Below are 461,373 nucleotides of genomic sequence, written 5' to 3' on the forward strand. Positions count from 1 at the left end.
AGCACTCAAAGGTTCTTCAAAGTGCCCACACAGTTTGTCTTCTATCTTCTTAATGAACCTGCCCCGAAGGCGTGCTGCGTATTCTACTGATTTCACTCTCAGTGTCAAACACTTTTTTCATTTTTTTTTAATTGTTTTCTTTTATTTATCTATAGTAGTCCATATAGATCTTTGCACGTCCATTTTGGACATTTATTGGCTTAATGGAGTGTACTTTAGTTTAGTTTTAAAAAGAGTTTGCGATAGAAAACATAGAGGATGTCACTGAGTTCTTAGATACTTCCTAAGTTCTGGATGAAACTAAATATAGGATTTTGCAAAGAGGTCGAAGCTACTTCTCAAATATATATTCTGCTATTTGGCACGCTCATAAGTGCAGAATGTCAGATCATATTTGTTTTTTTCATCACATGGTCTAAATTGTTCATTACAACAATGCCATATTGCTGCATCAATTTCTGGAAAAAAAACATCCGCCGTAAATTGATGATGGATATGTGTTATATATAGACGGGTTGCTTTTTCCATTGCTTCCGTAAAAAGTTCTGCTCCACCTAGTATCATTATTTCAGGAAACTCGTCTGTTTGCTGGATAGCTTTTTCTAAAGAATCAACAACAGTCACTCCTTCAATTCTGGGTACATTACGACTGAGCACAATATTTAATCGCCCGGGCAATGGTTTTCCTATAGAAGCAAATGTTTTTCTTCCCATAATAATAGGTTTACCCATAGTGGTAGATTTAAAATGTTGTAAATCGGCAGGTAAATGGCAAAGTAATTGGTTATTGAGTCCTAACCCCCCAGTTTCATCAATTGCAGCTATTAAACTAATCATGAGTTCATCCTAGATAAAGCCATAGCTTTCGCCATATCGACAGCGGCAAACATTGATCCCGGGTCGAGTTTATTTTTGCCTGCCAACTCTAAAGCCGTTCCATGGTCTACTGAGGTACGTATTATTGGTAAGCCTAATGTTACATTCACCGCATTATGAAAATCAGCATGTTTAATTACGGGTAAACCTTGATCATGATACATAGCAACATAAGCATCACAATTTTTTAGATGACTGTTAATGAACATCGTATCTGCCGGCATAGGACCTTCAACATTCATACCTCGTTCTTTTAATACAGTTAGCGCAGGAGAGATTATCTCAATTTCTTCCCTTCCCAAATATCCCGACTCGCCCGCATGTGGATTTAAACCGGCCACTTTAATGCAGGGGTTTTTAATATTGAAATCTTGGATTAAGGATTGATGTACCTGAGTAATCACTTTTATAATAAGTTCTGATGTAATGGCATCAGATACCCTACGTAATGGAAGATGGGTAGTCACTAAAGCAACTTTCATCGCTGTACTCGCTAACATCATTACTACATCTACTTTGTAGTATTGTGCAAAAAATTCAGTATGACCCGTAAATGAGATGCCCGCTTCGTTAATATTTGCCTTGTGGACTGGCGCCGTAATTAATCCAGAAAAATCACCTTGTCCACATAATCTGGCGGCTTGATTTAACAACTCTATAACATAACTGGCATTTTTAGGGTTTAGATGCCCACTTTGCACTTTCTCAGGACAAGTCACCGAACATACGGTCAAATGACCAGGTTTAGTTTCAACAACTTGTCCAGTTTTATAAGGGGTAAAACAAACTTCGAAATTTAGTTCTTTAGCTCGAGCTTCTAATACGGCCTGATCTCCTAAAATTACCAAAGGAAAATTATACCCCGCAAGTGCCAGACATAAATCTGGACCAACTCCAGCTGGTTCCCCGCTGCTTATAAGCAAAGGCCTCACGCCAGCTCCTTTTCAATGATATTCACATAAGCATCCGAACGTATGTGTTGTTGCCAATTTTGAACTGCTTCTGCAAACTTTCGTTGTTGTAAAAATTGTCGTACTTGTTGCTTTTTAAAAGCTTCGGAATCATCTTCTTGTTTACGGCCAAGCACTTGAATAAGATGCCAACCAAATTGTGATTTGACAGGTGGACTTATCTCGTTAACAGCTAGCTTATCCATGGCTTTCTCAAACTCAGGGACTAACACTCCTGGCGAAACCCAACCTAAATCACCACCTTTTACCGCACTCGATGAATCCAGGGAGTATTGTTTTGCCATCAGTGCAAAATCTTTACCTGATTTTAGTTGCTGATAAATATTATTCACTTGTTTTTTGGAATCTTCAGGAAGCATGCTTGGATCAGGCTTTAAAAGAATATGACGAACATGAGTTTTGGTAATGACATGATGTTGATTGTCACCACCAATAGAAACCAGTTTAATTAATTGAAAACCATTACCTGCACGTAAGGGACCTGATACTTGTCCCACTTTCATATTTACTACTTCCTTAGCAAACAATTCGGGTAATTCAGCTAAATGACGCTCACCTAAATCACCTCCTTCCAATGCAAATTCACCACTGGAATTTTCTATAGCCAAGCGACTAAAATCCCCACCTTTTTTTATCTGCACCAGCAACGAATCTGCTTTGGCCTTGGCTTTTTTTAATTCTTCTGATGTAGGCTCTTCATTTAAGGGAATAACTATATTCTGAAGATGATAGGTCAGTGCCGAACGGTTGATTATTCCCCCTTCTGTTTTAAGATATTGCTCAACTTGTTCATTTGAAACTGCAGCGTCCCGCCCAACCGCCTTTTGTTGCAAGTTAGAAAGAAGAATTTCTTTTCGAATATTTTCTCTGTATTCATTCCAAGTCATTCCTTGTCTAGTAATTTCCTCCCGCAATTGAGTTACAGTGGCATGATTCGCAGTAGCTATTTTTTCAATGGCCTGGTTTAACTCTGTATCATCTACCGTGAGGCCGTGTTGCTTTGCCATCTGCAACTGCACATTCACATCAATTAAATGTTGAAGTACTTGCTTACGTAACACTGAATCTTCTGGAACTTGCATTCTTTGAGCAATAATTTGTTTCTTTGTCAATTCAACTTGTTTGTTTAGTTCACTTGCAGTGATTACTCCGTTATTAACAACTGCAACCACCTTATCCAATAATTGTTTTGCTTCGGTCATGCCAACGACAGCAAACAATAGGCATGCAAGGGTTATTTTTTTATACATGTTAATCCTTATTACTTTTTTTCGAGCAATTTAGGTTATTTTTATTCAAAACACAAGCGACTCTGTTTTAATTTATACCAATGTTCGATCTAACTATGAAATGGATCACTATATCCAGGAATATAAGTACGCAATACACTCCCAGGATCACTATTTGCTACTGATCCTAAGCCTTTTAATAAAATTTGCAAATAGATGTTGTTATTATATTGGGGCATATATTCTGCATTTAAACTCTTAAACGTTCTTCCTCCCAAAATTCTCACAGCCCAACAGCAACTATCATATTGCATCCCTAATAAAGACATCATACTGTAATCTTTACTAATATTATGACTATATGCGCCAATAGCGCTCCATCGATCACTGACTGGCCAAGCAGCAGAAACCATTCCCTGATGTAATGCATTATCTACCCCTGCATTATTCCTAACTTTGGTCACATCTCCATTAACTAAATAGCTGTAGCCTAAATTAATGACTGCATTTAATTTAGGTTGATAATGTAAGTTTAAATCCCCATTGTTTGTCCCGGAAGTTGCAGGATCCCATACATAATCACCGAGAATTTTTAAAGATCGGTTAAAGTGATAAACTGCCCGAGAAGCTATAGGGGATGTTTCAGAAAAGGGAGATAAGTGGCCAATCTCAAGAGGATTTGCGGTGCAAATTCCGGTAGGACTACGACATAGCTGTACTTGTCTATCCGAAAAATATTTAATTTGACCCACCGAAAAACTGGCTAATTCAGTACCCGTACTTCCTGAAAGCCAACGAGTGGTTACTGCATAGGATAATTGATTAGCATCACCAATTCGGTCGAATCCGGAAAAGCGATTGGTTCTAAATAGTTGATCAAAATTAAAAATCATGTTCCCCGTATCATATATCGGAAGCTGACTTTGATTATAAAAAGGAACATACAAATAATATAAACTTGGCTCTAAAGTTTGGGTGTATGACTTACCCCTCCAATTAAAGTTCCTATCAAAAAATAAACCACCATGGGTACTAAAACGAGGAATAAAACGGTTATCTTCAGTGTTCGTATCAATCCAATTATTCTGGACCTGATAGTAGTTTTCTACAAACTCAGCTGATGGTGTTATAAATCCCCAACTCGTTCGCTGTGGCACAGAAAGAATTGGGTTTAGGTGAAACCTTGGACCCTGAGGCATTTTTCGTAAAAATTGAGGTGATGTCGGCCAAATAAACTGATCATATTGCCCTGTTATATTTAAATTGGCCTGTGCGGGCAAGTCATAATAATAACCACGAGCATTTATTTGCGGTAAACGTTCATATTGATCAAGAATAGGAGTCTCATTGATCGGGTGTAACGTTTGAAAACTTTGAACCATACTTCTAAAAGTCCAATGTTCTGTCGAATAGGTTAAATCGGCTTGGCGCAATAATTGTCGCTGAGTAATCCGTGCCAAATTGGTACTAAAATCCTGGAAGTAATAATCATCAGAAACTTGTTGCACATTTACATTTAAACGCAAATTAGAGCTCAATTGCGTGGTATCACGAACCCCAAATGACCATCGATTTGTTGACTTATCTCTAAAAAAGGGAAATTCTTCTACATTATTGTCCAAAAAATTCCGGTATGCAGCATCGTTCGGTAAAAAACTCCCAGTAAGAAAGCCCACGCTGTGTGGCGTTAAATAACGGAAATCTCCGCTTAACATAACATTCCGCTCAGTATAAAGATGCGGTGTTACAGTCAAATCATAGTTTGGAGCAATATTCCAATAATAAGGAAGTCCTAGATCAAAACCCCCTACATTCGAATATCCCACTATAGGCATTAAAAAACCTGATTTACGTTCTTTAGTTGTAGGAAAACTCAGGTAAGGAACATAAAGTAGCGGCCAGTCATGAATACGTAACTTCACATTCCTAGCGACACCCATCTTTTTCTTGTTATCAATGACAATTGATTTAGCCTCTATATCCCAAGCTTTATCTTGTGGGGCACAAGTAGTGTATGTCGCCCGCCGTAATAAGTAATCTGAATTTGGAAAGCGCTGCATTAAACTGGCTCTTCCCCATGCAGGCAAGATTGCCGAATTTTTGTTGGTATTAAAACGATAGAGTACATCTTCAGTTTGACCTGATTTATCTTGAGGATTGATTGTTGCTTTACGAGCAATCAATAATTTATCAGGTTCCAGGTAATGAACATTACCCAAAAATTCTATTTTCGTGACCTCTTTACTTTTTGGATCACGATAAACATGTGCTGTTTGTGCATTGACTATTCTTTGACCTTGCTGTACTTCAACATGGCCCGATAAGGTGGATGGCTTATCTTGATAAAAAGAAACTTGATCGGCCATAATCCTGATTTCATCAGGTGAGGCAAGCGGCGTCACCGTGAGCGGTTGATATGAACCAAGGCAAATCGGGGAACTTTGATCTGCGTACCAACCCAAGCATTGAGCAAATTTCGACCTCACTGAATCAGTTAAATCCACATCGCGAGCGATGACACAGGCTTGAACGGGTTCATTAATTATAGAAGCAGAATGGGCTAACGCATGATAAATTACCATGAGCAAAATAAGTAAGGTCATACAGATGCTCATCAAGAACCATTTAAATGAAATCTTGTTCACGGGTAATAAAATGCCTTATCATGCACACAAAAAATATGTAACTGTTTACTTTAAGATCGTCGCGTTCACGCTAAAGGTATTGCGGTATAATTCATACCACAGCCTACCTCTTTATTCTCTCTATTCATGAGAGAGGAGATCTTGGTTATAAGTTACAACCAGAAATAATGATGGGAAAGTATACCATGCATGCTAGAGAAAACGCACTTAAAGAATGGTTAATTGATACGCTAAAACTAGAAGATTTCCAATTAACTCCTTTGGCTGGAGATGCCAGTTTTAGACGATATTTTCGTCTAAAATATAATGGAATCACCCAAGTTGTCATGGATGCGCCTCCAGGAAAAGAGGATCTTAAACCTTTTATATATATTGCACAAACCCTTGAGAAAGTGGAAGTTCAAACGCCGAAAATTCTAGCAACTAATTTAGCCGATGGATTCTTATTATTAAGTGATTTAGGAGATCAACTTCTCTTGAATGCCCTTCACTCCGAAAACGTGGATGAACATTATTATCATGCAATAAACACTTTATTTAAAATTCAAAACTGTTCCAGTTACAATCCGACTCTTGCACAGTTTGATAAAGCACATATGCTCAAAGAAATGAGTTTATGCTCTGAATGGTTTTTTAAAGCATATCTCGATTTACAACTAACACAAGATGAACATTCTTTAGTACAACAAACCATGGATTGGATCGCCACAGAAGTAGCCCTTCAACCGTTGACTTTTATTCATCGTGATTACCACTCTCGCAATCTGATGCTATTACAAAATGAGGTGGAATCAACCTTGGGAGTTATTGACTTTCAAGATGCAATGATTGGCCCATTTACTTATGATTTGGTTTCTTTGCTCAAAGATTGTTATATTTCCTGGCCAAGAAGTAAAGTCCTGGAATGGGTTGAATTTTTTTACGCTCAAAGTACTTTAACTAAAGATTATTCCTTGCCTGAATTTATCCGTGCATTTGATCTTTGTGGTTTACAAAGACATTTAAAAGTTTTAGGAATCTTTTCTCGCTTGCATTTACGCGATAACAAACCTGGATATCTTAAAGACTTACCTTTAACTTTTAAATATGTACTTGAATGTACAGAAATTTATAAGGAATTACATTCATTCTTTCAATTTATGCAAATGAGAGTTTATCTACCATGAAAACTGCGATGATATTAGCTGCTGGACGTGGCGATCGTTTAAAACCGCTTACTGATATCACCCCCAAAGCCCTTTGCATTGTTAAAGAAAAGCCTTTAATAGAGCACCATGTAAGCAATTTAGCAAAAGCAGGTTTTGAACGATTAGTCATAAACCATGCCTATCTTGGGGGAAAAATCCGTCAGTATTTAGGTGATGGAGCTCGTTGGGGAATTGAAATTTGTTATTCACCAGAACCGCCCGGAGGCTTAGAAACAGGTGGAGGTATTGTAAATGCATTGCCACTGCTTGGTGATAAACCTTTTATCACTGTCAATGCGGATATCTATACGGATTTTGACTTCTCTCAATTACAACCCGAAAATATTCATACCATTCATGTAATTTTAGTAAATAAAAATCCAGCCCTTAATCATCTTGGAGATTTCGGATTAATCAATCAAACTCAACTATGTAATGCAGATCGAAAATACACCTTTGCAGGTATCTGCTGTTATCATCCAGATATATTTTCTAATTACAAACTCGGTCGCTATTCGGTTGCACCTATAATCCGTCAATACGCTGGAGAAAATAAAGTAACAGCCAGCCTTTATAGTGGCCTTTGGTTTGATATAGGAACTTTAGAAAGATTACATGCAGTGAATATGATCTAAAATCAGCATTCACTACATGTATAAATAACTTAGACCCCTTGCACTGTTTTTTAAACAGTAAAAAAGCCCCGTTTAGGTTGGGCTAATGTTTTGGGGTTGAACTTCGGCCTCGACTTTTTCCGCTTCTTCTTCTTCTATTACACGCTCTACAGCTTTTTGAGCTGCGGCCTTCTTGGCTTCTTCCAATCGCTGTTCACCTGGGTATTCTCGTTGGCGAGCCACCAGTGGGGTTTCAGCATGATTGCTTTGTAAATAATCCTTAAAGCCCTGTGCTGAATCAGCCATGATCTCTTCTACTTCATCTGCAGTCAACTGCCTTGTTTTATTCCCTTCTGCGTCCGTTTTAAAGAAAAAACCATTCTCAGTTAGAACTTGATGTTCATTTGCTAACCATGCATTAAACAAACGATCTAAAGCATCTACTGTTTCTCCATCCAATGGAGGAGCTCCTTTCTCTATAGACGCATATCCGCGAACAAAATGTCCTTTCTCATCTCCAGTCTGCTTGATAGCATAATCGAATCGGATTCCCGCAAAACCTTTTTTCTCTAATAATTCTACCGCTTCCTGGGTGATTCCACGGTGTATATTTTCAAACCTTGAATTCGGCGGTATACCAGCCCAGATTTTCTTTTCTTGTTCAGAAAATTTATATTCCACAAGTTGCGTAAATTCGTCAACCGCTTTTATTATTTGTTGTGCCACTTGCATTTTTTCGGGCGATTTTTTAAAAGCTCTGGAAGTATCAACTATCTCATGGACTTGTTTTTTTAAATACTGAGCTAGCTCTGCTGAGGTTCCTGCAAGTTGCATTGCTTTTAGAAGATCTTCTCTAACGAAGGTTTTATCATTACCCGATGATATTACAGGTGAAGTTGAGGACATACATTTCTCACAAGAATTCTATTTTGTATTGACTTATTATAGCAAACTAACGTTATTTATAAGATAACTGCTTTTTCAGCTTGCTTGTTAAAAACGCGTAAATATAGGTTGTATAGCCTATTACTTATTCTTTATTCCTGAAAAACTTATAGATTACATAACTAAAACCCGCGGTTTCCCGCGGGAAATCCTTCTTTAAGAAGAAACATCTTCCTGCATAAAGGGTGATTTAATCTCATCAATAACTGAGTTAAATAATGGGTTTTTCATGGAATCAAAAGTGAACTCATCAACTAAAATAGCATCCCATCGCGCCGCTTCCGTTGCAAGTAACGCATCCATTTCCTGTTGTGTGAGCTCATTAAGCACCACTTTTTCTTTTAATTTATCTCTTAACTTACCGAATTTAACTCGTCTTAAGTCGCCCATTTTTTTGGCTAGATCATCAGTTTTAATGATTTGCTGTAAAGCTTGCTCTACTTTGTCGATTGGTTGCTTTGCATCCCCACTTAAATAAACAATCTTTTTCAACCGATCGCGGTACTGATTATTCTTGGTCATCAATCGTGCTAATTGCTGATCCAGCTTATCCGTTGGATAACGCATCGTTTGTCCTAAAGGGAAGGCCAAAACACGAGCGAAAGCGCCTAAAAATCGGGACGGAAAATTGTTGCATAATGCGATCATTGCACGTTGCGCATGATAAAAACAATAGGAAACAGCCCATTGAGCATGCAATACATCATCTGGATTTTCATTATTTAATTGTACATTACGTAAAACAGCCATGGCCATATAAAGATAGGACATACCATCAGCAAGACGCGCAGAGAGTCGCTCTTTACGTTTTAAATCTCCCCCCAAGACTATTAGAGACAAATCCGCCAACCATGCATAAGCGTGGCTAAGGCGTGCCAACCGCTGATATTCACGTTTCATTTTTTGTTTAGGAGCACTAATAAATATTCCACCCGTCCATCCAGAACAAATAGTTTTGGCAAAATTTTGCATGAAATATTGAATATGTTTCCAAATTATTTCTCTAAAAGCTTCTTTATCTTGGTTGGATATTGCGTAAAACTCTTGGCGAATATAAGGATGGCATGCCATCGAGCCTTGTCCAAAAATCAATAAGTTACGTGACATCACATTAGCCCCTTCCACCGTAATAGAAATAGGCACTCCATTATAAAAATTGGTGAGATAATTACGTGGCCCCACCACTACAGCTCTTCCTGCATGCACATCCATTGAGGCATTAACCACTGATCGCGCCAATTCTGTATTAAAATATTTCGCAATTGCAGAGGCTACAGAAGGTTTTTTATGCTCGTTCACCGCGGCTACAGTCATTAATCGGTTTGAATTAATCAAATAATTTAAACCTGCGATTTCTGCAAGTTTTTCTTCAATTCCTTCAAATTGGCCAATTTCCACACCAAATTGACAACGTATGCGCGCAAATGCACTCGTTGCCAAATAACAAGTAGAGGAAGAACCCGCTCCAAGCGCCGGTAAAGAAATGGAGCGACCAATTGATAAGCATTCGACCAACATCTGCCATCCATTACCTATCCGTTGCTGACCGCCAATCACTGTGGTTATGGGCACAAAAATATCTTTTCCACGAATTGTGCCATTCATAAAGGGTTGATCCGAAGGTAAGTGACGATTGCCAATTTCCAGATTCTTAGTGTCACGTGGGATCAACACGCATGTAATACCTTCTTGTCCTTCACCCTGCAATAAACCATCGGGATCTTTCACGTTTACTGCAAGGCCAATTAGGGTTGCTACGGGTGCTAAAGTAATCCAGCGTTTATCTAAAGTAATATTTAATCCGAGTACCATTTTGCCATCTACTTTTTTCTTCATGACGATAGCAGTGGATTGAATGGAGGTTGCATCACTACCAGCCCCGGGTTCTGTTAGTGCAAAACAAGGAATATCAATACCTTTTGCAAGACGCGGTAAGTAATGATTCTTTTGTTCCTCGGTACCATAGTAATTAATTAATTCGCCAGGGCCTAAAGAGTTAGGAACCATTACCGTTACCGCAGCAACTCCAGAACGACTGGATATTTTCATTACTACATCAGAATGACCACGCGCCGAAAATCCTTTGCCACCATATTCTTTGGGAATGACCAAACCAAAAAATCCATTTTCCTTCATATAGGACCAAACTTTTTCGGGTAAATCACGTGTTTGGCTAATTTCCCACTCATCGATCATGCTGCATAAAGTGTTCGTTTCATTCTCAAGAAAGGCTTGTTCTTCTGCAGAGAGTTCTGTAGCTACATTTGCCAGTCGGTTCCAATTAGGAGTTCCAGTAAAGATATCTTGTTCTAACCAAGTATCCCCTGCATTGAGAGCCTCTTCCTCTGTTTTGGATAACTTAGGAATCGATTTGCCAGCTCTCTTATAAAGGTGGTCCGCAATCGAGGCGCGTAACGGCTCAAGATAGACTACGAGTAATGCGACAATAATCACAAGCCAGAGCAGAAAACCAATAATCCAAGGCAAACCAATAGCAAAAGTGGCAACAATTAAGTAAAAAACGCTACCCAACTCCCAAACTAATGGATTCATTGCTCGGTAAAGAACAATCAAAGTAAATATTAGGTACACTAAAAAAAATAGAATGGCCATAATATCAATACCTTCCCTTGCTTTGCATAATAAAGGTGTAGTATATACTCTTTATTTTACGAGTAGCAATTGAGCATGAACCAACGTTTGGTTTGGAATTTCGAGTTTACTCCCAAAACTGGCTTTTCTTTGCCCACTTTAGTAGATAAAAAAGACGAGCAGATAAAATGGGAAAAGCGTTTCTTTTGGCCGGATAATAAAATAATTATCTTAAATATCATTGATGACTCAATACTCGATTTAGCTCAATACAAGCAAAAACATAGAGAAGATTACTATTATTTGCTACCTGGAACAAATTACAACATTAAGAAACGCAGGGAACAATTGCTTTACAAGCCTCTACTCAAACAATCAAACCATACAGCAGGTTATGGAGCAAAAATAATTCTTAGCGATTCTTATGATCAACCTCTTCCTCCAGATTTACAAGAAATAGCACAGCAAGTTGAACAGAAAGGAATTGAGGTTTGTGTCAAAAAAGAAGCACTTATCTATAAATTGCCAACGAAACCCAGCATAAAAATTGAACTCGCTCGTGTCGAGGTATGCAACCAAATTTATTTTAGCTTATGTATCGAAGGAAAATCGCTGCATTTGGTAGAGACTATCTCCAAACACTTGCTGGATGAACCTGTTTCCTGCGAATATGTAACTTTCCTGAAAAATTTAATGAAATTATGATAAATACCTTAGTCGCGATCATCCTAAGCTTCGGAAAAATTGGTCTTATTTCCTTAGGTGGTGGGAATTCCATGTTAAAGCTGTTGGAGTATGAAGCTGTTGATTATCGACATTGGATAGGACAAGAAGAATTTATCGCCATGGTGGGTTCAAGTTTTATTTTTCCAGGATTGACCGGGGTTAAATTATCGGCCCTTATTGGATATAAAGCTGCCGGAATCACTGGTTTAATCCTTGCTGTTCTAAGTCTTAATTTACCGGGACTACTGATGGCGATAGCAGGCTATCATTGGCTCACAAGCCATAATGGGCCGGGAATGCGAAAAATAATGATAGGCGTACAATATGGTGCATTGGCCTTACTTGCAGCTGCCAGTTACTCAGTTGGGCAGGGCGTTGTAGGTATGTATTTTTCAATCCCTATTGTGTTGTGTTGTTTGGTTTTTTTTATTGCGTTAACCTTCTGGAACTTATCACCTTTTTATGGGTTTATAGGATTTATAGTGGTATGTTTTTTTCTGGTCCGTTAAGACCTAAAATAATAACATAGCCAAGCCTTATTACTTTTTGTAAGAAAAATGGAGTTACACTTGGACACTGTGTTGGACAACCCCGAATACTACATCAATAGAGAATTCTCAATTATCGCATTTAATCAGCGTGTACTGATGCTGGCTAATGACGAACGGGTGCCTTTGCTGGAAAGAATGCGTTTTTTAAGTATTTGTAGCAGTAACCTTGATGAGTTTTTTGAAATACGTGTAGCAGGCCTTAAAGAAAAAATTGCAATGTCTTCAGGAAAATTGACTATTGATGGTTTACGATCTGATGAAGCATTTAGCCAAATCAGTCAAAAAACACATAAACTTATCGATCAGCTTTACTCGATCTTTAATAAACAACTCCTTCCAGCCCTAGCTAAGGAAAATATTTATTTTCTGGATACCGAACAATGGACTGATGATATTCACTTGTGGGCAAAACACTATTTTAAGCACGAGATTCAACCGGTAATTAGTCCTATTGCGCTCGATCTAGCACATCCCTTGCCACAACTAATTAACAAAAGCCTAAACTTCATTATTTCTTTAAGTGGTAAAGATGCTTTTGATCGTAACATTAATTATGCAGTGGTACATGCCCCGAGATCACTTCCTCGAGTCATTCATTTGCCTTCGGAGTTATGTGGAGATGCTCATTATTTTGTTCATCTCTCCTCTATTATTACTACCCACGTCAATAGTTTATTCCCAGGAATGGAAATAAGTGGTTGTTATTCTTTTCGTCTTACTCGAAATAGTGATCTTTTTTTACGAGAAGAAGAAATTGATGATTTGGCGAAGGCTGTGCAACGAGAAATTTTTTCTCGTCATTATGGTCATGTGGTTCGATTAGAAATTGAAAAAAATTGTCCCGAGAAAATTGTGGATTTTTTATTACAAAAATATCATCTTCGCCATGAAGATACTTATTATTGTGATGGGCCCGTTAATATACAACGTCATTTAACTGCAATTAACAGCATTGAAAGACCTGACTTGAATTACCCCCCTTTCTCAGCACAATATCCTCAATTTCCTAGATCAGAACGAAATCTATTCAATGTGATCGATGAACAAGACATTCTCCTTCATCATCCCTATCAAAGCTTTGAACTCGTTATTGATTTTGTAAGACAGGCAGCAAGCGATCCCAATGTGTTGGCAATAAGCCAAACATTATATCGTACCCGATCAGAATCTGTAATGGTCGATGCTTTGGTTGATGCAGCTCATTCTGGCAAGGAAGTGACCGCAGTAATCGAATTACGGGCTCGTTTTGATGAGGAATCCAATCTAAAACTAGCAAACCGATTACATGCCGCAGGAATTCTGGTGCTTTATGGAGTCGTAGGCTATAAAACCCATGCTAAAATGACCCTAGTTGTTCGTCGAGCTCATGGAAAACTAAAGCGTTACGTCCATTTAAGCACCGGCAACTACCATGAGTACACAGCAAAACGATACACTGACTTAGGTTTATTAACTTGCGAACCAACGATTACCTCAGATATTCAAATTATTTTCCAACAGTTAACTGGGCTGGGTAAAGTTGTCAAACTTAAAGCACTAAGCCATTCACCATTTACCTTACAAAAAACCCTATTGCAATATATTGAACAATGTACTGCAGCTGGATTAAAAAATGAAGACACCGAGATCCTTTTAAAAGTAAATGGATTAGCCGATAAAACGATAATTCAGGCCTTATATAAGGCATCACAAGCGGGAGTGAAAATAAATTTGCTTGTGCGGGGAGTCTGTTGTTTAAAACCCGGAATACCCGGTATTTCGGAAAATATACGAGTACTTTCCTATATTGGACGCTTCTTGGAACATCATCGAGTATTTTATTTTCGGATTCAAGAAGAAGAACATTACTTTTGTTCAAGCGCCGATCTAATGGAAAGAAATTTATACCATCGCATTGAAATTATGTTTCCAATCCTGGATGAGCAATGTAAAAAGCGGATCAAGCAAGAAATTATCAAAAACTACCTCAAGGACAACAGCAATACGTGGGAAATGCAAAGTGATGGAAGTTATAAACCAGTAACGCAAGGAACGAGTTGCGCTCAAGAAAAGTTAATTAAGCTGTATCAAGAGGAAGGAAGTACGATTTAAAAAACGGGGGCAGCAAGTACTGATTTTGCTGCTCCCAAGTTAGCGAAAGCACGTTAATTGGGCATGTTCGCCAAGTTGCAAATGTGCTTCTGTTCCCAGAGGGATAGGAAAATTGATTGTACCATGCCCTATCCCTGCAATTCTTAGTACTGGAATAGCACTACGTTCAGCAAAACGTTGTAAGACGGGTTCAATTAAAGAAGAACCATTTGGTTCATCCCCGTTGAGAAAATCGCCCAATAGAATTGCTGCCGCATTTGTAAAGATATCCGCTTGTTTTAAATGCTCCAGCATTCGATCCACACGATATCCTCGTTCACCTACTTCTTCGAGCAAAATAATTTTATCTCGACCATCCATTTGCCAACATGTGCCAATACCAGATTGAATGATTGCTAAATTGCCCCCAGTAACCGGAGACTTAATAATCTCCTCTTTTTGTGCAGCCTTGTTCAATGGAATAAGCCCCGTGAACTTAGCCGGGGTCTCCCTCAATAAAATAGACTTCACGGCTGCAATTGAGTCTTTGGAAAATTTATCAGGCGCAGCAGCCCCATGAATTGTGGGCCAACCCCAATGTTGTTGCAAATAAAGATGCAGACAGGTGATGTCACTGATGCCAATGAATAGTTTAACCGATTCAGGAGGTTCAAGTTCTGCTAATCGGGGAATTAAACGCGTCGAACCGTAACCACCACGCACACAAATTACTGCTTTTGTTTCGGGATTGTGTAAGGCGTTTTTCAAATGTTTAAATCGCATCTCATCTGTATTAGCGCATAAGAAATCCTGAGCAAAAATGTCATGTTGCACGATACATTTCAACTCCCAAGACTCTAATAATTCTTTTAACTCGAGCAATTGACTGTCCGTACTTCGAGATGAAGGTGCAATAATTTCAATCGCATCTCCGGGATTTAATACAGGTAATTTTTTCATTCTTTATCTCTTAAAACTTTTGCATGGGGATCACCCGTTAGCTTATTGAAATTTTGTTAGAAAAAGCAAAGTATCAGGCTCCAGTATACCCTAAATTAATAGAGTTTTACTTAATTTTCCGGGCTCTTCGCAAACCAAACGCGGTAAAAGGTATCCTGGCAAAAGATTTTGTAATTGGTGATAAATAGCTTGTACTTTCTCAAACGGCAAATCAAAGTGAGCAGCTCCTTTTACTTTATCCAATCGGTGTAAATAATAAGGTAAAACTCCATATGCAAATAAAGTTTGACTTAAATTAGCCAAAATATGAGCCTCATCATTTATTCCTGCGAGTAAAACAGTTTGATTCAAAAGATGACATCCTATTTGTTGTAACTCACGAAGGACTTGACCTACCGAATCATCCAGTTCCTGAGCATGGTTACAATGCAACACAATTACCTTCTTGAATCGCGTTGTTTGTAATAGTGCAAGTAAGCTCTGCTCCATCCGTTCGGGAAATACTACAGGAATCCGTGTATGAATGCGTAAGGTATGTAAATGAGGAATTTCTTCCAATTGTTTTATTAACTCGGCCAGTACCAAATCAGAGGCCAACAAGGGATCACCGCCACTTAAAATTACCTCGGTAATACTTGCATCTTGGGCTATATAGTCACAAATGGCTTTAAATCCATTGCGTCCAGGATTATTGTCTTGATAGGGAAAATGTCGGCGAAAGCAATAACGGCAATTCACTGCGCAGACCCCGGTCAAAGTTAACAACACTCGACCGTAATATTTATGCATTAATCCTCGAATTGGATTACTACTGCGCTCCTCTAAAGGATCGTCACTGTATTCTTCATTACTTTGTAATTCATCTTCAGTCGCTAAAACTTGGAGCAATAAAGGATCACGAGGATTACCTTTTTGCATACGTTTAGCAAATCCTAAAGGAACACGACTAGAAAATTGCTTTTCAGCGTGCACGTTTCCAGTAGATAAAGGCAGCTCCAGAAAATTTAATAATTCAGTGACTGAAGCAAAACCTTGTGCCAAATTTTTTTGCCAACTTAAAGAGGAATCTCGCATTAATTACACAGACTTGATAAACTGTGCGAACTTTAACTAAAACGAAGCAAAATCTCAACTGTGGAGCACTAATGGCAATTTATAGCACCAATGAATTTAAAAATGGCTTGAAAGTAATGGTTGATGACGCCCCATGTACCATTCTCGATTGTGAATTTGTAAAACCAGGAAAAGGACAAGCTTTTACCCGCATTAAAATTCGTAACTTGAAAACAGGTCGAGTTGTGGAGCGCACATTTAAATCAAATGAATCGTTACCTTCTGCTGACGTTGCCGATGTAGAAATGCAATATCTTTATAACGATGGTGAACAATGGCATTTCATGGTTCCTGATAATTTTGAACAATATGCCTTAAGTAAAGAAGTACTTGCTGATGCGGCACAATGGTTAAAAGAACAAGATATTTGTATCGTAACCCTTTGGAATAATGAACCCATACAAGTGACACCACCTAATTTTGTAATTTTAGAAATTACCGAGACAGATCCTGGATTAAAAGGCGATACCTCTGGAGGTGGTGGAAAGCCCGCCATTTTAGAAACCGGAGCGGTAGTGCGCGTTCCCTTATTTGTGCAAACTGGAGAGTTAATTAAAGTAGATACTCGCAAAGGTGAGTACGTTTCTCGCGCCAAAGAATAATAAAAATGCACGCCCCAAAATTCAATTTCATTTATTAATTAAAGATTGCTGGAAGTTCTTAGATCCTCGCACTTAACTACGAGGATCTATCTCAACCAGATAAAACCATAATTAATAAACCTGATAAGTATTGTACATACCCCAATACCCCACATCACCTAAATCGTTATACCCATAATAATATGCATCGCTATCATTATAATAATCTATATCCCAATAGGGGCTCGTATGATAACCGGCCGAATAAGTGTAAGCTGGAGTCGTATGAGCTGGGGTATAATAAGTTTTAGTATAAGATTGATTATAAACACGCTCCGTAACACACCCTGTGACTAAAAATGTCATTCCTGATACCATTAACGCAAGTATTAATTTATTCATAATCTCTTCCTCAATAGTGAACCCTAAGAGACATAACTAAAAATTTACCAAAGGTTCCAATGATGCCATCGATACCAATGGGTATAATTGGTTGCTTTGGGTAAATTATTGTTAACTGCAGCATCGGTCCTTAGTGCTGGATTCTCAAGCGCAGAGGGTAGAGCCGAAAAAGCAGGCAGAGCAGTTAAGAAAAGGGGGGTACTTAATACTACGGAAATCATTAGTATTTTCATAATAGCCTCCTGGCCTTTATTGCAACTCTAATTTCTGTAGGTTAAGTATACGATATGTATACAGTTTAATCAAAATGATTATTTTTAAATAATTTACGGGGATTAGTGCTCAAAAAATACAGGCGACGACTTCCTGTATACTGAGCCTCTTACGTGGTTCACTATGGAGGTTTACGGAGCGCTTTAGGCTTCCTACTAGGTACATAGGCTTGCACACCACGCTCCAACACAACCCCCTAATCTGGCACTATTAAATGGTTCAGCCAGGATTAGCCATCACCTATATATATAAATAATAGACCATTGAAGGTAGAGCCCGAGCAATTTTGCGCAAACTTTACTTATTTCTTATCTCTCGCTAAATGATTAGCTGATGCTTGTACTGTGGGCATAATCGTCATTTCTTCGATATCTACATGTTTTGGGCGAGTTATACAATAAACTATCGCATCTGCTATATCATCTGCTAATAAAGGCTGAAAATCTTGATAAAACTCTTTTGCCTTTTGTTTATCATTCCATCGCACCTCACTAAACTCAGTTTCAACCGCACCCGGTGCAATTTCAGTAACTCGAACAGGTTTACCTAACATATCCAATCTCATTGATTTTGAAAGAGCATGGACCGCATGTTTGGTTGCACAATAAACATTACCATTGGGATAACATTCGTGACCTGCCACAGAACTGATATTGACTACATGACCACGACCTCGCTCCAACATACCTGGTATCAAAGTACGACTGACATAGAGTAATCCTTTGATATTGGTATCAATCATGATATCCCAATGTTCTTCAATTCCCTTTTGCAAAGGCAAACTATCTAAAGCCAATCCCGCATTGTTAATTAATACATCCACGGATTGCCATTGGCCAGGTAAGGAACCTAGTTGCTTTTTAACTTGTTCAGGATCACATACATCTAAAGGTAAAACGTAATGCTCCTCTCCATAAAGTTGAGTCAACTCTTTGGCTAAGGCTTCAAGTCGTTCGACTCGGCGAGCACACAGTATTAATCGAGCTCCTTGCTGTGCGCACAAACGAGCACAAGCCTGACCAATTCCACTGGAAGCTCCTGTCACTAAAATAATTTTATTGGTTAAATTGTTCATCTCATGCCTCATCGCTACATGGTTAATGCGAGGAGGATAAGTTTGAGTGATACTTAGCTTTTTTGCAATAATTGCATCACTTCATCGTCGGTTGTTTGTGAAAAATCACTGTACCACAAGCCTACGGCATAAAAATTATCCGGGCGCATGGGACAAATAATTTCGTCAACTAGAGGAGCGATTTCATCACAGGTCGAGCGGGCGGCCACAGGAACTGAGACTATAATTTTAGCTGGATTTTTCTGTTTTAATGCGGCAATTGCCGCTCGCATAGTATAACCTGTCGCGATACCATCATCTACCAGGATTACTGTTTTTCCTGCTAAGTTAGGGAATGGTTTTTTTCCTCGATAAACCAACTCACGACGTAATAATTCGTCTTGTTCTGATTTTTGGATCGTATTAATCGCCTCTTTCGATATGAGCATGGCATTGACTATCTCATCGTTCAAAACAATTATTCCTCCCGACGCAATGGCTCCCATAGCTAATTCTGCATGTCCAGGAACGCCAAGCTTACGAACAATGAAAATATCAAATGGAAGCGAAAGTTTATTCGCAATTTCATAGGCAACAGGGACACCACCTCGTGGTAACGCCAATATGAGTACATCTGTTCGTTTCGCGTACTTCTTTAATAAATCAGCTAGAACGCGCCCTGCATGAAAGCGATCCTCATAATTCATTGCCCTAATCTCCAAACGTTCCATCAATTTGAAGTCTAGCCCATACTTCGTAATGTAACAAAGTAGATTAGGGGCCTCATTTCAACTAAAACTTCTATTGGTTATCGAAAGTGTATTTAGTGCATTGTGCTATATTTTAACAATCAGCTGTTTTCAAGGAGGAAGCGATGAATGTAACGGAAAAGATCATCAAAGCACATCTTCTAGAAGGCAAAATGGAGCCTGGTAAAGAAATTGCCTTAAAAATGGATCAAACTTTGTGTCAAGATGCTACAGGAACACTAGTCATGCTTGAATTGGAAGCCATTGGACTTGAACGTACCCACGCTGAACTATCAGTTCAATACGTAGATCACAATTTAATTCAAGAAGACAATAAAAATCCTGACGATCATCTTTTTCTTGCAAGCGCAGCCAGAAGATTTGGGTTTTACTTTAGCCGTCCCGGAAATGGAATTAGTCATGCCGTACACATGCAAAATTTTGGAAAGCCGGGTAAAACACTCACCGGTTCAGACAGTCACACCTGTGCTGCAGGTTCTATGGGAATGGTTGCAATTGGTTCAGGTGGGTTGGAAGTCGCACTCGCCATTGCCGGTTATCCCCTGTATATCAAAATGCCTAAGGTTATGGGTATTCATTTAACAGGTGCCTTACCCCCCTGGGTTAGTGCAAAAGATGTCATTTTAGAAATGCTCCGTCGTTATAATGTTAAAGGGGGAGTTGGGTACATATTGGAATATTATGGAGAAGGATTAAAACATTTAAGTGCCATGGATCGACATGTAATTGCTAATATGGGGGCCGAGTTAGGAGCCACGACTACCGTTTTTCCATCAGACGAGATCACTAAGGAATTCTTAGAAAGTCAAGGTCGTAAAAACGACTGGATAGAACTAATCGCAGATCCCAAGGCTTCCTATGACGAACATACAGAAATCAATTTATCGAAATTAATCCCCCTCATCGCAAAACCAACCAGCCCAGGTAATGTAGTACCCGTCGCTGAAATAGCAGGGGAAGAGGTCTATCAAACCTATATTGGTTCTTCTGCCAATCCTGGATATCGAGATTTTGCAATTGCAGCTGAAATCGTCAAAGGCCGGACAATCCATCCAAATGTATCTTTTGATATCAATCCAAGTTCGCGAACAATTTTAGAGGAATTGGTCCGAGATGGATATTTAGGAACTCTTATTCATTCTGGAGCCCGCATCCATCAGGCAGGCTGCAATGGGTGTATTGGGATGGGACAAGCTCCTGCAACCGAAAAAAATAGCTTACGAACGGTACCGCGAAATTTTCCGGGACGTTCGGGAACAGAAGAAGATAAAGTATTCCTTTGTAGCCCTGAAACTGCCGCTGCTTCCGCTTTGACAGGAGTAATTACCGATCCAACTACTTTGGACATACCTTACCCAGAAATAAAAATCCCTCAGAAAAGAATATTAAATCCAGCATGTTTCGAAGCACCCTTGCCTTTAGAGGAAGCAAAAAAAGTAGAACTCGTGAAAGGTCCGAATATAGTAACGTTGCCAGAGCTAGCACCCTTGCCAAATTCATTTAGAATACCCGTACTTCTTAAGGTAGGAGATAATATTTCTACGGACGAAATCTCTCCTGCAGGAGCAAAATTTCTTCCTTTCAGAAGTAATATTCCTAAAATAAGTGAATTTATCTTTATTCGGGTCGACCCAACTTATGCAAAACGTACTCGAAAACATCAAGAGGGGCATGTAATTATAGGAGGAGACAATTACGGTCAAGGCTCGAGCCGTGAACATGCGGCTTTAGCTCCTCGCTATTTAGGTTTGCGAGTCGTCATTGCAAAAAGTTTTGCACGCATCCATTGGCAAAATCTGATTAATTTCGGCATTCTACCTTTGGTTTTTAAAAATCCTAACGATTATGATGAAATCCATTTAGAAGATATTGTTGCGATCAATAACTTACCCCATATCTTAGACAAAACATTATTCACAATAACCGTTAATGATAGAGAAATAGAAGTAAAACAAACTCTGTCCAAACGTCAAATCGAACTGCTTATTGAGGGTGGATTAATTAATTGGGTGAGAAAGGATCTAAAGAATAGAGTATAGATTAATACTTTTTAAATGTATTGAGTAATGACTGGATTCCTGTCTACGTCAGAAAGACAGGAATCAGGGGCTATTAAAAATCAAAGTTAAGTTTCGGTCCTAAGGGTATAATTTGTGTTGGATTTATGTTCTTGTGACTAAAATAATAGTGTTGCTTGATATGTAAAAAGTTTACGGTGTCTCGCACTCCAGGATGATTGTAGAGTCTTTCTAAATAGGGCTGTATCCCTTGATAATCACTAATTCGCTGCTGATTGGTCTTGAAATGACTGTAATACACTGCATCAAAACGAATTAAGGTGGTAAAAAAGCGCCAATCAGCCTCAGTTACCTGTGGACCCAGTAAGTATTTTTGGTGACGTAGTCGTTCATCCAGTTCATCCAGTAAAAGAAATAATTGGATGTATGCCTCTTCATAGGCCTTTTGGGTTGTTGCAAATCCACAACGATAAACTCCATTGTTAATGGCATGATAAATTCGGTCATTCAATGCATCTATTTCCGTTCGAAGTGATTCTGGGTAAAAGTCCTGATTATCACCTGTCAAATGGTTAAACTCTTGATTGAATTGACGAATAATTTCTGCTGATTCATTACTAACGATTGTTTGTTCCTTTTTATCCCATAAAACAGGAACAGTAACTCGGCCAGTGTAATTTTGGTTTGCTTTCACATAAAGTTCATATAAATAGTTCAATCCATAAAGAGTATCTCCAGTAGCTCCCATTTCTTGTTTAAACGTCCATCCCTTTTCAAGCATGTGCGGATGCACTATGGAAACATCAATATAATCTTCAAGTTTTTTGAGTTTTCTGAAAATTAAAGTCCGGTGCGCCCATGGACAAGCAAGCGATACATATAAATGATAACGGTTTTTTTCAGCTGGAAAGCGAGAATTGGGCTCATTACTTATCCCCGAATGAAATTGGCTCGGTTCTCGTTTGAATGCCCCTCCTGTTTTAGACGTATCGTACCAGACATCATGCCACTGACCATCAATGAGAAGTCCCATGATTTTCCTTATAAGTCCTCAAAAGTATCTGTAAACAATTTATATCAGATAATCACTATACTTCACAAACTATGAATGGTCTAAAAACAGCAATAAAGAGTGGCGGGTAGGAAGTTGAATAATCAATTTCGTTCAACGGTCATAAAAAAAGAATAGCACAGAAGGATTCATTCTTATCCAGCAGGAAACTCCGCTGTTCTCATGCTATGATGCTTGACTCAAAAAATTTTTTTGATCCATTAATGAATAAACAAATAATATGCATTGGCGGCATAACCATTGATCGCAAATTAACATCCACCCATCAACTGCAATTAGGGACATCCAATCCCGTTTCATCCATTTCAAGCTTTGGTGGTGTTGCTCATAATGTTGCAAAAAATCTTTCATTATTGACTAACAATGTTCATATCTACGGCGTAGTAGGCCAAGATAATGATGGACTACACGCCATTGCCCATTTAAAAAGTATGGGCGTGGGAATCCAAAATATTCTTACTATTCATAATAAATCTACAGCTCACTATGATGTTATTCTCGATAAAGAAGGAGAATTAGTTCTTGCTTTAGCCGACATGGAAATTTTTGATCATGTTCCCTTCGATCAATTTACGTCTTCTTGGTGTGAATGGAATAATGAAGAGATTGTATTTCTGGATACTAATTTACCTCATGTTATTATTGAATATGCCATTCAAATAGCGCGCACCCAAAATATTAAGCTATGCATTGATCCGGTTTCTGTGAGCAAAGCCCGAAAATTACCGCCTTTATTAGAGAATATTTTTCTGTTGAAACCGGACCGTTTTGAGGCAGAAGCTTTAACACAAACTCATATTCATTCAGTGTCTGACTGCATCAAAGCAGGCCAGATATTGTTGGATAAAGGCGTTAGGAATTGCATTATCAGTTTGGGAAAATCAGGTTATGTGATTGTTAATGAAACCGTTAAAAAACATGTTCCAGCATTTTTTATTGATCCAATAGTCGATGTCAGTGGAGCAGGAGATGCTTTCATTGCAGGAATTCTTTATGAATTAAAAAAGAACACACCCATAATTGATGCCTGTCATACAGGGGCAGCAATGGCTGCTTTAACCGTGCAATCATGTCACACCGTCAATGAACAAATAAATTTTGAAGCATTAAAAAATATTCAACTAAACCATTCAGTACGAGAAATTCATCATGAACCAATTTTTTGATTACTCCCCCGAAGTAAAAGCAGCGCTTGAGCATAACAAACCGATACTGGCATTAGAATCCACAATTATTTCTCATGGCATGCCTTATCCTGATAATTATGAAACCGCACTAGCAGTGGAGCAAATTGTACGGGAACTGGATGTGACACCCGCAACCATTGCTGTGATTGATGGAACAATTAAAATTGGTTTAACAACAAATGAATTGCAGCAATTTGCAAACAATAAAGAGGCTTTGAAAGCAAGCCGACGCGATTTACCCTATATGTTAGCCAATCGGCACTCTGCAGGAACTACAGTCGCTGCAACCCTATTTTGTGCTGCTAAAGCAGGTCTTAAATTATTCGCTACTGGAGGAATTGGCGGGGTTCATCGAGGCGATGCACAAGATATTTCAGCAGATCTTATTGAAATATCCAGAACTCCCATTGCGGTAATTTGTGCAGGGGCCAAAGCCATACTCGACCTGCCGCGTACCTTAGAATTTTTAGAAATGATGAGTGTGCCTGTAGTAGGTTATCGCACGCAAGTACTGCCCGCGTTTTATACCGATGCAACCCATCATCCGTTATCAACCTGGGTTGAGGATGTATCAACCCTTGCAGATATATTAACAGCACATTGGGGTTTAGGCATGACATCAGGTGTCTTGGTCACCAACCCGATTCCTGCAGAATTTAATATTCCAGTTCAGATCATCGAACCTGTTATTATGAATGCCATACAAAAAGCGGAACAAAATAATATCACAGGAAAGGAATTAACTCCCTTTCTCTTAGCCGAAGTTGCCCAACTCACGCAAGGAAAAAGTTTGCTGGCCAACATTGCTTTAATTAAAAACAATGCACGCCTAGGGGCTGAACTAGCACGTATTATTTATTCCTGACTGTAACATAAGAATTGTAGCCTGGAGCACGACTTCAGGTTACTCGTTTAATTCATAGTACCTTTTACCATACATGCGCCAATGGTATTGCTAGTACTCTCTTTAGCCACTAGAAATCCTGTCTCGGATGAATAATTCATAGCTAGGGGATTACAAATCATGGCCCGGATTAATCTAGGCCCCATTCCAGGCATACCGGCATGCATAACTTTTTTATTATCAATAAGCAATACATCCCCTTTTTTCCACAAACAAGATGAATAATAACTTCGCATGAGTTGAGCGAGTTCTTTTATCTCTTTGTCGTTAAAACAACTCCCCACTTTTACTGTTTTCGCTGATAACCTTTTATTTTTTCTACTCGCTTTATAATTGGATAGTTTTGTGCGTACAATTTTATATGCATTTTGAGGTGAATTAAAAAAAGAAATACACACCATAGCGAGTAATTCTACTAAATTGAACATTGAGGTAGGTAAACGCCAAAAAAATCGATGCCAAAACCAAATCTTCCCTTTATAGTCGTTCATAAAACACTTTCTCAGTTCATAATTAAGTGTAGGCAGCTCAAACATATTGATTTGCAGGGCTTTTTCTTGAGTAAGAGGATGTTCCCAAACACTGGGCTTATACATCAAAACAAACTCATTTTCTCCATCGCCTTCAATTGGAAAATTGAATTTCTGGCATACTTTTTTTACCGCATCCTGAGAAATTTGATATCGTTCTGCAATTTCGGCAACCGACCATTTACAAACAAAAAAAGAATTATTTTCTAATTTTTGTTTTAGCTCATCTTGCAGATGGCTGTAAATTTTTTGCGTATTAATTAAACCGGTCTCCCCCCCTAACTCTGAGGGTTGGAAACAACAAAAACAAAGATAACTAGGAACATCAGCAGAATAATAATTTTCCGAATGGAAGCCCCCTAGATAGAGTGTTCCGCCCGTTTTATAGACGGAATTAGTATGTAGCACAAATTGCAGATTATCCACGCGATCGCGACCATTTTCAGACATAAATGCTTCACTAATACCGCGAAATTCTGGGATACTCAAAACAATCCTCTCGAACTCCTCATCAGTATTGATAGCAAAACCTCTTAAAAGAACTGCTCCATACTGAGCCATATCTGCAATAATTTGTTGCGAGTTAGATTTAAGGAACTGTTGCAAAAACTTTAGATCTGTTGCATCAGTTGCCTCAATAACCAGTGGCATTTCATATTCTTCGGATAATATGAGTCGCTCCTCTTGACGCAGAAATCGCGTCACCACTCCTTGGTATTTCGTGTACATATCCTTAAAACGTCCTTATAAAATCGCTCATAAAAACTATAACAAAAAAAATGCACGAAGATAAACCATCTTATTTAATTCATACGAAATCATTTGTTTCGAATAAAAATTAGTAAGCGCCCAATGGATACTCCCGCATTGCAAGAAAAATAAATACTATGTTTGAGTAGGTGTGGAGATTTTTATTGCCAATTTAAACTCTTGGTCTTCATAAAAAGCGGGCCAAGCTTGAATAAATTGCATCAAGTTTTTATTTGGGACAAGAGTCTTACCTCTTATGTTCTCCTGCGTCATTGGATCAGGGATTGGAAGTGTATTACTCACTGTTGGCAACCCAACTTGTTTCTTTTTTATCCATTGCTCAATGGATTTTTTCTCATAAGAATGTCCACTAGGACTTAACACAGGTTCGGTCATTGTTTCAGAAAATATAGGATCCTTAATATCTTCATCAATTTTTTGTAATTTGCTCCAATACTCTTCTGGCATTAAAATAGTTGCTGAAATGTAGTTGATAATGTTCTTTAGCTTAATATTGGGATAAAAATCTGCTCCTTCTTGCAGATAAGGATATTTTTCCAATAAATAGCTGCGCTCATAGCTAATTCCATCATCAACGCGTGTCACTGGATCTTTCATTACCTTCATCTGCCCTGTTTTTAATACTGAAATTGGACAACAAAGGGCCATGCTGATCCCTTCGGGCAAAAAAACTTCTGTTGATTGCACGGTGGATTTGGGTGACAAATCGATAATGTAAGTTGAATAACCTGTTAATTTTGATTGCTGTCCTGCCTTCGGGTTAATCCTATTTTCTATATAATATCCATTCTCGGCTAGAGTTTTTAATAACCCCGGAAGATGAGGCTTGGCCTTATCGGCCGTCATATCGATAAACCCCCCCACTGAATCCACTACTGCAAGAAAGATATCACTGCCAGGAATTGAATTATTTAAAATCCATCCGTGATAATTCGATAACATGTAACGCTGAGGCCCATTGAGTACCCATTGGGTTAACTCTTTATCCCAGCTAACCGATTGAACTGTAAGTAAGCCAGCCACTCGGCTATCGCGGATTAACCATAGCTTTTCGCTACTGTGTTGTAACTTAGCAATCTTTGAACAACCATCAGGCTGAATAAGTAACTGCTCCAGTTTAGTAAAGAGCATTCTGTCCGTTTCATCGGGTTCCATTTTACCGTAGATAAAAATATCCGCATCATTAATTTCTTCTATCTTAAGCTCCATTTTTTCTCCTTGTTATTCAGTAAAGGATAAATGTATCCTCGAATCAAAAACACGCTTTTAGCGCAATAGCACAGCTTTTTGATCAAAATTAAAAATTTAATAAGATAGACAAATAAAAATGGAAACTCATTCTCTGTCGTAAAGATAAAAGCGCTACTTATATTAACCCAGTTATTCCCCTAAATTACTTAGGGGAATTACATACAATCTACTTGTTAGAAAAAGTACTAGGTACTTGCGAAACAGACGCCTCTTCCTTCTCTGATGAATGATTCTTCTCTTGCCACCAGTAGTGGAGTTTTTGACAACCGTGAAGGGCAGCTTTATATAAATCGGGAAGTATAGATACAATAGCATCAAGAAAATCAGTAAAGCCACCTTTGTTGTAACCGTAAATGCAACGGCTAAATTCCGCACCTTTTTTACTGAGTGCAATCGTATCGTCTGTTTTAGAAAAGAATTGATTAGGATTGAAGCCTAATTTAAATCTTTTTTCATACTCATTTAATTCTTCAGCAAATTTACCCTCAATATCATCCGCAATGAGATGTTTTACTTGTTTTTCCGTAAGAACAGGATAAAGCACAGCCATCATATCACGTATCGATTCGTGGGTAGTCAAAAGACTGATACTGCTATTGCGTGTTTCCTCACCTTCACCCAGACTCCAATTGCATACACCTACTAAAAGAGCCAATGATTCTTGATATTCTTTATATGCAATAGCACGTTGTTGAATAAAATAAGCGGTAGCCCCCCAACCTATCCAACCTAAAAGGCCAACCACAGGCAGAAACGATAATGCAGTTGCAGCTACCCCAAAAACCACACTGCCTATGATTTTTTGATCGATATTCTTGAGTTGCGTGGATTTTTCTCTCACCAGCGCAGTACATCTCTTTAAAAATTCAACATGTTCACTATTTTTTATTCCGAAGTGTTGTCCTTCATTAATCGCAACACCGAGTTGGTTGCCATCAGCAGCATAAACTCCTTTTGCAATAGTAAAATAATTTTGGGACTGCGATTGAAGTTTACTGAGATCACTGCTGATCCCTAATTCCGTCATGGAGGTATATTCAAGTTTGTCTTTTAGTCCTAAGAGCGCAAATACTGATGACATTTTGTTCTACTCATAAATAAAAAAGGCATTCTAAATTTAATTTAGAACAATGACAATGAGTAAATGTACAAAATAAGACTTAAGTGCATAACTACCTGATTTATTATTTTTTATTGGGGAAGAGATCAATTTTCTTTCTAAAATTTTGACGAAATAGTCATCATTTGTTTAACAACAAGAAGACAATTTACACTTAGTTTTTTTTCGCAATTAATTGTTTAATATCGAGAGCTATTTCACGGATTGTTTTTTCTTTATGGATGTCATTACGAATATCAAGATCAAACTCATCCTCTAGATCGAAGAATAAATTAACTAAATCCAGGGAACGAGGAACAATTTGGTCAATCGACTGATCCAAATCAATATCTTCAGGTGGGATCTCTTGAGTTCTTGCAATTAAATTGATAACACGATGTTCTACTGTTTGCGCCATAAAAAATCCTTCTTTTATTCACTAATATATAATGTTCCTTCTATTTGAGTATACAGTCAGCTCTGGTTCAACTCCATTAATATTTATTATAAAGTCTCAACCCATATATCTTGGTAGTCTTAGTCATTTAAAAACCGAATTTCTTAAAGCACTGAGTCCCTAATGATTTCATCGCACTACATTGAATTATTGTTTTTGTCGCGGCGGCGTCGTTGGCAATTTGAATGACAAAGGACTTACCATTAGAACAAGCGATATTCCAATAGGCCGCATCATTCAGATCTACACCCTGATAAAAAGCTTCGGTAGGAATACATGGCTCGCCTGCTGAGTTGATAATCCCACTTAGAATTTGTGCTTTCTGCTCTGAGGTTCTACTTAATAAAATATTATTAGCAATGTTGGCATAATCGCAAGAAGAAACTACCAAGAGGAGCATCATCATAGACTTACTCATAAATGCATCCCTTAAAGTTGAATTGCAGCGCTTTAGCAAGATTTAGGTCTATATGATGTTATTGTAGAATATGTAATGGATTTCTCCATTTAATTCATAAATTGCTCATCAAATGGAAGAATTAACTAAGGTGTTCAGGAGAAAAAGCATCGTAACATTTTTTCTCCTGCAATCTGTGAATTCTAGCGTTCATCACAGACGGTGTAATATCCATGGCGAAAAGGATTACTGCGTGATCTAAACTTATAATCACGACAACGTTGTCCATGATCATCGGTATACCGTTTATCTAATCGAAATGAAAAATCACCAAAATTCATATCTTGTTGCCATTCTCGTTCTTGCCGTACCCTGTCTTCCTCATCCATTTGTTTTAAAAATTTACTAAGCTTACTGGTATGTCCAACTGAAACAAAAGAAGTAATGATTAGAAGTAAGATTATTTTTTTCATAACTAGACCCAAATGAATACAAACAGCTCGTTATTAAACCACAATTTATCTCAATAAACAAAAACTTATAAGGGCAAAGAAAGACGTTGTATACTATAAGGAACTAAAGAGCACTGAAAAATAAGGACTTTTAGATGCGAGCCCAGCCTTTTAAAATAACAATAATTTTTATTTTACTGAGTATGCTCCTTTATCTTTTGTTACTCTCTGTTATTCAATATCCTTTGACCACCTTATTTAAAATACTTCCCATTGCCATACTGATGGTATTTGTTGTTCAAACCAACCCTCCGAGACACCTCAAAATTTTATTACTTTGTGCCTTAGGCTTTTCCTTAATTGGTGATGTCTTTCTAACTCTTCCTACGAAGGTTGCATTGCAACTAGGAATCTTGATGTTTATGGGTGCACATTGCATGTACATTAGTATCTTTTTAATCAACATGCGATTTCAAAGAAAAAATTTGTTTTTCTTTTTACCCGTTTTAGTCTTTGTCCTAATAAGCTTTTACTTTTTATCCCCCTATTTAGGCGACTTAAAAAAACCAGTAGCCATTTATCTATGCCTGTTGACCTTCATGGTATTTTGCTCTTTTCAAGTGAAACAACCATCACTGTTGATACAGACTGGAGCTTGTCTTTTCTTATTGTCTGATTTTGTTTTGTCATTAAACTTATTTGTTCTATCGGATAACAAACTCACAACGATTTTGATTATGCTTCTCTATTATGCCGCCCAGTTTTTATTAGTAATAGGCATCACCAAGAGTTCAGAGTTAGTGGTTTTTGAGTTACGTGATATGGTACGCAGTTTAAAAAGGACCTAGGTCAAGAGATGCACTAACCCCGTAAAGGGTTCTTCAACGGTATCATCGTTGATATCTCCATACAAAGATTTGTTTTAATGTAGATCGGTTCTGAATGCCGCGAACCGGTCCCGGGACCTAGCGTGGGATAAATTGTTACATTCCCTAAAGGCTAAGTAACAAAATCATCCCAAGCCCAATATACTACTCAGTAATTACCCTATTTTTTTATAAGAGTCGTGGCCAATAAAACGAGCCCCAGGTCCTTCGTGAATAATGTCGGTAGCTTGTTTGCTGAGTATGGATAGGGTGTCAATGGCTTGCTGGTTTTTATCAAAATGGCCACTAACACTCAATATTGAGTCACACATCGGATAAACCACACTGAAGGATATAGCATTACCAACCATATAACCGGTAATAGGTCTTTTTTGATTAATTGCTTGTGGGCATGTTTTAGAAGCAACTGCTGTGGTGAAATAACCTTCAATTTTATGATCTGCTAAGATATTGAGTTCTAAAATTGATCCTCGTTCATTCTTATAAGCAATTGTTTTTTGCTCTGCATAAACAGACTGGGTCAATAAAGAAGAGACAGCGATTGTTAGACTACAAAAAAATTTATAATTCATCAGATACTCCTTTGTGATTTTGACTACTTAGTGACTTAATTCTGGGTTGGGGTGTAACATGTTACTATGCCTAGGTCAATAGCTGCCGTTCGTGGAATAAAGTCGGGAATCTGTCTCTAAATTGAGACCTTCCTTAAAAGATCAACTCTTTTTGACACATAGAATTCTTGAGCTTAATATACATAAATTAAATACCCCAAGATTGCATAGCTGCTAAAATTTGAGCAGTTCGTAATAAAGCTCAGGATGGGTTTGAAATGCAGAAACTGTTGCTCGTTGTTTTGACTCTCTTATTGCTCACAGCCTGTGAAAAAGAAAATAAGATATTTAGTGGATATATTGATACCGACCTGGTTTATTTGTCAGCTGATTTTGGCGGCCGGCTGACTGATTTAGCTGTATTAAGAGGACAGTTAGTCAAAACGAATCAATTTTTATTTAAGCTTGAGCAAACCAGCGAATTGTATAATGTCAAAATGAGTAAATTAACTAACAAAGATTTACTTGCTCAACGTCAACAAATTGTGACCCAACTCAATTACAATGAGATTAACTACCGTCGTACTTTGGAGATGCGCAAGCAAAATGCAGCAAGTCAAAATGATCTTGATGCAGCCAAAAGAGATCTAAACATTTCAAAAGAGCAACTTAATGATATTGATTTTAGAATCAAAAACAATCAAGTTGATACCGCCGATAAAAAATGGCAGATGACCCGCAAGGAAAACTTTGCACCTGATTCAGGAATTGTGTTTGATACATATTATACCCAAGGTGAGTTTGTCCAAGCAGGTGCGCCTGTGCTTTCCTTGATTATCAAAAATAATATTAAGGCTATATTTTTTGTTCCTGAAGAACGACTTGCTGAATTACGTCTTAATGAGCACGTTAAGATTAAGACTGACCACAATGAACATTTTGCGGAAGGACATATTTTCTTTATTTCAAATATTGCTGAATACACTCCCCCTATTATTTATTCCCGTGAGGAACGTCAACGTCTTGTGTTCCGAATCGAAGCAAAAATTGATAGCCCTGATCTTGAAAAAATTCATCTCGGGCAACCTGTTACCTTGGAATTAGCTTGATGAGTGATTTTGTAATTGATGTAAAACAATTAACAAAAAAATTCGATAAGAAAATCGCGGTCGATCATATTAATCTACAAGTAGAAAGAGGCTCCATATTTGGTTTTCTTGGCTCAAATGGTAGTGGCAAGACGACGACTATTCGAATGATCTGTGGTCTTTTAACACCTACCGATGGAGAAGGATGTTGTCTTGGATATGATATTAAAACTCAAAGCGATGAAATAAAAAAGCGTACCGGCTATATGCCTCAAAAATTCAGCTTTTACACGGGATTAACTGTTCATGAAAACCTTCGCTTTATTGCAGATATTTTTCAAATAAAAAATTCGGCTCAGACAATAGAAGAGATGATCCGCGAACTTGGGCTCGGAGACTATCAAAACGTAAAAGCAGGTAATTTATCGGGAGGATGGAAACAGCGCTTAGCCTTAGCATGCAGTTTATTGCATAAACCTCAATTATTATTCTTGGATGAACCGACAGCCGGTGTCGATCCCAAAGCGCGTAAAGAATTTTGGGATTATTTACATAAAATTTCCTCGCGAGATAACACCACTATTTTGGTAACGACCCATTATATGGATGAAGCGGAAAAGTGCACCGATCTGGCCTATATTAATTTAGGAAAATTATTATATACCGGCCGCACCAAAGATTTAATTCCACAATCAAAAGTCAAAACCTATGTCGTAGAAGTAAATCGGAAAGAACAAAATAAAGTAATGGAGCAATTACTTGCTTCGCAGCCAAAACTATTAGCATCCATTGTAAATAATGAATTGCGAATTTCATCCCGAGATCATAACTTATTAGACCAGGCCATTCAGGAAAACAATCATCTTTCATTTAAAGAGATCACACCATCTTTTGAAGAGGTTTTTATCGGATTAATGCGATGAACTATAAGGGTATATTACAAGGAATATCTCTAAAACGCCTCGGGGGTTTAATACGTAAAGAATTTATTCTTGTCACTCGCGATCGGGGCACTATTGCGATGCTCGTTATTTTACCGATTATGCTGTTAATTCTTTTTGGATTTGCAATTCAATTCGATCCAAAACATTTACCCACTACCATCATCAGTTATGATAATACCCCGTTAACGAGAAGCTATGTCAGCGCACTTGAGGCTTCAGGCTATTTTAAAGTAAAGAATGAACTATTAAATGAAGACAAGAAAAATCAAGATTTCGCGAATGGAAAAATAAGCCTCGCTTTTACTATCCCTCCCAATTTTACTCGGAAGTACATTCGCAAAGAAAATCCCCAATTATTGGTTGAAATCGATGGGAGCGATCCTGGAAGCAGCGCCAGTGCTCTTAGTAATGCGCTTCCCATATTGAATCAAACTCTGAATAGGTTCAATCAACAAGGTTTAGGCTCACCCTCTCCAAGCCATTTGGATAGAAGCGTCAATCTCAACATTCACCGGCTTTATAACGAATCAAACACCAGTTCTTATAATATTGTTCCTGGTTTAATTGGTGTGTTGCTTACCCTCACCATGGTAATGCTAACTTCAACCGCTATTACCTCAGAAAAAGAATCCGGCACGATGGAAATGCTCTTAAGTACTCCATTAAAACCTTTGGAGATCATTCTGGGTAAGGTTATCCCTTATATTGTTTTAGGATATTTACAACTCACTAGTATTCTCATTTTTGGTAAGTTATTAATTCATATTCCTACGGAAGGCAGCATTCTTTTGCTGTATATTGCTGTGGCGCCATTTATTATCGCCAGTTTAATGGTAGGAATGATATTTTCTACTCTCGCACACATGCCGATGCAAGCAATGCAACTGAGTGTCTTTTATCAATTACCCTCAATGTTTTTATCCGGTTATATTTTCTCGTTCTATGGTATGCCTACGTGGGCACAACTTATTGGATATTGTCTTCCCATGACCTACTTTGTCCGAATTACGCGTGGGATTTTACTGAAAGGCAATACACTCGTGCAAATTATCCCTAATATTTTACCTATTTTATTGATCGCTTTTATTCTGATTCTTTTAACAGGAAAAATATTTAGAACGAAGCTCGATTAATAAATTTATTGAATTGGCCAAATTATGAAACTAAAAATTATCTTGCTCAATCTATTTGCCCTGTTACTTGGAGGATGTTGTAAAAACTGCATTCTTCATGAAAAGGTAAGTTATCCTGAAAGTACCCGAAGTGGAATCAAATATCTCAATAACCACGCCGATTTAAGTCATTTTGCATGGTGGAAAAAACTGCACGATCCAGAGCTTAATCAGCTTATGGCCCAAGCCCTAGCCTGTAATGATTCGATTAGAAGTTCTTATGCGACAATTGAACAAGCAAAAGCACAACTTAAAGCGGCTCAATATGCCTGGATCCCAACTCTTGATGCCAGCGCTACCGGTTTTACTGGGGGAACGTGGAATACCCATATTACTCCCAGAGGCCAATTGACAAATAATCCTTTTTTTGGAAACCTCTCCAGCCTGAGGTTTAGGGGATACAACGCCGGGTTTGTTCCAGGATACACTTTAAATATCTTAAATAATATCAGCAACATTAAATCAGCAAAAGCTTCCCTTGCAATGGAAGAAGCTCAATCCCAGTCAATAAAATTAGGTATCATGAGCCAAATGAGCGGGGCATACTTTATGCTCTTGAGTCAACGAGAACAATTGGCAGTAGAGATCCGTCTGAGTACAGACTTAAAAAAACTACGTCAACTCGAACAAATACGATTCAAAAAAGGCGCCAGTACTATCGAGACAATTACTAATTTAGATCAACAAATTGCCCAAGAAGAAGCAAATATTCCCCAAATTGAAAATATCGTGGCACAAAGTGAGAATACGATTCGCCTCTTATTGAATCAAAACCCCGGTCCTATTGCTACTCATCGTAGTTTATTTTCTTTAAATGTTAATCAATTGATTCCTAAATCTTTACCCTCAGCAGTTTTAAAAAATCGTCCTGACATTATGATCGCCTTAAATAACTTAAAAATAGCACAAGCGCAAATTGGCGTGGCATATTCTGCATTTTTCCCAACAATTGCGCTCACAAGTTTAATTGGCGGAGCATCAGTTGATTTAACCCATCTTTTAAAATTGAGTACGAACATTTGGATTGCTGAAGCGGTTGCATCAACAAAAATTTTCAATGCCAGTTCCTATCAAAATATCAAATCAGCCAAAGCTGGATTCAAAGCCATTTATTATGATTACCTAGGAACCCTTCATTCAGCATTCGCAGATGTAGATGATGCGCTTACCAATCAGCAAAAGAACAATTTATCATACCTACAAACCTACAAAGGATATTTAGCAGCTAAAAAATCATTTGCTATTGCACAAGCCCAATATAAATCTGGAGCAAGGGATTATCGCAATGTAATTAATGCAAGAATAAATCTTGACCGCAGTAAATTAACTTTAATTCAAGAAAAAGCTCAATTACTCGATGGTATCGTACAAGTATATAACGCTGTTGCGGGCGGATATGATGCGGGGTAATTTATTAAATAAGTTTTCTGATTCAATCGATTGGAACCTCGGGAACTACATTGGTTTGAATCCCCAGGTTCCATTTCGTCCTTTTAAATCATGCTTTCTCATCCAGTGCTTTCTCAACAACTTTGATAAATCTTCCTGATTCTGGAGAAGTAGTTGAATAGAAATAATCAATAAGTTCTCCGTTACGGTTAATGAGATATTTATGAAAATTCCATTTTGGTGCGGTACCAAACCCTAATTTCTGTCGAGCCCAAAGATAAAAAGGATGCGCATCTTTTCCTGAAACTACTTCCTTGGCGGCCATCGGAAAAGTTACACCATAATTAACTTGGCAAAAACTAGCAATTTCTTCCTCAGTCCCCGGCTCTTGGCCACCAAAATCGTTTGAAGGAATTCCGAGTATAACTAAGCCCTTATCTTTATAGGTTTCATACAGTTTTTCTAAACGTGCGTATTGTGGGGTAAAACCACATTTTGACGCGGTATTTACTACAATCAACACCTTTCCCTTAAAAGAGGACAAAGGTAGTTTTTCATGTCCGCGTAATGTATGGAATGAATAATCATATGCATTATCATGATGTTGGGTATCAGCTGCTGATAAATTAGAAGTCATTGTAAACCATCCTAGTAGTATAAATGAGAGAAAATACATGATTATCCCGGTTATTATTAAATTCAAACTGAATCAGTTTTGGGACTAAAATCAATAATATACTATTGACCTTGTAAAGCAAGAATGGAAAAATCCGCAACTGTTTTTTCCTTAGATACACTAAGGACTATATGTTTGCAATCTAGCCCAAAGGAATAAGAGGTACGTTGTATGTTGTTTTACCCTAAACTCCATGAAGAGTTTTTTTCTGTAGCACCTGATTTCTCCAATTGTTTTCATTTAATTAATAAAGTTCATCACGAAGAATGTACTTATTTCATTGAGTCTTTATCCACTTTGGAAAAATTACTTGAAGAAAAGCGTTCAAAAAGGGAAGATCCTACTCTCCGTTTTTTAGTTGATATGGACGGACGTGTATGGTTCGCCAGGGAAACCAGACCCAATATAAATGCTCCTAAACATTTTCAAATGACTGGGAAACCCCAGAATAAAGCGCAATGCCAAACTGCTGGCAATATAAAATTTACCAACACCAAATGCACTACTTTAAAAAATATTAACCATCGAAGTGGTGACTTTCATCCCTCTTTTTATTCATTACGCATCTTTTTAGCTATTCTCATTTTGAATGAGGATGCGTTACCGTTTAAGTTACCCAGAATACTTGTTGTCAAAGAATTGGATAGTCATGGTGAGGTCATTTATAAGCACAGATGGCCTCTGTCAAAGATTAAAAAATGGGTGGAAACTTTTAATAATAAATCATTGATAATGCAATTAAAAAAACAGGGCGCCAAAACCAAGCAAGTGCATTACAAAGCAACCAATGAGTTTTGTTATGAACTTTGAATAGGTTCTTTAGGCTTGTGTTTTCAACTGCTTACAAATTTTTTCTTGCACTTCATGCATCTCGGCTTCGTTCTTATAATGAGTTCGCGGCCAGAAAAAACCTTTAAGTCCATCGTGTTTATTTCTAGGAACAATATGTATATGGAGATGAGGTATGCTTTGGCTGATTGTATTATTCATTGCAATGAAACTTCCTGCCGCATCCATTGCTTTCTCAACCGCAGTCCCCAGTTTTTGCGTGAGTAAAAAAAGAGGAGCGATCATAGGCTCAGGAACCTCATACATTGTTTTAATATGCATTTTAGGAGCTAACAGAGTATGGCCTGGAAAAAGAGGTCGAGAGTCCAAAAAGGCTATAAAATGCTTGTCTTCAAAAACAATAAACGATTTTTCTTTTTTTGCCACGATTAAATCAATAACACATTCACTTGTCATTTCATATCCTATTTATATCTTGGACAACGGATTAAAAAGCAACTCGATACGATGAAAACACTACTTGAAAAAACCATTATACTCTAGGAATAACGTCTCTTTTAGATTAAAAAATTCTCCTCGGTATTTGTTTTTTCTTTTCTAGGTAATTTCCGTGCCATACTTTATTATCTAATCTTTTATTAGATGAGTCGGAGTAAAATATTATGAAAAAATATTCTCTTCTTCTGTTCTTAGTACTTTCTATGTTTCAATACAATAGTGCTTATTCTCTCACCTTAAAAAGCCCAGACATTAAAATGAATTCACTAATTCCAGATTCTTATACGTGTACTGGAGCAGATCAATCCCCTCCTTTAACGTGGAGTAATATTCCCCCTAAAACACAATCGTTTGCCTTGATTGTAGACGATCCCGATTCTCCTGATGGCGTCTGGACGCATTGGATTTTGTTTAATATACCTTCCGACGTGCACCAATTAGATGCAGGAAGCCCAGTACCTACAGGAGCCGCAAATGCAAAAAACAGTTGGGATGGGTTAGGATATCGAGGCCCTTGCCCCCCTTTTGGAATTGCTCATAGTTATCATTTTAAATTATATGCTTTAGATACCGTCTTAAATTTAGGTGATGGTACAACGCGAGATTTAGTTTTGAATGCCATGACTGGACATGTTATCGGCGAAGCTGATTTAATCGGACTGTATCAAAGATTTAAACAATAAACCTGTTTTGTATGTTCCAGATATAGCCTGGTCGCAGCGGGTGGGGTCCGAGTTTCGCTTCGCTGCACCCTGGCTCCTATTGCTATTCTTCTCTTTTTTGACAAAAATAAATTCAGAATAGATAATTAATAATCAATTTAAAAATCATTTCACTAGTTTTTGGAGATCCTGACATGCATGCTGAGCTTTTTTATACAATCAATCGTGTCAACTCCATTCCGCTTTATTTAATTTCTCCAAAGCAATTCCAAGAACAAAATACGACATTAAGCCCTAAAGAACGTAATTATTTTGTTCAAACTCATTTTAATGGTGCAATTGGTGAATATTGCTTATTTCACGATACCGAGGGTTTATTAGAGAAAGTCTATGTAGGAACTGGTAATGAATCTCAGATATTAGCAATGGCTCATGCTGCTCTATTATTGCCAGCAAACCATTACCAACTGCAAGAACCTTGCTCTCAGGAAGCCGCCTTATATTGGGCTTTAGCGCAATACCGTTTTGAGCGATACAAAAAAGATTTTCCTTCTCCTAGGGTCTTAGTCATTGAGGAAGAAATATTCTCAAATTTGATCGATTCAGTCCAAGCCCATTTTTTGGTACGTCATCTAATCAATCAGCCCGCGAGTGAAATGGGGCCTAAAGAAATGGCAAATACAGTTGAAGCTTTAGCCGCAGAACATAACGCACAGTTCAAACAATGGATTGGCGATGAATTGTTGCAGGCAAATTTTCCTGCCATTCATGCTGTGGGCCGTGCCTCCCAATCAGAGCCACGCCTGCTTTCCTTAATCTGGGGTGATGAAAAAAATCCTCGGATTACCTTAGTGGGCAAAGGGGTTTGTTTTGATACGGGGGGATTGAATCTTAAATCCTCCTACGGGATGCGAATAATGAAAAAAGACATGGGTGGTGCGGCCCATGCGATAGGTCTTGCTCACTGGATTATGAAAAAGAACTTACCTATTCGTTTACATTTACTTATTCCCGCCGTAGAAAATGCTATTGGACCCCGTTCTTTTAGGCCTGGTGATGTTCTAACTATGCGTAATGGTTTAACTGTAGAAATTGATAATACAGATGCGGAAGGACGTCTGATTTTAGCCGATGTTTTTGTAAGGGCTTGTGAAGAAGAACCTGAATTATTGATTGACTTTGCTACCTTGTCCTCAGCAGCTCGTGTTTCTGTAGGAACGGAAATAGCAGCATTTTTTACTAATGATGATTTTTTAGCATCAGGTCTCATCGAGGCCTCACATAAAGCAGTTGATCCTGTATGGAGACTCCCTTTATTTGAACCTTATGAAAAATTTTTGCGCTCATCTGTTGCTGATATGAGCAATTGCACTGACTATCCCTATGGGGGAGCGATTATTGCGGCATTATTTCTACAACGATACATTACTAAACACACCCCTTGGATACATTTTGACATTATGGCATGGAGTGAGCAAAGTAAACCCGGGAAACCCGAAGGCGGGGAAGCCATGGGATTACGTGCAATCATGGAGTATTTGTTGCGTGTTTATGGTTGAGATGAACGAAGCCAGAAAACCGTCTAAGCGGAGGCTAATCTGAACTCTGCTAATGGATAGTAATTTTGCCTACCTTTATCGGCTTTGCTTTCTATAAGATGAATTTTATTAACAATGATTGCAGGGATAGTTGGTTTCTTTATAGTCTCCAATAGTTCATAGGGCACTCCTCTTCGAATTAATCTTCCCATTGTCATGTGCCCACGAAATGGGCGTTTTTCAATTGGAATATTTAAAGCAGTTAGGGCGCTCCCAATTGTATCGGCCAATATCGCTAAAGTTACTTGAGGTTGAACGGATAGCGAAAGAATCTTAGGATGTCGTAAGGTGGGAAACCATTCAAAAGGACCGAATTCGAGTCGAAATGCGGGTAGGGTTTTTATTGCACTGCGCGCGCTTTCAACCACAGCCATCAACTTCTCTTGTGGTAAGTTTCCGAGAAACTGTAATGTGATGTGCATTTTTTCTATAGGTATCCAGCGAATGTATTCAGAGGACATGATGGGTTGTAATGTCTTTAAGCTATCAGAAAGAGGAACTTGCGTTTCCTTTGGGAGAAGAATGGCAAAAAACGTTCGTAAGGTATCCATCATTTCCTCATAAATTCGAACTATCGATTATAATAGTATCGCTCAAATAAAACGGGTTGTCCTATAAACCAGACACCTCATTGTTTAAAAATAACGTATTTATTAAATAGATAAATTTTAATCAAGGTGATAGCATTGGGACTTTTTGTTTGAACGTGAATGAAATACCGTCCCGATATTGATGGACTTAGAGCCATTGCGATTATATTGGTTTTAATTTATCACGCAGGACTCTCTTTTTTTCCTTCCGGATTTATAGGAGTCGATGTATTTTTTGTCATCTCCGGTTTTCTCATTACGCGGATTATTCATGAATCCCTCCAAAATAATTCCTTTTCATTTTTAGATTTTTATAATCGGAGACTCTGGCGGTTACAACCTGTTTTTATTTGTTTGCTTTTTTTGGCAACCACCTCGACTTTGTTGTTTTTTTTACCTGATGATTTAATGCAATACAGCAGAAGTGCTCGCAAAACGTCTTTATTTTTGTCCAATTTATTCTTTGATAAAACGACAACGGGTTATTTTTCACCGGATACGCATCAACTTCCTTTATTGCATACCTGGTCTCTTTCAATAGAATGGCAATGCTATTTACTTTTACCTCTCTTTATCTATTGTTTATATCGTTTCTCCCCTAAGAGATATTTGCTTCCTATTCTAATTGGGTTGACCTTTTTTACTTTATTAGTATCTTTATACAATGCCCGAACATTCCCTGCACATACGTATTACTTGCTCTCCAGTAGAGTCTTTGAATTCTTAACCGGCTCTTGTGTTGCATTTATTCCGATGACAGTCGGCTCTATCAATAAATATCTTTTAAACCTTATTGGCGGTTTGGCATTTATAACCTTGATCTATATTGCTCGACTTAATCCCGAGTTAGCAGGATATCCGGATGTAGATGCATTTGTTGTTTGTAGTGCAACTGGACTCCTTATTGCCTTAGGAACGTGTTCTCCTAAAAACCTTTTGAGCCAAATACTTTCGAGCAAACCTCTAGTATTTATTGGTCTGTTGTCTTATTCACTCTATATTTGGCATTGGGTTGTGTTCTCAGTGCTAAGATATCAAAGCATTATAGAAACCCCTCGTGTTTTGTGCGCTGCTTTTGGGCTTATTTTTGTTTTAGCCTATCTCTCTTGGCATTTTATTGAAAAACCTTCTAAACGCTGGAAGAACATGCCATTTCGTTATACCGTTGTGCTTCTATTATTAGTCCCCATACTGCTGGTTCACCTGACTGACTACGTAATAAAAAAAAACCATGGGTTTCCACAGCGGTTTGACGGCGAACTATTAGCCGTATATCAACAATTAGATCAATACAGCAGTCAACTGAGGGATTTGTGTATTACCGACCACAAGCATGAAATTAATATGCAATGCCTCGCTGGCTCAAAGAAATTGAATAGTAAGCGTGCCTTGATGATCGGGGATTCCTTTTCCAATCATTATTGGGGCTTTATCGATGTATTAGGACAAGCAGCAAATGTCTCCATTTTAATGCAAACTGTATCCTCTTGCTTAACCTTACCTGATATTTATCTCTATGATTGGTGGCACTTTAAAAAGCAAGTTTATACCCTCTGCCATGAACTTACCCAAAAATATTATCAGATGATCCAAAGTAACCATTATGATTATGTCATCATTGGACAATTATGGGCTGATTATTTGTCAGAAAACATCATAAATAACGTGGATGATCAACGCTCTTTACCCTTGACCCAAAAAAGATTGGAAGAAGCCTTGGATAAAGCACTCTCAATCATCACCCAATCTGGAGCAAAGCCCGTATTGATGCACTCCACCGCTTTAATGCAAAATAATTTTCATGATTGCTTTTTTAAGCATATTAAATTAAGAACATCCTACACCCCCCATGAATGTGATTTTACTTTTAATGAGGATCAGTGGTTTAAACAACTATTTATCATAATGAAAAATAAATATCCTCAATTGATTATAATAGATCCAAAGGAGGTACAATGTGAGCAAAATATTTGTAAAGCGGAAATCAATGGTATCCCGGTATATCGGGATGTAGGCCATATTACAGATTATGCTTCCTATCAATTTGGTATGCTTTATTTACAAAAATTTCCTAAACCTTTGGGATAATTTATTCTCTGCGACGTTGTGAAATCTTGTCGTTATAATTTAAGATTGAAGTTCTTCTTCGCATCAGAAATGTTGTTCTATTCTTTGATAGTACATAAATATGATGTCTTGTTATAACTGCGAGTTATTATGGATACTACGACTACACACTCTTCTGATATCCTTTTGGAGATTGCCAACCACAAGGATTTAAAGGGCGAATTAACCTATCAAGAAATTTTACAAATTCTAGGAGAGCGTGCGTTTGGCATTGTGTTGTTGTTTTTTGCTTTACCCAGTGCTTTACCTTTCTCTACAATCCCCGGCGTTTCGGTGGTATTTAGCGTACCAATAGCACTTTTTGCCTGCCAAATGGTATTTGCCAGAAAGACATTGTGGTTACCCCAAGTTATAGCCAAACGTACGATTCATCAAAAAACTATTTCTAAAGTGATTTATGCCACCGTACCTTATTTGACTAAAATCGAATACTTTTTGAAACCACGCTGGGAATTCATGACTTCTCGGTGTATGGAAATAATCAATGGAATACTTATTTTTTGTTTAGCCATTTTTTTAATGCTACCTATCCCATTGAGTAACTTTATCTTTGCGGCACTTCTTATTATTTTTAGTTTGGGATTAATAGAACGTGACGGTGTACTCCTTGTTTTAGGGTATATTGGGATTCTTTTTTATGCCAGCTTCGTCTATCTTTTTATCGAAACAATCATAAAACATTTATTTCATTAGATAGCACATCTTTGTTGATGATCTTAATGGATTGATTAATTATTCTCTCCAGTTTAAACATCCCCTACTTCATAAATATTCTAAAAATTGAGTGAAGTCCGAGTAATATGACTACTACTCCTGCCAACAACATGATGATTCTGGGTTGAATATAACGAACGAGGTAAGCGGCAAAAGGGGAAGCAATTGCGCCCCCAACAATCAATCCTATAATTATTAACCAATGAGTGATCCCAATTGTGAAAAAGAAGGTAGCAGAAGTAGTAAGAGTAATTAAAAATTCAGTTAAATTAACTGAACCTATAGTGTAATGAGGCGTCGTGCCTTGCACCAGTAATGTGGAATTAACTATGGATCCCCACCCACCGCCCCCTGTGGCATCAAAGAAACCACCAAAAAATCCAAGAGGAATTAACCCGCGGGCATGATTTGAAGGCAATGCACGCCGGGTAACTCGTTTTACCATAAAATTTTTTATGAGCTTGATGATTTTACCACCTTGGCAGGCTCGGTATAAGATAAATACGCCCGTGATGACTAGATAAACTGCAATAAAAGGCCTTGTCACCTTTTCTGAAACTTTTGTTAAAACATAAGCACCCAGGATACTCCCTAAAACACCGGGGATAGCTAAACGTCTAAATAAAGCATAATCAATGTTTTTAAACATTGCATGGGAAAAACCTGAAATACCTGTTGTAACAATCTCAGAGGTATGCACTGTAGCACTTGCTACCGCAGGGGAAATACCATAAGTGACTAATACCCCGGTAATAATCACACCATAAGCCATACCCATTGCACCATCAACTATTTGTGCAATAACGCCAACCAGTACGAAAATAAAGAATTGCTCCATGAATATCCTTTGATTGTTAATCCCACGAGCGTTTTAATCGACTTTATTATGCCACAATTTACTCGCTACAATTGAGCCACCGAGTATGAGTACAATCATTGCAAGTGTTATTACTACAGGAATATCAATGATGTCATGCACAATCATTTTTATCCCCACAAAGCCTAAGATTAAACCCAATCCATAATTAAGATAATAAAATTTATTTTGGATGTGCGCCAAAATAAAATAGAAGGATCGCAATCCCAGTATGGCAAAAGCATTCGAGGAACAAGCAATAAATGGATCTTGGGTAATACCTAATACTGCAGGAATGCTGTCAATAGCAAAAATTAAATCGCTTACTTCGATAAAAATAAGAACCACAAATAAAGGAGTCATAAAATACGACTTATTCTTCTTAATAATAAAACGTTCGTCTGAAATTGTTTTTGTTATTGGAAAAAATTTTCTTAATGTTCTTAGAATAAAATTATTCGCAATAAATTGCTCATCTTTAAATAAAGTAAAAAATTTTGACGCGGAATAAAGAAGCAATAAGCCAAATAGATAAAAAATCCAATGAAATTTATTGATCAACCATATACCTAAGACAATGAGTATGATTCTCATAAAAATTGCGCCTAATACACCAAACAATAAAAGTCGACGCTGATATTTCATGGGTACAGAAAAATATTTAAATATCATGACAAATACAAATATATTGTCGATCGATAATGATTCTTCAATTAAATAAGCTGTAAAAAATTCCAGTGCTTTTTGGTTGGCTATATGGGTTGTTTCGTTTTGCATTAGATACACCCATAAAAATGTGTTAAAAAGTAAAGCTAAGACAATCCAAACCGTGACCCACATTATAGATAACTTTAATGAAGCCGGGCCTTCTTTTTTTCGGGTCAAAAAAATAAGGTCAATACTCAAGACAATGAGTATTAAAACAATAAAAAACAACCATAACCACCAGGTTCCTATAGAATGCATTTTGATCTGCCTGACCTTTTAAACACCTGTTACTTATCCATTTTTAGGTTCATTTTTTTTATTATTACCAACATATTCATCATCTAACAATACATTTCACTCTAAATATCAACGTTCTTTATAAAATAAAGGGCAGGTATAAATTTGGCTTAAATAATCATAGCAAGCGTTGCGCAGATTCCGCTTCTGGGAAAAAATGAGATTGATAAAATGTCATTCTTGCATCTAATGCAACCCTGGGATGGTTCTAAAATTTAGGGACCGTAATCTAACTTTTCGCAATTTTATAATTTAGGAATGGATTCCTCATTGTGTGTTAATACATATCCCGTAAATGCTTTTTCAGCAAACCACTGAGCATAGTCATCGATATTCGGAGTTAGGAAGGCTTTAAAATCCCAACCTAACTCATTGTGATTAAAGGGTCCTAATTCAATATTTTTTTCATGGGCAAGGCCTCTGACCATCCATTCAACAATAGCAGAGTTTCCTCGGCCAACGGGTTGTAATCGAGCAAGACTATAAGCAAGTTTTCCTGCACTTTTAAGAAATTCCTTTATATCTTGATCAGGAGTCCACTCCATACAATCCTGAAAATAAGGTTGAATTAATTCAAATTGCACCTGAAAATAGCTTGAGCGATCACGATAATCCTGATGAAAAGGAGTAGGACAATGATCAATAACTATCCCTGTTTTACTATCATTCTTCCCATAATCTTCGAAGGTAATTGTAAGAACTACATCATCCTCAATAAAGGGAAATTGTGATGTGGTATTTTTCTTATGTAATAAATCAAACTCCTCTGGGGTTAATTTAATTTTAATCGTGTATTTTGCCCCTTCTTCTGATTTATGTTCTTGTCGATTTACCTCTACATGTTCATTCTTTTGTTCAATCAAATTCTTCAAATGTTCATAAATCTTATCCTTTTGGGTAGGCAGATGTTTTGATAGATTAAACTCATCTGTGGACATAAAACCTGGTTTATTAATTAATCCAAATTGATGTCTAAGCGGGCCTTGTTTCAACATTTTTGCTACTTCACGGCGTTTATCCGCTAACCAAGCATAAGTACAGCCTACCTGGGAGCTCAACATATCAGGAGGACAATTAATATCTTTATGAACGATTGGCGGTTCTTTTGGAAAAGAGGATACTTTTGAGCCCAATTCATGAATCACTTTTTTACTGTATTCGAGCCATTGCTCTTGTTTTGAAGCATCAAAATCTTTCAGGCGGTCTTTAGAGGAGACCGTATTCGCTGGGGTAGCATCGTCTGACGAAAATAAGGTATTGCGATTTGTTCCTACCCGTTGCTCTGTTTTCTCATCTTTCATAATCAACTCCACCGGCTGGATTATTTTTAATTATAGATGGGAAATATAACTCTGAGATAACTGGTAGCCACCAGTCCTATTTGAAAATATTGGATCCCACTTCTATATTTATTTTTTATCCCTCTTTTTCCAAAACGAATATTTGGACAGAACTTGATCGGTTTGCATTTTGACATGCTAGGTCATTATGTTAACGGACTCAGAAGTTCATTGATTTTTAAAGCGTAATAAAAATAAAAATGGGAGCTTGCTTATGAACACCAATGAACACACGGAACTGGGTGATGCGTTACGATTTCAAGATTGGGAGAGCTTAGAGGGCAATCCCTACGTGACCATCGATGAGAAGGGAGGCTTGCGCTTGCAAGTACAAGGGTTTAATGAATTTGGTCTTCCTGAACCCATTGGTTTAAATGTATCTGCAGGCGTCATTATCGCTATGTCTGGCGACTATTTCGGTGGAAAAGAGGTCTCTCTTGATTTACCAAGCGTTGGTGAGTTTAAGAAGAAACGAAAAACTTTAGATCGCACAGGGGCTGGTGAGACCTTAGGTAAATATTTAATTAAAAAGCCAGTTACGCAGGATGAGGAATTAAAATTAATCAACTCTTATAAAAGGTTGGCCAATAACCAGGTCCACCAAAGTGATATCGATACGATTTATACTATTAATAATGGAAACTACATCCCCTTTTCGAGTACTTTGAATTTTTATGTACAACAACTCATGTTTGCTCTGAGGGTAAAAAATTACAGCGACATTTTGAACAGAAATTTATCACATTTTACTCCATGGTCCGTTCGGGTATATACGATAGGCCATCATATAGCTCTCAAATATGCGCGTATTTACTATGAGTTAAAACAATATATTACTCACCCAGATTATCAATCAAAAAATAAGGACTTTAGTGCCCTCCTTGAGCTTCTAAAACTGACGCCTAATGGATTGGATAAAGACAAATTGCACGATCTAGCCCATCGATATCAGGCTTTGGCACTAGGCATGGAGTTTTTTTGTTTCCATTACTATACCGATCATTTTGCTGCCGGACATATTTCATTTATGGGGGATCTACGTGCCCTGCTTCCACAGCATTTTGGAATTTGGGGGAGTATTTTAGTCAACAATTTACATGATGAATTAAACAAAGTGACTGTTTATACCAAACGCATTTACGATCCATCACCCGATAATAGTGAGCCCCCAGTTACAACAAGTGGAGATAATGATTTTAATATTGCCAATAATTATTTTAATAAACAAGCTTGTTTGGCAGGAATGACCTGTTCCTTACAAGATTTAAATTTTGTATTTAACGGGAGTAAATTGCCTGAACAGACTCAATATGGGGGTCTGGAGCAAATGCCGGATATTGATGATGCATATCGCCAACCCCAGCCTTTAATTTTACTAGGAGATGATAATAAGATTTATTACCGTACTGATCTCAATCACATTGAGATCTTATCACCTTCTCAATTACAGGCCACATATGCAGCACCATCACAATATGGATACACTGAGTTAAGTAGTAAATTCGAGGCATTCTTGTTGGTTTTCAAGCTTCGTATGTTACCTTTTATTTATTCCAGTCAAGTCGAAACACTTACTTCCGAGCAACTTAAATTACTGGAGACCGAGGAAAATGAACTTAATCCTGGTAGAAAACCAATTCCGCAACCTCCCACCGCTCTTGGGCAAATACCGGTTACAATACCCATCTGGCAACAACCTGCGACCCAGAACCGATTAATACAGGGGCTTATGAAGAATGGTTTCTTAGCTACTTCGGGAAAAAAGGGCAGTTTATTGGAACAGGATATCACGTTAGACAGCGAATCAACTTTAACGCCCTTATTATAAAAAATAAACAGTTGCGAGCCTGTATTAACTAAACTAATACAGGCCGCTAAATCCACTTAGGTGTTGTATTCTCTTTTCGTGCTAAATGAAGGAGATTTCCAGTAGATGCTGATTTTTTCATACCAAAAAAAGAATGACCAGCAGCTGAGGATCCGTAAATTTGGAATGAGTCAGTGGGATCTGATGGAGCCATTGGAGCATCTACAGAACCAGCATTTGCAGGTTCAGATTCCATTACTGGTCTTTCTTTGAGCTGTTTCGTTAATTGATCTATTGTTTGTTCTGCTCCCGCTACTTTTGAATTTAACTCGCTGTTCTCCTGCTTCAAACGATCTATTTCTTTTTTCATCTTCTCGATTTGTGCTTTATCTGCAGCCGTTTCATCTACACGTTTAATTTGAGAATCAAGATCCTTAATTAAGTCATTGAGTTTCCCTGCCTCTTTATCCACAAGATCAATTTTACATAATTCATCTATTTTCTCTTTATCCAATCCCTTCCATCGACTGATCAGATTTTCAATTCCTGGGCGTTCTACAAACCAGTACACAGCAAGTGCTGCTAAACCCACAACGACGGCTGCAACAACAATGGGCCATGCGGTTGCAGACATGGTCGTCACAAATAAGCTTGCAATCGCTAAAGATACGGTCTGCCCTGCAAAAAAACCACCACTGAAAAAGATCATCCCTGCAACCCCCGCAGTAAGAAATTTTGCAGCAGTTAAGTACATACTCTCAGAGGCTAAGGTTAAATCCATGCGAATTTCATCAAGCTCTTTGTGCCTTTGCAGTAAAATTTTTGCGAGCTTGAGGTATTTATCGAGCTCATCTCTGGTTACTGTCTCCTCTTTGGCAAGACGTATAAGTCGTGCACGCATTGCTTTTATTTGTTTAAATTCGTCGAGTGCCGCATCAATTAATTGGGGAGTTTCTGAAGATTTGACTCCCAGATTTTTTGAGATTTCAACTAAATCAAAACTGCAAAATACAATCATGGAAATAATTGAAAATGCTAGCCCCGTCGCAAAAATAGCAAGTGACGGTATAGAAGAAAAAATTCCCATAAATGCGGTGATACCATCAAACCCTTCACAACCAAAAAAAGTAATACCCGCAAGGGCAAGTAAGGCATATTTAGCTTTTGCAGACATTGGGGTTTTTGTAGTATCTTCTTCCCGTTTTCCGGAATTTAATGACTTATTAAGTTCTCTTAATAAATTAGCGCGTAAGGAGGTAACCAAAAAAAAAGCTTCCTCATTACTCTTAATTTTCGGACATGTTTGATACCAAGTAATTATAGTGTCTATATCAGTGGTCGTTTGGTGTTCAAATAGTTTAACGAGACTTGGATCTATTAAGCCTAATTTGTGAATTAAATCTTGAATATTTTGATTCAGTGTCACCGAATGTGGCATATCGCCTCCCCCTAATTATGGGTTTATTTGGTTTCCCAGCGCGATAAGGGAATAGCTTATATAATACTGATTATTTATTAACCAAATATTAAATCATCCCATAAACCGCCCACAAATGGTTAATTTTTGTAACAAAAGAGCAAAATAATTACAATTTATGCGATCCTAAAGAAAAAAGGTGTAATTATTTATATTCGCTGATGGGGCTGTTTGTGAGAACATATAAACTTAATGGACCTTCTTAGCTCTCGATCGGTTTAGTAGTTAAGAGGAAGATAATCTACAGACGTTAAAGGAATAATCATGCCCAAAAAGGTAATCGAAGTTCCCGAATTACTTTCTTATGAAAAGTATGGGTTTACACAGTGCATTCAATATAATGATTTGATTTTCGTCACTGGCCAAGCAGGACAAGATAAAGAAGGGAAAATAGTCGGTTTGGATATTGAATCTCAAACTCGCCAACTATTTCAAAATATTGAATACGCTCTGCATGCTGCTCACTCAAGCTTAGAGCACATTCTTTCAATGACCTCGTACATTGTTAATATTGAGAAAAATGGCCAGGCTTATTTTGCCACCCGAAAAAATTGTATCCCCGTTTCTTCTTATACAAGTGCTTCTATTGGAGTAGCCGCATTAGCACTGCCTGATTTACTTGTGGAAGTCACTTGTATTGCGGCACCTAAAAATAAATAGAGAAAGCGAGCTTTGCTCGAGAGCTTATTAAAAATTATTATATTGGTAATGCGCAAATCACAGGAGGTTTTTGATGATAATTTTGTATTCTTATCCCGAGCTTTTTGGCCTGCCGGATAATAATCCTTTTGGACTAAAAGTGGAGACTTTTCTTCGGTTAACCAAAATTGATTACCAACATATGCATATTATTAATACCCAAAATGCACCTCGCGGGCAGTTACCTTACCTGATTGATGAAGAGCAGGTTATTACAGATAGTAATACAATTCTGCACCATCTTTCACAAAAATATGTGAATTTAGATCATGACCTAACCGCGGAACAAAAAAATATCCATTTTTTGATGAATCGAATGCTAGATAATCATTTATATTGGATTATGTCCTATTCGCGTTGGCAAGATGAACAATTCTGGCCGTTGTTCAAAGCTGAATTCTTAAAACAACTTTCTGAATTATCAGAAACCTCTCTTGAGCAGGTACGAAAATATAATCTTGAAAAATATCATTACCAGGGTATTGGTAGGTACTCCTCCAAGGATATATATCAATCTGGGATCGACGATTTGCAAGCGATTCTTTATGTTTTAGGAGATAAAGATTATCTATTTGGCAATAAAGTCCATTCACTGGATGCCTGTTGTTATGGTTTTTTAGCCAATATCTTGTATTTTGAGATTGAAACACCTTTAAAAGATTTTATGATGCAAACTCCATTAAGTGATTACACCAATCGGATCAGAGCCTTACTTGGATATTGAATATATAAATTCAACGTCCGATCTAATTAAAAGGATATAGGATTATTTTGGCTTAATAGCGTGGGACATAAGGGTTTATTTTCTGAGCGTAAGATATGGGTTGACGATAGGTTAGGGTATGATCACTCAAACAAGGCGGGGTAGATTGACGCCGAGAGCAATTCCTTCTATCAAAAGAAAATAAAATTAATTTTTATTCCAAATAACGTCAAGAGCCCGTAACTCGCTCTCCGTCAAAAGTTCATATTGATCAATTGCGCGTGTAACATGATCGGGGTAGTGCTCCAGGCATTTTTTAATTAACTTCAATAAATCCTGCTCATTGATAGGTTTGGTAATGAAATCTATAGCTCCTGCTTTTATCGCTCTTACGGCCATGGGGATGTCGCCGTACGCTGTAATAATAATCACTTTGAGTAAGCTATTTTGTCTTTTTAATTTTTCGAGGAGCTCAAGACCATCCATATCAGGCATACGCACATCGGAAATTAAACAGCCCATATGTTTTGAATTATATTGTTCGAGAAAACTTGTCGCATCCAAGTAAGTTTTTACTTCAAAACTCATTGAATCAAAAAGCCATTTCAAAGCACGTAATACATTCTCATCATCGTCAACAATATAAATTGTCTTATTCATTATATGATTCCAAAATATGGTTAGGTAATCTAAAAGAACTTATAGTTCCCTCCCCAGCAGTATTTGATTCTATTTTAATGCGCCCGCCATGAGCCTCAATAATTTTTTTACAAATACTTAGCCCCAGACCCAAGCCATACTCTTTGGTGCTATAGCACGAAGTAAATAAATTATTGAGGACCCCTTGAGGCACTCCAGGCCCATTATCAACAATAGATACCAGTACCTCCGTACCCAGCTTTTTTATCTTAAGTAGTAACGAAGGATTTTTGGTTTGAGCATCGAACATTGCTTCAAAAGCGTTATTAATAAGGTTTAGAAATACCTGGCGCATTTGATTGCGATCCAAATAGACTTCGGCCAAATACTCATCGAATTCATAGTGAACTGTTCCTGAAAAATTCGAATAAAATTTTGACAAGATAACAGACTGTTTCGCTAATGAAACTAAATTTACTCGCTCAAAATGCAATTCTCCATGGGTCACGAAACGTTTCATTCGCTTAATAATAGTACTTATTAGGTCAACTTGTTCCAATGCTTTTTGGAGCACGACGATGAACTCCTTTGAACTGGACCCCTCTTGCTGTAAACGTAAAATACTACCTAATAGATAGGAATTCAGTGCCGATAACGGTTGGGAAATTTCATGAGACAATGAGGAGGCTGCTTCTCCGGAAAAATAACATCTTGATATTCGATCAAGAGTCGTTTGTTGCTGCTTAATTAACTCCTGATTTTGTTTTTGTTCGGTAATAAAATGCCAGGTACCAATCATTTTAATCGGATTATTTTCTGCATCACGAATATAACGTCCACGAGCCGATACCCATTCATAATGTCCTTTAGTGGATTGAATACGAAAATCTGAGTAATGGTCCTCATAATGGGTCAGAGAATTAACTAAGGCATTGGCAATTTCTTCACGATCTTCTGGATGAAGTCGTGTTATAAAATGATCGATATGCCCCACTTTGCTGTCTGCATTTAAAATGGATAGTGATTCAGAGTAGCCAAAATCAATTATTTCATTGGTGCCTAAATCCCATTGCCACACATTTAATTTGCCGACATCCAATAACTCCATTAAGTAATCATGAGAAATTTCGTAGGTGAGATTATTTGAAAATAGATCTTCGGAATATTCCTTTTTTAAATCCAAAGACAACTTGGAGTTCCTCATGATATATCCCCCATGAAATTGAATCCAGCCTAGCTTTATTTGTGTTTCAAATAAGGAAACTATTCTTCATTTTTAAAATCATACCACAGTATTTTTATCACAGAGTTGCATTAATTTGAATTAATATTTAACATAATGATTTTTATCTAAATTATACGTCAACGCACACCAAAGTGGTTCAATGATGATTAGGCTATCCCAACCATCATTGAGAATCTACTTAATGGTCAATGTGGTAAGGCTGATAAACTGGTTCCCATACATTGTCTGCAAGCTCCTCCTCAAATCCTGCTTCATTAACCCCAGCAAGCCCTTCCAATATTGCCTGCTTTCCGACTGCTTTGGCTACAGCAAGACTAATTGAGCGGAGGTTTGCCAATGGGGGTAATAGATTAGCCGATTTATTTTCTCGGGCTGGAGAGCATTCGGCAAGCGCTAGGGCGGCCGCTTTGATCATTCCATCGGAAACCAGTTTTGCCTTGGAAGAGATAATTCCTAAAGCTAAACCGGGAAAAATGTATGAATTATTTGTTTGATCAATATGATATTCTTTCCCTTTGTACTGTACAGGCTCGAAAGGACTTCCTGTTCCAATTAAAGCACGACCTTCCGTCCAATTAAACAGATCTTGGGGTATTGCTTCACTATGAGAAGTTGGATTAGAAAGCGGGAAAATAACGGGGCGATCGGTATACTTTGCCATCGTACGGACCACTTCTTCAGTAAATGCACCTTGTTGGGCTGAAACGCCAATAAGCACCGTCGGCTTAACATTGCGAACCACATCGAGCAATCCGATTTCTTCTGAATTGCTAAGCTGCCATCCAGATACTTCGGAGCGTTTACGCGCAAAAGTAGCCTGATCCGCAGTCAATCCTTTACCCCCTTCAACAAGAAGTCCGTATCTATCCACCGCATAGATACGATCGCCGGCTTCTTGATCGCTTAATCCTGCATCTTTAAGAGCCCCTCGTATCAATTCAGCAATTCCATGTCCCGTGCCACCAAAACCTACAAATACGATTTTTTGTTCTTTCAGTGGAATTCCAGTGACATTAATAGCAGAAAGTAAGGTCCCTGTCGCCATCGCTGCAGTTCCTTGGATGTCATCATTGAATGTGCACAGTTGATCTCGATAACGGGCCAATAACCGTGTTGCATTTACGCCTGCAAAATCTTCCCATTGTAGAAGAACATGCGGCCAACGACGTTTCACTGCAGATACAAAAGTATCCACAAATGCATCATACTCTTCCCCACGAATACGATGATGTCGCCAACCAACATAAAGAGGATCTGCCAATCGTTCTTCATTATCAGTTCCCACATCCAGTAAAATAGGCAAGCAATATTGTGGGGGAATGCCAGCCAAAGCAGTATAAAGTGCCATTTTACCAATAGGGATTCCCATGCCTCCCGCGCCTTGGTCACCCAGACCGAGAATACGCTCACCATCACTTACAACGATACACTTGATTAGATCATAGCGGGGATGAGAAAAAATTTGATCAATCAAATGCTTATTAGGATAACTAAGAAATAGACCTCGTGGTTTGCGAAATATTTCACTGAATTTCTGACATCCCTCACCAACTACGGGGGTATAAACGATAGGAAGCATTTCCTCAATATTATTAATAATCAACGAGTAAAACAGTGTTTCATTATTATCTTGGAGACCCCGTAGGAAACTGTACTTTTCTAATGGAGTAGACAATTCAGTCAATCCATCGTAGCGACGTTTTTGCTGCTCTTGCAAAGTACTCACTTGAGGAGGCAATAAACCGTGAAGAGAAAAGTCATCCCGTTCATGATCAGTAAATGCGGTCCCTTTATTTAATCTGGAATTATTCAACAGATTATAACCGGTCAATTTGGTTTTAATGGTTCCTTCTTTGAGATATTGAGTTTCCTGAGCTGATTTTTTCATTTTTCAAGGTCCTTTTAAATGAAGTATTTTAAACTGCACAACTGTTTATTCGGGTAAAGGGATCCATTCTTTATCATCGCCAGGTATGGTCCCAAACCGCCCTTCGTTCCAATCCAATTTTGCCTGCTCAATTCGTTCCTTAGAACTGGCTACAAAATTCCACCAAAGATATCGTCGTTGTTCAAGTGGGGGCCCACCTAAGATAATCATATGGACCTCAGAAGTAGCCGTTATTTTGACTTCAACTCCTGTTTTAAGGATAAGCATGCTAGTTGCGTTATACGGAATGTTCTCAATAGTTATCTTACCACTTAAAAGATAAATTGCTCGCTCTTCTACTGTGGATGGAATACTAAATTGAATGTGAGGTTTTAATTTACATTCGACAAAAAGTGCACCATTTGGAGCAATAACCGATGATTTAGAGCCCATCCATTCGCCAGTAACAATTCGCAAACTCATATTTTTATCATCATTATATATAGGAATGGCACTTTTATCATAATGGGTGAATGAAGGATTGGTTTCTTCTTTGTTAATAGCTAATGCGAGCCAGCATTGAATGCCAAAGAAGTGATGTGGATATAAACGAGCTTCATATGGCGTACGCTCTGAATGAGCAATCCCTCGACCCGCTGTCATTAAATTCACTTCGCCAGGAACAATAATTTGACAACTGCCAAGTGTATCTCGATGTTCCAATTTTCCAGAAAATAGATACGTCATGGTTGATAAACCAATATGTGGATGCGGAAGTATATCGATTCCTCCTCCCGTTAGCAGTTCGCTTGGTCCTGCTTGATCCCAAAAAACAAAAGGGCCTACAGTTTTTTTCTCCTTAGAGGGGATTATACGCTCTACTTGAAATCCACCCAGATCAACTGCCCGAGGGAGCAACACTACACTAACTTGTTCCGGACATCTTTGAGTCTTACATATTGGGTCCTTCGCATTAAAGTAACTCATTCTTGATCTTCTCCCTTAGACCACAATATCCTGCTCTGACTATTGAAATAAGCATAGCTCAAATTAAGAATTAAGCAGAGTATCGGAAATCAAAGCGCTTACAGCGAGTACCCGTATCAGTAAAAAAACATCATGCTTTTTTGTCCACAAGATAAGAGATAAAAGCACAGTGATAAAAATTTTCTACCTGGTTTTAATTCAATTTTGTACATGTTTGCTTAAATTTTGCAGCAAACTCATTTAAGGTATTTTGTGTTAGCTTGGAATTACCTGCCGCAACATAAGAAATGAATAATTGATTGAAGCAGGACTGGAGTGAACCTTGATTAGGCATTTCTTTGGTATCTGCGATAGTTCCTAGATCAACATAATCAAATTTCAATTGTGCATTGGAATCGACTTTATAATATGCTTTAGCAACACAACAAATAGCGCAAGCAGCCAAATCATCATATGCTTTAACCCTAGGATCAGGCTCTTTGGATAATGCAATAAGATCATAGGCGGTAAGATTTTGACTAAAGATTAAGTGATGGTTGCTTTCGGACACGTTTTGTAAACCCCCATTACAACGATCCCCCCCTGCTAAAGTTTCAAGATTCAAAATATCCGCCTTATTTCTCTTTACAAGATGGATGGCAGTAAAAACTCCAGTGCCACCACCACTATTAAGAGTGTAAAGCCAATATAATTTTTCTCCTGCATTAAAGAACTTATAATAGCTATATCCTTGGGCTGAATCTGAAAATTCGGGATCTTGCCAATTATAACCTATAAAACCTTCGGCAATAAGCTTCGAGTTTTGCCCTTTCATGACGTAATTTTCTTTTGCTAACCCGCATTGATTCAAATCAATTTCATTTCCTTCCATATTAAAGAAACACAACGCATCCACTGGTTTATCATGAAATATAAAATCAGCAGGAATAGCCGCCCTTATTTCTCCAGCAAAAAGATATGAAAAGAAACAAAAACAAACGGTTCTAACCCACATGCTAAAATATCCTTAAATTGCTAGATTACAAGCGACACATACCGACATCATATGTGGATTCTAAAATTTTATTCTACAGAATAGACCATTCCGGTTTGCGCACCTTCGACACTTTTGCTAAATGCCAGGGCAACTCGACTCGCCGGCACCGATTCAAAACCACGAAAAAAAGGAGCATAACGATTCATTGATTCCGATATGACCGTAGGACTTACTGAATTAATACGAAGATGATGAGGCATTTCGATCGCAGCACTTTTGACAAAAGAATCGATCGCGCCATTGACCATAGCGGCAGATGTTCCCATCGGAATGGGATCATGGCTTAAAATACCGCTGGTTAAAGTAAATGAACCGCACTTATTAATGTATTTAAGGCCTGCCAATACTAATCTGATTTGTCCCATTAATTTACTATTCAAGCCCATGGTATATTGTTCTTCAGTGAAGTTCGTTAATGCTTCAAAATACACTTCCCCAGTGACCGAAACAACCGCATCGAATGAACCCACCGATTGGTAAAGCTTTTCAATTGAATGTGCATCCCTAATGTCTGCTTGAAAATCACCCGTTGTATGCCCTACGGTAATCACTGTATGACGTTGCGAAAGTTCTTTACAGACTGCTTCACCTATTATTCCAGTTCCTCCGACTACAATAATTTTCATTTGCGTTTCCTTTTGCTAAAGATCGAGCCCTCAAAACGTATAATAGACACCCTTTCCAATTTTGGCTTATTCCAACCCGTATAATTGTTCTAAAATGTCATCAATCTCTTTTTGTGTAGTGGAAATTTCTGTGCCTGATTTACAATTCATTTTATTCGCATCCGTTAATAATCTATAGGAACGATGCAAATCAGTCCGTGCGTTAAACCAATACTCTTTTAATATGAACTGTCCACTACGGTCTACTAATTTCGCAGATTCTTGAATTATGGATGAGCAGGAATTTGTTTGATCAACGTTTAATGCTTCAATTTTTAGCGACACTTCATGACATTGATTTGCAAGAAAGGTTTTTTCTTCCTCGGGCATACCGTATGCTGAGCATGATAATAAGAAAAAAGCAGCAACGGATAGAAGATTTTTTAACATGTGATGATCCTTTATCTATTTAAGTCCAATTTTCACATGGAATTCTTACATGGGATGTTCCACTTTTCAATCCTATTCATTTATTAATTCACGCACTTAGGTAAAAATACAAATCGACTAACAGGATCAATTGATGTACAATAATTCTCATTATTGATCAGTTCAAATTCAATTATGTTCAACTTAATTTATGAATTAGCACTACAAGCAACATCCAAAGAAGACTTACGCTCGAGATTAAAAGGATTACATATTGATGAGAAAAGAGGCGATAATCCATTAATTACTCCAGCAGGTCTTTTAGTATTAAAAGGAAAATTTCAACAAGTTGAGTGGTTGCGGGAACTAGGAGCAAGCGTTGATCACATTGCCTATGCCCATGCATTAGCTGGAAATCATACTCAAGTTGGAGAATATCGCACAAGACATAACGCAAGCGTTGATCTAATTGCTCAAGGTTATGCTTCTGCGGGAGATATATATTTTCTGAAAGTTGAAGAATATCGAGAAACACATAAAGCCAGTGTCCATGCAATTGCAAAAGGTTATGCTTTTTCAGGAAAATATAAAAGAGTAGAAGATTATCGCACAAAATATAATGCAAGCGTTCATGAGATTGCGGAAGCATATGCTTCTGCAGGAAAACATGAAAAGGTTGAATATTATCTAGAAGAACACAATGCCAATATTGATAGCATAGTTAAAGGTTATGCTTTAACTGGAATTCACCCAAGGGTTGAATACTATCGGGAAGCAAGTCAGAAGAAATCATGTGTTGACGCAATTGCGCAAAGTTACGCCAGAGCCGGAAATCATCTTAAAGTTGAACGATATCGTAAGGAGCATGACGCAAGTGTTGATGCCATTGCTCAAGGCTATGCGAGAACGGGCAATCATATTAAAGTAGAAGAATATCGGACGAAATATAACGCAAGCGCAAATGCAATTGCCGAAGGCTACGCGATTGCTAATTGTCATGAGAAAGTTGAAGAGTATCGGATGCAACATTCAGCATCTCCCAGTTCAATTGTTAAAGGTTATGCGCTCGCCGGTAATCATCAAAAAGTTGAAGAATATCGTAAAGAACATCGCGTAAGTGTTCATGCAATTGCTAAATATTATGTTTTAGCAGGAAATGATAAGAAAGTTGACGAGTATCGTATCCGGCACAATGCAAGCGCTTACGGGATTGCTCAAAGCTATGCAATAATTGGGAATCATAATAAGGTCGAGGAATATTTACTTTTACCTAACGTAAGTACTCATATAGTTGATTTAATTGCTCAAGGCTATGCTATAGCTGGTAATCATGACAAAGTTCAAGAATTTCGGAAGCGGTTCAATGCGAGCTTAACGGCGATTGCCCAAGGTTATGCTTTGGCTGGGGATCACAAGAAAGTTGAAGAATACCGTACAAAAAATAATACTGATGACATTGTCAAAAGTTATATTTTAGCTGGAAATCATGAGAAGGTAGAAGAATACCGCGTGAAACATGGTGCAAGCATTGAGAAAATTATCCAAGAGTATACTTCACTTGGAAATAAGAAAAAAGTCAGGGAATATGACATCAGTGCACTCCTTACCGGCTATCTTGAGGATAGAAAAAAAGTAGTGGATTCTGAAGGGAATACTAAAGAGTATTTTCATAATTTTTTTACCCGCTTTCAGAAAAGTTTTAAACAAAAAAGTGAAGCCGTTGATGCCGTACGCAAAGCCTTAAAGGGAGAGCGCGTTGATTTAACCCCGCATATAGCGACTTTGGAAAACGGTAATTTAGGTAAAGAATTAAGCGCCTTTATTAAGGCAGGTAAAGCCGACTGCCTTTTGGGTCAGGAGGTGCGTACAATCAGAAATTTTGTGAGTGCATTGCAACAGAAAAAACAGCCTCAACCTACAGTCCATTGAAATTTATTATAAGGCTCAAATCAGATTTGATAACAGAATAACTTCGAAGTATCGAGTCTGATTCATTGGTTGAGTAACCTCTGTTAGACTCATTTTTAAATTTTAATTTTGTCTAATTTAAAATTGCGGTATATTCTAGATTTTCATCATAGTTCTGGCATATTTTGTAGATTTTGCTTTAACTCGGCCTTTTTATTTCAAGAGGCTGTAGTAAATGAACAGCACATCAACAGAGATAGGTAGCAACAAAAAAGCAGATTATGCAAAAGCTCTTTTATCGATAAGTTATAAGGACAATTATGCACCGGTTTATGAATAGAGTTTTATATAACATCCTTTTTTTAGTGAGCACTTCTGTTCTTGCTTCTCCTGTTGAAATTAATCTTGAGCCTAATAAATCAGTGGTTTTAACGAACACCAATAAACAGAAAATATCTATGCTTTGTGAAGTGCATGCCGTTTCAAGCGTAAAAAGCCAGATTTCTATTCAGATAATTCGTGGGAGAGGGACATTTAATGGAACTACATTTAAACAAGGTGATTTTTTAGTATCAACCGTGTCCAACATGCAACAGATTCCTGTGTTGGCAGAGTCTGGAACTCAAGCGCAAGTTAATAATTTAGGAACTTATCCGATAAGAGCAATCTGTAATTAAATATCCAGTTTGTAGGGCTGGTAGCCCTACATCCGATCTCTTATTCCCTATTTAATCCATCTTCCCGACTCTGTTTTTCCTGCGAGATCATTATCCAAGATATCCTCTCCTGTAAATCCTTTATTCGAGCCCCGTGTTCTTCCGTTTTTATTATGACTATTGTTTTTTATTTAAAAAATTTATTCGATTTAGAAGAATAAAAAATTAAATTTTTAAAAATTCTATAGCTTACCGGTAATACATTGGCTATCCTCAGTGAGGAAGTAATCCATTTACCATCACAAGGAGTGACCGACTATGAATCGTTTCTTTTTAAAAGGAATCGGTATAGCTATTCTTGCAATGTTATGTTCCTTAGCTACTTATGCTGATACGCCGGACGATTTTCAATCTCGTTGTACTAATGCCTGGATGAAAAAAGCAGATGATGTAAAAGACAAAGTAGATTTTAAGAATTTTGGGGAAAAATATTGTGCCTGTGCAGCTAAACAACAATTAGATAGTGAAGCAGCCGTTCAAAAAGCAGCTCAGATGTGTATCTCAAGAACCTTGCTCCATGATGCGATGGATTCCATAGAAGCTGATGTTGGTTTAGATAAAGCCAAAGATAGTGATGTAACTGATTATTGTCAGGATCGCTGGGCCCTGGTTATTCCCAAACAATCTGATGAAGATAAAAAATTAATCACTACTTTCTGCGATTGTGCCAAACCCAAATTAGTGGATTTGCTCAAAAAATCCAATGATATGACGGACAAACAATATGACGCAGAAATTGATACTATTGCTGATGCTTGTGCCGAAAGTACTGCTGCTTCTTCCAAATCTGAGGCTGCACCAGCCACTACATCAGCTCCAACTTCTACACCAGAACCTGCATCTAAACCTGCACATTAAGTAGTTTGAACCGTTGAAACCGTAACCCAGGTTGATTTGATAAATAGATCATCATGGGGTACGGTTCACAACATCACGCTTGATTTTCGCTGCTTTTGCCTTATATCTTATACAATCACGTAGGGTCCGACATATTAATGGAAACGTTCTCTAAGAATAAATACGGTCTTTTTAAGGAGTTAGCCCACCCTCTCCCCCAACAGGTTTGACAAGGTATAAACCGCTTGATACAGGCAATTTTTTCTTTGGTGATATAAATCATGCAGGTTCGAAACGCAATATGATATTCCAAACCCGCGCCAATTTTTTTTGCTATAGCATCACAATCCGGCTCTACCACCTGTGTTGCTAATGCTTCTGTTGCAGCAATTGATGCAACAGGGGTTAAATTACTATAGAGCTGGCTAAATTTATTGTCATAAAAGACCATCTCTTTTTCCAAACAATAAGCATATCTATCGCGAGTCAATGTAAACTGACATCTACCACTATAGTTAAGATAAGTTGCATGTACATGAGCCGAAAATAAAAAAAGACCTGAAAAAACGATATGTGATGTTTTTTTCACAAATATACTCCCTGTTTCGATAGAGTACTTCATACTTCTATCGAGTTAATAGAGCTCCCTTAAAATTACTATAAATGTTAATGCAACATTAATTCAACTAATCCATATGTTATGATAACAACCTGATAAAAGAGATAATAAAAAGCATGCACTACTCTAAATTTGGTTATAGGATAAAACAACAGAAGAAAGGTTTTGGCTATTCCTGGCTATTCTTACCTGCTGGTCCAGGTTTAGGATCGGAATATCTCACTGATTTATGTAACACATTACATTTGCCTGGCTCTTCTTTTCTTTTAGACTTCCCTAAAGATGGCACCAATACTCAAGGTGAACTGGGTATTCAATATTGGCAAGATGGTTTAATTGATTTATTAAAATCATTTCCTAAACCGATATTGGTCACGCACAGTTTTTCAGGAATGTTCGCTTTAAATCTACCCGAATTAAAACACCATCTGGCCGGTTTAGTATTAATGAATACTACTCTGGAAAACAGTTTCTTCCAACATGTACATGCCATGCAGCAACTGCACCATTTACCCGATCTGGTTCCTGCTGCCGGTCAATATCATTTGAATCCATCAAATGATACCTATAAAGAATTTTGGAACACTTATAAATATTATTGCTTTACATCCGATGAATTGGAGGCAGGAGAGAAAGTTATCGCTCTTTTTGCGTTTAATAATGCAGCTTATTATCATGCTATTGAACATTTTTATCCAAATTATTCCTGTAAATGGATTCCAAAATCCATACCTACAATGACAATTGCGAGCGAACATGACTTTATTTGTCCGCCCAAAATCTTTGTCGAAAACCAAAGCTTTCAAGAAAAAAACATTATCAATAAAATAATCACTAAAGCAGGGCATCTACCATGGTTAGTTGCTTTCGAGCAAGTTCAACAGTGCTTTTCGGATTTTATAGATTCATTTTTAGAGGAGGAATAAATGTATCCGGTAACAACCATCAGCAGTTCCTTATTGGCTCTAGCTTATGTTTATCTCTCAATTTATGTTGTGACCTTGCGGCGAAAATATAAAGTGACTATTGGCTGTAACGAATGTGTTGATCTGGAAAAGGCAATAAGAGCTCATGGCAATTTTAACGAATATGTTCCGCTCACATTGATATTGCTTTTTTGTGCGGAAGCAAATAAGGCTAGCTGGATAACTCTGTCTATCTTGGTATTTTTCTTTTTCCTGGGGCGATTTTTCCATGCATATGCATTTCTTAGGAAACAACATCATTTAAAATTTCGTGTCCAGGGAATGATTTTGACCTTTCTCGTAATTGCGTGCCTTTCATTTTTAAATTTGGCATTAATTCTTCTAAAATAATAAGCATACTTCTTATTTGATATTTTTGAGCCGATCCATTATTTTCTTTTAATAAAGATCATAAGCCTAGGTTATGGATGACCAATCACCTTATCAATAAAAATATTGATATTTATAAATTTCCAAATGAGTTGCAATACAATTTAGGCTCTATCACTCTCGGAGATTTACATGGCAATCCAATCAACCTCATACATTTCCTTTTTCGGCATCAAATCATTCGATTTAAAGATTCCGTTAAAAATGCTGAAACAGCCTATCAACAATTTGTAACACTCTATGAAGAATATGGTGGGATCCTTGAAGAGTACCTGGAAGCTCGTACTCTTTTGCAATTAACTCAAATCAAAATAGATAATGCAAAAGAACGCATTGCCCATCTTGATAAATTATTATCCGTTGAAGGCAACAATGAAACTCAACAGTATCAAGCCCTGCGGCAACAAACACTAGAAAAGTTACAAACAGCTGAAAAGGAACACCTAAAATTAAACAACAAGTTAACTGAACCTAAAGATAAGCTGTCTCATTATGTTGCCCAATTTAATCACTTCTTGGAACAGATAGAAGTCCATGATAATCAAACCATGATTCGCCTTCTTGGTGATGAAATTGCGGATCGTGGAAATTGTGATTTCTTCACACTCAAAATTCTCAACTTACTTCAACAAAATCGTTGTCCCTTAAATATTCTTATCTCTAATCATGGCAGTGAGTTCCTCTACGCGTTCGAGCAGTTGATGGCAGGGAAACCCTTTTTGCCTGCAGGTTATATAGGCGATTTCCAAATCCCTTCATTTTGGGGACTTAAGCTCTTACTTGAAAACGATATAATTTCCCATGAAGAGCTAAGGCGTTTAGTCAATGAATGCTATAAACCCACTTTAAAAGTACTGGACTACACAATAAGTGAGCAGGGAATTACTTTATTTAGTCATGCCCCCATCCGTTTTGATGCCATTCAATTGATGGCTAAAAGTTTGGGGGTAAACTATGACGACTCCACCGCTGAAGCTTTAGCAGCAACTATTGAACGAATAAATCATCAATTTCAATTCTATCTTGACAGTAATAGTGTTCACACTCTTTTTCATACGGATGCAATCCACGACAGAACCAATATGTCAGAACAAGAAAGAGCAGCATGGCCTTTAGTTTATCTTTTCTGGAACCGCTGGGATGCAACAAAAGAAACCGAAACAGCAAGACCAGTAATACACAATAACTACCATATTACTTATGTTCACGGACATGATGGTTTTCAAAGTCTCCTAGCACATATTTTCAATTTAGATACACTTTGTGGAAAGGAAGCACGCAAAACTGAAGAGAAACAAATCGAGCAGGTATTTCGCTATATTTTGGAGAATCGTGATAAAGCAGTGGATAAAACAACTGCAGAATTTTACCTGCGCAATGTTTTAAGATGTAAAGTGCTTAATTCAGATGAAGGCCCGTTAGCATATAAAGAACGAAACAAAGCAAGGAGCCAAAAAATTCTTCCGGATAATGAATTAAATAGCAGTATACAAAAACTAAGTCTCCTTGGTAGACCTGTAGTACCATCCCCAATATCATTCATGGAGTTAAACACCTCAAACAAAATCAATCCCAAAGAATTGATCCTTGCATCGAAGGAGGAAGAAATCGTCCTTCCCCCGGTGCGTTTAGTGAACTAAAGATTAAATGAATAATAAATCATGTAGCCTATGCTGCAATCAACTGGGGCTTGATATAAAGATGGCGCCCCTGAGCTTAGGCTACGATTGATGGATTATCTTTGATGCTGAAAGAATAGTTTTTTGTCACCATAATTTGAAGCCAATAAAGGACTTTCCAAGACTAAGGTGCCAATATGGTACTCTGTGCCTTGATATTCTCCATAGACTTCATATAGAGGTCCCATAGGTACTTGCAAGAACGAAACTCTAAAATCCTCTCGAGAGGTTTCCGGAATCAAATCTTTGACAAAGCTAGTGGGTCTAAAATAAAGTCGTTCAGGAAACACAGGTATCCCATTATATTTCCCTTCATTTGACCAGGCGGCTAAATGCCATAGAGGTAGATTATTCGCTGGGTCACGAGTAAATTCGAATATTTTCTCAATGGCAATCAAGGTCCAACTGGTAGGATGGGGGATTTGATTGGAAAAATCTTTTGCAAAATAATTCCAATTCTCTTTTTGTCCCTCAAGCAAATTCATGACGTGTAAATTTAAAGAAGAGTGATTCGAGATTAAAATTTTAATTGCCATTCCCGGAATATAAGTATCATCTGCAGGTGGCGTGGCCAGAGAAAGACGTACAAGCCCAACTCCACCGGATTGATAAATACCCGTGAACGGATGACCCTCTGCAGGAATCCAAGCGATTTTTCCTACCGAACCATTCGCATGAATAATTTTTACCCGCCCCTCGGGCAGTTCATCACTGGCATAATCAAATGTAGGTTTTAAGTTAAAAAGACCTTTTAATTTATCGAGTACTTCGTTAAAACTACTACCCGTTAATGGAGGTAATTGATCTTCTGAATTACTTAAGATGATTTCATTCCATAATAAATTTTGCTTTTCTGCAGCAGATAATTCCTGATAATCACAGGGTAACTGAGCATATAAACCAAAACTCAGGAACAAATAAACGAGTCCATGAATAACCAAAGTCAAACAACGGCGCATCCCAACCTCCTTGTCAAAGTTTAATTTTGTGACAGAGTATACGAAATAAGAGAGCTTTTCTAACATTTTTTTGAAAAATCCGTCGTATTTGGTGCAGCGCAGCAAAACCCGGGTTTATGTGATAGATACCGGGGTTAAATGAATAGGATGACCATTATGACTTCATAAAATGATCATAAATAGCGCGACTGGCAAGTGCAATAGCGCGGCTGCGAGGATAATCACTCGCTGATTTAGATTTAACATATACTGCAATTGCAATGTGTCCCTTATTCTTGGGTAAAGTAATAATCCCAACATCACTGACAAAACGATACAGTTTTTTGGAACCGGGATATCGTAAATAATCTCGTTCATAAATTGACCAAGTCCCCGTTTTATGAGCTACCTTCACATTGGGTGGTAGTAACCCTTTTATTCTACTTCGACCCGTTCGGCATTGCTCCATAATATTCATCAGAAGATCAGTACTCGATTCCGAGAGTGCTTCCTTTTTGTATAATTTAACGAGTAATTTTGCCATATCATCAGGCGTTGTGGTGTCGCGAATATCTTTTTCAAAACGTTGCCATGCTTGCTGCTTTTCTTTGAGAGGCACACGATTGGATATTTTTTGCCAGGAAGAGATAGGTTGACGTTTTCTTAAAAATGAATGGTCTACATGGTTTGTATCCAAAAACATTTCCATAATAGATCGATTAATAAAAATATTTTTAAATCCCAGTACGCTCATCCGTTTTGCTACATATTTAGGCCCATTAGCCGCTTGTAATAACGCATCACTCGCACTGTTATCACTATTTTTGAGTGTATGCATCAATATCTGCTTTAATGAAATGCTGAGTTTTTTCTTTTCAAATAGATAGTGCAATGCTCCAGAACCTGGAACAGAATCACTCGAGTCCATTTTAATCACGCGATCTAAGGAGTCTTTTTTTTCATCGACACGGTGCAGAAATGCCATTGCGATGGGTAACTTGATAGTACTTGCCATGAAAAAACGCTGGTTACTATTGTGTGTAATTGTTTTATTTTTCTCTATGTAGATAGCAGTAATCCCCATTACTGTATTCGAATTCTTTTCGATAGCTTGTAATTTTTTAATGAGTTCAGCCTCGCTAGGAGCCGTAAAACCATTCACTGAAAACACAAAACAAAAAAGCCAACATAGTAAGGTACTTTTTATCCTTAAAATATTGACGCATTGCGCCAGTAATTTTATTTTCATAAAGTATTAATCCATTTCTCATTATTTTTATTCAATATTTTTTAGCGTACCTATTTTATAAATAGGTCCATTTCTGGGTAGTTCAACTCATGTGATCCATATAATTAGACATTTCCCTATCAGCATGTAACAGTCCATAGTTTTATGAAGGTGTGGCCTGAATAAGGGTGTACTTTGTATCAATGAGACGGTACAGATTACTATGCAATTTTTTATTCTATTTTTAGGTTGATTACAACCTATTTTACATTTCAACCCGACAATCTGTTTATTATTTTTTTGAAAATAAATCACTCATGCTTGAGATGATATAATTTTTACGCATGGAACAAAAGATGACACTTCAAAATGTCTTCGATGAAGTTCATATGAGCCCGATAAAGGATATGCCGTTTTGGAACGCTTAATGTATAATCCTGAATCAAATTTGAGCTTCCACCTGAAAATAAGTATGTTCCATATATTCCAGTAATGCTTCCTTATTCACTGGCATTTGAGTTAAACCAATATATTTATCCGGACGAATCAAGACGGCAGTGGCTTGATTGAGTTTAAAGAACTGATGCATTTTTTGATTCTCGTCAATTAATAGCGACATCTCTTCAACAGGTAATGTTATTTCAGAATTAGAACATATTATGTGTGTTTGGATTAACCCTTTAAATCGCTCCTCCATAGCGGCTAATATTTTAAATAAAAGAGCGGATTGATTCGATGCAAGACCAGTAAATAATAATAAATGATGTCGTATCCCTTGGGTTATTTGGTGTAACCCCTTTTTCTCTTTACTGTGGGCATCAATCAAAGGAAAATCAAGAAGAAATCCACCTGTTTTGAACTGCGTCTTTTGACCCAGAACTCTTACGATGGGGCTCTTAGCATAATTCACGGACAATTCAGCCAGATCATTAAGGATGAAATTTTTCATCGCATCAAACGACATGGCAGTATGTAAAATAAAATTGCGTAACCTAATTAGCAATGGATTGCTTATCATAATTAAATGGGTCATTACCCCGGTTTTTTTCAAAACTCCTGCTGCAATGGGGTGACGTTCACTGTGGTAACTATCCAGTAAGGCATCATGTGCCAATCCTTTATGTACGAGCGCTAATTTCCAAGCCAAATTATAGATATCTTGTAAGCCAGTGTTTAAACCTTGTCCCCCCATAGGACTATGAACATGCGCTGCATCACCTGCAAAAAATACCCGACCATAACGATAATTTTGTATCTGTTTGTGATCGATACCGAATTGGCTGATCCAAACAGGATCATGAAGTGTGGCTGGATCCGTACATCGCAATTTAAAAGCCTGGACTATATCCTCCATTGTGGGCTCCTGGCTCATAATTTTTTCGGGGGCGGTCATAACGATACGATACCGTTTTTCTCCCATGGGAAAGCATGCGGCTGGGCCTTTGTCACTGACATAAAGAATAAATTTATCTTCAGGTAATTTCCAATCAATCAATACATCAGCCAACCACCATGTTTGCTTATACGAAGAACCTATAAATTCGGCATTAACTTGCTTTCTTAAGGTGCTGTGTGAACCATCACACGCAATAACCCAACTCACCTGAACTACTTCGATACGGCCATCAACATGTTTTAGGGTAGATACGACATGATTGGAGCCTTGTTCTATTTGTGTAAGTTCCGTTTGCCACTCAACATGCAATCCTCTATCAATCAACCCTTGATGGAGAATTTGTTCTGTTTTACTTTGTGGAAGATCAATAACAAAATGGTAATTTGCTTCTACGTTTGCATAGGTTGCATGAATTAACTCTTGACCTTTAGATTTAAACAAGACGCCATCAACTTTATGTCCTTGAATCAGAATTTCTTCGATAAAACCACAATCCCTAAGAAGATCAAGTGTTCGAATATGAATCGCTAATGCTTTGGATTTATCACTAGTTGTTAACTTTTTATCAATTATCCGACAATTCAAACCCTGACGAGTTAGTTCGTTTGCACAAAATAAACCCACAGGTCCAGCCCCAACAACCAGGACATCTAGTAATTCGTCCGACATTGTCAGTCTCTCATAAGCACACTTATTTATTGTAGCAATTTTATTTCTACAAGTTCGAAGCTCTAAATTTTTCCCTTATAACTATCATTAAAAAGTTGAGTTAATCCTTCTCTATAAGAAGGATAAAGCAGGTCTATCTTTAATTCTTCTTTAATCTTAGCATTAGAAACCCGACGATTACTTGCATAAAATTGTTGTTCCATTGGAGATAGGGTTGCTGTTTCCCATGAGAGAAGTGGTAAAGGCGGCCGATTGAGTAATGATGCAGCGTAGGCATCCACAATATGCGCCGGGGTAGGTTCATCGTCCGCAACATTATAAATTGAATAAGGCTGCGAATTCATTATGGAGGCCTTAATGACTGCAGCAATATCCGCAACATGGATTCTGGAGAAAACTTGTCCCTCTTTGTAAATACTGACTTTTTTTCCGCCGATGATTCGTTCTATTGCATTACGATGTGGTCCATAGATTCCTGCCAATCTAAAAATATGAAATGGAATTCCTTGTGCTCTGGCGAAAATCATCCATTTATTTTCGGCAACTAATCTTAACTTACCTTGACTTCCTGCTGCTTTAGAGTCCGATTCCTCCGTTACCCAAGCCCCCTGATGATCCCCATAAACACTTGTAGAAGAAAGATATCCCATCCATTGAATATGTGTTTTGTTTTGCATGATTAAATCACTAAAACATGAAAGGACAGGATCACCTTGTCCTGAAGGAGGGATACTGATTAAAATGTGAGTTGCCTTATTTAAGAAATAGGTTATTTCCTCCCCATTAAAATCAATGAGTTTGTAATCTTTTTGAACATTATTTAGAATTTTATCTTTATCTCGAGTTGTACCAACCACTCTAAAATTCAATTGAGAAAGTTCTCTTGCTAAAAATTCGGCCGTATAACCAAAGCCAAAGATAAAAAAGTATGGGAATTCAGGAAAATGTTCCATGACTGTAAACCTATAAATTTATAGTAATAGTTGATCTTATTCTTTGACCACCAGGTCCGCTAAACTAAATCCCACCACATTTTAATTCTGTTACTAACCGTGAACTAATTTCATGACACGCTTTCGAAAATTTGGACCGGGATCCTCTTTATCGGTTTGATAATTCGGATCGCGTTCAAGCCAAAGTGAGGTGTTTTTAAAATTCAAATATTCATTATGTCCAATAACATATTCTATTTCAGGATATTTCTTTTTGAGATAACACACTAAAAATGCATTGGCTTTAGTTTGGGCCTCAGTTAGATCATCCTTACCATCTATTCCGCCTATATTTTCAATGCCGATCGCATAATGGTTCAATCCAATAACATGTCTTGCCATCCAGTGTTCTGGCATGAGCTGATAAATACTTCCATCACGATCAACTAAAAAATGACTTGAGACATTCAAGGTACCCGGCAATTCTTTAATACGGGGTGAGTTCTGTGGGAACGTAGGCGAATCAAAAACACGAAAAGTCGCCTTGAGCGTAGAAATACATGTCCAATGCAAGACGATCATTTTCGGTTCAATTTCAATTGAATTAGAGTCAATCCCATAATGAGCTAATTGATATTGGCGTGTTAAAGCAATTCGTTGTTTATTAAATTGGATAGGTTTCTGATGGATAACTTGCGGATCATAACACGAAAATGCATGGGCCAAAGAGTTTAAAAACAATGAGCAGAATATGAAAGTTTTCATTTTTTCAACACCATAAAGTAGGCAGCCACATAATCGGGCAAATGACGAGCTGCTTGGGTGAACTCCTCTCTCCCCGCATAACTCCCTGCTAGAAAATCAACTTGGTATAAATTGTTTTGGAATGCACCACCTGTATCTGCAAAAATACCAGCTCGGGTCACCACTTTACCTGTTCGATCGGGGTATTGTATCAACAACAGTTTCCCTAAACCAAAATGTTCAAGATCTGCGGCAAAAGTGACCTCTGGATTTACTGTAATTTTATGATCTGCGTCTTTTCCATACCCTTTAATTCCTGCTACCCCTTTAAAATACCAGTAACGTTCTTGTTGATAGGGGTTTTTAGCTTTGTCGTATGCAATATTATTGCAACGATGAACATTAAAGATTTTTGTCTGGTTCTTGCCAAAATCTGCGACCAGAGTGCCCTGCATTAATGCCGCTTCTAGATCATCTCGGTTAAAATAAGCCAAAACAGGAACATTCTTATTCGTCAATGCACCTTTTAATATAGCTTGCTTCCCATAGTGGAAACGTGTCAATTCGGGTTTTGCATCGGCCTCTTCAACTGTTAATGATTCCTCATCTCGAGGAAGTCCGTACAGAGCAAATGGATAGGCTGCGCTAGGCTGGGTTGATGCCTTTGCACGGTGTACATAATATTTGGTCATTAAAATTTTATCTTGGGGCAAATGAGCAAGAAGTGATTTTTTTCTCTTCAAAGGTTTCGCTTGTTCCAGATCAGGATACCAGCGAACGAAATCAAAATGTTTTTTTATAAACGCAGGATTGTTCAATTCGTTTTGGTGTTGGCAAATGAATATTAAAGTGGCTTTGACTCGTGCTACGGGTACAGGGAAAACAGTACCCTCATGAATAACACGTGAATCATAATGGTTGCCCTTATTTAAATAAGCCAGGGTTTCTTTAGCAGTTGAACATAATGCAGCTCCGTTGATCTCATACTGACTGGCCGAAGATGGTTCCGCCGGTACAAAATGAGGAGCAGCAAAAACTTGAAGATTTACTAATAATCCATAAAAGAAAATTTTAATTTTCATTCTTTACAATAAGTACGTGTGAAAACAAAATGATACCACATGCACCTCTTGAAATTCTAAGAATTACATAAGAAGAACTTTATACATCCTGGATTATGAATTTAATCAGAGTCTTCCTTGGGTAAATAACGTGCAGACTAGGCAGCTTCTGCCTCACGCAATCCTGAGTCATCCGATTCGGCTGTTAGACGATTAAAATGCCAAGAACTATAAAGCGCACCAAGTCCACAAACAATTAAACCTAAAGGCAAGGCATTTAGCGTTTGCATTAGCAAATAGGCACTTATGATTGTTAAAACCGATGAGCCAAACATACGCACGGTATGGATTATAGCCAGTGCAAGTCCGGTATTTTCTTTATAATCTGCGAGCATGATGGACATGGTAGCAGGAGCAGCTAAGCTAATTCCTAAATTACAAATTAATGCAAAAGATAGAGCATACAAATTGAATTCATAAAAAGCTGCGCACACTAACATCGCAAACCCACCAATAATAATAAACCAAGCTCCAAGATAAATAGTCGATGCCATGCTGAAATATTTACGAAGCCAAATACCTAAATAGTTGCCCACAATTATATTTAAGCCATTAATAATAAAAATAATACCGTATACCAAAGGGGAAAACCCAAATTGATCAATAATAATATAGGACGAATTAATCACCGAAAGCATTACGGCTGCGAAACTAAACATCATAATAAAAGAACCACTCCAAAGAGTGGGAGATGGAATGATCTCTTGGTAGGCTTTAATTACTTTATTAACCATAAAAGATTCTTGAGGTTGTTTCCAAAAAGGAGACTCAAACAATCCTTTACGCGATTGCAGTAATAGTGTTATTCCAATTACCGCCATTAATATGAAATTAGCCTGCCAACCATAATAGGTAAAAATCAGTGAACCCAATACCGGAGCAAGAATAGGTGATATTGAAACAATCATCGAAACATAGGACAGAACCTTAGCTCGCTCTATGGTATCCTCAAAATCCCGAGATATTGAAAAAGCAATCAAATTCGCACAACACAAAGCAAATCCTTGTAAGGCGCGTCCCAGAATGAGTACATAGATATTCGTTGCAAAAGCACAGATTAAACTGGCAAGAACAGCAAGGAACAAGCTGCCTGGTAACAAACGGCGTCGTCCAAAATGATCGATTAATGGTCCCCAGATCAATTGGGTCACACCAAACACAAGCAAATAAATACTTAAGGTTAATTGACTTAAGCTATGAGTGGTACCAAAAACATTAGTGATATAAGGCAGCGAAGGTTGATAAAGGTCAAAGGTAAGTAAGGAAAAGGCTGATAATAATCCAATTAGCAAAATCGAAGTTCGTGGTTGGGACATAATATTCATTTTAAAAAAGAAAGCGGGCCATTATAGTAAAATCTCGCTATTTTTGCTCTAAGTTTAAGAAAAAATTTGGGACCTTCGGCCATGATTTCTTGAGGCTTTGATAAGCGCAGCAAGACCTAAGACATCCCGAATGTTACGGGAGATGGTAGCAAAATTCCCAAGGGTATGCTGCGCCTCCTAGCGCTATTTCCAATTAACCTTTACGAATCAAATAATTACTCCCAGCATGAATTACTTTTTTCATCCGATTATCTTCTTCTGGGTTAGGTTGACATGCTTTAAAGGAGTCTTTTAGTGAGGCTACACTAATAGGTAAGACAGGACGACTATCGGTTTCTAAATAACCTTCTTTATTCTTAAAAATAGTAAAATGGTCCGAGGCAAATTCTTCACATTCGCTTAACGTTTCATCCTGACAAATCGAAAATTTAATCGATCGTTCCACACGGTAAGACTCACCTACTTCATCCGCAAACACCATATCACCATATACTATGCTATGCCGGGTTCCACAAAAATAATAGCCATATTTATATTGACCATTCTCTGTAACATCAGTTCGAATATATCGTCCATCTCCTTGAGTAAGCCCATTGAGTGTCACAATATGGCGGACTTCCTCTTTGGGACCACTTTCCGCAATGGCTCCACCCGTTAGGGCCAATCCCATGATTAACAATGTAATTCTTTTCATTTTTATTCCTTATCTGAAAAAACATCCTCAAGGAACCAGTCTTTAAGGATCAATGATCTACTCTAATATCAATTTGGAGGAAAAAATTTTTACCAAACTGACATCGTGGTCTCATTATCCTAAGAAAAAATCACTTTGAACAGATAAAAAAATATTGCTTTTTGATTAAACGAAAGTCAAGTTGAGCACAATAGTACGAAATCAAAACCTTTTGCACAAAGAGTCTCGGTGTATACCTACAACGAAAACGCACGTATTCTAAATAGACCTTCAGCATTCGCATGATTCATGTTAGAATGATTTTTGTACATTGGGGGTGCCCGTTAATGGCTGAGAGGAATTAAACCAACCCTTTGAACCTGATCTCATTCGTCTGAGCGGAGGAAAATGTGTCTATTGTTATGCTCTCAGGTATGATTGCTTTTATTACTTCCTTTATTGGTTTATTACCCCAAATTATCAAATCGTTAAAAACCCGATCAACCCAAGATCTCTCCATGATTATGCTGATTAATTACCTCATTTGTTCAGTAGCTTGGATCATATATGGAAGTAGCACCGACTCATTTTTTGTAACCAGCTCTAATGTAGTGGGTTTAATTGTCAGTTTGCTCCTTATTTTATTAAAAAGACATTATGATACACGATGTAATTAATTTAACTGGGTATCAATCCATTTTATGCCTCAATGGAAATTTACCTGATTCATCTTTTTTCATTGCGATGAATTTGCCAATTATTGCAGCTGATGGCGCGGCAAATAGTTTATTTGAACAGGGAATTCGTCCTCAATTAATCACTGGGGACTTAGATTCAGTCCATCCAGCTCTTCTGAAAAACCACCCTTTTCTTCATATCCCGGATCAAAGCAGGAGTGATTATCAAAAAGCCCTGGGTTATTTAAAAGACCAGGATTTATTACCCGCTATTGTGGTTGGGGTAAATGGGGGACATTTGGATCATGTACTAAATAACATGAATATCTTTATGGGGACCAACTGTCTTTTATATGCACCACCGATAAGGGGATTTGTGCTGAATGCACAATCCAAGATTAATCTTTCCTTGCCAGTCCATACAAAAATTTCATTAATGGGAATACCAGAAGCAATCCTCTCTTCAATTGGTCTGCGATGGGAGCTCAATAATACTCATCTTTCATTTCCAGGACAAACCTCATGTTTTAATCGAGCTCAAACACCTGATATTGTTTTGGAGGTTCATCATGGTTCAGTTTTAGTTTTGGTTTATGAACAAATGATCGAGGATGCAGCACTATCATTCCGATAGACTCCATCTCGATGATGTTTCATTGAATACATCATAAAGCATGAACTAATTCTACAGTTCCTATTTAATTAACTACAATTGAGCAACTATCACCTTTAGTAATTAAAGTGACAATACTATCTTTAGTTAGAACTTGGGATCCGCATAGCACGTCGGGACCAAAGGCCGAATTTTTCCTAAATCCAAACACATATTCTCTATTTGCCGGCCCTTTTCCTTCATAATACTTTCCTCGAGCTCCTACTTTTTTACCATCTACAGTATATCCTAATGCAGCAGCTGTCTTTTCATTCGTTTTGACATGCACTCGAATCGTATCATGGGCAAGGGCTTGAATTGAAAAAGAAAGAATGACAAGACCACTCAAATTTTTTATGGAATTTCTTATCATAATAAACACTCCTTGTTTATGAACTTTTAATATACCTCATTTAATGAATTAAATTATAGATAAAAATATTATGGCCTCTCTTCAGCTTTTTTTCTAATAAAACGACGAAGCTCAAGAAAAACAAATATTCTTATCTTTCAACGAATACTAGTGAAAACTTAGAAGATCTTCTTGAATTCCAAACTAGATACACTATGATAAATATATGCTCTTATTGATTATTTTATTGCCCGCATAACCAAAGGAAAACTGGAGTCCATTGCGATATATGCACAAAAGTTAAGGATCTAGATTATGTTAGGTCGGTTGAGATTTTTCAGAGGTCGTGTATCTGCAAATGACATTTATTCTACCATTCATGAGGTTCACTCCTCACATAGACCCAACCTTCTGACAGGAAGCTTATCTGGTAATCTTTGGCGCCATGATAGTATCCACGAAACAATAATTAAAGTAACTACTCCCAAGGAATATCTAGATTTACAGAAAACGGCAATTAGTAATTTCGAACGTTGGAAAAAATTAAAACCTGTGGCTTCTTCGGTTGACCCGAAAGTTGAAGTCCAATATCAGGATTGGGGAAGTGCCACGTTAACAGCAACCAAAAAAAATGCGGTAATTTACACCGTATTGAATATGGCAAATTCTCGATATCCCGGAGGTGCTGTCCTAGAAGGTGGGAGTGCTCAAGAAGAAAATATGTGGCACCGAAGTTCATGTTTACTTTCATTGATGGATAAAATCGTCAAACTCGATAAGACTTCAAACCTGTTTATATATACTGAAGAAGGAGCCTCATTAGTAGAAGCTAGAAAAAGGATGACCCAACTCGAGTACGATATTGTAAAAGCACGTTGTCCTACATTAGATACTGCAGATATTTATAAAACCCTCCATAGTGCAGAACCTAGAATATGTTTTAGAGGTCCGGAAGTATTGCTGCCTTCGACGGTAGATGACTATGGAGGATCTGGACTTACATCCAGTCCAGAATTAAGTTATGCGTTTCTCCCTTCAGAGAGTATTTTTTCTTTTTATGAATTAAGATCCGCTGCGCCCGAGCACTTTGCTGAATCGCAATCACAAGAGCCTAGTGTATTAAAAGAACATAGAGAAGATTTACGCCGACGAATTGCGGCTCAACTGGATACCTTAATCCTTGTGGGACAAACCCATGCAGTTCTGGGTGCCTGGGGTTGTGGCGCTTTTAAAAATGAGCCTGAACTTGTAGCAGAGACCTATGCCGAAGAAATCGAAAAAAGAGCCGATTTTTTTCAACATCTACTTTTTCCCATAATTAATACCAATTCCCATTCCAATAATTATGAGGTATTCGAAAAAATACTTAATGGGATGAAGCTTAGCCCCTCAGCCAATAATAGTTTTAAAATGTAAGATGGATACAACTATTCTTTGATTACTTTTTAGCCCAAGAGTTTCCGCTCAGTAACGCTCAGTAAATAATTGTTCTTAAAATACTTTTTTATTAAATATGTGATTTAAATATTGTTTAATTTATAATGTGGCGCGAGGAATAATTTTTTTGGATCACGAATTAGGAGTACTAATAATGTCTTATGAAAAGCAACAACAAACCCCCTCACAATCTGTATCTACGTACAACCTTTTGAACTGGCTCACTGTCTATCGTGGCTACAATGCCATCATTGCAACTTTAGTTATGGTTCAGTATCTTACTAATCCAGATGCCTCAGCAATTGAATATCTTCCCGACGTGGCAATTCACGCATTAGAAGCAATCGCCCCTAACTCATATAACAATTTGGGTATAGGTGGTAATGTTGGCCGAGGAATACAAGCAGGAATCGCCTTTTTTTCAGGTAACTCTACAATTCCCAGGATTGCAAACGCTGTTGATGTCTTTAACCATGGAGTGAATGTTTATCATCGTTTGTCATGATATGCAAAATAAATCCTATGGCATCACTGAAAGTTCCTCATTGGAACTAATCGATTAAATTATTTGTTTCATCTCACTTCATTCATCGTTTACATGCTACTTCATGTGCATGTAAACGTTAGTATTTGCAATTATTATGCTTCCAGTTTTATGGTTCTATGTCTTACTCAAAACTTGATTCTCAATGAAGGGGTGGATACCGTATGAGTCTTGCCTCATGAGTCACTCCTGTTAAAGCTTAGCCCATGGGTTCTTATGAATAGCCCGGGAGTTTTGTCTCCCGGGCTAGGTTAATGTGACTAATGAGTGGTTTCTTTGGTTTTTCCAAACAACCAATCCATACTGACCTCGAGCTCATTAGCAACTTTTTGCATGGAGGTAGAGTCCAAAGCGATGACTCCATGTAAAAGAGCTTCAATTTTAAATTTAGGTAATTGGAACAACTTAGAGCACACTTGTACGCGTTCTGTCATTAAGGCAGGAACTCCAAGCTCATCAAGTTCCCGATTTAAACGTTCAGTTAGTTTCTTGTTTGACATGGTAGTCTCCTCTTGACTTTTTATCAGTGTAAAACACATAAGCTTAAGGATTGATTAACACGGAAAACTTTATATAAAAAAATTAAATTAAATGAAATCCAAAAATTTTAAGGCCTATAGATCTCTCTTTAAACGCCTTGCCCTAAGTTTATTCTTTGAGATGGGATTGAATTGCCAGCTAATTTTTATCTCAAGATGCCTTATGTTTTTTTACACTTACATATAAACGGAGTACGTAGAGCAAATTTTGTTTTTTTGCGGTTCAATCTCAAGTTTGAGAAATTTCTTACACGAATATGAGATAAAAAGGCAATGCTAATTTAAAACATTTTGTTATGCTTACTACAACGAGGAATGACAGTGGATGTCTTAAAAGGAATTTATAGCATCATGGAAGACGCTATACCACAAGGATGTGGTTACTCTCCTCGTTGTAGTCTGCATGTAAGTCTGGTTATGCGCCCATTAATCAGACTTACTCCCATTTCTTTACCTCCTATTTCAATGTATTTCTCATGGATCAAGCTAGAATATTTTTTGCAACTCCCACTAACAACTAAATCCACAAACCTACTGTTTTTTTAATGCATACCATGCTCTATTTTTAGAGTGGTTAATATTTTTTTTCATTACCGATCTTCCAATATCACTGAGCTCAAATTTGACTCTGAAAGCACAAATAATATCTTGACTCAAGATCATTTGTAGTACATCTTATGCTTACGTTACCCTTTCGAGCCAAAAGATGATCACAAAGCTTTTTAACTGGCTTCAAAGTGATGAAAAAATTTTTCATCTATCTAATCAACACCTATCTCGAGAACTTCTCGAACTGGAAGAACTTCAAGCACGTCACACTAACCGTGTGCTTCTGAGAAATGCCCGTCTTGGAAAGCTACAAGGTCTTGATACTCAGGAAGACATTAAGAAGGTAGAGCAACACATTTTATTCATGGATTATCTTCAATTTTGCAGAAAAACATTCGAAGAAAATCCGCAGGATTCTTTATTTTTAATTACCCTTAAATATCTACTACCTAAAGTGGATAAAGAAAATTCGTTGCTCCATGCTAAATTGTTCGAATTGTTTCGGGCTTTATTGCAGGAAGACAGCGGCCATACACTTAATTTTTATCAACAAAATGATGCATTGTTTAAAAATCTTCCTGAAATCCAAAAATGTGTTGATTCTGAGTTGCATAACCAGAAATTTATTGACGACATTCAACAGGTTGAACACCATCTAAGCCTGTTTAACAAAAAGCTATCCCAGCAAAAAAATCCGTTAGGGATCATAGGATTATGTAGAGATTGGATCTCTGATACACAGAAGTTCGCGGCATTTATACTCTGGTTAGTTCAGCGCAATACTAGCCCGGAACAGATTTTGCAAACCTATTTACTTCATGATTTTTTGAAATACAATTTATTTACATTACACTCCGAAGACAACGAAGTGTTTCTCTTATATGCTTTACTTAATCATTTTCCGGAAGCCAAGCCCCTTGTGGAAGCGGTTAAAAAAACAAGTAGTGATGAACGAGGATTTCAAAGCTACTCACTCCAGGGAGTGTTTAGTGAGCACGAACTTCAGAATATTCCTCAAAAAGAAGAACCCCTACAATTTACCTTAACCGCAACGAATTTTTCAGCCCTATATGAACTATTTGGAACAACATTTTTACACGCAGCACTATTAACTTGTGAAGAAGATACCGATTCGAAATGGGTGGAAGCCTTACGAAATACTCTGAATGAGGCTGAGACGCTCACCAAAGTACTACCTGGCCTCATTAATGTAATTGCCCGCGAGTCTTCCCCTGCTATCCTAGAACATTTAGCGCGTTTAATTGACGATCAACATGCACAAGAATTATTATCCAACAATGAAGGCGCCATATTTTACCTATTACCTTATAAACCAAAACTTTCTGAATACATCAATGAAAAAAATATCAGTGAATTTATTCAGCAAATCACGCTAAAACATACTTCTGATCCCGAACTCATTTTCCAATTAATGGCATTATTTTTGATACTTTCAAAGAAAAAAGGGCCCGTGACGCAACTCGTATTCCAAGCAATTATTGATAATCTTGTTCAACATCCATTCCTATTAGAAGATGAAAAATTATTACGCCAACTCAAAAGATACCCAGATTGCGAAGCCATACTTTCCCAACGAAGTGAACAAATAAAACAACGTGTCATCGAATGTATTGTTGAACAAACTAAAGATTGTGAATTTAGTAGTCGTAATTATCAAATTATCGAAGATATTTGGCTTGAAGCGTCTCGCAAACTTAATGTATTTAAACTCATCCAACCGCAAGCAAAATACACCCTCAATAACAAATATGCATTGCAGGCAAAAATCGCTCAAACTGCCTTTCTTTGTCATGGAAATGAATTTAACCTGGATGCCTTTATTGAGGCTCTATCTTTACCCCTTGTAATTCCAGAAGATGGGGTCAGTGAATACGAGCGTGTTCTTATTGAAATTCTAGCGGCCATTGATAACGAATTAATCAGAAAAAAAATCATTAAACAATTAGAAAGTCCCCCAATACAACGGCTTAACTGGACAGAGAAAGAATATGAAGGTAAAAACGTTATTCTTAAGGCTGCAAAATATGGCAATCTTGGTTTAATTACTCTGTTGGAAGAACAAATCCCATTGGAAGATTGTAACCAAGCGATAATTATTGCTGCCAAAGCAAATCAATGGGATGTTGTATCTCACCTCTGTCACCTTGATAGGGTGACCTTAAATGAAGATGAACTGGAACAAATCATTCTCGGGGCAGCAGCAGAAGGTGAATTAAAGATCATCCAGGACCTCTTCGATCTTTACGATTACGAATCCTCCGCTATCAAGATTAAAATCCTTAATCAAGCCATTAGCCGTGGCAAGTTGAACATAGTTCAATATTTTTATAATTCTGGTGTCACTCTCGCAAATCAATCAGCAATCAATAAATGGTTTCATTCGGCAAGCGAATTAGGATATTGGGATATTGCTCTATTTATGGCAGATGCAGAAGAACATCCGCCCTCTCTTTGTGCAATTGAAAAAGCATTCAACCATGCCGTAGCTGGTTTGGATCTAGAAGCAATTCAAGGGCTTTGTAATTTATCAACAAATCCCCCCCGAGGCTCCATCATTCAAAGAGCTTTTGTAAAAGCCTGTCAGTCCGGTTGTTTACCCTTGGTTCGATGTTTTCATGACCTACCGAGAAAAATAGTTCGGGCAGAATTTGAAGAAGCAGTGGATCATGCCATTATGAATGGGCATTTGGAAATTGTTACCTACCTATACAATTCTCCTACTTATTCATCGGATCAGGGTTTGATCAATCATGGCCTGATAACTGCAGCAAAAAAAGGAAAATCAGAACTCGTTGAATTTTTTTGCTCAATGACAACCAAGACAAAACCAACCCAACATAGTTTAAATCAAGCCCTAAATTGGGCGGTGAAAGGCAATCATACGGAGACATTTATTACTTTATGTCGCTCTCCACTGAATCCGCCAAGTAAATCTGCTGTTAAAGCGGCTTTTCTGCTCGCGGTTAAAGAAGGCAGGCAGAGTATTGTTACCTATTTATGCAGTCAGGAAATTAATTCACTCACCCAACGTACTATCGAGGACGCGTTAAAATTAGCAGTTAAATTTAAACATCCTGGAATTGTTCGGTATTTATGTGAACTTTCTAGTAATTCACCGCAAAAAAAATCACTAAGCATTGCTTATAAGAAGGCCGTTGCCAGTATTCAAAATGAAATTGCAGACTATTTAAGAGAGCAACTCAATAAAGTTAACCATAAAAAAATTGATCTTGAAATTGATGAGAGTTCAGGAACTGATCACGATTCGGATGTCAATTCAGAAACCGATGTCCTTTCCGAAATGGACGTAGAAACCGATTATAAGCCAACGCTCGCTCATGACCACAGTTTTGATGTGGAACTAAACTCGGATATTGACGTCGGAATCTCATTAAAAACCTTTGGTTTTTTTAAAAATACCACCTCCAAAGACCTTCCTGTATCAGTCCGGACATCTAAACCAGGCGTTCCCATTAATTAAACGGGAAGCCTAAATACATCCCGGCGCCTATACTAAAAATGAGATAAAGTGAACAGGGAATGGAGATTTAGGTAAGGCTCAAATACAGAATCGAATGAAGGACGCTGTTTACTGGGAGATTTTTATGCAAGGATATTGTATTCAAGCAGCCATGTTTCGGCTGCCAATCCCTTTCTTTAAGCGTGTTGTTCATGATTTTTGGATTTTAAGGGAGATTGAAAGTAATAATGTAGTCGCCCAATTACATGGGCTAGCTACCTCGAGAAAAAGGGGTTGTGTCGTTCCTATTGGATACAATAAAGATCATAGTTTAAGAGCGTACTGTATTGCATATGATCCTCAATTTGCGAATCAATATGGTTTGCAGACCGGTACTTTTGCATTACCTATTCATGCATATTGCACGGTGTACCAAAAAGAAGATTCTGTACAACACTGGTTACAAGGTGTGAAAGCAGTTAAAACCATTAATGCCTTAGATCTTAATTATCCACCCTTCGGATTCCAAATACCTTTATCAGCAACCATCAATAGTAATTCCATTTATCATACTTTTGCTCATGTAATGGATATCCCTTTACATACTTTTGCGGGCTTTTATCATATAGGGATTAAAACTTCTTTGTACGAGAAAATTAAACAAAATTTATAACTAAAGTTCAGTAACTTAATAGTAAAATACCTTTCTCTAATTTGGCTATAATTATCGGCTTTTTTTATAAATAAGGCTTTACCACCCTTAGTATTTTGGGTAGGCTTCGTTTTTTAATGATGAATAAGGATCTTTCATGCCAAACTTCTCTACGTTCAGCATCTATGAAAAAGAAATGCGCGAATTCATAAAAAAGGTTGTTAAAACGACTTCTTTAGACCCAGATGAATTGACTACCTGGCTTTATAGTGACGGAATAATGCAATTTCGTGGCGGCCAACGTGCAGATTATTATCCTTACGTTAATGAAAACCTAAAACAATTTGGTCATCGGCCATTAATCTCCAAACAACATTCCATGGGACAAATATTAACTGGTTTCATCACCCTAAAAAATGCATTTCTCAATCAGTTTGCAAAAGATGAGTCTGAGCTAAAAGCTCATTTAGAACAACTATTTACTCTCAATCTTTATACGGCTATAGAAAATCATTTACCTTTTATTGCCATTCAAAGTGAAATTTCTTCTGAATTGAGTGCTTATCAAGATAAAAATGGCCCGCTAGAACCTGCTGAGGCACTTAAGCTTTCAATTAAGATGTTTGAAGAAAAACGCTTGGTTAATTCTCATCTGAAGGAAGATTTTAAAAATCAATTAACATTAATGGATGAGTTCTTGAAGCATTTAAATCAGTTTACAGCTTCTTCTGGACCACAGTTCTTTAAAACAACTGACAAGAATTCTGATAGCACCCCATCCCAACTATCCTTATTAAAAAATAGTTAATAAGCTTTATTAATTGGTGGTTCACTACTCTGGGTAGGGGTAACCTGGGAAAGGGTGTCCGGGACATAGAGGAAATCATACAAGTATCGCTGGATCCCGTGGAGAAGCCACGGGAATAGCCACAACACATAACTATCCCATATCAGGTTGCAATCACATCGGTTTGTGAGGGGATGGAATAAATCCCTGTTGTGTTCGTATCATTTGAGAAAGTTTCAGTCATACCCAGATTATTTGCAGGTAAGCCATCTAAAAGTACATTAAATGCACCCGTTAAGGGTGTGACTATTAGCATGAACGTTCCAGAAATCACTCCCCCCATAGTTCCTGCCTGATCCCCGTTTGATTCGGGAATAATCGTTCCTGTATTACAGCTTGGTGATGAATTGATTAATACTGCAGGAACGAAATCCACGCTCATGAGCCAAGTACCGATATTCATAAAAGGATTAGGAACACCCCTTGGAGGCATTTTGCAGATATCTATGGGACCGGGAGTCAATACTTCACCACCTAGCATACACGCCATTGTCATTTCATCATCCTAACTGAATTTGTTTCGCAGCAATTTTGGTATCACCCTCAGCATGAATTTCCATTTCATCACAATCAATCCGGTAATTGTGTTTTACAATAGTTCGTATTCGCCCTAAAAATTGATGTTCCAGTTCCTTTACCCAGTGATAAACCCGTAATGCTTGAGTATTAACCGTGTCACTGATGGTATGGATATACTGACAAATCATCTTGAGCGATTGATATGAAAAGTTTAACTCTTGTCCTCGGAAGTGAGCGTGTTGTATCGAAAATTTTCCCGTATCACATTCCATATTTTGTGAGGATGCACTTAAATTAATTGTATCATTTGCCATTAGGCTGATTGTTGGTGCATTAATTTTTAAATGGTTATTTTCACCAACCAGACTTAAATGATTTCCCAATTTTATCGATAAAGCAGCGGTTTGTAGACGATGAATAATCGATAAAATATGATAGTTAGTTCCGTCTTTAAACAGTAATACTTCGTCATCAACTAAAGGCGTAATTAAACAGGAGAATGCTGGCTGAGCACGAACTAATTGTCCCTGGAGAAGGATATGGTAGATATCATCTGAAAAGAATTTGATTTTTCCCTTCAACAATTCGCCTTTGTTATTTAAGTTGGCTACATCCGATTCAAGCATGATGAATTCCTTAATTTTATGTCCATTGTTCTGCTTCCAATAATTCTGGATTGGTTTTCAATACGTTATCAAGATTTGCATCCTCCCAATTAACCCTGACTTCGCTAATATGATGTAATGTGGCTAAATTTAGATTTGCCTTGGAAAAATTGCAAGCAGTTATAACACTGTTATTGAATCGCGCATAACTTAATTCGGCATGGATAAATGAGCTATCGCTTATTTCGGATTCTTCAAATAATGATTGAGTTAAATTAGCAGAATCAAAAAGACAATTTATTATCCTGGACTGATTAAAATTACTTGGATTTAATAGGCATTCAGAAAAATTTACCCCCTCTAATTGGGCCTCCTGGAGACATGCTGCTTCCAAATTCATTCCTTTAAACGTCGTTTGTTTTATGGTCGTTTTAAATAAATTAATGTGTTTTGTTTCCGATGCGTTTGAAAAATCGGTGTCTTGGATTTTCGCCTGAATGAATAAACTTCTATGAAGATTACAGCCGTTAAAATGAATGTCATTAAACTCACTTGCTTCAAAATTTGCCGCAACTAAATTGGCATTTTCAAAAAGTACGCCAGAAAATTTTGCATTTTTGGCAGTTACTCGTTCCATATTGCAATCGATAAATTTACCCTGAGATAGATCACATTTTGAAAGATTGATTTTAGTAAGAGTACAGTTTATGAACTCACAATTTTTAAGGTCCTGTCCACGAAATTTAGTATTAGAGAAATCGGATTCTGTAGCCCCAATATCGATAGAACCTTCATTAGAGTTAAAATCCACACCCAGCCAATTGGACTTGTGACTTTTGAGTTGATTTATTGTAGAAGAAATTATTGTACCTAATTGAATCGTGCATGCTTCCAAGGTGACCTGTTCAAATCGACATTTTTCAAAAACAGATGCAACCAATAAGACGTTTTTAAACATCACATTTTTAAATGTCACATTCAAAAATACTGCACGTCGCGCCTCAATGTTTTCAATGGTTATGAACTCTAGTGATACGTTTTGAATTATTTCTCTTTTGGATAGTTTAATTGCCAATTCTTCAGCATTCATAAGGATTCATCTTCCTTTAACGAAATGGTTCTCATCAAGCAATCCTGTAGTTTTACATTGTTTTTTCGACAGTTTATAAACGGAATGCTGTATAAATTACAATGATTAAATTCAGTATTTTCAAATGTTGAACTGTGAAAAATACCTTGAAAAAAATTAATGTCCTGAAAAAAGCAAGAGTCCACTGTACAATTAACAAATCTAAATTTTTTCGCCTTACATTGACTGAATTTTGATTTAGTAAGGGTACTATTCATAAACTGAGAAGCATTCATTTCACACTGAGCAATAGAGATCTGTTCGTAATGGCCACCCAGAATGGCCCCTTTGCTTAAATCACAATGTTCAAAATTACTTGTTGATATATGAGTTTGATCGTTACACCGTAAATTGGTTATTCCACATTTTATAAAATCACCGCGAATTAATTGAGCATTCATCAGGTTTAAAGAAGACAAGGAGCAGTTGGAGAAACGACATTCAGAAATTTGTGATCCCTTACAGCTTAAATGCTCAAAATTACTATCTTCCATCACCAGATTATCGATAGCACATTTAGTTAGTGAGAGTTTAGGTGCAATGACCTTATTCCCGCTCACTTTAGACAATTTTGTGTCATTAAAATGAGCATGTGATAAATCAGCCTTAATAAAATTGGAATCTATCCAAACACATTTATTAATAGTAGCAAATTGCAGTCGTGACTCAGAAAAATTACAGGAGTCAAAGCTGCAGTCCGAAATATCGAGAAAATTGGCTTTAAGACTGACAAATAAGCTTTCATTAAGCTGACAGTTTTTAAGTTTGGCGTAATTTAAAAAAGCTGCGGAAAAATTGCATTCTTTTGCTGAACACCCTTGAATCTGGGTTCTAAGCATATCGCATTCTTTAAAATCAGTTCGATTTAAATCCGAGTTTTTTATTAAAGCCTGAGTTAAATTGGCCCGAGCCAATATTGCTTCAGATAAATTGGTATTAATCAACGTGGTGGTCGATAAATTTGCATTGTTCAGGCGAGTACGTGCTAAATTACATTCGCTTAAATTACAGCCTGATAAGTTAATGCCTGATAAATCTAAGTCCGATAAATCGATACCCGCCAAATTCTCACTGGAAAATTCCTTTCCTTGTTGAAAAGCATGAATAATCTCTTCTCGTGAATAAGGTGATTTCCCCGCTTTCCCGGTTCGAAATTGTGTAAAGGAGCTGATTTTATCTATACGGTTTAAGGGTTCTTTATATTGTTCCAGGGTTTTTAATAGCTCAGATTGTTTTTCTTCCGGAACTTCTTTTTGGATGATGTGTTTTTTAAGATACTCAAAAAAATTTATATTTTGTGGAGGGATATTTTTTTGAGCCCTTTCAAATGAAAATTTATCAAAAACTGGGACTGTTTGATTTTGATTTTTATAAAACTGCGCTACTTCTTGTAGTATTGCTTCGGGTGTTTTTCCTTTAAAAAACTTGGCTTCTTCAATTTCTTCCAAGGTCTTGCCCGGATGAAAAATTTTAGCAATCTCTTGAAATTCTTTATCGAAATCCAAATCAAGACCAACGCGGCGACTCGCTCGAGCCTTGGTTCTTGACTCATTTAGCTTGGTTTGTACAACTCTTTCTTTGGATGGGTTGCGAAGCTTAATGTAATATTCAATATCCTTTTTCGGTTCATTTAAGGATTCACTTACGCTGTAGATAAAATCAATATCATTGGCAGCTATATCCTGGGTATCGAGTACCCCATGCCAAATGAGAATTCCTTTTTCTTCTTCAGGCAATAACCAAAGTGTATCCAGATTTAGGTTTAATTCACTTAAACTCTCAGTGCTGTCAATACGTTTATAAAAACACCGAACACGTACGCCGGGAAGCTGACTTGTGATCAATGGTTTTTCAGGATGCATGTTGGCACAAGTAAATACTTCATCCCCATTAAAATAATGTTCACTTTGCTGATCCGCTTCTGCAAGATTGAAATAGAGCCAATCAATGTCAGATGGATAATAAGGGCTTTGATTTATTAGCCAATCGTCGTTAAATGTTCCTAATTTATCAAGTTGATATTTGCATGTAGGTGAATGAGGTAACAATAAAGCAGGCTGCGGAGCATCGGATGGGGATCTTATAAGGTGTGTCGGAATTTCAACATTTGGAACCTTCAATTCATTGAAAGAGTCCGTTTTTGCCCATCCTTTACCCTCCGGATTTATTTCATGTTCCTTACCACCATACGCGTTCGTTAACGTTATCGGCATACGGCGGAAGCAAACCGGTTTGGATAAATGGTAATTTGATTCTACTTTTACCCATTGCCTATCGCCAAAAACATTTAATTGTTTTTGCATGTCGCCCAGCGTTACTTTTACAAAACTTGAACTGGTATTGTCGTCATAAGCAAAACAGCACCCTTTAACAAAAAATTCCGCCCTTTTTTTGGGCATGTATAAATCAATAAATTCACCTTGGTTGGAATTAAATGATTTTTTTGCAAGCTTCCAAAAATCCGCATAACTTAAAAATTCGCCTTTTTTGAAAAAAGAAAACAGAGCCATAATAGTAATAGCGAGCTGGGGTTTACCTTGGTGGCGGAAGTTGAATGTAATAATACTGTGTGGTTTATCTCTTAATATCTTCATCTTTGAAGAATAGTCCTGGTGCTGTGGATAACAGCTAAAATTTGTTGACAATATGATTGATGAGAAAATCATTGTCAATCTCGTAAAATAAAAAGTTTTGTTAATTAGTCCCCAAGATAAGCATAAGAATGCTATCTTGACAGAGACAAGAGTACTTCGTTATTGTCATTCTCAATTCGATAGCCCTAACCAATTCAAGGCACAGGAGTGTTAATGAAAACCCAAATAGTGATGCCTCAATTAGAAATTCCAGGAGTTAACGCGTCCGAAATTATTGTTTTAGAGTTCGAAGGTAGGCAGGCTATTTCTGAGTTATATCAGTTTGATATAGAATTTGTGAGTAAGAGCGTAATCCGGGCAAAGCAAGTAATCAACCAGAAAGCACACTTACTATTTGCAAAAAAAATAAGTGGTACCACCCCCTTGAATGGAGAAATTGTATCGTTTTCTCACCTCGATGCGATTGATCAGTACCAAAGATATAAAATTAAATTAATGCCGAAAGTACATCGTCTCCAACATATAAAACAAAATGAAATTTTTCTACAGCAATCGATACCTCAAATTATAAAAAGCATCCTCGATAAAAATGGAATTACGCAAGTTGAACTCGACATAATGATGGAACACCAACCTAAAGCATTTATTTTTCAGTATAATGAAACAGACTGGAATTTCATTTCGCGGTGGATGGAGCGGGAGGGTTTAATTTACTACTTTAGCCAAGACAAAAGTGGCGAAAAACTGGTCATTACAGACAGCAATTCCACGCTAAAAAACAATCAGGATATCAGTATCCTTTATTATCAAGCCTATACCCCACTCAGTGAAAAAAATCCCACCTGCAATCTAGTCTACAATATTCAACTTACCACCCAAGTTCTTCCACAGAAAGTCACCGTAAAATCATACAATCACGCACAATCATCGAAACCCTACACCTCGAAAGCCATGATTGATGAACTGGGTTATGGTGAGGTTGTTTTTTGGGCAGAAAACGTCAAAAGTAATAAAGAAAATCAGCGGATAGCCAATTTTATTAGTGAAAGTTATAAATGTAAAAAGGAAATTTTAACAGGAGTTTCTTCGGGATCACTTATTATTCCGGGAACAATCATCCAACACCAGAATTTCCGAATCCACCCTTTAAATATCCCCATGTTAATTATTGAAAGTACCTATAGGGGTTCTCAAAAAAAATCCTTCTTATCCCTGCATTCAGGGGAAGTGCATTCACCCGAGGATTATTTTAAATGTGAATATCGAGCGATTGATAAATCGGTTGCTTACAGGAGCACAATTCAAGATTATATTCCTCGTATTAATGGCCTATTTCCTGCATTTATTGATCATGAAGGAAATGATGATACCGTACAAATAAATAAAAAAGGAATGTACAAATTTCGCTTTGCAATGAGAGATGACAATCCTGGGAAAGGCTCAGCATGGGTGCGAAAAATGGAGTCATACCTTGGGGATCAATACGCCTTTAATTTACCCCTTCGCAAAGGAAACGAGGTGGTAATCGGTTTCCAATTTGGTAACCCAGACTTACCCATAATACTCGGGACAATAAGTAACTCCACGCATCGAAATATCATTACGGCAAATAGCCAAAATTATATGGGGCTCTATACTAAAGAAAACAATGTGTTCATTATTAATGAGCGGGATGGGAAAACAAAAGGGATGCAATTCTCTACAACGAATAACAATACCACTATGGTATTAGGCACAGATAATATCTTTAATTCACAATTAGATGCAGGATATTGTCTTAGAACAGATAATAGCGTATGCCAGACAGTGGGCAAAAATGCGATTACCGACATTGCTGATCATAGCGCACTAACCGTTGGAGGAAATCATCTGGTGACCGTTAAGGGTACTTCTTCAAACACCATTTATGGAGCCGATTATTACTCTTGCTTTGGCGCTCGCTCGTCTTCTGTGCTCGGACTTGATTTTATTTCAAGAGCTGGCGCAATGATTGATACTACCTCTGGTTTTCAAGTTAAATTAGGTAGCGGTTGGCGATATGAACAAGACTCATCGACGAATTTGAAAACAGCGCCTGTTATTATGCAGGAAGCAGAGGTCTCGATTTCACTAACTGTGGGCGAATCTTCTATTACCATAACTGAAGAGGGAATTACTATTACCGCCCCCACTATTGATCTTGTCTCCGAGGCCGCTATAACTTTGACTACTGATGCAACAATTAATCTAGCAAGTACTGACGTCAATATAATGGGCACTATATCGGGAGGGCCTATGGCGGAGTTAGGGGTCGGCGGGGGAGAACTTGCAGTACCCGCGCAGCTTGCTGCACTGGCCCAAGCGCTAGAAGAAGCAGGTTTAAATACTGCACAAAGTGTACCGTTGATAGGGGGAGCAATGGCTGCATGGGGAAGTGCAAAACATGCGTTTACTGTCGCAACGGACACACTTGTCGACTTAGGTAGTGCGTTAAAATCAGAAGTGGAACCACTTATTGGTAAAGCATCCGCCTTGGTCGAGAAACTGGAGCCTGTAACAGAGAAAATCGAAACCGGGGTAGAGAAAGTAAAGGGTGGTATCGCAACAGTAAAAAAAGCGGCAATATACCCGGCACTGAGTTATGGAGGTTATTTCACCTCCTTGGCGACCAAGTCCCAGCTCTTAAGCCAAGGGCTGGAAGTCCCAAAATACGAAGCAGAGTTTGATGAGGATTAATCGTGTTGAAGGGCTTAACCGATTAGTAAAAAGAATCATTGCAAATAATACATCAAGAAGTAATTCGTAATGACATAAATTAGATTTATCTTCAATTTCATTCACTTAATTAATTGTAGATTAGGAGAATAATTTTGCAAATTTGAAGATTTATGCTAGTTTAATTTATATAAGAAGATTTTTTTATTTTATCATTGCCTACCTTATTCATAAGGAAAAAAAAATGACTAATAAGGATCAATCTGTCGCTCCAAAGGAACGGATTAATATTGTTTATAAAGCGCTCATTGAAGGAGTTGAGGAAGAAATTGAGCTCCCTTTGCGTCAACTGGTTCTAGGTGAGTTTTATCCTCAGGGAATAAATGCTCCTTTAGAAAAACGTCCCACCGTAAATATTAATAAAGATAATTTTAATGATGTGCTCAAAGAACATGACATCAAATTATCTGTTCGCGTACCCAACCGGTTTAGTAAAAACAAAGATGATACCGTCAGTGTTGATTTAAAGTTTGAATCGATCAGAGACTTTGATCCTGATGGGATTCTTCATCAAGTTCCTCAGTTACAAAAACTGTTTGAGTTACGTGAAGCGTTAAAATCGCTTAAGGGACCTCTTGGTAATATTCCAGAATTTCGACGCAAATTGGATGCAATCATCAAAGATTCTGCGGCGCGCGAGGAACTGGTCAAAGAAATTAAAGACAAAAAATAAGCAGTATCGAGTCGCTGAATCAAGGAGACAGCCATGGCTGATGCACAAGATAACGCTAAGAAAAAAGAAGAAAAATCTCTGCAAAAATTATTTGCTGGCACTAATATTACTGAGGATGAGGAACAGTATGCCCTCACCCAGAAAGGATTACTCGCCTTTATCGATAATGTTGTTGAAAGTAAGCTTACTGATGAAACAGTAACTCCTGCTTTAGTGGATGACATTATCGCTCACTTAGATAAACAATTATCTGCCCAAATGGATGAAATACTCCATAACCCTGAATTTCAAAAACTTGAGTCAGCATGGCGCAGCTTAAAGTATTTGGTGGATCGCACAGATTTTCGCGAAAATAGCCTTGTTGAGTTCATCCATGTATCTAAAGACGAGCTTTTTGATGATTTTATTGATGCACCTGAAATTCCAAAATCGGGTTTATATAAACAAGTGTACACAAAAGAATATGGACAATTTGGTGGTAGACCCTATGGTGCAATAATCGGAAACTATTCATTTGGTCCAAGTCATAAAGATGTTACCTTACTCAGAAATATTGCTGCAGTCTGTTCCATGGCCCATACGCCTTTTATTGCCGCTGCGGGCCCTGAGTTTTTTAACATCAAATCAATGTCGGAGTTGCCTCATTTAAATGACATTGAAGCCATATTTGAAAGTCCTGTCTATGTTGCCTGGCGTAGCCTACGTGAATCGGAAGATGCGCGTTATGTAGGTCTGGTTTTACCTCGATTTATGTTACGTATGCCTTATGGCAAAGAATCTTATGGTGTCCGTTCGTTTAATTACGAAGAAAATGTTCGCAAAAGTGAAGAATCCTTCTGTTGGGGAAATAGTGCTTTTGCTTTTGCAGGCTGCTTATCTCAGAGTTTTGCTAAATACCGTTGGTGTGTCAATATTATAGGTCCCCAAGGTGGGGGTGCTGTTGAGAATTTACCTTCCTACTTTTTTGAAGCCATGGGTGAAATTCAAACAAAAATCCCAACGGAATTACTCATTTCAGAACGACGGGAATATGAATTGTCCGAACAAGGATTTATTCCCCTCACCATGCGTAAGGGAGCAGATAATGCTGCTTTTTTCTCTGCGAACTCAATTCAAAAAGCCAAACATTTTCCAGATACTCCTGAAGGTAAAACAGCACAAACCAATTATAGTTTAGGGACTCAGTTTCCTTACATGTTTATTATTTGCAGGCTTGCTCATTACTTAAAAGTAATACAACGTGAAAAAATTGGTCTAGCAAAGGAACGTGATGATATAGAACGTGAATTAAATACTTGGATTGGTGCTTATGTTGTTGATATGGACAATCCAGTTCCCGAAGTGAGAGCAAAAAAACCATTGAGACTGGCCAAAGTAAGTGTAGAGGATGTTCCTGGCGAACCTGGATGGTATAAGTGTGTATTAATTGTTCGTCCTCACTTCAAATTCATGGGTGCGTATATAACACTACAATTAACGGGTAGTCTCGATCTTACACAAGGAGAATAAAAGTGGCTTCAAGAGAAAGCGATGGGAATGAAACAGCCATGCTACCTATGCTCCCAAATAGTGAAGTAGCAAGAACCCAGTATAAGTTAATGGCAAAAATAACTACTCAAGCTTCAGGGGTTGTTAAAGGAAGCAGTACTGTAAAAGGATATGAGGGGTGGGTTGCTCTTCTGGACTTTAAACAGCGGATTACTCGGGCATTTGATGCACAAAATCAACTGATTGGTGTTCCCGATTGCCAATATTTTCGCCTTACCGGGTTATGGGATCAAGCAGGTGTGGTTCCTCATACTCAAAGTATTTTTACAGGTGAAAATATCAATACAGCTCTTATCCATTGCTTGCGCTCCAGTGCTTCTGGCGAAGTTGAAGTGGCGGTCGAAATCACCTTAGAAAATGCTAAGGTATTAGAAGTAGACTATGCCTATTCGCATCCGGCAGGACCATTATTCATCGTGGATATGCGTCCCACAGTTTATAAAGTAATGGATAAAAAGAATAACCAGGAATTTGGCTGGGATTTAACTAAATTAATGCGAGTTGGTTAATGAGAGCAGAGCGTTTAACTGAACGAGTACGGCGCTATGCTCGTCAAGGCACCCTTTTGTCAGCCAAATTGGATTCATCGATATTAATTGAATCGATACGTGACCATCTTGAAAAAATATTATCTACAAGACAAGGTAGCGCATTAATTGACAGAGAATACGGGTTATCTGAATTACCCACTCTAGTTGAGGATTATTCGTTTGCATACCAAGAGGAACTGAGGACTCATTTGGAGAGCACCATTCTTCGCTATGAGCCACGGCTTTCCTCTGTAGAAGTGTCTAAAATCTTAATAGACTCAGGAAAGCAAACCATTACCTGTAATATTTTAGCGCATTTAAATCAATCCTTTGATGGCCTCAAAGTTTATTTTACTACGATTCTAACAAGTAAAGGTCGAGTACTTGTTACGTTGTAACTCAAGGTAGAGACATGATAATCGATTACTACCAGAATGAATTAAACAAAATAAGAAAGCTCGCCAGAGAATATGCCGAGCATTACCCCGCGATTGCTCCTTTGCTCAGAGAACAAAGCACCGATCCCGATGTGGAACGCATCCTGGAAGGGGTCGCTTTTCTTACGAGCCAAGTACGGATGGTAATTGATGAAAAGCTACCTGGAATGGTTGATGATTTAACCCAATTATTTTTCTCTCAATACTCAAAACCTGTACCGAGCACCTCAGTGATCCAGTTTATTCCTAAGGCTAATTTAGGCGAATCGCTTGAAGTGGCTAAAGGTACCGAGTTAGCCTCACTCCCGATAAATGACGTAAAGTGCATCTTTCGCACTACTGTACCTCTCACCGTGGAACCCGTTATAATTACAGATATTAATTTTCAAGACACTATGAGTGGAATAAGTCAGATTGAAATTAATTGTCACCTTTGCGGGATTACCTTAAAAAATTGGCAAGCCTCTTCCCTACGCTTTTTTATTAATCAAAATTGGCATGATGCCAGTAATACCTTTTTTTTACTCCAGCGATATGTGCGTAGAATTACTATTGAAGCACCAGGAGAAGATAAACTGATTTTATCGCCGGATTATTTACAACCTTGTGCATTCGAAAATGAAGAAACTTTATACCCTGCCCCACCAAATATTCACCACCCCCATCGAGTTTTATATGAATATCTTCATCAACCGTATAAATTTTTATTCCTTCGGTTAGTTGGCTTGGAGAATTGGCAAACAAGAACGGATGAGTTCGATTTTAAAATTAATATTGAATTAGAAGAAGTACCCCCATGGGCAGCTAATTTAGATAATTTCCCACTGATCTTGCATGCTGTACCTATAATTAATTTGTTTACTCATCATGCAGAACCTATTGCTTTGGATCATAAACAACCTGATTACCAAATTATCCCTAATAATGATTTTAATGAAAACTACATTGTATATGATGTAAAGAAGGTTACCGGTTATCGCCAACAAGAAAAGCAAAAGATCGCATATGATCACTTATTAAATTTCAATCCGGAGCTCAATCTAAATTATAAGTATATTTATCATCACAGGCCTTCTGTAACGGGACCGGGTCGAAACACCTATATTAGTTTTTTTTATGATTTTGAAAAGGAATTCCCTGTTGATGAAACTTTGTCTATTGAACTCGTATGTAGCAATGGTGCTTTAACCAGGCTCTTAGATAAAGGAGACATTATTTTACCTACGGATAGCTCACCCGAGAATCTAACTTACACAAATCTTATTCCGCCCTCATCGTTCTTAGTCCCAACTTACGATCGCGGTTTAATCTGGAATTTTCAGTCCTTATTAGCGTTAAATTTACTTCAACTCTTAGATAAAAATCACCTGAAGCATATTTTTAATTTATATATCTATGAAAAAGGTGAGAATTATCAACTCAATATGAGCAGGATAAAAGGAATCGAAAATATAATTGTTGATAAAGCACGACGTCTTTATTACGGGGAAATGATCCCAGGATCCCATATTACTTTAATCTGTGATCCTGATTGCTTTAGATGCATTGGAGATATGTATGTATTTGGTTGCATTATGGATGCTTTTTTTGGATCCAACGCGCCATTTAATACGTTTACTCTATTACATTTGCAAAACGCGAGAACTAAAGAGGTATGGAAATGGCAACCGAGGTTGAACAACCCGAGCTTAATATCTTAGATAAACTACTTACTGATCCTAAAAGTTTTAATTTTTACCAAGCAATTCGCTTGATCAGTCATCTCTTGGCTTATGAAGCGAAAAATGGGCTTAAAGGTACCTTAGAGATCATTCCTTTATTGAGCTTGGCCTTTCCAAAAACGGATATTCATCAAATTCAAAAAAATCAGGAGCAGAATCAATTTACCCTAACGGCGACTTTTTTTAGTCTTTATGGGACGACCTCTCCCCTACCTACATTTTATACGGAACAGTTAATCCAAGATGATGATCTGGATTCTAATGAAATGAAATGTTTACTTGATATTTTACATAAGAGGCTTTACAAACTGCTTTTTGAGGCATGGTCAAAAAATAGAATATTCGAACAATTTGCAGAACAAAACGATGAACTTTATAAAAAAGCATTATATGGATTTATTGGATTAGCGGTCAAAGATGTTCGCGAAAAAATACCTGATTACAATTATCTTTTGCGATATGCCAGTCATTGGGTTTCTGATACTAAGTCCATTTGGAGTTTACAGAGTTTCTTAAATGATTACTTTAAAGTACCATTCAAAGTTTATTCGTTTTACCGATCCATGCAAGATATCCCTAGAGAACAATATTGTCTGGTGGGGAAAGAAAATCATTGCTTAAGCAAAACTGCATATTTGGGTAGTCAGTTTAAATCAAACAGCAACAGTTTACTCATTTCTATAGGCCCTTTAAAAGCGGATATTTTTCCTACATTCTTAGCAAATACCGAAAATATAAATCGCCTGAAATTACTCCTTCAACTCTATGTGAGAGAACCATTCTCCTATTTTATTGAAGTCATCTTAGATAAGGGTTGCTTCAAACCCATACGATTGACCTGTGAAACCACAAGTATTTTGGGTGTGGTCAGTTGGCTGTCACCACAAAAAGAGATTGACCTGTTTAAGGTACGCTACTGGCTGAAATGAGTACATAATATACAGCTCTGCTCGCATGAATGTCACTTAACATTAGAGCACGTTGGAATCAGAACATTTAACCACAGTTAGAATTTGAATTTTAGGAGTTGTTAAACGTCGGCTTGACCTCTCATGTGCTTTAATGTCCTTGATAGAATTGTAATTTTAGTTTGGATGAAGGCTATAGGTGGGATCTATTGTTTCCCTAAGAGTTCTGATAATATGGAACTATTCAGCTTGTTACTAATTAACGCTCATCTCATGTTAAGGATAATAAAATTAACATCATGCTAAGAATAATATTTTGTATTTTATTTCTAATGCTCGGTGGATGCACGACAGGTGGAAAAGAAAAAGAGCCGCAGTTAGCCAGCAGCTACCAAGATAATGCTATTCTTATTCGAGCAGTAGCCAGTAAGGATTTGAATCAATATGATCATCGAAAACATACTTTAAAGTTTGCTGTAGTTCAGGTTGAAAAAATAGAAGATGTACAAAATCAAATAGTAACTGCAGAAGGCATTAGTCAATTACTCAATGGTGATACTGAAGCCGATAACATCACGCAAACGAACAAGAAAGTCCATATTCAAACCTTTTTTATCGCGCCGGGGATGACCCAAACCTTTACGCTTGCGCGTTTTGCAGCGGTAAAGAAAATCGTGGTTGTTGCAGGATACTTTAATCTAACCCCTGCGGGTGCTGTACGCGTCTATGAAATCCCAGTATTTAAGAAATGGAGTCCACTGACATTTTGGAAAAAAACAAAAGAGATGGGACGAATTGCCATTTATCTTGAATTTGGGTCACGAGGAATTAACTATACTGAAAGTTCTTCGAAAGCGACAAAAATCACGAAACAGAAAAATCGTGAGTCCTTAAAAAAATATTGGGATAAATAAATATGATTTGGAATACACCAATTGATTGGGAACATGGACTTTTTTTACAGCCACAACATTTCCAATATACTGAACTCAATCAGCATTATATCCACTCTCAATTTTTACGTTATATAACCCCCTTCTTTTGGGGATTTACTGATTTGGTAGTGAATGAAAAATCATTAAAGAGCGGCATTTTTGATGTGGAAAAAATGGCTTTTTTTTTACCCACTGGCGAGTTTGTTGAGATCGATGTTAATGCCAAATTTTTACCTCGTTCCTTTATCTCGGATTGGCCCGCGAATACAAACTCATTAAAAGTATATATCGGTGTCAAAGAACTTTCGAAAAACATAGGCAACGTAACTGCTGTAGAGAGTCTAGATAATTTGAGTAACGTGAATACTCGTTTTATTAGTTGGAATGCGGGCGATGAACTTCCTGACTACTATCATCAAGGAGCACAAGCTCATCTTAGATCTTTATTCTATGTAGTCAAATTATTTTGGGAATTCGAAATTGAAAATACCCATAATTACTCGATCATCCAAGTAGCAGAATTGAGAAGAACAACAAAAGATGAAGTGCTCTATGATCCTAATTTTTATCCATCTTGTGTCAGCCTCTCCGCACACCATAATCTCAGTTCATTAATGAATCAGCTTCTAAGTGATTTGGTTAAAACCACAAGTAAGTTAGAAAAATTCAAACAACCTCTTGATTCGTATAGCACCCAAGTGGATAAAAGTAACTTCGGACGTTTATTTTCCTTACGCTCCTTATTACGAAATGTTCCGGTTATGGAACATTATCTCAATGCCAAAACAGTTCACCCCTGGCAAGTCTATGGCCTTCTCCAACATATGATTGGCGAACTAAGTTTTTATTCTACTGAGATTAACTTTTTCGAAAGCGGAAGTGGTAACGTGTCGGCAATACCGGTCTATGATCACACCAATTTGAGTAAAAGCTTTAATCTGATTGTCGCGTTGTTGAATAAGTTATTAATCGCCATTACGGCAGACCCCGATCGTATTCGACGCATGGTTAAAGAGAAAACCCATTATTGGGCCGATTTGGGTCATAACTTCATCCAAAAAAACAGAAATTATTTCTTAGTCATGTATGCACAAAATGATTTAGAAGAAATTGCTGAAATGATACAAGATTTTGGTAAGTTATGTGCTTATTCAGAAATAGAAAATTATATAGATTTTGCTTTACCCGGAGCTCCAATTTCCCGACTTATTTCCGCTCCAGAAGGAGTACCCAAAGGCGCGAATTGTCTTTATTATCATATTGATCATAAATCGGTGATGTGGTCTAAGATCGAAATGGAACAAAAAGTCGCCTTCTATCTTGGTAAAACACCTGTAGACATAGTGATTGACATTGTCGCGGTAGGAGGGTAAATGAATCTGCAAGCCATTTTTTATGATTTATTTAAATACGTGTGGGATTTAAATAAAAATCAGTTCGCGACGGTTAGTTATGATGAATTCAGAGGGAAGGTCACTTCTTTAATCGCTGAAATTAAAATGAAAGAAAATGAAGTGGATAAGCATAATCTAAATTCCGCTTTATTCGCGGTTTGTGCATGGATTGATGAAGTGGTCCAAAAAACCAGTTGGGCAGGTGTGAGACAGTGGCAAGATAAGTTATTGCAAGCTGAATATTTTAATACAACTAGTGCTGGGGAAGAATTTTTTGTTCGCTTAAGTAAAATTCCAAGCAAACAAGAAGATCTCGTAAGAATTTATTATCGATGTTTGGTTTTGGGATTTGAAGGGGTTTATCATAAACCCTTAGATAAACCTGACTTATTAAAATATAAGAATTTTGCATTAGAACAATTAAGTCAGGGATTTGACATGACAAATTATCCCTCTGAATTTGTTGCATTTCCGTTAGCTTATAAGAATGATAATTTACAAATTATCCCTCCAAAATTAGATCAGTATCGAAGCGTTCTTTGGTGGTTGCTACCTATTCCGGTGATTTTAATTATTTATTTCTTTTTTTATTTTGTAATTAATAATACAGTTACTAATTATTTACATTTAATTAAGTAAGCAAGAGAGTCAAATGGGACGATTAGGACATATCATTTTTTGGATCTTGCTTGTGGTTATTTTGGGGGCGTATGCCACCTTTATAACATTTCATCTAGATTATCCAATATGGGTAGGAATACTCATTTTCTTAGCAATGCTATTGGGATTCTTAATACTCGATAGCATCACGTGGGCAATTCGGAGATGGTATAAAAATAGAAAAGCTGAAAAAGCAAAAGAAACCGGCAAAAAAATAGAGACGGAAGGATTGCGCTTAACTCTAGAAAATGCCCTGAATTATATAGAAACCAATCATATCGCCGGTGGGGCAAAACGTTTTTGGCAAATGCCCTGGATTATTTTTTTTGGTAAAACAACAATTCTTCTTTCTAATGGATTGAAACTACATACCCATTTTATGGTTGGCGATGCTGAGGATGAAGCCCTGCAACGAAATCAAGTCTATGTACTCGACCATTTTGCCATATGGTGCGTTGATGCGGAACTACTAGAATCCAACCCATCAAAAAACGTAGAGAAACAATGGCTTGATTTTCTGAAGTACATTAAGAGTCAAAAAAAAGCAATTACCCCTATTGATCAAATTGTTATCGAACTACCATCCTCCACGCTTTTAAATGGTGATAAATCAAATATAGCCCACTTAGCTCGAACATTGAAAGATAGAGTGGATCAAGTGAGTCTTATGACGGGTTACCGCCAACAAGTACTTTTTTTGATTACTCAATGCAATGAATTGAGTGGTTTTGATGAATACGTAGCCCTTATGCCTGATAACTTATGGAGTCAGGCCATGGGATATATCGTAACCAATCCATTAAAAGATTCAACTTCTACAGCCCCACTGAAATACATCAGCAATCGTGCAGATGAAGTAATTGATATTGTTTTGTTTGATACTCAAAAGCCCATCGATGTCACTGTATTCAACTTTCCTTCAACCGTGAAAAAACTTGAAGAAAACTATTCAAGGTTTACAAGTTTATTTTTTGCTTCCTCGCCTTATACCGAACCCGCAGTACTCCATGGGGTTTATTTGCTGGGTGAATATCAGCATAACGGTAAAAATGAGAGTGTTTTTTATTATGATTTTATTGATCAGATTCAGCTCTCTCTCATCCGTCCTATGTCTTTATTAAACTCTGAAATAAAGCAACGTAATAAACGGCGATGGGAATATCTAGGCGTTTGGTATTTTGCGAGTGCTCTGGCTGCGGGTTATCTAATTTATGTCTATAACGCAACATCAAATCGTTTAGTTGAATTAATCAAACCTTTACCCAAAAAAGAATCGTTCTCGGATCAATTAGAACCAAATTTACTACAATTTGGCGATTATCATGTTTTGATGGGGCAACTTGATCTTTTTAGGAATCAATTGCAAATTAAAATATTGCCTTACCGAGGGGGTTTAAATCGGTTATATACTTATTACAGCGAGCAATATGTAAAGCATTTTAAACAATACATTTTAGTACTTCTTGATAATCGAATGGAGCAAATGCTTACTCAGGGAGGTCTTACGGACACCCAAAAAGCCTATTTGGTCCAGAATATGGTGAGTCGTATTAATTTAATCCAAGCCAAAATAATTAGCGGTGTAAGCCCTGCTACGCTAATGCAAATGCCTAATCCACAAATAAAATACTTAGGATACAATCGATTACCGGAACGTTTTCTCAATACCTTTGGTCCCTTATACAAAGATTATGTAATTTGGAATCCAAATTCCGAAAAACTGCGTAGTGAGGCTGGTAAATTGACCCTCTGGCTTGATCAATCTCATCTCTTGGCGTCCGATTTGCGTTGGCTTCTTGCCTGGGCTAATACTCAAGATAATGTATCTGAGCTTGGATTAAACAGCTTCTGGATAGGGTCCAATATTATCAGAGATTACCTCATAGACCCTGCATACACCAAAGCAGGATTTGCAGCCATTCAATCGTTACTGATACAAATTAATCATGCTTTACCGCTCTACATGGATATGAGCAGATCAAAAAGTAGCTTTGATGTATGGTATTCCGAAACACGTCTTAATGTATGGAAAAATTTTGCCCTTAATTTCTACAAAGGAACTAAAACCCTAGCCTTTCAATACGAATGGGATCAAACCTTCAATGATATGTTGCAAACCACCAGCCCTTATAATGGCTTCTTGCAAGATTTAGCCTCAGAATTCCAAGGCAGCCTTCCCTTCGCTAAGCCTCATTGGATTCAACTCGTTTTGCAATTTTCTGATCTCATGGTGTACAGTCATAGCAGTGAGAAGGGAATAGAGTTTAAGCAGCTTTCCGATTTGATTTCAGATTGGATGAAAAAGCTCCAAGAAAAGCCTTCCCAATGGAACAGCGATAGTCCGAGTAATGTATACAACAGACCGCCCAGTGTTGCCAATAAATTAAATTTCAACACTCAAGTAAACGCAGCCAAGTCGTACATGAAATATCGTGATTTATTAAAGCAACTTTATAAAGAACCCTATGTACAATCAGTGAAAGCGTATACGAACTCCCGAGAGTTATATTTAAGCCAAATTGAAGTAGACAGACAATCTACATTAGTTATGCAGGCCTATCAGTCTTTAGTTGATATGAGACGCGCACTCGAACATTTTGACCAACTCGACGCTTCTAATCCTTTTTGGACCCTCATGCGTGGTCCATTGGATTACTACATTGACTATACAAATCGTTTTGCATCGTGCTATATCCAACAGAAGTGGCTCGATGAGGTGTACCTCCGAACAATTGCTTTAAGTGGTGAAGAATTGAATCAAACTTTATTTGCTAAAGGGGGGCTTGTCTGGATTTTTAATGACAAATATGCGCTTCCCTTCATGAAGCAAATAGGAACCCATTTCCTACCCAGGTATATTCTTGGGCATGAGTTTCCCTTTAAAGAGCAGTATTACCAGTTGTTAACCTTTGGAATGAGAATTAATGAAGATCTGGAAGCGTTAGGCCATTTAAAACAAAAACCTGAAGAGCGCTCTCCCGTGAATTTAATGATTTATGCTCAGCCTACCAATCTTGATGTGAATGCTACGGTACTGCCTTATAAGACAATATTGCATGTTGAATGTAAGGAAAAAGAATATTCCTTAGAAAATTATAATTATCCGTCAAAACAAAAAATTTCTCATTGGCAATTAGAAAGTTGTGGTCCAACTGAGATTACTTTGTTTTTTCCAGGGACTAAATTGGTAATTCCTTATCCAGGGGATGAAGGTTTTTTACACTTCTTACAGGACTTTGATACTGGAGTTAAAGATTTTTATCCGCATAACTTTCCAGAACATGCGAAATTTTTAAAAACACACAAAATTGATAAAATTCGCGTGAGTTACTACATAAAGGGTGGCCATGACATCATGTGGCAAATTGAAAAATACTTTGCCGCGCAAAAAGATTACAAAGTAGCACAAAAGAACCTTACTCATGTCTCTAAGCTTCCAAGGACCATCACGGATTGCTGGGCTCAGGGCGAATACGATGTTTAATATTGACTCAATTAACAAATTAGGAACCCAACCTATTCCTGGGACCAACAAAGCTGGGGAACAATGTTATGAGTTTACTCAATACGCCTTAATTCGCAATGAAGTGCAAAAATTATCGCGAATCGGGCAATCCTCGGATGTGCATTGGCTAAGTATTATTGATAATTCGATTGAGCTTCTCACCTATTACACGAAAGACATTCAAATCGCTGCTTATTTGGCTTATGGTTTATTTCATCAATATCAATTTAAAGGACTGGCTGCGGGGTTAAATTTTCTTTTAGATTTTATTGTAAATTTCTGGGAGGATGCCTATCCCCAAGGACGAATGAAAGCCAAAATTGAGACGCTAAACTGGTATGCAACTCAATCGCTGAATCATTTAAAACAAGTTAAATTAAGTACGGACGACGAAGACCTTCTACATCCAATTATTAACACCTTAAAAAATCTCGAGCGGGAATTACTCACTCGAGGGGTACACATTGATCTTTTTTCAAGTTTACAAAAAAAAATAGAAGCAACCGAGGTAATCACCGTCCACACACCTGTACAAGATAAATCGAGTACAGAATTGCCGAGCTCAAATCTACAGAATCAATCAAGTGTTAATTTAGAACCCGCCCTTATTCTATGTACTCAATTCGCTCGAGAACTTATGGAGAAGGATCGAGCAAATCCTTATGCTTATTATTTAAATCGTGTTGCAGCCTGGGGTGGAATAACCGGAATACCTGTTAACGACAATGGAGTTACCCTTGTAAAGGCTCCTGAATATTTCAATCAAGAACGGATTAAAAAAGTCCAAGATACCGGGGATTGGGCTGAAATAGTAGCTACAGCAGAAGAAATAATCCCTCAAGAACCTTTTTGGCTGGATTTAAATTTAATAAGTCTTAATGCCTTGCAAAAGTTAGATGGGGTATTTAATGCTGCTTATGAAACTGCTAAACAAGAATTGGCTCATTTTATCCAAAGAATTTCTGGAATTGAGAAATTAAGATTTAACGACAAGACTCCTTTTGTAAGTGACCACTATGTAGGGCAACTAAGTCAGATTATTGCTAAAAAAAGCGCCCAAATTTCGAATAGTGAAAAAAATTTATCTGCAATCGAACAAAACCAGCTGCGAGAAATAAAAGAGGTAATTGCTCAATTTAACACGAAAAAGCCAGATATCTCGCGACAACAACTTGAATTGCTCCATAAAGAGTCCATCAGCAACAAAGTAAAATTATTCTCTTATATGGCCCTGTGTGAATCATTGCTTGAAGCAAATGAACAATCTATTTTAAAACCCTATTTGAGGTTGATCCTAGAAATAATCGAGCAACACCATTTGACAACTTGGGAACCTGGCTTGGCATTAGAAGCACTTATTTTGACTTATCGCTCTATGAAATTTTTAAAGAATTCTTTTTCGACCCAGGAAATGGATCACGTATTTTACTTGATCACAAAACTGGATCTGAGTGCAGCAACAGAGCTTGCTCATCTTTAAGAAAAACCTTCTTTAAAATTTTTTATCAAACAATTAAAATTCTTTTAATTTTTAAATGATTCATTACTTTCAATGGATGGTAATGATGGAGGACAGGTAACTTAACAATCTTAATCAAAATTCGATTTTGGCTCTTGAGAAAAGATTATAAGTTAACTATCCTCATGGTTCTCGATGATTATTCCTTCACGTTTTTATCTAGGAATTTAAATCCTGTCCAATCTTATTTTTTCTCATTCGCTTTGTCGCTGGTAACACAGGTTTTGTATGTGCATAACAGAGCGATATTGCTTATTCAAAATCCCCTTGACTGTCTTTATGAAATGGAATTACATCATGAAAAAATTAAATGAATATCAAATTAAAAAAATCTATCCTGAGATGTCAGGTCTTGGAGGTTTAATTAATACAGCGGATCGATTGATTCCCGAACTGCGTAAATTGCATGACTTTTGTGATACTTATGGGGTTCCAAACGATTTATTCAATGAAGATAATGAACTGTTTTCATCTGCAATGATTCACATCCTATTGTCCTTAAAAAAAAGGATAAATCACTTCAATAACTGGATGACCTTCATTGATACAATCTATAAAATTGATAATCTCATCTGCATAATTGTTACACAAAATGAACTTAATGAAATACACTTTCGAAATCATTGGGCGGGCTTTTTTTTAGTGTGCGATGAGCTTACCAAAAATATTGATGACCTTTTTAATAAAAGGCTATCGGGTAATCGTTGTACAAAAGACATTGATGAACTATGCCAAATGATGAGCCATGTATATGCACAGATTAGGGAGCTTAAGAAGAACACTGGGGAACTCATTATTCTTTTGAACGATTCCGAATTCAGTAAACAACAGGACTCTATTGCTCCCAATATACCAACCAACGAGCACCCTTTTTTTTCATTACCGGAAGAAGTAAAAAATAGTATTTTGAGTCATTTGGATATAGAAGATTTAATATCAGTGCAACTTACAGCGAGAAATTTATCGAAAACTGTAGCGACATCTATGGTTCAACGCTTTAACAAAACCCCTTCCCAGGTTATCGCCCATTTAACTCAAATTCCTCCTGAAAAAGCCTACACCTTTGTTGAGGGCTACCGACGTACATGTGAATATAAGGCTTTAATGAGTCTGGTTAAACATAAAATGCCGATGTCTGATCAGGAAGTGGTCTGTTACATGCTGACTCGACACCATTCAAATCTTCCTGACATCGCCCAATTCCGGTCTATTTGTAACGCTTCCAATATAGATGAAAAAACAAGAAGACACCTCCGTATTCTACTCCAAAATGCTGTGGAAGTTGATATAGCAAGGCGAGCTGATTTTTCAGCAAAAAATCCGCTAAAAGCAAATGAATTGTTCGCTTTATTTTTGGAAAATTATAAGAAAGTCTACCTTAATGTTTTACCCTCCATCGCACTGGAAGAAGTTAACCTTGCAGGTACTGATGTATCTTATGCACCGCTATCCCACGGGCAGATGCCTAGGATGGATTTATCCGCAACAAAATTGTGTGGAGCAAACTTAAGTTATACAAATTTGGCTTCCAGCACGCTAATGAAGGCAAATTTGTGGCAGGCAAATTTATGCCATGCCAGCCTTTTAGAAGTTTGTTTGGACAATGCTGTACTTGAGGATGCCAATTTAAGTCATGCAGATTTGAGATACAGCACTCTTCGTAAAGCATGTTTGAAACAGGCAAATTTGCGATGGGCAGATTTGAGTGGGGCAACACTTGATCATTGCATCATTGATGCAGCAGATTTTACAGGCACAAACTTGGCCTATGCTCAACTTACTAACCTGGATATGCGTACCATCGATGTGAGTCAATTTAACGTGGAATGGACCTATTTGAAAAACCTGCGTCTGGTTCCCGATGCAGCTCTAGAACATCCCCATGCATTAGAAAATTTCTTTAGCTCCTTTGAAAAAAATCTTGAGAGTCATACGCCTGGGAGCCAAATGAAATGGCGAACCCAGATGTTAAAGGATCTCAAACGATTAATGAGCGCAGCATCACTTAGCCCTGAAATCCAAAAGCTCTTTTTAAGTAAAATACTCACTTATTACCCTCCCCACCTATTATCAAGCACTATTTTTAGCAACAAACACCCATTTAAAAAATTATTTGAACAATACAAACTCATTACTGTAGATGACTCAGGAGACAAAGTAGAGCACCCTCTACAAGCTGAGGTGATTTCCATATTAGACAGGTTGCAGGATCGTATTGATAATACCATCCCTGACATGCACATTCGGTTCAAGAAACTAAGATTCAAATTCAACGAATGTGTTGTCAAGGCTCCAGGTATCACTAACGTCAATCAAATTTGTCAGCTCTCCCACCACCATTTTTTCCTTCTGCAATTATTCTATTTCATAGGCACGAATGAAAACGCACTCTTTAAGCCATATTTAGTGGGGTACCCCCAAAATAATTTGCTGACATTGAAACATTCACAGCGGTATGCGAGTCAAATATTTGATGGTGAGCTCTTTCATCTGGAGATGTTACAAAAAATTCCTCCCGAACAATTAAATAACTATCTTTATGGCGATGAAGATTTTTTTATCAAGCAAAGCGACCGCACCTTAAACCAAGTTAAATTGGGAGGATTACTCATCAGCTTCACACCGGGAGGTAAAGGCTCCTGTTTTTCTAAAGTTGAGATTATTGATTTTGCAAACAGGCGATTGACCTTTGGTTTTACCATAGATGCCGACCGGTATCCCTCCTTAAAAACAGAATTGTATCTTCCGATCCAAATACTCGATGATTCGATGACCCATGTTGAATGTAATTTATATGCTGATGATATTCCCGCCATCCGAGCGGCTCTTGAATTGAGAACCAACCTGACTCATTATATTTTTACGACACAAAAAGGACCTGTCCCTGAGTTGAACGAAAAAATTAAAGCCTTGGCTTTAAATGCTAAAGTTGAACAGCCCTTACAAGGAGAAAACCGCTTTGGCCTATATCGCCAAAAATCCCCAAAAAATCATTTGGAGGTCTCTAAAAAAAGGACTTGTGTGTTGATCTAAGTAAATTGAGATTTTTTATATCGTTGAGAAAACTGAAGTATAGGGGTCTATGACACTTAATCTAAAAATCTGTTTAAAATTAGCAATTAAGCAATTACAATTCGCTTAATTTTTTAACTTATTTCATTACTCACATAGAGCTCAGTAATGATGGAGGACAGGTAACTTAGCAATCTTGATCAGAATACAGCTTTGGCTGTTGAGAAAGATTATAAGTTAACTGTACTCGGGTTCTCGGTGATCCGTTTCACCTTTATTCAGGAATCTAAAAAAACCGTTCACTTGTATTTTTCTCAGTTAATTTGTCAATTGATTTAACCCATAAACCCTTAAGTTCAAACTAAGAAAACATTGTCTACGAAATGTATTACAAGCCATATGCTTCGAAAAGGAATTACATAATGAAAAATTTAAAATCTCAAATCCTAAAGATGTCTCGACATCTCCATTATTTAAAGGTAAAAGAGTTGCTATATCAAGTAGAGCGATTTATTCCCCAACTCAAAGAATTACAAAACTTCTTTGAGGTTTATAGCGTTCTAAGTGATGAAATACTCAAAAGTACCCACCCTTTTTCCTATAACATGATTCATATTCTTTTATCATTAAAGAAAAGAATAGTAAATCTAGAGGAATTTTATAAAGAAAATGATCTCATCTTGATGATTACTCTCGGTAATGAACTAGATGAAGTACAACTTCGCAACCATTGGACTGCTTTTTTTTCAACCTGTGAAGAACTGCAAACCAATATGGTCAACGCCTTTGCTAAAAGGCTTCCAAATACGGACAACAATCATCACGCTGAAGCTATACCCCATTATGAGATTGATGATGAACTGCGACAATTGCTAAATCAGCTTCGTGCACGGATTAGTGATTTACAGTTAAAAACTCAACAATTATTTGAACTTGTAAAGGATTCTGAAATTAGTGCACCCCAGAGTGCAATTTCTTCCATCCCTCCAACTAATGAGGAACATCTTTTTTTTTCGCTGCCTGAAGAGGTAAAGGTCAGTATTTTCACTCACTTGGATGTAGAAGATTTAATCTCAGCCCAACTTGCATCAACAAATTTATCAAATACGGCAGCCACAGCCTTTGCAGTACGCTTTAAAAAAAATCCATCGCAAGTCCTAGCACATTTGAATGAAATCAGTCCTGAAGAAGCCTATAAATTTGTCGAAGGATACCAACACACTGCTGAATACAAGGCTCTAAAAAGTCTGGTTGAGCATAAAATGCCTATGAGTGATCATGAGGTGGCCTGTTATATGTTGACTCGGCATCATCAACAGCTCCCGGATATTGAACAATTAAAAAGAATTTGCGCCAGCCAACATATCGATGAAAAGACGAGAGACCAGCTTCTAATTATCCAAAATATTTTAGAGAGTATTCCAGAAAATCAATCGGATTATTCATCTACTGCAGCGGTTGAAGCAACAGCATTATTCGATTTATTTCTAAAAACTTTTCCCCAAAGCTATCTCAATCTTTTACCCTTCATCCATCTTTCACATGTCAAATGGGCAAATGCTGATTTATCTAAAGCCCCCTTGCCCCATATTGATCTCAGCTATGCGGATATGTCTGGAATCAACTTATTTCAAACGGACTTAAGGTATACAAATTTAAGTAAAAGCTCATTGAAGGCAGCCAATATGCAGCATGCAAATTTACATCATGCCGACCTGGCTCAAGTCTGTTTGGATAATGCACTGCTTGAACAAGCCAACTTAAGCCATGCGGATTTGGGGAATGCAACATTGAGACAAAGCAATTTGCAGCAAGCAAATTTGAGATGGGCTAATTTAAGTGGAGCTATCCTGGATGGCACCATCATTGATGGAGCTGATTTTAGCGGCACTAGGCTTCCCTATGCTCAGCTTATTAACCTCGATATGCGCACCATCGATTTGAGTCAACTCCATGTTGAATGGAGTTATTTAAAAAAATTGCGTCTGGTTCCTGATACAGCTTTGAAAGATGCGGAAGCATTAGAAGATTTTTTCAACTCCTTTGAAAAAAGTCTAGGGAGTCATATGCAGGAAAGTCAAATAAAATGGCGGATCCAGATGTTAAAAGATCTAAAACGCTTAATAAATTCATCCGAAGATGCTCCTGAAACGAAGGTACTATTTTTAAAAAAAATACTCGCGCATTATCCTTCGCAAACATTATCAAGCACCATTTTTACCCAGAAACATCCATTGAAACATCTATTTGAACAGTTTCAATTAATTGAAGTTGATAATCCAATGGACGAGATAGATCCTTCTCTTCAAAAAGAAGTAATATCCATACTGGATGAGTGGCAACATCACCTTGATCCTACGACTTATGCTGACTGCCGGGTTACAGTTCAGAACTTAGATACAAGATTCGAGAATTGTTTCGCCAAAGTGCCTGGGTTAACTAACGTCAATCAAATTTGTCAGCTGTCCAGCAACCATTTTTTTCTTTTGCAACTGTTTTATTTAGACTGCAAATACTCAAAGTTAAGACCCTATTTAATAAATTATCCGCATCGTTATCTGAGGGTGGGGGAAGATTACTCACGGTATGCCAGCCAAATATTTAATGGCGATGTGTTTCACATTGAGCAATTACAAAAAATCCAGCCAGATGAATTGGAGACTTATCTTTATGGCGACGAAGATTTTTTGATCAAGCACTGCGATCACGACTTAAACAAAGTGAAATTGGGCGGCTTGTTGATAACCTTTGCCCCGGGAAGGAAAGGCATTTGCCCAGCAAAGGTTGAAATGATTGATTTTCAGAACAAGCGCTTAAAATTTTGTTTCGAAATTGGACATAGTCCTTCAATAGGATCAGAAATCTACCTTCCTATAGACTTAGTCAATTATCAGTCAACTCGATATGGATTTTATTTATATCCCAAAAATGTGGCCGCGATCAGAGCAGCGCTCGCATTAAGAGCAAGCGTCACTCATTATATTTTTTCGACTCAAAAGGGCCCCATACCCGAGTTAGCGCCAATTACCAAAATCGCGCCGCCCCTCCCCAAAAATGAAAAGACCGAAGTCAAAACTCTAAATGATGAAGCTAAAAGTCCATTACTGGGAAATAATCATTATGGCTTATATCATCGAAGAACCAAAAAGCCATGCTTGATGGCGTCTGAAAAAATGCTTTGCACATTGACGTAAAGTTTGGGGTCACATTTTGTGACTCCATCAAACTGTTAATACATAGATAAGTCATGATAATTATTATTAGCACCGAAGTAGCCTAATTAACTCATTTAATTCATGAGCAATTTCAGATAGATGACCTAGACAAGAAATGAACTCATTTTTTTAAATGGATTCAGCATAAAGCGTGATGAATTGGCTATTATTCCCTTTTATTTCTGTGTATTATCCCCAGCAAATTGTGTTTATTTTAATAAAAGGGGAGTTTTATGAAGCATCTTGCTAATAATATGCTGCGCACAAAAAATATGTTGGAATTGTTGCACGCGATGGGTGTCCATTTGGACAATACCAAAGTCGTTTGTCATGATGAACGGGTGGTTTTTCATCCCCCATCAACAAAGGATAATGAAAGTCTGGCCGCTGAATTGCAAGAACTTTTACAACAAAATACTGTAAAACCTCCCCTAAAAAAAGTAACCCTGACTGAACTTCTGACTGATGAGATAAATCAAGCAACCTGTGTTGATAGTATAACAGCGGATACCCACAAAAAATCCTGCCTTGCGGTATTGAATGTTTTACAGCTCAGCGGACTCGATTTTAACATCGATGAACAACAGGAATTCTTGAATATACCTTTACCGTCTGCCGCTTTCGCCCCCTTATTTAATTCATTGAATTATAAATTCATTCATATTGAAGACGAAAAAATTAAATTTAATTTGAAAGAGTTTCTTAGAAGTCACAAACAAGAACTCATTTTAATTGATGGTAAAAAGCCTTTACTATTAGCGCACTCAAATTCATTTGAAGAAAAAAAGGTTTTTTATGCAGAAAAACGGGTTAGCGAGGACACGCTTGAAGTAACTCCTTACTTTTTTGTTCCTGAAGCGCTGACACCCCCAACCTATCATTTTGTTTTAGATACCAGCAGCAGTATGGAAGGTGAACGCTTAACCAAGTTGCAAAAGAGTGTGATTGAATTTGCCGACGCCCTGTTCAAATTCCAACCTGATGCCGTCATTAATATTACCGAATTTAACGATGAGACGAAAAAGGTGGGCATGGGCAGTTATCAAAGAAAGGACCTTGTTCAATTGTCCGAAGATATCAATGGTTTAAGAGCCACAGGTCTAACTCGTCTTTTTGCTACAGTTTCCGAGCAACTATCCATGCTTAGAAAATCATCGCTACACAATAATGTTTTATTATTTACCGATGGCGAAAATACTATAGGCCACAATCAAAAACTAAGTACTGATATAGAAGAATCTATCGATGCCTTAAAAAAAGACTCATTTCTGGTTTCAGTGCGTAATAAATTTTTCATTTTGAGTTATGGTAGAACTCAACCGGAGGTTTTGCATAAAGTCGCTGAGCTATTTGCATCACTCGTCCTTACGACGGATACTGTCGATTTTGTGGAGGCTTTAGATAAAAAAGATAAGCTGCAGGAATGGGCTGCTGCACGGGAGTTATTTAACTGTCGTATGGAAGTGATTGATAATACCACTCTTGATGCGAAATCAGAGGAGTATGTTTGTTCCTTTGACATGTCGGGTCAATTTGTGGCACTTAAGCCAAAACAATACCAAAACAATGAAACCCTGCATTTAACGATCAATGACAGTAATGGTAAAGTACTACTGGATGATAAAAAGCTGCTTGCTAAAAAATCAATGGAGACATCTGTGATGCCGGGTAGTGCAAAAACAGCAACCCAACTCGGTGTTTTTGCCGTTCAAGGAAATAAATCCAAAGAAGAAGAAGGGACTCTTACAACGACATACTCATCTAATTTATAATTTATAAACGGGTGGCTTATAGATAACTCTTGCTCCCCTCTTCGAGCCTTTCCCAAAGGCAGGTCGAAGGGGGGGATGTTGAGTAGTGGGCAACATAGAGGATCAAGGATATATAATTGAGTGCAACCGATGAGGATTTTTTTGGTAGAACAATAATTTATCAGACCTATGATTCTTGGGGCAATATTTTTGTTCTTGATAGAGGAAATATTAGGGCGCTAAACTTCGATCCAGTTTATGATCAGACGGGTATTTATATTCAATACCCCCATATCCCTGTACATGAATACACACGTGCCATGCTGTTAGTCCTTGCATTTATAGATCCTGAGCATATTACTTTATTAGGTTTAGGAGGCGGAAGTTTGATTCATTGCCTTCATTTTCTTTTCCCCCAGTGCTCGCTTTTCTGTATTGAATTACGTGAGAAGGTTTATGAAGTAGCACTGGATTTTTTTCAATTACCACAAAACCCAAATATCGAAATATTAATTGCAGACGCCCACGTTGCCATGAAATTTCAAAAAAATAAGACAACGCAAGTCATTTTCGCTGATATGTATCACGAATATGGAATGGACGGATTTCAAATTCAACAAAAGTTTATCGAACAAGCTTATCGTGTTTTGGACGATTCAGGTTGGTTGGTTATTAATTTTCATGAACTTCCTGAGTTACACTCTACCTTCATCCAATACATGCGCGATTATTTTGCTGAACTATTCATTTGCCCTACTATAAGTGATAATTATATTTTATTTGCAAGTAAGGCTACTGTCTCTGACGTGCATGCAGATCACTATCAAAATGTCCTTTCTGAATTTGAAAATAAACTCAACATTAAATTAATACGTTTACTAAAAAAAGTGAGACGCTATAGCGAATAGAAAAAATCAATTGTGATTCTGATTACTCCATTACCAAACTGCTTTACAATATAAAGAAATCAACTATGAGTTTCTTACTACTCAAACTATAGAATACAACTATGAAAAAAATATTCTTACCATTCATTATACTCATCTCTGCTTTTTTATTAACGGGATGCTGGTCCGTACAAAAAGGACAAAAATCTGGGGTTATTGTCAAGGTTGCCAAAGAAGGTAGATTTTGGGGAACCTATGAAGGAGAAATGATTCTTGGCGGTTTGGAAAATGCGAGTGGAGCAAGTGGGCGTGCTTTTCATTTCACCCTTGGACAATTCAAATCCAAACTGGTAGAACAAGCTGACTTTGCCATGCAAAATAATAAACATGTGGTTATCAGCTATCATTGTGATGCATTTACTCTTCCCTGGAGTGGCGAAACCAAATGCTTTGTAAACAAAATTGATGTATTACCGGATAAATAGAATTGGCTTCTTAAATTGCTCTTATAGAAAAAACCAATTATGCATGTCCATTTTAAGAAATCTCTTACAAACCTTTAAGCATTGCGGATTATGAGCTTTAGAGGATTTTTGCTATGCTTTACATAACGAGGAAATAACAGTGGATGTTTGAAACGGAATTGAAGGCGTCATGGATGATGCAAAACCACAGGGAAGTGGTAGCTCCTCCTCGTATAACTTCTCCACAATTGAACCGACTTAATTATCATCTTCCTTTCTCAAAAAATCTTTATGAAGCCTTAGTTTGTCATCCTAAATTGCACAGGGTCAAACCCCTGAGTAATGCAATAAATGAGCAAAAGCAGACTTCACCCTTTAGGATTTACTTTATTTGAATCCTCAATTATTTTGAGAGCATCCTTAACAATATCATTAATAGCGTCGACTGAAGATGTAGTAATCAAACTACTAAGAGCAACTTTATGAGCTCCTCGAGTAAACGCCCCTTGCCCAGTCGCAAGAGTTTGATATTCCGGGCTTAGTTTATAAGCTTCCAAAAACTCTTTAATATCTTGTTTCGTGGTAAATTGTTCAATCTGTGATTTAAAATCTTTTAAGATACTAATTTTTAATCCATCGCCTTTAAGCGCTTGATATTTTTGTTTAAATTCATCTGTTGTATTATTGGCAGTATCTGTGGTCACTTCATATTGCGCATGATCTCTTGGCTGTTCTAGGTTAGCAGGACTATATACCGTTTTAATATAAAGCGCTCTGAATGTCTCTTTTAATTCTGTAAGCGTTTGGACGGATGCTTTGGACAGATAAACTGCAACAGGATCGTTTTCACTCTTAAGCACCTTATGGAAATTAGTAACTGCTGTTTTATGCGGCCCTCTCCATTCCTCGATGTCTTTGGCACTCGCTTCCTTTACCGTAATTCCAAACTTGTCTTTCAACAGCATTTCATATTGTTTTCTTAAATCGGATAGTTCTTTTTTTATGATCTCAACATTTTTTAAAAAATCAGGATGGCTTATTTTATCTAGTTCCTCTTTAATCCCCATAATACTATTGGTTTTTGATTGTGCTGACATATAAAATTCTGCGGTGCTTAGAGCTTTCCCAAAACTATTTTCCTCTTTAATTGCAGTCTGAATATCATCCAGTTTTTGTAAATTTACCACGGCAGTTTTATGCGGCTCCGGTAATTGGCCCTTTTCCTTGTAACTCATCTTGACGGCACGATCCGGAGGTATGCCAAGCTCCTGAATTGTAAGTTCCAATTGACTTCTTATCGTGGCTATTTCATCATTTATTTTGATGAGTTTAAGCTCCACTTCTTCAAAAGACATTATTCTGCCTTTTGATACCACGAAACGATTTGGTTTCTTCTCAAGTCCTTCGAGTTCCTGTAGATTTAAATAATTGTCATCAAAATAGTCTTCTTCCAATTCTGAACCATCTTGAGTCAAGGTTTCGCGCAAATTTATTAGTTGTTGTTCCTTGTTCACAGGATATCCATCTACGTCCGTAGTTTTATATTCTTCATGCGTAGATTGATATCCAGCGACGACTTTTTTTTCCTCACTAATTTCATTTTCTAATTGATTTTTTAATTTCTTTATTTCTGCTAACTCATTATCCGTGAGTAAACGTTGTCTGATGACTTCTATTTCTTTTAATTTATCACGTTGAGATTCTGCCTCTCTGCCCAGTTCCTCTATTTTTTTTAAGTCTGCTTGATGGGAACGAAATTTGGCTAAATCACTTGTATTCTTGAGAATGAGTTCTTCAGTAGTTTTTAATTGATCAAAATAAGTAAACGGTCCATCAAACATAAAATCTACAGAAGTAGATACCTTAACAGGCTTTCCTAGTGCATCTGACAGGTGTGAAACGGCATCATTCGTGGTTTTAATTTCATCTTCTGAGAGTTGTCTCGGTAGACTTAATGACTGAACAAATTTACTTCTCTGGGTAAATAAAATGATTTCATCGTACCCCCCCTGACGAAGTCGCTCTACCAGATCAGTATTAAGCTTACCCTCTATAATAAGACATCCATCAATATCAACGAGCGCTACTTTTTTTTTATTATGGACTTTAACTTGTTCCAGAGTTTCAAGTTTGCCATCACTCATATTTTTTACCTTATAACAGCGTTTGCATGATGTGCGATTGATCTTTACTATTATTCTATAATTGTATATTAAACGACCCCTGTGTTCAATTTTTATAATCAATCCTTTTGTCATTACAGTAGCTTCCCAGAGTATCTTTCCGCAATATTAAAAAATATGATCCAGTTTGGTTTATAATATGGGGAGAAGAACATTTTGAACTCTATGAGGGAATATTATGATCAAAGGTTCCGAGCTCTTAGTTGCAGCCCTTGAGAATGAGGGCGTCCAACACATTTTTGGTATTCCTGGCGAAGAAAATCTCGATGTTGTCGAGGCCCTTCGCAACTCATCAATCGAACTGGTGCTTACTCGACACGAACAAGCAGCCGCATTTATGGCAGCGACCTATGGGCGACTAACCGGAAAGCCCGGCGTATGTATGACCACTCTTGGCCCTGGAGCACTAAATCTCACTACTGGAGCTGCCTATGCGCTTTTGGGTGAGATGCCTATGATCATGATAACGGGACAAAAGGGAATATTATCCTCCCATCAGGCGCGATTTCAAATGGTGAATACCGTAGCTACCATGCAACCTTTAACAAAGATGTCGCGCCAAATTATATCACCGTCGATGATCCCCACTATTGTGCGCGAAGCGTTTCATCTTGCTCAAGCAGAAACACCAGGACCTGTGCATTTAGAACTTCCTGAAGACATTGCCGCAGAACGAATCAAGAACGTTCCTCTCATTCCACCACACACTATTGAATATCCTGTAGCAAGTGAAGCGGCTATAAAACGCGCTGCAGAAATGATTATACAAGCCAAGCGACCACTGGTGATGCTCGGTGCAGCAGCATCTCGTCCACGAGCGACTAATGCGCTTGCCCAATTTATTTTGCGAACAAAAATTCCTTATTTCACCACCCAGATGGGGAAAGGGACTGTTTCGGGAGCAACCGAGCTTTACATGGGAACCGCAGCCCTTTCAGAACGAGACTACGTACATGAAGCGATAGAACAAGCGGATCTAATTATAACTATTGGTCATAGTACTGTAGAAAAACCCCCCTTTATCATGTGCAGTCATCTTAAGGTCATTCATGTTGGGTATCAATCTGCTACAGTGGAACAAATTTATTTTCCACAAGCCGAAGTTATAGGTGATATGGGGCCTTCATTAAATTTGCTTGCGGACAAACTCGAAGGCAAGCTTCCCCATGCAAACGCACTGTTACATTTACGTGAAGATATTTTGAACAAAATCGCTGCGCGAGCAACTGAAGATCGCTTTACCCCGCAACGCATGGTCTATGACGTACGGCAAGTCATGCCACATGATGGAATTCTCGCATTGGATAATGGTATGTATAAAATCTGGTTTGCCCGCAATTATCGGACGCAAATGGCAAACACCCTCCTTCTTGACAATGCTCTGGCAACAATGGGAGCTGGCCTTCCATCAGCAATCATGGCCTCACTTTTATATCCTAATCGCCGGGTAATGGCGGTATGTGGCGATGGAGGGTTTATGATGAACAGCCAAGAGTTAGAAACCGCGGTTCGGCTGAAATTAAACCTGGTAGTCCTAGTGATTGAAGATCATGCATTTGGAATGATTCGCTGGAAGCAGGCGGTGGATCATTTCCCTGATTTCGGCATGACATTTACAAATCCTGATTTAATAAAATATGCTGAGGCATATGGAGCACATGGAACCCGAGTGGAAAAAATAGAGGATTTTCGATCCATTCTGGAGAACGCATTTACTGCTGGGGGAGTTCAGCTTGTTATTTTCCCAATTGATTATTCAGAAAATAAACGTGTCCTGGTCGATGAGTTACAAAAACGTCTACCCCCAGCATCAATGAAAAAGGGAACTTCATGAAAAAAATACTGCAAGTGGTTCAAGCATTTGATCGGGTCTTAATTAAAGAAATTCCTGTCGATGATGAGCACACGCTTAAATTAAAGCTGGATACCGCTGCATCAACACTAAAAAATCGCAAAAATTGGCTCAAGCCCTATGAGCGCATGGACATTTTAAAACGCGCAGCCCAATTATTAACCTCTAAGCAGGATCATTTTGCCAAACTCATTGCGCAAGAAGGTGGAAAACCATTAACTGACGCAGCAATTGAAGTAACACGGGCCATAGATGGCTTAAACGATGCCGCAGAAGAATTGCGACATTTCGCGGGCCAAGAAATTCCTATGGGGCTTACTCCTGCAAGCGAGCATCGCTGGGCGTTTACGATTAAAGAACCTATTGGCGTTGTAGCAGCTATTTCTGCATTTAACCATCCTTTAAATCTCATTGTACATCAAGTTGCTCCAGCAATCGCAGTGGGATGCCCGGTCATCATTAAGCCTGCTTCCACCACTCCTTTATGTTGCATTGAACTCATCAACTTAGTCCGCGATGCCGGACTTCCCGAAGGATGGTGTCAAACCTTGATTACGGAAGATAATACCCTGGCGGAACAACTTGCAACCGATGAACGAATAGCTTTCTTAAGCTTTATTGGCTCTGCTAAAGTGGGATGGAGTTTACGAAGCAAGCTGTCCCCTGGCACCCGTTGTGCCTTAGAGCATGGGGGTGCAGCACCCGTAATTGTAGATCGCAGCGCGAACATTCAGAAAACCACGCAATCGCTTGTCAAAGGTGGGTATTACCATGCCGGCCAAGTGTGTGTTTCCGTACAGCGTATTTTTGTGCATAAAGATATTATCACCCCTTTTATGGATGAATTCGTGAAACGAGTCACATCATTAAAGGTCGGGGATCCACTCTTTAAAGAAACCGAAGTAGGTCCATTGATTCTCCCACGTGAAACAGAACGTGTCATCTCTTGGATTGATGAAGCAGTTGCCAAAGGCGCAAAATTATTTGGTGGAGGCCGTCTTTCTGAGACAACCTTGCTTCCAGCCGTATTACTCAATCCACCTGCTGATGCTAAAGTGTCTCAATTGGAAATTTTTGGTCCTGTAACCTGTGTTTATGAATATGAACAACTCGATGAGGCAATTCGTATTGCGAACTCCCTACCGGTTGCTTTTCAATCCAGCGTATTTTCTGAGGATATAGAACCTGCACTAAAAGCAGCAGAATACCTAGAGGCTTCTACCGTACTGATTAATGATCATACTGCCTTTCGTGCGGATTGGATGCCCTTTGCAGGATTAAAACAATCAGGTTACGGCATCGGAGGGATCCCATGGACAATGCACGATATGTCCAAGGAAAAAATGATTGTTTTGAAAAAGAATTAAATATTGTGCATCAAGGATATTTGAGAGCTTAACTAGGAATTTATCATACAACTCGATTCTTTTGGGTAAAATTTAAATTATCGTTATCAGCCGACTATACTTAACATAACGTGTTGAAAAAATTTGATGATGGCACCCATTCTAGTTTTACAACATTCTCCTTATGAACCCTTAGGTATAATTATTAATACCTTAAAGAGTACGAATTTGCGTATTCGCTATGTCAATTTTGCTAAAGAACCCCATCGACGATTAGATATGAATTGTTATCATGGTATTGTTGTACTGGGAGGAATGATGCATCCTAGTGAGATTGATCTATACCCGCACTTAACTCATGAAATAGAATTATTGCAAGTAGCAATTGCTAAGGAAATACCCATATTGGGGATTTGTTTAGGCTCTCAACTATTGAATTTAGCTCTGGGCGGGAACTGTTATGCCTTAGAAAGGCCTGAATTTGGATGGGTAAGTGTCAACAGACGTGGGGAACATGATCTATTTGGAGCTTTTGCACAGCCAATACATGTTTTTCAATGGCATCAATTTGCAAGTGAGACAGCTCCAGGTGTGGAAGTTCTTTTAGAAAACTCTCAATGTGTGCAAGCCTTTTGTTATCATCAAAATAGCATAGGGATACAATTTCATTTGGAAGTCGATCCTCATCTGATTCAGCGCTGGCTAGAGCATCCCGACTATTTAGAGCATTTGCTTCGTCATCTACAACCAGAAGATATTAGTGCCATTCGCGCTGAGACCCAACTGCATTTACCTCAATCAATGACTATAGCACAACATTTTTTTACTAACTTTTGCAATTTATTTCACAGGGAAACCTCATTGCCACAAAGAACCCGGAGAGAGCTATTTTGATTGTCAAATCACAAGTAAGCGAATCTCAAAGGATGCAGCATAAGTTTATGCAAAACCTATCACCAAGACCCCGATAAAAATTAAAAAACCTCCAAGAATGACGGAAAAATTCACATGAACTTGATTAAATAAAAACCAAGTAAAAATAATGGTAAATATAGGGTAGGTTAATTCAACGATTCCCGCAATTGTAGCGTTTTTAAGTGTAATGGAGGTCGCAATAAAATAACTGGCGATGAGAACAATTGCAATCTCAGCTCCAGTTAACAAAAGAAGACCTGAGTCTGTTGTTAGTATTTGAATGTCTCTTTTCATCGTTGTAAAAAAAGAAATTACTGTAAACAATATCGCTCCAATGGTCATTTCCAATGCCAATAAGGTGATCGGTGAAATGCTATTTAATATTTTTTCCGCTAATGCGTAATTAAATCCCCATAAGATAGCGGCAAAGAGAGCGAAAGTGAACCACATGATGTACTCCATGGACAAACGAATTTCTTTTTTGATTTATTCTTATTTGTAATACGAGATCGAGTCTAAAGCTGATCTGGACTCAACAACGAATGCCTATTATAACAACAAATAGATAAAAAATCAATCACCTGTTGCGTGAGCAAATACCCCAACCGGTGTTAGACCTCAAATAGTTCGCCGGATTTATGGATGATAATTTCTTGTTGGCCTATTTTTGAATAAACAAAAACGATTTGTTTAAACCTACTCGTACATTTCAAAAAGTTCGAGCATACTCTATATTAAGTGCTGTATTTATTACTCAAGTGCGTTATCGCAAAAGAGAAGAAAATGGACAATAGGAAATTTAATTTAATCTTTGATTTTGATGGAACATTAGCGGATAGTTTTCCCGTTGCCATTGAAAAATTAACGCTCTTGGCTGATGAGCTTAATCTACGCAAAATCGATCCCTCAGAATTAGAAACATTAAGGAATCTGACCTCCAAAGAACTCATCCATTATCTAAAAATTCCATTTTATAAACTACCTCATATAATGCATCGAGCTAGAGAGCATATGAAAAAGGAAATTCCTATCTTGTCTACGTTTATCGATCTACCTGAAGTACTTACTGAATTAAAAAATTTAGATTGTATCTTAGGGATTGTAACCTCAAATTCATTAGCAAATGTCTCAACCTGGCTTGAACAACATCAAATGCAGAATATATTTAATTTTATTCACGCAGAATCAAGTTATTTTGGTAAACGATATTTATTAAAAAAAGCAATTAAATCGTACACCATGAACTTACAGGATACTTTTTATATAGGAGATGAAACACGAGACATTGAAGCGGCTAAAAAATGTCATATTCTATCCATAGCGGTCACCTGGGGATTTAATTCAGAATCATTGCTAACCCGTTATAATCCAACCCATATTGCTAGAAGCCCCCAAAATATATTAACTATTGTGAAAGATCTACTTTAATTTTATGTCAACCCATTACAAACGAGAACTTGTTTACACAGTCAAATCACAACATTTTTTATGTTTAAATAAAAGTGAGCCACTTTGTAACAACTCAGAGGATATTCTTTTTTCAACACGTAAATGTCTAATTACCTTCGAAAATATAAGGCGCACCCATACTCATGAATTCCTAAATGCAGCGGAAAGTAACGGTACTTTAAAATCATTTTGCAAGTTATTGATTTCTAAAAAAGCATCAGAGAACTGATGAGCAATCACATGATGAGGACACAGGTTCACACAAAACTGGACTTGTTTAAACCAGGATGATTGGGTAAATTTTTGGATTTCCCTGCGAGTTGATTCAAGAATTTGATGCAATTGGCTGTTTTGTGGACCCGAAAAAAAAGAAACCATCGTACTGGTCCCATACTCACGCGCTATAGCTCTTTGAACTTCTTCCAATCTTTTTTCGCATCGAAATAATTTTGCAAGCGGCAATTTCAAGGAACTAACTTCTTTCTTTAAATTCTTTATCTCCTCCACCTGATCTGGCCGCCTTCGAGTTTTTTGGGAGTAACTCTCAACATTCTTTATCAAACTGTTCAACATTGCCTCAAATTTCTCAATTGAAATTACCGTGGGTTTGTCACGCGCAACATCATTAAGAAAGAGTTCTGCCGCAGATACTCCTAATTTCTGCCACTCTTTGCTTACCTTAAATAATGAAATCCAATCCCGAATAGGGAGAAAAGTAAGGAGCTCGCATTTTACTTCTGCAGGTAGGAGACCGATAAAAGGAGTAATTTTTTTCAGCACTTCTGAGATATGAGTATCCGCATAACTTTTATTTCGAATTAACTCAATACTTAAGAACGGATCTTGAGCCACTCGAGCAAGTATCATATCTTGCAAGCTGTTTGGAGAGGTTGTTATTCCGTCTTCGGATGGCTCTGCTGAGGCATCCATCGCTTCGGACAACTTCTTTTCTTCATAGTTCTTATCGTAATTTGTTGAATCCCGAGAATTATCATGCATTTTATTTAACCACTCACTCAATAAGAAACACAGTGTACAACAATTTATAAAAACACAAAACTTGGTTGTTTTGTGGTGAATTGCTCTGTCACTAACAATCACCAAGTTGGACTCTGCTTACAATACTCGCGTGGATAATTACATTATGACCCTGCCGCAAAATGTATTATATTTAAGCCAACAATTAATTTATTAGGTATTTAGAAAAAAATATGAACTCACGCATATCCTACTTTCAAGAACAAATTAATCTTATTCAAGCTGTTTATGTGCGATTAGCACAATCGTATGACTATTTAAAACGATTTGACCTACAAGGCATTAATCAGTTTCATGGGGTGAGTCAATTATTCAAAATTAAACTGGCTCTGGAGCACTATACGGAACGTGTGAGCAAGGTACAGGAGATGCTCCATGAGCTAAAACAAAAAAAAGACGACAAATCAGCATTTAATTCTCTGGGCGCTGAGCTAGGGATGCGAGTAGAGCAACTACTCACTGAACTCATTGATCTGAGCTGCCCTTCTTCATCCCAAACAGCTCTCAAAAAACAATATAGTATGCTTCTTGCTAAAACCTTTAGCGCACTTCAGTCTCAAGAAAAATCTTTATTAACTCAATTTACCTCAACTTTTACAGGTTTTCCTGCTATCAAACAATTTAAAGATGGAGTAAAAAAATATATTGCTGAATTAGCTGTAGCAATGCAACAACAACAAAAATCCATGGAACGTGAATTACCTCAAGAAATGCAAAACCAATTAATTACTATAAGAGCGGGTAGTTTTGCTAAATTACCTCGGGAAATATCAGCCTATATGACTTCTTTTCTCAACCCACATGACGTATGCAGACTTTCAGAAACGGGGCAGTTTTTTAGAAAGATGACCGAGATTACCCGGGCAAATTATAAAACCTTTTTTGAAAAAAATGTCCCCAGAATTATGATTAATTTGATTGGCGATACAGGAATTGGTATTAGAAGCCTGATCTGTCAACTCACCGAAAACGAATTCATTGATTCGAATATCATACAGATTGAGAAAAGTCAGATTCAGCATCATAAGAAATATGGAACATTGTTGTTGTGTTATGAAAGCCCTTTGGTTCAAGGACGCGATTATCCAATGACACATAATGCAACTGCTTATTATAGAAGGCAATATTTGGGGGATAAAATTCATCTTCTTTGCTTTGATATAAGTTCTCGCGAGAGTTTTAATAATTTAAAATTCTGGTCTCAGGATGTTTTTCACTACAATGAACATAATCCGCATTTCAGATTTTTATTCGTGGGATTAAAAAGCGATACGGCGGAGCGTCTGGTAAGTAAACATGAAGCCACCGAATTTGCGGAAACGTTTTCTACAGTTTATATCGAAACCTCTGCGAAAAAAGCGATTGGGCTTGATCAATTAAAATCTCATATTATCGAAACGTACGTGGCAGACCATAAAGCACTGTTTGGAAAATTAAAAGAAGAATCCCATTCTTCTGCAAAGCCTTAAGTAATGATGGGGCTCCCTGTGACAGCAAAATGGAGTTGGAATCTTCACAGGGAAATCTCCTCAACTCGAAGCGGTTATGTTTCACTTTGTACAATTTTGGTCAAATAGTATATATATTATATAGTGTTCAAATTAATGATATGGCTATTCCTATGAAAACCTCGGAACTATTAGAAATAGCGAAAGAAGCCTGCGCTTATGCTAGGGAACATATAAAACAAGGAGAGACCACACCGCGGATTAAGTTTTATAAGAAGAATGCTGCATTATTGGATAACGATTTAACCTCCGTAAGAAAAGAAGAACTGAAAAATAAATATGCAGAGCGGTATAACCAACGTAAAAGCTCCGGATATTATGAAAGCTCTATTTTCCATAACTTACAGTATTTGGATAGATTAGCTCTTGCAAATGAAGTAGCTGATATACGGAAACAAGCGGATGAGTTATGGATGGCTTTTTGCGCCTTTAAAGGGGTGGAGGAAGACTCTACACGCGGTCAATCAATTAGAAGGCATTGTTTAGAACTCTGTGTTTTAGAGAAAAAAATAGGCAATTGCGGGGAGTTTGCCACTTTGGCCTTTCACTATATCCAAAAAATGTATCCTGAACAACTTGAGGAAATGAATCTCACTGTCCTTGGTGTTAACATCAATAGACATGTGGTGGTCAGTCTGGGGAAAGATGAAGATCGAGTGATATGTGATCCTACGTTAAATCTTGTTTTTGAATTAAATAAAGAGCCTGAAAAGTTACATAGCTTTAGTCAATCTCGCGGCAAAAACACTTATTATCCGTACAATCCCGAGTTTGATACGCTTAATCCTTTAGTCACTTATTCCCCAGAAGGAATGCTTTCTCGGGAAGAGATAGAGGAATTAAACCAATTCAAAATAGGACAAAGTCAAGCTGTAAGTCCATCATCTACTCTAGGAAAAAATTGAGTTTGTAGCTAGCAATGTCGCCTGGTTGTCTCCAACCAGGGCAATTTATCTATTTAAATATGAGTACTTTGTGACTTTAAATACCACATAGGGTGTTGCTGGGTACGTCCTTTTCAAGCATCAGCTCCACATTAGGATAGCTAGTTAAGAAATTTATACCTGCATCAATCTCATTTAGTTGTTTATCCCCTATAAATCGTGCATCTACATAAACACTATAGGCAGCAATGGTTAAAACAAGTGTCGACAAGAGGGCCATCCCTATTCCTAAAAGAGCAATACCTAAGGGTCCAGTTACTGCAGCAGCCCCAAATAAAACAACACCCAGAGCAGCTGCCGAAGTCACAATTGAATTCGCGAACACGTTGCATCCAGAAAAACACTTTTCTAGATTCTTATGTTCTTCAACCTCATCTTTTAATAATGAAAATTTATTGTTCAATACATTAGAATGCTGACTTCCATCGAAGGAAGGATTGGATATTGCTTCTTTAATCACCTCCTGAATGAGCTCATCCATCGAGTCAATTTGTTGAGCCTCGGTAACTTTTTTTAACTCCTCAAGACTTGATATCATGCGAGAAGCATGCTTCTTTAAGTTCAATAAAGCTTTGTATCGAGTTCGTTCCCAATTCAAAGTATCGGTGTCACCAAGCTTGTCTTGAATTGCTTTTTCAAGGGTTGTTGGAAAAAAACGCGGAAAATATATTTTGGAATAAAAAAACATAATTTAATTAGATGATTAACATTTTGGCATTATAGAAACTTAATGTGAGTTTTCAAGTATAATTAACTTAACCTCTCCGGAAACTCCGGTTTACATTTTCCAGATGATTTGCAAAATACTCTGTTGGCCTTTAGCACGGAAAATGCACCCTGTAACCCAGGAATTTGCGTGAAAGCCCAGGTTACGTCAAATCAAGGTAAGGCAAAATGCCAATTCATGGCTTTAGACAAGCCTTCAAGCATGATTTCACCACGAATACTGTTGCCCTTAGCATTTACTCGTGGACTTAATACTACAATCCCAGCTTTCCCAGGAACAACCGCAATGGTATAGCCCGATACCCCGCTTTTAGCCGGCATTCCGGTTTTAACCATATGGGTTCCTGTCTCATCATAGAGTCCACACGTTGCCATAATTGCCAAAGTAATTTTAGCGGTTTCGGTGGAAATGATTTGCTCCCCGTTGTCAGGATTTCGTCCTGCATTGGCTAATAGAGTAGGTAGAAAAAGCATCTGCTCTAACTTAGCTTCATAGGAACATAGGGCAAAATATAAATCCAAAGTTTCATGAACATCTGCTTTAAGGTTATTCCTACTCTTTAATAAATAAGCGAGTGCACGATTGCGATTACCAGTACGTTTTTCAGAAGCAAAAACTAAAGGATTAATACTCAGGCGTTGATTAAATAATTTTTGCGTCCAATGTTCTAACCATCCAAATTGTTGCTCGCCCTTGCCTGGAATTTGAGAACATAAAGTAATTGCCCCTGCATTCAGCATTGGATTTGAGGGTTTAGGTCCAAATTGTTCTAAGCGGGTAATCGAAGCAAAATCATCCCCAGAGGGCTCAACTTTAACCCATTCGAACACCTGTTCATCGCCAAACTCTTCAAGTAACCCAATCAAAGGGATCATCTTAGAGGTACTTTGCAATGTCACCGGATTTAAAAGGTTATTACTGTATGAAAGAGGATCCCCTCCCAAAGGTTGGACAGCAATCGCGGTTAAATCTGCATCCACATTAGCAAGTTCAGGAATATAATCTGCTGTCTTACCTTCTTGATTCAACTCAGCGGCACGAACTAAATCCTCTAGCAAATTGATAGTAAGCAATGATGACATAAGATCCTTAGACTCAAAAAGCAGCATTATGATAAATTTAGCACATTAAAACAAATAAATTTGCAATACGAATTAATTTGGAGAAGCCCATAATGATCTGTTTATGCTAAAATCAAAATTTATATTAAACCTCTTTTGTAAAGATTGAAGATCATGAACATCGATAAAATCACTTGTCCTATTTGTGGGAAACAAAATACCTGGCGTCCGGATAACCAGTTCAAACCTTTTTGCTCACATCGATGTAAGCTTATTGACTTGGGTGAATGGGCTAGTGAAACAAGAAAAATTTCTGGTCCCCCAATTGATCCAGACCTCATTGTGGATGCTCATAATGGTGAAGACTAATAGTTTTTCTTAATTCAATAGAACTCAAAGATCCTTATTTAATTGATTTTTGTTTTAGTTGGTCTTCGGTAGGCAACTTGATTTCTTGAACTAGGCCAATACATGAGAGTAAATATATTAATATATAAGATAGATCTATCTGCCATTTTTTTAGCCCATGTCTGGCGGAGCTTGGAAAAGCATGATGTCCATTATGCCAACCCTCGCCATAAGCAAGAATCGCCAAAAGCCAATTATTTTTACTGTTGTCCTGCGTTTTAAAATCTTTTCTTCCCCAAATGTGACAAACTGAATTAATGGACCAGGTAACATGCTGTTGGAAACAGATTCTGACAAATCCACAAACAATAACCCCTTCCCAGAACGAATACCAATTCATGTACAACAATCCATTGATAATTCCGGGAACAATTATCCCACTCAGGGCAATAAGGCCATAGTGTTTGTTTATAAACAATAAATCGCGATCGCGAAGCAAATCGCCTAAATAATATCGCCAGTTCTCTAGGGTGTGGTCCACCATCCATCCCATATGGGCGTGATAAAAACCATATAGCCACCCTTTCTTTGTCGAAAGAGGTGAATGCGGATCAAACTGCGTTTCTGTATATTTATGATGTCTTCGGTGAGCGGCTATCCAAAAGAATGGAGGACCTTCATAAGCCATGCAACCAAAACAAGCAAACACAATCTTCACCCATCGCTTTGTTTTGAATGAATGATGCGTTAACAAACGGTGAAAACCGATCGTAATTCCTAAAACAGTACAACTGTAACAAATCAAAAATAATACTAATGTACCCATACTGATATTAAATAACATCCCTGAAATAATACTATAGAGGGTCACTAATAAAGGGATCCCAATGATGGCTCTACTGTATCGCTTTTCCGAACTGGTTAAACCACGATACAAATGCAATTCGGTCTGATTCATAACTACTTTTTATAGAAGACTGTTAAGTCACTCCAGAGTGGTTTTTTATAAATATAGGTAATGAATTTCCACAATTCAACCAAATAGAGCGATATTTATACACAAATCTCCGATCATACGAGGTACTCCAATTCCTGGACTCAATAGTTTGGTGCCCTCCTTCTATCAAAAAAACCATCAAAATCTGACTATTTTTTGAACATTTATAAAAAACGACTACACTCATAAAATATGAGAAAACAATGATAGAGATGAGTTGTATTTTGTATTTGTAACTATTTGGTTGTGAAATGAACGCAAGGAAAAAAATCGAAAATATGGTTGAGCTGTTCAAAGAACGGGCTTTCGCAAACCCATCAGCTCCCTTATATTACTTTTCAACAACGGGGCTGTTTGAAAACAGTGAACAATATACTTACGGGGAACTTCAACAAAAAATTTATTCTATAGCGGCATTGATTCAACAATATGCTAAACCTGGAGACCGTGTGTTGTTGATCTTTACGCCCGGCATTGATTATATAGTCACTTTATGGGCTTGCTTATTTTCTGGTGTACTTGCAGTACCCGCATACCCTCCATTTGATAAAAGTACTGTTGAAAAATTACAAGCAATTATTAACAACTCGAAACCATCTATTATCCTATCCAACACAGAAATAACCCAAAAAATTAAAAAATTGGGATTTATAAAAAATCTTGCCTCTATTCCTTTAATTCAAAAATTTGTGAGTAAATTTTCTACAAAAATAGACCATCTAATGGAATGGGATTTTCAAAATTTCCGCTGGGTTGACATCAATAAGGCTACCATTGCAATGGCTGATTTATATAAACCTTTATCATTTAAAGGTTCCGATATGTGTTATTTACAGTATACCTCGGGCTCAACCGCTTTGCCTAAAGGTGTCATCGTACGACATGGAAACCTATTGGATAATTTGAGCTTAGTTTATGAAACTATAGGAAAAACAAGCAAAGAACGGATGGTTTCCTGGTTACCCCCATATCATGATATGGGATTAATCGGCAATTTATTGTTCCCTGTATATACAGACTTTAGCATTTTTATGATGTCCCCTATTTCATTTCTTAAGCATCCTTACCTATGGTTAAAAGCCATTTCTGATTTTAAGGCCAATATCAGTGGGGGGCCCAATTTTGCGTATGAAATCTGCGAAAAAAGGATCAATGAACAATTTATCGAACCTAATTTTCAATTAGATTCATGGAGAGTGGCATACAACGGAGCAGAATATATTAATCATAAAACTTTAAATAATTTTTATAACAAATTTAGTCAATATGGATTTCAAAAAAAATCTTTTTATCCAATTTATGGGTTGGCTGAGTCAACCGTATTTGTTAGTGGCCACAAAAATGGGCATGAGCATCCGCAATTTTTGAATATAGAAATGGATTCCTTACATCAAAATAAGGTAGTGCTTGCTGATGAAGCGAATAATAATACACAAAGCGTTCTTGTGGGATGTGGTAAACCCATGGTCCCTGTAGTGATCGTATCTAAACCTCCTTTTAGAAGATGTGCCGAAGGTGAAATTGGAGAAATTTGGTTGTGTGGTCCGAGTGTTACCTCAGGCTATTGGGAAAATGAGCAGGCAACCAAGGAATCATTTCATGCAGATATCGATTCAGATACTACCAAATTCCTTAGAACGGGTGACTTAGGATTTTTATATAAAGATAATTTATTTATTACCGGAAGAATAAAAGAACTTATTATAATCAATGGTAAGAATCACTATCCCTATGACATTGAAATACACCTTGGATCTTCAGATTCACGTTTGAAAACGGGTTGTATCGCTGCATTTTCTGTTAACATGGATAATTCGGAGCAATTGGCTATTGTAGCCGAAGTCAGACAACTGTTCCCTAATAATGAACTTGAAGACATTGTCAACACAATAAAATCAAATATTAGTTCAAGCTTTGGCTTAAGCCCTCAGTTCATTGCCTTATTACCTCCTAAAAAAATTCCTAAAACTACTAGTGGTAAATTGAGAAGAAACATCATTAAAAAATTAGTGACTGATAATGAGTTAACCCCCCTTTTTGTATGGCAATCTGGAACTAAAGACTATGATAAGTAAAGAACACCTTACCGTTTGCAAAATCGAAGATTATTTACAAAGTAGTATTGCAAACATTTTAAATCAACCTAAAGAAAATATTGATACAACATCCGCTTTAATCAATTTTGGGTTTGATTCTTTGCACGTCCAACAATTCATTGCCAATATTGAAGATGGCTTACAAATTACAGTCGACAATGATTTAATCATTAATTTCGAAAATATTAGAGAGCTTGCCGGCTATTTACTAGAATGCATTAATGAACAAGCAAAACCCGATTTGAGCAGTTTTTTTGATACCAAACTCAAGAGCATAGAAAAAATTAATGGGAATTATACCGAGTTTAAAGCATACCCCCCTTATCTGCAGCTGAAGAAGTTACAAGCAAACCTCGGTAATACTATTTTTTTTGATGCACAACAAGGAGTTTCCAATAGTACATGCATTATTAATGGAAAAGAATACATTAATTTTACCTCTTATAACTATTTGGGTCTGGCCTCTCATCCAGAGGTTATTGCAGCAAGCTGTGAAGCAATTAAAACTTATGGTACCTCTGTTTCTGCAAGCCGGCTTGTCTCTGGACAAAAAGTAATTCATCAAGAATTGGAGGCTGAATTAGCGAAGCTGTTGGGAGTTGAAGATGCAATCGTATTTACGAGTGGCCATGCTACCAATGTTATGACCATTGCTCATCTCTATGGACCGGATGATTTAATATTGCATGATGAACTGGCCCATAACAGTCTGGTCTTAGGTGCAGTTTATTCTCGAGCCACACGCATTGCTTTTCCGCACAACGATTGGCAGGCTATTGATACTATTTTAACTAAAGATCGGGATTTTTATAAAAGAGTTTTAATTGTTGTCGAAGGTGTTTATAGCATGGATGGTGATATCGCGAAACTCAACGAACTCATTAGCATAAAAAACCGTCATGGTGCCTGGCTCATGGTAGACGAAGCGCATTCCATGGGCGTTCTTGGAAAAACCGGCAAGGGTATTAGTGAGCATTATGGCATTAATTCCACGGATGTAGAAATATGGATGGGAACTTTAAGTAAATCTTTTGCAAGTTGTGGGGGCTATATTGCAGGTAAAAAAGAGTTAATTGAATACTTAAAATATACCTGTCCTGGGTTTGTATTTACCGTAGGATTACCTCCAGCCAATACCGCTGCTTCTTTAGCCTCAATAAAAATCATGGAAAGAGAACCCGAGCGAATTAAGCGATTAAATGAGTTGAGTCAGTTGGCAAGAGAGACCGCAATTCAATATGGTTTCGATATAGGATTAAATGAGAGTACACCAATTTTACCCATTATTTTGGGAGACTCGAAAAAATGCATCACTACCTCAAAACAATGTTTTCAACAAGGATTGAATGTTAAACCCATTATATATCCTGCAGTTCCTGAAAATTCAGCTCGATTACGATTTTTTATTACCGCTACTCATACACCAGAACAAATTCTAAAATCGTTAGAAATTTTATCCCAATCAATTTGACGATAAAATAGTCTATCGAATTTAGGTCCATTATTTTAAATTCCCTTCGCGATGAACAAAACCTTTGGGGTAAATCCGTACTTTAATAATTTTTGAAGGCGTTGCTTTTTCAATTTTGGCATTAAATTCTGGGAATTCAATGCTTTCCCCTTCTTTAGGTAAGTACCCTAGTCGATGAAGGAATAATCCATTTAAAATATCAATTTCATCTTCTACATCAATCTCTTGATTAATTGCTTGTTCTAAAAAATAAATCGAACAATTCCCTGAAGCAGAGATGCTTCCATCCTCATTTAAGACCCAATCCACTTTAGTACGATGAAATTCATCTTTAATACGGCCAAGCATTACTTGAAGCAAATTATCAAGAGTGACAAAGCCCAGAATGCTTCCTTTGCCGCTGTACACCACAGCAAAATGAGACATTCCTTCACGAAATTTGTTTAATAAATCTAAAGCAGGTACACGACGGGATATTTTAATAACGGGTCTAAGTAGTGAGTGCAACTCTTTGATTTCGCCATGCTGATAGAAAATGGGCAGTAAATCTTTTACATGAATAATACCGATCACCTCTTTTTTATCTGGATCATAAACCGGATATCGACTGTAACGATGCTGCATGATCACATCGATAATGTGTTGTATGGGCTTATTTAGGTTAATCATAATCATTTCTTCACTAGATCGCATAACTTCAGTGACCTTAAGGTCGGCTAAATCAAGAGTATGTTCAATAATTTCGACTTCTTCTTCAGTAAGCTCACCATGTAAATGACTGGCGCCCAAGAGCAATTTGATTTCCTCGGTGGAATGAAAATATTCTGTATGATGAACTTCATCTAATTTAAAAACTTTTAAAAGAAAATTAGAGCAGTTATTAAGTATCCATATAGCCGGATACATTATCCAATAAAAGCCATATAAAGGAAGGGCCGTCCATACCGATACTCGTTCTGATTGACGAACTGCAAGGGATTTAGGCATTAACTCTCCCACCACTATATGGAGAAAGGAAATAAATGAAAACGCCACAAAAAAAGCAATTACTGTAATTAATCGCGGGGAATCTATGCCAATAAAAAGTAGAACAGGCTTTAGTAATTCAGCAAAAGCAGGTTCACCTACCCATCCCAATCCAAGAGATGCGATAGTGATTCCGAGCTGGCATGCAGATAAATAGGCATCAAGATGTTTATGAATATGAACTAAAATAGTTCCTCGCAAACCATAATTATCCTTGATTGCCTCGACGCGAGTAGCACGAAGTTTTACCATACCGAATTCGGCAGCAACAAAAAATGCATTGAGTAAAACCAACAGGAATGCCAACAAAACCTGTACTAAGTGAATCACTTATAGTTCCTTACCGAAAAGCTAGGGGTTTTTATCCTTTTTAAGGGACTCTTTCCATGCTTGCTCTTCAGACTCGGTTGAAAAAATTTCTGTGTCTGATTTTTTCGACAAATCTTCCGCTACTTTTTTATGCTTAGGAACAGGCATGCCACGCGGTTCATTTCGAACTTTATTGACTCGTTCGACTGCATGTGGCTGGGGATTCAAATAGTTTTTCATATAAGTCCTTTCTAAAGTTTCACTATAAATATAAGTATAGACCTCTCCACTAAAGTGAGCATATGAGTTGAAAAGGTCAGAATTTGCATGAATTTACCAAATGGAGCAAATCTTAGCCTTGGCCTGCACCGTGGAACCGAGAGAAATGGGTGCTAAACCAGGTTCCACTGCTCTTCCCAGCGCAGATTATTAATGGGTTCTTGGTGCTCGGCTATTGTAAGTTGCAACCCGGGCTCCCCACTCCAACAAATTTTTATTGCAATCATCTTTGTCTAAAATGACCTCAATAAAGCATAAAGCGTCAGTTTTTTTTGTTTCTTCAATTGCATCAAGAAGCGTTTGATGGGTAGGGGCCCTAAACGCACGAGCGTTTACTTGCTCGCCATTAAATACCTCTACTAAATCTGCGTACCGCCAATTATTAATCACATTATAGGGACCATCATGAATTTGAACTTCAATCGTATACGAAGCATTATTCATTAGAAAAATTATCGGTTTATATCCATAACGAATGATCGTTGAGAGCTCTTGGGCACTCATTTGAAAAGATCCATCGCCAATCAAAGCAATTACGCGCTTTTTATTATGAAGTGCTGCTTGCATGCCCAGAAGCGCACCAACAGACCACCCAATAGATCCGTATTGCATTTGGATTTCGAATGGGCAGCCTTCGGGTAGATTCAGCCGCATGCCATTAAACCATGAGTCGCCAGTCTCTGCTAACACCCCATAATCGCTATTTAATAGCTTTTGAATTTGCCCAAATAGAAATCGAGTGGTTAGTGGTGAATTCAAATCATCAGGTTCATTGTATAAAGGGGGAGAACCGGCGATTCGTTTATATGCTTTAAGAGAGGCGTCATTGAATTTTAATTGATCCTTTAAACCGGATAAAAACTCATTCATATACACATCGGTATAGACCTTTCCTGCGATTGAAACACTGCCATCTGCAATAACAATAATCTTTTTTGGCTGGATATTACATACATGGCCTACCGTTGTATAATCATTAAAATTAGGTCCTATAAAGAAATACAGGTCACTTGATTCTACAATTTCTCCACATCCCGGTGAGCTCACTGGCCCCCAATAAATACCAATGTAATTGGGATGCTGTTCTGAAACAAAACCTTTAGCATCAGGCATTGCCGCTAAGGCATAACCACAGGATTGACTTAAAGCTTCGATCATCGCTGTTGCTTCGCAAGGACGAGATTTACTGCCGGCGATAAGTACAGGTTTCACCGCGGCGTTGAGTTTAGCAGCCGCATCTTCAATTGCAGCAGCAAGGGATGAAGTATCGCTAAATCGTTTCACATTCAGTGCCCGTTGCGTGGGTGGCGAAACACTAAGCCCTGCAATATTACAAGCGATTTCAATATATACGGGTTTTTTCTTTGCAAGTGCAATCGCCAGCGCGGTATCAATTTGCATGGGCGCATCACTGGGTCTGTGGATAAACACACTATGTGCGGTAATTTTCGCAAAGATTTCGCGAACATAGCTGTAATTTTCGGTGGCCAGAGTATGATGTAAAATTTCCGCATCTTGCACGGAGTTTGTATTCGGCCCTCCTGAAATAACGATAATGGGCAGATTCTCAGCATAAGCACCAGCAACAGCATTGACCGCACTTAAGCCCCCTACACTAAAGGTAACCAGCAGAGCTGAAACACCTTTTATACGTGCATACCCATCCGCTGCATAACCTGCATTCAACTCATTACAACAGTTGATCATTTTTAGTGATTCGTTTTTTAATAGCTCATCCAATAAGCCCAAATTATAGTCACCAGGAATAGCGAAATAATCAGTCATACCTAATTCATGGAGGCGTTGTGCGAGATAAGTACCTACAGTAGCCATAAGGAATCCTTTTCTTAAAATACTGCTAGAGCGTTAAATTTATTATGGCAGCGGACTACTCTTTCTTCAAGAATTACCTTGAACGCGCAGTGGTAATCCGAAAGTGATACCGTAGTTAGCTTTTTAAATGCTCCACAAAATAATCCCAAATTCTACGCCAAACATAAGGGTGCATAAAATACAAACCATGGTTTGCATTAGGAACTAATAACATATCAAAATTTTTATCTGCCTTAATCAATGCATCAACAAATTGCAGCATATTGGAGGGATGAACATTATCATCTAAATCACCATGGATCAGAAATAATTTACCTTTAAGTTGGTCCGCAAGGGAATAATTTGATTGCAAGGTATAGTCTACATCGTGCGGAAGGCCATGATATCGCTCCCCCCAAAATGCTAAATAACTCCGTAAATCCTGTAATCCGGAAACACAGACTCCCACGCGATAAAAATCAGGATAATCCAATAACGCTCGAGTCGCCGCATATCCCCCTGCTGATTGACCTAAAATACCTACTCGATTTAGATCAATATAAGAGCAATGCTTTGCGAGGCATTTAATAACTGCAACATGATCTTCTAATCCTCCTGCAGTTTCTAAATGTTGATAGGAATATTCATGGAATTTTTTTGAACGCAAGGGCGTTCCTCGGCCATCGATGTTGACCACGATAAAACCTAATTCTGCTATGCTTTGTGGCCACCAACAGCCATAAAAATATTCAGGAGGATCATAACAATATGTTTTAGGAACTCGCGTTAATTGCGGTCCTGGATAAATATCATCAATTATAGGATAGGTGTTCTTCGGATCAAAATCAGTAGGGAAATAAATAAGACCATGAATATCGGTTTCTCCATCCGCGCCTTTTAGACAAAAAGGCTCAGGGTGTTTATATCCTAAGGAAAAAAGCTGTGAAAAATCAGCCTTTTCTAATGTATCGATTTCTTGGCCATTTTTATCGCGTAATTTTGTGATTGGTAGGGACTCCATAGAAGAATAATAATCAACAAAATATTCTTGAGTAGGTGAGAAAACAATCGAATGGTCTGCAGTTTCAGGTGTCATCAATTGCACCTCACTTCCATCCAAACGAGCACGATATAAATAACGGAAGTAGGGATCACTTCCAGGCTCTTTTCCATTACCCAAAAAATAAACCCATCGATGTTTCTCATCAACATGGAACACTTTACGAACCGTCCAGGTACCTTGCGTGATCGGATTTTTTATTTCTCCCGTTCGTAAATCGTGTAAATAAAGATGCGCCCAACCTTGATGAGTGGATAACCAAATAAACTCATTCGACGGCTCCAGAATTCGCGTGTAATTCTGCCACAAAATTAATTGACTAGGCTCGACATACTCTTTGGCTTTTTCGGTAAAAATAACGCGCAACTTTTGGGAGCCCACATTGAATTCACATAAAGAAAGTTGATGATTACCTCGCTCTTCTTTTAAAAAAAAGATTTTTGTACTATCCGCACTCCACCAGACATAGCCTGCTTCGATTGGAGAACCCACCAAGGCTGGCATCAGGGGAGGCATGTCAATTTCATTTACCTTTTTTTCCTGGACATCAATCCAACATAATTTAATTTCCGGAATGAATTCATCACCTAAAAAAGGAATATGTGCCTCATGTACTTGAGGGCGAAAAGAACCATCTTCAGGCACATGTTGTAATAATGCCAATTTTTTTACATGTCCTTGTTTGCATTGGAAGCTTACAATTTTTTTTGAATCAGGAGACCAAATAGCCATAGGAGGGAGTTCGGTTTGCATACGACGCAAGGTAAGTGAACTTAAATTAGTATCCGGGGAAACTCCATAAGCATTCGTTGCAGTACCTTCGGTCGTAAGTTGATATTCTTTATTTTCCTTAAATGAAAAAAGAAATAGATTATGCTGTTTACAGTATAAATCCCAACATGCATCGGGTGAGCGAACTCTAGGAACAATGAGAGTGGGTAAAAGTCCCCATAGCTCCATGATTGTGGGACATCGAGGCATCGCCGCCGGTTTTTCTGCCTGGGAAATCTGCGAGAGCACCTGCGTTGTTCGTTCATATTTAAAAATAAATTGCTCAATGTGCAAGTACAAAATGTGTTCCTCGACACATTCGATTTGGTTGATTGGCAAGGCAACAGCTTGTACTTCTCGATTTAATAGTTCCGCAATTTGTTTTGCCAGGGCTGAATGATCAAAAGCGAGTTCCTTAATCCTAGTTTGTAGATTAAAAATAAAATACTCATAACCTTCAGTGGTATCATGACGATAACAAATATATTTATCCTGCGGCGACCAGGCAATTGCAGGTTGGAGATTTTTTATCAAACTCACAACATTTTGTGGAAGAAATTTTTTTGCACGCTCATAACGCTTTTCCCAATCTTTTTCCATAATCACGCCTGTTATTTTTGACCTTGTTGCATTTGGATGATCATCTCGTTTAAATCACTATACACCCAAGCTTCAGTAATTTGATGATTAGTATCTAAGCGAAAAATAGTAATGCCACTATAAAATACAGGGCTTCCTGTGGCGGGAATTCCAGAAAATTCAGCTTTATGGGTACCCTGACCGTGCCAGCGAGCCACAACTTTATCTTCACTCACTATTAAATCATCAATGGAATGCATCAGATCTGGAAAAGCATGGAACCATTGAAGTAATGCTTCCTTAAATTCTTGCAAATTCGCCGCTTGATCGTAACTAAAATGAATTAAGGTCTTTGCTGAAAAGAGCTCATCTGCTAAGGCTGCCTTTTGCTGGTTCCACATCTCATCAAAAACTCTTCGCACTGTTTTTTCAATTGTTATTGCAGTCTTGTTCATTTCTGTTTTTCCCTAATCTATAAGATTCATTAAATCCAAGGGTTCTGCTGGATTGTGAATAATTACATTATAGTGTACTTCATTGCGATTTTTATGGTGCAGACTTGCTGAGCCCCGTAGTTGCCGCAAGTGCACTCACCGTAGTTAATCCTAGAGCCAATGCAGGTTTAAAAAAAACAAAATGATTTGATTTTTTTTCTACTTCTTCCTTAGGTTCTTGAAGCATTGTGGGACCGTATGGCGGGCTTGCATTCACAATCATTCCTTTACGTGCTTTGATTGCTACTTTAGAAAAAGGAATATTGTCCTTTTTGGCTTCCATTACGTAATCACCGGGTGGGACATTGATGAAAGCAACTCCGCCATCTAGTGAAGTCGATTTCAATTTGTGAATAAATGGATTTGTTTTGTGAACTATAGGAAAAATACCAAAATAAAAGGTTTCTGCATTAACTTTTGGCGTTAGAGTAACGGTTACTCCTTCCACTCCTTGCGGGATATCATCCATCGTGGTATTGGGTGGGGTAACTGTTGCAGCGATTTGGCATGCGTGCGGATCTTCAGTTTTCCACATCGCGTAAGATAGGAATTGATAAGCCATGTTTGAAGGCACTTGGAAGGAAATATTTTTTAAAAAATTCTCATTATTTATTCCTTCGGGGGGAACGATTAGAGTTGCTGTTTGTATGGTTTTATATCCAGTCCAAAAAGATCCAGGTTTCTCAAAAACTAAGGTGATCGGCTCTCCAACCGGCCATTCAAAGGGGCCAAATCTTCCTGAAGAGTCAGTTTTTAATGCTAATTGCTCATTTTCAAGAACTGTAATTGTTGCATCTGCGATGGGCCAACCGGATATAAATGAACGAGCAAATCCAGATACCAATGCTGTTTTCATAATAATTCCTTTTAATCAATTGAATGGAAATCCTAATTCAATATGCATCAGGTTAACAAGCCCGATTTTATTTAAATTGTTAATGCCTATCGGGCTCCATGACTGTACCTTTTATCTTTGTTTAATTGTGTAATGCATTATGTTCCCATTCAACAGGTTCCAATTGATTTCCCATCGCCCCTGTTCCCCCAACAGATCGTTCAAGAAGTTCCTCCGGATGAGATTCTCCCCCGGCAGTCAGAGACCTAGCCTCAGTGGAGAAAAACATTTTTTTATGCACCAAAGAACTTACATGCCGCCAGGATGATCTTCGTGTTTTCTTAAGAGTAGCTTGATCAAACGAAGACGATTGCTGCATTAAGCCCTTTATTTTAGCCTGATACAATTCTGGACTGAGAGGTTCCATTAGTTTTTGTTTGACATAGAAGGTCCTATTTACCTCGATGATCCGTTCAACCGTTTTTCCAAGCTGCTCAATCAACTGGTCCAATTTTTCGTGTTCTTCTTTTAATTTGAGCTGCGCGGTGGAGAACTCCCCAACTTCGTTCAATTCCTTAACCGCTTTACCCATACTTTTTATACGAGTACTGAAATAGGAGATTAAACGATTTGCCAATTGAATCGGGGGATGAAGTTGTCCTTTAAAAAGAACGGATGGAATTAAATTATCGTTTAAAAAATTAGTGTTCAATTCCTCCAAAATGGACTGACAATCTTCACTTGAGTCATCCAGATTAATCACATCAGTTTTTCTTGGTTGAATTCTAAGAGAAGCTAAATATAAGTCGTCCTCACTGGCTTCAGGATTATTATTTATAAAAACTATGAGATCCGTAATATTGCTGCTGTATTTATTGTTTAATAAAGTCTTAAGTTCGAGTATTCTCATTAAGATTGCGCCCACGGTTTCAAACTGGCCCAAAGGATAAGGATTTCCATCACGAGCAAAGGTAACATCAGTCAAAATCATACCTAAAAAAGGCAGGGTAGTTCGATAAAGTCGATAGACTTCACGCATCCATTTTGAATTCGCTTCCTTACTAACTATTTGCTCTAGTTCAGCAAGTGTTCTTCTTTCTTTGGATGACAAAAGTTCGAATGAATGGGACAGGCGTATAATATTAGAATTATTCAATACGCTGCAAATTAAGATCAGATTATTTAAATCAGGGTATTTTTCACCATCTAAAAGACAAAGCTCATGAGCCAATTCCAGCATGAATTGTAGAGCATTTTTAATATTATCATGGGGCTGACTTAATATTTTTTTTACAAAATAGGAGCTTAACCTATTAAAAAATTGAGTTACCTGTTTAATATGCGGCACATTATTTTCATATTCTGCTTTGGTCCAATCGCTTCCGAATTCTTTTATAAGAACTTTTTGGTAGAAACTGATCGTAAACAGGCGCATTTCTTGAGCAATTAGTTTTAACTCATACTCTCGTTCGCCTTTTTTAAAATCTAATGCTCGATTCACGAGCTGATCAAAAGAATTTTGTGAGATGTGACATTCTGTAAGCCAGTTGGTGATTATTTGGTAATTAATTAATGCCGGATCCTTGAACACATCCGAATTACATTCGATCAATCCTTCAAAAAGAGAGTTTATGTGAAATCCCAACAAACCTAAGCCTATTTCCTCATCAACATTAGATTTCAAAAAGAATTTCATTTGTAAAAAAAACGAGGAATTAGATCTAAGTCCTTCAATACATTGATAGGAAAATAATTGCCAAACAACATAATTGGCTACTAGCTTCTGATGATAATCGAGGTCCTTGTATAATCGTCTTAAGTTAATCAGAATGGGTACCAAATCATAAACACTTAACAAACCCAAAGTTCTATGGGCGATTCGTTCAAAGTCAAATTCGCGTATTGACTCTGGTGTCTCCTTGCAGGCTGTTAACAAGTTTAGGGAGTTAATAAGCGATTCTTCTTCGGAAACTTCTATTTCTTTTTCCTCAGGAAGCATTAAATTATGGCTGAGTAACAAAGAAGAAAAGTCTTTAAATAATTTGTAATTTCTGTTTTGAATTTGTTTATATCGCGTGTTTACAGCCAAATGCGAAGAAGAAAGAAGATTCAGAAGTACCTCTTGAACGGTATCAGCTGAAAACTCAGTTAAATCGAGAGCATCACTTAAATGATATTTACAAAGTAGCTTACTCACTTGTTCAAATAGTTCTTGATAAGAAGAGTCTTTAGTTTGATGTGCCGCAAGTAAATCCTTGAAATAAGGGGTTAACGAATACGGTTCTGCAGGCTTACTAGCAAAAACTTCTGTGCTACCTTGCTCCTCCATTAACTCAAAATTGAGTGTCCGCAAGTTGATTTCTTGTAATTTATATAAGGGACTGGAAGAGTCGTAACTCTCTGGAGAAGCTAAACTATCCGAGGAAGCACTCCTGGAAGACATCAAAGGAAATGATTCATGAAAACTATCAAGAGAACTAGAGTCAGCACTACTTGGACGCTTGCGTAAATCGAGCAATTGAATTTTTGACAAATCAATATTAAGTATTGCCTGTCTTAGCGCAGGATTTTCAACAGCCAATTCCGGGGCTGTTTTCATATCTCCATTTTTAATTGAACGCTTCGTTTGCTTATGATTAAGAAAAATTTGCACCGCCCAAAGCTGATTGAAAAGAACCGCATCATGAAAAGGGGTATTTTTATTGCTATTTTGGCTGTTAACCATTTCAGGGAAATGCTTCAGCACAATATTCAAGACATCTTGATTTCCTTCTCCATCCCTAACAGCTAAATGTAAAATGGTGTTCCCTAACCGATCCGATTTTTGCGCAACTTCTTTTCGATGCTCATCGGATAACAATTTATCAAGAACCTTCGCTTTGTTTTTTAATACTAAAAGATGAAAAATGTTGCGCTCAAAAATGTAGGTTTTTTCAATTAATTGAGGCTTTTTACTAAACCATGAATCTAATTTTTTGAAGAGCAATTCTTGATCGTCTTCCTTAGAAATTAAATTTAGTATTTTTTTTGCTTTCATTTTTGCACATCCTGTTTATCTACATACGACCTGACCGATTTAAAATGTCCCAATTTTAACCTTTATTAGTGAGATTGATAGATGCATCAGTCAGTTTTTTTTAGATAAAGCCATGTCCTATTCTGTTAAAAAAATAAGATTGGATCAAAAGAATGGGGGGCAAACAGTTTAATTGACACATTGCAGAAAAACGTTGAATCTGAGTTATAAAATATGCTTAATGTATTGGTCTTTTTTCATTTTAAATATAATTCGGAACGAAATCGCAATGACCCCTATTAAAAAAATAATTTTCTTCTTCTTATATTTGTTTTTAACTATCAACTCCTATAGCCAATCACAAGAAAATGAGCAAAAAATTCTTGTGAGTTACACTTATTTAGGCGAGTTTTCTAAAGAGATGGCGCAAATGGCATTAAAAAAATCGCCGCCGCTTAATGTACTTGAAGCCAAATACGATGTAACTCTTTATAAAATCAACTACAACACTCCCGCCCCGAATGGTTCTACCACTACCGCTTCTGGTTTGGTTGCTGTACCCAGTGTAGCCGGTACTCTGGGAATCGTCAGCTATCAGCATGGAACGCGTTTCAATCATGAGGACGCACCTTCGAGGGTGAAGGAAGGTGATGCAATATATCCGGCTCTATTTTCCAGTCATGGCGGTTATCTGACCGTTATGCCAGATTACCTGGGTTTCGGAGACAATGAGTTAGCACTTCATCCTTATGTACAATATGAAACCCTGGCCAGTTGCAGTATAAATATGCTATTAGCTGCCAAGGAGCTTACTAAAATAATAAAGATTGATCTCAATGACCAGCTGTATATTGGTGGCTACTCAGAGGGCGGATTTTCTTCTTTAGTACTGTTTGAATCCCTTGCCACCCAGTATCCTGATATCCCAATTACTGCAGTTGCTTTAGGTTCGGCCCCTTATGACTGGAATGAAACAATGCAATTTATTATGCGCGATCCGGGGCCTCGAGCAACCGCATATTTAGCCTATTTTTTCTATTCACTACAAACCTATAAAAACTATTGGGCTGATTTAAATCAGCTATTTGTTTCTCCTTATAACAGTATGATCCCAGAGCTTTTTGATGGACATCATTCTACTAAAGAAATAATCAATGCTTTGCCGCAAAATCCCGCATTAATTTTTCAAACCGAATTTTTTGAGGCCATTTTAAATCATACTGAAAACAATTCTGAAACCTTGAAGGACTATTTCAATCATTATAGTTTTTCCCCATCCGCACCTTTATTGCTCGTGGGCACCAAGGGGGATCGGGATGTTCCTTATCATGGAGCAGAAATAGCCTATGAACAGTTTAGAAAAACGGGGCGTAATGTATTTATTCATTCAGTAAGTGACACACTTGACCATCGAGATGCAGGGCCCTATGTCTTTTATGAAATGCTTCAATTTTTTAAACGATATCATCCTAAATAAGAGCAAGATGAAATCGATACCCAAAGAATTCTCCTGCTCCAGTGGGGAGAAGAATGTTTCCCTCCTTTTTCTGGACTGCGGGAGGGAAACCTACTTATTCGTTAATTTCTTCCCGCCATAACCCCACCATCAACATTAACAATTTCTCCAGTGATCCAGCTGGATTTATCGGATAGCAGGAATTCAATAGTGTTTGCAACATCGGTGGCCTTCCCTATTCTACCAATAGGGTGAAAGCTATTAAAATCTTGCAGCGAGACTTCAATTTGATCTTCGGCAATGAAAGACTTATAAATAGGTGTTACGACCACTGCAGGTGCTACCGCATTCACTCGGATATTGTACTCTGCCAGCTCCATAGCTAAATGCTGGGTTAGTGAATGAAGACCTGCTTTTTGCATCGAATAGGCTGAGGAGGGAGTAGCCTTGATGGCTTGATTTGCCCACATGGATCCAATGTTAACGATTGCGCCGCCGCCCTCTTGTTTCATTTTTTTTGCAACGGCCTGCGTAATAAAGAAAAATGCTTTGTTGAGGTTTACTTGTAGATCATAATCCTCTTCTTTGTGGTCTAAAAAACTTATGGGTTTAAAATATCCCGCCGCATTAATGAGATATTTTATTTTGCGCGTCTCATTTTTTATGTTCATAACCAATTGTGCAACCCGCGCCTTATCATAAAGATCAATAACGAACTCTTCGACTTTAACGCCCATCCGTCTTATTTGATTGGCAGCATGGTGCAACTTGTGCTCATCCCTTCCCGTGATGAGTAAATCAAGATCACTACTTGCGGCAAGCTTTTTTGCTGTTTCCAATCCCATACCACTAGAACCACCTATAATAAGGGCTAAATTATGATGTACCATGTCCTTCACCTTTTAGTTAATAAAAATCTGTTCCGCGGAGTATGGGAGATATATAATCCTAAAAAAAGTAGGTACTTAGTGGTACAGTAGGTACTTATTGGTATACTTTATTGAATTACTTGAAGAACACATTGAAAGAAAAAAAACCTTTAAAAACAGCAAATATGGTTGAGACAATTTACGGTTGCAAGTGGTCTCTTACCATTTATTCTCTTTTGCGAGATGGAATCAACCGTCCCGGGGAAATGGTTCGCTGTGTCGAAGGTCTCACCACTAAGGTTTTAAATCAATGCCTTAGAAAAAATCTTGAATTTGGTATCCTTGGCAAAACAACGTTCCACGAACTTCCCCCCAGGGTTGAGTATTTCGTTACCCCATTTGGAGAAAAATTTCTAAAGATTCTCGATGAAATCGAAGCACTCAATCGTTCGCTTGAACCTTAGCGAGCCCTCCTATGAACCCTAATTATTTTAAGGTACAGGAAAGCAGACCATTATCCAGTTGCAGTTCATTGCCGCCAGAATCCGTCATAAATTGGCCAATATAAGCTTGTTTTTGTTTATTAAATTGTGCTGAAAAGAAAATCCGTGGGCGATCTTTCTCATCCTGATCCATAGCGACGAGCAGTAAATTATCCGTTCGCAGGCTGAATCGGGTGACATTCACTGGGTAATCAAAATCAATTTTGGGTAAATCTCCGATTTTATTAGGGGCTAAAAAAGAGAGAGCATCTTCTATTCCTTGCATATGACAGACAACTGTCTTTTGCGCGGCAGACGCCACACCGAAGCCAACCAGAATCAGTAGCAATGATAAACTCAGACGTTTCATTAAAAATGAACTCCTATCCTGCAAAACCTTCTCCTTGAGAATAAATAATAACTTAATCGGTATTACTTCTCCAGTGACGTGTCAGGGATATTAATCGTTTGTCCATTTTCTTTGTTGTCATAAATTCTCGCTTAAAGATATTAGTTCTTATGAAGCTCCGGCGGAGGGGACGACACCTTAAACCGAAAAAATTTATTTGCAATGGTTATAATTTGCCAACCGTATCTGTAACCTGGAGTAGCAAATACGGTTGATTCAGAGTATTAATTTATGAAATTAAGCAACTTCCATTGCTTAAAACATCAATCGCAATTGGCTTAGGGAAACAGGGATCAGAATCGCCTTGAGTCCTATCTTGGACTGTTTCCACTCTTCTTTGCTCCGGAAACATTCTTAGTCCCAGATTTGGAACTGTGTTTTTAGATACCTTTTCGCCTGTATGAGAAGCAGCTTTTGTACTTGATGAAGGCGATACTTTCTGATCATTCTGTTCTAAAGCAGCCGATATCCTTTGCTCTGAGGCCCTTGACGGTGCAACAGGCCCTGTGCTGTCCTGGTTGAGTCCATTTTGAGTCTCTGTAAATAATCCTTGAGCTCTTGGTGCAGCAAGCTTTGCAGCAGATTTAGGTTGCTGGTTTTCCATAGCGTTTATCTTATTTCCTTTTTCCATGGAGCTTGAGCCGGCGTGGCGATTTGCAGTCTGCTCTTCTAATGATTTGGCTCTTTCCCTGAAAAACTGCCCGTGTAACTCACCTACTTGGACTAAAGAGGTAGTATTTTTGTGCGACCTAAATTGGTTCTTATGAACATAGGCACAAACCATATCAAGCAATTCCGTGGGCAGCACAGCTAATTGATTTTCATTTTTATCTTCATGTTGTTCAAAAATCGGAAAAAATAGCTCTTTCTTACGATTTCGATTGACTCGCTCAGATGCAAACACTCTTTCTATAATTTGTTTTTTTAATGCATAGACTTCTGGTAAATATTGAATATCATCCACGGTCAACCCAAAATTTGTAATGCCTGCCAGTGCATCTATATCAAAGAGGTCGAATGGTAAGAATGTCTCGAAAGGTATGTTCCCATAATGCGCTAAGTTAATTGAAAAAGCGAGTTGAAGTTGGCGACGTTCATAATCAATCACTTCAAATTTGGGAAAATCACTACCCTTCGCATAAGGACAAAAAGTAATCAATAAATCACCCAATTTTACTTTTTTTTCTTCAAACTCATTGCCTTCCAATATAACAAAATCTTCTTCTTCGTATAAATATTGGTCTAACTCGGTCCACTTTACTTTTTGTAATAAGCCGATATTAAACTTATGGCCATTAAACACCTCACTGGCATAATGCCTCGTTTCATCATCCGTTTGTTGGGTCTCTCGAGGGTAATCGACTAAAATTGGCGAATACGAGGGATGCCAATTAAAAAAAGCCGGATATGTAGTATAAAGCATATGCCACATTTCAGGACTAATACCAAGCGCTTTGGTAACCTTAAGGCCATCGTTTAACTCAGGATATTTACTAATACATTCGATCAATGACCTGCATTCCTGTTTATAGGCATAAATGTTAATTTCTTTCCGTATTGGAAACCAGCTTGGTTTTTTTTCTTCAGCTTTGTCCGTTCCGTGAAGCATACCCCAAATACGATCCAGAATATCCTTAGCCTCTTTTTTCAGCGGATGTTCTGGAGTGTTCTGAGTAGGTTGCGCTAAGCTCATCTTTTCTTTTAAATTTTGACACGCATTTTGGAAAGGAAATAGTCCTACAATCAGCTCGGCTGGCTTAATCGCTGCTAAAGCAACATCCAGCAAGTCCATTTTTTCCCTTAAACTGTGTTTGGTGGAGATTTCAAGCTGCTGCGCAATTTCTGCTAATATGCATTCTTGTAATTTTCGCTTGCTACCAGACGAGTGTTTTGCAATGCTTTGTGCAAATTGAGCTAATGTCGCACTTAATTCTTCGGCGCTATTTAGGGCATCGACCGGTAATAATTTCGCGCCACAGACATAGGCCCATTCAAAATCAATCCCTTCCAAATTATTTGCAGACAGGTCAACCCCAGCAAAGTTTGCCCCATTTAACTGCATATCTCTTAGTTGTTCATCAGTAAAATGAACACCTTTTAATAAAGCTCTACTTAGATCTGCACCAGCTAAACAAGCCCTATTAAAATTAGCCCCCCGAAGATCCGCATCTCTAAATTGTATGCCTCGTAGATTGAGATAAGAAAAATCCTGACCTGAAAATTGCCCACCACTAAAATTGGATCCAGCAATTAAATTAACGAATTGGAGGGGATGTAGGTGTTTTAAAGTGGCCAATAGATTTGAATAAGCCTGCTCCATGATGCTGCGAATTGTGACCAAGTTATTAAATTGAAGCTCGTTTATTTTGGCATCAATTGCACGAATTTCCTCTGATGCAGTGCTAATCAGTTCCAAATGGTTCCTGGTGGTTTCATCTAATGAAAGTTTCTGCATTGCCTCTTTCAAGTTCGCGGGCAAAACATTGCAATCACGGGTGAGCGTATAGCAAATAGCCTCTTCGGCAGTAAGAGGCTCATTTGCCAGAACTTTGCGCTTTAGCTCTTGATAACGCTGGGTTCGCTGGTAAAACGCTGTAAATTGATGGCCGACCATTCCATCCGCATGGCTTAAGTAATCAATGATAAAATGAGGTCGGGTTATGAGTTCAAATGTGGCATCAACTACTCCAGTTTTTGACTTGGCCACCCCTCGTGCATTAAGCAAATCCTGGGGCGATAATTGAAGCAGAATGTACATCATTATTTCATCAGGAAGCGCAAAGAAGGCATTGCCTTGATTGATATCGTCAACGCCTTCTGCTGCCTCAAGTGAGGTACTCGGTGCGGTCGAAACGACTGAAACCGTCAGTTCATCAACATCATGCAATGGCTCTCCAGATAACTGAAGCAGAATGTGCTGCAAGTGCTCCTGAAGCATGTTCACGTCGACGATAATACTCTGATCATGATAACGTCGCTCTTCATCTCGGTCATTAATATGCGCCGTAACCTCATTTAAATGCTCCTTCAGCATTGGAAGACCTTTAAAAAACTGCGTTAATTCATGTTCAAATGAAGCGCCCAAACCACTGGATTTGCCACTAGCCAGCAATTGCATCGCATGACTGAGCAGCCTCAGATCGGATTCAATACCGTCCCATTCTTGGATTAACTCATTAAGTACGGGTTGTAACTCGAGCACTGCGGTTACGTATTTGTCGGTACTTTGTGTTGTTGCATAAATATCTTCATTTTTGTTTGTGGGGAATGAATAGTGATGGAAGAATTCATTAAACAAATTTAAATGTGCTAACAATCCTTTTGCTTCTTCCTTTGCTTTTTGCTCTGCAAATTGTCGCGCTCGTTCTGCTCTTATCATCGCTATTTGCTCTTGTTGATTCAGTTCGTGTTTGTCGTTCATGGGATACCTATTCAAAATTTAATTGCACAGCCAAAATGCTGCAGTCTGCTAAGTAATTCTCTTCTGTGTTTGAGACTTGCCAACCGTATATAAAATACGGTTGGCTCAACAGGAGTTTAAGTTTAAGAAATCAAACAACTTCCAGAGGTAGTTACATCGACTGCAATCGGCTTATGCGCATTTTTTGCTGATTTTTTTTGCCCTTCATCTACTCTAGAATGCGGTACGCTTTGCTCGCCAGCAGGAAACATTCTTGATCCCTGATTTGACGCAGTTCTTTTGGGTTCGTTTGTCGCATGAAGAGCGGTTGTGCCAACTTGAGCAATGTTCTGTTGTGCGGCAGGAGATACCCTTGGCCCTAAAACCTCTCTTTTGGGAGGTAAAGTAGAACGAGATTCTATGTGCTTGCGAGCAACTCTTTTTCCCGTTTCCGCAAATAAACCATGGCTTTTTGGGGAAGACGATTTGACCAGCCCAGTCTGCTGATTCTGGTTCACAATTTCTTTTTCTTTACCTTTTTCTGAAGTAGAGGATACAACACGCTGAGAGGGTGCTTTCACTTTAGGAATGTGTGACCTGATTTGCGGAAGAGGTATCCTCCCTTGAGGCATTACCGATACGCCTCCAGGCAGGAGTGCGTTCACCTGAGGGACAGATGGTACGACACGCTGAGTAGATCTCTTCGCTTGAGGAGTAGTAGATATGACTCGCCGGGGCTGTGCAGTCATTTGAACACGATTCGTTTTATCTTTAAAAAACTTATCGTGCAATTCATAAACTTCACTAAGAGGCGAATTGTTATTGCGTCGAGTATATGTGTTTGCATAAACATGGGCACAAACCCTATCCACTAACTCCATAGGTAATTCAGCCATCAGACTTTTTTGTCGATTCTCGTTTTGTTCAAAAATCGAATTAAATATAGCTTGCTTAGGATAGCGATTAATTTTTTCAGAAGTAAATATCCGCTCTATTATTTGTTTTTTTAATGCATAAGCCTCTTCGATATAGGGCATATCTTCGACAGAGATATTCCAAGGGGATACAGTTGCAGCAGCATAATTAAGATAAGGATTTAGTGGCATAAATGCCTCGAAGGGAATATGCCTACCGCGTTGTAAGTTAACAGAGAACCCCGGCATTAATTTTTTATGTGCAAAATCAATAACCTCAACCTTTGAAATAACACTTCCCTTACCACCTGGGCAAAAAGTAATAAATAAATCACCCAGTTTTACGCGCACATTTGTACGGTCATTTGCTTCTAAAATAAGAAAATCTTCCTCTTCATATAAATATTGCTGCAAATCCTTTAATTTTATTTGTTGCAATGCTCGAATATTAAACTCAAAACCATCGAACACTTGACTGGCATAACGCTTGCTCGCTCTTGGCTGTTGAGTTTCCAGATTGTACCCCGCCATAATAGGGGTTACTAATCCATGTTTTAGCATAATTGCGGGACATGAAATAAAAAGCATATGCCACATTTCAGCACTAATTCCTAATGCTTGCGTAAGCTTAATACTATTGTCTAATTCAGGGTATTTTAAAATACATTGCTTTAACAATGTGAATTGATCCTTATAAGCATTATGACGAGTTTTTAGCGATGCTCCTGCAAGACTTTCATCTGTTCCATAGAGAATAGCCTCAATACGCTCAAGAATCTCTTTAGCCTCCGTTTGCAGTGGATGGTCAGGAGTATGGGTTTGAGATTCTCCCAAGCTCAATTTATCTTTTAACTCCTGGCAAGCATTTTGAAAGAGAAATAGACCTACAATTTGATCACCGGGTTTTATTATCGATAAAGCAATATCAAGCAAAGTTATTTTTTCCCTTTTACTGTATCGGGTAGAATTTTCAAGCTGGTGCGCAATCTCCATCAGGATGCGTTCATGTAATTTACGTTTGCTTCCAGACGAGTGTGTTGCAATTTTTTGTTCAAATTGGTGTAACGCCGTAATTAGTTTCCAGGGGCTATTTAAGGCATCAGCACGTAAAAATTTAGCATTGCGGATATAGGCCCATTCGAAATCGAGTCCGCTCAAGTCCATTGCCGACAGATCCACATCCTCAAAATTTGTTGTGTTTAATTGCATCCCTCTAAGTTCTGCATCAGTAAAATCTACTCCCTGCAATAGAGCACCGTTGAAATTGGCTCCAGAGAGACAAGCACCTATAAAATGAGCCCCCCTAAGGTCTGCATCGTTAAAGTTAATGCCTCTTAGATTAAGATAAGAAAAATCCAGACCTGATAACTGCAAATTACTGAAATTAGCACCTACAATTAAATTAACAAATTGATGGGGATGCGGTTTTAAAAGAACTAATAAATTATTTAATTTATCTCGCATTAGCTCACTGAGCTCATCCCTGGGTAAGCAAGATTTTTTTTCCAATTTGCGATTAAAAGTACGAATGTTTGCTGAGGTAGTTATAATGAGTTCTAAATGCTTCCTAGTATCCTCATCCAACTCGATTTCCTGCATCGCTTCTTTTAAATTAACAGGCAGTTCATTACAATCACGAGTAAGTGTATAACAAATGGCCTCCTCCGGAGTGAGGAATTTTTGGGCAAGGACTTTACTTTTTAAATCTTGATAGCGTTGGGTTTTCTGATAAAACGCTGTAAATTGATGACCTGTGATTCCGTCCGCTTGACTTAGGAAACCGATGATATAAAGGGGTTGGGTTATCATTTTAAGGGTGTCATCAACTAATGCAGTTTTTGATTTAGCCATTTGCCGTACATTGAGCAGATCCTGTGGAGGAACTTGACTTAAAATGTACATCATCATTTCATTAGGAAGTGCAAAAAAAGGATTGTCTTGATTTATATCCTCATCAGATTCAACAGCCTCCACTGATTGAACTGGTGCAGTAACCAGGGGTTCGCTCTTTTTTTTCTCACTATCATTGAATTGCTTTCCAGATAACTGGAGCAGGATATGTTGCAAATGCTCCTGAATTATCTTGACCTCAACAATAATATTCTTATCCTGATTGCGTCGTTCTACATTTCGATCATTAATATGCGACACTACTTCATTTAAATGGTCTTGCAGCAAAAGGACATATTTAAAAAACTGTACGAAATCGTGTTCGAATGAAGCATCCAAATCACACGATTTTCCAGTGGTACCCAATTGTTCACTCATTGCTTGACCCAGAGGTTTTAAATCGGATTCCCTACTGCTCCATATATTAATTAACTCATTGATTTGATGTTGTAACTCGATAACTGCAGTTAGATATTTAGTCGCACGTTCTGCTGAGGCATAAATATCTTCACTGCTGTCTTTGGGAAATGGATTGCGTTGAAAACATTCATTAAGTGAATTTAAATGACCCAAGAGCCCTGAGGCCTCTTTCTTTGCTTTTTGTTCTGCAAATCGCTGAGCCCGTTCTGCTCTTATCATAGCCATTTGCTCTTGTTGCTTCAGATCGTGCTTATTATTCATGTGAAACCTACTTAAAATTTAATATGGAAACTCAGCAAACGCCGAAGTCTGTTTCGTAAATCGAGAAATAAGTTGGGAATAATCTCTTGCCCCAAGAAATCTTATTCAATTCGCTGTAGATAGTTTTAATTTAAGAAAGTTTATGAATACAAGTTGATCAAGATGTAAACCGGCATACGTACTGCTTTTTCCTTAGAATCTAATTTTTATTATTGGATTGTTTTGAGCACACTGATAACTTAAAAAATCTATCTCAACATAATTCCAGCTTATTGATTTAAGATTGCCTAAGTTGTATCAGTCCTCCGCTCATTCAGATATTTTACTATTTGGAGATTATCTGCATGAATAGCCCATAAATTGACAGCATTATAATCGAGCAATCCTTAAGAAAATATTAAATGCACTCATTGGTTCAAAAGTTTTACTTTCCTGACGTTTTATTATTTATATAGAAAATCATGCTTAGCGCGCTGGTGTAGACGGATTCTCATCCACTAAAAAATATATCTCGATTAAACTTAATCGATTAGGATTATTCTTTTGCAATGGAACCCATTATCCTCATTGGTTGTAAATCCAATGTTCAATACTTATTGGTTTATTTGAGTGCAGCATCTTTCATACAGTTGCCTTTATGCCGGATAATTTAAAAAGCCCCGGCACCAAAGCAAACTCCATACGATTCATTTAATTTTTATATTTCAAAACGACTGGATAAAATTATCCTTTCTTCCCAAAGTTCCTTCCCGTTCTTTATCACCTTGTTTCTGAGTAAATAAGGTTATACCTGTTACAAAAACAGAAATGTGTTCTTGATGTTTTGTGGGAGGCGTCATTTCTTCAAGTTTAAATTCGTATTTTATTGAGCGAACCAAGTCTGCAAGGTATTTATTAGAAATTTCTTTAGTATAAAAAGGTAGACGCTCTTTAAAAAATGCTTGAAGGTCAGGAGCAGTACAACCAAATAGCAAAGGGCTTTTCATTTTAAACAACTTCCGCAGCACTTCGATTTCATAGATATATGCATTGGCTTCCGAATTAGCAATTTTTGCAGCTACATTAAACGCATGACCTGCTTCATGAACAATTGCTCCGATAATATTAATTGTTTTTTGTTCTAAAAAGCTTATCTTTAAGGCAATAGTCTGATTAATTATCCAATCCTTATGATGTTGTCCTAATAATTTGTAGGTGTTTTTATTTACAAAAATCGCAGGATTACCTTGCGCACCTAAAAAATCATGTGGGGGTTTTAAGATATCAATTTGAAGTTGTGGCATAGCAGCGGTGACACCACTATCGAGTCCACTCCCACCTATTTCCCGACATTTTTCTATAAGTAATCTAAGGTGATAACTTGTCAGCATGATATTCTCCTGGTTTGCAGATTAACAGAGTGCATCAAATTGAGATCAAAATGACTAAATAATTACAAAATCATTATTGCGAATAGAAATTTTCCAGTCAATACACTTTTTGATCATTAAGAGTTTATTTAGAATATCTTGTTGGAAATCATGGAAATAGAATTGATTAATATACATAAAACCAAATTTTTGACTTATTGGTAATTAAAAACTACAGATTTATTTTGGATAGACTAGGTTTAAAAAGGTCTCATTTAGATTTAGACACGCTTTAACCCATCCCTTGAGCATAACGATCATATCGTGGGTAGAAACTGGAGAAGGTTATTTTTATGGCAACAAAGAACATAAACTCTAAGTTTGTTTTCATGAAACAATTAACTCATTGCGAATAATGATGTACCCCTCATCTGTTGGACAACATCTTACTGCAGCTAGGGTATCGATTAGGTCATGCAAGGATTTTTTTTCAATTGGCTTGATTAGATAGCCTGCAGCTCCTAGTGCGGCAGATTTTTCTCTGTCTTTACTATAATCTGATCCGGTGCACATTATGACTGGCGTTTTATTGAGCTGTTTATCCGTTTGAATTTGTTTCAAAATTTCGAAACCATCCATCCCCGGCAAGTTGATATCAAGAAATATCAAATCAATCGGATTATTGCGAGCGCACTGGTCATGTAATAGATTAAGTGCATCTGTCCCGCTTTGCGCTATAAATAGATTAAATTTTATACGCGCGCGTTCTAAAATAATTTTAGTGAACTCTAGATCTTCTTTAAGATCATCTACAAATAAAATATTAGCCAAGGTAGTAATAGGTATATTAACTGGGCTCGCTGAGATGTTTTTTACTTTTCTTCGTCTCTTTATTTTTAGAGCACAGGGGAGAGTAAAGGAAAATATGGTTCCTCCCTCAAGTTTGGATTTACACGTTATAGTTCCACCATTTAATTCTAAAATTTTGGAACATATCGCTAACCCTAACCCAGACCCCTTACTTATAAGAGTAGCGCGTTTAAATGGCTGAAAAATGAGCTCATGGTCTTTAGCATCAATACCTAAACCATTATCCGATACGTGAAACTCTACAAATTGTTTTTTGGGGTTTGCCGAAATCGATATTTCGGGAATATTTTCATTATAATAAATGGCATTGCTAATTAAATTTTGCATTAATTGGATCATTTGGGTTCGATTTGCACTTACATGAGGGACCTTTTCGGCAATAATATGCACATTTTTTTCTCGAATGAGGTAGTCAAGGTTTTTTGAAACTTCTTCGATTACCTCATTCATATCACATTCTTCCCTATATTCTTTTTTAAACTGATCAAGTTGCATGTAATTAAAAACGGTATCGATAAGCGTCAACATGCGTTTGCTGGCATTGTAAATATGCTGAAAATAATCAGCGACCCTACCCGAAAAATGAGGTTGTTCTTGGGCAATAACATCCACGAAAGAACTCATAGTTCGTGCAGGTTCTCTTAGATCATGTGCTAACGCACGAGTAAAAATCTCCAGAGTATCTCGTTGTGCTCGGGCATGCGCCTCCCGCTCGCGTATGGTTTCTATATGTTTATTGAGATCAATGTAAAGGTCGGCATTTTTCAGTGCAACCGATGTGGTATCTGCTAGTGCTTGTAAAATATGGAGCTCTTCTGGCGTGGGTAGACGTTTTTTAGCCCAGTAATTACCAATAGCACCTATCGGATCCTCTCTTCGTATAGGGACCATTGCCAAACTCTTAACAAATGTAGGTCGATATGCATCTTGTGGAATTCGCGGATCACAATAGATATCCTCAATGACGGCTAATTCTTGATGCAGCATAACCCAACCACTGATGCAGGTTTCCATTGGAAAACGCTTACCTTTCCATAATGGACCGATCGCATTTTCCTCCACATAGTAACAACAGTTGTCCTCCCTTAGGACAAATGTTGCACCATCTGCTCCCGTAAGTTCGCGGGCAGCATGGCGTACAATTTCGGTGATCGCTTGAATATCATTTGCCTGAGATAAATCCTGTACGACCTTAACCAAATGTTCCATTGCTGAAACATACCAAGTAGAAGATTTAATGTTAGAAGGTAATTTGGCATCCTGCATACAAAAAACTCGCTGAGTGAATTAATTTAAGTATAGCAGGATGCAAATAGGAAAATTGCTCCTATTGAGTAGTCCTTTTATTTAACCATCCACAATCAATTCGGAAAAATTAAACACCTTGACACTGAACCTGGCGCACTGTAGAAATTAAAACAATAAAGGATAGAGTAGGAGAAATTATGGAAGGAAAACTGGAACTCCACCGACAAGAAATAAACAAGGTAATTCAACCAATTTTTACCCGTCTTGATCACTATAAGATGGCGATGTTTAAAATAAGGGAGTTATTAAAAAACTATTTCTTTAATGAAGGACGAACACAAAAACTCACCGAAGTGGCTCAGGGAGAAGAACAAGTTTTTAGTTTCAATATGGTTCGTGCAGGGATGGAACAATGTCTGATTGACGAGCGTTTATTAGTGAGAACTGCAGAAGAAATTATGGGTTCAGCAGAACACCCAAGTCTCGTCGCAGCTTTTGATAAACATGTTTCAGGAAGTGGCTTACCGTTAGAGTTTCACCAACAAGAAGGTACCTATCTGTTTAAACCCGAAAAAAAATATACTCCAGAAGCACAAGCTTTTATGCGTCAATTTGCTTATGCTTTGGGTGCTTACAGAGTAGGCTTGGGAATTGGTGAGATCTATTTTGCTATCTATAGTCATCGAAGCATAAAAACGGAACAACTCCCGAATTACATTGATTCAGCGCACTATTTGAAACAACAACTTAATGAAGACGTCGATTTAATTTCGTTATATAAACAAGTAAAAGCAATACAAAAAGAAATCAAGAGCTTGCTTCGAGCGAATAAAGTGCATGAAGGATTAACTCAATTCGAGAACGATATTAGCTTGCTTAAAAGGAAATTGATTGACCTGTTAGAGTCTGGGGCTGTTCATTTAGAGAATTGCTATAAAGAATTTCCTAACAACCCCATATTATGGATGCTGCATGATCGCAGCTGGCATACCTTACTTAAAACCCTTTCCGGACTGCTCTATGCAGAGCAATATACCTATTCGACTTTATATGGCACATTGGAGATTAAGAAAGAATTTATGGGTCTTATCAAAGCCGAAATCGATCAGTTCGAAACTACTCACAGAGAGCAGATCCCCTTACTTAAAATTGAACTCTTAAGAAACGCTGCAAAGATAATTGCTGAAACAAAAATTGATATACAAGCAAAGCTTGCTGAAAATGGAATCGAGTTGATTGAAGCACCTGCAGTAGGTATGTTTTCTACACCTCTATCGAATAGTATTTATGGATTAATGCTTGCCTATCACCAAAGACAATTAACCGGTATAAATGCAGCAGAGGATGATAAGTTCGATAAGGATGAAGAGTCTGATCAAGGTATTCCATTAAATAGCTTTTCATAAGCATCTTGTCATGACAAAAGGAGACTCTCACGAAGACTCCTTTGATTCTTTTTCGAAAAACGAATCGTTTTAGAATACATTAAACATACAAACGCAAGAGCAATAATAAAAAACTCATCATTGTAGTTCCTAAGATATTGGTTTCATAGAAAATTTTGTTCACCATGAATTTCTTTCAAAAGAGCATTGCTCATCCTTCCTGCTAAATTGGTCAAAATATAATCGTCTATACTATTATTAAATCCAAATGAACTTATTTAGATCATGAGAGAGAAAATTGAGGTTATTTCTAAACAATTATCAGAGCTGGGTATTAAGCATCAAAGCGAATTTCCTCAAAACAATAATCCTGACCTAATGCAACAAGCCGCTTATGTAGATCAGTTAAACCACACATTGTATAGGGCAATCGAAGCAGAATATGCACAATTTAACCCTCAAGCGACAAAAGATGATCAAATTATATTTTTTAAACGAATTCTCGCGATAAAAAATCTTTTAAGAGGTTTACAAGTTGTCCATAATGATTTGGCTAAGAATTTATATGAAAATTCAGCGCTCTATATTCATAATGAACAAGAGGTTGCCTTAAACCCACAATACATTCTTCCTGAATTGAAAGAAAAGGAAACTGCAGAAGTTGTACGCGCCAATTTTTATCAACTTATTGCTAACCTACGTAAAAATAATTCACTAACTAACGAAGAATTCAACTATATAAATTCTCTGTTAATGCAACTTGCCTCGAGACCAGAAGGAATAAAACTGATTGTAAAACTCAATTATTTACTTACAACTAAAGACGCTCAGTTAATACTAACGCGCAGCAATAATTTTGAATGTTCCATGGCCGCAGGAGGACTCGCAGAAACAAGTCCGGAATATGCCAGGAAAAAAATAACCCCTGAGCAAGATTTTAAAACCATTTTTAAAAGAGAGACCGTTCGTGGCCCTGGTACACGAAGGGTAAATATCGGAGTAGATTATCGCTATAACGATAAAGTTTCGTCTTTGAATTTAGAAGTCTATGCCTCCCCCGGAAAGGGGCTAACGGATATTGGCCCAGCATTTATCTTATTGGGTCATGAGCTTATTCATGCCCTGCACAATCTTACTGGCAAAGCGAGACATAATTTTGGACCTTTTTTCCAAGGACCAAAATATAGTGATGATCCCTTACTTCAGACATTATATCCTACCAATTCCATGTACAGTTATGGTCCTTCGGCTGAGGAATATTGGACCATTGAAGGTGGAACTCTTTGTGAAAATTCGCTTCGCAAAGAAAATGGACTCTTTAATAGAACCGGCCATATCAGCACCGAGCCGGGTAGCAGGGCCATTCGAGATCTTTATTACATTGGCTTAGCTCGAAGTTATTCACAATCTGATTTGGAAACCATCGCACGATACGTCACACAGGCCGATACCCTAGACGAGCTTAGCGAAGAAGATCAAGAAATTGAACGGTTTCTGCAACTTGAAAAATTTAATTATATGACTTATTCCTTTGCTAATCTAATTGTCTTATGCAAAATCCCTTCCTACCAACTCAAAAAAATGGGAAGAATCATCGACCAATTGAAAAGCTCAACTAATGGATCGATGGATGATGAAGAGGTCTTACATATTTTATTAATGAACGCACCACCGAAAATAACTCAGTTATTTATTGCCGTTCAGCGTTATGAGGAGCTGGAGAGCGATGCAGAAATTGATGCTCAAACTCTTCATGAGATAGTACCTAATCTTCAAAAAATGAATGAAATGCTACAATCCTTAAACTTGCCGGAGCATTTTTTAAATACTTTTAATCGGATCACTGAAGAAATAGAAACAAAATCGGCTAAGCCTCATTATTCGCTATAGCTTTGCATGTACAATAGCTTAGGATTCGAAGGGGACACAATTGTATCCATACATAGGCAGTTTAAATCACGGTTTTAGTTGGCATAGCGTTTTGAACTACAACGCTTGAATCCAATGGTTCTGGCTGCTTATTTACCCTATTATTATTCATTTCATCTTTAAAATTCTTAATCTTTTCAACTCCCTTTGAAATAATATTATCATCAAAAATTGAAGCCACTTTTAAAAAAAACTCAGATATTTTTCTTAAAACCCTAGGTAGTTTGTGTTTTAGGCTGGAAGCAAAGTGCAAATCCACCTCATCTTGTAATAAATCTTTGTTCTCAATTCTATCAACCAGTACATTACAAAATTTTTTAAGCTGATCTTTTCTCATGATTTTATGGGATGGGTCGACCCTTTGGACTTCTTTATCGAGTAACCACACCAAATTATAAATATCCTTCTTATATAAAATAACCTCACTCAGATGTTGAACTTTTTCTTTTCCTTCTTCTTCAAGTCTGTTATTGACCACCTCTAACAATCGGCTTCGAATTCCATAGGTAAAATTCCCCCCTTTAGGAATCCCAGTAAGCTCACTTAGCACTCGAATTAAGTCCTTTGCTTTAAAATTAAATTGAGCATTTCCTTCAACCAATTCCGCGATATCTTTTGGAATTTTTACATCCCCGAGAACTAAACAACACCCTAACTCTAAGCTCTCATAAATTATTTCTCGATCCGTGCGACTGTACCTTTCTACATCGGCTAAAAGCCCCCTCACCTTCTCCCATTGGCCGCTTTGTGCATACAAGGGCATCAATTGCCGCTGAACTTCAATATTATCTTGAGTTCCAAGATGTTCTAAAGCCGTAATTTTCTGAGGACGACTATGTAGGTGATGAATCCGGTCAAACTCCATTTTAATCTCGGGCGTAACTCTAGGAATAATCGATATTTTTGAGGGAACCATAAGCGCTTTTTCCTTAGGTAACTCCTCAATTGCATCTTGAATTTCCTTGGCTGCTTTATACCAAGTTATTCCATTGGCATGCTTAAACGCTTGGTTTAAAAGCTTAGTAATTTTTTCATATCCAGGGGTGTCTTCGAGGATATTTTTTACATACAAACAATATGCCTCAGGAGAACAATAAGTGTTACGCTGTAAATCATCTATCTCTCGAGCGCGAGTATGGAACATAAATTTCATATAGGGATCTTGCCCAACCACCGCTGAGCCCACAACTCCTATATTTTTTTTCCATACATCAAATGGGATTGATGCGGATTGCTCCCTTCCCCACGTCAAAATGCGAACATTGACCTTATCACTTTGTTCATCATATTCAATATTTCTAATAATAAAAAAATGACCATCCATAAAGCGTTGTATTAGGTTTTTTCTCTGGGGCTCTCCTTCCTCTGGATCAAGAATATATGAAGCAAGGCTTCCGGTACCTGCAAAACCCACCCTATAACCGTCCTGGATGAGTAATTGTAATTGTTTTATTGCTTCTCGATTATGAATAGGAATATTTTGCACATGGTGATAACCTGCTTGTTTCATCCAACGATTGATTTCCTGATGAGTAGTAACACCAAACAACTGTTTGGCCAGCTCAGCACCTTCTGCACTATAGCGAACAATTGAATTTTCCGAAGAGCGTATCCCATTTAAAATGATATGATCTACATCCCGAATCGTATCTTCCTGGCCACTTTTTTTATTTGCAACCGCATCCGTTACTTCAATACGCAATACGCCTTCTTTGCCAGCAAATTCTTTAAGATCACACACCCCTTTAGAGGCAAGTTCCGAGACTATTTTCACGTAATTTAATGGATTAAACAAAGCAATGTTGTGTACAAAAGCATTGACACCGCAGACCTGCTCATCGCGCTGATTGATATAACGGGGATCCAATATCCGAATCATCATTTGCAATGCAAGTAAATTACGGTCAAAATTCTTAAATTTAAGCGGATCTAAATTATTTAAAAAGTTCTCATGGCTATACGCTTCATAATCACATTTAACTGATTGTAATAAGGGAAATTCTGCGCGTATTTGTTTCATTGCTTCTTGTTCGCCTATTAGAAAAGCAAAGGCTTCCAACTGTTTTGCTACGGTGTAGATTTGAGGATTGTTTTTATCATACCAATCGCTTTGCGTTGCCCTAAGATGCTCTTGGAATTTTTCCAATAAAACTTTAGCCAGATTCTTCACGTACGCCGGAGATAAGGGAGCATCCTCTTCGTTTTGACAAATTTGCGTAACATTATCTAAAACAAGTAAATAATCTTGATAAGAAGTGGCTTCTTTTCCATTGATGAATGCATTTAATTGGACTTGCCCGTTCGCATCATAATCTAAAAATTCAGATAGTGAAAATCCCATGTGATCCTCTAATAAAACTGTATTTCTCAATAAGCGAACCCCTGAAATGTCTTCGATATTGAAGAAAATTCATTATTTTTTTCATCAGATTAAAAACACCAGGTTGCTCTATGCTTCACTTATAATCTTATTATAGTTGAACATTTTGGGTTTAAATTGTTTTAATAGGGAGGAACACTACTCGGTTTTATATGCTATATTTATTGGATTTTAAAAAAGAATGCAACACGTGACATGGGTTGCATTCTCTTGAGGTGCAAAATAATAATATAGCGTGTTTTTGTCCAACCGATCCTGGTAAGGAAACTCTTTATCACTTAATAAATGATTCAGCCATGAAGCATTCATATTAAGGGATGAATTATAAAATGTGCAGAGGTCTGTTTCAGTTAAGCGAAAAATTGTACCTATCCAGGGATCAAGCAAAAAATCTTTGGTGATAACCACTGTATGTTCAATATCTTCAATATCATAAATAAATGCGGGAATTTTTTGGTCTCGAAGTAATGCAGCTAAATAGAATGCTTGGTGTTCACAGTTTCCAGCCCTACATCCAGACATGGTATATTTTATGGAGGCTCGCGCATCAAGAAAATTAATCTCCCTATTTTCAAGGTATTGGGACACTTTAAACAAAAAAGATCGGAGCTTGCCTATTTCTTGCACAGCCATAAAACTATTTTCGTTATATTGAGCCATTCGGTAGGTACAAATTTTTGCTGTTAATGGATTAATCACTAGTGCAGAAGTACTCGCAACACACACCCTCATGGTTGCCTCTAGTGCTTTATGTAGGGCAGGATAATATTCATTTGGCGGATCGACCGACTTTTTTTTATCTTTAAAAAAGTTAACCATAACTAAGCCCTCCTTTGAATAATACAGTAGTTCAATTGTAAAAAATTTAAAATAGCTTCCGGTATGAACTTCATAACATCCTGTAATATCTCGACTTTTCCCTAATATTTTCGGCAACAAAACGAGATTTTTTTTACTCAAGAAAATAACTTTTACTGTAACTCACAATGAGTTAATATTAGGCACTATGATTATCCTAACTATTTTCATAGCTTCATTTTGAATACTCGTTTCCTGCTTTAATTGAACAATTCGTTATGAAGTATTCGTAAAACTACTTTTAATAATTTAATAATAAGGACAAATATATCGCGTTTAGAACATAGGCTGTTGTTATCGAAAAATGTAACTTTTTTGTTCAGCCTATCATTTGACATTCGTGTTTTTGAAAACAATGCTGTGAACGGAAGAATGGATGTCCTCGAGAACAAAATAAAATTGAGGATTTTTCTGGCTAACTAAAGAAGAGAGGGATAATGGGCATTTTTAAAGATATGACAGACCGTTATTGTCAAAAAATATTGGAAACCTATCAAACGCAAGCGGATGAAAAAACTTATAAAGGCAAAGAAGCAGAGTTATTGGTTCAAAGGAATGATTTTGCCAAACGTTTAATTAAAAAAATAAAAGAAATAGAAGTTAAGGATAATGATTATCTGGCCTATTTTGATCTGATTTTAAAAGAAATCCACTTACATCGGAAAGAGGTTAAGACTGCAGTCAAAGAATACAATAAAGAAAATAAGACAGAATTCACACTGGATCTTTATGAAAGTCTTTTTCATACCGGCCTCGTCAATTTTATTAATGCCTTACGCAATCTATTTGAAAGCAGCCCTCCTCTCATCACTGAAATTAAAGAGCAAGATAAATCGCTATTTAGCAACGAGAGAGGAGTCCCCTGGGTTTGGCAATTTTCAGCTGTTTTATATGAATATATTCTTGAAAGAGAGTTTGACATGGCGATCAATAAAGCGGATAGAGATATTTTTGATGCAAAAAAACAAATGATCTTTAAGTACATTAAAAGCGTAGATGATCTCTGTTCCCGTGTGAAGGAAGATGATACCAGCTATGCAGAATTAATGAAGGCGTTATTGAAGAGCATGCGGATGGAAGAACAAAAAATACAACGACGCCAAGAGGACAATTCGTCAGGTTATAGTGTCATGTCTTATTTTTATAAAGCCTCTGAAAAAATCGTGGGGAAAAATCAATTAGGACAAAAAATCGAGCTCTTAGTGAGTGAATTTGATGAAAGAGCGGAAAAGGGATTTGTGTGTAAATAAATCCCTTTTCCAGTACTATTAATAACGTGTCCCTGAGTTTTATTCGTTCTTTATATGGTACTGTAGATACTCGTACGCTTTTCGCGCGTACACAAGTGGGGGCGCTTTAGCCGGATCTTGTTCCGCCTCCACGATCATCCAACCCGAATAGTGATGTTTTTTTAGCACTTTAATGATAGAGGCAAAATCAATGCCACCATCACCAGGAACAGTAAATACCCCAGCACGTACAGCATCCATAAAGTTCATATGTTCATTCTTAACTCGGTTAAGAACTTCTGCACGAATATCCTTTAAATGCACATACATTATGCGATCATGATGTTTATGGATTAAATCAAGCGAATCAATATTAGCAAAAGCGGCATGGCCCGTATCAAGCAATAATGAAATCAATTGAGGACTGGTGTTTTCCATTAAATGATCAATTTCATGTTCATAAAAAACACCAGTCCCTGCATGATAGTGATATGCAAGACGCATATTGTGATCCTGAGCAATTCGGCCAATAGCATGCAAACCTTGAATTAGTTTTTCCCATTGTGTCTCACTAAATTCAGGCTTGTGGGGGCTTAAAATAGGCAGCCCAGTTCCTTGAATTGAATGGCCGCACTCGCACACATTGATAAACGAGGCCCCCATAGCCTTCATAAAACTCAAATGCTCCATAAAACGCGATAACGTGTGCTCATACTGCTCTGACTCAGTAAAAAAAGTACTGAACCAGGCGCTTGATAAGTGTAATCCATGCACATCTAATGCTTTTTTTAAAACAGGTACCTCACGCGGATATTTATGACCGAGTTCCGTACCTATATAACCCGAATCCGCCATTTCGCTAATGCATTGTTCAAAACTAATTTCTTTGCCTAACTCATGATCATCATCATTGCACCAATTAATTGGTGCTATTCCCAGTTTAATGTGCATACCTTGGTCCTTAATATTCTCTAACTCTTTTTAATTGTTCCTGCATCCTGTGATGCGCTTTCGACACTTCTTCAGAATTGGATATTTCTGCAACCGCAACACGCCACCAAGTTTGATAACCATTACTCATCGTTTTAGGCAGTATAGGCACTACTATCACTGAAGAATGTTTTTCATTGCGTGCGGCCTGCGTAGCAACTGCTAACTGATCATAAGAATCTACAAAAAAAGCTTTAGCGCCTAGTCCTTCAGCATACTTACAAAAGTCTATGGGTAAATAATCACCCGATAACTTATTGGTGTTAGCCTCTCGATATCGAAACTCATTACCAAAACCTTGGCTACCCTGACTTTCCTGTAAATTTCTAATGCATTGAAAACCATGGTTGTCAAAAATGACAATGGTAATTTTTTTTCCTTCTTGAATGCTCGTCAGCAATTCTGAATGCATCATCACAAAGCTGCCATCGCCCACCAAAACGTATACCTCGCCCGGCGCATTTTCTTTAGCTAATCGCACCCCTAGACCGGCCGCGACTTCGTAACCCATGCAAGAATATGCATATTCCAAATGGTAATCTTTAGCCTTTTTGGATTTCCAAAGTCGATGTAAATCACCGGGTAAACTGCCGGCGGCACAGATTATGACATCCTCTTCAGTCACCATTTCATTTAATAAGCTGAGCACCTTTACTTGTGATAACCCCCCCGCTACAGGATGAGACGAAGTACAGATGCGTTTTAATTCATGCTGCCATTCATTTTGATAATGTTGCACCTGCTGCTGATATTCTTCGGGGGATTGGTACGCTCCTAGTTTTTTTCCTAATTGCTCTAAGCCTATCTTTGCATCCCCTTGCAACATCAAACCATTCATTTTGATTGCATCAAAACGAGAAACATTGAGATGAATAATTCGACACTCTTGGTTTTTAAAAACCCATTTAGACGCAGTAGTAAAATCTTGCAACCGGGAGCCAACCACTAAAATCACATCGGCTTGTGCGGCCAGCGAATTTGCAACTTCAGAACCCGTAACCCCGACTCCCCCCACATTCATGCAATGACTTGCTGGCAAAGCACTTTTCCCTGCTTGAGTTTCAGCAACGGGAATTTTATGATGCGCAGCAAATTGCGATAAGACATTGGTTGCTAAGGAATAATGCACGCCACCTCCGGCAATAATGAAGGGCTTTTGAGCTCTAAGAATAAGCTGAGCCGCTTCTTCAAGCGCACGTTCACTGATCGGTGTTCTATCAATGTGCCAAAAACGTTTTTCGAAAAAAGAAGCGTCATAATCATAAGCTTCAGATTGCACATCTTGCGGTAAACATAAAGTGACTGCCCCTGTTTCGACAGGATCAGTAAGCACTCTCATTGCATTGATAACAGCCGTCATCAATTGCTCTGGGCGAGTAATACGATCCCAATATTTACTCACCGGTTTGAAACAATCATTAACCGATAAAGTATAGTCATGGGACGCTTCAAGTTGTTGTAATACGGGATCCGGTTGTCTGCAACTGAATATGTCTCCGGGCAATAACAATAATGGAATTCGATTAGTTGTTGCAGTAGCCGCTGCAGTAATCATATTGGTCGCACCCGGACCTATTGAAGAGGTGCACGCAAAAATACTTAATCTATTTTTTTGTTTCGCATAAGCCGTCGCGGCATGAGCCATTCCTTGTTCGTTATGTCCCTGGTAATAAATCAAACCATAATTATCGTATTCCAGGGCTTCTCCTAATCCAGTCACATTACCATGCCCAAAAATTCCAAATACCCCAGCAACAAACTGATGTGATTTACCATCCAACACCACATATTGATTTGCCAAAAATCTCAATAATGCCTGTGCCATTGTCAATCTAATCTTCATGAAACCCACCATTAAACATTATTTTTCCAGGCTTGAAGCACCGCCTTACCCTAGCTGCAAAGTCTACTCATAACCTCAGTCGAGGTTTTTTTTCCATACTCTATTATTTGCTTTATGTGTTCGCGTCCATTCATGCTCTTTGATAAAGGTTGGCGTCGTATAAGGATTATCTTTTAAATGACGTATAAACCATAAGGTATAAAGAGCATATCCCGGGGCTGCACAATGAGCATGGGTCTGCCCATTCATAATTCGATAGGTGTCATAATTTTCGATACGTAGCACCTCATTCCCATTTTCACCAAATGCATAACCTTGCGGTTCTGAAAAACGATAATGGTAGATTTCTGGCTGATCGTGATAATGAGAAGGATAACTTGACCAGCGTCCTTGGAAGGTAATAATTTCGCCAACAACCAAATTAGATTCAGGTCTATTGCGCTTATCAAATACAGTTCTTACAATGCGATACGAGCTATCGTCTAATAGGTCTTTTCCTCGATTGTCCAACTCCAAGAGATTGGCCTGATTAAATAATAAAGGAGTAAAAGATGCATCATTCTCTGTTTCAATCAATAGAATTTCACAATCAGTCAATGCTTCAACAGCAGCTATTTGACCGGAAGGGCAATGCAAGACTATAGGTTCTTGAGAAAAATAATCATAGCGGGCTACACGCTGACTTTGATGTGCAAAATAAAACTCGACGCGTCCCGTCATTAATAATGCAGCAAACTCATAATGCTCACTGAAGAAATATTTTTCTCCAGCAGCGAGTTTAAGCGAGCTAAAATTCATATTGTCATTTGATAAACGATCTATAGTAACAATCGGATTGAAGCCTCTAATAAACCCTAGTGGATTTTTAATAAGCACCTGAGGAAGTTTCTTCTTTTGGTGTAATTGCATTAAATGAGTACTGTTCCAGATCTGGGGATGCTCATCAAAATGTTGTATAAAATATTCTAATTCATCTTTATAGGGAATGGCGGGGGCGCAACCATGTCGCGTGACGACTAAAGCACCACTCGCATTTGCAAAAGTAGTAGCAAGCTCCCAGGATTTTCCTCGTAAAAGAGCTGATAAAAGGCCGGCCATAAATCCATCCCCAGCGCCTAGTACGTTAAGTATTTCCACTGGAAACGGTTTAGTGGGTAGATTCTGGCTACTGTGAGCAAAATTAACTTCACACCCTTTTGCACCTAGTTTAATCACTACAGGCGCTTGGGTTAACTCTCTTATTTTCCTTAAGGCGCTCTTAACCTCATCGCATCCCCCAGCAATACAAATTTCTTCTTCAGTACCCACAATTAAATCACACAGAGGCAGAATTCGTTGGTAGGTTTGACTCACGTTTTGGCTTTGGAGATATCGCGTTTCTCCATCGCCCAATGCGGTTAATCCCCAAAGAACCGGACGATAATCCAAGTCCAGAACTACTGCAGTTTCGGCGTGTCGGGCACGTTGCGTCACTTCTTCCGTAGTTTGCAGCATATCTTTTGTGGATAATCCCGTGCCCGTAATTAAAATGGCTTTTGCCTGCTGCAATACATTTTGGTTTATTTGGTGCGACTTAATTTGCATATCCGCACAATCAGTGCGATAAAACATCAATGGAAATTCATCAGGCGGCTTAATTCCAAGCAAAACAAGACCCGTCAAATGATGAGCCGTCTCTTGCAATAGATTCGTGTTAACGCCCTCACTTTCAAGTTCATTTTTTAAAAAACGGCCCATTTCATCTTGGCCAATACACGAAAACATCATGCAGTTTAGACCCAGACGAGCCGCTCCTACAGCGATATTTCCCGCGCAACCGCCTAAGTATTTTTTAAAACTCTGGACCTCACTGAGTGCAACTCCAATTTGCTCGGCATAAAGATCAACAGCCACCCGTCCCATACAAATTAAATCTACAGGTCGGGTTGCATCAAAATAGAATGATGGATGTATCATGCCGGCCTCAACTCAAAAAAACAGGTAATTTAGTTACGAGCGATTGTTTCGCTGCTTGAGCTATGCGTAAAGCATAAAGCCCATCCCTTCCTGGCACTGGACTGGGTTGATTATCTCGCCACGCATCATAAAATGAACTTAACTCTGCTTTAAACGCCTGATGATAGCGCTCTAGGAAAAAATATTCTGGATTCGCTTGTTCTGTAAATGTATTAGTAAAATGCATCACTGAATGTTTCAATTGATTATTTGCCAGCAACATTCCTTCTTTCCCGAAAACTTCAATCCGCTGATCATAACCATACACAGCCTGGCGACTGTTATCGATTACTCCTAAAGCCCCACTGGCAAAACGCATTTGAATGATTGCTGTATCCACATCATCCAATGCCTCAAAATCAGGATTAATAAGTACTGCTCCTGTTGCATACACCTCAACCACTTCGGATTGGGTTAGAAAACGGGCCATATCAAAATCATGAATGGTCATATCCATAAACATACCGCCGGAAGTAGCGCAATATTCCTTAGATGGACAAGCAGGATCCCTGGAGGTAATTTTAATTAGATGAATCGCTCCAATGTCACCGGCCTCTACCTGTTTTTGTAAATGGGCAAAACTAGGATCAAAACGTCGATTAAACCCCAGCTGTAATAAAGTATTATTTGCTTGTACGGTTTGTAAGGCGTCTAAAATTTCTTCTTCATTCAACCCAATTGGTTTTTCACAAAATATCGCTTTGCCTGCTTCACTTGCTGCTTTAATCTGCTCCACATGTAAATTTGAAGGTGAGGCAATCAAAATCGCATCCAAATTAGGATGAAACAATACTTGCTCAAAATGAGCGTATTGGCCCGCAATAGATAATTTATCGGCCCACGCTTTATTCAAAAATGGATCGGCGATGGCTTGTAATTCAAATTGGGGTAAATAATTTTTGATATTTTCTGCATGGAGTTTACCGATTCGTCCCGCACCAATGATTCCTATACGACATTTTCGTTGCTGATTTTCATTATCCATTTTTAATCTCTCACTAATTCCAATTCATTTGTTTTTATTTCCGATATAGGCCTTCCAATGTCTCTGATTTTTTTACCTGCTCGCAAATTTTTTTCTATTTTTTCTAAAGACACTCCTGTTGTTTCAGGTACAAAATGATAAATAAAGAAAAAGGCTACTAAGCATAATGAACCGAATAAAGCAAAAGTAAGCATTTCTCCTAAATTTTGATAAATCGTCAAAAAGGATATAGACACTACAAAGTTAGCGCCCCACTGCACCACAGTCGCAATGCTCATCGCAAGACCCCGGACGGATAAAGGATAGATTTCGGAGATTAACACCCAAAATAAAGATCCAACACTAATGCAGTAACCTATTACATAGGCAGAGAAAGCGCCCAATATCCAGAATTTTTGGCCCGGTAATGGTGTATTAAATAATAAACAAACCACAAAAAGACTCAATGTAGCGATCATCGTCCCGCTTAATAATAAGAAACGCCGACCTAATTTATCAATATAAAATAAAGTGAGTAACGTAAATAAAAAATTAACAGCCCCCATACAAAAAGTTGCCAGAATAGCATTAGTCACCGGATAAAAACCTGCCGATTCAAAGATCACCGGCCCGTAATACATTACGGCATTAATTCCTGAAAACTGTTGAAAAACTCCTAAAGCAACGCCCACAGCAAGTACAAAAATAATGGGCGCTTTAAATAATAAATTATTCGTCGAGTGACTTTGTTTTAAATTACTCTGTATTTCATCGATTTCTTTTTGAATGTCATAACCTGAAGGGCGGATTCTTTTTAAGAGCTGTAACGTTTTGTTCACTCCCTGTTTCTTCATAATCCACCGCGGGGAATGGGGGACAAAATACATCCCAATAAACAAAATCAAAGCGGGGATACTCCCCATACCAAATAACAACCGCCAACTGTTTGTAGAATAATCATGAAGCAAATAACCGATTAAATAGGCTATAGCTTGACCAAAGGTAATCGTTAAACCATTCATCAGCACTAAAGCCCCTCTTTTATTTGGAGGAGCAATTTCTGCGATAAACAACGGAGCAATATAAGAAGCAATTCCGATACAGATACCAATGATGAATCGACCTGCTAATAATACGATGAAGTCATCGGAGAGAGCACAAAGAACAGTCCCCAAAATAAAGCCTATTGCCACTGTTTTGAGTAAGAAACGCCGACTGAGTCTGTCAGCAAAGAAACCACTTAAAGGAATACCAAGAACACAACCCAGGATGCTGATGCTTACTATTTGAGACCATTGCCACTCAGATAGAGATAATTGGCCAATAACTTGATCTTTAACATCCGCTATAACACTCGAATCAAATCCAAATAAAAACCCTCCAAATCCTGCAATGAGGGCTATAAAAAAAATGAATGAATTGACTCCTTCCTTCATGGATCACTTTCCTTAGCTTATCCTTAATCGTTGCAGATGTTATCACCCTAATTAGCGAATAAACAGATGTTAATTGTAAGAATAATTTAACAAATTTATCAGGCCAAAGACTTTTATGAATACAGTTTGTCGAAAATATATTTCAAGTGATATACTAAATATCTTTAATCTTTTTAGTTCAGGCCATAATGCTACAAAAAACGGAGATTGAGAGAGTAGATAAAGTTAAATTTTCTCCTGCTCAGAATTCAGGAGATTGTGGTTACCATGTGGTTGTCATTGGTATTTTTTATTTAGCGCTCAAAGCCGCAGTAGATGAATCTATAAGGTCCGCACTTAACTCCAGTAAGCTGCTCACCAAAATTTTGGAAGCACAACCAAGTTCTCTTAAGGGCTGTCTTGTAAAGTCGTTTAAAACCAATCATGAATGCTTACTCAGTTATCTGGACGCAATGGCTGCACATGGTTTTGAGCAACTTTCTTTTAACGAAATTTTATCTAATTTCACACTACAATTAAAACAAGCGAATACCAATTCCCCCTGGTTACATGAACGTCTAAAAAATGAAATTAAAAGCGGTTTATGGCTTGAGGATAATCGAGTTTGGGAAAAGTTAGCTTCATTCAAAAGCATCATGAAAAAAATTGAAGCTAAATCAGATGAACTCTATGAGAAAGCCACTCGGGAAAAAAGCCTTAAATCAGATAACGATTCATTGTATGCCATTATTTTCCAAGCGCAAATCGAAGTGTGTAATGCGTTAGCCGATGAAGAATTGAGTGCTGCGGCCCAAGAGGTAATTACTCATTTTTATACGGGAGATGCACCAAAAGTCTGGGTAGACAGTGAATTTCTCAAAACTCTGGTGGGTGATTTACTGGGCACATCTTCCTTCATGTTTGATAAGGATGGGGCTTATATCACAAGTAACGGGCCAAGTGAAAGTCATTGGTATGTAAATCTCCCTAATGATGAGTACACAAAACAATTTATGTCAATTTATAAGTCAGGTTATCACTCGGGACTTACCATAGTGTTACCGGGAACCAAACTTGAAGTAAGTTTATCAAGTTATAGCTCCCTCTTTTCACCCGCAACGAACATCAATATCAATATCAATAATGATTTTGAAGGCTCGATTTTCTTCCCTTATCAATAAAGAGTCTATTAAGTTGGTAACCCTTTATTATTGGGACGCTTTTCGCGACCCTCAAGTTCCTCGGATGTATCATGAGTCGAGGTTTTTCTATGCCCTCTAAAAGACATACCTGCACTAATAAGAGAAGTAGCAGAGGTTTTGTCTTTTTTTAATTCAAGCTCCTTTTCAACTTTGCTGATTTTTTGGTTGAGCTCCACAATTGACTTCCGCGCCATAGACAATTCGGTATATGCTGGAAAACTCGTATCATCATGTGAAATAATTATAAGTAAAACCTTATCTATAGTTTCTTGATCCGGAGGGTCTTTATCAAAGCAACTTAATACAGAAAGATCGAATTTTAAATCTTCTGAAAATGAAGAATCCAGATGTTTTACATAAAGCCCTGAAGCCGTAACTTTAAATTCGGAAATTGCTTTCTTTTGTGCTTTAAGTAGCTCATGATGTTCCCGGATCAAGGAAGAAATATCTTGTTCTCCTTTTTCTTTTACCCGGTATACTTCAATTTCTTTTAGCCATTTACTGGATCCTGAATTAACACTTGTCAATAAAGAATCGGTTATCTGATCTTTAGGAACATCAATATACCAGTGGGTTGAAGAGGGACCTATACTGGTGATTTCAATTTTTCGTGGATCAAAAAATAAATTGTCGGCATCAGGAAACATTTGTTTCGAACAATATTTTAGAAAATCCGCATCGAGCCAGGCTTTTTCGGAGCCGGGGCCATAATATTTTCTAATAACTGCTTTTGCCATATCCTCTAATACCGACTCATTCAAATTTTTAAAGATTTCCAGTGTCGCCTGGAACCTTAATTCACCTGCTTGTTCTGCATCAACTTTCTTGCCATTTGCAAGCTCCTCCATCCTATCTAAAATTTTTCCGTTCAAACGTTTAAATGAGGGTAAATCCATCCATTTTTGATTATCTATCACCCATGCACCTTCCTTAAGCATTGCTTTAAAAAAATCAGTCCCCCAATCGGACTCGACCATCGAACGACGTATCCCATTACTAAATTCACTCAATAACTCCCGCAATGAAAGACTATCCCAACCGGGGGCACTAAGCGCTTCTAACACATGTTCGAGGGTCTGAACATTATTAGAGCCCAGTATCCTATTTACCTGTGGCATATTAGTAAAAATAGTGCTGAGAATCTTACTCTTATTAATTTCTGCAGCCAGAACCCCATTGCTTTTAGCTTGCATTCCAAGATGCAATAAACCAACACACAGTGCATAATATCCGCAATCCCCCGCATCATAAGGGGGCTCGAGTTTGGAACGTTTTTGAACAGAATCACCTTTTGCGACACTCATTTTGCTTTTCATAATGTACTCAACATGCAAAACACATAATCAAATTATAGTACAATGACTCGGGCTGTTTTATTTTTCATCACATACTATCTTGCGTAGCACCGTGCTGTTTTAAAAAAATCTTTAAAATTAGTGTCTTAAGTAAAAATAGAAGCTAACATTGAATACAGATATTTTTATTTTTTTCCGAGAAAAGCGAGAAATAAAACTACTCGTTTTTTGATTGTCTCAAGATTACAATATGGACTATTTCATTGAATGATTATTGAATAGTTATGGACAAGGAAAGCAAATGATTACCAATAAATTATTTCAACGAGCTACCCTGATTTTTTATTTGTTAATGACCATACTTTCTCTAAGCGCCTGTGCGAATTCTGGCTCATCAAATAGTGGTATTGGTGAAGAATACGGTACCAGCGATCGGGGTTGGCATTAAAATGAAATTTGATCTTGATACAGAGCCAGGTCAAAATATCTCATCGTTGATTACTTTAATTTAAGAAAGTTTGTATGTCATTCTGAAGGCGGGAATGAGGAAAGCGATCCTATGCTTCCAAACTATTTATTCAGATAAGCCTTTTAGGGATACTCCTATGAGAATTTTTTTGTTCTTATTGGTCTTAATATACTGCGCTTTGGGTCAGGCTAAATCGATGATTGCTTTTGAACGTCATGGTTCGATTTGGACAGCTAATATAGATGGCAGTAATATCAAAAAAATTACAGAAGGATACATCCCTGAAATTTCCCCAAATGGAAAATATATTGCCTATAATGTAGTGGATAAGCGAAAATTCGAAAACCGTTACCTTGCAATCATCGCTCTTGAAACGGATCAAGTTACCTTATTGAAGAATATCCCTTCTCCAAACAACTTTAATCCAGTGTGGTCGCCTGATGGGCAAAAGCTATTATTTAATACCTTTGTAAACAATGATTGGCATCTGGCATTAATCAATGCTGATGGCAGTGGGTATCGCCTTATAAAAAATACCCAAAACGCATTCAGTCCGACATGGGCAGAAAATGACACTTCTTTTTTTAGCCATGATTTGTATTCAATTTATTGGAGAGACTTTGCAGGAAATCTAATAAAAAAATGGCGCATTAATGACATTATTCCACACGCGAGCATGAGTAGTGCTTCGCACATCCACGCGGCTCCCAATGGAGCAATGCTCATTATGGATGTAGATATGGATGAAACCATTCATAGAAACAATTGGAGTGAACCCCCACTTGCAATATGGACATTTGATCTTAATTCCGAAAAAGCAACTCGTATTACTTCGAAAGGCAGATTGACATGGAATCCTTTTTGGATTAACTCAGAAGAGTTTATTTTTTTAGAACAAGAAGCTAAAGATAAATCCCCCTCGTTATTTCGAGGCTCAATAAAAAGTCCGTCTAAAACACTCTTATTAAAAGATGCTCAAACTCCCAGTGTTTCAGGCTAGCGAATCATGTTCCTTTTGAAATAAGAAATAAATAGAGACAAATTAAAGTAAAATAGTTTATAAAGAAATAAGGCAAACTATAAAAAATACAATTATGGATCGTACGAAGAAAAAAAGTATTTTTGCTGGTTTATACGGAAATACTTTAGAATGGTTTGATTTTCTTCTTTATGCTAATTTTGCTCCCTTATTTGCACAAATATTCTTTCCATCTGATGTCTATTTTGTTTCCCTTCTCCTCACCTTTGGCGTATTTTCGGTAGGCTTTTTTATGCGTCCATTAGGAGGGGTATTATTAGGACATTATGCAGATCATATCGGTAGAAGAAAAACGTTGATTCTCTCCGTGTCGATTATGACCTGTTCCACAGCGTGTATCGCCTTAATCCCTGATTTTCATACTTTGGGAATCCTCTCTCCGTTGCTGTTCGTTTTTTTTAGATTAATACAAGGAATTGCCGTCGGAGGAGAACTACCCGGTTCGACTACTTTTCTCATAGAACATATGGCTGGTCATCGACGTGGTTTTGCCGGAAGTTTAGTTTTAAGTACTGCTTTTCTGGGTATTTTTTTAGGTTCTTTTACGGCCTCTGTACTCAGTGTTTTATTGACCGAGGATACGCTGCGATCTTGGGGATGGCGTTTCGCTTATTTAATGGGTGCCCTCCTTGGATTAATAGGCATTTATTTGCGTCGTACAAGTGTTGAACCCGAGGCTTTTTTGCACACCAAACCTACCACCGAACTTCCCGCAAAGCTTGTGGTCATAGCACATCAGCGCAAATTATTATTAGCTATTATTTTTACGAGCATATTAGCAATGAGCAATTATTTACTCATTGCTTATATAACCAGTTTTTTAGTGAAATCTGAAGGATTTTTATTAAAAGATGCTCTGGTTATAAACTTTATAGCACTACTGGTATTAACGATATTAATTCCGATAATGGGCTTATTATCCGATTTCTTAGGTAGGAAACCTATTTTTTTATTAGGAGCTGTTGGTATTTTTATTTTTATTTATCCTCTTTTTATTCTTTTTTTGAGCGGTAACTGGTGGCATGTCCTTGTGGGAGAAATAGGGCTAGCAATCATACTTGCACCATTGAATGCTACAGTGCCTACTATGCTTGCAGAGATGTTCCCCACCGCGATTCGCGCCAGTGGCGTATCTATTGGGTATAACATTGGCCAAGCAGTTTTTGGTGGAACCATGCCCTTAGTTTCCTTAACCTTGGTTGAGCTAACCGGAAATAAATATGCTCCTGCGTTATACATTATATTTTGGGTCGTTATCGCAATTATTTCGGTCCGGTACACCAAAGAGACTTACCTTGATGAACTGCATTAATGACTTTCAAATAGTCATGAAAAAAACTTGAATGGCTTTAATGATTGCTTAATAAAAATAGGATGCGGCGACTATGAATCACAAGATTATAAAAATTACTTTATTCAGTCTGTTTGTTGTTTATTCGACATTGGGTTTTTCCGAATCCCATAGAGACAGTGTTTCTAAAGAAGAAGTAAATGGTACCTTTATTATGAAATTTCCTGCCCCTCATAATGATATTTCCAATACCTTGACGGTTCGTGCTTTGGGAGGCGGCAAACTTAATATTTCCTTCGAATTAATTTATCCTTATATGGTAAATGGCGAGCTGCAAGCCAATACCGGGGAACTTTCGGGTGTGGCCAATATTAAAGGGGACACGGCCGTATACTCTTCTTCTGAATATGGCTCATGTATGATCACGATAACATTCCTCAAACCTGGTATGTTATCTGTTAACCAAGAAGGTTCCGATGCAGATTGTGGTTTTGGTCATAATGTTTACGCGAATGGGACTTATTTTAAGAAGAAAAAATAGTGATGAATCCCATCCTGTCTTGTCCGGATAGATTATAGGGAATTCGTCAACCTGATTTTATATTTTGAGTACTTGCACTTCAGGCAAACATTCAATATAGTGAAATATCAAGTTTGTATGTAGTTCCACATTTAGACTAATGGATTTAGCTTTAGAAGGAATTTTACATGACGAGACTAGAAGAATTAATTTATTCTCTGACTGCAGTTATAGTGCGCTATCATGACAGTCAACCGAAAGTAAAAAAATTAGTCACCGATACTGACGAAGAATTACTCAGAGAAAAATCACTCATTCGTGCCAAAGAAATCATCCAAAATAAGGATGTTCATTTTAAAATCCGCCTGAACGAGCTTATCAAGCAATGCAGTGATAGCGGCCGAAGACCTTTCTTATATTATATTTTGAATGAAATTACTTCGCTAAATACATTACTTAGCCAAAAAAACTCCCTTGAGCCTACCAAATTAGAAGAATACAAAAATCAAATTTTTCAAGTACTTGTTGATCTTAAAGTACTTTTAGAAACTCCAAAACACAAAACCTATAGAATGACTTATACCCAAGATGAAGATAGCAAAGAAATGACCATTGCTTTGTCGGGTTTAAAAAATGACGGGTATCTCGGCGGTGAACTATGCAATTCAGGGGATATTTTAAACGATAGTGTTTTAAAACGTTTTAACATCACTACCCAAACATCCAACGCTCGAATTAGTGACATTGCAGAACAAATATGCACCGAACATCAGCATACCCTTTTAGTAGCTGAGCTATCGGAAAAAAATGCCGCTCTCAACAAACTAAATTCAGAGCAGGAACAAGAGCTTGAATTATTATCAACCGAAAATAAAGAAGCTGAAAAAAAATTGTTAAGTTTCACAGCAAAAGAACGTACCGCTATTTATGTGTCCTATATTTTATTTAAACAAATGCAAGCAAAAGAAGAAAAACAACAAAAAGTGATTGAGCAACAACAAAATACCATTGGTGAGTTAAGACAACAAATTAGTGAATTGACCCATTCGGGCTCAAAATCCTCTAATCATAGGTTTTATACCCCTGCTATTTAAAAAGCCCGGAGATTGAAGAAGTTATATTTATTTGCTTAATCTGGGCTCGAAAAAATAGTGCAACCTGGACACTCGGCCCGGTATGACCTATCGCCGCTCAGTTCACTATTATCTTCAGTGCGCATTAGCAAGTCGTTTCCGGTAATAAACTTTAGCCTTTTTTGTTTTTAACTGAGCACTATTTAGATCAATAACAGAATAATTAATAAACTACTCGACATAAACAGTCGCGTAGCCAATCAAGAAATGGCCGTAACAATAAGCCACAAGCTGAAACCTAATAAAAAAGCTATAAATCCAGTCCCAAAATCTACAACTAATCCTACATCGGCCAAAACAACCAAAGGCTTTATGATGAGCCAGAGCATCTCTAAAAAACTAATAGCTTTAAAAATTGCACAATTAAGGTGCATTTTTTGCATTTTTATGGTAAATTAGTTGTCAATTTATTTCTTTATTGGATAGTTGATATGTTTTTTATGCGTTTAGATATAATATTAGTCGGATGTTTTTTGATGCTATTTCAACAGCCTGCTCATAGTCATGAACTCATAGAAAAACCGGTGTCACGAGAATATTTTTGTAACAAGGTGATGCAGCCACTTGCCTCGAATATTGATTTACTTATTAATAGCCATTACCAATAAGCGAAAATATACGTGTTTTTTTACAATTAACCGCGCCTAATCCTCTCGATTGGCCAGTTTACAACGCGCGCATAAACCTTTGATTTCTGTTGTGCAATTAATAATTGAAAATTGCAGTGAGTTTGCTAATTCTGTAATGCACGTGAAATCAATAATACATTCTAATTCTTTGACAAAATCACATTGATTGCAAATTAAAAATTGAGCTTGTCCTACATGATGCCCGTGCAAACAAGCAACATAAGATTTGAGGCTATCAATACAATGGATGAATCCCTCTTGATGCCAGAACTGAATCGCTCGATAAACTGTAGGTGGTTTGGGATTTTCAATTTGTGTGGAGAGTCTTTGCAAGATTTCATAAGCCCCTAGAGGTTTTCTTTCTTCTATTAAAATCTTGAGGACACGCTCTCTCGGGTCTGTGAACCGATAGCCATGCTGCACGCAATGCTTATAAGCCTTGTCCAACAAATTATATTTCATCAATCATATTATAATTTAATCACTTAATTCATTATACCACAGTCCTTGTTTTACAGAAAAATTATCAAACACCGGCACCGAATATTAGCTAAATTCCTCTGGTTTAAAAATTATTTAATATGACTTGTTCTTTGGCAAGACGATGTTACAATATAACACTTTCTGAGGCCTAGGATGCCTCGTAATAAAATACCAGACGCTGTTTTATCGGTTTAAACGAAATAAATTACTTGATCGTGCCGTTTCAAAATTACGTAATCTCTGTAACAGGTCTGAAGTGAATATTGATATACAACTGAAGTGGGCGTTGCTCCTCTTTAACATTTATGTTGTCCTTTAAATGGAGGAAACCAATGTATTGTAATTATAGATTCCGCCTTTCTAATAACGTGTCATCTTTGAATCTGGAGAACACTTCCACAAAAATCGAACAGATTTTGAACTCAGCACTAAGCTTAAAGCTCGTACGTATTGCTATCGATTTAACCAGTGAAGATAAAGGCATCAGTTTGTTATGTGAAGTGAACGATTCTATTACGATACAGACTGTAGTGACTCAGCTTTTATCAAAGGAGGGAATTATTTTAAGTGACATCATTGAAATGGAGACTATTGACTATCAAGAAGATATGCATATGGCCCCACTAATTTCCAAACCCACTCCCTCTTCTCCTATTAAAAAAAGCAGAAAAAAAACAAAACGTTTCAATTCCGATGATCATTTTGATGATCATACTCACGGTCATTCTGATGACCATTTTGATGATCATACTCACGGTCATTCTGATGATCATTTTGGTGATCATGCTCACGGTCATTCTGATGATCATTTTGGTGATCATAGCCATGGTCATTCTCATAATCTTTCTCACGATCCTTCCCAGGGTCATTCTCATTCGCACGGTCATGGCCACCTTCATACCCACTCCCACCATCACCACGGCTCTGAGGGGGATGAAAATCATTGGCTTAAAGCTGGATTAGGGTTGCTTTGGGGATTGGGTATGCTCGTTTTAGCAATTGGGAGTTTTAATATCCCTATGCTTGCCTATTATGCCATCACCGGTCTTACTACCTTAATGACCTTATATTTGGGAAATACTGTTTACAAATCAGCATGGCATGCATTGCTTGCAAAGGAATGGGATACGACCACTTTGTATGCAATAAGCACCTTGACTATCGTTGCGGTATCTATCGCTAGCTTGTTTATTCCTGGATTACCTATGATGTTCGAAGCAGCACCGCTGGTTTTAGGTTTCTGGCATTTAGGTGAAGGGATCGAACATACTTTAATTCATGAAATCAACAAAAAATTAGATGTCCGCGATTGTTTGTCTCAAAAAGCCTTATTAAAAGGTAATCCAGATAAAGAAATTTCCGTCAAAAATTTAATCCCTAATGATCTTATTATCCTTAAAAAAGGAGAGGTTATTCCTGTCGATGGAGTATTAACATCAAAAGCACTGCTTTATACTACACGCATCGATGGTTCACCGCACCTACAAGAATTTAATCCAGGCGATAAAGTTAAAGCAGGGATGCGCTTGGCGGATCATATTCCTTCATTGGAAATGCGGGTTACCAAAACATATCAAAATTCTTACTTATCTCTAATTGCAAAAAATATTGAACAAGCAAATGCTGAAAAAGCCCCTCTCGAACAATTTGCGAATAAATTATTAAAATATTTTATTCCCGGTCTGCTTACAATTGCACTGATCTCCGGCATCGTCATCGGTTCGGTGTTTAATCCTGTTTTGGCTATTCAATGTGTTATCTCAGTTCTTGTGAGTGCATGCCCATGCGCTTTGAGCTTGATTACGCCAATGGCAGTTAAAATCGGTATGAAAAAAGCATCCGAAAACGGAATCCATTTTAACAATGGTAAAGCATTACAAGCAGCTGCTGATATTGATACTGTTGTTTTTGATTTAAATGGCACCCTGACTCAAGGAAACATTGAAGTAGAGCGTCTGCGAATTTCTAATAGAAAATTATTAGCTCATGTTGCATTATTGGAAAGTAAGTCTGATCATCCTACAGCACAAATAATTAGGTCTTATATAGAAAATCAAGACATCGCTACAGAGTCGTTAAAAATCACATCCATTGATAAAAGTCATCACTCCGGAATAAAAGCTACTATTGAGGGTGAAACCTTCATGATTGGTAACGAAGATATGCTCAAAGCAAATGGAGTTACTCTTATTAATAAGCCTTATGATAATCCTGAAAATGGTAGCATTTATATTGTGCAGGGTACATCCGTAATCGGACAAGTTGCTTTAACTGACCCTTTGCGTAAAGATGCTATTGCCACTGTAAAGCAACTTCAACGCTTAGGTAAAACAGTGCATATTTGCACAGGTGCAGATAAAGTCACTGCCTTGAAATACGCAGCATTATTAGGTATTTCTGAAAATAATCTGTGCGCCAATACTGTAGGTGCGATCTCTAATCCAACGGAAATCTCAAAAATAAGTTATATACAACAGCTGAAACGCGAAGGCTGTAAAGTAGCCATGGTCGGTGATGCGGCCAATGATGTGAGTGCGATTGCGTATTCCGATCTTGGAATCGCGGTAAAATCCAGTATCGGAGATAGCATTACCCAACAACATGCAGGGGTTGTAATTCAGCAAGGTATATTATTTCCTATAGCGACTGCCTTCGACGTCGCAGAAAAAACCAAACAAAACATTGTCCAGAACTTATCCGTAAGTTTAAGTTATAACTCAATAATTACACTTGTAGCAGCCGGATTGTTTGTGGCAATAGGTTTTGCTCTTAATCCCGCAGTGGGTGTTGCCTTGATGGTACTCGAATCTGCGATTGTTTTAACTAATTTATATCGTTTTAAACATCAGGATGTGATGTCAGCAGCAAATGATACAAATGCAGGAAAGACGGTAGAAACTGCGGGGAATACAACGGTTAACCTGTTAAATACCTTTGGTTATGCCGCTGAGCCCAGCCCCACTCCCAGCAATTCCAATCCTCCGTCAACGAAGTCTAAGGCTCTAAGTTTCTTTGAAGCTAAGGTGGAACATTATGCGGCTCATCATGAAGCGCAACCAGGAAAGGGATGCGTTGTCTTTGATTAGAAAATCTTTGAGAAGATTCTAGACTTTGTTGTGAGCATAAACAAAACATTCGGATTCGAAATTGATGGCAACCTATTTTGGTGGCTTAAACCACAATAAACACAACCTAAAGTTACGTAACCAACGATTAAACTCAGTTCATTAAAACAACTCTAAAAATCCTTTTTATTATAACTTTTCCTATTCCTCCGGCTTTAGGTTCATCAAGACTAGATAGATAACCTTCTCAAAGCTCAAAACATGCACTATATGTACATTTGGTGTACAATAAAAGAAACAGATATTGTTTTTAGGACTTAGAAATGACATATAAAGAACTTCAGTTGTGGATCCAACAAATTGAGAAATTAAACCCAACAAACCAAGAGTTGATGGAGGAAATCAAAACGCTTAAAAGAATTGTCGACCTATGTAACGTTGCCACTATCTTTAATGATGTTAAAAATAGTATACAGGCTATAGCTGAGTTAGACAAATTAAATAAGATAAACTATGGCGAAGAGATGCTTACCGCAGAGGCACTTGCTAAAGAATTGAATTTATACGATTTCCAGGCGTCCCTGCCTATATCTAAAGTCCATAAAAAATTACCCCCGCCAGATCCCCCTCCAACAATAGAAACCCAAATTTTAAAAATTTTCCAAACGTATAAGGATAGAGTGGTGCAAGAAATTACAAAACTTCAACAGGATAATCTCACTTGGCATCAGCGTTTTGTAGATCATCAAGTAGAAACTAGAGACCATAGCACTGAGAATTTTGTAAATTTTTCATCCATATATAATAGAGGCGAACCAAGAGTGACTCCACCAAAAGTTGGATATAAAAGCAATGACGTGATCACGGATTACAGTCTTTCTAATGGAGATATCATTAAAGAAAAAGCAGCAACTAAATCAGAAGAAATAAGTCAGTATTCAATGATACTTGCAGAGAAATCCAGGTCATACAATTCTAATTTCGAATCTTTTAAAAGCGAATTTATTTATGATGATTGCTGTAAGGTAAAGAATGATCTTGCTGTTGAAGCGCTTAATGCAATAGTTGAACTAATAGAAAATACGAAGTGGCAAACTTGGAGAAGCAGATCCAGAATTGAAGTGGACGGAGAAGAGAAAGCAGTTCCCAATCATATTTATGAAATTTATCAGAAAGCACAAGAAGGCATTTCAGATCCTAGAAAAGCTAGCAGCTCAATGGAGGAAATCAATGAGATAGCCACAAGAGCGCTTAAGCATATGCCCTCAATCTTTAAAGAATTAAGGAAAAGAGATGAGCAAACTCAAAAGGCCTACGAGGAAATAGCCAGGCAAACAGCACCAAAATAAACAATTTTCCAGATTTTATGGAAATCAATTAGGAATACGAAGGTTTTATATAAAATGCAACCTAGGCGAGTTTTAAGTTATTAGACAAACCTTTACATAACCTACACTGCAACCTTTGGCGTGGTATCGCGAATGACCTCAATCTAGGAGCTTGATTATTTTCACGCTCAGTTACTTTTAAAAAAATCCTCCCTTAAGGAATCGTTGACCTGGCTGACATCGAATAAGACTCCTTTCCTATATCGAGCTTATCTGGCTTTATATTAGCCTGCCAAAATAGGGCTCTATTACCTGTGGGCTCCATCTCGGATGTATGATTTCGATTCTCAGTAGACTCTTCCCAAGTCAGATAACATGGATCCTCAAACCCATAATCCGCTAAATTGGTCTTTGGAAGTAACTTATTTTTGAATCGATCCCCATATAAAAGACACTGATATACTGAAATGAATTTTTGATAGTCTTTAAAAGAAAAATGATCATAAATCTTACTTCTGTAAGTATAAAGAATAAGTAACAGCTCTTTAACGGTTGTTGTGGGTTCCAAGGTCAGAACGATAGTTTCTGCACTATTTTTTTTATTGATTATAAATTTCATTGATGACCATTATTAGTTAGGCATTCTTTTAATATATTTTGAAATAACGAGAAAGCAAATAACATTCGAACTTTAAATAAAATTGATTTGGCAAATTCACTCTATGAATCGCAAGTTATAACTCAAATCCGAGCTCATTTATTCTAATTTCTGTAAGATAATTAACGGATGCACCAATAATTAGTTTATTTGTACTAAAATTATACTACATAACTATGTTGTATGGGTTCCAATGAGTGAAACAATTTACAGGCTTATCCTTAGAGGCAAAGCAACCTATGATGGTCAAAAAATCGAAGAAGCGATTAATGAAATCTTATCATTAGAGGATGAATATATTGGCCTAATCTGCTATGAGGCTTTTGAAGAATTAAAAAAAGCTCGAATCAGCGAAAATCATAATCAATATGTTTCCATTTTAGAAGCACTTAGCAAGGAGGACTTATTTGAAATTATTCTTGAATTTAAACATTCACTTCCCAAAATCGATAAAGAACTTAATCATTTGCAGAAGGATGTAGACGAACTGAAAGAGATTAACTTAGAAATCGAACGATTACAAAAAGAATGTGAAAGTAATACTGAAAAGATTATTCTACATGATAAAACAATGGGCACTCTTCTCTCAGCAGAACCAGGGATATTGGACCGTTTTTTAGCAGATGCAAAACCTGGTATAATAAAAGGTTTTTTCTTGCGTTTTGTACGCAAAGAATTAATTGAGGAAGCAAAAAGTAAATGTACTCAGTATGACTCGCGCAATTCTTTAATTGCAGAAATTAGGCGTTTAAAAGCAGACAATGCAAGACTAGAAGAAAAATCTGGTTTTTATACAAAACAAATGGACCAACTACAGAGCTCGGAAAAGGAGCATACACAATTATCAGCGAATAAAGTGACTTTACAAGCACAAATCGAACAATTAGAAAATGCTGTTGGATCCATCCCAATAGCTAAAAAATCTAAACATGTAGTCCAAGCTGCACAAAAGGTTGATGAAGATGATGAGCTGCAGTTTTCTATAGATCTGTAACGGATAATGGATATAAGCACTTCTTTTCTCCCAAATTTCACTATTACTTTAAAGAGTGAAGGCCAGTCGCTTAAAATTTTAAATACTATATACTGTTTCCATTAGAAAATACGCCTTGTGCTCTACTCCAAGAATTTCAATTTACAAACGATCATCAAACTGAATTAAACCGGATATCAAAATGAAAAAACTGTTTTACAGTCTGATTTTAATTTTATTGGGTATGGAGTTATTGTACTTATTTCAACCATTTCTTGGATTTAATATCGAGGTTTCGGAGCTAGTAGGGCAATCTCTTCCCTTTTTAAAATCACACCCTCCTACACATATTAATCTGAAGAATGATTTTATATTGAAGCCTTATATTCAAGGGCTCGACAAACCAAGATTTATGTATGTTACCGGCTCAGGGGATTTGCTAGTAACCGAGCCCTCAAAAGGAGCCCTCATCCTAATACCTTATAAAAAGCCGGAACAAAAACTCGTGCTTCTCACGGGTTTGCAAAAGCCTCACAGCATGGATTTATTGGATCACTACTTATACATTGCAGAAGAAAATGCGATTGGCCGAGTTAAATATGATGTACAAAAGGGACGTATTCTGGGGTCTTATGAGCGAATAATAACAAATATTCCCTATGATGGAGGGCATTGGACAAGAACTATTAAATTTGGTCCGGATGGATACGGCTATGTATCGATTGGTTCTTCGTGTAATGTGTGCATTGAAAAAAATCCTTTAAGAGCTTCTATCGCGCGTTTTAAACCCGGTGAGAATCATTTGACTGTTTATGCCAAGGGGCTGCGAAATGCGGTTGGGTTTGATTGGTCACCCATCGATGGAAGACTTTATGCAACTGAAAATGGACGTGATTATTTAGGGGACCACTTCCCTCCTGATGAGTTAAATCTTATTATAGAAAATCAATTTTATGGATGGCCTTATGCAAACGGAGATCGAGTACCCGACCCCAAATTTGGTATTGGAAAAGAACAAATTATTAATGGATCTCAACCGCCGGCATTCAAATTCGACGCGCACCAAGCACCTTTAGGCATTACTTTTATAAAAAATCCTGAATCTCCACTTTATAAAAAAGCATTAGTTGCCCTTCACGGTTCCTGGAATAGTTCAATTAAAGTCGGTTATAAGGTGGTGAGTCTTAGTTTTGAAAATGGAATAATAACTCAAAATGACTTTATTACCGGATTTCTTAAAGAAGGCAAAGTGATAGGTAGGCCGGTTCATATAGTCGAAGGTAAAGGTGGCGAATTGTATCTCTCTGATGATTTTAATGGAGTTATTTATTTAATTGAGGAAAAACATTAATCGGGCAATCGCCGCCCGAGTTTAACTTCTCAGGCTAAGCGCTATTCAAGTTTTTAAACTGATCTTGTATTAGTGTTGCCAGCCTGAAATCTGTTGTAAATAATGAACGGCCCCAGAGGAGTCAAACTTTCCTGCCTCCATTGACTCTTCTACAGTGTAATCATCATACAATTTAGAATGCTTTTCCAATATTTCCCGTTCCGGTGTCGCACTTCCAGCGGGGGGCCTACCAGGCAATGGCTTGGGTATCTCGTTAAAAAATCTGTATCTACGATTGTAGTTGATTTGATCGGTATAGACTGAATTTTGGGGATCCGCTGAGTATCCGTAAGTAAGCGACTCATAATTTTTTATTGAACCATCAGGTCGAGTACTGATATCAATGATCCGTGGATCCCAAGCATCCACCTCCCATGTGGAAGGATTGTTCTCACCTTTTAACTGCACTAATATTTCTAAATAGACATGATCACATTTAAGTGAGCTAAGAATACGAATTTTTGCAACTGCGCCTCTACGGGTAATTTCTTTACCAATCTCTACCAGAAGATAATCTGCAAGCTCATGGCAATTTCCTAAACCGGCATGCTCAATTAGATCATGTCGGTACATGTATTCATCTTCTTGGGTAGAGTTTAGAGGTTCGCGAACATTTTTAGTAAAATAGTCATTTTCTTTAATCTCGCGATGGTATTTTATATATCCACTTTTTTGATTACTGATTGTTATTTTTCTTCTAGTCTTCAAAATAGCTTCTGTACATATATTTACAAACTCTTTTCGTGATAAAAAAGGCATAATACTTTCCCAAAACTTTTCAATTAGGGACCTTATTATATCCTTTTAGTGTGTGTAAATTAAGCATAAAGTGGATTGTGTGGACTACTTTTCCCTCATTTACAGGGCGCGAACCTGTTTGCTTCTAACATCCAACTTAAGGTTTCTTCTAAAGTAAAACGGGAAAAGGAGCCTATAATTTGCTCAAGTTTTTGTTTGCATCCTACTAAATGCTTGACCTCATTGCTGCGAACAAACCTAGGATTTACGCCAATTTCCAGACTATGCCCTGTTAATTTGCTCAGCATGGAAAGTAACTGCTGCAACGAGTATCCTTGACCAGTACAAATATTAACAACTTCATTTGCAGTTCCGCCTACTTCTATAAGTCGTCGGTATGCGTGGACAACATCACGAACGTCAGAAAAGTCCCGCACGATGTCTAAATTACCTAATTCCAAAAAATCGGCACGCTGGGAAAAATGAGTAACTACTTTGGGTACCAAAAATAGAGATGATTGCGCTACTCCCGTATAATTAAATGGACGCACGATCGTAATGGGAAGCTCGTTCATCCAAAGTTTTGCCATCTGCTCCATAGATAACTTACTAACTGAATAATCATTGATCGGGGCGGCGGGCGCCGTTTCATCAATGAATTCGCGCTCTGTATTGCCATAAATATTTCCACTGCTGGCCAAAAGAACCTGTTCTGGAGGTTTTGATAATTGGGTTAAAGCCTCCAATAGATTCCGAGTACCGATAATATTCGTTCGATACATTGTTTCCGCATTATCCTGTCCTATAAAAGAAACCGCTGCCAAATGAACCACCACTGTAGGCTCTATTTCTTTAATAATATTGCTCAGCTCAGCTTGATTTAAAAGATCGGATGAAAAATAATTCATTCCTGGAATCGGATGAAGCGGTAACCGTTGGCAAAGACCGATGACATTCATTCCAGCACGCAACAGTTCCAAAGAAAGATAGTGCCCGGTAAACCCAGAAGAACCGGTAATCATAACCTTCTTCATTATAAAGTTACCCCACGCTTATTTCGTTCCAGATCTGCTTCTAACATCATTTGACATAAATGTTCTAAAGATATTTTAGACTCCCACCCTAATTTTTTTTTTGCTTTGGAAGCATCCCCAATGAGCATATCCACTTCAGCGGGCCGATAAAATTGAGGGTTAACTTGAACTATGGTCTTGCCGGTTCGTTGATCAATAGCTATTTCATGGGCACCACTTCCTTCCCAAGCAAGATCAAAATTTGCCGCTTGTGCCGCTAAGTTTACAAAATATCGCACGCTTTCAGTTCGTTGAGTTGCTAATACATATGTATCAGGCTCATCTGCTTGCAACATACGCCACATCCCATCTACATACTCTCTTGCAAATCCCCAATCCCGCTTTGCATCTAAGTTCCCTATTTCTAAGACATCGAGCATTCCTAATCTGATTTTTGCAATACCGTTGGTAATTTTTCGTGTAATAAATTCACAGCCTCGCAGAGGCGATTCGTGATTAAACAAAATGCCACTACAGGCAAACAAATTGTAGCTTTCACGATAATTAACCGTCATCCAATGAGCATATAATTTAGCAACTCCATAAGGGCTACGAGGATAAAACGGAGTTAATTCAGTTTGCGGTAGGGTTTGTACTTTCCCAAACATCTCCGAAGTACTTGCTTGGTAAAAGCGAATCATCGGATTCACTATCCGAATTGCTTCTAAAATATTTAAAGCACCAAGCGCGGTAATTGAAGAGGTCATAATAGGTTGTTCAAAAGAAGAAGTGACGAAACTCTGTGCTGCTAAGTTATAAACTTCTGTCGCTTGGCTTTTCCTAAGCAAGCCTATAATTGAACTCAAATCAGTTAAATCGAATTCAACTAAATGTAAATTTGGATGTTTATCGATACCTAATTCTTTAATTCGCCAAAAATTAGTTGCACTAGCACGTCGATAAGCTCCATAGACGATGTATTTTTTTTCCAATAGTAACTCAGCCAGATAAGCGCCATCTTGGCCGGTTATCCCAGTAATCATTGCGATTTTAGGAGAATTATTTAGTTGCATAGCTCCTCCTGTTCTGGTACTTCTTCCTTCTTAATCGAAAACTGATTCCAATCTGGTTCACACTGTTCTGGTGTTAATTGGGTATACCACTGCCCATTGAAAAGTACTTCCAAAAGTTGTTGGGTACTTTGTTCCCAAGTTAGCCATGGCATGTGTTCCGATAAAATATGGGTCTTTTCTTTGAAATTACCCACCCAAAAAAGAATTGCCTCAGCCAAATCAGTGGGAGCATTGGAATTAAAATAGGTAGCATGATTTCCTGCCACTTCCCGGAATACCTTAAGATCACGGGCTATGATAGGAAGTTTATATTTTGCTGCCTCAATTAAAGGCAAACCAAATCCTTCCCCTTCGCTTGCAGCCAACATACACGAAGAAACGGCGTATAGCTTTTCTAAATATTCATCACTCACCTGTTCCAGCCAGAATAAATGTTTAAACAATTCCGGGCTTGTGCGCAATTTTTTGACAAGATTATCGACTTCCCATCCCTTCTTTCCCACAATGACTAAATTAAATCGATGCCCTTGCGACCAGAGTAATTCAAATGCCTTGAGTACTTGTTGATGCCCTTTTCGTGGTTCAACCGTTCCAACCATAATAAAGGTTGGATCTTGTTTTAACTGTTGAAGTAGGTGTTCTTCATGACTATTGATCCCATGGGTTGGCAATGAATTTTCAATATCCGCTCCCAGGTGAAAATAGCCTATCTTGAAAGGACGGGCGTGTTCTGATTTAAAACTCTTTAAGTAGTCACACACATTATCAGCCACTGCTTTAGAGATACATAATGCACCATCGAACATGGAAATCGTGTTCATCCAGGCTTGGTGCATTTTCTCCGTTTTAGGAGTAAACATTTCCGGCATTAGAATGGGGAGTAAGTCATAAATAACAAAATGAATAGAAACGCCCTTTCGATGCAAATTCAGCAGATATTCTTTGTGTCTAGGAACAATACTGGGGCTTAAATCCAAACCTAAGAAAATATCCCCGGCATTTGCATCAATAGGTGAGTCTTCAAAATTTTCAGCAGAACACGCTAATAAATTAAGTGTGAAGTTACGGGCGTACCGATAAGTATGGCTCTCAGAAGCATAAACAGGCTCCACTCTATAACCGGCTGGAGGAGACTCCAATAATCTTTTTAAAATACTTCGTGTCACTCGTTGAATCCCTGATTTTACATCTTTAACAATGAGTACCGACACATCAATAAAGAATTGCCGTGTAGGGATTGATTTGGAAATAGACTGAGCCACATCTCTGGCTAATTGCATTAAATCGCGTGTATTTGGAGAATAAGATTTTAGTTGGGCTACTGACTTACCTAATGAGAAAATATCCGCTGAAGCGAGATCATACATTTTTTCAATGGAATGATAATATTTCTGTGCACAATCATAGGGCGCATGCTGAGTTCTTATATGTTTTTGAGCCAAGTCGCCCAGAGCCAATCGTCGATGTTTATCGTTCCAGAGGAGTTCTAGGGACTCTGTTAATTGATGATCAGTAAATTCTTCGGGTATCTTCCACACGCAGTGGTCAGGTATTTCGCTAAGACTACCATGTGCATTGATAATTGTAGGAACACCATAATTCATACAATCTAATACGGTTCCAGATGTTTCTCCCCGGGAGTTTTTTCGCAGTTGAATCGCTAGATCCGCCGCTGTTAAATATAACTCGTACGTTGGATTATCACACCATCCAGTAATAGTTATATTTGCCCCTGAACCCGCATTAATAGCGGTTAATAATTGGTTCTCATAAGAACTGGTAGACTGGTTTTCTCCTACAAAGATCAGCTTGCACTGTTTACTGTACACAAGCTCTGAATCCAACCAAGCCTTTATTAATCGATGGTTTTCTTTATTAGGCCCCAATATTCCAAAACTACATACTAAAAAAGCATCGGGGTTTAGACCTAATTGTTCGCGGGCGGCAATTTTATCAACGAGTTCGACAGGTTTTCTTAAATGGGGAATAACCGTCCATTCTCTTGCCGTATTGAGGCCATAAAAATGGTTTGCTAGATAACGAGAATATTCTGAATGAACAATAACGCCTGTTGCCTGTTGTAGGATGCGAAGGTTACATGGATATTTAGAGAGGGCCTTATCATGATCATTCACTCTATCAAGACATCCTTTATACCCATGGGAATAATATAATTCTAAATTTAATAAATTCTTGGTTTTATTCTGATAAGCGACATAATCGATAATACCGGATAGGAAAAAATCATGCAGTACAACAATACCAGGTATTTGTTGAATCAACTCAAACATATGTTGATGGAACATCGAGTTACCAAAATGATAAATCACTCGATCGTAATAACCAAGACCATTCTCCTTAAACCATTGAACTGAGCGAATGTGATGATTGGCTGTAATCCAGGAGTCATTAACCTCCTTTTGAGCGACAACAACTTCAATTTCATAAAATCGACTCAAAAAGGGCAAAAGTTCTGCACTATAATAGCTTATCCCACTACGTTCTGGGGGCAGAGGAGAAACATAGGCTAACTTGGGTCGTTGGTGTGAATTAAACGAGATGCCTTTCTGTTTCTTTTGTTTAACTAAGGCTTCTAATGCGTTAATCGCTTTGCGAGCGCTAATATCCCAGGAAAATAATTTAGATTGCTCCAGTGCCGCATGTTTCAATTCACAGCGAAAATCATCATTATCTAATACCTTTAAAAGCATATTTGCTATGGATTCATCGTCGCGAGGATCAAATAGATTGTCCTCTCTACCAATCACTTCTGGGATACTGCTGGTATTCGACCCAATTACCGCTTGACCACAAGACATCGCCTCAAGAACAGGTAAGCCAAATCCTTCATGCAGTGAAGGAAACACAAAAATTTTGCATAAATTATACAAGCTCAATAAATCAGTGTTGGATACAAATCCGGTAAATATTAATTCCTCAATAGCTAAACCCTGGGAGGCAGCCAATGAAAACAGTTTTTTCTTTTCCGAATTATTAATTGAGCATACCACCACCAATTGATGTTCATCACGAACGTCCTGAGGTAACTTCGCATAAGCCCGAATTAATCCTTCAACATTTTTACGAAAATCAATTCCCCCTGTATATAAAATAAAGGAGCGAGTTAAACCAAATCGAGCTCGGATCTCATCTTCTTTGGTTATCTTGATGGGCTTAAAATAATCATCTACTGCAGAAGAAATATTGATAATTTTGTCTTCTGAAAAATTTAAGTATTTTAAAGCTTCCTTTCTTGAATGTTCTGAATTAGATAACAATAGGTCTGCCTGTACCAGAGATTGAAGTTTTGTTAAATACCATTTTTTTATTTTTGAATCTTTTAGATAATGATCCGAATATACCAGGGGGATTAAATCGTGAAGTATGACGGCTACAGGTATTTTACTCAATCTGCCAATACTCGTAATCACACCCCCATCATTGGTTCCTTCAAAAAAACTCCCAATAAGAACTACATCGGGCTTTAAATGAGCCAGGAATGCCTCTTGTAGCAGCTCTGCAGTTTGATGAGACCAATTCTGTTCACTTCTAGATGCATTACGAGACCACACGCGAATATTCTCCGGTGGCAATATTCCCTCAAATGCGGTTCGTATAGGAACGATAGTTTCCGGAAATTGTCCATTAAGAGCAATAAACAGCTCATGCTCTCCACGATTTCTTGCAATCGCTGACGCGAGAGAAAGTACATAACGACCAATACCCCTAAAACGAGTGTGAGGTGTTTGAGCGCCTTGAAGATCTAAGACAATACGCATAACCACTCCTTCAATGCTTTCCATATGCCACTATCTTCATATAAATTGGAATTGAACCATACCTGAATCCCATCCAAGGTGGTCATGCCCGTTAGAGAATAAAGCTTCGGATTGAAATCAAATTTACAAGGTTTCTCATGAAGTAAAATCCATTTGTTTTGGGTGAACAGCTCTAACAATTCGCCTTCAATTGCTCGACTATGAGTTGCTACAAGCGTAAAACGAACTTTTTTATTTAATGAAGCTATCGAATGTTTTATTGATTTAAATTCGCCACCTTGAATATCAAGATGGAGGTAATCAACATGGTTATAATCATTTAAAATATCTTCTATCGTATAAGCTGGAACCTGCTTCTTAGGAAGCTCATATCCACGATAATCCTCTGCAGATGAGCTATTCGATACAGCCCCACCCCAGTCACCAATTCCATTTGCCGCATAAAATAGTGGCTCGTTGCTCTCACTAATACCCCCATAAATACAACGGGTAATAATCTGTTTTCCGGGTTTAATTACATGCTCATCCCATGTAGGAAGACCATTTTTAATAAAATGAGCCTTCATCAACGCAATTCGTTCTTTATCGGCTTCCACACCCACAAGAGTAATATCAGCTATTCCGTTTTGTTGAGCAATTTTAGCAGCGAATACTAACCAAGGCCCGTAGCCGGCACCTAACTCAATGCATACGAATTGGTTTTTAGCAGATTCTACTGCTTTGACAGCAGCGATGTATTCGAGCGCTTCTGCATGTAGCGTGTCACATGGAAAAGGGAGCCTACCAAGAGTGTGTTCATGGTGAGTATTATTAATAGAAAAAAAAGCTAAATCGGTTTTAATGCCAAAATAGTCTGTATAAAATCCTTTTTCCAGTTCTGAGTGTGGCTGATGATATTTTTCAAGTCTTTTTAAATCTTCAAGATTATACCCCAAATAAATCTGATTTTCTGTTAAATCCGTTTTCCAACAGTTGGTTTTTTCTAACATTATGCAATCCTTTATTTACATCTAATTCAAATAGTTTACAAAGTCTTTTGATGCTTATTTACTAAGCACCAACGTCAATGCATTGTTTCAGTCGAAAAAAAATATCACGCTCATGTTCCGATAAATGATTTAATTCGAATTCAACTTTATTTGTATTTTGGGCTAATATCTGTTGCCTGATTTTATTATTTTGTCTTTCATAAACTCTTCTAAAGTACGATCCAATCACAGGCCAATTTTGTCTTTTATAGCAGCGCATAGCCTTATTAAATCCCTTTATACGAATTTTTTTACTTTGTCCCTCAGGGGATTTGATTAAGTCTTTAAGTATTAATAACTTATTTTCGCCTCCATGCAGACGGGACAAGTAATACTTCATACCCTGTGGATCAGGTTCTCTATTCAATGCGGCAAGATAAGCATGATAAATAAAATCCTCTCCTTGTCGATGCAAAAGCACTTTGATAGAAGTGGCGTGTCTTATTGAAGTTTGAGTATTATGCTGCTGCATTTGCATCGATGCTTGCTCTATTCTACGTTGCTCTTTCTGCTCAATCAGTTCCTCATTTAAGGCGTTCATTTTTTCATGGGCACTATTTAATTCATTTTTTAAATTTTGAATATGTATTTGCTCTTTTCGTCGATATTCTTGTTCTGCAATGAGCCCATCGCTGAGGACACCTATTTTTTGGTTGGCACTATTTAATTCAAGCTGTAAGTTCTGAGCATGTACTTGTTCCTGCCTACGATATTCTTTGATTGTAATTAGTTCTTCGCTTAGGGCACCTAATTTTTGATTCACATTATTTAATTCAGTTTGTAAGTTTTGAACAAAGCCTTGCTGATGAGTTAGGTATTCTTTTTGTAAACCCACCTCCTGGACCAAAGCATCTTTTTCTTGTTGTAAACGTTGCATTGCGTCTTGCTGTTGTACTTGATTTTCTTTTGCTAAATTAAGTTGGTTTGCTGTTTGCTCCAGTAAGGTATTAATTTTTACCTTATAAGTCGCGAGCAATTCTTGACAAAGCCATGAGTTCTCAGTGATTTGCCATCGATCAAATATATTAGGGGGGCTCATAAAAGCATTAAGGAGTTCAGGATGTTCTTTGGCAACATAAAAACGATTGAGTCCATCGGAATAAACAAATAGATAATCGGCTGCAATCAGCAATGACTCCCATTGGGCATGATTTGTTTCAGGTGAATTAGGAACTGTCGCTTCAATTAATATTATCCAGGGGCGTAAGCTCGTGGAATCCCAACCGCTGAGAACTTGTTGCTCAAACCCTTCAACATCAATTTTCATCCAATGAATATCGTGCACAGTTAATGTATTCATAGCTGCTTGCAAGGTGAGCGTTGGCACTTGTACTTTATGGAAGGGTAAGCCTAATTCCTGGAGATGAGTTTCTGCAATGTGGTCGATGGCTGTACTTAATCCGGTTCCAGGAATAATATTAAAATCAAGTAATCCATTAGAGTCAGAGAGCGCGATTTGTAACACGGTTTCATCCGGTCGTTCGTTTCGCAATAGTTCAACAAATTCAGGGACAGGCTCAAAGTGAATGCCACGCCATCCCTTGTCGTAAAATGCCTTACTGACCGAGTCGATTATCGGATGTTGAGCACCAATATCAATATAGAATCCTTTCTGCACATGCTTTAGTGCGCGCCACAACATGATGTCTTCAAAATTTTGTGCGAAAGACATGAAGCTCATAAAAATCCCTTAATTTAATGCTATGCTGTTAAATTGACTTCTTCGACGTATACAATAGTTCTTCCGGAGAGGGCTCAAAAGTATAAGTCTTGTCCTATTTTTGTGAATCCATTATACTTTTTCAATTAGAAATAACAATCGTTTTAGCTCAAAGTTGAAGACTCTATCCCATTAGATTTTCTCTATTTATCGTATGGAAATTGCCATTAAATAGGATTTTTATGTCGTTGCAAAAGGACTCATTACTCAAAATACAAGCTCGGGTAATTGGCGCGCTGCTTATGCGGGAAATCTTAATTCGCTATGGTAGACATAATATTGGTTTTTTATGGATCATCGTAGAGCCCATGTTATTTACCTTGGGAGTGACTACATTATGGACATTGACCAAACTCACCCATGGTTCGAGTTTACCTATTACGGCTTTCGCACTTACTGGGTACTCATCAGTACTTGTGTGGCGAAATACAGTGACTCGTTGCACCATGGCAGTACGTGCGAATCGCAGCTTGTTGCATCATCGTTACATTAAAGTACTGCACTTGTTTTTAGCACGCATTACGCTTGAGATTAGTAGCGTGACAATGTCGTTTTTGATTTTATCCATTGCGTTCATCAGTATGGGATTAATGGATTTTCCGGATAATGTTTTAACGATTTTATGCGGTTGGTTATTGCTTATGTGGTTCGCTGTGGCGCTAGCCTTGCTGATTGGTGCGATTAGCGAGCACTTTGAAACAGTTGAGCGATTATGGCATACCGTAGCGTACTTACTTTTTCCCATGTCGGGTGCAGCATTCATGGTCGACTGGCTACCTGAAAAAGTGCAATCCATTGTTTTATGGTTACCAATGATACATGGTGTGGAATTAGTACGAGAAGGATTTTTTGGCTCCACGGTTCATACTCATTATTCAATTCAATATCTGTCTTCTTTTTGCTTGATCTTAAGTCTATTCAGTCTTGCGATGGTAAAAGAAGCGAGTAGACGCGTAGGTTCAGAATGATTCATATCGATAATATCAGCAAGGTTTATCCCGTTCGCAAAGGGGTACGTACCGTGCTCGATAAAATTAATTTAACCCTTGAGCGTGGTCAAAAAATAGGGATTTTAGGACGCAACGGCTCTGGGAAGTCAACCTTAATCCGTCTAATTAGTGGTGCCGAAAAACCGAGTTCAGGAAAAATACATCGGGAGATGAGCGTTTCATGGCCACTCGCTTTAGGGGATGCATTTCAAGACAATCAAACAGGACTCGATTGTATTCGTTTTATATGCAGAATTTATGGGATTACAAAAAAGCTCATGAACGAAAAAATCGAATTTGTTAATGATTTTGCCGAACTGGGTATTTATTTCCATGAACCTATTAAATCTTATTCCTCTGGAATGCGAGCGCGGTTGAGTTTCGCAATTTCCATGGCCGTTGAATTTGATTGTTTCTTAATTGACGAGGTGGTTGCAGTGGGCGATGACCGGTTTCACAAAAAGTGTTATGAAGAATTATTTGAAAAAAGAAACGATCGAGCGCTTGTTATTGTTTCTCATGATCCAGCTTATATAAAAACCCATTGTGAATCAGCAGCGGTGCTAAGCAATGGCCGGCTCTATTCCTTCGATAAAATAAATGAGGCATACGATTTCTATCAATCAACACGAATCAATGCACCCACTAAAGAACATGTCATTGCGGGTTATCGTTTTATACTCGGACGCGAACCTGAAAATGAATTTACGATTCAATTTCAACAATCGGCCTGTGAAACCGTAGAAAAACTAAGAAGATGCTTATTTTCTTCTGAGGAATTTAAAAAGCAATTATTCCACGATAAGTTTGAGGTGTTTTCAGATACACTTCACTCCAGCACCCCCCAAGAAGAGGACATTATGCTGGCATTTAATCTCCTTCTTGATCGTGATCCAGAACCAGATGAACTGAAAAAAATCAAAAAATCAAATAGTTCATTTGAACGATTACGAACTCGACTCCTGGAATCTAAAGAATTTCAGTTAAAGCTCAAAAGACTGTCTTTTTAAGTACAAGGCCTGGTAAGTGGCTCAAAGAGGTTTTTCCAAATAACATCCCTATTGAGCTAAAAATGCAGTTAATTTTAGACTGACTTTAAGAAGCCGCTATCGTTGCTGCATATAAAAATGGATTTAATGGCGCTGTAGCCGTAGCTAACACCCCCAGGAATTTTTGCAGTTCAGCCATCGGAGCATTCGATACATACAGAATATCATGATCCTTAATCGGGAAACTTTGAGCCACAAAAAAACTCCGCGGGTTTTTTAAATCCAGTCTATAAATCACCGGTACTCTACCCTCTGCGGTGATGAATCTAGGAGGTCTTGGCCAATGAATCGCCGTAGCCTGTTCGAAACGGAAAACGAACACGCCACTGATGTTTGCTCGGTGATCCTGTAGACCGCCTGAACGTCCCAGGGCTTGAGCTAAATTAATTCCTTGGGCCTCAAAATTAATTTCTTCACTTTTTCCAGTTGCCCCTAGCACTGTAAAGCTTTTAGATTGAAATAAGGCCGTAATTACATCCCCTGCTTGCAATACAATATTTTGTTGGGGATCACGGATGATAATATCTAGAGGTAAGGAATGTACTTTTTGTCCTCGGGTTACTTGGATCATGGTTTTATTTACTGGGGTTTTTACCCCTTTCGCAGCGGCTAATGCATCCAATAATCGCTCTTTACTAGGCGTTAATGGCAAGCGCCTACTCGAAACCACTTCGCCTACTATGGTCACTGCGGAGGTAGTATTTTTAGCAAGACGTACCAACACCTGAGGTTTATTAGCTTTACCTTTTAATGCACGTCGTATTTTATCTTGGATTTGTTGTACAGTTAGCCCTGCAACATGAATCGTACCGGCAAAAGGAAAACTTATCGTGCCCTCTTGGCTAATCACTTGGGAGGGTAAGGTGTTCATTGGGCTTGAGGTCTTTCCAGAACTCCCAACAAGGGTTGGTGAAGTAAACAATGTTGCTGGGGGTATTTCCCAAATGGAAAAATCAAGCACATCTCCAGGACCCACACTATAACGATTGGAGTGATTTGGTTTTAATGCATCAGAAAATAAATAATTTTTATGGCTTCGTGCTAATTGGTGGGTAATATCGGGAGTGATATCAATCAATTGAACATCACTATTTACGGGTTCAGCAGCCTGCTTTACTACTCGTGCACTGGGTCCACTCGACATCATGGTACAGCCTGAAGAAAGTACGCAGAGAACAACCAACGCTAAGCAAGACGGTTTAATCTTATATTTAATAATACGACGGTGCATAAACTCATAATCCTAACAATTAATTATTCCAAATGCTCTTTAACATTTGCAATCAGAAGGGATAGTACCCCCCAAGTAATAAGTCCCAAGATGAATATTGAAAAAATATTCCTACTACGATTCGGTTCAAATGAATTATCAGGCTCATTAGGATGAGCAATCATCTCTAAATATAATTGTTTGCGCTGCGCTTCGATTTGGGCTTTTTTTAATGAAGATAAAGCAAATACCAGTTGTTTATAGGCAAATTTTTTATTTAAAACCAATCGTTCATAACGGCGTACTTTGTTCGTGAGCGAGGTGAGATTTCCAGTGACCTTGTTTTTTTCCGTATTGATTGATAAACGTAAAGTTTCAATATTTTTTCGTAGTGAAGAAAGGTAAGGGTTACGCGGGGCCAAACTTTTAATTTGAGCTAATTGACCTTTTGCAGCAACCAATTCAGCTTCCATTTTGGATACATGCTGAAGCCTCATCGCCGATTCACGATTAGGATCAAAAACACCTTGAAAACCTCGATAATCCGACAAGGCGAGACTGGCTTCTTTTGCTTTTTGAATTGCGGCATCTACTTCTGCTTTTGCAAAATCAACATAATCTTTTCTTGATTGGATATTAAAACGATTAATAAATTGCTCAGCCAATTCCAACAAATATTGATTCATTTGATACGCATCTTTGGCGGTAAAAGCGCGCACTTGTAAGGTTGAAATGGAAGATGAGGAGTCAATGACAATATTGATTCGATTTTTATAATAACGATAAAGTGATTCAAAGCTAGAATCCACACCAAGTAATGCAAAACGGTGAAACCAATCAATCTTGTGGTCGCTATAAAGCTTTTTTAAATTAAGTCGGTCGTTCAGTTCCGACAATGCATCACGAGACAAGATATAATCATGAATACTATAATCTGCCTCCTCTGCCTTTGATAAAGGCGTCGAAGACAGTAAAGCAGATAAACCTAGGTTAACTGGAGGTTGCCCTGCTCTGCGCACAATAAATCGCGACTCAGACACATATACATCGGAAGCAAGGAAGCCAAAATAAAAAATAGACAATAATGTAGGAATAATAACTGTAAATACGAATAACTTATTTATTTTGTTTAAAAAAAGGGAAGCGCTTTGAAAAGATGATTTCCAGGGTAATGCAGTCACGGATGATAATCGATTAAATTGCTTCAAACTAACTCCTTTAGTTTTGGATCGATCTGGAATATTTCCTTTTTTTCCCCGCCTAGGTCGCAAAATATAGGGCTTAAGGGTATCAGCTTAACTTTGTGCCACTGAGGTATGCCGCGTTTTGCAAAAACAGTTCAAAACAAAGCTACAATCCAATCCCTTCGAATATACTGGGAATGGAAAATCTGAACTATGCCTTTAAAAGGGTAATTGGGGACATTCTACTGTCCTTAATTAAAAATAACAATGCAGGTAAATCAAGCACCCACAGACTAGTTCTGCTTATTACTAACTTTTAAAAAGAATTTATTATATTTTTGAACAATCAATCCTGCAAATGAATTATCTAGTTTAACTTTTTTATAAAAACTACCATTTAGTTGGGTTCTGGTGATTAGAAAATTAAGAAATTTTTTATACAAATCGTGATCGACAACCGTATTCAATGCTGATGTCCAAAAATCATCTAGCAATCCTTGATAAGTCAGTCCGGGAAGATTGTAAAGACACTCACCACAAACAAAGGTAGGCACTTTATGGTGTAATGCAGAAAGCCCGACTGAACTATTAATTACCACGACCCCAAGGGCATGCTCAAGTAATGAAGGTAAATGCTGATCATGGATGTATGCCACGCGTTCGTTTATTTGCGCTTGAATGGCCAACCGTTTAATTACATCTGCATAATCCACATATCCTCTATCCATAGGATGATGTTTAAATATGAGAAAGGTCTCGTTCTTCGATGATCGTGCAAAAGAATTTATAATGCACTCAATAAATTGTTTCACTTCTTTGAACTCGGAATGAGCTGTTACTTGATAATCAGAACAAACTTGCAAGGGAACTAAAAAATAGCGCTTACTTAATGCACCTAGGAGTTGTTGCTCAATGCCCGCTTCTCGCCATTTATACCAATGTTTCCTCCTTGCAGAACGCATCCATGCCAGTCCCTCTAAAATTTTAAGTGGCCTATGGTGAACATTTTTGCTAAAAAGACACCTGCCTAAAGCACCTATCGTAAAATAGCAGAATCCATACCAGATCATTTGCCAATAAGCGCCCTCTATTTGTTGTTCCTGATAATATTCACAGTACTGCGTGTCAGTTGGCTGAAAATGGGTAATCGCATATGAATTTGCATTGACCCCCATATACTCCAGAGTCACATAATTAGGTCTAATATAACCTTCTTCGAACACCCCAACGTCTATTTCATGTTGCGTTGCAATTTCAATAGCAACCCGATGTATCGGACGACAATCCCCATATACAAAAATAATGTCTATTGCAAAACGCTCTAAAAAATGTTCTAACCATAAAGGCCACTCTGCCAGACTTTTTCTATAGATCACTGCGCCAGACAAGAAAAAAAAGCAATCGCCTGCATTGAAGTTAATTTTATATACCTGCGCTCCTTGGGCTTTTAAGTCTTTCGCCAAACGAGCAAAGAAAGGTCCGACCGGTCCTTGAAGCAATAAAATGTTTTTACCTTGAAAAATAGAGGTAGAATTATTTTTATACATAAGTTCCATAAGTTCCTTTCCTGAAAGTAAGTACATAATATACAGAAAATAATCTTGGGATAAGAAAAAAATCGAGAAATTTGGTTCCACCTCTACAAAAAAAATTTAATCTTTGCCTCTCGCGTCTCGAATCTTTCTCTTAATTTTGGTTCATGGTATAAATGTTCTCGTATATGTATTGCAGTATACAGGCAGCATCAATGGATCATATTGTTCAATTGGCATGGATGTCTTTGCAATGAAAGTTCCCCCAATTTCATAAGCAATCTCAAGCTTAAATTGATTCATTCGGTGTTATTATCATTTTCCTATTATGTAGTCGGAATCCTTTAACATGATTAAAACACATGTCTTGTTTGCTTTATATTGATGTCACTCGTTTAATTCGAAGGCAATTGCAACAACTAAAACCAACCGGGATTGATCGGGTGATGCGTGCCTATTTGAAGCATTATCAAAACTCCGCAGGTGGTGTTATTTATTATTTTGGACGACTTTGGATTTTATCTGAAAAAGAATCCAAATATCTCTTTCATTCATTGTTGTTTGACCGTTTAAAGCCTAGAAGTTTCTATGCTTTCATCATTCAAGTTGTATTAAGTAGATTTTTTGAAAAAAAGCAGGATGGTATTTTATTATTATTAGGACATAGCAATTTAGAGCGCCCTCGATACGCCAAAGCCATTGAACGAATAGGACTGACCCCTATCTTCTTTATTCATGATTTAATTCCGATAACTCATCCTGAGTATTGCCGTGCAGGAGAAAAAGAAAAACATATTAAACGAATGATTCATGCCCTCAGCCTAGGAAAAGGCATTATTGTGAACTCTCAAGACACCTATAATGCTTTATTTAAGTTTGCACTTTCATTAGAAAAAAACCTACCCGCACTATGCATTGCAGCACTAGGAGTTGATTTACCTCCACCGCCGTTGTGTTCACGAACACTCGAGTCCCCTTATTTTGTGATGCTTGGTACGATAGAACCGCGAAAAAACCACCTAATGATACTTTATGTGTGGCAAAATTTAATTGATCGACTAGGTAGTAATGCACCTAAACTCATTATTATTGGCCGGCGTGGATGGGAGTGTGAGCATATTACTCGCATGATCGATCGTTGTACCAAATTACGTGGCTTTGTCTTTGAATGGAATCAATGTTCCGATCAAAAATTATCCTCATGCTTGCAACATGCTCAAGCACTCTTATTCCCTTCCTTTGTTGAAGGATATGGCTTACCCTTGATCGAAGCTTTAAATGCCGGTGTACCTGTTATTGCCAGCACAACACCTGCCCTTATAGAAATTGGTAAAAATATCCCAGAATATCTTGACCCCCTAGATACAGTGCAATGGATGAATACCATTTTGAATTATGCGCATTCAAACAGTACGTTAAGACAAAAACAAAAATCACGATTAATTGGCTATAAAGCACCGAGTTGGAGGAAGCATTTTTTGAGTGTGGAACATTTTATAAAATCTATTACACAGCAAAACATCGCAGGCTCTAAAGTTAGTCCTGCGATGTCTACAGATCATGACATCACTAGCAGTAAGCCCACACTGAGTGATTCAATGATTTATGCTTGGCGCATGCCTTATTGGAAGAGACCAATTATCCAACGATTTCTTACAGATCATGCTATCCGCTTTGTGCGTAGGGTACGCGCGATTAAACCTGAGAGCGTCCTTTTACTTTGGGGGTCGAGTCGGGCCCCATCTAAGCTGGATAGTACAGTTTCAATAGTTCGATTAGAAGATGGCTTTCTGCGCTCGGTAGGTCTCGGTGCCGATCTGACACGCCCATTATCTTGGGTTATTGATACGCAAGGAATTTATTACAATGCAACAAGCCCCTCAGATTTAGAATATATCTTACAATACTCTACTTTCGCTGAGCCATTATTGGAACGTGCAGCCTCTTTTCATCAACGGATCGTCGAGTTTGGGGTTACCAAATATAATCTACAAGGACAAACTTGGAAACCAACTACTCATGGCAAACGGATCATCTTAGTTCCCGGACAAGTTGAAACCGATGCTTCCATTGCTTTTGGAACTGGGATTATTAAAACAAACATAGAACTACTTCGAGAGGTCCGCAAAAAAAATCCTGACGCGTGGTTAATATATAAGCCTCATCCAGACGTGGTTGCAGGTTTGCGAGCAAAAGGAGTCAATGAACAAAACTCGCATCAATATTGTGACGAATATCTTGAGACAGTTTCTATCGATCATCTCTTAAAATACGTGGATGAAGTACACGTTATGACCTCTTTGGCTGGTTTTGAGGCGCTACTTAGGGGCAAAGAAGTTACATGTTATGGATTACCTTTTTATGCGGGTTGGGGATTAACAACAGATATGATGAATACCCCCCGACGCACTCGACGGCTAAAATTAGCTGAATTAATTGCAGGAACTTTATTACTTTATCCGATGTACATTAGCTGGAGTAAAGGAACACGAGTTTCCCCCGAAGAAGCTTTAGAGGAATTAATCTTGGGAAAAGAACTCAAACCAAGGATGAGCGCTACATTTTTTAGAATCTGTTATCGAATAGTACGCAGGTGGACAAAGCTCTATAAGTAATTCCGTCCTTGCTCCTTACAGATCAATCTAGATCTTAGAGACAAAGCGTGATAATTAATAAAAAGACTATATTAATTCAGCTTAATAATCATGAACATGAAATTTTTTTTCCGACAATTCTTTATTATGCTCAATTTTTTTACCCTATTTTCAAACAAAAAAACGTTTACGGGTCCTCTAGGCAATGTTATTGCTAATTACTGCGGCTTACATGTTGTTCGGATTATTCTGAGTGATGTAATACAATTTATAAAAAAGTTACCGTTTTACTTATTAGCACCTAAATCAGCTTTTGAGTTTAATAAAAATGGTCTATTGATCCTTGAAAATTTTCTAGATCCTCAAAAGTTTCTGTTAGTCCAAAAAGAAATTGAAAAACATATAAATCAATTGCCTCAAGCGCTACCTAATCTCGAACAACAAATGTATGGAGATAAGTTAAAACGAGCTACAGGGTATGATCGTTACGATGGTGACACTTTAAATCGTTTTGATCATGTTCCCAGAAATTCTATGGTGCAATTTGTTTTTAAAAACGCACGCATGCATCGCTTAACTCTAGCTTTATTTGGTATGCTGAATACACCGATGCGTTACTTCATGTATACGTTGTGCCATGGGGATGAAGCCTCATTACCTGACTCCCAGAAATTGACTCATCGTGATACATTTCACCACACTTATAAGATTTGGTATTTTACTCATGATGTAGAATTAGCTTCCGGTCCTTTCGAATATTCTACTGGAAGTCATGCCTTAACTTGGAAGCGTTTACGTTGGGAATATCGACGCAGCATACAAATCTGCTCTGACCAAACCATGTCGCGTGGAGGGGCATTGCGTATATCGGATGAAGAATTAGCAAATATGGATCTTAAACCACCACAATCTTTATGTGTGAAAGCAAACACGATGATAATCGCAAACACCCGAGGATTTCATCGTCGCGGTTTTGCTGAACAAGGAACAATACGTACGAGTGTTTTTGGTTATTTCAGACCTTTAGCTTTTTTCCCGCTGGTACATCCGTGAATAGTTTCGACGTACTATTTTAAGATTTTCTTATTATTAGATGCTCGAGGCAGCGACGATCCTAAGGGAATCGAGGCCGAAATTGAGAATACTCACCACCTTAGTAGCAAATACGTAGCTAGAGTTCCCAATTTTACTTTAAGATGCTCGAGATTCCTCTAGAACATCTTCTTACGAGATCTGTGAGAAACAAAATTAGTGTTTCGGACTCATGCCTTTCGCTTGAAGCTCTTGAAGGGCAGCTTTATTTTTATGTACATTTATATTCATCCCGGCCAACACTTCGGGGGTCTTGGTAAATTGGATATCAGCATATTCGATTACCTGAATATAATTACCCCAAGGGTCAAGGAAATCCAAAAATTTTCCGTCTATTAATTCCGCTCCAGCTTTTTTTGCCAATTCCTTGACCGTGGCACGATCATCGACCACGAGACCAAAATGACGTAAGTTGTCTTTATGTGAATTAGAGCTTTTCATTAACGCTATAAATTGATCTCCTAAATCAATAAAAGCGTGATGTTCATCTTTACCGCGCAAAGTAAAATTAAAAATTTTGCTATAAAACTCTAATGCTTTTTCCACATTACCCACTTCAAGGGCGATATGGTTAATTCCTATTAGATTTGCTTTTTCCATAGCGAGTTCTCCAGTGATTTTATAATAACAAATAATAGTCTAAGAAAATAAATTTCTTAAAAACTCGCTATAGATTTTTAATTCATTCATCAATTAGTGCACTATAAAAGACTGGTCTGCCAAAATTAAGAGGTCATTTTTATATGCAGTTAACAAGTGCTCGGTATCGTTTTCCATAATATCTTTCAATCCAATAAAGCATCCGAAAAAAATATAATGAGGTTATTTATAACCCATCGTCGTTTTGTCCTCTTCGGGATTGATATTTTTAAGCTGCGTAAATAAAAGGTCTACCTTCTCATACAATTGCTTGTCAGTCGCTGAGGGAGCTTGTAAAGAAGCGGTTTTTTTCTGAACTGCTGAAAGAACCGATGTAAGCTTATCAACAACAACCGGGTTATTGCGAACACCAATAGAAAAATGATCCTGTAAGGGATGCTCTTCCAAAACATCGATAATGCGACTGATTGACTTGGCATCAAAATGAGGTCGTTCTAATAACGCCTCAATAGCGAAGCTTAATGCTGTCGTGGAGTAAGAATAGCAATTGGATTGATACATGTTGCACATTTGCTTTTGGTTAATGAGTTGATCTGCAGAATCAAGAAACTTATTAATTTCTGGCTGAGTGAACGAAACTCCTGTTGGATAGCCAACAAAGTTGTATCCCTTACTTAGGTATCTTTTCTCATTGTCTTTTTGAGTATGGAACGTTACTCCATTTCGCAACCACTGGGAGAAATCCCAGGGGCTTTGACGTCCATATACAGAAAAAGTACCATTCTTACTGTTTTTTAAAGCAATAGCTGAATGTCTAATCGGCATGCCAGGAAGCGGTAGACCAGGTTTGGTCGCAAACATTAATTCAAAGGTGTCCTCTGTGGACGCATCCTTCAAGGAACACATTTTTTCGGGTTCTATAGGTTCTGGGCTCAATGAAATTGGCTGTTCTTCCTTAGCCTCTTCGTCCTTAGTCAGTAATTTTTGAGATTTATTTCTCATATGAAACAGAGCATACCGGCTAAATGCAGTCGCCTTATTCGAATATGCTATAGGACCTACTAACTTGGTTAACTTTGTAAGCATGCCAACTCCCTTTAATGCCAATTCAACACAGAGTGTACTTTATTTAGTTATCTTTAACACAGTATCCAGCTATCGTCAACGGCAAGCGATGGGAAAATAAAATTCACTATAGTCTATAATAATACAAAAATAGCATTAGAAATAGATTCTTGGAGGTAACAATGTTTACTCTAATAAGTCGACATGCTGGCAAACTAATAGGTACATCAGGAGCCGGGACTCTTTACCTTGCTTATGATACCTACAAATATAAACAACTGCAGGAAAAAATGACCGAACTGCAAATGTCCTCTCCAGAAGATCAGACTATTATTGACGCAGATCAAAAAAATTGGCTCCTATTAGGCCGGCAAAGTCCCGGTTATGTCCGAGATACTGACAAAACACCCAAGCAACATTTACATCACAAAATAAATTCGAGTACTCTTTGGTTTAAGACATTGGGGACCCAATTAGATAATGAAAAACACTTTGATTTATTTGTAGGCAGTGATTTCGTGGTTGAAATGTTTGCAAAAAAAGGAAAAACGCCAAAGGTACGGGTTCAACCCGAAAAGATGCTCAGCGATGACTTAGATACGATTAAAGATGATGATTTATTTGAAGTGGGTTTTGCACGGAAACAGGGCTTTGCAGATATCACCCAAAAATCTCCTTTTTTTCACTCATCTATCGCATTAAGAAGAATTAGTAAAGATGATGTTGCTAATTCAGAATTTGTGGTGGTTCGGGGAAGCGAAATAAAAGAGGTCATAAACAGAACAAATAAAGCGATTTGTGACGAACAATCGTGTAATCTTTTTAGCTCCAATTGTTATTCAGCATCAACCTATGCCAGTGCAGAACTTATTAAGGTAATCGATGAGCGCGTTATAAAAGCAGAAGACAAAAAAGAAGACTTGAAGGCAATTTCTGATGTACTTTCAAGACGAGCACTTGACAATTTTGCGCGTGGGGTTAGTAATAATTCGGTAGTTTCCGATCAATTGATTACTCAAATACCCAAAGTATTACAAAAATATGGGCTAGTAAATACCGAAAAACCCAAAACTCCAGATGGACCCACGTTATAAAATAATTACCATAAATCACAAGTATGCCTTTATAGGAGGTAGAAGATGAAATCCAGTAATATGTTTACAGTAGATGAAAATATTTTGAAAAGCCTTGGAGCAGATACTTTGAAAACGATTAGAACCAAAGGAATCCAAATGGAAGCAGAGATTGCTGCGAAATTGGAGGAATTAGAGTCATTGGTTGTGGAAGGAGTTTCTAGTGATGGTCTTGCTAAAGCCAAGGTGGATGGAACACATCAAATTATAGAACTTTCTTTGGATCCCTCCTATTCAGAATTAAACAATAAAACAAAAACATGTGCGCTGATGACTGAGGCAATAAATGATGCGATCTATAAAGTTAATCTAACCATCGAAAATGAAATATCTAATATAAAATATAGATATAGCGGAGAGGTTATCAAAAAATTATCTTAATCGTGTAATATATTTATTTGCGGTAATTATTTCGGTTCTAATGTATTTTTAGAGCGTTGATCATTTGCTTGGTCTTTATCCGTGTCTTCCTTGGTCGTGTTCCAAATAGATAAACCATGTAACGGTGAGGATTTTTTCTCCATAGATGAATCCTGCATCGTTAGGCTGGATTGGATCGCATGTTGATAGAGTTTATAACTTTTTAGGGCGTTATATAAATTCGCCACATGCCGATTAAAGCCGGCCCCACATGCTCCAGATAATAAATGATCGATATCTTCTACGAAATTACATCGACGTCCCGTTACGGCTGAATAGCTGCTGATGGGACCGTTGTTGGAGGTCAGAAAAATAAGTGGGTTCTTTTCTACTTTTTTTAATTGATCAAGATGCGTTTTAAATGCGGCGAGAGGTTCATGCAATTCAGCAGTAAGTTTATTCTGATCAGCACTCAAGAGCGTGTTTTCGAGAATTTGCGAAGCTAGAACCAACTTACCCATCAGATTTAAAGTAATCTCATTTACCCCATCAGCATATTCTTGTAACCCAGCAAAGATAGGGCTATTTTCAAATGCACTGCGGACGACTTGATGGGTTAAAAGCTGGGTAATATCTTTTTCGCTGAATAAGTTCAATGCCAATCCTTGCTCTAAATCTTTTGCATTAGATGCTTCCAGGGGTTCTTTATTTTTAAAATCTCGAAATACACCCGCTAGTTCAGAGGGGTTTTGGAAATCCGCAAATACCCAGTCTCCAGAAATGAATTCGGCGATTTGATTAATATCGTACGCATATCCACTTTCAGAAATAAAAATGTTCTCTTCAGGGATATCCATCAAATCTGCTTTATTTTTAACCGCAACAGTCTTTCCCATTTTCTCATTATCTTAGCTCGTCAAGGACAGAGTCAATTCAACTGAGTAATAATTAATTATACAACAATTTACATCAATTAATTTAGCTGGTATTTTTCAAATGACTTTGGAGTATAGGGGTAATCGTTTTTTTTCTCGAGTAAGGAACAATCCCCTTAATTTTGATAGTGTAATTAAAGGATAAAAAATGAAATGGAATTTTTCTTTTCTCTAGGAGTTTTTTCGCAAAAGACCTATTTTCAGGTGAACTATAAATTCTTGAATGCACTAAGGTTCTAATTGAGTCTAAGGGTTTACGTAGGATACTTAAACGTTCGGGAATTTAATATGCTCCATCAATTTTTCAAAGAGCCTCTTCTATCTTTTTATTTAAAACGTATCGGCGGTGTATTTCTTACTTTACTGGGTATCTTCGGATTCATAGTAACACTTCCTTTTTCATTTTTAGGAGGGACTCTGGGCTTGTTAAAGGCAATCCTTAATAAAACTGATCCATTGCCCTTAGGATTTCAAGGAATAAGAATTGGTTCTTTAGGTTCCATAGATGCAATTATTTTCGGAATAAAATTAACCCGTTCAACAACACCCGTTATGGAGGTTAACAAATTCAAAGAGCCGTTGCTAAAAAGAAGTGAATCAGACGTTGATGAGCACGCTCCAATTGTTGCCCCCGCTGACATGGAAGAAAGGGTAGAGACGACACCAACGCTAAAACCCAGTGCTCTTTCCGATACCTTTTTTTCCAAAACCGAGGTGAAAATAACATCAGAGATACCAACGGTTCTCTCTGAAACCAACGAGGTAAGAGAAACTCCCGTATTTTTAGTTAAAGTAAACCAAGTTATAGCTCAAGAAGAAGCACAAGGTATAATTAAAATAGACGATGAAGTCTCAAGTGTCACAGAACCTTATATCGACGAATTAATTCTACTTATCAAAGCTCCGACCTCAAAAAATGAGTTTTGGACTCGCTTGGAGCAAATGGGGAACAAGGACATTAAACTTCTTGTTAGTAAATTAAGCACTTATAAAGAAAAAGGCAGATTTAGTTCTACCGAACTGGATTATTTATGGCGTCAATTTATGGGTTTTGAATTTGAAATCTCAAAAAGAGAAAATAAAGCAAGCAAATTTGCAGTAATGCTCGAAGCTCTATCTGAAGAACAATTAAAAGCATCCTTTGACTCACCCGACTTCTTAAACGTGTTAAATAAAGACGCATTTGCAGATAGTGCGGTCAACACGTTTACTCGTAAGCAATTGGAATTGTTTGCCTCCGATAGCAAACGGCATGAACTATTAAACTCTCTCATCAAAAAACTCAACCCAAGTCCTTACTTATTAGGTAAACTGGTCTCTATTATGCCTTATGCCACTTGGAAATTGAGGATAGCGATCCTTGATCAAATAAGCCATATGGCGCATCCTGTCTCTTTTAAGGTTGAACTTACCAAATTAGTTGACCATTACATTCAAGCAAATTTTCAAAAATATAAAAAGCAACTTGAAGCCTCACAAGCAAATACTCAACACACCACACCCCCATCTCTGTTTACAAAAAAATGGGCACCAGTAACACCGGTTTCAAAGCCCATTTATATAAACAGTTCGTTACAAAAAAAAGAGTGGAGCGATGAGGCTTTTGATGCATTCATTAACGAGTTAAATAGGTCCACCTTTATTGCAAATGAGGGAAAAATAAGTGCAGATTTAGATAGCCTACCAGATTATCGAATTAAAATGCTTGTAGAACGAGCCACATCGGCAGCAGGCCCTAGAAATTTACTAAGTCACATTTGGATACTCGATTCCAAAACAATAAACCATAAATCGTCCCTAGAGTGTAGAGAACATAGATTAAAAATTATTTTGGAGAATATGACTCAGTCGCAGCTTGAGTGCTCGCTTAACGATAACAAATTTTGGGAAATTTTTAGAAATCCTCAAGAACCGTTTTGTGAAATGGCAGCACGCGTATTAACCCCCGAACAATTTACAACAATTAGTACCAAGGCACCGCTTGAACGCCATACAGATTTTGCAATAATCATTGCGCACATCAAGAAAGATAGCCCCAACGAAAAACAAAGACTGCAAAACATCTTGGAAGCAATTACCCCTCATACTACTCCTTGGATTGCTTTGGCCTTGGAGCGCCAGATAAAAAATTTATTAACACACGATAAACATCTATATGAACATTTGCACAATGAATTAAAAAGGTCACTTACACACTCATTAGAAAGACCTGATGTTAATTATAAATATAAACGAGATCGCAGTTTAAATAAGCAAGCAATTTCCTATCTTATTGAGTCCCCTTCACACACCTCTAATACGACACCGTAACCTTTAAAAAAAACCATGTAGAGAAAAAGGCCGCAAAACCACGGTCTCTAAAGACAATTGTTCTGCCATGAGTTGGATTTATTTAACATAAGTTGTGTAAGAAAATATTTATCTTTTTATTAATTAAATATAATCTAGATATTCATGCCCTAGGGCTTCCAATAGGTATGTATCACTATGGAATGGTGAATGATAAAAAGGAATTTGCAATAATGCGTATTAAAACACTATTAATATCCCTGAGCCTTCTTCTCTCTTCAATCAGCTATGCCACTATTAATATTGGTACGCTTATATTTAAACCCCCTTATATTTTCTCTCCCAAAAATGGATTTGATATCGATTTAGCACAATTACTATGTCAGCGCCTAAAAGAGCAATGTGACTTTATTCCCATGGGAATGGATGAATTGTACAAAAAACTACAACAGGGAAAAGTTGACCTAGCAATGGGGGGTATTCCGATTTCTCATGACCTTAAAACTAATTTCATTTACAGTCTCCCCTATATGTTAAGTAAGGGACAGTTCCTCATTTTAAAAAATAGTGAAATTAATTCAATTAATGAATTACAAGGAAAAAAAGTCGGTGTCCTGCGGAATCCGCTCAATGGTGGATTGTTTTATGAATATTTATCGACACATTATGCAAAATTATTTCAAATGAAACTCTATGAAGACGTTGAAGATTTATTAGCAGATTTACATAATAAAACCATAGCAGCGGCTTTTCTCAATCGCTCATCTGTAAATTATTGGACTCAGGAAGGTGGCGATCAATTTCAGCCATTAGGCGAGGTACATATCGTTGGAGACGGTGTAGTCATCTTGGCTCCCCCCAAGAATCAAGCACTCATCGGTCGGGTTAATAATGTATTAAAAGCAATAGAAAAAGAAAATACTTACATAAAATTATATAATACCTATTTTGCTGATGAATAATACATTTTGAAATCGCTAAAGAAAAACATTTGCTTGGATGTTTGCAATCCACTCAAACTGTTCTTTGGGGGGCTTTGTTTTTTCACTTTTAAATTTGCTTTCTAATTAAAGTAGTATTAAACAGCTGTGTAATCCGATAATAATGGAGTTCTGATTAATTAACAAAGGAGCATGTTATGAAAAAGAGCTGTTTACTAATTGCCTTATTTTTATCACCCCTTCTGGTTTTTGCACATTCAAAGAGTTCAGAGCATCTTATTTTTTCTCCATTGCCCAACAGTAAAAATACCATATCCAGACACCATACAAATGAACAAGAACCACCTAATCTGAGTCAAATGATGCAACGGACCATTGATTTTCCAACTCAAATCGTTCGTGTTCATGGTGATGTAAGCGGATTGAACCTCAGTTGTGAGGAAGTAGAACAGGAAATAGACCGGATATTTTCAAAAAAAATCTCTGCGAATCTGTTTATCTACAACACATATATTAACTGCAGTTATGATCCGGAAAGTCCAGAAGAATACGCCCGCAGTTTTTCAATCCAGAGTTATTTTGATCCACTAACAGATAAAGCCATCGATTATCTAAAATCGTATCTGGATCAATATAATGGATACAATTTATTTAATACCACCACCTTGCAAATTGAACCTGCTAGAGGCGTTATTACATCGATGAATTTCAATGCCGGTTTAAAAAGCAATCCCAACAAAACGCCCTTTATGCTCTATCATCAAGACCGAAGTAATTTCTATTTTAAAAGTAATTTCGAAATGAGAAAGAAGTTAATTGCCGATATCTATCAACGGTTTTATTCTAACGATCCCGAAATCATTCTCCCTTTTTTAAAACAATGGGTTTCCTCTTCTGCAGAAACCATCTATTACTCCATTTTAAAGGCTTCCAATTATCTTGAATTACAGCCTGAACGAATATTTGTTATGGAACAAGAAGGCGATATCTTTGTATCCAGTTTAAAATATTATTTTGCCAATCTTTGTATGCAAAGAAATCCCAATAAACATTGCCTGTGATTTATACGATACTCTAGTAAAAACCCCAAACCAAAGCCTTGGGCTGAAAGCCCATAGTTCCGATTGGGGTTAAAATTAAACAGCCCTGGCACCGATAACTGGGTGATTAATGGCTGTTTATTATGGGGCCATGCATTGTTCAATTAGATTGTCCGTTTTACTATGGTTTTCTTTTTGTTTTTTAAAGAAATTATTAAGTCCTCCAACAAGGGTATTCCCGGCAGAAAATAATTTATCGATAAGACTCGAATCCATCTCCATTTCAAAACATCCGACTGTATTGATGTCATTAAAGTCACGAACAATCATTTGCGAGAAACACATCAGCATGTAATTTTGAACCGTTTCATCCTGTTCTTTCTGCTTCATCTTTTTAAAGTCCACATCACTCTCTAATTTTTTCCAGGTATAAAAGTTAATACTACGCCCATGGTTAGGATCAAAAAAATAAGCCGTTTTTTTCTTTGGATCATAACGAAGATAGATAGCATGCCCCCAAGATGCTTGATTTGCGACTAGGTCCCCATCTTTTTTCATTGTATGATGGCCAATGGATATTTTTACAATTCCATAATTTTTTAATTTCGAGTTCTGTTGTTGAACCACTGCTTTGGAAAGTATTTGATAGAGAGCATCCGCACTAAACGCAGGATCCTCTGCATAATTAAATTCACTATGCAATGCTTGAATTTTCTTAAGATGAAGACGTTTTAACACTGCTCGCGATAAACCATTATTCGCCACCTCTCCTATATTTATTTGATATAAAGCTTGATTGTAACGATCTTGCGGGGAAATTTTCACTTCCGCTCGCCATTGAGAGTCGGAGAGTACTTGATTTCTAGCTAAGCTGGTCATTTCTCGAGTAATGACCCTGTAGGTATTTGCCTGACATACTCCTTCACCTAATATCTCGTTAGTACCCCCTATAAATCCCTGAATATTTTCATACTGAATTGGATCACCCCATTGATTAAAAAAGGCAAGGTCCTTTTTAACATCGTCTAACATTCGAGTTCTTATTTGACTGGAAGTGTTATCGGTTAGGGGAGAAAGAATTGCTTTTATCTGATCGTATTGGTCAGTAAATCCAGCCAGGCTATCTTTATTTTCTTTAATTTTTTTATCTATATAGCGATAAAACGATTGCAGCCATTTATTTTGTGATCTTTTCAAACAGCTATCAACATGTTGAGAAATACTTGGATTAGAGTCACACAATTCCTTTTTACATTGCTCATATTCTTGTTCTAACAAATGAGTTGCTTCAGCGATGATTTCTTGTCTTGCTTTAGTGAGTATGTGGATCAAGGGGGTTAAAGAAGACTCACCTCCAGCAGCGATAATTTTTTCTTTCAAAGCCAAAAGGTCAATTTGATGTTGCAGCTCCTTCAAGGTAGGGATCTCATGTTCTGCTTGGCCATTAAGAACTAGATTTTGCAATACATGCTTTATTTTTTGTTGGACTAATTCTTTATTAACCTTTATTTTGCTGGGATCTAAAGCAAGATCGGTGAAGACTGCTGACTCATGGGGATTTTGGAGGAATTTTTCAGGATGAGTGATCTGCTGATGTACAAATGCTCGCTTTAACACAAGCGAAAAGTCGGCGAAATATTCTTTAGGTAATCGGGTCAGTGCCTTTTTAAGCTTTGGAAACATTTTAATTACCACTTCTTCTTGGGCAGTAATCTCACCTCGTTCAAGCTTTACATTTAATTTAGACATTTCCTCTTCGTATTCTTGTTTTGTTTTTTTTCCTTGAGCATAAGCGATAATTCGAAGTTTATCGGATTCTGTCATCATCCGCTCACTATCACGAATATCCGTTCCGATTACATCCCAGTTGCTAATCATCTTTTCAGCTATTTGTTTGTTTGTGCTTTGCTCTAAACGATCATAAAGATTTATCAACGCGGCACGATTACACGCTGAACGCACATTCACCACAAACTGATCCAATGCTTGAACATTTTTGGAATAATCAACCAATGTAGGCTTATCAGACATGTGTTCGATCACATGCTGAATATCACGAACTACTATAGGAGCTAACATGGCTACATTATCAACACGTTCCTGATCCATTATTTTGGTTACTACCTGGAGAGGATTCGAATTCACTAATGAAAGCGATTCGAGGAGTTCATCTTCAGCTGCAATTTTTTTTAACTGCTCCGAGAGTATTTGTATAAATCCTTCATTAGTTGTTTCCTTAGCCTCTGATATGGATTGGGTTCGTTCGATTGCAATCGCAAACCCGGCAGGAGACCCCATCCACTCTTTCTTTTTTTCTTCAATCATCCTAAGTAACTGTTGCTCCGCAATAACTATTTTTTCCATGAACTCATTTACTTCGGATAGTGAGCGTAATGGAGGAGTATTGTCTTTTAGGAGTTTGGAGGTAGGCCAGTTTGTTTTATATAATTGTTCAAAGGGTATTTTAGAGTTTAGTCCCGCACATTTTTTTCTCAACTCATCTAGAATAGACTCATTGATTAGCACGATGAGTTCGTGAGTTAATCGTTGCTGTATTTGCTGCCAATATTCAAAATCATTTGCATGGATTGTTCGTTGCGTGGTATCGAGAAGTAACTCTTTTTCATGGATCAATTCTATAATTGCAGAAGGATTAAAAACGTTGAATTTATTGGGGATATCGGTTGGATTTAAGCTATCCCAAAGACTAACTAAATAACTATCAGGATGTGACCTTATTAAATTAAGTGCATCCAAAGCCATTAATTCATTCTTAAATTGCTCCAAATTGCTGCTCAGTCGAATTCTGTATTCATTTGGAGTTGGAAGCGTCTCTTGATTCTCAGTATAAAAATAGTGCGCTGTTTTTTGAAAAAGCCAATTTTTTACAACCTCAATATTAAATGCTCTTAATTTCTCCTCATCTAATTGTTGAGGCCAATCTCCATCCTTTTTCCAATAAGCAGCCGTATTCAAATATTCACATAATTGTCGCAGAGAACTCCTTTCTTCTAAGGAATCCAGTGCAGAAGGAACTGCACTCATCATCCATGCCATTTTATCGTCGCATTGAACTTTTATTTTACTTAAATACTCTGAGTAACGAGTACTTTCAATGGAATATTCATCATCTTCTGAGGTAATTGTAGGCAATATCTTTTCTGGTGGGAGTGGGATAAAATTTACATCCACTTGGTTCGGAAAATCATCGTAATAATAAACATATTGTCCACTATATATAGGATTAGGCATAAAAATCTCATCAAAATATAAACACTTTGCGCATTATATACAACATCATCCTTTATACCATGAGTAATGCCCTGATTTTTAAAAAATGTTAATAAAAAAGATCAGCCCATAAAAAAAAGATTTTATTGCAGCTACATCCTGATTGAGGAGCTTCCATTCTTTTTACAACTTCAAAGCCTCGGAGTTTTACTTTCCTTAATTAAGTTTTTGAGAATAACTTCTTTAGCTGGCCATTGTTGAATTAATGATTTATTTAATTGCGAACAATTTTCAGCAAACCAAGGGCCAAATTGAAGTAAGAGCATAGGTATTCTAGGCTGGATACATCCTTTGATCTCTTTTTGAGTATCCTTTGTACATGGGACTTTGCTTCCAAGGCAATTTTTTATAATGTCATCTGTTACAAACTGCCAATTTTCAGGTGGAGTAACCCCTAGAAAGGAAGCAGTGATAATTTTAGACAAGATATTCTGACTTATCGAAACAAGTTTTTGGGGATCAACGTGTTCTTCGCAAAATTCATGGCGAAAGATATCGTTAATTTGCTTTCCTATACGTTGCGCTTCATCCTTATTAAAACAGGGAATTATATTAGCATCTGATGCCTCCACTGGATTAGCACTGAGTAAATGACTAGTTAATAAAAGACTTAATCCAAATAGAATTCTTCTCATTCTTTAACCTTTAATAATTCGTAATAAATTAAATATAGAGGAAAAAATCAGCGGTTTCCTTTATCAGTATCATAACGATTTAAAAAATAGACCCCGAATTACATTTTAGGAATTTGGAATAATTCTTTATAGTGTTCTTCGCTAAAACCTATAGCGAGTGTTTTGTTATGTTCTACCAAAATAGGCCTCTTGATAAGGGACGTATTGGCGATAATGAACTCTACCTGTTCAGGGGCACTCAATGCTTCATAATGGTCTTTATATTTTCGGTATGTCGATCCCTTTTTGTTGACGGGAAGCTCGCCTAAGTAATCACCCCAAGCTTTTATTTGTGTAGGAGTTGGTGGAGTTTTTTTGAAGTCGATAAACTCATACTCAATTTGATTATTCTCTAAGAAAGTACGTGCTTTTTTTACAGTATCACAATTGGGTATGGCAAACATTGAAATCATTTTTGTGCAGAATCCGACGATTAACAGGGTTTCATTTTATAATGTTGCGTTAATTTCTTCTAGGATATGGTATTTCGAAATAGTACCTTCGAACTAAGGAAATCCATAGCCTAAATTCGTTTTCTTTTCCTATATAGTAATCAATCCTGAATTGCAGGTTTCCTAAAGTGCACGCCAAAAGTTGTGAAGGCATACAAGTTCTTAGAACACCATTTGGAAAACCACCCGCTGAGAGATGATTATGCCCAAATTAAGTATAATTCGTGATTATTATGAACCCCTTAAATTTATTAAATCTCACGCTCAAGAGAGACCAATTGATGAACAGAACTTAATTGAATATTTAAATAAAACGTATCGTCATGCTTTAAGAAAAATATTACTCGCCTATCCCGCATCTTTTGCAGAAGATTCACCCATATTCGATTTGTGTATTGATGTGATCTTAAACAGCGACGATCTAACTCAAGTCACTGTGGAATGGATTGAAACACAAATAAATAAAAATAAGGCTCTCAGTAAACTAAAAAATTTACAATCAGACGACTCCGATATAAAAAAACTTCAATTAATCAAAACGGTCACCAAGGCGCATCAAGAGAACTTGGTTATAGATAAATCCATTCTTTCTTTTATAAATAGTGCACTCATTTTTGAAGATCTTTTAAGTAAAGACTATACATACCGTATCTTTGCTTTTTCTGAACAAAACGCTTCCGAAAAGACAGCTATTAAAGCACTGAAAGAAGCCTTACAAGAAAATCCAGTGGATCTTTTAGCGCATTTATCCACCTTGCGTAGCGGTAAATTAGGTGACGCGATTAGGCTCTTTGTAAAGCAAGGACTGGCAGATAATTTATTGGAAGGCCAAATTGTCCGCACGGTAAGTGAGTTCATCACAGCACTACATCAGCAAGTTAACTCTAATTCATCTCTCATCGCCGGTATGTGTTAATACCCCGATCACAAAGATTAATTAAGGAGAATAAATAGATTTTGAACAACCAGGGTTCTCTTTAGGTTTACATACATTCAGCAGAGACTTTTTACTTAGATATTCGTCGGTCTTAAAAAAGGCAATCGCAGAATTTGGTGTTGCTAATTGGTTTTGTTCATATTGATGCAGTAAATTGCATAGTTCCGTATATCCTAATGCGGCTGCAAGTTCATGCAGTGATACAACAACTAAGGAGGATGCATCAATGGGTTGATTTGGGTGATTTTTTTTACGAACTAATTCGTCCACTAAGCCTTCATCTATTTGTGCAGCACGTGCAAATTGATACAGGGAATCGACCTGGATGTTTAAGCTCATGGTTTGGGTTAGTGGGCAAGCAAGTAATTCTTTTACAACATCGATATGGTTGCAGCAAATGGCAATTAACATGGGAGTAACCCCTTTAGCATCCGATACAAGATTCGGATCAATGCCCTCTTTTATAAGACTTTTAGCCATGACGGGATCATTATCTAATGCGGTAAGAAGCAGTAAATGGGAACCTGATTGTTTCATTTTTGTTGCATTAATTTGATGTATTGATCGGAATTCGCGGTGATTTTCCCATGCTGCCACGCGTTTTTTGAATTCTTCCTCATTTGATTTATTACAATAAATATTAGTTACAAACGCACATTGATTGCCCGACGAGAATGCGTTAAATACGCTCTGGGCTATCTCTTGTACCTTCGCTCCCGGGATGCGTTCAGGTTCATGACTCCCGTTAATAAATAGCCATTGATCCAGTGCCGGATCATATCCCACTGTAAGGGCATGATCGCCACTGCCAAGAATTAAAGCAATTGGTTTTTTTATTCCATTTAATTGACTTTTGAGGGTTAGAAAATATTGAAATAATTCCTCAGGGCTATACCCCCCTATAAAACAGCTTATCCTGCTAATTCCACCATTTTGTTCCAGCTTTTTGGAAAGTACTCGCGGAGCACTGAGCAATGTATCTTGTTTTAACTGCACGCCCTTTTCAAATAAAGGACCATGGAATCCAGGTCTCTGATATACTTCTACGCCCTCAAAAAAAGCCATATACTCGCGTTCTGGGTTAGAAAACGCTGTTTCCAATGAGTCTAGCTTTTTTTTGCAGTGTTCTAATTGCTGCTTTATAAAAATAGCGTATAAAAATTCATTCTCTTTCCTATTGAGTTCCCTTTTCAACTGACCAAAATCAATCTGCTCTACCTGTAACAAATGCAGGGACCATATTTTTCTCATCTCGCGAAGTTTATCGTCAAGATTTAACGTGTTTATTAAAGATTTTTTGGCTTCTTCTTGTAATTGCTGGCTAGGATTTACAACCTCTTCCTCCAACATATCGATAATTCTACGGATATCATCCCGTTCGTTATAAATATTGATAAGCTCTAGGAAACGTTTCTCAAATGGGTTGAATTCTTCGGCGAGAATTGCTTGCATTCCCATGTTGGCAACACCAAAGCACATTCCGCCAGGATCAGGGTGATATCCTGATTCGTTCATTAACTCAAAGAGCCAATCTTTATGCTCTTTATCTCTCACTTGTGGCACATTGCCTACTTTTTCATCACATTAAAAGAGATGCAAGCATAAAGCGTAGCTTGATGACTTGCAACCACCAACAATTGCAACCCAAACCCAGGGGCATCACGGTTACTTCTTTACAGGAACATTTTTTAACATGTCGCTAGATTCTTCCAGCGCATTATTAATTTTTGATACTACATCGTATTTAGAATGAAAAAATCTATTACGGCCGCTCTTTCCAACGGGTTGGGCTAAAGTCTTCGCCTCTTCTTTGGTAATTTCGGCTGCTTTAATATAAGTCTTAATCGATTGCCGCAAAGTTTTATCTAATTGAGAGATGATCTCGTAATAATTCTTTGATTCATCAATAGGCCTTGCAAAATCTCTCGTGAGTTGTTCCGTAGCACTCTGGATATGTTTTATCTTGTTTTCAATAACCTGGTATTTTTCATTATCTACCCCATATTTTTTTTCTAATTTATTGCGTATTTTTATCAGGGCTCGCTCTAAATTTACTGCTGCACCAACAACCATTTGCTGTTTTTTCTGAAAAAGATCATAAACCTCAATAAGGTGTTCTTGAGTATTATATTTTCTGATGTAGTCGGTATTATAATTTCTAATCAAGCCAAAAGTGTGTTTGGAAGGATTAAAATTCTCTACCTGATTCGTATATGTGTCGGAAACTTCGTCATATTCCTGGTAGTAATTTTTAGTTCGGGAACGATATTCTGAAGCTGGATATACATCGTTCGACCAAGGATCGCAAATATAAGCTTCTTTACCCCAGGTTTCCGGTTTTCGAGGGTCACTGTCTTTTTGTCTTCCAACTACAAGTACCACATGATTTCCGCCTTGTAATTGAAAAACTTCTGCATTTACATGAGGGACATAATGAGCAATATAATCTAAAGCCAATTCGGAAAGCTCATTACAATTTCCAATCGAATATTTTTTACTGCACTCAATAGATTGATAAAACTCATAAACATAATAGTCAAACTCTAGCCAGGAACTTACAGTTTTTTGAGATTGTTCTCTTACATCTTTTACTGCGTCGCTAAGACTTTTTTTCTTATCAAGAGGATAAGAATTATTAATAAGTTGAGTTCCACCTTCTATAATAAATTCTCTTGCGTATTTATTAGCGAGAAGAGCAGCATCCTTATTTGAGTAAGGAACAATAGCCTTGGGCAACTTCATAACAATCAAAATTAAGCAGATTTAAATCAAATTATAGTTCAGTATCTTCCTTTTCTGGGATTATTTAATCAATTTGACGCCTAAATGTTCCTATCAAAATAAATTACGTATGCTTTGTTTTTCCATGAAGAAACGCCGTAATGCGAGTACTTAGGGCATCAGGAATTAACTTAGCAGAATACGCAAGCATCTTATTTATGATCCCAGGAATAATAAATAGTTTATTTTGTTTAAGGCCTCGATAGGCCGCTTTTGCGACGTATTCCGTAGATTTGACCCCAATAAGACCTCGAGCTAAAAAACTATTTTCCATCCCAGCTTTTTTAAAAAAATCTGACTGGGTAGGACCAGGACAAAGTATGGAAATTGTAACCCCTGTGCCTTTTAATTCATAAGCCAGTGCTCGTGAAAAGAATACTACATAACTTTTTGAGGCATAATACATGGCCATAAAAGGACCGGGTTGAAAGGCTGCAGTAGAGGCGACTTGAAGTATCTTACCTCGACCTTTGTGGATAAATTTTTTGACAAAATAATAAGTTAATTTAGTTAATGCCGCCATATTGAGTTGTATCATTTCATTTAAATACTTCTCATCCATAGAGGAAAAATCGCCCAGGTAACCAATACCTGCGTTAATAACCAAACAATCTACTTCTATATTAAGAGTCTCAATTTGCTTCACTAAAGCAGCAGGAGATTTAAGTGCGCTGAGATCCAGTGGAATGATAGTTACCTCGACCGGATACTTTTCTTTGATTTGAAAAGCAAGCTCTTCCAACAGACGCTGATTTCTCGCAGTTAAAATTAAATAATGACCTTGACTTGCAAATTCAAACGCTAACGATCGGCCAATTCCTCTTGAGGCACCCGTGATGAGAGTCATCATTTTTAAAAACGTCGATTAATCACCTTCCCTATATTATAGATGATTACTGCACCAGATCGTGGCTCCCCCAAACAGACTATGCTTCACCTAAATTTAAAAGACTTGAGCTCGTTCTCTTCCAAATCACCCAAATAGATAGCGGGTTGTATCCCAATAGTGGAATCGGAAGTGTTAATTATCGTACCTATCTCCGTGTGAGCAGCTTTTTTTTCAACCTTAATAAATAGGGTCCCCGGGCGAGCTACTAAATTAGGTTTTTCTGCGCCATCAGCGATAATCAGCTGTACATCCAAAGATATATTGTTGTCATTAACAAAATTAGATAAAGAGCTTTGTACACTATCGTAACAAATTTCCACGCCCAACTTCAGTCCAGAAAACTCCTTAACTAAGGTGTCCTCCATCCCTGATTTGAAAAAAATTCGACGTAAATCCAAGTAATTTAAAAAACCTTCATCAGTATAATCAAAATCATAATTTGTATGGGGATATCTTTTTTTGTATTTTTCTACCTGGCCACGATGGAAAAAATATGCCGTGTTGCGATAATAATTTTGGGAATCGTGCTTTGATTTTTTATACCAACAAAATGTTCCTGGAGCAATTAACATGTCTGTGTCTTTGGACAGTTCTTGTATTCTTTTTTTAAATAAATTTTTTTGCGTTTGAGAATAATATTTGTGATAACAGGTTTCGGATTGATCTTTAAAAAGATACTCCGGTGCTACAAATATTGCTCGCGGTGGTGTCATTGCAGGCGGCTTTAATTGTTTTTCTTCCTTTTTTAGCACTTTAAACATTATAGACCAGGGTAAGCTTGTTTTTTTACTTTTAGGAGAAGGATGATTCATTTCATTGCTAGCTGTTTCTTGCAGCGTTTTTTTAGCAAGAAGAATGCGTTTTTCTAAAATGTTTAACCGTTCCTCAAAAGAAGAATAAAAAAACTCCTCATCGGGTTGAAATACAAAAACTTTAAAATTCGCAATTTCGCTTGAGAGGGAGTTGTTTTGCTTAGCTGTATTTTTAGGCGTGTCAATCACTTCTTTTTTATGACGCATACAGGAACCTTTAATGATAAAATGATAATTACCGTTTTGAGTTAAAAATTTACTAACTACGTCAAATCATATCAACTGAACACATTTTAATCAATTATTCAAAGCAAATCAGCTACACCCGTTAACGGTACAATGCGTGTAAAATTCCTCTCTTTGATGACTGACCAATAGTCCTATATAATCCTACTTACATCATCATGGTTGGGTAAAGGATACCAATGTTTCAATCCATTTTAATATTTGCACTTATGACATTTAGCCTCATCGCTCAAGCAGCCCTCCCTGATGATCCAATTCAGCGCTGCTTAGATGTTAGAAGGTTCGCCGACTTCACCACACGACAGAAAATGGCCGCCAAAGAGCCCGGAGTGTTGCGCTTTAAATTTCATAAAATTTCAGCATCTGAGCTACCGTTAGATAATCCAGCCGGCAATATGGGCGAAGTGATTAAAGCATTGAATAATCAGATTGAAAACTGCAAGAAACATCGAGGTGAATTTCAAGCAATGACCATCGCGGGTCATACATATAAACGACAAGAATGGTGTCATAATATCAACGAGAAAATGCTCGCTCTTGCAAAATCCGCCCGTGGCGATTTTAAAAAATATTTATCGAGCATCAAAACCGAATTTGACTGGTATAAAAGCGATGGCTGGCCCGAAAATCATGCGGGATTTAAAAAGGGTGAGTTTCAATTTACTGCTTATTATGCACCAGCTCCTGTTGAGGCACGCACCAAACGTGGCGGTGCATTTTTATATCCTATGTATAGTAATCCTGGTGTGGTGCATGTAGCTTCGGAATGCAAAAAATATAATTTGAAAGCGCCTCTTTGTGGGGTTGACCCACTCACTAAAATGGCACGTGGATTTTGTCTGAAGAATGCAGATGGCACATACTCCGTAGTGCCCGACCGAGAAGAGATTGAACACGGAGCTTTAAATCCCAAATATATACTTGGCTACGTTAAAGACCCAAATGATCCCGCTTTTTTAATGCTTGAAGGCTCTGGTTCATTAATTCTTGATGGCAAATTATTCCACATCAATTACGATGGGGCCAACGGCAGGCCACGCACTATGCTGGGTCGCATAGTCCAATGCGCGCAAGATCCGACCTGCGGCGGGAACCTGGACACAATGGAACGGTGTGCTAAAGATCCTAAATGTCATGATGAAGCAAAATTACGTTGTAATGTGTCTAAAAAAATTAGACAAAGTGCAGCATCGGAACAGTTGATTCGCCAATATTTAGATAACCCGCTTAACCGTGATAAAGCTGCCGACTTGCGCAATCGAGATCAAAGCTATGTATTTTTTACTAAAGAAGATGGCGGCCCTTATGGTTCAGAAAATATTTCTCTAACCCCCCATGCTTCATGTGCAACAGACCACAAGGTAATCCCTGTTGGTATGAGTTTTATCTACAATTGCAAAAAATCGACATCTTGGTGCGTAGCCCAAGACACTGGGGGCGCTATTATGGGGGCTCATGTGGATGTTTATACGGGAGAGGGAGACCAGGCGGGTGTGGAAGCAAATCAGCTAAATCATCCAGGCTCATTATATATAGCCCTTCCGAAACGTGGATAAGACTCAGAAAACTTTTCTTTAAACTCCAACGTAGCCTGGTTGTTCGCAACCAGGTTCAATCCAAGTTTCGCAATAATTCAAGCTTTGAAGGTATCTTTGAAATACCCATTTCTTAAATCCTCTTCAAAATCAGTTGGCCATATGGTTGCATAACCCGTATTGTACGTTTTGGTTATATCTGTGGCTTTGCACCTAATACTTACTTTGCCAAGTATAAGATAAGGATTTTGGGTGTAATCCGTTTCATCTTGCTCAATTAAGTCGAAATCATTCTCATCATACCCATAACGGGAGAGAATATCTTGATAATTATCAAATAAATCAGCTTCCATAATCTTAACTCCTCAAATTAAAATTATAGTACGTAATACCTGATTGCTAGCAACCAGACATCCATACCGGCTAAGCATTCCTCCACTATTACCATATGAACGGTATAAGCCGAGTTGTGACTTTTTTTTGATAGTCCGTATATCCGGGTAAATCATGGACGAGTATTTTTTCCTCATTTAAGATACGAGCAACTAAAAGGAATATGAAAATGGGAAGCAAAAGCAAGGTCCACAATGAACCGAGTGCAAGCGGCGTACCAATAAAAAGAAATAGGGCTCCAAAGTACATCGGATGACGAACCAATCCGTATAGGCCTGTGGTAATTACTTTCTGTCCTTTTTCCACACGAATATTGGCAGCAGCATAGGTGTTCACTTTTGAAACCAGATAGAACATGTAGAATGAGAACATCACGAACAGGTCACCGAGAATGGAAACATACCACGGCACTAATGACCATCCATTACGTACATCGAGCGGCGGTAGCAGGATCAGTACCAGGCAGGCAATATAGAGAAAAAAGATAATTATTTTCTGAATAGGTTCCTTTTCATAGGCTATCCCGACTTCAGTACGCCGCTTAAGGAGAGCAGGATCATGTATTGCAAGATATATACTGTAGGCAGCAGATGCACTAATAATTACCACCAGATAAACCCAACCTTGCCAATAGTTTAGGGTACCTGCAGGAATAAAAAGAAGCGCCAGAAACACAAGCATTCCTAAAACTGAAGATCGAATCAGCTGTTTATAGAGAGCGTTCATATCTACTTCTTTTCGGAAGTTATCATCAAATTATAGAACTTAAGTTCATCTAATACATAGCGCGCTTATACAAATACAACTATCAACATAGTCATGGCTAGTTTCAAAAAATCTGGAATAAGAGAAACGCAGGTATGGTTTTGATCCAATCTTTGTTAAAGAAATATGGCAAATAAGACGCCATATTGATTGAAATAAATCAAATCATTATAATCAAAGTTTAGTTTGTAGAGGCTTTTGTGGATAACAAATTTGAACTAAATTCTAAACCATCTTCACGTAAGTTATTTTTAAGAACGGATAATTCACCCTGCATACTTCCTAAGACAGTGGAGAAATATAATGCAACTCCGGCTATGCATTTAAATCTGCTCCCTAGCAATATAACTGGATATGTCGATTCAGGTTATTTGAGTACTTTTGAATACAAAAAAGGGCTAGGATTAGACTCGACCCTGGAATATAGTACCAATTACAAATATATTCACTTTCTTTTTTTAGACTCCGAAATTGCAGAAGTTATTCAATTAACTGGGGGAACGAGTGGATTGACCCATGATGGAGAACAGACCCATTTAATCGCGACGGAGGGAACCGTTTGGGAACTGCCTTGTTATCAATCGGAAATTCCACAAATTTTTTATACCGATGGGGTAGAGGTAGAATTAGGATCCTTAAAAGTTCGCTCTGCTTTTGAAGTTCTTCTTGGTGGGAATTGGGCTGATTTTGCGGAAATCATTAGCATTGAAGGCATTCTTGCCCATACATTATTCAAACAAGCACGGGGTAAAAGTGAAGAGGAGTTCTACACGCTTTTATTACAACTTGCACACCCGTATGTCATTGGAAAAACAGAAGTCCAGCCAGAAGCTTATCAACTACGCTATGATACGGCCTCAGAAAAAGCCATTTTAATTAATTGGTGGAACCGTTTATCCAGTTCAAATAAAAATCAATTAATCATTTTTTATTCCAATCTTCACAATAAATCGCAGAGCTACCCTCAACCTAATGATTTCAAGTTTTTAAAAGAACTACATCAGTTATATACAACTAAAAATAAATTAGAACAAAATCATCCTGAAATGCGGAGTTATTTCCATCTCGTAGAATCGGCGATCGATAAATTCGACGCGCTTTGTCGAATTTATAAAATGTATGAAAGTCCAAAACAAAGTTTTATTCGCATGGGGTTAATGGATATTCTCTCTGGTAATTTTCCTCAACAAATAACGCCAAATACTATTCATGATTTATGCAATACTCTAGAGACTTACATAGATTATTTAACATTGGAGACTCAATTTTGTCTGCTTGTTAGCGAGATCCATTCTTTAAAGTTAACCGTAGAAGAACAAGAAAAGTTATTCCCAACATTAGGTAAATTTGTATCCATTATTGAATTGAACTGTAAAAAAGATATAGATAATTTGCATGCAAGGCTAGATCATTACCGCCACAATATGGCGGATATTAAAATAAATTTACCCAAAATTAGAGACGGTCTCAAAGCATATAAATATCAAAAACATTATGCACAGGCATCAAAAGTCTGCAATTTTTGTAATGAGCTACAAATAATAGAGCTTCCTACTGGCACCTTAGCGGAGTGGTTAAAAAAATTTTATATGACTCAAGCCAGTACCGTTTTTCAATCATGCGATGAATTCGAAGAAGTCATTACATATGGTAAATTAATGGATAGTTTGCTGAATCATGCAAAAAGATTGCATGATTCAATCATAAAGTTCAATAAAGCAGGTGAACTCGATCCCCCCTTCAAAAAATATTTTCTTAGTGAATTACAAAATAATATCGTTTTTTCTATAGCATGTTTTAAAAAAATAAATGAACGCGATCCCTATCGCGCTGCTCAAGACATGGATTATAAAATTCAAAAGTTATCCAATTGGACCACCATTCTTGCAAGGGGAAATTATAAAACAATTTATCCAGAATCAGCTCGAATGTTCTATGAGCCCTTTTTTAATCCTCAGAAAAGAGATAGAAATCAAAATGAATCCCAATACGAATTAGGAGGTTATTCCAAGAAAGGCCGGACTTAGTTTTTGTATGAGCTCTTTATTCGAGTGACTAATGACCTTTTTTCGATTTACCTGAACTATAAATAAAAATTCTTTACCAATTTGCGTTTTCCTGAATTAATAAATACTTAATAAAATATTCCTGATAAATTCTTGTGATTTGAAATCAGGATAGAACCGATTTCTCTTTGCAATTTTGGAGTCTTTATGTTCACTCAGCGGATGATGGTAATTTTAGGATTCTTGTTTTGCACTCTAGCTTTCGGAGACAAAGTGTCTCCTATTGCTACGAAAATAAATCAGGTTATTTATATCACTTTGGACGGTGTTCGTTGGCAAGATATTTATCAAAATCAGCAGCATTTGCCAAAATTTTGGCAAATGCATGCGAACAAAGTTATTTTTTATGGAAACCCTAGGGGCAATAAGCCTATGTACACCGCTTCAGTACCGATAAGTCTTCCTTCATATCAAAGTCAAATGGCCGGGGCGGTACAACCCTGCGCAGATAATAAGTGCGGTAGAATTAAAGTTGAAACTTTGCCAGAAGTTATTATTCAGCAATTGCATCTACCTAAAAAGGATGTGGCAATCTTTTCCTCTTGGCCTGAGATTGCCTATGCTGTAGAGCATATTCCAGGGACAACATTCAATAATAATGGAAATGAATCAGTCTATGATCCTAACCATTTAAAACCAGATCAAGTAATGAAGGAATTGAACCAAAAACAACTTGAGGATCACCCTAAAGGCAACGATCGTTATGATCGTTACACGTTTGCCCAAGCATGGCATTATTTTATTACCTTTCAACCTCGCTTCTTATGGATCTCATTAAATGATGCCGATGAGGCGGCCCACGTCAATGATAGAACAGCCTATTACAAGATATTGTCCTATTATGATGGGGTACTCGATGAAATTTTGAGCTATTTAAAAAATAAGGGGATAGACAAACAAACCCTGGTCATAATAACTACGGATCATGGTCGCGGGGATGGGAGCAATTGGGTACATCATGGCCCGGAATATCCCGAATCTAAGAAAATATGGGCCTTTGTGATGAACGGACAATTGGCCCGCGATGCTGAAGATAAAAAGAAAAACCGCTATAGTTTATTGTCTATCCGTCCCACTATAGAAAAGGCTTTAGGTTTAGATAATTAACAGTTAAACAGTAGGCAACTGATTTATATTCATTTCAATAATAAGCTATATTTAAAGTACATCATCAAAAGGAACTGATATGGAACATACGAATATTGATACGCTTCATCCCGATACAAAAATCATCCAACGCCATAGGGGATGGTTTTTAGGTTTTGGAATTTTACTCTTGATTTTTGGGATGATTGGCTTGGGAATGGACATCTTTTTAACCATAGTCAGCATGTATTTTTTTGCCGCCTTACTTTTGATTTCAGGATTATCGCACTTTGCTGATGCGTTTAAACATAAAGAATGGAAAGGTACGGTTTGGCAAATTCTCGTAGCAATACTCTACATAATTGGCGCCGTTATTGTTTTATATGATCCTTTATTAGCATCGACCATCATAACAGCGTTATTGGCATGGACGCTTATTGTTATTGGTATTGTTCGCATTAGCATGTCCATATCCTTACGAAATACGCATGGCTGGGGTTGGATCTTATTTGCAGGAATATGCTCCTTAATACTCGGTATTATGATTCTATTGCACTGGCCAATGAGTGGATTATGGGTCATCGGGTTGTTTATTGCGATTGATATGATCATCAGTGGTTGGACTTACATTCTGATAGCAATCTCCCTACGCAACAAGGCTTAGCCGAGAATCTATCTCAAAGACACCATAAGGAATTAGTTCCTGCATCCGCGGGAGAACATTATAAGCAATGACATGGTGCCTAAAAGAAGGGAGGATACCCCAGGGGTGTGATCCACCCTTTTTACCATGCAACGTTCAAAGCATCCTGAAATAGAAATACTCTTTCTTTAATTTCTGCTATTCTTGTGTTAGTTATATAAATATTAAATTTTCAAGGAATGAATAATTATGAAAACTCTACCTATAGTTGCTGCTCTTTTGACAACTTCCTCACTAAGTTTCGCTGCATCTATTTCCTCTATGAGTAAAGCGGAAGTGACGGAAGCCATTACTGATAAAACGATCACCACAATATCAGCTGCTACCCTAAATGATAAATTACTCGCCAATAGTTTTACCGGCTACTATGGTAAAGACGGTAAGATGATGGGAGGATTTGCGAAACCAACCGAGGGAGCTCCCCAAAACGATAAAGGAACCTGGCTTGTAAAAGAAGACGGCAGCGTTTGCATGACTTGGGAACACTGGTTCAATGGAAAGGAAGATTGCGTTTATTTTTATAAGCTTAATAATGGATTACTGGTTGTAGGAGCGAACCAAAATTTTGAGAGTGTGATCTTAAATTCTGATATTAAATCAGGTAATCAAACTACAACCCCTCCTCAAACGAATCAATAATTATATTCTCTGATTGCGCTCTTTAGCAGCAATCAGAGAGTCGATACTCATTTCCAATGTTTCAATGCCAAAATTGTGTGGATATATTTACTAATTACTGCAATTTATTTACCCCCCGCTAAATCTGGGTTCTGCCACCAAAATTTCTTGATAAGAGCTGAAAAATAATGTAAAAGGCCACCACATTGAATAATTAGGAAAGAACGTGTTAAAAAAAATTTCTATAGGCTATTTGACTGGTTCACAAAAAGCTATCGAGAATCATCTATTATCAGATACGCTGGTACCAAAGACTCCCTTTACATGGGGACAAATGTTTTTTAAGCCTTATGAGTCGACCACAGAATATATTTATTGTGCTCGTCATACATTCATTTCTGCTGCTTTCCTTGGTTTGATTATTTTTGATCCTATGCGAGCATTAGAAATTCCTTTGATAGTGTTGGGGGGGGTTGCGGTATTATTTGGGGTAGAGACTGCTGGTAAAGCGATGGGTTCGAAGCAAATATCCTCATGGGCTTTTGAAGCAACCAATAATATAGTTCAACTTTTTTGCCAGGCCTTAATCGATCTTATTTTACTACCCGTATCCGCTATGGCTATGTTGACCAGGGTAGCTTCAACCGCTTTAAAAGAAAGAGGTATTTATGACTATGATGCCTCCTCATCGCAACCAGGAGAACATGCGATGGACCCTTTAACCCCCTAAATTTATATTTTATAGAGTAAGATGAGCAACGGTCTTAAATTGTTCATTCAATGCCGTTGCTTCAGCATAATAGACTGACTCAAATTATAGAAATAAACTATATACAATCAGAAATAAAACTTGTGCTGCAGTAACGGTTAATCCATTTTGTATCATTGCTTTGACATTTTCGCTTCCAGCAAAACCCATCGCAGCAAACATATTCGCCCCCGGATAAGCATAATTTGTAACACGGGTAGCAAAGATCATGCATAAAGCGAATGCGATCATGGGCAATTGCATTTGCAGCACACTTGGATAAAAGAGCTGATGCAACATTTTAATCGTTGCTTCCGCGGCCCCAGGCATGCCAAATGCACCGGTAAAGCCAATTAACATCGATAATATCGGCTTACCCCCTACATTAATTAAAGGAGTTAATAGTTCGGTTAAAGCACTAAATCCTCCTGCTTGATGAATTAAAACCATAAAAGGATCGAATAAAATAAATAAAAAGAAAAGGTGTAAACTTTTACGCATTCCCTCAACGAATAACCTAAAAATTTGATTTAAGCCTAATTTGCTCACCAATCCTGTACTAAGCCCTAGAAATAACATAACAAAAATAACATAAGAAGTTTTCGCATGCGAAAATAGGCCATAAATCAGGCAAGCCATAAACGAAATCAAAAACAGTAGGGTAGTGCGCTTTTGTTGTTTACTGGGCACAAATGGCTCTGAAGTGTCCTCATCTTCGCAAGATTCATGCGCATACTTTTGTTGTAATCGATTCGCCATAACCCAGGTCGTAATTAAAGTAACCAGGGCCACCGGAAGAGATGCATAAAGCAGGACCGTCTGGTAATTTAGTCCTGTAACGCCTAATAAAGCCACGACTGGGGGGGCAAAAGGGCCAAGAATTAAAGCTTCCTCCGCTGAAGCCTGCATTAATACCGCCAAACTCGGTCGCGATAGTCCTACAGACCCAGCAATCGGACGTAAGCTGGGTGCTAAAATTGCCAATCCGCCCGCTAAAGTGCCCAGCAAACCTACAATAATAAAAGAAGAAAGCACAATGCCAATTTTAGCGCGTCGTTGGGTATTAATTCCAATTCCATACACAATTTGATGCACCAAAGTATGACTGACCTGGGTATGCGTTAAGATCTCGCCCAATCCATGACCTAACATGATAATAAAACCCACTAAGGCCATGAAGGAGCCTAAAGCATTCGCCATAGAATTTCCAATGTCGATGGGGCTACTTAGATTCCACAAATAACCCAGTCCGACACAAATTGCAGTCGCTATTAAAGCATCGACATTGCGAAATAACAGTACCGCATAAAGAACAATAATGCTTAAACTGGCCAGCTGAATGTAAAATAACATTATTGGATCATCCCAATCTGATTTAATCCTTGAGTAATTCCTTCAATCCCCAAACCCGGCTTGTCTGACAAAATAATCTTACTGCCAAGGCGTTGCGCTCCGCCAAGTACATAGTTGTCACGAATTAAATAAATAGGATCTAGGTCCGCATAGAGGATATCCGGCTTACTTAGAGCAAAACTCGCTATCGCAGCGATGCCAATGGGTGATTCCAGCATACAACCGACCATGATGTTCATGTGTGCTGTTTTAGCAATATTATAAATTGATTGCGCATTCTCAAGGCCCCCTGATTTCATCAACTTAATATTGACACCATCACAGGCATTAATTTTTGCAAGATTCAGCGTATCTTCAGGAGAAAAACATGCCTCGTCGGCAATGATAAGACAATCAACCTGTTCACTAATCGCCTTTAAGTGCGCGAGATCTTGAGCATGAATAGGTTGTTCGACCAAGGGGATATTCAAATGTTGTTGTTTTAAAGAATTAATAACCATTAACGCATCTTCATAAGACCAGCCCTGATTGGCATCGACAAGTAACGTGATTGTATGACCTACCGCTTGGCGAATTGCACGGACGCGTTCAATGTCTTCAATTGGATTTACTCCTAATTTAATTTTTATAGTTTGATGCCCTTGCTGAACGAGCTCAAGCGCATCCTGCACCATAGCGTCAATCTCTTTAACGCTTATTGTAATACACGAGCTAATGCTATTCGTAGTACCACCCAATAATTTATAAAGGGGTAAACCTCTATGTTGGGCAAATAAATCATGCAATGCAATATCCATGGCAGCTTTCGCAGAAGTATTGCCGGCTATGGATTGATTATTCAATTGGAGTAATAAATTTAATTCAGCAATACTTCGCCCAATTAACTGGGGGCCGAGGATGGTTTTAATAGCAGTGATAATCGATTCGGTACTGTCGCCAGTAATTGCTGGGGTTGACGCGGCGGAACCATAGCCCCAATGGCCACAATCTGTTTTTATCATTACCACTACATCTTCAACACATTCGGTACGTCTTACGGCAGTAATAAAGGGGCGAATTAAGGGAATTGTTAATTGCGCAATATGAATCTCCGTAATCTTCATCGAAGCACCTTTTTTGTGTGGGTCCAGTTATAAGACATAGGGAATACCTTGTTTAATAACCTAAGAATGAGTAATAAGGGTATTATCATCACATCATAACTTAATTATGGGTTTTGGAGACAAATAATTTGTAAGGTAAATCGCTATTGCTTTTCATGCATCCACTAGGTAACCTTACTATTTTTCATCTTTAATTCAGGAGTCCATATGAAATCCATCACTGCATTTAAGATGAGCTTTCTTTTTTTAATGATAAGTCTCTGCTTTTTTGAAGCACATGCTGTTCATGCCGCACAATCTCCTAAAGAAGTTCGCATTCCTGAGTGCAAAGACATTCGCGTTCCTAACGCTGCAAACATACAAATTAGTAATGAAGGAACTCTTTATCGTTTCCATTTTGCGCTTCCTGCTTGTGGGCATGCTTCCTATCAAAATTACTATCCCACAGCCTACATCGTTCAAGAACTTGTGGAAGATTTTTATAAAAGCGGAACGGTGAAACTCACCGTAACCCAAGACCCGCCCTCTCAGCCTCTCGCAAAGGACACCTTCCTGCTTGAAGTAGAACAATCACTTTTTGGCGATCGTTTTGCTTTTCGAGAGGAAGTTCAGCTCGTTTATGAGCGTAACCACATCCATATGGTAAATCAATCTCACATCATCCCTGGCAGTGTTCGTAAAGCGTTAGAGCCCTATCAATTTTTACGTGATATTCAGTGGAAGAATGATTGCGAACAAGAATCAGCAGGCTGGTGCTATACATGGAATGGATATTTTTCAATCACTTGGGAATGGGATGGCCATCAAAATATTGAGAAGATGAAAAAGGAGGTAATCCAGAACATTTTACCCCTAGCTTTTAGAGAAACTTATCTTCGGTACGAACGCTACATCTATGAAGTAGCTAATCCTTAAAGTAATTGAAATAAAATATATAAGCGAGAGGTGCAATAAGCAAAGCATGTACGGGGCAAGCAAGCACCTTTGTATCCTCCAAAAATTTGATTTCAAACCTGAGTATTTGCATATTTATTTAACATTTTAATTGATTAATATCTGACCTCAAAATAAAATAAGTCTTCGATAGATATGGGTAGTTACCTGTATTTTCTATACTAAAAATACCAGAGGACTCTATGCAAAGTCATATTGAAATTACAGCTTTAAATCGTGGTGAGTTATTAAATCTGGCGTTGAGTAAGCTTATTAAGTATAAAAATGAACATCTAGATGAAGTGAATAAAGAATATAACTTTCAGCACCTGCCTTATGAAATAGAAAACCTAGCGGATCTTGTTTTTTTAAGAAGATATAAACCGCTCAATGGCTTATTCCCTTCCTCCCATTATATTTGTCACGTCAACAAGATGATCAAAGGAGTAGAACAAAGACTTGCTCAGTTTGAAAAGAGTAAAGTGATGATTGATCCAGTTATTGAGAAGTTGCAAGAAGAGTTAAATTTATCAATGAACGATGTGAATACCTTGAAAAAGCTCGTGTATATACCTCTTGATGACATGCCCTATGCTGAAGGTTTATCCTATGCAGCCTTGAATATCATTGAAGAACAAAACGTGCTTGAATGTGATTTGATTAAATCTAAGGTGGCTATCAAATTACTCGAACATGCGTTAACCCTTTCCATTAGAGATGAATCCGCCGGACTTTCAAAACGCCCTGCATTTCTACTGGCAGAAATTTATGCAAATGCAAGAAAAGAGGTCATAGGCCTCGTTGAATTTAATCCGGAAAAAGCTTTGTTCTATTTAAAGGAAGCATCGAAACATGGCTCCGAAACTGCGAAAAAATTACTGTTTGAAAAAAACCCAGTGATTGCTCTGTTAAAACAAAATGGGGTGGATGTTAACGAATCAAACGCTTTATGCCCACTTAGGATGTTTACCCACCCAGATAGTCCAATAACAAGTCCCCCTCTAGAGTCAACCAATATCACTTACCCTCAATAAGATTAATGACATATGTTAAGAACGTAACCTCGTTGCAAGCAACCAGGTTACACCCTAAACATCTGCGTATACTTGGGTATTTTCAGATTTTTTTTAGTAATTTAACAAGAGATTTAAGAATTATGAACTAAAAGACATCTATCAAAATCAAAAAGTATCTTCGGTTATGCCCCGTTTTTTATCAAAACATATCAATCAACTTATTGCAAAAATAATTGAGTTAGCAGGGAGGGTCATGACTCAATCTCATTCTTCTCCCCATAGTCTATTCAAACTTAGCCTTTAAATGCTAAGACCAAAAATGCTTGAGGATCGTGTTTAAAATAATTTAATATCATCGAGGTCCTCAGCAATGCCTGTTGTGAGCTACTAAGTTAAGGAGCGTTATGATCGTTATTTTCGTCCATGGTTGGAGTGCCACGAATACCGATAGTTATGGGGAACTCCCTCAATGGCTTGAAAGTCAGAGCAAGAATCAAACACTGAATATTCGAGTGGGCAATATTTATCTCGGCCGTTATATCAGTTTTGACGATTCAATAACGGTTGACGATATAGCACGTGCATTTGATCAAGCCTTACGTGATGAAATTGCGGATAAGCTTGGCGATGGAGAACGTTTTGCGTGTATCACTCATTCAACTGGTGGGCCAATTGTTCGGAAATGGATGGATTTGTATTTTAAGAATAATCTTGAAAAATGCCCATTAAGCCATCTTATCATGCTCGCCCCCTCCAACCACGGATCTGCCCTTGCCCAACTTGGTAAATCCCGTTTAGGCCGCATTAAGAGTTTTTTTGAAGGTGTTGAACCAGGACAGCAAGTCCTTGACTGGCTTGAGCTCGGAAGCGATATGAGCTGGCAACTCAATGAAAGTTGGCTTGATTATGAATGCACTGCTCATGGAATCTATTCCTTTGTACTTACGGGCCAGAAAATTGATCGACAACTTTATGATGCACTAAACTCCTACACGGGAGAAGCTGGCTCTGATGGGATAGTACGCGTAGCGGCTACAAATATGAATTATAGCTTGTTGAAATTACATCAGGAGGGAAATAATGGGGAAAATCTTGTTGTCTCCAAAATGATACGCTCAAAACCAATGGCATTTGGGGTTCTGCCTCGGCTTGCGCATTCCGGAAAAAATATGGGAATCATTCGAAGTGTTACTCTGGCTAATGCAGCAACCCACCCCACAGCAATATGGGTCATGCGTTGTCTGCAAGTAAAAAATACCGCTGCCTATAATGCAATAGCAATAGAGCTCGATAAACTTACTAAAGAAACTCAGAATAATGAGCACATCGAAATGGTGAGCACACTTATCTTTAAGCGTGAGTACATCACCAATCGCTACTCTATGATTGTTTTTCGACTTATTGATGACCGAGGCAATCATCTTGCCGATTATGATCTTTTTTTAACTGCTGGACCAAAATATAGCGAACAGGCGCTTCCTCAAGGGTTCTTCGTAGATCGACAGAGAAACCTAAATAATCGAGGAAAACTGACCTATTTTCTTGACTACGATATTATGGAAGCCGGGATTAATACACCCCAAATGCAAGGTAATCTTGGATTCCGGATTAGGGCCTACCCAGAGTCAAGTGCCCAAGCCCTTGCCTATTATAAAGTCCTTGATTTTCATTCCTCGCTTGCGGATATGAACCAAATCATCCATCCCAACGAAACCGTAATGGTTGAAATCATGCTTCAGCGACGCGTAGATAAAGCAGTCTTTCGTATTACTAATAATCTAACTCCAGCAAAAATTAGTGGAAAACCAACTGGTGAAAAAGTAGATTAGGGTTTCTGCATTTGCAAACGCACCTGGTTGCTCTGCAACCAGGCTACGCTTTAATTAATTGAAGAAACTCAAATACTCTTCTTCAGTAAACGTTTTAATAGGCTCATTGGAATTAGAATCATGGAACATGGATTGAGCACGTGGAGCAGTCAGTTTCGTGGCCTCCTGGTTCGTACCCGACTTTTGCTGAGTAGACATAAAAGGAAGAGGTAGAGCATCAGGTTTAGGAACAATAGTCTTACCCTCTATACAAATATTAGGATAAATTAGCGGATCAGGCATTGGAACCACGGTGTTTTTACTATTAAATGGAGATACATATATAGGCTTTAGATGGGTTCCCGTTGGAGCAAATTGGGGTGGGAAAAACCTTTGAGTGGTCCTTCCTTGTAACTTTAAAAGATTAGGCTGATTCCTTAATTTTACTTTTTCATCCCATGCAAGATACATTTTGTCTACAACAAGGGTTCGTTGTTTAGACTGTTTATCAGCAAGACCTTGCTTGGTTAAATCATTGACTAATGACACCTGTATTGGCGTACCATAAATTTGTTCTAAATAGTCTCTGGAAGCAATTAAAATAGGTCCCTCACACACTAGAGTAATATGTTCACTATTAGTCACCAGCGGAGTTGCCTTTTGTTTCTTTTTTTCATCCTCTTTAATTTTTGTTTCCAGCATTTTCGCAATTTTATGACTTGAACATCCATAGGCTGTAAACATTGGGCGTCCATGATGAGACTTGGCAGGTAGCCAAAGTACACTAAAATTATCACTTGGTGAAAAGAGTCCATTAAAATTATATGCTTCTTTTACTTGAGCACTCGTCTTATTCCTTTTAGTATATGAAGTAGCGCCTAAATATTCCTCCGAAAAATCAATGAGATCCTCTGTCATTGGTTCAGCTAAAATAGGTTTAATTGTTAGTGAGTTTTGGTTGTTATTTACGATAATCATACGGATATGTGAGTTATCACCATCACCCATATTTGACGCGTATATAAAGAATGATTTATTTTCAGATTGGTTCTCTTTGGGTACTTCTTCAACTTTTCCGTCAAAATACCTTTCTAAAAAATTCGTTGAAGCAATGACATAATTTCTATGGGTTTCTAGATAGTAATCGAGAAATGCAGGGGGGTGTTCCCCTAGATCCACATCCATAGAATAATCAGTCGTGAATGCTAATTTAATATTTTCCATCATCTTCTGAGCTTCTTCTGACGAACTGCATTCAAAAAGGCACAGATTATCCTCCTCATCTAAGGGAGATTTGGATTCACTAACTATCCATTTGGTTAAAGTAAGGTTTATCCCTGTAACAGATATAACTTTCATATATGACTCTCTTATTTATTTGGATTTTATTCGTTAAACAACTCATATATTGGAATTAAAAATGAATTAGTTAGAACATAAAATTGACAAAAGCTTTACATTTGCACATAAAAAGCGCAAATATAGCAGACAAATTAATTTATGAACAATAAAATTAAAGCCTGGCGCGAGTGGTGTGTTTCTAGAAAACCGTTTAGTTGCTGAAAATTCAAGAATTTATAAAATAGATGATACTGCTTGACCTTGCCGCAACGTTAACCCTTATTGTGTCTCTTGTGGCTTAAGAGGAATACGATATGAGGTATACAATTAAACAATTAGCTAAGCTTTCAGGTATCAGCACCCGAACTTTACGCTTTTATGATGAAATTGGTTTATTGAAGCCTGCATTTTATGGCGATAATCAATATCGTTATTATAAGGAAGAGCAGGTACTTTTACTCCAGCAAATTCTGTTTTTTCGTGAACTTGAGTTTCCTCTTAATCACATTAAGAAAATTTTGAGCTGTAATGATTTCGACAAAATAAAATCATTACAACAACAAAAATCTTCTTTGCAATCTCATGTTGAGCGAACACAAACACTCATACAGACGATTGATAAAACCATTTCCCATTTAAGAGGACAATATAAAATGAATATTGAAGAAATGTTTGAAGGTTTTGATCCCATCCAGCAACAAGAACATGAAAAATATCTAGTTGAAGCTGGGGTACTTTCAGAGCAACAAATTGATGACAGTTGGAAAAAAGTTTCTCATTGGAAAAAGCCCGATTGGGAGGCATTTAAAGCATCCGGGGAGCAATTAAATCGTGCACTTGCTGATGCAATAAGACAAGGCCTTAAAATAGACTCAAAAAAGGTTCAGGACCTTATACAACAGCATTATGATTGGGTGAATAATTGTTGGACCCCAACAAAAGAATCTTACATAGGGCTTGGACAAATTTATTTGGACCACCCGGATTTTCGTGACTTCTTTAATAAGTATCATCCTGATTTAGTTGAGTTTTTGACTGCAGCAATGGAAGTATATGCAAATCGTCATTTATCTTAATTTGCTTGCCTACCGTAAAAGTAGGCAAGTTTTATATTTTACTATAAGTTATAGAGGAGCAAACAAAAGCCAAAAAATCAACAGTCTTAATTGTTCAGAGCGTAGGTACTTTCTTTTTCGTGACGTTGATCGTTCCCAAAGCACTTCTGCAAAAATGAAAAGAACCATTCAAGAAAAATAAAATTGAGAAAAGAAGGTTTTTTAACAATATTAAAAGAGCGTGTATAGTCCTCATTCGTGTTTTCTCCGAAGACTATAAGTATATTGTGCAAATCACCCTTTTCATAAATTGACCGCCCATGAAGAATCATCTGTAAATCTTGGATCACACTGGACATACTTTTTCTATCAGGAGTTGAACGAGTACTTTTAGAATTAATACTGGGCACAAAAATACTTCTTGATTCCCCAAAATAAAAATCAGCGACCTCTTTACCGTACGAAGTAAATGATTGTCGTGCGTAACGCTTTAACAAATAATCAGCATTCTTATAATCTTCTAGAAATCCTGCATCTTTCCAAGCTTGTCGCCAATAATGCAAACCTTTGCCGCTCATATTAACAAATTGCTCAAATAATGATATTTGTTGCATTGTATTGAAATAATAAATTGATTGTCAAACTTGATTTAGGATCTGGAAAATTTTATAGCCATTCTCATCAGCAAGAATGGCTTCAATGTAAGGTTTTTTTGCTATTTCAGTTGTTCTAATTTCTGTAGATCAGTTTGTTTGTTATGGATGGATTTCAGAATTTCTCTCATCTGAGGATTATGGCTACATTTGAGTAAGAACGCCGTCATTTGCATTCCTCCTTTAAAATGATCGCTCATTTCACTGATATACATATCATCGAACTCCTTACCTGAAAGGTTATCAAACGACTTCATTTCCATAGGCTTCATTCCAGGAATTTGATAATTGGCATCAGAAGTCGCAGGTAATTTACTAAGTAATCCTTTCATCTTAGTAACCTCATTATTTTGACGTGCGAGCATTTTCTTTGTAATAGCCACAATTTTGGGATTTTGAGATTTCTTTATTGCCAGCTCCATTATTTGTATCCCTTGTTGATGATGGGTAACCATCATTTGCAAGTATTCTTTTTCGAGTGCTGCAGTTTGTTTCTTACCTTTAGGACATTGATTTTCACTCATATTCATCTGTCCCATATTTGATTGATCCATTGCAAAAACACATGAACTTATTAGTGTCAGCCCTAAAAGTATTGAACACTTCTTCATTTCCCTATCTCCTAATTATTTAAAGGACATTAAAATTATAGGTCATTACTACCAAATTGGTACTTTTCGCAACAGAATCTATCATAAAAGTAAATTTCAAGCCTAAATACAGGTTGTAGCTGTTGCTGGAACACGCAGGTTAATCATCTCATTATGCTGACTTTTCTTTGGCCAAAAAACTCCAGCGAGCAAGCAGCCTACCAACTCAGGATATCCTGGGATTGTTGGTTTTAATTTGGGGAAAACCGTCTTACATCAAAGGTCAGTAATTTAAAATAATCATAGGACATATAAAACTCCCCCTTATTTCCCAGGTTACTCCCCCAGGAATTGCGTAAAGTTAATAATCCCTTGTGTTTCTGGCCGTAATTATCAACAGCAACTGCATCATCATCGTACCCTGTAATGATCATCCCATGTGCAGCTTGTACGCTTGGCAAGCCAATCATTACATCTGAGGTAATTAACCAGGTGTCATTGTTGCTTTTATAATTTCCAACAGCACCCACAACTCCTATATCAAGGCGCGGTATCATAACCGCAAAAACCGATCGGTCACCGGAGATAAGCGCCTTTTTTACTTCATTTAAGGTCCAGGTAGAACTAATTCTCCAATATATATTGGACCAGTTAACCTGTTTGCCGAAGATCAATTCACTCATTGTGCTATATTCTTCGGGTTCTATAAAAGAATCCGGTTTCTTATTAGAATGAAGGGGATATTCAGTCAATCCACCACACCCTATTGTTGTTTGTTTGTCTTTATTTACAATTCCATACTGTTCAATCTGATTTATTACCGAAATAGGATAATTTCCATCCCAACCACTTAGAGCATAACCATGATCTTCCAGATAATTTCCGAGCTGTAAATGACAAAGTTGGCTAATATAATCTCCATGACCTATAACCGCATCGAGAGCACCCGTTATGGCAAATGTGATGCATGTTCCATGAGGTCCCTGGTCTAAAACAGGAACCTCGTTCATAGCCAATTGAACCCTTTTAGGAGTTTCATTATTTTGCAATGAAGGTGAGACCTGAGAAGGATTTTTGACAATATTTTTAATTCGTCCCTCTAGTAGCGTTTGAGCATCCTGAGACAGCTCGACTTTAAGCAATTGGATGACTTTTGGCTGATTTAACCCGCGGTGCGCGGACGAAGATTCGGTAGGCAGCTGTATGGAATGTTTTATGGAGCCAATAACATGAACATCGCCTGCAATGGCCCCTTTAATTATCAAGAAGGATAAAACAGCCACTTGCAGTAAGGAAGTTAAAGTTTTTGCTGGTTTCATAATACTCGACAATAATAAGTGATAAGGAACTGATTATTTTCTTTTATGAATCAATTTGCAACCTATGTTTACGGCCTTAAAATCAATAAAAATGATCCATCCAGGGTCCGCAAAAGATACTTTTTTAGTTATAAGACACCCGAGAATTATTTACACGAATAAAACCCTGCATGATTAATCAATAATAATTCCATTCTGTGTTAAGCTTTGACTCATAGATGAAAAAACGAGTTGATGATGATAAAAGTTGGGCAGTTTAATCGATTGAAAATGGTACGAGAAGCTCCATTTGGAGTATATCTTCAGGGTGGGGAGTGGGGAGAAATTTTATTACCCAATAAATCGGTCCCTAAAGGCGCGTTAGTTGGTGATGTAGTGGATGTATTTGTCTATTTTGATTCAGAGGACAAAATTATTGCGACAACAATGCGTCCTCTTGCCACCCTAGGTAGCTTTGCTTTTTTAAAAGTGATCGATGTAAACCCTGTGGGAGCTTTTCTTGATTGGGGATTAGAGAAAGATTTATTGGTGCCCCACTCCGAGCAACACCGCCCTATGGAAAAGGGGAAATTTTATCTGGTTTATTTAAAGCAAGATAATCAGGGACGCATCATTGCAAGCTCAAAAATCGACTATTTTTTGGATAAAACTCCAGCTCACTTTAACCCAGGTGATGAAGTGAGCCTGCTTATTGCAGAAAGTACCCCGTTAGGCCGAAAAGTAATCATTAACAACAGCCATTGGGGATTAATTCATACGGGCGATATTTTTCAAACTTTAACATATGGAAAAAAAATAAAAGGGTATATCAAAAAGATGCGCGAAGATGGCAAAATTGATATTACTTTACGACAAATAGGTCAAAGTAGCATCAATGACTTGGCGCAACGTATTTTATCTAAGCTCGAACAGTCCCAGGGTTTTTTAGCATTACATGACAAAAGCTCGCCTGCAGAAATTCAACAGATGTTTTCGGAAAGTAAAAAAAATTTTAAAAGTGCCATAGGCCAACTTTATAAACGAGGTTTGATTAATATTGAGGCCAATGGCATTCGATTACAAAAAGTAGAATAGATTAGAAGTTGAATTTATATTCCACCATAACTGTCAGTTTAACAATAATCCCTATGCAACGGTGTAATATAAAAGGAGGGTTTTTAAAAGAAGCTCTCTGCTGACCATCCTTGGTACAGGAGAGTGATCCTAGGAACAGAAATAAGCATAATAATCATCGTCTTTAGCTTTTGTATCTACTTTTGGAGCGTCAGTAAGATAGTGTTTTTTCACTTGAGATGAAAAAAAGCCCAGTTCCCCTTTTGCTGCTTGTAGATCTCGAGGTTTTGCACGAGTTACTTCTCTTAATCTTTTCTCATGTTGGCGTAGTACATGGTAGCCCAAGTCTGGATCCGAAAAGTGATTTACACCAATTTGTTCATCATAGTATTTTTCCTTTAGCTCGCTAATTTTTTGTTCCCTTGCTTCCGCACATGAACTTAGGACTGCTTCAGGATGATGTTGGAAGCCGATGGTATAAAATCTTCCAGTCCTTTTCTCAACACTTTCCACCATTCGGTCAAATTTACCCCGTCCAGTTACGTGAAGTGAGGTATTTTGGGGATCCTCTTGAACATGCTGATGATGCAAGCAAGTAACATTGTATTCGATATCACCCTCTTTTTGGTTTAGTTTATAACGTAATGCATTATTAAGTTGGCTTCCTTCATGAACCACTACCCTGCTATTGTAAGTAGGGTCTTTTGTTTCTTTATAAACCGCATCAAAATGCTCATAATGAATTTGATGTTGATCGGCATCTTCCGGGATGTCTGTCACTTGAAAGCGATGGAAATGTGCGACTGTCTGTTGTCCACGGCATATACCTAAAAGAGGAATATCTTTACTCTGGGCCAATTCCGTAAGGTCCCCTTCCAGCTTCTTACGTGGATCACTATCATCATGTACCGGGACATTAGGCCCACCGGGTAAATAGATCCCATTCACCTTACCCGTGAACGCTGGATGAGTTAATCCTTCCTGGGGGGTTACCGGAATAACATCAAATCCTTTACTGTGTAAATAATCAATTGTAAGGTCGCAATAGGTTGTACCTCCTTCCTTATCATAAAGCGCAACAATTTTAGGCTTTTCTTCCGACTGCTTTAATTGTGCTTTTTCCTCTTTACTTAAAGCGTATTCAAATTTTGGTCTTTCTTCGTTAGTATTTTGAACGGGACTCCCGTAAACAAATTCTCTCAATCTCTGAAACATAATAACTACCTCACTAACTTAGACCACAAACCATATATGGTCATCTAATATACAAATTGTACTCTTAAATTATTAAGTAATTATTATTAGGGCAGGTATTTTGATGCAATTTTTGTAGGCTTCGAATTTATTGCTTTACGCAGGAATCCAACAACCAACCTTGTTCTTAGCTAAGTTAGTGAAAAGAAAAAAAATTTGGAAAAAAAGTCGACGAGGCAATAACCGAGTTAGTGTATTAGGTATGAATTCTTTTAATTAAACCGAATAAATTATGGGGTTTTTAATCCAGAGTGACTTACCTCTTTGCCTTCCTTGGCTATAAGAGGCCTGTAGTATCAAAGAAAATTAGATCATGAAACTATAAAGTAAGCCTGAGTCGTCTCTGGGCTGTTTTTCTTTTGGTTTAGGCGCTTGTTCTAGAAAGTGTTTTTTAGCTTGATTGGTAAAAAAGCCCATTTCAGCTCTAGCGGCTCTTTCTTCTACTGATTTTGTTTTAGCTTCTCTTAGTTTCTGAACATATTTCATTTCGGTATCAAAGGAAGCCTCAGGATCAAAGAAAAGCGATTTTAAGCGATCTTCATTCGCTTCTTCTTCTACCTGAAGAATGCGTTCTTTTCTTTTATTCTCATAAGAACTTATAAGTACTTCGGGGTGATGTTGTACCCCAAATGAATAATACTTTCCAGTTTTTATTTCAACGCTTTCGACCGTACCATCAAATTTATTGCGGCCTGTAATATCCACATCATGATTATTTGCATTATCGCGTAGATGTTGATGATGAATGCATTTGACTGGGTATTCCATGGGCTCATTATCTCTCTTTTCCTTAAATTCATTTTGTAATGCAGCAAATAATTGACTTCCTTGTTTGACCACAACTGTATTATTCGAATCAGGATAATTCGAATTATCCGCACCTGAATAATGCTGTTCATAGTCTGGCAAATCATCAACCTCCAAACCATTATGATGACCAAGAGCTTGTTGGCCTCGACATACTCCAATGAGAGGAATATCTTTAGTGCGTGCAAGTTGCGTCAGCTGACCTTCAAACTGCTTACGTGGATCATCATCGCTATGAACGGGAATATCTGAACCACCAGGTAAATAAATACCATTAATAGATCCATCTGTAAAAGCAGGATGGTTTAATCCATCATTTGAAGAAACTCGAATAACGTCTAAGCCATCATTTTCAAAATGTTGAATGGCTAAGTCAGCATTCGCTGCCCCATCATTCTCCTCGTAAAGAGCAACAACTTTGGGTTTGCTCTCTGAACGTGCTAGTTGTCTCTTTTCGTCCTTATTTAATTCATATTGGAAGTTAGGTTTTTTTTCTTCCTTTGGGGTTTCAGGACGGGTTTCTGAAAATAAACCACCCAATGGTGACCAGGGTGATGAAAAAAAACGTGAAAACATATGCTCTCCATAAAATACAAGTGATTTGCGAAGGAGATATTAACATATATATGAAAAACTCAAATGGTAATTACTTAAATTTTGAACTGAAAGATATAATTTTTTACAATTTCAGCCAGTATGCTGGGTACTTTAAATCAAGGCATCGGCCAATTTTTTTCAAGAAATAGCTTCTATATAGTTTTTTTGCAACTTTGTTTGGGAGACACCCTGGCGGATGGAGTCCATTTAAAATAACGAGGAAAGTGATAAACCTTTTCTATAATTCAAGTTTAGCATCTAAATTAGGGGGTTTTTTATCATCTTCCATCCTTGATGATACAGTCTCAGGAGTGTTTTTGAAAAACCGATGAGTTTGTTGTTCTTCTACCAAATTTGGCTTTGTTGAATTTTCGTTTGCAACTAAAAGACATGAATTTATAGTTTCCTGTATAACGTCCGGATGAATACCTACTACCGAGTCCACCAACTCTCCAAGAATAGTATTTTCATCCAGTTTACGAGGAACAAAGGGCTCAAAACTTGCTACTAAACTTTTAAGAACTTTGTCCCGAACTCTATCCAACTCTTCTTGATGTTCGTATTGTTCTAAATAATCCTTTACCGTTATCGGATTATACCTAGAAAAAACATAATCGCTGGAAAGCCTATTAAACAATTCCGGGTATTTACGGTTATTTATTCCATGTTCTCTAGCCTGTATAAATAATTCCTCGGGACTCGGAAAATTTCCTAGTTTACCTTCGCGCTCATATAAAATACAAATTTTAAGTAAGGGTAAATCGAATCCTTGATGGAGATATTTTTGAATAAGCATAATTTCCAGTAAACTCAGATAAAAATCTTTTAAATCCGTTGCCGAGAAGTCTACAGCACGCACAAATAAACCCACTAATGAATCTTTTGTTGCATCAAGCAATACTTCATTCATTTCAAAACCACCGTTTTTGTCTTGAATTTCTTTAGCTAGCTCATCTAGTGTTTTAAGCTTTAGTTTTATAGTTTCTTCGGAAATGCTCTGTAGTTTAATGTCTTTTCTGTCTTCTCGTTTTTTTAATTTATCGGTCCTAGTGGTATTAGCATCCTTTGAATTAACATCATATACATAGGCTTCGTCTGCATTAATTAAAACCCCATAACGCCGTCCATCATATGAATAGGTCGGTACATACTTTTGGTAAACAAGTAGTGTTGTTGAAGATAGACAATTACCTTGTTTACTGATAAATAATTTAGCCTCGGTAGCCCAATCTGTTAAACTTACATGATCAGGCTCTACAGTTATTCGATTTACCGTTTTTGCAATGAGCCGATTTGCCTTAAAAAGAGTCCCGATTGTGGGTTTGTTTTCTTTTGTGTACATAAAGATCTCATACAGCTAATTGACTTATGTAAAAGTATAGATCAGAATGCAAATAATTAAACCAGGACGATAATTATGTTTTCTAATTTACCCAATGAAATTTTAGAAATTATTTGCTCGTATTTAAACGTTAAAGAAGAACGCAATCTTAGTCTTTTTTTTAAAAACGTGGAAAACGTAAGAAAATATACTCTGGAGAACCGATTAGCGAGAGTTCTTAACGGTTCAGAGCCGGTTATATTTTGTTACTTACTTCAATGCATTATAGAAAACGAAAAAACGGGACTTGCAATTTTACAAAATGAATATTGCAAAAATATCTTGATAACTCAAAAATCAAAATCTTTACCTCATTGGATTTTAGGTATTGGGGAATGCCAACCCCGTTTATTAGAATTCATTATGGAAGATAAGGATTACAGAAATTCACTAACCAAGTTAGAGACTGAATATGTCATAACCCATTATGAGAAATTATTATCTCCAGAATTGGCTGTAACAATCCATGAAGAATTAGCCAATAAAAAAGATTTTCCCTTCGAAGAAATATTATTAGATGAAGAAGAGGAGGATATACCCCGCCCTGCTTCCTTGCGATAGAGATATTAAGACTTAGTCCTATCCTCTTAGGCAGGTGTTGTATCAATCCGTATCCGTTCTTCTCGGTATTGATCAATATTGTGATTCAAATTTAGCGAACTGTTCTTCTAATTTCCATTGAAGTTGAGCTTTTTGATTCATTTTTAGAAAATTCTCACACGCTGGGATTGGCTGTTTTGTTTGGGATTTCATGGGGGTGCACAAGGGGTTCATAGCCTTATATTGTGAATTTTCCCAAAGATTATCGCCGGGTAAAAAAGAATAATACAGACTATTGCGGGCTAATTGTTTTAGGGTGAGATAAGACAGTTTTTGTTCTTCAACGGCACGCTCATATTGACGAGTTAAAGGCTCAAGGCTTATTCCTTCATCATCGGTTGATAATGCAACCGGTACACCATATTTTAAATATAAAGCTAAGGGATGATTGTCTCCTTTGATGCCTAAAATATAATCGTTACTACTTAGATTGACTTCAACGAGTACTTCTTTTTGAGCCATTTTATTTATTAATTCAGAGGCATTGTATTCGTATTGGATGTCAACACCATGTCCAATTCGTTCTGCAGAAGCAGTCTCTACGGCTTCATGAATATGAAATGTCAATCCGTCTGGTGTGACTAATTGAGGATTAAGTTCACCCGCATGGAGGGTAATATGAACATTAGGGTAGAGTTGATGCAAAAAAGCCACCATTTGCATATGTAGTCGATAATCGCGCATAGATATTGGACCATCCTCAGTCTGAACCATATTGATGCCTACTATACGTGGATCGTGTGAAGCAGATTCAAATCCTGCCAGTAATTGTGCAAATACCATCTCGGGTGGTTGTTCTCTACGAACCTGATACAAATAGCGAACCGTGATCTCACAACCTGCTTGTTCATTTTGGGTACCGCATTGTTGTAATGCATTCTTCTTAGCTTCATCTTTGTTCAAATTAAGAGAAATATTAGTCACTATTTGGTCAAAGTTAGCACTTAATAATTGATTGCGCAGGTATTCTAAATTAGGATTCCATCCCATACTTTTTCCGAGTTGACTGGCCTCGTTTCCATCTGGGGTCGTCATGATTTCTAAATAAAGTTCGTTTTGGGCTGCCGCACGTTCAGTTATTTCAGCTAAAATTTCTCCTCCATGCATTTTGGTAATCAGGCTAAATTTTCCAAAAGCATTAAAAAAATGATCATGACCTGATTCATTTCCCATTTTATCGAAATGGCGCATCGACCATGCGTCAATCAGTGAGTTGTATAACTTATTATTGAGTACCGCGTTAGCTAAATAATCTTCTGTGTTGCATGAAGGATTGATAAAAACCGACAAATTTTTATTCTCAATACATAAATCATCCATTTCCGCATAGTGAATTAAATTTTCAGGGAATGATGAGCCGCTCACGTGCATATGCAAATCTCCCCCTTTAGGCATCTGAGTTAGAAATTTTTTTAATAGCCTAGGAGTGCTTTTAACGGAATCAAAGTAAGATTGCGTATTTTCTTCAGGACTAGCGTAGGCTTGTATTTGAACTATTAAGAAACAAAACACATAAAAAAACTTATTCATATCGCGAACAATTTGCTTAAAATATCGACTATTTTTGCATGATAAAATTATTCGGTCAAATAAATTTGCTTTAATAAACATGCAATGACACGAATAATGAGACTACAAGCAATGATATTGATATAGAACTGTCCCTCTAAGGGCTCTAAAAAAATGTAAAATTATTCATAAGATTTGATTTTGTTGATAATTAAAAACCAATATCAGCTACTATTATCCTATAATTGATTTTGATCCACATTGAACCTAATTCCTTTCGTGGCCTTAGGTCGCCTGGGTCCACACGATATTATTGATCCATTAAGAGAGGTATTACTTTGGAAAAGCGTATTTTCATAGTAGGTCATATGGGTGCTGGCAAGTTTGTATTTACAGAAGCCTTGGCTAACAAATTAGGATGGCAGATTGTCGATGCAAATCCCAGTATTGAACGTTATATTGGACGACATACTCGAGAAATTCTTGGTGAGCAAGGCGAAGCAGCCTTTAATCGTTGCCAGGCCGAAATTATTTCTCATAGCCTAGAAAAAGAAAATGTTGTTGTCTTATTGGAAGAATGCGTAGTTTCGAGTGAGGAGTGTCGAAAATTGTTATCCTCTGAATTTGTAGTTTATTTGAAAGTTTCTATACCCACGCAGCTAGCTCGTATGAAAAATGGACGAACTTCCTCACTTCCAATCGATGATATGAAAAAATTTTTGGAAGAACAACATCGCGAACGAGACTCTTTTTATGAAGAGGTTGCTACTTTAGTCGTTGAATCCGTTGGTTATTCTGATCAAGTCTCGGAAATCAATAAAATTATTGATGAAGATGTTAGTAAAGTTATGAAGGCCTTGGAAAGTTAACCCATTCAGACTCATCCCTAAGAAGGCCATTTTGACCCAACCTCTTGAATTAGCTTGGTACTGGGTCAAAAATGTCCTACCAATGCTCATTCTAAAATACAACAGCGAATTTTCAATTTTTGATGTTATAAAAAGTTACCAAGTCAATAATTAAATCTCCCAATAGCTTTATTGCATTAAACCCTTATTCTATAAATGCCTCATCTATGATTTAGAATAATCAAAAAAAGGTTATGAACAATGAATGTTTACCACAATTCGCTTTTATAGCTTATGTAATGAATTTTCTTATCTCAATTTTAGGCATTACCTTCCTATTTGCCTTAATTTTTAATATTATTCCGGATGTGATACTTCAATGGAAAGATGTATGGTTGGGCGCTTTCATTACTGCACTTTTATTTTCAATAGGTAAATTTTTATTGGGTATTTATCTATCTCACTCCAATTTATCCCAAGGATTTGGTGCGGCTGGCGCTCTTATTCCAATTCTCGTGTGGATTTATTATTCCGCGCAGATTTTATTTACGGGAGCAGAATTCACAAAAGTCCATCTTCTTCATAAAGGAAAAAAGATTAGCAAAGAGGCACGGTTGGTAAGCAAATAATATAGGAATGAGAAAGGCGGATCCTATCCGCCTTCATCAATTAATGGATGGGGGCGTTCCAATCCTTTTCTAAGTCAGAGTAATCTCTATTCGGACGTCGTTTTACACTCATCACGATTCCTCCAGATTGTATTCCTCGCTCATATTCTTTTGCGCGTTCTTCTGGAATACCCCAACCAATTAATGCCCCAACTATTCCGCCTGAGATACTTCCGGCTCCCGCTCCGGCCAAAGCAGCAGCAATAGGTCCTGCAATTACGAGACCTAATCCCGGGATCACCAAACTAGTACCCACCGCAGCAAGCCCACCTAAGAGAGCGCCAAGCCCAGCTCCAATCGCGCCACCCACGCCTAGTCCTTCCGCAGCATAAGTTTCTTCGTTTTGGACTAAATCAGAATCATAATACTTTTTCTTGGAATCTTCTGACATAATGATATTAATATCATCTGGGCTGTATCCTCTATCTAAATAAGATTGATACGCTGCCTCTGCAGAATCTCGATCTGGAAAATATGCGGTAAGCATCTCATTATTTCGAGTTTCAGACATTGTCCCTTTTTGGACGCTATGGGTTCCTGTTCTAGGTCGTGTATAATTTGTCATGATAACCTCCTGTTCATTTTGTAATCCTTAATTGTAGAGTATAGTCCATTAATGGGATGATTGATTAATTATTGACCACTTATTCGACTTAACTTTTTTTGTAATAATGAGGTATTCAAAATGCGCTTGACAGACTATAGAAACCTGGTTGCAAGCAACCAGGTTACGTTTTAATTTCTACCTATTGGAGTATAACAACAGGTAAATTCAAATGGCTGAGAGTCGACCTGCTTGTTTAAATGTAAATAATATCCTTCATTCTTAAGTAATGAATTAACATTAAGTAAATGATCTACTTCATATAAATAATCACGATGCGGGGACTGCCAGTCAGAAATTTGAATGAGTGCTTTTTGTTTCGCTTCAAGCTCATTACCGGCCACTACAAAAATATTTTTATGTAATTCTGTAAATTGGGTTTTATCGTACCCCCCCAAATTTACGAAAAATAATTTATTACTATGATCTTCTGATTGTTCCTGTGAAACTTGAATCCTATATCCATCTGCATACTTTAAAATGCCCCAAGCATCTATATGTAAAGTTTTTGGTATTCCCCACCAGCTTTTTCTGAGTCCCTCATAGGTATCTTCAATGGAGTTGGCGACTAAAAAGCGTAGATCATGGAGTTCGATTAAAGAATTAGAGTGGCTTCCACCAATATAAATCACAAATAAATTCATCTAGTTATCCTTCAGTATTAAGAATTACATCACCACGGGGGGTAATTTTAATACTTTTCTTATTATTAATAATTATTTTTCAAATAATAGTTTATATGGCTTTTAGGCATGCAAGCAGCAAAATCTGCTCACCCCTTTTTTAGAGTATTAGCTGATTCTGTACCAGCAGATTCAGAATCGGGCGAAGTAGACTTTTGTGCCCCAGCGGCCGCTTCAGCTCCTGTATCATACTGCTTTACTTGGCGCCAATGGGTTGGCTCTCCTTGCTGAAAAGTTCTACTGAAAAAACTTCCCTGGTATTGATTTAAAGCGTTTGTATCAAGATGGAGCTTTAAAATTGATTTATATTTCCCTAAAGATGCATATTTATCCGCGCATTGTTCAATCTCTTGCACTATAGCTGTTTTTATTTGTTTCCATAACTCCTTATTTCCTCCTTCACGCGCTCTTAACATCATATCGCTTAATTGGGCTGGGTTATTGAGGGGAATATTCTCATTTGCCAAAGTAAAAGACATTTCTTTTACTGGGGAAAAATCTTTGTCGAAATGAATTTCTTCCAAACGTTGTAGGTCCTTTAATAATTCATCCCATCGCTGCTTATCCCCACGTAAACGGGCCCAATTAAGTAAATAAGCCAGTTGAGATAGATTTGTGGGAGTATCACTATAATCTACACAAGCCTCTTTTGAATTTAAATTTCCGCGTGCCACCAGACCATGGCAATTTATAAATTCGCCATATTTACCATTAAAATTTATACCGAAACTGAAACCTGACTCGTCTAAATTTCGACCATTACCGGCACAAAGTTGTAGACTGGTGAGTTGGAATCCTAACTCATTAAGTTGATTATCAAGGACTTCTAAAATTTCTTCATCATCAAACAAACCGTTTGGGTAGTGTGAACTGCTAAATCCAATTACTGCTTCAATTTCAGCACCTTCAGGCGCCTTAGCCACCATCGCAGCGATAACCTCTTTTCCCAAGGGTGAATCTAGAGTATAACTCGTAATACCTCCTGGAAAATGGATCAGAGATAACCGCTTCACTTCATTGTTTTTCTTGACGAAAAAGGCAAAGGATACACATTCAGTCATGCCAGAAGTGAAAATTCCATGAGCGTCCTCTGAACCTATATTAACCACGTTTTTTGGATCGCACTCAGCATAAAACGGCGCGTATTTATAAGAAATAACATCGTCATCGATCGGATCTATGTACATAATTAACCTCACACAGGATAATTATAGTACTGTGTGGATCATTTTTACCAATTGGGTCAGACTCGATTGATTGGCATCATGACGTAACCTTTGGGACGATTTAGCCCAGTTTTAGCAGTTAAATCAGGTTCTTAAGCTAGGAAACCCGAGATTTTGCAATTTCAAACTACTTCAATTTCAACAGGAGCAGTACCGGTTATACCGAGTTTTTTAGCAGCACCAAAGGATAAGTCAATTATCCTATTCGATAAAAAAGGACCTCGATCAGTAATCCGAACCACAATCGACCGGCCATTATTCAGGTTTTTAACCCGAACTCGGGTAGCAATTGGAAGCGTGGGATGAGCTGCTGTCATCGCATACATGTTATAGCGCGCTCCGGTCGATGTTTTTTGATGTCTACCGTGTGACCCATACCAGGAAGCAACTCCTTTTGCTTTGTAATTTTTGGCAGATTTCATCACATGATATGTTTTCCCTCTGACCACATAATGATCTGGCCCATTAGGTGGCTGATGCACACAAGCAACGAGTAGCATCGGGAGTAAGCCTGTAATGAGTCGTTTAATGGTCAACAAAATCGTATCATAGTTCATAAAATTTTCTTCTACTTCCGCAACAGATATTTTACATTTAAAGTTTCAATGTTATCGAGATGATCTTTTTTAAAAAATATCACGAGAACAAAAAACTTCCTTGCAAAAAAAATCATCAATGAGCAAAAAATTTTTTATCATTGCCCTTCAGTTGATTTGGATTATATATTTTTTTGATGAGTATATACCAATAAATTTTGTTGTATCACCTCTTTCCTAAATCAATGATGTTTATAAATAGTGGTTTCATGTTCCTGGAGGCTTAGTAAGATTTTAGATATTTAATTAAAAATGAAAAAAACAAAAACTCTAAAAAAATTACGGGTATTTAAGCCCCTTTTGTAGTTTAATGAGTATTTTCAATCTTAAAAAATCATTAAGTAATGAGTGGATTATATAAATTAACCAGGTTCAGTTTATTTCTAACTATTATCTTTTCATGCCAACAAATTTTGGCCAAAGATATCATTTCGCCACAAGCCGAAAATGAACCTCCAAATATAGGAAATTTTGCACTTCCCCCATCCCAACAACCTGGTCCTTTTCTCTCATTTGGCCAAAGTTTAATTGAAAAGGGTCAAATGCAATTTTATGTTGCACCAAATTATTTGAAAAGTAGAAGTGAGCATTTTTTAAGCACACCCATTTCATTTGTTTATGGCTTATCCGATAAAGCGTCCCTTTTACTATCACTCCCAATTGCTGCAAGTTATGTGAGCGATAATCATTCCTCGGGAATTGGAGATATTTACATTCAAGGAGAATACGCTCCTTATGACAATAGTACTTCAAAATATGCCGAACAGTTGACTGTTGTAGGTGGGTTGTCCGCGCCATCAGGTTCGTTTCGTAAAGACCCACCTACAGGTTTTGGGGCGCCTAGTTATTTTTTGGGAAGTACCTATAATCGCATGTCTGTAGATTGGCTATGGTTTGCTGCTTCTGGGTTAACATGGATAGAAAAAAATGGCGAGGTTAAATTAGGAACCCAATATCTATATCAATCTGGCTTAGGTCGAAACATTAAAAGCGTAACGGGGAAATACATTTTTTTTAGCTTAGTTGAAGTTCATGGAGTCCATATGGACAAAGATAAGGTCTCAGGGGAAGCAGATCCCGACACCGGAGGAGACTTATTATTAATTACCCCTTCTTTATGGTTTTCTACCAAGAAATTCTTTTTTCAGTTAGGATGGTCAACTCCAATTTACCAAGCCTTGAATGGGGAGCAAAGCAAGATTAACTATCATATCAATGGGGTTCTCGGTGTAACTTTTAACTAGGTAGTGATTGATTATGAAGCATTTATACTATCCCACTATAGGTGCCACTCATATTGATCAATGTGATAAGTATTAATTATATGATTTGGTTTGTTCAAAATTAAAGAATTAAATAAGCTTTATAGATACTTTGTTTGGGTCTGTCCAAATATCATTTAACTCCTCATAACATTCTTTACTTGGATGCAATTGTCCCTTGTTTCTATAAAAATTAGAAAAAACAGTTTGTTCTGCTAATTTTAATCGAGCATCTACTTCTGTATTAGCCCAAGTATCCTGGCCATTTTCAAGAAGATTTTCATAACCTCCTATATCTCTAATTATTTTTATTGTTTCCTTATCTATTATTCGTAATCTGTAATGATTCATTTTAGCTCCAGAAACTTAATATTCTCCTTTTGTTTTATATTAGCTTATTTTTAAATAGACCAAGGATTAATGAACACTAGATTCAAAAAAAATTTACAAAGTTGAGCCTATAAAATCTGCACAATTACTTGTATAGAACCCATCACTAATGAGGAGAACGGCAATCCACTTCATTTGAGGAATCTATTTGGAGATGCGACATAAGTAACCAAGAAATTAGGTAATAAAAAATTTATTAAGCATAATTCAAACATGTATTGGACAAGATAATTCAATATTAGCCACATTAACTCCCAAGGGGACTTCCCAGGCATTGGGAAATAACTTGAGTTTAAGTAAATACCCGCAAATTAATAATTCTTTATGTCGTTAAGTATAATTAGAGTTTTAATACTATAGTTATAAGTAGATGGCGTTTAAGGAGAATAATCATGCTGGGGACAATATTGTTAATTGTCTTGATACTCATTTTAATTGGTGCCTTACCAAGATGGGGGCATAGCAGAGAATGGGGCTATGGGCCCTCTGGTATTATTGGGCTTATTTTAGTAATTTATTTAATATTACTTTTGATAGGGCGGGTGCCTTTTTAGAATCTTAACTCTAAAAATAAACTCTACCTAGCGAAGCCATTGAATGAAATTATTTGTTGGGGGCTTTTGAAGATGGAAGGCTCCCTAGAGCAATTTACTTTTCTAATTATAGTAAATATTCCATCGGGTCCCAGGACTCTTGGGAAGGAATCTGCTTTTCGAATAGGAGGCACTCCTGGAATAATTGAAAAGAGCACATTGGGGTTCAATAAGCAGATATCCATTAATATGCAGACTATACTTAAAATAAGATTAATAATTGGATTAAATTATGAAAAAACATCCTTTCCAAAAAGGACTAGAAAAAGCAAACGAGAAATTAAAAGAAACTGATTTAGGGGTTTATAATCAAGAAAAGAAAGAAATTGGGCATCATCGAGATAATCATAAAAAAGGCAAAAAAAGATAACTCCTTCTCCACCCCAGTTTGTTCCTGAATATAATTAAAACTCTTTATAATCGGTTAAGCAAAGAAGGCTCGAGCACTTTTTAAACACCCTTATTTAATCGCATGCCACTCTTCATCGTGTTGCTCAAAGTTATAGCTTTTTATACTCATGCAAATAATCAAACAACTCTTTATCAGATAAATGCATCAGGTTTTTTTGTATCTTTAATTTTATTAAATCAGTCGCATTTTTATTAAGATGCTTGGAAAATAAACCCTCTATTTGAGCTGGCATTACAATTACCAATTCCTTATAAAGATTCTTATTTCTTGCTTCATTAAGTTCCAGGGCTATTTCTCTAGAGAAATTATTGTCTTGTACGTCTTCGATTTCTGTATGTGGGTCGTAGACTCCTCCTCCCCCCTTAGAATAACTTGAATTGTACCTTCCAGGTTTATCTGTAACAAGCTCACTATCCTTTAATTTATTTTCAGGACGACTAATTTCTTTAAGTAGATTCAAAGCATCCTCTTGATATTCATAAATTCGGCAATTATTCGTATTTGCAGTAACTATCCATTTCATTTCAATCTCCTTTTTAAAATCAGTGGATGCCTGGGATTTTATTAGTTTAGTACAAGATCTTGATGAGACAAAAAATAAAAATATGCTATCCCCTGCCATTTTGCAGAAAGATGAGGTTAAATATATTAAACCTGCGCATATATGAACGTAATACTATAGAACAATTTTCGACATAAAATAGCGGTAGAGAGATTTACATGAAAGGTACTATAACCGGTAAATTAGTAAATTTTGATCAAAAAATCATTGATCTACAACAGTCGACCAATATTCACATTAACCTCAAAATTAAGTATTATTGCACTCTTTTTTTTCTAGAGTAATAGTATGAAGCTAAGTGATTTAACAGCAATAGTTCGCGCCTCAGAAATAATGTATCAGCAAGTTGATAAATCTTCGTTTAAAGAATTAACCGAATTTATGGGAACTTTCAGTAAAATTTATTCCCTATTTCAAACTAGAGAACTCTATAAACTTGGTAATGCTGATATTCCATCTGAGCTCAAGATTTTTTTTGATGAAAATGACTCTGAACTTGATCTATTAACCCGAAAGACTTTAGCTTTGGCTGATTCTATTGACAATGAGTTTAAAAAATTTCGTGCCTCGAAAAACTCTTCTCTCATGGGACAATTTTTTTCATTCTTTGTGGAATCTGATTCTGATCGCAAAGTATCGTCAAGCAGTATATACAATACTGGAATGAGCCAAACAACGAGTGGCAGTTCGGTTACCCTGGATAGCATTCTAAAGATATATAACACCAAGGATAAAAATGTCGCCCTCCGAAAAGCAGCCCACCAAGGCAGTGTTACCCATGTTGAGTTACTAATTAATAACTTTGGGGCCGATATTAACAGCAAAAGTAGTAATGGCTTTACGGCTTTGGACTGGGCTTTCTATAATAATAAGATGGAGCCACAAGGCGTCTTCAATACACTATGCTGGCTAGGAGCAGATCAATCAACTCTTAAACCTCTTCTTGGAAAATATGTAACCGATGATGAGTCTGAATTTCCTACAAAGGATCTGGCTTTAGCAAGAGCCATGAAACAAGAAAATCAAAAAGATATCGGCATATTAGTCACTAAGTACAAGGCAGACACGGAAAAAGCTCAAGAAATTCTGAATGCTGAAACAAAATCTCTAAGCTTTTAATGGATAAAGCGGCGTAGGCTGGGCTGTAAAAGCCCAGCGTCCTGAGCATTCCTATTCTTGTTAACTCGAAAACAAAACATTAATTAATGGATCCATTCATTCGTAAGATCATGTCAAAACATATGTTTTTGGACGTAAACCATAAAATGCCCCTGTAAATTGCACTATAATTATAGAAATATACCCATTTGAGGTGATTTATGTGCAACTTACGAGATGTCGTTATCTTTTTAGCTGGTGCTGCGTTTTTGCATACCATAAGCCATATTGTTTTGCCATATTTTATTACTATGCCTCTGGATATGGGATTCATGGTGCTGACAACCCAATTTAATTTTTGGGTCATAGGTATCAGCGCTATAATTACAATTGCTTTGTTATGGTGGGCATGTAAGCTTAATAAAAAATAACTTTTGTGGCCAGCAAGCTCATTAGTTCCATTGTCCCTATGCTTTGTGGTTTTTGGACATGGAGCCCAAAATTATTCCTGCGTTCACAATCCCCATCTTTTCAAGATATAAAGGGGACTAAAATCTTAGCTCATTTTATTTGGCGCACTGGAATTTGCAATTAAACGTGTAGTTATATTCAATATATGAGAGACATCCTTGGTCGTTAAATAAATAACCTTGACTATATGAAAAAATACTCTTACAAATTGAAAGATATTCCCATTCACGTTTGAGGTTCATGGCAAGCTTCATTGATTTCAGGATCCACTTGAGCATAGGGCTTTTGTTATTATACTCGCCATTACATGCCTCTTTTATTGAGCAAACAATGGGAACTGCTGTAGTGAAGGATGCCACAGCTGTTTACTTTAACCCTGCGGCATTAACTATTTCACCCCATCAACAACTTATCCTCCTGAACACCCTGGCAAAAGCGCAATTTGAGTTTAGCGGGAGAGCGCAAAAAATACCTTTTGGTAATTTCGAGTCAGGATCAACAACCTCTAAATCCAATTTTTTCTTACCTTCCATGTATCTTAGCATTCCTATAAGTGAAAGATTCGTGGCGGGTTTTGCTGTCGTTGCAAATGATTTCAATCGCGAATTGGATAATCACTCAATTCTGCGCTATATCCTGGCACGCAATCAAACGAATAATATTGACTTCATTCCCGCGCTTGGCATTAAAATTAATCAATTCCTTTCCATAGGGGGAAACCTTAATTTTACCTATGCTCATCTCATCCAGGAGCCTATTTCTGCAGGCATACCCCGTTTGAATATTCCTGAAAGCCGTAGCTTGAATGACACTCAAGCAAACAGTTTGGGCGGTGATTTTGGGATACTAATTAAACCTGGTAAAAAGACAGCCTTGGGTTTTAATTACCGCAGTGCAGTGACTTATAATTTACAGGGGAGTAGCACGATAACTGGTACGCCGAGTATTTCTTCGGATGATTACCATTTTGAGTACTGGACACCAGCAAGAAGTGTCGTGACACTAAGCCATTTTCTTAATGAAAAATTAGGCTTTATAGGAACTGTTCAATACCTGCAATGGAATATCTTTAAAGAGGTTTCTGTGTATAATTTTGCTACGCAAGCCGCCTCCCAAGTATTTATAGTCCCCCGGGCTCGCATTAATTATCACTTTCACAACAGTTGGCTTTTAACCCTCGGGACAATTTATCAAGTTTCACCAAAGTGGGTAGTCCGAGTAGCAGGAACATATAATCAGTCACCCTCGAATGGGAGATTTCAAATAGGCCCTGGAGACAGTTGGATTACTGGTTTTTCCATGGGCTATCAATTGATGAACCATCTCACTGTTGATTTCGGTTATGGCCATGCTTTTTTTAAAAAGGAACAGATTGATATTAAAACTTCCCAGAATATTATAACGGGCACCAATGAAGGCGCCCATGACGCCGCCTCTCTCAAATTTACACTCACCGCTTAATGGTTACTTGAATGTGACATATATAATAGTCTAGATGGCAAAGTATATTTTGATGGAAAGAGATGGATATAGGCAGGGGAGCGGATATCAGAGTGAACGTCTAAGGATGAAAAATCTTATCTATAACAAACTTTTGATTTCCTTTTTTTTGGCGATCCCGTAAAAATCGTGATAAACCTTCTGAGATATTTTTTTGTTCAAGTAATTTTTATAATGTAGGTTCTGATTAAGCCTCACAACATGTTCCAATTGGAAATGGCTAAGTCATGGTATCCATTTTTAGTAATATAAACCACTTTCGATTATGACTTTAAATACTGAAGAAAATAATTTTAAAATGTAAATTAATAGGAGTACAAATGGTATTTTTTACAACTGCTGGAAGAGAACACACCCTTAATTTTAAGAAATTATCTGAATACGAAAACAATAAAGAAGAATATCTAAAACTTGCAGCTTCTTGGGCAAAAAAAGCATGGGGATATTTGCAAAATAATGATAAACAATTTTATCTCAAGGATGTTCGGGCAAAGCAGGATCAAATTTACGTTGGCACTTTTAATGATCAACCAGTGGGTATGTTTGGTTTATTTGAAAAAAATTTTCATCGATTTCAAAATGATGATGAAGATAGTGCTATCCGCGGTGAATTAAAAGTGGTTTATTTTGATTATATTTATGTAGAAGAAAACGCCCGGGGATTAGGTTTTGCCAGACAGCTTCTGGAGAAAGCAAAATCTCTAGCTGTTGAATTAGGTGCGGATTTTATTTACCTCGATACATTGAATCCGAAACTTAATAAAATGTATATAAAACTTGGAGCAAAAGTAATTTGTGAAGGGCAATACCTTGAAAATCCAACAGATGTTTTAAGTATTCATCTTTAGTAGGTATTCTTTTCTTTTAAAAATAGTCGGGCACTGCCCGACAACTCCATTCAAAAAAAGAACTTCTGAAAAAGATTACTTGCACCATAAAAAATTTAAATCTCTAAATACTCCAGAAAATGCATAAATGGTAATGACCCTTTTACAAGCGGTTCTGTATACTCTGAACTAAATCAATTAAGGAGCCATATTTTGAGTAGAACTTGGGCCTTCGTCAGAATGTTCTTGACGATGTCTCTTCAAATTAACCGTAGGTCTGCTGCCCCTTTGCATCCATGATAAAATAGGATAGTGTGACTTATCTTGTTCACTCCGCTGTCTAATTCTTGATAAAGTACTGGGTTTGAAATGAGCTAATTTAGAATAATCCACACCCTCTGAGCGAATTAATTGGCGTTGTTGTTCGAACGGCAAAGCGGCTAAACTTCTAACTTGCCCTAACTCAAATGTTAAAAAATTGGTTTTATATCGATGACTCACCTCTAATAGCGCAGGAAACTCGCTAAAGCCTTGTTTCTCAACATTCTGTTTTGGATTAAAAGGATCAAATCCTTCGGTAATTTGCGGATCAATGAGTGAGTGTTCATGAATATAAGGCTTTTTGTGATAATTGACCCAACGACAATGAGGATAGGACGCCTGAAAACTCCCATTTGTTTTGGTGAAAATAGTTTTTCCATATTTTTGGGCCGCAGCAAGAACACATCCATTTCCATAAGTTCCTCCTAATAATAAGGTCTTAGATCCTGCTCTTTGACACTCCTGATTAAAAGAACGCATGGTAGCTCCAGAAGCTATTTGTTCTTCAATTTTTTTCTGAATTAAATTATCGTTGCCCAAATATTGACTAATATTCAAAAATAACTCTTTTACATCCGTTGTATTGTAATGAATAAAGGCAGGATAAGAGGAATCTTTACACATTATGAGTCGTTCTTGAATATTATTTAAAATAGAAAATATATAGTTTTTATTCGAAATATCGTTAAAAATATTATGAAATGATTCAATGTATAAACTATCCCAGGCGGGTAAATGAGTGGCTTGACGATAAAAATAACGGTCGTTTATCCAACACTCTTTATGTGTTCTAAGACAGCTAAAAAATATGTCTAACTTTGCAACATCATTATCAAATCCACTCCGATATTGAGGATCGATTCGTAGTGGAGAAAGCATCGGGGTAAGAAATTTTAAAGCTCTTTTGGCATTGCTTAAAACACAGAAAGGAAGAATCTCATTTTCGATATTTTTGTCTTCTTTACTTCCAGTGATTATGAGTTCATTTTGATGTTTTACTACTTCATTCATTAATGCAAAAAAGTAAGCGACTTGTTGGGTTTTTAAAACAGAAGGGTGGGTTTCTTTCTGTAAACACTCAAGAAAAGCTTCCTCGTTTGGAAAATGTACTATTTGAGCAGCTAATTGATTCAAAGCAATTAAGGCATTTTGAAACTCTTGAATCGATGCAAAGAATGCCATCTCCTCCATAATAATGTCTATTCCTTCATTTAAAGGAACTTCCTCTCTTTGAGAGCCTTCTATGGCCTTGATTAAGCTAATCATCCTATCTCGTGTGAGGTTTTTTTTAGGATTTATCTTAAATCCTTCAATCGTACTCGCCTCTTTTTTATCTTGCATTAATGACAACCCTTAAATTTAACTGAGCAAAAAGTGTGTATTATAAAAATAAAATGGAAGAACTCCAGACAATTATCGAATTATTCAATGATCATATTTGGATAACGACCACTATAAGCATGCGTTCAGGGACCTAAGGGGAATTTCTATGTACTTTTTCAATCTAGACAAAAACTTCCTTAGTCTGATATATATATGGATACCCCAAAATCAAGGAAGAACATGAACAACATCATTCGTAAAGTTTTAATTTCTATCTCAGCAGGTACAATATTATTACTTAGTTTATCCACTTCAGGGTTTGCTCAGTGCAAAGGTAATGCCGAATCATTTGAATCGGGCACGGCGAAACATGAGAAATGGCAATCAATAGGCAATAGTTACAGCAAATCCACCCGACAAGCTGTCTTGTTTAAAGAAATGAAAGGAGGAATTGCCAAACTTCCTGCAGGCCACAACCATCCACCACATTTTTACAAACACAAATTGCTTGTTGTCATTATGGAAGGAACCCTTCACCTTCATATTAATGGTAAAACAACAACCTATAGCAAAGGAGAATATTTCATTCTACCTGCTTACACTTGCGTTAGCAGTCATTCTAAAAATGGCGCAACAATAGTTATGGTTGGAGCAAAACCCGGGGATAGTTATCCAGTTAATTCAAAAAACTAACCTCTTAATTTGAGTATTTGCCCTGAGATATCAGCAATGGGGGGCAGACGCAATTGATTGATGTTCCTCATTGATCAGGGAGAACAATTGAGCAATCGTAGGTTGGGTTCCTGAACCTACCTAAGATTGCTAAGCTGAAAATTGAATTTAATTCCTTATCTAAATGTCTTGGTGATATAATAATCAATATGACTAAGTTATATAAATTTATAGATTGGAATAGATGTTATGTTTTTAATTAGTTATAAAAATTCAAAAAATATCAAGATAAGAGAAAATTTTGAGTCAGATACCACCCTTGATAAGGAACTAATAGAAGAATTACTTAAAATAAGATCTGCAAATTTAGAACGATTTAATATGTTGGTCAAATCAAAAAGGACAGTTGTATTCAGTGATACAAACGATTTAAAAAAAGATGCAGAATATTTTGCAATTTTTAAGTCTTATGAGGCTAATTTAATAAATACCACCTATCTTAACCAACAATTTTGTCTTAATCTTGCAAAAGCCTGGCCAACAATTAAAGACATTTTAACGCAACTCGAAATAAGAAAAATTGCATTATCTTGCATGAGCCAAGACCCTCTCCAACGTGAAATAATTATCAAATTAGTTAGTAGTGATCGACGATTTAAATCACTAGAACATTTTAATTATGAAGTTGCATTTAGGTTAAATGCAGTCAAACTCATGAATAATGAGAAATTTCATTCGCTTGATGGTAATTATCAATATCCTACAGCTGAAGCTAATTATCTACAACTCAATAAAAACTATTGGATCCAAGCAAATAACAAATTAGGACTTTTTAAAGTAAAAGAAGAAGTATTACCCTCTGAAGCAATAGATTCCATTTTTGATGATACAACAAAAATAGTTCTTGAATGCCATAGCATGATGATGTGTATCCAGTATAAAGCATTATTAGATACTATCGGCGCAAAAAATTTTAATCACCTTTTTAAAAGCCACCCGCTTATAATCGCGGATGGTCTTTTGATTGGGGATCATAAACAGGAGATGTTAGAAATCTTTCCTTACTCTCCTGTCTTAAAAAAAGAAGATTATATCCCTGGCGATTGGTTGTATCTTTCCAATTTTCAAGAATACAGTCATGCAAGCCTGTATGATTATTCGAAAGATGGTAATGGCCTCCACACAATGTTTATGGGAAATGAGAAATATCGGGGTTTTGGCTCTCCGTTAATGACAGAAAAGGAAGCTGAGTTTCATTTTTTGGAAATTTATAACGAGGATTTTTGTGCATTTCCTATTGAATTAACACCTGAAAATATCGATATGAGGACCATGGGGCTGGATTCTTGCGAAGAAGAACTCCAAATAGGTAAAAAAGTAATAATATATGGACATATAAATTGTCCTCTACAAGAATGGCAACATGTTGAGTGTATTTATAACGGAAATGGAAGATTCGAGTGTAGTAAATTAGAAATGAAAAGCGCAACGGAAGAAGAGATTATATTAGCTTTATTAAAAAAATATAATTCATTACTTCCTAAAAAGAAAACCGAGGAGGATTTAAAAGATCTAAACATATTTAGGGGAGCGCATTATGTTAAAAGCATTAACTTTTCCGGCGAACGATTCAACTTCCTCTTTGAACCCGCTCTAAGCTTTAAATTTTTCGATAAACATAAATCTTTCGAGACCGATCTGAGCCAGAATATGAGTGATCTTTCTTTTAATTAGAATCTGTGTCCCCTTTTATTTTACCTAGCGACCCGCACTTTGGCTATGCAGCCTGAGGCAGTTGTATGCTGCATTCAAATTGCTCTATTCGCTTGATACATTCTTGTTTTGCATTATTGCATAGGGGATTAAAATTAGGTCCTGACTTCTCATTAAAAAAAAGTGGCGTTTTACTGTTTTGTGCTGAGTTACACATACCAATGACTCGATTAAATATATTCTCAATTGCGAAGCTAATTCCGTCTTTGTCAAACTCACAATGTTGAAGATCAGAAATAAAATCCGATAACTCAAATTGTAACCCATCGATTACATCGATATAAGTATAAGAAGATAGAAGCAACATGTAATCAATCAGTTCATGATCGTTATATATTTTATTGTGGAGTCTGATATCGATACTTTTTACCTTATCAGCATCTAAAGCGTTTTTATCGATGACGAAATGCACTACATTATTTTCTATTCTACGATATACAATCCACTCATTATCCTTATTTATTAGCGCAACAGTATTTTTATCGAGCTCAGCCTCAGTAGGCGGTTTATCGAGTATTACGAGTTTTGTATATCCATTATGATATATAACTAATGATTCTATAATTTGGTGAATGCACTGGATTAATGGTTGGGCTTGGTAATAATTTTTCCAATAACCATTTAAGTCATTGGATTGGGTATCCAATTGTGTAAAAACATTCTCGTGACTCAGTAGGGCTTGTACGTATTTATCATATCTAAATGAATTTTGATCCGCATATTCCATCGCATAACATACAGGAAGTAAGCCATTAGAGGTACGTTGGTTTACATTTATTTGCGGGTGTTTTATTAATAATTTTAAAATATCATAGTGCCCTTCCCTAATTGCAATTTCCAACGGATTTCCTTGATTCACATCAATTGCTTTATGCTTTAGTAATGCCTCAACAGCGTCAAAATTGCCACATTGGACTGCAGTACATAAGGGACTCTTTGAAGCACTATCGGCCAAATTCACGTCAATTCTTGAGTGATCTAATAGAAGTTCCAGGGTTTTTATTGACTCAGGAGTCTTTAAGCGAACAATTTGATTTAATAAAATTGGCTTAGATAATCCGCGTTGGTAATTTACATCGATATCGGGATGCTGAAGTAATTCGCGCACGATATTTAAATGTCCATTTTGGGCTGCAAGGTTAATGGCTTTATCGCGTTGCGGGCCTTCAAGATTCACATCGATAAATGAAATGATACTACCCGCGTGAACCAATGCAGAGAGTAGGCGCCGTTGTATATCTGGGTTTTCAAAAACTGAGTTAATTTCGGTGTGGCCTGCTTGTGTGAGGGCAAAGAGTATTCGAGATTGAAAATTGGGTTTCACTATTTCAATATCGAGTTCTTCCAAGTTTAAAATAGAAATAAAATCATTTGGAATAATCCCTGAATGTAGGGTTCCATTATGATTACGTACTATATAGGTGCCCTCTTGGGATAAATAGATATGACCAGGAAGTGCTTTTTCAGGATCATTTTCTAAACTCGAAAGCAATCCAAAGTTATAGGGACGCAATCCGGACAAATCAAAAGTACTCGTATCCACAGTTCCTGTACGTACTTCACCATGAATATTAAAAACCTTGTATTCGCCGGTATGGGAAAGATAAATAGTATTAGCGTGATAAGTAGGTGCAATAATTTGCTCAAAAGGCATCCAACGCCATAAGGTTTCGTCATTCATAGGGGTAACCTGTTTGCCTGTCGCCAATAAGGCTTTTGTCAGCGCAATATCCCCTCTTTCTGCAGCTAAATGCAATGCCCCGAATGACATGTGAGTTGAATTGAGTCCTATATCTGGGGAAGCTAACAATATATCAATTGTTTTACTGTCGCTTTTTTTATATAAGGCATACGGTAAAATACTGCTTTTTTTAATAGCAGGCTCTCTAAGCAATCGATGTATCACGTCATATTTATTATTGATCACTGCACCGCTCAAGGGATTAAGAGCATCTAAATAAATATTTGGAATACCAAACTTCTTTAACACTGCTTCTACAATTTCAACGCTACTATGAGCTGAAGCAAAAAATAGGGCTGATTCTAGTTCATGCATCGTAGCAGCTTTATTCATCGGATATTTTAATAGCTCGTTTACCACCTCCGCATGGCTGAACATTATTGCTAACATTAATGCGGAAAGATGACTGTCATTTATTCCATTTAAATCAATATCGTTTCTTTGGGCTAATTGTGAGACTTTATCGCTAAACCCATACATTGCAGCGACATGTAACAAAGTAGTTCCATATACATCTGTTCGATTAATATCGGATGTATTCTGCAGCATTTTTTCAAATGCTTGGTTGGTAATCTTAGTCAGATCCTGCGAAAGAGATTGAGCTCTTTCCATTTTTTTATCAGTATAAACACCAATAGAAATATTAACGATATCGTCTGTTAAGCGTCTTTTTTTAAATGCATAGATAATTTCTGCTGTAATCTCATCTATTGATTCACGTTCTAAAATATCATCATGATTAGTTAATACCCATTTATTGTTTTCTTTATCAAAAATAACGTGGATGTCATGATTTGCAGAGGAAATGACGCAACCGGGCGATACATCACCATACTTTTTATGGTTTCAAAAAAAGTTTTCAATCCATCACAATTATCATTGGATGCGGTAAATAGAAAACGATCGGGGTTGGGTAATGGAGAAATTGTTTTATCCACAGAATCCTTATCATACATTACTTCTTCAATTTTAAGTGTTTCAAGTTGATTGAACAATTGGCCATGATTAAGGTCTAAAAATTTCTGGGTTTCACTCGGGTTGAAGTGAGCCCAGATCTGAAAGAAAAAAGCATCTACGGTTAATAATATTTGTTCATTCTGGGATAAAGGGGCAATCGTTCTGTGTTCTCGCAAATCTTTATCGTGTTGCTTCGCGCTCAGTAATAAATCTTCTAATTGGTTTGGTTTAAGCCCGCGCAGGTAGGCCATTCTTGCTTTAAATTGATCAGATTGTCCTGCCCAATGCGCTCTTTGGGCCATAAGTGCTAATCCTTTACATACGCCTCCTTCACTAGTGGGATAGTGAAGTTCCTTCATCAGATCGATTATATTCATTATGCGCTCCTGGTTGATGTGCGATAGGCATGGCCTTCCTGATCTCATTTCTTTAATGACTCAAGAATTCAACTACATTTCAGACAATGATTTATCGACTTTAAGTTCAACTTTTATTTTAACTTTGGGAACTTAGGGAAAACTTACGCCTTATACGAAATAACTGCATATAAGAAAGAAAGTATGTAGGTGTGATGCTTAACAAACTTGTGTACGCGGTATTTAAATGGAGGGATAATTATTGAATAAATGGATAAATTAGGAAATCGCTCAATAGTTTACAAAAATTTAAAAAGCCATGTATCCCTCATTCTCTAACATGGCTAACCTAAAATTCTATTAAAAATTTTGGAGCGATGTACTAGCGACTAAATCATTTGTATTATCACTGAAAGTGGGCTCTTCAGGCTTTCTGTTTTTCTTCAGAACATTTGCGTTAATGTATTTTATGCAAGCGGACATCTTAGATAACTGACCTTGGGAATCATTATCACAAATCCTAAGAATATTGAGAAGATGGTCTTTTTCAAAAGTATCCGGCGGAATTTTTTGCCAAATATTGAGTCTTAAGCATTTTTGGTGGTGAATAATACGATCAAAAGATTCTTGGTTTAATAGATTACTTTGATTTAATAGTTTGAACAAAGGCGCCAGAGATTCGTCACATTGCGCAATTTTTTCATAATTTTCCTGTCCTTGTTCCTCCCTCAATAGATCAGCTGAATGAAGGCTGGAAACCATGGAGTGAAATGCTTCAAAATGTACTTTTCCAACAGCAAGATCAAAATTTCTTTGGGCAAGAGGTGCATTTAAAAGGTTGTTTTCTTGAAGGCAATTTAGGAGATCGATAAACTTTTTGGGAGCATTGCATGCAATAAGCAGCTTACGATTATTTTCTATGGAGGATAGTGAGAGGCCGTGTAAAGCGTTGAGAGCTAAAGGAATTTCTTTTGGAGAGTACATAAGGGCATTCCCGGCACAAATTTCCTTACCCATCCGTTCATCTAATAAACCTTCGAGTTGGAGGGTATGAACAACTGAAATAGCAACGAGAGGATTGTGACTTGTTTTTATCAGATCACGAATATCCTGAGCTAACGGTCCTTCTAATAAACCCGCTTGTCGGGCAAAACAAAGAGCCTGTACACTATCTCTAGAAGGTTTTTCTGCGATCAAAGTACGATCAGCTTGGTCTATTTTCTTTTGCGAACAATAGAGTAGATGGAGCGCTTTCCCAACTTGTCTCGGATTATATTCACTGCTTGCAATGGCATCAAGATCGGCTTGAAGGGTTTCTTTTGAATTTTGACTTGAAGCATAAATCGTTGAAATCTCACTATAAGAAAGAAACGCTACAAAGGAATCAAGAAGTTCATTCGGATTTTTATGATTTGCTATTCGTTCAAAATTAGCCTGTGCTCTGTGGCCAGTAAGAAAGACTACATTATGGGTATATTGGTCATCCAATTTTTCTTTATACGAAATTCCAATGGTCGATAGGGCATCCCAAAGATCATAGGGATTTTCATGTGCGGCTATCACATTAAAATTGTTTTCATTAAATAAATCAAAATTCCCTATAATTTGGTTGGATCGATGCAAATCACTTTTAGCAAAAGTGTCCAAAAAAGGGAATACGGAGCGCCAAAAAGATGAAAACCAGCTACTTAATAAAAAATTACAAATAATAAAGGCATTCTTTTCATTGGTTGGCTGTGTAAATTTGATTGGGAATATCCATCGTCGCCAACCCGAAAGTTCGTTATAATTTTTAAAAAAATTCGAAATGATGGTTTTATTAGTTTTAGATATTGCCAATTTCTTTACTCATAATGCTCGTTGGTGGTTGATTATACCAAATGATCATGTGGTGCAAAGTTTAAATTTTAATTATCTTGCCCTATAAAGACTCATTTTATTTGAGTGGTTCAAGACTTTCCATTGCTCAAACTAAGGGTTCGATCTGGTCTAGTAATTCCTCCTGTTCGATAAGGTTCACCAACAGATTTTGCCAATATACAGGCGTGTTAAACCATGGGAAACTTACCGGAAAAGCTGGGTCGTTCCAGCGTTTTGCAAGCCATCCTGAATAATGCAACATACGCAGCGTCCGTAAAGGTTCGATTAAATGACGTTCATGCGGCTTAAAATCATGAAATTCACAATAACCTTGTAAAATCTTGTCCAATTGTAAATTCATTTGATCCGTTTCACCAGAAAGCAACATCCAAATATCCTGTATCGCCGGTCCCATCAGGCAATCATCTAAATCAACGATATGAGGACCTGATTCACTCCATAACACATTTCCTGCATGGCAATCACCGTGTAAGCGTAGTGAAGAAACATTTCCAATGGCTTCAAAAACCTGTTTAATTTTGTGGAGTACCCTTTCTACAGTGTTGCAAAAATTGGTGACTAAATAATCTGGGATAAAATTTTGGTCAATAAGAAAGTTGTAAGGATCATGCCCATAATTTTGCACATTTAATTGAATGCGGTGATTGAATGCTTGGCAGGCACCTACTCGGTGTAAGCGACCTAAAAAACGGCCCATCCATTCCAGCTGCTCACTATTATCTAGTTCAAGTGCATGGCCTCCGCGTCTAGGAAAGAGTGCAAATCGGAATTCATGATGATGATGCAGGGTTTGATCCTTTATCATAAGGGGGGCAATAATGGGAATTTCATGTTGTGCTAATTCAAGAGAAAACTGATGTTCTTCTAAAATAGCTGCAGAACTCCAACGATTAGGCCTATAAAACTTAGCAATGAGGGGCTCAGCATTTTCTAATCCGATTTGGTAAACTCGGTTTTCATAGCTATTCAGTGCAATCAGGCTGCCTGTGCAAATAAAACCTGTGCTTTCAATTGCATCCAAAATGGCATTTGGATCCAGCTGCGCGTATGGTGTTTGATTCTCGTGATCCAAATGTGAGTTCTCTGGTGGTAAACATAGGGATGCATTATACACAAAGGCAATCCATAAAGATAAAGTTCACCCAGTTTAAATTTTGAGCTTGCATTTGGCTATTCATTGTAAATTAATTAAACAAAGTGATTTGACAAACAGACTTTCCTTATTAAGCTTTAATAGAAGAATTTAAAAAAGAGTATTGATTACCCAGGAATCTTACTAACTATTTGATATCGAATAAAAGTAATAACAGCTAGATGGGTAGCGTTACAATCGATTATATCCCTTAGTAATGAGAGTAAATGGAGAGCAGCAACTAAAGATACGGTAGCTGCTTAATCTTTAAATTATCAAACAAGGATGAAATAAAATGGCTAATTCAAATGTTCGTTCTGGAGAGGTTGTAGGTGTTGCAGTTAAAAACAACGCACTGGAAGATTTAGGAGAAGTCGCTGAAATGGTAATTGATAAGCTTTCTGGAAAAGTTACTTATCTAGTTCTTGATTTTGGAGGCTTCATGAATTTTGGTAATAAATATTTCGCAATTCCATGGAATGCTTTTACTTATAATCCTGATGAAGATTGTTTTATTTTAAATATAGATAAAGAACGATTGGAAAATTCCCCAGGTTTTGATAAAGATCATTGGCCTGATTTTTCCCCAGAAATGAGTAGAACAATTTCAGATTATTATGGTTTGTAAAATAAAGAGGGCTGGGATTTTACCCAGCCCTTATTGAAGGCCGACTCAAAATCATGTATCTGCATTTTTATTACGATACATATGGAAACAGCCAATTGCAGCACAGTTTTTTCACAGTAAACGGACTTAAAAATGAATTCGGTCTGATCAAAGCCTCTTCACTTAAGATTTGTATAAACTTCGCATATTACGAACATTACTTAATATTCAGTTAATTTCCTCTTTGTAAACTGTTTTTCATACCCGTTTCTTAAAGGCCTCAACCATGAAAAATCCCTTACACTTCATTTTTGAATCTAAAATTTATCCACATGCACGAACTCTACGTACCTCGCTTGGTACCAAATTTTTTGACTCTTTTATGGTTATTAACGGCGATATGTCGGTAACGGACGAAGATCCTTCCTTTGGTTTATTTGATGTCCTTACCTTAGGTATACCTGGTGCCCTTGCAAGACTTGACGTATTTATGACTGAGCGATATAACGAATTATCAAGAAAAAATAAAACTAATAGTTTCGAATCAACATTATTTGCAGTAAGCGGAATGATTAATTTTATTTTTAATCAAGTTCCGCGATTTCTTTTTTCTGGGATAGTAGCAATAGTCGCATTTTTACCAATAACTTTGCCGACTTATCTAATTGCAAATGTAATTGATAATTTAAGGGACGATAGTATGCCCAAAGCCTTCAACGTCAAAGGCACAGGAAAGGGCGGAGAAGAGAAAACACTGAAGGAAGCATTAGCTTGGCATAATTCTAAAAATACAACTAGCATTCTCTATGGCATTGAAGAACTTCAAAGTGAAAAACTGGATGAAGAAAGTGTAGTTTTATACATTCCCGATAACGGAAAATGCTGTAGGAGAGATTTATTTACCTTTAAATATCATTCGAATGACCTAGGCGTTAAGGCGTTGTTTACTCACAACATTGGTGGTGTTGCCAAACAATGCCCTGAGCAAGCGAGACAAATAGCTGAACAAAAATCTGACGAACAAACAGGATTGAAAATTTAAGCTAAACCGCAACCGTTAAAATACTCCTAAGAAAATTTTTTATCTTACTTTTCCACTTCCGTTGAGGAAAAGAAACGCACCAAATCTTTTAACTCCTCCTGTTGTACCTGAGCATTTATCCAATTCAGTTGCACCTGGGTGGTTAGCTGTTCTCGCTGATTCACTAGGAACAAAGTACTGTCCCCTTCATAGAATTTTTGTGACTCTCCTTGTTGAACCTTTAGTGCCAAATGATACTCTTTTTTTAAATAATCTACTTGTTTATGGATTCTTCTTATCCCAATGTAAAGATTGGTCAGTTGATTTTTAAGCTGCTCATACGTAAACCTTCTCTCGGCTCTTATTTGCTCCAATTCACTTTGGGTGCGAATTAATCTGCCTTTGGCTTCTCGTTGTAATACAGGAAATTTGAAAGAAACTCCTATAAAAGCTGCCTGTGGAATTAATTCAGGATATCCTCCACTGCCGTTTTGCTTAAATGTATATGCAGTAGCATCCAAATTGGGAAGTAGCTCATTTTGCGCTAAGTCACGCTTAAGCTTAATTATTCTTGAGTAATTTTGTAGCCTTTCTAATGAAGGATGGCGGGCTAACTGAGATAACCCTTGTGCTAATTGACGTGGCTGCATCAAAATATGCGAAGGAAGACTCTTTTCCAAAGGAATTTTAGGATTTCCTTTTTCATCTCTATAATACAAAGATAAATTAATTCCGGCCTGTTCAAATATCATCATTCCCTGGTTAAGTAATTGCTCTCTCTGGATTATTTGTTGCATATTTTCAATGATTGCCAGTTTAGGCAGATCACCTTGATTTGCTTGTTGTTCGATTGCGACCTGTCGCTTTCGAGCTAATTTCAATAACTGTCTAAAGGTTTTTAATTGCAATCCTGCTTCTACCCATTGCCAATACGCTTTAATTGTTTCTTGGTATATTTGAATTTTAATCGCCTCCGAGTCGTGCTTTTTCATTTCAATTGACTCAGCGGTAGTCAATAAATTGGTTCGTTCCTTATCAATTGCTCGGTCACGGAGTAAAGGAAATGAAAGTCCAGCTCGATACTCCCCTCCTGAATTCGTTAAGTAGTTTTGATAATAAATGGGCCAGTTCCCGTTCCCATTTCTATAACCTGCAAATAATTTGACTCCGTTATAGAAGGTAGGAACAGTAAGCTGGGTATCTCCGTAATTGTTAATATAGCCACCAAGGGGTTGTGATCGAGTGGCTGCATCGAGAGAGGGATCAAACCTTCCCAATGCACTCAAATGCTCGCCTTGAGCCTTGGTAATTTCCAGCCGTGCTATTTTAATTTTTGGATAATAATAAGAAACACTCCGGAGCACTTTATCCAGGGTTAATTTATTTTGTTCGCTTGCCGCACTGAAAGCCGAAAGGGGTAAACAAATAAAACCCAGGATGAGCTGATATTTAAATCCGGTAGGAGAGAAAAATCGATTCATGGCTGACTCTTCTCTGAAGTACTTTCAGGAGGGAAACCATTATATTGCCGCCACAGTTCGTACCATAAAGGCACCCTCCCCAATTGAACCCAACCATGAACACGGACACCCTGCCGTAAAAATCGTGTTTGTGGCCAAGGTTCATCAGGAACAATAACTGCACGAAATAATCCTATACCATTGTCCGTGGGATCTATAAAAGAAACAGTCCCTCCAAAAGTACCTACGGCAATTTCAGGCCAACCTCTAAATTGGATTGCAGGCCATCCTTCGAACTGTAAGCGAGCTTTTTGATGAAGTCGAACAAATGGAATATCATTGCCATCAATCCATAACTCCACCGCGCGTGATTCAGTCTCGGGAATGATTTGTGCCAGAACATCTCCTAATTTGACGACGACACTCTCTTGCCCTGTCAATCGTTTAAAAATAACACCGGCCACTTGTGCTTTTATGAGTTGTGTCTGTTGACGTGCAATTCGTACATCAACATCGACCATGTCAATATTTGCTTGTGCTAACTCACTTTGGTATTTTGAATATTCAATTTGTGCCAATTCAAACTGACGTTTTGAATTAATTCCTTGCTCGTACAATCTTTTTTGTCGTACTAAATTGGCTTTCCCCGCTACTATTGATTGTTCTGCGGCTTCTCTCCGCAGGGCTATCGCTTTCTTTTCCAACTCCAATCGCTTTAATAACTCCGGATCATTATCACTAATTTCAACTAGAAGATCGCCCGGTTTTACCCTCATCCCCTCATCGACATACCATTTTTTAATACGCCCATTGATTGGGGAGTTCAATGTATGAAGTCTTTCGGTTGGGGAGTAAGCGATCACCTTGCCATCGCCAAGAGCAAACTGTTGCCAAGGAGTAAAACTTAAAAATAAAACGATAACTAGAGCGATAATAAAAATTATTTTGGCAATTTTTTGCGGCTTTGGGAGTTTTGCAATCATGGTATAGGCATGTAATTTCATGGAAGCACCACGCAATTTGTCATTTCTTTAAGCTCATGAGTTTGAGTGATTAAGATCAAAATGGTATTTTTTAAATTCAGTAATCGCGTCATGAGTAAGTCAATTTTATCTTTCTCTAATCCATCAAAAGTTCGGTCAATAATGAGTAATTGTGGCTGCAGTAGGACAGCACGAATAACCATCAGGGCAATGAGTTCAAATTCTGTAAATTCATTTTGCCAATCATAAATAACTGTTTTTAAGCCATCAGGTTGATGCATTAGTTTTTTTGAGAGTCCCAATTCATTAAATTGCTCAATAATAATTTTGTGTGATGTATTTTTATGATTTAACACGAGATTGTCATAAATGCTGCCGGCAAACAATTCTGGTTTTCGCAACAATAAACTGTATTGACGTAGTGCTGTTCGATGCTCTTCATTACAAATACTTTGATTGACTAAAACGTCCATGTTACATTTTTTTCCAAAACCCAAAAGTGATTCGGCAAATGATTTGCAGGATTCTGCATCTTGAGAATAAACCACTAATGGCTTTTCCAATGAAGCATTTACTTTGGTCTCATCAAAGATACCTATTTCGATTGTCCTCATAGGTAGAAATAAAGCATGAAGCTCATTTTTGATTTCCTCAAGAGGTAAGTTCAGGACTGCATCCATCTTGCTTTCTGAGGACACTAAATCGTAATAATTTTCTAAAAGCACACCAAATCTTTTAAATGCATAAATTAATGCACCAAGTACAATTTCAGCAGCTACAAGTTGTCCCAAACTCAATTGATTTTTGATAACGAGATATCCTCCTAATCCCAAAAGGAGGCTACTTGAAAACGCAGAGAGGAGATAAAAACCAATTTGGTGCTTAATAAGTTGTCGAAAATGAGTGTTTCTTGCATTCAAAAAAGACACCAAATGCCTGTCGGACTGTAAAGTAGCATAGTGATTGTAGTTACTAAAGCGGAATAAAAATCGATTAATTAAAAGTTCTTCTAGCCAGGCACCTACTTGGTGTTTTTGCGCACACTCCTTTTTTGCACTATCTAATCCCTTACGATATGGGATGAAGATAATTAACACGATACTGAGAAGGATAAAAGTGTCAAAAATAATAAATAGCGGATGATAAACCAGTAGTAGTAATAACCCCAGGAAAAGTTGCAGACCTAAATTCACTCCATATAGCAAAAGGCTCGAAAGTGATTTTTTGATGGTAACCACTTCAAAAAAGCGATTCACCAATTCAGGACCATGATGCGTTGAAAAACTATCTAAGGACAAGCGAGTAAAATGATTGGTAAGGTTTAGACTTATTTTTACCATTAATTTTTGCTGAATGACCTCGAGAATTACTATTTGCCAAACATTTAAGGCACCAAGAGCCATCATCAAGATGAAAACAATGAGGCTCAAAGTAACTACAGGCTGCATTAATTTTCCAAAGGCAATTAGATTAATTAATGTCTGTGCTGCGATCGGGATGCTCAACGTTAATAGGCTTGCTACAAGACTGATGAGAGCAATTGATATCACTGTTGGTCTGTCTAAAACATCTTTAATAGAATTCATTTCTTTTCTAATTATCCTTTTTATCTTAAGACATTAATGTTTTAATTTCTTTAGTATAAAAAACTCAAGTGATTCAATCGCTTTATTATTTTCTTTCTTTTTTAACAAAGATACATGAATATCACTTAACTTTGGTAAAAAATCTTCATCAAGACGGTCAAGATCGCTGGGAATCATACTGCGTTGTATCGCAGTAATGCCTAAACCTGCCCGCACCGCAGCCATTTTCCCAGCAAAACTTGGACTACTAAACACAAGACGCCAGTTTAAGTGATGTTTCTCTAGAGAACCAATTACGTTCCCACGGTAGACACAAGGTGTTGGTGAAAGCACCAGCGGAATTGGTGTGGTTTTGTTAAATTGAGTCAAAAGCTCTCTTTTCGCTACCCAATCGACTGGCTCATTCCACACATCTACGCCTTCAGCAATTTGATTTCTTTGATTGGTTTTAATTAAGATCAAATCAAAATCGCCATGATTAAATCGCTCAATTAAATTAAGAGTCAGATCACACTCAACATTGAGCATCACTCGGGGATGCAGTCGGGAAAACTCAACTAGTACCTCCGATAAAATCATCGAAGCAAAATCCTCAGGTAAACCAAAACGAAGCTCGCCACGAAGATCTGGCGCTTTAAATCGGTCAAGTGATTCACGATGAAGTTCATAAATCCTCTTTGCATAGCCGAGAAAAAGCTCTCCATCAGGGGTCAGAGACAACTCACGCCCACGAAGAATTAATGGTTTTTCAATCAGTTGTTCGAGTTTTGCAATCTGCTGACTGATTGCAGATTGAGTGCGTCCGACCCGAAGGGCTGCTTTTGTAAAACTTTGTGTTTCTGCAACCGCCAAGAAGCATTGCAAGGTCACTGTATCAAGACTCATTAGAACTCCTAATGAAGTGCATAAAAATTATTAATTTTACTTATATCAGTTTATCTAATATATTTCCATTCTAGCAGAACAATTTCTAATGGTGAATACTGTGAATACAATAATACTTTTTTTATATAGTGCACTTCTGGCATGTCCAGCCTACGCACTGCTCATTAACTGTTTTAGTGACAGGAAAAGAGCTGGCTCTGCGGCTCGCTTGGCAAGTCTCTTTATCGGCCTTGGATTTATAATCGGTGTTTTTCTATTAAGCCATCTGAGCTTTTCAGAAATGCCGGTGACTTATTTGCTCATCAGCTTTAATACCTTAAGTCTATTATTATGTAGTTTAATTTTAGTAGTAAGCTTTATCGTTCATCGGTTTTCTCTAAGGTACATGGATGGCGACCGACTTTATTCGCGTTATTTTTGTACCTTAGCAGCCATTACCTTAAGTGCTGTAGTTATGGTTCTTGCTGACAACCTCTTTCTGTTTTGGCTTTCCTGGTCGCTAAGCAACCTGTTATTAGTTGTCTTAATGGTTCATAAAAGCGAATGGACTGCAGCCAGAAATTCGGGTCGGCTCACCCTAAATTGCTTATTAGCAGGGAGCATCAGTTTATTAACCTCCTTCATATTAATAACCTTAAGCACTGACACTACTTCCATTCAGGCTTTAAACCAGAAAGAAATTATAAGTTCTTCTGTTTTTGTGCCTGCAATGACGCTAATTATGCTCACCGCATTAACCCAATCCGCGATTTGGCCATTTCATCGCTGGCTGATTAGCTCTTTAAATTCGCCAACCCCTGTTTCTGCGCTGATGCATGCAGGTCTTGTAAATGGCGGTGGAATACTGATTGTAAAATTTGCCCCACTCTTTGCGGCATCGAGTCACTTACTCATGATTGTATTCATTCTAGGATCCATCTCAGCATTCTTAGGAACTTTTTGGAAGCTTATGCAGCATGATATTAAGAAAATGCTGGCTTGCTCCACCCTGGCGCAAATGGGATTTATGATGATGCAATGCGGTCTAGGATTATTTGCCGCCGCTGTAGCTCACTTGTGTTGGCATGGTTTGTTTAAAGCCTATTTGTTCCTAAGCTCGGGCTCTGTCATTGCGCAAAAAAGTAACGAGCCTAGAGAGTCTGCATACAAACCAATTATCTTTTTAATTGCAAGTATTGGTGGGTTTTTAGGCATGCTTGGTTTTGCGTTTATGACGAATAAGCCCATCCTATCTCTACAAGCAACCTCATTCTTACTGGTTTTTGCATTCATTGCAGGAACGCAATTGATGCTCGCATTATTGAGCAATCGCTTGTCGATCATCAACATGGCGATTGGACTCTTGATGTCTTCCTTAGCCGGTTTAGTTTATGGCGCAAGTATTCATGCGATTGAATTACTTCTTCCTAACTTAACTCAGTATTACTTGCCCAAGCTATCAATGCTGCATCTAGGTACTTTAGCTCTACTCGTATTGCCCTGGTTACTAATTAACCTTGGGTTTATGAAAAAAATTAAAGAATCCAATTTCTGGTGCAGGCTCTACGTGAACTTGTTCAACCAAAGCCAGCCTTCACCAAGCACTATCACAGCAGTACGGTCTGATTATAAATACTAATTACCCTAAGGAGTAATCATGAGCACAGCAAGAGTAATAACGAACAAAGAAAAAACAAATGAGCACCCTATAAAAACAAATACTTCAGTCAAAACCCAAAATAAGAGACTTGAAGTGCGGGCCTTAGTCGAAAATGCAGCCCAACGTATTGCTCCGGTTTGGCCATTAGAAACATTTATCGCGTGCAACCCCTTGCATGGATTTGAAGCTCAAAGTTTTGAAGAAGCCTTAGCAAAAGGTGGTTTTAGACGAAATGAAGCTCCACGCAATCGTCCTTTGGAAAACGTCAACCTGCAGATGATTAAATGGTGTGGTGGTTTTTTTGATGCTGGACAAGGTGCTATCGAAATGCCGCATCGAGACAAAGGGTTCTATTTTGGATTTTTAAAATTAGCGTGTTTTGACAAAAAGTTGCATCAGAATAAAAAAGAGGCAAAACAATGGTTAATGACTTTGCCTTGTTGCCCAGAAGAAGCAATTATGCTTTGTCTGGAAAAACTGCAGGTACCCGCAGACAAAGCCGAAGAATTCATCACCCAAACCTTTCTTTATTTACCGGGATGGGCGGGTTTTGTGAAATGGAAAACCCACTGGCAAAATCCCACAACAGCAGACAAACAACCGGTGACACTCACTGACTTTCTTGCGGTACGTCTGATCATTACCTGTTTGCTTTGGCCTGACGCAACTTGTGAAAAAAAAAGCGAAGAAAATGGCTATTTGGTTCAGGAGGCTCTTAAAGAAATAAAAAACAATGAAAAAAACTACGAGCAGGCATTGCTAAAAACACTGCTGCCTGAAGCTAATCAGGAGTTCACCAAGAACCAACGAGCAGATGCGCAACTGGTGTTTTGTATTGATGTCCGCTCAGAACCCATACGACGCGGTATCGAAAAGCTGGGAAATTATGAAACTCTAGGATTTGCTGGCTTTTTTGGCCTCCCCATTCGAGTACAGGAGTTTGGGAGTAGTAAAACAAAAGACTGCTGTCCTGTATTATTAAAACCACGTTTTCATGTTGATGAAAAACCAATTGCAGCAAATAGCTTTTTAATGGAGCAACACCAACAGGGAAAGACGATTAAGACTACCCTTGGCAAAATCTATCAAGAATTAAAATATAATTTTGCAACGCCTTTTGCTTTGGTTGAAACACTTGGTGCTTGGTGTGGCCTGAAGATGCTTTTGCAATCGCTTGCCCCAAGTTATACCAAAAAAACAAGCCAAGCATTAAATCATTTGATTGTACCTCAACTTCAAACAGAGCCCTCATTTGAATTAAATGAGGATAATGTGGAATGTGGCATCGCTTTAAGTGAGCAGATTGATTATGCCGAAACCGTATTACGACTTATGGGGCTCACTTCAGATTTTGCAAAACTGATTGTTCTTTGCGGTCATGGAAGCACCACCGAAAACAATCCCTACGCATCTGCTCTAGATTGTGGTGCTTGTGGCGGGAATCATGGTGGAACCAATGCCAAGCTTTTAGCCAGAATCCTCAATAAAAATGACGTTCGAAGAGCTTTGGAAGATAAAGGAATTCACATTCCAATCGACACGCTTTTTTATGCCGCACTACACAATACTACCACCGACTCTATTGAGCTTTATAACCTGGATACAAGTAAAGTAATTTATCCAGAATTAGTCAATCAGTTACTTATTGATTTGGAGAAGGCAAAATCGAGTAATAATTCAGAACGTGGTAGAAAATTAAATTCAAAGCATGCAGAAAAAGACATTACGCGAAGAAGTCAGGATTGGTCTGAAACAAGACCTGAATGGGGGCTTGCGCGCAATGCTGCTTTTATTGTGGCGTCACGGTCATTAACAAAAAACATCAATCTTGATGGCCGATGCTTTTTACATTCTTATGACTGGGAACAAGACCCCGAAGGAAGTTTCCTAGAAACAATTCTGACTGCACCCATGGTGGTTGCGCAATGGATTAATACGCAATATTTGTTTTCAACTCTCGATAATGTTGCTTATGGAAGTGGCAGTAAAATCACCCACAATGTCACCGGTAAAATGGGAATCCTGCAAGGCAATGGCAGTGATTTAATGCATGGGTTGCCTTTGCAATCAGTGATGAGTCGCGATGAAACCCCATACCATCAACCGCAACGTTTACTGACCGTAGTCTATGCACCAAAGGCACGTGTAGCAAACATCATTGCGCGTCAAGCGATTTTAAAAACATTGTTCTTCAATGAATGGGTTCACCTCATCATCATTGAACCAAGTGATGGTCAAGCCTATAAGCTCAATCAAGATGGCAATTGGATTTTAGCACACTAAAATGAGGAGAAAAAAATGAATGTTATCAAAGTTCAAGAACGCAAGGATATTGGTATTAACCTCCATCCTATGAAAAAAATAGAAATCATAGTCTCTGGAGAGCATGAGCAACTCATCAGCTCGATGATGGAAGAGGCAAAAGTCACCGGATTTACGATATTCAGAAATATATCAGGTAAAGGCCATAACGGATTTCATGAAGGAAAAATATTATTCAATGATAGGGCTTCATTGATTATGTTTCTTGCCGTAGCCCCGGAGGAAGTGATTGCAACCCTTGCTCTAGGAATGAAAACTTTATTTCAACAAAATTCCGGTGTAATGTTTGTTTCAGATGTTGATGTAGCCCGAATGGATTATTTCCACTCAATCACTGGAGCATAATGATGGACTATCGAAATAAGTCGGTTTTGCTTGCCTCAAAACATGAGAAAGAAAAAGCAATTGCTGAAGTATTTTTTGCTAAACTCTCGTGCACACTGGATGTGCACGATTTCGATACCGACCAATTTGGGACCTTTACTGGTGAGATAGCAAGGACATTAACTCCGTATGATACCTGCGTTTTAAAAGCAAGGCGTGGTGCGGAGCACTACGGGTATGATTTGGCGATTGCGAGTGAAGGAAGTTTTGGTCCGCATCCTGCATTTCCATTTATTCCCAGCGACCATGAAATCATGGTATTTTTAGATCGCAAAAACAATTGGGTGATTGCAGAGCAATTTACAACAACCAAAACAAATTATCGTATGATGACCATAACCCCAAAAACAGAGCTTGACGAATTTTTAGAAAAAGCCGGTTTTCCCGAGCATGCTCTAACCCTGCAAACCAACAAAGATAAAACGGTTATTGCCAAAGGAATCAGAGACAAGGAGGCCCTCGAGACCGCATTGTCTCTTGGCTTCCAACAAGAAAATGAACTCTTTCTTGCAACGGATATGAGAGCCATGATGAATCCCTTGAGGATGCAGGCGATTTCTGAACTCGCAGAAAAACTAGCTCATCGAATTCAATGTTGTTGCCCCAATTGTGGTGCTCCTGGTTTTGGGTTTAAAGAAACCTCAGGCAGTCTTCCTTGCAATGATTGCACATCCCCGACTTCCTTCTACCTTCACGAAGTTTGGGGCTGCATTCAATGTGATTATCGGGAGACTCACCCCAGGAAAGACGGGTTAGAAGCAGCTGAGCCACAATATTGTGATTATTGTAACCCTTAAAAAAGTAACCCGATTAGGAGTATATTGAAATGCAAGAAAAACCTTTAGTTGGCATCATTATGGGCTCTCAAAGTGATTGGCCGATACTCTCTGAGAGCGCAAAAACACTAAAGGGCTTGAAGATTTCCTTTGACGCAGACATTGTATCGGCACATCGGACACCAGACAAACTCCATGACTACGCACGAAATGCGGAAAAACGCGGAATACAGATTATTATCGCGGGTGCTGGAGGTGCGGCTCATCTTCCAGGAATGATGGCTGCAATGACCAGACTTCCTGTTTTGGGTGTCCCAATACCTTCTTCTTTACTTGATGGATTGGACTCCCTGCTTTCCATAGTACAAATGCCGGCAGGAATACCGGTTGGTACATTAGCAGTCGGTAAAGCAGGCGCAATTAATGCAGCTCTTTTAGCAGCAGCAATCCTTGCCAACAATAACCCGGAGATTTGCGAACGCTTAAATCAATACCGGGCGCAACAAACCCAAAAGGTTCTTGATAACAATAAACCCCAATTGGAGTCATGATGAAACTCGGTATTTTAGGGGGTGGGCAACTCGCAAAAATGCTGGTCTTGGCTGCCCACTCGTTAGGAATTAGTACGTTATGCTTATCACCCGATCCTAATCCCTGTGTGCGCCATTTAACTCGCCTAATTTCAGCATCATTTGATGACGAAAAAGCACTTACTGCGTTTTGTAATGAAGTCGATTGCGTCACTTTTGAAACAGAAAACATACCCTTGGCCTGTGCTGAGTTCATTGCCAAAAAAGTTCCATTTTATCCCTCTACTAAAGCGCTGCAGATAACTCAAGATCGCTTTTTAGAAAAATCATTTTTAAACTCATTAAAAATAAAAACAGCTCGTTTTACTGCGATTGAAACGCAAAAGGAACTGCAGGATGCCTTTATAAGTTGGAATAGCTCTGCTATTTTGAAAACAAGACGATTAGGCTACGATGGCAAAGGACAGTATGTTCTTCGTGAGCTGTCTGACTTAGCAAAAGCCTGGGAATTGATGCAGTCTTGTGATTTGATTTTGGAGCAGTTTGTTTCTTTTGAGGAGGAGCTATCGCTTATTGCGGTGAGAAATCAGCAAGAAGAGATTGAATTTTATCCTCTCATAAGAAATCAACATCATCAGGGCATCCTTCAATGGTCCGAAGCCCCATTGGAAAATAATTTATTGCAGCAAAAAGCCCAAGACATTGCCAGAAAGATTATGGATTCTTTGAGCTATGTCGGCGTCATAACTATCGAATTTTTTCACCACAAGGGCGAACTGATAGTCAATGAAATAGCTCCAAGAGTCCATAATTCTGGGCATCTAACCATTGAAGGAGCAATAACCAGTCAGTTTGAAAATCATTTACGTGCGGTTTTTGCTTTACCCTTAGGCCTTACGGAGCTTATGAGCAATTGCTTTTTGGTCAACTGCCTTGGCAAGATGCCCCCCATCCAAGCGTGCCTTGAGATACCAGGTGCCCATTATCATGATTATGAAAAAAAATCTCAACCTAAGCGCAAGGTTGGACATATTACTTTAGTCGATAAAAATCATGAGCGATACCAAGACAGCAAGCTGAAGCTCATCAAAATGCAAAATGAGTGCGCCATCGCTGATGGGTAATCTATGACAGGTAAGGTCAACGGGTAAAATAATGTTCATCGAGCAACAAAAAAGTATTAGAAAAAACTTTGCAATAAGGAGGTGTTACATCATAAAATTTGATTCGTACTGAGAGTAAATGTTTATGATTTATTAAATAAGCTAGGCTGAACTTAAGGACTATTTGAAATTGCTTTAATCAGTAAATAGTCTAGTTTTCAAATAATGTAAAAAACTCATAGGAATATTAATATGAAATTAATCAAACAGTTGTTCTTAGTTGCACTCATTTCCCTCTACAGCATCGCAGCAAGTGCAAGCGATACAATAGTTAACGTTGCTGAAGGCAACAAAGATTTTTCAACTCTTGTTTCTCTACTTAAAAAAGCGGGACTTGTGAGTGCACTTGAGGGAAAAGGACCCTTCACAGTTTTTGCACCGACCAATGAGGCTTTTGCCAGTGTTCCAAAAGCTGATTTAGATGCCCTTCTAGCAAGTCCCGACAAGCTGAAGGCTGTTTTACTTTATCATGTCGTCAATGGAGACATTACTTCTGATAAAATTAAACCAGGAATGGTTAAAACACTCAGCGGACAAGATGTTGATGTTACGGTTAAAGAGGGTAAAGTTTTTGTCAATAATTCCGAGGTTATAAAAGCTGATGTGAAAGCGTCTAATGGCGTGATTCATGTCATAAATCACGTTTTAATTCCTAAAGAGTAGTTACTTTGAGATGGCACTCATTTTTTTTGATTGTCATCTCATCAACATACGATAACTTCACGTACGGGGTCATGTCACGTAGCACGCAGGGGTCAGGGCTTGCACGAAACGCAGGGTCAGGCCTTGAATTGTGAATTTTCAAAACTATATTCGTAATTTTTTGATTATTTTACTCACACTAGAATAATGCACTCCCCAATTTCTTCACAATTCAAGGCCTGACCCCATTAAATGCATTAAATGCCCATCGATGAGTAAATTCATACATTTTTGAAAGAATCTATCGTTTTGAGAACTTTAACTTTATTTTCCCAAGCAAATAAGGGATAGAGCACCAACCGATAATACCTTCCATAATCAATACAATACCCAATGTAATATAAAAAAACTTTCCCATTTCAAGGATCGCAGCAATACACAATGCAGCACCAATTATTGTACGGTTTATCCGATCTGTTTTATCTATATTACAAGCAAGCTTCATTTAAATTCCTTTATTATTCAATTCTAAATTAACTTCAAATCCAGCATCGCTGGGTCGCTTAACCAGTTTATCTTTCTTACTTCTAGGCCGTGGGATAAGGCCTGGGATTGTAAATTTTCAAAACTTTAGTCGTAATTTTTGACTACTTTACTCACAATAAAATAATACAAGCAAAATATTCCACATTTTCTTCACAATTCAAGGCCTGCCCCCATGAAGTGACCCCATGAAGTGCATGAAGTGGAAATCATAGTCTCTGGAGAGCATGAGCAACTCATCAGCTCGATGATGGAAGAGGCAAAAGTCACCGGATTTACGATATTCAGAAATATATCAGGTAAAGGCCATAACGGATTTCATGAAGGAAAAATATTATTCAATGATAGGGCTTCATTGATTATGTTTCTTGCCGTAGCCCCGGAGGAAGTGATTGCAACCCTTGCTCTAGGAATGAAAACTTTATTTCAACAAAACTCCGGTGTAATGTTTGTTTCAGATGTTGATGTAGCCCGAATGGATTATTTCCACTCAATCACTGGAGCATAATGATGGACTATCGAAATAAGTCGGTTTTGCTTGCCTCAAAACATGAGAAAGAAAAAGCAATTGCTGAAGTATTTTTTGCTAAACTCTCGTGCACACTGGATGTGCAAGCAGCTGAACCGCAATATTGTGATTATTGTAACCCATAGTTAAGAGCAAATCGGGATGCAAGAACAACCTTTGGTTTAGCACCCTGTTTTTTGCTAACAATTAGCATCTGCTCTACTGCACCCTATACCAGTAATCTATGTAAAATGATAATTTATCCCGACTCTAACACTCCCAATAGAAGGAGTAAGTGCAGTACTCACAGCTGCACTTCCCCAAAGAACAGTGGGTGTTTCAGCACCATTGCGTTGAGCAAGTACAGCAGGCGTGTTCAAATTATTTAAACGATAGTATGTGTAATCAATTTTTGCACTCCAATTGGGTTTAAATAACCACTCCACTCCTGCACCAGCAGTCCAGCCGGGGAGAGTTTTACTTAAGTTATTTTGAATGGAGATCGCTGGAAAAACTGTTGGCCCTAATGATTCACGAGCTGTCCAAGAGGCATCCAATGCAACATTACCATAAGCAAAACCTCCTGTGCCGAAGATTAAAAAGGTTGGATGATACAGGTAGCCTAAACGAGCACTCACCGTTCCCAAATAATTAATCTTTTGTTTAACAGCCAGAGCCCCTACATAGTACTCCTCAAAGTCCATTAAATTGACCATTTTTTGCAAGGCATAGGAATGATCTGAATCAGTTAAACCATCCAAACTGATATCGAGTCCCAGTAGAACCTGTTTGCTCTGTTGATAATTGTAGCCAACTTGGCCTCCGCCTAAAAATCCATTGGAATGAAGCGAAAAATTGTTAGTAGCCACTTGAGCTAATGCACTTGCAATATTGCTAGCGCCTAATGGAAATGTTTGATTGATATAACTTGTCGAACCCGTGGTGACAACTTTATTGTCTTGAGAACTCCAGTATCCCGCATTAGCACCAAGATAAAATCCAGTCCAATTGGGCTCTGGGTTAATTGGCCCCATGCTGCCAGAAAATGTAAAACTACTGACAACAGTCATCATTAAAGAAAGCGCTATTTTTTTCATGTCTGTTTTTTGAAACTCCATTTTCGATTAGCCCAAATAGGGTTCAAGATACTATTAAAATTGTGCCAAAAACTGTGGGACACTCATATGGGTACCAGGTAGGTTATTATAAAAAACATCACCCGGTTTAACCGGTATCATATAAGACCAGTGAATTAAACCACTGACACCGTTTTGTCCACTATTCATTTGCATAATGAAAGAACATTGACCACTGCTTTTTACGTGCAAATCACCTATCCCAGTGACGAGATCCGTTCTTGATGAGGTCCCGGAATAAAAAGTAATGTAGACTTTTCCTTCGGAAGTCACAGAGCCTATTAAATATCTTTGCGATAAGACACTGTTACTTAAACTGGTATAAGATTGTCCAGTAAAATATCCATGATTATAACTGGAAATGACCCAAACCGTTTGGTCACTAACTGGAGTAAAATTAGCATTATCATAGAGATAGGCTAGCAATGTTTGGGGAGGAACTATCCATGTTGAATTTTTAAAACAGTATTGGTAGGGATCAGCTGAACTCAATGGTTCATTTGATTCAGTTGGCATAGAAGGAGGTAGTACTGAATTATCAATTGCATAGGATACTGATAATAAATTTGCTAGTACGATGGCAATTAAAATTTTATAACTCATTAATTATCCTTAACAATTTTGAGGGGTCTAATGAGATTCTACCTTACTTAAATTATGCCAATCAAACAAATTTTTCTTTCACTTAAGCTCTCTATCCTAAGTATAAATTTAGTTTTTAAAATACACTTTACGTTTTTATCGAGGCGATAAATGGTGACTTAAGTTGCCCTCCCTCTTTAACTCGCACTAATACAACCTCATAATGCCTATTGATTTCATTGAATGCAGAAAATGTCTCACTTAATGAATTGCCAAATTAAAACAGAGATTTGTCATATATTGTTTTGTATTAAGCTAGTTAAATTTTCATCTTAGGACGAACACGGCTTAAACCCCCGTCAACTGCAAGAACCTGCCCTGTTATCCAGCTATTCTCAGGACTAAGTAAAAACATAATTGCCTGGGCAATATCTTCTGGCGTTCCTATACGTCCAAGAGCATGCATCATTTTTGAGGCATTAGAGGCCAAAGGGTTATTTAATAAGGAAGCGGTAAGTGGGCTATTCACCATTCCTGGCGCTACGACATTAACTCTTAAGTTATTGGGTGCATAAGTAGCAGCTGCTGCTTGAGCAAGTCCGATTATCCCTGCTTTGGCTGCAGCAATTGCTTCATGATTTGCAATTCCAACCAATGCAGCTGCTGATGAAATCAATACAACCGAGCCGCCTTGTTTCATCATTAAACCAGCTGCACGAACTGTTGCAAATGCGGTTGTTAAAGAGGAATTAATGCTGGCTTGAAACTCTTCAAATGTTGTCGTGTGGGCACTCTTCAAAAGTAATGAGCCTGAGCAATTGACAACCCCATCAATGGAGCCGACTTTATGAAAAACTTCGGTAACTGCATCAAAATTACTGGCATCGAGTATAAAATCTGGATGAATCTTATGGTTATCCCTTGCAGTGGTGAATACTTTATCGCCACGCTTGGTCAAAAAAGTAGTAACCGATTGCCCTATTGCACTGCTTGCCGCAATAACCAAATAATGACCCATCGTGAAATTTCGCAAAAAAGGAAAATTGAATTCACTATGCTTGATTAAGTTTAAAAGTTCAATATTTTTCATAGAAAAACCATTAAATTTCATAGCAGATAAATCCGTTCTGCTAATAAATTAAAGGGACTCAGAAAAACACAGAACTTATGTGAACAAAGATTTTTTGTTACATTGAGACAAACAATCTAGTCATTGGAATTTAATCAAGATTATTGAATTATAATATTCCTACTAGTCAATAGCCGGATGAGGGAAATGCAATGGTACAAAAAAATGGTCTTGTTATATATTTAACTTATTTAGGAGCCCTCCCGTTTCTTATTGCTGCATTTTGCTCTCTTATAGGAATCACCGAGCTCCCATACCTCGGTTCCACACAACCATTGTTTTACTCTTATGCAACACTTATTGCTAGTTTTATGGCCGGAACTCTTTGGGGATATGTGATACGTTCGAATTCTTCTAGCCGCCTAATCCTTTTTGCAAGTGTCATAATAGTTCTAATGCTATGGGTTCTATGGGGCAGTAGTAAAACAATGCCTTATTCGGCATTTTTAGTCCCCCTTTACCTACTTCTTTGGTGCTTAGATTATTGGTTGTTAAAATACAAATATGAGGACCTTTCTTATTTTAAGATGCGCACAGGAGTAACCACCATTGTAATAGCAAGCTTATTGATAATTTTTTTGAAAGAATAGACGATATGTATTTGATTATTTATTGTGCATATACGATAATCTTATATTAGCCACGTAATGCAGTCATACTGCATTTTAAATGCAGTAGGTCATGTTCCTAATTTGATCAAAGACTACATTACAAAACTCAGTAGTACGAGCGGAGTAATGAAATGCTTGTAGAAATTCTTTCACGTGCCCAGTTTGGTTTTAGCATAGGGTTTCATATTTTATTTCCAACCTTGAATTTAGGCTTGGCTGTTTTTTTGGTCATCATGGAGTTTCTTTGGCTAAAATCAAAAAAAACAGTTTATCTCGAGATATGTAAATTTTGGACCAAGATTTTTGCTCTTACCTTTGGAATGGGGGTTGTTTCAGGCATTGTCCTTGCCTATCAAATTGGAACAAATTTTGGACCATTTATCACTCAATTCGGTAACGTTTTGGGTGCACTATTTGCCTATGAAACACTGACCGCTTTTTTCCTTGAAGCTGGTTTTCTGGGAGTGATGCTTTTTGGTTGGAAAAGAGTACCACCGGTATTCCATTTTATTGCAACCTTGTTGGTAGCTCTGGGGACAACCATATCTGCATTTTGGATTATGTCTGCAAATTCGTGGATGCAAACGCCTAGCGGTTATGAGTTAATTGGCGGAAAGTACGTAGTTGATAACTGGTGGTCTGTGGTGATGAACCCTTCATTTATACCTCGGTTTATCCATATGATTCTGGCCTCTTATGTGACCACTTGCTTTGTCATCATGGGGGTCGCCTCTTACTATTTGCTTCGCAAAAAAACAATGGAGGCAGCAAAGAAAACGATGTCCTTTGCACTTTGGGCGGCTTTGATTCTTGTTCCTATGCAAATTGGTGTTGGTGATGTTGTAGGTCTCATGGTTAAAGAGCATCAACCGCTTAAAACAGCGGCCATGGAGGGATTGTGGCATACTCAAAGTGGCGCTCCATTAGTATTATTTGCTTGGCCTTCTCAGACGCAACAACAAAATAACTATGCTATTGAAATTCCCAGACTTGCAAGCTTCATTAATACTCATGATTGGAATGGCAAAATGGTGGGTTTAGACTCTGTTGCACCTGACCAACAACCAAGAGTTGCTCCCGTATTTTTCTCATTTAGAATTATGGTAGGCATCGGTCTTTTGATGTTCGCCACGGCTATTGCTGGACTGTTTCTTCGTTACAAAAACAAAATTTATGAGACTAAATGGTTTCATTATTGGTGTTTTGCACTAACACCGCTCGGTTTTATTGCCAGCATTTCCGGATGGCTCACTGCTGAAATTGGAAGACAACCTTGGGTGGTCTACGGGTTATTAAAAACTCATGATGCCATCTCTGCGATTAGTGCTGAGGATGTGATTATCTCTTTTATACTGCTTGTGATTGCTTATGGAGTTGTTTTTGGGTTTTATCTGTATTATTTATTGAAACTCATTCGTTTAGGTCCTGAAGTCATTGATCAAGAACAAGTCGAACATCATGCATTTCAGTATATGACTGATCTAAATGTGGAGAAAAAATAATGCTTCCACTTATATTTGCGGTATTACTAGCTTTTATTGTCATGATGTATGTCATTTTAGATGGTTTTGATTTAGGGATTGGAATTTTATTTCCCTTTACCAACAGTGAAAGCGAAAGAGATAAGATGATGAATTCAATTGCCCCTGTATGGGATGGTAATGAAACCTGGCTGGTTTTTGGTGGTGCCATATTATATGGAGGATTTCCTCAAGTTTATGGGGCTCTTTTGCCCGTTCTTTATATCCCTATCATGTTCATGTTGATAGCATTGATTTTCCGCGGCGTTAGTTTTGAGTTTCGTTTTAAAGCGGATAAGTCGAAACCTGTATGGAATTGGCTATTTGCAACCGGTTCGATTGCAGCAGCATTTTTTCAAGGAGTCATCTTAGGATGTTTTGTTCAGGGGTTCTCAATGAACCCTCAGACGATGGCGATTAGTCAGTCCAGCTGGTTAACTCCTTTTAGCTTATTTACCGGAGTTGCCCTAATCAGTGGTTATGGGCTTCTTGGTGCTACATGGATGATTATCAAAAGCAGAAGCAGACTTCAGAGAAAAATGGTGCATTATGCCAGGGGGTTACTGGTTAGCGTAAGTTTCTTTTTGATTTTTGTTAGCATTTGGACTCCATTGCACAGCGCCGAAGTCTTCAATCGCTGGTATCAATTTCCCAATTTTTTAATATTAAGTCCACTTCCTTTAATTACGGCCTTTGCAATTTATCTTACCTGGAGAAACTTATCTTTAAATTCTAACAACGAACGCAAGCCTTTTATTTACAGTATTATCATTTTTTTGTGTTCTTATATTGGCATAGCTATAAGTGTTTATCCTTATTTGATTCCACATCAGATTACGATTTGGGAAGCTGCAGCTCCATCTTCGACACTCACATTTATTTTGGTCGGCGTGGCTATTATGTTACCCATATTGCTTGCATATACATTCTATGCCTATTCACTTTTTAGAGGTAAAACAGAGGAGCATTACCATTAGTCAATTATCAATTCATCAGCAAAGTGACAATTATAATTTAGCAAATACCTTTATAAGGAATATAAATCATGGCAAATCAAACTCGCGAAGGATTAATCAAACAGGCTAAGAGTGAATCTAGAGCAATCGCTTTAATTTACTCACCCATCGAGCTTCATGAATACATTGTTGAAATTATCGCTAAAGATTCTGATGAGTTCATTCATAAAGGAAAAGAACTATGGCATTTCAACTCTATTGACGAAGCTATGTCTCGGGCAGCAGAATATGGGGCAGAGGAATTTTTTCTGTGTGCTGATAATACTTACGATGAATGTGGCTCGGAAAGTGGCTCACCCAGTTTTGACTATATACCTCTTTACTCAAAGGCAAAGCACACCAAAAATAATTAATTATTCAATAGGTGAGCGTTTTAATTTAAAGAAGAGTTAGGGATTAATTTGATGAAGTCTTTAGGAAGTTTGATACACAGTTGGATTGTCAGTGAGAATCATTATAATCCTGACGAACCATTAAGTAATAAAATTGATTGGACTCGAGCCATCCCTTTCATCTTGATTAACCTTAGCTGTCTTTTGGTTTTTTATGTACGTTTCAGTTGGATTGCCTTGAGTGTTGCAGTCATTCTGTATTTTTTTCGTTTGTTTACGATTGGTGCGTTTTATCATCGTTATTTTTCTCATAAAGCGTTCAAAACCAATCGCTTTTGGCAATTCATTTTTGCAGCAGTTGCAGGAACGTCAGCCCAACGCGGTCCACTTTGGTGGGCAGCACATCACAGGCAGCACCATATGGTGTCTGATACGCCAGAAGATGCTCATTCTCCAGTTCAACATGGGTTTTGGTGGAGTCATGTAGGTTGGTTTCTAACAAAAAAGCATTACAATTACAATCCGGAGCGAGTTAGGGACTTGGAGCAATATCCAGAACTGGTTTTTCTTGAACGCTACGACATTTTAATGCCAGCATTATTGTTTTTTGTTCTTTTCATAATCGGTTGGATACTCCAGACTTATGAGCCTCAATGGGGCACTGGTATTGGTGAAATGTTAGTCTGGGGCTTTAGCGTTTCCCTGGTGGCATTGTTTAACACAACCGTAATCATTAACTCCCTGTGCCATGTGTATGGTACAAGACGTTATGAAACGCAGGATAACAGTAAAAATAATTTGTTCTTTGCTCTCATCACTCTTGGTGAGGGTTGGCATAATAACCACCATCATTATCCCGCGTCAGCACGTCAAGGCTTTCGATGGTGGGAAATTGATATTACTTATTATCTAATCAAACTTTTAGAACTCCTGGGAGTCGTTTGGGATGTTAAACCGATGCCGAAATCTTTATTAGAGCAGAATTTAGCTAAAAAGTAGTTAATCAAGGAGATGATAATGAAACTTATAGGACTTTTTTTCCTAACTATGGTCTGTATCTTTGTGTTGGATATGATTTGGTTGGGGATCATTGCGAAATCGGTTTATGCCCAAAACATCGGCATGTTATTACGTAAGTCGGAAGAGGGCATGACGCCTATTTGGTGGGCAGCAGGAGTTGTTTATGTTTGCATCGCCTTAGGAATTGTTTATTTTGTTCTGCCCAGCGCACAAGGTAATTACCTGCAAGCACTTACTGGTGGAGTAATCCTTGGATTGGTAACCTATGGAATTTATGATTTCACCAATTATTCAATCCTTGCGAACTGGCCTTGGAAGATAACATTAATCGATTTTATTTGGGGAATGGTCTTATGTGGACTGAGTAGTATATTTGCTGTCTTCATACAGAATCGATTTTTTTCTTAAACCAAGGAAAAAACATTGAAGTTTGCTTTTGATATTCAATGTATTTTTGTCCTCTTGATCGTATTGAGCCTTCTTCGGTCAAGGGGCCTGTGATGCGGGTAAAAACAATATATAACATCAAAGGCGAAAGTAAGCCTAGGTATCCTATGTTCGACTGTATCGCAAATAAAGCGAATCCAATCCAGCTTAACCAATCAAAGAAATAATTTGGATGGCGTGAATAATTCCATAAACCTCGGTTACATACCTCCCCTTTATGTTGTTTCTTAAACTGTTGCAGTTGCAAATCAGCTATAGTTTCTCCGATTACTCCTAGTGTAATAATACAAGATGCAAGGACATCGATCAGGGTCATATGAGTTAGTCCTGATTTGCTAATCAGTAAAAATACACTTGAAATGATTAGGATGAGCAGCCCTTGGAGTTGAAAGTTAATAAAAAAACCAAGAGAGGGGCTAATTTTCCAATTGGCACTGAGTTCAATATAACGCTTGTCCACATGTCCTTTTCTTATTCGCGTGTACCATAAATAGAGTGCAAGGCGTAAAGCCCATACAATGAGAAGAGAGCTAATAATGAGCGTACGAAAACTAAACGGTGTAAGGCTTAGATAAATTAACCCTGAAACCATTAATCCCAATGACCAAGAAACATCAACAACTGAAGGGTTTTTTAGAATACGATATAATCCCCACATAAAACACATCTGTAAAAAAAGATAACTTACTACTATGCCTATAGAATACATTATTTATCATCCTTTATCTTTTGATACCAGTAAACACAAAGTGGTAATAAAATTGACCAAATTATCCCGATAATAACAGAGGTCGTATTGCTGCCATACGGAAAAAAAGCAGCGCCTAAGCTCGCGCCAATGCGAAATGCCAAGGCAAAACCTACACATGACAAAAAGCCAAGTAAGAATAGGTGAGCAAATAAGCTACTCAATGTGGCATATAAAACAACCGTAAAACTTATCCATATCGTTATCATCCAAGGGGATGTAAAATAGGGAGAAAAAGGGTTTGCTGCATAAATTACAATTCCTTTATAAACCAAAGCACTGTCGATTATAGTACTGATGGAGACGACTATCGCTAGTAAAAGCCACAACCCTTCAAGGCTTCTTCTCGTTTGATATTGCCAGTACAATTGCAACACAACACAAGCAACTACAATAAGAGGGCTTATCCATGCATAGCCACGAGCAGCAAGAGTGATGCATGCAAACCAGGCAACATAATACGCAGTTGTATGAATTAGGAAATGTAATGTATTCATCGTCTTTTTCGCCACAAGGCATGAATATCGCTAATGTAATTGCTCTGAAAACCTGCAGCACAATAACAAAAATAGAATTCCCATGTGCGAATAAAAGACTCAGTAAATCCTTGTGCAAGAATTTCCTGTTTGTTCGCTAATAATTTTTTATGCCAATCATTCAAAGTAGAGACATAATGGTGGCCTATGTCTTCAAATGACAGCAATTGCATGGTTGTTTGACTGGCAATCGATTTATTTATGGACAACACTGAGGGCAGGCAGCCTCCAGGGAAAATATATTTCTTAATAAAATCAACCTCATCTTTTGCTGCTTCATAGGCTTGATCATTAATTACGATTGCCTGTAAGAAAAATAAACCTTCGGGTTTTAGCAGTCGATTACATTGACGGAAGAAGGTATTAAAATATTTATGTCCAACGGCCTCAATCATCTCGATTGAAACTACTTTATCATATTGCCCGGAAAGCTTTCTGTAGTCCTCTTTTAATAATTCAATCTGATGATCTAAGCCCAATTGACTGATTTTTTCTTTGACATAAAGATATTGTTTTTCTGAAATCGTTGTCGTGGTGACCTTGCATCCATATTCTTTCGCGGCAAAACATGCAAATCCACCCCATCCTGTACCTATCTCCAAAATATGATCACTTGGTTTTAGTTGCAATTTGTTACAAATGGCCTGAATTTTTTTCTGTGACGCCTCCTCCAAACTGATTCCCGAAGGTTGATAAAGGGCACATGAATACATCATTGAAGGATCTAGAATTAATTTAAAGAAATCATTTCCTAAATCGTAATGGGCTAAAATATTCTCTTTAGCCCGACGAATTGAGTTAATTTTTAATTTATAGCTTATTGTCCTAATGAAACTAAACAAACGGGCGATGGGACTTTCAATATTATTGAAGAGGGAGTCATTTTTTATAATAATCGCAATTAATTTTTGTAGGTTGTCTGCATCCCAAACTCCATCGATGTAACTTGCTCCAGCACCAACAGACCCACCCATGAGAATGGATTTATAGGCTTTGGGGTGGTTTATGGTAATGGTAGCAATTGAATCCTCTTTCTCTTTTTGATTACCAAATACATAGCTACCATTCGCATCATTGACTTTGATGGCTCCGTAGCTGATGCTGTTTAATAACTTGAAAAAGACTTTTTTGGAAAGTCTTGTGACCTTACTCTGGGTAGACAAATATTTATTTTGATCCATTAGATATCCTTTTATTCGAGCTTGGATGTGCATGAAATGGAACACCCTTAATCCATAATTTTAGTGCTTGCCAATAAATAGCAGCTGCAACTTTGTAAGTTATTAAAGGATGGTGCCAAAATATTTTTTTAATGGAGCAGTTATCTTGGGCCTTTAAAATTAATGTTGCATCAAAATCCTTCCTTCCTTCCGTATAATTTTCCATATGCACCACTATTTTTTCTTGACTCAGTTTCAAATTGAGTTGATAAGAATAATTCATGGACATAAAGGGAGATACATGTAGTTCTTTTTGAAATCGATAAGAATAGATTTCATTTTTAGGTTTGGCTGAATGTTTCAGCACATAATTATGCCGTTCACCCCAAGGTGTATTAGTGACCTCTAAAATTAAATAATCAAGATTTTGATTTGTCTCATCAAAGATAAAATAAATACTGATGGGGTTAAAGCAATACCCTAAACAGCTCAGTTGAGATAATAAATAAATTTTTCCTTTTGGGTAAGTTCCATACCGATTGATAACCAGTTGACGAGCATATTCATCAAGAGGGATAGTAGATTCGTTGAGATAATTTTTTCGTTTAAATGAAAACCAATTAAAACGCTCAATGGAAACTTGTTTGATGTCTTTGAAGGTATTATTTATGTGAGCCAGATCAAAGTAGAACATAAATAACTTATATGAAAACTGATGCCGTTTTGGAAAAAAGCGGCGATGTCGTACATAACCTGTAAAAATGGGATGGTTCATCATCTAGGCTCCTAGCAGCTTACAGGTATTGATCGCACTATTGACCCCGTCTTCATGAAAGCCATAACCCCAATAACTTCCAACATAGAATGTATTATTCATTCCATTAATCAAATTAATTTGCTTTTGAGCTTTTAACGCAGATAAAGTCAAACAGGGATGCGCATAGCGGAATGATTGGATTATTTGATTTTCAGCAATTTCATTTTCAAGGTTAACTGATACAAAAAAATCATCCTTAGAATGAATCGATTGCAGTCGATTCATATAATAAGTAAGTGTAGGAGCTGCACTCTGGTTATCGAGGTAATTCCAACTTGCCCAAGCCCTTTTATTTTTAGGCATTACATTTCTATCTTTATGAAGAACTACTTCATTCTCAGTATATTTTATTGCCGACAAAATATTGATTTCCTCAGGACTAGGTTTTTCGAGCATCATTAATGCTTGATCGCTATGAGTAGCGCACACAACCGCATCAAAGATATGTTCTTTAGAATCGATGATTAGTTTAATCTTATTAGGTTCTCGTATTATTCGTTCTACTTTTGAACTTAAGTGAACTTGATCTTTTAGCCGCTCAAGCATCGGTGTAATGTAGTTTTTTGATCCTTGTTTAATAACATACCAAAGAGGTCGGTTGAATAAATCTAGAAGCCCATGATTGTTATAAAAGTGTAATATAAATGAAGCAGAGCAATTTAGGGTATCGGCTTTATTTTTAGACCAAATAGCAGCCATCATTGGAATCAGATAACATTCTTTAAATTGCTCTGAATACTTGTTTTCCGTGATGAAGTCTTTGATGCTTATTTCGGGGTCGTTGGTTCGAGCCAAGAATTTTTTTGCATCAGAATTAAATAAAACGATGTCTTTGATGAGATGATAAAAGTCTAATTTAAATAGGTTTCGACGATCTGAAAAAAGAGTATTTAAATTATGACCACTGTACTCAAGTCCCCGAAGATCAGAGCGATAACTAAAACTCATTTCACTGGGTTGAATAGCTACATTTAACTCTTCAAGCAATTTACAAAAGTTGGGGTATGTTCTTTTGTTAAAAACGATGAAGCCGGTATCAATCGAGTATAGAGCTTCTTTAGTTTCGACAGATAGAGTATGTGTATGACCACCAAGATAATCGTTGGCTTCAAATAAGGAAACATCATGATTTTTGCTTAAAATATAGGAACTTGTTAAACCAGAAATTCCCGAGCCAATTACTGCAATCCTTTTCTTCAAAAATAATTCCTTTCTATAAGGGTTGGGTTTTAATTTAATGTTAAATAAGACACTTTGTAAGGGTATCTGTTCTTAAGTATTTATAGGAACATTTCGTCCTAGCTTATTTGTGGAGAAGAATTGTATCTCTGTATGCACTCCTGCTCAATCAGATTTTGAATTAGTTAACAATTACACCTTAGTTCTCTTGGAGGTCTAAAATTGTCTGCAAATGGTGCCCGATTTGGTGCCGCCATTAAAATCAGCCTAAGCTGCTTCTAATTCAATATGAATGCGTTGCCTAATCGCTGCACAATGTTTACCAGTGCATTTAATAAACTCTATACTTGATATAGCCATCGCTGGGCATGGCGCGTACGTCTGCTCCCTTGCCCATATTGACCTTGTACATCATTTTAAGCCATGCCGCACTTCATCTTCATATAAATTTTTTCCTGCATCGTCAGGGAAAATGGGTTCAAGAAGGGTTGCTATTTCCTTGATTGTTTCAATACAGGCTTTTGTCAAATTCTCTCTTTTTAACGTTATAGTAAATCCATTGATAATTGGATCCCAAGATTTTTCCTCAATTTTATTAGCAATCCTGTGATTGGGTAAAATATGAACATAATGTTCCGCTAGGGAGATAAACAGCAAAACAACAGGAGTCTCATGAGACACCGACTTAGTAATGGCCAAGATCTCCTCTGCACCTAAGTGAGATGCGCGATGGAACAGTAATTTTCTGGGTAAGAAGTAGAGCAAAACACGGTTTAAACCTGGAATAAAAGGAACCAGAAACATACATAACAATTGAATTAAAAAAAATAAAGGAAATTTATTTAATCCTGTAGTTTCCCACAATACAAAATTGATTAAACTTCCAAAAACAAAACCATACAGCATCATTTCGGCAATATAATGATCACTTCTGGGGACAACAACCACCGCAATTTCTGCACAAGTACGTTGCTCCGCCAAAGCAATTGCCTTGGTGATTTGCTCTGACTCTAAAGTTGAAAAAATCTTTACCATGATCCTGATGAACCTCCGCCGCCAAAACTACCGCCCCCGCCGCTAAACCCTCCACCGCCCCCTCCACCTCTTCCTCCGAATCGATTTCCGGAACCCGCAAATATTAAAAAGGCAAGACTAGGGTTGCGAATGAAAAAAATAATGATTAAAAGAAAGAAAAGCCATTCCAGCCAGCCGTATTTGGACGATGTTTGAGTTTTGGCTTTGGTTTTAGTAATTTTCCCCCCACCTAATACATCTAAAATACTCTGGGTTCCCTCGATAATCCCTTTTTGATACTCCCCTTTCTTAAAAGAAGGAAGGATAACCGTTTGAATTATTTGATTGGCTAACAAATCGGTAATAACAGGTTCTAATCCATATCCTACTTCTATCCGTACTTTTCGTTCTTTTGGCGCAACAATAAGGATCACCCCGTTATTCTTGCCTTTTTGTCCAATTTGCCAATGACGTCCGAGTTGATAGCCATAATCCTCTATATCATAGCCATTTAACGTAGGGAGGGTTAAAACCACTACTTGGTTCGTTGTAGTTCCTTCATATTTGGCTAATTGAGTTTCGAGGTCCTGCTGGGCCTGAGGGGTTAGGAGTTGCGCATTGTCGATGACTCTGCCCGTAAGGGTCGGGAAATTAGGTGCAGCAACTGCTAAGCTGCTGCCTAAATAAAAGAAAAGGATTAGTATGAATGCAATTAACGGACGCGCGTTCATACGCATAGGTTAAAAGCTCACCTGGGGTGCCTTTTCCGCACCTGTAGTTGCTGTAAATGAAGGTTTAATTTGGGCACCGTAAATTTTCGCCCAAATAATCCCAGGGAACGTCCTAATCGTTGTATTATACTCCTGAACGGTGTCGATATAATCTTTTCGCGCAATCGCGATTCGATTTTCTGTTCCTTCAAGCTGAGATTGCAGTGCCAAGAAATTTTGATTGGCTTTTAACTCAGGATATCGTTCTGCAACCACCATAAGTCTTGATAGGGTTGAAGACAGAGCGCCCTGTGCTTCTTCATATTTTTTCACAGCCACAGGATCGTTTAACATTTCCGGGGTAAGGGTGACTTTTGTTGCATTGGCGCGAGCATTAATCACATCGGTTAATGTAGACTTTTCAAAATTAGCGTACCCCTTAACTGTATTCACAAGATTAGGAATTAAATCCAATCGTCTTTGATATTGATTTTGTACTTGCATCCAGGATGCTTTAACTTTCTCATCCAATCTTGGAATTTTATTGATACCACTGATAATAAAAAATCCTAGAATAACGAGAATCCCTATAATAAATAAACCCGCTCGCCTCATATTAACCCCATTGATATTTATAAATTTTATAGTACGAATTTTACAGCATAAGTACAAGAGAGCATCCCGACGCACACCGAAAAGTGGCAATGGTTGATACACCTTAGTTGTACTTATAGTGCTGAAATTGTCTGCAAATGGTGCCGTTTTGGTGGCACCAATAAATATTTAATTCTTGATTTAGGTATCCTATCGCTGAGAGGTGTAAACCCGCAATAAACCCATTCTAACTTAGTGCTAAGATTCTTATCCCTATGCCTAAAGGTGGATGCAACTCGTTCGTGCAACTACTTTTTAGGCCCTTCTCCAAATTTAAATTCTTGTATTGGGTTAGTGCTTATTGGCTCTTTTGAATGATCAAAAAAGCCTTGTTGACTTTTAGATACCGTAGGTAAAAAAGCAGCTGATGTATCTTTAGACTTTTCTGATTCGGAAATTTCAGTTTTCTGTTCTTGAAATTTAATGAGCATTTCAGCAATTGATAGAAATCCTTTGGAATTGGCATACTCGACTGGAGATTTCTTATTATTGTCAATAACATCTATTTTAGCCCCTCCACCTACCAGCAATTCTGCGACCTCTTTTTTTCCCTGGGATGCAGCTACATGCAAGGGGGTTCTATTATCTTTACCCCGTATATTGGGATCTGCCCCTACGTCTAATAGGGATTCTACCGAAGTAGCAGTACCGAAAAAAACCGCATAATGTAATGGAGATATTCCTTTTCCTGGCATATTTGGATCTGCCCCGAACTTAACGAATGTTTTGAGAAGCTCAGTATGATTTGTTTTTATTGCATGATGAAAAATGGTTAAGTTACTTTTATCTTCAAAATTTGGATTTGCACCCTTTTTTAAAAGGACTTCTATCATTTCAGGATTGCCTTTTCTTAATGCGTATACCAAGGGGGGCAACCCATTTTGATCGAGAGTATTAAGCCCTCGACCTTCTTTAATTAACGCATCGATTATTAGGTTAAAGAGTGGCATATCACCTGAATTTATCGCGTGATGTAAGGCAGTAAGACCTTGTTTGTCTTGCATATCAGGATTAGCATGCCGCCTCAAAAGAGAGCCGACAATTTTATGTTGCTTCAATTGAATAGCGTAATGTAATGGAGGCACCCCATCACCATCTAACACATTAGGGTTAGCACCATTTATTTCAGGTAAGAGTGCTCTGACAAGATCATGACTGCCGCTTTTGACTGCGAGATGCAATGGACTTTTTCCAGCATAATCTAATGTGTTCGGATCCGCTTTCTTTTGCAAAAGTGCCTTAATCATTGCAGGTTTCTCAGATAAAACAGCCAAGTGGAATAAAGACATTCCATTCTCATCAATATGATTTAGGTCTCTTTTACTGGATAAATCCTCATGAGCCTTAGCCAAAAGAATATTGTCTAATTGTTTTTTAACCTCTGGGGAGACCTTTCGTATATTTTCCCTAAACTTGTCCATAATGATTTGTGGATTTTCATCGGAAATTTGGGGTTTTTCTTGCAACCAATTTTTTAATTGATGATATGCTTTGTCCACATGAGCACTAATTTCGATATTGTCCTTGGGTAACTGTTCAAAACACCTGTCCAGTTCTTTTAATGCTTCGAAAACTTGATGTAATTTAGCATTTAATATAATCATCTTGCGGTAGTCATCAGCATCAGTATTTCTAAGATTATGGAGCTCTTTTTCTAAGTGAGAAATGAGTTCATTTCGATTGTCTTGATCCTCACGCGGTTGTTTAAGATACTCAGTGATCCTTTTCAATATGATTTCTCTAACTTCAAGATGAGGTTTATGGCTGTTACGATACATTTTTACAAGAGGAAAACCATTTACTTTTGCTAAACTTGTATTGGTTTTATCAAATTGAAATCTCCATTTATTTAAATTATTGCTGGGTATTGAATGTAATGCTTTGGTAATGGAATCAATGATTAAGGATGCATTATTTTGATGAAACTTAAAAATTCTATGAATATCATCCACATTTTCGCGTATTATTTGCTGAACAGAATCCCATCTTGATAAATAGCTATCCAGTGCAACTCTAGGTTGATCTAATTTAGTAGGGGATGCATATAACATCCATGATTCGTACTCTTGACCCACAGGTGCTTTAAAATTATCTTCAAGTGGAAAAGTAAAGTGAGTTGTATTATCGGCAAATCGGACGCTTGCATCTAACGCATATCCACCTTCAGTTGCTAGTAAGAATAAAGAGAAAGCATCTTTAAAGGCCACTCTATCTACAATTCGATTGCGAGGTTCCGCCAAGAGCTCTCTTCTAACCTCCGACATTTTATTCGCTTGTTCCCGGATATAAGGATCCTCATTTTTTTGCATGGCTGCTATGTATTGATCTATTGATTTAACCTCTACAGTGCAATCATTCTTTTTGAATAAATCATGATAATGTGGAACATGTTCATCAAGACAATAATAGCAAATCTTATTCGAACATCTTCGTGAGACCTCAATAACATCCTCAACATCAGACCCTAACTTATTTTCTCCGGAAGAATCAATTTTAGGAGGACCAATCCATAAATAGTTAACATTGGGTAAATTCTTACTGTCCTCTTTCACAAAGGTATCTTCATGCTTTTTTAACACAATACGCTACCTCTAATTTCAATCACTCCTAAGATTAATTAAAAATCCTGATGATTTATTATAGTTTAAAATGTACACGATATTACCAAGTCAATGGGAAAAATAAAAAAGAATGAAGGAGCATAATGAACTATAGTTGAGGCTGCTCATTGAAAATGCTTTGCAGACCCTCACTTCTTGAATGATGAGATTAACGAAATGGCTAAGCCTATAGGCAAAAATTCTTGATATATCTTCTTTAATTCTGATTCGCTAATTTCCCCCCTTATAGCGCAATTATTCTCTATTTTTCCTACTATACTTTTTATAACTGCTCATCAAATCCTGGGCTAATCATGTATTCTAAAGAACTCAATCCAGATACGTTATATTCATGTGATCATTACTGGGGGAAAGACATTTCATTTCCTAAAGGAACTCAAGTGGGCAAAGACAGCTGGTTTGAAACGGCAATAGAACATGTCATTGGCTTAAGTGGTAATGATACCGGGGAGGGTCCGGGATTGGTTATCGAAGATATCGAACATTCTGATGTAGATATGTTATGGACTTCAGGCCTCAATGGATGTATGGGATTAGCCATCCTCGGCCTCAATCCAGTAACACAAAAAACAGACGTTTTTTTTACTCATGCCAGACACTATGAGAAGAACGATGCCACTACAGATAAAGATAACCCTATGTCTTTAGCACATCAATTCGTACAGTCGCATGAAGGTATTCGTGTTTTTTGGGGTACCGACTTCACGAAATATGGGAGTCAAACAGAAGCCCAACGTCAAGAGGCCCAAAAAAAGCTCAGCAATACTCTAGGGTGCTGGGTCCGGAACGATGATTGCTTTAACACTGCCGAAATGACCTTTTTCCCTAAACATAGTCTCCTTATACCCAAGTTACCTCCATCTGCATACAAGGATTACAAGGAAGACAACAATCGAGAGCGGAAAAAAGAATTCTCTGATAGCAAACAATTAGGCGAGTATAAACCTGATCCAAGTATAGAAGGTGAGATCCGCTTACATATTGCTGCCTTACGTAAAGACCGGAAATCTGCTGCCCGCTTATATCATCAGGATAAAAAAAGAGATTTGAAAATCCATGCGCTGACCGAAATATTGGAAGCTTATCATGTAGGCAATTATGATGTGTTAAGGCAATACCAGAGAGCAGCGAAAGAAAATAAATCTCCTTATATGGATCCTGATGGGAAAAAGATATGGGATTCCACCAAAGGCAAAACAGTAGAACTAGCGCAGAAAGCAGCGCAAGATGCGTTTAATAAGATTAGAGATATGGGGAAAGATGGGTGTGGATTACAAGAGAATGGGGAACCCATCCCGACTTATCGGCAATACCAACCTAAGACAAACGCTGAAGTATCATCTTCATTTCTGTGATAACCATGCTAATGGAACTTAGTTACCTTCCCCACTTTCATTCTAGGAATATTTTTTAAATTTTAATAAGAACAGTTCATCGTATTGGTGCTATTAATTAATCAGACTTATATTTAAGCGCATATTCTTCTTAACACTCAGAGATTATTTTTACAATTGCCCTACGCCATTTTTAGTCTTTGTACAAAGATGTAAAATTTTTCTGCATACGTATTTAGCGCAAATAGAGTCTTTGGAAAAACGTTTGGTACATCCTTTTATATAAAGAACTCGCATTTGTAAACGGACAATATCGTTAGTGTAATGAGGCATAAAGAGTGGCCCTTTATTAATACTACTCCGCTCGATATTTGCCTTCGCTATCAAATAGCTCTTCAATGATGGTTTGCATTTAATCTTGCCTGGCATTACGAAAAATTTCCCGCAAAAACCCTTTGATATTTAATAATGTCCAGATTTCCAACTTATACTTAAAGATTAAAAGTAATTAGACTTACCGTTTAATGTTGGCATACATAAGTCCCCAACAGCATCATTATTCCCAATGATAAATAAATAGCAACCGTTCCCCAAAATGAAATAGGTTCCTCTATGCGTGTAATAGTTCGTTTACAATATGTTTTACCTAATACTATGGAAATAAATCCACAGAGTAAGAATCCTCCCGCAACACTGCGTAAAATAGAAATATTGTTAGGATCAACTTTACACATCATAATTTAACCTTCGAGTCACACTTGCTTCGGCCTAATAACAAATTTAATCACTATCTGCTTTTCTAGCTCGCAACAAAATACCCTATTCTAAAAATTGAAAACATCTTTGGAGCGCTGTAATTCTTCCGGATTTTTACCCATTTTTACAGCCTGCTTGTATTAAATTGTTAATCAGTACCCAACTTTAGCCGAAAGACCTCGCCTTTCAATTCAATCGTATCTCCCGCAACCATCTTCTTTCTTTTTTGTTTTTCTATTACCCCGTTTACCAATACAGCGCCCGCAGCTATCATATCCTTAGCTTCTGCTCCACTCGAGGCGATACCTTCAAATTTAAGAATTTTGAAAAGTTCAACAGGTTCTTTATTAATGAAAACATCCTTCATATTAGTTAATACTCCAGTAATTATGGGTTGTCGCAATTTTTATTTTTTAAGGACGCAAGATAAAGGGCTTCTACTTCACTCCTTGCCCATGGTGTTCTGCGCAGGAATTTAAGACTTGATTTGATGCTGGGGTTCGAAGAAAAGCAATTAATCTTGACTCTTTCCGCCAAGCCTTCCCAACCATAACGAAGCAACAAACTATTTAAGATAGCCTCGAGGGTAATACCGTGCAGTGGATCATTAGAAGTTCTTTTCATCAATTACACCTTTCTTTATTGTCAGGTAATGAAAGCTTAAAAAAATAATCAACTATTCTATCTGCTATTTTTATTAAAACCATTATCTTTCAATTGAGTATAAAAAATTTTCTGAAGAATCGATTTCTGATTTCGTTAATAATAGATTTAAATCTAAAATTTTAACTAAGCCATTCATGAGTGGTAATTCTTTACCTGATCCGTTCCCATTTAAGGTCACTTACGGGGTCACACTTACGGGGTCACACTTACGGGGTCACACTTACGGGGTCACACTTACGGGGTCAGGCCTTGAATTGTGAATTTTCGAAACTATAGTCGTAATTTTTAACTATTTTACTCACACTAGAATAATGCAAGCAAAAATATTCTCCAATTTCTTTTAAACTAAATTGACCACTTTTGTACGCAACTTGAATTCCTTCATTTCTTGTACTGGTCTTTTGCTCTATCTCTTTTAAAGTGTAACTCTCTGTTTCATATTGAGTTTTTGGGATATCTATTAGATTCATTTGAGGGTCGATTTTTTTCAACATCTCATTAATAAACTCATCATTTCCCAAGTAAATTTGTTTTTTTAAATCACTCCATGGTGACTTACTCGTTATTCCATCAATGACAAATTCTCGATATTTATGAATGGCTACGGCCACATCTTCACTAAATAAACAAAGAATTTTATCTGTATGCAACCAATTGGGTTTAGACTCTTTTAATGTCGTAGCTTGATAACTACTCCATTTCCATTCATCTGGTGAAGTAACCATTTTTGCGCGTACAGGATTTAATACAATGTATCTTGATAACTCAAGCAAATAACGCTCTTTATCAACTAATATTGATTTGAATCGCCCTTGAAAAACGTGCCCCACGCGATTGTGGGTTCGATTAAATCTTTGAGTATAGACACCATTAAGTAATTGCATCCCTTTACTTAAATTTCCAGCTGGAGTCTCTATTAACAGATGGTAATGATTATCCATGAGACAGTATGCGTAACATACCCAAGTACATCTTAAGCATACCTCAGAAAATGTCTTTAAAAATAGATTTCTATCTTCCTCTGAAATGTAGATACGCTCCTGACCATCTCCTCTTGAGGTGATGTGATACAACGCTCCTGGGAACTCTATTCGCAGTGATCTTGCCATGTTGGACTATTAATTATCTTTTCCTTGACATGTTTTTAATTCATTCCATTCTGAGCGTCAATAGACTCCATCAATCTTCAATTGAAATTCACAATTCAAGGCCTGACCCCATTATTACACTGCAAGGCCTGACCCCATTATTAATATGGTCGTGAATTTTCCAAAACCGGAAATTATTTCGCTCACGCCCCTTAGCTTGAAAATACATGCTATATTTCATGAGAGAAGGATTGGAAAAAGTCGTTTAACTCATAAGCTCATTTTCACCATACGTTAAAGCTCTGGGCAGGAGGAGGTAGAAATGACTACTGCAGGGGTATACTACAAAGATTGCCCTAGAGGTATGACTATTGACGAATGGGCCGCACGTGTCGATTTAGCTGCACTCTATCGTCTTGTTGCCTGGAAAGGTTGGGACGATTTGATCTTCACTCACATATCAATGCGAGTACCTGGAAGCAAACACCATTACCTGCTAAGCCCATTCGGCTTGATGTTTGAAGAAGTGACCGCTTCAAGCCTGATAAAGGTTGATGTAGAAGGCAATGTGATTGAGTCGGAAAGCAAAATGATCAATCCAGCAGCTTTTGCCATCCACAGTGCAATCCATAAGGCACGAGACGATGCAAAATGCATTATCCATCTTCATACCCTAGATGGTGTTGCGCTTTCTGTGTGCGCAGAAGGGCTATTACCACTAACGCAGAATGCCATGATCATTGGTGGCGAGCTTGCCTATCATGACTATGAAGGTATTGTACTTGATTCTCACGAAGGGGAACAGCTGGTTGCTGATTTAGGCTCCAAACATCTCATGCTGCTTCGCAATCATGGAACATTAGCGGTGGGACCTAACTGTGGGGCTGCCTGGTTACTGATTTACTACTTAGAATCTGCCTGCTCCATGCAGTTGCGCGCCACAACCCATAGCAGAGAACTAAATAAACCGATACAGGGTATTCCTGAAAAAGTTCAAAAAATGAGTCGCGCTTGGTACGATGGAACCTTGGGGACATTTGCCTGGCCTACTTTTCTGCGAAAACTTGAGCGCATTGATTCTAGGTACCGAACCTAAAGAAACCTACGTATGAAAACATATACCATTTTAGAACAAGGCATTCATTTTCTTACCAGAAAGCATACGTCAATTCCTACACAAGAGCTTAAAGGAGAATGCGCCTGGAAGGCTAAGGAAATTGGAAGTCCTGAAACATTCGCCCATCATTTGTCTTTAGCGGAAATCAACGCTATAGATACTTTAGTTGATGAAGTGGAAGCAGTAGATATCAGCCTTGATGAAATCGGGCCAGGAGACTGGGGTAATGTCAATTTACAATTACTTATTGATGAATGTTGCACTGCATTGTTTAAAGGTCGAGGCTTTATCCTGATCCGCGGTATTCCGATTGAGCGTTGGTCAATAGCACGCGCTAAATTATTCATGGCAATTTTCGGCAGTCAATTTGGCCATTTAGGCATCCAAAACCCACAAAATGACCTCATTGGGGAAGTATGTAATCACCCTGAGGTAAATAATAACTATGCACGGAATTACCTCACTAACCGGGAATTTCTTCCTCATTGCGACGGCGCTGACCTGCTGGGGCTCCTTACCATCCGACCTGCGGCACAAGGCGGGGAAAGTCGCTTGACGAGTTCAGTTTCTGTATTCAATGCTTTACGCAGCGAGTCACCACATCTGATACACCGATTGTTTGAACCTGTATTACTCGACTTACGCAACGAACAAGCTCCAGGAACTCCCCCAGTTGTCTGGATAACACCTTGTGCACACCATGAGGGTCAACTTAAAACGGTTTATCTCTCAGATTATTTCCGAAGTGCAGAACGTCATCCGGGAGTTACAATTGATCCTGAAGCGAAAATTTTGTTTGACCTATATGATCGTCTTGCCACTCACCCTGATCTTGAATTACGCTTCACTCTAAAAGCAGGGGATTTACTGATTATCAATAACCACGTTATTCTCCATGCACGTGATGCATTTGTCGATGTACCCCATGCGAAACGACTTCTGCTTCGTTTCCTCGTATCCTCTAATCGCTAATTTAATAAATTATTGGAATTTGGAGTGTGCCCGACACTCAGTGTAGATACTGAGTTGATTATCGACAGTATCAATTTGTAAATACTTAACTCGTTTGAGAAGCAAAAAGATATGTAATTAACAAAGCTAAAAAATGGATTGATAATCAAATTAAATCAGGGACACTTAGACCAATCAAATAATACTAAATGGTGCCGCGATATAGTGGATAATGGGCTTATAAATCAAGGAGTTATATGGTGGGAGCGGCGGGAATCGAACCCGCGTCCGCAAATCCTCTGCCTTCAGCTCTACATGCGTAGCCGTGTCTTTTGATTTAACTGTGCATTCTCCGACGGGCAGGATACTACACAGCGATTCCCTGAATTTCGCATCTTAATACGGGATGGATTAAGACACTAGCTTATCTCTTATGACCGTTGATTCGATACCGATAAGCGGGCTCGGTCGATCACAATTCAAGGCCTGACGCCATTAATGCTTGATTTACACCTCTTTTTCTTTAATATGATTATAACTATTTGATAAAATCTGTTACAAAGCATACGAGGTTTGCTCTTCATTATGTACGTCATATTAACGAAATTTTGGCAATTTTAATTGAAAAATAAAGCAATACTCATTTCAAGTATGGGTAACATTATAGAATGGTTTGATTTTGGGTTATTTATTTTTATGGCTCCAATCATTGGGGGAAAATTTTTTCCTCAAGAATCTGCAAGCACTTCAACTATTGACGCCTTAATGGTATTTGCAATTGGCTTTATTTGTCGTCCTATTGGCGGTATTTTTTTTGGTTATTATGGAGATACTCGAGGCCGGGCAAAAACATTAAGAATTTCATTACTCATTATTACCTTATCCACCTTCTTAGTTGGTATTATTCCTACTTATAAAGAGATAGGAGTATTAGCTCCGACCCTATTTGTTTTACTGCGATTAATACAAGGATTATCCATAGGTGGTGAATACAGCGGTATAATGATTTATCTGGCTGAATCAGCTTCACCTAAACATCGGGGATTTATTACCAGTTTTGCAGCAAGTGGAGCAAATTTGGGGTTTTTATTTGCAACATTAACATTAATATTACTTAATTTATTTTTTTCTGTAGAAACTATCAATACGTGGGCCTGGCGGTTACCTTTTCTTGTAGTAGGTCTATTCGGTTCATTACTTACATATTATCGTTTTCAATTATCTGAAACCAAAGTGTACTCATATTTAAAAACAAATCATCTTATTGAAAATAGACCCTTTATTACTGCTATGAGATATGCCCCTTACCAACTCATTAAAATTTTGGGACTTACTTGTATGAGTGCCACATTTTATTATTTTTTTGTTGGTTATATCGCCACCTATTTAGAACATTACATGGGTTTCCCCTTCAAAACAGCGTTAACTTTTCAAACTATCATATTAATTACCATGTTATTTATCGTTCCCTTTGGAGGAGTTTTTGGAGATTATTTTAGTCGAAAAAAAATGATAATAATCACAAGCCTAGCTATTCTATTATTAATTTTCCCTTGTTTTTATTTATTGCAGTTTAAATCATTATTAATGACTTCTTTAGCTCTAGGTATAGCAACCCTTCTTAGCTCCTTAGACCAAGGTAATACCATGACCGCCATTGTTGAAAATTGCCCTGAGAATATACGTTACAGCGTCATCGCTTTTTCATACAATTTAGGAAATGCCTTATTTGGTGGGACTACCCCGCTAATTGTTACCTTACTTATAAACAATGTTAGTCCTACAGCCCCCTCATATTATCTATTTTTTATGGCCATTATAGGTTTGATTACAGCAATAACATTGCTTCCAAATAATCAATCCAGGGAGGCAATTTCTCCCGTACGGCCACAAGATCTATCGCTTTTGCCCATATTAAGCAAAACTAAAAAGTAAGTGCAAAACATACGTGCGGGGTCATACGTGCGGGGTCAGGCCTTGAATTGTGAATTTTCAAAACTCTAGTCGTAATTTTTTGACTCTTTTACTCACACGAGAATAATGCAAGCAAAAATATTCCCAATTTCTTCACCATTCAAGGCCTGACCCCATGAAGTTTCGTTTAGAAGATGGCTTATACCTTTTTGATACTCCAGGTATGTTGTGGCCAAAAATTGCTAATGAAAATAGTGGTTATCGGTTAGCTGTATCGGGGGCTGTTAAAGATACTGCCTTTGAATATGATGATATTGCCGACTTTGCAGCAGAATATTTACTTGTAGCCTATCCGGAACGCTTAATGGAGCGTTATAAACTGGAAGAAAAGCCTATGGGTAAAGAAGAATTAATTGCATCTATTGGTCGTAAGCGTGGCTGCGTCCGTAGCCGTGGTCATGTTGATATGCATAAAGCTTCCGTTATTTTAATTAATGAAATACGAGGTAAAATATTGGGTGCCATTACCTTTGAAATGCCAGAAAATATAGAAAAAGAAAATGCACATTTTGCTGAGATAGAAGCAAAGAAAATTGCCGCCCGTGCAGCGACGAAGTTAGCACGAGGCAGGGGACGAAAAAATAAAAGATAGTTGTATTTAAGGAATCAGTTTAAGTCTGAGATTTTAGTAAGCGTTCATTCTCATTATATAGATGGCTCCTTTACACCGAAATGCCTTAATTGTGGGATTTGGGGACATCCACCCTTCTGGATCGTTCATCGGGAAGAAAATCGGGGGTTTACTTTACTACCCGGCCCTAGTCATATGTTCAAAAGAATCAATGCCCTTTTAACCCCTTAGACGCGGTATTATTTAACTTGTAAAAAATAAAATACTTCAACCAATTTATGAGTGGTCTTTGTTTTAAAACAAAGTCAAATGAATAAGCAGGAATAAAAAGAGATTAATGGGGAACTATAATATAGTTGGCCCTAATATGGTTAATTTTTATTAAAATTGATTATAAATAATTGACTATAATAAAGAGGGAAACTATTAGCTTAAGGAAGAGACTATGATTTTCAGGGTTCTGACCATATTTGGTTACTGTCTGATTCTAGCGGCTTGCTCTACAACTAAAGATAACTCGGAACAATCACAATTTGCATTAATGGAAAATACAATTTTTCAAAATGCAAAAAAAAATGGATTAAAAAAAACAGATATCACTATTTACAGAAGGCAAACCTTTTTAGGGAATCATTACGCAATTGTAAAGTGCAATAACTCTCAAAAATGTAAAAATTCGGAAATAGTAATACCCGTTTCCAAAATCAATAGTTACTCTGTCCGCTCCTATAATTATAGTCCGAATAATAAAGCTAGGGGCTCCTCACCTTCATACATAAATACTGGAAACCCAGGTCCCGGATTTTCACCTTATCCCAATAACAATTGATAGAGGAAACCAAAATGAATAACAAAACATCGGGCCAACAAAAAGAAGAAATAGAACTCGAAATACATAAAAAATTTTGGGCTGTTTACTCTGATAACACAAAAACTCTTTCTAGTATATGCCGACAGCTTGCATTTGGAGAAGGTGGTGTTTGCTGGTTTTTTATACAAGAGGCATACTTTTCATTTGAAATAAAATTAATTCTAACTTTTTTATTACTTTTTTTTGTTGCCGATGCTGGCCAATATTTATTTTTAGCTACAAATAATAAAAAGCAGGCAGAATTTTATGAAGAGTTATTAAATAGGAACGACCCAGTGATAACTAATAAAGAACAAGTTCAAAGACCAATTAAAATAAACAGCGCCGGTAACATTTGTTTCGGATTAAAACTAATTTCACTCGCCATTGCTTCACTGCTATTAATAGCAACGTTTTATTATAATTCAAATAATATAAATGCAGGTTCTATTAAGCCTATTGTCAAAACGCGATTAAACTAAGATGCCATCACTGCCATCCAGATTATATGCTACCTTGCTCAATAATCTTTTGTATTTGCTGAATACGAGCTTGGATGTCCTTAAGATCAAATTTCTTATTTAAAAAAATCTATTCCATATTATTGTGTTTTTAGGACACCTCCCTTCTTGACTAGTTCATCAGTAAGAAAATCGGGGTTTTCCTAACTTCTTGGTCCTATTTTAAACGTTAATTTAAAATAAAATGAGTAAACAATTAACTTATTAAAATTTGTCTAAAATTAAAATAAATAGTAAGGAGATGTAATGAGCTCCGTTGAATGGAAGGATGTTAAAAATAAACCCGATAAGCTAATAATATGGCTCAGCATGCACTCAAAAATAAATGGAGGCAATCTTCCTATTATCATTAACGATTTTTTTACTACAGATTTTCAAAATTTCTTATTTCCGCAATTAAATTGTTTGACTGAATTTTTCAAATTTAATTCGAAATTGGATAATTCTCTCTGTCAACAATTAATCTATGACTCAATAAAGGAACTAATTGAAAAAAAACAAGAAAATTCAGATAACTTGTTAAATTTATTAGAAGATAAAATTAATAAACTAGTATTAGTCAATGAAACAAAGCATTGCCTCACCTCTATATCTGCCAAAAAAGTTTCATTTAGACAAATTCGAATATTTGAAAGTGAGATTAAATTTTACAAAAAATTTCCTTCTAAGTTTCAATCCAGAAAAACTATTTTAAATAGGTATAAATATAACGAACTAAAAACGTTTATAAAATGTGTGATCACTACTAATACCTCATCTAATGAATTAAATGACCATTTAAATAATATGGACATATTTCGCGCTTTAGTTAATATCTACATTAATAGTAATTGGGATATGACTTTTGATGGACGTTCTGAGCCCATAAACAAATTGAGGTTAGGCTCACACCATACCCTACATAAGATTCAAGGTGATCTTTTAAATCAGGATATTCACTGTGAAATTAATTCATCATCTACTGAACTAATTAATATCCCAAAAGAAACAAAAAAAAGAATTGAAAGGGATTTAAAAATTATTCATAAATGTCCTTATAAGGATATTATAAAAAAAAGTCTTTTATTGTATATAAGATCTTTAGACTGGAATGAATCGAATCTTTCATTAACCATTTTATGGAATTCAATAGAACTTTTACTTTCGAAGAAGAATCAAAACCAACGAACTAAAATTAAGGACTTTCTCAATAGATGCGAGGTTATTTTCCCAAATGAATCGTATATTGGAGAATGTCTAAATGCTATTCGGTTAATACGGAATAATTTTGTACATAATTATGAGGGTTACGAGCAGTCACGAAAACTTACTTTTCAACTACAATATATTTATAAACACATTTTGGCATATCACTTAAAGTCTCTAAGTCATTGTAATGACCTTAATACCGCAATAGATGAGCTAGACCAAATTTATAGTTTAACCCCAAGGATTACCTAGAGACATAAAAATAGTTTTTAGACATCCAAATCATGTTTTTTGGAACATTCTGTACAAACATGCTCTTTAGCTGTATTATATTTTGCCATCACATAAATCGAACATTTCTACTGCATATTATTTGCTGATCTTCTTCTCGAGCATAATGAATAATTGGAAACATATATATAAAACTATCCTCTGCAATAAGGTCACTAATTACATCAATGTATTCATTACTAGGTTTTTCGGTGCAAAAATCAGCCACACATTCATTTATTAATCCGGCCAACAAGTCTGCTATTTGCAACGCAGCATAATTTTCTGAATTTTCAAATTCAAAACTATGTATTGGTAAGTAATCAGGAAAAACATAAAAACCCTTATCTTGGACTTTTGAATTTAATATCCTTGGCTTATCCTTTGCAATCCCTTGTAATTTATTAATAATCCATTCTCTTTTTTTAATACCCAGGAAGCATCATGGACTACATCAAAATTTTTACCATCAAAAAAATATGCCCAATGATTTAGTAGCTGATACACGCAGGGTAATGTGGTATCCAACCACGACGGTTTGACGGATTCATCTTGAAATGACCCGCCATTAATAAGTTTCACACTGTCTTCAAAAGTCGTATTTAAAATCCAGTTATAAATTAGAGCTTCCTGTTCACATTCATTTGTTAAAATTTCAATATGTTTAATTAAAGACTCATACCCCTTCTCCGACTTCTCCTTTATAAAAGATGAGTACAGATCAATCAATTTAAATATATAGTCTAATCCTTTAATTCTAATAAAATGAAACCATAAAGCGTGCATCCTAGAGAAGGTCCAATCCGGATCACCAGTAACATGAGATTTATTAGGAAATTTTTTTTCATAAGCGCTATCGTGAAATAAAGTTAAAAAGGAATGAAATAGAAAGAGAGGTTTATATACAGAATACGCTTTAAAACAAGAGTCTCCGTTTTTCTTTAATTCAATCAGGACATTATAACATTTATCAACTCGTCCTTTTTTTCCCAGACTTGAATATTTGACTTCTTTAGCTTGACTTCGAGGGAAGTGGCTTTTCAGAATCTTTTTGCAACTACTTTCTGAAAAATTATGTGACGCAAAAGTAATAAAAGGCTGTTTCTTATCTTTGAATCCCTGCTCGGTATTACCTGACTCATCAAAATAAACGACATTTATACCTTTGCTCCCTATCATTCGATGGATTTCCTTATTGATCTAGCATTACATTTAAACTTTATTACTATTTTGTGCTCTTTCCGCCTTAGTTTTACTCCTTTATCAAAATTGGCAACTGACTATCTGTCAACCGTGAGCTTTAGATCCAGTATAAACATATTCAATTCATTGGTTGATATATTTATATAGTGTAGTTTTTCCTACGCCAACCATTTTGCAAATGGATTGAATTGAATGTTTTTTATTAGCATAAAGAGTTTTTACAAGTTCTTTTTGTTCATCACTAAGCTTTTCTGGCCTGCCTCCTTGTCGACCTCTAGCTCTTGCAGCTTCAAGACCCGTAAGGGTTCGCTCTTTAATTAAGTTACGTTCAAATTCAGAAAGTGCTCCAAAAACATGAAACATAAATTTGCCAGAAGGTGTTTCAGTATTAATGGCCTCGGTAACGCTATGAAAACCTATTCCCTTTTCCTCTAATTTACTGACATAAGAAATAAGATGTTTAAGGGATCTCCCTAATCTATCCAATCGCCAAACGACCAACACATCCCCTTCTCTAAGAAAATTTTCAACTTTTTCTAAACCAGGTCGCTCAGAGACAGAGCCACTTATTTTATCTGTAAATATTTGCTCACATCCTGCTTTCTTTAATTCATCAAGCTGTAAGTCCAAATTTTGTTCATGTGTTGAAACTCTGGCATACCCTACTCTCATTATTCCTCTTGTTCAGAAAGGCTAAAAGAATAGATTAAAATGAACTTTGATTAATGTATAGAGTTTTCGAACTGATTTTCGTGGTGAGTTAGACATTTTGAATATCAATTTTATTCGTTCGCAAACCCATCATTTTGTGGAAACCCGTTAACACAGAAATTCGATTTGATATAAATCCTTCTTATGGATATGTTAGTATTAAACACTACATATAATCACTTGAAATAAATATGGACGATTCATTAACTAATTTAATTATAAAACTTGAAGAACAATTATTAGAGAAGACTGATTCCTTAACCAATTTGATTGATTTAATTGATGACGAGTTTATTGAGATTGGAAGTAGTGCTAATGAGTACAATAAAAAAGCAGTAGCAGAATGGCTTAAGAGCAATGATCAATCTGAACGTACAGCTTCTTTATTCAAAGCACAGCAACTTTCTGGAGATATGATTTTACTAACCTATATTAGCTCTATAAAGGATACACCTGTTTCAGAAACTAAGCAGGCTGCAAGATCATCTATTTGGCGTTTAAGAAATAACAAATGGCGTATGATTTTTCATCAAGGAACGCCAATTAAATAATCTTATCCATCATAAACTTCGGATATCTAATTTTTTTCAATTCAGCCTGCCATTGGATTATGTAATAATCTTTTGCCCCATTTTAGCAAATTTCTTATGGATCAGGTACGTTATCTACCACAAGTTACTTCCCCCCATATAGCTACAATATGTAGGTGACTATAGTCTAACTAATTAAAACTCCTTTTTGGGCATAATTTGGGTACTTTTAAAATATACTATTTGAGAGAGAATAAATGATTAAAAAATAGGATTTCAAATATAATCAAATAGTTACTTATTAATGTTTATTTCAATGAAGCAATAATCAGCGGGAACAAATTAATAAAAATTTGTTATAAATCAATAGCTTGGTGGAGGCGGCGGGAATCGAACCCGCGTCCGCAAATCCTCTGCCTTCAGCTCTACATGCGTAGCCGTGTCTTTTGATTTAACTGTGCATTCTCCGACGGGCAGGATACTACACAGCGATTCCCTGAATTTCGCATCTTAATACGGGATGGATTAAGACACTAGCTTATCTCTTATGACCGTTGATTCGATACCGATAAGCGGGCTCGGTCGAACGGGATACTGGGTTTATTGGCCAGTACACAGTGATGGTTCATCTAAAGTGCTTATTAGGCAGCGATAGCTTCCCCACCAGCAAAGTTTTCATCGTTTGCATTTATATTTATTTGAGTCTGATTTACGAGAGTTCTCATTCTCGGCATGCACCTCTGGTTTTGCAACCCACGTCGAAGCCAGGTCGCCCCCTTTGTACACTATAAGTATAACATAAAATGTACACACAATAGCAGTTTTCTTTTGAAAATTCAGAGGGAATTTCCTGGGTTTGAGACTTTGCCCTCACCCAGGTTTGCTTTAACCTTGAATTCCATTGTGACGTAATAGCGCATCAACCGTTGCTGGGCGGCCTCGGAACTCTTTATAGGCCTCGGCCGCTTTCTTCGAGCTGCCGACTTCCAAAATATGATGCAAGAAATCGCGTCCGGTTTGGGGATTTAAAACTCCTTCCTCTTCAAATCGAGAAAAAGCATCGCTGGACAACACTTCTGCCCAACTGTAACTGTAGTACCCTGCTGCATATCCACCAGCAAATATATGACTAAAACTGTGTGGAAAACGGTTATATGGTACAACCGGGATCACGCTGGTTTTAGAACGAACATCAGCCAAAATATTCTCAACCAAGGAATCTTGGCTTGGCATATACTCTTGATGAATACGGAAATCAAATATAGAAAACTCCATCTGCCGTAACATCGCCATCGCCGATTGGAAATTTTTAGCAGCGATCAACCGCTCAAAAAGCGATTCGGGAATCGGTTCACCGCTGTCCACATGTGCGGTTAAAACATCCAAACCACTTTTTTCCCAGCACCAATTTTCAAAAAATTGACTGGGTAATTCTACGGCGTCCCACTCTACCCCATTGATGCCAGAAGCACCTAGATAATCGACTTGAGTTAAAATGTGATGCAGACAATGACCAAACTCATGGAATAAAGTAACTACTTCCTCATGGGATAACATCGCGGGTTTATTGGCGGATGCTTTGGCAAAATTACAGGTCAAAGTTGCTATCGGCAACTGTACCTTACCATCCTCCAATCTTCTGCGACTTTGCAATGAGTCCATCCACGCACCGCTGTGTTTGTTGGGTCTAGCAAATAAATCAGTATATACGTAGCCTCGAACCGTTCCATGTTCGTCGACCACACAATAACATTGGACATCTTTATGCCAAATATCCACACCCTTTACTTCTTCAATTGACATGCCATACAGCTTTTTAACTAAATCGAATAACCCTTGCATGACCTTAGGTTGTGGGAAATAGGGACGTAGATCTTCTTGTGACAAGGTAAATAAAGCTTGTCTTCGTTTTTCAGACAAATAACCCACGTCCCACGGTTTGACGGGATTTAGCTTAAATTGTTCTTTGGCAAATTGCTCCAGCTGCTTGAATTCCGTGGCAGCTTGGTCATGGATGCGCTTGACCAAGTCATTCATAAATTCTCTAACTTGATTGGTAGACTCGGCCATTTTGGTCGCAATGGACAATTCTGCATAATTGTTAAAACCTAAAAGCTCGGCTTTTTCGTGACGCAAGGCTAAAATTTCATTGATTAAAGGTGTATTGTCATAGGTATGCGCATTGGGTCCTTGGTCTGAAGCTCGCGTAATAAAAGCTTGATACATCTCTTCACGTAATGCCCGATCTTCGGCATAGGTCATTACCGCTTGGTAACATGGATATTCCAGAGTGAGTACATGTCCATCAAGGCCTTTTTCGGCCGCGAGTTCTTTCGCTGTATTTAAAGCGTGTTCCGGTAATCCGGCCAAACGCGTTGAATCTTTAATGTGCAACGTAAATGCTTGCGTGGCGTCCAAAATATTATGTTCAAATTGATTGGTTAATTCATCGAGGCGCGTCTGAATTGCTTCAAATCGTTTTTTACGCTCTTTATTGAGTGCGACTCCAGATAATTCAAAATCACGTAAACTATCGGCAATCAACTTTTGTTGCACTGGATTCAACGCGTGCTTATCAATGGATTTAATGGCCTCATACAGTTCATGGTTATGGCCCATTGCCGATTCATAGGCTGAAAGAAGCGGTAAGCAGGCATCATAGCATTTACGTAATTCTGGAGAATCCATGACACCATGCAAATGCGACATCGGCGACCAAAATCGCTCCAGCTCATCTGCCATATCCTCCAAGGGATACATTAAATTATCCCAAGTATAATGGGGGCTTTCTTTGAGCAAACTTGAAACCTCTTCCAAATGCTTTTTTAAAAGGGCATCCAGATGAGAATGAAAATGATTTACATCAATACGACTAAATTGGGGTAACCCTACTGGTGCAGACATGCTTTACCTTTGAAAATTGATACAAGAAGTAAAGCATAACATTCAATTAATAAAGCCTCTATACTTCGATGAATCATTCATGGAGTAATCCTGGGCTCTTATTAGGTAAGTTTTAGACTTGAGTGTTCAGCAGCTTATCATTTGGCAGCATTAAGGATTTCGCCGTAATCCGAAGGAAGAGTTTAATAATAGCTGCTCTAATTTAGATACAACACAATTGACCATCCAGTTGCAAATCATCTTCTTCATTGTGTTGTACATCGCGAACAACCTTGGGCTGTTCCTTTTGGTTAAAAAATCCCAACTTTGCCAAAGCGGTGGAACGGTCAATGGTATCTTGAGGCCGGCTCTTATTAACCTCTTCTGCTATAGCAAAATTAATAAAACAAATCGTAACCAAACACATTGCGGCAATCAGTGGAATAATTGGATTCGCGGCAAACATAGGAAGAGCACAACACATTGCCAGAAAAATTAGAGTGGTCGTGGTTACATGGGAACCGAGTCGGAAGCGTTCAAAGTCAATTTGGTTGTCTATAGCCTTAATATGTTCCTTAATTTGTCTTTGCTCTTTCTCATCCCTTGTAGTACTTAACATGGTCACATAGTGCGATCGCAGCTCGCTTAAACGATTCAGTTCGATATATGCTCTTGTCATTGCCATGATGACATCAAATGCAAAAACAGAAAGCGATACATAAATTCCAAATGGAGCCAAAGCACCAGTCAAAATAAAACAATTAATGAACCCTGAACTAACCCAGGCAATGTCATTTCCTAACTCGAACCAGCGACGTTTTAATTGAGTACTCAGACGTACATACCAACCTAAAGAGTACTCTTTATCATCCATCCACCATCCGGGCACCGTATGTTTTATTAGCACAATTAGATTCACTAACAAACGAGGTAACCAAAAAAACCACGATAAATGCGCCAAAATAGGATCGGTTACTGTATCCATAATTTTGACAAAATTTCGATAGGACTCGGAGCTCGTCTTCAGAAGAGCCAGGAGATCCAATGCCCTTTTGGAACGGATTAATAACAAACGGTATAAATTGATCTCGATGGTGGTATTGCGAACTTGTTGGGTAAACGACGGAGTTTCTTCTACTTTTTTCGATTTTTGTGTAGGAGCGCCTATTAGTTCTAACAATTCACGATATAAATTCTGTTGCTGACGTAAGCGCGTGACTTCTCTGGGGATGATCAAATAGTTTTTATAGATCTCTTCCAAAAGCTCAGCCATTATTAATGCAGCAAACAGCTGTTCTTTGAGCTCTTCTTGGGCGATTGCCTGTTTCGACAGGAATTTAGCTCTTAATTGTTGTCCTAAAAGGCTATATTCAAGATTCAACACCAGATGAAGAGGGACTATCTTACGATAAAAATCCGGACCTAGCTTTTGAATATGCTCTGATGCCCAGTTCTTAGGAATTTGCCCAGCCTGAGGAAGACATAATTCAGGAAAGCTTTCTTGTAAATGCCGAATTAGTGGGGTCATGATGTCCTAAAATGAATTTGGAATTTCGGGATATCAAATAAACAATTCTATATTTATCATTTGTTTATTGTCTATAAATAACTTCAAAAGTAAAAAAATAGGTCTGATTATATATAAAATTACACAAAAAGAAAATTTATGAACTATTTTAACTATTTATTGTTGCTATGCATGAGTATTTACCAATTAAAAATATACATGCTCTTTTGGTGCTTAGGAAGTCTTTTTATTAGAGTTATTCGATCTATACTATAGGTAGGTATTTTGTGGTTTTAGGAATGCTCATAAAACGAAAAAATAGGACAAAATTAGCTCTTTTTGCAAAAAAATGATCAAAAATGCGCTTATTTTCTTGCTGATTCCTGTCTTCTGAGCGACAATATCACACCCAGTTAAGTGCACAAGAGAATCCATGAATCTTTCCAAAGAATTAGCTAATGCCATTCGCATTTTAAGTGTAGACGCGGTAGAACAAGCCCAATCAGGACATCCCGGAATGCCTCTAGGGATGGCGGATATTGCCACCGTGTTATGGAACAAATTTTTAAAACACAATCCGCAAAACCCGCTTTGGTTTAACCGCGATCGCTTTGTATTATCTAATGGACATGGTTCCATGTTGCTGTATTCCTTACTTCATCTGTCTGGATATAATCTCTCCATAGATGATTTGAAAGATTTTCGCCAATTAAACTCGAAAACTCCGGGACACCCAGAGCTTGGTCATACCCCTGGAGTGGAAACAACTACCGGTCCTTTAGGGCAAGGTCTAGCTAACGCAGTGGGAATGGCATTAGCAGAGCGCGTTTTGGCGACTCACTTCAATCGCGATGATTTTGATCTTGTGGATCACTATACGTATGCTTTTACAGGTGATGGCTGCCTCATGGAGGGTATTTCCCATGAAGCATGTTCGCTCGCCGGAACTTTAGGTTTAGGGAAACTGATTGTCTTCTACGATGACAATGGGATTTCGATTGATGGTAAAGTGGACTCTTGGTTTACTGATGATACCGCACAACGTTTCAAAGCCTATCATTGGCAAGTCATCGAAGCAGTCGATGGCCATGATATGGATGCGATTGAGCAAGCCATTCTTAAAGCTCAAGCCAATAGCACCCAACCTACCCTGATTATCTGCAAAACTATAATCGGGCTTGGTTCTTCCGTCGCAGGCAGTGAAAAAGCTCATGGTGCCGCCTTGGGGGCAAAAGACATTGCCAATGTGCGCGAATTTTTTAAATGGAAACATGATCCTTTTGTGATCCCTGATGCCATTTATCAGCAATGGAGTCATAAAGAGCAAGGCGAAAAAGAAGAACAGCAATGGCTCACTCTTTTAAACGACTACCAACAACACTATCCACAAGAACATTATGAATTTTTACGCCGTATTAATGGCGATCTCCCAGATGATTGGGAAAGTAAAAGTAATGCTTTTTTTGAGCAATGCCTTACTAATGACAAAGCGATCGCGACTCGTAAATCGTCACAACAATGTATCGAATATTTCGCTCGTATGTTGCCGGAAATGCTCGGGGGTTCGGCTGATTTAACGGGCTCCAATAATACGGATTGGTCAGGCAGCAAAGCCATCACTGGCGAAGATTACTCGGGTAATTACCTGTACTATGGGGTACGGGAATTTGGTATGGCTGCAATCATGAATGGCCTGGCCGTCCATGGAGGATTTATTCCTTACGGGGGTACTTTCCTTGTGTTCGCAGATTATGCACGCAATGCCATCCGTTTAAGTGCATTAATGAAACAACGCGTCATTTATGTCTTTACCCACGACTCTATTGGTTTAGGCGAAGACGGTCCAACCCACCAACCCGTAGAACATGCGTCCATGTTGCGGATGACTCCAGGCATGAGTGTATGGCGTCCTGCAGATTTAATGGAAACAGCCGTTGCATGGAAGCTCGCTTTGGAGCATCATAATGGGCCAACATCCTTACTGCTTTCAAGACAAAATTTACCTGCATTGCCCCATGGAGCAACCGCAGCAGAATTAATAACTAAGGGAGGTTATATCATAATGGATTGTGATGGCACACCGGATGCCATCTTGATTGCAACAGGCTCGGAAGTGCAGTTGGCACTCGCGGCCGCAGAGCAAGTGAAAACACGTGCACTTAAGGTGCGTGTGGTTTCTATGCCTTGTGCAGAGCGATTCCTGGAGCAAGACCAAAATTATAAAAATCAGGTATTGCCCCAAAACGTCCATACACGTATTGCAATTGAAGCTGCAAGTTCGGCTTATTGGTACCAATTCGTTGGTTTGCAAGGTGCCGTAATTGGCCTGGATCGTTTCGGTGTATCAGCTCCAGCAAATCAGGCATATCAATACCTGGATATTACTGTAGAGCGTATAATTAAAACTTTGGAAGAATTAGTATCACATTAAAACATTATTAAAAATTTGTAGCCTGGGTGGCAAAGCATCACCCGTGGAAACCATCAAATATCTCGGGTCATGGCTTTGTCTTACCCAGGCTACGATTTACTGCTATTAAGTTAAAGAACAACCGTTCCCGCGAAAGTAGGAACCCATTTCTAGCGAGGCACCGCGCTACTTTAAGAATAGATTCCCGTCTTCGGGGAATGACAACATCCTTAACCTAGCGAAGCAACGATTAGAAGCTTAACTTGAGATAGTAACTCATTACTAAAAATTGGAGAGAAGTAATATGACAATACGTGTCGCTATTAATGGCTATGGCCGCATTGGCCGTTGTATCTTAAGAGCAATTTTTGAATCCAAAAAACAAAATGAATTTGAAATCGTTGCAATCAATGATTTATCTGCAATTGACACTACAGCCCATCTGACCCGTTATGACACAACACATGGCCGCTTCGCATCTGATGTCAGCGTGGAAGGCGACATGTTAGTAGTGGATGGCCATGCCATCAAAATCATCGCAGAACGGAACCCTCTAAATCTGCCTTGGAAAGAGTTAAACATCGATTTAGTTTTAGAGTGTACTGGCTTCTTTACTGAACGCGAAAAAGCAATGCAGCATATTACTGCGGGTGCTAAAAAAGTATTGATTTCCGCTCCAGGAAAAAATGTGGATGCAACCATCGTTTATGGCGTGAACCACCAAACGCTCAAAGCGTCTGATCTCATCGTTTCTAATGCATCTTGCACCACCAATTGCTTAGCACCCGTTGTGAAACCTTTAAACGATGCCTTAGGTATTGAATATGGTTTATTAAATACAGTGCATGCTTATACTAATGATCAAATGCTTTTGGATGGAAGTCATGAAGATTTACGTCGTGCTCGTGCAGCAGCGCACTCTATTATTCCAACTAAAACCGGTGCAGCCGCAGCGGTAGGGTTAGTTTTACCTGAGTTAGCAGGAAAGCTCGATGGTTTTGCGATGCGTGTTCCGGTCCTTAACGTTTCTGTTATCGATTTGACCTTTACAGCAAAGCGTGAGACTACCGTAAAAGAAGTGAATGACATCGTACGTCAAGCCAAAAGTCGTATCTTACAAATCAATGATGATCCTTTAGTATCCTGTGATTTTAATCATAATCCTGCATCATCTATTTTTGATACTACTCAAACCAAAGTATTTGGAAACCTAGTGAAAATCGTAGCCTGGTATGATAATGAATGGGGCTTTTCTAATCGTATGCTTGATACAGCACATCAAATGATGAGTTGCTAAACCCCAGTTTGGAGATATTGATGAGTCTGATACAAATGAGCGATATAGACCTGTCTGGGAAACGGGTACTAATTCGTGAAGATCTAAATGTTCCAATCAAAGAGGGAATTATTACCAGCGATCAACGCTTGCAAGCGGCATTACCCACTTTAAAAGCAGCCTTAGATGCTGGTGCGGCAGTGATGGTTTTATCTCATTTAGGCCGTCCTGAAGAAGGAAAGATTGAACGACGCTTTTCGATGAAACCTATTGCAGAATACTTGCAAAAACATTTGAACTATCCTGTTTATTTCGTAAGTGATTACCTCAATGGTGTGGTTGCTAAACCAGGAGAGTTAGTCGTTTGCGAAAACGTACGTTTCAATGTGGGTGAGAAGAATAATGATGAGCAGCTAGCCAAAAAACTTGCAAGCCTTTGTGATGTCTTTGTTATGGATGCCTTTGGTACAGCGCATCGAGCCCAAGCTTCTACCTATGGTGTCGCTCAATATGCACCAGTTGCCGTTGCAGGTCCCTTATTAGTTCGTGAACTCAACGCCATAGAGAAAGCACTCGCAGCGCCCCAGAAACCGATTGTTGCCATCGTTGGTGGTGCCAAAGTCTCTACTAAACTCAGTTTATTACGTCAATTAGTCACTTTGGTTGATTACTTAATCCCTGGAGGGGGTATTGCAAATACATTCCTTAAAGCCCGGGGTTTTGAAATTGGGGTTTCACTTTACGAAGAAGCACTACTGGATGAGGCACGAGAAATTCTCCAAATTGCTGAAGAAAAAGGATGTCGCATACCTTTACCCACTGATGTAGTAGTCGGTAAATCGTTTAGTGAACAATGTCCCGCATATAATAAGTCGTTACAGAATGTTGCCACTGATGACATGATCCTTGATATTGGTCCCATGACCGTTAGTGAGTATGTCGACATTATTAATGAGGCTAAAACCATCATTTGGAATGGCCCGGTTGGAGTTTTTGAATTTGCACAATTTGCTTATGGAACCCGGGCGTTGGCGATTGCAATTGCCGAAAGTGATGCCTTTTCCATCGCAGGTGGTGGGGACACGCTTGCTGCGATCGATCTCTATGACCTAAATCAGCAAATTTCTTATGTTTCCACGGGAGGTGGGGCATTTCTTGAGTGTTTAGAAGGAAAAACCTTGCCAGCTGTTGCCATTTTGCAGGAGCGTGCAAAAGATGTTAAGACAAACTAAAATCGTTGCCACATTAGGGCCGGCTAGTAATACTCCGGCGACACTTCGTGCCATGTTAACCGCAGGTGTTGACGTGGTACGGATTAACTTTTCCCATGCTGACGCCTCCGCATTACAACTTATTGCTTTAGTTCGAGGGATTGCAGAAGAATTAAATTGTCCACTGGCAGTAATGGCTGATTTACAAGGGCCTAAAATTCGTATCGGTCGTTTTAAAGAGAAATCGATCACTTTGATTGAAGGCCAAGAGTTTACTTTGGATTGTAATGCCGCAGAATTACTAGGAGATGAACAGGAAGTTTCTGTCGCATATCCCGACCTTGCTCGTGAACTGGCTCCAGAAGATCATTTATTACTAAATGATGGTTTAGTTGAGTTGGAAGTTATGAGTATATCTGGCTCCAAAATTCATTGCCGTGTTATTGAAGGCGGGGGCTTAAGTGATCTTAAGGGATTAAACAGAAAGGGAGGCGGGTTAGCAGCCAGGACCATGACAGATAAAGACAAGCGTGATTTACGTACAGCCATCGAAGCTGAAGTAGATTACATCAGTTTGTCTTTCGTAAAAGACGCTGAGGACATTCGCCATGCTCGTAGGCTCATGACTGAATTTGGCAAAAAAATACCCGTTATTGCTAAAATTGAACGCACGGAAGCATTACACTATCTAACCGAAATAATTCAAGAGGCAGATGCAATCATGGTTGCGCGTGGCGATCTAGGAGTTGAGATAGGTGCCGCTGAAGTCCCTGCAATCCAAAAGCACATCATTGGTGAAGCACGTCGATTAGATAAAGTAGTCATTACCGCAACCCAAATGATGGAATCGATGATTAACAATCCTCAGCCTACCCGCGCAGAAGTCTCAGACGTTGCCAATGCTATATTGGATGGGACAGATGCCGTGATGTTGTCTGCGGAAACAGCCAGTGGCCAATTCCCAGTTAAGGTGTTGACTATGGTCAATAAGATCTGCCTGAGTACTGAAAAACATGCTAGTTTTTACTATCACAACAATAAAACTGAAGCCTGCCATTATCAGCGAGCGGATCAGGCTATTGCCATGGCAACCATGCATGCAGCCAATCATTTTCCCATCCAAGCAATTATTACGTTGACCGAATCAGGGGATACCGCTTTATGGATCTCCAGACAACAAAGTAGAGTCCCTATTATCGCGGTTTCTGCTAACAAACGAACCATAGGTCGTTTGTGCCTTGTCCATAATGTTTTTCCAGTGTTCATGAATTATTATCAATTTAATGCGGAAACATTGAATCAACAAGTGCTTGAAGAGCTGGTAAAATCAGGTCATCTTGGATCAAAAAGCTTTGTCTTATTAACACGGGGTCGAATGATCGGTACCGCAGGAGGTACAAATAGCATGGAGATTATTCGGGTCTAGACTTAGTTATAGGATAGTAGATAGAAGAACAGTCCATCTACTATTTTGCGGGTGTAGTTCAATGGTAGAACCTCAGCTTCCCAAGCTGATGGCGTGGGTTCGATTCCCATCACCCGCTCCATTGCAATAGAACCGATGTAAAATCGAAGGCTTATGCACCAATGGCTCACATTTTCATAATTGGAGAAGAAGGATAATCTTTATGGAAATTTTCCTCCTCTGCAGCGAGCTCTTGTTCTTTACATTCCAAACATTTTCCACAACCACAACGGATCGTTCGAGAAACAACTAAAGGTGTTGTGCCCCCTACCCCCATACCCAAACCCGTGGCTATGATCCAAGGTAGAGGAGTAAAACAGGAAACTAGAATGCCTCCGATTACACCGAAAGTACAACCGCAACCGACTGCAACTTTCTCTTCTGGGGTGATGCACGATTTACTTAGTGGAACGTTCCATGTTTGATTGATATCATTTTTTTTGGCTTTAACGGCAATCTTAAGTTCTTTAATCGTTTGTTCTTTTTCCTCTCGCTTTTGGCGAACAAGTTCAGCCTGTTGGACTCGTAGGTGCTCTACAAATTGAGTATGTATCTGTGAATAGGTTCCATTATATTCTTTGTTACATATTTTAACGTAGAGCTGCTTTGGATATTTAAAAACCAGTTCTTTGAAGGTTGAATTAGTCCTAGCTAAATGATTTAAAGACTGCACGTCAAGAAAAAACATCACCAGATAGATTACGTCATTCGGAACTTGAGAAAAGTGTCCTTTGTTAGTTGCCTTTTGCGCTTCTCTTTTTTTAAACACAACGCCCCCATATCGATTAAAAACGGAATCGGTTGATATTAGCCAATAATATTTAACATTCAAATAGTTATTTCATTAACTTTCATTTCTTAATATAAAATATATGAACGCTGTTTGTATTTTGAAGGGATCATGAAGTTAATGCGGGGTTAGGTTTGCGGAAGAACCTGGGTATCGCTATGCTGCACCCAGGCGACATAATTCGAAGTAAAAAGTGAATTATTCGATGATTTCCTTTTTCTCACTTCGAGATAACCCCAATTTCTCTTTCAAACGTGCTACTGCATCTGGATCATATTGCCTTGTCGTTTTATTTTTAACGACTACAGCCGTAGTTCTCGGGGGTTGTGTTGGGGTATTTAAGCTGTTATAGGTTGAAGAACGGACTGGATAGGTAGGAAAGTGAGCCTCAGTGGATGAGGACGATTGGGTCGTTACCTGCGATTGAAAAGTCGTACTTTGTGGGGTAGAAGCGGCTTGATGTGTCGTCTTTTCTACTTGCGTTTTTCGAGCGTTTCTTACACTTTTTTCAACACGTTTTCTAATTTTGGTCGCAGCATGTTCCGCCTCTTCTTCACTTACCTCAGCAACTTCGTTACCTTGTAAATCAACACGCATCTCTCGTAGCTTGAGGCATGCCAAATAATCAAGTCGACGCGTAAATATAACCACGGCTTCTCTTAATTTACTTTTGGAAATTCCTGATTTTTCAGCTTCATCGGCATGCAGCAAAATGTCATCCATAATCCCCACTTTTAATGGACGGATTCTTAATGAATTATCGAATGCTGCGGGAAAATGTGCAGCGAGCCACAATAAGGCATCTGTTCGTGCTTTTTTAGAACTATTTTTTTGAGCTTTATTAATAACGGCGGTGCGTGGGTGCAGCTCCTGTTTTCTCATTAGTGGACCCTTGTTAGATATTGAATGTCATATCCTGAAAATGAAATCATTCGCCTTAGGAATGAGCGCACAATGTACAATGTTTGATGATTGTTTGCAAGCACTCTGAAACATGTTCAATACTTATATAAAAACAAGAAATCAAAGTAGAAAAAGAGGCCATGATAGTCCTATAATGAAAACAGGAAGGTCGTAATTTGATATAGATGCGATATGATTTCTGTATCTCGCCGAATTTGTCCCTTTGATTACGACTTATGGAGCACATATGACAGATTTTATAAAAAAATTATTTATATTATTTATTGCCTTATTCTTTCCATGGGTCATATTTCTTATGGATGATAATCCTGGGGGGGCCTTTATCGCCTTAGCATTACAAGCCACTGTCATTGGATGGCCATTTGCAACCGGCTGGGCTTTGCGAACACACTATCCTCCCAAAAAAGAAAAGCAACAATAAGATCATAAGGAGAACTATGTTAACTCGCGTCATTGTCAATGGGGCTAACGGTAAGATGGGCTCAATGGCCTGTGAAACTCTAAATAACCACAACGAATTTGAATTAGTCGCACAACTTGGCAAAGAGGATAATTTGGCGCAAGCCATTAAAGACACCCAAGCCCAGATTGTGGTTGATCTTACGCGCGCAGATTGTGTCTATCAAAATAGTCTTACGATTATTAATCATGGAGCCCATCCAGTTATTGGAACTTCAGGACTTCTACCCCACCAAATTAAAGAATTAACTGCCTTTTGTGAGAGCCGCCGTCTGGGAGGAATCATTGCCCCTAATTTTTCTATAAGTGCAGTTTTGATGATGATTTTTGCGGCCAAAGCAGCTGAATATTTTCCCGAAGTTGAAATTATTGAAGCACATCATCAACAAAAGCTGGATGCTCCCTCCGGGACTGCCTTAAAAACTGCTGAAATGATTGCTGCAGCACGGAAAAATCCTAAAAATAAATTAAATCTCAAAGAATTAATCCCTGGGGCTCGCGGAGGGGTACATGGTGAGGTCAATATCCATTCCTTGCGTCTACCTGGTGTTATTGCTCGTCAACAAGTCATTTTTGGTAGTGTCGGTGAAACCCTAACCATTACGGACGATTGCATTGACCGACGTTCTTTTATGCCGGGGATCATTTTGTCCTGCCAAAAAGTTTTAGGGTTATCTACATTGATTTATGGACTCGAGCATTTACTCTAAGCAAGGGCTTCATCGCTGACTCCCGCAAATAGGTCGCGGAAGATAGTCCCATAGCAAACGAGGATGATTGGGAAAAAATGGCGATATCCCATAAATAATTATTGGGACAATCTGTACTGAGCCTTGGTTTAATAGATGTTGACACTCCCTCCTTTCTTTTTTTAGCTATAATGCATCTAGATGCTAGCAATATTTAATTAGAGATGGCCCCCCAAATAAATATTAAGGTGGAAAGGATGCGTCAACGTAAATATTTTGGTACAGATGGCATACGTGGCCGAGTTGGGCAATCAAATATTAACCCTGAGTTTATTTTAAAATTAGGCTGGGCAGTAGGAAATTTACTTAATCAAAAGCCAGGAAGCAAAGCGGTAGTGGGGAAAGACACCCGAATATCCGGCTACATGTTGGAATCTGCTTTACAAGCAGGTTTATCCGCATCTGGAGTTGATATTGCATTGTTAGGGCCTATGCCTACTCCTGGAATAGCATATTTTACTCAAACCCTTAGAGCGGATATGGGAATCGCAATTAGCGCTTCTCATAACCAATTTGAAGATAATGGAATTAAATTTTTCTCATCTGAAGGTGGAAAATTTCCTGAGAGTATTGAGTTTGCAATAGAGGCTGAATTAGAGAAAAAATTGCAGACCGTACCTTCCGCGCAGTTAGGTAAAGCAATACGGATTCATGATGCGGCGGGGCGTTACATTGAATTTTGTAAATCTACAATTCCTTTCAAGTGCCGTTTTACCAATTTTAAAATAGTCGTGGATTGTGCCAATGGGGCAACCTATAATATCGCCCCTAATGTATTTTCTGAATTAGGCGCAAAGGTAATTCCCATAGGGGTGAAGCCTAATGGTTTTAATATCAATCACAATTGTGGATCCACAGCACCTGAGTTATTACGGAAAAAAGTCCTCGATTCAGGTGCGGATATCGGTATTGGTTTGGATGGTGATGGGGATAGAGTTATTTTAATAGACTCCCATGGCAATCTGGTTAATGGCGATCAGATTATTTACATTATTGCTAAGGACAGATACCAGCGAGGGGTACTACACGGTGGGGTGATAGGTACTTCGATGACTAATTACAGTCTTGAGCACGAACTTAAATCGTTAGGGATCCCTTTTCTCCGATCTCAAGTAGGGGATCGATACGTTCAGGAAATGCTGCGAGCAAAAAATTGGAAACTTGGTGGAGAATCCTCCGGTCATATTATTTGTTTTGATAAAACCACCACAGGAGATGGAATTATAACCGCCTTACAAGTTTTGGCGATTATGACCAGGCAGAATCAATCACTATACGAACTGACGCAAAGCATTCATTTGTTGCCTCAAGCCCTCATTAATTTTAAAACCAAAAATGCCACCTTTCTTCTCTCCCATCCCGACGTAATCCAAGCCGTTAAAAATCTGGAAAAGAGTTTGAAAGGTAAAGGGAGAATTTTACTAAGGCCTTCGGGTACAGAACAATTATTGCGAATTATGGTTGAAGGAAGGGATCAAATTGTAATTAATGGATATGCACAAATGTTACACGATATTATATCTAGTTTCGATAAAACATAATTCAACCCTAAATACCCAGGAATAGCTAGCACCGCTGACAGCTAGGAATGGGAGCGAACCTTCAGATTTAAAACTTGCGCAGGCAAAACAACCGGAATTTTGGCGTGTTTAATTATTTCTAAAATTTGCGCAAACTTTTCAGGGTTAATATGTCCTGGGATTTCATTATTATCAATTTGGTTAAAAACGAGAATAAGCCAGCTGTTAGAGTCAGATGCCACGTCTATTAGACTTTTAATCACTGCAGGGTTTGTTTTATTAGATACGGGATAGGACTTTAAATTATATTTATCATTTAAAGGCAAGGCGTTCAATTGCTCATCTAAAAATCGACTGGAGCTGTAAAATTGTTTTGAAAACTGCATCATTTTAGATGATTTATTATACGAACAAGGTGCCACAAAATTTTCAGCGCGCAATCCTCTTGATTGTAATACCTTTTTAGAGGCCAACAATTCTTTTTCCAAATTATAACTGAAGTAACTGCAATGTCCTGAAACTGAGTAGGAAACTGTTTCCCAACCTTTATTTTGTAATGATTTCAATTGATTCCATGATAAGTAGCTATATCCACATATAGAATCGGTGGGAACAGAGATCGCGGCAACAAATTTATTTGCATCCATAAGCTTTAAAACATCTTGCGAACCTTGAGATGAATAAGCCCCATCAAACCAAATGGTTACCAATCCTCGCGTGGGTTTAGGAATGGAAGGGATGCTTGCAGGGGGGGTGGTGTCAAAGGGTGCGTGTGTACAATTGTATCTTTTCGTTATTGCTACTGTAAATCCAATTAAAATGATTAAAGGAGCGATGACACCCAAAAAAAAATAAACTCTGAAGACCGTAGCCATAATCATCCCATCGTATTCCAGTTGATTCGATTCAATCACTCAATCAACGAGCTCTCGTGACCCTTTGATTGTAAATCAAATTTAATAATTTCACAGTTTTTTAAGGGATTGGAAGTTTCAAATTGTCTAAACTGTTGCATCCATTGGGGTGTTACCTCCCACCCGTGCTCTAATCCAAATTGAAATGCCCTAAAAAAAACACCGTGCCCTATAACAACAATAAATCCTGTGCGTAAAGATAATTTTTCATAAAAACTTTGAACGCGTTCTATAAAATGTGCAAAAGCCTCTACTTGCTCTCCATCACAAAATAAGGGATTTGCTTCTTGCCAATACCATTCGATGCGTTTTTTTCGTTCTGCACTATCCATGTTTTTTAATTTTATGGGCGACAAATAAGCGAACTCCTCTATGGGCCAAATCTCTACTGGGGTCTGCGGCCATAATTTGATAATAGGTTCTGCCGTTCTTAGTACCCGCTGCAAGGGTGAACGAATAATCAAATCCGGGGCTCTTTTGATTTCTTTAGCCACAGTGCAAGCCTGCTGGATACCTAGCGGTGTTAAGTCTGAATTATTTGGTTTATCCGTCCACTGGTGGATGTTAACAAATGTCTCACCATGACGAATTAACCAGAGAGTTAATTTTGACACAATTCCATCCATTCACTAAAAGGTAAAAAATGCTCGGTCCAATAGCGTACCATCATCGTTTCTTTAAAAGGCATAAGATGCTCAGGGAGCTCTTCATTATTTATATCTTTTATGAGTAATTTGGGCATATCGATTCCAGAGGCAGTGGTTAAAGGTAAGGTGCCGGGAAAACGAGGATTTATTTCCAAGAGTTTAAATATATTATCGGCAGAAGCTTTAAATTGAATATTGGCCGCATATTTGATATTCATAACCTTGGCAATTGAAAGAGCCGTTTGTTGCAATTCAGGAAAAAAGACACTGCGCGCTGTAACTGCTATACCCGAATCAATTTTCATCCTCAAACGAGGTACTGCTGCAAGAGGTCGGCCACTGCTATGGATATACACATCCACAGAGTATTCTTCTCCTGGTAACAATTCTTGAATTAAATAGCTGCCATCTCGGGGCAATCGCTCAAAATCGTTAGGATCTGTTATTTTCACGCATCCTCTGGATCCGGCACCAACTCGTGGTTTTGCAAAGCAGGGAAAACTAATTTTTAAAGAAGAGACATCTTCCATTACTAAATGAAAATCCGGTACGGGGGCTGTGTCTTTACATAGGTTGAGTAACAAATATTTATCAAAACAATTTTTTAAAGTAAGGTATGGGCTTAAAGGAATTATTGTGCCTATGTCTTTAAAAGCCTGGTCATGCGCTGCTAAAGGAGCTAATTCACTATCGACCGTGGGAATAAGGAGATCAATCTTATCCTTTTGACATAAATCCAGCATCTTATTTACAAAATCTGGTGCATCTCCCGGTAAAGACAAGCTGCGTTGAGCCGGAGGTACCAGATATAAACCCGCAGCATTGGGATCCATATCGCACATATAAATCGTATGGTCTTTAGCAAGACTTTTCCAAACACTAATTGCGGAAGCCCCTCCTGCACCAGTTAAAAGAATATTCATGTGACCTCCTGTACATTTATTTCTTCTTAAGGGATGACGATTTTTAGCTTATCTGTTGCTGCCGGATAACCTCCATCGCCTCTGCCATGCTGTAGTTTATATAGCGTCCCCAAAATGCAGCAGTTGCACATACGAGCTCGGAGCTAAGATAGGGTTTTGAAACCGATTGCGATTTGTATAAAGCTATTATTTCTAATTTTCGTTCGAGAACACTTTTAATATCAATAAATAGATTGGGCTTAAAATTAACCGTAGATGAAGGAGATGCATAGCAATATATATTTTTAACCTTACGGGCGGCAACAAGTGTTGCATGATGTACGTTGCGGTGATCTTGATGGGAGTCATGCAAAGAATGTGTATAGATATGCGTTGGATTAACTTCTTTAATGACTTTTTCAATATAGTTGATGGTGACACTGGTATTCGAGATTTGCGTGTCCATCAGATTATATAGATATAAATTGGCATTCAATTCGCGGGCAGCCTGTTCTGCTTCAATTTTACGTAATTGGGGATCACCACCTCTCTCACCCAAGGAAAGAGTCAAAATGTGGATAGAATCTTGGTTTAATTGATGGAGCACAAGACTTCCTCCACAACCAATTTCCACATCATCGGGATGGGCACCAATGGCCAAAATTACATTTTGCTTTTCACGTGAAGGTCTTGCTTCGTTCACTAATTTATAGACAGTTTCTACTAATTTATTTTTTTCTAATGGCCTAAATACAAGTGCATCTGCATGGAACTCTAGAGCAGCCAGGATAAAGTCTATTTTTTGATTGGCGGTAATGATTAAAACAGGAGTAAAAGGACTGGATATTTTTACCATCTTGGTTATTTCTAAAACATTACTATTTTCCAAATTGATATCGGTAATAACAAGATTCCAATGCTTTTTTTGCAACAAGTCCTTGGCTTCGATCAAGTCTTTGGCAGTGGTTATTGCCATGTCTTTTTTGAGCCAATTCGTTATTTTGTTAACAACATCTGCAGAACTTCCAATAATTAAAATGTTGTATAATTTCATTGGATCTAATCCGTTATTTCCTATCAGTTAAAAACCATTATTTTTTTATATTGAAAAATATCGTAATTTACCGAGTCACGAGTCCATTCTTCTTATTTACTATGCAGTATTTTATACCCTGATTCAAATATTATAACTCATATAACGCATTTTGATTCTAAATGAGGATAAACTGATGTAATGTATATCCTTTAATTTAAATATATAATAATAATTATGGTGTTAAACTGGCTTTTATTTGTCTAGGTATCCAGATTAGATTATTACAACCATTTCGTTTCACTTTTAAGTATACCTTGCGGGTGTGAAGCTTGATTGAGTGCAGGGAAGTAAAAAGGATTTTATATGTATATTTCGGTTAAATTTAAATTTTTAATTGTTTTACTTATTGCCTTTGCGTGGTTGTCCTTATCTATTTATTTAACAATTCCATGGATAAATGATCTGAGTGAGTACGTTAACTGGGTTGGGGCTTGGATTATTATTTCACTTATTGCCCTCATACCAGGTTTTATGTATGCGTTTTTCCTTGCCTCTTATATTTTCGACAAACGACCCAAAATTCGCCCTGTGCATGAATGGCCTGATATCTCCGTAATTGTACCCGCACATAATGAAGAATCAAATATTGTAAAATCGATCCAATCGGTATTTAACCAAGACTATGCGGGGCGTTTTGAAGTAATTGTTATTGATAATGCATCAACAGATAACACGCTTGCTTTGCTCAAAGAACTGAAAATGGAAAACTTAACTGTGCTGGAGGAATTGACCAAGGGAAAATCTCATGCACTGAACACAGGGATCGCAAAAGCGAAATATGACCATGTGCTCACATTAGACGCTGATACGTGTTTAATGAAAAATGCGTTAACTGAAATTGTGAAAAAATTTTTGAATTGCGCGCACCTGCCTACCCCTACGGCTGCCGTTGCAGGGAGTATCTATATTCAAAACTCCAGAGCGACTATGATTACCCGCATGCAGGAATGGGAGTACTTCCATGGTATCGCTGGGGTCAAGCGAATGCAAAGTTTGTTTCAAGGCACGCTGGTGGCACAAGGCAATTTTTCATTATATAAAAAGTCTTGCATTACCGAGGTGGGTCTTTGGCAACATACAGTTGGAGAAGATATCGTTTTAACTTGGGGATTATTATTGAAGGGATATCGTATAGATTTTGCCGAAGATGCGATAGCTTTTGCAAATGTGCCTGAAACTTATAAAAAATTTTTCCTGCAACGAAGCCGATGGGCTAGAGGGTTGATCGAGGCGTTTATTGCATACCCAACCATACTACTCCAACCCAGACTGATTACTTTCATTGTATACTGGAATTTACTTTTCCCTGCCATGGATGCGGCTTTTTTCTTTATTTTTATTCCAGCAGTTATTGCTGCCCTCTTCTTTGGCTTTTATTTAATGGCAGGTCCAATGACTCTGACTGTCATCCCTCTAGCAATTCTCTTGAATACCATCTTATACAAAGGACAAAAAAAAGTGTTTCAACGCCATAACCTCCATGTAAGGAGAAATAGACTGGGTTTCATATGCTATTTATTGTTTTATAACTTTATTATGAGCCCTGCTTGCATTCATGGTTATATGTCCGAGATTTTTAGTCTTCAGAAAAAGTGGGGAACAAAATAATGGGGTATTGCCGATTGATCGGAGCGTTAAGCGTGGTAATTCCGATGACTCTATTTGCGACTATTGCCAACACTTCAGCACCGCCAAAAACCAGCACCTTGCCTGAATCACAAAACAATAGTGATAATAAACAAAGCCTTAATATTACTAAAAATCCTGTTGAATCTAAAAAAAACCCGCAGGATCTGGAAGTAGCTAAGCCATTAGTAAATAAAGTCAATTATGAAGTTTTTTTATTAACTGCCCAGAGCTATGAACTTTTAAATAATTCTTCTGAAGCTTTAGTATTCTATAACAGAGCATTAAACTATGCGCAGACCAACGATGAAATTGAAACCATACGCTCAAAAATAGAAAAAGTTAAACAATTGCCCGTTAATGGTACTTTGAATGAAGAGCCTATTATTCAGTCTGCAAGAATTAATATCGCCAAAAAATACATTGATGAAAACAAAGGACAAGAAGCATTAAATGCTATAAAGCCACTATTAACCCAATCTCCTAATTTTGAGGTGTTCATTATAACAGCCCAGGCTTATGCAGAGATGGATAATCCTTCGGTTGCCATGGAATATTTCAATAAGGCGCTCCTTTTGGCCCGTTCAGATGTCGAAATCCAAATTGCCAAATCAGGCATTGATAAAATGAGCAAATGGTTGTCTGAATATAACAAGGCATTAATTGTAGAACAGAGTGATGTAGACGTTACCTTAGTTAAGAAATACATCAATGAAAACAACGGGATCAAAGCGTTGGAGGAGCTGAGGCCTTTACTTTCAAAGCCCCAAGTCCCCTTTGAAGTTTTAATTTTAGCAGCCCAGGCCCATGCCGAGTTAAATGAGCCTGCCCTTGCATTGTTTTACTATGAAAAAGCAGAGTTATTGGCTGACTCAGAAATTAAGCGCCAAATTACAAACTCCGGGATCCAAAAAATGAAAACTTGGCTTGCTCAAGCTAAAGTAAGTAAGAGCGCTACACCAAAACAGGATCCCAAACTGGATTTGGCAATCAAATATATCGACACGAATCAAGGTAAAAAAGCCCTTGAAATCCTTAAACCGCTGCTCAAATCCCAACAAAATTTTAAAATTTTCCGTTTGGCAGCACAAAGCTATGCTGAAATAAATGAACCTTCCCTTTCCTTGAGTTATTATAAAAAAGCCCTTAGTTCTGCCAAAACAGCCGATGAACAGAAAATTGCTTCCGAAGGCATTAAGAAAATGAACAATTGGTTGGCAAAAGAACGCAAGACAGCCAAACCTGCGCTCTCTCCCCTACAAATTAAATTAAACCTAGTAAGAGAATATATTTCGAAGGATCAAGGAGACAAGGCTTTAGAACTCTTGCAGCCCTTACTTTTGGATAAACCCAATTATCAAGTATTTATGCTTACCGCACTAAGTTATGCGCAAACTAATAAACCGCGACTGGCGTTAAATTATTATAGGAATGCACTGCCACTTGCCACAACTCCTAAAGACAGAGTGGCAACTCTATTGGGAATTGGAAAGATGCATTTCTGGATGGGGCAATACTTTCGTGCTGAACGAGCTTATGCAGAGATATTTAAATACCCTACCAACTCCAGGGAGTTCGATTTAGCCTTGGCCGGGAAAGTAAAAAGTCTTGCCTATGCAGATAGGCCTATCCGTGCATTTAAAAGTATCCCACCTGATTTGATTTATGAAACCCCTGAACTGGTGGTAGCGGCTATACAATCTTCCCTCTGGTCAGATTGGGCGGATATTTCAAAACAAATTTCGCTCGATTATGAACCTATCATAGCAAAAATCCCGCCTGAATCTGCTTTAGGAAAGGACATTAGCGATGCGTTTTGGCAAATTAATCAAGCAACATGGCCCAATGCTATCACTCCAGGTTATTTTTATTCTATTGATAGTGACGATTATCAAATTTCGCGCGGGTCTTTCAATTATAGCCACTATTGGTCTCAAATTTTTCAAAGTGAGGCCGGGTTCATTGATACTGTTTATACTCAACCCCTCTCCAAACAACCTGCATCGATTCAGTCTTTATCCAAGTTAGTATCCAAGACCGTATACTTTGGAGAAACCATAAGACCTACGCGTCAGCTAATCCTAAGTGGAAGAATTGCACCTTCAGATTATGAATTATGGCGCCCCTTTTTATGGTCTTCTCAATTAACTTATCGACCTAGCGATTATGTGAGTTTTCTTGTCCAGGGGTTTCATGAAGCGGTTGAGGCTTTACCCGCATTATCGCAACATATTACTGCAACTCAAGTTCATGGCAACATCAATTTAGCACCTCTTCCTTATGTTAAAGTACGTGGTGTACTAAATAATATACGTTTTAGTGACACCAATAATCGAGATGGATATTTCGTGTCCGTAACGACGCTTCTTTCAACTGAACTGGGATTAAGTTTTATTCTTCAAGAAAAAGCCTTTAGGAGTAAGTTTGTTTCTCCATATTATTTCAGTCCCAATAAGTATGTTTTGGATACAGCTATTTTGAGATTCGGCAGAAGGTATGCAACCCGTTGGCATTACTATATAGACGGAGGATTGGGAAGGCAGTTTGTAGGTGTCGATAATGTAGATTCTCGCCCCTCAAGAACCTGGCAGTGGGGCTTAGGATTAAATGGTCCGATAACTGATAGGGTAATTTTAAATTTATATTATTTGATGACAACCCAAGCGGCCAATTTTACCAATTCATCCGTGTACAAATATCAGGCAGGGGCGGTGGAGCTGAAATTTTTGATTTAAAGTGCTAAAAAGCGCTCCCATCGCTTACAAACTTTCGAAGCTTTAATAACAATAGATTGTTAGAAGATCTTACCCCTGTATCTTATACATTATCAAAACAGGGGCGCTGCATGGAAAGTGTTTTTATAGAAATAACTAATGAAAGACGTTTGGTTCACTCAAATGAGACTCTTTGGACTTGTTAAACAGAAGGGACCATTCCTCTACAGTCTTTTCAACCATTCCCGTAAAATCTACATCGTCATGTGATTTAAAAAATTCACGTGCACGTCCATAAACTGAATTGGTTGCCTCAGTTCGGCTTTCATCTGATTCGGGTCGCTCCAAGATTATTTGGAATATCTTTTCCAAACGAACTATATTATCTTTTCCAGAAGAAGGACTCAGCATTAAGTCATAAATTTGTTTGATTCCATCAGGAATTGTTACGGGTTCAGAAAAATATTTCATTGGTGCCGTCTCAGAAAAGAATTTTACCGTCCAACGCCCGCTCGTATCTTCTGATGGAGTAAATAGTCTTTTTTCATTGATTAATAAATGGAGCGCATCATAAAGCCGATTACAGTTAGCTTTACCTAATTGGCGCGCAACCAAACGGCAAAGCAATGTTTTTTTGGGAAGCAAATATTCTTTTACTTTTTTGGAGCCTCCAATAAAAATATTTTTTACCTCATTATCTGTTGCAGCCCGATCATCTTCTTTAAGCGCTTTCTCGTTATCCAGCCGTTTTTTAATTTCTGAAGCAATATCTTCAGGTAAGTACCATTCAGGAGTTTTGATACCTTCAGAACCTGGCGCATTCTGCCCAGCATGTTCATGATGATGACGACTCATATACAGATCGGCTACTAAGGAAACAAAACGAATGCGATTTTTTTTATCCGATTGTTCATCAAATTCAGGCCAGCATCCATAAAGTTCTTTATAAAGAATCATCGCATCAGTGTGAATAAGCTCTATAGCTTTTCTATCCTTGCCACTGACACATGAGCCGTATGGGTGCCCTCCAAGAGCCATAATAATTAACTGCTCCAGAGAACTCAAAAATAACTCCCTTCCCGCATAATCAAAAATAGTTGCGGTTCCTGGAGCGGATTCTAAAACGCTTTTATATTGTTTCAGAAGTATCTTAAGGCCTGGACATGAAGGTTCTAATTTCTCGGCAACAGCCAATAAATTCAAACTGTCTTTATCTGTGGACTGAGTATAATAGAGCCTTTTTGCTAAATTATAGGGATGATTATTCTGCAGAATAGTTTGCTTCTCAGCACGTCGTTCTACTGCTGCACGTGCTAATTTGTACAGCTCTAGATCTGGAGGTAAGGCGGGTAAATAATCTTTAATCCAAGTTGCATAATCAGTTGCGTGAATTGGACTAATTAGGGTTTGCAATATTGCAAGTTGATCCGGTTGCGCATACTCCATCACTTTATCCAGATTCGAATCGATATGACGTTGCTGGACCGCTGCCGGCCAGTTTAATCCATCTCGAGTGGCAATATGGCTTGAACGGTATCGCTTTTTTGAGAGTTCACGAAATGTTCCATCCTGACTCACTGCGAATAAACTGTGAACTGCATAGTTTGCCGGCAAAGGCAGCGTTCGATGACGACTGGATAAAAAAGAAACTGCATCTTCGACTCGTTCACAACCTTTTAGTACATGCTCCAGAAAATACTGTTGATGTTCGGACAATACCCAGTACCACTGTGGAAGACTCGAAATGGACCCTACTGTAGCAGAGCATTCTCTCTTAAAACTTTCTGAGACAATTAACTTCTTAAACTTGTTTAAATGAAAATCCAAAGTTGAGGGATCAGGAGCTAACACTCGGATCATTTCTTGCAAATGCGGACTCAAATCATTAAACCAGGCTGGAAGTGGCGGAGAGCCTGAGGCAATTTGTTTTAGATCTGCATTTAAACTAATCGCTCTTTTTTTAATTAAGTCCCATTCGATTAAAAAACTAGTAAAGTCTTGGGTGACTTCAAGATGGCTTTTTATACTGGAATTCAGATTACAAAAATAGGCATGTTGATACTCTTCAAGCTTATAAACCCAGGAAGGGGTTTTTGGATATTTACACGCTTTTATTTGTTTTAATTCTTTTCTAAATTGCTTGTAGTGAGGAGGAAGAGATTCGTCAAGTTGCAGAATATAATCGCCGTCTTTCGACTTCATAGGCGTTAATGTTGCCAGATCGTAGCGACCTTCACGCATCAATTCATATTGTTCTGCTTCATTGAGTAACTCAATTGCTTCTTTAATGGAAACATCCCATCCCAAAGTAATTAGCTCAACTAATTTTGCAGTGTATTTTTCTAATTCCCTATGTAACTCATCCATTGATCCTTTTGCAAACAACGCTTCTTCTTCGCATTCGCTTACATAATCTTCTAAAGTGCTTTTGAGCAAAAAACTGCTTTGTGGGGCTAATGGGTAAGCATCACTAAGAAAGGTGAATGCTTTATGAAGACTGTTAACCCGACGCACAAAACTACGGTGATTGTCTGGCTTCTTGTGGTAAGTTTCTAGAATATAGCCCGGAAAGCGGTTTTCTAAGGCTCGTAGTAATTCAGATGATAATTCGGTACCATGAGGTACACGCAAAATAATTCCTTTTCCCATCGATTAATTTCCTTAACGACTTACCCCAGTTTAAAGAACTCCCTTACGTTAATTCAAAAAGAGGTTATATTAGTCCTAATCTCTTCATTATTATTGTATAAATAATTCCCCGAAACAATTACAATAATCACTTAATTTGATAAAAATAATAAAAAGGAGTTTGTTAATGAGCTACATTGTACAACATTATATTGGTGGACAATTAATCAAGGAAACGAACACGACGAGCCATCCTGTCTATAACCCAGCGTTAGGCGAAGTGATCGGTCAAGTGCATTTTGCATCTAAATCACTCTGCGATAAAACGATCGCTACCGCCAAAGAAGCTGGCACACAGTGGGCACAAACTCCTGCAATAAAAAGAGCACGAATTCTTTTTAAATTCCGCGATTTACTAGAAAAAAACCAATTGGATCTAGCACGCATCGTCACTCGGGAACATGGCAAGACTTTAGATGATGCAAAAGGTTCTGTAGCACGTGCTATCGAAGTAGTAGAACTACATTGCGGTCTCGTCAATCAACTCCAGGGAGATTTCTCTGCGGATGTAACCAATGGAATTGACTGCCATACATTACGTCAACCCATAGGTGTTTGTGCGGGTGTCTCACCTTTTAATTTCCCTGTTATGGTTCCGGTCTGGATGATGATCCCAGCGATTGCTTGCGGTAATACATTCATTTTAAAACCTTCCGAACAGGACCCGTCCGCCCCCGTCCGTCTCTTGGAATTATTAAGTGATGCCGGATTGCCTGCTGGAGTTGCCAATTGCTTGCATGGCGATAAAACAACCGTAGATTATTTACTGGCTCATCCGGATATCTCCGCCTTCACTGCAGTAGCCTCTACACCGGTTGCGCAGCATATTTATACTACCGCAGCAGCTCATGGAAAACGCGCCCATACCTTTGGTGGGGCTAAGAACCATTGCATTGTGATGCCTGATGCGGATCTCGAGCAAGCTGCCTCGGCAATTGTGGGTGCGGCGTACGGCTCAGCAGGTGAACGATGCATGGCCATATCGGTCGTGGTGACTGTAGGTGAACACACCGCCGATGCGTTAATTGAAAAAATGGCGCCCCAAATTAAAGCCACTCGGATCAATGCCGGGGATGTACCAAACACCGATATGGGGCCATTGATTAGTGGGCCACATCGAGAGCGAGTACTCGCAGCCGTCGATAAAGGAATTAGTGAAGGGGCAAAATTAATTATTGATGGTAGATCCTTTAAGCATTCTGAACATCCCCAAGGTTTCTTCATGGGACCCTGCCTGTTTGATCATGTCCATGAAAACATGTCCATCTATCAAAATGAAATTTTTGGACCAGTTCTGGTGATTGTTCGTACCGATAATTTTGAAGAAGCGCTCGCTTTGGTGAACAGAAATCAATACGGCAATGGGACAGCAATTTTCACACGCGATGGATTTACAGCCCGCGAATACAGCCAACGGGTCCAAGTTGGAATGGTGGGAATTAATATACCTATCCCTGTTCCTATTGCCAATCATCCTTTTGGCGGTTGGAAGCATTCTTCTTTCGGAGACACCAATATGCATGGGCAAGAAAGCGTCAATTTTTATACGCGACGCAAAACAGTTACCAGCAAATGGCCGGTTAGTGAAATCAAAGAAAGTGCTTTTATCATGCCCACGCATGATTAAAAAGAGTAATTAATTTAGATTGGGTAAAGGCGACGCCATAGTTCCACCTATCCTAAAATAAGCTGTCCTCCCACGAAGGCGGCATCCATGTCTATTTTAGGATTAGATTCCCGCCTTGGGGTGACATAAGTCTAAAAGGCGGGACGCCATAATCTCAGGCTAAATTTTTACATTATGGAGAAACTCAATGGCAAAAATAGGATTTGTAGGACTAGGGCATATGGGATTGCCTATGGCGATTAATCTGGTTAAAGCAGGTCATCAGGTCACCGGCTATGATTTACAACAAACAGCCCTGCAACATTTTTCCCAATCCGGTGGTCTTATCGCACCCAATGTCCAGGAAGCTGCTCAAGAAAAAGATGTATTGATTACGATGTTGCAAAATGGACAACAAGTATTGAATGTTTGTCATAGCAATAATGGATTATTTCAGCATGCAAAAAAAGGAGCTTTATTTATCGATTGCTCCACCATTGATGTCAATAGCTCGCGTGAACTGCATCATTTAGCCAAACAACACCAGCTCCAAGTGGTTGATGCGCCCGTATCCGGCGGCGTTGCCGGAGCAGGAGCCGCTACTTTAACGTTTATGGTTGGTGGTGAAGAGCAAGCGTTTCATGCGGCTCAACCTATTCTAGCCTCTATGGGACAAAAAATAATTCATACTGGCAGTGCAGGAAGCGGTCAAGCTGCCAAAATATGTAATAACATGATCCTAGGGATCTCCATGATTGCTATTTCTGAGGCATTTATTCTTGCAGAACAATTACAATTGTCTCCTCAAAAACTTTTTGAAGTAGTAACCAATGCATCAGGACAATGTTGGGCAATGAGCAAATATGCACCTGTTCCTGGAGTGTTAGAAAATGTCCCTGCTAACAACGAGTACAAACCAGGATTTGCTGCAGCAATGATGCTAAAGGATTTGTTGCTCAGCCAAGATTCAGCTCAGTCAGTGAATGTAAACACTCCTTTGGGGGCTAAAGCAACTACCCTTTATCAACATTTTATAGATCAGGGCATGGGCGATTCTGATTTCTCAGCCATTATAAAACTCATTTCCCAAGGCACAGAGGTATAACATGCATTCTCATTTGCGCACTCCCAAATTAACGCCAACCGAAGATTCAATAAGTGAGTTTTGGTCGGAAGTAGCCCAACAAACTGTAGATTGGCTTCGCCCCTGGGATTCGGTGCTTACGGGTGGGCTAAAACACGGTGATGTGACTTGGTTCAAAGGCGGGAAATTGAATGTTAGTTTGAACTGTATTGACCGCCATTTATCCCACAAGGCAAATCAACCCGCGATTATCTGGGAAGGAGATGATCCAGACCAACATAAAACGCTGACCTTTGCTGAACTACATGCCGAAGTGTGTCGGATGAGTAATGTGCTGAAACAGTTAAACGTACAAAAAGGCGACAAAGTAGCCATTTATTTACCGATGATTCCTGAGGCAGCAATTGCCATGCTTGCATGTACACGTATTGGAGCCATCCATACCGTAATATTTGCTGGATTTTCAGCCCATGCATTAAGACAACGCATTTTAGCATCTGAATGTGTCTGCCTAATTACTGCAAATCATTTTAATCGTGGTGGTAAATTGGTAGGTTTAAAGGAACAGGTGGACGAGGCCTGCAACGATTTATCATTACCAAGGCTGCTCATCAAAACGAGTGAGGATCCAGTCCCTATTGATAAAAATAAAGACCATTGGTGGCATGAGCTTAAAGAAACAGTAAGCGCACACTGCGATGCAGAACCTATGGATGCGGAAGATCCCTTATTTATTTTGTACACATCAGGAAGCACCGGCCAGCCTAAGGGAGTAGTGCATACCACTGGAGGCTACCTCGTACAAACAGCGTATACGCATCAATTAATTTTTAATTGCCAATCCGACGAAGTATTTTGGTGTACTGCAGATATAGGCTGGATTACTGGACATAGTTATGTAGTATTTGGTCCTCTTTGTAATGGAATTACCACGCTGATGTATGAAGGGATTCCTACCTGGCCTGATTTCTCTCGGAATTGGCAAATCGTCGATAAACATCAGGTAAATGTGTTTTATACGGCACCTACCGCCATACGTGCCTTGATGCGTGCGGGAGATGAATGGTTGGCTTCTAGTTCACGAGATTCTTTACGTTTACTTGGCTCTGTGGGAGAACCCATTAATCCTGAAGCTTGGCAATGGTATTATCAAAAAGTAGGCAAAGGCCGATGTCCAATTGTGGATACTTGGTGGCAAACCGAAACTGGAGCAGTGATGATTAGTCCCAGAGCCGATGATCCGATTAGTAAACCCGGCTCGGCACGTCAACCTATTCCCGGTATTATTTCTGTGTTACTCAATGAGAATGGCCACGAAATAACTGGAGCGGGCGAAGGGTTTTTAGCAATAAAGTATCCTTGGCCTTCTATGGCGAGAACCATCGCTGGAGATCATCCGCGTTATTGTATGACCTATTTACATCATGGTTATTACATTACCGGAGATGGTGCAAAACGCGATGAAGATGGTGATTATTGGATTACGGGTCGAGTCGATGATGTGATTAACGTTTCCGGACATCGCTTAGGTACAGCAGAAATCGAAAGTGCGCTTGTTAGTCATCCCGCCGTTGCCGAGGCAGCGGTTGTGGGTATTCCCCATGATCTTAAAGGCCAAGGAATTTATGCCTACGTCATTTTAAAGAAGGATATCAGGCCCGATGACACCTTAAAAACCCAGTTGATCCAACAAGTTAATAAAGAAATAAGCCCGATTGCAAAACCTGATGTCATTCATATTGTTAATGATTTGCCCAAAACCCGATCAGGGAAAATCATGCGACGTATCCTGCGCAAAATTGCAGCAAAAGAAATACAAAGTCTGGACGAGCTAGGTGATATCTCCACCTTGGCAAATCCCCAAATCGTAGAAAAATTGTGGAAGGAGTCGAATCAAACCTAAAGCGTTTTAAACTCTTTCATAAAATGGATGCTAAATCCAAATAGGAAAAAATCTGGGTTATCACTTCGCTCTGACCCAGACTCAAATGATCACGCCCCAAAATGGGCAAATTTTTAGCAATTTGTTGACTAAATGCAAAAAATGTATTGCTTTATATGCGAAATACGATTAAAATTAGTCACGTTTTAGCTAAAGGTCAGATCCCCTAAAATGCAAGAAGCCCCGGATTGTTTTGATTTTTCTCAGCTGTCCTTGGAGGAAATTGCCAATTTACTCCAACGTTTTAGCGTGCGCCTAACTCCTGATGAAGCCCTCACCATACAGAATTCCCTCTTAAAGCGACCACCAACTTATGCAGAATGCATTTTATGGTCTATTCAGGGATCTGAACATTGTTCTTATAAAAGCAGCCGCAAACATCTCAATAAGTTCAATACCAAAGCCCCCCACGTCATCCTGGGTCCTAAAGAAGATGCCGGAATTGTTGCAGTAGCAACGGATAAACAAGACAGACGTTACGGCATTGTGGTAAGCCATGAATCGCATAATCATCCCTCACAACTTGTACCTTTCGAAGGTGCTGCGACTGGAGTGGGTGGAAATGTACGCGATGTTTGCTGTATGGGCGCGGAAGTAATTGCAGTGGCGGACAGTTTGCGTTTTGGCGATATTGATCGCCCAAAAACGAAATGGATAAATCAAGGAGTTGTTCAAGGAATTGCAGGTTATGCGAATCCTCTTGGCATTCCAAATTTAGGTGGTGATACTTATTACGACGAAGCCTATAATGAAAATTGTCTGGTTACTGTCGTTACATTAGGAGTTGTCAGAGAAGATCAAATCATCCATTCTTATGCCCCACCCCACGCAGAGGGCTATCAATTTATTTTAGTGGGTAAACCCACAGATAATAGTGGCTTTGGCGGGGCGGCTTTCGCTTCAGCAACCCTAAGTGAAGAACAACAAGAACAAAATAAAGGAGCAGTGCAAGAACCTAATGCGTTTTTGCAACGACATATTCTTAAAGCCAATTACGCCATGTTTGAGTTTCTGCGCGAAAACAATCTTATTGATCGGGTAGGATTTAAAGATCTAGGTGCAGGAGGAATTGCTTGCGCCAGTGTTGAATTGGCAGAAGCCAGTGGCTATGGGGCAGAAATTAATCTTGATCTGGTGCCAACCAGCATGAATAATCTATTACCCGCGGTGGTACTTTGTTCGGAAACCCAGGAACGCTTTATGTGGGTTGTCCCTCAAGAACTCGTTGACACCTTCTTAAAGCATTATAACGAGCGCTTTGCCCTTCCAGAAATCTGCGATGGCGCCCAAGCAACTGTAGTAGGAACCATAAGAAATGATGGTTTATACATTGTTAAAGCTCAAGGAAAAGAAATTGTCTCCGCTCGCGCACAAGACATTACCCAAGGCATTCTTTATGATCGCCCTTATAGTACGAAACAGAACAATCATAGAGAACCAGAGCCGATTACAGTAAGCGATTTCAATGAACAACTATTGGATTTACTGGCTCACGAAAACATCGCTTCTCGTGCGCCAATTTATGAAAGTTATGACAAACAAGTTCAAGGTCGCTCAGTCATCGAGCCAGGGTGGGCTGATGCGGGGGTCATTGCTCCATTTAATGAAAATAAATATCCACCAGAAATTCAGTCTACCGGCGTTGCCTTATCCGTCGATCATAACCCGCGTTATAATAAAATCGATGCCTATTGGGGTGCTGTCAATGCCGTTATCGAATCGGTACGCAACATCATAGCCGTAGGCGCCTGGCCACTTGCGCTTACTGATTGTCTGTGTTTTGGTAATCCCGAAAATCCAGAACAAATGGGCGAGTTTGTTGATGCAGTACGTGGCATTGTCGATGCATGCAAGGCAGTAAAAATGTTCGCTGATCGTAATGTAACCTTACCCATTATATCGGGAAATGTTTCGCTCTATAATGAGTCAGCTCAAGGAGCCATTCCACCAAGTCCTATAATCAGCTGCATTGGTTCAATCAACAATTATTCCAAAGCCATAAGCTATGACTTCAAACAGCCTAATTCAGTTCTATTAATGATTGGCGAACGCAAAGATGAATGTGGCGGTAGTGTGTATTACCAATTACATAATCAATTAGGCAGTCAACTACCTAAACCCAATCTGAGTTCATTTGCGGATGAAATCAGCGCCATACACGCCGCCATGCAAGCTGGTCTTGTATTGTCAGCCCATGATATTTCAGAAGGGGGTATTGCAGTTGCGCTTGCAGAAATGAGTTTTAAAAATGAAATTGGGGTAAATGCGTTTATTCCTGGTAGTTTATCCAATGATAAAAAACTGTTTTCAGAAAGTGGCGGATTTATCCTCGAGGTTTCACTCGAACACCTAAGCGCATTGGAAGATATATTTCGTAATTATTCGGTTTCGTTTCAACCTATAGGCGAAACAACCGCAACCCCAATCTTGGTAATCAATTCGGTTATCAATCTATCAATCAGTGCAGCCAAAACTGCGTGGGAAAATGGTTTAATTGAGAGGCTTATATAATGTCAATTATTGATTACAAAGCTGCGGGTGTAGATATAGAAGCAGGGAATCAAGCAGTGCGGAGTATCAAAAAAGCGGTAGAAAGCACTTTTTCTCCACGAGTTCTTACCGGAATTGGCAGCTTTGGCGCTATGTATGATCTCAAAAGTTTGTTGCAAGACTATGAGCATCCCGTTCTCGTGCAAAGTATCGATGGGGTTGGTACGAAAATGATGGTAGCAAAAATGATGCAAAAATTTGATACCATCGGAATGGATTTAGTCAGCGCCACCACCAATGACATTATCGTCTTGGGAGCAAAACCTCTTACCCTTCTTGATTACATTGCAAACGACAAATTAAAACCAGAAATCATCGAACAGATCATTAACGGGATGGTCAAAGCCTGTAAAGAAAACCACATTTCTTTAGTTGGCGGCGAAACTGCCGAAATGCCAGGTACCTACTTGCCAGGCGAATTGGATTTGGTTGGCATTATTACGGGTGTTGTTGAAAAAAATAAAGCGATTGAAGGTAAAACAATCGGTGAGGGCGATCTCGTCGTCATGTTTCCTTCAAGTGGTTTACATACTAATGGGTATTCGTTAGCAAGAAAGCTGCTTTTTGATGTTGCTGGATACAAGGTGGAATCTCAATTTCAAGATTTTTCTCAGAGCATTGGTGAAGAACTTCTAACACCGCATCTGAATTACACCCGACCTATTTTAAGTATTTTGGAAAAAAATATACCGATTAAAGGAATGGCGCACATTACAGGTGGAGGATTACTGGAAAATATTCCCCGTATTCTGCCGAAACAATTTGGCGTTGAAATTACTAAAAAACAGATTCCTGAACTGCCTATATTTAGTCTATTGCGTAAGTTAGGAAATCTGGATGATGAGCAGATGTATCGTACTTTTAATATGGGCGCAGGATTAGTTCTTTTTATCGCACCCGATACATTATCGGCTATTCGCGAAGTGCTCCGCGATTTTCCCTCCTTCCCTCTTTATGAAATTGGACGTGTAGTGAAAGGAGATCAAAAGGTGAGGCTGTTATGATACGTATTGGCTTAATTCAATTCCCAGGCTCCAATTGCGAACGCGAAACAGCTCTTGCTGTAAAACGGGCCGGAATGGAACCTGTTGAGTTTTTATGGAATGAACCTTTAGAAAAACTACGTACCTTGGATGGATTTATCCTTATTGGAGGTTTTTCCTATGAAGATCGCTCGCGTGCAGGAATTATTGCAGCACTTGATCCCGTAATCCAAGAAATCAAAGCTCAAAGCGAACAAGGAAAGCCCATATTAGGAATCTGCAACGGCGCCCAAATACTCGTTGAATCCGGTTTAGTTCCTGGCCTAAGGAATCGTGAAATCAGTATGGCCCTCACGGAAAATAAGCGCATTGCTCACGGGAAAATCGTTGGGACAGGCTTTTATAATGCCTGGGTGCATATGCGTCTGGCTGAAAATCATCAACATAATGCATTTACGCGTCATCTAACACCCCAAGATTTAATTCACCTGCCTATTGCACACGCCCAAGGACGTTTTCTTATGCCAGAATCCTTGTTAAAGCAGATAGAACAACAGGGTTTAAATTTATTTCAATATTGTGATGCCGAAGGTCAAGTCATCGATAATTTCCCGATTAATCCAAATGGCTCCGCAGGCAATATTGCGGCAATTACCAATCAGGCAGGCAATGTCATGGCCATGATGCCGCATCCAGAACGCACCATAAATGGAGACCCTATTTTTACTTCGATGCGTGATTATATCGAAGAACTTAAAGGTAGGCGGAATGAAGGCGCAGCCTTTGCGAACACGTCGCAGGATGTAGTGGAGGAAAGGGTAAATCTCAAAAGTTTCAAGAAAATCCCAAGCAGTCATATCTGCCTTGTCAAACTGATTATCACCGATAACCAAGCCCTAACTGTACAAAAAACGCTAAGACGTTTAGGTTTTCCAGTAACAGTGAATCGGTTGGAACACTGGGAAATTGAATGCGATTCTGCAGAACATTTTGCCCAACTTAAAAAAACAGGACTTTTATATTCGGATCGTAAAGAACGAGAAGTTTGCGCAAGTGAACTCCACACTCCAAATACCTTAGCTTATCTTGTTCGCGCAAAAGAAGACTTGCAGGGACAGCAAACGTTGCAAACTCTTAATACTCACTATGCAGTACCTAAAATAAGTAAAATTAATCATGGTGTTTTATGGCAATTTACCAGCGATGAAACCAATATCTCTGCGTTAATAGACCATATTTTATTAACTCACATTATCGGGAACCCTTATGCTCATGAATGCTACCAATACGACCCCTCATTATGATAATGAAATTCGAGAGGCCTTAGCTTTCTGCTTGGATAAAACAAATTTGCCCGTGGGCAAAAAATACCAGGGAAAGGTAAGGGATTCGTATGATTTAGGTGATTCTATCATGTTAGTAACCACGGACCGACTCACCGCGTTTGATAGACCTCTTGCTCTCATTCCTTATAAAGGTGCCGTACTTAACTTAACCAGTGCTTGGTGGTTTGAACAAACCAAGAATCTTGTTCCTAATCACATCATTGCAGTTCCTGATCCCAATGTCGTGATTGCCAAAAAATGCACCGTTTTTCCGATTGAATTTGTAGTGAGAGGCTACATTAGTGGTACAACCAGCACTTCATTATGGACTCAATATCAAAATGGGGTACGGGAATATTGTGGAATTACTTTTCCTGAGGGATTAAGTAAAAATCAAAAACTGGACCAACCTGTTTTAACTCCTACGACCAAAGAAAAAATTCATGATCGACCTATCTCACCTGCCGAAATTATTGCAGATGGATGGATGACTGAAGAAGATTGGTTAGAAGCAAGTGCTTTAGCGCTTAAACTCTATCAACGGGGTACGGAAATCGCTAAAGATCATGGTTTGATTCTAGTAGATACTAAATATGAATTCGGTCGCGATGCCGATGGTAAAATCATCGTAGTAGATGAAATTCATACTCCGGATTCCAGTCGTTATTGGCTTGCTGACAGCTATCAAGCACGTATTGCCGAGGGCTTAGAACCTGAAAATATTGATAAAGAATTTTTGCGTTTATGGTTCGCTAAAAATTCAGATCCGTATCACGATGAGCAACTTCCTCAAGCACCCCAAGAATTAATTGAAGAACTTTCCTCACGTTATATCCAATTATATGAGCGTATTACCGGTAAAAAATTCAGTTTTGCAGAACATAAAGAACCTGCTGAGCAACGGATCATGCGCCATATTGCAAATTATTTGAGGTAAGCAATGTGTGGGATAGTAGGTATTTACAGTCATGAACCAGTAGCCTTCGAATTGTATGAGAGTCTTATTCATTTACAACATCGAGGGCAAGATGCTGCGGGCATACTCACTTGTGATCAGCGTTTCTATACCAAACATGGATTAGGTTTAGTTCGGGAAATTTTTACTTCTGATAACGTTTCCACATTGCAAGGAAATATAGGGATTGGTCACGTACGCTATCCCACTGCTGGTGGCTATACGGCAACCGATGTCCAACCCTTATGGATTGGGAGTCCACGAGGTATAGCGCTTGCCCATAATGGTAATCTGTCCAATTATCAAGAATTGGCTGATGACATTCGTTTAAAGCAACATCGTCATCTTAATACTTCTCTTGACTCGGAAGCACTATTACTCGTGCTTGCGGATAACCTAGCTAGTAATGCATCCAGCCATGAGGAAAATTCAGATAGTTTTTTCGAGCTTTTAACCCAAGCCGTCTCGCATATTTTTGAACGAATTGAAGGAGCATACTCAATTGTATCCGTAATTATTGGCAAAGGTCTTGTTGCCTTTCGCGATCCTCACGGTATCCGCCCGCTGGTTTGGGGAACACGTGAAAATCCTGATGGAACTGTTGATACTATTTTTGCATCAGAAACTACTCCTTTTTATGCCTTGGGCTTTGAACCTCGCGGGGATATTTTGCCCGGTGAAGTTGCCTTTGTGGATCTTAAGGGAAAACTACACCGCCGTGTTCTAAAAACCGAACAATTTAGACCTTGTGTGTTTGAATATGTTTATTTTGCACGTCCGGATGCAACACTTAATAACGTCAGTGTGTATCGCGCTCGTTTACGCATGGGACAAAATCTAGCGCAGCAATGGAAGCAAAAACACCCTGAACTCATACCAGATATTGTTATTCCCGCTCCGTTCACTGCAAATACTGCAGCTCTTTCATTTGCTCATGAATTAGGAGTCCGATATTCCGAAGGCTTGTATAAAAATCCATTTATAGGACGTACCTTCATTATGCCTAATCAAAAGGCACGAAGTCGAAATATTCGCTACAAATTAACTCCTCAGCAAACTGAAATTAAAAATAAAGTGGTGATGATTATTGACGACAGCATAGTTCGAGGAACAACCTCTCGGGAAATTGTCAAAATGGTAAGAGAGTCGGGAGCAAAGAAAATCTATTTTGCTTCCACATCGCCCCCCCTTAAAAATCCCTGTTTTAGTGGAATTGATATTCCCTCACGCAAGGAGTTGATTGCGGCTAATAAAACTGAAGATGAAATTGCCCATTATCTTGGTGTGGATGTATTACTCTATCAATCCAATGAAGATTTGGTTGAAGCAGTTACACGTCGCGGGGAGCATCAAATCAAAAAACCGTGTATGGCGTGTATGGATGGCGATTATTTTTGTAAAAAACTCACTTCAGAAAAAATGAAAGAACTGGAAGAACAACGTGAAACAAGCAGACTTACTACTCCCCCAAAAATAGAGGATAACCGCGAATGAACATTCTTGTTATCGGCTCTGGCGCACGTGAGCATGCACTGATCAAAGCCTTAGACCGGTCGCCACAAAAACCGTCATTGTTTTGTTATGGCACGGCAATTAATCCTGGAATCCAGCAATTAACTCATCAATATTGCGCAGGGGATATTACCAATTGTACGGCAGTAGTATCAAAGGCAAAACTTTGGGACATTGAATTAGTCATTATCGGTCCAGAAGCCCCCCTTGAACAAGGTATGGCTGATGCTTTTTGGCAAGCAGGAATCCCCACCATCGGTCCGAAAAAAATATTGGCCCAAATTGAAACCTCTAAAGAGTTCGCACGCGATCTGATGCAAAAGCATCATATAGCCGGTTTACCACGTTATAAAAAATTTACCCACCTCGATGAGATTGAGACTTTTCTCAATGAACTTGGCGAAGGCAATTACGTTATTAAAGCAAATGGATTAATGGGTGGAAAAGGGGTTAAAGTTGCTGGAGATCACCTGCATTCAATTGCTGAAGCTTTGGATTTTTGTCAGGAAATTCTTGATAAAAAGCAGACTATTCTTATCGAAGAAAAATTGATTGGGCAGGAATTTTCATTCATGTGTTTCGCTGATGGCAAGAAGCTGGTTCCTATGCCTTTGGTGCAAGACCATAAACGTGCTTATAACGGCGATAAAGGACCCAATACCGGTGGTATGGGAAGTTACTCCGATACCGACCATCAATTACCTTTCTTGACTGTACATGATGTTCATGAAGCCTTGGCGATTAATAACGCCGTCTTTAAGGCCCTATCTACGGAATGCGGTGAATCCTATATTGGCATTTTATATGGCAGTTTTATTGCAACTAAAAGTGGGATTTATGTTATCGAATTCAACGCACGCTTTGGCGATCCGGAGGCCTTAAATGTATTATCAATTCTGGAGTCTGATTTTGTTACCCTATGCCAAGCCATGGTAAACGGTACTCTTGCTGAAGAAAACGTTAAGTTTTCTAAACAAGCCACTGTGTGTAAATATGCAGTCCCTGAAGGTTATCCTGATGCACCTAAGAAAAACTTTGTCGTAGAGTTTTCAAAAGTCACCTGTCAAGATCATTTATACCTTTCATCCGTAAATCAGGTAGATGATCAAATCCTTGCTGAAGGTTCACGCACTGCGGCTTATGTAGGAATTGCCGATTCAATTTTTGCTGCAGAGCAAAACGCTGAAAAGGAAATTTCATTGATTGAAGGTCCTTTATTTCATCGTCAGGACATAGGAACTAAGCAACTAATTCAACAACGAATTGACCATATGCAAAGGATACGCGCATTATGATTCGCATCGCCGTACTTGGTTCAACCCGAGGTACTAACCTTAATGCACTGGTTGCTGCAATAGAACAACACCATTTAGCGGCATCAATCGAGCTGGTTTTGAGCAACAAAGAGGATGCGCTCATTTTGGAAAAAGCGGCAAACTTTGGAATTCAATCCATGTTCGCCAATCCTCAAGGACTCAGTCGTACAGAATTTGATAATTATCTGTCTGCGATACTCAAACAACATCAAATAGAATTGATTGTTTTAATTGGTTATATGCGCATTTTATCCGCTGAATTCGTCTCCCAATGGGAAAATAAAATAATCAATATTCACCCGTCTTTACTGCCAGCTCATGCAGGGCTGATGAATCTTGATGTCCATCAATCTGTTTTAGATGCAGCTGATACTGAAACCGGTTGCACTGTTCACTTTGTTACCGAACAAGTCGATGCAGGACCAATTATTTTGCAGAAAAAATGTCCCGTTTTTCCAGGCGATACTGCTGAACTTTTGAAAGCTAGGGTGCAAGAACTCGAAGGATTAGCCTTGATTGAAGCGATACAGATGATTGCTAATTCCGAGAATAGTCGGAGTTTACTTGGATGCCAAGCTACACCTACCAAGATGATAAATAGTTAACGCGGGAAATTATGCCTAAAATACTTGTATCAATACTTATGGGCTCAAAATCTGATTGGACCATTATGGAAGAAGCCAGCCGAACTCTGGAACAATTTAACATTCCTCACGAAGTTCGCGCTTTATCTGCACATCGTACCCCAGATGCATTATTTGAGTATCTCAAATCTGCAGAAGAACGTGGCGTAGAAATTTTTATCGCTGCCGCAGGTGGTGCGGCTCATTTACCCGGGGTTGTAGCAGCTAAAACACTAATACCTGTTCTAGGTGTGCCCATGCCCTCTTCAACATTCACTAATGGTCTTGATGCGCTTTTATCCATAGTCCAAATGCCAGCGGGAATTCCGGTAGGAACCCTTGCAGTGGGCAAAGCAGGCGCTATTAATGCGGCTATTTTGGCAGTAACAACCCTCGGCAATCAGTATCCTGTATATCGTGAAGCGATTAAAAATTACCGCGCGACTCAAGCACAAAAAGTACTGGAACATGCTGAAATTAAGTGATAACTCGAACACATATCGTTTCACCTCAGCCTATAAATTTATGGGATGAGGTGAAACTATCTGCAGGGTGATGCTGAAGAAATGTCATAGCTTGCATCATCACCTAACTGCTCGTGTAATCCCTTGCTCACTGCCATAAAAGTATTAGTTAGATTATCTAAATAAAGTTCTTCTGATAACTTCATTCCATCTTTCATCATTTGCATAGCGATTATGTGTTGCTCTTTTGACAGTGACGCTGCGAGTTTTGCACTGGTTTTAGTTAAGATTTCTTTGTACTCCTGATGTTTATCAGTTAGGTTGTTTTTGTTTTTTAATTCCGCAAAAATGCGTAACATTAAATGGAGACGCGTTGTTAGGTCATTTTTTTCACTTAATTTAGTCGATTTAAAGATCACTTCAATTGCATTTCGCTGACTTTTACCCACAGTAGCAGTAAGAAATTGAAAACTTTCTACGCTATCAATAACATAGGGCAGCAAACCTCCGTATTTAAGAAGGGAATTTGATTCAATTACTTTCGTATTTCCATTTGAAAAAATATCCAGTGTTGTATTATCAATTTTTTCAAAGGACCGAGCCTTCATAACCGCGGCGAGTTGTTTTTTAAGACCCTCAATTGAGTGTACCAGCTCTTTATCAACACAGAGCAGTTCAGAACCAGTGGATCTTTGCTTAACCATAAATCGATACAAATCATGTAACAAGGAATCAATAATCAAATTGATATCATGTGTTAAATGTTTACTCACGGAATGATCTTCATTGACCTCTCGAAACCATTTGCAAACTAGGGACATGTTGTATTTATCGGGGAGGTTAGTCGCAAGGTTTTGACAAATTGGGAGTAGCATTTCATTAGGAAGACATTCAATTGCTGGACTTTCTTGCTCTTGTTTGCGAGAGTCCGTTTTCGCTCTAGAATTTTTAAAAAATCGGTCACCTCGTAACATTAAAATCCCTTTTAACATTAATGCGACTTAGGTCGCCGTATCACCTCAAATCGTCTTGTCGATTCGTCCTTATTTTTCGAAAAAAACATATTTGTTCCTGGAGGTAAAACCCCGGAAAGTCCTTTAATCACAATATGTCTTGTCTACCTTACTTCATCCTGACGATAAATCAAACCATTGGTTTAGCAAAGCGATCAATTCCCCCACCCCTTCCTTTTTTGAAGATGAAAAAGATTGAACGGTTATCAAATGGGTTGCCAGTTCATAATGTTTACGCACTTTGGCTAAGGTATTTTTTACTTCACTACGGCTTAATTTGTCGGATTTAGTCAATAAAATATGGACTGGTAGCTCCCGGTTTAATGCCCAATCGACCATCATTACATCTAAATCTTTCAAGGGATGACGAATATCCATCAATAAAATCAAACCTTTTAAGCTTTGCCTGACTTCAAGATAATGCGCCAAATTTTTTTGCCAGTCCATTTTCACTTGCAAAGCGACTTTCGCATACCCATAGCCTGGTAAATCAACAAGGCGACGCGTTTCATCGATGCCAAATAAGTTAATTAATTGGGTTCGACCGGGTGTTTTACTGGTACGTGCCAAATTTTTGATGCCAGTGAGACAATTCAAAGCACTTGATTTTCCAGCATTTGAACGTCCAGCAAAAGCAACTTCATATCCGGAGTCCTCAGGTAACTGAGGCACACGGGCAGCACTTTTTAAAAAAACAGCTTTAGAATAAGGATTTTCCAACATAAGAATTATAATATTTTGGGATTCAACCAAGGCAGTGTACCATTACTTGGTAAATTTATTATGAGAAATCGATGAAAAAATTTGTACTCACTTTTATCCTTTGCTTTCCATTAGTTCTTTTTGCTCAAGAAAATACCTTATCTGCACCCAACAAAGCGGTAGTTTGTTCCGCATGCCATGGACAACAAGGTAATAGTCCAAATCCTGACTGGCCTAATATCGCAGGACAACATCCCAAATACTTTATAAAGCAACTCAACGATATGAAAGATAGCGCGTTACGTAACGCACCAACGATGAATGCGCTTGTTGCTACCCTTAGTAAACAGGATATGGATGACTTGGCAGCATATTATGCTAAAATGCCTCTTGCTAAGGGCAGTACACCTAGAGAATTTCTTACACGGGGTGAACAAATCTACCGTGGAGGAGATTTTGCAAAAAGGATAACGGCATGCATCGCCTGCCATGGTCCCAAGGGTACGGGCAATGCTCAAGCTGGCTTCCCCATACTGTCTGGCCAACATGCTGCTTATACCGTGTTGCAATTAAATGCATTTAAAGACGGGAAGAGGAAGAATGATTTAAACCATATCATGCAAGATATTAGCAGTAGAATGAGCCAAGAAGATATGGAAGCAGTCGCACATTATATTGAAGGGTTACATTAGGAAACTAAATTATGTTAAAAAAATTAATCGCTGTATTCTTTCTTTTACCAGCAATGGCCCTGGCTGCATCATTTGTTGAGGGGAAGGACTATCAAATTGTTACCAATCCAAACGTAATGAATAATAAAAATAAAGCGCCCATTATTGAAGAATTTTTCAGTTATGGCTGCCCCTGGTGTTACAAAATAGAAGCACCTCTCAATTCTTGGGTTAGTAAAATGGGCAATAACGTTCAATTCGAACGTGTTCCAGTGGTATTTAAACCATCATGGGAGCTCTACGCTAAAGCGTATTATACTGCAAAAACCCTTGCACTTTCTGATAAAATGACGCCCTTACTGTTTAAAGCCATCCAAGAAGAAAGAAAGCCCCTCGACTCCAAACAAGCTATGATCAGTTTTTTTGTTGCTCAAGGAGTGGATAAAGAAATCGCGAAAAGTGCGTTTGAAAACTCACCAACCATTGATATGCGTGTTCAAAATGGAATGAGCCTCATGGGCGCTTATCAAATTAATGCAGTGCCTGCCTTTGTGGTAAATAATAAGTATAAAACGGACTTACAAATGGCTGGTAGTCCAGAGCGTTTATTAGAACTATTGAATTATCTCACGCGAAAATCTGCTTAATAAGCTGACTATTATAAACCTGCAAATGCCTGGGTGAAGGCACAAGCCGCAACCCAGGCCGAAACTACGTTTCACGCTACAGTGCTTAGTCAGCAGAAATTGGAATAAAGATAGAGACAATGCTTCACGTGAAACGTTAAAACGCGTGCTCGATGGATTTTTTCTGATATATCAATTCTCGTGCAGCGACAAATCCCATCATGTCACTTAACATGGTACTTACAACCTCCAATATTTCCTTGAAGATGCTTGCAAGTGGGCTAGTGAGAAAAGTACTTAAAACAGGGCTATCTTGTTTATAGAAGTTATTGGCCTGTTCCATAAGATCTAATGTTGTTCTACAAAACTCGATTACTTCATCTACATTTGTAGAAGCGAACAATTTTTCAAACTGAGCGTTGTACTCTGCCCTTGTTTCTCCTTTTAAAACCAGGTTCTGGTGCTTCTCCGTAAACAAGTGGGTACGATTAGGATTGGTGAGTTTTAAATAATTATTAAAGAATTCATCCAGGAGTGGCTTAATGTTGCTTAAATGTTTGGCTAGATATATGCGAAGGGTTATGTGGTAAAAAAGTTGCTCGACATTCATTTTATTACGGGAGGAAACTTCTAAATACTCAAGGCCCAGCTCATCAGCTAATTCCTTTGCTTGCGTGGAGCTTACCTCTCTTCGTTTCTCTATGTCCGCTTTGCAACCGACAAGAATCATTGGAAGATTTTGCTTGGTTACTCTTAAACGAGCTACGTAGTCTTTCGTGTGCTGCAAAGAAGTTTTATTAGTTAAATCAAAGCAGACTAGCGCTCCATCAACCGATCGAAAATAAGAACCAACGATTTCCTGTAATTTAGGCGTACCTGAGGCATCCCAGATGCGTAATTGGACTGTTTTATTGAACAACTTAATCCATTTTATTTCTTGGTCAACACCCATAGTGTCCATGTAGGTATCATAACTATAGAGAGAACCCCCACAATACGCCTGCACCAAGCATGATTTACCAACGGCGTTATTCCCTAGAAGAATTATTTTGAAATGCTCGTCATACTCTTGTTTGCGTTCCATGCTAACAACCCCTCCTTGGATCAAATCTGCACAAATAATAACAAACTATTCGCTCTAATTTAAGTGGTCATTGTCCCCAAGGAGGAATTTAACGAAACGGTTTGGATTAACATTTTAAATCTTTTATGCTCCCTTACCTGGATTTTCCAAACTTAAAATTCCGGTATTGAAATCATAAGCAAAAATCTCAGCATAACGTCCCCAGTCAATCATGGTACGTAATACACGGTCGGCTTCTTTTTCACTTAGATAATCTTCAAGCTTACTCAAAAAACGTTCTTCAGAAACTCTATGTCCTACTTTTTCATCTAATACTCGGCGGATGTAACGGGCAAGAGGTACCTTTTCCAATAATCTCTGCGCGAATAATTGTTTACGCTCTTGAAGATCAGCTTCAGCAAATTGCTTTCCTAAGTCGCTTAATTGGATATCTCCTGCAGAAACTTTAGCGAAACCTAATATTTCCAATGTTTCAAGTATGGGAAATAGGTCATCAATATTCATCATCAACTCATCTGCAAGCTCTGGTAGATCAATACGCTCTTCAAAAGAGGTCATCGTCTCAATCAAGCCAGTAAGTTCGGAAGGTTCTACATCGGGTAATCGGTATCCTAAACCGATTTGTCGCTCTCTTTGGGCTCGTTTTGCTTTTTCTTTAGGCCCAGTCGTCATTAATGTATAAATTTTATCAACCAAAGCCCGAAACTCAGGTGACTCAGGATCTCGTGGCTGCGGTAAGGTAACAGGTAATTCGGCGCGGATGTACCCTGGATCATTCCCAAAAATTACTATTCTGTCAGCTAATGTAGCAGCTTCTTCAATATTATGAGTCACTAATAAAATCCCATTGGTATTGGTTTTCTTTTCTGCCCATAATTCCAACAAGTCGGACTTCAAGTTTTCCGCGGTAAGTACGTCAAGGGCGGAAAAAGGCTCATCCATCAATAAAACATCGGGATTAATGACTAAGGCTCGCGCAAAACCAACCCGTTGACGCATCCCACCGGAAAGTTCCTTTGGAAACGCCGATTCAAAACCATCAAGACCAATAATATCAATCGCTTCAATGGCTCGATGCCTGCGCTCATCCCGACTTACTCCTTGAGCCTCTAGTCCAAGCTCTACATTTTCCAATACGGTAAGCCAAGGCATTAAGGCAAACGACTGGAAAACCATTGCAATCCCAGCGACAGGACTGGTGACCGGTTTACCCCTATAAGTTACGGTTCCACCAGTGGGGGCTATAAGACCTGCAATAATACGCAACAAAGTTGACTTCCCTGAACCGGATTTACCTAATAAGGCAACGATTTCGCCTTCTTGAAGCTTAAAGTTCACATCCTCAAGCACAAGCAAATCTTGTTCTGCTGCTTTTTTAAAAGACTTGCGTAAGCTTTCTATTGCAATAATGGTTTCAGACATAAGTATCTTTAATTAAGGTTAAAACGTTCTTCCGCCAAGCGATAGAGCGGACGCCAAATCAAATGGTTAAAAGTAAGTACATACAAACACATCATTGCAGTACCTAAAGCAATTTTTGGAAAGTCTCCCGTTGCCGTGCTGGCTTGGATGTATTCTCCCAAACCTGTAGCTCTAAGGGTAGTATTCCCCCAACTCACGAACTCTGCCACAATGCTCGCATTCCATGCACCACCCGCAGCTGTGATGGCGCCCGTAATATAAAAAGGAAAAATGCCAGGCAATGCTAACCTTTTCCACCAGAGCCACCCCTTCAAGCCAAAATTGTCTGCAGCAAGATAGAGTTCTCGCGGAATAGTCGATGCTCCTGCAATCACATTAAATAAAATATACCATTGAGTTCCAAGAATCATGAGTGGAGTCACCCATAGTTCTACATTTAAATGAAACGCTACGATAGCTATCACAAATAAAGGATAGAATAAATTTGCAGGGAATGCTGCTACAAATTGAATCACTGGCTGTATTTTTTGTGCAATTCTTGGCCTTAGACCAATCCACACGCCTACTGGAATCCAAACTAAGGAGCTAAGAAATATCATAGAAAGTACCCTAGCCCCGGTTGCTGCTCCCAGCAAAAACACATGCAAAATATCGCTCACTTTCAATTCTGCAAGAATAAAGCGCAATAAGAACCATGCTCCAGCACAAACGCTAATTAAAACTAAGATGCTCCAAAGTCGATCGAGACGCTTCTGCTTTTTAAAGTCAATTTCCCTTATTATTTTTGTCTCATTGATTCTCAGCCAACGCGCATTGACAAAATGATCGGAAAAAATGCCAAGAACTTCAGCAAACTGCTTCATTAGTCTACTGCCACGAATCCAATCCACGAGCCAAGATTGATATTCCGCTCCATCATGGGAGGGCTCTGTTTTAAACTTTTCAGACCAGGCAATTAGAGGACGAAAAAAGATTTGATCGTATAAAAATATAACAATCATCATTGCTAAAATAGCATAACCCACCGCATGTAAATCTCGTTGCTGAATTGCCAAGGCAATATAAGACCCTACGCCCGGCAATCGAATGTCTTGATGCGCTACTGAGATCGCTTCAGACAAAACCACAAAGAACCAGCTAGCAGACATAGAAACCATCATGTTCCACAACAAACTCGACATGGAAAAAGGCACTTCCAATTTCCAAAAGCGTTGCCAGGCCGAAAGTCGAAACATAGAAGACACTTCTTGTAAATCATGGGGTAATGTTTTTAAGGACTGATAAAAACCAAACGTCATATTCCATACTTGTGCACAAAAGATAGCAAAAATGGATGCACATTCAGGTCCTAGCAAACTGTTAGGAAACAAGCGGATGAATCCGGTTACTGTAATCGATAGAAAACTTAAAACCGGGATAGATTGTAAAATATCAATCGCAGGAATAATGATTTGTTCTGCACGCCGATTTTTTGCAGCCCAAAGTCCTATCGTAAACGTAAATATAATCGAAAAAAACAAGGCAATAAACATACGAAGTACCGTACGTAATGCATAAAAAGGAAGATTGGCAGGATCTAATGAAATGGGTATCTGCTCTCCCAATTGATAGGGAGTGGCCATTTGCGAACCGGCCCAACCTAAAAAGAACAATATGGAAAAAATAAGAACAATGAGCAGCAAATCCCAACGATTTACATATCGGCCAAATCTATCAGGATTAGCAAAGTAGAACCGACTTTCGCGCACAATGCCTCCTCAATAACTTTGTCGACACCCAAAATACACTCTGCAACTGATTAATCACGCAGTATAATAATTGAAAAAAAAAATGAAACTCAAGGGCCAAATATACGCCTATACCTCGCAAAATTTTCCGCCCTGGAATAATTTTAAATTGATACGGGAACAGCTGCTTGTTTCAGGATAATAAAATATCATAAAGACAGCTTGTCCGATAGATTAAAGCCGTTAATATAAACCTTTCTTCTGATTAAAAAGGAGAGTGTTGTGCTCAAAGATAAAAAAGTCACCTGCAGCAAACGTAATGAATTCGTGAATTGTACTAATATTCAATAATTTAGTTTTTTGCTTTCTTTAAAATGAAATAATTTGCACAAAAATTGAACTTTCCAAAAATTTCCGTGTCTAATATAGTGAGCATTTCCCCCGAATGCTTAGCTTCGCTTTACCCCCTCTTAAGCGGAGCAGTGTTTAGATTTCATTATCTAAACATCCAATTTGCCCCGGCAGCAGCCGGGGATTTTTTATGTGTATTGAATGAGCTACACTATAAAACAAGATCATTGGGAATTTAAGAAATCATCCGATAATTGGCTACACCTTAATGCACTAAGTTGAGCCTATCCCTAACGTGACATGTGCTTTGAAACAAAGAATAAAGGCTCAGTAGCTCGATCTCGCGGGAGGGAAGAGGAACAAGAGGAACATATTCTTAACTTAGTAATTAAACTACACTCTACTTTTTATTGTAAAAGGGATATGCTTATGAACAAGAAATTAGTCTTTATTTTCTTATCAATTTTTTTCCAATTTAGCTATGCACAACCAGAGCCCGCCCAATTATCCGTCTGGGTTAATGAGGCAATCGTAGCCACCTATACTTATAGCTATAAAAATTACCTTGAAGATCAGAAGAAAATAGCTAAGTACTTTGCAGCGGACGCCTGGATATCCTACAGCAAGGCGTTAAATGCCTCCAAATTACCAGAGGATGTCCAAAAAAATCTCTATAATGTGAGTGCCGTAGCTACTGCCCCCCCGGTAATCACCAATATCGACCCAACACATTGGAAAGCAACAATGGGGCTTATCGTAGCGTATCAAAATCCACAATACCAACAACGTCAACATTTGAAGGTAACGATTAATTTTATGGTTGCGCCATCAGGACAAGGAGTGCGGGGATATACCATCACCAGTTTACAATCCGTAGTAACCAAACAACCTTGTAAATGTGATGTTGAAGAAGACAGTGATTCAATGCCAGCTACTACCCCAGCACCAGGTCAGCCTAACCCAAATAACGCCAAACCATAAGTCCTAGATGCATAAGGATTAACATGCCAATCAAAATCAAAATCATATTTAATTTGCTTGGCATGGTTACATCTAGAGCAGACTCCTCAGGGTCATTGGGATTATAATAGATATCAATTGCCGTATTTTCTTGAAAAGCAACAGCCGCTTTATAAGCAATGCCACGGGAATATTTACTATTAGGATTGTTATGGGCTGTATCTAAAAACAAATATTCTCCCGTTAAATCTTTGTCATCAACTTGATAAGTATATTCAATTTTAGGCCAAACACTATGACCTACTTTAGTCCAGTCGCATTTAGTAATATAACCTTTAACTTTTAGCCACGATTGTGCTTGTACCAATACTTGTCTATCACGCCAAAAATGCCGGAGGAGTATTAGGAGGAATACTAACCACCCTAAATCCAACATCCAACGCCAAATATTTAGCCCAGTCATTAAAGTAGTCCTAATAAATATGCTGTATGGAATATACAGTATATATCGCAATAGGTATAATCACCCACACTAAGGTGATTGAAAAAAGGACGTACAATGATTGCTAAAACCCCTCTCCATGCCACACATCAAGCTTGTGGCGCCAAAATGGTTGATTTCCATGGCTGGGAAATGCCTTTGCATTATGGTTCTCAGCTTAATGAGCACCACTATGTTCGTAAAGATGCGGGCATGTTCGATGTATCGCATATGACTATTGTTGACATTCTTGGCGCCGGTGGCCGTCAATTCTTACGTAAACTTTTAACCAATGATGTGGATCAGCTTGAACACAACGGAAAAGCACTTTACAGTTGTATGTGTAATGAACATGGTGGAATTATTGACGATCTAATCGTCTACCAACGCGCTTCTGATAATTACAGAGTGGTTCTGAACTCGGCAACCCGACAAGATGATTTAGCTTGGATTCGCCAAAAAAGTGAAGGCTTTGCCGTTGGTTTACAGGAACGAAGAGAATTGGCAATGATTGCCGTGCAAGGACCTAACGCGATAGAAAAAACAAAAAAAATTCTTACTCCTGCGCAAATTGATGCCGTTTCTACTTTAACGAGTTTCGAATGCGTGGATGTGGAACAATGGTTTTTTGCGCGCACTGGATATACGGGAGAGGATGGATTTGAAATCATTGCCCCGCAAGAATTCATTATCCAATTATGGAATGATTTAATGCAGGCTGGTGTTCATCCTTGTGGATTAGGTGCCCGCGACACCCTTCGCTTGGAAGCAGGAATGCTTCTTTATGGGCAAGATATGGACACTACCACCAGCCCCTTAGAATCAGGACTCGGTTGGACTATTAAATGGGAACCCGCCGATCGTGATTTTATTGGGATGGGAGCTTTATTTTCCCAAAAACAAATTGGAATAAAACGAAAAATGGTGGGGCTCACTTTATTAGATAAAGGTATCATGCGTAATGGACAAAAAGTAATAATCCCAGGTTGTGCTGATGGAATTATTACTAGTGGGAGCTACTCACCTACACTGGAAAAATCTATCGCCTTGGCGAGAGTTCCAGCTGAAACAGGTGAAGAGGTAATGGTTGATATTCGCGGAAAATTAGTTCCTGCAAAAGTTGGAAAACCGCGTTTTGTAAAATCAGGAAAAGCGATTTAAAACATCGGATCCAGTTAAGTAAAAATAAAAACGTATAGTCTGAATGCAAAAAAGGATCGAGTTTTCTCGTAACTTTGTAGATTTCTAGATTTAATTTGACTTCAGTGCTATAGAATTAAATAAGGACAATGCAATGAATGAGTTGAAATTCACAAATACCCATGAATGGATAAAAGAAGATCAAAATGAAGTAACCGTGGGCATTACCGACCATGCCCAACAATTATTGGGTGATATGGTTTTTGTTGAGTTGCCTGAAATTGGTGATGAAGTAAGTGCAGGAGAAGAACTTGGTGTAGTTGAATCAGTAAAAGCTGCCTCTGATTTTTATGCACCCGTGAGTGGTATCGTTACTGCCATCAATGAAGTAGTAGTCGAAAATCCAGCTCTTGTTAATTCTGAACCCTATGCAGCGGGTTGGCTTGTCAAAATGAAGCCCAGTCATCCAGACGAAATTAATAGTTTATTGACTGCGGAACAATATCAAAATGAGATCGCTGAGGAGCATTAATTATGCCTTATATCCCACACACTCCCGAAGATAGCAAAGCCATGCTTGATTCCATTGGGGTTCGAGATACTCAAACCCTATTTGATGAAATTCCATCGTCTTTGCAATATGCAGGGTTTCAAAATATACCTGCGGGTATCAATGAAATGGATATGCTCAAAGAAGCAAACAATCTGGCTAATAAAAATAAAAATGGAATCTGTTTTATGGGCGCAGGATGCTATGAGCATCATATACCTGCAGCAGTGTGGGATATCGCTTCTCGTGGCGAGTTCTTAACCGCATACACTCCCTACCAAGCCGAAGCCAGTCAAGGTACTTTGCAGTTGTTATACGAATACCAAACCATGATCTGTGAATTAACCGGTATGGATGTATCCAATGCATCGATGTATGATGGCGCCACCGCATTAGCCGAAGCTATTTTAATGGCTGTCCGAGTGAATAAACACAGTAAAACCAGTCGTGTGTTAATCCCTGGGACAATTCACCCCTTCTATCGTGAAACCATTGAGACCATCCTGCGAAACCAGCATATTGAAGTGCTAACATTGGCCTTTGATGAAAAACAAGGGATTACCCCTCTTTCCGCATTAGAAGCATATACAGGAGAAGATATTACTGCCTTGGTTATTGCGCAACCCAACTTTTTTGGATGTTTGGAACACGTTGATGAGCTCAGCGATTGGGCCCATCATAATAATGTTATTAGTATTGCCTGCGTTAATCCTGTCTCACTTGCCTTGTTAAAGCCGCCAGGTTCATGGGGGAAACATGGTGTTGATATTAGCTGTGGTGAAGGCCAACCTCTAGGCTGTCCTATGGCATCGGGCGGTCCCTATTTTGGGTTTTTAAGCACCCGCATGGCTCATGTACGCCAAATGCCTGGTCGAATTATCGGCTGTACTTTGGATAAAGATGGAAAAAGAGGATTTACTTTAACCTTGCAAGCACGGGAACAGCATATACGTCGGGCTAAGGCCACCTCAAATATTTGTACTAACCAAGGTTTATTAGTGACCGCCGCGACAATCCATATGAGCCTTTTGGGCGCTGAAGGATTACGCCAGGTTGCAAGTCAATGCCATCAGAATACTCATGAGTTAGTAGATGCTTTAACCCAAATTGAAGGTGTAGAACAAGTTTTTTCTGCCCCTTATTTTCATGAAGCAGTACTTAAGCTCAACCAACCTGTAGAGCACGTGTTAGAACAATTAGCCCAAGCAGGTATTACTGGTGGTTATACCCCAGGAATTCATTATCCTCAACTGAAAAATACCCTTTTAGTCTGTGCTACGGAAATGCGTACTGCAGAGGAAATTGCACTTTTTGTCCGAACCTTGAAATCCATCCTGTCCCAACGAGGTGACTCATGTTTGTAATTCAGTTAACCTACTTAGTTCCTCTAAGTGAAGTAGATAAATACCTACAAGCACATCGAGAGTTTCTTGATTACTACTATAAGCAGGGTTTATTACTGGTTTCAGGTCCTATGAAACCTCGAACAGGTGGAATTATCATTGCAGCCACAAATGATCGCGCCTATCTCGAATCTATCTTCAAAGAGGATCCGTATTATTTGGCGGAAATTGCGGAGTATCAATTTATTGAATTTACCCCTGTCAATCATCGAGCTGAACTTAAAGAATTTATTCAAAAAATGGAAGGCAAATTATGTTGATTTTTGAATTATCTAAAAAAGACTGTCAGGCAACAGCGCAAGCGCCAAAAATTTCAGCCAGTAAATACGCGATTCCTGCTGAATTGCAGCGAAAAACGCCCCCCAAAATGCCGGCATGTTCCGAATTGCAAGTAGTTAGACATTTCACACGTTTGTCTCATAAAAACTTCTCGATCGATAGCAATTTTTATCCTTTGGGTTCCTGCACCATGAAATATAATCCCCGAGGGGTTCACAAAGCCGCATCCATACCCAACTTTCTCAATCGCCACCCTCTAGCGACTGAAGATAACAGCCAAGGTTTTTTAGAGCCTTTGTATCGCTTGCAAGAACATATTGCTGAAATTACAGGGATGGCTGGGGTATCTTTAACAGCAATGGCAGGCTCACAAGGAGAATTTGCTGGCGTTGCAATGATAAAAGCTTATCATCAATCTCGAGGCGATACAGCACGCGATGAAATGCTGATTCCCGATGCTGCCCATGGTACCAATCCAGCCTCTGCAGTCATGTGTGGCTTTAAGATTGTTGAAATCCCCACTGCTGCGGATGGCGACATCGATTTAGAGGAATTGAAAAGCAAGCTGGGGCCCAGAACAGCCGGCATCATGCTAACTAACCCCTCTACATTGGGTTTATTTATGCGTCAAATTAAAGAGATAGCGGCTCTTGTTCACCAAGCTGGGGGATTATTGTATTACGATGGCGCTAATCTTAATGCAATTTTAGGAAAAGTACGACCCGGTGATATGGGCTTTGATGTGATGCATTTAAACCTGCATAAAACCTTTGCAACCCCACACGGTGGGGGCGGACCTGGTGCTGGTCCAGTAGCGGTAGGTAAGCGTCTGCTTCCGTTCATACCCTTACCGATAGTGAAAAAAACCGATTCGGGATATCAATGGGCAACCCGGCAAGACTACCCACAAAGTATTGGACGCCTGTCTTGTTTTATGGGGAATGCAGGTATTTTACTGCGTGCTTATTTTTATATGAGAGTACTGGGTAAAGAAGGTTTACTTCGTGTTTCAGAATATGCGACGCTTAATGCAAATTATCTACTTAAAGAATTAACTAAAGTAGGATTTACTGCAGCCTATCCGCAGCGACGCGCCTCTCATGAATTTATTATTACTTTAAGTCCAGAAAAGAAAACATATGGCATTACTGCAATGGATTTTGCTAAAAGGATGTTGGATTATGGCGTGCATGCCCCCACAACTTATTTCCCTTTACTCATTCCCGAATGTCTTTTGATTGAACCTACGGAAACGGAGAGCAAAGAAGAATTAGATCATTTTGTGCGGGTTATGAAAAGCATTAGGGAAGAAGCAGCCACAAACCCTGAGTTGGTTAAAAATGCCCCCCATACCTTGCCCGTCAAACGGTTAGATGATGTGAAAGCAGCACGCGAGTTGGATTTAAATTATTTTGCCACTCATAAAGAAACCTAGATCCATTTTGGGATTTTGATATAAAAAATTGGCTATAGCGCATAACCCTTTATAAACCTCACTTGGACGTATAAGTACGATACGTTCGAGTGATGGATCTTCCTTTTTCAGGCTACATTTAAAACACATAGAGTACGTCTTGTGCATCAACCCTATTAGGTCTATAACTATAAAATGGAATTAATAATTTTTTTTACCCCATTATCACCTACGCTATAGAGACACGATAATAGCGTTGTATTATAAAAGAAGGAATGTATAAAGTGCTCCCCAAGAACCTTACAGTTCTGCATTTTCTTTTACGAGACATACAAGCCTGTATGGATTTACGCTACATAGAAAAAATTCTTCCTTTGCCTATGCTCGAAATCGTGCCCACCAGCCCAGACTATTTTGTTGGATTAATGAATCTTAAAAATAAATGCATACCCATTCTTGACTTGGCTATTGCTATGGGTTTAACCCGAAATGAAACCTATCCTTTGAATATACCCATTTTATTATGCTCCGATGGAACACATCAGGTGGGTTTGATTGTTGATAAAATGCTTGAATTGAGCTCCATTGATGAACAGCAAATTGAAATTCATGAAGAATTTACGAGTGATAACTCACCTTTTCTTGGCGCCGTGACTTTGGAAACAGGGGTTTCGCTGTTAATCAATATCGATTGGATTTTTGCTTTAAAACTAACCCACTTCAACCAGATGGCTACTAATCATGAGTAATATGAGCGCTAATTTATTAGATGACATAAAAAAGCTCGAACCCGCATTTATGGAATTAATCCATACCCGTTATGGACTTATAATCCAGGTAAATCAAGCCCAAGAATTAGCAAAAAACATTACTGACGCATGCATTAAATTTAATTATCGCCCCCTAGAATACTTAGAGCAATTGAAAAGTTGTGCCAGTAACTCTTCTTTACTAGCAGATTTAGTTGCAGCAATTACAGTGGGAGAAAGTTACTTCTTTAGAGACAAAAATCAAATGCAATTACTTGAGCATAAACTGCTCCCACAATTGCTAAAACGAAAAGCAGAAGAAGCTACTTTAAAAATTTGGAGTGCCGGTTGTTCTACAGGTGAAGAAATATATACCATTGCCATGTTGTTGGCTAAGCTCATAACCAATCTTGATGCATGGGATCTCTATTTAATAGGAACTGATATAAATACGGCTGCACTTCAAAAAGCCATTTCAGGAATATATGGACAATGGTCCATGCGCTCTATTCCAGAAAAATACCTACAACGATATTTTCTAAAAAATGAGCGCTCCTATGTTTTATCACCTGAGATTCGTGATTTGGTGCAATTTAAATACCTTAACTTATGTGATAAGACCTATCCATCTATAATCAATGGAATATACGAGGTTGATTTAATCTTATGCCGCAATGTGCTAATTTATTTTGATAACGAACTGGTTACAAAAATTATGAAAAAGATAAGTGCATGCATGTCTGGAAGCGCTTATCTTTTACTGGGCGCATCAGATCCTATAGTTACAATGGGGACAAATCTTGCTTTTCATTATGATGGTGCAATCTATTTTTCCCTAGAGAATAATGATGAAAGCGAACAAGGATTTTGAATGATGATCAAAGAACAAAAACATGCTTCGGAATTGATACCCAAAAATAAAGAAGCCATTAAAATACTGCAGGCCAGAGCAAGGCAACTTGCCCAACAGGAACTCGATACCCACAAAAATCAGGGTATTACTTTCGTACGCTTTAGCCTAGGTCAAAATGAACATTATGGGATCCCTTATCAATACGTTCAAGAAGTGTTACGGAATGTATGCATCGCTCCTGCCCCTTTCGTCCCTCATTTTATTACTGGGGTGATCAACTGGCGGGGGGCGCTGATTACAGTTGTAGACCTACTTAAATTTTTTCATCTAAATCATTCAATTCCAAGTACCGAACAACAGAATGAATTCATCATTGTTCTTCAGATAAATAATATAACTCTTGGCTTACTTGTTCAGCACGTCGAAGGTAGTGAACTTTATCTACCCAGTGAATTAGCTGAGCCTTTATCCTCTCCGAATGTGCCCCATCCAGAATATATTCTGGGATTACACCATGCCGCTACGGCAATCATTAATGTAGAAACGTTAATATCAAGTTTGAGTCAAGAAATTAAACTGCGCTTATATAAGATAGGAGAGGTCCATGGAAACTAATGGGAATAAACGATTTGTTATTACAGTACGCGCTCGTTTGTTAATTGGCTTTATGACCCTTAGTTTACCTGTAATTATATCCATTTTGTTTTTGATACCCAAAGTGAATAACGTCGTTTACTTGAATCAGGAAATTCGTCGTGAAAACTTACCGGAAATTCTAGATAGTCAAATTTATCAGACACAAGACCTTCTCGAGCATTGGGCGATGACGGGAGATCCTAGCTCCAAAGAACATTTGGACCGTTTGTGGAGCGAAATTAATGAAGTTAGAGACCGATGGGATCAAGTAATGCACTCCCTAGGAGATAAAAAATTACAAACTAAATGGGATAAATTGCAAGAATTATATATACCTCTTTATGATATTCAAAAATCCTTTATCAATTCCCCGAGAGATCCCAATAATTCCAATAATGTAGAAAATAGTAGGAATAAAACAAGAGAAGTCGAAAACGCAATGATCGATATTATATTAGGTTCCTATTCTTTAGAAACAGGTAAGAGAACTGGTGGCTTGTATGCATACGTATCGCAAGAAATTGAAAAAAATACAGATGAAATAAATGAAAGCTTAAATTCCTTAAAATCATCTGCTTATGCATTATTAATTCTTGCCGCTTTTTTAACTTTAACAGTGCCTTATGTCACCCAACGTTCCATAGCGAGGCCAGTGGATAATGCAATTAATATTGCTGAACGCATCGCCGCCGGGGAACGTGATATCGATATTAAAATACGAACTGCAGATAAATTAGGCAAATTGCTGTTATCGTTAAAAACAATGCAAGAGGCGATTAAGAAAAATGAAGAAATCCTTCGCAGCAAAGAAGAGGAATCTCGAGAATTATTTGAAAAATTAGTCAATTCATCGAAAAAATATCGACTACATAGCAGTAAAGTGGCTTCAGGTGATCTTAGAGAGCGTCTTGAAATAGATAAAGAGGATATATTGCAGGATTTAGGCAAAGATTTAAATTTGATGACCGATGGACTCGCATCCATCACCAAAAAAATTAGTAAAGTCAGCAATGATATAGTCACGATGGTGGGTACGGTACTTACCTCTGCAAATGAACAAGCAGAAAGTATTACTTCTCAAGCGTCTGCTATTAATGAAATCAGTGCTTCCTTGGAAGAAATAGATAAAAGCTCAAAACAAACCATGACTAAAGCACAAACACTCCGCGAAGTGGCTAAAAATACTTATGAACAAGGGAAACTGGGTAGTGAATCCGTAGAGCAAAGTATCCAGGGTATTAAAGCTTCAGAAGAAAAGATGAAGATAATAGCCCAAACCATTCTTGATTTAAGTACTCACACGCAACAAATTGGGGACATTACCTCGGTAGTTAATACGCTTGCCCAACAATCCAAAATGCTCGCCTTGAATGCATCGATCGAAGCATCCAAGGCGGGTGAAGCGGGAAAAGGATTTGCAGCAGTGGCAACAGAGGTGCGAAATCTTGCCGAACAGTCAGAGCAATCCACCGTACAGGTACAAAAAATTCTTGAGGACATTCGACGCACTACTGAACGCGCGGTTACAGTGACCGAAGAAGGAGCCAAGACTCTTGATTCAGGAATAAAACTCGTTGAAAAAGCAGGTCATATTATCCAAGCTTTAAGTAAAATGATTAATGAAGCGTCCATTTCAAGCCAACACATTGAAGTAGCCATTCGCCAAGAAGCGGTTGGAATTGAACAAATCGTTGAAAGTATGAATGAAATTAATCGAACTACTTCAACTTTTTCGAGTGGAATTAAAGAAATGATGACATTTATCCATAATTTGGATGGTATTGCCAAACATCTAAAGGAAGATATAGGTATCTATAAAGTTTAGGAGCTCCATATGACTCCAGACGATGAATTACTGGCGACATTTAGTGCAGAACTTCAATCATTACTGACGCTTATCACCGATCACTTAAAAAAAATGGAACAAAGTGAATCGAGTGATTTAAGTCCTATGATGGAAGAAATTTCCCGCGCAGGACGAAACATTAAAGTTTCTGCATTTTCTCTAGATGTCGATGATCTGGGGAAAATGGCTGAATACATTGAGAAATTGTTTGAACCGTCAAGGAACGTTTCCCTTGAATTAATTAATTTAGGATTTCGTGCTGTAGATGGAATGCGTGAAATTCTTCATGATTTTATAGAAAAACAACCGCTTTCTGAGGAGCATCATGCATTATTGTATCAGTTACAGCATGCTCTCTCCGATGAGGAAAAAATTGTAGAGTCTCAACGTTTAGAGGGACAACCTACCTCTGATTCAATTGAAAAACCAACGCCTAAAGCCTTGGATAATGAATTTATAAAAAAACTGGTTGAAACATTCAAATTAGAACTCCAGGAAAATTTAATCACTATTACTGATGGTTTATTGCAACTTGAAAAAGGAACTTTATCTGCAGAGGAATCCAAGAGTTTATTGGAAGAACTTTTTCGAATTGCTCATAACATCAAAGGTTCTTCTCGGGGTATAGGGGCTCTCGATGTTGGTGAGATTGCACATCATATCGAAACTTTATTTGCCGCAATCCAAAAAAAGAGTATAAGAATTTCTTCGAGCCTGATTAATCTTTGTCTGCAATCGATCGATTATATGAATGAAGCCATGCAATGTTTCAGTGAACAAAAACCACTATCATTCGATTTAAAAAATCATTTACTGCAACTCGAACATCATACTGAATTATCCAGTGAAGAAATGCCATTACCAGAAGCAAGGGCAGAATTTTCGACGGTTAAAAAAGCGCCTCTGCCTCAAGAGGGACAAGTAAAAACAACTGAATTTGAATCAATCCGGGTTTCGTTACAAAATTTAGATCGGGTTTCAGTTTATACCGAAGAAATTCAAGCCATTAAAATTGCCATCGAAGAATATTACAACAAATTAACGAAGATAAATTTTAAAATTGAAAATCTGGTTCAAGCATGGAAAAAAAATAAGGCTACTCTAAACATTTTTATGCAAGAGAAAGAAGAATCAGAGGAATCTTTGTTTGCTACAAGTTTTTTTGAATTATCAGAAATCCATGATTCGACGCGTTTAATGCAAAGGGAGATGCGAATCCCGGTTAGCGAATTATCCATTTTATTAAATGCACTCCAGGATGAGATTCGCACTTTGCGACTTATTCCGGTTACCACTCAATTACGTTATCTACCACGAATCGTGCGTGATTTAGCCCATGAATTGAATAAACAAGTGAATCTTGAAATAAATACTAATGATGTAAAAATTGATAAAATGATCCTCGATGGCTTAAAGGATCCGATCGTTCATCTTTTACGTAATGCAATCGACCACGGGATAGAACAAACCGAAGTCCGTAAAGCCGCCAGTAAATCACCTCAAGGAAATATTCGCATCAATGTCAACCAGGAAGACAATCAAATTGTATTCAAAATCATTGATGATGGTGCCGGCATTAAAACCGATGATGTGATTCGCATCGCGTTGCAAAAGAACATAATTACCCCATCTGAGCTTGAAAATATGAAAAAAGAAGATATTTACGAGCTCATTTTTCGACCGGGTTTTTCCACTCGAGAAATTGCAACTGATATTTCAGGCCGTGGCGTCGGTTTGGACGTCGTACGTTCTAATTTGCTTAGGCTAAAGGGCCAGGTCAGTATCGAAAGCCAACCCGGGGAAGGAACCACTTTTTTTCTGAGAGTACCCCTCACCTTATCTACGGAACGTGGATTAACGGTTGCCTGTAATGAGCAAATATTTGTAATCCTTACCAATTCTGTAGAAACAATTATGTTATTAAAAGAACATGACATTATGATTGTGGAAGGAAGTCCAAGTGTTCTTGTCAACGAACAACCAGTTTTGTTATGCTCATTGTCTAAGGTACTGCAACTTGGTGAAAACAAACAGAATAAAAAAGAACATATCTCCGTGGTGGTAATCAAAAAAAATGGGGACTGTATTGCCTTACTTGTCGACGAAATTATTGGTGAAAGGGAAATTGTACTTAAACCGTTGCAAGAACCATTAACACATATCCCTTGTGTCATCGGAGCTACTCTAACCGGCAGCAATCAAATTAATTTCGTATTAAACTCCGCGGAGATTATTAGAAAAATGCTGCTATAGTGAACTATTACCCATGATTAAAATTTTAATTGTTGATGACTCACCAACCGAAGTTGCATTAATTCAACACATCATAGAATCTGAAAAAGATATGGAAGTCATTGGGATTGCCAAAAATGGAAAAGAAGCAATTGACCTGACTACCCTATTAAAGCCCGATCTTATTACGATGGATATTCAAATGCCTATTATGGATGGGCTCGAAGCCACTCGCATTATTATGGCCCAGAATCCGACACCCATAGTAGTGATTAGCTCCCTGGTGAATGATGAGTCACTCTCTGCCACGTTCCATATCCTTGAAGCAGGTGCGTTAACTGCATTAGCCAAACCCGTTAATGTATTTTCTCCTTCTTTTGAAGAAAGCAGTCAACACATTGTTGATACCCTAAGAAGCCTCTCTGATATTCGGGTGATCAAAAAACCGCTAAAAAAATATTCACCTCTTGATGAAAGCAAAAAGCATAACCCAGAAGACACGAACAACATAAATTATGAAATTTTAGGAATAGGCGCTTCAGTGGGCGGTCCTATGGCATTAAAGGCCATTCTCTCGAAATTAGATTCTAGTTTCCCAATACCTATAATGATTGTTCAACATATGAGTCCAGGCTTTCTTCGAGGATTTGCACAATGGCTTGCAGAAAATTCACCGCTTCAAGTAAAAAATGCGGTCGATTATGAACCATTACAAAAAGCAACAGTATATGTGGCCCCCGAACACAAGCATATGGAAATTGAACGTGTTCATGAACAATTAATATGTAAACTAGTTGATGGGCCTCCTGTTTCTGGTTTTTGCCCTTCGATTACACGATTGCTGAACTCTATTGCTAAAGTTTCTGGAGATAAGGCGATTGGAATTCTATTAACTGGAATGAGTGATGATGGTGCAGAAGGTTTATTGGCATTAAAAAAAGCTCATGGACATACATTGATTCAAAACCAGGAGAGTTCCATTGTTTTTGGTATGGGAGCTGTGGCTCAGTCCTTGAATGCTGTAGATCAGGTCCTTGGCTTAGAGCAGATTGCAAGTTATTTAACCAAAATTTGTCCATCAAAACATGAGTAGCTCTTTTATGGAAAAAGAAAATCCCGTAGTCTTGGTGGTGGATGACAGTGCCACCATGCGCTTAATTACCTGCAATGCATTACTTAAAGTAGGTTTTGAAGTAATTCAAGCTGAGAATGGTGAGGCCGCATTATCCTTACTTAAAACCTCGAAGCCTGATGCTATTTTGCTGGATGTAGAAATGCCTGGTCTGAATGGTTTTGAAGTCTGTGCAGCGATTCGAAAATTACCCGATTGTCTTTTCCTTCCTATTATGATGGTCACTGGATTAGAAGACTATGAATCCATTAATAAAGCCTTTAAGGCTGGAGCTACTGATTTCACCACCAAACCAATTAATCCAACGCTATTAGGATATCGTGTCCGTTATATGGTACGGACTAATTCGTATTTTCAAGAACTACAAATTGCTGAACAAAGAGTCAAAGCCTTGAATGAAGAACTGATAAATAAGTTAGTTGAAATCCAGCAAAATGCGATTGCAGTAGCACGCTTTGTTCCTCAAGATTTTTTGAAAGTTCTAAATCGTAAAAATATTGCAGATATCAAGCTCGGCGATTGTGTTGAAAAAGTCATGACCGTTCTTTTTTTGGATATAAAATCGTTTACTACACTCGCTGAACGTTTAGCGCCTGTTGAAATTTTCACGGTTTTTAATGAACTAATGAGTTATTTAGATCCTGCTATTTTAAAAAATTCTGGCCTTATTGATAAATATATTGGTGATGCCATTATGGCATTATTTAATAGTGCCGATGACGCTGTGACCGCGGCATTGGATATGTTAGAAGCTTTAGATCGTTTTAATGCCACCCGAGTTCACGATAACCTAAAACCGATTAATGTAGGAATTGGGATAAATACCGGTAATTTGATTGTAGGCACTGTTGGTTTTGAAAAACGGATGGATTGCAGTGTCATTAGTGATGCAGTCAATATAGCTTCTCGACTTGAATCATTAACTAGAAGTTTCAATATTGAACTTCTCATTGGTGAACAAACCTATGAAGAATTAAAACAAAAAGAAAAATACAATTTACGTAGTTTAGGTTTAACCCAAGTGAAAGGCAAAAGCTTATCTATAGAAATTTATGAAGTTTTTAATCATAACTCCCCCACTGAAATGCAGTTAAAAAAGGATTCAGCTACTCTTTTTAAGGACGCTGTAACGCATTATGAAGCAAAAAAATTTGCGGATGCGGCAAATTGCTTTGAGCAAATCGTACTAAAAAATCCAAATGACTCACCAGCACAATATTATTTGCAGAAATGCAAAGAAAAAATGTAATGAGTCATTTTATCCAGGTTAAACGAGTGATGACCCTTCTTAACCGGCTTTAATTTGATCCACTACTTGTTGGTTGAGATGGGTCACAATTAGACTGACTAATTTAACTGCTTGCTCATAATCACGTTTATCAAACATTCCAGCTTGTTGATGTGCATAGCGAATAGGAACTCCGATATTGATACTAGGAACCCCTGAACCTGAACCTTGAACTTTTGAGCCATCTTGACCATAACCCATTTCTGACTCAAGTTGCACTTGAATATTATTTTTTTTTGCTAAATCTAAAATCCAGTTAAGTAGTTCTTGATGAGGAATCATGGAGCGATCATAGACAAATAAAGTAGGACCTTTACCCAAGGCTATTCGGCCTTTGCGTTTTGCAATTAAAGCAGGATAATCATCGGCAATACCTACCTCAACATTAATGGTAATATCGGGATGAGTACTTTGATATACAGTACTTGCCCCACGTAGCCCCACCTCTTCCTGTACGGTTGCTGCTGCATAGAGTTGATTAGCTTTATCCTGGTTTTTTATAGAGTCTAGAACATCGCCAATAAGCGCCAGCCCCAAGCGATCGTCAAGAGCCTTTGCTAAAAAGCGGTTTTCACTCAAAGAACTAAATTGGCTTGCAGGAGTCACTTGCAATCCTGGACGCACATTGAATTTGCTTTCAGCCTGCTCTTTTGTTTCTGCCCCGATATCAAGAAAAATAGCATTCCCCGAGGGCAACTGATTTTTCTTGGCTTCATCAATAAGATGGGTCGAGTCCATCCCTGAATAAGCTAAAATAGGCCCATTAGGCGTGGATATCATCCAACGCTGTGCAAAAATTACGGAAGTTGGAATACCGCCTAAAGGAATAACTTTGATAAAGCCATCTGGAGTAATTGATTCAATCATATATCCTACTTCATCCATATGTGCCATTAACAAGACATTAGGACCTTTCTGATTTCCTTTGTATTGGCCAATTAGATTACCCATTCCGTCTACTGTAATACTGTTCATGGATTGCTGCCATTGTTGCTTTACCGCATCCCGAACAGACTTTTCAAAACCAGATGCACCTGCCAAATCCGTTAATTTCGCTAAAGAATGATTGTCTGCAATAGCACTTGTTGCGCCAAGCAGCGTTAACCCTGCTGTGAAGAGATTTAATTTTTTCATACCAATGTCCTTATCTAAAATCGGGTGTGAGAAACGTTGAATCAATAAGCCGGTAAAATCCATCCTCTTATTCAAAGGCTTTCCCTGAATCTTCTATGCTTTGCTGAAAAACTATTCTCAGGATCCGAAAGATCCTGCCAACCACCCGTAGCCTCACGGAAAAGCCGCGTACGTAGACTCCGGATATGATTAAGAAATAGTATTTGTTCACAGGACTCAGCGGATGTTTTTTTCCGAATTATTGTGACCTTATTCTACTATAGTAAGCCTCAAATATTTAGGCTATTATTGCCCTTTTCATTGGAATAATTTTTGCCATGCACACTGCCATTGTAATTCCGGCCCGCTATGCTTCTACTCGTTTACCAGGAAAACCTCTGGCAATGATTCAAGGGCAAACGATGTTGCAACGTGTAGTCCGCTTATCACGTGCTGCTGCGGAAGGATTAGAAAATGTGTCGGTAGTTGTTGCAACAGACGATGAGCGAATTGTCCATCATTGTAAGGAATTAGGTGTTGCATCAATAATGACTCCACCAGAGGCGCCAAGTGGAACGGATCGTGTCGCCGAAGCAATACGCTCTATGGAAAGTCAACCCGATTTCATTTTAAATATGCAGGGCGATGCTCCTTTAACACCGCCAGATTTTTTACGTGCATTAATCGATGCGTTCACTACTTCTCCTTGTGACGTGATTACCCCCGTAACTCAATTAACCTGGGATCAGCTGGACAATTTGCGCCAAAATAAGTTAGCCACTCCCTTTAGTGGTACTACCGCCGTATTCGATGAACAAACAGGCCACGCTTTTTGGTTTAGCAAAAATATTATTCCTGCCATCCGCAAAGAAAAAGAATTACGTCAAAACAGTGATAAAAGTCCGATTTTTCGTCACATTGGCTTATATGGTTATTCGCGAGATATGCTCGAACGCTATATTAACTTGCCAGAAAGTAAATTTGAAAAAATGGAAGGTTTAGAGCAATTACGTATCTTGGAAAATGGCTATACAGTTCGTTGCATTCCCGTTGACTATAGAGGTCGTGCCAGTATGTCAGGCATTGATAGCCCAGAGGATATTGCTCGTGCTGAAGCATTGATTGCCCAACACGGTGAACTATTAGAGAGTATGTAACTATGAGGACTCGATTACTGGTTGCTCGTCATGGAAATACTTTTGCGCCTGGCGAACTGGTTCGAAGAGTAGGCATTACTGATTTACCGCTGGTAAATAGTGGCTTCACTCAGGGAAGCAAACTGGGCAACTATCTGAAAACCAATGGTCTTATTCCAGATGTAATTTTTACTTCGAAGCTTAAACGAGCCATACAGACTGCAGAACAAGCCCAAAAGGCTATGGGGACCCATTTGTCGATTGAAACGCTGGCCATTTTCAATGAAATCGATTACGGGCCTGATGAAAATCTGCCCGAAGAAAAGGTTGTTGCACGCCTTGGAAAGGAAGCAATTTATGCATGGGAAACACAAGCTATAGTGCCTGAAGGTTGGAATGTCGATCCCTCTTTACTGATTCAGAATTGGGTTGATTTTTCTATGCGTATTCGTAAAGAATACCCCGGGAAAACATGTCTGGTAGTTACCAGCAATGGAATTGCTCGTTTTGCGCCTTATTTAACGGGTGATTTTGCAGCATTCAGTGCGCAATATGGAATCAAAGTCGCAACCGGAGGATTGTGTGTCTTTGAGCATAAAGAGCCATCTGGGACATGGGATTGTCTTGCTTGGAATGTAAAACCTCAGTGATGTTGGAAGATTTTTCATGAAATTATGGATGATAGGATGTTCTCTATTTATAAGTTCCATTTGCAATGGGGCTTCTCAATATTGTTCCCCAAATCAGCCCTGTTGGCCCACTCAAGCACAATGGGACGAGTTTAATAAACAAGTAAATGGGCATTTACTACGCGGACAATCCCCTTTATCTCCTTGTTTTAAGAATTCTAAGAGCCCTTCATGCCAAAAGGTTCTGCATGAGTTAAAAAATCCTTATTTTATTGAGTCACAAGCTGGGGCAACCCAATCCAATGGGTGGGTCGGTGGCTGGCAAACCGCAGTGAGTTCTTATGTGGTAGCAGTGGAAAGCGCCCAAGAAATAGCTGCTGCAATTAATTTTGCACGCACGCATCGAATTAAACTTGTGGTGAAAGGCACTGGTCATGATTATCTTGGTCGCTCCAACGCACCGAACTCACTTTTAATCTGGACCCATCCCCTTCGTGAGGTCACTATTCAAGATCATTTCATTCCACAGGGGTGCCCTGCAACCCAGACTCCCACGACTGCAGTCACGGTTGCCGCAGGCACACGATGGATAGAGGTCTATAAAGAAGTCACTACCCACAACGGCCGCTACGTTCAAGGGGGAGGTTGTGCCACAGTCGGTGCTGCGGGCGGATTTATCCAAGGAGGGGGATTTGGTAGTTTTTCCAAAAAATTTGGCACCGGTGCCGCTGGTGTTTTAGAAGCCGAAATTATTACTGCAGATGGAGTCATTCGCACTGCTAATGCCTGCCAGAATCAAGATTTATTTTGGGCATTAAAAGGTGGAGGTGGAGGTACCTATGGCATTGTCAGTAAAATTACATTGCAAACCCATGACCTTCCCAATCTATTCGGAAAAGTTAAAGGTACGATCACTGCGAAATCGGATGCAGCATACTTCCAACTTATTCATCATTTTATCGAGTTTTATCGTCTCAAACTCCATAATGACCACTGGGGGGAACAAGTTGCTCTAACCCCGGATAATAAAATGAATTTCTCGCTCGTTTTTTCGGGCTTAAGTAAAACCGAAGTAGACAAACTTTGGCAACCATTTCTTAATTGGTTAGCAAAAAAACCCGAGCAGTACCAATTTAGCCTTCAGAGTGCAACTCGTCCTCCTAGGCACTACTGGGATTTTGATTATTTGCTTGCTAATGCACCAGAAGCTATTGTGGTTAACAAAGGAAAAAATGCGCCCCCAGATGAATATTGGTGGGCATCAAATCAATCTGAAGTATCTATGTATATTAATTATTATTTATCCATGTATCTTCCGTTCACATTATTTACGGAGGAAAACGCAACATCATTGACCAAAACACTTTTCGACGCATCGCGTTTTGTTGAACTTACACTTCATTTCAATAAAGGATTGTCGGGTGCCCCAAAAGATGCTCTTGCACGTCAAAAAAATACGTCCATGCATCCTGAAGTACTTAATGCAGCGGCTTTAGTCATTATTTCAGGGGGTCAACAATATACCTATGCCAATGTTGCTGGACATGAACCGGATTTAAATAAAGCTAACGCAGCGATAAAGCAAGCCCATAAGGCTATGGAACGACTACAAACCTTAAGTCCCAACTTGAGTACTTATCCAAATGAAGCAGATTATTTTATTAAAAATTGGCAATCGGCTTTATGGGGATCCAATTATCCGAAACTCCTGCAAATAAAACACAAATACGATCCTCAAAATTTATTTACCTGCCATCATTGTGTGGGAAGCGAGTAAGATTGATAGAGAATAGATTCTAGCGGGATGAAACGCAGCGTAACCTGGGAACATTTTGGGATGAAACCCGGGTTACGCTCACACTTCAGTCTGGTTACATTTTAAACATCATCAAAGTAATTTTTTAATGTTTGCTGTACGTCCAAATTGAGCTCACCAGAATTAGGATCAATCGCACTTACTGTATCCCCAAGATACCCGATCGCCCAGAAGAATATATTGTTGGTTTCCATATTCGCTTGCAAATAAGGCATGAGTGCATTTGTAAAAAAGGCCTTGCCCTTTGCAGTTTTCCAGGATGCCTCACCCAGAACAACTGGATAACCTGCCTTATATAAAAATCCCCACGACCAGTCGAATCGTAATTGACTTGGAGTTCCTGGCGCAGTTTCCCAGCCAGCGACCTCAGCAGGATATACATGGGGTGAGAAAACGATATGGCTGTTTTGCGCTTGTGAATCGCCCAACAACCACTGCAATGCAGTCTGGTTTATTCCTTGACTCACTAATTCTTTTTTAAATTTATCCTTATCAAATACGGGAACTCCAGTTTTAGCTTGTTTTTCATTGAGTAACGGCTTGAAATCTTCCCCCCAATTCCCTTTAAAAAACATCCGCTCTAAAGTGCCACATAAAGCTGGATCAGGTGAGTGACTGTATCCATTATCATTTACGATCTTCGATTTGGGGACACAAATTACAGGATTGTTTGAATCATCATTTCCTGAATCAGGCCCTTCTACAAAGAGCAACAGACTAGGATTGTTTTTCTGAATTGCATTCGCAGCTGTTGCTATGACTTTTGTCCAGGGTACTTGAGAGTCATGCATTTTAAACCAATTTAAACGATAAGGTTCATTAAAAATATCAATGCCTAACACATTGTCTAAGTTACGCTTTTTAATTTCTGTAGCTAAAAGAGAAATATCTTGTTCGTAACGTTTCATATCATATACAGTACCATCTCGCATTGAATCGCCATAACCATGACGGTGATGGATGTCAATCATTACTCGGATGTTTTTCTTTTTTAACTCCTGTAAAACCGTCCAGAACGCTTGTTTTGGACTTACTGCTTTTTCACAAGCACTTCCATTACTTTGCCATGTTTTACAAAATAAGCCATTACCCGCGCTGGGAACCGCTTTATCTGAGAGCCACTTATTCAAATCAACCTCATGTTGATCATCATACAGAACCTCTGGTTGTATCGGTAATCTTAAGGTTTTAAAACTAACCCCTGAGTTTTTATCTACGCCTGAACTCGGGAACTCCCATGGCTTGCTAATTAAATTCATCATTCCATAAGCTCTTGGGCTAGAACTTAATGAGGGAATTGCATAAAAAGGATTGCTCTGTAAGCCTTGAACCACATTGGTGTCTTGGAATCCAGACCATGAGAGTCCGTCAATATGAACCAGCTGACCTTTATCAGTGTAAATTTTACTTTCCCGAGTCTGGTAGGAGTGCGCATTCCATGCAAGCATTAGTAATAAACAACTTCCTAATACATTCATTTTTTTCATTCACTGTACCTCCAAATTAATATGGATACTTACTTAAAAGGGGGATTATTTAATCACCGCCACATCATTTAAGACAAAAAATAGATGAGTTTTGCAAAATTTTAACAAAACAGATTGATTTCAATTGGCGCCAAACAAAAGCCTGATGGGTGCAAACCCGAGAATCGTAATCCATTCAAAATTCTCGAGTTACACTGCAAACAAAAAAAGGATCATTATCCTACATGGGAAAAACGGCGATCGTTTTCATAAATTGACTTTTTAACCAATTCATCCATGTCCGGACTAGGTTCGCAAGACTGATAAACAACTTTTAAGGGAGAAACATCCACAGTTGATTTGGTGATATTATTTTGCAAATAACCATCTAGATTTCTAAAAGTAAGATACTTATCTGTAGCAAACTCTTGGCATTCGGCCATAGTTTCGTCTTGGCATATTGAAAATTTAATTAAATGCTCTGCATGAAATGGTTCATGACTTTTTGAAAACACGTACTGCATATCGTACAAAACGCTATCAGCGCCAGCACAAAAATAAGAACCGGATTGAAATGTGTTATTTTCGAATACATCACTACGAATAAAACGACCTTCTCCAGGTTGCAAACCCGCGAGAGTTACTTTATGAGTTGCTATTTCTTTAGGATTGTCTGCAAAAGCATAACCAGTTAAAACCAAACCCAATATTACCGAGGCTACTTTCATCATTCTGTTTTAACTCCTAATTTTGAAATAAATATTCTCTGTAATGATTTTATTCTCCTTTAAACCAATACAAAGAACAGGAAAACAAGAGCTATTGTCTAAAAATAAAACACCAACTCTGATTAATTTCAGTCCGTCATTATACCCTATTTCATACGAATAGTGTAAAAATTTATAAATTAATTCGCATTTTGCTCGAAAACAGCCTATGTAAATGAGTCTGGAATTGGTGAGCTATCAATACATTAAATGCAAAGTCTTTTTCGGGAAGATGACATATTTTTTGCTCTCTTTGTCTTTTTTATTAACCGAATAAAAATTATTTTGTTACAATGCCCAAATTAAAACTAGATGTGCTTTTAATGAATGTCTAAAAAATTAATCCAAAATTTCAGAACTGCATTAATACATTATTTGAAAAATCCATATGATGAGAAGAATAAAAAAAATCTAACCGAATCGGCTTTCGCTATATATGACTATGCTGCGAAATTGAATAATAGCATGGAACCCGATAAATATATGACATCTATCGATAACATGGTTAAAGCGGCAGTTCGGGGAATCAAAGTACATCCTTACCTTGCAGAAGTATTGGATTCGTTTTCTCGTGAATTAGGGATGTTGGATCAGAAGCATAAAGCATATGCATTTCATGTCCTCACCATCACTTATAACTGGTATTTGAGAGAGCGTGTAATTGATCCGAAACAATTCGCTCGGAAAAAATTAGCAACAATAAAGAAAACAATCCAACAATTAAAAGTTACTAACAATCCTTATGTTGAAGAATTAGAAGCTGCCCTAACTCAACTCACCGCATTAGTTAAGCAGTATTTTAAATTAACGCCGGAGAAGCAATTACACGAGCATTCGGTCCTTGAAGAACGACTCAATTTTACTTGTGCGGAGCATCGAGCCGCCATTACTAGTGATGTTCGAGTTAAATTTGCTTTTTACAGTTTCCTTTCCCTAATTTTTAGTATTTTTGATGTATTGGGATTTTCTCTTGCTGCCGAATGCAAAAAAACAAATAGCTTTTTCCAAGAGGCTTCATTAACTCCCCAAAATACCCTATCCGATTTTAGAATCCCCTTTATTAAAGTTAAAGATAATTTTGAGGATGAAGAGCAATTACTTATTTTTGGTATCTCATAAAATTATTAGAGGCCTGTTTTCAGATCGTCCTCACTTTCAAGACTGTCAACTATAGTTGAATCGGGTGCCGCATGAAGATGATGTTTTCCAGTGGGGTTTTTTAAAATCTTATGCGTGGGATGAGGCGATTTTCGTTCAATTTCTTCAAAATTAGATTTGTTTACCAACCCATCTGTCTCGGAGTAATGGATTTCTATGGGAATTGGTTTTTGGACATGCTCTTCCGTTAAATATCGTGTTAAATTTTTAAAAGCGCTCGCTACAAAAGAGATAAAATCAGAAAACGACGAAAGCGCAGAAGCACCACCTTCTCGCCTTATCCCTCTTTGCCCTATAAGATGAGCATGTTCATCTTTATCGCTCGGATTCGATCTAATCGTTGGTAGATTACCGATAATTTGCAACAGTGGATTTTTCATAGCTGCTGGGGCTATTAACTGAATTTTCTTTATCTTATCTTTAGGCATATTTGCAGGTGGATTATCATTAAGTTCATGGATCATTTTTAATGCATTAGCAATAACAGCACCTCCTAAACTGTGGCCTAATAAGATTATTTCATCCACATTGGGATCTAAATAGGCCTTTTCTAACATACTATAAAAATCTAATTGCATTTGTTTTATATTTAAATCCTCTTTCCCACGAGCTTCGTCAAAAGCAGCCCCCGACTGGTCATAACTTTTGACTGTGTACCCTTTTCTGACATATTGGTTAGCAACCACATTAAAAGTATTTACGCTGTCTTGTAATCCATGGACAGCTAAAACCAATTTCTTGCTAGGTTCATTTTTCGTAGAATCAGACCACGTTTTTATTTGTAACGTTCTTTTATCTTTCTCAGGGTTATATTTATTAAATTTTTCGGGATGCTTTGCAGAGAAATCAATAATAGCCTGCTCTATATAATTCTCAAATCGACTTGAAAAACCTCTCTTAAAACTTGATGATAAGAAATGGCTGGCAATCTCTTTAACCGCATTATCAATATGATGTGGTGGTATTGCTTGATTCTTTTGATATTTAGCTAATATCCCTCTGATTGCTCGAAGATCGCGTGCCCTGTTCTCATTAGGGTTAGGATTTAAATCTTCATATCGCTTACACGCATATTCTATTACTTTGGCAAAATCATATATTATGTTTTCTGTACTATAGCTAGCATAGGGCTCTAATGCGCTAAAAGCTTTGTGCATTGTTTTATTTATTTCTTCATTCGCCTTAGCTTCTTTTGACTTTCTTTTAGCAATAACAAAAGTGGCTAAGCAAGTATGCCAATCTTTAGTATTGGAATAGTTTCCTTCAGGAGTTTTTTTTGCTTTTTCTACTATGGAGGAAATTACTTTATTTATTTCTTCTGGATTAATTTTTATAATTTTTTTTGAAATTAAACTGGTTAATGCCAACTTACATGCTTCTACTAAAGCGGCATCCTTTCTGGATTCGACTACGAGGGCATCTAATTTTTCTTGGTATAAAAGAAGGGCAGCCCTATTGTAATTAACAAAATCAGGGTTGTTCTTAGTAAATATTTGATACGCCTTTAGACTTTTAGGTTGTTCAGGAAACCTAGCGCTCTCTTTGTATTTTTCTATGCAATAGACAGTAAAAGCTTCATCTAGATAGCTTAATTTAAGCGCTTTTGGATTAGAAACATTTTTCTCATTATTAAGGTTTGGAACTTTAGAACTTAATGTTGTATATATGTTTTTATAGCTATTACCCATTTATATCTCACTCAAAAATATTTTTTCTGATATGTATTTTAAGTTCTTCTAGGATGTAATTTTTATTCATATCGTATAATTATTATACCACAATTTGTCTGCTTGAATTTTTATCGCTTCATTGATACCGCACCGCTTTCAATCAATTGTTTGGACTGCAACAGTGGTCAACTCATTACCATTATGACAAGTAAATAATAACTATTTGATTTCACGCCAAAAAAGGCTTTGCTATTAAAAAAAAATGGGTTATAACTCTCTTTTACCTGAATCAAGGATTGACAGGTATCTAGGATGGGTCAGCATGATGCTGAATATTATTTTTTCATGGAGTGAGAAAATGAACAGTAAAGTATTTTCGCAACGCTTCAATCGCGAGTTGGCTTCATTGGACTTTCCAGAGGAATTAACTGAAAAAGTCAAAGCCGTAGCTAAGGTATTTGGAATTTCACGTCATTTAGCAAACTCTTTAATCTTTGGTCACATACTTCCAGCAACCGAACAACTTAACCGAATCGCTGAGATTTTAGAAGTATGTCCCAAATGGTTATGTGGGGCAACCGACCGAAAAAAAACTTATCACGCTCGTGAAACTACAGAATGATGTATAATAGTTAAAGTTGAGATAATTATTATATATTTGTAAAATGCTGTATCTGATCTTAGAGTCGATTATTGGATACAGCATATGTATCTATTTTCATCATTGAATATAGCTTTTATTCGCGGGTTATTACCATCATGGAATGCTTAAGTTTTTGTATTGCCAAATCAATTGATTTATCACGTGTTGACAATCATTTTAAAAATGCTTCGACTGACTTTACCTCATTGAAAACTCGAGATGTCCTAAAGTTAAGTGCAAATCACAATAAAGACCACACTATATTCATTTTTAAAAATGGCACGGTGGTTTCCTGGGGAATCAAACGTTATCAAATTAATGATTATCTAAGTACCATTAAGCTATTGGTTGATAAACCGGTCACTCTTTTGGTACATGATGAATTTCATTATCAATTCCGTGATAAAACTACGATAGAGCCACATGATTTTTTTGATGTGGATTGCTTGACTATAGAGGATGAAAGCGATGAGCTCAAACTCAGTCTCTCTTATGGGTTTTCTCAATCAGTAAAATTACAATATTTTGAAACAATTATTGATGCGCTAATTGAAAAATACAACCCTATGATACAAAGCCTTTCGCATACTGGTGAAATGGAAATTAGCCGTACTCAAATACAACAAATAATTGGAGAGATCCTGGGTGCTAAAAGTGAAATGAATCTAATTAGTAATTTCCTTTATCATCCCAAATACTTTTGGCAACATCCAACTTTAGAAGAACACTTCACTATGTTGGAACGTTACCTACACATTCAAAGACGTGTCAATGCAATTAATCATCGACTCGATACACTCAATGAAATTTTTGATATGTTTAATGGTTATCTCGACAATCGACATGGCCATAATTTGGAGATTATTATTATCGTTTTAATTATTTTGGAAATTATCGTTGCCGTTTTAAACCTACATTTTTAATAAATTAGCCTTTAATTAGAGCAAATTAACCCAAAACAAGCTATTCTTTACAAAAACGAATAATAATTTATTATTAATTATGCTTAGTAAAACAAATCAACTTAATAAAGATCAGCTCAAAGATCTAGAATACTTAAAAACCGTTTGCAAAAAAAATGACGGTAGTGCGCCTAATTTGTACACTCATTTGCTCATGCAAAAAAGAAATTTGCCTACACTCGTCCTGAAGTATGACAGAAAAAAATTGATTGGCTTTCTAAGTGTTTTTTTCTTTTACGAAGATGCAGTTGAAGTTTCTCTAATGGTTCACCCGAAGTATCGTCGGAAAGGCATTGCCAAAAAATTGCTTCACAATATATTGCCGCTAGTGCAAGAACAAGGTTTTCAAAAATTGATTTTTTCTAGTCCTGCACATATCAATAGTTCGTGGTTATCTGAGCTTGGTTTTTCATATTTGCATAGTGAATACTATATGGAGCGGCGTGATTTAAATCCATTGCTGGATTACAAAAAAAATCTAACATACCGCACTGCTACAGAGAAAGATATTCCATTGCTTTGCGTCTTAGATGAAGCGTGTTTCTTCAAAACCCAGGCAGAGTTAGTTCCTCGTTTTGAACACATCCTAGGGGACAGAACTTATCAAATAATTTTGGCCTTTGAAGACAATCATCTTGTAGGAAAAGCACACATACGCTGGGAAAACCATGGCGCAACCCTTTCTGATATCGCCGTTTTACCCATTCGACAAGGGAAAGGATTAGGGACAGCCTTGATTTCTCACTGCATCAATTATGCTCTAAGTGAAGGAAAACCTGATCTCAATCTGGATGTCGAAACGCACAATCAAAAAGCGCTTAATCTATATACCCGTCTTGGTTTCCTAACTCAAAACTCATGTGATTACTGGGAAATTAACCTCTACGATTTGCAAAAACGAATTAAACCAAAACAAAAACTTGGATAACTTAGCTTACAAAACAGGTTCCTATCTAAAGAAACAGATTATATTCAATGTCCTGAGTCAATCATTAAGTTCAAAGATTGTACAATACTACTAAGGAATGGGATTCACCCCTTTGCGGAAATGACAATGCGAGTAATCATACTTTAATTTTAATCTATAACACCTCCTCATATAGAGCTTGACAGAATTTAAACCCCGCCTTTAGTATTGTCCTAAAAAAGCCGTAACAACAATTTTATCGCAAAATTGTTCGTTCAGCTTACATGAAACGTTTCACATATTAAAAATAAAAGGGATCATTGATGAAAAAAAGGGTTGTTATAACCGGCATGGAAATAACTTCTTCCATAGGAACAGGTGTAAGCAAATTCTGGGAAGCGGCTAAACAAGGGCAATGTGGAATAAAACGCATCCAGAGCTATGATCCTTCCTTGTATCCAACCCAAATAGCAGGAGAAATTACGGATTTTTCACTGGATCATCTTCCTGAGCTTAATAAAAATAAGCGGTATCCACGCGTCGCTCAATTTGCCCTCCATTGCACCCATAATGCCATAGAACAATCTGGACTCACTCCCCAGGAACTCAGCAAAACAGGTACTTTTATCGGCACTGGGATGGGGGGATATCCGGAATCAGAAAGCAGTTATAAATTTTTTTTCAATGATAATTGGAAAAAAATGCAAGCTTTGACGGTGATTCGAGGAATGTCTAACTCCATTGCTAATTTTATTGCCATTGGATTTGGTCTAGGGGGACCCAATTCCACGATTTCGAATGCATGCGTTTCCTCAGCGGATGCTATAGGAACTGCTTACCAGCAAATTGCTCATGGCAGACTTTCCACCGCAGTCTGTGGCGGTACCGAAGCTCCTCTTTGGGAATCAATGATGTCTGCTTGGTGCAAATTAAAAGTCATGTCTACCAATAATGAGACCCCAACAAAATCCTGCCGACCCTTTGATCTGAATCGTGAGGGGATGGTGATGGCAGAAGGAGCTGGGATTTTAATTCTTGAAGAATTAAATCACGCCAGAGCACGAGGAGCCACGATTTTTGCGGAAATTATTGGTTTTGGTTCCAGCTGTGATGCATTTCATATTACCGCACCTTCATCAGAAGGCCAGCAACGTGCGATTCAAGGGGCACTAGATGATGCTAAATTATCACCGCGAGATATTCAATATCTCAAAGCCCATGGAACTGGAACCCAATTAAATGACAAAATTGAAACGCAAACGATTAAATCAATATTTGGTGAAAGAGCCTATGAAATCCCAATTACCGCACAAAAATCGATGATTGGGCATGCCATAGGAGCCTCTGGGGTAATGGAAGTCATTTCCACATCATTGAGTCTACAACATGATCTATTATTACCTACAATTAACTTAGAAACACCAGATCCTGCTTGTGATTTGGATTATGTACCTAATGAATCCCGGAAAAAAACAATTGATATCGTACTATCCAATCATTTTGCTTTTGGAGGTGCCAACGTGGCGTTAATTCTCCGCAGATATATCAAATAAATGAGATTGTCGTAGCCTGTTCAACCCAGGCTACATATATCTTAGTTGCACTCAAGACTTCCTAAAACATATAACCTACACTAAACAATAATTCCGTAGTATATAAATGAGGCATACCGGGACCTTGATCTAAGGTCGCTCCATCATCACCTAAATAATTTTTACCCCAATCTGCAAATTCAACCCCTACACCGACTTGCCAGTTTGGAGTTAACATTTTTTGCACGCCTAACCCAAGGGTGTAGGAAAAAGCAACGGTACTGGCGGTATCAAACCAATAGGTAGGATACAAAACAGGATCTATTGTAGTAGGAAGCCAATCATGAGCATGGTTCCAACCCACACCAAAACTACCACTTAAATAAGGCTGAATAGATTGAAAACCGCAAGCAATGAGTTTTCCTTTAAACTCTGCACGTACATGACTTACCTTATAGCTATAGGTATAAACATCCGGAACCCCATCAACAGAAACTGTTCCCGAAAGACCCGCATCACTCGCTGCAGCCACGCCGAGTCCGAATTGGGCAATCACATTGCTTGCACCAATAAAATGCTGTAGCCCAAAAAATAATTCACCCGATCCTAACCAGTCGGATCTCGAGTCAGCAAGGTATAAGTTGTTCTGGGGAGGGGGGAAAGGATAAAGATATTGATCTTTACCTGGATTAGACCATGCAGGTCCTCCGCTGACGATAATAATGGATGACCAAACCTGGGGTAACACGGGAGCATAAGGATCTACCATAGCATATACATTTACGGTAAACAGCGCACAAAACCCTGAGGCTATTATTTTTTTCAACATACCTATCCTTTTGATTTTTAATCACGAAATCCTAAGCATTCAGGCTAATTTTATACAGTATTTGGACCTACTTTTCTATACTTCATATCACTACATTTTAACTGCGCGTGCTCTGCTTTACTGAGAATCCAAAAACGTTCCATAATCACTGTCGCGGTGAAATGCAACCAAACACCTGTTCCCCATTCTTTTCCAAATTAAAAAATGAAAAGATCTTAATAAGGGCTCGCTCTGTAAATGATTCTGTACCAAGCAAAGGAGTCGTTTAAAACATAGCAATGGGCGTTTCTTGGGTATATAATCAGCTATTTTATAAAAAAAGGCTAACAAATGAGTTATTCACTACGTGATATAGCAAATAAGATCCAAGGGGTAGTCATAGGTGATGACTCAATAAAAATCTCTTCATTGTCTCCTATTGATGAGATTGTACCTGGAAGCTTAGTATTTGCTGACAGTAATGAAAATGTGAAATTGGCAGAGGCATCACAAGCAGCTGCTATATTAGTCAACACTCACATCACTGCTTCTCAAAAACCAATAATACAAGTAAAACATCCTTTCAAAGCTTTTATCACTTTGATGCATCATTTCAATCCACCACAAAAAACAAGACCTGGAATTCACCCCACTGCAGTAATTGGCGAGGGTGTACAATTAGGAGAGGAGGTATTTATAGGCCCCTATGTGGTAATTGAACCCGGTTGTGTTATTGGAGATCATTGTATTTTAAAAAGTCATATTCATATTGGTCGTGAAGTGACTCTGGGTGCCCATACTACCATCCATTCTCATGTCACTATTTATGACACCTGCCAAATTGGTTCCCGAGTAACTATTCATGCCTCTACGGTTATTGGCTCTGATGGTTTTGGTTATACCTTTGTTGATGGCAAGCACCTGAAAGTCCCTCATATTGGCCGAGTCATTATTGAGGATGATGTAGAGATAGGTGCGAATACCGCCATAGACCGTGCCACAATGGGAGCGACTGTTATTGGAGAAGGAACTAAAATTGATAACCTGGTCCAAGTAGCCCATTCAGTTAAATTGGGTAAACATAACATATTATGTGGTTTCACAGGCATAGCAGGAAGTACGACTTCCGGAAACAACGTCATTTTTGCGGCGAATGTTGGGGTCAGCGATCATGTACGTATTGATGATGGGGTTGTATTAGGCGCTCGCACCGGAGTACCACCCAACAAACATTTAAAAGAAGGAAATGTTTATTTAGGCAATCCAGCTCGTCCTAAGGATATTGCCATTCAACATGAGTTAGGCGTCAATCGCATCCCTTTAATACGCAAAAATATTAAAGCACTCTCCGAACAAGTTGAATCATTAAAGAAACAATTAGCCAAAGCAGAGGCAGAGTAACTATGACATCCCCCTTGATTCTCATTGATGGTTCATCCTATTTTTTTCGTGCCTTTCATGCATTGCCGCCTTTAACTAATTCCAAAGGCCAGCCCACAGGTGCCATCTATGGGGTAGCTAATATGATTAAAAAGCTCATTAAAGACTACCAACCAGAAGAATTGGCTGTAGTCTTTGATGCCAAGGGGAAAACATTCCGAGATGATTGGTATCCCGAATATAAAGCGCATAGACCCTCCATGCCCCAAGAGCTAAACTCTCAATTTGAGCCATTGATCCAGATACTGGAAGCGATGGGACTTCCCATATTGATTATCGAGGGAGTTGAGGCCGATGATGTAATCGGGACTTTGGCACGTCAGGCGACGGAACAAGGAATTTCTGTGGTCATATCGACAAGCGATAAAGATATGGCGCAACTTGTTAATGAACACATTACATTAGTCAACACCATGAGCAATACCATCATGGGAATCGAAGGCGTCCGAGAAAAATTTGGGATAATACCAGAGCAAATGATTGATTATCTCACCTTAATTGGCGATAGCGTCGATAACATTCCAGGAATAACCAAATGTGGACCAAAAACCGCTGTCAAATGGCTTACAGAATATCAATCTCTGGATAATCTCATCCAACATGCGACGGAAATTGGTGGCAAAATTGGAGAATATTTACGAGAAGGTATTCCCCATCTGTCATTATCCAAGAAATTAGTGACTATAAAAACCGATGTTGCTTTACCCCTAAGTTGGGGGGAGTTAAAGCCTAAACCCATGAAGAAAGAACAACTTATTGAATTAACCCGTCAATTTGAGTTCAAAAACTGGCTGAAAGAGCTATTAGGGGAAGAGGAAAGTATATCCGCGAACAAATCAAGCATCTCTAGCACTCCTTACGAATTGATTACAACAAATCTCCAGTTAAATCAGTTGCTTAATCAACTGGAGGAATCCGAAGAATTTTGCATTGCTATAGAAACTACCAGTATCGAAATCATGGCTGCAGAAATCGTTGGAATCTCTTTAGCACTTAAAGAAGGGAGATGCGTATATATTCCATTGACCCATCTAGATGGGACAACTCAATTAATTCGTGAGGAAGTATTAACTGCATTAAAACCTATTTTGGAAAATCCTAAAATAAAAAAAATAGGGCAAAATCTTAAATACGATTATGCAGTATTGAAAAATCAGGGGATTAACCTTAAAGGTGTGTATTATGACACCATGTTAGAATCATATGTGCTCAATAGTGCCTCTGGACGTCATGATGTTGAGTCTATGGCCTTAAAATATTTAGGACAAAAAACCATTGGCTACGAAGAGGTTGCAGGAAAAGGCGCCAAACAATTGCGTTTTGATCAAGTTCCAGTGGCTAAGGCAGCTGCTTATGCTGCAGAAGAGGCAGTAATTACCCTGCAACTTCACAATAAATTGTTCTCTATGATCCCAGAATCGGTACAAAATGTCTTCAATGAGATAGAAATGCCTTTGGTTCCCGTGCTTGGCGATATGGAGCGCCTTGGAGTGCTTATTGATTCCATAACTTTGGAACAACATGGGAATCGATTAAAAGAGCGCATCCATGCCTTAGAGCAAGAGGCATTACAATTAGCAGGTAGACCCTTTAATCTGAACTCGCCCAAACAATTACAAGAGATCCTCTTTGATTCACAAAAGCTTCCAGTGATCGCAAGAACACCCACGGGCCAACCTTCTACAGCCGAGTCTGTATTGCAAGAGCTCGCGTATGACTACCGTCTTGCAGCAGTAATTCTTGAGTACCGTAGTTTAACAAAACTTGTTTCTACTTATATTGATACCCTACCTAAAAAAATTAATCCGCAAACGCACCGAGTTCATACCTCGTACAATCAGGCGGTCGCTGCCACAGGTCGACTTTCTTCTAGTGAACCCAATTTACAAAATATTCCTATTCGCAGTGAAGAAGGCCGGCTAATTCGTACTGCATTTATCGCACCTGAAAACTGCCTCATTTTAGCAGCAGATTACTCACAAATTGAATTACGAATTATGGCTCATTTATCACAAGATGAGAACCTGTTAAAAGCATTTGCTCGGGGTTGGGATATTCATACGGCAACAGCCAGTGAAATTTTCCAAACACCCCTAGATGAGGTGAGCAGTGAGCAACGGCGTCGCGCTAAAGCCGTTAATTTTGGTTTAATTTATGGGATGTCAGCTTTTGGTCTAGCAAAACAGATTGGTGTTGAACGTCAGGATGCACAATATTACATCGATACTTATTTCCAACGTTACCCTAAAGTTTTGGAGTATATGAATCGCACCAGGCAGCAAGCCCATCATCAAGGTTATGTGGAAACTTTGTTTGGTCGACGTTTGTATTTACCTGAAATTAATGCACGCAACATGGTTCGCCAAAAGGCAGCAGAGCGAACTGCAATTAATGCGCCGATGCAAGGTACTGCGGCAGACATCATAAAAAAAGCCATGATATCTATTGCCCACTGGCAAAATGAGCAAAAAAATCCACCGGCCAAGATGATTATGCAAGTCCATGACGAGTTAGTCTTTGAAGTACAAGCCCAAGAGATTGAATCAAGCAAAAAGATAATTCGAGAATTAATGGAGCATACAGTAGAACTTTCCATTCCCCTTGTAGTCTCTATTGGTATAGGCCCTAATTGGGATGCAGCTCATTAGAGTGATGCAATGTCAGTGAGGTTAGGATACGAAGCAGCAACGCTTCATTTATACATGATGCGTTGCCCAATAAATATTTAATGCATCACCGTATTCAAGAGGTTTAATAATTTGTCCTCTTACATTTAAGTCTTTGATCGCAAGCTTATCCTCTTTTGTATAAGCATTTGTTAAAATAAACACTTCGGTAAAAGCTAGGGAAGGATCTTTTCGGATTATTTTTAACAGATCAATTCCATTCATTTTAGGTACATTAATATCCAGAAGAATAACTTTTGGATGAATTTTTGCTTCTCCATCCCGCCCATATAATTTATTTAATGCCTCTTCACCATTAGAAGCAACTTCAATAGCGCACGACTCTTTAACTTTTTTAAAAATACGTTTTACACCCTCGACATCAACAATATCATCCTCGATATACAAAATATCAACGGTGTTTCCTTGGGATTCCATAATCATTCTCCTGCCGCGTTTCTGTTTTTATAAATATCACAAAATCACGGTTGTTAAGATAGATTCTGAAGTGAATTATCCTAATTATATTGATTCGTAATTTAATTATAGTATCAATAAAAGAGCATTATGTGAAAAATTTAACTTTATTGCCTATAATCTATATTACCAAGTTATAAGGAATAAAATTATGTATCAATTAGATAAATCCATTAATTTTATGCTTGTGGATGACGATGAAATTGATATTAAAGATATGCAAAGAACTTTTAAAAAAAATAAGATCGACAATCCACTTCATGTAGCTACTAATGGAATAGAGGCTCTAAATAAATTATTAGGCATAAATGGAGAAAAAAAATTAAAACCTACCCCCAAAATTATTCTTTTAGACATTAATATGCCTAAAATGAATGGGATTGAGTTTATGAAAACTCTACGAACCAATAAAAAATTAAAATCCGTTTTGGTTTTTATTCTCACTACTTCGAATAGTGAAAAAGATAAAATGGATGCTTATAACCTGAATGCAGCTGGCTATATTGTAAAACCATTTCAAATTTCAGATTTTATGGAAGTCATTTCATCATTACATCGTTATTGGAATCTGCTTGAATTTCCAAGCAAAAAAGCGGAATAGTACTGTAATTCATTATTTAATGAGGGTGTAAATCTTGTTTTTTAATTTGCTTGGGCCAGGTAAAGGACATTGAAGTTCCATGTCCAACCCGAGATCGGACCATTACTTGTCCTCCCTGGGATTCAACAATTTTCTTTACTATACTCAAACCAACACCCGTCGACTCCAATTCATCTCTTGATTTAAGGGTTTGAAAAACAACAAAAATCTTATCAAAAAACTCAGAGGGTATTCCGGGACCATCATCATGAATCGTAAACAGATAAAATGCCCCTAATGTGTCTAGTTCAATATTAATTTTTCCTTTTTTGCGATGGTGATGCTTTATGCTATTGCCGAGTAAATTGGATAATACCTGCATTAAGGGGATCCTTGCGGTTTTAAAAATCGGCAGATGTTTTGGATAACGTATTTCGAATCGCCCATCTTGATTAAGATTTTCAATAATTTCCTTCAAAATTTCTTCGGTATTCACCAGCTCAAGATTCAAATCGATCCGACCAGCTCGTGAGTATTGTAATATTCCATCAATTAAATTAGCCAGGCGCAAAGTACGTTGCCGTAATAATGCCAAATGTTCTTTCGATTTATCATCTAACTTATCCATATTATCTTCTTCAATCCAAGTCGCTAAACGTTCGATTGCACGCAGCGGCGCCTTCAAATCATGCGAGGCAATATAAGCAAATTGTTCTAATTCTTCGTTCGTTTTAATCAATTGATTTTCAATTTTCTTTGCTTCAGTAATATCTTTGGATATCATCACATAACCAATCGGGTGGCCCTCATTATCCCGTCGTACTGTTAAGGTCACCGAGGCAATAAAAGTCGACCCATCTTTACGAAGGCGTTCAAATTCCTGATCGGCTTTTCCTTCTTCTAATGTTTTTTGCACAAACTTCTGAGCAATTCCTGATTTAATGTCTTCAGATTTAAAGAGGTCTAAAATATTTTTCTTGTTTACCATCTCGGTCGCATGGTATCCGTAATTGCGGTAAGCTCCTTCATTCCATACAATTATTTTCCCATCCAAATCAGTTGCAACAATGGAATACTCAATCGAGCTTTCTAAAATATTTTGCAGGATGCTTTTTGCATAAAATGCTTCTTCCGTCTTAATAGGTTGTACCTCCAAGTCAAGTATGCTCTCTTTTATTGGGGCATTCTTTTTGCTTTGGTGATGTTTATTTTTGTCCAATTTTTGCCCTAAGGAATTCAGATCCTCATCACTTTCTTTTTCATGAATTTTTTTTGTTTTCTGTATTCTCTGTGGTTGGTGATCCGAAGACCCATGCATTAGCTCATAATCCATAATTTGCGGTTCCCTAAAAATAGATTTATCTATTTGTTATGTACACAATATATATAAATTATAGCGTGAATTTGAACCCTTTGCTGACGACACCAAAAAGTAAGTCAGAACAATCTAGATGCTATCTAGTTTACAGCCGCCACTCTTTTAGCATGGGGTGCATGTGAAAATGCTGGTTGTTTTTTTCCGATTGAGTCATCAAAATAATAAGCCCAAGTTTTTTCAATGCATGTCTGATTTACGGTTTTAGTCCAAGTGTTGTACTCATTAACCAACCGGTTATATTGAATAAAAACTTTAGCAAAAGCTCCACGCATAAATTCAGAGTCTGACCAGGCGATAAGAGGAAGATGAGGATATTTTTGTAATATTACTGCTGCAAGTTGTGGGCCATGAGTTGAGAATTCGTCAATCAAATTTAACTCACCATCAATAATAACCAGATCGGGTGCATGAGTATCTATAAAAGACAAAGCATCTTGGCTATTACTTACGACATCAATTGATATTGGAGCACTAACTGACTCCAAGAGTCTAGATAAGCAAAATGCATTAAAAACGTTGTCTTCGATAATTAATACACGCATAGCATCCGGGCTCCCTATAAGTTCATGATTAAGTATAAAGATCAAACCTTAAGGAAGAATTAAGAAATTATTTTTTTAAACTAATTTATTTTCTTGTTTATATAATTCAAGTTTCACGCACCACTATATATAATTACTTAAATTTATAGTGAGAAAGAACACAACCCATGCTGAATATTAAAACGGAAGTACTTAACGCCGAACATAGAATTCGTGGGTATATTCGTGAGACTCCCTTGGATTTCTCTGTTCCACTAAGTCAATTAACCGGGGTAAATCTTCATTTAAAATGTGAAAATTTACAGTATACAGGTTCATTCAAAATACGGGGGGCATTTAATGCTTTATTGTCTTTAAAAAAAGAAAAGCTAAATGGTATTGTCGCGGCCTCTACAGGAAATCATGGAGCAGCAATCGCCTACGGATTACATAGGCTTAATCTGCCAGGAATTATTTTTGTTCCCGAACATGTATCCCCCGTAAAAAAAGAAAATATAGGCTTTTATAATACTTCTCTTAAACTCTATGGCAACGATTGCGTAGAAACTGAGATACACGCCATAAACTATGCAAAACAACAGGGCATGGTGTATGTATCTCCCTATAACAATAGGCAAGTAATTGCAGGTCAAGGCACAATCGCCGTAGAACTTATGCGTCAACTCAATTCCATTGATGTAGTTTTTATACCTGTTGGCGGAGGCGGATTAATTGGCGGAATTGCTGGATACCTGAAAGCAGTTTCATCTAAAACTAAAATTATAGGGTGCTTGCCAGAAAATTCTCCAGTTATGTACGAATCGGTTAAGGCGGGAAAAATTATTTCCATGGACACCTTGCCAACTCTTTCCGATGCTACAGCCGGGGGCATTGAGCCAAATTCAATTACTTTAGATCTATGTCGCGACTATGTGGATGATTTTGTTTTAGTTTCTGAAAATGAAATTCAATCTGCGATCCTAACAATCATCAATACTCATCATTTATTAATTGAAGGTGCCGCAGGCGTTGCTCTGGCTTCATTTTTAAAATGTGCCAAATATTATCAAGGAAAAAATGTGGTGGTTGTTTTAAGTGGAGCTAATATTAGCCCGGAGACATTAAGGAAAGTAATCCAGTAGGGTTAAATAATTCCGTACAATTTTTTGCCTTAATCACTCATCATCCGCAGATAGACTGTAGGATGATGAGTTTAAACCATTTATTTAAAAAAACTTAATGGCCACCGCCCCCTTCTCCGCCATAACCTTTTTCATTACTTGATGAGATGGGTTGATCAGGCTGACTTGTATTGCAGGAACTGAATAATACAGTAATACCTAACAAACAACCTGCAAAAATCACTCTTCTTAATAGTTTAATTGTTAACATGACTTTCCCTTTTAATGATTTAATCCATAAATAGTCTAAGTCCAAAATCCTACTTCATAGATTGAATAATTCATTCTCAATAATATCTTAGTCGCCATTATTATAATCTGCAATTATCTCCTCAATTACCCGCCAAGATTTTGCACTATCCAATGGATTTGTACCCGGCAATTTCGCGCAGACAATTAATGCTTTCCACAAGGCCCATCCTCGAGCGCGAGCCCATGTTGCTTTATCCAGTTGCAGTGCCTTACGAAACACATCTCGGCTTGCCTTTTTTAAAAATGTCCAAGCTATGACCAAATCACATGCAGGATCCCCAACAGCCAATTGTCCAAAATCAATTACTGCATAAAGACGGCCTTCTCGGATCAATAAATTACCTACAGCAATATCGCCATGAACCCAAACCGGATTTTTATGCCAGCTCTCAGCTAGGGCCTCAGACCAGATTGAATAAAGAGTTCGGGTATCTGTTTGTTGCGCCAGAATTTTAATTGCCTTTTGAACTTCAGCATCATAAGTTATTAGTGGGCCGCCACGGTAGAAACTGTGCTCGCCTGCCGGTGGTCCATCTGCCGTATCAATTGCTTGCAATTCCACCAAGAATTTTGCAAGAGCCGTTGCAAATAAACTCAGATCGTTAACGCATTCAATCGAGGCTGTTTGTCCTTCAATCCATCGATAAATGGACCATGGCCACAGATAACCCTCAGCTGGCTCACCTTTAGCTATAGGTGATGGAATGGACAATGTTAAATGAGGAGCAAGATAAGGAAGCCAGTGCTGCTCTTTTTCTACTTGCAGCGCATAGAATGCCTCACTGGGCAGTCGAACTGACATTTCATTACCTAGATGAAAGGTTCTATTATCCCAACCACTAAATTCTACAGGCTTAATGGGTAAATTAGCCCATTGTGGAAATTGTGAATCAATCAATCTTCGTACAAGTGAAACATCAATGGATACCGTCATTGCTACCTTACACCTTAATCTTCCTTAGTTTTATACTTCGATATCATGCGCTAATAGACGTCTGTTCGCACGGAAATAAGTTACAGGAGAGTATTCCAATAAATCGGATAGTTTTTCCATATAAATACACGCAAAGCGATCCACTTGATAGGCAAAATAACTTTCCTCAGCACCCGCGCGAAAAATACGTTCCCATTTTGGATTAAAATAGCTTTGTTGTTCTTTTAACAATTTAGTGAGTTGGGCATCTATTCTGCTGATTTGCGCTTGTAATTCTTGTATTTCATTACTGTATTGTTTTGAATCTTCATCAATCATTTTAGTGTACAACTCAACGTATTGTTTTTCTAAACCTTTTTTAATGTCCATTGCCTTGCTGATTTCTTTCTCTATAGGCATGGCCCGAGCTTGCGCTGCTATTTCCTCTCCCAACTCTTCAACCACTAAAGCAGTGCGCCAATTGCAGTCTTTTTTCAATCTTAAGATATCTCCGTAAATGTGATCCCCAATATAAAGAATCTCATCACCTCGGACATGTAAATCTTCGGTGAATTTTTTGGCATTTCCTCCTTGGTACACGCCTGGAACTATTGGACCCACAGTGTTAGTCATGGTACCAACGGCTGGATGAATTGATAAAAAACGAAGATTATCGTAAAAAAATCGTGGTTTATTAGCTAGGGTAATGACAAATTCAAATAAATTAATCCAACTTTCACCCTTCTTCAAGAAAGGGTTAATTGCATATTCCAGTAAGAGCTTCGTATAGGAAAAGTCAGAGTTGGTCAGGATAAATATTTTTTTACCATGATGGATGAAATGCCGAAGCCCATCAACCAACGCGCGTTCTTTAATAACATAGGTCGGTAAATTTTTGCTAATGATGGTTTTTAAGCTGCCATCAGAGTGAACTTTATCCACACAAAATTGTACATCTTGTGCTATGGTTTGATAACTGGGTATTTCCTCAGGATAAAGCGTATCTTTCAAATGAACCAACTGGCCATATAAAACGCAAAAGGCAATGGAAAAAGAAGTATCAATTGCCATGTAATTTGGATCACTCAAATCAACATAGATACTTCGATAAATTTTCTGTTGTTCTGCATAATCGATAGGTTTCGTGCCATGATAACTTTGCCGAATTGCCCCATAACGACTGAGTTTTAAAATATTGCCATTTTTTCTATCAATGACCAAACCACGGATTGCATCATGATAATTGAAATTTAATTTTTTAATTTGCTCAGGATAATGCTTTACATCTACTAACTGCTCTTTAACCAGCTGATAAACCAGCGACTCAAAATTCTCAGAATTATAACGAATCAAGGTATGGTCCATGTCCAAACCAATTAACTTGATTTTTTTCATGTTTAAAATTCGGTTTACATAAACTTTATGTTCATTCATTAGCCTAAAACCTATTTAGTTATAAAGTAGTATTACTTAATTTTTGGCCCATAACTCATGGTATAGAAACAAAGCATGATCCGAGAATTGTTCAGTCACCACACATCCAGGAATCTTCGATTTAATCTACTTTACTTGCTTAATACCCTCGGGAGAAGCAAGCAAAATCACATCAGCTGTTCGACGTGCAAAAATCCCGTTTTCCACAACTCCAGTTATCCGGTTAATCCGATCTTCCAAATCCATAGGTTCATTAATTGTTAAATTAAACACATCCAGAATAATATTCCCATTATCGGTAACAAAGCCTTCTCTATATTCGGGATCTCCACCCAATTGCACTAATTGTCGAGCAACCAGGCTTCTTGCCATGGGAAGCACCTCAACGGCTACAGGGAAGTTTCCCAAATGCTTCACAAGCTTTGAGTTGTCTACGATGCAAATAAATTTTTCTGCTACTTGGGCAACAATTTTTTCGCGCGTATGGGCTCCACCGCCTCCCTTAATCATTTCGCCATGCTCAGTCACTTCATCGGCACCATCAATATAAATTGGCAAATCCTGGACCGAATTTAAATCAATCACAGGAATACCTTCTTTCCGTAATAAAGCCTCTGTGGCTTTGGAACTTGATACACAGGCATCAATTCGGTGTTTTATAGTAGCCAGCTCTTTAATAAAGAAATTCACTGTAGAGCCTGTACCAACACCCACCACCATATCGTCTTCAATGTATTGCAGCGCGGCTTTTGCCGCGTTCATTTTTAATTCACTCATTAGAAACCGCTCCCTTTTCTTTGCCTTATAATTTCATATAAAGAAACACCAGTGGCTACAGAAACATTTAAACTTGTTACACTGCCTGACATAGGCAAAGAAAATAAACCATCACAATGTTCACGTGTTAGACGGCGCAGCCCCTCACCTTCAGCACCCATCACAATAGCAACATCACCAGTGCAATCTATTTGGTGTAGAGAACCGGTTGCCTCGCCTGCTGCACCATAAATCCAAACTCCATTTTCTTTTAAAAGCTTCATGCTACGTACTAAATTGGTAACCCTTACCAAGGGAACTGATTCCGCCGCACCACATGCAACTTTGCTTACTACGGGAGTAATACTGGCGCTTTTATCTTTAGGAATGATCACAAAATCAACACCTGTTGCATCTGCAGTACGCAAACAGGCTCCTAAATTATGGGGATCGGTCACTCCATCTAGGATAAGAATCAAAGTAGGTTGTTTACTAGATTCCAGTAATGCAAGCAAATGTGACTCATTGTAATCGGGCAATGACGAAGCACTTGCAACGACTCCTTGATGGGCAAAGTCTGCAAACCGCTGGTTCATTTTTTGGGTGCTTAGCTTTTCGATAGGGACATGTGCTTGTGTGGCTTTATCAATGATATCCTGCAATCGTGTATCTATCCGGTCTTCACTTATATAGAGTTTCTTAGTCACTCGATGCGGATTGGTTAATAAAGCAGAAACCGCATGTACACCATAAACATACTGCTCACTCATGACTTACTGTTTCCTCCACCGGCTCAAAATCAATTTTACGCTCATCCAGATCCACGCGAGCCACTAAAACAGTCATTTTGTCCCCCAAACGATACACTTGTCCGCCGCGGGTCCCAATCAAACGATGTTTTACAGAGTCAAAAGTATAGTAATCATTCTTTAATGAAGTGACATGAACTAAACCTTCGACGTAAATTTCATCAAGTTCGACAAAAATTCCAAAACTAGTTACTGCAGAAATTCGTCCTTTGAATACTTGCCCTAATTTATCTTGCATGTACTCACATTTTAACCAAGCAACTACTTCTCTTGTTGCTTCATCTGCTCGTCGCTCCGTCATAGAGGAATGTTTGCCCAATCGATTCATGTCTTCGTGGGTATAACTGAATTCATAAACAGGATGATTCTCTAACAAATGACCAATTGCACGATGGATTAATAAATCAGGATAGCGTCTGATAGGCGAAGTAAAGTGCGTGTATGCAGAATAAGCGAGACCAAAGTGCCCTTCATTCGCTTCAACATAATGCGCTTGTTTTAAAGAACGGAGCATAACTGTTTCAATCAAATGTTGATCGGGTCGACCTTCTATAGAATTCATAGTGCGCTGAAAATCTTTGGGCCCGGGTTTCTTACCCCCGCTTAATTGTAATCCTAACTCACCTAAAAACTGTCTTAGAGCCGTAATTTTATCCTCTTCAGGAGCAGCATGCACCCGATAAAGAGTCGGAATTTTTGCTTTTTCCAAAAATCGTGCCGTCGCTACATTTGCAGCCAACATACATTCTTCAATCAATTTATGAGCATCATTGCGAATCACTGGGATGATGCATTGAATTTTTTTATTTTCATCAAACTCAATTCGCGTTTCAGTGGTTTCAAAATCCATTGCTCCGCGAAGTTTACGGGTTGCTAATAAAACATGGTACAAATCATAAAGGGCTTGCAACCCTGGCCATAAAGCAACATGTTGTTCGTCTGTGTGGCCCTGCTCCAGCCAAGAACCGACCTGGGTATAGGTCAATCGGGCATGGGAATGGATCACTGCACGATAAAAACGTGCACGTGAAATTTTGCCCTCATTGCTAATGGACATTTCGGCAACCATACACAGCCGGTCGACATGTGGATTTAACGAACATACACCATTAGATAAAGCTTCCGGTAACATAGGAATTACTTTACCAGGAAAGTAAACCGAATTACCCCTGCGTGCGGCCTCTTTATCCAAGGCAGAATCTTGCATTACATAGTTACTAACATCTGCAATTGCAACATACAATTGATAGCCACCTTTAGGCTTTTTATAACAATAAACCGCATCATCAAAATCCTTAGCATCTTCCCCATCAATCGTAACAAAAGGAAGGCTGCGAAGATCGGTTCGCCCCTTAATTTGTTCCTCAGTAACATGTAGGGGAATTTTTGCAACTTCAATGCTTACATCCTCTGGCCATTCAAAAGGTATTCCGTGGGCATACAGTGCAACTTGGATTTCCATCCCTGGCGCCATATGCTCACCCAATACATGAATCACTCTACCGATGGCTTGGGTTCGCTTACTGGGAAATGAAATTAATTCAACTAAAACGATTTGACCATTTTTTGCGCCATTCACCATTTCTTGTGGGATAGAAATATCCTGCGTCAGATGTTTGCTATCAGGCAAGACAAAACTTACCCCATGATCGCTAAAAAAGCGTCCTACTACGGAGGCATTCGCATGCTCAATTACTTCATGAATTTTTGCTTCAGGTCTTCCCCGTCGGTCCACACCCGCTTGATAGGCAAGAACAATATCACCATGCATTACCGCCCGCATTTCTTTAGCGGACAAAAACATATCTTCCGAGCCATCATCCGGAATAAAAAAACCAAAGCCATCTGGATGTCCTTGGACCGTACCCCGTGACAGATTAATCCTTTTCATAAGACAAAACCGACCACGTCGATCCTGCATAATTTGGCCATCGCGCAACATGGCCTTCAGCCTAAATCCCATAGATTCTTGTTTGTTTTCATTACTTATGTGTAGTTTGTCAAATAATTGATTGCGCGACATGGGTTTGCCGAATTCATTAAGAACTTCCATGATGAATTCGCGACTTGGGACAGGATCGTTATATTTTTCACTTTCTCGTGCATAAAAGGGATCTTTTGATTTTTTGCTCACTACTTATCCTGTTTGTATTTAGTTATCATCATATTTAAGTTATATATCATTTGCTCAGTTCTACCACTTATCCATAAAAGTAGCAAGATAAGGGGGCAACCGCCAGTAATTCTCCCAAAGTAGTTAAGAGCCCTCTATCTAAACGCATTCTTTAAGAAATATTGCTGGATTTATATCTATTTTCTATATCTTCAAGAACTTCTTTTGCACAAAGATTTGTTTGAATTAATGCACCAATTAGAATCTGCTGCGTCATCTCACTACTCATCGTGGAGTCACGAGATAATACAGAATAAACATTTTGCATAAACTGGAGTTTTCTTTCTTTATTCTCTAGCTTATCTTCAGTTTTTGTATCAAACAGCTTTATGTACATACTCATACTCCAAAATTAAAATCTCGTGGAGATTGTGCAAATGAATTAACTCTTGTTACTTATTGTTCTTAGGCATAGGAATCACAAAACCTCGTGCCCCCACTGCAGCAGTTAAGGCAGATAATGACATATCTTCTGCTGCCCAAAACGTACTTTCTTTACCATTATTAGGGATTTTCACCCCCTTCCATTTACACACGGCAATGAGACCTTCACAGGGCACTTGTTGTTCATGGCCAGGTTTAGATTCAATGCAATTTATCGGAAATGGACCCTTGTTCAATGCTAATGCAGACCAATTACCACCTTGTAAACGAGTTGTCCAACCTGCGCTAGCGCTTGGCTCAGTAACGGGATGGGTAATCCATAAATCAGCAGAAGTAAGATTATGGATAAAGATCAGACTGCTTTTTTTACCTTGTAGAGTCACTGACTCACCTTGAACAGCAATCGCCTGACATCCAACAGGGAGAGTGGATTCAGCAGCAACAACCATAGATAACATGGAACAACAAAGAAAAGTGAAAACTCTCATTACTTTCTCCAAAAAATAGACCAATCTGATTGTTCAGATTATGTAGGCAGCGTGCAAAGATAAAATTATATAGTTAGGCTATATTACTTGTCAGCCTTACTTGCTAAAATCATTCTAACATTCGACTGACAATTCAATTATATGCAGATCTGGGTAGATGCCGATGCGTGCCCTAAAATAATTAAAGAGATTTTATTTCGCGCCGCGGTCCGTACAAAAACACGACTCACCTTGGTGGCTAATTCCTTTATTAATTATCCTCCTTCACCTTTTATCGATGCAGTTCAAGTCGTTAAAGGCTTTGATAGTGCAGATCATTATATCACAACTCATTTACAACCGTTTGATTTAGTTATCACTGCGGACATCCCTCTTGCCGCAGATGTGATTGCAAAAAAAGGATTGGCAATTAATCCTCGTGGAGAGGAATATACGGAAAACAACATCAAACAGCGTTTAAATTTACGAAACATGAACGAGCAATTACGCGCTACCGGGCATTATTCGGGTGGTCCTGCTGCCTTAAGCATAAAAGAAAAAACTGCCTTTGCCAATGCATTAGATCGCTGCTTAGCTAAAAATATAAAAAGTTGACAAATAATTCTCAGCAACCTAGATTTAAATATAATCCAGATGGAATGGTACAACTGCATGAAGCGGGTTAGACATATTCTATTTTTTATACTTTTAGTGATTACCCCACTCGCTTATAGCAATACCGTTATAGTAGGCGTTTCAAAATCCGCACCTCCTTTTTCTGCAATAGACGGGAGTAATCATTATTTTGGTTTTTGCATCGATCTAATGAATGAAATATGTAAACGTCTCAATATTACTTGTGAATACAAACCAGTCACCATGAAAAACCAATTGGCTATACTCAATGCAGGAGATATTGATATTACGTTCCCGCCCAGCCCCATCCCTCAATCCCTCTCCGCAAATTATGTTTATAGTTTGCCCTTTATGACAAGTGATGGACAATTTTTAACAATGTCCTCAAATATAAAAACCATTGAGGATCTTAAAAACAAAAAAATAGGGACTCTAGAAGCAAGCGACCTCGAGGATACCCTTGCGCTGTATACCAGCAGAGATAATATAAAATCCTATCCAAAAATTTCTTTAATGATTACCGCATTGCTCAATAATAATGTGGATGCAATTATATTGAACATCAATATCTTTAAGTATCTTACCATCAATAAAGTGATTAACTTTCAGCCTGTAGGGAAACCTATTGTGCTTGGAAATGGGTATGGAATCCTCGCACTTCCCAAAAATAGGGCGCTCATTAATGGTATCAACAAAGTTTTATTACAAATGGAAAACGATGGAACTTATGAAACCATTTATAATAAATACTTCGGCTCTAATTTGTAGCGTTATGCGGTATAGGTTAAACTGACACCTTTTCAAAGAGCAGGATTGAAACATGTCAGAGCGTATTAATGGCGAAGAAATCATCAATATACATAAAAACTCCATCCTCCAATGGAATACTTCCGGTATCGTGTATCAACAGCAAGAATTTTATCGCTTAGTAGAAGAAAATCATGCATTTAACTATCAGCTCTGGCTTGCAGAAGATAGAGCCCGTCGTGATGATCAGGGTTATGAATTTGTCTACCAGGCAAAGCGAGAAATTGATCGCTACAATCAATTGCGTAATAACCGTATGGAAGCAATGGATGAATGGCTTTTCCAGCAATTAAAACCAGCACATTACAATGTATGTCCAGTGCACTCTGAATCACCCGGCATGATCATTGATAGACTCTCTATTTTATCATTAAAATCTTATCACATGGGTCTACAAACTCAGCGCGAAGATGTCAGCGAAGAACATAGAAACAATTGTGCCCATAAATTAGGGATCATTAATCAACAATTAGAACAATTAACCCAATGCTTCAAAGAATTGCTTGAACAAGTGCAAGCGAAAAAGCGTACGTTCAGAGTCTATCATCAATTTAAAATGTATAATGATCCTACTCTAAACCCCCAATTATACTCTCGGTAGAATGCTGATTTAGGCTCGTGTCGCTCATTGAATGAGGAAGTGTGGCGGGTGGGTTTTTTTTATGGTAAAAGAAATTCCAAAATGAAGAAGCGGTTTTTGGCAGGGAATCAGAGGCTTTGCGTTTCGGACACTCACTTGATTCCCTTGGATGCCGGGTTTTCATATCATCCATCGGCACCCCGGCCTCATCCGATTCTTTAATTTTTGTACAACTAGGCTGGCCTTGAGGTGACCGTCCTAATCCACGAGCTAAAGCTCGAAAACCTAGAACTAATGAAAATAGGATTCCACTTGCAATGGCCAAGTCTGCCATTATCGAGGTATCGTGATAATGTCCTTCAGAATCAACCTCTTGGTAAAAGGTCAATGCAAAATTTGAGAAATTGTTTCCTTTAGATAAACCGGAAGCAAAAGAGCGAAATACTTCAAACCACTCTTGGAAAAAAGTCTGTGGGGAAGGATCGAGGTTAAGACCATCGGTTAATGATTTAGCAAACGTTTCTGAATCTAAAATATCAGCATCAACGTTGCTTTCAATATGGGTCTTCATCTCCCTAATTTTAGTGTAAGGATGATCTTTTTGGTCGTCTTGTTCGCGTCTTTTCATATGCTTATAATGAGCATTCAAGGTATACGCGGTCATCCCTATCATTAATATTAAGCCAGAAACGATAATTACTGCCAATAAAGCAGGAGGAAAGCTACCTGCAGTGATTAAAGAAAGTGAAGAAGCGGTAAATAAAATACTAGTCAATACCCCGTAAGCAAATAAACCATACTTCATACCTAACAAACCGGCTGTCAGATAACTGTACGTCAGTTGGTCTTGTAATAATCGGTGCTCTTCTTCAAAACTCCCAATTAAACGGCAAACCTCTCTTTTCAATCTTCTGATTTCTTCTAGATCTTCATTTTTAAGGCTATGCCTTGCCTGTAGCTCAAGCAATTTAGCATAGGTCAGTTCCAATTCTTTAGTAGTTAAGGCTAACTTACACCGAGTTTGGGTAACTTCTAGGCGCAACTGAAAATCATATTCTTCATAAATTCGTGAAATGACACAGGAGAGCGTGTACAAGGCGCCAATACTGGAGAGAGCAAGAAGAAGAGGGGGCGAAAGAACTGAAAGACTTACTACGCCAATATAAAGATATAATCCATCTAAAAATCCACCCGTTGCTACAGCTAAATACGCATGAACGCGTGTATCGGTATCCTGATATTCTATTTTCGATAAGTACGTCTTAAGATCTAATGGCGTTAAAGAGCTTAGTTGTTGAATTTTCAATAAAAGCTCTTTATTTTGATCCATTTGCGTTTTACGCTTCTCAACCATGCTGCGTATCCAAAGACGATTGGCGGCAGCAAATACACCTAAAAACAATCCTACAGGGATTACCATGTATTTGAGATCCATCCCACTGATTAGGCTTAATACCTGAACTGTGCTCCGCCATCCTTTGTATGCATTTTTTAAGCCTTTCATCAAATCACGAAAATAGGGCCAAGCAGACGCTATTAATTTTTTTAACGAATCCTTCTCTTCTTTATCATAGACACTGGCTAAAAAGGAAAAGGAAACCAAAAAAATCGCTTCTGCAGCAACCGCGGCGATTCCTTCGGGAGAGGTCAAAATTTTGTGCATTAGGTCGGGATCAGACTTAGCAATAAATACTTCCAAGAAGTATTTAAACATACTGTAAGAAGAGCTTAGAGAATCCATAACGGCATAAGCATGATAAACATAACGATCTTTATCGAGCTTTTGAGCGAGAAGTCTACTTTGCGCGTCAATACGACCGGCGATCGCCAAGAGGAAAACAAGGTCTTCGGATTTTAACGGTGAATCTTCTTCGCCCTTAATAGTCATTCTTACACACAGAAATGGCCACCAGTTAGGATGGGCGGATTATATGGATTATTGCTCTCGATGTCAATAATCGTTTCATCATGACTTAAAAAGATACAATTTTCAGGCAGTTGATCATGATATCACACTCAGTTCATACAAAAAATATTTATTAAATCCACTTACGGGTTGTGACTTAGGAGCCAAACCTGCTACGATATTGCCCTAATATAAAAACAACTCAGGTAAGAGGATTCAATGAGATCAATATTTGCTCTCTTTATTTTTGCAGCACTAATGACCGGACCCGTTATGGCATCGAATGAAGCACAAATTTATGGTTATGTTGAAAAAGTTTCGTTTCCCCAAAAAAATTTGACTCTATCAGCTAAATTGGATACCGGGGCTAAATCAGCATCGTTAAATGCGACCAATATTACTGAAATAACCAAAAATGGGGTTCCTTATTTACGTTTTACTGTTCCGACTAAGACTGGCGAATCCATATTTGAAGCGGAATACAAAGGCCGAGTGAAAATCAAAGTTCGGGATGGAGAACATGGTTCCGAGATTATCGCACACGCACCAATCAAACGGCCCGTTGTACTGCTTGATATACAACTTGGAGATAAGGTCAGAACAATTAAAGTAAATTTAACAAACCGCAAACGCTTCCTCTATCCTTTACTTTTAGGAAGAGACGCAATTATTGCTTTTAATGGTGCAGTTAATCCAGCACTCACATTTACGTTAAAAAATCAGAGTTTTAAGAAACAATGAAAAACAACACGCGTCATGTTTATGGATTGATCATTACACTATTTATCCTTGGAGCAGGAATTTTTTTGTACCGACACTTTGTTCTCGATGTGCCGTTAACTGATACTGAAACGATAAACAGTTGGATGGTTGAATCCAACTTGCGTTTCGTTGCGGACCCGAATACACCAATTAAAGCGAGTTTTAATATCCCTTATTTGCCACCCCATTTTGCTATTCTTGATGAGTATTTTGTCTCAAGAAATTATGGGGTAACCACTAACTTAAATGGTGATAATCGGGAAACCGTTTGGTCAATCCGGCGAGCCCATGGCGCACAATCGCTGTATTACAGAGCAATTTTTCGCCAAACTGAGGGCAATGAATCACCATTAGCGACCCCTCCTGCGGCCAAAACACAACCCCTGGCAGAAAGTCAAAAATCCGCTGTGGAAACCATTATCAGCCAAGTAAGACAATCTTCAGCTGATATTAAAACCTTTGCTCAGAGCACCATTAAAGAACTGAATAAAAAAGATGGGAATGCTAAATTATTAACAAGTAATGACTTTAGTGATGAGCACCTTATCAATGCCGCCATTTTAATTTTAAATCAGTCTAAAATTTCTGCGATCCCCGTAAAGGGAATTTATTTATCTCAAAAAAGCAAAGCGGAATTAAGTTCATTTTTGGCTGTATTCAATGGTAAAAACTGGATTTATATTAATCCTAAAACCGGGGGAGCCGGTTTACCAAAAGATTTTCTTATTTGGCAATATGGTAATGAGCCTGTATTTAACGTCGAGGGGGGCAAAAAGCCGCAATTTAGTTTAACTGTATCGCCCACGCCCATCAATGCTTTAAGTATTGCTAAATCGCGGGGTCTGCAATCCGATTCGCAACTCTTGCGATTCTCTTTGTTACAATTGCCGGTCAATGCTCAAGCTACCTATAAGATTTTATTAACCGTACCTATAGGTGCTTTTATTATCTTAATTCTACGAAACTTTATTGGACTCAAAACATTTGGGACTTTTATGCCCGTTCTAATCGCTTTAGCGTTTAGAGAAACACATGTAGTCTGGGGAATTTCTCTCTTTGTTATTATTGTCTCTTTTGGGCTACTGGCACGTTTTTATTTAGACCAATTGCGGCTGCTTTTGGTACCACGACTCGCGGCAATATTAACTGTCGTGATTATGCTTATGATCTTTATTAGTATCATCAGTCAAAATCTCGGCCTCGATGCAGGTCTCTCAGTTGCCCTATTCCCTCTGGTCATTTTAACCATGACTATAGAACGTATGTGCATTACTTGGGATGAACGAGGTGCATCAGAAGCCATCAAGTCAGGCGTAGGCAGCCTAATTGCAGCAGTTATCTCTTATTGGGCGATGAGTTATGAACCATTACAATATCTTGTCTTTGCTTTTCCTGAGCTGGTTTTGGTTCTGCTCTCGTTAATCTTGTGGTTTGGACAATATCGAGGATACCGATTATTTGAGTTGAAACGCTTTAAATCACTTGCGGGACACGTAAAATGATTAATCTGTTTCGCCGTTTAAAAAACCACGGAATACTAAGTATTAATCAGCGTAATTCAGATTTTGTATTGCGCTACAATCCCAGAAAGCTATTCCCTTTAGTTGATGATAAGTTAAAAACTAAAAAACTGGCTCTAAAAGCAGGTATTGCGGTCCCACCTTTATACGATATCATTGAAACGGAACAACAAATTAAAACCATAGAGGAACGTTTAGAACCTTATAATGACTTTGTTGTTAAACCAGCTCGAGGTTCTGGTGGAGATGGGATTTTAGTTTTTAAGGATAAAGTTTATGGTCGTTATCGGCAAATTAACGGCAAACTCACCACAACCCAAGAGCTTAGCTACCATTTATCCTGCCTTCTTTCAGGAGCATATAGTCTGGGAGGCTCCTCGGATTATGCAATTATAGAGAAACGAGTAGTGGTAGACCCCGTATTTGCCGAAGTAAGTTATGAGGGTATTCCTGATATTCGTATTATTAGTTTATTGGGTTATCCCGCTATGGCCATGGTGCGCCTCCCGACTCGCTTGTCGGGTGGAAAAGCGAATTTACACCAAGGTGCTATTGGGGTTGGAGTCGATTTAGCTACGGGAAAGACCTTAGGTGGCGTATATCATAATGACATCATCGATTATCATCCTGATACTTTGAACTCCATCGTCGGCATTGAAGTACCCTATTGGAATAAAATACTGGAAATAGCCTCCAGCTGTTATGAATTAACAGGTCTTGGCTATCTCGGTGTAGATATAGTCCTGGATAAAGAACACGGCCCGTTAATGCTTGAATTAAATGCAAGGCCAGGCTTGAATATCCAAATTGCTAATCGGGAAGGCGGATTAAAACGCTATCGAATAATTGAAGCCCATTATCAGAAACATCCCAAAGAATCAGTTGCTGAAAAAGTAGCGTTTAGTCGTCAACACTTTGCTCGCTTAAAATAAAGTATTAAGTCTTAGGAAGGTAGGAGTTTATGACGGAGGATCTCCTGGTTTTGGTATTTTATTACCCTAACACCCTTGAGACCCCACATTTAAAATGTCATTATTCGCTAATAATTTAGGCTAAACTCTGTTTCAGAGAGCGATTCATCTTCTTCCTCTCGTTCCATTTTTGTATTCTTTCTCTTTTTAGAAAGGTTTTCCCCAAATTGGAACGTTGGGCTCCAAGCCTTTCTTTTTTCATGGGTGCTTTCTTTATCTTTTTCTTTAGAATCTTCAGAAAAGCCCTCCCCTATTGAATCAAAACTATAACCTGGGGTGAGAATTTTTTCATGATCTTCTAAATCATGGCCTGGTGTTAAAATGTGCTCATTGGATACTGGACTCCATTGGAAATTCTCATGTTCTCCAGAATGGGAATAAATGGTCTCATCAATGTCCTCTAAACTATAGCCAGGAGTTTTTGGTATTACGTTTTCAATCGTGGCTTTATCGTTGTCCCAAGTAGCTTGGTAATAATATTGAGACTCATTAAAATCATCGAATACTTTAGCCAACTTGGTCGGTGAGGCTCCGTAATCATACCCCTCATAAAAAGCCAGAATTTCTTCACCAGGTTGAATTTGACGTGTAGTTATATAAGAATTAGTTCTAAAATCAAATCGAACATTCATTTCGCTTCGGTATTTGGCTCCTTCTACACAATAGGCTTCTGAGGCTTTATCTTTAGTATAAAGATATCCTCCCTCTCCGGATTGTACTAAATAATTCGTATCAATATTATTTTGTGCTGCCCATAGAAGCATCTCTTCGTTCTTTGTCGGGACCGCATCCATTTTCTGGCCAACAAGCCGGCATAGAGTTTTCTTTGCAGGAATTTTCTGGCCACTAAATAATGAATAGCGATTTTCTTCCTTTCCTCGTATCGTAGGAGCTATAAATAAATGATAGGGAGAGGTTTGTTTCAGCTGGAGTTTTTGTTCTTTTTGAAAACGCATCACATCTTCAAAGGTACTTAAGTCATAGATCTTTGGATCTAAATTTTTATCTAAATACATTTGCTTTTTTTGTTCTTGTTTACTTAACATGTCTGATCTTAGTAAAGTGAAAAATTCTTTTAGTTCATTAGGCGTACTTATTTTACTTATTGCAACTTGCTGCATTTCAGCGAGATCCTCTAAAATTTTAACCAAACTTTGAGGTTGACACACAATTTGAGGTCGCTCTGCTGTAAAATACTCATCTCCATAAGAAATAGTCAACTCATCAGCAAAATTAATTTTTCTGGCAGCAACATAATACGCATGATAATCAAAGTGAACTTTTCCGCTGTCATCCTGACGTTGCTTACAAATTACTTTTACTTCTAAATTGGGTTTATTTGCATGGTTAACCCAGCGCGTACTTGATCCTGATTTCAACAAATCGATGACTACCGCATATTGTTCCCTATCATCTAGATTTAATTTCCAAACGTAAGTGGAATCCCCTTGGTATTCTTCAACTATCCGCTCCATCTCTGCATTAGGACGAATACCAAATAAGTCTGTGCCTTTTATTTCTCCAACTATATCTCCAGGCTTAAACGATTTAGCCGCAAAGACTGCGAGTTGTTTAGGGCCCAGATTTGGACTTGCAGCAATTATAACGCCCTTATCATACTCGGTGCGTTGAAAGTTAAAATCGGGCTGAGTACAACTATACTTTAAATAATTACATAATCCTAAAAGAGAATCCTCCTCATCAGGAAAAAAAATGAGTTCCTCTTTTAGCATTTCCTGCCTGGCTTTTGTTTTGTCTGAGTTGTCTAAAAATTTAATGGTTTTTTTCATGTGATTCTTCACCCGTTTGATTGGGGTTGAATTTTAATAAAAAAAATTAACCTGTCCAGCTAATTTTTAAACAAATAGAGGGATTGAGTGGTAGCTTGGGAAAACATCATTTTTAAAGCGAGATTGTATTCCCTTGAATCCCTCTAGAGGAAAGATGTCTAGAAAACACCGAGCCAGTATTCATGTTACCAGTTGAATGAGAAATTTTCTGTGAAACTCTCAGGTGTTGTATTAGGAGTTTCTTTAAGCACCGTATATAAATCTTGACGGGTTTTTAGCCAATCAATGGTCTCTTCTCTATTTTGTAGTGCCTCTTTCGTGTCGATTTGTTTCAATTCTTGTTGTTTTTGATGCCAGAACAGCCCGTTAATATTATATCCCTCAGCAGATCGTCTTTGGGCGGGGGTGACACAAAGTTCTTTTATACGTTGTAAACTTTCTTTTTGGTGCTCTTGCAGCTCTTTTAGAATTATTTTCTCTTGGTTTAACGTCTTGCTAACTTGGGCGAATCCTTTTTCTTGTAGTTCAGCTTGCAATTCTTTTGCAATCGTATCCTTGGTTGTCTCAGGAGCCATACGCCCGACACGAACATTTGAAAGGATTCTACTTGGTAAACCAGGATGTTGTTCACCTGTTCTAACGAAAGCTTGAGTAAAAATACGACTTAACATAATACGAACCATCCCTTGCAACAGAAAAGTTGCTCATTATGTCATAAAAAAGTTACAAAAAAAATTCTCGAAGAAATATAAAATAATAACCAATTTGATTCAATTTGTCTCTTTTATATAATATAATGTTGAAGAGATGCGCATATTTTAGGGAATCGTATGTTTTTAAAAACTTTTTTTCGCCCCAAACCTCCGAGTGGTCCCAGACCTCCAATGGAATGGCTAAATGAACGATTTAAAATTAGTGGTTTAAACGATCTGATTCCCATAGCCGCTCGAGAAAAAACACAAAGCACCGCAAAAGTATTTTATAACCCACATTATTTTACAAGTAATGATTCAGGGGTTCCTTTTTCCTTAGCAAGGGCTTTATGCAAAATACCTGCAGTTAACGTCGCCGGAGATCGAGAGGGGATATTTCAAAATGGCACTCCCTTCCCACAATCTCCCAATTACTTTGAGCAAGTTCCCTTAAATCATCCCGAGCTACTTTCACCCACTGAACGCTTAACGGCTGCCAAAAAAATTATTTTTTCCAATAGTACCGTTGTTGCTGTGGGGGGGTATCCTACATCGAACCCCAGAACCCTTAAGAAAGATCCCTATGAGATAGGAATCTTTTCTCTCGCGGGAGCTAGTTTTGAAAATCATTATCTACATTATTCACTGTTCATGCTGGATCCTGTGAATCCCAAAATTGAACATCCGAAGTTTGCTCATTTATTCGAAAACTTACCGACTAATTTTAAAGAAGCCCAATCATCACTGGGGTCGTATGATTCAGATGGTTTTATTACCCGTATTCGCACTGGTTTTCCATTTCTATCTCGTTCAACACCCGACAAGTTCTATTCTTCCTTTTATAAAAAAAATGCGGTTATTTTTTTAGCAGAAGCTTATTACCGTCATCAATTGGAAGATATTTCAATGTTATTAGCTTCAGTAAATGAAGCAGCTAAGTCATCAGGAAAACCCGCTTTATTAAAAGCTACCGCCGTAGGAATGGGTTTTTTTGCTAAGGTGAATGGAGAATATGATATCCAATATCTCCTTTATCCTCGTTTCCTTCGTGCATTTCAAAAATTATTACAGGAAAACTCCTATCCTTGGATAGCAAAAATTGAATTCCCTACATTCGGCGAATCATTTCAAGAACAATTTGACTCGATTATGAAAGAGCCCTTCGAACATGTTGAAGTATATCGAGAAAACCGTGATGTTCTGGAGTTTACTGAAGAAGAGACTGAAAACTATTATGCTTGCGCAATCAATCCTTCTGATGCATTTTCCTATGCCGGCAATGAATGGGCAATGGGTAGTGTGGAGGCAATGATCGGTTTAAATTCATCATTGCGTTTCGATCAAATACCCCTGGTAAATCGCCCCCTGCTTGATTCTGACCATCATATTCCGGTCAAAATCAGCAGTAACTTCGAGGCTGAACTTGGTGAAATAGGACCCAGCAAGTTACAGATGCATTTGTAAAGGAGAACCCACAGCACTAATAATTGCGTCCACTATTTTTTTATCTCCGTCAAAGCGTCGCTCTAAAGCTTCTTTACTTAAGGAGCCATAAGTGTTTTGGCAGATCGTAGTAAACGTTTCTTCACAGTTATTGATCATTAGCCAGGTCAGAACGGTTCCTTCGTTAAGTAAATCACTTGCTCGCATTGATTTTGGTAGAGAGCTGTTATACTCAAACATGGCATTAGGTACCAAACCACCACTCAAGAATTTTTCTCGGAATTTAGGACATGTCGAAGCAATAAATTGTTCAAATGGAACATGTTCTACCACCAGCTGCTCTTTTTCATCATCATGTCCTTCACTTTCAATTCCAGTTTCCAATTTCAATATTGAGAGAGAGGTAGCCTTGCCATAAAACTTATGTATCCAAGCATTTTCCGTATGCGATGAGTTTTTCTCCATGAAGCGAATTAAATCCTTTAGCGAAGAACATGCCCCCCAAGCAAAGGGACCTTCATTAAATTTTTGGTAACGTTCTACATCAGAAAAACGGATTGTTTGCAATGCATAATTTGGAACCCGCGGCACTAAACCATTTTGTTGAAACAATTTCTCAAGACTTCGCCCATCCACGCGTAACAATAAAGTGGAGCGCTGGAGCCCTACTATTTTATGACCCACTACTGGGTCGCTAACATTAAAAAATTTCTTAGGAGAATATTTTGCCCACATACAACACCTCAACAAAATTACATCATAGTTGAAATTATACAGAGGAAATATTAAACAAATATTAAGCGCATCGCCCAACAGGTGGACTCCATGCGATAAGCAAAAATTAATTCAATAGAGGGATATATAGCTACTTATAGAAGAGGAGAGAAATACCTATTGCCGCACACCTTGTGCATGTTGAATAAATAAGCGTTTTATAGACATAAAGCGATTACAAAAACTTAATCCTAAACCCCGTAATGTAACAAGCGGTATAAAGGAATTACTAAATAATCGTTTGAAACCTTCCATCATCAAAATAATTTGCCATACCGCATTCTTGCGTTCACGTTGATAAGCACCTAAGGCCTTTTTAGAGCATAACTTATCTTGTACCCTATCCAAACACTCTATCCAGGAGCGTACGTCAGCCAGTCCAACATTTAAACCCAAACCAGCCAAAGGATGGATGGTATGTGCGGCGTCACCAAGAAGCAACCAACGGTCTCCTGCATACTGTTTGACATGGCGCATCTGTAAAGGGAATTGGTGACGTCTGCTTAGTACTTCAACCTGACCTAATTTTTTAGCAAACGCATGGGTTAATCTCTCATTAAACTCCTGTTCGGGAAGACTCATCAGTTTTTTTACCTGTTCTGGATCAGTGGACCAAACAATAGAACATTGATGTGCATCAGCAAGTGGCAAAAATGCCAAAGGTCCATCAGCACGAAATACTTGGTATGCGGTGCGTTGGTGGGGTTTCTCTACCGACACAGTGGCTACTAGAGCATGTTGTTCATAAGACCAGCTGTTCAATGGTACCTGCAGTTTTTGCCGAACGGGGGAATTAGCTCCATCTGCAATCATTAGCAATTGCCCTTCCCAAGTTTGCTCAGAGCTGCACACTTTTACTCCATCTGTCCCACTAAATACCTCCTCAACATGGCTATCAGGAAATAAATGAATCGAGGTTTGGTTGGAGATTTGCTGTAATAAAGCGTGTTTCAACACAGATTCTTCAATAATATTCCCTAGATTCGGTTTTCCTATATAGCGGGAGTCGAAATCAATATGAGCCTTACTTTCAGCATCCCAGACATACATGCAACTGTAGGGAGAACGGCGTGTCTTATCCAAGTGTTGCCAGACATTTAATTGTTGTAGCAATGTTTGTGATGCAAAATTAATTGCATAAACACGCGGATCGGGTTCTGAACAATCCACTTTTAATGAGCCTGCATCAATAACGGCTACGGAATTACCACGCTGAGCCATGGCTAGGGCAGCAGTTAAACCCACAATGCCACCGCCAATTACTAATACATTAAATTGCAGACTCATTTTTTTTCCTTCATAAACTATTTAGCGCTTGGGTAATGCGATTTCACACACCAAATCCGGAACCACTCCCCCGAACCCTTGTGCATATCGTGCTAAAAGATTCTTCAATACAGGAAGGTTATCCAGGGCAAGCAATCCTAATCCCCGTGCCACTCCAAATCCTGGGAAACGACTGGTAAATACCTGAATTAAACCATCTGTTAAACGAGTAATCGCTTTTTGATCATGAGCTCTTAATTGCATATAAGTTTGCAGCATTTCCGCACTAAGTCCTTGATCAACAATGCATTGCGCTAAAGTGGCCACATCCCTAAGCCCTAAATTAAACCCTTGTCCCGCTACGGGATGCAAAGTATGCGCTGCATTACCTACAAAAACTACAGGCCATTTGGCTTGTATAGGCATTAAAACTTGTTGTAAGGGATAAGAAAAGCGCTTACCCACTTTGGCAAAACGACCTAAGCGATAACCAAAAGCACGTTGTAATTCTTTTAAAAAAGCAACTTCTGATAAAGACAATAAGCGTTCTGCTTCCTTAGGAGGAACCGCCCAAACTAATGACATTCGATTTTCTTGCATGGGTAAAAGTGCCAATGGTCCATGTAGAGTAAAACGCTCATAAGCATGATAATTATGGGGCTTCAGTAAGCCCACGTTCGCTACAATTGCCTGTTGACCATAAAGTTTGGTCTTAGCAGGTAAGGAACAAAATCGGCGGGCTAAAGATTGCGCACCATCTGCCGCAACAATTAAACGTGCAACAACATTCATTTCTCCTGAATCAGTAAGAATTGTTGCCGCGTGTTTTTTATAATCCAAGGACTTAAGACTTGCTGGTGCAATAATCCGGTCGTGAGGTAATAATTGATGCAAGGCCTGATTGATATGCTGCATTTCCGCAACATAGCCTAACGGGGCACCAGGCTCTCCTTGCAGGCGAGATATCCCAAAATGGTGTTGCTCGGAAACATGAATCGTATTTATAGGAGTTGCATGATCCTCGAGAAGATCCCAAACGCCAAGCACGGTTAAAATGTGTCGACTCGCAGGAGATAAAGCCAACGATCGAGCATCAAAATCAGGATTTATTTTGTCACTAAACGGTTTAGCTTCTACCAACAAGGTATTATAGCCTAATCCTTGCAAAGCAAGCATTAAGGTAGCTCCCGTCAAACCTCCGCCAATGACCAGTATATCAATTTCTTTAATCACGCATTAACGCCTCAATATCATCTACCTCTACAGGCAATGCAGCAGTTAATACTTCATGACCTGTTTTCGTTACAATTACATCATCCTCGATACGCACTCCAATATCCCACCAACGTTTATCTACCCCTGGAGTCTGCGCACTAATATACAAACCTGGCTCAACAGTTAGAACCATTCCTGGCTCTAAAGGACGCCACTCGCCATTAATTTTATAAAGACCACAATCATGAACATCTAAACCCAACCAATGTCCTGAGTTATGCATGTAAAAAGGTTTATATGCTTCTTTAGCAACTAATTCATCCACATCGCCGTGCAAAATCCCCAACTCACAAAGACCTTCCGTTAAAATTCGTACCATTATTTGTTGTACCGAATTCCAGGGAAGTCCAGGTTTAATCGCTGCAATCCCTGCTTTTTGTGCTTTAAGCACCAGTTCATAAATACTTTTTTGTTCTGAGCTGAATTTGCCATTGATTGGAAAAGTTCTTGTGATATCCGCAGCATAATTTTCAAATTCACCCCCCGCATCAATTAGTACCAAACTGCCTCGGTGCAGGGATTTATTGTTGTCGGTGTAATGCAGAACACAGGCATTTGCACCACCCCCTACAATGGGATCATATGCGACACTTCGACACCCATGACGACTGAATTCATAAATCAGTTCTGCCTCCAACTGATACTCATGCTCCAAATGTTTGCAACGACGCATTGCATGTTCATGCGCTTTAACAGAAATAGTGGCTGCTCGGCGCATTAAATCCAGTTCTGCATCGCTTTTAAATAAACGCATTTCACCTAATATTGGCTCCAAATCACATAAATAATCCGGTACTTTCACTCCTCGTCGTACTTGGCCTTTAAGAGTCACCAAAGACTGCATGATGGTTTTTTCCATCTCTGGATTTCGCGCTAGAGCATAATAAACAGCTGATTTACCACTTAATAGTCTCGGTAACTCTTCCCCAACACGATCTATTGGAAAAGCAGTATGCATGCCTAATTCCGATAGAGCTCCCTCTTGTCCTAACCGTTTTCCCGTCCATTGCTCTTCAGCAGGATTGCGAGGACGGCTAAATAAAATACTCTGCGTATCTGCGCCATTAGTCAAAACCAACAATGCATCAGGCTCATTAAATCCAGTTAAATAATAAAAATTGCTATCCTGACGAAAACGATAATGTGCGTCCCCATTACGTACCACTTCCTGAGCCGCCGGAATAATAGCGATACTGCCTTCAGGTAAGTTCTTTGCGAGTTGCTTTCTTCTTGTTTGATATTCTTGTTGAGAAATCATATTAACATCCTTATTAATGGGTCATTCCAGTATGCCCGCCACGTTCTTTTTCATTCATTACTAAATCACTGTGTAACCGGAGCACTGCCATTCGTGCATATTCACTGACTTCCATTAATGCACGTTCATCTTCTTCGTCTACATCTAAGGTATCACAGTCAAGCTCGGCAAATTCAATAAGATGTTGAAATGCATCTTGTGCTTCATCTTCATGGAATTGGTTAGCAGTAATACCCGCCAAAGTTAGAGCCTGAGTAAACCCTTCGCACCATTCACTAAAAGCTTGCGCTCGGACTAACAAGGATTCTTCATCATCAGGGAGCAACATTTCAAATTCAAAATCCATCGTATTAATTTGTTGCTGGCTGATAGAAAAAACCGAAAACATAGCTAAAACTGCATTACGACTGGCATCATCTTTTTTATTGTTTAATAAAGCACGCAAGTAAGCTTCACCCTGACCGTCAGCACCCGCACAAAGATAGCCACACATCATTCCATGTAATAAACTGGAAGATATGTGCAACATCAAAACAGAAATCGTTGCAGAAAATTCATCATAATCCGGCAAATGCAAATGTGATCTTTCTTGGGACATATTCAACTCATTTATAAAAAATATCCAATGATAACCGATTTAACGGAAGCGTTCACCCTACTAATTGCTGCTTACGAGCAAAATTGTTACTATTCACCTAGGCTCTCTATGGAATTGCAAAGGTCTTATATCATGACGCAAATGAAATCGTGTACTGTTAAATTGTTAAATAAAACTTATGAAATTAAATGTCCTGAAGGCGAAGAACCCAATTTATTGCTCGCCGTGCAGAAATTAAATAATCAAATAGGGATTAATAAAAAGAAAGCGAAACAGCTGGATGAGTTCCAAATCCTATTACTTGCTGCTCTTGATATCAGTCATGAATTGATATTATGCAAAAATAAACAAGCACACCAACAGCATCAAGTAACCCAATTTATTAACTCGCTTGAAAATAAAATTAATAAAATGGTAGGCGGTGAAATGGTGGAACGCCTTTCAGAATTAGATTAGTTTTATTGTAAATTTTCGCCTCCTCGCCTTGGGCGGGGAGACAAATTTAGGCTTTTTTAATAAGAGAAAGCGAACCAATTCGATTAAAAGGATTTGAGATGAGACGCCAATGGTATGTAGGATTTGGGGTAGCTTTATTAATTACATTTGCTCTTTTTGCTATGTTCCATAGCATTAAATGGTTTATCGCTTTTCTTATTCCCATTATTGTCATTTGGATCTATGACCTGGTCCAAAAAGAACACACGATTCTGCGCAATTTTCCTGTATTAGGTCATGTTCGTTATTTCTTTGAGTTTCTTCGTCCAGAAATCCAACAGTATTTTATTGCCACGGATGAAAGTGAACTTCCATATAATCGTGAAACACGTTCACTTATTTATGAGCGTGCAAAAAATACACGTGATACAGTACCTTTTGGTACAGAACGCGATATTTTAAGCGTCGGATATACTTGGGCGCTTCACTCTTTAGCACCCAAACACCACTCGGAAGTTGAACCAAGAATAATGGTGGGAGGGCCAGATTGTCTTCAACCCTACAATGCCTCCCGATTTAATATCTCAAGCATGAGTTTTGGTGCGCTTTCGGGTAAGGCGATCATGGCCATGAACAAAGGGGCCTTGCTTGGGGGGTTTGCTCAAGCCACAGGTGAAGGAGGGTTAAGCACCTACCATTTACAAGGCGGCGATTTAATATTTCAATTTGGGACCGCTTACTTTGGTTGTCGGGACGCTCAAGGAAATTTTGATGAGAATGAATTTGCTGTCGAAGCCAATCGTAAAGAAGTAAAAATGATTGAAATTAAACTGTCTCAAGGAGCCAAGCCTTCCCATGGAGGTATTTTACCTGCTGCCAAATTAACTGAAGAGATAGCTAAAGTAAGAAAAGTCTCGATGGGAAAAGATGTTATCTCGCCCATGGCCCATTCTACATTTACCACTCCTGTTGGATTACTCCTTTTCGTAAAAAAATTGCGTGACCTCTCTCACGGCAAACCCATTGGTTTTAAATTATGTCTAGGACGTAGAGATGAGTTTCTTGCTATTTGTAAGGCCATGCTCAAAACCAATATCCTGCCTGATTTTATTACGGTAGATGGCGCTGAAGGAGGAACAGGTGCGGCACCAGTAGAATATGTTAATTTTATCGGTACCCCTTTAGAAGCAGGTTTGGTGTTTGTGCATAATGCATTAGTGGGGATTAATGTACGAGATAAAATACGCATCATCTGCAGCGGTAAAGTTGCCAATGGTTTTGATTTATTAACCAATATTGCAATGGGTGCCGATATGTGTAATGCCGCACGCGCTATGATGATGGCTGCCGGTTGTTTGCAAACCAAACAATGCAACGCCAATACGTGCCCCACAGGGGTTGCAACCCAGAACAAACGGTTACAATATGGTTTAGTGGTCGATCAGAAAAAATATTATGTTGCCAATTATCATAAAAACACCATGAAGAGCTTTTTGGAAATGGTGGGTTCTATCGGTTTAGACAATCCCAGCGATTTGAAACCCAGCCACATCATGAGACGAGTCAACGTACAAGAGGTTAAATCGTTTAATGAGATTTATGAGTATCTTACACCGGGGCAACTCCTAGGGCCCGACATCCCTGAAAGCTATAAAATCCATTGGGACAAGGCCGATCCCGACAAATTTTAATTAATAAACATAAAGTCCTAAGTACAGCCTCGGCAAAACCGGTTATGTATTTTAAATCCCGGTTTCGCTGTGCTGACCTTTCTTCTGGGTTATTTCCACTTAATATTGCATCCCAGACTTGGTTTTTGTTCCGAACTGACAGGTTTACCTGCAAGAATATTGTCCAGTGCATTTTGTAAATGAGCACCAGTTACAGGTTTATTATTCCCTGGCGTGGATTCATCCAAACAGCCGCGATATACACATAGCAAATCCTTGTCAAAAATATAAAAATCGGGTGTACATGCAGCGTGATAGGCTTTGGCTACCTCTTGCGATTCATCATATAAATAAGGGAAGGGGTACTTAAATTGGTGTGCTTCAATTTTCATTTTTTCGGGACCATCTGCAGGATATGCCTCTGCATCATTAGAACTGATCGCGATAAATTGCACTCCATCTCTTTGATATTTTTCTGCCAACTCCACTATTTTAGTCTGGATATGTTTGACATAGGGACAATGATTGCACAAAAACATAATCACTGTCGCGATAGGTGATTTAATTTGGGCAAGCGATACCCATTGATCGTTTCGTGTATCAATTAAAGTAAAATCAGGTGCCTTACTTCCTAATGGAAGCATATTTGATGCAGTTGCTGCCATAATTACCTCGTTTGAATTAATTCAATCCGAATTGGGATAATCTCGTTTGGCGAACATGTTAAATGAAAAGTTGTAGGCGATCAAATGGCGTAATACTTGAGGTTCATAGCTTACTATCTGCTCTAAATTACAGGTCGAGAATGCATTTCATTTTGGGGTTCTTCTTGTTTTTTGAGTTGGTTTTCCTCACGCAGTTGTTTTAATTCCGCTTTAAAATCCTTCATCTCCAATGGGGAAGATCTTTTTTTTCACAGGTATTAGTTACATTTCCACTTGTGAAGAGTAAATATTCAGCAGGATCCCAATCGCGCTATTATTGACTTTAATCCAGATGGCCATGATATAATCAACTTAACCCGATAGCGAGAGATTTTAGAACCAATGCTAACAGCATGGGAAGCATCCTGAAGTCGGCGTTGTGCAAGCCCACCCTGGAGTGGGAAGCCTGAACCGCCTCATCCGCTACCCACTTGAACCCCAGGGTTCATAATCCATGTCTGTCGGGCTATCCCTTCATTAATTGCTCTTTTAATAAAAGATATTCGTCTCTGACTTTGGCTGCCGCCTCAAACTCCATATTTTTTGCATGCATATACATTTGTTTTTCCAAAGTATTGATGTGTTTCACGAGCTCTTGGGTTGACCAATGTAAATAGTCTGGGCTTGGTTCTGCAATGGTAACGTTGCGTTTTCCTTGATATGCGCCTTCCATAATATCGGTAATGGACTTATTAATTCCTTTGGGAATAATTCCATGTTCTTCATTAAATGCTTTTTGCTTTTCCCGTCTGCGGCTGGTTTCTTCCAAAGCCCTTTGCATGGATCCAGTCATCTTATCCGCATAAAGAATAGCTCGCCCATGCATGTTACGTGCTGCGCGCCCTATAGTTTGGATCAAAGAGCGATCAGAACGTAAAAAGCCCTCTTTATCTGCATCAAGAATAGCAACTAGAGCGACTTCGGGCATATCCAAACCTTCGCGTAATAAATTAATCCCCACCAACACATCAAAAACGCCAAGCCGCAAATCACGAATAATTTCCACGCGTTCAACCGTATCGATATCCGAATGCAAATAACGCACTTTAATACCATGTTCATTCAGGTAATCGGTTAAATCTTCAGCCATTCTTTTGGTTAAAGTGGTTACTAAAACTCGTGCATTTTGTTGAATCACTAGCCGAATTTCCGACATTAAATCATCAACCTGGGTACGTACTGGCCGAATCTCAACTTCCGGATCGATAAGCCCTGTAGGCCTCACCACCTGCTCAGCAACATTATCTGAATGCTCTTGTTCATAAGGGCCAGGAGTTGCAGAGATGTAGATAGTTTGTGGGGAGCGTCCTTCAAATTCTTCGAATCGTAATGGTCGATTATCCAGTGCTGAGGGAAGTCTAAAACCATACTGGACCAAGGTTTCCTTACGGGAACGATCACCTCGATACATACCCCCAATTTGTGGAATAGTGACATGGGATTCATCGATAATCAGTAGGGCCTCTTGAGGCAAGTAGTCAAACAAGGTTGGCGGGGGTTCACCCGCTTCACGTCCAGATAAATAACGAGAATAGTTTTCAATACCAGAGCAATAACCCAATTCCAACATCATTTCGATATCAAAATAAGTACGTTGTTCCAAACGCTGAGCTTCCACTAATTTGTTTTGTGCTTTAAATTCTGCTAAGCGCTCCTGCAACTCTTCCTTAACCCAATCTACTGTTTGTAAAATACGCTCCCGAGGAGTCACGTAATGGGTTTTAGGAAAAACGGTAATTCGAGGTAGTCGTCGCAAAATTTCGCCAGTAAGCGGATCAAACTGGGAAATATGTTCCACTTCATCATCAAATAGCTCAATACGTACGGCTTCGCGCTCTGAATCAGCTGGGAAAACATCAATAATGTCCCCATGTACTCGAAATTGTCCCCGCTCTAGTGACAAGCTACTGCGTGTGTATTGCATTTCAGCAAGTCGTCTTAAAATTTTACGCTGATCGGATTGTTCTCCGCGGGAAAGATGTAATACCATACGCAAATAGGAGTCAGGATCGCCCAAACCATAAATTGCGGAAACTGTTGCGACGATAATCGCATCTTTACGTTCAATTAAGGCTTTGGTTGCAGACAAACGCATCTGTTCTATGTGCTCATTGATGGATGAATCTTTTTCAATGAAGGTATCCGAAGCAGGCACATAAGCTTCCGGCTGATAATAATCATAGTAGGAAACAAAATATTCTACCGCATTATCGGGGAAATAGGTTTTAAATTCGCCATACAGCTGAGCAGCAAGCGTTTTGTTTGGAGCCATAATTAAGGCAGGCCGGCGCATGGCTTGGATAACATGTGCTATAGTAAAAGTCTTGCCTGAGCCAGTAACCCCTAAAAGGGTTTGTTTGGATAACCCTGATTTCAAGCCGTCAATTAATGAGGCAATGGCTGTCGGCTGGTCGCCAGCAGGCTTATAATCGGCATATAGTTTAAATAAATCTTTCATATCTTTATAGTATATCTCACAGGAGCAACAAATGGATATCGCATTAGCAAAACGCGTGCAAAAAGTTAAGCCTTCACCTACTTTGGCCGTAGCAGCAAAGGCTACCCAAATGCGTGCTCAAGGGCATGATGTTATTAATCTGGGTACCGGTGAACCAGATTTTGACACACCCAATTATATTAAAGAAGCTGCTATTGCTGCCATTAATCAAGGGTACACCAAATACACAGCGGTTGATGGCATTCCTGAACTCAAAGAAGCCATTAAAAATAAATTCAAAAACGATAATAATCTTGATTACCAGCTCAATCAAATTTTGGTTTCAGTGGGTGGAAAACAAAGCTGTTACAACTTATGCCAAGCGCTACTTAATCCTGGAGATGAAGTCATTATTCCTGCTCCATACTGGGTTTCTTACCCTGATATGGTGTTACTCGCTGAAGCAACTCCGGTAATTATTTCCACGACTCCTGCGCAACGTTATAAAATTAATGCCCAGCAACTTGAAGCAGCGATTACCCCCAAAACAAGAATGATCTTTTTAAATAGCCCCTCCAATCCATCGGGGGTCGCCTACACGCTGGATGAATTAAAAGCTTTAGCTGAAGTCCTGAAAAAGCATCCACAAATTATTATTGCTACGGATGATATGTATGAGCACATTCTTTGGAGCCAACCTTTTGCCAATATTCTCAATGCATGTCCTGAGTTATATGATCAGACCATTGTATTAAATGGCGTCTCTAAAGCTTATGCGATGACCGGTTGGCGCATCGGTTATGCAGCAGGTCCTCTTCCATTAATGAATGCGATGAAAACCATCCAATCCCAATCTACTTCAAATCCTTGCTCTATCGCCCAAAGAGCAGCTGTAGCAGCCCTAACGGGTGGCAATGAAAGTGTATTAGAAATGGTAAAAGCCTTTCATCAACGACATGATTTTGTAGCCTCTCGGTTGCAGGAAATCCCAGGAATAGAAGTTATCCCAGCGGACGGTACTTTTTATATTTTCCCCAGTGTGCAAGCCATTATAGAAAAACGTGGATATGCCAATGACCTTGAATTTTCTGAAAAATTGTTAACCGAAGCGGGTGTGGCTTTAGTCCCGGGCTCTGCATTTGGCAATGAAGGCTGTATTCGCTTATCCTTTGCAACCAGCATGAGCATATTAGAAGATGCCTTAAACCGCCTACAACGTTTTTGTAGTTAAACCCATCACCCTTCTCCCGCAGGGGAGAAGGTGCCCCAAGGCAAATGTGGGATATAAATAACTCTTTTAAATAGAGCAAGGAAAGAAAAACTCCCTATATAAAACAAATTTTAAAAAATTATTAGTAAATCTACTTGACCCCCAATCAGAATCGTTTTAAGATTCCGACCCTATTCCCCGGTAGCTCAGTCGGTAGAGCGGATGACTGTTAATCATTAGGTCACAAGTTCGAGTCTTGTCCGGGGAGCCACTTAGGTCGATGTGGCATATTCAAGAAGACATCAAACGGTTTCCTCGTTGTAAACATTAACTTTCCTGCGTTCATTTCCAAGTTCGGAAATAATATTGTGATAATTCGTCGTTTTTCCTCAAGTTCCGAACTTTTGAACAAATCATGAGCTTTAGATGCTAATGCAAATATAGTGGATAGAGATTTATTAAACCCATCGTCCGCTTCGGTTAATCTTTGCAGCCTAACTTCTACATTATGCCTTTCAGCTTGTAGGCCTGTGATCATCTCATCGTATTCTTCTTTCGAGACTTGAGCATCCCAAAACAGCTCTCTAGCCCTTTTTATTCGAGTCTGAATGGTTTGATACTGTGTTTGTAATTTATTGCTTTCTTGAATCTGATGCTCATACTCAGCAGCGGAGCTTTTCTTAAGCTCGGTATTTAGTTCAGCTAAAATATGGTCTGGTATTTTCATCCCTTTTAAAACGTCCTCTATTTGAATCAATATTTTTTCTTCACTCAAATGATGGCAGTAAGAGCAATCACCTTTGCTTTTCGTGGGACGCATGTAAACATATTTTTCCTTCTTTAGTTCAGGGCTATAACCACATCCGCAGTGATGGCATTTTAATAATCCTTTTAACACGAAGGGTTTTTGTGTTCGTTTAGACTTACTTTTTCTTTTGCCATGCTTGACCAATTGGCATTCATCGTATAGCTCTTTAGAAATTAACGCTGGATGTACATGTTTGTACAATATGTCATTGTATTTCATATACCCAGAGTAAAACGGGTTTTGTAGAATCTGCTCAACCTGACTTTTGCCTATTTGGCATCCTTTTTTACTCCTCAGTCCTTCCTCGGTTATTTTCAAACGTATTTCGTTCATTGAATACATGCCTGTGGCATAATCCTCAAACATTTTTTTAACAAGGCTTCCACGCAACGGATCAATATAAACGTTTACTTTTTCTTTTTTCTTATCCATCCGTTTGCTATTGAGGTAACCAAGAGGTGAATCGCCAAGGATCGTCCCATCAGCCAGCTTTTTTCTGGCACTGCGCTTCACATTGTCTGAAATTTTATTTCGGTAATCATTGGCAAGCAGCACATCAAGATTTTTTCTAAATTTATCGGAACTATCCATATCCTTATGTTCAATAAATTCACTTTTCGCATAATGAATCTCGATCCGACCTTGTTTAATTAACCGTTGCAACTCGATGTATTGTTCGTCAAAATCTCGCTGCAACCGATCAACACCATAACAAAGTACAATAATCTTATCTTTTTGACCTTTAACAAAATTGACCATTTTTGAAAATTCTGGCCTTCCAGTCGCGGTGGAGCTTTCAACAATCTTGAATTGCTCTATGACCTTAAAATTCTTTTTTATGGCATATTCATAACAGCATTGAATTTGTGCATCCAATGAATGACCATCTTCTTGATCTTTTGATGATACTCTGGCGAATATTACTGCTTTCATAACTCATTACCTCTTTAAAATTGCTACTACTCCAGCTCAAATGCCTTTAAAATACCCGCTCTGTCATGCTCAGGGCTGGTACCATAACATGAAATAATGACACCCTGGTCTTTCTCATGCCCTAAATTTTGAGCTAAATTGGAAATCAACAAGGGCGCGCGATCACTTCGCATCATTTTTCGCGTGATTGTATGTCTAAATGAATGAGGCTTATGATATGGGAGCCCGTTATTATTAAATGTCTGTTTGAAAATAGCTCTAATGGAGGATTGGGATTTGATAGAGTCTCTTTCCAAAATCAGGCATTGCAGACCCTCCTTGGTAAAACTAGGTGTTATTTTAGGAAAAAGAGGGCATGTTTTTGTAAAACCTTGGAGTTTAAGAAACTCAACAAAATCTAGCACATTATTGTATAAATCCTGTATGTTTCCGATAAAGTATGCCGTGATGTGTTTTGCAAATTTCGTGTTGACCAAATTTGGATTTTGTACAAAAGCCCATGCATCGAAATCCCTAAAATATTTAATAGAACCTATGCGCGCCGTTTGTAAGGCGCTGATTCTTGGTGTAGTAAGAAGGGTGAGACTGATAATAGCTTTATTCCTCATTTCAATGGGGGTGCCAGAAGGCATTTGACGTATAGTCGAGATAATCTCTTCTATTGTATAACTCTCCTGATAGTTTGTAGCTCTCGCTCTATTACGGTTATTTCGAGAAAGAGTGAAATATTGTACATCATCGTATTGGATATATCGGTCATAACCCTTCTGCCTGCTTAACCATTCGAAAAACTCTCTTAGCTGAGATGTATAGTGCTGCAAATAAGATTTGGAAATATTTTGACCAGTTCGTTTGTTTTTCTTATCAGGCAAGTATTCTTTGAAGCCCACTGCTAACTTGGTATTAAATTTTTTGAAATCCAGAAAATTAGAATAAACCTCAAACTCATGAATGGCTTTAACATAACTATCCACTGTTTTTGGATCACGTCCTTTGGCGTTTTCAAGCATTCCAAAAAACTTGGTTTTTATTAACTCGTTTTGTGAGTTGTATTTGATCTTTTTCATATGCCCTCGACTAATGATAATTGCTTGTTGTTAGATGAGTTTTAGGCTGAACATTAAGAGGTATCTTGAATTATTAGAGATGGCTCACTTGAACCATTATTTGCTGTGCTATTTAAGTGAGTCTTGCAGGCGGTAGGTGAAAGATTACATATTGTCACCAGTTGAGCCTCGTTGATAACGAAGATTTCCTCTAATTTCACTTGCTCATTTTGTTTATAGAAGCGAGCTATTTTGTTATTGCATGCAGGACAAGTAGCCGCCGCTTTAATGCTGCCATTTTTATTTTTGTACATGGATATGGTGTTATTTTGAGGGATAATTATTTCTTGGCACTTCATGCATTTGAATTGATTAAACTCAAGCTGCTTCTTGTGGCTGGCATTTCTTTTTTCCAGGAAATCTTTAAGTGCCGCACCATATATCAAGATAGGTTTTCTGGTAATGGTTTCCAGATCATCAGACTTTACCCAGTCTCTAACAGTTTGAGGATGGAGTTTCTTCTCTTTGAACAAGTCGCAAATTTGCTCAACAGTATATGAGCGATATTGCTTAACAAGGTGGGGATTGTAATATTTGAACATTTTGATTCACCTTACTCATTACATTTTTTAATTTGCTAAAAATAGCGGTTTCTATTTCTTGGCTGGCTGTCTTATTGATTGGATGGCATATGGTGAAATTGCCTTTACTGGGGTAAGTCAGGCGATAACCATCACCATTTATTTTTTTATGAATAGCAATACTGGAAATATAAATACTGTCTTCAATAACAAAACTTGCGAAACCAATTAACCCATCGCGGGGCTTGATGAATTCAATGTGTACTTCTGATATCTTCATTTTTAGGCTCATGATGTTGTTTAGACTGAGCCACTCTTGCTTCTACTTGTTCCAAAACCTTAAAGAGGTTCACCAAGTTATCTGCTGCAAGCTGTGCTTCCCCTGCTGAGATATCTTCGTAATATTCTTTAATTGAATCGGTCAAATTTGACATGGCTCATACAATTTATAACGGTATAAGCTCAAGATAACGGTTTTTTTGATAAAAATATAAACAACCACTAGAGATGATTTATGACCTCTAGTGGTCATAAATAAATTTGTATCTGTATTTGAGGAATGGGAACAATTGAAGTCGAAATTTTCGACCTCAATAAAAGACGGTACTACTTCAAACTTGAGGTAACAGATTGTGACCTCAAGCTTTAGAGCCTGTGATTATTTTATCAATCTGCATCATCAATCTAACTGATCTACAAGTGTAGATTTAATCGTTTCAACAGCATCCAACAAACTCCATCCTTCCGTTGCGATACCTTGACCACTTTCTGTGACAAAACCTAAAGGGCGAGAGTGATTATTTTTTAATCGAGGTGCAAGTAAGGGTTCTATATCATCAAGAAAAGCAGAGTCTTGTAACTTTAAGTCCAAGTTATTAACAAATAACTTTTTAGTGATTGTTTTGTTGCCACGAGTCATATATTCAGAAAATACAGCCATGGTTTTGGTCGGATCAAATTCTTGTTCTTTGATCGCAAGCCATAAATCAAATGCATCACGTCCTTTTTTCCTTTCATATAGCGCGCGTAATTTTGTAGCAAGCAATTCTTCAAGCTGGAAGGTATTAACCTCTACATCCTGATTAAACCAATCAGACTTAACGGCAAAAGGCTTACTTAAACGATCGAGGATAGAAAAATTTTCATGGATATTGATTTCAATTTTGATCTTTTGTTTGCTTGATGCTGAAATTTCTGGAGAAAAGTAAAAGAGAAGTTTGAAGCTTTGTCCTGTTTGCCGGGTTTTGGGTTGTCCAAGCCATGGCTCTAAACAGTTTCTCAGCGCATCAATAATTTCCTTAATTCCCCCTTTGGAAGTCCTCACCAAGTCGATATCCTCACTGTATCGAGCAGCGGGGGAGAAAAAAAGTTTATGTAAGGCAGTGCCACCACGAAAGGCTAATTGTTCAGCTAAAAACGGATTAGAAAAAATTTCAACAATAGCGCGAGATAAAATTAAATCTTGTTCTACCTGCATATCATCTGTCCATGGTGCAGTTTGTCTCCATTGGATAATTTGCGCGAGAGGGATCATTCGTCAGGTTCCACCGTAGTATTGACAATCACATGCCATTTTTTATTACGTTCAATGGGGTTATACGGTACACGGGATACTAGACGCACCCAATGTAATGTTTTCCCCTCCAAAGCGGTATATAGCGTATTAGCAAGCTCTTCAACACCTAAGAACTCAAGAAACCAACCTAATCGCTGTACCCAGAATAATTCCGTATTAATCTGCATTAGCTCTAATAATTTTTTGGCATCTAATGTTTCGGCCAAATCAGAGAGAATAGTTGCTACATTGTTGATGCCAGCCGCATGTTGTGGCGAGCTGACCAGATCAGCAGCCAGTAGCTCAGGGGTTGCGACATCAATCACCCCCGCCAAAGTATTAAATTTTTTAACCAATCGATTATCGATTTGTTTTTTGGCAATAAATTCGATGTGTATGCGACCACAATGAATAGGTGAGCGATTCTTTAATGTGACTACCTGAAATCGCTGTGGTTTCTGATGGGCTGCTCCATAATATTGGGCAGCACTCAAAAAACCAACATAATAAGGCAAACCCCAATAACGCATCAAATCAGGAATAAACATATCTGCCGGCAAACAGCCATACACTTGATACTCTGGGGGTATAATTAGGTAAAATCCCTTTGCCGGGCTAACTATCAAATTGTTTTTCTTCAAGCGGTGTAAGGCGTTTAAACAGGGGACTTTTTCGAGGGCGAGCGCCTTCTCTGCATCCGCAGTGGTAAAGGAAAAACGACCTTGACTCCGTAATTCATTGATAAAAGTAAGCGCTTTCATATGCTATTTTTTGTGTTTATACTCTTTCAGTATATCACATTTAGTTATATTGGAGGATAGTTAACACAAATTTCTGTTCTAGTGAGCTTCAGGCCTTGATTAAGCAGGGCTTAGATTTTAGCGCTTTAAAATGGTTGTTACACCACTCATATAAGGTGGGTCTTTTCCAGTCATTACCTGCAAGTGCATCGTTGTTCTTGTAGGGTGGAAATGAACTTAATAATTCAGAATGCTCTGCCTCCAGTCTACTAGCGATGGTGTTGCATAATTGACTTGCCGAAGAATAATCCTTGCTAGATAATTCTTCTTTACAAAGGGCCTCTACCTTCTCCCTGAGCGGCTTGTAAGCCTGATATGAGTTTTCCCCTCCTTTGCGCTTTTCTTGTGTGTAAAAACTGTCTTCAAACACCATATCCTCAAATTCTAAAAAATTTAACTCGAACTCAGGCAGATTGAAGGGATCATCGATTTGTTCTTCGTCTCTTTTAGTAACATCGATTTCAAATATCTCGCATATGGGATTTTGGATAACTCTGATTTCCTTTAATTGATTGGCGGGCTCAGCCTTAAAGTTCATTATTAAATAACAGTGTTTTTCATTCCTTACGTTTCGATATTTTTCTAATACGTTCTTATAACCCTTAGCAAGACCGGTGCTATTAGCATGCTTAATGTGAAGGATAAGACGATTCTTACCGGATATAGTGAATTCAAGAGTTAGGTGCCCATCCTTCTGCTTAAAATTAATGGATATATTACTATTCTGTGAGACTAACCAAGCCCGGCAAACAGTAAAAAATAACATAGATGAGTAATGGCTTCTGACATGTTTATACACTGAATTGTGCAGAGTCCAGAATGTTCGCCATATTTCTTTATTTTCAATGGTATCCCTGAAGTGATGAATAATACCGGTTACGGCAAACATTAGTGACTCAGGATCATCAGAGCAGTTCTTGGCCTCCTTTGATAATTCAACATTGATAAATTCTTGACTATCTTTCAGCCATTTATAAAGCCCTTCATAATCCTTTTCTAAATCATAAGGCTGAACGTTATATGCTTTTAAAGCAGTTAAGGTTTCAACAAAAAACTCTTTGTTTGTTTTCAACTCTTTTAGCAATATTTCTTTTCGATATGCCTTTGTGGTTTCAAGCCAAATATCGCCTATGTCCCTGTTTACAATATCGCGTAATCGTTCGTTATAAGCGGCCAATTCTTCAACGATAGCGTCTACGTTATCCGCAACAGGCAGATTTACAAAATATCGCAAGGAACCAGTTTAATCCGTTGTTTTGAACAAGGATTAAAAAGAAGGTTGTAAGAATTAAGATTTCTTGTGGTATGGCTACGACTGCCTTTTAAATCAAGCTGGGCCATTATCTCTTGTGTGTATCGACAAATGTCATCATCAATAATATTTTGAACCATATCACTGATTCTATCGCCAGCTATGCCATCTTCTAGTAATGGTAATAGCAAGAATATTTCGGGGTTACCCTCTGCCAAATCCACAATCTCTTTTGCACTTTGAAGTATCTTGTCATTAAACTCGATACCTGATCCTCGTCCTTCTGTATTGCCTGAGCTATAACCAATACAGGTATATTGATATTCAGGAAAGCTCACCATTCTTTTAGCTACTCGCCAGCATTTATCCCCCACGTAGGTTGATTTTTGTAATAAGAGGAGCAGATTGGCAAAGAAGGTTTTATAGGTTTGGTAGGAGTTTCTAATTATTTCGCTTGCACTATCTTTTAATAAAAGAGGCTCAACAAAAACTTTGGTATCAAAATTCAATATAGGGTCAAAAACCCCCAGTTCATTGAGTCTTGCTTTATCAATATTAAAATGATCTGAAAAGTGTACCGGTTTTTTAGAGTTGATTACATTCTTGGTTCTATTTAAAGAGTAGGCTTCAAGCCTAGCTGGTGTTCAACCCCCATTTTTTGTTGGTTATCATACCCTAGCTTGATTTTATAGCAATATGCAATTTTAGAAGGAATTTTTTAGATAATTAAAGCTTTAGCTTTGTATCTAAAGGATTAGGAGTACCAACAATAATTTCCGAGGTTGTATCAGCTGCGAATTCACTACCTCTTATACTCGTCATAGCACTTCTATATTTAGCTGACGAGTTAAAAGTGAGACCTTCGCGACACGAAAGCCATTGACTGACCGGTGTAAGTGAGCCAACCACAGGTTCCGCAATTTTTTGAAAAATAGAGGGGCCATCTGCACTATTTGTAAAACAAGCCACTGATTGGTTAGTCGAGAGATCAATTGCAGCAAAATTACGACCAGTATGATTATCGCCCCAATGAAAAGCAACCTGTCGACCATCTGGCGTTTGTTGTAATCCAATGCCTAATCCCCACGCTATTTGACCTAAAACGTCGGAAGAGACCCCAGCTTTAATACCCTTAGTATCTCTATCTGTTAAGGTCGGAACAACAGGAGTAAACATTTCTCTTCTAACAAACTTATCAGTGGTACATTGTCTTAAAAATTTCCCATAATCTGTAGCAGTTGTGTATAAAGAGCCGGCTGGGTGCACACCATAAAAACGCTGATGTAGATTGGTACTCCCCGAATCATCATGACCTACTGCCAAACTTTCTGCGCAATCTTTAGGACGATGACCAATAATAGATGTGATAAGCGGCAATTCATAGGCCTCCGCAGGTCTTGAAAAAATAGTGCCTGGTAAGCTTTTTATAGAGGCTTTCATTGATTCAAGTTGCAGATTTTCTGCTTCATCAAGCCGTAGATTTTTTTCAGTGATATGCAAACTACCCTCTCTTCTTTCAGCCACATACAATTTATCTCCAGCACAAATGATACCCACTTGACTATTCAATAACGTATCAAGATGCTCAGGCATAAGGGCCCCTTCAATATCGGGAAGCTTTACCAAACTACATCCAGTTGGAGGTAAAAAACTGCTGTGAGTCATACCTATTTTAGCAAATTCTTCCTGAGCTAAATCCTCGAGCTTCTTTGGTGCCATGATTTTTTCCGCAACTTCTTGTAAAAACCGAAATGCTTCCCCTGAATAATCAAATCCCTCACCAACAGGACAAGTATAAGCAAACGGGACTCCATGTTCTGGATCAAATTCATTTGGTAATCCAGCTTGATGAGATAAAATCATGCGAGCAGTTAATTTTTTATAATTTTCCTGTTCTCGCATTTCCAGAGGCCCAAATCCATCGGTGTGCCCCCTTTTTGAGGTTAGATCTAGAATGTTGTTTTTAAGCTTTGGATCGGTAAGCCTATTAGTTAAATCGCTTAGATCAATTTTTTCGTCAAGCTTTCCCTGCTGCACTTTTCCATTCGGATCACGAACAATGTATTTGTCTTCGCTCAAGTAGATCTTACCAACCTCTGCCAACTCATGGTTACCCTCTGGTAATTCAGACATTAGAGCAAGTGTGTATCGATCAGAAAAATATTCATAAAGAGGTTTATCTAAGGCTATTTCCCCTCGTTCAGCCATTTTTATAATCAAATAAGCAAATACTGGTTTGCTTAGCGAAGCAGCTTCAAAAACAGTGGTATCAGTTACTGCTTGAGGCGCAGCCTTATTTGTAACACCCACAGCTTGAGTCATGATCTCCCCAGCAGGTGATGTAATTGCTACAGATACCCCTGGTATTTGAGCTTGCTCTATTATAGTTTCTAAGGGGCTTTTCATAGTTCGTACCTTTTTACTATGGGTGCAATTGAATTACTCTAATTGTAGCTTAATTGAAATATCTAAATCAAAAAACATCAACATGTAATTTTTATTCGATTGTCAGTGATTGGCGAATAACACCTGCCAAAATTTACCACTTCCTCCCGCCTCTGAGTTCGTAATATACTTACTATGGGGAGCCAATCCCAGTCTGGTTTTTGGTGAAATTCAATCAAACCTTAAATTTTACGTGTCGAATATGTGTCGAAGTTTGGGGTGATATTCCCGGCTATAATCGAACTATATAAACTTGTAGCAGGAAATCCAGCTAAAATAATTCTTCGATTAATGGGATTGCAGTTGAGTTTATGTAAACGGAGGCCATAATAATTACGGAGTTTCTGTAACTTTATTTATCCATCCATCTTCCCAAATATTATGTGGTTGCTAATTAAAATGCTTTTGTTGCATGTATTGAACGATGGCACCAATATTCGAATTATTAATTTGCCAACGAGTTCGGGCTTATAGATTAGCTTATTATTCTTTTCAATTTGGAGGGTTAATTGATTTCGTTTTTCATCAAATTTACATTGAAACGCTGATCTATCCCCAATGACCGATAAAAGTTTATCTATATACATCACAATACCCCTTCCTTTGTTCATAATTATAGATCGTTCAAAAAAATGAACAACATAAAAAAATGAACCAAATGAATGTACAGATTTATGTTGAATAGCGGAATAATATATACCGTAATTATTACGCCTTCCATGCATTACTTGTTGCTTGTATTATACAAAAAAATCAGCAAGAAAGCTTAATATGAAAACAATATGCGTGTATTTAGGAGCTAGTTTTGGAAACAATGTTGCATTTAAACAAGCTGTTAATAAGCTTGCTCATGAAATTGTTGATCACGGGCTTACACTTGTCTATGGTGGCTCTAGTCTAGGGATGATGGGTTTATTAGCAACTACAGTTAAAGAATTGGGGGGCAAAGTAATAGGAGTTATAACTACTCACCTTTTAGACAAAGAAAAGCCGTTAGATACTCTAGATGAGCTTTATATAGTTGATTCAATGCAAGAACGTAAAAAAATGCTTCAACAATTGGCTGATGCATTTATAGTTATACCTGGTGGGCTAGGAACACTAGAAGAAGCAATTGAAACCTGGAATGCAATAAAAATAGGTGAACTTAACAAAAAGATGGGATTCCTTAACGTAGATGAATATTTTGTAAAACTATTTAGTTTTATTGAACATTGTCAAGAAAATGGATTTATACACGCTAAGCAATCTACTATACCTATGATACACGCTGATCCTAGTAGTTTACTTGATAATTTAATTCAATCAGAAGAACTTCTTGTAATGGATAAGAAACCTGAATTGGTTTGAAAATGTAATAGGTACCTTATGGATGGTATAAATTTAGAAAAACATCATGCTTTACACTTTGAAATAGGCTAATTTTAAAAATGTTAAAATTTAGTGATGATCAATTTAAGTGAAGGAAGCTCTCCTTTAATCAAATGCCAATAGAATTTGAATAATAAATCAAAATCAAACTTGATAAGGTTTAAACTATTATAACCCCATGCTAAAATCAAAATTTAATTCGTGAGGGATCTACTATGGGCATCATATCGCTTTTCGAACAACTGGCTAGCACAACTCACCATAAAATAAATCTTGATGAGCTATTAAAAGAAGAAGATGTTAACATTCAGCAAGTATTTGCTAATAACGATGCCTCGTTTCTAAAAACCCTTTTCAATGAAAAAGCAATACTTGCTGATAGAACCACAATTTTTGATCTCTAGACCTTCTAGATCTTTTAGCATTAGATATGCAAATTAATCCAAATACATCTTCACTGGTTGTTGTTGGATGTGGAATTAAGTTTTTCGCTCATTTAACAACAGAGACAATTGCTTATATACAACAGTCTGATATCGTTCTTTATTTGGTGAATGATCCTGTTCTAAAGTCATGGATACAAAAGCAAAATCAGAAAACAGAATCGTTGGACTTTTTATATCGCTCATGCTCTCATCGTGCAGAAGCCTATCAGCGTATTACTAATTATGTTTTAGATCATCTATACCAAAAGAAACATGTATGCTTTGCCCTATATGGTCATCCAAGTGTTTTTTCCAAACCGGGATTAGAAGCAGTTAAGCAGGCGCAAAAAAAAGGTTATTTTGCAAAAATCTTACCTGCTATTTCTGCAGAGGCTTGTCTTTTTGCTGATTTATTGATAGATCCTGGCTCTTTAGGATGTCAATCATTCGAAGCATCGGATTTTTTAATTCACCAGCGACAATTAGATTCTTCGTCACACTTAATCTTGTGGCAAATTGATGCGGTAGGCATTATTGACCATGAATCAACAAATAATAAAAAAATGGGGATTTTGCTCTTATTGGATTATTTGCAGCATTTTTATAAGCCTATGGATGAAATTATTATCTATGAAGCTGCCCAATATCCTGGTTTAAATCCTAGAATAACCCGTACGCAGTTACAGTATTTACCGGATATTCAATTATCGACTATTTCAACCTTATATATTCCCCCTGTAAAAAAAACTCATTGTAATGAGACTATATTAAGTACACTCGGATTAATGTAAATGACGGATTATTTAACAACTTTGGCTAGAAAATATGCAGCAAATTATAAAGGATTATCAAAGCATTGTTGGCAGGGTATTATGCTTATTTGTATTAATACGCTTACTATTGGTATTTGCTTTTTCCTGTCGCTCTACTTTGTTACTATTAGGCAGTTTACTCCATCCATGGCTGGATTATTACTTTCTTGTTATGGTATGGGTACTGTTTTAGGAGGACTTATTACTGGTAAATTGTCAGATACGTTTTCACCTCATCTTATTTCAATCTCTAGCCTTTTAGTGCAATCTACAACGTTTTTTCTTTTAACTTACTTACATTCAGTCTTCGCATTAATCCCAAATATGTTCTTGCTTGGATTTGCAGCTTATGGATTTAAAACCTCCAATAATGTATGGATGCTTAGCTTATGTCGAAATGATACAAATTTACGGTATAAAACGATTAGTATTTCACATGTTGCTGCCAATTTTGGATTAGGATTGTCAGGAGTTCTAATTGCTAGCATGACTACTTATGGATTTAAGTCAATTTTTTGTTTATCAAGCTTATTGCTTTTGTGCTCTGCACTTTATCTTTTATTTCAGAAAAATACGAGCACCACTGTACTGTTACCAATCAAAGGACCGCATTACTACGAGCATTCAAATGCGTCTCAAATAACTATATTATTGGTTATTGCATGTGTTTTTCTTGTTGGATTAATTATTGCCCAGTTAAGCACTACTTATCCTCTCTATATTCAAAAGTTATTTCCACATTTAGGTATTAGGGCCGTAAGTATTTTATTTATCTTAGATACTTTTCTAATTGTCTTTTTCCAAGCTCCATTGACTACCTTAGTAGGTGGGCAAAATAAATTATTAGTAACAGGAATTGGGGCTTTATTAATGGGAATAGGGATGTTGGTTTTAAGCTATTCTTCTATATTTGTGCTGGCTATTTTCTCATGCATTATTTGGACAACTGGTGAAATGCTCTTTATCTCTACGGCCCAACTTTTATGTTATGAGCAAAGTAGCAATCAGAAAAAGGGACAAAGCGTAGGATTATTTCAAACTGCATTTGCAGTAAGCAATGTCATTGGACCCGCCATAGGAGGTATCATATATCAAAATTGGGGGGGAAATTTACTTTGGTATTGCAGCATGTTCATTGGGATAATGTGTTTTTTTCTGTGTTGGTATGGCAGCAGAACCTATACTAACACATCCTCTTAGGAAGGAAGCATCTGCTGCAAATATTGCTTCTGATGCAGGTGGAAATAAAGTATCATTAAACCGCTCATCACTATTTAGCAGCTCAAGAGAGTTTCTAAGAATGTTATGAGTATCAATAGAATTATGAAAGTAGCTGAACTTAACAAATTTTGCTATTTGCCCAACAACAGTATCAGAAGACAACGCTCCATCTTTTGATAATTCTTCAATGAAAATATTCATGATATGCTCTAGTTCGCGTACCTCATTTATTGTACTGGAGGCAAGACGTGATCTTGGTGAGAATATACGAGTAGCAGGATGCTGTAATGAATAATATATTGGGAAATAATCTGTTTGAAAATTAAAATGTTTAGGTTGCATCACTGTTGGCCTATATTTTTTTAGGCCATAAGACTCCACAAAAACTTGCTGCAAAATATCTACCGGCAAAGCATTATTATCTGTTGCAGGAGCATAACCAGGAGCAGCCCCCAAAGCAGTAGCAAATAGATGTTTTGCTGTATCGACAAGGTAAGGATTGGGTTTTAAATTACGATTTTTTTGTATGATCGAAAAAGTGATATCATAGTAAATTCTGTTTCGCTCATACTCATATCGATACCATGCCAATTCGTGCAAATATTGTTTTAAAGCTTTCCAACCCGCATCATTATGCAAACTAATTAACCAATTTTCTGAGAAATAAACAATACAACAACGCCAATCAGTACAAATTACCCTACTATTGACTACCTCTCTAAAAACTTGCCAATGTTCATATAGCGATTTTGCTGGTCGACTTTTAATATTAAAATCTCGCTGTAAATTTGAATGATTTAAAGTTGCTCCTATATTAGGTAACATAAATGTTGATCGCGCTCCGGCTGTTGAAGACAACAATCCATTGGGCGTATAAACATGACTCTTTCTTTTATTTAATATGGTTGAGAGAGGAAAAATATCCCCAGGTTTATAAACAAGCCAGGGAATTGTGATTTGTTCATTTTTCAAATCAATATAACACTCAAGCTCTTTCTCAAGAATCATGCCTAAAGGCGTGCCATTTAAGCTATATCCAAGATGCTGAAGAATATCTTGTGGAACATTGGGATCCGTGATTCGGTAGTAGTCTCCATTTATATTCGGAAATAAGGAGCTGCATGTGTCAGCATCGGTATCACCATAAAGATAATAGGCGATATAAAGAGGGTAAGATTGATTCGGCGATAACTGATCTACGATACTTGTGAATATAGGCTCTACTTTTGCAAAACGATGACGAATATCTGACCAAAAACATTTAACCAATCCATTTCTTTCATCAACCGCTGTATACATCAATGCAACATCCTGTATTTTAGGTTGTGTCCTCATTTTTTGCCTTGAACCAAATGAAGTCACGTTCTAGTATGATCTTGTAAAAAACCTCCGATTTTAGTTCCACAAAATAAGGCATGTCAACAAATTAGATTCGCCACTATGATCCTTTTTTAATTAATTTGATTATTATTAGGCTCTTAAATTTAAATGAAAATAAAGCAATTTTTTTCTTTAATATTCGATGTTTCAATTAATCGAGCTCAACCTTTAAGAAAAAACTTATTTTATAAATTTAGATATGAAATCTATCAATTAAAAATAACTTTGGAAAAGGACTGATTTTTAATCAGAAGTATAGGATTAAATATGGAATTATTATGGAAGAAAAAAGCATCATTGAAGTCACTCTAAATACTCAGGAGAAACAAAAACTAACGCAGGCGTTTAAGGATATTGTCTATAACCCATCTGGAGATGAGCAATACATCCAATTGCTCCGGAAAAAGATATACAAAGTATTACCCGAAACATTAATTAATACACTGACAATCCAACGCAGTGTCGATAAACTGGTTTCTGCAATAGTAATTAACAACATTCCAATCGATGAAGCCATTTATGGAAGCCCAGATTTCGAGCAAACGGGAAAATTATTTAAATCAGGAACTCTTAGTGAAAACATCATCACCGCCTTTGCTTCTTTAGTAGGTGAGCCTTACTCTATATATTTCGAGGGGAAGGAGCTTGTTAATAATTTAACCCCACAGAAAAATACTCGATTTGATTATACGGGTATGGGTTCGGAAGTAGAGCTTGATTTTCATATTGAAAATGCAGCGTTACAGTATATTTCTGAGGATGATTATTCGCCATCCGGTATATTCTTTCTAGGTATTCGAATTGATGAAACCATTGAACCAACAAAAACATTCATCGCCGATACTCGAAAGGCCTTAAAATTACTAAGCCCCTATGATTTGAAGATCTTATATGGAGCGAATTTTTATTTAAACCTCCCCTATCGGTGGCGAGAAATTTTCTCTCATGACGCAATGGTAAAATGCTCTGTAATCAGAGGTGCATTGAATAAACCTCGCATAAGTGTCGCCTTTTATTCGAATATGATACTGCCAATCAATCATGCAGCCAAAATGGCATTAGCCCATTTTCACCAGGCAGTCAAAGAAACATCTGAGGTCATCCACATTACTCCAGGAAAATTAATCTATGTGGATAATCGTTTTACCCTGCATGCGCGAGAGCGATTTACGCCAACCTACGACAACCAAGGTTGTCCTTATCGATGGATCCAACGCATCTTTGTAAGCCCCAGTTTATGGGCATTCAGGAATTTTCAAACTGTAGGAGGAAGAGTCTTTCTTCCACATTCTAATAAAGGAATACACAATCATGTTTTTTCACACATCACAGAAGTTGCCTAAAGGACTCTTTAAAGCCTGTGTTGTTCCCAGGCCTATTGCCTGGATCAGCACTAAAGATACTGATGGCAATCCTAATTTAGCGCCTTTTAGTTATTTTAATATCGTCTGTGAAGACCCGCCAATGATTATGTTTGCTACAACAGGTTCACATGGTAGCGGTGGTGCAAAGGATACGTTAAAAAACGTTGAGGAGACTAAAGAATTTACTGTTAATTTAGTGAGTTATATCAATAAGGACGCAATGAATATTACGTCCCTAGATTTTTCACGGGGAATTAATGAATTTCAAATGGCTGAGGTGGGCCATTTGCCCGGAGAAACTATTCAATCCTATCGTGTTAAAGGGTCTCCTATTAGTCTGGAATGTATTTATCACCAATCGGTTCAATTACCGACACCTAATGATTCAGGTTTAATCAACAGAATGGTTATTGCGAAGGTTGTTGGTATTCATCTTAATCCTGACATTCTAACCAAGGATAAACGAATCGATACCAACAAGCTCAATGTGATTGCACGAGTAGGATACAACGCTTATACCAAAGTCAAAGCGCATTTTGAGTTAAACAGACCTTGCGGATGCTGTAATAAATTAATGGATTAAACATAATGAATAAGAAAACAATTAGAATAGGTATTATCGGTGGAATGGGACCTTTAGCTTCTGCATCATTTGTTGAAACTCTTTATATCACTTATCTCAACAAGAATGATTTAAAAGAAGAGTATCATCCTCCTTATGTATATCTGTATTCTGAGCCTTTGCAAACTCAATCTACAGCGTTGATGTCTGTAAATCAAAGTAAAGCGGAGCTCTTAGCAAAGCTGGAAAAAAATATAGTCCATATCATACAGATGGATGTCGACTGCATTGTTATTTGTTGCTTTACGGCCCATACATTACTTCCTCAATTATTGCCTGAATACCAGGCTAAAATTTGCTCAATGGTAACACGAGTTTTGGAACATGTGCTTGCACAAAATAATCAATTTATCGTTCTTTGCGCTTCTTCTGCCAAAGAGGCACAGGTTTTGGAGAGTCATCCACTTTGGGAAAAAGCAGCACAGCAAATTACTTTTGTTGGTAATGAGGCGCAAACACAACTAAATTCCCTGATTAAAGCAGTGAAGGACAATCAGGTGAATGCGAGGCTTCTGGATGATTTTTTAGAATTTATAAGCCAATTTCCAGAACATCAATTTATTATTGCTTGCGCAGAACTCCATATCCTACTTAAAAAGCTCCAAGACTACTCTCAAATACGATTCGCTCACGTGTTTGATCCCTTTTATCACGTTGCTCAAAATATCTGGGGTTAATTAGCATGAAAAAACTCGATTTATTCCCCATTGCAAGAGCCATGGAAACCATTTGCCCTAGCGTTATAAGTGATTTAAAAACTAATTGGAACGAGACTCTGTCTTGCTATATAAAACAAATTTGGCAAAAACCGATTTCTTGTGTAAGCCCAATAGCACGTCAATCAAGAACAAAGTTCTATTCAGCATTGAAGCTTTTCCTTGGGTTACAATCCATTAATTTTGAACGTGCTTTTTCTGAATTTGACCGCTATCCCATTTTGCAAACTGGACCCCATTGTCAGTTGTACACCAATAAAACTGACTTTAATGCAGTCTTGATGAGTTGGATGGGAAGTCAATACCATCAGCTAAACCATATGTTTATTTTAAATAGCGTCACACGTACGCTGCAATGGAGTAAGCAGCAAGGACCAGGATGGCTTAACCTAAAACAAGAAGTGATTAATTTATTTGCTTTGACACCTAAACAGATGTCCAAACTGAGTGTTTGTTCATCCTACCCTGGATTAACTTATTGCATTGATAATTTCTCCCAATATTTGACTCAATCGGATTCTTGTGAACAAAAAGGAATAGAAAAATTACTCACATCAATTGACTCCAAAGAATATGAGGGATTTATTCCAGCATTCACCTTATCGAATCGAAACTTACTCACACAGTGTGATCATGCCCAAGAAATCCAGCCAGTGATCCTAAATGATAACTTCACATCACTTTTAGTAGCAGAACACTTAGGTGAACCGGACGGAATTATTTATCAACTTATTTTTTCACCAAAACAACGTAGCAAGTTGAAACATTTAGTCAATCTCTTAATTCATGAGAAGAGTCATCAGTTCTTAAAACAGGGAACAGATTTTTTTTGGGGTGTTAGAGACAGCAAGATACGTGCCTTAAAAGTGGATGATAATGTTCTTAAAGAAGAGACAACCAATGTAAGTAAACAGTTAAAAATACCATTAGAGCATCAATCCATTCGTACGGCTCTCATTAATGGTCAATTAATTCCCAATATTTTTTTAAGCTTTCTTGTTTTATGCCTCATGCCTCAAATTCGAGTCTTGGGTGGAACTCGGCAGATTGCTTATCTTCCTTTAATCCAAAAAATCTTTTGCAAACTACTCCGCCCAAATGTTGTTGATGAGCAAGAGCTTCTGCAAGAGATGTTAAGTAATGATTTAAATGCATGGGGAACCAACTTTATTCGGGATAAGTCTACACCGCTTGAATGGCTTGGTCGTTTACCTGCTGGAAAGGAATTCTCCTCACTAAGCACTTATTATCTAGATAAATCGGTAGCAGAAATTACACAAGAATTAACGATTTTTAAGGAGCATTCGCTATGGAAGCATATGATATAAACCCATCTCCTTGTTTACTAGTCATCGGCGCACGAGAACATACGTTACAAAAACTTAAGGCGATGAATATCCGATATATGCTAATCCAGTCTCAACAGGATCCTTTAACCGCGTATTTGGATGAGCAAATCGTATTCGTTGATACTTATGAGAATCTTTCAAAACTAAGTCGAATGGCAAAACAATTACATCAAGTTCACCATTTTAGAGCGATTGTTTCTTTTACCGAGTTTGGTTTATATCCTGCAGCATTAATCGCTGAACAATTGAACATTAAAGGCAATGCCGTATTTCCAGTAGAACATACTCGCGATAAATTGAAAATGCGTCGTTTACTAGAGAAAAATCAGTTTAATTCTATTGCTTATCGAAATTGTACCAGTTTAGAAGACGTATATACCTTTTATGATCAAATAAAGGCTCCTTTTATCCTCAAACCCGCTCATGGCGCAGGAAGTAAAGGTGTTTGCTATGTTGGCACCTTTGAGAATATCACTAATGCATGGAATTGGGCGATACGGCATGGCAATCAAGAACTTATTGCAGAAGAGTATCTTTTAGGCCAAGAATACAGTGTGGAATCCTTAAGTTTGGATGGGCAACACCAAATCATTGCCATTACTAAAAAGCTTACAACTGAATTTCCCCATTTTATTGAATTGGGTCATTACTCTCCTGCTCGCCTAACTCCAGAAATACAACAAAAAATACAGCAAATAATTCTTCGATTTTTAGATATTATTCAGCACCAAAATGGCCCGGCGCATACTGAAATTAAAGTACACCAAGGTGAAATAAAAATCATTGAATCACAAACCCGAATGGGAGGCGATCAAATTTGGGAGCTGACCGAATTAACCACAGGAGTGGATGTCATTTCTGAAACGGTGCTCCATTTATTGGGATTAAGTCAAAAAACAAGAAATAAAGAAGAAAATGCTGCTGCTGTTTTATTTTTTGCGCGTGAATTTGAAGAGATTCTTGATATTAATGGCCTTGACTCTGCAAACAATTTACCAGGAGTTGTTCGTATTCATTGTACCCTGAAAAAAGGTCAGAAGTTTGGGAAACTCAGCTCTTCTCAATCCAGGCAAGGATATATTTTAGGAACAGGACGTGATATTGATGAAGCGATTTCTACAGTGCGTTTCGCTATGGAACAAGTACAAATAACAACAAAAGTGCACCAGGATTAGGGAAGTAATATGTCAGAATCTATGTACCTTAGCACCACTCGATCAGATAAAGCATTTTTTAACATTTCTCTCTTTATATTCGCGTTTTTTATCATAAAATTAGGGCAATTTTTGATCGTACCTTTTTTAGCAATTTACTTGAACCATTTTTCACTATCCCCTATTTCTATAGGGGTTATTATTGCATCAGGACAATTAAGTCATAGCCTGACAAGCATATTCATAGGACACCTATCTGATCGTTACCCTCCGCAGCAATTATTCATCATGACTTTATTTGGATCGGCAATTGCCTATGAGTTTCTTTATCAAAGTCAATCATTAGTGTGTTTTATTGTGTTAAATATCATCATTGGTGTATTCCGAGCTATTTTTGATATTGCATCAAAAACGTTGTTGGCCACCAGCATCAATGAGCAACAGAGAACTATTGCTTTTGGTTTGCGATATGCGGTTTTAAATCTAGCAGCTGCTTTAGGTCCACTCATTGGCGCACGTTATGCTGCTGAACACTCCACTCCGCTGTTTCAGCTCATCGCATTCTGTTATCTTTCTACTGGTTTTTTATTGTTAATGTTCTGGTCAAAAAATAAAAATCATCAAACCACCAAAGACTCTCATAGCTCAAAAAGCGTATCCGTCATGGGTACATTGCGACTAATCGCCACGAACTCCTCTTTAAAAAGACTCTTTCTGATTAGTTTCATCTGTTACAGTTTGTATTCCCAAATAACCTCTTCGTTAGCCCAATATATTGTGCAGCAATTTGACGATGGCGTTGTGATGTACAGTAACATGCTAATCGTCAATGGAATAACCTGTGTTTTGCTGCAGATTTTTATTGGACCTCTTCTTAGAAGAGTCAATTATATGTTACTTGCATCTACGGGGTTATCCTTATTTGCCATAGGTTTCCTGGGATTTTGTTTTGCCCAAACTGGCTTAACACTGAATAGCTCCATGCTGATTTTATCCCTGGGTGAGGTTATTTTTTTTCCATTGAATGATGTGTTTCTTGCTAAAATGACACCACCTCATGTGATGGGTAGTTGTTATGGAGTTCTTAATGCCTCCGCAATTGGTTTGGCTGTTGGACCCATTTTAGGAGGCGCAATCTATCAGTTAGCTAACTATTATTCTTTATTTTTAATCTGCTCGATAGGAGCTCTACTTACCATTTTTCTTTATAGAAAATTGTCGCTTTGAATGATACTGATTGAAACAACAACACTAAAAAATAAAAAATCCCTAAAATCCGAGCATGAATAAATCATGTGGGAACTGTTTTAACCAAGTATTAATATGGGTGTCCCACTAACCCCTTTTGTCCCATGCATTTTTTTATAAGTCTACAATACACTGAACCAATCAATCCTCTTTTACCGACTCATTTAACTCAGCTTCAATTTCTTCGACTGTTGGTAAACTACCTTTCAGATCAGTGGGAATTGATTTAGAGAAGATATATTCTGAAACGCCTATGGGTGCACTAATGTTTCGCAACGCATATTCGGCAACGACTTTATTTTTCGATTTGCATAGCAAGATTCCAATAGTTTGGTTATCGCCCGGCTTTCGTAATTGAGCATCAACAGCTGCTAATAAAAACCCAACTGTATGTTCTGGTTTAAATTTCGTATTTTTCAATTCGATGACGACAAATGCTCATAATTTGAGCTGGTAAAACAATAGGTCAACAAAAAACTCCTGCTGGGCCAACAAGTATTGCTTAAGCACTATCCTACTAAAATAAGCGACATCCCAGTAATTGTTAACAGTGTTGCGAAAAGCGTCCTGACAGAAGTCTTTTCTTTCAAGATAAAAATTGAGAGAAAAAATACAAATAAAATTGAGGTCGAGCGTAACCCGAGGATAACTGCTGAATGAAAATGAAGAAAAGCAAAAACTGCCATGCTGTAGCCCAAACCTGCTAGTAAGCCAGCAATAATATATTTTTTCTTGCCTTGATTTAATGTTTCCCATGTTATTTTCTTGAGTAACAACATGGGTAGAAATAATAAAAATGCTTTAAGAACAAATAACCAACTAATATAAGATAAAGGATTACTTGCCGCTCGGATACCATACGTATCGATGGTAGAATAGGAAAAAATAAAAACTCCTGTCCCTATTGCATAGGCAATTCCTTGTAGTGAAAACGGTGATTTTTTAGTTATCCTAGTAAAAATAAACGAGATGATACCCAGTGATAATACAACTACCCCCACAAATTCATGGGTGGAAATGGGGTATCCTACATAATGATGCCAGTAATATAAAGCAAAAAGGGGCGCGCTGCCTACAGCAAGGGGATAAACTGCGCTAACTAATCCATGCTTATACGCATTACTAAGGAAGAGTATATAGCCAGTTTGCACGATGGCACTCATCACAACAAAGCTAAAAGTCGCATAATCAAGCAAAGGTACGATAAACAATAAAGGTGCCGCTACCATGAATTGAGGTATAACCATGAGCGTAACAAACACAACATTATTACTTGATTGTTTTATTTGAATATTCCAAATCGCACTGCCAAAAGTGGATAAGAGAACCAGTAAAAATATTAATGTTTTAAATGACATTAGTAGTCTTCGCAACGTTCGTTAACCTGACCAGGGCAAAAGAGGCTGCACGAATCTGGTCAACCATCACTAGTCAGGTGGATGTAGTTTCCAAGCCGAGACTTTATTTCTTATTCATAACAACAAACTTGAGGAATAGTAAAGTCAAGATTACAACTGGAATAATAATTTCTGAAATAATAATACCAGCGTTATAAGGTGCGAAATTTCCATGTAAAATCATATCTCTAATATGACCATATAAAGCTCCTATTATAAAAAATGACCATCCTAATCCCGTAGCCAGCCAAAATTTTCCTCCAATAAATAAGGATAGGATCCCTAACAATGCCCATGCGCCATCGTGAAACCCTACTTCAAATTGAAATGGACTGCCTGTAGGCCAACCAATCATTTTAGCGGTCATATCAGGAAAGAATACATGGCCGATAAAACCAATTAAACCGATAAGACCTACCGTAAAAAATAGGAAATAGACTAAGTATAAATCTACGATCTGTTCAGCAGAATAATGTTTTCGCCTAATAAAATAGTGAATCGTTGCAAACAATACACAAGCTATAAGAATCACGTTATTAATCATTTTTATCCCCTAATTTATCCTATGTTAACCATAGCACGGCATAAAAAGATAATCAGCGAGTTTATAGTTTTGATGTCAGTTTTTGTCGTCTTAATAGAGATGGTGTTTGGCGCGAGAGCCTTATTCATTAACTCTTAAAAGTATTCTTTTCTTCTTTACCTTTATCTTCAGAATGTTGACTATCGATTTCTTCAATCTTACCTTGTAAATTGGATCGCCAAATACTATTTTTTATCAGTCGGCTGTGTGTTTTCTGGGTTTCCTCTTTTCGTGTTTGCCAACCTTTCTGCCAATCTGGGTTTTCCCAAAAAGGAGAAACCCGCTTTAAGGTGGTTAGATCCGAATTGGTTTCAAGACTTACAAACTTAACCGTATCCAAAGCAACTTTGGAGAATTCGGGTCCAAATTCTGTAGCTAATTTATACACTCTGCGTAGCTCTGTTAGCGTAACCCATTTATCGGAGGGGTCTTCCTCTCTTTGAGCAATTTGTTTTGGCTCGTAGCTCATATTGCCTTTTCCGACTACAAAAATTAAGGGAATTATTGGTTTGCCTTCTTTCTGTCTCTTATAATTTTCGAGAATTAAGTCATTGAGAATAAACTTAAAATAATTATACATGGAGTAAGGGTTGTTTCTGCTGAGATCAGTATGTTTGCTATCGTAGGTATCAGAATTTAAAGCATTGATTCCATCATGTTCATTGATTGCCATACAAAGCTCTTTATAGGCATATTTGCTAAAACCAAATACTACCACTTCGGAACTTTCGCCACATAACTCTCTTATAGATTTTTCATCAACTTTCATATTTATCAAACAAAAAGTGAGATTAATATAATTATAGATTAATAACAGAGCATTATGGTGAGGATATGATTCTTTACATACATACAGAAGTTTCTAAGGTCCAAAAATGCAGCATTGAAATCTGCTTGAGGTGCCCTGAAAATATGACAATAAATGAACTTCATCTCACAACTAAAAACAAAGTTGACTTTTTTTGATCATTTTGGTCTACTGAATTTGGTTCGACGTATCATCGTTGAGCCAAGGATATACCTAATGGAAGGATACAATTGCTTAGAATACTGCGATGAGTAGAGCACTTCTTTCTTGTTGCATGTTCGCTATCAAAATAATAAAAACATGGTGCTGTCAGCGTATGGAATTCAATCTGATAACACCAGAAGCTGTTGTGCCTATGGAAATTAACGTACCGTCTTCTATTAAATGTGGACTCTTATCTTTATAAAAACTCATTAACTGATTTTTAGAATCAAGATGTAAAAAATAGAAGAAGGAACCTGAAAAAGGATGAAAAAAATGATGGCGAGAATTAAATTATTTAAACCCTCACCCCAAAAAAGCACTGCCTCTATTATCAAAGACGTACACGCCGAACATAAGCCAAGCCTTCTCAAAGGATCTTATACGGGTGAGAGATGGCGACACAAAAGTATGGAAAAAACCTTAGATTGGATCACCGATTTAAAAAAATCAGAGAAATTGGCCCAGCAAGCACAAATTAATTTAAACTTATGGGCCAAAAAAAAATCACCTTCACCCAAGTTAGTTGAAGTAATTCCTAAAGATTGGGGACTGGCAACACTTGAAGCGACCAAAAAATATGGGGTCTCTTATTCTGTACTCAATATGGCAAATCCCCAATTTCCAGGCGGTGCTGCCTTAGAGGGGGGAAGTGCCCAGGAGGAAAATATATGGCATCGAAGCACCTGTGCTCAATCTTTATTGGATCCAAGCATTTATTTAGATCAAAAAGCTCAAGCATTTTGCTACCATGAGGCAGCAAAAAAGCTTCTAGAAGCTAAGATAAAAATGACCCAGGAAGAATATGAGGCTTTGAAAAAGCACAGCGGGGAAACCGACACCCAAGGATATAAAGTATTTTTTAGCCCAGAATCCAGGATATGTTTCAGAGGTCCTGAAATAGTTTTTCCCAAAGATCCTGAGGACTTTACATCGGCACGCTATACGGCAGACAGCGGCCTAAGTTATGCCTTTCTTCCTGAATCAGATATTTTCCCGTTTTATGAATTAAGATCCGCCGCGCCGCAACTTCCTTTCACACCCCACGCCTTGGATCTTGAAACCAGGAATCAATATATAGCGGATTTACGAAGACGTATCGCCGCCCAGCTTGATACATTAATCCTTGCAAAACAACCCAACGCAATTTTAGGAGCCTGGGGTTGTGGGGAATTTAAAAATGACCCGCAAATCGTAGCCAAGATATATGGTGAAGAAATTGAAAAACGAGCGCATTTCTTCGACCATATTGTGTTCCCGATAATTAACACCGGTTCATACAATAACTACGCAATATTTAATCAACACCTCACGGATATAAAACTGGGGGCAAAACCTGCTGTTATTTCCAATTTAACACTTGAGTAAATTTATGCCACACCAAAAACTGTGTTAAAAGCTTGTCCAACCAAGCCCAACGTTTTGAGCAGAGCATTCTGCTCTTCCATCTTTGTACATAGAAATTCAACCTTTTCCTCACACTACTTTGCTCCAATTCAAGCTACACTTGTTATATAACTCTTGAAGGATCGTGAGAATGAGTAAAGAACCTCTTGTTATTGGTGACATGAAAATTAAGCCTGGAGAACGCAAAACGGTTTTTTTACCCATGCCCAAATTATATGATTGGACTCCAATTTGTTTGCCAATACATGTCATTAACGGGATAGAGGAAGGGCCTTCGTTATGCCTTACTGCTGCCATTCATGGTGATGAAATCAATGGCGTTGAGATTATTAGACGCTTCTTGAAAAAAAAGGGGCTAAAAAATATCCATGGGAATGTTATTGCAATTCCTATAGTTAATGTATACGGTTTTTTATACCAGGAACGATACTTAATGGATCGAAGAGACTTAAACCGATCGTTTCCCGGCAGTTCAAATGGCTCACTTGCCTCTATTCTTGCACAAATTATCAGCAAGCAAATTTTATCCCAATCTACTCATGCAATTGATTTACACACCGGATCCAATCACCGCTTTAATTTACCTCAAATTAGAGCAAATCTTGATATGCCCGGTATTGAAGATTTGGCTCGAGCTTTTAATGTTCCAGTCATTTTACATTCAACCTTTAGGGATGGTTCTATGCGCGAGTATGCAAATGAGCAAGGTATTCCTATTTTAGTCTATGAAGGAGGAGAGTCTTTACGTTTTGATGAGTTATCCATCCGAACCGGCATTAATGGTATTCTAAGTGTGATGGGAGCCTTGGGAATGGTTCCGCCCGGTAGATACAGAGTAAAAAAATATACCTCTACGGTATCTAGGAACAGTTATTGGATAAGAGCCCCCATAAGTGGCATTTTAAGACACCTTAAAAAATCAGGCAATCGAGTCGCCAAGGGACAGGTAATTGCGGTTATCGCCAATCCAACCAGTACCGAAGAATACAAATTAAAATCACCCATTTCTGGAATTATTATTGGTGAAAATATGTTGCCACTTGTGCATTCAGGCCAAGCCTTGTTTCATATTGCTAGTTTTGAAAAATTAACCCTAGTTGAAGAGCAGCTTGGAAATCTGCAAGAGGCTTTTGATTTGAATGATTATGAAGATTAATGCATTTAAAAATAATTCAACCATAACCGTAATAATGCAGTTACTGCCTGGGGTGATTCCATAGGCGACATATGACCAGAGTCTTCAATAATTGCTAATTTGGCATTTGGAATTTTGTCTGCCAGCTCTGCATGGACAGATAGAGAAAAATTTTTATCTTGGCGTGCGTGAATGACTAAAGTAGGTATTTCCAGTGATGGCAAGAAAGAAGTGCACTCTTGGCGAGCCAGCAGTATTTTTTGTTGGGCAATAAATGCCTGTTGGCCCACACTGAGAAACATGGAATGTACTTCTGGTTTAACCCGCTCATCATACACATAATGTTGTACTAGCTCAGCAGCAACCGTTTGAAAAGCACCTTGCTCCACTTTTCGTATCAATTCTATTCTTTTTTGCTCTTTTTCTTCAGAGTCTTGTTGGGCGGAAGTATTCAATAAGCATAATTTTAAAATGCGTTCAGGAACTCTTCTGGCAAGCTCCAGTGCCAACCACCCACCCATCGAATGGCCTGCCAAAAAAAACGCCCCCTCAACATGCCCTAACACTCTTTGGAGTAAATCCTCGGTGGAGGTACCGTGTAATAAGGGAATAATTTGACAATTCACCAGATCGTGCAAATGATTTGCTTGATAAGACCATACGCGATGATCCGACAAAACTCCCGATAAAAAAACCAAAGTTTTTTTTGACACAATAATCCTTGATTAAGACCAAAGTTTGTAAACCAAAAACATCAAATATAAGCGCGTCGACCCACACCATTTTATTCCTGC

At 38.0% G+C, this 461,373-nt stretch carries 405 protein-coding genes, 2 tRNA genes, 3 other RNA genes and 1 riboswitch; of the genes, 206 read left to right on the forward strand and 204 right to left on the reverse strand.

What is annotated here, in order from left to right; translation table 11 throughout:
• Positions 1-354: 354 nt before the first annotated feature.
• From ACWTE2_RS22365 to ACWTE2_RS22380, 4 genes are all read right to left on the reverse strand, one after another.
• Positions 355-837, reverse strand: a complete 483-nt coding sequence (locus tag ACWTE2_RS22365) for a dihydrofolate reductase (RefSeq protein ID WP_454784444.1) — start codon at positions 835-837, stop codon at positions 355-357.
• The gene (gene pdxA, locus ACWTE2_RS22370; RefSeq protein WP_454784445.1) at positions 834-1,808 is read right to left on the reverse strand and encodes a 4-hydroxythreonine-4-phosphate dehydrogenase PdxA; all 975 of its coding nucleotides are present in this window, start codon (positions 1,806-1,808) and stop codon (positions 834-836) included. The genes ACWTE2_RS22365 and pdxA overlap by 4 nt, the downstream gene beginning before the upstream one ends.
• Entirely contained in the window at positions 1,805-3,097 is a 1,293-nt protein-coding gene (locus ACWTE2_RS22375) for a peptidylprolyl isomerase (protein WP_182391676.1), read from the reverse strand. The genes pdxA and ACWTE2_RS22375 overlap by 4 nt, the downstream gene beginning before the upstream one ends.
• An 89-nt stretch (positions 3,098-3,186) precedes the next feature.
• A complete protein-coding gene (locus tag ACWTE2_RS22380) occupies positions 3,187-5,691 on the reverse strand; it encodes an LPS-assembly protein LptD (RefSeq protein WP_454784446.1) in 2,505 nt (834 codons plus the stop codon).
• Positions 5,692-5,906: 215 nt separating this feature from the next.
• Here ACWTE2_RS22380 and ACWTE2_RS22385 point away from each other — a divergent pair, with 215 nt between their 5' ends.
• On the forward strand, positions 5,907-6,887 hold the full coding sequence (locus ACWTE2_RS22385) for an aminoglycoside phosphotransferase family protein (protein ID WP_454784447.1): 981 nt from the start codon (positions 5,907-5,909) through the stop codon (positions 6,885-6,887).
• The gene (gene murU / locus ACWTE2_RS22390; RefSeq protein WP_454784448.1) at positions 6,884-7,543 is read left to right on the forward strand and encodes an N-acetylmuramate alpha-1-phosphate uridylyltransferase MurU; all 660 of its coding nucleotides are present in this window, start codon (positions 6,884-6,886) and stop codon (positions 7,541-7,543) included. The genes ACWTE2_RS22385 and murU overlap by 4 nt, the downstream gene beginning before the upstream one ends.
• A 72-nt stretch (positions 7,544-7,615) precedes the next feature.
• On the opposite strand, the gene ACWTE2_RS22395 is transcribed toward murU, so the two are convergent.
• Both ACWTE2_RS22395 and ACWTE2_RS22400 read right to left on the reverse strand, forming a co-directional pair.
• Positions 7,616-8,428 carry a hypothetical protein gene (locus ACWTE2_RS22395; RefSeq protein ID WP_182391680.1) on the reverse strand — a complete coding sequence of 271 codons (813 nt, stop codon included), beginning with the start codon at positions 8,426-8,428 and terminating at the stop codon, positions 7,616-7,618.
• 195 nt (positions 8,429-8,623) lie between these two features.
• Positions 8,624-11,080 (reverse strand): acyl-CoA dehydrogenase, encoded by a 2,457-nt coding sequence (locus ACWTE2_RS22400; protein WP_454784449.1) that lies wholly within the window; start codon positions 11,078-11,080, stop codon positions 8,624-8,626.
• A 75-nt stretch (positions 11,081-11,155) separates the two neighbouring features.
• On the opposite strand from ACWTE2_RS22400, the gene ACWTE2_RS22405 reads away from it, so the two are divergent.
• The 3 genes from ACWTE2_RS22405 to ppk1 are packed head-to-tail and all read left to right on the forward strand — an operon-like array spanning position 11,156 to position 14,427.
• Entirely contained in the window at positions 11,156-11,764 is a 609-nt protein-coding gene (locus tag ACWTE2_RS22405; protein ID WP_454784450.1) for a hypothetical protein, read from the forward strand.
• Positions 11,761-12,294 carry a chromate transporter gene (locus ACWTE2_RS22410; RefSeq protein WP_454784451.1) on the forward strand — a complete coding sequence of 178 codons (534 nt, stop codon included), beginning with the start codon at positions 11,761-11,763 and terminating at the stop codon, positions 12,292-12,294. Before ACWTE2_RS22405 ends, ACWTE2_RS22410 begins: the two co-directional genes overlap by 4 nt.
• A 60-nt stretch (positions 12,295-12,354) precedes the next feature.
• Entirely contained in the window at positions 12,355-14,427 is a 2,073-nt protein-coding gene (ppk1, locus tag ACWTE2_RS22415) for a polyphosphate kinase 1 (protein WP_454784452.1), read from the forward strand.
• A gap of 39 nt (positions 14,428-14,466) precedes the next feature.
• Here ppk1 and ACWTE2_RS22420 read toward each other — a convergent pair whose 3' ends face one another.
• Complete coding sequence (locus ACWTE2_RS22420) at positions 14,467-15,366, reverse strand: S66 peptidase family protein (RefSeq protein ID WP_454784453.1); 900 nt, start codon at positions 15,364-15,366, stop codon at positions 14,467-14,469.
• Between the two features lie 90 nt (positions 15,367-15,456).
• Positions 15,457-16,440: an EF-P beta-lysylation protein EpmB gene (gene epmB, locus ACWTE2_RS22425; protein WP_454784454.1), complete on the reverse strand. Its 984-nt coding sequence runs from the start codon at positions 16,438-16,440 to the stop codon at positions 15,457-15,459.
• A gap of 71 nt (positions 16,441-16,511) precedes the next feature.
• Between epmB and efp the strand changes: the two genes are divergently transcribed.
• Complete coding sequence (gene efp / locus ACWTE2_RS22430) at positions 16,512-17,081, forward strand: elongation factor P (RefSeq protein WP_182391687.1); 570 nt, start codon at positions 16,512-16,514, stop codon at positions 17,079-17,081.
• A gap of 111 nt (positions 17,082-17,192) precedes the next feature.
• On the opposite strand, the gene ACWTE2_RS22435 is transcribed toward efp, so the two are convergent.
• The 4 genes from ACWTE2_RS22435 to ACWTE2_RS22450 form a co-directional block, all read right to left on the reverse strand.
• Positions 17,193-17,462, reverse strand: coding sequence for a hypothetical protein (locus ACWTE2_RS22435; RefSeq protein WP_454784455.1), 270 nt, complete (start codon positions 17,460-17,462; stop codon positions 17,193-17,195).
• A 44-nt stretch (positions 17,463-17,506) separates the two neighbouring features.
• Entirely contained in the window at positions 17,507-17,695 is a 189-nt protein-coding gene (locus tag ACWTE2_RS22440) for a hypothetical protein (RefSeq protein WP_454784456.1), read from the reverse strand.
• Between the two features lie 341 nt (positions 17,696-18,036).
• Positions 18,037-18,810: an SDR family NAD(P)-dependent oxidoreductase gene (locus tag ACWTE2_RS22445; RefSeq protein WP_182391689.1), complete on the reverse strand. Its 774-nt coding sequence runs from the start codon at positions 18,808-18,810 to the stop codon at positions 18,037-18,039.
• 53 nt (positions 18,811-18,863) lie between these two features.
• A complete protein-coding gene (locus ACWTE2_RS22450; protein ID WP_454784457.1) occupies positions 18,864-19,496 on the reverse strand; it encodes a phosphoribosyltransferase in 633 nt (210 codons plus the stop codon).
• Between the two features lie 167 nt (positions 19,497-19,663).
• Here ACWTE2_RS22450 and ACWTE2_RS22455 point away from each other — a divergent pair, with 167 nt between their 5' ends.
• Positions 19,664-21,598 carry an aconitate hydratase gene (locus tag ACWTE2_RS22455; RefSeq protein ID WP_454784458.1) on the forward strand — a complete coding sequence of 645 codons (1,935 nt, stop codon included), beginning with the start codon at positions 19,664-19,666 and terminating at the stop codon, positions 21,596-21,598.
• Between the two features lie 73 nt (positions 21,599-21,671).
• Here ACWTE2_RS22455 and ACWTE2_RS22460 read toward each other — a convergent pair whose 3' ends face one another.
• On the reverse strand, positions 21,672-22,610 hold the full coding sequence (locus ACWTE2_RS22460) for a glutathione S-transferase family protein (RefSeq protein WP_454784459.1): 939 nt from the start codon (positions 22,608-22,610) through the stop codon (positions 21,672-21,674).
• A 242-nt stretch (positions 22,611-22,852) separates the two neighbouring features.
• On the opposite strand from ACWTE2_RS22460, the gene ACWTE2_RS22465 reads away from it, so the two are divergent.
• On the forward strand, positions 22,853-23,815 hold the full coding sequence (locus ACWTE2_RS22465; protein WP_454784460.1) for a carbohydrate kinase family protein: 963 nt from the start codon (positions 22,853-22,855) through the stop codon (positions 23,813-23,815).
• The gene (locus tag ACWTE2_RS22470; protein WP_454784461.1) at positions 23,799-24,701 is read left to right on the forward strand and encodes a pseudouridine-5'-phosphate glycosidase; all 903 of its coding nucleotides are present in this window, start codon (positions 23,799-23,801) and stop codon (positions 24,699-24,701) included. The genes ACWTE2_RS22465 and ACWTE2_RS22470 overlap by 17 nt, the downstream gene beginning before the upstream one ends.
• Positions 24,702-24,748: 47 nt before the next feature.
• Here the strand turns inward: ACWTE2_RS22470 and ACWTE2_RS22475 are convergent, their stop codons facing one another.
• The 6 genes from ACWTE2_RS22475 to ACWTE2_RS22500 all read right to left on the reverse strand — a co-directional run bounded on the left by ACWTE2_RS22475 (position 24,749) and on the right by ACWTE2_RS22500 (position 29,718).
• Complete coding sequence (locus ACWTE2_RS22475; protein ID WP_454784462.1) at positions 24,749-25,999, reverse strand: TauD/TfdA family dioxygenase; 1,251 nt, start codon at positions 25,997-25,999, stop codon at positions 24,749-24,751.
• Between the two features lie 156 nt (positions 26,000-26,155).
• Positions 26,156-27,250 (reverse strand): U-box domain-containing protein, encoded by a 1,095-nt coding sequence (locus ACWTE2_RS22480; protein WP_454784463.1) that lies wholly within the window; start codon positions 27,248-27,250, stop codon positions 26,156-26,158.
• Between the two features lie 208 nt (positions 27,251-27,458).
• Positions 27,459-28,373, reverse strand: coding sequence for a hypothetical protein (locus ACWTE2_RS22485; protein ID WP_182391696.1), 915 nt, complete (start codon positions 28,371-28,373; stop codon positions 27,459-27,461).
• 193 nt (positions 28,374-28,566) lie between these two features.
• Complete coding sequence (locus ACWTE2_RS22490) at positions 28,567-28,809, reverse strand: acyl carrier protein (RefSeq protein WP_454784464.1); 243 nt, start codon at positions 28,807-28,809, stop codon at positions 28,567-28,569.
• Between the two features lie 127 nt (positions 28,810-28,936).
• Entirely contained in the window at positions 28,937-29,266 is a 330-nt protein-coding gene (locus ACWTE2_RS22495; RefSeq protein ID WP_182391698.1) for a hypothetical protein, read from the reverse strand.
• Positions 29,267-29,448: 182 nt separating this feature from the next.
• Entirely contained in the window at positions 29,449-29,718 is a 270-nt protein-coding gene (locus ACWTE2_RS22500) for a hypothetical protein (protein WP_454784465.1), read from the reverse strand.
• A 134-nt stretch (positions 29,719-29,852) separates the two neighbouring features.
• Here ACWTE2_RS22500 and ACWTE2_RS22505 point away from each other — a divergent pair, with 134 nt between their 5' ends.
• Positions 29,853-30,545, forward strand: a complete 693-nt coding sequence (locus ACWTE2_RS22505; RefSeq protein WP_454784466.1) for a lysoplasmalogenase — start codon at positions 29,853-29,855, stop codon at positions 30,543-30,545.
• 194 nt (positions 30,546-30,739) lie between these two features.
• Here the strand turns inward: ACWTE2_RS22505 and ACWTE2_RS22510 are convergent, their stop codons facing one another.
• Positions 30,740-31,156: an avidin/streptavidin family protein gene (locus tag ACWTE2_RS22510; protein WP_454784467.1), complete on the reverse strand. Its 417-nt coding sequence runs from the start codon at positions 31,154-31,156 to the stop codon at positions 30,740-30,742.
• A gap of 257 nt (positions 31,157-31,413) precedes the next feature.
• On the opposite strand from ACWTE2_RS22510, the gene ACWTE2_RS22515 reads away from it, so the two are divergent.
• Genes ACWTE2_RS22515 through ACWTE2_RS22530 form a run of 4 tightly spaced genes read left to right on the forward strand, consistent with a single transcriptional unit; the run spans position 31,414 to position 35,749 of the window.
• Positions 31,414-32,244 carry an HlyD family secretion protein gene (locus ACWTE2_RS22515; protein WP_454784468.1) on the forward strand — a complete coding sequence of 277 codons (831 nt, stop codon included), beginning with the start codon at positions 31,414-31,416 and terminating at the stop codon, positions 32,242-32,244.
• Positions 32,244-33,146: an ABC transporter ATP-binding protein gene (locus tag ACWTE2_RS22520; RefSeq protein WP_454784469.1), complete on the forward strand. Its 903-nt coding sequence runs from the start codon at positions 32,244-32,246 to the stop codon at positions 33,144-33,146. Before ACWTE2_RS22515 ends, ACWTE2_RS22520 begins: the two co-directional genes overlap by 1 nt.
• Positions 33,143-34,300 (forward strand): ABC transporter permease, encoded by a 1,158-nt coding sequence (locus ACWTE2_RS22525; RefSeq protein ID WP_454784470.1) that lies wholly within the window; start codon positions 33,143-33,145, stop codon positions 34,298-34,300. Before ACWTE2_RS22520 ends, ACWTE2_RS22525 begins: the two co-directional genes overlap by 4 nt.
• Before the next feature lie 24 nt (positions 34,301-34,324).
• Positions 34,325-35,749, forward strand: a complete 1,425-nt coding sequence (locus tag ACWTE2_RS22530) for a TolC family protein (RefSeq protein WP_454784471.1) — start codon at positions 34,325-34,327, stop codon at positions 35,747-35,749.
• Between the two features lie 88 nt (positions 35,750-35,837).
• On the opposite strand, the gene ACWTE2_RS22535 is transcribed toward ACWTE2_RS22530, so the two are convergent.
• Positions 35,838-36,365, reverse strand: a complete 528-nt coding sequence (locus ACWTE2_RS22535) for a glutathione peroxidase (protein WP_454784472.1) — start codon at positions 36,363-36,365, stop codon at positions 35,838-35,840.
• A gap of 210 nt (positions 36,366-36,575) precedes the next feature.
• On the opposite strand from ACWTE2_RS22535, the gene ACWTE2_RS22540 reads away from it, so the two are divergent.
• On the forward strand, positions 36,576-37,214 hold the full coding sequence (locus tag ACWTE2_RS22540) for a hypothetical protein (protein WP_454784473.1): 639 nt from the start codon (positions 36,576-36,578) through the stop codon (positions 37,212-37,214).
• A 9-nt stretch (positions 37,215-37,223) separates the two neighbouring features.
• Here ACWTE2_RS22540 and ACWTE2_RS22545 read toward each other — a convergent pair whose 3' ends face one another.
• A complete protein-coding gene (locus ACWTE2_RS22545) occupies positions 37,224-37,649 on the reverse strand; it encodes an HIT family protein (RefSeq protein WP_454784474.1) in 426 nt (141 codons plus the stop codon).
• A gap of 206 nt (positions 37,650-37,855) precedes the next feature.
• Between ACWTE2_RS22545 and ACWTE2_RS22550 the strand changes: the two genes are divergently transcribed.
• Both ACWTE2_RS22550 and ACWTE2_RS22555 read left to right on the forward strand, forming a co-directional pair.
• Positions 37,856-38,374 carry a YbhB/YbcL family Raf kinase inhibitor-like protein gene (locus ACWTE2_RS22550; RefSeq protein ID WP_454784475.1) on the forward strand — a complete coding sequence of 173 codons (519 nt, stop codon included), beginning with the start codon at positions 37,856-37,858 and terminating at the stop codon, positions 38,372-38,374.
• A 173-nt stretch (positions 38,375-38,547) separates the two neighbouring features.
• Positions 38,548-39,912: a leucyl aminopeptidase family protein gene (locus ACWTE2_RS22555; protein ID WP_454784476.1), complete on the forward strand. Its 1,365-nt coding sequence runs from the start codon at positions 38,548-38,550 to the stop codon at positions 39,910-39,912.
• A 23-nt stretch (positions 39,913-39,935) separates the two neighbouring features.
• Here ACWTE2_RS22555 and thpR read toward each other — a convergent pair whose 3' ends face one another.
• Entirely contained in the window at positions 39,936-40,505 is a 570-nt protein-coding gene (gene thpR / locus ACWTE2_RS22560; protein ID WP_454784477.1) for an RNA 2',3'-cyclic phosphodiesterase, read from the reverse strand.
• A gap of 156 nt (positions 40,506-40,661) precedes the next feature.
• Between thpR and ACWTE2_RS22565 the strand changes: the two genes are divergently transcribed.
• Both ACWTE2_RS22565 and ACWTE2_RS22570 read left to right on the forward strand, forming a co-directional pair.
• Complete coding sequence (locus tag ACWTE2_RS22565; RefSeq protein ID WP_454784478.1) at positions 40,662-42,629, forward strand: acyltransferase family protein; 1,968 nt, start codon at positions 40,662-40,664, stop codon at positions 42,627-42,629.
• Positions 42,630-42,758: 129 nt separating this feature from the next.
• Positions 42,759-43,361, forward strand: coding sequence for an exopolysaccharide biosynthesis protein (locus ACWTE2_RS22570; protein ID WP_454784479.1), 603 nt, complete (start codon positions 42,759-42,761; stop codon positions 43,359-43,361).
• Positions 43,362-43,425: 64 nt separating this feature from the next.
• Here the strand turns inward: ACWTE2_RS22570 and ACWTE2_RS22575 are convergent, their stop codons facing one another.
• The 3 genes from ACWTE2_RS22575 to ACWTE2_RS22585 all read right to left on the reverse strand — a co-directional run bounded on the left by ACWTE2_RS22575 (position 43,426) and on the right by ACWTE2_RS22585 (position 46,544).
• Positions 43,426-44,220 carry a sulfite exporter TauE/SafE family protein gene (locus ACWTE2_RS22575; RefSeq protein WP_454784480.1) on the reverse strand — a complete coding sequence of 265 codons (795 nt, stop codon included), beginning with the start codon at positions 44,218-44,220 and terminating at the stop codon, positions 43,426-43,428.
• Positions 44,221-44,253: 33 nt separating this feature from the next.
• Positions 44,254-45,204, reverse strand: a complete 951-nt coding sequence (locus tag ACWTE2_RS22580) for a TerC/Alx family metal homeostasis membrane protein (protein ID WP_454784481.1) — start codon at positions 45,202-45,204, stop codon at positions 44,254-44,256.
• A gap of 284 nt (positions 45,205-45,488) precedes the next feature.
• On the reverse strand, positions 45,489-46,544 hold the full coding sequence (locus ACWTE2_RS22585) for a hypothetical protein (RefSeq protein ID WP_454784482.1): 1,056 nt from the start codon (positions 46,542-46,544) through the stop codon (positions 45,489-45,491).
• 253 nt (positions 46,545-46,797) lie between these two features.
• On the opposite strand from ACWTE2_RS22585, the gene ACWTE2_RS22590 reads away from it, so the two are divergent.
• Positions 46,798-48,411: a hypothetical protein gene (locus tag ACWTE2_RS22590; RefSeq protein ID WP_454784483.1), complete on the forward strand. Its 1,614-nt coding sequence runs from the start codon at positions 46,798-46,800 to the stop codon at positions 48,409-48,411.
• A 46-nt stretch (positions 48,412-48,457) separates the two neighbouring features.
• Here the strand turns inward: ACWTE2_RS22590 and ACWTE2_RS22595 are convergent, their stop codons facing one another.
• Positions 48,458-49,828, reverse strand: a complete 1,371-nt coding sequence (locus ACWTE2_RS22595; protein WP_454784484.1) for a coiled-coil domain-containing protein — start codon at positions 49,826-49,828, stop codon at positions 48,458-48,460.
• Between the two features lie 303 nt (positions 49,829-50,131).
• Between ACWTE2_RS22595 and ACWTE2_RS22600 the strand changes: the two genes are divergently transcribed.
• Positions 50,132-50,527, forward strand: coding sequence for a RidA family protein (locus ACWTE2_RS22600; RefSeq protein WP_454784485.1), 396 nt, complete (start codon positions 50,132-50,134; stop codon positions 50,525-50,527).
• A gap of 73 nt (positions 50,528-50,600) precedes the next feature.
• Entirely contained in the window at positions 50,601-51,290 is a 690-nt protein-coding gene (locus ACWTE2_RS22605; protein ID WP_454784486.1) for a glutathione S-transferase family protein, read from the forward strand.
• A gap of 186 nt (positions 51,291-51,476) precedes the next feature.
• On the opposite strand, the gene ACWTE2_RS22610 is transcribed toward ACWTE2_RS22605, so the two are convergent.
• The 7 genes from ACWTE2_RS22610 to ACWTE2_RS22640 form a co-directional block, all read right to left on the reverse strand.
• Positions 51,477-51,929, reverse strand: coding sequence for a response regulator transcription factor (locus ACWTE2_RS22610; RefSeq protein WP_454784487.1), 453 nt, complete (start codon positions 51,927-51,929; stop codon positions 51,477-51,479).
• Positions 51,922-53,112, reverse strand: coding sequence for a sensor histidine kinase (locus ACWTE2_RS22615; RefSeq protein ID WP_454784488.1), 1,191 nt, complete (start codon positions 53,110-53,112; stop codon positions 51,922-51,924). The genes ACWTE2_RS22610 and ACWTE2_RS22615 overlap by 8 nt, the downstream gene beginning before the upstream one ends.
• 220 nt (positions 53,113-53,332) lie before the next feature.
• Positions 53,333-55,042, reverse strand: coding sequence for an NAD-dependent malic enzyme (locus ACWTE2_RS22620; protein ID WP_454784489.1), 1,710 nt, complete (start codon positions 55,040-55,042; stop codon positions 53,333-53,335).
• Between the two features lie 45 nt (positions 55,043-55,087).
• Positions 55,088-56,008, reverse strand: a complete 921-nt coding sequence (locus tag ACWTE2_RS22625) for a pirin family protein (RefSeq protein WP_454784490.1) — start codon at positions 56,006-56,008, stop codon at positions 55,088-55,090.
• 193 nt (positions 56,009-56,201) lie between these two features.
• Positions 56,202-57,002, reverse strand: coding sequence for a hypothetical protein (locus tag ACWTE2_RS22630; RefSeq protein WP_454784491.1), 801 nt, complete (start codon positions 57,000-57,002; stop codon positions 56,202-56,204).
• A gap of 68 nt (positions 57,003-57,070) precedes the next feature.
• Positions 57,071-57,670 (reverse strand): short chain dehydrogenase, encoded by a 600-nt coding sequence (locus ACWTE2_RS22635; protein ID WP_454784492.1) that lies wholly within the window; start codon positions 57,668-57,670, stop codon positions 57,071-57,073.
• Positions 57,671-57,736: 66 nt separating this feature from the next.
• The gene (locus ACWTE2_RS22640) at positions 57,737-58,099 is read right to left on the reverse strand and encodes a hypothetical protein (RefSeq protein ID WP_182391728.1); all 363 of its coding nucleotides are present in this window, start codon (positions 58,097-58,099) and stop codon (positions 57,737-57,739) included.
• Positions 58,100-58,273: 174 nt separating this feature from the next.
• On the opposite strand from ACWTE2_RS22640, the gene ACWTE2_RS22645 reads away from it, so the two are divergent.
• The 3 genes from ACWTE2_RS22645 (at position 58,274) to ACWTE2_RS22655 (ending at position 61,560) form a co-directional block, all read left to right on the forward strand.
• Positions 58,274-60,007 carry a hypothetical protein gene (locus ACWTE2_RS22645; RefSeq protein WP_454784493.1) on the forward strand — a complete coding sequence of 578 codons (1,734 nt, stop codon included), beginning with the start codon at positions 58,274-58,276 and terminating at the stop codon, positions 60,005-60,007.
• Positions 60,008-60,318: 311 nt separating this feature from the next.
• The gene (locus ACWTE2_RS22650; RefSeq protein ID WP_483099542.1) at positions 60,319-60,663 is read left to right on the forward strand and encodes a hypothetical protein; all 345 of its coding nucleotides are present in this window, start codon (positions 60,319-60,321) and stop codon (positions 60,661-60,663) included.
• 297 nt (positions 60,664-60,960) lie between these two features.
• Positions 60,961-61,560: a hypothetical protein gene (locus ACWTE2_RS22655; protein WP_454784495.1), complete on the forward strand. Its 600-nt coding sequence runs from the start codon at positions 60,961-60,963 to the stop codon at positions 61,558-61,560.
• Between the two features lie 115 nt (positions 61,561-61,675).
• Here ACWTE2_RS22655 and ACWTE2_RS22660 read toward each other — a convergent pair whose 3' ends face one another.
• Complete coding sequence (locus tag ACWTE2_RS22660) at positions 61,676-62,128, reverse strand: hypothetical protein (RefSeq protein ID WP_255464233.1); 453 nt, start codon at positions 62,126-62,128, stop codon at positions 61,676-61,678.
• Positions 62,129-62,274: 146 nt separating this feature from the next.
• Here ACWTE2_RS22660 and ACWTE2_RS22665 point away from each other — a divergent pair, with 146 nt between their 5' ends.
• The 3 genes from ACWTE2_RS22665 (at position 62,275) to wip (ending at position 65,153) form a co-directional block, all read left to right on the forward strand.
• Positions 62,275-63,084 carry an alpha/beta hydrolase gene (locus tag ACWTE2_RS22665; protein WP_454784496.1) on the forward strand — a complete coding sequence of 270 codons (810 nt, stop codon included), beginning with the start codon at positions 62,275-62,277 and terminating at the stop codon, positions 63,082-63,084.
• Positions 63,085-63,474: an MAPEG family protein gene (locus ACWTE2_RS22670; protein ID WP_454784497.1), complete on the forward strand. Its 390-nt coding sequence runs from the start codon at positions 63,085-63,087 to the stop codon at positions 63,472-63,474. It abuts the gene before it with no gap.
• A gap of 77 nt (positions 63,475-63,551) precedes the next feature.
• Complete coding sequence (gene wip / locus ACWTE2_RS22675) at positions 63,552-65,153, forward strand: Dot/Icm T4SS effector Wip (protein ID WP_454784498.1); 1,602 nt, start codon at positions 63,552-63,554, stop codon at positions 65,151-65,153.
• A 95-nt stretch (positions 65,154-65,248) separates the two neighbouring features.
• On the opposite strand, the gene ACWTE2_RS22680 is transcribed toward wip, so the two are convergent.
• The 8 genes from ACWTE2_RS22680 to ACWTE2_RS22715 all read right to left on the reverse strand — a co-directional run bounded on the left by ACWTE2_RS22680 (position 65,249) and on the right by ACWTE2_RS22715 (position 74,239).
• Entirely contained in the window at positions 65,249-66,151 is a 903-nt protein-coding gene (locus ACWTE2_RS22680; RefSeq protein WP_454784499.1) for a hypothetical protein, read from the reverse strand.
• Positions 66,152-66,305: 154 nt separating this feature from the next.
• Positions 66,306-67,379 carry a class A beta-lactamase gene (gene bla / locus ACWTE2_RS22685; protein ID WP_454784500.1) on the reverse strand — a complete coding sequence of 358 codons (1,074 nt, stop codon included), beginning with the start codon at positions 67,377-67,379 and terminating at the stop codon, positions 66,306-66,308.
• A 421-nt stretch (positions 67,380-67,800) separates the two neighbouring features.
• Positions 67,801-69,423: an FAD-dependent monooxygenase gene (locus tag ACWTE2_RS22690; RefSeq protein WP_454784501.1), complete on the reverse strand. Its 1,623-nt coding sequence runs from the start codon at positions 69,421-69,423 to the stop codon at positions 67,801-67,803.
• 62 nt (positions 69,424-69,485) lie between these two features.
• A complete protein-coding gene (locus ACWTE2_RS22695) occupies positions 69,486-70,376 on the reverse strand; it encodes an SDR family oxidoreductase (protein WP_454784502.1) in 891 nt (296 codons plus the stop codon).
• 93 nt (positions 70,377-70,469) lie between these two features.
• Entirely contained in the window at positions 70,470-71,120 is a 651-nt protein-coding gene (locus ACWTE2_RS22700) for an N-acetylmuramoyl-L-alanine amidase (RefSeq protein WP_454784503.1), read from the reverse strand.
• The gene (locus ACWTE2_RS22705; protein ID WP_454784504.1) at positions 71,117-72,181 is read right to left on the reverse strand and encodes a hypothetical protein; all 1,065 of its coding nucleotides are present in this window, start codon (positions 72,179-72,181) and stop codon (positions 71,117-71,119) included. The genes ACWTE2_RS22700 and ACWTE2_RS22705 overlap by 4 nt, the downstream gene beginning before the upstream one ends.
• A 137-nt stretch (positions 72,182-72,318) precedes the next feature.
• A complete protein-coding gene (locus ACWTE2_RS22710) occupies positions 72,319-73,536 on the reverse strand; it encodes a multidrug effflux MFS transporter (protein ID WP_454784505.1) in 1,218 nt (405 codons plus the stop codon).
• Between the two features lie 202 nt (positions 73,537-73,738).
• The gene (locus tag ACWTE2_RS22715) at positions 73,739-74,239 is read right to left on the reverse strand and encodes a hypothetical protein (RefSeq protein WP_454784506.1); all 501 of its coding nucleotides are present in this window, start codon (positions 74,237-74,239) and stop codon (positions 73,739-73,741) included.
• 302 nt (positions 74,240-74,541) lie between these two features.
• Positions 74,542-74,642, forward strand: a riboswitch (TPP riboswitch).
• Here ACWTE2_RS22715 and ACWTE2_RS22720 point away from each other — a divergent pair.
• Entirely contained in the window at positions 74,629-74,895 is a 267-nt protein-coding gene (locus ACWTE2_RS22720; protein ID WP_454784507.1) for a SemiSWEET family sugar transporter, read from the forward strand. It overlaps the preceding riboswitch by 14 nt.
• Positions 74,876-75,529 (forward strand): thiamine diphosphokinase, encoded by a 654-nt coding sequence (locus ACWTE2_RS22725; RefSeq protein WP_454784508.1) that lies wholly within the window; start codon positions 74,876-74,878, stop codon positions 75,527-75,529. The genes ACWTE2_RS22720 and ACWTE2_RS22725 overlap by 20 nt, the downstream gene beginning before the upstream one ends.
• Positions 75,530-75,593: 64 nt before the next feature.
• Here the strand turns inward: ACWTE2_RS22725 and ACWTE2_RS22730 are convergent, their stop codons facing one another.
• Positions 75,594-75,920, reverse strand: coding sequence for a hypothetical protein (locus ACWTE2_RS22730; protein WP_454784509.1), 327 nt, complete (start codon positions 75,918-75,920; stop codon positions 75,594-75,596).
• 294 nt (positions 75,921-76,214) lie between these two features.
• Between ACWTE2_RS22730 and ACWTE2_RS22735 the strand changes: the two genes are divergently transcribed.
• Positions 76,215-77,315 (forward strand): poly(ADP-ribose) glycohydrolase domain-containing protein, encoded by a 1,101-nt coding sequence (locus tag ACWTE2_RS22735; protein ID WP_454784510.1) that lies wholly within the window; start codon positions 76,215-76,217, stop codon positions 77,313-77,315.
• A gap of 175 nt (positions 77,316-77,490) precedes the next feature.
• Positions 77,491-77,841, forward strand: a complete 351-nt coding sequence (locus ACWTE2_RS22740) for a hypothetical protein (RefSeq protein WP_454784511.1) — start codon at positions 77,491-77,493, stop codon at positions 77,839-77,841.
• A 299-nt stretch (positions 77,842-78,140) separates the two neighbouring features.
• Here ACWTE2_RS22740 and ACWTE2_RS22745 read toward each other — a convergent pair whose 3' ends face one another.
• The gene (locus ACWTE2_RS22745) at positions 78,141-78,380 is read right to left on the reverse strand and encodes a hypothetical protein (protein WP_454784512.1); all 240 of its coding nucleotides are present in this window, start codon (positions 78,378-78,380) and stop codon (positions 78,141-78,143) included.
• Between the two features lie 745 nt (positions 78,381-79,125).
• On the opposite strand from ACWTE2_RS22745, the gene ACWTE2_RS22750 reads away from it, so the two are divergent.
• The 3 genes from ACWTE2_RS22750 (at position 79,126) to ACWTE2_RS22760 (ending at position 83,909) form a co-directional block, all read left to right on the forward strand.
• Positions 79,126-82,470 (forward strand): ankyrin repeat domain-containing protein, encoded by a 3,345-nt coding sequence (locus tag ACWTE2_RS22750; RefSeq protein ID WP_454784513.1) that lies wholly within the window; start codon positions 79,126-79,128, stop codon positions 82,468-82,470.
• Positions 82,471-82,594: 124 nt separating this feature from the next.
• The gene (locus tag ACWTE2_RS22755; protein WP_454784514.1) at positions 82,595-83,122 is read left to right on the forward strand and encodes a hypothetical protein; all 528 of its coding nucleotides are present in this window, start codon (positions 82,595-82,597) and stop codon (positions 83,120-83,122) included.
• A 136-nt stretch (positions 83,123-83,258) separates the two neighbouring features.
• On the forward strand, positions 83,259-83,909 hold the full coding sequence (locus ACWTE2_RS22760) for a hypothetical protein (RefSeq protein ID WP_454784515.1): 651 nt from the start codon (positions 83,259-83,261) through the stop codon (positions 83,907-83,909).
• A 142-nt stretch (positions 83,910-84,051) separates the two neighbouring features.
• Here the strand turns inward: ACWTE2_RS22760 and ACWTE2_RS22765 are convergent, their stop codons facing one another.
• Genes ACWTE2_RS22765 through ACWTE2_RS22780 form a run of 4 tightly spaced genes read right to left on the reverse strand, consistent with a single transcriptional unit; the run spans position 84,052 to position 88,795 of the window.
• Positions 84,052-84,444 carry a PAAR-like domain-containing protein gene (locus tag ACWTE2_RS22765; RefSeq protein ID WP_454784516.1) on the reverse strand — a complete coding sequence of 131 codons (393 nt, stop codon included), beginning with the start codon at positions 84,442-84,444 and terminating at the stop codon, positions 84,052-84,054.
• 4 nt (positions 84,445-84,448) lie between these two features.
• Entirely contained in the window at positions 84,449-85,093 is a 645-nt protein-coding gene (locus ACWTE2_RS22770) for a DUF3540 domain-containing protein (RefSeq protein WP_454784517.1), read from the reverse strand.
• A 16-nt stretch (positions 85,094-85,109) separates the two neighbouring features.
• Positions 85,110-86,162, reverse strand: coding sequence for a pentapeptide repeat-containing protein (locus ACWTE2_RS22775; protein WP_454784518.1), 1,053 nt, complete (start codon positions 86,160-86,162; stop codon positions 85,110-85,112).
• Positions 86,159-88,795, reverse strand: a complete 2,637-nt coding sequence (locus ACWTE2_RS22780) for a DUF2169 family type VI secretion system accessory protein (RefSeq protein ID WP_454784519.1) — start codon at positions 88,793-88,795, stop codon at positions 86,159-86,161. The genes ACWTE2_RS22775 and ACWTE2_RS22780 overlap by 4 nt, the downstream gene beginning before the upstream one ends.
• A gap of 213 nt (positions 88,796-89,008) precedes the next feature.
• On the opposite strand from ACWTE2_RS22780, the gene ACWTE2_RS22785 reads away from it, so the two are divergent.
• From ACWTE2_RS22785 to ACWTE2_RS22865, 17 genes are all read left to right on the forward strand, one after another.
• Positions 89,009-91,510, forward strand: a complete 2,502-nt coding sequence (locus ACWTE2_RS22785; RefSeq protein WP_454784520.1) for a type VI secretion system Vgr family protein — start codon at positions 89,009-89,011, stop codon at positions 91,508-91,510.
• 223 nt (positions 91,511-91,733) lie between these two features.
• Entirely contained in the window at positions 91,734-92,222 is a 489-nt protein-coding gene (gene tssB, locus ACWTE2_RS22790; protein WP_182391764.1) for a type VI secretion system contractile sheath small subunit, read from the forward strand.
• A gap of 33 nt (positions 92,223-92,255) precedes the next feature.
• Entirely contained in the window at positions 92,256-93,731 is a 1,476-nt protein-coding gene (tssC, locus tag ACWTE2_RS22795; RefSeq protein ID WP_454784521.1) for a type VI secretion system contractile sheath large subunit, read from the forward strand.
• 2 nt (positions 93,732-93,733) lie between these two features.
• On the forward strand, positions 93,734-94,279 hold the full coding sequence (locus ACWTE2_RS22800; protein ID WP_182391766.1) for a type VI secretion system tube protein Hcp: 546 nt from the start codon (positions 93,734-93,736) through the stop codon (positions 94,277-94,279).
• Positions 94,279-94,698 (forward strand): type VI secretion system baseplate subunit TssE, encoded by a 420-nt coding sequence (tssE, locus tag ACWTE2_RS22805; protein ID WP_454784522.1) that lies wholly within the window; start codon positions 94,279-94,281, stop codon positions 94,696-94,698. Before ACWTE2_RS22800 ends, tssE begins: the two co-directional genes overlap by 1 nt.
• A gap of 14 nt (positions 94,699-94,712) precedes the next feature.
• Positions 94,713-96,437 carry a type VI secretion system baseplate subunit TssF gene (tssF, locus tag ACWTE2_RS22810; RefSeq protein ID WP_182391768.1) on the forward strand — a complete coding sequence of 575 codons (1,725 nt, stop codon included), beginning with the start codon at positions 94,713-94,715 and terminating at the stop codon, positions 96,435-96,437.
• Positions 96,398-97,387, forward strand: a complete 990-nt coding sequence (tssG, locus tag ACWTE2_RS22815; protein ID WP_182391769.1) for a type VI secretion system baseplate subunit TssG — start codon at positions 96,398-96,400, stop codon at positions 97,385-97,387. Before tssF ends, tssG begins: the two co-directional genes overlap by 40 nt.
• Before the next feature lie 278 nt (positions 97,388-97,665).
• A complete protein-coding gene (locus tag ACWTE2_RS22820; protein ID WP_454784523.1) occupies positions 97,666-98,280 on the forward strand; it encodes a hypothetical protein in 615 nt (204 codons plus the stop codon).
• A gap of 2 nt (positions 98,281-98,282) precedes the next feature.
• Positions 98,283-99,674: a type VI secretion system baseplate subunit TssK gene (gene tssK / locus ACWTE2_RS22825; RefSeq protein ID WP_454784524.1), complete on the forward strand. Its 1,392-nt coding sequence runs from the start codon at positions 98,283-98,285 to the stop codon at positions 99,672-99,674.
• Positions 99,675-100,334, forward strand: coding sequence for a DotU family type IV/VI secretion system protein (locus ACWTE2_RS22830; RefSeq protein ID WP_454784525.1), 660 nt, complete (start codon positions 99,675-99,677; stop codon positions 100,332-100,334).
• A 13-nt stretch (positions 100,335-100,347) separates the two neighbouring features.
• On the forward strand, positions 100,348-103,839 hold the full coding sequence (locus ACWTE2_RS22835) for a type VI secretion protein IcmF/TssM N-terminal domain-containing protein (RefSeq protein ID WP_454784526.1): 3,492 nt from the start codon (positions 100,348-100,350) through the stop codon (positions 103,837-103,839).
• Complete coding sequence (locus ACWTE2_RS22840) at positions 103,832-105,340, forward strand: TssA family type VI secretion system protein (protein ID WP_454784527.1); 1,509 nt, start codon at positions 103,832-103,834, stop codon at positions 105,338-105,340. Before ACWTE2_RS22835 ends, ACWTE2_RS22840 begins: the two co-directional genes overlap by 8 nt.
• Before the next feature lie 336 nt (positions 105,341-105,676).
• Positions 105,677-108,412, forward strand: a complete 2,736-nt coding sequence (locus ACWTE2_RS22845; protein ID WP_454784528.1) for a pentapeptide repeat-containing protein — start codon at positions 105,677-105,679, stop codon at positions 108,410-108,412.
• 401 nt (positions 108,413-108,813) lie between these two features.
• The gene (locus ACWTE2_RS22850; protein ID WP_454784529.1) at positions 108,814-111,585 is read left to right on the forward strand and encodes a pentapeptide repeat-containing protein; all 2,772 of its coding nucleotides are present in this window, start codon (positions 108,814-108,816) and stop codon (positions 111,583-111,585) included.
• 254 nt (positions 111,586-111,839) lie between these two features.
• Positions 111,840-113,378 carry a VWA domain-containing protein gene (locus ACWTE2_RS22855; protein WP_454784530.1) on the forward strand — a complete coding sequence of 513 codons (1,539 nt, stop codon included), beginning with the start codon at positions 111,840-111,842 and terminating at the stop codon, positions 113,376-113,378.
• A 116-nt stretch (positions 113,379-113,494) separates the two neighbouring features.
• On the forward strand, positions 113,495-114,265 hold the full coding sequence (locus ACWTE2_RS22860; protein WP_454784531.1) for a methyltransferase domain-containing protein: 771 nt from the start codon (positions 113,495-113,497) through the stop codon (positions 114,263-114,265).
• 101 nt (positions 114,266-114,366) lie between these two features.
• Positions 114,367-114,729, forward strand: coding sequence for a hypothetical protein (locus tag ACWTE2_RS22865; protein WP_182391780.1), 363 nt, complete (start codon positions 114,367-114,369; stop codon positions 114,727-114,729).
• 347 nt (positions 114,730-115,076) lie between these two features.
• Here ACWTE2_RS22865 and ACWTE2_RS22870 read toward each other — a convergent pair whose 3' ends face one another.
• A complete protein-coding gene (locus tag ACWTE2_RS22870; RefSeq protein WP_454784532.1) occupies positions 115,077-116,852 on the reverse strand; it encodes a hypothetical protein in 1,776 nt (591 codons plus the stop codon).
• A gap of 217 nt (positions 116,853-117,069) precedes the next feature.
• On the opposite strand from ACWTE2_RS22870, the gene ACWTE2_RS22875 reads away from it, so the two are divergent.
• The 3 genes from ACWTE2_RS22875 to ACWTE2_RS22885 all read left to right on the forward strand — a co-directional run bounded on the left by ACWTE2_RS22875 (position 117,070) and on the right by ACWTE2_RS22885 (position 120,983).
• Positions 117,070-118,725, forward strand: a complete 1,656-nt coding sequence (locus ACWTE2_RS22875) for an acetolactate synthase large subunit (protein ID WP_454784533.1) — start codon at positions 117,070-117,072, stop codon at positions 118,723-118,725.
• A complete protein-coding gene (locus tag ACWTE2_RS22880; protein WP_454784534.1) occupies positions 118,722-120,110 on the forward strand; it encodes an aldehyde dehydrogenase family protein in 1,389 nt (462 codons plus the stop codon). Before ACWTE2_RS22875 ends, ACWTE2_RS22880 begins: the two co-directional genes overlap by 4 nt.
• 126 nt (positions 120,111-120,236) lie before the next feature.
• Positions 120,237-120,983 carry a type 1 glutamine amidotransferase gene (locus ACWTE2_RS22885; RefSeq protein ID WP_454784535.1) on the forward strand — a complete coding sequence of 249 codons (747 nt, stop codon included), beginning with the start codon at positions 120,237-120,239 and terminating at the stop codon, positions 120,981-120,983.
• 45 nt (positions 120,984-121,028) lie between these two features.
• Here the strand turns inward: ACWTE2_RS22885 and ACWTE2_RS22890 are convergent, their stop codons facing one another.
• Positions 121,029-121,454: a DMT family transporter gene (locus tag ACWTE2_RS22890; protein WP_454784536.1), complete on the reverse strand. Its 426-nt coding sequence runs from the start codon at positions 121,452-121,454 to the stop codon at positions 121,029-121,031.
• Between the two features lie 333 nt (positions 121,455-121,787).
• On the opposite strand from ACWTE2_RS22890, the gene ACWTE2_RS22895 reads away from it, so the two are divergent.
• On the forward strand, positions 121,788-122,432 hold the full coding sequence (locus tag ACWTE2_RS22895) for an HAD hydrolase-like protein (protein ID WP_454784537.1): 645 nt from the start codon (positions 121,788-121,790) through the stop codon (positions 122,430-122,432).
• A gap of 162 nt (positions 122,433-122,594) precedes the next feature.
• Here ACWTE2_RS22895 and ACWTE2_RS22900 read toward each other — a convergent pair whose 3' ends face one another.
• Positions 122,595-123,452 (reverse strand): F-box protein, encoded by an 858-nt coding sequence (locus tag ACWTE2_RS22900; RefSeq protein ID WP_454784538.1) that lies wholly within the window; start codon positions 123,450-123,452, stop codon positions 122,595-122,597.
• Positions 123,453-123,664: 212 nt separating this feature from the next.
• Here ACWTE2_RS22900 and ACWTE2_RS22905 point away from each other — a divergent pair, with 212 nt between their 5' ends.
• On the forward strand, positions 123,665-124,960 hold the full coding sequence (locus tag ACWTE2_RS22905) for a hypothetical protein (protein WP_454784539.1): 1,296 nt from the start codon (positions 123,665-123,667) through the stop codon (positions 124,958-124,960).
• Positions 124,961-125,112: 152 nt separating this feature from the next.
• On the forward strand, positions 125,113-125,904 hold the full coding sequence (locus ACWTE2_RS22910; RefSeq protein WP_454784540.1) for a hypothetical protein: 792 nt from the start codon (positions 125,113-125,115) through the stop codon (positions 125,902-125,904).
• Positions 125,905-125,980: 76 nt separating this feature from the next.
• On the opposite strand, the gene ACWTE2_RS22915 is transcribed toward ACWTE2_RS22910, so the two are convergent.
• Entirely contained in the window at positions 125,981-126,631 is a 651-nt protein-coding gene (locus ACWTE2_RS22915; protein WP_454784541.1) for a hypothetical protein, read from the reverse strand.
• A 191-nt stretch (positions 126,632-126,822) separates the two neighbouring features.
• A complete protein-coding gene (gene glsA, locus ACWTE2_RS22920; protein WP_454784542.1) occupies positions 126,823-127,752 on the reverse strand; it encodes a glutaminase A in 930 nt (309 codons plus the stop codon).
• Between the two features lie 150 nt (positions 127,753-127,902).
• On the opposite strand from glsA, the gene ACWTE2_RS22925 reads away from it, so the two are divergent.
• Positions 127,903-128,100, forward strand: a complete 198-nt coding sequence (locus tag ACWTE2_RS22925; RefSeq protein WP_454785014.1) for a DNA gyrase inhibitor YacG — start codon at positions 127,903-127,905, stop codon at positions 128,098-128,100.
• A 34-nt stretch (positions 128,101-128,134) separates the two neighbouring features.
• Here ACWTE2_RS22925 and ACWTE2_RS22930 read toward each other — a convergent pair whose 3' ends face one another.
• The gene (locus ACWTE2_RS22930) at positions 128,135-129,037 is read right to left on the reverse strand and encodes an acyl-CoA desaturase (RefSeq protein ID WP_454784543.1); all 903 of its coding nucleotides are present in this window, start codon (positions 129,035-129,037) and stop codon (positions 128,135-128,137) included.
• 290 nt (positions 129,038-129,327) lie between these two features.
• Here ACWTE2_RS22930 and ACWTE2_RS22935 point away from each other — a divergent pair, with 290 nt between their 5' ends.
• Together ACWTE2_RS22935 and ACWTE2_RS22940 are read left to right on the forward strand one after the other, a co-directional pair.
• A complete protein-coding gene (locus ACWTE2_RS22935; RefSeq protein ID WP_454784544.1) occupies positions 129,328-131,151 on the forward strand; it encodes a fatty acyl-AMP ligase in 1,824 nt (607 codons plus the stop codon).
• The gene (locus ACWTE2_RS22940) at positions 131,141-132,643 is read left to right on the forward strand and encodes an aminotransferase class I/II-fold pyridoxal phosphate-dependent enzyme (RefSeq protein ID WP_454784545.1); all 1,503 of its coding nucleotides are present in this window, start codon (positions 131,141-131,143) and stop codon (positions 132,641-132,643) included. The genes ACWTE2_RS22935 and ACWTE2_RS22940 overlap by 11 nt, the downstream gene beginning before the upstream one ends.
• 30 nt (positions 132,644-132,673) lie before the next feature.
• Here the strand turns inward: ACWTE2_RS22940 and ACWTE2_RS22945 are convergent, their stop codons facing one another.
• The 7 genes from ACWTE2_RS22945 to ACWTE2_RS22975 form a co-directional block, all read right to left on the reverse strand.
• Positions 132,674-133,999, reverse strand: coding sequence for a hemolysin family protein (locus tag ACWTE2_RS22945; protein ID WP_454784546.1), 1,326 nt, complete (start codon positions 133,997-133,999; stop codon positions 132,674-132,676).
• A gap of 21 nt (positions 134,000-134,020) precedes the next feature.
• Positions 134,021-134,218 carry a hypothetical protein gene (locus tag ACWTE2_RS22950; protein WP_454784547.1) on the reverse strand — a complete coding sequence of 66 codons (198 nt, stop codon included), beginning with the start codon at positions 134,216-134,218 and terminating at the stop codon, positions 134,021-134,023.
• A gap of 189 nt (positions 134,219-134,407) precedes the next feature.
• On the reverse strand, positions 134,408-136,090 hold the full coding sequence (locus ACWTE2_RS22955; RefSeq protein ID WP_454784548.1) for a thiamine pyrophosphate-binding protein: 1,683 nt from the start codon (positions 136,088-136,090) through the stop codon (positions 134,408-134,410).
• 115 nt (positions 136,091-136,205) lie between these two features.
• Positions 136,206-138,500: a S9 family peptidase gene (locus ACWTE2_RS22960; RefSeq protein WP_454784549.1), complete on the reverse strand. Its 2,295-nt coding sequence runs from the start codon at positions 138,498-138,500 to the stop codon at positions 136,206-136,208.
• 11 nt (positions 138,501-138,511) lie between these two features.
• The gene (locus ACWTE2_RS22965) at positions 138,512-138,934 is read right to left on the reverse strand and encodes an ester cyclase (protein ID WP_454784550.1); all 423 of its coding nucleotides are present in this window, start codon (positions 138,932-138,934) and stop codon (positions 138,512-138,514) included.
• Positions 138,935-139,025: 91 nt separating this feature from the next.
• On the reverse strand, positions 139,026-139,829 hold the full coding sequence (locus ACWTE2_RS22970) for a carboxypeptidase regulatory-like domain-containing protein (protein ID WP_454784551.1): 804 nt from the start codon (positions 139,827-139,829) through the stop codon (positions 139,026-139,028).
• 121 nt (positions 139,830-139,950) lie between these two features.
• Positions 139,951-142,845, reverse strand: a complete 2,895-nt coding sequence (locus tag ACWTE2_RS22975; protein WP_454784552.1) for a RasGEF domain-containing protein — start codon at positions 142,843-142,845, stop codon at positions 139,951-139,953.
• Between the two features lie 268 nt (positions 142,846-143,113).
• Here ACWTE2_RS22975 and ACWTE2_RS22980 point away from each other — a divergent pair, with 268 nt between their 5' ends.
• A complete protein-coding gene (locus tag ACWTE2_RS22980; protein WP_454784553.1) occupies positions 143,114-144,301 on the forward strand; it encodes an alpha/beta hydrolase family protein in 1,188 nt (395 codons plus the stop codon).
• A gap of 101 nt (positions 144,302-144,402) precedes the next feature.
• On the opposite strand, the gene ACWTE2_RS22985 is transcribed toward ACWTE2_RS22980, so the two are convergent.
• On the reverse strand, positions 144,403-145,170 hold the full coding sequence (locus tag ACWTE2_RS22985) for an SDR family NAD(P)-dependent oxidoreductase (protein WP_182391801.1): 768 nt from the start codon (positions 145,168-145,170) through the stop codon (positions 144,403-144,405).
• A gap of 164 nt (positions 145,171-145,334) precedes the next feature.
• On the opposite strand from ACWTE2_RS22985, the gene ACWTE2_RS22990 reads away from it, so the two are divergent.
• Positions 145,335-145,613: a winged helix-turn-helix transcriptional regulator gene (locus ACWTE2_RS22990; protein ID WP_454785015.1), complete on the forward strand. Its 279-nt coding sequence runs from the start codon at positions 145,335-145,337 to the stop codon at positions 145,611-145,613.
• A 22-nt stretch (positions 145,614-145,635) separates the two neighbouring features.
• Here the strand turns inward: ACWTE2_RS22990 and ACWTE2_RS22995 are convergent, their stop codons facing one another.
• The 5 genes from ACWTE2_RS22995 to ACWTE2_RS23015 all read right to left on the reverse strand — a co-directional run bounded on the left by ACWTE2_RS22995 (position 145,636) and on the right by ACWTE2_RS23015 (position 156,410).
• Positions 145,636-146,001: a hypothetical protein gene (locus ACWTE2_RS22995; RefSeq protein WP_454784554.1), complete on the reverse strand. Its 366-nt coding sequence runs from the start codon at positions 145,999-146,001 to the stop codon at positions 145,636-145,638.
• Positions 146,002-146,269: 268 nt separating this feature from the next.
• Positions 146,270-149,461: a pentapeptide repeat-containing protein gene (locus ACWTE2_RS23000; protein ID WP_454784555.1), complete on the reverse strand. Its 3,192-nt coding sequence runs from the start codon at positions 149,459-149,461 to the stop codon at positions 146,270-146,272.
• A gap of 122 nt (positions 149,462-149,583) precedes the next feature.
• The gene (locus ACWTE2_RS23005; RefSeq protein ID WP_454784556.1) at positions 149,584-152,925 is read right to left on the reverse strand and encodes a pentapeptide repeat-containing protein; all 3,342 of its coding nucleotides are present in this window, start codon (positions 152,923-152,925) and stop codon (positions 149,584-149,586) included.
• 704 nt (positions 152,926-153,629) lie between these two features.
• On the reverse strand, positions 153,630-154,295 hold the full coding sequence (locus tag ACWTE2_RS23010) for a hypothetical protein (protein ID WP_454784557.1): 666 nt from the start codon (positions 154,293-154,295) through the stop codon (positions 153,630-153,632).
• 366 nt (positions 154,296-154,661) lie between these two features.
• A complete protein-coding gene (locus ACWTE2_RS23015) occupies positions 154,662-156,410 on the reverse strand; it encodes an ATP-binding protein (protein WP_454784558.1) in 1,749 nt (582 codons plus the stop codon).
• Positions 156,411-156,589: 179 nt separating this feature from the next.
• Here ACWTE2_RS23015 and ACWTE2_RS23020 point away from each other — a divergent pair, with 179 nt between their 5' ends.
• Positions 156,590-157,798 (forward strand): hypothetical protein, encoded by a 1,209-nt coding sequence (locus tag ACWTE2_RS23020; protein WP_454784559.1) that lies wholly within the window; start codon positions 156,590-156,592, stop codon positions 157,796-157,798.
• 264 nt (positions 157,799-158,062) lie between these two features.
• Positions 158,063-159,667: a type III secretion system effector protein gene (locus ACWTE2_RS23025; RefSeq protein ID WP_454784560.1), complete on the forward strand. Its 1,605-nt coding sequence runs from the start codon at positions 158,063-158,065 to the stop codon at positions 159,665-159,667.
• Between the two features lie 61 nt (positions 159,668-159,728).
• Here the strand turns inward: ACWTE2_RS23025 and ACWTE2_RS23030 are convergent, their stop codons facing one another.
• Positions 159,729-162,047, reverse strand: a complete 2,319-nt coding sequence (locus ACWTE2_RS23030; protein WP_454784561.1) for a hypothetical protein — start codon at positions 162,045-162,047, stop codon at positions 159,729-159,731.
• Positions 162,048-162,257: 210 nt separating this feature from the next.
• Complete coding sequence (locus ACWTE2_RS23035; protein WP_454784562.1) at positions 162,258-162,905, reverse strand: hypothetical protein; 648 nt, start codon at positions 162,903-162,905, stop codon at positions 162,258-162,260.
• Between the two features lie 476 nt (positions 162,906-163,381).
• Here ACWTE2_RS23035 and ACWTE2_RS23040 point away from each other — a divergent pair, with 476 nt between their 5' ends.
• A complete protein-coding gene (locus ACWTE2_RS23040; protein ID WP_454784563.1) occupies positions 163,382-164,194 on the forward strand; it encodes a hypothetical protein in 813 nt (270 codons plus the stop codon).
• Between the two features lie 39 nt (positions 164,195-164,233).
• On the opposite strand, the gene iolE is transcribed toward ACWTE2_RS23040, so the two are convergent.
• The 5 genes from iolE to ACWTE2_RS23065 form a co-directional block, all read right to left on the reverse strand.
• Complete coding sequence (iolE, locus tag ACWTE2_RS23045) at positions 164,234-165,124, reverse strand: myo-inosose-2 dehydratase (RefSeq protein WP_454784564.1); 891 nt, start codon at positions 165,122-165,124, stop codon at positions 164,234-164,236.
• A 10-nt stretch (positions 165,125-165,134) separates the two neighbouring features.
• Positions 165,135-167,006 (reverse strand): 3D-(3,5/4)-trihydroxycyclohexane-1,2-dione acylhydrolase (decyclizing), encoded by a 1,872-nt coding sequence (gene iolD / locus ACWTE2_RS23050; protein WP_454784565.1) that lies wholly within the window; start codon positions 167,004-167,006, stop codon positions 165,135-165,137.
• 75 nt (positions 167,007-167,081) lie between these two features.
• Entirely contained in the window at positions 167,082-168,962 is a 1,881-nt protein-coding gene (gene iolC / locus ACWTE2_RS23055) for a 5-dehydro-2-deoxygluconokinase (RefSeq protein WP_454784566.1), read from the reverse strand.
• Positions 168,963-168,969: 7 nt separating this feature from the next.
• Positions 168,970-169,986 (reverse strand): inositol 2-dehydrogenase, encoded by a 1,017-nt coding sequence (gene iolG, locus ACWTE2_RS23060; protein ID WP_454784567.1) that lies wholly within the window; start codon positions 169,984-169,986, stop codon positions 168,970-168,972.
• A 2-nt stretch (positions 169,987-169,988) separates the two neighbouring features.
• On the reverse strand, positions 169,989-171,401 hold the full coding sequence (locus ACWTE2_RS23065) for a sugar porter family MFS transporter (protein ID WP_454784568.1): 1,413 nt from the start codon (positions 171,399-171,401) through the stop codon (positions 169,989-169,991).
• A 188-nt stretch (positions 171,402-171,589) separates the two neighbouring features.
• On the opposite strand from ACWTE2_RS23065, the gene ACWTE2_RS23070 reads away from it, so the two are divergent.
• On the forward strand, positions 171,590-172,561 hold the full coding sequence (locus tag ACWTE2_RS23070; protein ID WP_454784569.1) for a hypothetical protein: 972 nt from the start codon (positions 171,590-171,592) through the stop codon (positions 172,559-172,561).
• Between the two features lie 8 nt (positions 172,562-172,569).
• Here the strand turns inward: ACWTE2_RS23070 and ACWTE2_RS23075 are convergent, their stop codons facing one another.
• Complete coding sequence (locus tag ACWTE2_RS23075; RefSeq protein ID WP_454784570.1) at positions 172,570-173,898, reverse strand: hypothetical protein; 1,329 nt, start codon at positions 173,896-173,898, stop codon at positions 172,570-172,572.
• Positions 173,899-174,178: 280 nt separating this feature from the next.
• On the opposite strand from ACWTE2_RS23075, the gene ACWTE2_RS23080 reads away from it, so the two are divergent.
• The 5 genes from ACWTE2_RS23080 (at position 174,179) to ACWTE2_RS23100 (ending at position 178,290) form a co-directional block, all read left to right on the forward strand.
• Positions 174,179-174,325 carry a hypothetical protein gene (locus tag ACWTE2_RS23080; RefSeq protein WP_182391817.1) on the forward strand — a complete coding sequence of 49 codons (147 nt, stop codon included), beginning with the start codon at positions 174,179-174,181 and terminating at the stop codon, positions 174,323-174,325.
• A 157-nt stretch (positions 174,326-174,482) separates the two neighbouring features.
• The gene (locus ACWTE2_RS23085; RefSeq protein WP_454784571.1) at positions 174,483-175,346 is read left to right on the forward strand and encodes a TolB family protein; all 864 of its coding nucleotides are present in this window, start codon (positions 174,483-174,485) and stop codon (positions 175,344-175,346) included.
• Positions 175,347-175,440: 94 nt separating this feature from the next.
• Entirely contained in the window at positions 175,441-176,697 is a 1,257-nt protein-coding gene (locus tag ACWTE2_RS23090; RefSeq protein ID WP_454784572.1) for an MFS transporter, read from the forward strand.
• A gap of 73 nt (positions 176,698-176,770) precedes the next feature.
• A complete protein-coding gene (locus tag ACWTE2_RS23095; RefSeq protein ID WP_454784573.1) occupies positions 176,771-177,217 on the forward strand; it encodes a hypothetical protein in 447 nt (148 codons plus the stop codon).
• A gap of 167 nt (positions 177,218-177,384) precedes the next feature.
• Entirely contained in the window at positions 177,385-178,290 is a 906-nt protein-coding gene (locus tag ACWTE2_RS23100; RefSeq protein WP_454784574.1) for a hypothetical protein, read from the forward strand.
• 239 nt (positions 178,291-178,529) lie between these two features.
• Here ACWTE2_RS23100 and ACWTE2_RS23105 read toward each other — a convergent pair whose 3' ends face one another.
• Together ACWTE2_RS23105 and ACWTE2_RS23110 are read right to left on the reverse strand one after the other, a co-directional pair.
• Positions 178,530-178,703: a hypothetical protein gene (locus tag ACWTE2_RS23105; protein WP_454784575.1), complete on the reverse strand. Its 174-nt coding sequence runs from the start codon at positions 178,701-178,703 to the stop codon at positions 178,530-178,532.
• Between the two features lie 270 nt (positions 178,704-178,973).
• On the reverse strand, positions 178,974-179,420 hold the full coding sequence (locus ACWTE2_RS23110) for a Fur family transcriptional regulator (RefSeq protein ID WP_454784576.1): 447 nt from the start codon (positions 179,418-179,420) through the stop codon (positions 178,974-178,976).
• Between the two features lie 1,004 nt (positions 179,421-180,424).
• Here ACWTE2_RS23110 and ACWTE2_RS23115 point away from each other — a divergent pair.
• Together ACWTE2_RS23115 and ACWTE2_RS23120 are read left to right on the forward strand one after the other, a co-directional pair.
• Complete coding sequence (locus tag ACWTE2_RS23115; protein ID WP_454785016.1) at positions 180,425-182,527, forward strand: heavy metal translocating P-type ATPase; 2,103 nt, start codon at positions 180,425-180,427, stop codon at positions 182,525-182,527.
• A 302-nt stretch (positions 182,528-182,829) separates the two neighbouring features.
• The gene (locus ACWTE2_RS23120) at positions 182,830-183,855 is read left to right on the forward strand and encodes a hypothetical protein (RefSeq protein WP_454784577.1); all 1,026 of its coding nucleotides are present in this window, start codon (positions 182,830-182,832) and stop codon (positions 183,853-183,855) included.
• A gap of 193 nt (positions 183,856-184,048) precedes the next feature.
• Here the strand turns inward: ACWTE2_RS23120 and ACWTE2_RS23125 are convergent, their stop codons facing one another.
• The gene (locus ACWTE2_RS23125; protein ID WP_454784578.1) at positions 184,049-184,453 is read right to left on the reverse strand and encodes a S1 domain-containing protein; all 405 of its coding nucleotides are present in this window, start codon (positions 184,451-184,453) and stop codon (positions 184,049-184,051) included.
• 232 nt (positions 184,454-184,685) lie between these two features.
• Between ACWTE2_RS23125 and ACWTE2_RS23130 the strand changes: the two genes are divergently transcribed.
• Both ACWTE2_RS23130 and ACWTE2_RS23135 read left to right on the forward strand, forming a co-directional pair.
• The gene (locus ACWTE2_RS23130; protein ID WP_454784579.1) at positions 184,686-185,486 is read left to right on the forward strand and encodes a hypothetical protein; all 801 of its coding nucleotides are present in this window, start codon (positions 184,686-184,688) and stop codon (positions 185,484-185,486) included.
• A gap of 181 nt (positions 185,487-185,667) precedes the next feature.
• A complete protein-coding gene (locus ACWTE2_RS23135) occupies positions 185,668-186,816 on the forward strand; it encodes a PQQ-dependent sugar dehydrogenase (protein WP_454784580.1) in 1,149 nt (382 codons plus the stop codon).
• Positions 186,817-186,885: 69 nt separating this feature from the next.
• On the opposite strand, the gene ACWTE2_RS23140 is transcribed toward ACWTE2_RS23135, so the two are convergent.
• From ACWTE2_RS23140 to ACWTE2_RS23165, 6 genes are all read right to left on the reverse strand, one after another.
• The gene (locus ACWTE2_RS23140) at positions 186,886-187,614 is read right to left on the reverse strand and encodes a hypothetical protein (RefSeq protein WP_454784581.1); all 729 of its coding nucleotides are present in this window, start codon (positions 187,612-187,614) and stop codon (positions 186,886-186,888) included.
• Between the two features lie 95 nt (positions 187,615-187,709).
• Complete coding sequence (locus tag ACWTE2_RS23145; RefSeq protein ID WP_454784582.1) at positions 187,710-188,627, reverse strand: GDP-mannose 4,6-dehydratase; 918 nt, start codon at positions 188,625-188,627, stop codon at positions 187,710-187,712.
• Positions 188,627-189,679 (reverse strand): GDP-mannose 4,6-dehydratase, encoded by a 1,053-nt coding sequence (gene gmd / locus ACWTE2_RS23150; RefSeq protein ID WP_454784583.1) that lies wholly within the window; start codon positions 189,677-189,679, stop codon positions 188,627-188,629. The genes ACWTE2_RS23145 and gmd overlap by 1 nt, the downstream gene beginning before the upstream one ends.
• Entirely contained in the window at positions 189,670-193,458 is a 3,789-nt protein-coding gene (locus tag ACWTE2_RS23155) for a glycosyltransferase (protein ID WP_454784584.1), read from the reverse strand. Before ACWTE2_RS23155 ends, gmd begins: the two co-directional genes overlap by 10 nt.
• Positions 193,443-194,447: an FkbM family methyltransferase gene (locus ACWTE2_RS23160; protein ID WP_454784585.1), complete on the reverse strand. Its 1,005-nt coding sequence runs from the start codon at positions 194,445-194,447 to the stop codon at positions 193,443-193,445. Before ACWTE2_RS23160 ends, ACWTE2_RS23155 begins: the two co-directional genes overlap by 16 nt.
• Before the next feature lie 61 nt (positions 194,448-194,508).
• Positions 194,509-196,158 (reverse strand): FkbM family methyltransferase, encoded by a 1,650-nt coding sequence (locus ACWTE2_RS23165; RefSeq protein WP_454784586.1) that lies wholly within the window; start codon positions 196,156-196,158, stop codon positions 194,509-194,511.
• 230 nt (positions 196,159-196,388) lie between these two features.
• On the opposite strand from ACWTE2_RS23165, the gene ACWTE2_RS23170 reads away from it, so the two are divergent.
• Positions 196,389-197,174, forward strand: coding sequence for an ABC transporter permease (locus ACWTE2_RS23170; RefSeq protein WP_454784587.1), 786 nt, complete (start codon positions 196,389-196,391; stop codon positions 197,172-197,174).
• Complete coding sequence (locus ACWTE2_RS23175; RefSeq protein ID WP_454784588.1) at positions 197,171-198,205, forward strand: ABC transporter ATP-binding protein; 1,035 nt, start codon at positions 197,171-197,173, stop codon at positions 198,203-198,205. Before ACWTE2_RS23170 ends, ACWTE2_RS23175 begins: the two co-directional genes overlap by 4 nt.
• A gap of 85 nt (positions 198,206-198,290) precedes the next feature.
• Here ACWTE2_RS23175 and ACWTE2_RS23180 read toward each other — a convergent pair whose 3' ends face one another.
• The 3 genes from ACWTE2_RS23180 to ACWTE2_RS23190 all read right to left on the reverse strand — a co-directional run bounded on the left by ACWTE2_RS23180 (position 198,291) and on the right by ACWTE2_RS23190 (position 202,194).
• Positions 198,291-199,475 carry a polysaccharide biosynthesis/export family protein gene (locus ACWTE2_RS23180; protein ID WP_454784589.1) on the reverse strand — a complete coding sequence of 395 codons (1,185 nt, stop codon included), beginning with the start codon at positions 199,473-199,475 and terminating at the stop codon, positions 198,291-198,293.
• Positions 199,476-199,498: 23 nt separating this feature from the next.
• A complete protein-coding gene (locus ACWTE2_RS23185) occupies positions 199,499-200,662 on the reverse strand; it encodes a KpsE/RkpR family capsule polysaccharide export protein (RefSeq protein ID WP_454784590.1) in 1,164 nt (387 codons plus the stop codon).
• 269 nt (positions 200,663-200,931) lie between these two features.
• Positions 200,932-202,194, reverse strand: a complete 1,263-nt coding sequence (locus ACWTE2_RS23190) for a capsule biosynthesis protein (RefSeq protein ID WP_454784591.1) — start codon at positions 202,192-202,194, stop codon at positions 200,932-200,934.
• Positions 202,195-202,532: 338 nt separating this feature from the next.
• Between ACWTE2_RS23190 and ACWTE2_RS23195 the strand changes: the two genes are divergently transcribed.
• Both ACWTE2_RS23195 and ACWTE2_RS23200 read left to right on the forward strand, forming a co-directional pair.
• Positions 202,533-204,785, forward strand: coding sequence for a capsular polysaccharide export protein, LipB/KpsS family (locus ACWTE2_RS23195; RefSeq protein WP_454784592.1), 2,253 nt, complete (start codon positions 202,533-202,535; stop codon positions 204,783-204,785).
• Positions 204,786-204,875: 90 nt separating this feature from the next.
• A complete protein-coding gene (locus ACWTE2_RS23200; RefSeq protein ID WP_483099543.1) occupies positions 204,876-205,817 on the forward strand; it encodes a phytanoyl-CoA dioxygenase family protein in 942 nt (313 codons plus the stop codon).
• A 195-nt stretch (positions 205,818-206,012) separates the two neighbouring features.
• Here ACWTE2_RS23200 and ACWTE2_RS23205 read toward each other — a convergent pair whose 3' ends face one another.
• Together ACWTE2_RS23205 and ACWTE2_RS23210 are read right to left on the reverse strand one after the other, a co-directional pair.
• On the reverse strand, positions 206,013-206,456 hold the full coding sequence (locus ACWTE2_RS23205; protein ID WP_454784594.1) for a VOC family protein: 444 nt from the start codon (positions 206,454-206,456) through the stop codon (positions 206,013-206,015).
• A 222-nt stretch (positions 206,457-206,678) separates the two neighbouring features.
• Positions 206,679-207,542: a hypothetical protein gene (locus tag ACWTE2_RS23210; protein WP_454784595.1), complete on the reverse strand. Its 864-nt coding sequence runs from the start codon at positions 207,540-207,542 to the stop codon at positions 206,679-206,681.
• A gap of 161 nt (positions 207,543-207,703) precedes the next feature.
• On the opposite strand from ACWTE2_RS23210, the gene ACWTE2_RS23215 reads away from it, so the two are divergent.
• Both ACWTE2_RS23215 and ACWTE2_RS23220 read left to right on the forward strand, forming a co-directional pair.
• Positions 207,704-208,615, forward strand: coding sequence for a hypothetical protein (locus ACWTE2_RS23215; protein ID WP_454784596.1), 912 nt, complete (start codon positions 207,704-207,706; stop codon positions 208,613-208,615).
• 45 nt (positions 208,616-208,660) lie between these two features.
• Positions 208,661-209,035: a YbaB/EbfC family nucleoid-associated protein gene (locus tag ACWTE2_RS23220; RefSeq protein ID WP_454784597.1), complete on the forward strand. Its 375-nt coding sequence runs from the start codon at positions 208,661-208,663 to the stop codon at positions 209,033-209,035.
• 26 nt (positions 209,036-209,061) lie between these two features.
• Here ACWTE2_RS23220 and ACWTE2_RS23225 read toward each other — a convergent pair whose 3' ends face one another.
• A complete protein-coding gene (locus ACWTE2_RS23225) occupies positions 209,062-209,910 on the reverse strand; it encodes a hypothetical protein (RefSeq protein WP_454784598.1) in 849 nt (282 codons plus the stop codon).
• Positions 209,911-210,237: 327 nt separating this feature from the next.
• Between ACWTE2_RS23225 and ACWTE2_RS23230 the strand changes: the two genes are divergently transcribed.
• The 3 genes from ACWTE2_RS23230 (at position 210,238) to ACWTE2_RS23240 (ending at position 214,240) form a co-directional block, all read left to right on the forward strand.
• A complete protein-coding gene (locus ACWTE2_RS23230) occupies positions 210,238-212,259 on the forward strand; it encodes a hypothetical protein (RefSeq protein ID WP_454784599.1) in 2,022 nt (673 codons plus the stop codon).
• A 212-nt stretch (positions 212,260-212,471) separates the two neighbouring features.
• Positions 212,472-213,200, forward strand: coding sequence for a transporter substrate-binding domain-containing protein (locus ACWTE2_RS23235; protein WP_454784600.1), 729 nt, complete (start codon positions 212,472-212,474; stop codon positions 213,198-213,200).
• 176 nt (positions 213,201-213,376) lie between these two features.
• Positions 213,377-214,240: an Lpg0189 family type II secretion system effector gene (locus ACWTE2_RS23240; RefSeq protein ID WP_454784601.1), complete on the forward strand. Its 864-nt coding sequence runs from the start codon at positions 213,377-213,379 to the stop codon at positions 214,238-214,240.
• 120 nt (positions 214,241-214,360) lie between these two features.
• Here ACWTE2_RS23240 and ACWTE2_RS23245 read toward each other — a convergent pair whose 3' ends face one another.
• The 3 genes from ACWTE2_RS23245 to ACWTE2_RS23255 form a co-directional block, all read right to left on the reverse strand.
• Entirely contained in the window at positions 214,361-217,471 is a 3,111-nt protein-coding gene (locus ACWTE2_RS23245) for a hypothetical protein (RefSeq protein ID WP_454784602.1), read from the reverse strand.
• Positions 217,472-217,641: 170 nt separating this feature from the next.
• Positions 217,642-218,145, reverse strand: a complete 504-nt coding sequence (locus ACWTE2_RS23250; RefSeq protein ID WP_454784603.1) for a hypothetical protein — start codon at positions 218,143-218,145, stop codon at positions 217,642-217,644.
• 98 nt (positions 218,146-218,243) lie between these two features.
• Positions 218,244-218,597 carry an arsenate reductase family protein gene (locus tag ACWTE2_RS23255; protein WP_454784604.1) on the reverse strand — a complete coding sequence of 118 codons (354 nt, stop codon included), beginning with the start codon at positions 218,595-218,597 and terminating at the stop codon, positions 218,244-218,246.
• Between the two features lie 241 nt (positions 218,598-218,838).
• On the opposite strand from ACWTE2_RS23255, the gene ACWTE2_RS23260 reads away from it, so the two are divergent.
• Positions 218,839-219,552 carry a hypothetical protein gene (locus ACWTE2_RS23260; RefSeq protein WP_454784605.1) on the forward strand — a complete coding sequence of 238 codons (714 nt, stop codon included), beginning with the start codon at positions 218,839-218,841 and terminating at the stop codon, positions 219,550-219,552.
• A gap of 21 nt (positions 219,553-219,573) precedes the next feature.
• Here ACWTE2_RS23260 and ACWTE2_RS23265 read toward each other — a convergent pair whose 3' ends face one another.
• The 4 genes from ACWTE2_RS23265 to ACWTE2_RS23280 all read right to left on the reverse strand — a co-directional run bounded on the left by ACWTE2_RS23265 (position 219,574) and on the right by ACWTE2_RS23280 (position 224,262).
• Positions 219,574-221,136: an ankyrin repeat domain-containing protein gene (locus ACWTE2_RS23265; protein ID WP_454784606.1), complete on the reverse strand. Its 1,563-nt coding sequence runs from the start codon at positions 221,134-221,136 to the stop codon at positions 219,574-219,576.
• A gap of 102 nt (positions 221,137-221,238) precedes the next feature.
• The gene (locus tag ACWTE2_RS23270; RefSeq protein ID WP_454784607.1) at positions 221,239-222,315 is read right to left on the reverse strand and encodes a hypothetical protein; all 1,077 of its coding nucleotides are present in this window, start codon (positions 222,313-222,315) and stop codon (positions 221,239-221,241) included.
• A 103-nt stretch (positions 222,316-222,418) separates the two neighbouring features.
• Positions 222,419-223,204 (reverse strand): SDR family NAD(P)-dependent oxidoreductase, encoded by a 786-nt coding sequence (locus ACWTE2_RS23275; RefSeq protein ID WP_454784608.1) that lies wholly within the window; start codon positions 223,202-223,204, stop codon positions 222,419-222,421.
• 83 nt (positions 223,205-223,287) lie between these two features.
• Positions 223,288-224,262 (reverse strand): carbon-nitrogen hydrolase family protein, encoded by a 975-nt coding sequence (locus tag ACWTE2_RS23280; RefSeq protein ID WP_454784609.1) that lies wholly within the window; start codon positions 224,260-224,262, stop codon positions 223,288-223,290.
• Between the two features lie 218 nt (positions 224,263-224,480).
• Here ACWTE2_RS23280 and ACWTE2_RS23285 point away from each other — a divergent pair, with 218 nt between their 5' ends.
• On the forward strand, positions 224,481-225,857 hold the full coding sequence (locus ACWTE2_RS23285; RefSeq protein WP_454784610.1) for an MltA domain-containing protein: 1,377 nt from the start codon (positions 224,481-224,483) through the stop codon (positions 225,855-225,857).
• A gap of 77 nt (positions 225,858-225,934) precedes the next feature.
• Here ACWTE2_RS23285 and ACWTE2_RS23290 read toward each other — a convergent pair whose 3' ends face one another.
• Both ACWTE2_RS23290 and ACWTE2_RS23295 read right to left on the reverse strand, forming a co-directional pair.
• Positions 225,935-226,189: a hypothetical protein gene (locus ACWTE2_RS23290; RefSeq protein ID WP_182391856.1), complete on the reverse strand. Its 255-nt coding sequence runs from the start codon at positions 226,187-226,189 to the stop codon at positions 225,935-225,937.
• Positions 226,190-226,277: 88 nt separating this feature from the next.
• Positions 226,278-226,955, reverse strand: coding sequence for a methyltransferase (locus tag ACWTE2_RS23295; protein WP_454784611.1), 678 nt, complete (start codon positions 226,953-226,955; stop codon positions 226,278-226,280).
• Positions 226,956-227,194: 239 nt separating this feature from the next.
• Here ACWTE2_RS23295 and ACWTE2_RS23300 point away from each other — a divergent pair, with 239 nt between their 5' ends.
• The 5 genes from ACWTE2_RS23300 (at position 227,195) to ACWTE2_RS23320 (ending at position 232,197) form a co-directional block, all read left to right on the forward strand.
• Complete coding sequence (locus ACWTE2_RS23300) at positions 227,195-229,021, forward strand: hypothetical protein (protein ID WP_454784612.1); 1,827 nt, start codon at positions 227,195-227,197, stop codon at positions 229,019-229,021.
• Positions 229,022-229,207: 186 nt separating this feature from the next.
• Complete coding sequence (locus ACWTE2_RS23305; RefSeq protein WP_454784613.1) at positions 229,208-230,167, forward strand: alkaline phosphatase family protein; 960 nt, start codon at positions 229,208-229,210, stop codon at positions 230,165-230,167.
• A gap of 79 nt (positions 230,168-230,246) precedes the next feature.
• Positions 230,247-230,810 carry an HdeD family acid-resistance protein gene (locus ACWTE2_RS23310; protein WP_454784614.1) on the forward strand — a complete coding sequence of 188 codons (564 nt, stop codon included), beginning with the start codon at positions 230,247-230,249 and terminating at the stop codon, positions 230,808-230,810.
• A gap of 228 nt (positions 230,811-231,038) precedes the next feature.
• The gene (locus ACWTE2_RS23315) at positions 231,039-231,488 is read left to right on the forward strand and encodes a hypothetical protein (protein WP_454784615.1); all 450 of its coding nucleotides are present in this window, start codon (positions 231,039-231,041) and stop codon (positions 231,486-231,488) included.
• Positions 231,489-231,693: 205 nt separating this feature from the next.
• Positions 231,694-232,197 carry a hypothetical protein gene (locus ACWTE2_RS23320; RefSeq protein WP_454784616.1) on the forward strand — a complete coding sequence of 168 codons (504 nt, stop codon included), beginning with the start codon at positions 231,694-231,696 and terminating at the stop codon, positions 232,195-232,197.
• Between the two features lie 84 nt (positions 232,198-232,281).
• On the opposite strand, the gene ACWTE2_RS23325 is transcribed toward ACWTE2_RS23320, so the two are convergent.
• The gene (locus ACWTE2_RS23325; RefSeq protein ID WP_454784617.1) at positions 232,282-233,568 is read right to left on the reverse strand and encodes a Na+/H+ antiporter NhaC family protein; all 1,287 of its coding nucleotides are present in this window, start codon (positions 233,566-233,568) and stop codon (positions 232,282-232,284) included.
• Positions 233,568-234,671 carry a dipeptide epimerase gene (locus ACWTE2_RS23330; protein ID WP_454784618.1) on the reverse strand — a complete coding sequence of 368 codons (1,104 nt, stop codon included), beginning with the start codon at positions 234,669-234,671 and terminating at the stop codon, positions 233,568-233,570. The genes ACWTE2_RS23325 and ACWTE2_RS23330 overlap by 1 nt, the downstream gene beginning before the upstream one ends.
• Before the next feature lie 207 nt (positions 234,672-234,878).
• On the opposite strand from ACWTE2_RS23330, the gene ACWTE2_RS23335 reads away from it, so the two are divergent.
• The 3 genes from ACWTE2_RS23335 to plaB all read left to right on the forward strand — a co-directional run bounded on the left by ACWTE2_RS23335 (position 234,879) and on the right by plaB (position 238,449).
• On the forward strand, positions 234,879-235,586 hold the full coding sequence (locus ACWTE2_RS23335) for a hypothetical protein (protein ID WP_454784619.1): 708 nt from the start codon (positions 234,879-234,881) through the stop codon (positions 235,584-235,586).
• A 221-nt stretch (positions 235,587-235,807) separates the two neighbouring features.
• Entirely contained in the window at positions 235,808-236,638 is an 831-nt protein-coding gene (locus tag ACWTE2_RS23340; protein ID WP_454784620.1) for a hypothetical protein, read from the forward strand.
• A gap of 386 nt (positions 236,639-237,024) precedes the next feature.
• On the forward strand, positions 237,025-238,449 hold the full coding sequence (gene plaB / locus ACWTE2_RS23345; RefSeq protein ID WP_454784621.1) for a phospholipase PlaB: 1,425 nt from the start codon (positions 237,025-237,027) through the stop codon (positions 238,447-238,449).
• 54 nt (positions 238,450-238,503) lie between these two features.
• Here the strand turns inward: plaB and ACWTE2_RS23350 are convergent, their stop codons facing one another.
• Entirely contained in the window at positions 238,504-239,787 is a 1,284-nt protein-coding gene (locus ACWTE2_RS23350; RefSeq protein ID WP_454784622.1) for a hypothetical protein, read from the reverse strand.
• 296 nt (positions 239,788-240,083) lie between these two features.
• Between ACWTE2_RS23350 and ACWTE2_RS23355 the strand changes: the two genes are divergently transcribed.
• Entirely contained in the window at positions 240,084-240,845 is a 762-nt protein-coding gene (locus tag ACWTE2_RS23355; RefSeq protein WP_454784623.1) for a MerR family transcriptional regulator, read from the forward strand.
• 86 nt (positions 240,846-240,931) lie between these two features.
• Here the strand turns inward: ACWTE2_RS23355 and ACWTE2_RS23360 are convergent, their stop codons facing one another.
• The 3 genes from ACWTE2_RS23360 to ACWTE2_RS23370 all read right to left on the reverse strand — a co-directional run bounded on the left by ACWTE2_RS23360 (position 240,932) and on the right by ACWTE2_RS23370 (position 243,386).
• The gene (locus tag ACWTE2_RS23360; protein ID WP_454784624.1) at positions 240,932-241,402 is read right to left on the reverse strand and encodes a hypothetical protein; all 471 of its coding nucleotides are present in this window, start codon (positions 241,400-241,402) and stop codon (positions 240,932-240,934) included.
• Positions 241,403-241,539: 137 nt separating this feature from the next.
• Complete coding sequence (locus ACWTE2_RS23365; protein WP_454784625.1) at positions 241,540-242,088, reverse strand: DUF305 domain-containing protein; 549 nt, start codon at positions 242,086-242,088, stop codon at positions 241,540-241,542.
• Positions 242,089-242,318: 230 nt separating this feature from the next.
• Positions 242,319-243,386 (reverse strand): C1 family peptidase, encoded by a 1,068-nt coding sequence (locus tag ACWTE2_RS23370; RefSeq protein WP_454784626.1) that lies wholly within the window; start codon positions 243,384-243,386, stop codon positions 242,319-242,321.
• A 234-nt stretch (positions 243,387-243,620) separates the two neighbouring features.
• Here ACWTE2_RS23370 and ACWTE2_RS23375 point away from each other — a divergent pair, with 234 nt between their 5' ends.
• On the forward strand, positions 243,621-244,460 hold the full coding sequence (locus ACWTE2_RS23375) for a CvfB family protein (RefSeq protein ID WP_454784627.1): 840 nt from the start codon (positions 243,621-243,623) through the stop codon (positions 244,458-244,460).
• 129 nt (positions 244,461-244,589) lie between these two features.
• On the opposite strand, the gene ACWTE2_RS23380 is transcribed toward ACWTE2_RS23375, so the two are convergent.
• The 3 genes from ACWTE2_RS23380 to ACWTE2_RS23390 all read right to left on the reverse strand — a co-directional run bounded on the left by ACWTE2_RS23380 (position 244,590) and on the right by ACWTE2_RS23390 (position 248,439).
• On the reverse strand, positions 244,590-245,654 hold the full coding sequence (locus ACWTE2_RS23380; RefSeq protein WP_454784628.1) for a gamma-glutamyl-gamma-aminobutyrate hydrolase family protein: 1,065 nt from the start codon (positions 245,652-245,654) through the stop codon (positions 244,590-244,592).
• Positions 245,655-245,999: 345 nt separating this feature from the next.
• Positions 246,000-247,076: a gamma-glutamyl-gamma-aminobutyrate hydrolase family protein gene (locus ACWTE2_RS23385; RefSeq protein WP_454784629.1), complete on the reverse strand. Its 1,077-nt coding sequence runs from the start codon at positions 247,074-247,076 to the stop codon at positions 246,000-246,002.
• Positions 247,077-247,335: 259 nt separating this feature from the next.
• Positions 247,336-248,439, reverse strand: a complete 1,104-nt coding sequence (locus ACWTE2_RS23390; protein ID WP_454784630.1) for a hypothetical protein — start codon at positions 248,437-248,439, stop codon at positions 247,336-247,338.
• Positions 248,440-248,514: 75 nt separating this feature from the next.
• Here ACWTE2_RS23390 and ACWTE2_RS23395 point away from each other — a divergent pair, with 75 nt between their 5' ends.
• Positions 248,515-249,039: a hypothetical protein gene (locus ACWTE2_RS23395; protein WP_454784631.1), complete on the forward strand. Its 525-nt coding sequence runs from the start codon at positions 248,515-248,517 to the stop codon at positions 249,037-249,039.
• A gap of 72 nt (positions 249,040-249,111) precedes the next feature.
• Here ACWTE2_RS23395 and ACWTE2_RS23400 read toward each other — a convergent pair whose 3' ends face one another.
• Positions 249,112-250,608, reverse strand: coding sequence for an adenosine deaminase family protein (locus ACWTE2_RS23400; RefSeq protein ID WP_454784632.1), 1,497 nt, complete (start codon positions 250,606-250,608; stop codon positions 249,112-249,114).
• A 317-nt stretch (positions 250,609-250,925) separates the two neighbouring features.
• Between ACWTE2_RS23400 and ACWTE2_RS23405 the strand changes: the two genes are divergently transcribed.
• Together ACWTE2_RS23405 and ACWTE2_RS23410 are read left to right on the forward strand one after the other, a co-directional pair.
• Positions 250,926-251,456 carry a shikimate kinase gene (locus ACWTE2_RS23405; RefSeq protein ID WP_454784633.1) on the forward strand — a complete coding sequence of 177 codons (531 nt, stop codon included), beginning with the start codon at positions 250,926-250,928 and terminating at the stop codon, positions 251,454-251,456.
• A gap of 233 nt (positions 251,457-251,689) precedes the next feature.
• Positions 251,690-252,064, forward strand: a complete 375-nt coding sequence (locus ACWTE2_RS23410) for a YihY/virulence factor BrkB family protein (RefSeq protein WP_454784634.1) — start codon at positions 251,690-251,692, stop codon at positions 252,062-252,064.
• A gap of 40 nt (positions 252,065-252,104) precedes the next feature.
• Here ACWTE2_RS23410 and ACWTE2_RS23415 read toward each other — a convergent pair whose 3' ends face one another.
• From ACWTE2_RS23415 to ACWTE2_RS23430, 4 genes are all read right to left on the reverse strand, one after another.
• Positions 252,105-252,668 carry a hypothetical protein gene (locus ACWTE2_RS23415; RefSeq protein ID WP_454784635.1) on the reverse strand — a complete coding sequence of 188 codons (564 nt, stop codon included), beginning with the start codon at positions 252,666-252,668 and terminating at the stop codon, positions 252,105-252,107.
• A 170-nt stretch (positions 252,669-252,838) separates the two neighbouring features.
• Positions 252,839-253,351 carry a DUF1543 domain-containing protein gene (locus tag ACWTE2_RS23420; RefSeq protein WP_454784636.1) on the reverse strand — a complete coding sequence of 171 codons (513 nt, stop codon included), beginning with the start codon at positions 253,349-253,351 and terminating at the stop codon, positions 252,839-252,841.
• 128 nt (positions 253,352-253,479) lie between these two features.
• The gene (locus ACWTE2_RS23425) at positions 253,480-254,577 is read right to left on the reverse strand and encodes a hypothetical protein (protein WP_454784637.1); all 1,098 of its coding nucleotides are present in this window, start codon (positions 254,575-254,577) and stop codon (positions 253,480-253,482) included.
• A gap of 161 nt (positions 254,578-254,738) precedes the next feature.
• Positions 254,739-255,173 (reverse strand): septal ring lytic transglycosylase RlpA family protein, encoded by a 435-nt coding sequence (locus ACWTE2_RS23430; protein WP_182391879.1) that lies wholly within the window; start codon positions 255,171-255,173, stop codon positions 254,739-254,741.
• 383 nt (positions 255,174-255,556) lie between these two features.
• Between ACWTE2_RS23430 and ACWTE2_RS23435 the strand changes: the two genes are divergently transcribed.
• Complete coding sequence (locus ACWTE2_RS23435; protein ID WP_454784638.1) at positions 255,557-256,456, forward strand: transporter; 900 nt, start codon at positions 255,557-255,559, stop codon at positions 256,454-256,456.
• 108 nt (positions 256,457-256,564) lie between these two features.
• Here the strand turns inward: ACWTE2_RS23435 and ACWTE2_RS23440 are convergent, their stop codons facing one another.
• The gene (locus ACWTE2_RS23440; RefSeq protein ID WP_182391880.1) at positions 256,565-256,825 is read right to left on the reverse strand and encodes a hypothetical protein; all 261 of its coding nucleotides are present in this window, start codon (positions 256,823-256,825) and stop codon (positions 256,565-256,567) included.
• Positions 256,826-257,256: 431 nt separating this feature from the next.
• Between ACWTE2_RS23440 and ACWTE2_RS23445 the strand changes: the two genes are divergently transcribed.
• Positions 257,257-257,418, forward strand: coding sequence for a DUF3309 family protein (locus ACWTE2_RS23445; protein WP_454784639.1), 162 nt, complete (start codon positions 257,257-257,259; stop codon positions 257,416-257,418).
• 271 nt (positions 257,419-257,689) lie between these two features.
• A complete protein-coding gene (locus ACWTE2_RS23450; protein ID WP_182391882.1) occupies positions 257,690-257,827 on the forward strand; it encodes a hypothetical protein in 138 nt (45 codons plus the stop codon).
• A gap of 130 nt (positions 257,828-257,957) precedes the next feature.
• Here ACWTE2_RS23450 and ACWTE2_RS23455 read toward each other — a convergent pair whose 3' ends face one another.
• Complete coding sequence (locus ACWTE2_RS23455) at positions 257,958-258,392, reverse strand: host attachment protein (protein ID WP_454784640.1); 435 nt, start codon at positions 258,390-258,392, stop codon at positions 257,958-257,960.
• Between the two features lie 327 nt (positions 258,393-258,719).
• On the opposite strand from ACWTE2_RS23455, the gene ACWTE2_RS23460 reads away from it, so the two are divergent.
• The 4 genes from ACWTE2_RS23460 to ACWTE2_RS23475 all read left to right on the forward strand — a co-directional run bounded on the left by ACWTE2_RS23460 (position 258,720) and on the right by ACWTE2_RS23475 (position 262,348).
• Positions 258,720-259,550, forward strand: coding sequence for an ankyrin repeat domain-containing protein (locus ACWTE2_RS23460; protein ID WP_454784641.1), 831 nt, complete (start codon positions 258,720-258,722; stop codon positions 259,548-259,550).
• 200 nt (positions 259,551-259,750) lie between these two features.
• Positions 259,751-259,960 (forward strand): hypothetical protein, encoded by a 210-nt coding sequence (locus tag ACWTE2_RS23465; RefSeq protein WP_182391885.1) that lies wholly within the window; start codon positions 259,751-259,753, stop codon positions 259,958-259,960.
• Between the two features lie 370 nt (positions 259,961-260,330).
• A complete protein-coding gene (locus ACWTE2_RS23470) occupies positions 260,331-261,461 on the forward strand; it encodes an OmpP1/FadL family transporter (RefSeq protein WP_454784642.1) in 1,131 nt (376 codons plus the stop codon).
• A gap of 359 nt (positions 261,462-261,820) precedes the next feature.
• Entirely contained in the window at positions 261,821-262,348 is a 528-nt protein-coding gene (locus tag ACWTE2_RS23475) for a GNAT family N-acetyltransferase (protein WP_182391887.1), read from the forward strand.
• A 177-nt stretch (positions 262,349-262,525) separates the two neighbouring features.
• On the opposite strand, the gene ACWTE2_RS23480 is transcribed toward ACWTE2_RS23475, so the two are convergent.
• Entirely contained in the window at positions 262,526-263,989 is a 1,464-nt protein-coding gene (locus tag ACWTE2_RS23480) for a hypothetical protein (protein WP_454784643.1), read from the reverse strand.
• Positions 263,990-264,211: 222 nt separating this feature from the next.
• Between ACWTE2_RS23480 and ACWTE2_RS23485 the strand changes: the two genes are divergently transcribed.
• Positions 264,212-264,664 carry a cupin domain-containing protein gene (locus ACWTE2_RS23485; protein ID WP_454784644.1) on the forward strand — a complete coding sequence of 151 codons (453 nt, stop codon included), beginning with the start codon at positions 264,212-264,214 and terminating at the stop codon, positions 264,662-264,664.
• A gap of 228 nt (positions 264,665-264,892) precedes the next feature.
• Entirely contained in the window at positions 264,893-266,377 is a 1,485-nt protein-coding gene (locus ACWTE2_RS23490) for a transglutaminase (protein ID WP_454784645.1), read from the forward strand.
• A gap of 43 nt (positions 266,378-266,420) precedes the next feature.
• Here the strand turns inward: ACWTE2_RS23490 and ACWTE2_RS23495 are convergent, their stop codons facing one another.
• From ACWTE2_RS23495 to ACWTE2_RS23510, 4 genes are all read right to left on the reverse strand, one after another.
• Complete coding sequence (locus tag ACWTE2_RS23495; protein ID WP_454784646.1) at positions 266,421-268,769, reverse strand: ankyrin repeat domain-containing protein; 2,349 nt, start codon at positions 268,767-268,769, stop codon at positions 266,421-266,423.
• Positions 268,770-268,900: 131 nt separating this feature from the next.
• Positions 268,901-269,491, reverse strand: a complete 591-nt coding sequence (locus ACWTE2_RS23500; protein ID WP_454784647.1) for a hypothetical protein — start codon at positions 269,489-269,491, stop codon at positions 268,901-268,903.
• 339 nt (positions 269,492-269,830) lie between these two features.
• On the reverse strand, positions 269,831-271,309 hold the full coding sequence (locus tag ACWTE2_RS23505) for a hypothetical protein (protein WP_454784648.1): 1,479 nt from the start codon (positions 271,307-271,309) through the stop codon (positions 269,831-269,833).
• Between the two features lie 127 nt (positions 271,310-271,436).
• Positions 271,437-272,423, reverse strand: coding sequence for a serine/threonine protein kinase (locus ACWTE2_RS23510; RefSeq protein ID WP_454785017.1), 987 nt, complete (start codon positions 272,421-272,423; stop codon positions 271,437-271,439).
• A 355-nt stretch (positions 272,424-272,778) separates the two neighbouring features.
• Between ACWTE2_RS23510 and ACWTE2_RS23515 the strand changes: the two genes are divergently transcribed.
• Together ACWTE2_RS23515 and ACWTE2_RS23520 are read left to right on the forward strand one after the other, a co-directional pair.
• Positions 272,779-273,111, forward strand: a complete 333-nt coding sequence (locus ACWTE2_RS23515; RefSeq protein WP_454784649.1) for a PRC-barrel domain-containing protein — start codon at positions 272,779-272,781, stop codon at positions 273,109-273,111.
• 265 nt (positions 273,112-273,376) lie between these two features.
• Positions 273,377-274,132: a hypothetical protein gene (locus tag ACWTE2_RS23520; protein WP_454784650.1), complete on the forward strand. Its 756-nt coding sequence runs from the start codon at positions 273,377-273,379 to the stop codon at positions 274,130-274,132.
• A gap of 44 nt (positions 274,133-274,176) precedes the next feature.
• Here the strand turns inward: ACWTE2_RS23520 and ACWTE2_RS23525 are convergent, their stop codons facing one another.
• The 4 genes from ACWTE2_RS23525 to ACWTE2_RS23540 are packed head-to-tail and all read right to left on the reverse strand — an operon-like array spanning position 274,177 to position 279,025.
• Positions 274,177-275,592: a TolC family protein gene (locus tag ACWTE2_RS23525; protein WP_454784651.1), complete on the reverse strand. Its 1,416-nt coding sequence runs from the start codon at positions 275,590-275,592 to the stop codon at positions 274,177-274,179.
• Positions 275,589-276,575 carry an HlyD family secretion protein gene (locus ACWTE2_RS23530; protein WP_454784652.1) on the reverse strand — a complete coding sequence of 329 codons (987 nt, stop codon included), beginning with the start codon at positions 276,573-276,575 and terminating at the stop codon, positions 275,589-275,591. Before ACWTE2_RS23530 ends, ACWTE2_RS23525 begins: the two co-directional genes overlap by 4 nt.
• On the reverse strand, positions 276,572-278,140 hold the full coding sequence (locus ACWTE2_RS23535) for an ABC transporter transmembrane domain-containing protein (protein ID WP_454784653.1): 1,569 nt from the start codon (positions 278,138-278,140) through the stop codon (positions 276,572-276,574). The genes ACWTE2_RS23530 and ACWTE2_RS23535 overlap by 4 nt, the downstream gene beginning before the upstream one ends.
• Before the next feature lie 33 nt (positions 278,141-278,173).
• Complete coding sequence (locus ACWTE2_RS23540; protein ID WP_182391898.1) at positions 278,174-279,025, reverse strand: LysR substrate-binding domain-containing protein; 852 nt, start codon at positions 279,023-279,025, stop codon at positions 278,174-278,176.
• 100 nt (positions 279,026-279,125) lie between these two features.
• Between ACWTE2_RS23540 and ACWTE2_RS23545 the strand changes: the two genes are divergently transcribed.
• The 7 genes from ACWTE2_RS23545 (at position 279,126) to ACWTE2_RS23575 (ending at position 286,502) form a co-directional block, all read left to right on the forward strand.
• Positions 279,126-280,643 carry a proton-conducting transporter transmembrane domain-containing protein gene (locus tag ACWTE2_RS23545; RefSeq protein ID WP_454784654.1) on the forward strand — a complete coding sequence of 506 codons (1,518 nt, stop codon included), beginning with the start codon at positions 279,126-279,128 and terminating at the stop codon, positions 280,641-280,643.
• Positions 280,644-280,661: 18 nt separating this feature from the next.
• Positions 280,662-282,947 carry a DUF2309 domain-containing protein gene (locus ACWTE2_RS23550; protein ID WP_454784655.1) on the forward strand — a complete coding sequence of 762 codons (2,286 nt, stop codon included), beginning with the start codon at positions 280,662-280,664 and terminating at the stop codon, positions 282,945-282,947.
• A 15-nt stretch (positions 282,948-282,962) separates the two neighbouring features.
• Complete coding sequence (locus ACWTE2_RS23555; protein ID WP_182391901.1) at positions 282,963-283,331, forward strand: P-II family nitrogen regulator; 369 nt, start codon at positions 282,963-282,965, stop codon at positions 283,329-283,331.
• Positions 283,331-284,167 carry a DUF6671 family protein gene (locus tag ACWTE2_RS23560; RefSeq protein ID WP_454784656.1) on the forward strand — a complete coding sequence of 279 codons (837 nt, stop codon included), beginning with the start codon at positions 283,331-283,333 and terminating at the stop codon, positions 284,165-284,167. Before ACWTE2_RS23555 ends, ACWTE2_RS23560 begins: the two co-directional genes overlap by 1 nt.
• A 29-nt stretch (positions 284,168-284,196) precedes the next feature.
• Positions 284,197-284,697: a 5-(carboxyamino)imidazole ribonucleotide mutase gene (purE, locus tag ACWTE2_RS23565; RefSeq protein WP_454784657.1), complete on the forward strand. Its 501-nt coding sequence runs from the start codon at positions 284,197-284,199 to the stop codon at positions 284,695-284,697.
• Positions 284,694-285,800 (forward strand): 5-(carboxyamino)imidazole ribonucleotide synthase, encoded by a 1,107-nt coding sequence (locus ACWTE2_RS23570; protein ID WP_454784658.1) that lies wholly within the window; start codon positions 284,694-284,696, stop codon positions 285,798-285,800. Before purE (ACWTE2_RS23565) ends, ACWTE2_RS23570 begins: the two co-directional genes overlap by 4 nt.
• 231 nt (positions 285,801-286,031) lie before the next feature.
• Positions 286,032-286,502, forward strand: a complete 471-nt coding sequence (locus ACWTE2_RS23575; protein WP_454784659.1) for a fasciclin domain-containing protein — start codon at positions 286,032-286,034, stop codon at positions 286,500-286,502.
• Positions 286,503-286,782: 280 nt separating this feature from the next.
• Here the strand turns inward: ACWTE2_RS23575 and ACWTE2_RS23580 are convergent, their stop codons facing one another.
• Positions 286,783-286,986: a YgaP family membrane protein gene (locus tag ACWTE2_RS23580; RefSeq protein ID WP_454784660.1), complete on the reverse strand. Its 204-nt coding sequence runs from the start codon at positions 286,984-286,986 to the stop codon at positions 286,783-286,785.
• Positions 286,987-287,226: 240 nt separating this feature from the next.
• Here ACWTE2_RS23580 and ACWTE2_RS23585 point away from each other — a divergent pair, with 240 nt between their 5' ends.
• Together ACWTE2_RS23585 and ACWTE2_RS23590 are read left to right on the forward strand one after the other, a co-directional pair.
• Positions 287,227-287,532, forward strand: coding sequence for a P-II family nitrogen regulator (locus tag ACWTE2_RS23585; RefSeq protein WP_454784661.1), 306 nt, complete (start codon positions 287,227-287,229; stop codon positions 287,530-287,532).
• Positions 287,532-287,678 (forward strand): hypothetical protein, encoded by a 147-nt coding sequence (locus tag ACWTE2_RS23590; RefSeq protein WP_454784662.1) that lies wholly within the window; start codon positions 287,532-287,534, stop codon positions 287,676-287,678. The genes ACWTE2_RS23585 and ACWTE2_RS23590 overlap by 1 nt, the downstream gene beginning before the upstream one ends.
• Before the next feature lie 96 nt (positions 287,679-287,774).
• Here the strand turns inward: ACWTE2_RS23590 and ACWTE2_RS23595 are convergent, their stop codons facing one another.
• From ACWTE2_RS23595 to ACWTE2_RS23605, 3 genes are all read right to left on the reverse strand, one after another.
• Positions 287,775-288,650, reverse strand: coding sequence for an outer membrane protein (locus ACWTE2_RS23595; RefSeq protein WP_483099544.1), 876 nt, complete (start codon positions 288,648-288,650; stop codon positions 287,775-287,777).
• A gap of 33 nt (positions 288,651-288,683) precedes the next feature.
• Entirely contained in the window at positions 288,684-289,271 is a 588-nt protein-coding gene (locus tag ACWTE2_RS23600; protein ID WP_454784664.1) for a hypothetical protein, read from the reverse strand.
• Positions 289,272-289,569: 298 nt separating this feature from the next.
• The gene (locus tag ACWTE2_RS23605) at positions 289,570-290,268 is read right to left on the reverse strand and encodes an SDR family NAD(P)-dependent oxidoreductase (protein ID WP_454785018.1); all 699 of its coding nucleotides are present in this window, start codon (positions 290,266-290,268) and stop codon (positions 289,570-289,572) included.
• A gap of 263 nt (positions 290,269-290,531) precedes the next feature.
• Here ACWTE2_RS23605 and ACWTE2_RS23610 point away from each other — a divergent pair, with 263 nt between their 5' ends.
• The 6 genes from ACWTE2_RS23610 (at position 290,532) to ACWTE2_RS23635 (ending at position 295,286) form a co-directional block, all read left to right on the forward strand.
• Positions 290,532-290,969, forward strand: a complete 438-nt coding sequence (locus ACWTE2_RS23610; protein WP_454784665.1) for a DUF3429 domain-containing protein — start codon at positions 290,532-290,534, stop codon at positions 290,967-290,969.
• Between the two features lie 152 nt (positions 290,970-291,121).
• Complete coding sequence (locus tag ACWTE2_RS23615) at positions 291,122-292,492, forward strand: cytochrome ubiquinol oxidase subunit I (protein WP_454784666.1); 1,371 nt, start codon at positions 291,122-291,124, stop codon at positions 292,490-292,492.
• Positions 292,492-293,487, forward strand: a complete 996-nt coding sequence (gene cydB, locus ACWTE2_RS23620; protein ID WP_454784667.1) for a cytochrome d ubiquinol oxidase subunit II — start codon at positions 292,492-292,494, stop codon at positions 293,485-293,487. The genes ACWTE2_RS23615 and cydB overlap by 1 nt, the downstream gene beginning before the upstream one ends.
• Positions 293,488-293,555: 68 nt before the next feature.
• Positions 293,556-293,879 (forward strand): hypothetical protein, encoded by a 324-nt coding sequence (locus ACWTE2_RS23625; RefSeq protein ID WP_454784668.1) that lies wholly within the window; start codon positions 293,556-293,558, stop codon positions 293,877-293,879.
• A gap of 51 nt (positions 293,880-293,930) precedes the next feature.
• The gene (locus ACWTE2_RS23630; RefSeq protein WP_454784669.1) at positions 293,931-294,857 is read left to right on the forward strand and encodes an acyl-CoA desaturase; all 927 of its coding nucleotides are present in this window, start codon (positions 293,931-293,933) and stop codon (positions 294,855-294,857) included.
• Between the two features lie 18 nt (positions 294,858-294,875).
• A complete protein-coding gene (locus ACWTE2_RS23635) occupies positions 294,876-295,286 on the forward strand; it encodes a DUF2177 family protein (RefSeq protein ID WP_454784670.1) in 411 nt (136 codons plus the stop codon).
• Here ACWTE2_RS23635 and ACWTE2_RS23640 read toward each other — a convergent pair.
• The 9 genes from ACWTE2_RS23640 to ACWTE2_RS23680 form a co-directional block, all read right to left on the reverse strand.
• A complete protein-coding gene (locus tag ACWTE2_RS23640; protein ID WP_454784671.1) occupies positions 295,261-296,034 on the reverse strand; it encodes a DUF1295 domain-containing protein in 774 nt (257 codons plus the stop codon). The two genes, ACWTE2_RS23635 and ACWTE2_RS23640, sit on opposite strands and share 26 nt — an antisense overlap.
• Positions 296,034-296,570 (reverse strand): DUF2878 domain-containing protein, encoded by a 537-nt coding sequence (locus ACWTE2_RS23645; protein ID WP_454784672.1) that lies wholly within the window; start codon positions 296,568-296,570, stop codon positions 296,034-296,036. Before ACWTE2_RS23645 ends, ACWTE2_RS23640 begins: the two co-directional genes overlap by 1 nt.
• A complete protein-coding gene (locus ACWTE2_RS23650; RefSeq protein WP_454784673.1) occupies positions 296,567-297,790 on the reverse strand; it encodes a class I SAM-dependent methyltransferase in 1,224 nt (407 codons plus the stop codon). The genes ACWTE2_RS23645 and ACWTE2_RS23650 overlap by 4 nt, the downstream gene beginning before the upstream one ends.
• Positions 297,777-298,547, reverse strand: a complete 771-nt coding sequence (locus ACWTE2_RS23655; protein WP_454784674.1) for a DUF1365 domain-containing protein — start codon at positions 298,545-298,547, stop codon at positions 297,777-297,779. Before ACWTE2_RS23655 ends, ACWTE2_RS23650 begins: the two co-directional genes overlap by 14 nt.
• A complete protein-coding gene (locus ACWTE2_RS23660; RefSeq protein WP_454784675.1) occupies positions 298,548-299,786 on the reverse strand; it encodes an NAD(P)/FAD-dependent oxidoreductase in 1,239 nt (412 codons plus the stop codon). It lies immediately after the preceding gene.
• Between the two features lie 390 nt (positions 299,787-300,176).
• On the reverse strand, positions 300,177-300,800 hold the full coding sequence (locus tag ACWTE2_RS23665) for a hypothetical protein (protein WP_454784676.1): 624 nt from the start codon (positions 300,798-300,800) through the stop codon (positions 300,177-300,179).
• Complete coding sequence (locus ACWTE2_RS23670; RefSeq protein WP_454784677.1) at positions 300,794-301,516, reverse strand: TPM domain-containing protein; 723 nt, start codon at positions 301,514-301,516, stop codon at positions 300,794-300,796. The genes ACWTE2_RS23665 and ACWTE2_RS23670 overlap by 7 nt, the downstream gene beginning before the upstream one ends.
• Positions 301,517-301,519: 3 nt before the next feature.
• The gene (locus ACWTE2_RS23675) at positions 301,520-302,104 is read right to left on the reverse strand and encodes a LemA family protein (RefSeq protein ID WP_182391914.1); all 585 of its coding nucleotides are present in this window, start codon (positions 302,102-302,104) and stop codon (positions 301,520-301,522) included.
• Positions 302,105-302,391: 287 nt separating this feature from the next.
• Positions 302,392-304,722: an ankyrin repeat domain-containing protein gene (locus tag ACWTE2_RS23680; protein ID WP_454784678.1), complete on the reverse strand. Its 2,331-nt coding sequence runs from the start codon at positions 304,720-304,722 to the stop codon at positions 302,392-302,394.
• A 335-nt stretch (positions 304,723-305,057) separates the two neighbouring features.
• Between ACWTE2_RS23680 and ACWTE2_RS23685 the strand changes: the two genes are divergently transcribed.
• A complete protein-coding gene (locus tag ACWTE2_RS23685) occupies positions 305,058-306,119 on the forward strand; it encodes a hypothetical protein (protein WP_454784679.1) in 1,062 nt (353 codons plus the stop codon).
• A 500-nt stretch (positions 306,120-306,619) separates the two neighbouring features.
• On the opposite strand, the gene ACWTE2_RS23690 is transcribed toward ACWTE2_RS23685, so the two are convergent.
• The 4 genes from ACWTE2_RS23690 to ACWTE2_RS23705 all read right to left on the reverse strand — a co-directional run bounded on the left by ACWTE2_RS23690 (position 306,620) and on the right by ACWTE2_RS23705 (position 308,629).
• The gene (locus tag ACWTE2_RS23690) at positions 306,620-306,835 is read right to left on the reverse strand and encodes a hypothetical protein (RefSeq protein WP_454784680.1); all 216 of its coding nucleotides are present in this window, start codon (positions 306,833-306,835) and stop codon (positions 306,620-306,622) included.
• Positions 306,836-307,002: 167 nt separating this feature from the next.
• Positions 307,003-307,221, reverse strand: a complete 219-nt coding sequence (locus ACWTE2_RS23695) for an RNA-binding S4 domain-containing protein (protein WP_182391918.1) — start codon at positions 307,219-307,221, stop codon at positions 307,003-307,005.
• 20 nt (positions 307,222-307,241) lie between these two features.
• Positions 307,242-307,478, reverse strand: a complete 237-nt coding sequence (locus tag ACWTE2_RS23700) for a VF530 family protein (protein ID WP_454784681.1) — start codon at positions 307,476-307,478, stop codon at positions 307,242-307,244.
• Positions 307,479-307,762: 284 nt separating this feature from the next.
• Positions 307,763-308,629: an REP-associated tyrosine transposase gene (locus ACWTE2_RS23705; RefSeq protein ID WP_454784682.1), complete on the reverse strand. Its 867-nt coding sequence runs from the start codon at positions 308,627-308,629 to the stop codon at positions 307,763-307,765.
• Positions 308,630-308,930: 301 nt separating this feature from the next.
• Between ACWTE2_RS23705 and ACWTE2_RS23710 the strand changes: the two genes are divergently transcribed.
• Together ACWTE2_RS23710 and ACWTE2_RS23715 are read left to right on the forward strand one after the other, a co-directional pair.
• Positions 308,931-309,704: a class II aldolase/adducin family protein gene (locus ACWTE2_RS23710; protein ID WP_454784683.1), complete on the forward strand. Its 774-nt coding sequence runs from the start codon at positions 308,931-308,933 to the stop codon at positions 309,702-309,704.
• Positions 309,705-309,716: 12 nt separating this feature from the next.
• Positions 309,717-310,697 carry a TauD/TfdA family dioxygenase gene (locus ACWTE2_RS23715; protein ID WP_454784684.1) on the forward strand — a complete coding sequence of 327 codons (981 nt, stop codon included), beginning with the start codon at positions 309,717-309,719 and terminating at the stop codon, positions 310,695-310,697.
• Between the two features lie 237 nt (positions 310,698-310,934).
• Here ACWTE2_RS23715 and ssrA (ACWTE2_RS23720) read toward each other — a convergent pair.
• Positions 310,935-311,270, reverse strand: a transfer-messenger RNA (tmRNA) gene (gene ssrA, locus ACWTE2_RS23720).
• A 27-nt stretch (positions 311,271-311,297) separates the two neighbouring features.
• Here ssrA (ACWTE2_RS23720) and ACWTE2_RS23725 point away from each other — a divergent pair.
• The 4 genes from ACWTE2_RS23725 (at position 311,298) to ACWTE2_RS23740 (ending at position 316,032) form a co-directional block, all read left to right on the forward strand.
• Positions 311,298-312,611 (forward strand): MFS transporter, encoded by a 1,314-nt coding sequence (locus ACWTE2_RS23725; RefSeq protein ID WP_454784685.1) that lies wholly within the window; start codon positions 311,298-311,300, stop codon positions 312,609-312,611.
• Positions 312,612-312,765: 154 nt separating this feature from the next.
• Positions 312,766-313,242, forward strand: a complete 477-nt coding sequence (locus ACWTE2_RS23730; RefSeq protein ID WP_454784686.1) for a YlqF/YawG family GTPase — start codon at positions 312,766-312,768, stop codon at positions 313,240-313,242.
• Between the two features lie 822 nt (positions 313,243-314,064).
• The gene (locus tag ACWTE2_RS23735) at positions 314,065-314,553 is read left to right on the forward strand and encodes a hypothetical protein (RefSeq protein WP_454784687.1); all 489 of its coding nucleotides are present in this window, start codon (positions 314,065-314,067) and stop codon (positions 314,551-314,553) included.
• 285 nt (positions 314,554-314,838) lie between these two features.
• Positions 314,839-316,032: a hypothetical protein gene (locus ACWTE2_RS23740; RefSeq protein ID WP_454784688.1), complete on the forward strand. Its 1,194-nt coding sequence runs from the start codon at positions 314,839-314,841 to the stop codon at positions 316,030-316,032.
• Positions 316,033-316,120: 88 nt separating this feature from the next.
• Here the strand turns inward: ACWTE2_RS23740 and ACWTE2_RS23745 are convergent, their stop codons facing one another.
• The 3 genes from ACWTE2_RS23745 to ACWTE2_RS23755 form a co-directional block, all read right to left on the reverse strand.
• Positions 316,121-316,486, reverse strand: a complete 366-nt coding sequence (locus ACWTE2_RS23745; RefSeq protein WP_454785019.1) for a DUF3800 domain-containing protein — start codon at positions 316,484-316,486, stop codon at positions 316,121-316,123.
• Entirely contained in the window at positions 316,414-317,229 is an 816-nt protein-coding gene (locus ACWTE2_RS23750) for a DUF3800 domain-containing protein (protein ID WP_454784689.1), read from the reverse strand. Before ACWTE2_RS23750 ends, ACWTE2_RS23745 begins: the two co-directional genes overlap by 73 nt.
• A 147-nt stretch (positions 317,230-317,376) precedes the next feature.
• Complete coding sequence (locus ACWTE2_RS23755) at positions 317,377-317,925, reverse strand: recombinase family protein (RefSeq protein ID WP_454784690.1); 549 nt, start codon at positions 317,923-317,925, stop codon at positions 317,377-317,379.
• A 230-nt stretch (positions 317,926-318,155) separates the two neighbouring features.
• Between ACWTE2_RS23755 and ACWTE2_RS23760 the strand changes: the two genes are divergently transcribed.
• Positions 318,156-318,515 carry a nuclear transport factor 2 family protein gene (locus ACWTE2_RS23760; protein ID WP_454784691.1) on the forward strand — a complete coding sequence of 120 codons (360 nt, stop codon included), beginning with the start codon at positions 318,156-318,158 and terminating at the stop codon, positions 318,513-318,515.
• A gap of 351 nt (positions 318,516-318,866) precedes the next feature.
• Here the strand turns inward: ACWTE2_RS23760 and ssrA (ACWTE2_RS23765) are convergent.
• The 3 genes from ssrA (ACWTE2_RS23765) to ACWTE2_RS23775 form a co-directional block, all read right to left on the reverse strand.
• Positions 318,867-319,271, reverse strand: a transfer-messenger RNA (tmRNA) gene (ssrA, locus tag ACWTE2_RS23765).
• A 108-nt stretch (positions 319,272-319,379) separates the two neighbouring features.
• Positions 319,380-321,398, reverse strand: coding sequence for a M3 family metallopeptidase (locus ACWTE2_RS23770; protein WP_454784692.1), 2,019 nt, complete (start codon positions 321,396-321,398; stop codon positions 319,380-319,382).
• 202 nt (positions 321,399-321,600) lie between these two features.
• Positions 321,601-322,905, reverse strand: a complete 1,305-nt coding sequence (locus tag ACWTE2_RS23775; protein ID WP_454784693.1) for a hypothetical protein — start codon at positions 322,903-322,905, stop codon at positions 321,601-321,603.
• 412 nt (positions 322,906-323,317) lie between these two features.
• On the opposite strand from ACWTE2_RS23775, the gene tkt reads away from it, so the two are divergent.
• From tkt to ACWTE2_RS23800, 5 genes are all read left to right on the forward strand, one after another.
• Positions 323,318-325,315 carry a transketolase gene (gene tkt / locus ACWTE2_RS23780; protein WP_454784694.1) on the forward strand — a complete coding sequence of 666 codons (1,998 nt, stop codon included), beginning with the start codon at positions 323,318-323,320 and terminating at the stop codon, positions 325,313-325,315.
• A 283-nt stretch (positions 325,316-325,598) separates the two neighbouring features.
• Positions 325,599-326,591, forward strand: a complete 993-nt coding sequence (gene gap / locus ACWTE2_RS23785) for a type I glyceraldehyde-3-phosphate dehydrogenase (RefSeq protein ID WP_182391960.1) — start codon at positions 325,599-325,601, stop codon at positions 326,589-326,591.
• Positions 326,592-326,611: 20 nt separating this feature from the next.
• Complete coding sequence (locus tag ACWTE2_RS23790) at positions 326,612-327,802, forward strand: phosphoglycerate kinase (protein ID WP_182391961.1); 1,191 nt, start codon at positions 326,612-326,614, stop codon at positions 327,800-327,802.
• A complete protein-coding gene (pyk, locus tag ACWTE2_RS23795) occupies positions 327,786-329,207 on the forward strand; it encodes a pyruvate kinase (RefSeq protein WP_454784695.1) in 1,422 nt (473 codons plus the stop codon). Before ACWTE2_RS23790 ends, pyk begins: the two co-directional genes overlap by 17 nt.
• 47 nt (positions 329,208-329,254) lie before the next feature.
• Positions 329,255-329,328: transfer RNA gene (locus tag ACWTE2_RS23800), tRNA-Gly, on the forward strand.
• Between the two features lie 45 nt (positions 329,329-329,373).
• Here ACWTE2_RS23800 and ACWTE2_RS23805 read toward each other — a convergent pair.
• Both ACWTE2_RS23805 and ACWTE2_RS23810 read right to left on the reverse strand, forming a co-directional pair.
• Positions 329,374-330,015, reverse strand: a complete 642-nt coding sequence (locus tag ACWTE2_RS23805) for a hypothetical protein (protein ID WP_454784696.1) — start codon at positions 330,013-330,015, stop codon at positions 329,374-329,376.
• A gap of 219 nt (positions 330,016-330,234) precedes the next feature.
• The gene (locus ACWTE2_RS23810) at positions 330,235-330,918 is read right to left on the reverse strand and encodes a ProQ/FinO family protein (protein WP_454784697.1); all 684 of its coding nucleotides are present in this window, start codon (positions 330,916-330,918) and stop codon (positions 330,235-330,237) included.
• A 268-nt stretch (positions 330,919-331,186) separates the two neighbouring features.
• On the opposite strand from ACWTE2_RS23810, the gene ACWTE2_RS23815 reads away from it, so the two are divergent.
• The 3 genes from ACWTE2_RS23815 to glmM all read left to right on the forward strand — a co-directional run bounded on the left by ACWTE2_RS23815 (position 331,187) and on the right by glmM (position 333,709).
• Positions 331,187-331,381, forward strand: a complete 195-nt coding sequence (locus ACWTE2_RS23815; protein WP_182391965.1) for a hypothetical protein — start codon at positions 331,187-331,189, stop codon at positions 331,379-331,381.
• A gap of 16 nt (positions 331,382-331,397) precedes the next feature.
• Complete coding sequence (dapB, locus tag ACWTE2_RS23820) at positions 331,398-332,129, forward strand: 4-hydroxy-tetrahydrodipicolinate reductase (protein WP_454784698.1); 732 nt, start codon at positions 331,398-331,400, stop codon at positions 332,127-332,129.
• Positions 332,130-332,365: 236 nt separating this feature from the next.
• Positions 332,366-333,709: a phosphoglucosamine mutase gene (gene glmM / locus ACWTE2_RS23825; RefSeq protein WP_454784699.1), complete on the forward strand. Its 1,344-nt coding sequence runs from the start codon at positions 332,366-332,368 to the stop codon at positions 333,707-333,709.
• Between the two features lie 41 nt (positions 333,710-333,750).
• Here the strand turns inward: glmM and ACWTE2_RS23830 are convergent, their stop codons facing one another.
• Genes ACWTE2_RS23830 through ACWTE2_RS23845 form a run of 4 tightly spaced genes read right to left on the reverse strand, consistent with a single transcriptional unit; the run spans position 333,751 to position 337,205 of the window.
• The gene (locus ACWTE2_RS23830) at positions 333,751-334,602 is read right to left on the reverse strand and encodes a polysaccharide deacetylase family protein (RefSeq protein WP_454784700.1); all 852 of its coding nucleotides are present in this window, start codon (positions 334,600-334,602) and stop codon (positions 333,751-333,753) included.
• Positions 334,599-335,216 (reverse strand): histidine phosphatase family protein, encoded by a 618-nt coding sequence (locus ACWTE2_RS23835; protein WP_454784701.1) that lies wholly within the window; start codon positions 335,214-335,216, stop codon positions 334,599-334,601. Before ACWTE2_RS23835 ends, ACWTE2_RS23830 begins: the two co-directional genes overlap by 4 nt.
• On the reverse strand, positions 335,204-336,172 hold the full coding sequence (locus ACWTE2_RS23840; protein ID WP_454784702.1) for an ATP-grasp domain-containing protein: 969 nt from the start codon (positions 336,170-336,172) through the stop codon (positions 335,204-335,206). Before ACWTE2_RS23840 ends, ACWTE2_RS23835 begins: the two co-directional genes overlap by 13 nt.
• Positions 336,173-336,215: 43 nt before the next feature.
• Positions 336,216-337,205, reverse strand: coding sequence for a PIG-L deacetylase family protein (locus ACWTE2_RS23845; protein ID WP_454784703.1), 990 nt, complete (start codon positions 337,203-337,205; stop codon positions 336,216-336,218).
• Positions 337,206-337,550: 345 nt separating this feature from the next.
• Here ACWTE2_RS23845 and ACWTE2_RS23850 point away from each other — a divergent pair, with 345 nt between their 5' ends.
• Together ACWTE2_RS23850 and ACWTE2_RS23855 are read left to right on the forward strand one after the other, a co-directional pair.
• Complete coding sequence (locus tag ACWTE2_RS23850; RefSeq protein ID WP_454784704.1) at positions 337,551-338,855, forward strand: glycosyltransferase family 2 protein; 1,305 nt, start codon at positions 337,551-337,553, stop codon at positions 338,853-338,855.
• Positions 338,856-338,869: 14 nt separating this feature from the next.
• Positions 338,870-341,608 (forward strand): tetratricopeptide repeat protein, encoded by a 2,739-nt coding sequence (locus ACWTE2_RS23855; protein WP_454784705.1) that lies wholly within the window; start codon positions 338,870-338,872, stop codon positions 341,606-341,608.
• 135 nt (positions 341,609-341,743) lie between these two features.
• Here ACWTE2_RS23855 and ACWTE2_RS23860 read toward each other — a convergent pair whose 3' ends face one another.
• Entirely contained in the window at positions 341,744-344,236 is a 2,493-nt protein-coding gene (locus ACWTE2_RS23860; RefSeq protein WP_454784706.1) for an oxidoreductase, read from the reverse strand.
• A gap of 166 nt (positions 344,237-344,402) precedes the next feature.
• Between ACWTE2_RS23860 and ACWTE2_RS23865 the strand changes: the two genes are divergently transcribed.
• The 11 genes from ACWTE2_RS23865 to purE (ACWTE2_RS23915) all read left to right on the forward strand — a co-directional run bounded on the left by ACWTE2_RS23865 (position 344,403) and on the right by purE (ACWTE2_RS23915) (position 358,656).
• Positions 344,403-345,902, forward strand: coding sequence for a CoA-acylating methylmalonate-semialdehyde dehydrogenase (locus tag ACWTE2_RS23865; RefSeq protein WP_454784707.1), 1,500 nt, complete (start codon positions 344,403-344,405; stop codon positions 345,900-345,902).
• Positions 345,903-346,089: 187 nt separating this feature from the next.
• Positions 346,090-346,986, forward strand: coding sequence for a 3-hydroxyisobutyrate dehydrogenase (gene mmsB, locus ACWTE2_RS23870; RefSeq protein WP_182391976.1), 897 nt, complete (start codon positions 346,090-346,092; stop codon positions 346,984-346,986).
• Between the two features lies 1 nt (position 346,987).
• Positions 346,988-348,868 carry an acetate--CoA ligase gene (gene acs / locus ACWTE2_RS23875; RefSeq protein ID WP_454784708.1) on the forward strand — a complete coding sequence of 627 codons (1,881 nt, stop codon included), beginning with the start codon at positions 346,988-346,990 and terminating at the stop codon, positions 348,866-348,868.
• A gap of 210 nt (positions 348,869-349,078) precedes the next feature.
• Positions 349,079-351,418 carry a phosphoribosylformylglycinamidine synthase subunit PurL gene (gene purL, locus ACWTE2_RS23880; RefSeq protein WP_454784709.1) on the forward strand — a complete coding sequence of 780 codons (2,340 nt, stop codon included), beginning with the start codon at positions 349,079-349,081 and terminating at the stop codon, positions 351,416-351,418.
• Entirely contained in the window at positions 351,418-352,461 is a 1,044-nt protein-coding gene (gene purM / locus ACWTE2_RS23885; protein WP_454784710.1) for a phosphoribosylformylglycinamidine cyclo-ligase, read from the forward strand. Before purL ends, purM begins: the two co-directional genes overlap by 1 nt.
• Positions 352,458-353,744, forward strand: a complete 1,287-nt coding sequence (gene purQ, locus ACWTE2_RS23890; protein ID WP_454784711.1) for a phosphoribosylformylglycinamidine synthase I — start codon at positions 352,458-352,460, stop codon at positions 353,742-353,744. The genes purM and purQ overlap by 4 nt, the downstream gene beginning before the upstream one ends.
• Complete coding sequence (locus tag ACWTE2_RS23895) at positions 353,707-354,702, forward strand: phosphoribosylaminoimidazolesuccinocarboxamide synthase (RefSeq protein WP_454784712.1); 996 nt, start codon at positions 353,707-353,709, stop codon at positions 354,700-354,702. Before purQ ends, ACWTE2_RS23895 begins: the two co-directional genes overlap by 38 nt.
• Positions 354,703-354,705: 3 nt before the next feature.
• Entirely contained in the window at positions 354,706-356,214 is a 1,509-nt protein-coding gene (gene purF, locus ACWTE2_RS23900; RefSeq protein WP_454784713.1) for an amidophosphoribosyltransferase, read from the forward strand.
• The gene (purD, locus tag ACWTE2_RS23905) at positions 356,211-357,527 is read left to right on the forward strand and encodes a phosphoribosylamine--glycine ligase (RefSeq protein WP_454784714.1); all 1,317 of its coding nucleotides are present in this window, start codon (positions 356,211-356,213) and stop codon (positions 357,525-357,527) included. The genes purF and purD overlap by 4 nt, the downstream gene beginning before the upstream one ends.
• On the forward strand, positions 357,524-358,153 hold the full coding sequence (gene purN / locus ACWTE2_RS23910) for a phosphoribosylglycinamide formyltransferase (protein ID WP_454784715.1): 630 nt from the start codon (positions 357,524-357,526) through the stop codon (positions 358,151-358,153). Before purD ends, purN begins: the two co-directional genes overlap by 4 nt.
• Positions 358,154-358,164: 11 nt before the next feature.
• The gene (purE, locus tag ACWTE2_RS23915; RefSeq protein ID WP_454784716.1) at positions 358,165-358,656 is read left to right on the forward strand and encodes a 5-(carboxyamino)imidazole ribonucleotide mutase; all 492 of its coding nucleotides are present in this window, start codon (positions 358,165-358,167) and stop codon (positions 358,654-358,656) included.
• A gap of 56 nt (positions 358,657-358,712) precedes the next feature.
• Here purE (ACWTE2_RS23915) and ACWTE2_RS23920 read toward each other — a convergent pair whose 3' ends face one another.
• Both ACWTE2_RS23920 and yihA read right to left on the reverse strand, forming a co-directional pair.
• Positions 358,713-359,609 (reverse strand): hypothetical protein, encoded by an 897-nt coding sequence (locus tag ACWTE2_RS23920; protein ID WP_454784717.1) that lies wholly within the window; start codon positions 359,607-359,609, stop codon positions 358,713-358,715.
• A 153-nt stretch (positions 359,610-359,762) separates the two neighbouring features.
• On the reverse strand, positions 359,763-360,371 hold the full coding sequence (gene yihA, locus ACWTE2_RS23925) for a ribosome biogenesis GTP-binding protein YihA/YsxC (protein WP_182393727.1): 609 nt from the start codon (positions 360,369-360,371) through the stop codon (positions 359,763-359,765).
• A 71-nt stretch (positions 360,372-360,442) separates the two neighbouring features.
• Between yihA and ACWTE2_RS23930 the strand changes: the two genes are divergently transcribed.
• Together ACWTE2_RS23930 and ACWTE2_RS23935 are read left to right on the forward strand one after the other, a co-directional pair.
• A complete protein-coding gene (locus ACWTE2_RS23930; RefSeq protein ID WP_454784718.1) occupies positions 360,443-361,042 on the forward strand; it encodes a c-type cytochrome in 600 nt (199 codons plus the stop codon).
• A gap of 11 nt (positions 361,043-361,053) precedes the next feature.
• Positions 361,054-361,668, forward strand: a complete 615-nt coding sequence (locus tag ACWTE2_RS23935; RefSeq protein ID WP_454784719.1) for a thiol:disulfide interchange protein DsbA/DsbL — start codon at positions 361,054-361,056, stop codon at positions 361,666-361,668.
• A gap of 136 nt (positions 361,669-361,804) precedes the next feature.
• On the opposite strand, the gene ACWTE2_RS23940 is transcribed toward ACWTE2_RS23935, so the two are convergent.
• From ACWTE2_RS23940 to ACWTE2_RS23950, 3 genes are all read right to left on the reverse strand, one after another.
• Positions 361,805-362,731: a Rab family GTPase gene (locus ACWTE2_RS23940; RefSeq protein ID WP_454784720.1), complete on the reverse strand. Its 927-nt coding sequence runs from the start codon at positions 362,729-362,731 to the stop codon at positions 361,805-361,807.
• Positions 362,732-362,854: 123 nt separating this feature from the next.
• Positions 362,855-364,153 carry an ABC transporter ATP-binding protein gene (locus ACWTE2_RS23945; protein ID WP_182391990.1) on the reverse strand — a complete coding sequence of 433 codons (1,299 nt, stop codon included), beginning with the start codon at positions 364,151-364,153 and terminating at the stop codon, positions 362,855-362,857.
• Between the two features lie 8 nt (positions 364,154-364,161).
• Complete coding sequence (locus ACWTE2_RS23950) at positions 364,162-365,901, reverse strand: ABC transporter permease (RefSeq protein WP_182391991.1); 1,740 nt, start codon at positions 365,899-365,901, stop codon at positions 364,162-364,164.
• A 759-nt stretch (positions 365,902-366,660) separates the two neighbouring features.
• On the opposite strand from ACWTE2_RS23950, the gene ACWTE2_RS23955 reads away from it, so the two are divergent.
• Positions 366,661-367,212, forward strand: coding sequence for a DotI/IcmL family type IV secretion protein (locus ACWTE2_RS23955; RefSeq protein WP_454784721.1), 552 nt, complete (start codon positions 366,661-366,663; stop codon positions 367,210-367,212).
• Here ACWTE2_RS23955 and ACWTE2_RS23960 read toward each other — a convergent pair.
• The gene (locus ACWTE2_RS23960) at positions 367,187-367,654 is read right to left on the reverse strand and encodes a DUF3592 domain-containing protein (protein ID WP_182391993.1); all 468 of its coding nucleotides are present in this window, start codon (positions 367,652-367,654) and stop codon (positions 367,187-367,189) included. The genes ACWTE2_RS23955 and ACWTE2_RS23960 overlap by 26 nt on opposite strands.
• 96 nt (positions 367,655-367,750) lie before the next feature.
• On the opposite strand from ACWTE2_RS23960, the gene gcvT reads away from it, so the two are divergent.
• From gcvT to ACWTE2_RS24020, 12 genes are all read left to right on the forward strand, one after another.
• Complete coding sequence (gcvT, locus tag ACWTE2_RS23965; RefSeq protein ID WP_454784722.1) at positions 367,751-368,833, forward strand: glycine cleavage system aminomethyltransferase GcvT; 1,083 nt, start codon at positions 367,751-367,753, stop codon at positions 368,831-368,833.
• A 133-nt stretch (positions 368,834-368,966) separates the two neighbouring features.
• On the forward strand, positions 368,967-369,344 hold the full coding sequence (gcvH, locus tag ACWTE2_RS23970; protein ID WP_182391995.1) for a glycine cleavage system protein GcvH: 378 nt from the start codon (positions 368,967-368,969) through the stop codon (positions 369,342-369,344).
• A gap of 2 nt (positions 369,345-369,346) precedes the next feature.
• Complete coding sequence (gcvPA, locus tag ACWTE2_RS23975) at positions 369,347-370,726, forward strand: aminomethyl-transferring glycine dehydrogenase subunit GcvPA (protein ID WP_454784723.1); 1,380 nt, start codon at positions 369,347-369,349, stop codon at positions 370,724-370,726.
• Positions 370,717-371,025, forward strand: coding sequence for a YciI family protein (locus ACWTE2_RS23980; protein ID WP_454784724.1), 309 nt, complete (start codon positions 370,717-370,719; stop codon positions 371,023-371,025). The genes gcvPA and ACWTE2_RS23980 overlap by 10 nt, the downstream gene beginning before the upstream one ends.
• Positions 371,019-372,479, forward strand: coding sequence for an aminomethyl-transferring glycine dehydrogenase subunit GcvPB (gene gcvPB / locus ACWTE2_RS23985; RefSeq protein WP_454784725.1), 1,461 nt, complete (start codon positions 371,019-371,021; stop codon positions 372,477-372,479). Before ACWTE2_RS23980 ends, gcvPB begins: the two co-directional genes overlap by 7 nt.
• Before the next feature lie 254 nt (positions 372,480-372,733).
• Complete coding sequence (locus tag ACWTE2_RS23990; protein WP_454784726.1) at positions 372,734-373,207, forward strand: chemotaxis protein CheW; 474 nt, start codon at positions 372,734-372,736, stop codon at positions 373,205-373,207.
• Positions 373,200-374,078 carry a CheR family methyltransferase gene (locus ACWTE2_RS23995; RefSeq protein WP_454784727.1) on the forward strand — a complete coding sequence of 293 codons (879 nt, stop codon included), beginning with the start codon at positions 373,200-373,202 and terminating at the stop codon, positions 374,076-374,078. The genes ACWTE2_RS23990 and ACWTE2_RS23995 overlap by 8 nt, the downstream gene beginning before the upstream one ends.
• Positions 374,079-374,675 carry a chemotaxis protein CheW gene (locus tag ACWTE2_RS24000; protein ID WP_454784728.1) on the forward strand — a complete coding sequence of 199 codons (597 nt, stop codon included), beginning with the start codon at positions 374,079-374,081 and terminating at the stop codon, positions 374,673-374,675. It abuts the gene before it with no gap.
• Positions 374,665-376,521 carry a methyl-accepting chemotaxis protein gene (locus ACWTE2_RS24005; protein ID WP_454784729.1) on the forward strand — a complete coding sequence of 619 codons (1,857 nt, stop codon included), beginning with the start codon at positions 374,665-374,667 and terminating at the stop codon, positions 376,519-376,521. Before ACWTE2_RS24000 ends, ACWTE2_RS24005 begins: the two co-directional genes overlap by 11 nt.
• Positions 376,522-376,530: 9 nt before the next feature.
• On the forward strand, positions 376,531-378,795 hold the full coding sequence (locus tag ACWTE2_RS24010) for a chemotaxis protein CheA (RefSeq protein WP_454784730.1): 2,265 nt from the start codon (positions 376,531-376,533) through the stop codon (positions 378,793-378,795).
• Between the two features lie 13 nt (positions 378,796-378,808).
• The gene (cheB, locus tag ACWTE2_RS24015) at positions 378,809-379,867 is read left to right on the forward strand and encodes a chemotaxis-specific protein-glutamate methyltransferase CheB (RefSeq protein ID WP_454784731.1); all 1,059 of its coding nucleotides are present in this window, start codon (positions 378,809-378,811) and stop codon (positions 379,865-379,867) included.
• Positions 379,868-379,874: 7 nt separating this feature from the next.
• Positions 379,875-381,155 (forward strand): response regulator, encoded by a 1,281-nt coding sequence (locus tag ACWTE2_RS24020; RefSeq protein ID WP_454784732.1) that lies wholly within the window; start codon positions 379,875-379,877, stop codon positions 381,153-381,155.
• Positions 381,156-381,194: 39 nt separating this feature from the next.
• On the opposite strand, the gene ACWTE2_RS24025 is transcribed toward ACWTE2_RS24020, so the two are convergent.
• Entirely contained in the window at positions 381,195-382,328 is a 1,134-nt protein-coding gene (locus ACWTE2_RS24025) for a M42 family metallopeptidase (RefSeq protein WP_454784733.1), read from the reverse strand.
• A gap of 317 nt (positions 382,329-382,645) precedes the next feature.
• Here ACWTE2_RS24025 and kdsB point away from each other — a divergent pair, with 317 nt between their 5' ends.
• Genes kdsB through ACWTE2_RS24040 form a run of 3 tightly spaced genes read left to right on the forward strand, consistent with a single transcriptional unit; the run spans position 382,646 to position 385,849 of the window.
• A complete protein-coding gene (gene kdsB / locus ACWTE2_RS24030; protein WP_182392007.1) occupies positions 382,646-383,464 on the forward strand; it encodes a 3-deoxy-manno-octulosonate cytidylyltransferase in 819 nt (272 codons plus the stop codon).
• A gap of 2 nt (positions 383,465-383,466) precedes the next feature.
• Positions 383,467-384,093 (forward strand): histidine phosphatase family protein, encoded by a 627-nt coding sequence (locus ACWTE2_RS24035; RefSeq protein WP_454784734.1) that lies wholly within the window; start codon positions 383,467-383,469, stop codon positions 384,091-384,093.
• Positions 384,094-384,109: 16 nt separating this feature from the next.
• Complete coding sequence (locus ACWTE2_RS24040) at positions 384,110-385,849, forward strand: FAD-dependent oxidoreductase (protein WP_454784735.1); 1,740 nt, start codon at positions 384,110-384,112, stop codon at positions 385,847-385,849.
• Positions 385,850-385,950: 101 nt separating this feature from the next.
• Here the strand turns inward: ACWTE2_RS24040 and ACWTE2_RS24045 are convergent, their stop codons facing one another.
• Both ACWTE2_RS24045 and ACWTE2_RS24050 read right to left on the reverse strand, forming a co-directional pair.
• Positions 385,951-387,375, reverse strand: a complete 1,425-nt coding sequence (locus ACWTE2_RS24045) for a cellulase family glycosylhydrolase (protein ID WP_454784736.1) — start codon at positions 387,373-387,375, stop codon at positions 385,951-385,953.
• Positions 387,376-387,590: 215 nt separating this feature from the next.
• Positions 387,591-388,085, reverse strand: a complete 495-nt coding sequence (locus ACWTE2_RS24050; RefSeq protein ID WP_454784737.1) for a hypothetical protein — start codon at positions 388,083-388,085, stop codon at positions 387,591-387,593.
• Positions 388,086-388,448: 363 nt separating this feature from the next.
• Here ACWTE2_RS24050 and ACWTE2_RS24055 point away from each other — a divergent pair, with 363 nt between their 5' ends.
• Positions 388,449-389,240: a hypothetical protein gene (locus ACWTE2_RS24055; RefSeq protein ID WP_454784738.1), complete on the forward strand. Its 792-nt coding sequence runs from the start codon at positions 388,449-388,451 to the stop codon at positions 389,238-389,240.
• A gap of 5 nt (positions 389,241-389,245) precedes the next feature.
• Here ACWTE2_RS24055 and ACWTE2_RS24060 read toward each other — a convergent pair whose 3' ends face one another.
• On the reverse strand, positions 389,246-390,967 hold the full coding sequence (locus tag ACWTE2_RS24060; protein WP_454784739.1) for an alpha/beta fold hydrolase: 1,722 nt from the start codon (positions 390,965-390,967) through the stop codon (positions 389,246-389,248).
• A gap of 340 nt (positions 390,968-391,307) precedes the next feature.
• On the opposite strand from ACWTE2_RS24060, the gene ACWTE2_RS24065 reads away from it, so the two are divergent.
• From ACWTE2_RS24065 to ACWTE2_RS24080, 4 genes are all read left to right on the forward strand, one after another.
• Positions 391,308-391,571, forward strand: a complete 264-nt coding sequence (locus ACWTE2_RS24065) for a hypothetical protein (protein ID WP_182392014.1) — start codon at positions 391,308-391,310, stop codon at positions 391,569-391,571.
• A gap of 137 nt (positions 391,572-391,708) precedes the next feature.
• Positions 391,709-392,515 carry an RMD1 family protein gene (locus tag ACWTE2_RS24070; protein ID WP_182392015.1) on the forward strand — a complete coding sequence of 269 codons (807 nt, stop codon included), beginning with the start codon at positions 391,709-391,711 and terminating at the stop codon, positions 392,513-392,515.
• A 79-nt stretch (positions 392,516-392,594) separates the two neighbouring features.
• The gene (locus tag ACWTE2_RS24075; RefSeq protein ID WP_454784740.1) at positions 392,595-393,482 is read left to right on the forward strand and encodes a GNAT family N-acetyltransferase; all 888 of its coding nucleotides are present in this window, start codon (positions 392,595-392,597) and stop codon (positions 393,480-393,482) included.
• A 302-nt stretch (positions 393,483-393,784) separates the two neighbouring features.
• Positions 393,785-395,014, forward strand: coding sequence for a beta-ketoacyl-[acyl-carrier-protein] synthase family protein (locus ACWTE2_RS24080; protein WP_454784741.1), 1,230 nt, complete (start codon positions 393,785-393,787; stop codon positions 395,012-395,014).
• A gap of 61 nt (positions 395,015-395,075) precedes the next feature.
• On the opposite strand, the gene ACWTE2_RS24085 is transcribed toward ACWTE2_RS24080, so the two are convergent.
• Entirely contained in the window at positions 395,076-395,822 is a 747-nt protein-coding gene (locus ACWTE2_RS24085; RefSeq protein ID WP_454784742.1) for an outer membrane protein, read from the reverse strand.
• A 330-nt stretch (positions 395,823-396,152) separates the two neighbouring features.
• On the opposite strand from ACWTE2_RS24085, the gene lpxD reads away from it, so the two are divergent.
• Both lpxD and polA read left to right on the forward strand, forming a co-directional pair.
• Positions 396,153-397,202, forward strand: a complete 1,050-nt coding sequence (gene lpxD / locus ACWTE2_RS24090) for a UDP-3-O-(3-hydroxymyristoyl)glucosamine N-acyltransferase (RefSeq protein ID WP_454784743.1) — start codon at positions 396,153-396,155, stop codon at positions 397,200-397,202.
• A 2-nt stretch (positions 397,203-397,204) separates the two neighbouring features.
• Positions 397,205-399,889, forward strand: coding sequence for a DNA polymerase I (gene polA / locus ACWTE2_RS24095; RefSeq protein WP_454784744.1), 2,685 nt, complete (start codon positions 397,205-397,207; stop codon positions 399,887-399,889).
• Between the two features lie 48 nt (positions 399,890-399,937).
• Here polA and ACWTE2_RS24100 read toward each other — a convergent pair whose 3' ends face one another.
• On the reverse strand, positions 399,938-400,345 hold the full coding sequence (locus ACWTE2_RS24100; protein ID WP_182392021.1) for a response regulator: 408 nt from the start codon (positions 400,343-400,345) through the stop codon (positions 399,938-399,940).
• A 190-nt stretch (positions 400,346-400,535) separates the two neighbouring features.
• Here ACWTE2_RS24100 and ACWTE2_RS24105 point away from each other — a divergent pair, with 190 nt between their 5' ends.
• On the forward strand, positions 400,536-400,985 hold the full coding sequence (locus tag ACWTE2_RS24105; protein ID WP_454784745.1) for a response regulator: 450 nt from the start codon (positions 400,536-400,538) through the stop codon (positions 400,983-400,985).
• A 16-nt stretch (positions 400,986-401,001) separates the two neighbouring features.
• On the opposite strand, the gene ACWTE2_RS24110 is transcribed toward ACWTE2_RS24105, so the two are convergent.
• Positions 401,002-402,300: a sensor histidine kinase gene (locus ACWTE2_RS24110; RefSeq protein ID WP_454785020.1), complete on the reverse strand. Its 1,299-nt coding sequence runs from the start codon at positions 402,298-402,300 to the stop codon at positions 401,002-401,004.
• A 122-nt stretch (positions 402,301-402,422) separates the two neighbouring features.
• Complete coding sequence (locus ACWTE2_RS24115) at positions 402,423-402,884, reverse strand: response regulator (protein ID WP_454784746.1); 462 nt, start codon at positions 402,882-402,884, stop codon at positions 402,423-402,425.
• A 167-nt stretch (positions 402,885-403,051) separates the two neighbouring features.
• Here ACWTE2_RS24115 and ACWTE2_RS24120 point away from each other — a divergent pair, with 167 nt between their 5' ends.
• Complete coding sequence (locus ACWTE2_RS24120) at positions 403,052-404,005, forward strand: threonine/serine dehydratase (protein ID WP_454784747.1); 954 nt, start codon at positions 403,052-403,054, stop codon at positions 404,003-404,005.
• 94 nt (positions 404,006-404,099) lie between these two features.
• Here the strand turns inward: ACWTE2_RS24120 and ACWTE2_RS24125 are convergent, their stop codons facing one another.
• The 8 genes from ACWTE2_RS24125 to ACWTE2_RS24160 all read right to left on the reverse strand — a co-directional run bounded on the left by ACWTE2_RS24125 (position 404,100) and on the right by ACWTE2_RS24160 (position 411,253).
• The gene (locus ACWTE2_RS24125) at positions 404,100-404,255 is read right to left on the reverse strand and encodes a hypothetical protein (protein WP_182392025.1); all 156 of its coding nucleotides are present in this window, start codon (positions 404,253-404,255) and stop codon (positions 404,100-404,102) included.
• Between the two features lie 87 nt (positions 404,256-404,342).
• Positions 404,343-405,230 (reverse strand): aminoglycoside phosphotransferase family protein, encoded by an 888-nt coding sequence (locus ACWTE2_RS24130; protein ID WP_454784748.1) that lies wholly within the window; start codon positions 405,228-405,230, stop codon positions 404,343-404,345.
• Between the two features lie 30 nt (positions 405,231-405,260).
• Positions 405,261-406,643, reverse strand: a complete 1,383-nt coding sequence (locus ACWTE2_RS24135; RefSeq protein ID WP_454784749.1) for an HAD-IG family 5'-nucleotidase — start codon at positions 406,641-406,643, stop codon at positions 405,261-405,263.
• A 126-nt stretch (positions 406,644-406,769) separates the two neighbouring features.
• Positions 406,770-407,420 (reverse strand): ribose-5-phosphate isomerase RpiA, encoded by a 651-nt coding sequence (gene rpiA, locus ACWTE2_RS24140; RefSeq protein WP_182392028.1) that lies wholly within the window; start codon positions 407,418-407,420, stop codon positions 406,770-406,772.
• Positions 407,420-408,169 (reverse strand): 23S rRNA (guanosine(2251)-2'-O)-methyltransferase RlmB, encoded by a 750-nt coding sequence (rlmB, locus tag ACWTE2_RS24145; protein WP_182392029.1) that lies wholly within the window; start codon positions 408,167-408,169, stop codon positions 407,420-407,422. The genes rpiA and rlmB overlap by 1 nt, the downstream gene beginning before the upstream one ends.
• Positions 408,162-410,342 (reverse strand): ribonuclease R, encoded by a 2,181-nt coding sequence (gene rnr, locus ACWTE2_RS24150; RefSeq protein WP_454784750.1) that lies wholly within the window; start codon positions 410,340-410,342, stop codon positions 408,162-408,164. Before rnr ends, rlmB begins: the two co-directional genes overlap by 8 nt.
• A 151-nt stretch (positions 410,343-410,493) precedes the next feature.
• A complete protein-coding gene (locus ACWTE2_RS24155) occupies positions 410,494-410,718 on the reverse strand; it encodes a hypothetical protein (protein WP_454784751.1) in 225 nt (74 codons plus the stop codon).
• Positions 410,719-410,773: 55 nt separating this feature from the next.
• Entirely contained in the window at positions 410,774-411,253 is a 480-nt protein-coding gene (locus ACWTE2_RS24160; protein ID WP_454784752.1) for a hypothetical protein, read from the reverse strand.
• A 141-nt stretch (positions 411,254-411,394) separates the two neighbouring features.
• Between ACWTE2_RS24160 and ACWTE2_RS24165 the strand changes: the two genes are divergently transcribed.
• The 3 genes from ACWTE2_RS24165 to ACWTE2_RS24175 are packed head-to-tail and all read left to right on the forward strand — an operon-like array spanning position 411,395 to position 413,276.
• The gene (locus ACWTE2_RS24165) at positions 411,395-411,847 is read left to right on the forward strand and encodes a YaiI/YqxD family protein (RefSeq protein WP_454784753.1); all 453 of its coding nucleotides are present in this window, start codon (positions 411,395-411,397) and stop codon (positions 411,845-411,847) included.
• A 57-nt stretch (positions 411,848-411,904) separates the two neighbouring features.
• Positions 411,905-412,636, forward strand: coding sequence for a transporter substrate-binding domain-containing protein (locus tag ACWTE2_RS24170; RefSeq protein ID WP_454784754.1), 732 nt, complete (start codon positions 411,905-411,907; stop codon positions 412,634-412,636).
• Between the two features lie 52 nt (positions 412,637-412,688).
• Complete coding sequence (locus ACWTE2_RS24175; protein ID WP_454784755.1) at positions 412,689-413,276, forward strand: DUF4254 domain-containing protein; 588 nt, start codon at positions 412,689-412,691, stop codon at positions 413,274-413,276.
• Here the strand turns inward: ACWTE2_RS24175 and ACWTE2_RS24180 are convergent.
• Positions 413,245-415,143 (reverse strand): hypothetical protein, encoded by a 1,899-nt coding sequence (locus ACWTE2_RS24180; protein ID WP_454784756.1) that lies wholly within the window; start codon positions 415,141-415,143, stop codon positions 413,245-413,247. The two genes, ACWTE2_RS24175 and ACWTE2_RS24180, sit on opposite strands and share 32 nt — an antisense overlap.
• Positions 415,144-415,380: 237 nt before the next feature.
• Here ACWTE2_RS24180 and ACWTE2_RS24185 point away from each other — a divergent pair, with 237 nt between their 5' ends.
• Genes ACWTE2_RS24185 through ACWTE2_RS24195 form a run of 3 tightly spaced genes read left to right on the forward strand, consistent with a single transcriptional unit; the run spans position 415,381 to position 418,375 of the window.
• Positions 415,381-415,902 (forward strand): ATP-dependent zinc protease family protein, encoded by a 522-nt coding sequence (locus ACWTE2_RS24185; protein ID WP_454784757.1) that lies wholly within the window; start codon positions 415,381-415,383, stop codon positions 415,900-415,902.
• On the forward strand, positions 415,899-417,425 hold the full coding sequence (locus tag ACWTE2_RS24190; RefSeq protein WP_454784758.1) for an inactive transglutaminase family protein: 1,527 nt from the start codon (positions 415,899-415,901) through the stop codon (positions 417,423-417,425). The genes ACWTE2_RS24185 and ACWTE2_RS24190 overlap by 4 nt, the downstream gene beginning before the upstream one ends.
• Entirely contained in the window at positions 417,422-418,375 is a 954-nt protein-coding gene (locus ACWTE2_RS24195; protein ID WP_182392039.1) for an alpha-L-glutamate ligase-like protein, read from the forward strand. Before ACWTE2_RS24190 ends, ACWTE2_RS24195 begins: the two co-directional genes overlap by 4 nt.
• Positions 418,376-418,482: 107 nt before the next feature.
• Here ACWTE2_RS24195 and ACWTE2_RS24200 read toward each other — a convergent pair whose 3' ends face one another.
• Both ACWTE2_RS24200 and ACWTE2_RS24205 read right to left on the reverse strand, forming a co-directional pair.
• On the reverse strand, positions 418,483-420,204 hold the full coding sequence (locus ACWTE2_RS24200) for an SET domain-containing protein-lysine N-methyltransferase (RefSeq protein WP_454784759.1): 1,722 nt from the start codon (positions 420,202-420,204) through the stop codon (positions 418,483-418,485).
• A gap of 185 nt (positions 420,205-420,389) precedes the next feature.
• A complete protein-coding gene (locus tag ACWTE2_RS24205) occupies positions 420,390-420,875 on the reverse strand; it encodes a hypothetical protein (protein WP_454784760.1) in 486 nt (161 codons plus the stop codon).
• 159 nt (positions 420,876-421,034) lie between these two features.
• Here ACWTE2_RS24205 and ACWTE2_RS24210 point away from each other — a divergent pair, with 159 nt between their 5' ends.
• On the forward strand, positions 421,035-422,360 hold the full coding sequence (locus ACWTE2_RS24210; RefSeq protein ID WP_454784761.1) for a type IV secretion protein Dot: 1,326 nt from the start codon (positions 421,035-421,037) through the stop codon (positions 422,358-422,360).
• On the opposite strand, the gene ACWTE2_RS24215 is transcribed toward ACWTE2_RS24210, so the two are convergent.
• From ACWTE2_RS24215 to ACWTE2_RS24235, 5 genes are all read right to left on the reverse strand, one after another.
• Positions 422,343-423,074, reverse strand: coding sequence for a hypothetical protein (locus tag ACWTE2_RS24215; protein ID WP_454784762.1), 732 nt, complete (start codon positions 423,072-423,074; stop codon positions 422,343-422,345). The genes ACWTE2_RS24210 and ACWTE2_RS24215 overlap by 18 nt on opposite strands.
• Before the next feature lie 156 nt (positions 423,075-423,230).
• On the reverse strand, positions 423,231-424,400 hold the full coding sequence (locus ACWTE2_RS24220; RefSeq protein WP_454784763.1) for a UbiH/UbiF/VisC/COQ6 family ubiquinone biosynthesis hydroxylase: 1,170 nt from the start codon (positions 424,398-424,400) through the stop codon (positions 423,231-423,233).
• Positions 424,401-424,421: 21 nt separating this feature from the next.
• Positions 424,422-425,555, reverse strand: a complete 1,134-nt coding sequence (locus ACWTE2_RS24225; RefSeq protein ID WP_454785021.1) for an FAD-dependent monooxygenase — start codon at positions 425,553-425,555, stop codon at positions 424,422-424,424.
• Positions 425,556-425,604: 49 nt separating this feature from the next.
• A complete protein-coding gene (gene pepP, locus ACWTE2_RS24230) occupies positions 425,605-426,912 on the reverse strand; it encodes a Xaa-Pro aminopeptidase (RefSeq protein ID WP_454784764.1) in 1,308 nt (435 codons plus the stop codon).
• Positions 426,913-426,925: 13 nt separating this feature from the next.
• Entirely contained in the window at positions 426,926-427,510 is a 585-nt protein-coding gene (locus ACWTE2_RS24235; protein ID WP_454784765.1) for a UPF0149 family protein, read from the reverse strand.
• A gap of 132 nt (positions 427,511-427,642) precedes the next feature.
• Between ACWTE2_RS24235 and ACWTE2_RS24240 the strand changes: the two genes are divergently transcribed.
• Positions 427,643-427,966 carry a cell division protein ZapA gene (locus ACWTE2_RS24240; protein WP_182392048.1) on the forward strand — a complete coding sequence of 108 codons (324 nt, stop codon included), beginning with the start codon at positions 427,643-427,645 and terminating at the stop codon, positions 427,964-427,966.
• Positions 427,967-428,064: 98 nt separating this feature from the next.
• Positions 428,065-429,636, forward strand: coding sequence for an FMN-binding glutamate synthase family protein (locus ACWTE2_RS24245; RefSeq protein ID WP_454784766.1), 1,572 nt, complete (start codon positions 428,065-428,067; stop codon positions 429,634-429,636).
• Positions 429,637-429,725: 89 nt separating this feature from the next.
• Here ACWTE2_RS24245 and ACWTE2_RS24250 read toward each other — a convergent pair whose 3' ends face one another.
• Positions 429,726-430,280 (reverse strand): thioredoxin family protein, encoded by a 555-nt coding sequence (locus tag ACWTE2_RS24250; RefSeq protein WP_454784767.1) that lies wholly within the window; start codon positions 430,278-430,280, stop codon positions 429,726-429,728.
• A 350-nt stretch (positions 430,281-430,630) separates the two neighbouring features.
• Between ACWTE2_RS24250 and ssrS the strand changes: the two genes are divergently transcribed.
• A non-coding RNA gene (ssrS, locus tag ACWTE2_RS24255) (6S RNA) lies at positions 430,631-430,791 on the forward strand.
• Here the strand turns inward: ssrS and uvrB are convergent.
• Complete coding sequence (gene uvrB / locus ACWTE2_RS24260; protein ID WP_454784768.1) at positions 430,786-432,777, reverse strand: excinuclease ABC subunit UvrB; 1,992 nt, start codon at positions 432,775-432,777, stop codon at positions 430,786-430,788. The two genes, ssrS and uvrB, sit on opposite strands and share 6 nt — an antisense overlap.
• Positions 432,778-432,808: 31 nt before the next feature.
• Here uvrB and ACWTE2_RS24265 point away from each other — a divergent pair, with 31 nt between their 5' ends.
• Together ACWTE2_RS24265 and ACWTE2_RS24270 are read left to right on the forward strand one after the other, a co-directional pair.
• Complete coding sequence (locus ACWTE2_RS24265) at positions 432,809-433,987, forward strand: pyridoxal phosphate-dependent aminotransferase (RefSeq protein ID WP_454784769.1); 1,179 nt, start codon at positions 432,809-432,811, stop codon at positions 433,985-433,987.
• 174 nt (positions 433,988-434,161) lie between these two features.
• Positions 434,162-434,237 (forward strand) — tRNA-Asn (locus ACWTE2_RS24270).
• Here ACWTE2_RS24270 and ACWTE2_RS24275 read toward each other — a convergent pair.
• The 10 genes from ACWTE2_RS24275 to ACWTE2_RS24320 form a co-directional block, all read right to left on the reverse strand.
• Positions 434,208-435,707 (reverse strand): recombinase family protein, encoded by a 1,500-nt coding sequence (locus ACWTE2_RS24275; protein WP_454784770.1) that lies wholly within the window; start codon positions 435,705-435,707, stop codon positions 434,208-434,210. The two genes, ACWTE2_RS24270 and ACWTE2_RS24275, sit on opposite strands and share 30 nt — an antisense overlap.
• A gap of 26 nt (positions 435,708-435,733) precedes the next feature.
• On the reverse strand, positions 435,734-436,774 hold the full coding sequence (locus ACWTE2_RS24280; protein ID WP_454784771.1) for a tyrosine-type recombinase/integrase: 1,041 nt from the start codon (positions 436,772-436,774) through the stop codon (positions 435,734-435,736).
• A 53-nt stretch (positions 436,775-436,827) separates the two neighbouring features.
• Entirely contained in the window at positions 436,828-437,355 is a 528-nt protein-coding gene (locus tag ACWTE2_RS24285; RefSeq protein ID WP_454784772.1) for a helix-turn-helix domain-containing protein, read from the reverse strand.
• Entirely contained in the window at positions 437,324-437,614 is a 291-nt protein-coding gene (locus ACWTE2_RS24290; protein ID WP_454784773.1) for a septation protein SpoVG family protein, read from the reverse strand. Before ACWTE2_RS24290 ends, ACWTE2_RS24285 begins: the two co-directional genes overlap by 32 nt.
• Positions 437,589-437,768, reverse strand: a complete 180-nt coding sequence (locus ACWTE2_RS24295; RefSeq protein ID WP_454784774.1) for a hypothetical protein — start codon at positions 437,766-437,768, stop codon at positions 437,589-437,591. The genes ACWTE2_RS24290 and ACWTE2_RS24295 overlap by 26 nt, the downstream gene beginning before the upstream one ends.
• A 245-nt stretch (positions 437,769-438,013) precedes the next feature.
• Positions 438,014-438,868: a nucleotidyl transferase AbiEii/AbiGii toxin family protein gene (locus ACWTE2_RS24300; RefSeq protein WP_454784775.1), complete on the reverse strand. Its 855-nt coding sequence runs from the start codon at positions 438,866-438,868 to the stop codon at positions 438,014-438,016.
• On the reverse strand, positions 438,865-439,650 hold the full coding sequence (locus ACWTE2_RS24305; RefSeq protein WP_454784776.1) for a type IV toxin-antitoxin system AbiEi family antitoxin domain-containing protein: 786 nt from the start codon (positions 439,648-439,650) through the stop codon (positions 438,865-438,867). The genes ACWTE2_RS24300 and ACWTE2_RS24305 overlap by 4 nt, the downstream gene beginning before the upstream one ends.
• Before the next feature lie 88 nt (positions 439,651-439,738).
• Complete coding sequence (locus tag ACWTE2_RS24310) at positions 439,739-440,923, reverse strand: hypothetical protein (RefSeq protein WP_454784777.1); 1,185 nt, start codon at positions 440,921-440,923, stop codon at positions 439,739-439,741.
• A complete protein-coding gene (locus tag ACWTE2_RS24315; RefSeq protein ID WP_454784778.1) occupies positions 440,908-441,450 on the reverse strand; it encodes a hypothetical protein in 543 nt (180 codons plus the stop codon). Before ACWTE2_RS24315 ends, ACWTE2_RS24310 begins: the two co-directional genes overlap by 16 nt.
• Positions 441,451-441,667: 217 nt before the next feature.
• Positions 441,668-443,347, reverse strand: a complete 1,680-nt coding sequence (locus ACWTE2_RS24320) for a serine hydrolase domain-containing protein (protein ID WP_454784779.1) — start codon at positions 443,345-443,347, stop codon at positions 441,668-441,670.
• An 810-nt stretch (positions 443,348-444,157) separates the two neighbouring features.
• On the opposite strand from ACWTE2_RS24320, the gene ACWTE2_RS24325 reads away from it, so the two are divergent.
• From ACWTE2_RS24325 to ACWTE2_RS24340, 4 genes are all read left to right on the forward strand, one after another.
• Positions 444,158-444,736, forward strand: a complete 579-nt coding sequence (locus ACWTE2_RS24325; RefSeq protein WP_454784780.1) for an LOG family protein — start codon at positions 444,158-444,160, stop codon at positions 444,734-444,736.
• A gap of 236 nt (positions 444,737-444,972) precedes the next feature.
• A complete protein-coding gene (locus ACWTE2_RS24330; protein WP_454784781.1) occupies positions 444,973-445,161 on the forward strand; it encodes a hypothetical protein in 189 nt (62 codons plus the stop codon).
• A gap of 26 nt (positions 445,162-445,187) precedes the next feature.
• Positions 445,188-445,973 carry an SAM-dependent methyltransferase gene (locus tag ACWTE2_RS24335; protein ID WP_454784782.1) on the forward strand — a complete coding sequence of 262 codons (786 nt, stop codon included), beginning with the start codon at positions 445,188-445,190 and terminating at the stop codon, positions 445,971-445,973.
• The gene (locus tag ACWTE2_RS24340; RefSeq protein ID WP_454784783.1) at positions 445,974-447,194 is read left to right on the forward strand and encodes an MFS transporter; all 1,221 of its coding nucleotides are present in this window, start codon (positions 445,974-445,976) and stop codon (positions 447,192-447,194) included. It abuts the gene before it with no gap.
• On the opposite strand, the gene ACWTE2_RS24345 is transcribed toward ACWTE2_RS24340, so the two are convergent.
• Complete coding sequence (locus ACWTE2_RS24345; protein ID WP_454784784.1) at positions 447,105-448,550, reverse strand: hypothetical protein; 1,446 nt, start codon at positions 448,548-448,550, stop codon at positions 447,105-447,107. The genes ACWTE2_RS24340 and ACWTE2_RS24345 overlap by 90 nt on opposite strands.
• Before the next feature lie 323 nt (positions 448,551-448,873).
• On the opposite strand from ACWTE2_RS24345, the gene ACWTE2_RS24350 reads away from it, so the two are divergent.
• Genes ACWTE2_RS24350 through ACWTE2_RS24375 form a run of 6 tightly spaced genes read left to right on the forward strand, consistent with a single transcriptional unit; the run spans position 448,874 to position 455,027 of the window.
• Positions 448,874-449,938 (forward strand): Fe(II)-2OG oxygenase family protein, encoded by a 1,065-nt coding sequence (locus ACWTE2_RS24350; protein ID WP_454784785.1) that lies wholly within the window; start codon positions 448,874-448,876, stop codon positions 449,936-449,938.
• Positions 449,907-450,542, forward strand: a complete 636-nt coding sequence (locus ACWTE2_RS24355; protein WP_454784786.1) for a flavin reductase family protein — start codon at positions 449,907-449,909, stop codon at positions 450,540-450,542. The genes ACWTE2_RS24350 and ACWTE2_RS24355 overlap by 32 nt, the downstream gene beginning before the upstream one ends.
• A 5-nt stretch (positions 450,543-450,547) precedes the next feature.
• A complete protein-coding gene (locus tag ACWTE2_RS24360) occupies positions 450,548-451,258 on the forward strand; it encodes an aspartate/glutamate racemase family protein (RefSeq protein WP_454784787.1) in 711 nt (236 codons plus the stop codon).
• Between the two features lie 5 nt (positions 451,259-451,263).
• Positions 451,264-452,625, forward strand: coding sequence for a hypothetical protein (locus ACWTE2_RS24365; protein ID WP_454784788.1), 1,362 nt, complete (start codon positions 451,264-451,266; stop codon positions 452,623-452,625).
• Positions 452,607-453,821 (forward strand): ATP-grasp domain-containing protein, encoded by a 1,215-nt coding sequence (locus tag ACWTE2_RS24370; protein WP_454784789.1) that lies wholly within the window; start codon positions 452,607-452,609, stop codon positions 453,819-453,821. The genes ACWTE2_RS24365 and ACWTE2_RS24370 overlap by 19 nt, the downstream gene beginning before the upstream one ends.
• Before the next feature lie 9 nt (positions 453,822-453,830).
• Positions 453,831-455,027: an MFS transporter gene (locus ACWTE2_RS24375; RefSeq protein WP_454784790.1), complete on the forward strand. Its 1,197-nt coding sequence runs from the start codon at positions 453,831-453,833 to the stop codon at positions 455,025-455,027.
• Positions 455,028-455,189: 162 nt separating this feature from the next.
• Here the strand turns inward: ACWTE2_RS24375 and ACWTE2_RS24380 are convergent, their stop codons facing one another.
• The 4 genes from ACWTE2_RS24380 to ACWTE2_RS24395 all read right to left on the reverse strand — a co-directional run bounded on the left by ACWTE2_RS24380 (position 455,190) and on the right by ACWTE2_RS24395 (position 457,797).
• A complete protein-coding gene (locus ACWTE2_RS24380) occupies positions 455,190-455,474 on the reverse strand; it encodes a PDDEXK nuclease domain-containing protein (protein WP_454785022.1) in 285 nt (94 codons plus the stop codon).
• Between the two features lie 83 nt (positions 455,475-455,557).
• Positions 455,558-456,406: an EamA family transporter gene (locus ACWTE2_RS24385; protein ID WP_454784791.1), complete on the reverse strand. Its 849-nt coding sequence runs from the start codon at positions 456,404-456,406 to the stop codon at positions 455,558-455,560.
• A 103-nt stretch (positions 456,407-456,509) separates the two neighbouring features.
• Positions 456,510-456,989 (reverse strand): DUF6790 family protein, encoded by a 480-nt coding sequence (locus ACWTE2_RS24390; RefSeq protein WP_182392068.1) that lies wholly within the window; start codon positions 456,987-456,989, stop codon positions 456,510-456,512.
• Between the two features lie 127 nt (positions 456,990-457,116).
• The gene (locus tag ACWTE2_RS24395; RefSeq protein WP_454784792.1) at positions 457,117-457,797 is read right to left on the reverse strand and encodes a hypothetical protein; all 681 of its coding nucleotides are present in this window, start codon (positions 457,795-457,797) and stop codon (positions 457,117-457,119) included.
• A 516-nt stretch (positions 457,798-458,313) separates the two neighbouring features.
• On the opposite strand from ACWTE2_RS24395, the gene ACWTE2_RS24400 reads away from it, so the two are divergent.
• Complete coding sequence (locus ACWTE2_RS24400; protein WP_454784793.1) at positions 458,314-459,405, forward strand: poly(ADP-ribose) glycohydrolase domain-containing protein; 1,092 nt, start codon at positions 458,314-458,316, stop codon at positions 459,403-459,405.
• Between the two features lie 169 nt (positions 459,406-459,574).
• Positions 459,575-460,600, forward strand: a complete 1,026-nt coding sequence (locus tag ACWTE2_RS24405; protein WP_454784794.1) for a succinylglutamate desuccinylase/aspartoacylase family protein — start codon at positions 459,575-459,577, stop codon at positions 460,598-460,600.
• A gap of 5 nt (positions 460,601-460,605) precedes the next feature.
• Here ACWTE2_RS24405 and ACWTE2_RS24410 read toward each other — a convergent pair whose 3' ends face one another.
• Entirely contained in the window at positions 460,606-461,292 is a 687-nt protein-coding gene (locus ACWTE2_RS24410; protein ID WP_182392072.1) for an alpha/beta fold hydrolase, read from the reverse strand.
• Positions 461,293-461,373 lie beyond the last annotated feature (81 nt).

This window comes from Legionella nigrisilvae (genome assembly GCF_977063395.2).

Excerpts from the sequence above, each read along its gene's own strand:
- ACWTE2_RS23990 (WP_454784726.1), top strand. The coding sequence starts at position 372,734 with ATGTATAAAGTGCTCCCCAAGAACCTTACAGTTCTGCATTTTCTTTTA.
- ACWTE2_RS22865 (WP_182391780.1), top strand. The coding sequence starts at position 114,367 with ATGAAAAAAATATTCTTACCATTCATTATACTCATCTCTGCTTTTTTA.
- ACWTE2_RS22770 (WP_454784517.1), bottom strand. The coding sequence starts at position 85,093 with ATGCTTGAATCGGATGTAGCCAACTTAAATAACAAAGGCGAATTGTTG.
- ACWTE2_RS23155 (WP_454784584.1), bottom strand. The coding sequence starts at position 193,458 with ATGCGTATTGTCTTAGATCTTCAAGGCGCTCAAACACCTCACACTCGT.
- ACWTE2_RS24385 (WP_454784791.1), bottom strand. The coding sequence starts at position 456,406 with ATGTCATTTAAAACATTAATATTTTTACTGGTTCTCTTATCCACTTTT.
- ACWTE2_RS24220 (WP_454784763.1), bottom strand. The coding sequence starts at position 424,400 with ATGAGTCTGCAATTTAATGTATTAGTAATTGGCGGTGGCATTGTGGGT.
- ACWTE2_RS22375 (WP_182391676.1), bottom strand. The coding sequence starts at position 3,097 with ATGTATAAAAAAATAACCCTTGCATGCCTATTGTTTGCTGTCGTTGGC.
- ACWTE2_RS24235 (WP_454784765.1), bottom strand. The coding sequence starts at position 427,510 with ATGTCCCAAGAAAGATCACATTTGCATTTGCCGGATTATGATGAATTT.
- ACWTE2_RS23735 (WP_454784687.1), top strand. The coding sequence starts at position 314,065 with ATGAATAACAAAACATCGGGCCAACAAAAAGAAGAAATAGAACTCGAA.
- ACWTE2_RS23080 (WP_182391817.1), top strand. The coding sequence starts at position 174,179 with ATGATTACCAATAAATTATTTCAACGAGCTACCCTGATTTTTTATTTG.
- gcvPA (WP_454784723.1), top strand. The coding sequence starts at position 369,347 with ATGCCTTATATCCCACACACTCCCGAAGATAGCAAAGCCATGCTTGAT.
- ACWTE2_RS24335 (WP_454784782.1), top strand. The coding sequence starts at position 445,188 with ATGCAAATTAATCCAAATACATCTTCACTGGTTGTTGTTGGATGTGGA.
- ACWTE2_RS23815 (WP_182391965.1), top strand. The coding sequence starts at position 331,187 with ATGACAGATTTTATAAAAAAATTATTTATATTATTTATTGCCTTATTC.
- ACWTE2_RS24390 (WP_182392068.1), bottom strand. The coding sequence starts at position 456,989 with ATGATTAATAACGTGATTCTTATAGCTTGTGTATTGTTTGCAACGATT.
- iolC (WP_454784566.1), bottom strand. The coding sequence starts at position 168,962 with ATGATACATCCATCATTCTATTTTGATGCAACCCGACCTGTAGATTTA.
- ACWTE2_RS22440 (WP_454784456.1), bottom strand. The coding sequence starts at position 17,695 with ATGAAAATACTAATGATTTCCGTAGTATTAAGTACCCCCCTTTTCTTA.
- ACWTE2_RS22855 (WP_454784530.1), top strand. The coding sequence starts at position 111,840 with ATGAAGCATCTTGCTAATAATATGCTGCGCACAAAAAATATGTTGGAA.
- ACWTE2_RS24065 (WP_182392014.1), top strand. The coding sequence starts at position 391,308 with ATGAACAGTAAAGTATTTTCGCAACGCTTCAATCGCGAGTTGGCTTCA.
- dapB (WP_454784698.1), top strand. The coding sequence starts at position 331,398 with ATGTTAACTCGCGTCATTGTCAATGGGGCTAACGGTAAGATGGGCTCA.
- ACWTE2_RS22775 (WP_454784518.1), bottom strand. The coding sequence starts at position 86,162 with ATGAATGCTGAAGAATTGGCAATTAAACTATCCAAAAGAGAAATAATT.
- purD (WP_454784714.1), top strand. The coding sequence starts at position 356,211 with ATGAACATTCTTGTTATCGGCTCTGGCGCACGTGAGCATGCACTGATC.
- ACWTE2_RS23580 (WP_454784660.1), bottom strand. The coding sequence starts at position 286,986 with ATGAAGCTTGCTTGTAATATAGATAAAACAGATCGGATAAACCGTACA.
- ACWTE2_RS23435 (WP_454784638.1), top strand. The coding sequence starts at position 255,557 with ATGAGTGGATTATATAAATTAACCAGGTTCAGTTTATTTCTAACTATT.
- ACWTE2_RS24130 (WP_454784748.1), bottom strand. The coding sequence starts at position 405,230 with ATGACGGTATCCATTGATGTTTCACTTGTACGAAGATTGATTGATTCA.
- ACWTE2_RS23445 (WP_454784639.1), top strand. The coding sequence starts at position 257,257 with ATGCTGGGGACAATATTGTTAATTGTCTTGATACTCATTTTAATTGGT.
- ACWTE2_RS23755 (WP_454784690.1), bottom strand. The coding sequence starts at position 317,925 with ATGAGAGTAGGGTATGCCAGAGTTTCAACACATGAACAAAATTTGGAC.
- ACWTE2_RS22625 (WP_454784490.1), bottom strand. The coding sequence starts at position 56,008 with ATGAGTTACTTTAATGCGAAGGACCCAATATGTAAGACTCAAAGATGT.
- ACWTE2_RS22575 (WP_454784480.1), bottom strand. The coding sequence starts at position 44,220 with ATGGAGCAATTCTTTATTTTCGTACTGGTTGGCGTTATTGCACAAATA.
- ACWTE2_RS23540 (WP_182391898.1), bottom strand. The coding sequence starts at position 279,025 with ATGAGTCTTGATACAGTGACCTTGCAATGCTTCTTGGCGGTTGCAGAA.
- ACWTE2_RS23710 (WP_454784683.1), top strand. The coding sequence starts at position 308,931 with ATGACTACTGCAGGGGTATACTACAAAGATTGCCCTAGAGGTATGACT.
- purL (WP_454784709.1), top strand. The coding sequence starts at position 349,079 with ATGCAAGAAGCCCCGGATTGTTTTGATTTTTCTCAGCTGTCCTTGGAG.
- ACWTE2_RS22785 (WP_454784520.1), top strand. The coding sequence starts at position 89,009 with ATGAAAACCCAAATAGTGATGCCTCAATTAGAAATTCCAGGAGTTAAC.
- ACWTE2_RS23365 (WP_454784625.1), bottom strand. The coding sequence starts at position 242,088 with ATGAAGAAGTGTTCAATACTTTTAGGGCTGACACTAATAAGTTCATGT.
- ACWTE2_RS22475 (WP_454784462.1), bottom strand. The coding sequence starts at position 25,999 with ATGTACACGAAATACCAAGGAGTGGTGACGCGATTTCTGCGTCAAGAG.
- ACWTE2_RS23520 (WP_454784650.1), top strand. The coding sequence starts at position 273,377 with ATGAAAAATCCCTTACACTTCATTTTTGAATCTAAAATTTATCCACAT.
- ACWTE2_RS22935 (WP_454784544.1), top strand. The coding sequence starts at position 129,328 with ATGAACGCAAGGAAAAAAATCGAAAATATGGTTGAGCTGTTCAAAGAA.
- ACWTE2_RS23235 (WP_454784600.1), top strand. The coding sequence starts at position 212,472 with ATGCGTATTAAAACACTATTAATATCCCTGAGCCTTCTTCTCTCTTCA.
- yihA (WP_182393727.1), bottom strand. The coding sequence starts at position 360,371 with ATGTTGGAAAATCCTTATTCTAAAGCTGTTTTTTTAAAAAGTGCTGCC.
- ACWTE2_RS24075 (WP_454784740.1), top strand. The coding sequence starts at position 392,595 with ATGCTTAGTAAAACAAATCAACTTAATAAAGATCAGCTCAAAGATCTA.
- ACWTE2_RS23635 (WP_454784670.1), top strand. The coding sequence starts at position 294,876 with ATGAAACTTATAGGACTTTTTTTCCTAACTATGGTCTGTATCTTTGTG.
- ACWTE2_RS22930 (WP_454784543.1), bottom strand. The coding sequence starts at position 129,037 with ATGAATCAGACCGAATTGCATTTGTATCGTGGTTTAACCAGTTCGGAA.
- ACWTE2_RS23960 (WP_182391993.1), bottom strand. The coding sequence starts at position 367,654 with ATGACTGGGCTAAATATTTGGCGTTGGATGTTGGATTTAGGGTGGTTA.
- ACWTE2_RS24395 (WP_454784792.1), bottom strand. The coding sequence starts at position 457,797 with ATGAAAGTTGATGAAAAATCTATAAGAGAGTTATGTGGCGAAAGTTCC.
- ACWTE2_RS23515 (WP_454784649.1), top strand. The coding sequence starts at position 272,779 with ATGGCTAATTCAAATGTTCGTTCTGGAGAGGTTGTAGGTGTTGCAGTT.
- ACWTE2_RS24190 (WP_454784758.1), top strand. The coding sequence starts at position 415,899 with ATGAAAAACAACACGCGTCATGTTTATGGATTGATCATTACACTATTT.
- ACWTE2_RS23035 (WP_454784562.1), bottom strand. The coding sequence starts at position 162,905 with ATGGTTAACTTTTTTAAAGATAAAAAAAAGTCGGTCGATCCGCCAAAT.
- ACWTE2_RS22455 (WP_454784458.1), top strand. The coding sequence starts at position 19,664 with ATGAATGTAACGGAAAAGATCATCAAAGCACATCTTCTAGAAGGCAAA.
- ACWTE2_RS22500 (WP_454784465.1), bottom strand. The coding sequence starts at position 29,718 with ATGAAAAAAATAATCTTACTTCTAATCATTACTTCTTTTGTTTCAGTT.
- ACWTE2_RS23630 (WP_454784669.1), top strand. The coding sequence starts at position 293,931 with ATGAAGTCTTTAGGAAGTTTGATACACAGTTGGATTGTCAGTGAGAAT.
- ACWTE2_RS24070 (WP_182392015.1), top strand. The coding sequence starts at position 391,709 with ATGGAATGCTTAAGTTTTTGTATTGCCAAATCAATTGATTTATCACGT.
- ACWTE2_RS23930 (WP_454784718.1), top strand. The coding sequence starts at position 360,443 with ATGAAAAAATTTGTACTCACTTTTATCCTTTGCTTTCCATTAGTTCTT.
- ACWTE2_RS23145 (WP_454784582.1), bottom strand. The coding sequence starts at position 188,627 with ATGAAGAAGGTTATGATTACCGGTTCTTCTGGGTTTACCGGGCACTAT.
- ACWTE2_RS24200 (WP_454784759.1), bottom strand. The coding sequence starts at position 420,204 with ATGAAAAAAACCATTAAATTTTTAGACAACTCAGACAAAACAAAAGCC.
- ACWTE2_RS24280 (WP_454784771.1), bottom strand. The coding sequence starts at position 436,774 with ATGAAAAAGATCAAATACAACTCACAAAACGAGTTAATAAAAACCAAG.
- ACWTE2_RS23410 (WP_454784634.1), top strand. The coding sequence starts at position 251,690 with ATGAACAATGAATGTTTACCACAATTCGCTTTTATAGCTTATGTAATG.
- ACWTE2_RS22835 (WP_454784526.1), top strand. The coding sequence starts at position 100,348 with ATGGGACGATTAGGACATATCATTTTTTGGATCTTGCTTGTGGTTATT.
- ACWTE2_RS23375 (WP_454784627.1), top strand. The coding sequence starts at position 243,621 with ATGATGATAAAAGTTGGGCAGTTTAATCGATTGAAAATGGTACGAGAA.
- iolD (WP_454784565.1), bottom strand. The coding sequence starts at position 167,006 with ATGAAGATTAGATTGACAATGGCACAGGCATTATTGAGATTTTTGGCA.
- ACWTE2_RS23285 (WP_454784610.1), top strand. The coding sequence starts at position 224,481 with ATGTTTCAATCCATTTTAATATTTGCACTTATGACATTTAGCCTCATC.
- glmM (WP_454784699.1), top strand. The coding sequence starts at position 332,366 with ATGCGTCAACGTAAATATTTTGGTACAGATGGCATACGTGGCCGAGTT.
- purN (WP_454784715.1), top strand. The coding sequence starts at position 357,524 with ATGATTCGCATCGCCGTACTTGGTTCAACCCGAGGTACTAACCTTAAT.
- ACWTE2_RS22915 (WP_454784541.1), bottom strand. The coding sequence starts at position 126,631 with ATGTTTTTTTATTCCAAAATATATTTTCCGCGTTTTTTTCCAACAACC.
- gcvPB (WP_454784725.1), top strand. The coding sequence starts at position 371,019 with ATGTTGATTTTTGAATTATCTAAAAAAGACTGTCAGGCAACAGCGCAA.
- ACWTE2_RS22710 (WP_454784505.1), bottom strand. The coding sequence starts at position 73,536 with ATGTCCCAACCACGAACTTCGATTTTGCTAATTGGATTATTATCAGCC.
- ACWTE2_RS23170 (WP_454784587.1), top strand. The coding sequence starts at position 196,389 with ATGTCGTTGCAAAAGGACTCATTACTCAAAATACAAGCTCGGGTAATT.
- ACWTE2_RS23955 (WP_454784721.1), top strand. The coding sequence starts at position 366,661 with ATGAACAAGAAATTAGTCTTTATTTTCTTATCAATTTTTTTCCAATTT.
- ACWTE2_RS24040 (WP_454784735.1), top strand. The coding sequence starts at position 384,110 with ATGAAATTATGGATGATAGGATGTTCTCTATTTATAAGTTCCATTTGC.
- ACWTE2_RS24245 (WP_454784766.1), top strand. The coding sequence starts at position 428,065 with ATGAGACGCCAATGGTATGTAGGATTTGGGGTAGCTTTATTAATTACA.
- ACWTE2_RS24080 (WP_454784741.1), top strand. The coding sequence starts at position 393,785 with ATGAAAAAAAGGGTTGTTATAACCGGCATGGAAATAACTTCTTCCATA.
- ACWTE2_RS23555 (WP_182391901.1), top strand. The coding sequence starts at position 282,963 with ATGAATGTTATCAAAGTTCAAGAACGCAAGGATATTGGTATTAACCTC.
- ACWTE2_RS22400 (WP_454784449.1), bottom strand. The coding sequence starts at position 11,080 with ATGGCCATTCTATTTTTTTTAGTGTACCTAATATTTACTTTGATTGTT.
- ACWTE2_RS23945 (WP_182391990.1), bottom strand. The coding sequence starts at position 364,153 with ATGTCTGAAACCATTATTGCAATAGAAAGCTTACGCAAGTCTTTTAAA.
- tssF (WP_182391768.1), top strand. The coding sequence starts at position 94,713 with ATGATAATCGATTACTACCAGAATGAATTAAACAAAATAAGAAAGCTC.
- ACWTE2_RS24305 (WP_454784776.1), bottom strand. The coding sequence starts at position 439,650 with ATGAAAGCGCTTACTTTTATCAATGAATTACGGAGTCAAGGTCGTTTT.
- ACWTE2_RS23860 (WP_454784706.1), bottom strand. The coding sequence starts at position 344,236 with ATGGGAAAAGGAATTATTTTGCGTGTACCTCATGGTACCGAATTATCA.
- ACWTE2_RS23750 (WP_454784689.1), bottom strand. The coding sequence starts at position 317,229 with ATGATAGGGAGCAAAGGTATAAATGTCGTTTATTTTGATGAGTCAGGT.
- ACWTE2_RS23135 (WP_454784580.1), top strand. The coding sequence starts at position 185,668 with ATGAAAAAACTGTTTTACAGTCTGATTTTAATTTTATTGGGTATGGAG.
- pyk (WP_454784695.1), top strand. The coding sequence starts at position 327,786 with ATGTTAAGACAAACTAAAATCGTTGCCACATTAGGGCCGGCTAGTAAT.
- ACWTE2_RS22725 (WP_454784508.1), top strand. The coding sequence starts at position 74,876 with ATGATACACGATGTAATTAATTTAACTGGGTATCAATCCATTTTATGC.
- rpiA (WP_182392028.1), bottom strand. The coding sequence starts at position 407,420 with ATGAGTGAATTAAAAATGAACGCGGCAAAAGCCGCGCTGCAATACATT.
- tssG (WP_182391769.1), top strand. The coding sequence starts at position 96,398 with ATGGCAACCGAGGTTGAACAACCCGAGCTTAATATCTTAGATAAACTA.
- ACWTE2_RS24175 (WP_454784755.1), top strand. The coding sequence starts at position 412,689 with ATGTCAGAGCGTATTAATGGCGAAGAAATCATCAATATACATAAAAAC.
- ACWTE2_RS22970 (WP_454784551.1), bottom strand. The coding sequence starts at position 139,829 with ATGAAAACAGCATTGGTATCTGGATTTGCTCGTTCATTTATATCCGGT.
- ACWTE2_RS23455 (WP_454784640.1), bottom strand. The coding sequence starts at position 258,392 with ATGAAATGGATAGTTACTGCAAATACGAATAATTGCCGAATTTATGAA.
- rlmB (WP_182392029.1), bottom strand. The coding sequence starts at position 408,169 with ATGAGTGAGCAGTATGTTTATGGTGTACATGCGGTTTCTGCTTTATTA.
- ACWTE2_RS23335 (WP_454784619.1), top strand. The coding sequence starts at position 234,879 with ATGAAATCCATCACTGCATTTAAGATGAGCTTTCTTTTTTTAATGATA.
- ACWTE2_RS22880 (WP_454784534.1), top strand. The coding sequence starts at position 118,722 with ATGAAAAAAATACTGCAAGTGGTTCAAGCATTTGATCGGGTCTTAATT.
- ACWTE2_RS22975 (WP_454784552.1), bottom strand. The coding sequence starts at position 142,845 with ATGAAAGCAAAAAAAATACTAAATTTAATTTCTAAGGAAGACGATCAA.
- ACWTE2_RS22535 (WP_454784472.1), bottom strand. The coding sequence starts at position 36,365 with ATGACTTCTAATTTATCAGCAGCTGATACCCAACATCATGATAATGCA.
- wip (WP_454784498.1), top strand. The coding sequence starts at position 63,552 with ATGACCAATCACCTTATCAATAAAAATATTGATATTTATAAATTTCCA.
- ACWTE2_RS23095 (WP_454784573.1), top strand. The coding sequence starts at position 176,771 with ATGAATCACAAGATTATAAAAATTACTTTATTCAGTCTGTTTGTTGTT.
- ACWTE2_RS24005 (WP_454784729.1), top strand. The coding sequence starts at position 374,665 with ATGGAAACTAATGGGAATAAACGATTTGTTATTACAGTACGCGCTCGT.
- ACWTE2_RS23655 (WP_454784674.1), bottom strand. The coding sequence starts at position 298,547 with ATGATGAACCATCCCATTTTTACAGGTTATGTACGACATCGCCGCTTT.
- ACWTE2_RS23715 (WP_454784684.1), top strand. The coding sequence starts at position 309,717 with ATGAAAACATATACCATTTTAGAACAAGGCATTCATTTTCTTACCAGA.
- ACWTE2_RS22765 (WP_454784516.1), bottom strand. The coding sequence starts at position 84,444 with ATGACAATGGCGTGTATGCTAGGTGGTGAAGTATTGACTCCCGGTCCC.
- ACWTE2_RS23065 (WP_454784568.1), bottom strand. The coding sequence starts at position 171,401 with ATGAAGGAAGGAGTCAATTCATTCATTTTTTTTATAGCCCTCATTGCA.
- ACWTE2_RS23845 (WP_454784703.1), bottom strand. The coding sequence starts at position 337,205 with ATGAAATTATACAACATTTTAATTATTGGAAGTTCTGCAGATGTTGTT.
- ACWTE2_RS24180 (WP_454784756.1), bottom strand. The coding sequence starts at position 415,143 with ATGACTATTAAGGGCGAAGAAGATTCACCGTTAAAATCCGAAGACCTT.
- ACWTE2_RS23340 (WP_454784620.1), top strand. The coding sequence starts at position 235,808 with ATGCAAAGTCATATTGAAATTACAGCTTTAAATCGTGGTGAGTTATTA.
- ACWTE2_RS23705 (WP_454784682.1), bottom strand. The coding sequence starts at position 308,629 with ATGGCAAGATCACTGCGAATAGAGTTCCCAGGAGCGTTGTATCACATC.
- ACWTE2_RS22615 (WP_454784488.1), bottom strand. The coding sequence starts at position 53,112 with ATGAGGAACTCCAAGTTGTCTTTGGATTTAAAAAAGGAATATTCCGAA.
- ACWTE2_RS22630 (WP_454784491.1), bottom strand. The coding sequence starts at position 57,002 with ATGTGGGTTAGAACCGTTTGTTTTTGTTTCTTTTCATATCTTTTTGCT.
- ACWTE2_RS23995 (WP_454784727.1), top strand. The coding sequence starts at position 373,200 with ATGAGTAATATGAGCGCTAATTTATTAGATGACATAAAAAAGCTCGAA.
- ACWTE2_RS24265 (WP_454784769.1), top strand. The coding sequence starts at position 432,809 with ATGGATATCGCATTAGCAAAACGCGTGCAAAAAGTTAAGCCTTCACCT.
- ACWTE2_RS23670 (WP_454784677.1), bottom strand. The coding sequence starts at position 301,516 with ATGCGTATGAACGCGCGTCCGTTAATTGCATTCATACTAATCCTTTTC.
- ACWTE2_RS23190 (WP_454784591.1), bottom strand. The coding sequence starts at position 202,194 with ATGGAACTTATGTATAAAAATAATTCTACCTCTATTTTTCAAGGTAAA.
- ACWTE2_RS23030 (WP_454784561.1), bottom strand. The coding sequence starts at position 162,047 with ATGGGATTTTCACTATCTGAATTTTTAGATTATGATGCGAACGGGCAA.
- ACWTE2_RS24105 (WP_454784745.1), top strand. The coding sequence starts at position 400,536 with ATGTATCAATTAGATAAATCCATTAATTTTATGCTTGTGGATGACGAT.
- ACWTE2_RS22645 (WP_454784493.1), top strand. The coding sequence starts at position 58,274 with ATGTTCAACTTAATTTATGAATTAGCACTACAAGCAACATCCAAAGAA.
- plaB (WP_454784621.1), top strand. The coding sequence starts at position 237,025 with ATGATCGTTATTTTCGTCCATGGTTGGAGTGCCACGAATACCGATAGT.
- ACWTE2_RS23245 (WP_454784602.1), bottom strand. The coding sequence starts at position 217,471 with ATGCCTAATCCTATATATAGTGGACAATATGTTTATTATTACGATGAT.
- ACWTE2_RS23605 (WP_454785018.1), bottom strand. The coding sequence starts at position 290,268 with ATGGGTCATTATTTGGTTATTGCGGCAAGCAGTGCAATAGGGCAATCG.
- ACWTE2_RS23775 (WP_454784693.1), bottom strand. The coding sequence starts at position 322,905 with ATGACCCCACTAATTCGGCATTTACAAGAAAGCTTTCCTGAATTATGT.
- ACWTE2_RS23480 (WP_454784643.1), bottom strand. The coding sequence starts at position 263,989 with ATGCAAGATAAAAAAGAGGCGAGTACGATTGAAGGATTTAAGATAAAT.
- ACWTE2_RS23690 (WP_454784680.1), bottom strand. The coding sequence starts at position 306,835 with ATGATGTGTAAAGTTGATCCTAACAATATTTCTATTTTACGCAGTGTT.
- epmB (WP_454784454.1), bottom strand. The coding sequence starts at position 16,440 with ATGCGAGATTCCTCTTTAAGTTGGCAAAAAAATTTGGCACAAGGTTTT.
- ACWTE2_RS24405 (WP_454784794.1), top strand. The coding sequence starts at position 459,575 with ATGAGTAAAGAACCTCTTGTTATTGGTGACATGAAAATTAAGCCTGGA.
- ACWTE2_RS23650 (WP_454784673.1), bottom strand. The coding sequence starts at position 297,790 with ATGGATCAAAATAAATATTTGTCTACCCAGAGTAAGGTCACAAGACTT.
- ACWTE2_RS23940 (WP_454784720.1), bottom strand. The coding sequence starts at position 362,731 with ATGGAACGCAAACAAGAGTATGACGAGCATTTCAAAATAATTCTTCTA.
- ACWTE2_RS24290 (WP_454784773.1), bottom strand. The coding sequence starts at position 437,614 with ATGAAGATATCAGAAGTACACATTGAATTCATCAAGCCCCGCGATGGG.
- ACWTE2_RS22555 (WP_454784476.1), top strand. The coding sequence starts at position 38,548 with ATGCATGCTGAGCTTTTTTATACAATCAATCGTGTCAACTCCATTCCG.
- ACWTE2_RS23675 (WP_182391914.1), bottom strand. The coding sequence starts at position 302,104 with ATGAGGCGAGCGGGTTTATTTATTATAGGGATTCTCGTTATTCTAGGA.
- gcvH (WP_182391995.1), top strand. The coding sequence starts at position 368,967 with ATGAATGAGTTGAAATTCACAAATACCCATGAATGGATAAAAGAAGAT.
- ACWTE2_RS22985 (WP_182391801.1), bottom strand. The coding sequence starts at position 145,170 with ATGGTACATCATAATTTAGCCCTTATTATAGGTGGTTCTAGTGGTATG.
- kdsB (WP_182392007.1), top strand. The coding sequence starts at position 382,646 with ATGCACACTGCCATTGTAATTCCGGCCCGCTATGCTTCTACTCGTTTA.
- ACWTE2_RS22600 (WP_454784485.1), top strand. The coding sequence starts at position 50,132 with ATGCCCAAAAAGGTAATCGAAGTTCCCGAATTACTTTCTTATGAAAAG.
- ACWTE2_RS22715 (WP_454784506.1), bottom strand. The coding sequence starts at position 74,239 with ATGAAAAGAATTACATTGTTAATCATGGGATTGGCCCTAACGGGTGGA.
- ACWTE2_RS23255 (WP_454784604.1), bottom strand. The coding sequence starts at position 218,597 with ATGATTTCAATGTTTGCCATACCCAATTGTGATACTGTAAAAAAAGCA.
- ACWTE2_RS23470 (WP_454784642.1), top strand. The coding sequence starts at position 260,331 with ATGGGAACTGCTGTAGTGAAGGATGCCACAGCTGTTTACTTTAACCCT.
- ACWTE2_RS22965 (WP_454784550.1), bottom strand. The coding sequence starts at position 138,934 with ATGAACAAGACTGCAATAACAATTGAAAAAACAGTGCGAAGAGTTTTT.
- ACWTE2_RS24165 (WP_454784753.1), top strand. The coding sequence starts at position 411,395 with ATGCAGATCTGGGTAGATGCCGATGCGTGCCCTAAAATAATTAAAGAG.
- ACWTE2_RS24045 (WP_454784736.1), bottom strand. The coding sequence starts at position 387,375 with ATGAAAAAAATGAATGTATTAGGAAGTTGTTTATTACTAATGCTTGCA.
- ACWTE2_RS23195 (WP_454784592.1), top strand. The coding sequence starts at position 202,533 with ATGTCTTGTTTGCTTTATATTGATGTCACTCGTTTAATTCGAAGGCAA.
- ACWTE2_RS22595 (WP_454784484.1), bottom strand. The coding sequence starts at position 49,828 with ATGCCACATTCGGTGACACTGAATCAAAATATTCAAGATTTAATTCAC.
- ACWTE2_RS23400 (WP_454784632.1), bottom strand. The coding sequence starts at position 250,608 with ATGAATAAGTTTTTTTATGTGTTTTGTTTCTTAATAGTTCAAATACAA.
- ACWTE2_RS24300 (WP_454784775.1), bottom strand. The coding sequence starts at position 438,868 with ATGATCCCTCTCGCGCAAATTATCCAATGGAGACAAACTGCACCATGG.
- ACWTE2_RS22460 (WP_454784459.1), bottom strand. The coding sequence starts at position 22,610 with ATGGGACTTCTCATTGATGGTCAGTGGCATGATGTCTGGTACGATACG.
- ACWTE2_RS22470 (WP_454784461.1), top strand. The coding sequence starts at position 23,799 with ATGAACCAATTTTTTGATTACTCCCCCGAAGTAAAAGCAGCGCTTGAG.
- ACWTE2_RS22450 (WP_454784457.1), bottom strand. The coding sequence starts at position 19,496 with ATGAATTATGAGGATCGCTTTCATGCAGGGCGCGTTCTAGCTGATTTA.
- ACWTE2_RS22980 (WP_454784553.1), top strand. The coding sequence starts at position 143,114 with ATGACCCCTATTAAAAAAATAATTTTCTTCTTCTTATATTTGTTTTTA.
- ACWTE2_RS22410 (WP_454784451.1), top strand. The coding sequence starts at position 11,761 with ATGATAAATACCTTAGTCGCGATCATCCTAAGCTTCGGAAAAATTGGT.
- ACWTE2_RS23260 (WP_454784605.1), top strand. The coding sequence starts at position 218,839 with ATGCCCAAATTAAGTATAATTCGTGATTATTATGAACCCCTTAAATTT.
- ACWTE2_RS22565 (WP_454784478.1), top strand. The coding sequence starts at position 40,662 with ATGAAATACCGTCCCGATATTGATGGACTTAGAGCCATTGCGATTATA.
- ACWTE2_RS23390 (WP_454784630.1), bottom strand. The coding sequence starts at position 248,439 with ATGTACACAAAAGAAAACAAACCCACAATCGGGACTCTTTTTAAGGCA.
- ACWTE2_RS23215 (WP_454784596.1), top strand. The coding sequence starts at position 207,704 with ATGTTTACTCTAATAAGTCGACATGCTGGCAAACTAATAGGTACATCA.
- ACWTE2_RS24250 (WP_454784767.1), bottom strand. The coding sequence starts at position 430,280 with ATGGCAGCAACTGCATCAAATATGCTTCCATTAGGAAGTAAGGCACCT.
- ACWTE2_RS24295 (WP_454784774.1), bottom strand. The coding sequence starts at position 437,768 with ATGTCAAATTTGACCGATTCAATTAAAGAATATTACGAAGATATCTCA.
- ACWTE2_RS22550 (WP_454784475.1), top strand. The coding sequence starts at position 37,856 with ATGAAAAAATATTCTCTTCTTCTGTTCTTAGTACTTTCTATGTTTCAA.
- ACWTE2_RS23165 (WP_454784586.1), bottom strand. The coding sequence starts at position 196,158 with ATGTCTTTCGCACAAAATTTTGAAGACATCATGTTGTGGCGCGCACTA.
- ACWTE2_RS23840 (WP_454784702.1), bottom strand. The coding sequence starts at position 336,172 with ATGAATATTCTTTTAACTGGTGCAGGAGGGGCTTCCGCAATTAGTGTT.
- ACWTE2_RS23220 (WP_454784597.1), top strand. The coding sequence starts at position 208,661 with ATGAAATCCAGTAATATGTTTACAGTAGATGAAAATATTTTGAAAAGC.
- polA (WP_454784744.1), top strand. The coding sequence starts at position 397,205 with ATGACATCCCCCTTGATTCTCATTGATGGTTCATCCTATTTTTTTCGT.
- ACWTE2_RS23355 (WP_454784623.1), top strand. The coding sequence starts at position 240,084 with ATGAGGTATACAATTAAACAATTAGCTAAGCTTTCAGGTATCAGCACC.
- ACWTE2_RS22580 (WP_454784481.1), bottom strand. The coding sequence starts at position 45,204 with ATGCATTCTATAGGAACCTGGTGGTTATGGTTGTTTTTTATTGTTTTA.
- ACWTE2_RS23295 (WP_454784611.1), bottom strand. The coding sequence starts at position 226,955 with ATGAACGCTCTCTATAAACAGCTGATTCGATCTTCAGTTTTAGGAATG.
- ACWTE2_RS22510 (WP_454784467.1), bottom strand. The coding sequence starts at position 31,156 with ATGAATTATAAATTTTTTTGTAGTCTAACAATCGCTGTCTCTTCTTTA.
- purE (WP_454784716.1), top strand. The coding sequence starts at position 358,165 with ATGCCTAAAATACTTGTATCAATACTTATGGGCTCAAAATCTGATTGG.
- ACWTE2_RS23040 (WP_454784563.1), top strand. The coding sequence starts at position 163,382 with ATGGGCATTTTTAAAGATATGACAGACCGTTATTGTCAAAAAATATTG.
- ACWTE2_RS23460 (WP_454784641.1), top strand. The coding sequence starts at position 258,720 with ATGAAGCTAAGTGATTTAACAGCAATAGTTCGCGCCTCAGAAATAATG.
- ACWTE2_RS24320 (WP_454784779.1), bottom strand. The coding sequence starts at position 443,347 with ATGAAAAGCCCCTTAGAAACTATAATAGAGCAAGCTCAAATACCAGGG.
- ACWTE2_RS24360 (WP_454784787.1), top strand. The coding sequence starts at position 450,548 with ATGAATAAGAAAACAATTAGAATAGGTATTATCGGTGGAATGGGACCT.
- ACWTE2_RS23465 (WP_182391885.1), top strand. The coding sequence starts at position 259,751 with ATGTGCAACTTACGAGATGTCGTTATCTTTTTAGCTGGTGCTGCGTTT.
- ACWTE2_RS22875 (WP_454784533.1), top strand. The coding sequence starts at position 117,070 with ATGATCAAAGGTTCCGAGCTCTTAGTTGCAGCCCTTGAGAATGAGGGC.
- ACWTE2_RS23935 (WP_454784719.1), top strand. The coding sequence starts at position 361,054 with ATGTTAAAAAAATTAATCGCTGTATTCTTTCTTTTACCAGCAATGGCC.
- ACWTE2_RS22525 (WP_454784470.1), top strand. The coding sequence starts at position 33,143 with ATGAACTATAAGGGTATATTACAAGGAATATCTCTAAAACGCCTCGGG.
- purQ (WP_454784711.1), top strand. The coding sequence starts at position 352,458 with ATGATACGTATTGGCTTAATTCAATTCCCAGGCTCCAATTGCGAACGC.
- ACWTE2_RS22610 (WP_454784487.1), bottom strand. The coding sequence starts at position 51,929 with ATGAATAAGACAATTTATATTGTTGACGATGATGAGAATGTATTACGT.
- ACWTE2_RS22490 (WP_454784464.1), bottom strand. The coding sequence starts at position 28,809 with ATGGCGCAAACAGTAGAACATCGTGTTATCAATTTAATTGCAAGAACT.
- ACWTE2_RS24205 (WP_454784760.1), bottom strand. The coding sequence starts at position 420,875 with ATGTTAAGTCGTATTTTTACTCAAGCTTTCGTTAGAACAGGTGAACAA.
- ACWTE2_RS22665 (WP_454784496.1), top strand. The coding sequence starts at position 62,275 with ATGCACTACTCTAAATTTGGTTATAGGATAAAACAACAGAAGAAAGGT.
- ACWTE2_RS23350 (WP_454784622.1), bottom strand. The coding sequence starts at position 239,787 with ATGAAAGTTATATCTGTTACAGGGATAAACCTTACTTTAACCAAATGG.
- ACWTE2_RS24125 (WP_182392025.1), bottom strand. The coding sequence starts at position 404,255 with ATGTTAACAATTAAACTATTAAGAAGAGTGATTTTTGCAGGTTGTTTG.
- ACWTE2_RS23175 (WP_454784588.1), top strand. The coding sequence starts at position 197,171 with ATGATTCATATCGATAATATCAGCAAGGTTTATCCCGTTCGCAAAGGG.
- ACWTE2_RS23360 (WP_454784624.1), bottom strand. The coding sequence starts at position 241,402 with ATGAGCGGCAAAGGTTTGCATTATTGGCGACAAGCTTGGAAAGATGCA.
- ACWTE2_RS24330 (WP_454784781.1), top strand. The coding sequence starts at position 444,973 with ATGGGCATCATATCGCTTTTCGAACAACTGGCTAGCACAACTCACCAT.
- uvrB (WP_454784768.1), bottom strand. The coding sequence starts at position 432,777 with ATGAAAGATTTATTTAAACTATATGCCGATTATAAGCCTGCTGGCGAC.
- ACWTE2_RS22820 (WP_454784523.1), top strand. The coding sequence starts at position 97,666 with ATGCTAAGAATAATATTTTGTATTTTATTTCTAATGCTCGGTGGATGC.
- ACWTE2_RS23305 (WP_454784613.1), top strand. The coding sequence starts at position 229,208 with ATGTTCACTCAGCGGATGATGGTAATTTTAGGATTCTTGTTTTGCACT.
- ACWTE2_RS22650 (WP_483099542.1), top strand. The coding sequence starts at position 60,319 with ATGAATAGAGTTTTATATAACATCCTTTTTTTAGTGAGCACTTCTGTT.
- ACWTE2_RS23430 (WP_182391879.1), bottom strand. The coding sequence starts at position 255,173 with ATGAACTATGATACGATTTTGTTGACCATTAAACGACTCATTACAGGC.
- ACWTE2_RS22435 (WP_454784455.1), bottom strand. The coding sequence starts at position 17,462 with ATGAATAAATTAATACTTGCGTTAATGGTATCAGGAATGACATTTTTA.
- tssK (WP_454784524.1), top strand. The coding sequence starts at position 98,283 with ATGATTTGGAATACACCAATTGATTGGGAACATGGACTTTTTTTACAG.
- ACWTE2_RS23575 (WP_454784659.1), top strand. The coding sequence starts at position 286,032 with ATGAAATTAATCAAACAGTTGTTCTTAGTTGCACTCATTTCCCTCTAC.
- ACWTE2_RS23270 (WP_454784607.1), bottom strand. The coding sequence starts at position 222,315 with ATGAAGTTGCCCAAGGCTATTGTTCCTTACTCAAATAAGGATGCTGCT.
- ACWTE2_RS23325 (WP_454784617.1), bottom strand. The coding sequence starts at position 233,568 with ATGTTATTTTACATTCAGCTGGCCAGTTTAAGCATTATTGTTCTTTAT.
- ACWTE2_RS24225 (WP_454785021.1), bottom strand. The coding sequence starts at position 425,555 with ATGCTTGCTTTGCAAGGATTAGGCTATAATACCTTGTTGGTAGAAGCT.
- ACWTE2_RS22635 (WP_454784492.1), bottom strand. The coding sequence starts at position 57,670 with ATGAAAATTATTGTAGTCGGAGGAACTGGAATAATAGGTGAAGCAGTC.
- ACWTE2_RS22380 (WP_454784446.1), bottom strand. The coding sequence starts at position 5,691 with ATGAGCATCTGTATGACCTTACTTATTTTGCTCATGGTAATTTATCAT.
- ACWTE2_RS24085 (WP_454784742.1), bottom strand. The coding sequence starts at position 395,822 with ATGTTGAAAAAAATAATAGCCTCAGGGTTTTGTGCGCTGTTTACCGTA.
- ACWTE2_RS22940 (WP_454784545.1), top strand. The coding sequence starts at position 131,141 with ATGATAAGTAAAGAACACCTTACCGTTTGCAAAATCGAAGATTATTTA.
- ACWTE2_RS23275 (WP_454784608.1), bottom strand. The coding sequence starts at position 223,204 with ATGATGACTCTCATCACGGGTGCCTCAAGAGGAATTGGCCGATCGTTA.
- ACWTE2_RS23330 (WP_454784618.1), bottom strand. The coding sequence starts at position 234,671 with ATGAAGATTACGGAGATTCATATTGCGCAATTAACAATTCCCTTAATT.
- ACWTE2_RS23210 (WP_454784595.1), bottom strand. The coding sequence starts at position 207,542 with ATGCTTACAAAGTTAACCAAGTTAGTAGGTCCTATAGCATATTCGAAT.
- gcvT (WP_454784722.1), top strand. The coding sequence starts at position 367,751 with ATGATTGCTAAAACCCCTCTCCATGCCACACATCAAGCTTGTGGCGCC.
- ACWTE2_RS24035 (WP_454784734.1), top strand. The coding sequence starts at position 383,467 with ATGAGGACTCGATTACTGGTTGCTCGTCATGGAAATACTTTTGCGCCT.
- ACWTE2_RS22670 (WP_454784497.1), top strand. The coding sequence starts at position 63,085 with ATGTATCCGGTAACAACCATCAGCAGTTCCTTATTGGCTCTAGCTTAT.
- tkt (WP_454784694.1), top strand. The coding sequence starts at position 323,318 with ATGAATCTTTCCAAAGAATTAGCTAATGCCATTCGCATTTTAAGTGTA.
- ACWTE2_RS23730 (WP_454784686.1), top strand. The coding sequence starts at position 312,766 with ATGAAGTTTCGTTTAGAAGATGGCTTATACCTTTTTGATACTCCAGGT.
- ACWTE2_RS22680 (WP_454784499.1), bottom strand. The coding sequence starts at position 66,151 with ATGCGCCGTTGTTTGACTTTGGTTATTCATGGACTCGTTTATTTGTTC.
- ACWTE2_RS23290 (WP_182391856.1), bottom strand. The coding sequence starts at position 226,189 with ATGGAAGCTGATTTATTTGATAATTATCAAGATATTCTCTCCCGTTAT.
- ACWTE2_RS23640 (WP_454784671.1), bottom strand. The coding sequence starts at position 296,034 with ATGTATTCTATAGGCATAGTAGTAAGTTATCTTTTTTTACAGATGTGT.
- ACWTE2_RS22515 (WP_454784468.1), top strand. The coding sequence starts at position 31,414 with ATGCAGAAACTGTTGCTCGTTGTTTTGACTCTCTTATTGCTCACAGCC.
- murU (WP_454784448.1), top strand. The coding sequence starts at position 6,884 with ATGAAAACTGCGATGATATTAGCTGCTGGACGTGGCGATCGTTTAAAA.
- ACWTE2_RS23120 (WP_454784577.1), top strand. The coding sequence starts at position 182,830 with ATGACATATAAAGAACTTCAGTTGTGGATCCAACAAATTGAGAAATTA.
- ACWTE2_RS22840 (WP_454784527.1), top strand. The coding sequence starts at position 103,832 with ATGTTTAATATTGACTCAATTAACAAATTAGGAACCCAACCTATTCCT.
- ACWTE2_RS23535 (WP_454784653.1), bottom strand. The coding sequence starts at position 278,140 with ATGAATTCTATTAAAGATGTTTTAGACAGACCAACAGTGATATCAATT.
- ACWTE2_RS23425 (WP_454784637.1), bottom strand. The coding sequence starts at position 254,577 with ATGTACATAGATCCGATCGATGACGATGTTATTTCTTATAAATACGCG.
- ACWTE2_RS23100 (WP_454784574.1), top strand. The coding sequence starts at position 177,385 with ATGACGAGACTAGAAGAATTAATTTATTCTCTGACTGCAGTTATAGTG.
- ACWTE2_RS23500 (WP_454784647.1), bottom strand. The coding sequence starts at position 269,491 with ATGAATATAATCGATCTGATGAAGGAACTTCACTATCCCACTAGTGAA.
- ACWTE2_RS23615 (WP_454784666.1), top strand. The coding sequence starts at position 291,122 with ATGCTTGTAGAAATTCTTTCACGTGCCCAGTTTGGTTTTAGCATAGGG.
- ACWTE2_RS23205 (WP_454784594.1), bottom strand. The coding sequence starts at position 206,456 with ATGGAAAAAGCAAATCTAATAGGAATTAACCATATCGCCCTTGAAGTG.
- ACWTE2_RS24350 (WP_454784785.1), top strand. The coding sequence starts at position 448,874 with ATGGAAGAAAAAAGCATCATTGAAGTCACTCTAAATACTCAGGAGAAA.
- ACWTE2_RS23075 (WP_454784570.1), bottom strand. The coding sequence starts at position 173,898 with ATGAAAAGCAAAATGAGTGTCGCAAAAGGTGATTCTGTTCAAAAACGT.
- ACWTE2_RS23790 (WP_182391961.1), top strand. The coding sequence starts at position 326,612 with ATGAGTCTGATACAAATGAGCGATATAGACCTGTCTGGGAAACGGGTA.
- ACWTE2_RS22780 (WP_454784519.1), bottom strand. The coding sequence starts at position 88,795 with ATGAAGATATTAAGAGATAAACCACACAGTATTATTACATTCAACTTC.
- ACWTE2_RS23610 (WP_454784665.1), top strand. The coding sequence starts at position 290,532 with ATGGTACAAAAAAATGGTCTTGTTATATATTTAACTTATTTAGGAGCC.
- ACWTE2_RS22845 (WP_454784528.1), top strand. The coding sequence starts at position 105,677 with ATGAAAAAATTAAATGAATATCAAATTAAAAAAATCTATCCTGAGATG.
- ACWTE2_RS22955 (WP_454784548.1), bottom strand. The coding sequence starts at position 136,090 with ATGGCTACTGTAGGTACTTATCTCGCACAACGCCTCCATGAATTAGGT.
- ACWTE2_RS22655 (WP_454784495.1), top strand. The coding sequence starts at position 60,961 with ATGAATCGTTTCTTTTTAAAAGGAATCGGTATAGCTATTCTTGCAATG.
- ACWTE2_RS22885 (WP_454784535.1), top strand. The coding sequence starts at position 120,237 with ATGATGGCACCCATTCTAGTTTTACAACATTCTCCTTATGAACCCTTA.
- ACWTE2_RS23125 (WP_454784578.1), bottom strand. The coding sequence starts at position 184,453 with ATGAAATTTATAATCAATAAAAAAAATAGTGCAGAAACTATCGTTCTG.
- ACWTE2_RS24185 (WP_454784757.1), top strand. The coding sequence starts at position 415,381 with ATGAGATCAATATTTGCTCTCTTTATTTTTGCAGCACTAATGACCGGA.
- cydB (WP_454784667.1), top strand. The coding sequence starts at position 292,492 with ATGCTTCCACTTATATTTGCGGTATTACTAGCTTTTATTGTCATGATG.
- ACWTE2_RS23485 (WP_454784644.1), top strand. The coding sequence starts at position 264,212 with ATGAACAACATCATTCGTAAAGTTTTAATTTCTATCTCAGCAGGTACA.
- ACWTE2_RS22385 (WP_454784447.1), top strand. The coding sequence starts at position 5,907 with ATGCATGCTAGAGAAAACGCACTTAAAGAATGGTTAATTGATACGCTA.
- ACWTE2_RS23315 (WP_454784615.1), top strand. The coding sequence starts at position 231,039 with ATGAAAACTCTACCTATAGTTGCTGCTCTTTTGACAACTTCCTCACTA.
- ACWTE2_RS24355 (WP_454784786.1), top strand. The coding sequence starts at position 449,907 with ATGTTTTTTCACACATCACAGAAGTTGCCTAAAGGACTCTTTAAAGCC.
- ACWTE2_RS24135 (WP_454784749.1), bottom strand. The coding sequence starts at position 406,643 with ATGAATGAACATAAAGTTTATGTAAACCGAATTTTAAACATGAAAAAA.
- ACWTE2_RS22585 (WP_454784482.1), bottom strand. The coding sequence starts at position 46,544 with ATGAAAGATGAGAAAACAGAGCAACGGGTAGGAACAAATCGCAATACC.
- ACWTE2_RS24000 (WP_454784728.1), top strand. The coding sequence starts at position 374,079 with ATGATGATCAAAGAACAAAAACATGCTTCGGAATTGATACCCAAAAAT.
- ACWTE2_RS22570 (WP_454784479.1), top strand. The coding sequence starts at position 42,759 with ATGGATACTACGACTACACACTCTTCTGATATCCTTTTGGAGATTGCC.
- ACWTE2_RS22690 (WP_454784501.1), bottom strand. The coding sequence starts at position 69,423 with ATGTCGGACGAATTACTAGATGTCCTGGTTGTTGGGGCTGGACCTGTG.
- ACWTE2_RS22990 (WP_454785015.1), top strand. The coding sequence starts at position 145,335 with ATGGTTGAGACAATTTACGGTTGCAAGTGGTCTCTTACCATTTATTCT.
- ACWTE2_RS23980 (WP_454784724.1), top strand. The coding sequence starts at position 370,717 with ATGTTTGTAATTCAGTTAACCTACTTAGTTCCTCTAAGTGAAGTAGAT.
- ACWTE2_RS24160 (WP_454784752.1), bottom strand. The coding sequence starts at position 411,253 with ATGAGAGTTTTCACTTTTCTTTGTTGTTCCATGTTATCTATGGTTGTT.
- ACWTE2_RS23180 (WP_454784589.1), bottom strand. The coding sequence starts at position 199,475 with ATGCACCGTCGTATTATTAAATATAAGATTAAACCGTCTTGCTTAGCG.
- mmsB (WP_182391976.1), top strand. The coding sequence starts at position 346,090 with ATGGCAAAAATAGGATTTGTAGGACTAGGGCATATGGGATTGCCTATG.
- ACWTE2_RS22620 (WP_454784489.1), bottom strand. The coding sequence starts at position 55,042 with ATGAAAAAATCAGCTCAGGAAACTCAATATCTCAAAGAAGGAACCATT.
- ACWTE2_RS22745 (WP_454784512.1), bottom strand. The coding sequence starts at position 78,380 with ATGTCAAACAAGAAACTAACTGAACGTTTAAATCGGGAACTTGATGAG.
- thpR (WP_454784477.1), bottom strand. The coding sequence starts at position 40,505 with ATGATGGATACCTTACGAACGTTTTTTGCCATTCTTCTCCCAAAGGAA.
- ACWTE2_RS22420 (WP_454784453.1), bottom strand. The coding sequence starts at position 15,366 with ATGAAAAAATTACCTGTATTAAATCCCGGAGATGCGATTGAAATTATT.
- acs (WP_454784708.1), top strand. The coding sequence starts at position 346,988 with ATGCATTCTCATTTGCGCACTCCCAAATTAACGCCAACCGAAGATTCA.
- gmd (WP_454784583.1), bottom strand. The coding sequence starts at position 189,679 with ATGCAACTAAATAATTCTCCTAAAATCGCAATGATTACTGGGATAACC.
- ACWTE2_RS22465 (WP_454784460.1), top strand. The coding sequence starts at position 22,853 with ATGAATAAACAAATAATATGCATTGGCGGCATAACCATTGATCGCAAA.
- bla (WP_454784500.1), bottom strand. The coding sequence starts at position 67,379 with ATGAAAATAAAATTACTGGCGCAATGCGTCAATATTTTAAGGATAAAA.
- ACWTE2_RS22740 (WP_454784511.1), top strand. The coding sequence starts at position 77,491 with ATGTCTTATGAAAAGCAACAACAAACCCCCTCACAATCTGTATCTACG.
- ACWTE2_RS23625 (WP_454784668.1), top strand. The coding sequence starts at position 293,556 with ATGGCAAATCAAACTCGCGAAGGATTAATCAAACAGGCTAAGAGTGAA.
- ACWTE2_RS22605 (WP_454784486.1), top strand. The coding sequence starts at position 50,601 with ATGATAATTTTGTATTCTTATCCCGAGCTTTTTGGCCTGCCGGATAAT.
- ACWTE2_RS24370 (WP_454784789.1), top strand. The coding sequence starts at position 452,607 with ATGGAAGCATATGATATAAACCCATCTCCTTGTTTACTAGTCATCGGC.
- ACWTE2_RS24195 (WP_182392039.1), top strand. The coding sequence starts at position 417,422 with ATGATTAATCTGTTTCGCCGTTTAAAAAACCACGGAATACTAAGTATT.
- ACWTE2_RS23015 (WP_454784558.1), bottom strand. The coding sequence starts at position 156,410 with ATGCAGGATGCCAAATTACCTTCTAACATTAAATCTTCTACTTGGTAT.
- ACWTE2_RS22695 (WP_454784502.1), bottom strand. The coding sequence starts at position 70,376 with ATGGAACATTTTCCTGAATTCCCATACTTTTTTATCTTTGGCTTTGGT.
- purE (WP_454784657.1), top strand. The coding sequence starts at position 284,197 with ATGCAAGAAAAACCTTTAGTTGGCATCATTATGGGCTCTCAAAGTGAT.
- ACWTE2_RS24375 (WP_454784790.1), top strand. The coding sequence starts at position 453,831 with ATGTCAGAATCTATGTACCTTAGCACCACTCGATCAGATAAAGCATTT.
- ACWTE2_RS23115 (WP_454785016.1), top strand. The coding sequence starts at position 180,425 with ATGCTCGTTTTAGCAATTGGGAGTTTTAATATCCCTATGCTTGCCTAT.
- ACWTE2_RS23160 (WP_454784585.1), bottom strand. The coding sequence starts at position 194,447 with ATGTTAGAAAAAACCAACTGTTGGAAAACGGATTTAACAGAAAATCAG.
- ACWTE2_RS22700 (WP_454784503.1), bottom strand. The coding sequence starts at position 71,120 with ATGAAAACTTTCATATTCTGCTCATTGTTTTTAAACTCTTTGGCCCAT.
- purM (WP_454784710.1), top strand. The coding sequence starts at position 351,418 with ATGTCAATTATTGATTACAAAGCTGCGGGTGTAGATATAGAAGCAGGG.
- ACWTE2_RS23495 (WP_454784646.1), bottom strand. The coding sequence starts at position 268,769 with ATGGAAAGAGCTCAATCTCTTTCGCAGGATCTGACTAAGATTACCAAC.
- efp (WP_182391687.1), top strand. The coding sequence starts at position 16,512 with ATGGCAATTTATAGCACCAATGAATTTAAAAATGGCTTGAAAGTAATG.
- ACWTE2_RS23085 (WP_454784571.1), top strand. The coding sequence starts at position 174,483 with ATGAGAATTTTTTTGTTCTTATTGGTCTTAATATACTGCGCTTTGGGT.
- ACWTE2_RS23920 (WP_454784717.1), bottom strand. The coding sequence starts at position 359,609 with ATGTTACGAGGTGACCGATTTTTTAAAAATTCTAGAGCGAAAACGGAC.
- ACWTE2_RS22545 (WP_454784474.1), bottom strand. The coding sequence starts at position 37,649 with ATGACAAGTGAATGTGTTATTGATTTAATCGTGGCAAAAAAAGAAAAA.
- ACWTE2_RS22540 (WP_454784473.1), top strand. The coding sequence starts at position 36,576 with ATGTTGTTTTACCCTAAACTCCATGAAGAGTTTTTTTCTGTAGCACCT.
- ACWTE2_RS23105 (WP_454784575.1), bottom strand. The coding sequence starts at position 178,703 with ATGCACCTTAATTGTGCAATTTTTAAAGCTATTAGTTTTTTAGAGATG.
- ACWTE2_RS23250 (WP_454784603.1), bottom strand. The coding sequence starts at position 218,145 with ATGAGAAGAATTCTATTTGGATTAAGTCTTTTATTAACTAGTCATTTA.
- ACWTE2_RS23560 (WP_454784656.1), top strand. The coding sequence starts at position 283,331 with ATGATGGACTATCGAAATAAGTCGGTTTTGCTTGCCTCAAAACATGAG.
- ACWTE2_RS22485 (WP_182391696.1), bottom strand. The coding sequence starts at position 28,373 with ATGTCATCAGTATTTGCGCTCTTAGGACTAAAAGACAAACTTGAATAT.
- ACWTE2_RS23090 (WP_454784572.1), top strand. The coding sequence starts at position 175,441 with ATGGATCGTACGAAGAAAAAAAGTATTTTTGCTGGTTTATACGGAAAT.
- iolE (WP_454784564.1), bottom strand. The coding sequence starts at position 165,124 with ATGCACATTAAACTGGGAATAGCACCAATTAATTGGTGCAATGATGAT.
- ACWTE2_RS24120 (WP_454784747.1), top strand. The coding sequence starts at position 403,052 with ATGCTGAATATTAAAACGGAAGTACTTAACGCCGAACATAGAATTCGT.
- iolG (WP_454784567.1), bottom strand. The coding sequence starts at position 169,986 with ATGGATAATGAAAATCAGCAACGAAAATGTCGTATAGGAATCATTGGT.
- ACWTE2_RS23600 (WP_454784664.1), bottom strand. The coding sequence starts at position 289,271 with ATGAGTTATAAAATTTTAATTGCCATCGTACTAGCAAATTTATTATCA.
- ACWTE2_RS23760 (WP_454784691.1), top strand. The coding sequence starts at position 318,156 with ATGGACGATTCATTAACTAATTTAATTATAAAACTTGAAGAACAATTA.
- cheB (WP_454784731.1), top strand. The coding sequence starts at position 378,809 with ATGATTAAAATTTTAATTGTTGATGACTCACCAACCGAAGTTGCATTA.
- ACWTE2_RS22900 (WP_454784538.1), bottom strand. The coding sequence starts at position 123,452 with ATGCATGATAATTCTCGGGATTCAACAAATTACGATAAGAACTATGAA.
- ACWTE2_RS23770 (WP_454784692.1), bottom strand. The coding sequence starts at position 321,398 with ATGTCTGCACCAGTAGGGTTACCCCAATTTAGTCGTATTGATGTAAAT.
- ACWTE2_RS22495 (WP_182391698.1), bottom strand. The coding sequence starts at position 29,266 with ATGAGTAAGTCTATGATGATGCTCCTCTTGGTAGTTTCTTCTTGCGAT.
- ACWTE2_RS24285 (WP_454784772.1), bottom strand. The coding sequence starts at position 437,355 with ATGTTCAAATATTACAATCCCCACCTTGTTAAGCAATATCGCTCATAT.
- ACWTE2_RS23005 (WP_454784556.1), bottom strand. The coding sequence starts at position 152,925 with ATGAATAATAAGCACGATCTGAAGCAACAAGAGCAAATGGCTATGATA.
- ACWTE2_RS23700 (WP_454784681.1), bottom strand. The coding sequence starts at position 307,478 with ATGAAAAGAACTTCTAATGATCCACTGCACGGTATTACCCTCGAGGCT.
- ACWTE2_RS24010 (WP_454784730.1), top strand. The coding sequence starts at position 376,531 with ATGACTCCAGACGATGAATTACTGGCGACATTTAGTGCAGAACTTCAA.
- ACWTE2_RS22365 (WP_454784444.1), bottom strand. The coding sequence starts at position 837 with ATGATTAGTTTAATAGCTGCAATTGATGAAACTGGGGGGTTAGGACTC.
- ACWTE2_RS24275 (WP_454784770.1), bottom strand. The coding sequence starts at position 435,707 with ATGAAAGCAGTAATATTCGCCAGAGTATCATCAAAAGATCAAGAAGAT.
- ACWTE2_RS23310 (WP_454784614.1), top strand. The coding sequence starts at position 230,247 with ATGGAACATACGAATATTGATACGCTTCATCCCGATACAAAAATCATC.
- ACWTE2_RS22995 (WP_454784554.1), bottom strand. The coding sequence starts at position 146,001 with ATGAAACGTCTGAGTTTATCATTGCTACTGATTCTGGTTGGCTTCGGT.
- ACWTE2_RS23440 (WP_182391880.1), bottom strand. The coding sequence starts at position 256,825 with ATGAATCATTACAGATTACGAATAATAGATAAGGAAACAATAAAAATA.
- ACWTE2_RS23110 (WP_454784576.1), bottom strand. The coding sequence starts at position 179,420 with ATGAAATATAATTTGTTGGACAAGGCTTATAAGCATTGCGTGCAGCAT.
- pepP (WP_454784764.1), bottom strand. The coding sequence starts at position 426,912 with ATGATTTCTCAACAAGAATATCAAACAAGAAGAAAGCAACTCGCAAAG.
- ACWTE2_RS23810 (WP_454784697.1), bottom strand. The coding sequence starts at position 330,918 with ATGAGAAAACAGGAGCTGCACCCACGCACCGCCGTTATTAATAAAGCT.
- ACWTE2_RS22480 (WP_454784463.1), bottom strand. The coding sequence starts at position 27,250 with ATGGAGCTTAAGATAGAAGAAATTAATGATGCGGATATTTTTATCTAC.
- ACWTE2_RS23280 (WP_454784609.1), bottom strand. The coding sequence starts at position 224,262 with ATGCGTCATAAAAAAGAAGTGATTGACACGCCTAAAAATACAGCTAAG.
- gap (WP_182391960.1), top strand. The coding sequence starts at position 325,599 with ATGACAATACGTGTCGCTATTAATGGCTATGGCCGCATTGGCCGTTGT.
- tssE (WP_454784522.1), top strand. The coding sequence starts at position 94,279 with ATGAGAGCAGAGCGTTTAACTGAACGAGTACGGCGCTATGCTCGTCAA.
- ACWTE2_RS22760 (WP_454784515.1), top strand. The coding sequence starts at position 83,259 with ATGCCAAACTTCTCTACGTTCAGCATCTATGAAAAAGAAATGCGCGAA.
- ACWTE2_RS23240 (WP_454784601.1), top strand. The coding sequence starts at position 213,377 with ATGAAAAAGAGCTGTTTACTAATTGCCTTATTTTTATCACCCCTTCTG.
- ACWTE2_RS22530 (WP_454784471.1), top strand. The coding sequence starts at position 34,325 with ATGAAACTAAAAATTATCTTGCTCAATCTATTTGCCCTGTTACTTGGA.
- ACWTE2_RS23385 (WP_454784629.1), bottom strand. The coding sequence starts at position 247,076 with ATGTTTTCACGTTTTTTTTCATCACCCTGGTCACCATTGGGTGGTTTA.
- ACWTE2_RS22395 (WP_182391680.1), bottom strand. The coding sequence starts at position 8,428 with ATGTCCTCAACTTCACCTGTAATATCATCGGGTAATGATAAAACCTTC.
- ACWTE2_RS22960 (WP_454784549.1), bottom strand. The coding sequence starts at position 138,500 with ATGGAAAAAGATTGGGAAAAGCGTTATGAGCGTGCAAAAAAATTTCTT.
- ACWTE2_RS23070 (WP_454784569.1), top strand. The coding sequence starts at position 171,590 with ATGCTACAAAAAACGGAGATTGAGAGAGTAGATAAAGTTAAATTTTCT.
- tssB (WP_182391764.1), top strand. The coding sequence starts at position 91,734 with ATGACTAATAAGGATCAATCTGTCGCTCCAAAGGAACGGATTAATATT.
- ACWTE2_RS22640 (WP_182391728.1), bottom strand. The coding sequence starts at position 58,099 with ATGTTAAAAAATCTTCTATCCGTTGCTGCTTTTTTCTTATTATCATGC.
- ACWTE2_RS22890 (WP_454784536.1), bottom strand. The coding sequence starts at position 121,454 with ATGTGGTTCACTTTCGCTCTCTTTGCCGCTATCTTATGGGGATTTAAT.
- ACWTE2_RS23200 (WP_483099543.1), top strand. The coding sequence starts at position 204,876 with ATGAACATGAAATTTTTTTTCCGACAATTCTTTATTATGCTCAATTTT.
- ACWTE2_RS23550 (WP_454784655.1), top strand. The coding sequence starts at position 280,662 with ATGAGCACAGCAAGAGTAATAACGAACAAAGAAAAAACAAATGAGCAC.
- ACWTE2_RS24100 (WP_182392021.1), bottom strand. The coding sequence starts at position 400,345 with ATGGAATCCCAAGGAAACACCGTTGATATTTTGTATATCGAGGATGAT.
- ACWTE2_RS23225 (WP_454784598.1), bottom strand. The coding sequence starts at position 209,910 with ATGGGAAAGACTGTTGCGGTTAAAAATAAAGCAGATTTGATGGATATC.
- ACWTE2_RS22405 (WP_454784450.1), top strand. The coding sequence starts at position 11,156 with ATGAACCAACGTTTGGTTTGGAATTTCGAGTTTACTCCCAAAACTGGC.
- ACWTE2_RS22730 (WP_454784509.1), bottom strand. The coding sequence starts at position 75,920 with ATGATAAGAAATTCCATAAAAAATTTGAGTGGTCTTGTCATTCTTTCT.
- ACWTE2_RS24210 (WP_454784761.1), top strand. The coding sequence starts at position 421,035 with ATGTTTTTAAAAACTTTTTTTCGCCCCAAACCTCCGAGTGGTCCCAGA.
- ACWTE2_RS23570 (WP_454784658.1), top strand. The coding sequence starts at position 284,694 with ATGATGAAACTCGGTATTTTAGGGGGTGGGCAACTCGCAAAAATGCTG.
- ACWTE2_RS22870 (WP_454784532.1), bottom strand. The coding sequence starts at position 116,852 with ATGAGTGATGGCAAACTTGAAACTCTGGAACAAGTTAAAGTCCATAAT.
- lpxD (WP_454784743.1), top strand. The coding sequence starts at position 396,153 with ATGAGTTATTCACTACGTGATATAGCAAATAAGATCCAAGGGGTAGTC.
- ACWTE2_RS23865 (WP_454784707.1), top strand. The coding sequence starts at position 344,403 with ATGAGCTACATTGTACAACATTATATTGGTGGACAATTAATCAAGGAA.
- ACWTE2_RS24020 (WP_454784732.1), top strand. The coding sequence starts at position 379,875 with ATGGAAAAAGAAAATCCCGTAGTCTTGGTGGTGGATGACAGTGCCACC.
- ACWTE2_RS23395 (WP_454784631.1), top strand. The coding sequence starts at position 248,515 with ATGTTTTCTAATTTACCCAATGAAATTTTAGAAATTATTTGCTCGTAT.
- ACWTE2_RS23665 (WP_454784676.1), bottom strand. The coding sequence starts at position 300,800 with ATGGTAAAGATTTTTTCAACTTTAGAGTCAGAGCAAATCACCAAGGCA.
- ACWTE2_RS22910 (WP_454784540.1), top strand. The coding sequence starts at position 125,113 with ATGAAAACCTCGGAACTATTAGAAATAGCGAAAGAAGCCTGCGCTTAT.
- ACWTE2_RS22735 (WP_454784510.1), top strand. The coding sequence starts at position 76,215 with ATGTTAGGTCGGTTGAGATTTTTCAGAGGTCGTGTATCTGCAAATGAC.
- ACWTE2_RS24215 (WP_454784762.1), bottom strand. The coding sequence starts at position 423,074 with ATGTGGGCAAAATATTCTCCTAAGAAATTTTTTAATGTTAGCGACCCA.
- ACWTE2_RS23140 (WP_454784581.1), bottom strand. The coding sequence starts at position 187,614 with ATGCCTTTTTTATCACGAAAAGAGTTTGTAAATATATGTACAGAAGCT.
- ACWTE2_RS23415 (WP_454784635.1), bottom strand. The coding sequence starts at position 252,668 with ATGACAAATTATACACGACCTAGAACAGGAACCCATAGCGTCCAAAAA.
- ACWTE2_RS24155 (WP_454784751.1), bottom strand. The coding sequence starts at position 410,718 with ATGTACATAAAGCTGTTTGATACAAAAACTGAAGATAAGCTAGAGAAT.
- ACWTE2_RS24240 (WP_182392048.1), top strand. The coding sequence starts at position 427,643 with ATGACGCAAATGAAATCGTGTACTGTTAAATTGTTAAATAAAACTTAT.
- ACWTE2_RS23590 (WP_454784662.1), top strand. The coding sequence starts at position 287,532 with ATGATGGACTATCGAAATAAGTCGGTTTTGCTTGCCTCAAAACATGAG.
- ACWTE2_RS23020 (WP_454784559.1), top strand. The coding sequence starts at position 156,590 with ATGGAAGGAAAACTGGAACTCCACCGACAAGAAATAAACAAGGTAATT.
- ACWTE2_RS24115 (WP_454784746.1), bottom strand. The coding sequence starts at position 402,884 with ATGCGTGTATTAATTATCGAAGACAACGTTTTTAATGCATTTTGCTTA.
- ACWTE2_RS23130 (WP_454784579.1), top strand. The coding sequence starts at position 184,686 with ATGAGTGAAACAATTTACAGGCTTATCCTTAGAGGCAAAGCAACCTAT.
- ACWTE2_RS22830 (WP_454784525.1), top strand. The coding sequence starts at position 99,675 with ATGAATCTGCAAGCCATTTTTTATGATTTATTTAAATACGTGTGGGAT.
- ACWTE2_RS24025 (WP_454784733.1), bottom strand. The coding sequence starts at position 382,328 with ATGAAAAAATTAAATCTCTTCACAGCAGGGTTAACGCTGCTTGGCGCA.
- ACWTE2_RS23595 (WP_483099544.1), bottom strand. The coding sequence starts at position 288,650 with ATGGAGTTTCAAAAAACAGACATGAAAAAAATAGCGCTTTCTTTAATG.
- ACWTE2_RS23685 (WP_454784679.1), top strand. The coding sequence starts at position 305,058 with ATGTATTCTAAAGAACTCAATCCAGATACGTTATATTCATGTGATCAT.
- ACWTE2_RS23450 (WP_182391882.1), top strand. The coding sequence starts at position 257,690 with ATGAAAAAACATCCTTTCCAAAAAGGACTAGAAAAAGCAAACGAGAAA.
- ACWTE2_RS23010 (WP_454784557.1), bottom strand. The coding sequence starts at position 154,295 with ATGCTGACAAGTTATCACCTTAGATTACTTATAGAAAAATGTCGGGAA.
- ACWTE2_RS22850 (WP_454784529.1), top strand. The coding sequence starts at position 108,814 with ATGAAAAATTTAAAATCTCAAATCCTAAAGATGTCTCGACATCTCCAT.
- ACWTE2_RS23695 (WP_182391918.1), bottom strand. The coding sequence starts at position 307,221 with ATGAAGGATGTTTTCATTAATAAAGAACCTGTTGAACTTTTCAAAATT.
- tssC (WP_454784521.1), top strand. The coding sequence starts at position 92,256 with ATGGCTGATGCACAAGATAACGCTAAGAAAAAAGAAGAAAAATCTCTG.
- ACWTE2_RS24060 (WP_454784739.1), bottom strand. The coding sequence starts at position 390,967 with ATGGGTAATAGCTATAAAAACATATATACAACATTAAGTTCTAAAGTT.
- ACWTE2_RS22445 (WP_182391689.1), bottom strand. The coding sequence starts at position 18,810 with ATGAACAATTTAACCAATAAAATTATTTTAGTGACAGGAGCTTCCAGT.
- ACWTE2_RS23740 (WP_454784688.1), top strand. The coding sequence starts at position 314,839 with ATGAGCTCCGTTGAATGGAAGGATGTTAAAAATAAACCCGATAAGCTA.
- ACWTE2_RS23370 (WP_454784626.1), bottom strand. The coding sequence starts at position 243,386 with ATGAAACCAGCAAAAACTTTAACTTCCTTACTGCAAGTGGCTGTTTTA.
- ACWTE2_RS22520 (WP_454784469.1), top strand. The coding sequence starts at position 32,244 with ATGAGTGATTTTGTAATTGATGTAAAACAATTAACAAAAAAATTCGAT.
- ACWTE2_RS22895 (WP_454784537.1), top strand. The coding sequence starts at position 121,788 with ATGGACAATAGGAAATTTAATTTAATCTTTGATTTTGATGGAACATTA.
- ACWTE2_RS22755 (WP_454784514.1), top strand. The coding sequence starts at position 82,595 with ATGCAAGGATATTGTATTCAAGCAGCCATGTTTCGGCTGCCAATCCCT.
- ACWTE2_RS24340 (WP_454784783.1), top strand. The coding sequence starts at position 445,974 with ATGACGGATTATTTAACAACTTTGGCTAGAAAATATGCAGCAAATTAT.
- ACWTE2_RS24055 (WP_454784738.1), top strand. The coding sequence starts at position 388,449 with ATGTCTAAAAAATTAATCCAAAATTTCAGAACTGCATTAATACATTAT.
- ACWTE2_RS23025 (WP_454784560.1), top strand. The coding sequence starts at position 158,063 with ATGAGAGAGAAAATTGAGGTTATTTCTAAACAATTATCAGAGCTGGGT.
- ACWTE2_RS24170 (WP_454784754.1), top strand. The coding sequence starts at position 411,905 with ATGAAGCGGGTTAGACATATTCTATTTTTTATACTTTTAGTGATTACC.
- ACWTE2_RS23645 (WP_454784672.1), bottom strand. The coding sequence starts at position 296,570 with ATGAATACATTACATTTCCTAATTCATACAACTGCGTATTATGTTGCC.
- ACWTE2_RS22505 (WP_454784466.1), top strand. The coding sequence starts at position 29,853 with ATGCGAGCCCAGCCTTTTAAAATAACAATAATTTTTATTTTACTGAGT.
- ACWTE2_RS22705 (WP_454784504.1), bottom strand. The coding sequence starts at position 72,181 with ATGAAAATTAAAATTTTCTTTTATGGATTATTAGTAAATCTTCAAGTT.
- ACWTE2_RS23490 (WP_454784645.1), top strand. The coding sequence starts at position 264,893 with ATGTTTTTAATTAGTTATAAAAATTCAAAAAATATCAAGATAAGAGAA.
- ACWTE2_RS24050 (WP_454784737.1), bottom strand. The coding sequence starts at position 388,085 with ATGATGAAAGTAGCCTCGGTAATATTGGGTTTGGTTTTAACTGGTTAT.
- ACWTE2_RS24325 (WP_454784780.1), top strand. The coding sequence starts at position 444,158 with ATGAAAACAATATGCGTGTATTTAGGAGCTAGTTTTGGAAACAATGTT.
- ACWTE2_RS23895 (WP_454784712.1), top strand. The coding sequence starts at position 353,707 with ATGCTCATGAATGCTACCAATACGACCCCTCATTATGATAATGAAATT.
- ACWTE2_RS23475 (WP_182391887.1), top strand. The coding sequence starts at position 261,821 with ATGGTATTTTTTACAACTGCTGGAAGAGAACACACCCTTAATTTTAAG.
- ACWTE2_RS22950 (WP_454784547.1), bottom strand. The coding sequence starts at position 134,218 with ATGAAAAACTATTTGAATCCCCAGCCACATGCAGTCGAACGAGTCAAT.
- purF (WP_454784713.1), top strand. The coding sequence starts at position 354,706 with ATGTGTGGGATAGTAGGTATTTACAGTCATGAACCAGTAGCCTTCGAA.
- ACWTE2_RS23420 (WP_454784636.1), bottom strand. The coding sequence starts at position 253,351 with ATGAATTTATTTGTGATTTATATTGGTGGAAGCCACTCTAATTCTTTA.
- ACWTE2_RS22590 (WP_454784483.1), top strand. The coding sequence starts at position 46,798 with ATGAACACCAATGAACACACGGAACTGGGTGATGCGTTACGATTTCAA.
- glsA (WP_454784542.1), bottom strand. The coding sequence starts at position 127,752 with ATGTCATCATTGCTTACTATCAATTTGCTAGAGGATTTAGTTCGTGCC.
- ACWTE2_RS23530 (WP_454784652.1), bottom strand. The coding sequence starts at position 276,575 with ATGAAATTACATGCCTATACCATGATTGCAAAACTCCCAAAGCCGCAA.
- ACWTE2_RS22750 (WP_454784513.1), top strand. The coding sequence starts at position 79,126 with ATGATCACAAAGCTTTTTAACTGGCTTCAAAGTGATGAAAAAATTTTT.
- ACWTE2_RS24400 (WP_454784793.1), top strand. The coding sequence starts at position 458,314 with ATGATGGCGAGAATTAAATTATTTAAACCCTCACCCCAAAAAAGCACT.
- ACWTE2_RS23525 (WP_454784651.1), bottom strand. The coding sequence starts at position 275,592 with ATGAATCGATTTTTCTCTCCTACCGGATTTAAATATCAGCTCATCCTG.
- ACWTE2_RS24345 (WP_454784784.1), bottom strand. The coding sequence starts at position 448,550 with ATGAGGACACAACCTAAAATACAGGATGTTGCATTGATGTATACAGCG.
- ACWTE2_RS22905 (WP_454784539.1), top strand. The coding sequence starts at position 123,665 with ATGAACTCACGCATATCCTACTTTCAAGAACAAATTAATCTTATTCAA.
- ACWTE2_RS24365 (WP_454784788.1), top strand. The coding sequence starts at position 451,264 with ATGAAAAAACTCGATTTATTCCCCATTGCAAGAGCCATGGAAACCATT.
- ACWTE2_RS23380 (WP_454784628.1), bottom strand. The coding sequence starts at position 245,654 with ATGTTTCAGAGATTGAGAGAATTTGTTTACGGGAGTCCCGTTCAAAAT.
- ACWTE2_RS23000 (WP_454784555.1), bottom strand. The coding sequence starts at position 149,461 with ATGAACGACAAACACGAACTGAATCAACAAGAGCAAATAGCGATGATA.
- ACWTE2_RS23850 (WP_454784704.1), top strand. The coding sequence starts at position 337,551 with ATGTATATTTCGGTTAAATTTAAATTTTTAATTGTTTTACTTATTGCC.
- ACWTE2_RS23230 (WP_454784599.1), top strand. The coding sequence starts at position 210,238 with ATGCTCCATCAATTTTTCAAAGAGCCTCTTCTATCTTTTTATTTAAAA.